This window comes from Streptomyces sp. NPDC085481, from assembly GCF_044541845.1.
Classification (GTDB): domain Bacteria; phylum Actinomycetota; class Actinomycetes; order Streptomycetales; family Streptomycetaceae; genus Streptomyces.
In genome coordinates this window covers 1-421,309 of sequence record NZ_JBITTJ010000004.1, presented here as the reverse complement: position 1 = coordinate 421,309, position 421,309 = coordinate 1, and the positions used below count along the sequence as shown (strand labels likewise).

Sequence of the window (421,309 nt, the reverse complement as noted above, 5' to 3'; positions counted from 1 at the left end):
AACGCTCGGCTGGGAAACCCCAGCCGAGCGCCTGCATAAACTGCTCACGGCTTGATCAACACAACCGTGTGTTGCAACGACCGCTAGAAACCGCCGATGCCGAGCGGGCCCCTTCCTCGTACCGGAAGATCAGTCGTTCGGGACGACCTCGTAGCGCGGGGTGCCCTCGGCCATCTGGCGCAGGGCCTCCTTGCGGTCACGCTTGGACAGCTTGTCGATGTACAGGAAGCCGTACAGGTGGTCCGTCTCGTGCTGCAGGCAGCGGGCGAAGTAGCCGGTGCCGCGCACCTTGATCGGGTTGCCGTGCCGGTCCTGGCCGTGCACCTCGGCGTAGTCCGGGCGGGCCAGCTCGGCGTACGCGGTCGGCACCGACAGGCAGCCCTCGTTGGAGTCGTCGAGGTGGCGGCGGTCGGCCGGCAGGTCCTGGAGGACCGGGTTGACGACGTGGCCGACGTGCCGGACGCCCTCGTCGTCCATGCAGTCGTAGACGAAGACCTTCAGGTCGACGCCGATCTGGTTGGCGGCGAGGCCGACGCCCTCCGCGGTCTTCTGGCTGGCGAACATGTCGTCGATGAGCGCCGCGAGCTCGTCGCCGAACTCCGTGACGTCCTTGCACTCGCGGTGGAGCACGGGGTTGCCGACGACCGTGATCGGACGCGACGTGCCCCGCTCGCGGTGGGCGAGCTCGCGCGCCTCGCAGTCCTCCGTGTCCACGAGGAAGCCCTCGTTGATCTGCTCGTCCGTCTCCTGCTGCGCCATGTCCGGCCGCGCCTTCCTGAAAACCCGATTCCGTCGGAGGACAGCCTACGGGCCCGGCGGCGTGTGATCAGCAGACCTCTTCGAGATCACGCCACTCGCGGCTGTCCGGGCTGTCCGCCACCCACCCGTCGAGCAGCCCGCGGACCAGGCCCGCGGGGGCCGCGATGCCGCACTCCCGCTCGGGGACCCACAGCTCGCCGGGCGAGCGGTGGCCGAGCGGGCCCGGGTGGCCGGGCTCGCTGTGATCGTGCGGGTCCAGGTGCTCGCCCTCGCCCTCGGCGCTGGGCATCGTCGACTCCGAGCAGGCACGGCAGAGCAGCCGTACGGACGAGGACCAGTCCTCGGCGGCGAAGCCCGCGTCGGCGGCGAGCTGCTCCAGGGCGTCCCGGTCGGCCTCGGTGGCGGCCTCCAGGAGGACCACCCAGGTGGGCACGGGCGAGGGCGCCCACAGTTCGATCTCGTCGAAGACGGGGTACGAGGGGCCCGCGCTGGTGGTCCGCTCGCCGTTCGGCACGCCGTCGTGCAGGACGACCTCGCCCCAGCGGCGCCCGGAGGACGGCAGCGGGATGGAGAGCACCTCGATCCGGGCGGGGTCGAGCCGGCGGCCCCACACGACCTCCGCCTCGCCCTCCGGGGAGAGCCGGACGGCCGCGCTGCCCAGTTCCATCCCGGCCGGCTCACCGGTGCCGGCGGCGGCTCCGGGGACCTTGAGCCCGTACGCCTGCCAGGCACGGCGGGCCAGCGGCCAGTCCTGCAGCGCGGTGGCCGCGATGCCGACGTTCCACCAGTCGGGGGCGCCGGTCTCCTTGTCGAGCAGGGCGACGGCGCGCAGCCCGGCGGCCCGGGCCTGCTCCCAGTCGTGCCGGAACTTGTGCAGCAGCGCGAGGTTGAACCAGGACTCCGAGAGCCAGGGCTCCAGGTCCGCCGCGCGCGTGAGCAGCGCGCCCGCGTCCTCGTACCGGCCGTCGCCGATCAGCGTGAACGCGCGGTCGGTGGCCTGCCGCCACGAGGCGGAGGGCCGATGCCGTACCTTCCCGAAGATCCTCACGATTCCCGCCTGCCGGTCGCTTCACCCTCTTGTTCGCATCCAACCATGCCCGGTCGGACACGCGCTCATTACCCATGGGTTACCCCGGTGGGACTGGGGCGATGCCCCTCTTGACGCCCCCGCGCGCAAGGACCCTGGCCAGGGATTCGACGACCTCGGGGTGGTAGTCGCGGGCGGTGCCGAGCCGGAGCCGTTCCAGGGCGCCGAGGCCGCCGCCGGCGCTGGTGGCGGCGAGGTCGTCGTAGGCGTTGACGGTCCGCACGATCCGGGCCGGCAGCGGCTGCTCCCGGTAGGGGTCGGCCTGCCGCTCGACGACCACGGCCACGGCCGCCGGGACCCCGGTCTGGCGGACCACGGCGCCCCCGAGCAGGGCGATCCTGCGCTGCTCCTCGGCGGGCAGGAGGGCGGTGGCGCCGCCCTCGACGGGGTCGACGAGCGAGAGCTGTCCGATGTCGTGCATGAGCGCCGCGTATTCGAGGACGGTCAGCTCGGAGCCGGACAGGCCCAGCTCCCGGCCCACGGCCCGGCTGAGCGCGGCGACCCGGCGGGCGTGGCCCTGCGGGGTGCAGCCGGCGATCTCGGTGGCGCGGGCCAGGGAGGCGATGGTCTGCCGGTTGGTGGTGCGCACGGCCGCGTACCGGCGGAAGGAGACCTGCGTGAGCAGCAGCGGTACGGCGAAGACGGGCAGCGCCCACAGGCCCGCGACGGCCACGCCCAGGGCCATCACGGTGCCGGTGGCGCAGACGGCGGAGCCGATGCCGAGCAGGGCGCGCAGCTCGTCGCGGAGCAGCGGGCCGTAGGGGTGGCCGGTGCGGGCGCGGTGCAGCAGGGCGCCGAGGACGGCGTCGCACAGGGCGGTCAGCAGGAGCAGCAGGAGCAGGAAGAGGGCGTAGGACGGGCCGTGGCCGAGGCGGGCGGTGAGGGTGCCCGCGTTGTAGAGGGGCTGGAAGCACAGGGCGGCGAAGCCGACGGTGAGGATGCGGCGGGCCAGGTGGTCGGGGTCGGGCCCGCGGCCGCGGGCCACGTGGGGGACGACCCCGGCGAGCCCGCCGGCGACGACGACGGCGACGGTCTGCAGGACGCCGTGGGTGGTGGTGTGACCGGCGTTCTCGCCGAGCAGGGCGTAGGCGAGGGCTCCGGCGGCGGCGAGCGGGGCGGGCTCACGCTCGCCCGGCTGGGCGCCCCAGCGGGCGAGCTCGCCGAGGACGATGAGGGCGCCGAAGGCGAGGGCGACCGCGGGTTCCTCGACGCCGAGCCAGAGGGTGGCGCCGAATCCGCCCAGGGTGAGCAGGAGGGCGGCGCCGTGGACGGCGCCGACGGTGACGCCGCCGACGGTGACCCGGTCGGCGCTCACGCGTGCTCCCTGCGCGGGGTGGGCTCGGTGGCCGTGGTGGCCTCCGGCGCCGCGGTGGGCTCGGGGGCCGGCGCGGCCTCGGGCCCGGGCGCCGGCGGCGGGGTGCGGGGCGCGGGCAACGGCGGGGTGTTCGTCTCGTCCGCCGTGACCTCGGTCTGCCAGCCGTGCCGGTCGAGCGCGCGGGCGAGCGCGTCGACCATGCGCGGGTCGAAGTGGCTGCCCGCGCACCGCTGGAGCTCGGCGAGGGCGGTCGCCACGGGGCGGGCCCGGCTGTAGGAGCGGGTGGAGGTCATGGCGTCGAAGGCGTCCGCGACGGCGACCACCCGCGCGTACTCGGGGATCCGGTGGCCCTTGAGCCCGTACGGGTAGCCGCTGCCGTCCATGCGTTCGTGGTGGTGCAGGATCGCGGTGCGGGCCTCGCCGAGGAAGCCGATGCCGCGGACCATCTCGTGCCCGTACTCGGGGTGCAGCTCGATGATCCGGCGCTCCTCGGGGGTCAGCGGCCCGTCCTTGCGCAGCACCCGGGTCGGTACGCCCAGCTTGCCCACGTCGTGCAGGATGCCGGCGAACCGTACGACCTCCAGGCGGGGCTCGGCGATGCCCAGCTCACGGGCGATCAGGACGGAGGCGTGGCCGACCCGTTCGCTGTGGCCGCGGGTGTAGCGGTCCTTGATGTCGACGGCCTGCACGAGGGCCCGGATGGTGGCCTGGTGGGCGGCGCGCTCCCGGTGGTACTGGGCGAAGACCCAGCAGGAGATGTACATGGGCAGCAGGACGAAGAGCGCGGCGACCGGCCCGTACGGGCTGCGCCACAGCACGGCCATCATCAGTCCGGCGAGCCCGTGCACGGCGTGCGGGGCGAGCGCCCGGCCGAGCAGTCCGCGCCAGGCGGTGCGCGGCGGGAGCTGTTCGGCGGTGGCCCGGATGCCGCCGTCGAGGGCGGTGAGGGTCAGGCAGAGGGCGAGCGCGGCGGCGCCGGCCGGCAGCAGCGCGTACGGGAAGTCGGGGGCGTCGGGCCCGAGCCCGAGGACGGCGTGGCAGCGGAAGAGCTGGGCGGCGTGCGCGGCGGCCCAGACGGCGAGGGCCAGCTGGGCGGCCCGCCAGGCGCGGCGGACCCCGGCGGGCGGCTGCTCGACCCGGCCGAGAACGGCCCCCGGCACGGCGGTGAGCGCGGCGGCGGCCGGCGGCAGGAGCAGCGCGGCGGCGATCAGGACGGGGAAGAAGGAGCCCGCGCCCAGCGGGGCCGGGCCACCGAACACCCGGCCGACGAACCGGCAGCGGGCGGGCAGCTCGCACAGCGCGTAGAGGGCGGCGAGCAGCAGCACGCTCCGCCAGGGCGTGGCCGCGCCGGGGCGTAAGGCGGGCAGGGTGACCGCGGCGGCGGCGAGCAGGGCGCAGCCGATGTACGCCCGTGCCGTTCGCGGAATGACCTTGACGCCCATCACGCCTGTCACGCTAGCGAGTTGGCGCGGCCGCGACGGCCCGCCGGGGGCGATTCGCACCATCGGGTGATACAAGCCGATGGACACACCGGGGGCGGGAACGCCGAAGGGCCGGGCGAGGTCCGTCGCCCGGCCCTTCGGTACGGGGGTGCTACTGCTCCTGCGGCGCGGCCGCCGTGATGTCCTGCTCGGGCACCATGTGGCCGGTGCGGATCAGCTCGATCCGGCCCATGACCTTGGCGCGCAGGTCGACGGGCACGTCGTCACTGCCGCAGCAACGCTTGACGAGCTTCTTCACGGCCTGCTCGAGGCCGTACTTCTCCAGGCACGGGGAGCATTCCTCGAAGTGCACCTCGAACTTGGTGCAGTCCGTGTCGGGCATCTCGTGGTCGAGGAACTCGTAGAGATGGTCCAAGACCTCTGAGCAGTCCGTCTCGTGCGGATCTCCGCAGCTCATGAGCCCGAGCCTTTCAGATCGTGCGACTCTCCGGCGCCCGCGGGAACCAGCCCGCGGTCGCGAGCGTAGTCCTCGAGCATGCCGCGCAGCTGGCGGCGGCCCCGGTGCAGCCGGGACATCACCGTACCGATGGGTGTACCCATGATGTCCGCGATCTCCTTGTAGGCAAAGCCCTCTACATCGGCGAGATACACGGCGATGCGGAACTCCTCGGGGATCGCCTGCAGCGCTTCCTTCACGTCGGAGTCAGGCAGGTGGTCGAGGGCCTGCGACTCGGCGGACCTCAGACCGGTCGACATGTGCGACTCGGCGCGGGCGAGCTGCCAGTCCTCGATCTCCTCGGCAGCGGAGCGCTGGGGCTCGCGCTGCTTCTTGCGATACGAGTTGATGAAGGTGTTCGTGAGGATGCGGTACAGCCACGCCTTGAGGTTGGTGCCCTCACGGAACTGGTGGAAGGAGCCGTACGCCTTGGCATAGGTCTCCTGCACCAGGTCCTCCGCGTCCGCGGGGTTGCGCGTCATGCGCAGCGCGGCCGAGTACATCTGGTCGAGGTAGCCGAGGGCGTCCCGCTCGAAGCGCGCGTTGCGCTCCTCGGTCGTCTCCTCGGGGCCGTCGTCGGTCCCTGTGTCGGTCCCAGTGACCGGACCCACCTCCTCCAGCGCTGCGGCGAATCCGAACGCGGACCCGCTCGCTTCGGAGGATAGACGAGGAACCCCTCCGCCCGCCGCCCGAATAGGAGCGGCCTTGGGGCCGGGCAGGACTGTCCAGTCGAGGTCAGCGGCCTGCCGGCGCTCGGGGCAGATGGTCGAACCCATGCGACGGCTCCCTCTTTCTTTGCTCTTCACACACCGTTGTCCCTCACAACAGCGAGCCCGCGCTCGGCATTCCCGGCGCGGCCGCCGGTCACCGAAGTGACGTGAGCCACCCGGTGACTTCACGGACGATCGCCTCGACGGCCTCGTCCTGGGAGAGCGGGGCGCGCCGGGGTACGGCGAAGCCGTGGTCGCCGTACGGCACCTCCACGAGGGTGTACGGACCGTCCGGGAACTCGGCCGGCCTGCCGAAGGGGTCGTTGCCGCCCTGGACGACGAGGGTGGGGACGCCGGCGTCGAGGAGTTCCCCGGCCCGGGAGCTCTCGGGCCTGCCCGGCGGGTGCAGCGGGAAGCTCAGCGCGAGCACGGCGCTCGCGCCGAGCTCGCGGGCGGTGCGGCAGGCGACCCGCGCCCCGGCGCTGCGGCCGCCGGCGATCACCGGCAGGCCGGGCGCGGCGAGCGCGGGCCACAGGCCGCGCCAGCCGGTGTCGAGGGTCTTCGGCGCGGGGGCGACCTTCTTGCCGGCGACCCGCCAGGGCTGCTCGACGAGGGCCACGGTCACGCCCTCGGCGGGCAGCGCGGCGGCGAGTGCCTGGAGGTCGCGGGCCCCGATGCCGCCGCCGGCGCCGTGGCTCACGGCGAGCACGGTCCACGGCTTCCTCGCGGCGACCCAGGTGATCCGGGCGTCCCCGGCGTCGGTGGATACGATCTCGCTCTTCGTCACGTCCCCATCCTGCCCCGAAGGGGCGGGGGAACGGCGTCTCTTCGAGGTCTCTCCGGGAGGGCGTCGCCTCAGAACAGCGTCGCCTCCTCCGGGCCGTCCAGCTCCTTCAGCAGCTCGGGCCCGTTGTTGCGTACGTTGCTGACGGCGGTCGCCACCGGGTAGGCCCGCATCAGGCCCCCGGGCGGCGCGCCGAGCAGCGCACGCAGCTCCTCCGGGTCGGTGCGGGCCGGGTCGAGCCAGGCGTCCCAGCGGTCCGGGGTCAGCATCAGCGGCATCCGCGGGTGGATGTCGGCGAGCGAGTGCGGGCCCTCGGCGGGGGCCACGCCGAGCGGGCCGGTCTCCGCCTCGGTGGTGACCACGGAGCAGGTCACCCACCAGGCCTGCGGGTGGTCGTCGGGCAGGGTCCGGTCCCGCCAGAACTCGTAGAGACCGGCCATCGCGAAGACCGAGCCGTCGGCGGGGGCCACGAAGTACGGCTGCTTGCGCGGCCGCTTCTTCTTCCCCTCTACCTCGAGGTCGCGCTCGCCCGCCCCGGTCACCCACTCGTAATAGCCGTCGGCCGGCAGGATGCAGCGGCGGGCGGAGAAGGCCCGCTTGAAGGAGGGCTTCTCGTGCAGGGTCTCCGACCGGGCGTTGATCATCCGGGCCGCGCCCTCCGGGCTCTTCGCCCAGGACGGGACGAGCCCCCACTTCAGGGTGCGCAGCTGGCGAACCGGGCGGCGTGATTCCGCGTCTTTGAGGGGGCGCTCGAGTACCGCGTGGACCTCTTTGGTCGGGGCCACGTTCCAGTCGGGTTCGAGAGTCTCCTTCGGCTCCCACCTCTCGACCTCGAAGACGTCCACCAGGTCCTCGGGGCGCCTGCTCGCTGCATAACGTCCGCACATGAGTGCCACACTGCCACGGACCCGACCCCTACCGAGGAGCCGTCCAGGAAATGACCCTCGATCTTCTCGGCACCCAGCCCGCCCCCACGCAGTGGATCGTGATCGCCACCGCGGTCGCCGCGCTCGCCGCGGTCGTGCCCCGCTCCATATGGCGGCTGTCGCGCAACGCCGTCACCATCGCCCACGAGGGCGGCCACGGCCTGGTCGCGATCGCCACCCGCCGCCGGCTCCAGTCGATCCGGCTGCACTCGGACACCAGCGGGCTGACCGTCTCGCGCGGCCGCCCCACGGGCCTCGGCATGATCCTGACCGCCGCCGCCGGCTACACCGCCGCCCCGCTGCTCGGCCTCGGCGGGGCCGCGCTCCTCGCCGGACACCGGGTGACGCTGCTGCTGTGGCTGGCAACGGCGCTGCTCGTGGCGCTGCTGGTGATGGTCCGCAACGCGTACGGGATCTTCATCGTGCTGCTCACCGGCGCCCTGTTCCTCCTGGTGTCCTGGCTGACCGGCCCCGACGTCCAGTCCGCGTTCGCGTACGCGGTGGTCTGGTTCCTGCTCGTCGGCGGGGTGCGGCCGGCGTTCGAGCTCCAGGCGAAGCGGCGCCACGGCGGGGCCGGGGACTCCGACGCCGACCAGCTCGGGCGGCTCACCCATGTGCCGCCCACGCTGTGGCTGTTGTTCTTCCACGCGGTGTCGCTGTGCTGTCTGATCGGCGGCGGACGCTGGCTGCTCGGCGTGTAGCGGGCACCGTGTGCCCCCGTAAAGTGAGGGCATGACCGAAAGCTCCCCGCACACCGATCCGCTCACCGGCCTCTGGCCCGCCCCCTATGCGGGCGGTGCCGTCGACGCCACCGTCACCGTGCCCGGGTCCAAGTCGGTCACCAACCGCGCCCTCGTCCTCGCCTCGCTCGCCGCAGAGCCGGGCTGGCTGCGCCGGCCGCTGCGCTCGCGCGACACCCTGCTGATGGCGGAGGCCCTGCGCACCCTCGGCGTCAAGATCGAGGAGGGCGTGGGCCCGGACGGAACCGGCGAGGCCTGGCGGATCATCCCGTCCGGGCTGCGCGGCCCGGCGGCCGTGGACGTCGGCAACGCCGGTACGGTCATGCGCTTCCTGCCGCCGGTCGCGGCCCTGGCCGACGGTCCGGTCCGCTTCGACGGCGACCCGCGCTCCCACGAGCGCCCGCTGCACGGGGTCATCGACGCGCTGCGCGCGCTGGGCGCCCGGATCGACGACGAGGGGCGCGGCGCGCTGCCGATGACCGTGCACGGCGGCGCCGGCGTGGAGGGCGGTGTCGTGGAGATCGACGCCTCCTCGTCCTCCCAGTTCGTCAGCGCCCTGCTGCTCTCGGGCGCGCGCTTCAACCAGGGCGTGGAGGTACGGCACGTCGGCGACCGGCTGCCCTCGCTGCCCCACATCCGGATGACCGTCGACATGCTGCGGGCGGTCGGCGCCCAGGTCGACGAGCCGGAGCACGGCGGCCGCCCCGACGTGTGGCGGGTGGCACCGTCCGCGCTGCTCGGCCGCGACCTGGTCGTGGAGCCCGATCTGTCCAATGCCCAGCCGTTCCTGGCCGCGGCCCTGGTGACCGGCGGCCGGGTCACGGTGCCGGACTGGCCGGCCCGGACCACCCAGCCCGGTGACGCGCTGCGGGAGATCTTCACCGAGATGGGTGGCTCCTGCGAGCTGACCGAGCGGGGCCTGACCTTCACCGGCACCGGCCGGATCCACGGCATCGACGTGGACCTGGGCGAGGTCGGCGAGCTCACCCCGGGCATCGCGGCCGTGGCCGCCCTGGCCGACTCCCCCTCCACCCTGCGCGGCGTGGCCCATCTGCGACTCCACGAGACCGACCGCCTCGCTGCTCTGACCAAGGAGATCAACGGGCTCGGCGGCGACGTGACGGAGACCGAGGACGGGCTGCGCATCCGCCCGCGCCCGCTGCGCGGCGGCGTCTTCCACACGTACCACGACCACCGGATGGCGACCGCGGGCGCGATCATCGGCCTCGCCGTCGAGGGTGTCGAGATCGAGAACGTGGCGACGACCGAGAAGACCTTGCCCGACTTCCCGAGGATGTGGACCGAAATGCTCGGAGCCTGAGTCATGCGGCGTTACGGCAAGCACACCGACGAGGACGACATCCGCCAGCGGCCCAACCGCAAGGGCAACCGCCCCCGTACGACCATCCGCCCCAAGCACGAGGACGCCGTCGAGGGCATGGTCCTCACCGTCGACCGGGGCCGGCTGACCTGTCTGGTCGGCGACCGGATCGTGATGGCGATGAAGGCCCGGGAGCTGGGCCGCAAGGCCGCGGTCGTCGGCGACCGGGTCTCCCTGGTGGGCGATCTGTCGGGCGAGAAGGACACGCTGGCGCGGATCGTGCGGATCGGCGAGCGCAGCTCGGTGCTGCGGCGCACGGCCGACGACGACGACCCCTTCGAGCGGGTGGTCGTCGCCAACGCCGACCAGCTGGCGATCGTCACCGCGCTCGCCGACCCCGAGCCGCGCCCCCGGCTGATCGACCGCTGTCTGGTCGCGGCCTTCGACGGCGGGCTCGACCCCTTCCTGGTGATGACGAAGTCGGACCTGGCGCCGCCGGAGAAGATCCTCGAGCTGTACGGCGCGCTCGACATCCCGTACGTGGTGGTCAACCGTGAGGAGCTGTACGACGGCGGCGCGGCGGACCGGGTGCGGGAGTACCTGGGCGACCGGGTGACGGCGTTCGTGGGGCACTCGGGCGTGGGCAAGACGACGCTGGTGAACGCGCTGGTGCCGGAGGAGCGGCGGCGGATCACCGGCCATGTGAACGCGGTGACGGGCCGCGGCCGGCACACCACGACCTCGGCGCTCGCGCTGCCGCTGGACAAGTCGGACGGCTGGGTCATCGACACGCCGGGCGTGCGCTCCTTCGGTCTGCACCACGTCGACCCGTCCCGGGTCATCAACGCCTTCCCGGACCTGGAGCCGGGCACGGAGAACTGCCCGCGGGCCTGCTCCCACGACGAGCCGGACTGCGCCCTGGACGCGTGGGTCGAGGAGGGTCACGCCGACCCGGCCCGGCTGTACTCGCTGCGGCGGCTGCTCGCGACCCGGGAGCGACGCGAGGGCGACTGAGTCGCGCACGTTTGCGGGGGTGCCGGCTGTTGGTAAGTGCATAATCGCACCAAGTGCGACGAAGCAGTCACCGACGGCGTGGGAGGCACTGACGATGGCGTGGCTGCTGGTGGTGGTCGCCGGTCTCCTGGAGACGGGCTTCGCGGTCTGCCTGAAGCTCTCGCACGGTTTCACCCGCCTGTGGCCCACGGTCGCGTTCGCCTGCTTCGCGCTCGGCAGCTTCGGCCTGCTGACCGTTGCGCTGCGCAAGCTCGACGTGGGTCCGGCGTACGCGGTGTGGACCGGGATCGGCGCCGCGGGGACGGCGATCTACGGGATGATCTTCCTCGGCGACCTGGTGTCCACGCTCAAGATCGTCTCGATCACGCTGGTGATCGTCGGGGTCATCGGCCTCCAGCTGTCCGGGTCCTCCCACTGAGTCGCCACCCCCGCCGAGGCCACGACGTACGACAGGGCGAGCCGCAGCGCGAGCTCGCAGGAGTGCACGGCGGCCCCGGGCTCGGCCGTGAGTACCGCGGCCGCCCGGTCCCGGGCCTGCGCGAGCAGCTCCCCCGGTGACGGCACCCCGGCGTCGGCGCGCCGCTGCTCGGGTACGGCGGCGCTGCGGGACCCGGCGCGCGCGGGTCGCGGGACGGGCAGCCGCTCGCCCCAGGCGCCGGTGAGCAGGGCGCGCAGCACGGGCCGGGCGGCGGCCGCGGCGACCGTCCACTCGGCGACGGCGACCAGACGGCGGGCGGGCGGCCCCGGTTCGGCGAGCGCGGCCTCGACACCCCGCAGGTACCCGTCGGCCTCGCGCCGCACCAGGGCCCGCGCGAGGCCCTCCTTGCTGCCGAACTCGTTGTAGAGGGTCTGCCGGGAGACCCGGGCGGCGGCGGCCACGTCGACCATCCGCACCGCGGACCAGGGCAGCGCGCCGAGGGCCGCGAGGGCCGCGTCGAGCAGGGTCTCTCGGGCAGTCGGCATCCTCGCCTCCCAGCCGGGTCGGTTCTGCGCTCAGCGTTGACGGGCGGCCACGCACTGTCAAGGGCCGCCGCAGGCCGATCCCTGTCCGGGGGATAGAGTTTCGACCATGGCCGATTACCACGACGATCTGCGTCTGGCCCATGTCCTCGCGGATGCCGCGGACGCGGCCACGATGGACCGGTTCCAGGCGCTCGACCTCAAGGTCGAGACCAAGCCCGACATGACCCCGGTGAGCGAGGCCGACAAGGCCGCAGAGGAGCTGATCCGCGGGCAGTTGAAGCGCGCCAGGCCGCGTGACGCGATCCTCGGCGAGGAGTACGGCGTCGAGGGCACCGGCCCGCGCCGCTGGGTGATCGACCCGATCGACGGCACCAAGAACTACGTGCGCGGGGTGCCCGTGTGGGCGACCCTGATCGCGCTGATGGAGGCCGGGGAGACCGGCTTCCAGCCGGTGGTGGGCGTGGTATCGGCGCCCGCGCTCGGCCGCCGCTGGTGGGCCGCGAAGGGGCTCGGCGCGTACACGGGCCGCAGCCTGGCCTCGGCGACCCGGCTCGGGGTGTCGAAGGTCGGCCGCCTGGAGGACGCCTCGTTCGCGTACTCCAGCATCGGCGGCTGGGAGGAGCGCGGCCGGCTCGACGGCTTCCTCGACCTCACCCGCGCGTGCTGGCGGAACCGGGCGTACGGCGACTTCTGGCCGTACATGATGGTCGCCGAGGGCTCGGTCGACATGTGCGCGGAGCCGGAACTGTCGCTGTGGGACATGGCGGCCACCGCGATCGTGGTCCAGGAGGCGGGCGGCACCTTCACCGGCCTCGACGGGCGGCACGGCCCGCACAGCGGGAACGCGGTCGCGTCGAACGGGCTGCTGCACGGGGAACTGCTGAGCTACCTCGGCGGCTGAACGCGCCGCGCGCGCCCTCTTGTTGGGCGCCTCGACCGGTGTCACTCTGAGACTCCCCCCACTTGTGAACTTGTGAAAGAGTTCTCGAACAGGAGGTGGTCCCTCCATGCTCGTCCGTGACGCCATGAGCACGATGGTCCTCACCATCGGCCCGGCCCATACCCTCCGCCAGGCAGCCCGGTTGATGTCCGCGCGGCGCGTCGGCGCGGCCGTCGTCCTCGACACCGACACCAGCGGGCTCGGGATCCTCACCGAGCGCGACATCCTCAACGCGATCGGCGCGGACCGCAATCCCGACCTCGAGACCGCCGACGCCCACACCACCAAGGACATCGTCTTCGCCGCCCCCACCTGGACCCTGGCGGAGGCCGCGGAGGCGATGACCCGCGGCGGCTTCCGTCATCTCGTGGTCCTGGACGACCACGGGCCGGTCGGCATCGTCTCGGTGCGCGACATCATCCGCTGCTGGACACCGGCCCACCTCGGCGTCTGAGCCGGCCCGCCTCGGCGCCTGACGGCTGGTGCGCGTCCGGCGGCACGCGAGAGGGCCGGACTCCCCGTACGGATACGGGAGGTCCGGCCCTCTTCTACCTACGGCAGGCGCCCTCAGCCACGCAGGGCCTGGACCGCGGCGTCGAGCCGCTTGCCGAAGTCGTCGTCCGCCTTGCGGAAGTTGTCGATCGCGCGCTCGACGATGTCGTCGCGGGAGACCTTGGCGATGAAGCCGGCCAGGTTCTCGACGAGCCGGCCCTTCTCGTCCTCGGACATCAGGCGGTAGAGGTCGCCCGCCTGGACGAAGTCGTCGTCCTCGGCGTGCGAGGGGGCGGCGTGGTCGCCGGTGACGCCGGTGACCGGGAGCGGCTGCCACAGCGGGCGGCCGGTCTGCTGCGGGCCGCCGAAGCTGTTCGGCTCGTAGTTCTTGGCGCCGCCGTGCCGGCCGTCGTAGAGGAAGCCGTCACGGGAGTGGGTGCGCGCCTCGGTGGCGTGCGGGCGGTTCACCGGCAGGTGGTCGGCGTTGATGCCGACGCGGTAGCGGTGGGCGTCGCCGTAGGCGAAGAGCCGGCCCTGGAGCATCTTGTCCGGGGACGGGCCGATGCCGGGCACGAAGTGCGCGGGCGAGAAGATGCTCTGTTCGACCTCGGCGAAGACGTTCTGCGGGTTGCGGTTGAGCTCCAGCCTGCCGATCTCGATCGGCGGGTAGTCCGCGTGCGGCCACACCTTGGTGAGGTCGAACGGGTTGAAGCGGTAGGTCGCCGCGTCGGCCGCCGGCATGATCTGCACCTGCACGGTCCAGGTCGGGAAGTCGCCGCGCTCGATGGACTCGCGCAGGTCGCGCTGGTGGCTGTCGGGGTCCTCGCCGGCCAGCCGGTTGGCCTCGGCCTGGGTGAGGTTCTCGATCCCCTGGTCGGTCTTGAAGTGGTACTTGACCCAGAAGACCTCGCCGGCCTCGTTGTTCCACTGGTAGGTGTGCGAGCCGTAGCCGTTCATGTGGCGGTACGAGGCGGGGATGCCGCGGTCGCCGAACAGCCAGGTCACCTGGTGGGTGGCCTCGGGCGACAGGCTCCAGAAGTCCCAGACGTTGTCCGCCTCCTGGCTGCCCGTGTACGGGTCGCGCTTCTGGGTGTGGATGAAGTCGGGGAACTTGATGGCGTCCTTGATGAAGAACACGGGCGTGTTGTTGCCGACGAGGTCGTAGTTGCCCTCCTCGGTGTAGAACTTCAGCGCCCAGCCGCGCGGGTCGCGCACGGCGTCGGCCGCACCGAGGTTGCCGGCGACCGTGGAGAAGCGCAGGAACGTCTCGGTCTGCTTGCCGACCTCGGAGAGGAACGCGGCCCGGGTGTACGCGCTCACGTCGGCCGTCACCGTGAAGGTGCCGTACGCGCCCGCGCCGCGGGCGTGCACCACGCGCTCCGGAATGCGCTCACGGTTGAAGTGCGCGAGCTTCTCCAGGAGCAGCTGGTCCTGGACCAGGACCGGTCCGCCGACGCCCGCCGTCTCGCTGTTCTGGTTGTCCCCGACCGGCGCCCCGGCCTCGGTGGTGAGCGGTCCCTGCGTCACGTGCGCCTCCTGCTGCCATCGCTTCTGCGGCAAGCCCTGTCCTGGCCTTTGCCGTATTCGATCCTATGATAGACAATGTCTAAGTCAAGCTCACTTCCAAACTCACACCGGTTCGGGACACGGCTCCCCCGACTGTTAGGCTGACCCCCATGAGTGACCTGTTGGAACGACTGCGCGGTCGCGGCTGGCGGATGACCGCGCAGCGGCGTGTGGTGGCGGAGGTCCTCGACGGGGATCACGTGCATCTGACCGCCGACGAGGTCCACGCCCGCGCCGTGGGCAAGCTGCCCGAGATCTCCCGGGCGACCGTCTACAACACGCTGGGCGAGATGGTGACGCTCGGCGAGGTGATGGAGGTCGCCACGGACGGCCGCGCCAAGCGGTACGACCCGAACGCCCACCGCCCGCACCAGCACCTGGTGTGTGGCCGCTGCGGCGCGATCCGCGACGTCCACCCGGCCGGCGACCCGCTGGCCGACCTGCCGGACACGGAGCGCTTCGGCTTCACGATCTCGGACGTGGAGGTCACGTACCGGGGCATCTGCCCGAGCTGCGCGACGTCGGCCTGACGCTCTTCGACGCTTGTATGAGGGAAGCCCCCGCCGTCACCGGCGGGGGCTTTCTCGTACGCCGGCCTGCCCGCATCCGAGGCATCCGAGGCATCCGAGGCATCCGAGGCATCCTGGAACGACGAAGGCCCGGATCCGTTTTCCGGATCCGGGCCTTCGTGCTACTGAGTAGCGGGGACAGGATTTGAACCTGCGACCTCTGGGTTATGAGCCCAGCGAGCTACCGAGCTGCTCCACCCCGCGTCGGTGAACCCAACCTTACGGGACCGTTCGGAGCAGAGCAAATCCGTTAGGCGGTGAGCTCCTGGTGGAGCGCCTCGCTCAGCCGCGCCGCCCGCTCCGCCACCTCCGCGGGACCGAGCTCCACCGCTCGGGCGCACCAGCGGCGCCCCTCGGTGAGCTCGCCGCGCCGCGCCGCGAGCAGGGCGAGCCGGAGGGCCGCCCGGCCGTGGCCGGCCCGGGCGGCGCGCGTCCACCACAGCGCGGCCTCCCGCTCGCCGCCCTCGCGGGCGAGCAGCAGCCCCAGGTTGAAGGCGCCATTACGGCTGCCCGCCTCGGCGGCCTCCCGGTACCAGCGGGCGGCCTCCGCCACGTCGCCGCGACCGGCGGCGAGCATGCCCACCCGCACCTGGGCGCGGCGGTGGCCCTGCTCGGCGGCGCGCTCGTACCACTCCTCGCACTCGCTCTTCTCCTCGCGCGGCGCGCCGAGCACCGGCGGTCCCGGCGCGGGTCGACGCGCGTCGAGGACCGTGGCGAGGCGGAAGGCCGCCTCCGCGCTGCCACCGCCCGCCGCGCACCGCAGATGACGCTCGGCCGCCTGCTCGTCGCCGTCGCGCAGGGCGGCGATGCCGACCTGGAGGGCGGCCTCGGTGTGCCCCGCGGCGGCGGCCCGCTCGTACCAGGTCAGCGCCGTACGGTCGTCGTCGCGGCCCGCGTGCAGGATGCCGAGGTTGAAGGCGGCGTCCACGCTGCCGGCCTCGGCCGCCTTGGAGAACCAGGGCTCGGCGCCGCCCGCGTCGCCCGCCTGCAGCAGCAGGACGGCGAGCGCGTTGGCGGCCTCGCGGTGACCCGCGTAGGCGGCGCGGCGGTACCACTGCTCGGCCTGCGCGGTCCGCTCCTGGGCGGCGCAGAGCAGGCCGAGGTTGTACGCCCCGTTCACGTCGCCCGCGTCCATGGCGGCGCGGTACCAGCGCTCGGCGGTCTGCTGCTCGCCGCGGGCGGCGTGCAGCGCGCCGAGCGCGTTGGCGGCGTTGCCGTCGCCGTCCTGGGCGGCTCGCAGCCACCACACGGCGGCGCTCTCCTCGTCGCCCGCGTCGCGCAGCAGGAATCCGAGCGCGCAGGCGGCCTTGGCCTCTCCGTCCTTGGCGGAGGTCAGGTACCAGCGCCCGGCCTCCTTGAGCTCCCCGCGCTTCTCCAGGAGCGCGCCCAGGTGCAGCGCGGCCCGGCGGTGGCCACGCGCGGCGGCCTGCCGGAACCACTGCTCGGCCTCGGCGAGCCCCTTCGTGGGCGACGGATTCCCGGGCGGCACGGTGCCCTCGCCCGTACCGGCGGCGGCTTCGGCGGGCGCGGCGGTGCGCGGGCCCGTCGCGCCCGGGGCGCCTTCGGCCGCGGAGGTACGCAGGCCGGTGCCCGTGTCGTACGCGTGCGGGCCGCGGGCGGCCGGCTCGGTGGCCCGGCGCTCCAGGGCGAGGGCGAGCCGGTAGGCGGCCTCACGGTGGCCCTGCTCGGCGGCGGCGCGCAGCCAGCGCTCGGCGCCGACGTCGCTGCGGTGCTCCAGGAGGTCGGCGAGGGCGTACGCGCCGAGGGCGTGGCCCTGCTCGGCGGACTGGCGCAGCCAGTACTCGGCGGCCGGCTCGTCGCCGCGCTCGCGGTGGTGGCGGCCGAGCGCGTGCGCGGCCGGTGCGGAGCCCGCGACGGCGGCGACCCGCCACCAGCCGGCGGCCTCGTCGGGGTAGCCGCGCTGGTGCAGCAGCACGCCCAGGTTGTTGGCGGCGGCACGGTCGCCCTCGGCGGTGGCTCCGCGCAGATACGGCTCGGCGCCGTCCAGGTCGCCGCGGCGCAGCAGCAGTGCGCCGAGGACGCTCATCGCGGCGGCGTCGCCGTTCTCGGCGGCACGCCGGTGACCGGCCTCGGTCTCGTGGTCGGCGGTGGTGTCGAGGGCCGCATCGACGGCCCCCGCGGCCTCGATGATCTCGTCTGCGGCGTTCCTGGCATGCCGCTGCACAAACCGCCCTGTCTCCAACAGAGTTGCCCTGTCCCCCATAAATACCATCGTCGCACCACCCGCAACCCGCGTACACCTGGTATACCGCAGCCAGTGAGGTCACTTCAGCGTTTTGTCGACATGCCCACAGAGAGATAAGTCAAACACGTCTCACCCCAACTCGCCCCCTCCACAGCGCTCTTCGGGGCCCGCGTCGCGCTCCGGACATGACGAGGGCCCGAATCCACATGGATTCGGGCCCTCGTCATTCAGTAGCGGGGACAGGATTTGAACCTGCGACCTCTGGGTTATGAGCCCAGCGAGCTACCGAGCTGCTCCACCCCGCGTCGGTTCCTTAAACCTATCACGACGCGGGACGGAGTCAGACCGGATTATCAGCCGCCTGGGCTGGGCGAGCCGCTCGGCGTGGGCTTGGAGGACGGAGGAGTGGCCGGCTTGTCGCCCGCCTTGTCGCCCGCCTTGCCGCCCCCGGCGCCGCTCTGGAGCTTCGCTCCCGCGTCCGCCGCCCGCTGGAGCGCGTCCTGCAGGGCCTCCTGGGACTTGCCGTAGGCCGCCCAGTCGCCCTTCTGGAGCGCCGCCTCGCCGTCGTCGTACGCCTTCTGCGCGTCGGCGATGGCCTGCTTCAGCGCGGCGTCGTTCGTCGTCGGCGCCGGGGGCTTGGTGGTGCCCGGCGGCTGCGCCGGCGGCGGGGTGGTCCCTTCGACGCCGAACACCGCGTTCAGCGCCGCCGTGAGGTTGTCCTCGAACACCGTCGTGTCCTTGGTGGTGTCCCCGTCCGGCTGGTCCGCGTCCACGTACGACACCGCGACCTTCTTGAGCAGCGGGTAGTGCGCGTTACGGCCCTGGGCGTACACCGGCTCGACGTAGAGGAAGCCGCCGTCCAGCGGCACCGTCAGCAGGTTGCCGTACTGGATGTCGGAGTCGGCGCCCTTCATGTCACGGACGAACTGGGCCACGCTCGGCAGACCGTTGAGCTTGTTCTGCACCTGTTCGGGCCCTGGCACCTCCTCCGTGACCGTCAGGAGCCTTATCTTCCCGTAGTCCTTGCTGGTGGCGTCGGCGTCCACCGCCATGAACGCGCCCAGGTTGGGGCGTCCGTTCGGCGTGAACGTCGTCGTCAGCGAGAAATTCTGCGCCGAGTCCCCGGGCATCTTGATGCTCAGGTAGTACGGCGGGACCGCGTTGCCGTCCTTGTTGGTCGGGTCGTCCGGCACCTGCCAGGCGTCCGAGCCGCTGTAGAACTGGGCCGGGTCCTGGACGTGGTAGCGGGTGAGCAGCTCGCGCTGGACCTTGAACATGTCCTGCGGGTAGCGCAGGTGCTTCATGAGGTCCGGGGCGATGTCCTCGCGGGCCTTGACCGTGCCCGGGAAGGCCTTCATCCAGGTCTTGAGGACGGGGTCCTGCTTGTCCCACTGGTAGAGGTTCACCGTGCCGTCGTAGGCGTCGACGGTGGCCTTCACCGAATTGCGGATGTAGTTGACCTGGTTCTGCTGGGCGACGACCGCGCGCTGCTGGTTGCCGACCGTCAGGGCGTCGGCCGTGGTCTCGCCGAGCGTGGTGCGCGAGGCGTACGGGTAGCCGTTGGTGGTGGTGTACGCGTCGACGATCCACTGGATGCGGCCGTCCACGACCGCCGGGTAGGCGTCGCCGTCGATGGTCAGCCAGGGCGCGACGGCCTCGACGCGCTCCTTGGGCGTGCGGTTGTACAGGATCCGCGAGCCGTCGCCGATGGCCCCCGAGTAGAGGATCTGCGGCTCGCTGAACGCGACGGCGTACGCCGCCCGGTTGAAGGCGTTGGAGAGGTTGACCCCGCTCTTGCCCTCGTAGCTGGTGGTCTTCTCGCCGTTCTCCTCGTAGTCGAGCTCCTTCTGGGGCCCGCCCACGATCGAGTACTGGTCGGTCTTCTCGCCGTAGTAGATGCGCTGCTCGTACGGGCCGAGCTGGCCCGTGGTCGGCAGCCCCTGCTCGGTGAAGATCGGGGAGCCGTTGGCGTCCGTCTGCGTACCCGTGGCCATGATCGCGCCGTAGCCGTGGGTGTAGGTGAAGTGGTCGTTGATCCAGTTCCGCTTCGGAATGCCCTTGATGTTCAGCTCACGCAGGCCGACGACCGTGTCCTTGCCCTGATAGCGGTCGACGTCGAGGGTCAGCGGGAACTGGTAGTACTTCCGCTTCTGCTCCAGCTGCTGGAAGGTCGGCGAGACGATGTTCGGGTCGATCAGCCGGTAGCTGGCCGCCGTGTCGGCGTCGTTGCGCAGCTGGTCCTTGGCCTTGACCGTCGACTTGCCCGAGTAGTCCTCCGGCTTGGTCGAGTCGATGGCGTAGGCCTTGCGCGTCGCATCGATGTTCTTCTTGATGTACGGCGCTTCCTTGGCCTGCTCGTTCGGCTGGACCTGGAACTTCTGCACGATGGCCGGGTAGAGGCCGCCGATCAGGATCGCCGAGAGCACCATCAGGCCGAAGCCGATCACCGGCAGCTGCCAGGTGCGCCGCCACAGGGTGGCGAAGAACAGCACGGCGCAGATCACGGCGATGCAGAACAGGATCGTCTTCGCGGGCAGGTAGGCGTTGGCGTCGACGTAGCGCAGTCCGGTCCAGTTGCCCGTCGCCTTGAAGTCGCTGGACTTCACCGCGAGGCCGTACCGGTCCAGCCAGTACGCCACGGCCTTCAGGGACACGAAGACGCCGAGCAGCACCGACAGGTGCCCGGTGGCGGCGGCGGTCGCGCGCGCGCCGGGGCTGGTGATCCGCAGCCCGCCGTACAGGTAGTGCGTGAGGGCGGCGGCGATCAGCGAGAGCACGGTGGCGGCGAAGCCGAAGGCGAGCAGGAAGCGGTACCAGGGCAGGTCGAACGCGTAGAACGACACGTCCAGCTGGAACTGCGGGTCCTTCTCGCCGAAGGAGACCCCGTTCACCCACATCAGCCAGGTCCGCCACTGCCCGGAGGCGGAGGCGCCGGCGATCAGGCCCACCAGCGCGGTGACGGCGAGCAGCAGCCACTTCTTGAAGGGGGCGATCCCCATCCGGTAGCGGTCGAGGCTCTGCTGCTCCAGCGACATCGCGCTCAGCGGCGGGCGCAGCCGGTACGCCAGCCAGATGTTCAGGCCGACGGCCAGCGCCATCAGCAGACCGAAGACCAGGAAAAGGCCGATCTTGGTCCACAGGGTGGTGGTGAACACGGACGAGTAGTGGACGGAGCGGAACCAGAGCCAGTCCGTCCAGAATCCGGCGAACATCACGAACGCCATGGCGAGCACGGCCAGGACGCCCAGCGTCATGAGCAGCGTACGGGCGCGCCGGGACGGCCGGCCGACTCTGATCCTTGGCCCGGACGGGCCTGTGCCGCCTCCGCGGTCCGGCATCTGGAAAGCCAACGTGCGCCCCTCGAGGTTGATGCGTCGATAAGCAGGCTCCGCGATCGTAGAGCCCACTGATGCAACTTACTGAGGCTTTACCTAGTTCCCGTTTCCGGGGAAAGAGGGGGTTCGGGGAAAGACGAGGCAGGATATGGGTCATGTCCAACGTTTCCCCCTCCGGCCCTCAGATGGCCGCGAGCCCCCTCACCCGCGCGGTGCTCGAGATCGACGAGTACGCCTCGGGCCTCGGCTGGGACCGGCCGGCCCGGCTCTTCGCCCTGGTCGACACCGCCCGGCTGCGGGCCAAGGAGCCCTCGCTCGCCTCCCAGCTGGGCCTCACGGGCGGCGACGCCGCCACCGCCTACACCCCGATCGAGCAGGAGGAGCTGCCGGCCGGGAAGCCGCTCGACGAGTTCCTCGGCACCATCGCCTGGCCCGACGCGGTGGCCGGCTGCGCGCTCACGGTGGAGCGGCTGATGCTGCCGCCGTCGGCGGAGGCCGCCGTGCCCAAGGGCCTGAACGAGGCCGGGCTCGCCAAGTGGGTGGCCCGGCACCCGGAACGCCAGGAGGTCCGGATGACCGTCGCCGTGCTGCGGGACGGGGCGCGCGAGGCCGCGATCCGGCTGCGCGAGAAGGACTCGCCGAGCGAGGTGCTGACCGGTCCTGACCTGGTGCCGGGGCTTGCCGACGCGCTGGCGGCGACGTTCGCGTCGTAGGCGCGGTTCGCTTCTCAGCCCCAGGGGGCGCCCGGAAGGGGCGCCCCTTTCGCGTACCCGCTCTAGCTCTTCGAGCAGCTCGGCAGTGACGCGGTGTCGCCCTTGCGCAGCTTCTCCAGCGACTTCGTCGCGTCGTCGATGGTGTTCACCTTGATCAGGGTGAGGCCCTCAGGCGTGTCGGAGGCGGCGGCCGCGCAGTTCTCGGCCGGGGTGAGGAAGTACTCGGCACCCGCCTTGCGCGCGCCGACCAGCTTCATCTCGATGCCGCCGATCGGGCCGACCTTCCCCTGGTCGTCGATGGTGCCGGTGCCGGCGATGAACTTGCCGCCGGTGAGGGACTCCGGGGTGAGCTTGTCGACGATGCCGAGCGCGAACATCAGGCCGGCGCTGGGGCCGCCGACGTCGGCGAGCTTGATGTCGACGGTGAACGGGAAGACGTGGTCGGTGCCGGCCTGGATGCCGACGATGGCCCGGTCGCCCTCTTCCGACTTGGTCGTGGTGAGGACCACCTTCCTGGTGGCCGTGGCGTCCTTGTGGGCCTTCTCCGCGTCGGCCGCCTCCTTGGCGGGGACGATCGTGAACTCGACGTCCTGCCCGGGCTTGCGCTTGGTGACCTGCTTGGCGACGTCGCCCGGCTCCTTGACGGCGACGCCGTCGACCGCGCGGATGACGTCACCGGCGTGCAGCTTCCCCTCGGCGGGGGTGCCCTTGACGACGGTGGCGACCACGACCCGGGTGGTCACCGGGATGCCCAGCTCCCTCAGGGCCGCGACCTTGGCGCTCTCCTGCGACTGGCTGAACTCCTCGGCGTTCTCCTGGCTCGACTCCTCCTCGGTCTTCCCGTCCGGGTAGAGGGTGTCGTGCGGGACGACCACGCTGTCGTGGGCGAGCCAGCCGTAGACGGCCTCGACGACGTTCATCTTGTAGTCCGCGCTCGTGACCCGGACCGTCGTCATGTTGAGGTGCCCGCCGGTCGGGTAGGTCTTCCGGCCGGAGATCTGCAGGACCGGCTCTCCGCGCGCTTCGCCGAGGGTGTTCACCGTCGGACCGGGGCTCATCTCCGCGTAGTTCACCGGGATGAGGACGCCCACACAGAGCAGAGTGATCAGGACCAGGGTGGAGGCGAGCATCGTCGCGGTGCGGCGTGGCATGGAACGACAGTACGGGACTGGTCTGTGAGTGCACCCCCGGGGCGGTCCGTACGGGGCGGGCGCGCGAGGCGGTCCGTACGGGGGCTCAGCCGGTGGTGGAGGACGCGGCGGGGGTCGCTGCGGGGCTCGCGGCGGACGCCGTCGCCGGGGACGACTCGTGCTCCGGGCGGGCCGAAGCGGAAGCGGCGGTCGGGTGCGACCGCTCCATGGCGTCCCGGAACCGCGCATAGCCCGCGAGCTCGGCGACGTCGCCTATGGTCTTGTTCCTCGAAGCCCAGCTTCCCCATATCGCCGCGCCGACGACTGCGAAAAGCGGAATCAGCAACCAGGCCAGCGCTGCCATCCCGACCTCCCATCCCCAGTGAGTTGATCAGCAGATTAGTCATCCGCGAAACCAACGCTCTGCCCTGGGGGCCGGTTACGCAAATCGGGGCGTTCGACTACAGCCGGTCGGCGTGGCGCCTTGCGGCGAGTCGTGCATTGCTAGCAGGCCCCCACCCACTCCTCGGTGCCGTCCGAGAACGTCTGGTGCTTCCAGATCGGGACCTCGTGCTTGAGGTCGTCGATGAGCTTGCGGCAGGCCTCGAAGGCCTCTCCGCGGTGCGGGCAGGAGACCGCGACGACCACCGCGATGTCACCCACATGGAGGTCACCCACCCGGTGTACGGCGGCCAGCGCGCGGACCGGGTAGTCGGCCACGACCTTCTCGGCGACCCGGCGCATCTCCGCCTCGGCGGAGGGGTGGCAGGAGTAGCCGAGCGCGTCGACGTCGGCGCCGCCGTCGTGGTTGCGCACCGTGCCCACGAACAGGGTCGTGCCGCCCGCCGCGTCGTCGCCTACCGCGCGGAAGACCTCGTCGACCGAGAGCGGGGTGTCACGGATCGCGAGGAGCCTGATCGGGTCGTCAGCGCCCAGCTCGCCGGGGTGGTCGTGCTTGTCTGCCATGTGGCCATGGTGCCGTACGGAGCCGGGGAGGCGGAATAGCGCTTTCGCCCGGGGCGGCAGACCCTCCGTAGGAGGGTCCTACAGACCGCTCCGTGCCCGGCTCCTACAGGCCGCGTCGCTTGCGCATCTGGCGGACCAGGGCCGCCGTGCCCAGCAGCGCCACCGTCGCGCCCGCCGCACCGGCCGCGGTGGCGTCCTTGCGGCCGAGCCGCCTGCCCGCGACCGTGTGCCGGCCCTGGACCTCCTCGAGGAGCGCCGCAAGGACCTCCTCGTTGGTCCACTGCGGCCGCCAGCCGGCGTCGTGCAGCCGCCCGACGCTGACCACCCAGGGGTGCATCGTGTACGCGAGGTCCCCGGCCGGCGACGGGGTGAGCCCGATCCGGTGCAGCCGGGCCGCCGCGCCCAGGGCGACGGCCGAGGGCAGCTCCATGCGCCGGATGCCCGACAGCTCCTCGACCTCCTCCTGCTCCAGCCAGCCGTCGCAGCCGACCGCGAACTCGCCCTCGACCTTCTCCAGAGCCGCGTACTCCAGCGCGCTGACCAGGTCGTCGACGTGGCAGAACTGCCAGGTGGGCCGTGATCCGGCGACGACGAGCAGCCGGGGCGACTCGAAGTAGCGGGTCAGCGCCGTGTCCGTGCCGCCGACCAGGACCGCGGGCCGGACCACCGTCACGTTGAGGCCGGGGTGGGCGCGCGGCGCCCGGCGCCCCAGGCGCTCGATCTCCAGGAGGTCGCCGACGCCGGTGGCCTCGGCGGTCGCGCGCAGCTCGGCGTCCTCGGAGAGCGGGATGTCGTTGTCGGGCAGCGCCCCGTAGACCATCGCGGAGGTGCACAGCACCACCCGGTGCACCCCGGCCGCCGCGGCGGCCGTGAGCACGGTCTGCGTGCCGCGCACGTTGTAGGCCGTGCGGGCGGCCGCGTCGGTCTCCAGGTCGAGGTCGACGGCGAGGTGCACGACGACGTCCGCGCCGCGCAGCTTCTCGGCGATGGCCGGATCGCGTACGTCGAGGATGTGCCAGGTCGCCTCGGAGACCTCGCCCCGGCGCTCGTCGATCGCGACGACCTGCTTGACCTCCTCGGACGCGGCGAGGCGCCTGGTCAGCAGGTCTCCGACACCGGACGCGGCACCGGTGACCGCGACGACGGGGCCGCGCGCGGCGGACCTGGTGGAGTGGTTTCGCGCTGCGCGAACCTGAGGATCTGGGGAACTCACCGGGCGTCTCCAGCGGTTGTCTTCAGTACGTGCGCGAATGACGCGTACGTACCAGGTGGCGTCCATCCTGCCGCAGGCCACGGCCCGGCGGAGCACCGAGCCCGGATCCGGTGCGGATGTCTACGCTGGTGGTGTGGAGTCGGGGAGGCGAGCCGAGCCGAGAGCCCGCCGTCGGCAGAGGCCGGCGGCCCTACGAGCCGAGGAAACCTGTGAGTGACACCCCATTCGGATTCGGCCTTCCGCCGGAGGAGCCGGAGAACGGCGACGAGGGCAAGAAGAAGGACCCCGCCGGAGGTGGCCAGGGGTCCGGTGGCCAGGGCGGCAACCCGTTCGGTTTCGGCGGGCTGCCCGGCATGGGCGGTGCGGACAATCCGTTCGCCGCGATGTTCGGTTCGATGAACCCCCAGGACCTGGGCGCGGCCTTCCAGCAGCTCGGCCAGATGCTCAGCTATGAGGGCGGCCCGGTCAACTGGGAGATGGCCAAGCAGATCGCGCGCCAGGTGGTCGCGCAGGGCACCTCCGACGGCACCAAGGACGCCAGCGTCGGCCCGGCCGAGAAGGCCGCGGTCGAGGAGGCGGTGCGGCTCGCCGACCTGTGGCTCGACCAGGTGACCTCACTGCCCTCGGGCGCGGGCACGGCGGTGGCGTGGAGCCGTGCCGAGTGGGTCGAGGCGACCCTGCCGGCCTGGCAGCAGCTGGTCGACCCGGTCGCGGAGCGGGTCGGCGCGGCGATGGGCGACGTGCTGCCGCAGGAGATGCAGGCCATGGCGGGCCCGCTGATCGGCATGATGCGCTCCATGGGCGGCGCCATGTTCGGCCAGCAGATCGGGCAGGCGGTGGGCGTCCTCGCGGGCGAGGTCGTCGGTTCGACGGACGTCGGTCTGCCGCTGGGGCCGGCCGGCAAGGCGGCGCTGCTGCCGCTGAACATCGAGGCCTTCGGCAAGGACCTCGGGGTCCCCTCGGACGAGGTGCGGCTGTACCTGGCCCTGCGCGAGGCCGCCCACCAGCGGCTCTTCGCGCACGTGCCGTGGCTGCGCTCGCACCTGTTCGGCGCGGTCGAGGGCTATGCGCGGGGCATCAAGGTCGACACGTCCAAGCTGGAGGAGGCGGTGGGCCAGCTGGACCCGACCCACCCCGAGCAGCTGCAGGAGGCGCTCCAGCAGGGCATGTTCCAGCCGGAGGACACCCCGGAGCAGAAGGCGGCACTGGCCCGTCTGGAGACGGCGCTCGCGCTGGTCGAGGGCTGGGTGGACGCGGTGGTCCACGAGGCCGCGAAGTCCCGGCTGACCTCGGCGGACGCGCTGCGCGAGACGCTGCGCCGGCGCCGGGCGACGGGTGGCCCGGCGGAACAGACCTTCGCCACGCTGATCGGCCTCGAACTGCGGCCGCGCAGGCTGCGGGACGCGGCCCGGCTGTGGGCCTCGCTCACGGACGCGCGCGGGGTGGACGGCCGGGACGGGCTGTGGGAGCACCCGGACATGCTGCCGACGGCGACCGACCTGGACGACCCGGACGGTTTCGTCCACCGCGAGCAGCTGGACTTCTCCGAGATCGACAAGATGCTGGGCGAGGCGGCGCGGGGCGACTCCGAGGACGAGGGCGGCAAGGAGTGACCCTGCACGACGACGCGGTCCTCGTCCTGAAGGGGTACGAGGACCAGCCGGAGCTCCGTGATGTCTACCTGGAGCACCTCGCGGCTCACCCCGACGGCATGTACAAGCCCTGCGGGGCCGGTCATCTCACCAGCAGCGCGCTGGTGATCGACCCCTCGCGGGAGCGGGTGCTGCTGACCCTGCACAAGAAGCTGGGCATGTGGCTGCAGATGGGCGGCCACTGCGAGCCCGGTGACGAGACGGTGGCGGCGGCCGCGCTGCGCGAGGCGACCGAGGAGTCCGGCATCACCGGTCTCACCCTGCTGCCGGGCGGTCCGGTCCGGCTCGACCGGCACCCGATCCCGGCGCCGTGCCACTGGCACCTGGACGTGCAGTACGCGGCGCTGGCCCCGCCCGGCGCCGTGGCGGAGATCAGCGACGAGTCGCTCGACCTGCGCTGGTACGGGTACGACGAGGTGGCCGGTGTCGCCGACACCTCGGTGGTGCGGCTCCTGGAGAGCACGCGCGCCCGCCTCTGAGCGAGGGACGCGCGAGAGGGACATGGAGGGACGGGTAAGGGGCGGCATCCCTGGGAGGCCGCCCCTTACCCGTACTCAGTTCCAGGCGTTGTTCTGGTTCTGGGCGTGCGCGCCGTGCTGGCCGACGCCGAACTGGGCCGCGACGCCCTGTCCGATGGCGGCGTTCTGCGGCGGCATGACCTCGCTCGGCTGGACCAGGGCGAAGCCCTGGCCGAGGAAGCTGAGCTCCCAGCCCTCGCCGGTGCTGCCGCGGCGGCGCCGGATGCTGGAGTTGTGGGTCTGCGCCTGCATCTGCACCCGCAGCCCGGTGGACCAGGCGACGATCGCGTCCGCGTCCACGCTCACGTACTTCTCGGGCGTGACCTGCATCATCAGCGGCTGACCCGAGGTCATCAGGGCGATCTTGCCGCGGCCGGAGACGTTCAGCTGGTACTTGCCGGTGCCGGAGACCCCGTACTGGCTGTCCACGGCGATGACCTCGGTGTGCAGCGTCGAGTCGAGCGCCAGGACGTAGGCGCTGTCGACGGTCATGCCCTCCGGCTCGACGTCCACGACGTGGATGTACTGCGCGAGGTTGGCGAAGTAGACCGTGCCCTGCCCGGAGCAGCGCATGAGGTCGAGGCCCTCGCCGGTACGGGCGCGGGCCCGGCGCTGGTTCGGGGTCTGGTACTCGCCGTCGAAGTCGACGAGCCCCTGGTAGGCGACCATCGCGCCCTTGCGGGCCAGGATGTCGTCCTGGCCGCCGAGGGTGACCCGCAGCAGCTGCGGGTTCTGGATGGCGTACCGCTCCTGGCTCTGCTGTTCCGCGTGGTTGAAAAGCGGGCTCTGCATGATGTGTTCTCGCTCCCCCTCAGCCCCGGACCCGCAGGCGGTCGGTGCTGTCCTCGCTCGGCTGTACGACGACGATGCCCTGGCCGGAGAAGGCCATCTGGAAGGCCTCGCCGCTGCCCCGCCCGATGAGGGAGGAGGCCTTGAAGCTGCGCTTGCCCTTCACCTTGAGCGCCGGCGACCAGGCGACGAGCGCGTCCGGGTCGACGTAGGTCTCGTCCTCGCCGCGGCCGCAGTCGACGACGATCGGCGTGCCGCGCGAGGTGAGCGCGACCCAGCCGGTGCCGGCGATCTCCACGTTGAACAGGCCCTGTCCCGCGAACTTGGCGAGCCCCTTGACCCGTTCGACGCCCCACTGGAGGTGGGCGTCGAAGGCGAGCAGGTTGGTGCCGTTGACGGACAGGGAGTCGTTGTTGAGGTTGATGACGACGACGTCGGCGCCGTAGTCGGCGAGGTAGAGCAGTCCGTCGCCGGAGCACTTCATGATCGGCGCGCCTTCGCCGGTGGCCCACTGCTGGGCGACCTGGCGGACGGCGGGCGGGTTGGGCTCGTAGGTGACGAAGCCCTCGTAGGCGACCATCGAGCCGGTGCGCGCGTACAGGTCCTGGCCGGAGGCCATGGCGACCTTGAGCATGGAGCGGCCGTGGTTCTCCATCCGGGCCGTGACCGGGGTGGGGGCGTAGCCCGCGAGTTGCTGGTTCATGGATCCGGGCTCCCTCAGACCTCGTAGGGCTGGACGACGATGAAGTTGCCGGGGGCGCCCCGGAACTGGAGGTTCACGGTCTCCCCGCTGTGGCCGGGGTACGCGTTGCGGCGCAGCCTGACCTGGCTGGAGAGGATGACCTGGGACGCGGACGACCAGGCGACCACGGCGTTGCAGTCGGCGAAGGTGGTCGGCGTGACGGGCAGCACGACGGGGATGCCGTGGGTCTTCACGACGACCGTGCCGGAGCCCTGGAACTGCATGGTGAACAGGGCGCCGCCGGGGATGCCGTGGCCCTCGATGCGCCGGACCTCGTACTGCAGCGACTCGTCGAAGGCCAGCACGTTCTCGGCCGAGACGCAGATGCCGTCGCCCTGGAGCTCGATCGGGTGCAGGTGGGCGCCTTCCTCGGCGAGGAAGACCTGGCCGCGGCCGCTGCAGCGCATCAGCTGCATCTCCTGGCCGGTGGCGTTGCCGACGATCCGGCCGGCGAATCCGGCTCCCTTGTAGGAGAAGTCCACCTTGCCCTGGTACATGACCATGGAGCCCTGGCGGGCGAGGACGGGGACGCCGCCCATGGCGAGGTCGACCCGCATGAGCTGCTGGTTCTGCGGGGTCCAGCGGGCGCCGGTCGCGGTCTCCTTGTACGGCGCGAGCGCGGCGGCGAGCCCGGCACCGGTGGCGGGCGCGCCCTGGGGAACGCCCTGCGGCATGCCGTGCTGCATGCCGTGCTGCGGCGGGTACTGGCCGGGGACCTGACCGCCCGGGGCCTGGCCGTACTGCGGCTGGCCGTACGGGGCGGGGGCGGGCTGGCCGTACGGCGCGGGCGGCGGCGTCTGGCCCGGGACCTGCCCGAACTGCGGGGGCTGCGGCTGGCCGTACGGCGCCGGGGCGGGCGCCGGCGGAGCGGGTGCGGGCGTGGGGGCCGGCGGCGCCAGGGGCGCGGCCATCGTCGGGGCGGCGTGCATCGGGGCGGGCGCCGGTGCGGGGGCCTGTGGGGCCCCGAACGCCGGAGCCGGTGCGGGCGCCTGGGGTGCGGGGGCGGCGGGCGCGCCGAACGCCGGAGGCGCGGTGGCCTGCGCCGGCGGCGCGAAGCCGGGGGCGGCGGCCGGCGGTTGCTGCGCGGCCGGCTCCTCCTCGGCGACCTCGCCGCCGAAGTTCCTCAGGAGCGCGTCGAGGCCGCCGTCGAAGCCCTGGCCGACGGCCGCGAACCGCCAGACGTCCTTCAGGTAGAAGTCGCCGAGCATCACCGCGCGTTCGGTGCTGAACTCCGCGCCCGTGAAGGCGTACCGGGCGACCTCCTCGCCGCCCGCGACGATCCGGATCCAGCCGGGGCCGACCTGCGACATCTGGCCGGCGCCGTCGATCGTCGCGGTGAACGACAGCTTGTGGATGTTCGCGGGGATGCGGTCGAGGGTGACCCGGAAGGACTCGGTGTCACCGGCCTGCGCGCCGAGGAGCTGGATGGACTCCTCGGGCGACTTCGGCTGGTTGAAGAAGACGAAGTAGCGGTCGTCGGAGAGCCGCTCGTCCGCGTCGAGGCCGAAGCAGCTGATGTCGAAGCTCAGACCGGGCGCCGCGATCTGCACACCCACGTACAGATCGGTTCCCGCCGTGAGATCACTGATCTTGGCCTTGTGGCCGCGTTGGAATTCCCTGGCCATGTCTGACGACCGTCCCCCATCCTCAAAACGACGATTGCGTCGCGCCAGGCTAACGGCTGGTCGTGACCTTGCGGCAGGCCCGTACACATTCGGTACAGAACCGGAGCACAGCCGGAATCACTCTCCGCGAGCGGCGGGCAGGTGCGGCAGGTGGTCGGCGGCGACCACGCCCTCCAGGTAGCCGCGGGCCCGCTCGGTGCGCGGATAGGCCTCGAGCAGGCGCCAGAAGCGTGGCCCGTGGCCGGGTACGAGGAGGTGGGCCAGTTCGTGGCACAGGACGTAGTCGACGACGTACTCGGGCATGCCCTGGAGCCGGTGGGAGAGGCGGATGCTTCCTTCGGACGGGGTGCAGGAGCCCCAGCGGGTGTTCTGGTTGGTCACCCAGCGCACGGAGGTGGGCCGGGCCCGGCCGGCGAAGTACTGCTCGGCCAGCCGCTCGGCGCGCTCGGTCAGTTCCCGGTCGCCGAGGACGCTGCGGCTCTCCTGGGCGGCCAGCTTGTCCAGCATCACGCCGACCCAGCGCTGCTCCTCCGCCTCGGACATCCGGGCGGGGATCAGCACGATGGTCCGGTCGCCCTCGCGGTAGGCGGAGACGGTTCTGCTCCGGCGGGAGCTTCTGCGGACCTCGACCGCACTCGTCCCCGATCCGCGGGGCGGTTTGCTTGTCACGCTGCGCTGTGGGTCGGCCGGCACGGGCCCGACGTTACCCGCTGTCAGCGGGGGAAGTCCCGCCTCCGGGGCGGTTCGGCGCCGATCCCGCCCGACCGAGCACCATTTGAATGACTAATCCCCCGGCCCTGTGGACAACTTTCGGCACGGCTCGCGCCGCCCGGGCAATCTGACATCGGGAGCGACGAGAGCGAAGGGATCTCGGAGCGAAGATCGTTTACGGGGGGGCGGGACCATGCATCCGATGGTGAAGCCGGCATTGCGGCGGGCCTGGCGGAATCTGCGGTGTGTGCAGTTCGGGGTGACGCCCGCGCACGCGGTCGTCCTGGGCCCGGTGGACACGACCACCGGCAGTCTGATCGGGCTCTTCGACGGGACGCGCGGGATGGAGCTGCTGCGGGCGGAGGCCCGGGCGCTCGGGCTCCCCGACGGTCATCTGGAGGCCCTGCTCGGCCGGCTCGCGGCCGCCGGACTGATCGCCGACGTGTCCGGCCGGGGGGATCCGGCGCTCGATCCGGTGCGCGCGGACCTGGCCTCGCTCTCCGTCGTCCACCGCGCGCCGGACGGGGCGACGCGGGCGCTGGCCGCGCGGCGGGCGCTGCGGGTCCAGGTCAGGGGTGCGGGGCGGGTCGGCGCGGCCGTCGCGGCGCTCCTGTCGGCGGCGGGCGTCGGCCGGGTCGAGGTCCTCGACTCGGGCACGGTCGCGCCGTGGGAGGTGTCGCCGGGCGGACTGCCGGCCGAGGCGGTCGGCGAGCGCAGGGCGGTGGCGGCCCGCCGGCTCGTGGGACGCTCGGCCCCGGGTGGGCGGGCGCCGCGGGAGGTCCGCACCGGACCGGGTGAAGGGGGCGGCGGACCGGGGCTCTCACTCGTCGTGGTGACTCCACGGGACGGGCTCGGGGCCTATGTGCCCGACCCGCTGCCCGCCGAGAGCTGGCTCGGCACCGGCACGCCGCACCTGTACGCGGGGGTCCTCGAGGCCACGGGCGTGGTCGGCCCGCTGGTGCTGCCTGGCGGGACGGCGTGCGCGGGGTGCATACAGCGGCAGCGGACCGACCGGGAGCCGGTGTGGCCGCGGCTGCCCGCCCAGTGGCGGTCCGGGGCGCCGCATGCGCTGCCCGCCTGCGACGTGGGCCTGGCCACCGCGGTCGCGGGGCTCGCCGCGGCGCATGCCCTGGCGTTCCTGGACGGGGACCTGCCGTCGAGCACCGGGGCCCGCTGGGAGGTGTCGCTGCCGCTGCTCGAGTGGCGTACGGAGCCGGTGGGGGCGCATCCGGCGTGTCCGTGCGGGGCGGGGCCCGTGAACAAGGGGGAGCATGCCTCGGCGGCCCGGGGCGCGCACGACACAATGGCGGGGTAACGGCCCCGCGCGGCGCGGCAGTCTGGGACTTGGAGGGCGCATGTCTGATCTTCCCCGGAAGGCGGTCACCCGGACCGCCAAGTTGGCCGCGTTGCCCCTGGGCTTCGCCGGGCGGGCCACATGGGGCCTGGGCAAGCGGATCGGCGGGAAGTCCGCGGAGATCGTCGCGCGGGAGCTCCAGCAGCGCACGGCCGAGCAGTTGTTCAAGGTGCTCGGCGAGCTCAAGGGCGGGGCGATGAAGTTCGGGCAGGCGCTGTCCGTCTTCGAGTCGGCCCTCCCCGAGGAGGTCGCGGGGCCCTACCGCGCGGCGCTCACCAAACTGCAGGAGGCAGCGCCGCCGATGCCGACGCGCACGGTGCACGCGGTGCTGGAGGAGCGGCTGGGCGAGCACTGGCGGGAGCTGTTCCTGGAGTTCGAGGAGAAGCCCGCCGCGGCGGCCTCGATCGGCCAGGTGCACCGGGCGGTGTGGCACGACGGCCGAGAGGTCGCGGTGAAGGTGCAGTATCCGGGAGCGGGGGACGCGCTGCTCTCGGACCTGACCCAGCTGAGCCGCTTCGCCCGGCTTCTCGGCCCGCTGATCCCGGGCATGGACATCAAGCCGCTGATCACCGAGTTGCGGGACCGGGTGTCGGAGGAGTTGGACTACGGCCTGGAGGCCGAGGCCCAGCGGGAGCACGCGGAGAGGTTCGCTGACGACCCGGACGTGCGGGTCCCCGCAGTGGTGCACCAGTCGGAGCAGATCCTGGTGACGGAGTGGATGGACGGCATCCCGCTCGCCGAGGTGATCACGGACGGCACGCCGGAGCAGCGCGACCGGGCCGGTCAGCTGCTCGCCCGCTTCCTCTTCTCCGGGCCCGCGCGCACGGGTCTGCTGCACGCCGACCCCCACCCGGGCAACTTCCGGCTCCTCCCCGGGCCCGACGACGGCGAGGTCGCCGGCTGGCGGCTCGGGGTCCTCGACTTCGGCACCGTCGACCGGCTGCCGGGCGGGCTGCCGGAGACGATCGGCACCTGTCTGCGGATGACGCTGGCCGGCGAGGCGGAGACGGTCTACGAGCTGCTGTGCGCGGAGGGCTTCGTGAAGGAGTCCATCGCGCTCGACCCGGACGCGGTCCTGGAGTACCTGCTGCCGATCATCGAGCCGGCCGTGGCGGAGTCCTTCGGTTTCACCCGTGGCTGGATGCGCACGCAGGCGGCCCGGATCGCCGATCCCCGCTCCCCCGCCCACCAGTTGGGCAAGAAGCTCAACCTGCCGCCGTCGTATCTGCTGATACACCGGGTGACGCTGAGCACGATCGGGGTGCTGTGCCAGCTGAACGCGACGGTCCGGCTGCGGGACGAGCTGGAGGAGTGGCTGCCCGGTTTCGTGGCGGTGGACACGCCTTAGGCAGTGTCTCGTCGATCACCACCAGGAGGAGTCGAGGCGGCCCTCGATGGCCCGGATGTTGGCCCGGGCGCACTCCTCGCAGAAGTACTGGCGGGTGCCGTTCTCCACCGAGCAGGTCCAGGTGACGGGCAGCTCCGCAGCGGTCTTGCCGCAGCGGGCGCACACGATGGGGGCCTCGGGAGTGGGCGCTTCGTTCACCTTGATGACGATAACCCGACCGGCGCCCTCAGGCGCGGGCAACGCACCGCGGGGGCCGGTCCGTTCGGACCGGCCCCCGCGGCTGTTCGGTTCTGCCTGGCTCAGTGCATGACGGCCATGGCGAGCGCGCGACGAGCGCGCAGTGACACGCGCTCGGCGCGCCGCTGCATCCGCCGGGCGGCGACCAGGCGCACGGCCTGGCGTTCCGCGTCGGCTTCCCGTCGGCGGTCGTGCATATGGGCACGGGCCAGGGCTTCTGGGATGAGTTGCATCTCACGGGTCCTGTTCTGGCGCGAGCGGTTCGCGCCGCTGATCGAAACGTCTGGGGTAGCAGAGCCGGAGGGCTCGTGGGCGGACGAGGTCATCGGGGCCTGCTTCTGGGGATCGTGCGTGAGGGGACGGTCGATGGTTCCGGTGACGTTCATGCCGCGACCGGGTTCTTGCGCGGGCGGCCACGGGGCCGCTTGCGGGCCACGACCACTCCCTGGACGAAGAGCTCGCCGCCCCAGACGCCCCAGGGCTCACGCCGCTCCTTGGCGCCCGCGAGGCAGGCCTCCATGAGCGGGCAGGTCCGGCAGAGGGACTTGGCGTACTCGACATCGGCCGGGGACTCGGCGAAGAAGACCTCCGGGTCGAACGAGCGGCAGGGGACGGGTACGCCGAGGTTCTCGATCGCGTCGTCGAGCGCGGTCAGCGCGGTGAGGGGGGTCAAGGTGGAGTCCTCCGTGAGGCCGGGCGGGGGGATCGTTTCGGAAGGCGGTACGGACGGGGCGTGCGCTTCGAGTTGCACGGGTGTTCTTCCTCGTCTGGTCGTTCCGGCCTGTTGGGCCGGGGTTTCAGCTGGTACCGGTCAGTGCTGGTCCCGAGGCCCCCTCGCTCCGTCAGCCCCGTTCGGGGACAAACAGAAGGGCCGCGGATCCCGGGTGGGGTTCCGCGGCCCTGAAGGCGCCGGCCTGATCGTCGATCAGGCTGGATCACTCCAGGGTTCGAGCCCACGGAAGGCCCACATCGTGTGGTGCTGCGTCGTCTGCTGCTGAATGCCGGCACCGGTCGCCGCAAAGCCATAGGCCGTGGCCTGGGCCTTGCCCACTACTCCTGCTTCCAGTGCCTTGGTCGGTCGCTCATTGCGCTCCGGCCGGTCCATCAGCAGACCGGGCATGCCGAGAACGGGCATACCGGCGCCGGACAGACCACTGCCAAGGAACGCGGGGGAAGCGACGGCGGAGAGGCCGAGCGAGCAGGCGGAGACGACAACCGAGAGATCGGTCATTTTGGCGGTGCTGGTCTTGACGTTCTTGATGCTGCTGATCACTGGAATCGCCTCCTCTCGGCGTCTCGGAGGGCTCGGGGTGAGCCGGACCCTCATGTTCATTTGGACAAGTACAGCACGAAGACAGGGCTTCTTAGAAGCCGCTGTTTCCGTGGTTAAGAACCTATGGGGCTTGACGGGGCGGGCGCAAACTATTTTTTCGACGAGTTTTCCTCAGACCCCTTCGTGGCTTCCTCCACGGTCCTCACCTGCACAGATGGCGAGAACGTCGGTGCCGAAGCGGTCGAGCTTGCGGGCACCCACGCCGGAGATCGCCGCGAGCTCCCCGCCGGAGCCCGGCACCCGCTCCGCGATCGCCATGAGCGTCTTGTCGGTGAAGACGCAATAGGGCGGCTGGCCAAGCTCCCGGGCCTGCTCGGAGCGCCACTCGCGCAGCCGCTCGTACAGCGCCTCGTCCATGTCCGAGGGGCAGTCCTCGCAGCGCATCAGCTTCATCTCGCCCGCCTCGGTGAGCGTGGCGCCGCAGACCCGGCACAGCGCCGGCCCGCGCCGCTTGCGCCGTGGGGCACCGATGGCCCGCTCGATGCCCCCGCCCACGCCGCCCGCGGCGGACGGGCCGAGGGAGCCGGAGCCGGGCCGCAGGCCCTTGAGGAAGCGGCTGGGGCGCCGGGAGGGACGGCCGCCCGGGGAGCGGGACAGCGCCCAGGACAGCGACAGGTGGAGCCGGGCGCGGGTGACGCCGACGTAGAGCAGCCGGCGCTCCTCCTCGACCTGCTCGTCGGTCTTGGCGTACGTGATCGGCATCATGCCCTCGGTGAGGCCGACCAGGAAGACGGCGTCCCACTCCAGGCCCTTGGCGGCGTGCAGCGAGGCGAGCGTGACGCCCTGGACGGTGGGGGCGTGCTGGGCGGCGGCCCGCTCGTCGAGCTCGGCGACCAGGTCGGAGAGGGTGGCGCCGGTCCTGGCCCGGGCGAAGTCCTCGGCGAGCCGGACCAGGGCGGCCAGCGACTCCCAGCGGTCCCGGACGGCGCCGGAGCCGGCCGGCGGCCGGTCGGTCCAGCCCTTGGTGGAGAGCACGGCACGGACCTGGGCGGGCAGGTCCACGACGTCGTCGAGGAGCGAGTCGTTCCCCCCGGCGCGGGCGGCGCCGCGCAGGGCGATGCCCGCCTCGCGCACCTCCTGCCGCTCGAAGAAGCGCTCGGCGCCGCGCAGCTGGTAGGGCACACCGGCGTCGGCGAGGGCCTGCTCGTAGACCTCGGACTGGGCGTTGATCCGGTAGAGCACGGCGATCTCGCCGGCCGGGACGCCGGCGGCGATCAGGTCCCGGACGCGGCGGGCGGTGCCCTCGGCCTCGGCCGGCTCGTCCGCGTACTCCGCGTAGACCGGCTCGGCGCCCGGCTCGCGCTGGGAGATCAGCTCCAGGCGGTGCTCGGCGGCCCGGCCGCGGGCCTGGCTGAGCAGCCCGTTGGCCAGGTGCACGACCTGCGGGGTGGAGCGGTAGTCCCGGACCAGCTTGACCACCGTCGCGTTCGGGTGGCGGGTGCGGAAGTTCAGCAGGTGGTCGGGGGTGGCGCCGGTGAAGGAATAGATGGTCTGGCTCGCGTCGCCGACCACGCAGAGGCTGTCGCGGTCGCCGAGCCACAGGTCGAGCAGCCGCTGCTGGAGCGGCGAGACGTCCTGGTACTCGTCCACCACGAAGTGGTGGTACTGGCGGCGGATCTGGTCGGCGATGTCGTGCCGGTCCTGGAGGATGCCGACCGTGAGCAGCAGCACGTCCTCGAAGTCGATGACGTCGCGCTCGCGCTTGAGCTGCTCGTACATCGCGTAGATCTGACCGATCTCGTCCGGGTCGCGAGGGGCCTCGCGGACCGACTTGGCGACGGCGGCCGGGTAGTCGGCGGGGACGGTCTGGGTGACCTTGGCCCACTCGATCTCGCTCGTGACGTCCCGCAGCTCGTTCCGGTCGAGCCGGACCCGGCACCGCGCGCCCGCCTCGGCGACCAGCTGGACCTTCCGCTCCAGGAGCCGGGGCAGCTCGCCACCGACTGCTTTCGGCCAGAAGTACTGGAGCTGGCGGAGTGCGGCCGAGTGGAACGTACGGGCCTGGACGCCACCCGCGCCGAGCTCGCGGAGCCGGCCGCGCATCTCGCCCGCGGCGCGGTTGGTGAACGTGACGGCGAGCACGCTGGCGGGCGCGAGGATGCCCGCCCGCACGCCGTAGGCGATGCGGTGGGTGATGGCGCGCGTCTTGCCCGTACCGGCTCCGGCCAGCACGCACACCGGTCCGTGCAGGGCGAGGGCGACCTCGCGCTGCTCGGGGTCGAGCCCGTCGAGCACCGCGTCGGCCGACTCGGGGACCCGCGGGAAGAGAGTGGAGTGCGCTGCTGCTGTCACCCCGCCATGCTGCCAGGTCCGGTGGGGTGGATGCGGCGGTTGTCCACAGGCCCGTGACCCCTGTCATACGAATCCCCCCCGGGGTCATAACAGTCCCCGAGGTCACCCGGATCCCCGAGGTCATCCGGATCCCGGGGCCGGCTCCCGTGCCGTCGCGGATGTCTCGTCCCGCACGTCGTCCGCATTCGGGGAATGCCCGGACCCGGGCGTACGTTCTTCTCCTCGGCAACGACCCCCGACCAAGAGGAGCGCCTGGCCATGCAGGGCACTGTCACGATGTACAGCACGACGTGGTGCGGCTACTGCCGCCGGCTGAAGAGCCAGCTGGACCGCGAGGGCATCGCGTACACGGAGATCAACATCGAGCAGGACCCGGACTCGGCCGCGTTCGTCGAGCAGGCGAACGGCGGCAACCAGACCGTCCCGACCGTCCGGATCGTCCCGAACGCCGGCGGCGACGAGGTCGTCATGACCAACCCGAGCCTGGCCCAGGTCAAGCAGGCCCTGGCCGCCTGACGCCCGCGCGCTCCGAACCCCCGGTCGGCCCCCTGGCCGGCCGGGGGTTCATCATGGGGCCCATGTCGACCGCCGCCACCGTGGCCGTGCTGGCCATCGCCGCACTCCACGTCTACATCCTGGTCCTGGAGATGTTCCTGTGGACCGCCCCGCGGACCAGGGCCGCCTTCGGTACGAGCCCCGAGCTCGCCGCCGAGACGAAAGCGCTCGCCGCGAACCAGGGGCTCTACAACGGCTTCCTCGCCGCCGGCCTGGTCTGGGGCGCCGTGGCGTCCGAGCCCGTCGGGTTCCAGGCGAGGGTCTTCTTCCTCGTCTGCGTGGCCGTGGCCGGCGTGTACGGAGCCGCGACCGCGAGCCGCCGGATCCTCTTCGTCCAGACCGTCCCGGCGGTGATCGCCCTGGCCCTGGTCGTCGCCGCCCACTGAATCCGTCGGCCCCAGGTGGCCGAAAACAGACCGTCCCGGCGCCAGGCGCCGGGACGGTCTCTCATTCCGCTTGGCAGGACGTGTCCGGCGCTCAGACCACGTCGCCGGGCTTCGGCAGCGGCTTGCCGTACCAGAGCTCGATCAGCCGGGAGGCGATCGAGATCCCGTACGGCGGCAGGACCTCGCCCGACTCGAAGGCCGCGGCCAGGTCCTCGCGGGAGAACCAGCGGGCCTCCTGGATCTCCTCGCCGTCCACGGTGATCTCCGAGGAGGTCGCGCGGGCGAAGAAGCCCAGCATCAGGCTGGACGGGAACGGCCAGGGCTGGCTCGCGACGTACTCGACCTCGCCGACCGTGACGCCCGCCTCCTCGAAGACCTCGCGCACCACCGACTGCTCGATGGACTCGCCCGGCTCGACGAAGCCCGCGAGGGTGGAGAAGCGGCCCTCGGGCCAGTGCACCTGCCGGCCGAGCAGCGCGCGGTCCTGGTCGTCGGTGACCAGCATGATCACGGCCGGGTCGGTGCGCGGGTAGTGCTCGGCGCCGCACGCCTGGCAGCGGCGGACGTGCCCGGCCGCGGCGATCACGGTCCGCTCGCCGCAGCGCGAGCAGAAGCGGTGCAGCCGCTGCCAGTTCTCCAGGGCGACCGCGTGGACCATCAGGCCCGCGTCCCGCGGCGACAGCAGCAGCCCCGCCTCGCGCAGCCCGGCAGGCCGCGCGGACTGGTCCATGCGCCCGGGCAGGCTGTCCTTCTGGAGCGCGAAGTAGGAGACACCGTCGGCGTCCGCGCCCAGGAAGTAGCGGTGGGTCTCGGTGACCGGGGCCTCGAAGGCCGGGGTCATGACCAGCTCGGTCCGCCCGTCGGGGGTGTCGTCGATCAGCACCTGGCCGCCGGAGACCACGAACACGCGGGTCGTCGGGTGGCTCCAGGCGGCCGCGAGCCACGCCTCGTCCATGCGGTGGTGGGCGGCGCGGTCGATGCCGCTCGACGCGGTCAGCCCGATCGGACGGTCCGCGGCCTCGTAACTGAAGGTGCTCACAGGTCTTCCCACTCCCCCGGATCGGTGGATTCAGCGTTCGGCGACATGGAGGTCGCCGCGATGGTCGTCGAGGGCGGCGGGCAGGTCGCCCCACAGGTGCGCGGTGGTCTCGACGCCCTTCATGAGCAGGTCGAGCTCGACCTTCTCGTTCGGCGCGTGCCAGCCGTCGGACGGCACCGAGATGCCCAGGAACAGCACCGGCGCGCCCAGGACGTCCTGGAGGTCGGCCGCCGGACCCGAGCCGCCCTCGCGGGTGTAGCGGATCTTGGCGCCGTCGAAGGCGAGGCTCATCGCCCGGGCCACGGCCTTGAGGGCGGGGTGGTCGAGCGGGGTGAGGCAGGGCCGGGTCGGGGCGCCGAAGACGATCTCGTACCGGATGCCCGCCGGGACGAGGCCGGCCAGCCAGTCGCGTACGGCGGTCTCGATCCGGTCCGGGTCCTGGCCCGCGACGAGGCGGAAGGAGAGCTTCAGGTGGGCGGAGGCGGGGACGATCGTCTTGCCGCCGGGGCCCTGGTAGCCACCGCCGATGCCGTTGACCTCGGCCGTCGGGCGGGCCCAGACCCGCTCCAGGGTGGAGTAGCCGGCCTCGCCGAGGGTCCCGTGGGACTTGGCGGTGGTCAGCCAGGCGCTCTCGTCGAAGGGCAGCTCGGCGATGAGGGCCCGCTCGGCCTCGGAGAGCTCGGTGACCCCCTCGTAGAAACCGGGGATCGCGACCCGCTCGCCGGCGTCGTGCAGGGCGGCGACGATCCGGCCGGCGACGGTGGCCGGGTTGGGCACGGCGCCGCCGAAGGATCCGGAGTGGATGTCCTGCCCCGGCCCGTACAGGTCGATCTCGCAGTCGGCGACCCCGCGCATGCCGGTGCACACGGTCGGGGTGGTCTCGGACCACATGCCGGTGTCGGAGACGACCACGATGTCGGTCGCGAGCCGGTCGGCGTGCCGCTCCACGAGCGCGCGGAAGTACGGCGAGCCGGACTCCTCCTCGCCCTCGACGAGCAGCTTGAGGTTGACGGCGGGGGCGGTGCGGCCGGTGGCGGCGAGATGGGCGCGGACGCCGAGGGTGTGGAAGAAGACCTGGCCCTTGTCGTCGGCGGCGCCCCGCGCGTACATCCGGCCGTCGACGACCGTCGGCTCGAACGGGTCGGTGTGCCAGCCGTCCTCGCGGGCGGCGGGCTGCACGTCGTGGTGGCCGTAGACGAGGACGGTCGGCGCGTCCGGCACGCCGGACGGCCACTCGGCGAACACGGCCGGGGCGCCGTCGGTCTCCCACACCTCGACCGTGGGGAAGCCGGTCCTGACGAGCCGGTCCGCGAGCCACCCGGCGCTGCGCCGTACGTCGTCCGCGTGGTCCGGCTGCGCCGACACCGACGGGATGCGCAGCCACTCGGCGAGCTCGTCGAGGAAGGCGGCGCGGTGCTGTTCGATGTACGTGCGTACGGCGTGGACGGCGTTGTCCGGGGTCTCGCTCATGGCTCCGAGCCTATCCGGCGCCCGGGGGCTCCCCGTCCGGGGTCTCCCCGCCGAGCAGCAGGGCCTCGAGCTCGCGGCGGTCGGGCAGGCGGGCGGGGCGCACGACCTCCCCCGTCCGTACGTAGACGAAGGCGGCGGTCACCTCCTCGGGGTCGAGTCCGTGCTGCTCGGCCCAGGCCAGGCGGTAGATCGCGAGCTGGAGTGGATCGGCGGTGCGCAGATGGCTGGTCTTCCAGTCGACGATCTCGTACGCGCCGGTGTCCGGGTCCCGGTAGACGGCGTCGATACGGCCCCGCACCACCCGGCCCGCGAGGGAGAGGTGCACGGGGACCTCGACCCGGTACGGGGCGCGGCGGGCGTACGGCGTGCGGTCGAAGGCCTCCTTGAGCGCGTCCAGGTCCCGCTCGTCCCGGATCTCCGGCTCGCCCGCGAACTCCTCGCCGCCGGGCAGCTCCTCCGGGCCGAGCATCGGCAGCGGCAGTTCCTCGAACCGCGACTCCACCCAGGCGTGGAACCTCGTACCGCGCCGGGCGGCGGGCTGCGGCGGCTTCGGCATCGGCCGGGCCAGCTCCTTGGCGAAGCCCTCGGGGTCGGCGGCGAGCCGGATCACCTGGGAGGCGGACAGGTACGCGGGCAGGACGACGTCGCGGGTGGTGGCGCGGGAGCGGTGGAGCTCGGCGGTGAGGGCGGTGAGGTCGCGGTCCCAGGAGGCGATGGTCCTGGCGTCTTCCTGGGACAGGAGCTCGGCTTCGGTGCGGGGGGCGGGGACGTCCGGGTGCGGCGGCTCCGCCGCCAGGTCCTCCCCGAGCCAGAGGTCCTCGGGATCGGGGTCCTGGGGGTCGGGGTCCTGGGGGACGGGCGCCGTGCCGGCGGGGTCGTGCCCACCCTCGGGGGCGCCCGCTCCGGCCTGCGGGACGATGGCCCACAACCTGGTCGCGACCGCCTCCGCCGCTTCCCTGCGCCTGGCCAGGCTCTCCTTGTCCAGGGGCAGCGGCCACGCCTGGTCCTGTGTCTCGCGGGCCAGGACCGGGTTCTCCGCGCCCTCCTCCGGCGCCTCCTCCCACGCCTCGATCTCGCCGTTCCCGGCCGCGCAGTGGTCGTACAGGGCCCGGAGGAAGTCCGAGGGGCCGCGGGGCTTCTTCTGGGCCGGGCCCCACCAGTGGGCGGAGCCGATGAGGAGGGAGCGGGGACGGGTGAAGGTGACGTAGCCGAGGCGGAGTTCCTCCGTGTGCTGGTGCTCGCGCATGCCGTTCTTGAACGACGTGAGCGACTTGGCGTCCCAGCCGTCGATGTGCGGCAGCGTGGCCGCGTCGCCGCGCAGCGCGTGCGGCAGGACCTGCGGCTGAGAGGTCCAGGACTCGCGCGCGCGGGCGGACGGGAACTGGCCGGTGACCAGGCCGGGCACCGCGACCACGTCCCACTCCAGGCCCTTGGACTTGTGCGCGGTCATCACCTTGACCGTGTTCTCGCCGCCCGGCAGGGCGTTGTCGAGGCCCTTCTCGTACTGCGCGGCCGTGCGCAGGAAGCCGAGGAAGGCGAGGAGGGTGGCCTCGCCGTCGAGGGAGGCGAAGCCGGCGGCGGTGTCGAGGAAGCCCGCGAGGGTCTCGCGGCGGCGGGCGGCCAGGGCGTGCGGGGAGGCCGACAGTTCGACCTCGAGGCCGGTGGCGGCGAGGACCCGGTGCAGCACGTCCATGAGGGGGTCGGCGAGCGAGGTGCGCAGGGCGCGCAGCTCGGCGGCGAGGCGGGCGAAGCGGACCCGGGCCTCGGGCGAGAACGGCAGGCCGTCGTCCTCGCCGCCGTCCAGGAAGGTGTCGAGCGCGTCGGCGAGGGAGATCACCTCGGCCGGATCGACGCCCTCGACGGCGGCGGCGAGCCGCTGGTCGGGGTCGGCGGACCCGTCGCCGGGCCAGTGCACGAGCAGCCGGGCGCGGCGGCCGAGGAGGGCCAGGTCGCGGGGGCCGATCCGCCAGCGGGGGCCGATGAGGAGCCGTACGAGGGAGGCGTTGGCGCCCGGGTCCTGGAGGACCTCGCAGACGGCGACCAGGTCGGCGATCTCCGGCAGGTGGAGCAGCCCGGACAGGCCGACGACCTCGACGGGGATGTCCCGGGCGACGAGGGCGCCCTGGATCGCGGGGAAGTCCGTGGCCGTGCGGCACAGGACGGCGATCTCGCCGGGCGCGGTGCCGGTGCGGACCAGGTGGGCGAGGGAGTCGGCGAGCCAGTCGATCTCCTCGGCATGGGTGGGGAGGAGGGCGATGCGTACGCCGCCGTCGCGTTCGGCGCCGGGCGCGGGGCGCAGGGCCTCGACGCCCGCGTGCATGGCACGCAGGGGCGCGGCGAGGCCGTTGGCGAGGTCAAGGAGGCGGCCGCCGCTGCGGCGGTTCTCGGAGAGGGCGTGGCGGGTGGCGGGGGTGCCGTCCGCGTACGGGAAGTGCTCGGGGAAGTCGTCGAGGTTGGCGACGGAGGCGCCGCGCCAGCCGTAGATGGCCTGGCAGGGGTCGCCGACGGCGGTCACGGCGTGTCCGGTGCCCTGCCCGAAGAGACCGGCGAGCAGCAGGCGCTGGGCGACGGAGGTGTCCTGGTACTCGTCGAGGAGGACGACCCGGAACTCGTCCCGCAGCAGCGCACCGACCTCGGGGCGGGTGGTGGCGAGTTCGGCGGACAGCGCGATCTGGTCGCCGAAGTCGAGGAGGTCGCGGGAACGTTTGGCGGCCCGGTAGCGGACGACGAGGTCGAGGAGTTCGCGGCGGGCTTCGGCGGCCTCGGGGAGTTTGCGCAGGTCGGCGTTGGTGAGCTTGGCGCCGGCGAGGGTGCCGAGGAGCTCGGAGTCGTACGCGAGGAGGCGCTCGGGCCGTACGAGGTGTTCGGCGAGCTCGGCGTCGAGGGCGAGGAGGTCGGCGACGAGGGTGGGGAAGGAGCGGGTGAGCGCGGGGTACGGGCCGGGGGCCTCGCGCAGCACGCGGGCGGCGAGCTGGTAGCGGGTGGCGTCGGCGAGCAGCCGTGAGGTGGGCTCCAGGCCGATGCGCAGGCCGTGGTCGGTGAGGAGCTGGCCGGCGAAGGCGTGGTACGTGGAGATGCGGGGCTCGCCGGGCGGGTTCTCGGGGTCGATGACGTCGGGGTCGGTGACGCCGGCGCGGACGAGGGCGGTGCGGACGCGCTCGGCGAGCTCGCCGGCGGCCTTGTTGGTGAAGGTGAGGCCGAGGACCTGCTCGGGGGCGACCTGGCCCGTGCCGACCAGCCAGACCACCCGGGCGGCCATCACCGTCGTCTTGCCGGAACCGGCTCCGGCCACGATGACCTGCGGGGCGGGCGGCGCGATGATGCAGGCCGTCTGCTCCGGGGTGAACGGGATGCCGAGCAGCTCCTTGAGCTGCTCGGGGTCGGTGATGCGTGCGGTCACCCGAAAGAGGCTAACGGGGACGACGGACAGTCCAGCCCGTCAGACCGTCAGATCGGCTCCGCCCGCCGGGCGTGGCCGTCACGCGGTGCCTGGCCGTCAGGCGGGGACGCCCTGGTCCAGCTTGGAGATGTCGACCGTCTCGTCGGCCGGCGGGACGACCACCTTCACGGGCTTGTCGTAGTCGGAGAGGACGATGCTGCCCGGCTCCTCCCCTCCCTTCTTGACGATCTTGAGGATGTACGGCTTGCCCTGCTCGGAGACGGACACCGTGGTGGTCTCCCCGCCGGGCTTTCGCTTCACCAGGGTCGCCACGGGCGTGCCGTCGACCTCGCCGTCGCGCCCGCGGGTCAGCCCGCTGCGGTCGGCCTCGTCCTTGTCGAGGTCGGCGAGGAGCGCCTTCAGGTCGCAGACGCCGCTGAGCTCGCCGGTGCCGGCCTGCCCCGGGGGGATCTTGAGCCAGCGGCCCTTGATGAGCTCGATGGTGGCGTCGATCTGCGGCTCGGGCATCCCCTGGGAGGTCATCGAGGTCCGCCAGAAGCCCTCGTCGCCCTTCATGTACGTGACCTTGCCGGTCTGGCGGAGCTCGGCGGTGCCGCCGCCGATCTTCATGACGCCGGTGCACTCGTTGTGGTCGTTGACGGAGAAGTCGACGTCGAGCTGCTCACCGCCGGAGACGACGCGGCCGGCCATCCGTACCGAGGTCGCGGACTGGGTGGCGGCGACGGCCTTGTCGCCGATCTGGTCGGCGGTCAGGCTCTCGAACGGGTCGGGCGACGGGCTCGGGGCGGCGGCCCGTACGACCGCGGGTGGGGACGGGGCCTGGGCCTGGGCCTGGGCGAGGGCGGCGGGGGCGGCGCCGGCGAGCACGGCGGTGCAGACGACGGTGGCGGCGCGGAGTGTGGTGTGGGACGCCATGCGAGCCTCCTCGCGGATCCCCCGGTCTTCCAGGGTGCCGGAGCGGGCCGGGGCCCGCGACTTCTCGCCCCCGCGTGGCGGGCCGGCGCCCGTGACTTCCCGCCCCCGCGTGGCGGGCCGGGGCCCGTGACTTCCCGCCCCCGCGTGGCGGGCCGGCGCCCGCGACTTCCCGCCCCCGCGTGGCGGGCCGGGTCTCACTCCACGACGTGGCGGCCCTCCGGCCGGGCGCTGCAGGCCGCGCGGAAGGTGCAGGTCGTGCAGTGCTGGCCGGTGGTCGGGGTGAAGCGCTCGTCGAGGACCCGGCCGGCGGCGGTGGCCAGGAGGTCGCCGACCCACTCGCCCGCGAGGGGTTCCTGGCCCTGGACCTTCGGCAGGGCGTCGCCGCCCTCCTTCTTGGGGGCGGCCTGACGGAGCTGGACGAGTTCGGCGCCGCCCGGCTCGGGGGTGCGGCCGCCGAAGACCTCGTCGACGGCGCCCTCGCGGACGGCGAGCTGGTAGACGGCGAGCTGCGGGTGGCGGGCGACCTCGTCCTTCGTGGGGGCGGACTTGCCGGTCTTGAAGTCGACGACGTAGGCGCGGCCCTGCTCGTCGGCCTCGACGCGGTCCATGGAGCCGCGGATGCGGACCTCGTACGCGCCCGCCGCGAGCGTCACGTCGAAGTCGTGCTCGGTGGCGGCGGGGGTGCGGCCGGCACGGTCCATGACGTGCCAGCGCAGGAAGCGCTCCAGGGCGACGCGCGCGTTCTCCTTCTCCTGCGCGGACTTCCACGGCGCGTCGAAGGCGAGCCCGTCCCACACGGAGTCGAGGCGGGCCATGAGGACGTCGAGGTCGGCGGGCGTACGGCCGGAGGCGACCTCGTCGGCGAGGACGTGGACGACGTTGCCGAAGCCCTGGGCGGCGGTGGCGGGGGTGTCCGCCTTGACCTCGCGGCCCAGGAACCACTGGAGGGCGCAGGTGTTGGCGAGCTGGTCGAGGGCGGAGCCGGAGAGGGCGACGGGGCGGTCCCGGTCGCGCAGCGGGACCGTGCTGCGGGTCGGTTCGGCCAGGCCCCACCAGCGGTCCGGGTGGGCGGCCGGGACGAGAGGGGTGCCCTCGTCGTCCGCGAGGGCGGCGAGCCGGGCGAGCCGTTCGGCGGCGGCGGCGCGCAGCTCGGGCGTGGCGTCGGGGTCGACGGTGGTGGCGCGCAGCTCGGCGACGAGGGCGGCGACGGCGAGCGGGCGGCGCGGGCGGCCGGCCACCTCCGTGGGCTCGGTGCCGAGCTCGGTGAGGCAGCGGGAGGGCTGGTCGCCGTCCTCGGCGGGGGCCTTCACCGCGGTGACGACGAGCCGGTCGCGGGCGCGGGTGGCGGCGACGTAGAAGAGGCGGCGCTCCTCGGCGAGGAGGGCGCCGGGGGTGAGCGGCTCGGCGAGGCCGTCGCGGCCGATGCGGTCGGCTTCCAGGAGGGAGCCGCGGCGGCGCAGGTCGGGCCAGAGGCCTTCCTGGACGCCGGCGACGACGACCAGGCCCCATTCGAGGCCCTTGGAGCGGTGGGCGGTCATGAGGCGGACGGCGTCGGGGCGGGTGTGGCGGCGGGTGAGGGTGTCGGCGGCGATGTCCTGGGCGTCGAGCTCTTCGAGGAAGTTGAGCGCGCCGCGGCCGCCGACCCGGTCCTCGGCGCGGGCGGCCGTCTCGAACAGGGCGCACACGGCGTCGAGGTCGCGGTCGGCGTTGCGGCCGCCCGGGCCGCCGCGCAGGGAGGCGCGTTCGAGCCGCGCGGGCCAGGGAGTGCCGTCCCACAGGAGCCAGAGCGCCTCCTCCGCGGTCCCGCCCGCGGCGAGCCTGGCCCGCGCGGCCTGCAGCAGCTGCCCGAGCCGCCGGGCACCGCGGGCGTACGACTGGTCGTGCGCGACCAACCGCTCCGGCTCCGCGAGCGCCCGCGCGAGCAGCACGTCGGACGGCGCCGGCACACTGTTGCCGCCGGCCCGCTCCTCGTCCCGCAGGGCCCGCCCGAGCCGTCGCAGATCGGCCGGATCCATCCCGGCGAGCGGCGACGCGAGCAGCGCGACAGCGGTCTCGGCGTCGAGCCATCCGGCGCCGCCACCGGCCGTGCCTGCGGCGCTCCCGTCCACCGGGCCCGCATCCCCGTCGGCGTCGTCGCCGCCCGCGCCCGGCGTCGCCGCCGCCCGCAGCGCCAGCAGCAGGGGGGCCACCGCCGGCTCATGCCGTAGCGGTGTGTCGGCCGCGTCCGTCTCCACCGGGACGCCGGCCGAGGTGAGGGCGCGGCGGAGGGCGGGAAGGGAGGCGGAGGCGCGGGTGAGGACGGCCATGTCGTGCCAGGGGACGCCGTCCTCCAGGTGGGCGCGGCGCAGGAGGTCGGCGATGTTGTCGGTCTCGGTGGAGGCGGTGGGGTAGGTGTAGACCTCCGCCCGGCCCCCGTCCCGTACCGGCGCGAGGGCGCGGTGGGCCCTGACCTTGTCGGCGGGCAGGCGGGGCAGGGGCATGCGCTGGGTGAGCAGGCGGGTGGCGGCGAGCAGGGCGGCGCCGGAACGGCGGGAGGTGCCGAGGACCCGGACCTGGGCGCCGAAGGCGGCGGGGAAGTCGAGGATGCCGTTCACGTCGGCGCCGCGGAAGGTGTAGATCGACTGGTCGGGGTCGCCGAAGGCGAGCACCGTCGGGGCGGTGAGTCCGCGCAGCAGCCGGACCTGCGCCGGGTCGGTGTCCTGGTACTCGTCGACGAGGATCGCGTCGTACGCGGGGAGTGTGCCGGGCGCGGCGGACTCGGTGAGCAGGACGGCCCGGTGGACGAGCTCGGTGTAGTCGAGGACGCCCTGGAGGTCCATGACGTCCAGGTACTCGGCGAGGAAGCCGGCCGCCGCCCGCCAGTCGGGTCGGCCGACCCGGCGGGCGAAGGCGTCCAGGGCGCCCGGTCCGAGACCCAGCTCGCGGGAGCGGGCGAGGACCGCGCGGACCTCGTCGGCGAAGCCGCGGGTGGTGAGGCAGGCGCGCAGTTCGTCGGGCCAGCGGACGTGCCCGAGGCCCGCCTTCTCCAGGTCGATCTGGCCGGCCAGCAGCTCCCGTACGGCCAGGTCCTGCTCCGGGCCGGACAGCAGCCGCAGCGGTTCGGCGAAGAGTTCGGCGTCCTGGTGGGCGCGGATGAGGGCGTAGCAGTACGAGTGGAAGGTCGTCGCCTGCGGGGGCCGCCGCCCGCTGAGCCGGGCCGCCATCCGGTCGCGCAGTTCCACGGCGGCCTTGCGGCTGAAGGTGAGGACCAGGATCCGCTCGGGGTCCGCGCCCTGCTCCATGCGGGCCGCGACCGCCTCGACCAGCGTCGTCGTCTTCCCGGTGCCGGGTCCGGCGAGGACCAGGAGTGGTCCTCCCGTGTGGTCAACCACCGCGCGCTGCGCTGCGTCCAGCACAGGGGGCCGCACCGGCGCCGGCACGGTCCGGACCAGCCGGTACGCGCCGGGGCCCCGGGTGTGCCGAAGGGTGGAGGAGGAAGTCACGTGGGTCGCCGGTCCTGCTGGTGGGTGTACGGGTGAAAGACGCGAGCTTCGACGTTACGCGATGCCGTCGGCGTCCCCCGCCCTGCGCGCCGTCACGCCTGGGGGTCCGGTGGCGCACCGTCCCAGCGGGCCCGGCGCATGTCGAGGCGGATCGCGGCGCCGCCGTGGGCCTCCCGCAGCGGGGTGCCCTCCGCGCGGTAGTGACCGAGGGCGCGTCGCTCGTGTCCGGGCAGCAGCGCGCCGTCCGCCCGCACCACGCGCCACCAGGGCACGGTCCCGCCGTACAGCGCCATGACCCGGCCGACCTGACGCGGTCCGCCCTCGCCCAGCCATTCGGCGATGTCGCCATAGGTCATCACCCGGCCGGGCGGGATCTCCTCAGCGACCTGAAGGACCCGTTCCGCATACTCCGGCAGCTCCGCGCTCTCCATTCGACTCATCCTGCCTCACCCCACCGACAACCCCCTGATGCCTCCGTTCGGCCCCGCTTCGTGCCACCATCGTGCGGGCGGTGACTGGTGATACGAGATCAAGAACAACGCACAGCGACAACGACGCGGCACGCAGAGACGGACAGGGTGATGGGGAAGGGGCACGACATCCAGCCTCCTGGGGAGGTGCAGCCCAACCTGCCCGAGCGGGTCTCCGGCGACGAGCCGCTGCTCGCCGCCCGGGTCCACCGGCCGTCGGACCTGATGCGGCTGCTCATCGGCGTCCTCGCCATCGCCGTCGTCCTCGCCATCGCCGCCTTCGCCCACGGCACGACCTCCGGCCTCGAACAGGACATCAACAAGGGCGCCGGCGGCGCCCCCGACGTCTTCGTCAAGATCGCCGGCCTGGTCTCGTCCATCGCCGTCCTGCTCGTGCCGGTGGCCTTCGCCATCGAACGGCTGGTCAAACGGGACGGGCTGCGGATCGCCGACGGCGTGCTCGCCGCCGTCCTCGCGCACGGGGTCACCCTCGCCACCGACCTGTGGGTGGCCAAGGCGGCGCCCGGCACCATCCAGGACGCGCTGACGCAGCCGCAGTCGGGGGGCGGGCTCACCGACCCCGTACACAACTACCTGGCGCCGGTCATCGCGTACATGACCGCCGTCGGCATGGCCCGAAGACCGCGCTGGCGGGTGGTGCTGTGGGTGGTGCTGCTGCTCGACGCGTTCACCATGCTGGTCGCCGGGTACACCACCGCCTTCTCGATCATCCTGACCGTGCTGATCGGCTGGACCGTCGCGTACGGGACGCTGTACGCGGTCGGCTCGCCCAATGTCCGGCCCACCGGGCAGACCCTCCTCGCCGGCCTGCGCAGGGTCGGCTTCAAGCCCGTCACGGCGCTGCGCTCCGAAGGCGTGCCGGACTCCGCGGACAGCGGCGACCGCGGCCGGCGCTACATCGTGACCCTGGAGGAGGGGCCGCCGCTCGACGTCACGGTCGTCGACCGCGAGCAGCAGGCGCACGGCTTCTTCTACCGGGCCTGGCGGCGCATCACCCTGCGCACCATCACCACCCGCCGCTCCATCGTCTCGCTGCGCCAGGCCCTCGAGCAGGAGGCGCTCCTCGCGTACGCGGCCATCGCGGCCGGCGCGAACGCCCCCAAGCTGATCGCCACCTCCGAGCTCGGCCCCGACGCCGTCATGCTCGTGTACGAGCACCTGGGCGGCCGGACGCTGGACTCGCTCGACGACGAGGAGATCACCGACGACCTGGTGCGCAGCGCCTGGCGCCAGGTGAAGGCGCTCCAGTCGCGCCGGATCGCGCACCGGAGGCTCGCCGGGGACGCGATTCTGGTGGATCGTTCCGGCAAGGTGATCCTCACGGATCTGCGCGGCGGCGAGATCGCCGCGGGCGATCTGGTCCTGCGCATGGACATCGCCCAGCTGCTCACCACGCTCGGTCTGCGGGTCGGCGCCGAGCGGGCCGTCGCCGCGGCCGTCGAGGTCCTCGGCCCGGACGCCATCGCCGACTGTCTGCCGCTGCTCCAGCCGATCGCGCTCAGCCGCTCGACCCGGGCGGAGCTGCGGCGGCGGGCCCGCGAGCGATCGGCGCGGGAACGCGAGGCCGTCCTCGCCGCGTCCGAGGCCGCCAAGCAGGCCCGGGCCGAGGCGCGCGCCGAGGCCAACCTCACGGCCGACCGCAAGGTCGCCCGGGCGGAGAAGCAGGCCGACAAGAAGGCCGAGAAGCGCGCGCTCGACGAGGCCCTGGACGAGGCCCGCGAAGAGGACCTGCTCGCACAGATCCGCCAGCAGGTGCTGCTGATCCGGCCGCAGGCGCCGGTGGAGCCGGTCCGCCTGGAGCGGATCAAGCCGCGGACGCTCGTCAGCCTGATCGCCGGCGCCGTCGCCGCGTACTTCCTGCTCTCGCAGATCGCCCGTACGCCCCTGTCGACGGTCAGCGAGGCGGACTGGAAGTGGGTCGCGGCCGCCGTGCTCTTCTCCGCGGTCAGCTACGTCGCGGCGGCGATGAGCCTGCTCGGCTTCGTGCCCGAGCGGGTCGGCTTCTGGCGGACCGTGGTGGCGCAGGTCGCCGGGTCCTTCGTGAAGATCGTCGCCCCGGCGGCGGTCGGCGGCGTCGCGCTCAACACCCGCTTCCTGCAGCGCGCGGGCGTACGACCCGGGCTCGCGGTCGCCAGCGTCGGCGCCTCGCAGCTCTTCGGGCTCGGGGCGCACATCCTGCTGCTGCTCGCCTTCGGCTATCTGACCGGTACGGAGAAGTCGCAGTCGTTCACGCCGTCGAGGACGGTGATCGCGGGGCTCCTGACGGTCGCGGTGCTCGTGCTCGTCGTGACCGCCATCCCCTTCATGCGCAAGTTCGTGTCGACGCGACTGCGGTCGCTGTTCGCGGGCGTGGTGCCGCGCATGCTGGACGTGCTCCAGCGGCCCATGAAACTGATCACCGGCATCGGCGGCATGCTGCTGCTCACCGGTGCGTTCGTGCTCTGCCTCGACGCGTCGGTCCGCGCCTTCGGGCACGGCGACACCACGCTCAGCTACGCCAGCGTGGCGGTCGTCTTCCTCGCCGGAAACGCGCTCGGCTCGGCCGCCCCGACCCCCGGCGGCGTCGGCGCGGTCGAGGGCGCGCTCACCTTCGGCCTGGTCGCGGTCGGCCTCCCTCTGGAGGTCGCCACACCGGCGGTCCTGCTGTACCGCATCCTGACGCTGTGGCTGCCGGTGCTGCCGGGGTGGATCTGCTTCAACTGGCTGACGAAGCGGGAGGCGCTGTAGGGGGGGCGGCGCGCCACCCGCATGGACCTCCGTCCCGCGCGGCGGGCAGCCCCCCGGCACACGATGGGTGCATGCCGACCTCCGCCGCTCAGCGTGCCGCCCTGCTCACCGCAGCCGCCCTGCTCGTCACCGCCGGGTGCTCCGACAGCGGGAGCGGTACGGCGGCCCCCGCGACCAGCGGGCCCACGGGGCTCGACCGGCTGGCGGCGCAGAAGCTGTCCTGGTCGCCCTGTCTGCCGCCGTCCGCGGCGGAGGGCGGCGGGCCCGCGCCGTCGCCGCTGCCCGACGGGGCGCCCTGGGAGTGCTCGTTCATGGCGGCGCCGCTCGACTACGCCAAGCCCGACGGGGAGACCATCGACCTGGCCCTCATCCGGGCCAGGGCCCGCGACCGGGACCGGCGGATCGGCTCGCTCGTCTTCAACTTCGGCGGGCCCGGCGGCTCCGGCATCACCGGACTGCCCAGCTTCGCCAAGGACTTCGAGACCCTGCGCTCCCGCTACGACCTGGTCTCCTTCGACCCGCGCGGCGTCGGCCGCAGCGAGCCGGTCGAGTGCGCCGACGACAACGAGCTCGACGCCTACTACGCCCTGGACTTCACCCCCGACGACGCCGCCGAGGAGCGCACCCTCTCGGACGCGCAGAAGAAGTACGCCGCCGGCTGCGACAAGAACGCGGGACCCCGGCTGCCGTACGTCGGAACCGAGAACGCCGCCCGCGACCTGGACCTGATGCGCCGGGTCCTCGGCGACGACAAGCTGCACTACTTCGGCATCTCGTACGGCACCGAACTCGGCGGCGTCTACGCCCACCTGTTCCCCCAGAACGTGGGGCGCGCCGTGTTCGACGCCGTCGTCGACCCCACGGCGGGCGTCGAGGCGGGGGCGCTCGGGCAGGCCAGGGGCTTCCAGCTGGCGCTCGACAACTTCGCCGAGGACTGCGTCGAACGGGCCGACGAGTGCGCGCTGCCGGGCTCGTCGGTGGCCGAGATCGAGGAGTTCATCACCGGCCTCCTCGCCGAGCTCGACAAGAAGCCGATCGCCGGCATCGGCGAGCGCAAGCTCACCCAGACCCAGGCCACCAACGGCATCGCGCAGGCGCTGTACTCCAAGGAGTTCTGGCCCTATCTGGAGCAGGGCCTCGACGAGGCCGACGGCGGCAACGGCGCCCTGCTGCTCGCCCTGTCCGACTCCATGAACGGCCGCAGCCAGACCGGCAGTTACAGCAACATCCAGGCCGCCAACGCCGCCGTGAACTGCGTGGACTTCAAGGAGCGCTACACCCTCGGCCAGGCCAAGGAGCGGCTCGGCGAGTTCCGCGAGGCCTCCCCCGTCTTCGGCGACTTCATGGGCTGGGCGCTGGCGAGCTGCTCCCAGTGGCCGGTGCCGGGCGCCTGGGAGCACCCGGACGTCGCGGCCGCCGGCTCCGCCCCGATCCTGGTCATCGGCAACACCGGCGACCCGGCGACCCCGTACGCGGGCGCCGGGGCGATGGTGGACGCCCTCGGCAAGGGAGTCGGCGTGGAGCTCACGTACAAGGGGCAGGGCCACGGCGCGTACAGCAGCGGCAGCAAGTGCGTGAAGGCCGCCACCGACGGCTACCTGCTCGACGGCAAGGTGCCGGCCTCCGGGACCGTCTGCCAGTAGCCCGGGCCGTCGGCCGGCGCGGCCGTCTGCCAGGAGCCCGCGGGCCGCCGCCTACGATGGCGGTCCGCACGCAGACACGGGGGGTTGCCCAATGACCAGCGCGTCCAGAGTCACGTCCATACGCAGGCGGGCCGGTATGGCGGTGGTCGCCCTCGCGGGACTGCTCGCCACCGGCTGTACGCAGTCCGGCGGCACCACCGGGTCCGGTACGCCCGCCCCGTCGACCGCTCCCCCGGCCACCGGCGACTCCAAGGGCTCCGGCCTGCCCGCCTCGCTCACCGGCCAGCGGCCCGACTGGAATAGCTGCGCCGCCCCCGAGGGCGGCGAGAAGCCCGGCTCCGCCTGGCGCTGCGCGACCGTGCAGGTCCCCCTCGACTACGCCGAGCCGGGTGGCGCGACCATCCCCGTCGCCCTCATCCGCAAGGAGGCCGGCGACAAGAGCGGCCGGCTCGGCTCGCTGCTCTTCAACTTCGGCGGGCCCGGCGCCTCGGGCGTCGACATCCTGCCCCGTGCCGCCACCGAGTACAGCGCCCTCGGCCGACGCTACGACCTCGTCGGCTTCGACCCCCGCGGCGTCCGGCGCAGCGCGGGCGTGGTCTGCCGGGACGACAAGGAGCAGGCCGCCGCCGAGGCCACGATCGACTACACCCCGGACTCGGCCGCCGAGGAGCAGCGCTTCGTCCAGGACGCCACCTCCTTCGGCAAGGGCTGCGCGAGCCGTTCCGGCAAGGTCCTGCCGTACACCACGACCGCCAACACGGCCCGCGACCTCGACCTGGTCCGGCAGATCCTCGGCGACGCGAAGCTCAACTACTTCGGCATCTCCTACGGCACCCAGCTCGGCGGCACCTACGCCCACCTCTTCCCCCGGAACGTGGGCCGCTTCGTCCTCGACGCCGTCGTCGACCCGACCGCCGACTCCGTCGGGCACGCCCGCAACCAGACGGTCGGCTTCCAGCGCGCCCTCGACAACTACCTGAAGGCCACCGGCCAGGACCCCAAGGCCGGCACCGAGCGGATCGCCCGGCTCGTCAAGCGGCTCGACGAGAAGCCGCTGGCCGTGGGCGAGCGCAGGCTGACCGACTCGCTCGCCCTCACCGGTGTCGTCATGCCGCTGTACTCGGAGCAGAGCTGGCCGCTGCTCACCACCGCGCTGACCAAGGCGGAGCAGGGCTCGGGCGCGGAGCTGCTACAGCTCGCCGACTGGTACAACGACCGTGACGCGTCCGGCCACTACGCGACCCAGTCCCACTCCCAGCGGGCGATCTCCTGCGCCGACTCCGCCGAGCGGCCGACGGTCGACCAGGCCCGTGCGCTGCTGCCGGAGTTCCGCCGGCTCTCCCCCGTCTTCGGCGAGTTCCTCGCCTGGGACACAGCTGGCTGGTGCGCGAACTGGCCGGTGAAGGGCGAGGCGAAGACCTCGGACGCGAGCGCGCCCGGCGCCGGCCCGGTCCTGGTCGTCGGCACGACGGGCGACCCGGCCACTCCGTACGAGGGCGCCGAGAGGATGGCGAAGGAGCTGGGCGAGGGTGTCGGCGTGCTCGTCACCAACAAGGGCGAGGGGCACGGCGCGTACGGCTCCTCGGCGTGCGTGACGAAGACGGTGGACGCGTATCTCGTGGACGGGAAGGTGCCCGCGTACGGGACGACCTGCTCCTGAGGACGAAGGTACGGGGAAGGCCCGGACCGTCTGGCGGTCCGGGCCTTCCCCGTACGCGCGGAGCTGCCGCGGCGTGGCTGCGGTCAGTAGACCGGCTTCTCCGGCTCGATCTGGTGGACCCAGCCGATCACGCCGCCGCCGACGTGCACCGCGTCCGCGAAGCCCGCGGCCTTGAGCACGGCGAGGACTTCCGCACTGCGGACACCCGTCTTGCAGTGCAGGACGATCCGCTTGTCCTGCGGGAGGTCCTGGAGGGCGTTGCCCATCAGGAACTCGTTCTTCGGGATCAGGCGGGCGCCGGGGATCGAGACGATCTCGTACTCGTTCGGCTCGCGGACGTCGATGATGTCGATGTTCTCGCCGTCGTCGATCCACTCCTTGAGCTGCTTGGGAGTGATCGTCGAGCCGAGCGCCGCCTCCTGGGCCTCCTCGGACACGACGCCGCAGAAGGCCTCGTAGTCGATGAGCTCGGTGACGGTCGGGTTCTCGCCGCAGACCGCGCAGTCCGGGTCCTTGCGGACCTTGACCTGGCGGTACTGCATCTCCAGGGCGTCGTAGATCATCAGGCGGCCGACCAGCGGGTCGCCGACGCCGGCGAGGAGCTTGATGGCCTCGGTGACCTGGATGGAGCCGATGGACGCGCACAGCACGCCCAGGACGCCGCCCTCGGCGCAGGAGGGGACCATGCCCGGCGGCGGGGGCTCCGGGTAGAGGCAGCGGTAGCAGGGGCCGTGCTCGGCCCAGAAGACCGAGGCCTGGCCGTCGAAGCGGTAGATCGAGCCCCAGACGTACGGCTTGTCCAGGAGCACGCACGCGTCGTTGACCAGGTAGCGCGTCGCGAAGTTGTCCGTGCCGTCGACGATCAGGTCGTACTGGGCGAAGATCTCCATCACGTTCTCGGCCTCGAGCCGCTCTTCGTGGAGGATCACGTTCGTGTACGGGTTGATGCCGAGGACGCTGTCGCGCGCCGACTCGGCCTTGGAGCGGCCGATGTCGGACTGGCTGTGGATGATCTGGCGCTGCAGGTTCGACTCGTCGACCTCGTCGAACTCCACGATGCCGAGCGTGCCGACACCGGCCGCGGCCAGGTACATCAGGGCCGGCGAGCCGAGACCGCCGGCGCCCACACAGAGCACCTTCGCGTTCTTGAGCCGCTTCTGCCCGTCCATCCCGACGTCCGGGATGATCAGGTGGCGGGAGTACCTGCGGACCTCGTCCACGGTGAGCTCGGCAGCCGGCTCGACCAGGGGTGGCAGCGTCACGGAGACCTCATCAATGCAGCTGGTCGGTAAGTCAGTACGGTTGTTCTGTCGACAACAGTGCCATGGCCCTTCTCATTCCGAGACACCCCGTCCGATACGCGAGACAATTTCGTCCCAGTAGCCGGGCAGCGTCTGGAATTGATCGGTTTGTCCCGGCCGCCCCCTGCGGTCGGTGAAGAAGACCGTGGCGGCCCCCTGCCAGCGGGCGATCCGCAGGGCCTCCTCCAGGTGCATGCGGGGCACCCCGTGGACCAGGTGGACGAACTTCCCCGCCGGGTGGTCGGCCGTCCACTCCGCCACCTGCGACCAGCGGTAGTCGGCCCAGGTGCCGGAGAAGGTGACCAGCTGGTCGGCCACCTCCGCGTATCCCGCGTAGGGGTGGGCGCCATGGCCCAGGACGAGATGGGCCCTGCCGTCCCCGGCGGCGCCCGGCGCGCCCGCCACGCCCGCCGCCGCGCCGGACGGGCCCGCCTCGCCGTCGAGGAGCGCCTCCAGGGTGGCCGAGATCCGTCGTACGGCGGGCAGGTCGGCCCGGTCGACGGGCGCGCGGTCCAGGTAGTAGCCGTCGGCCTTGTACCAGTCGAGGAAGCGCCGGGCGTCCGCGACGACCTCGGCGAAGGGCCGCGAGCCGTGCCGCAGGTCGATGTGGCCGAGCACCCTGACCCCCGCGTTGCGCAGCCTGCCCGCCGCCTCCAGACAGTGCGGGTCGGGCCGGTCTCCCGGCCCCTCGGCGACGTTGAGGACGGCCCAGTGCACGGGGGTGCCGGGGCGGGTGAGCTCGGCCCATTCGACGGGCGCGAGCAGCGGGTGCGCGTACCCGGGGACGCCCATGCCCATCTGCGTGAGCGCCCCGGTGGCGGTCAGATGCGGCATGCCGCCTCCATCCAGATGTCGGCCAGCGACTCCTCCAGGTTGATCCGCGGCCGCCAGCCGAGCCGGTCGCGGGCGGTGCGGACGTCGGCCTGCTGCCACGGACCGCAGCCGTCGGGGTACGGGTAGGGGGCGGCGGCCAGCTGCTCGGCGATGGTCTCGGTGCGCGGGGCGCCGATGACCGAGCGCGGCGGCGGCCCGTCGAGCTCGTGGAGGGTGCCGGCGTACCCGGCGACGCGGGCGAGCACGGCGGCGGCGTCGCGGAGCCTGACCGCCCGGCCGGTGCCGATGTTGACGACGCCCTGGGCGGCGGAGAGCGATGCGGCGTGGACGGCGCGGGCGACGTCCCGTACGTCCACGAAGTCGCGCTGCACGCCGAGGCCGCTGAGCTTCAGCTCGCCGTCGCCGGCCTGCATGGCGCGCCGCATCGCCTCGGCGAGCCGGCCGAGCGGGGAGCCGGCCGGGGTGCCGGGGCCGACCGGCGAGAAGACCCGCAGTACGACCGCGTCCAGACCGGAGCCGAGGACGAGCTCGGTCGCGGCCAGCTTGGACACGCCGTACGGGCCGCCGGGCCGTGGCACGGCGTCCTCGGCGGTGGACGACCCCGGCTGGCTCGGCCCGTACTCCGAGGCGCAGCCGACCTGGACCAGGCGGGCGCCGCAGCCGCTGCGCCGCAGGGCCTCGCAGACGGTGGCGACGGCGACGGTGTTGTGCCGGGTCAGGTCACGGGCGCCACCGCGGGTGGCGCCGGCGCAGTTGACGACGACTCCGGGGTGGACGGCGTCGAGGAACCGGGTCAGCGCGCCGGGGCTGCCGCTGGCGAGGTCGAACCGTACGTCGGCGTCGTCGCCGCGGCCGAGGGCGGTCAGGTGGACCGCCGGGTCGGCGAGGAGCCGGTCGGCGACGAACCGGCCGATGAATCCGTTGGCTCCGAGCAGCAGCACCCTCATCGTGCGGCCCCTTCGTGCCGACCGGCCATGGGGCGGAGTTGGGGCGTCATGTCTCTTTCGTCTCCTTGGGATGGTCCATGTGCGGGGGCACGCCCGCGGCGTCGGCTCCGCGGGTGCGCCGGGCCCATGGAGGATTCAGGGTTGGGTGGTGGCGTGGGCCGAGGCCCGGGAGAGTGCGGTGGTGGCCTGCGCCAGGAGGGCGAGGGCCGTGGCGCCACAGGCGAGGGCGGGTACGGCGGCGGGTCCCCAGGCGTCGGCGGCGGCGCGGACCGGGGCGCCGAGGAGCGCGCATCCGGGCAGGCGGGCGGCGAGGACGCTCGCGAGGGCGAGGGCCTCGGCGGCGCAGGCGGCGGCGAGACCGTTCGCGGCGCTCTCGGGGAAGCCGTGCACGGCGAGCAGCCGGGCGAGCAGCAGCAGCGCGCCGAGCGCGAGGGCGCCGGGGCTGAAGCCGGTGAGGGCGAGCAGCCCGGCGAGCAGGGCGAGTTGGAGGGCGACGGTGCCGAGGAGCAGGGGGCGGACGCCGGCGGCGAAGTCGTCCAGACCCCGGCTGGCGGCGAGCCTGCGCCGGGCGCGTACGGCGAAGAGGCGGGCGCAGCAGGCGAAGGGGGCCACCGAGAGCGCGAGGGCGAGGAGGGGCCCGGTGTCGAGGAGCCAGCCGCCGCCGGGTACCGGGCTGCGGCCGAGCAGGGCGTCCGCGGCGGTGGCGACGACCGGGGGCTCGTCGGGTCCGCCCGTCAGGAGCTGCCCCAGGAGGCCGTCGCCTGCCAGCGCGTAGCCGAGCAGCCAGAGGGTCCAGAGGCGGGCGGCGGGCGCGGTGCGGCCGGTGGCGTGCAGGGGGCCGCCGCGTACGGCGACGAGCAGCGCGACGGTGAGACCGAGGGCGCCGAGCGCACCCACGGCGAGTCGGAGCGGCCCTTCGGTGAGGGCGAGCCCCGCGGTGGTGAGGGCGGCGACGGCACCGGGGGCGCAGGCGGCGAGCGCCCACGCGGCCCGTGCGCCGGGCGCCACCGGCTCGGGGGCGGGGCGGGCGGGCACTGCTTCGCCGCGGGGGACGCGGGCGTACAGCTCCTCCGCGAGCGAGAAGACGTCCCGGTGGCGGAAGCGGGCGGCGGTGCGGTCGGTGACGCCGTGGGCCTCGAGTCCGGCGGCGATCTCCAGGGGGTCGACGGCCTGTTCGCACAGTTCGCGGTGGCGGTGCATGAGGGCCTTGACCGGGTCGGCGGTGGCGCGCCGGGGGGCGCGCGGGCCGAGCGCGGGGGCGGACTGCTCGGCGGGCTCGTGGACGGGCTGCTCGGTGAGCTGGTGGGCGGGCTGCTGAATCGCTTCGGCAGAGGCGGCCGCGGTGACGGGCCCGGCGGGGACCACGGCGGCCGGGGCCGGGAGCAGGGCCTCCGAGCGGGGGTCCCAGGGGCCTGGGCTGGTGGGTGCGGCGGGGCCGCGCATGGGTGTGCCTCCTTCAGGCATCGGGATCTCCCGTGCCGGCCGCGGCGATGACCGGCTGGTCCGCCCAGCTGCCCGGCACGTACGCCTCGGCCGGGTGCGCGAAGGGCACGGCCTCGGCGGTACGGCGGCGGACCGGCGCGTGGGAGAGAAGTTCGAGGTAGATGCCGCGGAACGCCGCGAGGTTCTGCTCGACGGTGAACAGCTCCAGTGCGCGGGCGCGTGCGGCGGCGCCCAGGCGGTGACGGCGCTCGGGGTCGCGCAACAGCGCGAGGCAGGCGTCGGCGAGCGCCTTGGGATTGCGCGGGGGGACGACAAGACCGGTGCCGCCGATGATCTCGACGACGGCGCCGACGTCGGTGGAGACGGTGGCCCGGGCGCAGAACATGGCTTCGACGAGGCCGACGGGGAAGCCCTCGACGACGCTGGACAGGACGACCACGGCGCTGGAGGCGTAGGCCTCCTCCAGGCTCGGGGCCTCGGGGCCGCCGAGCTCCTCGAAGGAGACGGGGTTCTCGCCGACGTCGTGCCGTCCGGCGGCCTCGTCGGGGAAGAGCTGTTCGGCGAGACCGCGGCAGTGCGCGAGGTAGCCGGCGGCGCCGGGCTCGTGCACCGGTGCGGCGATGATCCGCAGCCGGGCGTCGGGCTGCCGGCGGCGCACCTCGGCGAAGGCGTGCAGCAGGGCGATGAGGTCCTTGGCGGGTTCGACCCGGCCGATCCAGGCGAGGGTCGCCGGGTCGCCGCTCTCCTCGTCCTCGCCGACCTCGGCGAAACGGTCGGCCGCCATGCCGGGGTAGACGGTGCGCAGCCTGGCCCGGTCGGCGCCGCACCGCTCCTGCCAGCGGCGGGCGTGGGTGTTGCCGGGGGTGAGCAGGGCGGCCTCGCGGTAGACCTCGCCGGCGAGGCGGCCGTGGAAGGCGGCGAGCAGGGCCCGTACGGGGGTGGCGAGGGGGGCGCCGGTCGCGGCGAGGTAGTGGGCGCGGAGCTGGACGCCGTACTCGGTGACGAGCAGCGGGGTGCCGAAGAAGCGTTTGGCCAGCAGGCCGGGGAGGGCCGCAGCCCCGGCCGAAGCGGCGTGGCAGAGGTCGGCGAGGCCGAGGGCGTCCTCGCCGTACCAGTCGAGGGACAGCGGGCGCAGGGCGCGCTCCAGCTGGTCGACGAAGGCGAGGTGGTCGGGGACGGTGGCGGCGGCCGCGCTCCGGCGTGCGCCGGGTGCGCGGCAGGCGGACTCAAGGATGCGGACGGCCGGCTCGGAGCGGAGGGCGGCGTGCAGCCCGCCGTGTTCGCGGGCCAGTTCGGCGAGCGCGTAGAGGCCGGCGGCGAAGCGGTCGGCCGCCTCGTTCTCGACCCGCTCGTCGACGGCCCGCTCGGCGCAGACGCCGTTCGCGAGATCCCGGAACGCGGCCTCGAAGCGGCGCCGCTCGCGCCGCCCGTAGCAGCGCCCGTCGTCCTCGGCCGACCAGAGCGCGGCGGTGCGCACGCTGCGGACGTGGGGCGGGAGCGGCATCCGGCCGCCCGTTTCCTGGCGGGCGTCGCGGCTGAGGGCGTACAGGTCGAACTCGTGCGGGGCGAGCCCGCGGACGAGCCGGTCACACCAGACTCCGGACTCACCCGAGGCATACGGATAGCCACCCTCCGTGAGCAGTCCGATCCGCATGAGCACACCCCCGATCTCCCGTGAGCGCGGCCACTCCTCGGTCCGGTGACCCGCAGCGGGAAGAACGTAAGCGGATATACCGGTGGCGCGACGGACGGTTGTCCGTCGCGCCACCGGAAGGGGTGAATGCACGTAACTTTCCGACCCCGGTCGCGTTCCGTCGCGCTACGGCGGCGCGATGAAGAGAAACGCAATTCTCGAAGACGGCGAGGCGAAAAGGGCCGACGCACGCTCACGCGCCGTCGGCACGCATTCAACTCCCGGGATGCACCCAGGGGTTGGGCCGGCACTTGATGCCGTCGATGTCCAGGGACTTGGTCTGCTGCTGCATCACCGGGGCGAGCGCGCCGGGCGTGCCGCAGCTGACGTGGCTGTGTCCGAGCCGGTGGCCGACCTCGTGGTTGATGAGCATCTGGCGATAGGCGTACATCGCCTTCGCGCCGAAGGTGACCGAGCCCTGCGCCCAGCGGAAGGCGTTGATCATCACGCGCTGCGTGGAGGCGGAGTCGCAGGACACGTTGTCGACGGTCGTGTCCAGGCCGGACTTCGCGCACCAGGTCCCGGTGGTCCCCGGGCTGGCCAGCGTGACGACGAACTCGGGATCCCCGCTGGAGATCCGCTCGAAGGTCATCTCGCCCTTGCCGGCCCAGCTCCGCTCGTCGTTGAGGGTCTTCTGCACGGCCTGCGCGAACAGCGCCCCGTCGAGCCCGAGCCCCTTCTCCACGTCGACCCGGTAGCGGATCTTGCGGCCCTTGCCGGGCGCCCGGTCGAAGCCGGGGACGGCCTCGAAGTCCCCGGAGCCCTTCAGCTTCGGGTCGATGGGGAACTGGCGGGTCATCAGCTGCTCGTACGTCGGCGGCGCGGCCGGAGCCGGCTTCGCCGGGGTGACCCGGTCGTCGGAGCGGGATGCGGGGCTCTCGGCGCCCACCCGGTCGGCTGACTCGTCGGCCGCGCGGGACTGCGGCGTCCCGTCGAGGTCGCGGTCGGTGACCTGGCCGGCGACGACGACCGCGAGGACGGTGGTGATGGCGGCGGCCGCTATCCCGGTGAAGGTGCGGCCGAGACCGCCGCCCCTGGCGGGCTGCTGAATCCTCCGGTGCTGCCCGGTGGACGTGGACTCGGACTCGGGCCCGGCCTGCCCGGGCTCCGGGGTCGCCTCGCGGCGCGGCGCGGGGATGAAGGCGCCCGCCTGGCCCTCGTACGGATAGCGGGCGGCGGGCGCGGCTCCCTCGTCGTGGACGGGGTGGCCGCCGCGCACGAAGGCGCCGTCGGCGGCCGGGTCGTACGGGCCCTGGTAGCGGGGGGTGCCGTGCATCGGCGTGTCGGACGCGCCCTGATGGCGGGGGGTGCCGGCCGCCGGGGTGTCGTAGCCGCCCTGGTAGCGGGGGGTGCCGGCCGCCGGTGTCTCGTAGCCGCCCCGGTGGCGGGGGGTGCCGTGGGCCGGCGTGCCGTAGCCGCCCTGGTGCCCCGGCGCGGCGGGATCCTGCGGGCCGCGGCCCTGCGTGTCGTACGGGCGCGGGGCCTGCGACGGCTCCTGCCCCGGCCCCCTCCTGCGTCGCCCCGTCCCCGGGCCCTGCCCGACGGCCTCCCGCTGCCCGGTGTCGGCCACCGGGGCCGCGGGGCCCTTGCGACTATGTCGTCCCACGGTCCGGTTCAGCTCCCGCCCTCTGCCGCCGGCGTCCGGGCGGCATCGGTGATGAGCTCCCGTACCGCGTCGGCGACCGTCTGCGGGTACTCCATCATCGCCACGTGCCCCGCCTCCGGAAGGGTGAGCAGCCGCGAGCCGCGGAAGGCGGCGGCCGCCTTGCGTGCCATCCGGTACGACACCAGCTGGTCGCGGCCGCCGTAGACCAGCAGCGTCGGCGCGAGCACCCGCTCCGCCTGCCGCCACAGACCGTGCTGGCCGCCCAGCGTGTAGGCGTCGACGATGCCGCGCGAGGAGCGGGCCATCGCGTCCCAGAAGTAGGGCAGCTCCAGGCGCCGTTCCATCTCCTCCACGGCGTGCCGGAAGCCCTCGTCGGTGACCTGGCCGGGATCCCCGTAACAGAGTGAGAGGACACCGCGGACCCGCTGCTCGGCCGTCCAGTCCCTGGTGAGGCGCGCGAACAGCGGCGCGATCCCGGGCAGCGCGAGCAGCGCCGTCGGCCAGGCGGAGCGCTGGGCGCGCAGCTCGGGCAGGGCGGGCGAGATCAGCGTGAGGGTGCGCACCAGGTCGGGCCGGACCGCGGCGACCCGGGTGGCGACCGCGCCGCCCATCGAGTTGCCGAACAGGTGCACCGGGCCGCGCCCCGCGGCGTCGAGCAGCCGGATGACGGCCCGGGCGTGCCCCGTCACGGAGTAGTTGCCGTCGTCGGGCGGCGGCGAGTCGCCGAAGCCGGGCAGGTCGACCGCCTCGCCGTCGACCAGGTCCGCGAGCCGCGGCATGAGGTCCGACCAGTTCTGCGAGGAACCGCCGAGCCCGTGCACGTACAGCGCGGGCGGCAGGCCGGGGGTGGTGCCGGGCCGGGCGCGCACCGTCAACGTCAGTCCGGGCAGTGCGACGGAGCGCAGCTTCTCGCCGTCGGCGACCCGCACGGTGCGGGACCGGGTCGCGGGTGAGGCGGCAGCGGTCCGGGTTTCCGGCAGCTCGGTCGAGGACATGGCAGCGATATTACGAGACGATCACGCCCGGGCGCGTGTGGGTGGCGTCACAAGAGGGGGTGCGGCGCGCCGTGCGAGCTCCTAGGCTCGTAGAGAGGGCCATCGGACAGGACCCGCGGACCCGCCTTTTCTGGAAGGAACCGCATGACTGTCGACCCGACCGACCCGGACACCTTCGCCGAGGAAGAGGACGTCGTGTTCGACGACGAGACCCCAGAGGCCGACGCGGCCGAGCAGAACGCCGAACTGCAGCAACGCGAGGACGAGCCGTTCAGTCAGGAGGCGCACGGCGCGGCGAACGCCGCGGATCTCGCGGAACAGGCCCGGGTGGTCGCGCTGGACGAGGACGACTACCGCTGAGTCGTGGACATCGACGCCCGAAAAGACGTATCGGCGTGTCGGGTGCCGTTGTTTTGTTCGGTTACAGGGTGAATCGGCTCTCGCCCCAGGCGTCCGGTCCGTGAAATTCTGCGTTCGCACCGCGCACAGCCGGGTTACCCAAAAGTACGATGGCGGCGCGACGCCAATGCGTTGCATGGATCGATTTTTGGGAGGCGGCGTGAGCGCCATCGAGCAGACAGAGGCAGCACGCCCTCGGGGCACGCGCCTGCCGCGCCGTGCCCGACGTAACCAGCTGCTCGGGGCGGCCCAGGAGGTGTTCGTCGCCCAGGGGTACCACTCGGCAGCCATGGACGACATCGCCGAGCGGGCCGGGGTCAGCAAGCCGGTGCTGTACCAGCACTTCCCCGGCAAGCTCGAGCTGTATCTCGCCCTGCTCGACCAGCACTGCGAGGCCCTGCTCCAGTCGGTGCGCACCGCGCTCGCGTCCACCACGGACAACAAGCTGCGCGTCGCGGCCACCATGGACGCCTACTTCGCGTACGTCGAAGACGAGGGCGGCGCCTTCCGGCTGGTCTTCGAGTCCGACCTCACCAACGAGCCGGCCGTGCGCGAGCGCGTGGACCGGGTCTCGCTGCAGTGCGCCGAGGCGATCTCGGACGTCATCGCCGAGGACACCGGCCTGTCCAAGGACGAGTCCATGCTGCTGGCCGTCGCCCTCGGCGGCGTCTCGCAGGTCGTCGCCCGCTACTGGCTGTCCAGCGAGTCGCCGGTCGCCCGGGACAAGGCGGTGGGCCTGCTGACCTCGCTCGCCTGGCGCGGTATCGCCGGCTTCCCGCTGCACCCGGGGGACGGGCAGCTCAGCGCCGAGGGGCACTGAGGTCCCCGCCCCCTGAGCCCGGGACCGGGCTCTGTTCGCTCTTGGCGTTCCGTGCCCGCACCGTGCACGTCCCCTCACCGGGCTAATGTGTGGCAGGTACGGCGCGGGACCCACGCGCAAGGCTGACCGTTCGGAGGGACATAGCCGTGGAGGTCAAGATCGGCGTGCAGCACGCACCCCGGGAGATCGTTCTGGAGAGCGGGCAGTCCGCCGAGGAGGTCGAGCGCGCGGTGGCCGACGCGCTGGCCGGCAAGGCGCAGCTGCTCAGCCTGACGGACGAGAAGGGCCGGACGGTCCTCGTCCCGGCCGACAAGATCGCTTACGTCGAGATCGGCGAGCCGGCGGTGCGCCGGGTGGGCTTCGGCGCGCTCTGAGCGACACCTGAGATCAGCGAAGGCCCGGTGGACGAGATCCACCGGGCCTTTCGCATGTCTTCGCCTGTTTTCCCTTGCGTTCCTTCGAATGCGCACGTCAGGGGGTATGGGGAGGATTGTCATCCAGAGCGACCGGGTAGGACGGGAGTGACCGATCTGCCCGCCCCGCACCACACGCGAGGTGATTCGCCGTGTTCCTGGAAGCCCTCGGTTCCGCCCTGCTCGGTTTCGCCCTGGCCTGGGCCGCCGCGCACCGGCTCCCCGACCGCCTCCCCGCACGGGGCGCCGTCCTCGTCACGGGCACGCTCGGCGCCGTCTTCGGCGCCCTGGTGACCCACGGATCGCTCGGACCCGGGCACTTCCTGGCCACCCAGATCGGCGCCGTCGCGATCGCCGCGGTGCTGCTGTCGCTGCTGATCCGGCCGGCCTCGCGCCGGCTTCGCCGATCAGCCGCGGCGTGAGCCGGTCAGCCGCCGTGTGAGCCGGTAAGCCGCCGTGTGACGCGAAGCGTTACGCCGCGAGGCCCAGTGCGGCCATGCGCTTGGTGTGGGCCTCGGTGATGCGGGAGAACATCCGGCCGACCTCGGCGAGGTCGAATCCCGCGGCCATCCCGTCCACACCGCCGACCAGCATCGTGGACAGCGCGTCGCGCTCCGCCACCACACGCTGCGCCTGCGACAGGGCCTCGCCCATCAGGCGGCGGGCCCACAGGGCGAGCCGGCCGCCGACGCGGGGGTCGGCGTCGATCGCGGCGCGCACCTTCTCCACCGCGAAGTTGCCGTGGCCCGTGTCGTCGAGGACGGAGAGCACCAGGGCGCGCGTGTCGGAGTCGAGGCGGGCCGCGACCTCCCGGTAGAAGTCGCTCGCGATCGAGTCGCCCACGTACGCCTTGACCAGGCCCTCCAGCCAGTCCGACGGCGCGGTCTGGCGGTGGAAGTCGTCCAGCGCCTTGGCGAACGGCTCCATCGCGGTCGTCGGCTCGGCGTCGACGGCGGCGAGCCGGTCGCGCAGCCGCTCGAAGTGGTGGAACTCGGCGGAGGCCATCTTCGCCAGCTCCGCCTTGTCCCCGAGGCTCGGCGCCAGCTTGGCGTCCTCGGCGAGCCGCTCGAACGCGGCGAGCTCGCCGTAGGCCAGCGCACCGAGCAGGTCGATCACGGCGGCGCGGTACTGCGGCACGGCGGAGGCCGTCGCCCAGTCCTGGGCGGCGATACCGGTGGGTGTGGCGTTGTCAGGCGTCTCCATGAAGCGCACAATAGCCCGCCCCCGTGGTCGGTCGAGGCCCTGGTCAGTCACTGTGACGGTGGCCTCGTCGGGAATTCTCCCGACACACATGCGCGATTCCGGGGTACAGTGGTAATGCGCCTGCTGAGTATGCGGACATGCTTTCGCACGTTCGGACGTACCCGGTGGGCCGACTCATGAATGAGGATGCCCGGTCGGTGGCCCGATCGGCTCCGACCCGACAGCCCTTCCGGCGCACCGTCCGAAGGGTCCCTCAGCGGCACGACGCTCGAGCGACGGCAGTGGTCCCGTTCCACCCGGTCACGACCCTCTGGTCGGACCGGAAGTGATCCGGCACGGTAAGACCCCCAGCGTTCGCCTCGCGCCGCGTCTCACAGAAGAGGCAGCACCCTGACTACGTTCCGAGACCTCGGGATTCTTCCCGAGACGGCCGAGGCCCTGGAAGCCGTCGGCATCGTTTCCCCCTTTCCCATCCAGGAGATGACCCTTCCGGTCGCCCTCTCGGGCACCGACGTCATCGGCCAGGCCAAGACCGGCACGGGCAAGACCCTCGGTTTCGGCCTCCCCATCCTGGAGCGCGTCACCGTCCCCGCGGACGTCGAGGCCGGCCGGGCCACGCCCGAGCAGCTGACCGACGCCCCGCAGGCGCTCGTCGTCGTCCCCACCCGCGAGCTGTGCCAGCAGGTCACCAACGACCTGCTGACCGCCGGCAAGGTGCGCAACGTGCGCGTCCTCGCCATCTACGGCGGCCGTGCGTACGAGCCGCAGGTCGAGGCGCTGAAGAAGGGCGTCGACGTGATCGTCGGCACCCCCGGCCGTCTGCTCGACCTGGCCGGCCAGCGCAAGCTCGACCTCTCCCACGTCAAGGCCCTGGTCCTGGACGAGGCCGACGAGATGCTCGACCTGGGCTTCCTGCCCGACGTCGAGAAGATCATCAACATGCTTCCGGCGAAGCGCCAGACCATGCTGTTCTCGGCGACCATGCCGGGCGCCGTCATCGGCCTGGCCCGTCGCTACATGTCGAAGCCCACGCACATCCGCGCCACCTCGCCGGACGACCAGGGCGCGACCCACGCGAACATCACGCAGCGCGTCTACCGCGCCCACTCCATGGACAAGCCGGAGCTGGTCTCCCGCGTCCTGCAGGCCCGCGGCCGCGGCCTCGCGATGATCTTCTGCCGTACGAAGCGCACGGCCGCCGACATCGCCGAGCAGCTGGAGCGCCGCGGCTTCGCCTCCGGCGCGGTCCACGGCGACCTCGGCCAGGGCGCCCGCGAGCAGGCGCTGCGCGCCTTCCGCAACGGCAAGGTCGACGTGCTCGTCGCCACCGACGTCGCCGCGCGCGGCATCGACGTCGAAGGCGTCACCCACGTCATCAACTACCAGTCCCCCGAGGACGAGAAGACCTACCTGCACCGCATCGGCCGCACCGGCCGCGCGGGCGCGAGCGGTACGGCGATCACGCTGGTCGACTGGGACGACATCCCGCGCTGGCAGCTGATCAACAAGGCGCTCGAGCTGGACTTCCACGACCCGGTCGAGACGTACTCCAGCTCGGCGCACCTGTACGCCGAACTGGACATCCCCGAGGGCACCAAGGGCATCCTGCCGCGCGCCGAGCGCACCCGCGCAGGCCTTGACGCCGAGGAGCTCGAGGACCTCGGCGAGCCGGGCGGCCGCGGTGGCCGTGGCGGCCGTGGCCCGAAGCCGGACCGCGAGCGCGAGCGCGCCGAGGAGCGCCCGGCCCGCACCCGCACCCCGCGCCAGCGTCGCCGCACCCGCGGCGGCGAGACCACGCCGGACGCCGCCCCCGTGGCGACCGCCGAGACGGTCGAGACGGTCGAGACGGTCGAGGCCGCGGCGGCCCCGGTCGCCGCCGAGACCGGCACCCGCACCCCGCGCCGCCGTCGCCGCACCCGCGGCACCGGCCAGGCGGGCATCCCGGTGGCCGGCATGAGCACCGGGCCCGCCGAGGCCACCACGGCGCCCGAGGCCACCGAGGCCCCGGCCGCCGAGCCCGTGAGCACCGAGACCCCGGCCGCCGAGCCGCGGACCCGGCGCACCCGCAGCCGCTCGGCCGAGAGCCGTACGGCCGAGGCGGCGACCACCGTCACCGCCGAGGCCCCGGCCGCCGAGCCGAAGCCCGAGGCCACCGACGGCCCCGCCGTCGAGACCCCGGCCGCCGAGCCGCGGACGCGCCGTCCCCGCGGCCGCTCCGCCGGCAGCCGTACGGCCGAGACGGCGACCACCGTCACCGCCGAGGCCCCGGCCGCCGAGCCGAAGCCCGAGGCCACCGAGGCCCCGGCCACCCCGGCTTCCGCCGCTGCTGCGGCGACGGTCGAGGTGCCCGCCGCCGAGGCGAAGTCGCGTCGTCGACGTCCCGCTCGTGGTGCGCGGCCGGAGGCCGCCGCGCCGGTGGCCGCCGCCGCTCCGGTCGGGACTCCGGCTCCGCGGCGTCGGATCCGGCGTCCGGCCGAGGACACCGTGACGTTCCAGACGGTCGAGACGGCCGCCGCGCAGCTCGCCGCCACGCGGCGGACCGCCACGGTGCCGGCCCAGGCCGTCGAGGAGCCCAAGGCCGTCGCCCCGGTGGCCAAGGCGACTCCGGTCGCCAAGGAGACCACGGTCGTCAAGGAGACCTCCGTCCCGGCGCAGGCCGCCGAGCCGGTCGTCGCCGCCGCCGAGACCACCGTCTCCGCCCCCCGGGCCCGGCGCCGCGCCACGCGTCCGGCGACCAGCCCGACGGCGACCGTCGAGGCCCCCGCGGCCCCGGCGGCTCCCGTGGCCGCCCCGGCCGAGGAGGCGCCGGCGCCGCGCCGCCGCGCGACCCGTAAGGCGACCAGCCCGGTGACGTCGACCCCGGTCGCCGAGGCCGTCGTGGTGGTCGAGGCCCCGGTCGAGAAGGTCGCCGCGCCGCGCAAGCGCGCGGCGAAGAAGGCCGCCGAGCCGGTCGAGGCCGTCGCAGCCGTCGAGGCCGAGGCCCCGAAGGCGCCGCGCAAGCGGGCCGCCAGGAAGGCCGTGGCTGTCACCGAGGCGACGGACGCGGTCGAGACCGTCGAGGCGCCGAAGGCTCCCCGCAAGCGAGCGGTCAGGAAGGCCGTCGCCGAGACCGTCGAGACCCCGGTCGAGACCGTCGAGGCCGAGGCGCCCAAGGCCCCGCGCAAGCGGGTGACCAAGAAGGCCGTCGCCGCCGTGGCGCCGGACGCGTCGGAGCCGAAGACGGTGACCCGTCGGCGTACGACGAAGAAGGCGGCCGACGCACCGGCCGACGCCGAGGCTGCCCCGAAGGCCCCGCGCAAGCGGGCCGTGAAGAAGGCCGTCGCCGAGCCCGAGGCGTAACAGCGCGCGGCGCGAGCGCCGCGGCATCACCCTGGCCCGGCCCCTCCCCGAGGGGCCGGGCCAGGGTGCGTACGGGGCCGGTTACAGTCCCTGTATGAGCAAGCCCCGGTCCCTGGCGCTGCCGCCGCGCACCCGTGTCTACCGGCTGACGACCGCGCGGGGCTCCTTCGCCGTCCTCGACACCGCCCCGGCCGGCCCGCGCCGCGGCACCGCGCTGCTGCTGCCCGGCTACACCGGCAGCAAGGAGGACTTCCTCGCGCTGCTCGGCCCGCTCGGCGAGGCCGGCTATCGCGCGGTGGCCGTCGACGGGCGCGGCCAGCACGAGACCCCCGGGCCGCGCGGCCGGGCCGCGTACCGGCGCAAGGCGCTCGCGCTCGACGCGGTGGCCCAGGCCGCGGCGCTCGGCGACGGTCCCGTCCATCTGCTCGGCCACTCCTTCGGCGGCCTGGTGGCCAGGGCGGCCGCCGGGCTCGCGCCGGACGCGTTCGTGTCGCTGACGCTGCTGTCCTCGGGCCCCGGCCGGGTCGCGCGCTCCCAGCGGGTGCGGGTGCGGGCGCTGCGCGGGGCGCTGGCGCTGCTGCCGAAGGAACGGGTGTGGCTGGCGACGCGCTGGCTGGACAGCCGGGGCGAGGAGCCGGGTGCGACCGATCCGCCGGAGATCGTACGGTTCCTGCGCCGCCGCTGGATGACGACCAGGATCGCCCAGTTGTCGGGGGCGGGACGGCTGCTGCTCGGCGACCCGGACGGCACGGCGGCGCTGCTCGCGCTCCCGCTGCCGCTGCACATCGCGTACGGCGACGAGGAGACGGTCTGGCCGGTGCCGGACCTGGCCGCAACGGCCCTGCGGACGGGTGCGCACCACACGGTGGTGGTGGGTGCGGGCCACTCCCCCAACGTGTCGCATCCGGTGGAGCTGGCGGCCGAGTTGACCGCGTTCTGGGAGCGGGCCGCGGACGTCGTCAGTACTGGGTCTGCAGGTGCTGCCAGAAGCCGTCGCGCAGGGCACGGCGCAGTGCGGCGTGGCCGCGCAGGGAACGGCTGAGCAGGCGTTCCGCCTCGACGAGGAGGTCCTGGTCGACGTTGCCCGGCAGGTAGGGGTGGCCGGGGAGGAGTTCCGCGAGCTGGTCGCGTCCGCGTTCGGCGAGCCAGGTGGCGGCGATCTGGGCGCCGACGAAGCGGACTTCGGCGCGTGAGGGCGGGGGTTCGCCCTCGTTCTCGTACAGGGTGACGGGTTTGCGGGTGACGTAGGGGCGGCAGAAGTCGAGGTCGAACGTGCGCTGGCTGTCGACCTCCCACAGCAGCGGTTCGGCCTGGTTGCGGCCCTCGGCGGCCTCGATGCCCCAGAGGTGGACGCGGGCGCCGTAGCCCTGGGCGGCCTCGACGGCGGAGACGAGGTCCTCGTCGCCGCCGACGAGGGCAGCGTCGCTGATGGCGCGGTGGCGGGCGAGGGACTCCAGGTCGGAGCGGATGAGGGAGTCGACGCCCTTCTGCTGGTTGTTGGCGTTGAGGTTGCCGAGGCGGACCTTGACGTCGGGGAGTTCGGCGACGGCCTGCTGCTCGGGGGTGTGGATGCGGCGGCGTGCGCCGTCGTACCAGTAGACGCGCAGCAGCCTGCTGTCCGCGAAGATCGTGCGGGCGGTGTCGATGAAGGCCTCGATCAGGCCCTCGGCGTCGAGGTCGAAGTTGCGCCGGTCCTCGGTGCCCGCCACCAGCAACCCGGCCGCAGCATAGACGTAACCCGCGTCGACGAAGATGGCATGTGTCGAAGGGGTCTTGGCCACTTCGGCCAGCATCCGCTGCAGGAGCTCATTGGTGCGCTCCAGGCGGGCGTCGAGGGCGTGCAACCGGTCGTCGTCGTTCATACGGCCATCATCGCCCTACCGGCCAGTAGTTAGCCATCCGAAAAATTTCCTTAGCGTAGGGAATGTTTGCAGGATGCATGCCGTTGGACCCCTGTGTAACGCAGTTCTCCACCAGGAGGATCAACTCAGACGAAGGGAGAAGCCCGTGCGCTTCGAAATCCTGCGACTCGACGACATCGACGGCACGCCCGTCGACCGGACCGTCGTGGACGCCGCCTCCGTCAACGGGATCGTGCAGCAGGCCGCCTCGGTCGGCCAGCGCATCTGGATCCGGCCGGCCGAGGCCTCGGCCTCGTAACAGCCACACCACTTCCACGCACCGCGCCCCCGCACGGACTCCGCAGCAAGCGGAATCCGTACGGGGGCGCAGTGGTGTCCGGGCGTCCAGGCGTCCGGACGGGCCCGATGGGTCCGGGCGTCAGGCGCCCTGGATCACCTGCGTGACGCCGTTGATGATCTGCTGCACGGCGATGGCCGAGAGCATCATGCCGGCGAGCCGGGTCACGAGGACCACGCCGCCGTCCTTGATGACCCGGATGATCACCAGCGAGTAGCGCATGGTCAGCCACAGCACCACGTGCATGGCGGCGATGGCGGTCCAGACGGAGACCTGGGACGAGACGCTGTCGGCGTGCTGCACGGCCAGGATGACCGACACGATGGCACCGGGCCCGGCCAGCAGCGGCATGCCCAGCGGCACGAGCGCGACGTTGACGTCCTTGGTCTGCTTGGGCTCGTCGGTCTTGCCGGTGAGCAGGTCGAGCGCGATCAGCAGCAGGAGCAGGCCACCCGCGATCATCAGGGCGGGGACGGAGACGTGCAGATAGTCGAGGATCTGCTGGCCGAGGATGCCGAAGACGGTGATGACGCCGAACGCGACGGCCACGGCCTGCCAGGCCATCCGGCGCTGGACCTTGGCCGGGCGACCGGAGGTGAGGGCGAGGAAGATCGGGGTGATCCCGGGGGGATCCATGATCACAAAGAGGGTGAGGAACAGCGAGCCGAAGACGGCGACGTCGAACACGGTGATGGGCCTTGCTGAAAAGGGGTGTACAAGAGCATCCGGAACTGTGCGTTCCGAAGAGAGGGCAGGGGGGATCCTGGATCCAAGATCCTGGATATTGGATCCAATGCCCGGAGGGTGAGTCGCGAGAAGGGCGGTTACGCGCGTCCGCCGGCGCCCGGGACCGGGAAGGCACCCGTCGCGCGGCGGGTGATCTCGCCGTAGATCTCGGGGTCCGTCGTGAAGTCGCCGAGACCGCAGGTCTTGCGGCTGCCGTGGTAGTCGCTGGACCCGGTGGCCAGCAGACCCAGGTCCGCGGCCAGGCCGCGCAGGCGCGCCCGGGTCGGCTCGTCGTGTTCCATGTGGTCGACCTCGATGCCGTCGAGACCGGCCTCGGCGAGCATGGCTATCGCCGACTCGGGCACGCACTCACCGCGCTTGACGGCCAGGGGGTGCGCGAAGACGGTGACGCCGCCGGCCGCCTTGACCAGACGGATCGCCTCGACGGGGTCCAGCTCGTGCTTCTCGACGTACGCCCGGCCGCCGTCGGCCAGCCACTCGGGCGTGAAGGCGCCGGAGACGTCCGGCACGACGCCGAGTTCGACGAGGGCCTCCGCGACATGGGGGCGGCCCACCGAGCCGTCGCCGGCGATCCGCTCGACCTGCTCCCAGGTGGCGGGGACGCCGAGCTCCTGGAGCTTGCCGACCATCGCCCGCGCCCGCGGCACCCGGTCGTCCCTGACCAGCTCGCGCTCGGCGAGGAGGGCGGGCTCCTCGGGATCGAAGAGGTACGCCAGCATGTGCAGGCTCACCCCGTCGAGCCGGCAGGACAGTTCGGCCCCGGTGACCAGGGTCAGCCCCTCGGGCAGCGCGGCGATCGCCTCCGCGTGTCCGCGCGTGGTGTCGTGATCGGTCAGCGCGACCACGTCGAGCCCGGCGGCGGCCGCGTTGCGCACGAGCTCGGCCGGGGTGTCCGTACCGTCCGACGCCGTGGAGTGGCTGTGCAGATCGATGCGCACGACGCGTGACTCCGGGAGGCTCGGGGCGGACTGAGGGGACGCTCCAGCATAACGGGCGAATCGAACACGCCCGTACGGAATCGGGTGCCCCTCGCCCTCCCCTAAGTGAGCAGTCTCGGCGTCAGCGCCCCGCACGGCAGCAGTTCGACCTCCGCGCCCGCGTCCCGCAGGTCGGTCAGGACGAGCTCGTCGTACATCAGCAGGCCTGACTGCTCGGGCCACACGATCGCCCACAGCCACAGCCCGCGCGCCTCGCCCGCGAAGACCGCGCGGTCCTGCGGCGCGCCGTGGACGTGCCAGAGCGGGGTCGGACGGCCGGCGGCGAGCACCTTGACCTGTGGCGGCTTCTCGATGGACATGCCGGGTCCGGGATCGGGTCCGTCGATGCCCGCGTACCGCGCGCCGAGTCCGACGCCGAGCTCCTCCGCGACGAGGAGCAGCTCCCCGATGCCGCCGAGCGGCCCGGGCCCGGAGCAGGCGACGGCGGTCGCGCGTCCGCCACTGCGGTCGTCACCGGCGTACGCGACACCGGTGAAGAGCCATCCGACGGGCAGGGGCCACGGCATCCACACCGGTACGTGAGCCCGGTGCACCACGACACCGAGGGCCTCGACGCTGGGCGGGATCACGGGCTGGAGCGGGTGCACCGAGCCGTGCACGTCGCACTGCCAGGAGTCGGCAAAGAGACCGGGCGCCCTGACCCGGCCACCGCACTTCGGGCAACTGGGTTCGCCCCTCATAGGGCTCAACGGTCCTACCACCGGGGCCTCGCGTCAAGGACGATCACCCGTCCGGCCGGAGAGGTTCACCCCGTCTTCCACATCACCACATAGATGTATCTTGCATTCATTAGATCGTCTAACTTATTCTGTGTATATCGCAACCATCTCTACGCCGAGGAGCGCGCATGCACCGGACGGAAAACCCGCTCGAAGGCCCCCTCGAAGACCCGCTCGAAGACCCGCTCGAAGACCCGCTCGGCGAAGGACCGGCCGGCGGCGGCATCCTGCGCCAGCCCCCGGCCGTCTGGGCCACCGCCGGCGCCTCGGTCGTCGCCTTCATGGGCATCGGCCTGGTCGACCCGATCCTGCCCTCGATCGCCCGGGGCCTGCACGCCACGCCCAGCCAGGTGTCGCTGCTCTTCACCTCGTACTTCCTGATCACCGCCGTCGCGATGCTGGTCACCGGCTTCGTCTCCAGCCGCATCGGCGGCCGCAGGACGCTGCTCGCGGGGCTCGCCCTCGTCGTCCTGTTCGCCGCCCTCGCCGGCACCTCCGACACGGTCGGCCAGCTCGTCGGCTTCCGGGCCGGCTGGGGGCTCGGCAACGCGCTCTTCGTCTCGACCTCGCTCGCCGTCATCGTCGGCGCGGCGGCCGGCGGCAGCGCCGCGGCGATCCTGCTGTACGAGTCGGCGCTCGGCCTCGGCATGGCCTGCGGGCCGCTGCTCGGCGCCGTCCTCGGCGACGTGAGCTGGCGCTACCCGTTCTTCGGCACCGCCGCCCTCATGGCGATCGGCTTCCTGTGCATCACGGCCTTCCTCAAGGAACAGCCGAAGCCCGCGCGCAAGACCTCGCTGCTCGACCCGCTGAAGGCGCTCGGCCACGGCGGTCTCGCCTCGGCGGCCGCGTCGGCGTTCTTCTACAACTACGCGTTCTTCACGGTGCTCGCGTTCACGCCCTTCGTGCTGGACATGACGCCGTACGCATCGGGCGCCGTCTTCTTCGCGTGGGGTGTGCTGCTCGCCGTCTTCTCGGTGCTCGTCGCGCCGCGGCTGCAGCGACGGTTCGGCTCCCTGAAGGTGCTCGGCGGCTCACTGCTGATACTCGCGGCCGACGTCGCGGTCCTCGGCTACGGGAAGCACACCACCGCCGTGGTGTGCACGGTGCTGTCCGGTGCGTTCATCGGCGTCGCCAACACGGTCTTCACCGAGCTGGCACTCGGGGTCTCGGACGCCCCGCGCCCGGTGGCGAGCGCCGGCTACAACTTCGTCCGCTGGTTCGCGGCGGCGGCCGCCCCGTACCTCGCGCCGAAGATCGAGGAGTGGAGCGACATCCACATGCCGTTCGTGGTCGCGGCCGTCGCCGCCGTGATCGGCGCCGGCATCGTGTGGGCCCGCCGCGCCGCCCTCACGCACGAGGCCGGGGAGCTCGCCCCGGAGCACGCGACGGAGGACGGGGTGACGGTCTTCGCCAACTGAGCCCACCTACGGTGCTGTTCAGTCCAGGGCCGACTCAGTCCAGGGCCGGCTCAGTCCAGGCTGGGCTCAGTCCAGGCTGGGCTCAGTCCAGGGTCACGGACCTGCGCAGCGGATCGCGCAGGTCCGTCCCGTTGGCCAGCCAGCGCTCCTCCAGGGCCTGCGCCCCGTGCACCCGCTTCCACGCCGCCTCGTTCGAGGTCATCGGCAGCAGCGGCAGGAAACGCACCGGGTCCATCGGCTCGTCCAGCTCCAGGTCCTCCACCAGGCCGCCCGACTCGGCCACGAGCACCGAGCTGAACGGGGCGCCCGGCCACAGCGGCTCACCCACGTCGAGCGAGGCCCCGGGGGCCACGACCACGCCCTCGACCTGCGGCGTGGCGGCCAGCACCGCGAGCGGGCGCAGCACCTTGTCGGTGTCGGCGAGCCCGCCCCGTACGGACAGGACCAGCTCGGCGCGCGGCCCCTTGACCGGGTCGGCGAGCGCGGCGGTCGGGTCGGCCATCGGCTGTCCGGACATGCCGAGGGTCGCGTAGCGGACCACGTCCCCGTCCACGAAGCGCAGGATCTCGATGCGGTCGGTGCCGAGGAAGGTGACCGCGGCCCGTGCGTCCGGCTCGCCGAGGGCCGTGCGGAGCCGGGCCTCGACCAGAGCAAGAATTTCTCCCATGCGGCGAGCATAAAGCGCGTATCGAACGGGCAAAGTAAGGGATTGACCCTCTGTCGGCTGATAGTCTTGGCCACTGGTCGGGATTCCCGACTGCTCGTCACACGTCATCCCTCACGAGGGACCGGCCGGAGGAGGTGGGACTGCGGTGGATCGAAGTCGATCGGGCAGTACCAAGCGCTCTTCCGACCCGCACCCCAGCCCGGTGCGTTCCTCCCTCCGGTGATCCAGGCCCCGTTCGGGCCCCTCCTCTCCGGCAGCTCGCACGACGGAAGAGCACATCTCTTTGCCTGTCTGTAGCGAACGCCGTCACCGCGATCCTCCGGTGCCGCCCGCTTTGTGGACGACGTAGCACCACGTCCCCATTCCGGGCTGCGCCACGCTCGCCGACGGCCTCTCCGTGAAGGAGCATGCCCATGTCGATGATCCGTGACCTGCGCGCGGCCGTCCGCCCCTCCCTGCGGCACCCGCTGCGCAAGACCAGCACGGCCTCCCCGTACGCCAACTACGACGCCACCCGCGACCCCTCGGCGTCCACCGCCGTCGTCGACTGCGCCGTCTACCGCGACGGCCGCCGGGTCGACGACCGCGCCTGCCTGACGCCGCGCGGCGCGATGCGTCAGGTGCGGGAGAGCGGCGGCTTCGCGTGGATCGGTCTCCACGAGCCGACCGAGGCCGAATTCGCCGGTATCGCCGCCGAGTTCGGGCTGCACCCGCTGGCCGTCGAGGACGCGGTCCACGCCCACCAGCGGCCCAAGCTGGAGCGGTACGACGACACGCTGTTCACCGTCTTCAAGACGATCCACTACGTCGAGCACGCCGAGCTCACCGCCACCAGCGAGGTCGTGGAGACCGGCGAGGTGATGTGCTTCACCGGCCCCGACTTCGTCATCACCGTCCGGCACGGCGGCCAGGGTTCGCTGCGCAACCTCCGCCACCGCCTCCAGGGTGAGCCTGAGCTGCTCGCCAAGGGCCCCTCGGCCGTGCTGCACGCCATCGCCGACCACGTCGTCGACGGCTACATCGCGGTCGCCGACGCCGTCGAGCTCGACATCGACCAGATCGAGATCGACGTCTTCTCGCCGCCCGCCAAGGGGTCCACGCGCGGCGCCGACACCGGCCGGATCTACCAGCTCAAGCGCGAGGTGCTCGAGTTCAAGCGGGCGGTCACACCGCTGCTGCGCCCGATGCAGCTGCTCAGCGAGCGGCCGATGCGGCTGGTCGACCCCGACATCCAGAAGTACTTCCGCGACGTGGCCGACCACCTGGCCCGCGTCCAGGAGCAGGTCGTCGGCTTCGACGAGCTGCTCAACTCGATCCTCCAGGCCAACCTGGCGCAGGCGACCGTCGCGCAGAACGAGGACATGCGCAAGATCACCTCGTGGGCGGCGATCGTCGCCGTCCCCACGGCGGTCTGCGGCGTGTACGGCATGAACTTCGACCACATGCCCGAGCTGCACTGGAAGTACGGCTACCCGATGGTGCTCACCGGCATCATCGCGATCTGTTTCACCATCCACCGCACTCTCAAGCGCAACGGCTGGCTGTAGGCCCGGCGGCCGGTCACCCGGCCCAGGGCTGTCGATAGGCTTCGGCCATGACCGACAAGCAGCTCACCGGCGCCCTCGTCGAGGAGGCCACCAAGAAGTCCGGCCTCATCTGGGTACGGGGCGAGGCCCCTGCCGCCCGGGCGCTGTGGCACGTCTGGCACGACGGCGCCGCGCACGTCGTGGGCGACGGCCCCGGCGAGCAGCCGCTGCCCGGCCTGGTCGACGGCGGTACGGCCGAGGTCACCGTGCGCAGCAAGGACAAGGGCGGCCGGATCGTCGCCTGGACCGCCGCGGTGAGCGAGCTGGCCCCGGGCGGCGAGGCGTGGGAGGCGGCGGTCGCCGAGCTGAAGGGCAAGCGGCTGAACGCCCCCGACGGCGAGGCCATGCCGGGGCGCTGGGCGCGCGAGTGCCGGGTCGTGCGCCTGGAGCCGCGTACGTCCACCACGGAGCTGCCGGACGGCTCGCTGGCCGCCGTGCCGCTGCCGTCGCCGGGGATCACCCGCCGCCCGGTGCCGGCGGCACTGCCGAAGCTGCTCCTCAAGAAGCGCCGGGGGCGCTAGCGGCTGTCTGGCCGATCGGGCCGGATCAGGGCCGGATAGGACCAGGCGGTATCTACGTGCGGGGCAGCTGCTTGCCGTAGTCCAGCGTCTGGTTCTTCGACGGCTCTGCGAGCGGGAAGTCCTTGTCCCACTCGGAGAGCATCACGACGCCCGCGCCGCCGCCGCGCGCGAAGCGCAGCGGGAACGGGGTGCCCTCCAGGGCGACGTCGAGCGAGCCGCCCTCGCCGTCCTCGCCGCCCTTGACGTTGACGGTGCGGATGCCGCCGATCTTGTCCCGGTCGCCCTTGACGACGTCGCCCTGCAGTCCGATCAGCCCGTCGAGGAGCAGCCCCATGTCGGTGAAGCCGCGCAGCTGCTTGTACGAGGGGTCGTCCTGCGGCACCTTCACGTACATGTCGTCGAGCTTGTCGGCGGCCTCGGAGCCGGCCTCGGTGGGCTCGTCGGTCGAGGGTTCCTCGGGGTCCCAGAAGCCGGCGTCGGCCTTGAGGTAGAGCGCGTCGCCGACGCGCAGCAGCTCGAAGGTGCTGTTCTTCGTGGTCACCGAGCCTGCGGCGCCGTCCTGCTTGAGCCGCATGTTCAGCTTGTACGTGCCGCCCTTGCTGACCAGGGTGCCCGCGAGGCGTACCGCCTTGGCGCCGTCCGCCGCGGACTGGGCCTGCTCCTCGATGGCGGCCGGGGAGAGCTTGCCGACGCCGTTGGTGCCCTCGTCCGGGTCGCCGGCGCAGGCGGTCAGCGGGGACGCCAGACCCACGCAGAGCGCCAGCGGCAGGGCGACCCTGCGGATGCGCGAGGACGGGGGGAGAACGGTCACCTGGGCTGCCTCTCGTGTCGGTGGGGGGACGGGGCCTTAAGGAGCCTGGGCCGGTGGGGAAACGGCAGACCGCAGCGTACCCGGGCGAGGCGACGGGTCCGCAGGCAGCCGGACGGGCGCTCTGCCGAAGCGGGGCAGGGCTGCACGGGCTAGCCTGAACCCGGCAAAGCTCGGCAATGACCCGAATCGTGCGGCATCGAGGAGGCGCGTGGCATGGCGGCAGGCGCCCCCCGGATCTTCGTCTCGCACCTCGCCGGGGTGCCCGTCTTCGACCCCGTGGGCGACCAGGTGGGCCGGGTCAGCGACCTGGTGGCCATGCTGCGGGTGGGCCGGCGGCCGCCGCGGCTGCTCGGCATGGTGGTGGAGGTGCTCTCCCGCCGCCGGGTGTTCGTGCCCATGACGCGGATCACGGGGGTCGAGTCGGGGCAGGTCATCACCACCGGCGTGGTCAACATGCGCCGCTTCGACAAGCGCCCCACCGAGCGTCTCGTCCTCGGCGAGCTCCTCGACCGGCGGGTCAGGCTGGTGGACTCGGACGAGGAGGTCACGGTCCTCGACGTGGCCATCCAGCAGCTGCCGGCCCGCCGCGACTGGGAGATCGACAAGGTCTTCGTACGGCGTGGGAAGGGCGGGGCACTGCGCCGCAAGGGCGAGACGCTGACCGTGGAGTGGTCGGCCGTCACCGGCTTCTCCCTGGAGGAGCACGGGCAGGGCGCCGAGAACCTCGTCGCGACCTTCGAGAAGCTGCGCCCCGCCGACCTCGCCAACGTGCTGCACCACCTCTCCCCCAAGCGCCGGGCGGAGGTCGCCGCGGCCCTCGACGACGACCGGCTCGCCGACGTCCTGGAGGAGCTGCCGGAGGACGACCAGGTCGAGATCCTGGGCAAGCTGAAGGAGGAGCGGGCGGCCGACGTACTGGAGGCGATGGACCCGGACGACGCGGCCGACCTGCTGTCCGAGCTGCCGGAGGAGGACAAGGAGCGGCTGCTCACCCTGATGCAGCCGGAGGACGCGGCCGATGTGCGCCGGCTCATGGCGTACGAGGAGCGCACGGCGGGCGGTCTGATGACCACGGAGCCGATCGTGCTGCGCCCGGACGCCACGGTGGCCGACGCCCTCGCCCGGGTGCGCCAGCAGGACCTGTCCCCGGCGCTCGCGGCACAGGTGTACGTGTGCCGGCCGCCGGACGAGACGCCGACGGGCAAGTACCTGGGCACGGTGCACTTCCAGCGGCTGCTGCGCGATCCGCCGTTCACGCTGGTGAGCGCGCTCGTGGACAGTGATCTACCGCCGCTGGGCCCGGACACGCCACTGCCGGCCGTCACCAGCTATTTCGCCGCGTACAACCTGGTCGCGGCCCCGGTGGTGGACGAGAGCGGTTCGCTGCTCGGCGCGGTGACGGTCGACGACGTGCTCGACCACCTGCTGCCGGACGACTGGCGCGAGACGGAGTTCCACGAGGAGGGGGTGCACGGTGGCTGAGCGCACGCAGGAGCGGGACCGCGAGCGGGAACGGGAGCGGGAGCGGACGCTGCCGCGGATCCGGCTCGACCAGCCGCGGATCCGGCGCCCCCGGCTGCTGCCGGAGTACGACCCCGAGGCGTTCGGGCGGCTGTCGGAGCGGATCGCCCGCTTCCTGGGGACGGGGCGGTTCATCGTCTGGATGACGGTCACCATCATCGCCTGGGTGGTGTGGAACGTCTCCGCGCCGGACTCCTTGCGTTTCGACACCTATCCGTTCATCTTCCTGACCCTGATGCTGTCCCTGCAGGCCTCGTACGCGGCGCCGCTGATCCTGCTGGCGCAGAACCGGCAGGACGACCGGGACCGGGTCAACCTCGAACAGGACCGCAAGCAGAACGAGCGCTCGATCGCGGACACCGAATACCTGACGCGGGAGATCGCGGCGCTGCGCATGGGCCTGGGCGAGGTCGCCACGCGCGACTGGATGCGCTCGGAGCTCCAGGACCTGCTCAAGGAGCTGGAGGACCGGCAGGACGGGCGGCATGGAGAGCGCCGCGATCTATTCCCGGGCGGCGGTTCCCGCGGGAGTGACGTACCCGACCGTTGACAGGCTTTCATCCGCCGGTGGTCGTCGCCGTACCATCTGTCTATGGCTACGGAAGACGCGGTGCGCGAAGCACTGGCGACGGTGAACGACCCGGAGATCAACAAACCGATCACTGACCTGGGCATGGTCAAGTCGGTGGAGATCGGATCCGACGGCAGGGTCGCCGTCACGGTCTATCTGACGGTCTCCGGCTGTCCGATGCGCGACACCATCACCCAGCGGGTGACCGACGCCGTGTCCCGCGTCGAGGGCGTCACGGGCGTCGACGTCACGCTGGACGTGATGAGCGACGAGCAGCGCAAGGAGCTCGCGTCGGCGCTGCGCGGCACGACCGCGGAGCGCGAGGTGCCCTTCGCCAAGCCCGGCTCGCTGACCCGTGTGTACGCGGTCGCGTCCGGCAAGGGCGGTGTCGGCAAGTCCTCGGTGACGGTCAACCTGGCGGCGGCGATGGCGGCCGACGGTCTGAAGGTCGGTGTCGTCGACGCGGACATCTACGGCCACAGCGTGCCGCGGATGCTGGGCGCGGACGGCCGTCCGACCCAGGTCGAGAACATGATCATGCCGCCGTCGGCGAACGGCGTGAAGGTCATCTCCATCGGCATGTTCACCCCGGGCAACGCGCCGGTGGTGTGGCGTGGCCCGATGCTGCACCGCGCGCTCCAGCAGTTCCTCGCCGACGTGTACTGGGGCGACCTGGACGTCCTGCTGCTCGACCTGCCGCCGGGCACCGGCGACATCGCGATCTCGGTCGCGCAGCTGGTGCCGAACGCGGAGATCCTGGTGGTCACCACCCCGCAGCAGGCGGCGGCCGAGGTCGCCGAGCGGGCCGGTTCGATCGCCGTGCAGACCCACCAGAAGATCGTCGGCGTGGTCGAGAACATGTCGGGCCTGCCGTGCCCGCACTGCGACGAGATGGTCGACGTGTTCGGCACCGGCGGTGGCCAGAAGGTCGCCGACGGCCTGACGAAGACCACCGGCGCGACCGTTCCGGTCCTGGGCTCGATCCCGATCGACGTACGGCTGCGCGAGGGCGGCGACGAGGGCAGGCCGGTCGTCCTGTCCGACCCGGACTCGCCGGCGGGCGCGGCCCTGCGCACCATCGCGGGCAAGCTGGGCGGCCGCCAGCGCGGCCTGTCGGGCATGAGCCTGGGGATCACCCCGCGCAACAAGTTCTGATCCGCGACGAAGGGCGCCCCGCAGGTCCGCGGGGCGCCCTTCGTCATGTCGCCGTCAGGTGTACGCGCCCAGGTCCTTGACCACGGCGAAGCCGAGCCCGTACGCGCTCATCCCCCGCCCGTACGCGCCGATGTGCACGCCCGGCGCCGAGCCGGCCAGGACCCAGCCGAACTCGGACTCGCGGTAGTGGAACGGCACGGGCGCGCCGTCCACGGGCAGCGAGAGCGTCGACCAGGCGGGGCCTTCGAGGTCGTCGGCGAGTTCGAACGCGGTCTCCGTCTGCTGGTCGAGCCAGTCGTCACGGCGCATGTGGTCGAGCTGCGCGGGCCAGGTGTGGGCCAGCAGGCCGGAGCCGGCCAGCCAGGCCGCGGAGGAGACGGTGGTGGCGTCCAGGACGCCCGTGCCGTCGCCGGTGCGGCGTACCGGGTTCGCGGCGACGGTCACGACGACCGCGAACCGCTCCTTCTCCGCCGCGCCCGCCTCGGACTTTATCGACGGCTCGTCACCGTGGCCCATGAAGCCGTACTGGACGGTGCCGTCCGCCGCCGTGCCGATCTGCATCAGCCGGCGCGGCCCGGTGAACGCCTCGTCGAGTCCGTACCAGGCGAAGGGTGCCCGTAGAAACCCGTCGGCTTCCACCCGGCTCGTGGTCTTCATCTCGGCCGCCTCCTCGTTGCGTCAACAGAGGGAGGATAGCCACCAACGCGCAGTGGGTCGGTGACAGGCCGTCGTCAGGTGGCGTCGGAGTCGTACGGCGGGCGCTCGCCGGTGTCCGGCTTGTCCTGCTTCTTCACGAGGTCGGGCGAGCCGTTGACAGCGGCCGGAACCGAGGAGGCGGCGGCGGACGGCGCCGCCGACGACGAGGATTCCCGGCCGTGGACGGCGTCGGCGACCTCGTTCATCTCCTTCTTGAGGTCGAAGGTGGAGCCGAGCTCCTTCAGGTCCCTCAGGTCCTCGTTCTCCGCGAGCTGCTTGCGGATGAAGTTCTTGGGGTTGAGGTCCTCGAACTCGAAGTCCTTGAACTCCGGGCCGAGTTCGCTGCGGATGTCCGCCTTGGCGCTGTCCGAGAACTCGCGGACCTTGCGGATGAACCGGGACACGTCCTGGATCACCTTCGGCAGTTTCTCCGGGCCGAAGATGAGCACGGCCAGCACCACGAGGGTCACCAGCTCGAGTGCACCTATGTCGCTGAACACCCTGTAGCTCCTTTATGCCGGTCCCGGGCCCGCTCCACGGTACCCGCCGAAACCGCCTGGCGGGTACCTCGTGGTGTCCTCCACATGGCGCCTAGACGCCGGTGGAGGAACCGAGCGTCAACGTCTTGGTCTGCTCTTTGCCGTCGCGGGTCAGGGTGAGCTTGAGGCGGTCGCCGGGACGGTGGGCGCGGATCTTCACTATGAGTTCCTCGCCGCTGTGCACGCGCTGGCCGTCGACCTTGGTGATGACGTCGCCGGGGCGGATGCCGGCCTGGGCGGCCGGGCCGCCGGCGGTGACGGACGCGGAGCCGTCCTTGCCCTTGGCGCCGACCCGGGCGCCGTCGCCGGTGTACTGCATGTCGAGGCTCACACCGATGACCGGGTGGGTGGCCTTGCCGGTGTTGATGAGTTCCTCGGCGACCCGCTTGCCCTGGTTGATGGGGATGGCGAAGCCGAGCCCGATGGAGCCGGACTGGCCGCCACCGCCCTCGCCCGAGCCGCCGCCGGCGGCGCGGATGGCGCTGTTGATGCCGATGACGCGGCCCTTGGAGTCGAGCAGCGGGCCGCCGGAGTTGCCGGGGTTTATCGGCGCGTCGGTCTGCAGGGCGTCGACGTAGCTGATGTCGGTGCCGTCGCCCTTCTCGCCGCCGGCGGTGATCGGCCGCTCCTTGGCGCTGATGATGCCGGAGGTGACGGTGTTGGACAGGTCGAAGGGGGCGCCGATCGCGACGACCGGGTCGCCGACGTGGACGGCGTCGGAGTTGCCGAGCGGCACCGGCTTGAGTCCGGAGACGCCGGTGACCTGGATCACGGCGAGGTCGTAGCCGCTGTCGCGGCCGATGAGCTTGGCGCGGGCGGACTCGCCGTTGCTGAAGGTGACGGAGATCTCGCCGGAGGAGGCGGCCGCGTCGACGACGTGGTTGTTGGTGAGGATGTGGCCGCGGGTGTCGAGCACGAAGCCGGTGCCGGTGCCGGAGGAGCCGCTGCCGCTGACGTGGATGGTCACGACGCCGGGCAGGGCGCTCGCGGCGATGCCGGCGACGCTGTCGGGGGCGCGGCCGGAGTCCTCGGAGCCGGACTGGGGCAGCTCGACGGTGGTGAGCCCGCCGTTGCGTTCGATGTACGCGCCGACGCCGCCGCCGACGACACCGGTGACCAGGGCGAACGCCAGGGCTCCGACGAGCGCGAGGCCGCGCCGCGGCTTCTTCGGCTTCATGGCGGCCGGGGTGACGGGCGGGATGATCGGCGCGGCCGGTCCGGCGGGCGCGGCGGCCCACGGGTCGTACGCGGGTGCCACCGCCATCGGCCGCTGCACCGGCGGAGCGGGCGCCCAGGGGCCCGGCTCGCCGTAGGGCGGCGTCCGGTAGGGGTCGGGGGCGTGCAGGGGCTGCGGCGCCTGCTGCGGCGGCTCCGGCTGGTGCTGCGGCGGTACGGGGGTGGGCTCGGGCACCACGTCCGGCACGGGCGCGGCGGGCTCGGGCGCGGGCACGGCCGCTACGGGCGCGGCGGGCTCCGGCTCGGGCTCGGGCGCCACGCGCTCGGCGGCCTCGGCGGCCTCCGGCTCGGCCGCCTCCGGCGTGGGCGCCGGGGCCTGGTCCCGGGGCTGCTCGTGCACCGCGGCCGGGGCTTCCACGGGTGCCGGAGCGGCCAGCGTGAAGTCCGAGTCCGTGTCCGGGGCCGCTTGCGTCGCCGGGTCCGGCGCCGTGGCCACCGCCGGGGCCGGGGGCGGCTCAGGCGGTGGTGTCGCTGTCGTCGACGGCCGGCTCCACCACGTCGGCTTCCCGTTGTTCATGCTCTCCCCGCAACAGATGACCTGTCCGCACCCACCGTTCGGTCGGGCGCGCCCCTGCCCCTGGATTCAACCAGGTCGTCCGTCAGGGGTGGGAGGGGCTGGGGGCAGGGGCGATCGTCGGGCCGGGTGCGGGCTCGTAGGAGAGCCGGAGCGCGGGGGCCGCCGGGCGTATGAACGGGGACAGCTCCAGGCGGGCCGGCACCACCGTGGCGGGCGCGGCTTCCTGGGGCTGCTGTTCGCGGCGCGAGCCCGACGCGAAGGTCGCCGGCGCGCGCAGCGGGGTCACGTTGTTGCCGTTGCCCTGGCCGCGTGCCCCTTCGAGGGGCAGGGTGCCGCCCAGGGCGATGGCGGCGAACGACACGGCGCTGGCCGCGGCGAAGGCGAAGCGCCGGCCGCGCCCGGAGGAGCGGTCGCCGACCTCGTGGATGCGGAAGCCGGAGTGCGGGGTGACCGCGGCGGCGGTGGCGAAGCCGTCGGAGCTCACGCCTCCTTCGCGCAGGAGGTCGCCGAATGGCCCCCCCGGGTCAGTCGGTCCCCCCGGCAGCCCCTGGAGGCGTGCCAGGAGACCTTCGGAGGGGGCGGGGGGCGCGCTGGCGGCGAAGACGCTCTTCAGGCTGCGCTGGGCGTCCGCCTCGGCCTTGCATCGGGGGCAGGTCGCGAGGTGGGCGAGGACCCGCTCGCGGGCGTCGTGACCGAGCTCGCCGTCGATGAGCGCGGTGAGCCGGTCCCCGAGGTGCTGTTCCGCGGGGGTCGGTGACGGACTGGTGCCACTCACGCGGTTCCGCCCTCCCAGCCGACGGCGGCGAGCGCCCGCTCCGCGCGCGCCTCGGGCGAGCGGTGCTTGAGCGCCTTGCGCAGGTGGGAGCGGCCGCGGTGGATGCGGCTGCGGACGGTGCCGAGCTTCACGCCGAGGGTCGCGGCGATCTCCTCGTACGACAGGCCCTCGATGTCGCACAGCACGACCGCGGCACGGAACTCGGGCGCGAGGGTGTCCAGGGCCTGCTGGACGTCGGCGTCGAAGTGCGTGTCGTTGAACGCCTGCTGCGGGGACGGCTCGCGGCTGGGCAGCCGCTCGGCGGCGTCGTCGGCGAGCGCGTCGAAGCGGATGCGCTGCTTGCGGCGGACCATGTCGAGGAACAGGTTGGTGGTGATGCGGTGCAGCCAGCCCTCGAAGGTGCCCGGCGTGTACGAGGACAGCGAGCGGAAGACGCGGACGAAGACCTCCTGGGTGAGGTCCTCGGCGTCGTGCTGGTTGCCCGTGAGGCGGTAGGCGAGGCGATAGACCCGGGCACTGTGCGTGCTGACGATCTCCTCCCAGCTGGGCGGAGTCCACGCCTGCGATTCCGCATCCGATGCGAAGGTCGCGGTGGTGGGTGCGGAGTCGGCGGTGCGGGAACGGTCAGCGGTGTCAATCACGGATTTCGGCTCACCTGCCGATCTGAGAAGACGCCGAAGCACTCCTCCCCGATCCACAGGCGCAGCCGCACCTCCCCTGTCGGCTCTGGTGGTGTCCAGTGGAGCCCCTACCATAGCCACCTCGCCCGTTAGCTCCGGATAAGAATCTTTACGCGAATTTGGGGCCGGCTCGCGCCGTCGCCCTCCTCGCTTCCTGTCCGTAGGAACGCGCGGTCCCATCTGCGGGTTCCCACACGCAGCGGATACAGTCGACGCCTGCGTCAACTACGGGGACAGGAGAGGGCCATTACCGCCAACCGGCAGACGAGCTGGGCGTTCGCCGACGCCTTTGTCGCCGAGGACGAAGCGCTGCACTGGGCCCGTGACCGGGCCCGGGAGGCAGGGCTGCCCTCGGTGTCGCCGGGCACCGGTGCCACCCTGCGCCTGCTGGCCGCCGCGGCGGACGCCAAGGCGGTGGCGGAGATCGGTACGGGCACGGGCGTGTCCGGGATCTATCTGCTGCTCGGGATGCGCCCGGACGGGGTGCTGACCACCGTGGACGTGGAGCCGGAGCGGCAGGCGCACGCGAAGGCGGCGTTCCGCGCGGCGGGTTTCGCCGGGAACCGGGCGCGGTTCATCCCGGGGCGCGCGCTGGACGTGCTGCCGCGGCTCGCGGACGGCGGGTACGACCTGGTCTTCTGCGACGGCGACCGGCTGGAGTCCCTGGACTATCTCGCTGAATCGTTGCGCCTGCTGCGACCTGGCGGTCTGGTCTGCTTCGAGGGTGTCTTCGCGGACGGCCGCACGGTGGACTCGGCGGCCCAGCCGGCCGAGGTGCAGCGGATACGCGAGCTGCTGCGCACGGTGCGGGAGAGCCAGGAGCTGCTGCCGACGCTGCTGCCGGTGGGCGACGGCCTGCTGTGCGCGGTCCGCAGGGGCGTCTGAGCGCGTCCCGTCCGGGATCCCCCCGGTGCACCGCCCGTACGGGGTCCCCCCGGTACACCGCTGCCCCGGCGCGGTGGGTACCGTACCGGGGCAGAAGTGGAAAAACGTGACTGGGGCTTGTCAGCCGACGACCTGCTTCAGGGCGTCGCCAAGCGCCTCGGCCTCGTCCGGGGTCAGCTCGACGACGAGCCGGCCGCCGCCTTCGAGCGGAACGCGCATGACGATGCCCCGCCCCTCCTTGGTCACCTCGAGCGGGCCGTCACCCGTCCGCGGCTTCATGGCCGCCATGCTCGTTCCCCTTCCTGAAACCAGCTCACACTAAGCATCGAACACGATTGCTTCCCGGTCATTATCCCGCATCAGAGGACCCGATGACCAACATCAGGTGGCATCGCTTCCGCAACGCACTTTCACAAAACCGCATATTTCGCCGATCCACCTGCGATACTTCGCCGCCGCGGCTCGGTCGCGGGCCGGAGATTCTTTGACGCAGGTCACATGTGCGGAGCGGATGATCTCCGCCATGCTGGGGGTCCTCCCGGACGAAGTCCGGGGCAGGGTCAGACGACGCAAAGAGGCGAAGGGAACCCGCAATGGCCGACACGGTGCTCTACGAGGTGAGCGACGGACTCGCCACCATCACGCTCAACCGCCCCGAGGCCATGAACGCGATGAACGTGGCGGCGAAGGTCGCCCTGCGCGACGCCGTGGAGGCGGCGGCCGCCGATCCGGCCGTACGGGCGGTGCTGCTGACCGCGGCGGGCGACCGCGCGTTCTGCGTGGGCCAGGACCTGAAGGAGCACGTCGGGCTGCTGCTACAGGACAAGGAGTCCGGCACAAGCGCCACGATGAACACGGTCAGGGACCACTACAACCCGATCGTGAAGGCGCTCACCGGCATGGCGAAGCCGGTGGTCGCGGCGGTGAACGGGGTCGCGGCGGGGGCCGGTTTCGGCTTCGCGCTCGCGGCGGACTACCGGGTCGTGGCGGACACCGCCGCCTTCAACACCTCCTTCGCCGGGGTCGCCCTCACCGCCGACTCGGGCATGTCCTGGACCCTGCCCCGCCTGATCGGCCAGAGCCGGGCGGCCGACCTGCTGCTCTTCCCGCGCTCGGTCAGCGCCCAGGAGGCGTACGAGCTGGGCATCGTGAACCGTCTGGTCCCGGCGGACTCGCTCGCCGAGGAGGCCGCCAAGGTGGCCCGCGCCCTGGCCGAGGGTCCGACCGTCGCGTACGCGGCGCTGAAGGAGTCCCTCGCGTACGGGACGGACCACTCGCTCGCCGAGGCCCTGGAGAAGGAGGACGAGCTCCAGTCGAAGGCGGGCGCGTCCGAGGACCACACGATCGCCGTGCAGGCCTTCATCGCCAAGGAGAAGCCCACGTACCTGGGCCGCTGAGGCCGCGGCGGGCGGGGTTCCGGGTTCAGCGGCCGGTGCCCCGCGCCACGCAGCCCGCGAGGTGGTCGTCGACCAGGCCGCAGGCCTGCATCAACGCGTACGCCGTCGTCGGGCCGATGAAGCGCAGGCCGCGCTTCTTCAGGGCCTTGGACAGGGCCGTCGACTCGTCCGTCACCGCCGGGACCTCGCCGATGCTCGCCGGGACCGGCCGTGTCGCGGGGTCCGGGGCGTACGACCAGATCAGCTCGTCCAGCTCGCCCGGCGCCCAGCCGGCGAGCACCTGGGCGTTGGCGATCGTGGCGTCGATCTTGGCCCGGTTGCGGATGATGCCCTCGTCCCCGAGGAGCCGCTCCCGGTCGGCGTCGGTGAACCGGGCCACCTCGGTGATCCGGAAGCCCGCGAAGGCCTTGCGGAAGCCCTCCCGGCGCCGCAGGATCGTGATCCACGACAGACCGGACTGGAAGGCCTCCAGGCACAGCCGCTCGAACAGGGCGTCGTCGCCGTGGACGGGGCGGCCCCACTCCTCGTCGTGGTACGCCACGTAGTCCTCGGTCGAAAGGCCCCAGGGGCAGCGCAGCCGGCCGTCGGGCCCCGCGATCGCCTTGCCGTCGCTCACGCGCCCTCCTCCTTGCCGTGGAGGTCGCCGCCGCCGTGGTCGTGACCGCCGCCGTGGTCGTGGCCGCCGCCGTGGTCGTGGCCCCCGCGGTGGCCGCCCGCGAGGGCCGCCTCGAGGTCCGCGATCCGGGCGTCGCGCTCGGCCAGCTCGGCGCCGAGCCGGCCGAGGACGTCGTCCACGTCCGCCATCCGGTAACCCCGGGGGGCGACCGGCAGGCGCAGCGCCTCGACGTCGGCCTGACCGACGGGGCGGGTCGCGGGGAGCGGGTCGACGAGCTGCTCGGGCGCCACCTCGGGCAGCACCTCGCTGTCGCCGCCGCCGACCACCGCCAGGGTGACCGCCGCGACGACCACGACCATCGTGATCAGCAGAAACCAGAACACTGCGCGCCTCTCCCCGTCCGTGGAAACCGTCCGGTGCCGATCGTGCCATGCGCCACCGACAGTTAGGGTCGCAGGCGAACGGACGCGAGGGAGGACAAAAGGGATGCTGCGCTTGGGACGGCGTGAATTCGGGCCGCACGAGCCGGTGATCATGGCGATCGTGAACCGGACCCCGGACTCCTTCTACGACCAGGGGGCGACCTTCCGGGACGAGCCGGCGCTCGCCCGCGTGGAGCAGGCGGTGGGCGAGGGCGCGGCGATCATCGACATCGGCGGGGTCAAGGCGGGCCCCGGCGAGGAGGTCACGGCCGAGGAGGAGGCGCGGCGCACGGTCGGCTTCGTGGCCGAGGTGCGCCGCCGCCACCCGGACGTGGTGATCAGCGTGGACACCTGGCGGGCGGATGTCGGCGAGGCGGTCTGCGAGGCCGGCGCGGACCTCCTCAACGACGCGTGGGGCGGGGTCGACCCGGGGCTCGCGGAGGTCGCGGCGAAGTACGGCGCGGGGCTCGTCTGCACCCACGCGGGGGGCGTGGAGCCGCGCACCCGGCCGCACCGGACCGCGTACGAGGACGTGATGGCCGACATCCTGCGGGTGACCGTGGGGCTCGCCGAGCGGGCGGTCGCGCTGGGGGTGCGGCGGGACGGGATCATGATCGACCCGGGTCACGACTTCGGGAAGAACACGCGGCACAGCCTGGAGGCGACGCGGCGGCTCGGGGAGATGACGGCCACCGGGTGGCCGGTACTGGTGTCGCTGTCCAACAAGGACTTCGTGGGCGAGACGCTGGACCGGCCGGTGAAGGAGCGGGTCCTGGGGACACTGGCGACGACGGCCGTCTCCGCGTGGCTGGGGGCGCAGGTGTACCGGGTGCACGAGGTCGCGGAGACGCGGCAGGTCCTGGACATGGTCGCCTCGATCGCGGGGCACCGGCCGCCCGCCGTGGCCCGGCGCGGGCTGGCGTAGGGCCGAGGGGGGCGCGGGAAACGGCACCCCCCTCGGGGTCGCTCTACCGGTTGACCTCCTTGGTCACCAGCGCCACCGCCTCGTCCACGTCGTCCGTGACGTGGAAGAGGAGCAGGTCGTGCTCGGAGGCCTTGCCGCCGGCGACGACCGAGTCGCGGAGCCAGTCGACGAGGCCCTTCCAGTAGGCCGTGCCGAAGAGGACGATCGGGAAGCGCGTCACCTTGCGGGTCTGGACCAGGGTCAGGGCCTCGAAGAGCTCGTCGAGGGTGCCGAGGCCGCCCGGCAGGACGACGAACCCCTGCGCGTACTTCACGAACATCGTCTTGCGGACGAAGAAGTAGCGGAAGTTGACGCCGATGTCGACGTGCGGGTTGAGGCCCTGCTCGAAGGGGAGCTCGATGCCGAGGCCCACCGAGACGCCCTTGGCCTCGCGGGCGCCCTTGTTGGCGGCCTCCATGGCGCCCGGCCCGCCGCCCGTGATCACCGCGAAGCCGGCCTCGACCAGGGCGTGTCCGATGCGGACGCCCGCCTCGTACTCGGGCGAGTCGGGCTTGGTGCGGGCCGAGCCGAAGACGCTGATCGCGCTGGGGAGTTCGGCGAGGGCGCCGAAGCCCTCCACGAACTCGGACTGGATGCGCATGACCCGCCAGGGGTCGGTGTGCACCCACTCCGAGTCACCCTCGGTGTCGAGCAGGCGCTGGTCGGTGGTGCCGGGCTGGACCTGTTCACGGCGCCTGAGCACCGGTCCCAGCCTCTGCTCCTCCGGCTTCCTCGGGTTCTCGGGTACACCCATGGCCAGCTCCTTTCACCGTTCCATCGATCTTCCGGTCCGGTCAGGGTAGGTCCACAGAGGTGACGAAAAGCGAAATTACGGGGATCAGTCAGTCAGCCAGTCGCGGAGACGTGCCTCGCAGTGGTGGATCCGCTCGACGTGCACGTGCTCGTCGCGCTTGTGCGCGTACAGGGGGTCTCCGGGGCCGTAGTTGACCGCGGGGACGCCGAGGGCGCTGAAGCGGGCGACGTCGGTCCAGCCGAACTTGGGGTGGGCGCTGCCGCCGACCGCCTTCATGAAGGCCGCGGCGGCGGGGTGGGAGAGGCCGGGCAGGGCACCGCCGCTCTGGTCGTCGATCTCGAACTCGGCGACGCCGCAGTCCGCGAAGACCTCGCGCACGTGCGCCACGGCCTGCTCCGGGGAGAGGTCGGGGGCGTAGCGGTAGTTGACGGTGACCGTGCAGGCGTCCGGGATGACGTTGGTGGCGACGCCGCCCTCGATGCCGACCGCGTTGAGGCCCTCGTGGTACTCGAGGCCGTCGATGACGGGCTTGCGCGGCTCGTAGGCGGCGAGGCGGGCGAGGATGGGGGCGGCGGCGTGGATGGCGTTGGAGCCCATCCAGGAGCGCGCGGAGTGGGCTCGCTCACCCTCGGTGTGCAGCTTGACGCGCAGGGTGCCCTGGCAGCCCCCCTCGATCTGGCCGTCGGAGGGCTCGAGGAGGACGGCGAAGTCGCCCGCGAGCCAGTCGGGGTGGGCTTCGGCGACCTTGCCGAGGCCGTTGAGGTGGGCGGCGACCTCTTCGTTGTCGTAGAAGACGAAGGTGAGGTCGCGGTTGGGCGCGGGGACGGTGGCGGCGATCCGCAGCTGGACGGCGACGCCGGCCTTCATGTCGGAGGTGCCGCAGCCCCACAGGATGCCGTCCTCGTCGAGCCGGGAGGGCACGTTGTCGGCGATGGGGACGGTGTCGATGTGTCCGGCGAGGACCACCCGCTCGTCGTGGCCGAGGCTGGTGCGGGCGACGACGTTGTTGCCGTGACGGTCGACGGTGAGGTGCGGCAGTGCGCGCAGGGCCTGCTCGATCGCGTCGGCGAGCGGCTTCTCGGTTCCGCTGACGGAGGCGAAGTCGACGAGGGCGGCGGTCAGCGCGGCGCCGTCGAGCGTGAGGTCCAGCGGGGTCTCTCCAGGAGCGGTGTCAGCCATGTGCCGACCCTAACGCGGCCTCCAGTACGGTGGGGCGCGTGTCCGAGCCAACCCGTCGCCCCCGCCCCGCCCGTCGCGGCCGCCTCGCCCGGTTCACGGCCGCGTTCGCCGTGCTCATCGGCCTGGTCGCCTATGTGGCCGTGCATTACGTCACGGGAAGCATGGGCGCGCCGCGGTGCACGGTCGGAACCGGTGCGAACCGGTACGAATTCACCCCCGAGCAGGCGTCCAACGCGGCGACGATCGCGGCCGTGGGCACCTCGCGGGGGATGCCGGAGCGGGCGGTGACGATCGCGCTCGCGACGGCGCTTCAGGAGTCGGGGCTGCGCAACATCGAGCACGGCGACCGGGACTCGCTCGGCCTGTTCCAGCAGCGGCCCTCGATGGGCTGGGGGACGCCGGCGCAGATCCTCGACCCGGTGTACTCGTCGGGGAGGTTCTACGAGGGTCTCGCGGACGTTCCGGGGTATTCGCGGCTGCCGCTGACGGTGGCGGCGCAGAAGGTGCAGCGCAGCGGGTTCCCGCAGGCGTACGCGAAGCACGAGCCGGACGCGACGCTGCTGTCGGCGTCGCTGACCGGCCGGTCGCCGGCCTCGCTGAGCTGTACGGCGGCCCCGGTGGAGGGCCGGCCGGGCGATCCGGTGCGGGTGCGCGACGAGCTGGTCCGGGCGTTCGGCAAGGGCACGGCGCCGCAGGCGGTCCTGAAGGGCGCGGGCTCGGCCGGGGCGAGCGCGGCGGGCGGCGCGGCCGCGGAGCTGTCGGTGCCGGTGCGGCAGACGACGGGGACGCGGGAGCAGCGCGGCTGGGAGCTGGCCCAGTGGGCGGTGGCGCGGGCGGAGGAGCTGCGCATCGCCGAGGTCGCGTACGGGGACCGGGTGTGGGTCGCGGACGAGGCCTCGGGCGACTGGGAGCCGGCGAAGTCGCGGGGCACGGACGGCACTTCGGTACGGATCCGGCTCGCCCGCTAGCGACCCCGCGCCCTCCGGGGCCGGGTGGGCAGTCGTACGGGGTGTCACCCGGACGTGTCATACGGCCGGCGCGGCGCGGAGTTCTCCGGGCAGGTTTCCAGGCGGCTGACATGTCTCCGCAATGCCCTTGCGGCACAAGGGAAGTGACGGTTCAGCAACCGGCGACGCATTGACGCGTTCGTCCGCTTTCCTCCCCACCCGACAATACGACGCATTACCCAGTCTTTACCTTCGGCGTCCGCAACCTCTCCCTCCCCGGGGCCGGTTGTCACCGCGTAATCGTCCTCTCCGCCGAAGGAGCACCATGTCCCTCCCCCTGACCCGCCGGATCGCCCGCGCCGCCCTGCTCGTCGCGGCCGGCGCAGCCCCCGTGGTCGGTGCGGCCGGCTCCGCGAGCGCCATGGAGCACAACGTCGCCCCCACCGGCGCCCTGTCGGGTCTGACCGCGCTCGACGGCGCCCAGGCCGGCTCCACCCTCGACGCCGCCGCGCAGACCGCGACCGGGGTCGTCGGCGAGACCGGCAGCGAGGCGGTCGGCACGGCCGTCCCGGCCGCCGGCAAGGCCGTCGGCGCGGCGGGCAAGACCGCCACCCCCGCCGCCCAGAAGATCGCCGGCGACACCGCCGGCAGCGCGGGCGAGACCCTCGGCCAGACCGCGGGCGCGGCCACCGAGAGCACCGAGGCCCCGGCCGCGGGCGCCCTGGGCGGCCTGCCGACCAGCGGTCTGCCCGGCTCCGGCCTGATGGGCGGCCTGCCGATCGGCGGCTGACCTCCGCCGCCCACGGGTGAGGGCCCGGGGAGCGATGCCGACGGCCAACCGCGTCAGCGATGCTCCCCGGGCCCTCGCCCGTGTGCGTGCTCAGCCCAGGCGCTTGACGGCCGCCGCCACGCGCTCGTCGGTCGCCGTGAAGGCCACCCGCACGAACCGCTCGCCCGCCGTGCCGTAGAAGTCGCCGGGGGCCACCAGGACGCCCTTCTCGGCGAGGTACGCCACCGTGTCCCAGCACGGCTCGTCGCGGGTCGCCCACAGGTACAGGCTGGCCTCGCTGTGCTCGATGCGGAAGCCGTGCCCCTCCAGGGCCGCGCGCAGGGCCGCGCGCCGGGCCGCGTACCGCTCGCGCTGCTCGGCCACGTGCGCGTCGTCGCCGAGCGCCGCGACCGTGGCGGCCTGCACCGGGGCGGCCGTCATCATGCCGCCGTGCTTGCGGATCCGCAGCAGCTCGCCGAGGACCGCCGGGTCGCCCGCGATGAACGCGGCGCGGTAGCCCGCCAGGTTGGAGCGCTTGGACAGCGAGTGGACGGCGACGACACCCTCGTACGAGCCGCCGGACACGTCGGGGTGCAGGACGGAGACCGGGTCGGCCTCCCAGCCCAGCTCCAGGTAGCACTCGTCGGAGAAGACGAGCACGCCGTGCTCGCGCGCCCAGGCCACGATCCGGGTCAGCTCGTCCTTGCCGAGGACCTTGCCGGTCGGGTTCGACGGGGAGTTGAGCCACAGCAGCTTCAGACCGCTCGGGTCGAGCTCGGTCGGGTCGTCGTACACGACGGGCTCGGCACCGCACAGCCGCGCGCCGACCTCGTACGTCGGGTAGGCGAGCCGCGGGTAGGCCACCCTGTCGCCCGCGCCGAGCCCCAGCTGGGTCGGCAGCCAGGCCACCAGCTCCTTGGAGCCGACCACCGGCAGCACGTTCTCGTGCCCGAAGCCGGTCGCGCCCAGGCGCCGCTCGCACCAGCCGGTGAGCGCGTCCCGCAGCTCCTTCGTCCCCCACACCGTGGGATAGCCCGGCGAGTCCGCCGCCGCGACCAGGGCCTCCTGGATCAGCGCGGGGACCGGGTCGACCGGGGTGCCCACGGACAGGTCGACGATCCCGTCCGGGTGGGCCGCCGCCGTCTTCTTGTACGGCTCCAGCTTGTCCCAGGGGAAGACGGGCAGGCGCGAAGAGACTGCGCTCACGGGTTGGCTCACTTCCTCGTTACGTACGCGGGGAGATGCGTCGGTGAAACGCGACGGTCCCGTACAGCGGCGAGGCCGTACGGGACCGAGAGCGGATGATCAGCCGTTCTGCGGCGGCAGGGCGGCGATGAAGGGGTGGTCGCGCTCGATCAGGCCGAGCTTGGAGGCACCGCCGGGCGAACCGAGCTCGTCGAAGAACTCGACGTTCGCCTTGTAGTAGTCCTTCCACTCCTCCGGGGTGTCGTCCTCGTAGAAGATCGCCTCGACCGGGCAGACCGGCTCACAGGCCCCACAGTCGACGCATTCGTCCGGGTGGATGTACAAGGACCGCTGGCCCTCGTAGATGCAGTCGACGGGGCACTCCTCGATGCACGCCTTGTCCTTGACGTCGACACAAGGCTGCGCGATGACGTAGGTCACGCTGTCGTTCCTCCTCGATAGGGCTGGTCTGCGCGGGAGCGCGGCGTCGTCGATGCCCGCCCCTAGTATCTCCGTTCTTGGGGACGATCCGAACAGGAGGGGCTCAGAAGCTGTGGAATTCACCGGTGGAGGACGCCTCGAGGTCCGTATTACCGCTGCTGACGTGGGAAAACGCGTCTCTGTTCGGTACGTGACGGACTCGGGTGCGCCGGGTGAGAGGTTCACCGACGCGGTCGGTGTTCTCACATCGTGGGACGAGGGTGTGCTGCTGATCACACGCCGGACCGGTGAGGCCGTCCGGATCGCGGAATGGGCGCTCGTCGCCGGCAAGGTCGTCCCCGCCGCGCCCGCCCGCCGCCGTGGTCCCGCGGCGAACTTCCCCGAGCTGGCCCGCGCCACCGCCCGGGCCTGGCAGCCGCTGGAGAGCGAGCCGCTCGGCGAGTGGACCCTGCGCGCCGCCGCCGGGTTCACCCGGCGGGCCAACTCCGCGCTGCCGCTCGGAGACCCTGGGCTGCCGCTCGACGCCGCCCTCGCGCGCGTACGGGAGTGGTACGCGGCCCGCGGGCTGCCCCCTTACGTCCAGGCCGCCACCGGCGCCGAAGGCACCCAGGAGCTGCTCTGCGCCGAGCTGGAGCGGCACGGCTGGCACCGGGAGGTCTCGGCCGAGGTGCGGATCGCGGCGCTCGCCCCGATCGGCGACCTCGACGCCGACGTCACGGCGGTACGGCTCGCCCGCTCCTACGACGAGGACTGGCTGCGCCGCTACCAGCGCTTCGGCGAACCGGGCCCACAGGTCCTGAAGGTGCTCGGCAGCGGCCCCAGTGTGTGGTTCGCTTCCGTACCGGGCACGGGAGACATACCGGCCGCGATCGGACGCTGCGTGGTGGACGGGCGCTGGGCCGGGTTCATGGCGGTGGAGGTCGACCCCGCGCAGCGGCGTCGCGGCCTCGCGACCGCCGTCATGACGGCGCTGGCGCGCCGGGCGCTCGACGAGGGCGCCTCGGCAGCCTGGCTCCAGGTGGAGGCGGACAACGGCGGCGCCAGGGCGCTGTACGACGGGATGGGCTTCACCGTCCACCATCACTACCACCACTACCGCTACGGAACGGCGGAGTGACCGACGAGGCGACCGGCGGAGGCGGCGTGACCGACTGGCGGCGGGAGTTCGCGGAGGAGGCCAGGGCCGAGCGGCCCGACCTCACCCGCCTGTGCCTGCTGATCGGCGCGGTGGCCGACCCCACGGTGACCCAGGCCGACCTCGACCTGGCCGAGATCGAACTCGACCGGCTCGCCGGGCTCGTCCCCTACGGCACGCACGGCGCCGGCGCCTGGGTCGCGGCCCTCGCGGCGCTCCTCGGCCGCCACGAGGGCTTCCAGGGCGTCCCCGCGGACTACCAGCGCCTGGAGTCCTCGCTCCTGCACGAGGTGCTACGGCGCCGGCGCGGGCTGCCGATCCTGCTGTCGGTGGTGTGGATGGAGGTGGCCCGCAGGGCCGGTGCGCCGGTCTACGGACTCGGCCTGCCCGGCCACTTCGTCGTCGGCTTCGGCGATCCGGCCGACCTCGATCTCGCCGACCCGTTCGCCGGCGGCCGGGCCATGACCGGCGCGGACGCCGAACTCCTCGTCGCGGGCGCCACCGGCGAGGCGCTCGACCCCTCGATGCTGCGCCCCGCCACGGCCACCGCGATCGCGCTGCGCATCCTCAACAACATCCGCGCCTGGGCCGCCGCCCGCCCCGAGCGCTCGGACGTCGCCCTGTGGGCGGTCGACCTGTCCCTGCTCCTGCCCTCGCACCCGGCCCGCCTGCGCTACGAGCGCGCGGAGCTGCTCGTCCGGCGCGGCGACTTCCTCACCGGGGCGGCGGAGATGGAGGCGTACGCGACGATCATGGACGCGGTGGAGCCGAGCGCCGCGGAGACCATCCGGCAACGCGCGAAGGCGGCGCGGGCGCTGCTGAACTAGCCCGACGCGGAAGGGGCGGGGCGACCGGATTCGAACCGGCGTCCTCGGGGTTTTGGAGACCTCGCGCGACGACCTCTGCGCTACGCCCCGCCCTTGCCCAGGATCGTAGACGGCGGGGCCGGGCGCGTACGACGGGTTTCGGGGACCGATCCGCGCCACTGTGGGACAGCGAAGATCACACAGAGCGAAAGGCGCGCGATGGAAACCCCTCACGGTCCCGGCAGCTTCGTCGCCCACCGGCGGACGGACGTGTACGGTCCCGGCAAGGTCATCGGTGTGGACGGGCGGCACCGGCGGGTGCGGTTCGTGCACTTCGTCGCGACGGTGCGGACCGAGGACCTGCGGGCCGCGACGGCCGGCGAGACCAGGGAGATCAAGGACTGGCTGCGGGCCAGGAAGGCGCGGTACGGCGGCCAGTGGTGAGCGGCCGGCCCCCGTCCGCCGGTGGCGGGCGGGGGCCGGGGCCGTCACGGGCGGGGCCGGGGCTTGCTAGCCCTCGCCGTTCAGGTCGATCGTCTTGGTGCGTTCGGCCGTGGTCTTGCCGCGCAGCGCGTCGCGCATCACGAACGCCACGTCGTCGGCGGAGACCTGGTGCTTGCTGCCGTCACCCTTGGTGATCATGATGCCGTCGAAGACGCCGTCGAGGAGCTCGTCGATCGCCTTCTTGTTGTAGACCTCGACCAGCTTTCCGTCGACGGCCTTCATGGAAAGGATCTTCGGCAGCGACCGGGCCGGGCCGAAGTCGATCTGCTTCGGGCCCGCCTTGATCCTGATCTTGGCGGACATCGCGGGCTCGGCGAACTCCTTCATCGCCCGGTCGAGCTCGGCCTTGGTGACGGCGGGCTGGCGGGTGACGACGGGAAGCTCGACGGTCTTGCCCGCGCCCGTCTCGACCTGGGCGCGGAAGGCGTCCCTGACCGCGATCATCGAGCGCTGGACGTCCAGGCCCTTGCCGGGCTTGCCCTCGACCGCGGTGACCTTGCCCGGGGCGAAGACGATCGTGCCCTCCGTCGCCGAGCCGGAGCTGCCGGCCAGGTCGGTCAGGGCGACGCGCAGCTTCTCCTCGTCGACCGGGAAGACCGGCTGGGCGACCCGCTGGCCGCCGAAGAGGGAGCCGATGACCGAGACCGGGTTGTAGTCGCTGCCCGCCGCGGCGCGCACGGTCTCCTGGGCGTCCAGGGCGAGGCCCGCCTTGTCAGGGGCGATCTCGGTCTTCCGGCCGCCGACGCCGAGCTGGAGCGGGGCGTGGGCGCGCTTGCCCAGGGCCGCCTCCAGCTTGTTGACGGCCTCCTCCTTCGTACCGCCGCCGATGTCCACGCCGAGCACGGTCGTGCCCTTGGGGACGTCGGAGTGGTTCAGGAGCAGTCCGGCGGCGTACGCGACACCGGCGAGACCGACCACGCCGATGCCGGCCAGGACCAGCTTGGAGCGGCCCTTCTTCGCGGGCGCGGGCCTGGGCGCGGGCTTGGGGGCCGGCACCGGTGCGGGGGCCGGCTCGTCGTAGGCGTCGTTGTCGTCGTAGGCGTCGAAGCCGTCGTACCGCTCGGGGGTACGGGGGGTGAGGTCCGGGCCCGGCTGCGCCGACGGCGGGACGACCGGGATGCCGCTGGTGAGCGTGTCGCCAGAGATGTGGCCGATGCCGTCGGGGGCGCCGCCCGGGAACGGTGCGGGGCTCTGCGGCGTCAGGATCGCGGTGTCGTCCGACATCCGGGGGCCGGCGGGCGCGGCGCCCCGCGGGTGGCCGGGGCCGACGACCGGGCTGCTGCCGGTGACGGGGCCCGTGGTCGGCCCGCTGGGCGGGGTGAAGGCGGGCGTGCCGCCGGCGGGCGTGCGGGCAGGGCCGCTGTCGTAGAGCGGGTTGCCGGTGCCGGGGCCGCCGTACACGGGCGTGCCGCCGGCGGGCGTGTGGCCGGGGCCGCCGTACGCCGGAGTGCCGCCCCGGGGCGTGTTCCCGGGGCCGCCGCCCGCGAGCGGCGTGACGATGGGCATGCTCTGGGTGGTGCCGCCGACGGACGGGACGCCGTCGGAAGCCGAGCCGCCGGCGAAGCCCGGGGCGGCCGAGCCCGGCGCGGGCGCCGGAGCCGGGGACGGCGTCGGGGCGCCGGGGCCCTGCGCGGGGGCGGGCTTCTGGGCGGCCGGCTTGCGCGGGGCGAACCAGTCGCTGGTCTTCTCCTCCGCCTTCGGCGGCTCGGCCGGCGCCACCGGCTCCGGCTCGGGGGCCGGGGCGGGTGCCGGACGCACCGGTTCGGGCTCCGCGGCGGCCCGGCTCTCGGCGCCCGCCTTGGCGCCCGCCTGGGCAGCCGTCTTGGCGCTGGCGTCGGTGACCGGCTTGCGGACGACCACGGGCGGGATCGGACGCGAACCCGGGATGTTGATCCGGATACGGGTCGTCAGCGTGGTCTCGGTCTTGGGCTCCTCCGGCGGCGCCGAGGCGGCGGCCGCCTCCTCCGTACCGTCCTGGCCCGGGCGGAGCCCGTACGGCGGGGTGCCCGAGGGGTACGCGGCCCCGCCGCGCGCCTGGGCGCCGGAGGACGAACTGTCAGTCTCTCGACCAGTTTCACGACTCAAAGCAGGATCTCCCGGTTGGCTCCGCCGCCCGCTTTTGCTGATGCTCGTGGTGATCCGGGCGGTCGGCGGCGCGCACCACCATACTGGCCGCGGCCGCCCCGTACCCGACCCGGCGTGGATCGGCCATGGGCATTCCGGCCGAAGTCAGGACCGCCTGGTGCTCAAGTCGGCCTGTTCACGGGGCCGGTCGGGACAGCCGGGACATCGTGGCGCACATCACAGCGACGGCCATGCCGCCGAGCAGGAACACCATCTCCCCCAGCCCGCCGCCGAAGAGGCCGTCGCCCTCGGGGCGTCCGAAGCTGAGCAGCACGATGGCGACCAGCCAGCCGCCGCCGGACGCGGCGACGCCGAGCTGGTTGCCGGTGGCGATCCGTCCGCCGTAGAAGACGGCCGCGGAGGCGAGCAGGGCGAGGACCAACCCCAGCGGGAACCAGGCGGCTTGGACGAGCGAGCCGGCGGCCCCGACGAGGGCGCCGAGGACGACGAGGACCGCATACCAGACGTAACGGCCCTTCACGCGTCGGCTCCGGCGTTTCCGGCGGCCGCGGCGGCCGCTCCGATTCCGGCGAACAGGTCGCTCTCGCGTTCGCCCGCGGGCGCGCCGGGCGTGCCGTGGACCAACTCGTAGTACTCGGTGGTGAAGATCGGCTGTCCCAGATTGTTGGAGAGGGCGAAGAACGGGCCGTCGACGGCGATTTGGGTGACATGGGCCCGCATCGCGGCGGTCTTGCGGGCCGCGTGGGCGGTGCCGCCGGCGATCTCGGCGGTGATCCGGGACTCCTCGACGACGCCGGGGACGTCGCCGATCTCCGCGTCCGCCGGGAAGACGGAGCCCTCGGCGCGCAGCCGGTCGAAGCCGGCCTCGGCGACCGGGCGCGGGACCCGGTTCCAGTAGATCTTGGCGATCTGGTGCGCGGGGCCGAGGTCGGGCCGGTAGGCGGGGTCGGCGGCGAGTTCGGCGGCACGCATGGCGACCCGGTGGGCCTGGATGTGGTCGGGGTGGCCGTAACCGCCGTCGGGGTCGTAGGTGACGAGGACCTGGGGCCGGGTCTCGCGGATCACCTCGACGAGATAGGGAGCGGCGGTATCCACGTCGGTGTTCCAGAAGGCGCCCGCGCGCGTGTTCTGCTCGGCGCCCATCATCCCGGAGTCGCGGAAGCGCCCGGGGCCGCCGAGGAAGCGGTGATCGGTGACGCCCAGCTCCTTCATCGCGGCGGCGAGTTCGCCGACGCGGTGCTCGCCGAGCCGGTCCTCCCGGTCGGGTGCGAGGTGGGCGAGCCCGGGCGGGATGACCTCGCCCTCCTCGCCGAGGGTGCAGGTCACCAGGGTGACAAGGGCGCCCTCGGCCGCGTACCTGGCCATGGTGGCGCCGTTGTTGATCGACTCGTCGTCCGGGTGGGCGTGCACCAGGAGCAGACGACGGGCTGGGAGATCCGTCATGGCCCCACCCTACGAGGCGGGACCACGCGAAGACCGGCAGGTCAGGACTTCGGGTCAGAAGCCGACCTCAGGCCGCGAGGTCAGCACCGGAGGTCAGAACTTGAGGCCGCCGATCATGCTCGCCACGTTCGTGGTGAGCGTGCTGATCGACGGGGCGATGGACGAGCTCGCGAGGTAGAAGCCCAGGAGCGCGCAGATCGCCGCATGCCCAGCCTTGAGCCCGGATTTCCGGATCAGCAGGAAGACGACGATCGCCAGCAGCACCACCGCCGAAATCGAGAGTGCCACGGCGGTTCACCTCCATACTTCTTCGGTCGGACCTTCGGTTGGCATGTGCCAGGGGGTTCCTACCCACCTAGCGCTACGGATCATAACTATCCGTGCCATCGCATCGATCGGTGTACGGGGGCATGAGGGGGCGCACGGACGCTAGTTTCGGTCACATGACTTCGTCACAAGCGCAGCCGTCTTCCGACTCGTTCCCCCGCCAGTACGCCCGGACGCAGCGGTTCACCCTCGGGGCTCCGCGCGGCTTCGCCGTCTCGCCGGACGGCGAGCGGGTGGTGTTCCTCCGCTCCTCTTCGGGGACGGACCGCTCGCACCGGCTGTGGGTGCTGGACATCGACGGGCAGGCCGGGCCGGGCGGCTCCGTGGAGCGGCTCGCGGCCGACCCGGAGCTGCTGCTCGCGGGCGCCGCCGAGGAGTTGTCTCCCGAGGAGCGGGCGCGGCGGGAGCGGAGCCGGGAGGGCTCGGGCGGGATCGTGGCGTACGCGGTGGACGGGGCCGTGGAGTTGGCGGCGTTCGCGCTGTCGGGGCGGCTGTTCGCGGCGGAGCTGCGGGCGGGCACGGCGCGCGAACTGCCGGTGCCGGGTCCGGTGGTCGACCCGCGCCCCTCGCCGGACGGTCGGTACGTGGCGTACGCGGCGGGCGGGGCGCTCCGGGTGACCGGTGCGGACGGGGCGGGCGACCGGGCGCTGGCCGAGCCGGAGGCGGAGGGCGTGACGTACGGCCTCGCCGAGTTCGCGGCCTCGGAGGAGATGGGCCGCAGCCGCGGCTTCTGGTGGGCGCCGTCGTCGGACCGGCTGCTGGTCGCGCGGGTGGACGAGCGGCCGGTGCGGCGCTGGTGGATCGCCGATCCGGCGCACCCGGACCGGGAGCCGCAGCCGGTGGCGTACCCGGCGGCCGGGACGCCCAACGCGGAGGTCGGTCTCTGCGTCGTGGACCTGACCGGGCGGCGCACCGAGGTGGTGTGGGACCGGGCGGCGTTCCCGTATCTGGCCCGGGTCCACTGGTCGTCCGACGGGGCGCCGCTGCTGCTCGTGCAGGCGCGGGACCAGCGGTCGCAGGCGTTCCTGGCGGTCGACCCGGAGTCGGGGGCGACGCGGACGGTGCGCGTGGACGAGGACCCGGTGTGGCTCGAGCTGTTCACGGGGGTGCCGGCGTGGACGCCGGACGGCCGGCTCGTACGGGTCGTGGACCAGGGTGGTGCCCGGGCGCTCGCGGTCGGGGAGCGGGTGCTGACGGATGCGGCGCTCCATGTGCGGGCGGTGCTCGACGTCGGGGCGGAAGATGTCCTGATCTCGGCGTCGGCGGGTGAGGCGGCCGATGCTCCCGAGACCGGTGAGATCCATGTGTACCGGGTCGGCGAGGACGGCGTGGAGCGGGTCTCGGAGGGGGCCGGGGTGCACGGGGCGGTGCGGAGCGGCGCCGTGACGGTGCTGTCCTCGGCCCGGCCGGACGCTCCGGGGAGCGTCGTCCGGGTGCTGCGGGACGGAAAGCAGGTGGCGGGGGTCGCGTCGTACGCGCAGACTCCGGCGCTCGCCGCCCGCGTGCGGCTCACCGAGGGGGGCGCACGGCGGATCCCGTGCGCCGTGCTGCTGCCCTCGGCATGGACGGAGGGCGACGGTCCGCTGCCGGTGCTGATGGACCCGTACGGCGGTCCGCACGGGCAGCGGGTGGTCGCGGCGCACAACCCGCATCTGACCTCGCAGTGGTTCGCCGAACAGGGCTTCGCGGTGGTCGTCGCCGACGGGCGCGGGACGCCGGGCCGCTCCCCCTCCTGGGAGAAGGCGATCGACCGCGACTTCGCCCGCACCCTGGACGACCAGGTGGAGGCGCTGGAGGCGCTGGCCGAGCGGTTCCCGCTCGACCTGGGGCGGGTGGCGATCCGCGGCTGGTCGTACGGCGGCTACCTCGCCGCGCTCGCGGCGCTGCGCCGCCCGGACGTCTTCCACGCGGCCGTGGTGGGCGCCCCGGTGACGGACTGGTGGCTCTACGACACCCACTACACCGAGCGGTATCTGGGCCACCCGGACGAGGAGCCGGCCGTCTACGCGGCGAACTCGCTGGTGACGGACGCCGGTCTGACCGAGGTGCGGGAGCCGGCCCGGCCGATGATGATCGTGCACGGTCTGGCCGACGACAACGTGGTGATGGCGCACACCCTGCGGCTCTCCTCCGCCCTGCTCGCGGCGGGCCGGCCGCACGAGGTGCTGCCCCTGTCGGGCGTCACGCACATGACCCCGCAGGAACAGGTGGCGGAGAACCTGCTGCTGCTCCAGGTGGACTTCCTCAGGCGGTCCCTGGGGCTGTCGGTGGGGTGACGCGGTCCCGGCTGGTCACCAGCCGGGCGGCCGCTGTGCGGGTGGGGCCGGCGGCAGGGCGGCGGCCGGGCGGTACGGGAGGCGGCGCGGCTGCCCGGGCCGGGCGAGCAGCACCAGCACGGCGGTCCCGGCGAGGAGCGCGAACCCCGAGGTGAGGACGGCGAGGCGGGTGTCGGCCTCCAGGTCGGCGAAGTGGGACGGCCACTGGGCGCGTAACGCCGTCGCCGTGCCGCCGATGCCGTAGCCGGCGAGCAGCAGTCCGGCGAGCAGGCCGACCGGCCGGGCGTGGGTGGCTCGGGCGAGGGCGCTGCCGGCGGCGGTGAGCAGCAGCAGGGTGAGCACGGCGTTCAGCCAGCCGGGCGGGACGGCGAGGGCGGGCAGCAGCAGCGAGCGGCCGCCGGTGAACCGGTCGACGGTGAACTCGACCGGCAGCACGCGCGCCCAGTACACCTCCCAGGCCGCCCAGATCAGCGCGGCCACCGCGCACAGTGTCCCGGCGGCGACGGCGGGCCCGGTGCGCGGGCGGGTGGGCCCGCCGGCGTTGCCGGCGCCGTCGTCGCGGCGGCCGGCGGCGGCGGTGACGACGAGCGCGGTGGCGAGGGCGAGCGCGAGCAGGGTCGTGACGAGGGCGTCCACGCTCGCGGCCCACAGGCCGGGCAGCCGCAGTGCGAGCGTGGTCGCCCCGGTGGCGGCGAGCGCGGGCGCGGCCAGCGGGGAGCGCAGGGCGGCGAGGGCGGTGGCCGCGTAGGCGACGAGCAGCAGCAGGTCGACGAGCGAGGTCGCGGCCCGGCGACGGAGCAGGAAGGCGTGGTCCCCGGCCCAGTACCAGAGGAGTTCGGCGGGCGACCCGAAGGCGGCGAGGTCGCACAGCAGCCAGACGACGATGACGAGGGCGAGCGTGCCGCACAGGGCGGCGCCGGTGAGACGTGCTGTTCGTGTCACAGTCACGAGGCCGATACTCACGGTTGCGACGGGGCCGAAACAAGCGGTTCCGCATATGCGCGGAGCTTGTGCGTCAAGTCGGTTCGCGGGCGGCGGCCGACCGGGGTGACATGGCGCGCCCCGGCCGGCCTACGGCACCCGCACGGCCGTACGTCGGGGAGCCTGGCGTGTTCGTATATCGGATCCGATTCCTGTGAGTTGCCTGCGCGTTAAGGCGTATTGGATCCAATATCCGATCCGTTCTCGGGCCCGTTCTCCGGCCCGTTCTCCGGCGGCACCACCTGCTTCTCCTCCGCGAAGTGGCAGGCCGAGTCGTGCTTCGCCGGTGAGTCCGTGAGCCGGAAGACGGCCGGTACGGCGAGCAGCGGCACCTCCAGTTCGCAGCGTTCCTGGGCCTTCCAGCAGCGGGTGCGGAAGCGGCAGCCGGAGGGGATGTTGGCCGGGGAGGGCACGTCGCCGGAGAGGATGATCCGCTCGCGGTGCTCGCGCGCCTCGGGGTCCGGCACCGGCACAGCGGAGAGCAGGGCCTGGGTGTAGGGGTGGGTGGGGTGGTCGTAGATCTCGGCATCGGTGCCGATCTCCACGATCCGCCCGAGGTACATGACCCCGACCCGGTCGGAGATGTGCCGCACGATCGACAGGTCGTGGGCGATGAAGACGTACGACAGCCGGAACTCGTCCTGGAGCCGCTCCAGGAGGTTGACGACCTGGGCCTGGACGGAGACGTCGAGGGCGGAGACGGGCTCGTCGGCGACGATGATCTCGGGCTGGAGGGCGAGGCCGCGGGCGATGCCGATGCGCTGCCGCTGGCCGCCGGAGAACTGGTGCGGATAGCGGTTGATGTACTCGGGGTTGAGGCCGACGACGTCGAGCAGGTCCTGGACCTTGCGCCGCCGGTCGCCCTTGGGCGCGACCTCGGGGTGGATCTCGTACGGCTCGCCGATGATGTCGCCGACCGTCATGCGCGGGTTGAGCGAGGTGTACGGGTCCTGGAAGACCATCTGGATGTTGCGGCGGACGGCCTTGAGCGCCCTCGGGGAGAGCGTGGTGAGGTCCTCGCCCTTGTACGAGATGGTGCCGGCGGTCGGCTTCTCCAGGCTGACCAGCATCTTCGCCACGGTCGACTTGCCGCAGCCGGACTCGCCGACGATGCCGAGCGTCTCGCCGGCGGCGAGGTCGAAGTCGACACCGTCGACCGCCTTGACCGCGCCCACGTGCTTCTTGAAGAGGATGCCCCGGGTCAGCGGATAGTGCTTGACCAGGTCGCGGACCTGGAGAATCGCCTCAGCCATGGAGGCACTCCTTCCAGAAGTGGCAGGCGCTCGTGCGCGGTACGGGCGATTCGGTGACGTCGTACAGCGGCGGCACGTCGGTGCGGCACACGTCCTGGGCGAGCGGGCAGCGCGGGTTGAAGGCGCAGCCGGGCGGGATGGCGAGCAGGTTGGGCGGCAGGCCCTTGATGGCGTAGAGCTCCTGGCCCTTCTGGTCGAGGCGGGGGATGGAGTCGAGCAGGCCGCGCGTATAGGGGTGGGCGGGGGCCTTGTAGATCTCGTGGACGGGGGCCTGTTCGACGATCCGGCCCGCGTACATGACGGCGATCTTGTCGGCGACGTCGGCGACCACACCGAGGTCGTGGGTGATGAGGATGAGGCCCATGTTGAGCTCGCGCTGGAGCTCGGCGAGCAGGTCCATGACCTGGGCCTGGACGGTGACGTCGAGGGCGGTGGTGGGCTCGTCGGCGATGATCAGCTCGGGTTCGAGGGCGAGCGCCATCGCGATCATGATGCGCTGGCGCATGCCGCCGGAGAACTGGTGGGGGTACTGCCCGACGCGTTCCTTGGCGGCGGGGATGCGGACCCGGTCCATCAGCTCGACGGCCTTGGCCTTGGCGTCCTTGCGCGACATCCCGCGGTGCACCTGGAACATCTCGCCGAGCTGGTCGCCGACGCTGATGACGGGGTTGAGGGAGGACAGCGCGTCCTGGAAGATCATCGCCATCTTGGCGCCGCGGATCTTCCGGCGTTCCTCCTCCTTGAGTTTCAGCAGGTCCTGGCCCTGGAAGAGGATCTCGCCGCCGGTGATCCTGCCGGGGGGCACGTCGAGGATGCCCATGACGGCCTGGGCGGTGACGGACTTGCCGGAGCCGGACTCGCCGAGCACGGCCAGGGTCTCCCCCGCGTCGACGGAGTAGTCGACGCCGTTGACGGCCTTGGCGACTCCGTCGCGGGTGTGGAACTCCACGTGCAGGTCGCGCACTTCGAGCAGCATGGCCCTACCTCAGCTTGGGGTCGAGGGCGTCGCGCACGGCGTCGCCGAGCATGATGAAGGCGAGCACGGTGATCGCGAGCGCGCCGGCCGGCCAGAGCAGCATGTGCGGGGCGTTGCGGATGTACTGCGAGGCCGAGGAGATGTCGATGCCCCAGGACACGGTGGGCGGCTTGAGGCCGACGCCGAGGTACGACAGGGTCGCCTCCAGGGCGATGTAGGTGCCGAGCGCGATGGTCGCGACGACGATCACGGGGGCGATCGCGTTGGGCGCGATGTGGCGCAGCAGCATCCGGGAGTTGGAGGCGCCGAGCGCCCGGGCCGCCTGGACGTAGTCGTTCTGTTTGGCGGTGATGACGGAGCCGCGGGCGATGCGGGAGAGCTGTGGCCAGCCGAGCAGCACCATGAAGCCGATGACGGGCCAGACGGTGGCGCTGGTGACCACGGACAGGAGCACGAGGCCGCCGAGGACGACGGGGATGGCGAAGAAGACGTCGGTGATCCGGGACAGGACGCCGTCCCAGCCGCCGCCGAAGAAGCCGGCGAGTCCGCCGAGGATGCTGCCGAGGACGGCGACGCCGAGGGTGGCGAGGACGCCGACGGTGACGGAGGTCCGGGCGCCGTAGACGGTGCGGGTGTAGACGTCGCAGCCCTGGCCGTTGAAGCCGAAGGGGTGGCCGGGCTGGGAGCCTTCCTGGGCCTTGGACAGGTCGCAGTCGAGGGGGTCTCCGGAGGCGATGAGCGAGGGCCAGATGGAGATGACGACCAGGAAGAGGATGACCAGCCCGGAGACGATGAAGACCGGGTTGCGGCGCAGGTCGTGCCAGGCGTCGGACCACAGGGAGCGGGCCTTGCGTTCGGGGCCGCTGCCCACGGGTTCGTTGGTGGTGGCCGCGGGCGTCGGTTCCAGTGTCTCGCCCTCGGCGGTGGCGAGGTCGGAGGCTCCGCCGGCGCCGGTGGGGGCGATGGCGCGGCCCTCCCCGTACGACTCAAGCGGCTCGGGCGGCTCGGGCAGCTCAGGCATAGCGGATCCTCGGGTCAAGGACGGCGTACAGGAGGTCGACCAGCAGGTTGGCCAGGAGGAACACCAGGACGAGGACGGTCACGAAGCCGACCACGGTCTGGGTGTTCTGGCGGACGATGCCCTGGTAGAGCTGGTAGCCGACGCCGTGGATGTTGAAGATCCGCTCGGTGACGATGGCGCCGCCCATGAGCGCGCCGATGTCGGCTCCGATGAAGGTGACCACGGGGATCAGGCTGTTGCGGAGCAGGTGCCGGGTGATGACCCGGCGGCGCGGCAGGCCCTTGGCGACGGCGGTGCGGACGTAGTCGGCGCGCTTGTTCTCGGCGATCGAGGTCCGGGTGAGCCGGGTGACGTAGGCGAGGGAGACCGAGGCGAGGACCAGGCCGGGGACGATGAGTTCGTCGAAGGGCGCCTCGGGTGAGACGGCCGGTTTGATCCAGCCCCACTTCACGCCGAGGAGCAGCTGGATCAGCAGGCCGGTGACGAAGGTGGGGACGGACAGGACCACCAGGGTCAGGAGCAGCACGGTGGTGTCGACGGGGCGGCCGCGGCGCAGGCCGGTGACGACGCCGAGGCTGATGCCGATGACGATCTCGAAGATGATCGCGATGATGGTGAGGCGGATGGTGACGGGGAAGGCGCTGGCCATCAGCTCGGTGACGGGCTGGCCGTTGAAGGCGGTGCCGAAGTCGCCGGTGAAGAGGTTGCCCATGTAGATCAGGTATTGCTGCCAGACGGGCTTGTCGAGGCCGAACTCCTTCTGCAGCTGGGCGGCGGTCGCCGGGTCGCACTGGCGGTCGCCGCACAGGCCGGCGATGGGGTCGCCCATCACGTTGACCATCAGGAAGATCAGCAGGGTGGCGCCGATGAACACCGGGATCATCTGCAGCAGACGCCGGATCACATATCGACCCATGGGTGGCTCCAGGGGGTGTGGGGAAGGCGTACGGCCCGGCGTGGGGGAACGCCGGGCCGTGCGCCGCCGGCCTGCGTCAGCTGACCTTGATCTGGTCGTAGACGGGCACGCTGAACGGGTTGAGCGTCACGTTGGAGACGCGCTCGGAGTAGCCCGCGCTGCCGTTCTGGTACCAGAGCGGGATGGCCCCCATGTCGTCGCGGAGGACTTCCTCGGCCTGCTGGAAGGTCTGGACGGCCTTGGCGATGTCGGTCTCGGCGTTGGCCTGGTTGACCAGTTTGTCGAACTGCGGGTTGCTCCACTTGCCGTCGTTGGACGAGGCGTTGGTGTAGTACAGCGGCTGAAGGAAGTTCTGGATGAGCGGGTAGTCCATCTGCCAGCCGGCGCGGAAGGGGCCCTTCATCTTCTGGGTGCTGACCTGGCCGCGGAAGTCGGCGAAGGTGCCGACCGGGTTGCCGACGCAGGCCTTGTTGTCGCCGAGCGCGTTGTTGATGGAGTTGCAGACGGCGTCCACCCATTCCTTGTGGGAGCCGGTGTCGGCGTTGTACGAGATCGTCATCGTGCCGCCGGGGATGCCGCCGCCCTCGGCGACGAGCTTCTTGGCCTCGGCCGCGTCGTACTTGCAGAAGGATCCGCAGACGTCCTTGAAGCCGCCCGACTCGCCGAGGACCGGGGAGGTCCAGTCCTGCGCGGGGGTGCGGGTCTTCTGGAAGATCGTCTCGGTGATCTGCTCACGGTTGATGGCCATGGACAGGCCCTGGCGGAGCTTGGCGCCGTTGGGGGTGTTCCAGGCCGGGTCGTAGAACGGGAAGCCGAGGGTCTGGATGATGCCGGCCGGGGTGTTGATGTACCGGTCGCCGAGGTCGGCGGAGACGTTCTTGAGCTGCGAGGCGGGCACGTCGTCGACGAGGTCGAGGTTGCCGGCCGTCAGGTCGGTGTAGGCGGTGTTGTTGTCGGTGTAGACCTTGAGGGTGATGCCGCCGTTCTGGGCCTTGTCCGCGCCGGGGTAGCCGTCCCAGCGCTTGAGCTGCATCTGGGAGCCCTTGGAGTAGGAGTCGATGGTGTACGGACCGTTGCCGATGGGCTTGGACAGCCAGCCGGCGTGGTCGTCGAAGAAGGCCTTGGGGAGCGGGGCGAAGGCCACGTAGCCGAGGGTGCCGGGGAAGGTCGAGAACTTCTGGCTGAGCTTGACCGTGAAGGTCTGGCCGTCGACGACCTTGAGGCCCGACATGGTCGCGGCGGTCGGCGCGCCCTTCTCGGGGTGGACCTGGTCGTAGCCCTCGATGGCGCCGAAGAAGGAGGCGTTCTTCTGGTTGTTCTTGAGGTGGGCGCCGTAGTTCCAGGCGTCGACGAAGGACTTGGCGGTGACCGGCTCTCCGTTGGAGAAGGTCCAGCCGGCCTTGACCGCGATGGTGAAGTTGGTCGAGTCGGTGGTCGTGATCTTCTCGGCGAGCAGGTTCTTGGCCGCGCCGGTCTTCGGGTCGTACTGCACGAGATTACGGAAGATCATGGACAGGACCTTGCCGCCCTGGACCTCGTTGGTGTTCGCCGGTTCCAGCGGGTTCTGGGGATCGCCCCACGAGGAGGTCACGACGCCGTCCGCGCCCCCGCCGCCACTGTCGCCGCCTCCGCCGCAGGCGGTCGCCGCGAGGGCGACGGCGGTGGCCAGAGCGGCCCACTTGGCGAGCGTGGCTCCGCGCATGGAGTGCCTCCCGAATGTCCTCAGTCTGACTTAGGCCCCAATATCACCCGATATTGACGGGAGTGCACTTTTACGGCGTCCGGATGAACGGGCGCGGAGGCCACCCGGGAAACGCAAGGACCCCCGACACCCTTGCGGGGTGCCGGGGGCCCGTACGGGCACGACGGATCAGACGGCGAGCACCGACTTCTCCTCGGCGAAGTGGCACGCGGACTCGTGCGCGGCCGGGGTGTCCTGACCATGGAAGCGCTCCGGGATCGCGAGCAGCGGCACCTCGGTGGCGCACTTGTCCTGCGCCTTCCAGCAGCGGGTGCGGAAGCGGCAGCCCGACGGCGGGTTGGCCGGCGAGGGCACGTCACCGGTGAGGATGATCCGCTCGCGGTGCGCGCGGGCCTCCGGGTCCGGCACCGGCACCGCGGAGAGCAGCGCCTGGGTGTACGGGTGGGTCGGGTGCTCGTAGATCTGGGTGTCCGTGCCGATCTCGGCCATCTTGCCCAGGTACATCACGCCGACGCGGTCCGAGATGTGCCGGACGATCGACAGGTCGTGCGCGATGAAGATGTAGGAGAGGTTGAACTCGTCCTGCAGCTTCTCCATCAGGTTGATGACCTGTGCCTGGACGGAGACGTCCAGGGCGGAGACCGGCTCGTCGCAGATGATGATCTCCGGGTTGAGCGCGAGGCCGCGGGCGATGCCGATGCGCTGGCGCTGACCGCCGGAGAACTGGTGCGGGTAGCGGTTGATGTACTCGGGGTTCAGACCGACGACGTCGAGCAGGTCCTGCACCTTGCGGCGCCGGTCGCCCTTCGGGGCCACCTCGGGGTGGATGTCGTAGGTCTCGCCGATGATGTCGCCGACCGTCATGCGCGGGTTCAGCGAGGTGTACGGGTCCTGGAACACCATCTGGATGTTGCGGCGGACGGCCTTGAGGGCACGCCCGGACAGCCGGGTGATGTCCTGGCCCTTGTAGAAGACCTCGCCCGCGGTGGCGCGCTCCAGGTTCATCAGGAGCTTGGCGACGGTGGACTTGCCACAGCCGGACTCGCCCACGATGCCGAGGGTCTCGCCCTGGTAGAGGTCGAAGGAGACCCCGTCCACGGCCTTGACCGCACCGACCTGCTTCTTGAACAGGATGCCCTGGGTGAGCGGGAAGTGCTTCTTCAGGTTGCGGACCTGGAGGATCGCCTCGCCGCGCTCGGCGGGCGCCTCGATGGCGGCTACGGCCTCCGCCTCGGACACGGCCCCGGCCTCATCGTTCTTGCTGAGGTCAGCCATGGATCGTCTCCTTCCAGAAGTGGCAGGCGCTCTTGCGGCCCGGCAGATCGGCGCCGTCCTGCTCGGTGACCGGCATGAGCGCCGGGATCTCCGTACGGCAGATGTCGTCGGCCTTGGGGCAGCGCGGGTTGAAGGCGCAGCCGGTGGGCACGCGGAGCAGGTTGGGCGGCAGGCCCTTGATCGCGTAGAGCTCCTGGCCCTTCTGGTCCAGGCGCGGGATCGAGTCCAGCAGACCGCGGGTGTACGGGTGGGCCGGGCGCTTGTACAGCTCGTGCACCGGCGCCTGCTCCACGATGCGGCCGGCGTACATGACCGCGATCTTGTCCGCGACGTCGGCGACGACGCCGAGGTCGTGGGTGATCAGGATCAGGCCCATGTTGTACTCGCGCTGGAGCTCGGCGAGGAGGTCCATGACCTGGGCCTGGACGGTCACGTCGAGCGCCGTGGTGGGCTCGTCCGCGATGATCAGGTCCGGCTCGAGGGCGAGCGCCATGGCGATCATGATGCGCTGGCGCATACCGCCGGAGAACTGGTGGGGGTAGTCCGAGACCCGGGCCGCGGCGGCGGGGATCTTGACCTTGTCCATCAGCTCGATGGCCTTGGCCTTGGCGTCCTTCTTGGACAGGCCGTGGTGCACCCGGAACATCTCGCCGAGCTGGTAGCCGACGCTGAGGACCGGGTTGAGGGAGGACAGCGCGTCCTGGAAGATCATGGCGATCTTCCGGCCGCGGATCTTCCGGCGCTCCTCGTTGGACATCTTGAGCATGTCCTGGCCGCGGAAGAGGATCTCGCCCTGCGGGATCTTGCCGGGCGGCATGTCGAGGATGCCCATGATGGCCTGGGCGGTGACGGACTTGCCGGAGCCGGACTCGCCGAGCACGGCGAGCGTCTCACCGGCGTCGACCGAGTAGTTGACGCCGTTGACTGCCTTGGCCACACCGTCACGGGTGTGGAACTCGACGTGCAGGTCGCGGACTTCGAGCAGCGGACCGGTGTGGTCGCCGTCGCGCGGGGCGGGGACCGTCGCGGTGTTTTCGATGGTGGTCACTTGGTACGCCCTCCTCAGCGCAGCTTCGGGTCGAGGGCGTTGCGGACCGCTTCGCCGAGCATGATGAACGCCAGGACGGTGATGCTCAGCATGATCGACGGCCAGAGCAGGATGTGCGGAGCAACGCGGATCTGGTCCACGGCGGTGGAGACGTCGACGCCCCAGGACACGGTCGGGGCGGCGAGGCCGAGACCGAGGTACGACAGGGTCGCCTCGGCCGAGATGTAGCCGCCGAGCGAGATGGTGGCGACGACGATCAGCGGGGCCATGGCGTTCGGCAGGATGTGCCGGAACAGGATGCGCGCGGTGCCGGCGCCGAGGGCGGTGGCGGCGTGCACGTAGTCGGCCTGCTTGACCGTGATGACGGCGCCGCGCATGACGCGGGCCATCTGGGTCCAGCCGAGGAAGGCCAGTGCGCCGACGACGACCCAGACGGTGCGCTCGGTGAACGACTGGAGCACGACCATGGCGCCGAGCAGGAACGGGATGCCGAAGAAGATGTCGGTGACCCGGGAGAGCACCGCGTCGAGGACACCGCCGAAGTAGCCGGCCAGCATGCCGACGAGGCCGCCGAGGACGGTGACGATCAGGGTCACGCAGACGCCGACGATGATCGAGGCACGGGTGCCGTAGATCAGGCGGGCGTACACCGAGCGGCCCTGGCCGTCGTAGCCGAGCCACTCGGCCGAGCCGATGTGGCCCAGCTCCGGCTTGCCGAGGAAGTGCTTCACCAGGTCGCCCGCGGTCGGCGAGGCGCTGGTGAACAGGGACGGGAGGGCGGAGATCAGCACGAGGAAGAAGATCAGCACCGCGGAGACGATGAAGTACGGGTTGCGGCGCAGGTCCGACCAGGCGTCGCCCCAGAGGCTGCGGGCCTTCTCGGCCTTCGGCTGGGGTGCGTCGACCGAGGGGGTGACGACGGCGCCCTCGGCTACGGCCGCGGTCTTGGTCACGTCAGGCATAACGGATCCTCGGGTCCAGGACCGCGTACAGCAGGTCGATGAGCAGGCTGGTGACGAGGTAGACGATCACCAGGATGGTGACGAGGCCGACCAGGGTCGTGCCCTCGCGACGGGAGATCGACTCGGCGATCAGACCGCCGACGCCCTTGATGTTGAAGATCTTCTCGGTGACGACCGCACCGCCCATGAGGGCGCCGATGTCGGTGCCGAGGAAGGTGACGACCGGGATCATCGAGTTGCGCATCAGGTGGACACCGATGACGCGGCGCTTCGGCAGACCCTTGGCGACGGCCGTGCGCATGTAGTCGGCGCGCAGGTTCTCCGCCATGGTGGTCCGGGTCAGTCGCGCCACGTAGGCGAGGGACAGACCGCCGAGCACGATGGCCGGGGCGATCAGTTCGTCCCAGTTCTGCTCGGTGGAGACGTTCGGCGCGATCCAGCCCAGGTTGAACGCGAACTGCATCTTGATCAGGAAGCCGAGCACGAAGACCGGGATCGAGATGATCAGCAGCGTGAAGATCAGGATGGCGTTGTCGGCGAGACGCCCGGCCCGCAGGCCGGCGATGATGCCGAGGCCGATGCCGAAGATCAGCTCGAACGTGAAGGCCAGGAAGGCCAGCTGGAGCGTGATGGGGAAGGCTTCGCCCAGCACCTCGGTGACCGGTCGGCCGTTGCGGATCTGGTTGCCGAAGTCCAGGTGCAGGATCATGTCCCGCATGTAGACGAAGTACTGCTCAGGCAGCGACTTGTCCAGCCCCAGTTCATGGCGCTTGGCGGCGAGGGTCGCGGGATCCGCGCCCTTGTCACCGAACATCGCCAGCACGGGGTCACCGGGCAGGCTGTGAACCATGAGGAAGATCAGCAGGGTTGTCCCGAGAAAGACCGGGATCATCTGGAGCAGTCGTCGTGCGACATAGCGCCCCATCATGCCTCCGTTGAGATGTGACGGCCGCAGCCGACGGGCCCTCCCGCGACAGCATGCCCAGATCCGGGCATGCCGATGTCGTGGAAGGGCCCCCCGGCCACTGCGTAAGGCGCCGTGACGGGGCTGACGGATCGTCAGCCCCGCGACGGCTTGCGGACTACGCTTGGGTGGTTACTTCTTGACCTCGACGCCGGTCAGGATCGGGTCACCGTCCTGGCCGTACGCGACGCCGGAGACCTTCTCCGAGAAGCCCGCGTTGACCTTGTAGTACCAGAGCGGGATCGACGGCATGTAGTTGACCAGGTCCTTCTCGATGGCCTGGTACGCCTTGACCGACTCGTCGAGCGTCTTGGCCGAGTCGGCGGCCGCGATCTTGGCGTCCAGCTCCTTGTTGGAGAAGTCGCCCTGGTTGCCGCCCGCACCCGTACGGAACAGGTCCGAGATGAAGTTGGCGTTCACCGGGTAGTCGAGCACCCAGCCGGAGCGGTACAGGGACTTGACCTGCTTCGTCTTACGAGCGGTCAGGTCGGCCTGGAAGTCCGGCTTGCCGTCGCCGACGCACTGGACGCCGGTGGACTGCTGGATGGAGTTGCAGACAGCCTCCACCCACTCCTTGTGACCGCCGTCCGCGTTGTACTGGATGGAGATCTTGTTGTTCGGGACACCGCCGCCGGCCTTGATGAGCTCCTTGGCCTTGGCCGGGTCGAACTTGGTGACGTCGACCGCGTTCGGCTGGTAGCCGAGAACGCCCTTGGCGACCCAGCCGGTCGCCGGCTCACGCGTACCGTTCAGCACCGTCTTGGTGATGGTGGCACGGTCGATCGCCATCGACAGACCCTGGATGACCTTCGGGTCGATCTGCTTCGGCTTCTTCCACTGGTCGGCGTAGAAGGCGACGGCGATGGTCTGGATCGCGGAGTACGCCTGGTCCACGGCGCGGTCGCCGAGGTCCGTGCGGTAGACCGGGAGGTCCTTCGGGGCGATCTGACGCAGAACGTCGACGTTGCCCGACTTCAGGTCCTCGTACGCGGCCTCGAGGGTGGTGTAGTTCTTGAAGACCACACCGCCGTTCTTCGCCTTGTTCGGGCCCTTGTAGCCGTCGAAGCGGGTGATCTCGATCTGCTTCTTGTGGTCCCAGCTCTTGAACTTGTAGGGACCGTTGCCGACCGGCTTCTCGCCGCCGGCCTTCGGGTCCTTGTAGAAGGACTCCGGAAGCGGGGCGAACACGATGTAGGCGAGCTTGTGAGCGAAGTACGGAACCGCGCTGTTGAGCTCGATCGTGAAGGTGTTGTCGTCGACGACCTTCAGACCGTCGAGCTTGTCCGAGGTGGGCTTGGCGCCCTCGGCCTCGGGGTGGACCTTGTCGAAGCCCTTGATGTCCGCGAACCAGGACGCGAGGCCCTGCGCGTTCTTGACGTTGGCGTTCCAGTTCCACGCGTCCACGAAGGACTTGGACGTCACCGGGGTGCCGTCGTGGAAGGTCCAGCCCGGCTTGAGCTTGACGGTCCAGGTCTTCGAGTCCGTCGTGGTGACCGACTCGGCGTTGATCATCTCCAGGGAGCCGTCGGCCTTGTAGTCGACCAGGGTCGAGAACAGACCGGCCATGACCGCGGAGCCGTTGGACTCCATCGTGTCACCGGTGAGCAGAGGCTTCTCCGGCTCACCAAGCTCGATGGAGAAGATGCCGTTCGGGTCGACAGCGCCCGAGGCATCCTTGCCCTCGCCGCTCTTACCCCCGCCACAGGCGGTCGCTGCCAGGGCGACGACGATCGCGCCCGCTACCCACTTGGCGCTCTTGGCACCGCGCATGGGTTCCTCCTCATGAGTCCACTTGTCACTACAAGAGGGGCACTTCCGAGTTCTGCCGACACCCCTGACGGCGTTGCACTCAAGTGCCCCGAGTGTGCTCGTGAGTCGGCACTCCCCACAGTGCGTGACCCATTGACCCGAGCTCAATGGAGCCAACTATTAAGTACGTCCGGGCCGTAAACCACACTTAAGTGGTCTCGTTTTGACAACATCGCCAAGGCCTCGAAGACCGAAATCCGGACAAAGCGAGCACAGACAGACAGCGACGAAACGGACCGTTAACACACGTTCCGGAGAGCGACGACCGATATCCGGACGCCTGGCTTGCGTAATGAACTTGACGAAACGTTGAAGAAGGGCCCGGCCCCCCGCACCAGTGTGCGGGGGGCCGGGCCCTGAATGTGAGCTTCCGCTCAGCGCGTCGCCGAGGGGCGGCCGCGCGTCGCGTGTCAGCCGTTCTTCGCGCGCGAGGCGGAGCGGCCGCGCTCCTTCTGGTCCAGGACGACCTTGCGGATACGCACGGCCTCCGGGGTCACCTCGACGCACTCGTCGTCGCGGCAGAACTCCAGGGACTGCTCAAGGGAGAGCTTGCGCGGCGGGACGATCGCCTCGAAGGAGTCGGCCGAGGAGGAGCGCATGTTGGTGAGCTTCTTCTCCTTGGTGATGTTCACGTCCATGTCGTCGGAGCGCGAGTTCTCGCCGACGATCATGCCCTCGTACACCTCGGTGCCGGGGTCGGTGAACAGGACACCGCGCTCCTGGAGGTTGGTCATCGCGAAGGCGGTGACCGCGCCGGCGCGGTCGGCGACCAGCGAACCGTTGTTACGGGTCGTCAGCGTGCCGAACCACGGCTCGTGACCCTCGTGGATCGAGTGGGCGATGCCCGTACCGCGGGTGTTGGTCAGGAACTCGGTACGGAAGCCGATGAGGCCACGGGACGGAACGACGAACTCCATGCGGACCCAGCCGGAGCCGTGGTTCGACATGTTGTCCATGCGGCCCTTGCGGATGCCCATGAGCTGCGTGACCGCGCCCATGTGCTCCTCGGGCACGTCGACCGTGAGGCGCTCGACGGGCTCGTGGATCTTGCCGTCGACCTCCTTCGTGACGACCTGCGGCTTGCCGATGGTCAGCTCGAAGCCCTCGCGGCGCATCTGCTCGACCAGGATGGCGAGCGCGAGCTCACCACGGCCCTGGACCTCCCAGGCGTCGGGACGCTCGGTGTCGAGGACGCGGAGCGAGACGTTGCCGACGAGCTCGCGGTCCAGGCGGTCCTTGACCTGGCGGGCGGTGACCTTGCGGTCCTTGACCGCGGACTTCGCGTCCGCGCCCTTGCCCGTGCCACCGCGGCCGACGAGCGGCGAGGTGTTCGTGCCGATGGTCATGGAGATGGCCGGCTGGTCGACCGTGATCAGCGGCAGCGCGATCGGGTTCTCCGGGTCGGCCAGGGTCTCGCCGATCATGATGTCGGGGATACCGGCGACGGCGCAGATGTCACCGGGGCCGGCGACCTCGGCCGGCTTGCGGGTGAGCGCCTCGGTCATCATCAGCTCGGTGATGCGGACGTTGGAGATCGAGCCGTCCCGCTTGATCCACGCGACCGTCTGGCCCTTGCGCAGCTCGCCCTGCTCGACACGGAGCAGCGCGATACGGCCGAGGAAGTTGTCGGCGTCGAGGTTGGTGACGTGGGCCTGCAGCGGCGCGTCCTCGTCGTAGGCCGGGGCCGGGACGTGCTCGAGGATGGTGGAGAAGAACGGCTCCAGGCTGTCGCTGTCGGCCGGGACGGTGCCGTCCTCCGGCTTGGTCAGCGAGGCGATGCCGTCACGGCCGCAGGCGTAGACGATCGGGAACTCGATCTGGTCCTCGTCCGCGTCCAGGTCGAGGAAGAGGTCGTAGGTCTCGTTGACGACCTCGTCGATCCGGGAGTCCGGACGGTCGGTCTTGTTGATGCAGAGGATGACGGGCATCCGGGCCTGGAGGGCCTTGCGGAGCACGAAGCGGGTCTGCGGCAGCGGACCCTCGGAGGCGTCCACCAGCAGGACGACCGCGTCGACCATCGACAGACCGCGCTCGACCTCGCCACCGAAGTCGGCGTGGCCGGGGGTGTCGATGATGTTGATCGTGATCGGGGCCCCGCCGTCCTTGGGGTGATACTTCACCGCCGTGTTCTTGGCGAGGATCGTGATGCCCTTCTCACGCTCCAGGTCGTTCGAGTCCATCATGCGGTCGTCGAGCTGCTGGTGGGCGGCGAAGGCACCGGCCTGCTTGAGCATGGCGTCGACGATGGTCGTCTTGCCATGGTCGACGTGGGCGACGATGGCGACGTTACGGATGTCGTGGCGCGTGGGCATGGGTGCTTGCGCTTCTCTCGGATCGTGGGATGCGGCGTCAGTTCCTCTTACGCCCGCCGGGCGGACGCGCCACGGCTATGTCCTATGGTACGGGGCTGCCGTGCAAGGGGCTTCCCCGGATGGATCCGAGAGGGTCTACTGGGAGGTTTCAGGGTGTGGGGAAGGTCATGCGGCCGGGTCAAGGGGCCGACGTGATCCTGCCCGCCGGCGGGGCCGGCGGGCAAGGAAATTGAGCTGGTTCTGAGCTTGCGACTTGGAGTTTCGGCTACTTTCGGGTAATGGGCTACCTTCTGGCGTTCTTCTGGGCGCCCCCGGCGGGCTCGGGCTTCTTGTAGCCGATGTCCTGGTAGCGCGGGGCGGCGAAGCCCCAGGCGCCGGCGTTCACCACGTCGGCCTTGGCGGCCACCAGCTGGGGGCGCTGGTAGAGGGGGATGGATCCGGCCGCGGCCCAGATCCGGGCGTCGGCCTGGCGGACCAGGTCGCGGGACTCCTCCTCGTCGAGGGTGGCCACCGCCTCGTCGAAGAGCTGGTCGATCCGGTCGGTGCCGACCCGGGCGTAGTTCTGCTCGACCAGGAGCGAGCCGTCGGAGGCCGGCTCGGGCTTGGCGTAGATCGGCCGGGCGTCGGTCGCCGGGTAGGCGGTGGCTGGCCAGGAGTAGAGGGCCAGGTCGTAGTCGCCGGAGGCGACGTGGTCCTTGAAGAAGCTCTCGTCGGAGACCTTGGTGACCTCGGTACGGATGCCGACGGCGTCGAGCATCCGGACGATCCTGTCGCCGACCGCCCTCAGCGACTCGGAGCCCGGCCCCGAGGGCAGGACGAAGCGGAGGCTGAGCGCCTTGCCGTCCTTGCCGAGCCCCTGCGCGGCCGCCGCGTCCGCGGCGGCGGGGGCGGGGGCGGCGGTGCCCCGGGGGGCGTAGGCGCCGGCCACACCCTTGGCCTCGGCGCCGGAACCGGCGTTGGGCTCGGTCTTGGTCTCGGCCTTGGGCTCGGTCCTGGGCTCCGCCCTGCCGACCGCGGTGCCGGTGTCCAGGGCCGCCGCCTGGCGGAGCAGGGCCGCGCCCTGGAAGGCGGCGACGGGGGCCGGGGCGAGGATGTTGGTGCCGTTCTCGGGGCCGCCGGCACCGATCAGGGGTGCGGCCGGGCGGTCGCCGGGCTTGTCGTCGCCGACGATGTAGAGGCCGTCGTCGGAGGCGGCGTCGGCCTCCTCCTTGTCGGCGGCCTTCTCGTCGGCGCCGTCCTTGGCGGCCTTCTCCTGTGCCTTCTTCGTCCCGGCGTCCTTGGCGGCCTTCTTCTCCGCCTCGCTGCCCGCCTTCGTCCCGGCCGCCGGCTTCTTCAGCGCCCCGCCCGGCACCCAGCCCGCGTCGGCGAGGAGCGCCCTGGCCTCCGTGGTGTCCTGGCCGCCGAGCGCGTCGCTGCTGTCGGCGTAGGCGGCCTGCCCGGCGAGGGCCAGGTGGCTGCCGGGAGGCTTGGCCGGCAGGCCGAGCGGCTTGAGCACGGTCTCGGCGAGCTCCTGGCGGTTGATCGCGCGGGCCACCGCCCGGCGTACCCGCTCGTCGGCGAGCGGGCCGGACTCCCCGTTGAGCGACAGCTGGGTGTACGCGGGCTCCAGGGACTTGCGGACGACGAAGCGGGCCAGCGCGCTCTGCTCCATCACGTACCGGGCGACCGCCTGCTGGTTCTGCCGGCGTGCGGCCATGACCTCGGCGGCCTTGCCTTCGTCGGAGCCGTACGCGAGGGCCCAGGACTTCAGGGCGGAGGCGGGGGTGATCCCGGCGCCGGGGCCGTGGGCGAGGGCCTGCGCCCCGCTCCGGCCGGCCCGGGCGTCCCGTACCGCGAGCGCGATGCGGTCGGCGGTGGACCGGTCGATCTCGGCCAGATCGAGCGTGCCGGCGGCGAGCGCGGTGGCCCGTTCGGTGCGGGGGACGGCCTTGAGGATCAGGCTGTCGAGCTTGGCGGTCTGGCCCCACCAGCGCGGGTTGCGGGTGAGGGTGATGTCGCCGGTCTTGCGGTCGATGGTCTTCAGGAGGAACGGTCCTGCGGTGGCCTTCAGGCCGGCGCGCGCCCCGTCGTTGAAGGCGTTGGGGCTGCCCATCACGTCCTTCGGGTAGAGCGGGCTGAAGAGCGAGCGCCAGTCGGCGTACGGCTTGCCGAAGGTGACCCGGACCTCCAGGTCGTTCTTGCCGCGCTCGATCTTCTCGATCCGCTCGTAGCCGGAGTTGCGGGCGGTCCAGTACGCGGTGTCCCGGCCGCTCAGCGCCCGCCACTGGGCGACGAAGTCCGCCGCGCCGATCTCGCGGCCGTCGCTCCAGACGGCCTGCTGGTTGAGCTTGTAGAGGACGACCTGCTTGGGCTCGGTCTCGACGACCTGGGCGGATTCCAGGTAGTCCGGGTTGAGCTGCGGCCGGCCACGGCCGTCGAGGGTGTAGAGGGTGGGGAGGACCGCCCCGGCGATCCGGGCGGTGGCGCCGTCGGCGTCGGCCTGGAAGACGTTGAGCGTGGTGGGCAGCGCGTCGACGGCCCAGCGCAGGGTCCCTCCGTCGGCGACCCGGTCGCGTGCGGTCGGCGCGTTGTCCTGGGCGGCGGTGGGCGGCTCGTCGCCGCTGTCGCCGGAGCTGCATCCGGCCAGTACGGACAGGGTGAGCACCGCGCTGCCGAGCGTGGCGACGGAGCGGAGCGTGCGGGAGCGGGGGCTCCTGGAGCATGTCCTCCCGCGAGGGGCGCCGACCTGGGACATGACTTGTACCCCTTCGTCCAGTTTCCTGCCATTTGGAGATGATCACACCTATTGCTCATACACTGAAAAGGACGGAGCGGATCCGGTGACGGCGACACGGCGGCACGACCGGGAAACCCCACCCGTGCGGCCCAATCGCCGGGCGTCGGGGCGCTCCGGACGAGTGGAATCACGTGCACACGGCTTCACAAGCGGGATGTGACGCGCCACACTCTCAGGCGCGTGCTCGCCAACCACCCGCACTCCCGGAAGTGAGGGCAACCATGTCCGTTCAGGACGATCTGGCGGCCGTCAAGCGCTGCCTGGAAGACCTGGTCCGCACGGTCGGACAGCTGGAACGCAGCATCACGGCCGAGCGCGGCGCAGCCCAGGCACCACCCGCGGGCCGCCCCGAGAACCTCGTGACCATCCCCGACACCCCGTACGACAGCGGGCTGTGGACGGACTCCGACGACGAGGGCCTGGGAGCACGCGACCGCCACGCGCCGTAGAGCCGAGGAGGCCCTGTTGGCTACAGGTACCGAACCCCCCGGAACGGCGACGGGGGTGCGCTCCCCGGGGCGCGCCTCCGTCGCCGCCCGTCATCTGCGCACGGACCGCTGGTGGCTGGCTCCCGCCGTCACCGCGGCCGGACTGCTCGCCTTCGTCGCGTACTCGACCTGGCGGGCCTTCGCGAACGCCGACTACTACGCCGCCCCCTATGTGTCGCCGTTCTACTCGCCGTGCCTGGCGGAGAACTGCGTCCCCATGCGCGGCGGCCCCAACTGGGAGATCTTCGGCAGCTGGTGGGGCCTCTCGCCCGCGCTGCTGATCCTGATCTTCCCGCTCGGATTCCGGCTGACCTGCTACTACTACCGCAAGGCGTACTACCGGGGCTTCTGGGCCTCTCCCCCGGCCTGCGCGGTCGCCGAACCCCACCGCGCGTACAGCGGCGAGACCCGCTTCCCGCTGATCCTGCAGAACGTCCACCGGTACTTCTTCTACCTGGCCGTGCCCGTCGCCGCCGTCCTCACGTACGACACCGCGCTGACCTTCCGCGACTCCTCCTACGCCTGGGGGCACGCGGGGCTCGGGACGGTGATCTTCCTCCTCAACATCGTCCTCATCTGGGCGTACACCCTCTCCTGCCACTCCTGCCGGCACGTCGTCGGCGGCCGGCTGCGGCACTTCTCGAAGCACCCCGTCCGCTACCGGCTGTGGACCTGGGTGGGGCGGCTGAACCGCCGTCACATGCAGCTCGCCTGGGCGTCGCTGATCAGCGTCGCCGTCTGCGACCTGTACGTGTACCTCCTGGCCACCGGCGCCTTCGACGACCCGAGGTTGTTCTGAGATGACTCCTGTGGAGCGACAGCAGTGGGACGTGATCGTGGTCGGCGCCGGCGGCGCCGGGCTGCGGGCGGCGATCGAGGCGCGGCGCAAGGGCGCCCGTACCGCCGTGATCTGCAAGTCCCTGTTCGGCAAGGCCCATACCGTGATGGCCGAGGGCGGCATCGCCGCCTCCATGGCCAACGCCAATCCGCACGACACCTGGCAGGTCCACTTCCGCGACACCATGCGCGGCGGCAAGTTCCTCAACCAGTGGCGGATGGCCGAACTCCACGCCCAGGAGGCGCCCGACCGGGTGTGGGAGCTGGAGACCTGGGGCGCGCTCTTCGACCGTACGCCCGACGGGCGGATCTCCCAGCGCAACTTCGGCGGCCACGAGTACCCGCGGCTCGCGCACGTCGGCGACCGCACCGGCCTCGAACTGATCCGCACCCTCCAGCAGAAGATCGTCTCCCTCCAGCAGGAGGACTTCACGGAGACCGGGGACTACGAGAGCCGGCTGAAGGTCTTCCAGGAGTGCACCGTCACCCGTGTCCTGACGCACGGCCCGGGCGGCCGGGTCGGCGGCGTCTTCTGTTACGAGCGCGAGAGCGGCCGTTTCTTCGTCCTGGAGGCGCCCGCGGTGGTCCTCGCGACCGGCGGGATCGGCAAGTCCTTCAAGGTGACGTCCAACTCCTGGGAGTACACCGGCGACGGGCACGCGCTCGCCCTGCTCGCGGGGGCGCCGCTGGTCAACATGGAGTTCGTGCAGTTCCATCCGACCGGGATGGTCTGGCCGCCGTCGGTGAAGGGGATCCTCGTCACCGAGTCGGTGCGCGGCGACGGCGGGGTGCTCAGGAACTCCGAGGGCCGGCGCTTCATGTTCGACTACGTCCCCGAGGTCTTCAAGGAGAAGTACGCGCAGTCGGAGGAGGAGGGCGACCGCTGGTACGAGGACCCGGACAACAACCGCCGCCCGCCCGAGCTGCTGCCGCGCGACGAGGTCGCCCGGGCCATCAACGCCGAGGTCAAGGCGGGGCGCGGCTCCCCGCACGGCGGGGTCTTCCTCGACGTGTCGACCCGGATGCCGGCGGAGGTGATCCGGCGCCGGCTGCCGTCGATGTACCACCAGTTCAAGGAGCTGGCGGACGTCGACATCACGGCCGAGGCGATGGAGGTGGGTCCGACCTGCCACTACGTGATGGGCGGTGTCGCCGTCGAGTCGGAGACGGCCGCCACGGTCGGCGTGCCCGGCCTGTTCGCGGCCGGCGAGGTCGCGGGCGGCATGCACGGCTCCAACCGGCTCGGTGGCAACTCCCTGTCCGACCTCCTGGTGTTCGGGCGGCGGGCGGGACTGCACGCGGCGGAGTACGCGGCGGAGATCGGATCCAATATTTCGGATCCTGGATCCGGTCTCCTGGACGAGGAGGCGGTGGCGGCCGCGCAGGCGGAGGCCCTGGCCCCGTTCGACGGCGGCGGGGAGAACCCGTACGCGCTCCACCAGGAGCTCCAGCAGACGATGAACGACCTCGTCGGGATCATCCGGCGGGAGAGCGAGATGGCCGAGGCGCTGGAGCGGATCGCGGAGCTGAGCGCGCGGGCGCAGCACATCGCCGTCGAGGGGCACCGGCAGTTCAACCCCGGCTGGCACCTCGCGCTCGACCTGCGGAACATGCTGCTCGTCAGCGAGTGCGTGGCACGGGCGGCCCTGGAACGCACCGAGAGCCGGGGCGGGCACACCCGGGAGGACTATCCGGCGATGGACCGCGCCTGGCGGCCGGTGAACCTGCTGTGCCGGGCGGTGGACCGTCGTATCGCCCTGGAGCGGGTGCCCACCGAACCGATCAGGGCGGATCTGCTCGCGCTCTTCGAGAAGGAGGAGCTGGCCAAGTACCTGTCCGCAGAGGAGCTGGACGCATGAGTACGTACGACGCCCGCTTCCGGATCTGGCGGGGCGACACCGACGGCGGCGGCCTGGTCGACTACACGGTGGAGGTGCACGACGGCGAGGTCGTGCTCGACATCGTCCACCGCCTCCAGGCCACCCAGGCACCGGACCTGGCCGTGCGCTGGAACTGCAAGGCCGGCAAGTGCGGCTCCTGCTCGGCCGAGATCAACGGCCGGCCGCGACTGCTGTGCATGACCCGGATGTCGGTCTTCGGGCGGGACGAGACCGTCACGGTGACGCCCATGCGGGCCTTCCCCGTGGTGCGGGACCTGGTGACGGACGTGTCCTTCAACTATGCGAAGGCGCGGGAGATCCCGGCCTTCGTCCCGCCGGCCGGGCTCGCGGCCGGCGAGTACCGGATGCGGCAGGAGGACGTCGACCGCTCGCAGGAGTTCCGCAAGTGCATCGAGTGCTTCCTGTGCCAGAACACCTGCCATGTGGTCCGCGACCACGAGGAGAACAAGGCCGTCTTCGCCGGACCGCGCTTCCTCATGCGGATCGCCGAGCTCGACATGCACCCGCTCGACGCGGCGGAGGAGACGGGCCTGGACCGCCGGCGCACCGCGCAGGACGAGCACGGGCTGGGCTACTGCAACATCACCAAGTGCTGCACGGAGGTGTGCCCGGAGGACATCAGGATCACGGACAACGCGCTGATCCCCATGAAGGAGCGGGTCGTGGACCGGAAGTTCGACCCGGTGGTGTGGCTGGGCGACAAGATCCGGCGAAGGGGGGCGTGAGCGGGTGGCGGCGGGCCCGCCGTCCCCGGGCTGACGGCGGTCAGCGCCAGCCCGCCCGGTAGGCCGCCCAGTCGCCCTCCTGCGCGGCGAAGTCGACGTACAGCGCGAGACCGAACCGCTCGCGGCCGGGGTCCGTGCGCCCGAGGCCGAGCCGGGCGCCGCGCACCGCGGCCGTGACGGTCTCGGCCGACTCGTGGTGGCCGAGGTCGTCCTCGTGGAAGAAGGGCAGCCCCATGAGGAGGTCCGTCCCTTCGGGGGTGACCTCCAGGGCGAGGCTGGTCTGCTGGGCGACGTAGCCGCCGTACATGCCCTCCAGCGGCATCCAGGTGTCGTACGACATGACGGCGATCTGGTCGACCCGGCGGGCGACCTGGCCGAAGAACTCCTGCGACCACCACTTCTCGCTGCTGCCGGTGAGCCCGCCCAGCACGGTGTGCGCGGCCGGGAGCGGGTCGATCTGGTGGGCGGCGACCGACAGGGGCGCCTTGCGGGCCCTCGTCAGCTCGCCGAGGTCGTCGAGGAGGGACAGGTAGTTCCGGTCGTCGGAGTGCAGCGGCTCCAGGTCGAAGTGGACGCCGTCGAAACCGGCGTCCAGGATCTGCCGGGCCGAGGTCACGACGGCCGCCCGGGAGCGCGCGTTCTCCAGACGCAGCCCGTCGGGGCCCTCGCCGGCGAGGACGTCGCCCAGCCAGGCGTGGACCCGTATGCCGGGCATGGTGCGGTGGACGGCGCCGACCAGCCAGGCCGCTCGGGGGTACCGGTCGGCGGGCAGGGTGCCGTCGTGCTCGAGCGGTCCGGCGTGGACGTACAGGTCGCGTATGCCCGTGTCCTTGATCCGGCGCGCGAACGCGGTCAGGTCGGCGTCCTTCTTCCGCCCGTCGACCCAGGCGTGGCCGAGCCAGATGGCGTCCTTGCCGCGGCTCTTGGTGCCGTCGCGCAGGTCGCCGGTGTAGTTCAGGCGCAGGGCGACGCCGCAGGCGAGCACCGGCACGACGAGCAGGAGGACGAGCCCCAGGGCGAACCAGCGCCCCTTGCGCCACAGGCCCTTCCAGCGTGCGTTCACCCATGCCCCCCGAGGTCGTCATCTCACCTGCGCCACCGTAGCGGCGGCTACTGACAGTGACGCCGGGCGGCCCGGAACGGTTTCCGTACGGACCGGCCCGGTCGCGCACCCCCAGGCCCGGACATAGCCTCCCTTGTGTGACGCGAACAGCCACCCGAGCCCTCCTCGCGACGCTGGTGGCGGCGTGGTGGCTGGTCGTGCCCGCCGTTCCCGGCGCACGGGCCGACGACCCCGTCTCGCTGTCCCGCGAGGGGCAGATCACCGACCGGGTGGGAGCGCTCGGCGACCGGCGCGGCGAGGTCGTCCAGGCCCTCGACCGGCTCTTCGACGAGCGGCGTGTGCAGCTCTTCGTCGTCTACGTACGGGACTTCTCCGGCCGCGGGGCGCAGAGCTGGGCCGACGCCACCGCCGAGCGCAACGGTCTGGGCAAGGACGACGTCCTGCTGGCCGTCGCCACGCACGACCGGCAGTACGGCTACTCCGCCGACCCCGACTCGCCGTTCACCCAGGCCCAGCTCGACGACGTGGCGCGGACCGCGATCGAACCGGCGCTGCGCGGGAACGACTGGGCGGGCGCGGCCATCGGCGCCGCGGACGGCTACGCAGCGGTGCTCGCCGGACAGCCCGTGCCCACCCCGGCGATCACCCCCGGCCCCGCCGACCCGGGCACCGGGTCGGGCGGTTCGAGCTCGGCGACCGACCTGCTCGTTCCCGTCGTCCTGGTCGGCGGCGCGGGGGCGCTGGCGGCGTACGCGTACACCAGGCGCCGCCGCAGGGCCGCCACGCGCACCACGCCCGGCGGCGGCCGGCGCTGGGGCGCGCCCGGGGAGCCGGCGCCGCCGTCGCTGGAGGAGCTGGACGGGAAGGCCCGGCAGGCCCTGGTCGCCACGGACGACGCCGTCCGCACCAGCAAGGAGGAACTGGGCTTCGCGAGCGCCCAGTTCGGCGACGAGGCGGCCCTGCCCTTCACGGAGGCGGTCCGGTACGCCGAGGGTGAGCTCACCGCCGCGTTCCGGCTGCGCCAGCAGCTCGACGACGCGTTCCCCGAGGACGACGCGACCCGCCGCTCCATGCTGGCGGAGATCCTCCAGCGCTGTGCCGACGTCAACGCGCGGCTGGACGCCGAGTCCGCGGACTTCGACCGGCTGCGGGCCCTGGAGCGCACGGCCCCGCAGGCGCTCGCCGCCGTCGAGTCGGCGTTCCGCGAGCAGTCCGGCCGGGTGGGTACGGCGGAGGCGGCCCTGACGGCGATGCGCGAGCGGTACACCGAGTCCGCCGCCGGCCCGGTCTCCGGCGACGTCGAACAGGCCAAGGACCGCCTCGTGTTCGCCACGGCCACCATCGAGCAGGCCCGGCAGCGCGTCGACGGCGGCGACAACGGCGCCGCCGCCGTGCACATCCGCGCCGCCGAGGGCGCCGTCGACCAGGCGGCCCGGCTGATCGAGGCCGTGGACCGGCGGGCCCGGGAGCTGGCGGAGGCGGTGGGCAGGCTGCCCGGCACGCTCTCCGAGACCGAGGCGGACCTGGCCGACGCGCGGGGACTGCTCGAGGGCACGCCGGAGGCGGTGTCGACGGCGGACCTGCGGGGCCGTATCGGCCGCGCCGAGTCGGTGCTGGCCGCCGTGCGGGCCGCGGTGGACTCCGGGCGCTACGACCCGATCGACGCGCTGCGCCGGGTCGAGGAGGCGGACACGGCGCTCGACGAGGCGCTGGAGGGTGCGCGGGAGCGCGAGTCGGGCACCCGGCGGGCCCGTGCGCTGCTCGACCAGTCGATGCTGACGGCCCGTTCCGCGATCGGCGCGGCCACCGATTACGTCACGACGCACCGGGCCGCGGTCGGGTCGGAGGCCCGCACCCGGCTGGCCGAGGCCCAGCGGCGCCTGGACCGGGCGCGCGAGCTCGCCGACGGGGACCCGCAGTCGGCGCTCGCGGAGGCGCAGCAGGCGGACGGGCTGGCCCGGCGGGCGCAGGACCTCGCCGAGCAGGACGTACGGAGGTACGGGAACCCGAACGGCCTGGGCGGTGTATCAGGAGTGGGAGGTGCCGGCGGAGGCGGGCTCGGTGGAGCCGTGCTCGGCGGCATCATCCTCGGCGGACTGTTCGGGGGAGGTCGTGGTGGGGGTGCGGGGCATGGTGGGGGTTTCGGGGGCGGAGGCTTCGGCGGCGGTCCCGGCAGCTTCGGCGGCGGGGGCACGCGCGGCCGGCTGGGCGGTGGCGGCCGTTTCTGACCCCGCGCCCCCGCTCGTCCCCTCACCCGTCACCCCTCTTGTGCGCAAGGAGACCGTCCATGAGCAAGCAGACCATTCTCGGCCGGGTCACCCAGCTGGCGAAGGCGAACATCAACGCCCTGCTGGACCAGGCGGAGGACCCGCAGAAGATGCTGGACCAGCTGATCCGCGACTACTCCGGCAACATCGCGGAGGCGGAGGAGGCGGTCGCGGCGACCATCGGCAACCTGCGGCTGATGGAGCAGGACCACCAGGAGGACGTGGACGCGGCGAGGGAGTGGGGCGAGAAGGCCCTTGCCGCGAGCCGCAAGGCGGACGGGCTGCGGGCGGGCGGGCAGAGCGCGGAGGCGGACCGCTTCGACAACCTGGCGAAGGTCGCCCTCGGCCGCCAGCTCCAGTCGGAGAAGGAGGCGCGCACGGCGGAGCCGACGATCGCCGCGCAGACCGAGGTGGTGGACAAGCTCAAGAGCGGCCTGGTCCAGATGAAGGCCAAGCTGGGCGAGCTGCAGGCCAAGCGGGACGAGCTGGTCGCGCGGGCGAAGTCGGCGCAGGCGCAGAACCGGATGATGGACGCGGTGAAGAGCATCGACGTCCTGGATCCGACGAGCGAGCTGAGCCGCTTCGAGGACAAGGTGCGCCGGGAGGAGGCCAGGGCCCTGGGCAAGCAGGAGCTGGCCGCCTCCTCCCTGGACGCCCAGTTCGAGCAGCTGGACGCGATGGGCGACGAGGCCGAGATCGCGGCCCGGCTGGCCGCGCTGAAGGGCTGAGCCGGTCTCACGGGCCTGGTGCGGGTCCTGACGGGCGTGGCGCGGGTCCCGGCGGGCCTGGTGCGGGCTCTGACGGGCCTGGTGCGGGTTCAGAACATGCTGAGCAGCTGGTCGACCGTCGGTTCGGCGAGGCCGTCGCCGTCCGGCAGCGGGAGTTCGAACCAGACGGTCTTGCCGCGCGGGGTGCGGCGCGAGCCCCAGGCGGCGCTGAGCAGCCCGACGAGTTGCAGCCCGCGGCCGCCCTCGTCGGTGTCACGGGCCCGGCGGCGGCGGGGCTGGACCAGGCCCGCGTCCCACACCTCGCAGACCAGGGTGCGGTCGCGCAGCAGCCGGAGCCGGATCTCCCCCTCCCCGTACCGCAGGGCGTTGGTGACGAGCTCGCTGACGAGCAGTTCGACGGTGTCCACGAGGGGTTCGAGCTCCCAGGCGGTGAGCTGGGCGCGGGCCAGCTCGCGGGCCCGGCCGACCGAGCGGGGCTCCCTGGGCAGCTGCCAGTCGCCGACGGCCTCGCTGGGCAGGCCCTGGATCCTGGCCATGAGCAGCGCGATGTCGTCCTCGCCGTGCCGGGTGTCGAGGGTGGTCAGGACGTGGTCGCACACGTCTTCCAGGGGCCGGCCGGGGTCGGTGAGCGCGGTGCGGAAGGCGCTCAGGCCCTCGTCGAGCGGATGGTCGCGCGACTCGACGAGCCCGTCCGTGTAGAGGGCGAGCAGCGCGCCTTCGGACAGTTCGACCTCGACCTCCTCGAAGGGTTCGCCGCCGACGCCCAGTGGCATCCCGGGCGGTACGTCGAGGAGCAGGGCCTCCTCGCCGGGTTCGACGAGCACGGGCGGCAGGTGGCCGGCGTTGGCGAAGGTGCAGCGGCGGGTGACCGGGTCGTAGACCGCGTAGACGCAGGTGGCGAGGTAGACCTCGGAGAGTTCTGGGCCGCGGGCCTTGTGGGCGCGGGCGGACTGCTGGGCGCCCGCGGGGGCGCCGAGGCCGCGGGCGATCTCGTCGAGGTGGGAGAGGACCTCGGCGGGTTCGAGGTCGAGCTGGGCGAGGGTGCGCACGGCGGTGCGCAGTTCCCCCATGGCGACGGCGGCGCGCAGCCCGCGGCCCATGACGTCGCCGATGACCAGGGCGGTGCGGTGGCCCGGGAGTTCGATGACGTCGAACCAGTCGCCGCCGACCTCGGTGGCGGCGGTGCCGGGCAGGTAGCGGCAGGCGATGTCGAGGCCGGACGCTTCGGGGTCGCCGGGCGGCAGGAGGCTGCGCTGGAGGATGAGGGCCCGCTCGTGCTCGCGGCGGTAGAGCCGGGCGTTGTCGATGCACACGGCGGCGCGGGCGGCCAGCTCGACGGCGAGGGCCCGGTCGCGTTCGCCGAAGGGTTCGCTGCCCTTGGTGCGGGAGAACTGGACGAGTCCGACGACGGTGTCGTGGGCGACCATCGGGACGACCAGGGTGGACTGGACGAGGCCGCCTTCCACACCGGGCACGCTGCGGATCCGGCCGGTGCGCAGGGCTCCGGCGCAGGGCGAGTTGAACGGGTAGCGGTGGACGGAGCCGACCTCGATGCGGCCGGTGTCGCAACAGATGTCGTCGCCGTCCCCTGCGGTCGCGGCCCCGGCGGTCCCGCCGGCGGTCCCGGTGGCCCCCGTGGCCGCGCCGGTGCCGGCGTCGGCCGGCTCTCCGGTCCGTGGCTTCGCGACGCGGACGGGGGTGTCGGAGACGGCGCTGGCGACGGCGACCCGGCGCAGTTCGGCGCTGCCCGCCCCGTAGCCGACGTCGTGGGAGCTGCCCCAGCGTCCGGGCGGGGCCTCGTCCCCGGTGAGCAGTCCCTGGTAGAGGTCGACGGCGGCGAGGTCGCAGAAGCCGGGGACGGCGACGTCGAGCAGTTCGCGGGCGGTGGCCTCCAGGTCGAGGGAGTTGCCTATGCGGGCGCCGGCCTCGTTGAGGAGGGCGAGGTTGCGGCGGGCGCTGGCGGCCTCGCGGGCCGCGTTGTGGCGGCGGGTCACGTCGATGCCGAGGCCGGCGACGCCGACGGGGCGGCCGGTGCCGCTGTGCACGCGGTAGAGGTTGACCGACCAGTGGCGCCGGTCGGTGGAGCCGGGTGCGGCGCCGACGATCTGGAGGTCGGCGACGGACTCTCCGGTCTCCAGGACCTTCTTGAGCGCGGCGGTCATCCGCTCGGCCTCGGGCCGGGCCAGGTAGTCGTGGACGGTGCGGCCCCGGTGGTCGTCGGCGGAGCCGCCGAAGACGGTGGCGAAGCGGCGGTTGGCCCGCTTGACCGTGAGGTCGGTGCCGAACAGGAGAAACCCGAAGGGGGATTGGCCGAAAATGGCCTGCGAGGCGGCGAGGTCGGTCTCGATCCGGCGCAGGGCCCGCACGTCCACGACGATGCAGAGCGCCGCCCGTTGCCCGCTCTGGGTCTCGCTGGGCATGACGTACATCTCGGCGATGCCGTGCCGGTGCTCCTCGCCCGGGATGCGGAACGGGACCAGGCCCGTCCACTCCTTGCCGTCGAGGATCTCCCTGACCCTGCGGTGACCGCGCTCACGCAGGTCGGCGGGCATGAAGGCCTCGACCGGGTCCTTGCCCCTGGCCTGCTCGGCGGTCACGCCGAAGAGCTCCACGGCCCGCCGGCTCCACTGGTCGACCAGCCCGTCGGGGCCTATCGAGAAGGAGGCGACCCGGATGTAGTCATAGATCGACCCGGGCGGGCTGCTCTGCCACACGACACCGCTCGCCGTCTCAGGTATCTCGCTCACGCGACCGTCCCCTCCAGCTCACCGCACCGGACCGGCCATGACGGCAGTATTCAGCACCATGGCCCCCGTCGGCACGACGTTCACGATCACAGGGTGGTCTCGTTCGTTTCCGGCCGAGTCCCGCTGATCGTCGTCCCACCCTCTTTACTCACCAGGCAGGGCCAGCTCGAACCACACGGTTTTCCCGGTACTCCCCGCGCGGGTGCCCCAGCGCCGTGCGGTTCCGGCCACCAGCTGCAGGCCGCGGCCGCCCTCGTCATCGGGTCCCGCGAGGCGCTCGGTGGGCCGATCCGGAAGCGGATCGGAGACCTCGACGAGGAGCGCGGGGCCGTGCCCGGGCCCGGTTCCGTCGGGGCTGAGGCGGGCCAGGCGGACGCCGATGGGTCCGGAGGCGTAGCGCAGGGAATTGGTCACCAGCTCGCTGACCAGCAGGACCGTGACATCGCCGATCACCGCGTCGAGCTGCCAGGCTCTCAAGGTGTCCCGCACCGCGTGACGGGCCGTGCGCACGGCATTGGCCTCCGCCGGGAAGTGCCACTCGGCACAGTCGCCTTCGGTGTCGATCACGTGACCCACGTCCTATTTCGGGGGGTTAATCAGGACATACCCGATATTCGGAGTGGGATATCGCGCCGGGCGCAGCAGTGGGCGCACGGTGGCACGAACGGCGTACGGAGCGGCCGCGCACGCCGTCCGCCGGGGCAGGGACCGAGTCAGGGCAGGAGGCGTCCGGCTTCGGCGACGGCGGGCCTGTCCTGGTCGAGCCAGTCGACGGAGTCCAGTTCATGGCGGGTCAGCCAGCGCAGCTCGTCGTGGTCCTCCAGCGGCTCGGGCTCGCCGGAGAGCAGCCGCGCGGTCCACACCTGGAGGACGTAGCCGGGCTTCAGCGGCCATTCGCCGGGGATGCGCTCACCTGGCTCGGTCTCGACACCGAGCTCCTCGCGCAACTCCCTGACCAGGGCCTCCTCGGGGCGCTCGCCCGGCTCCAGCTTGCCGCCGGGCAGCTCCCAGCGGCCGGCGAGTTCAGCGGGGGCGCTGCGGCGGGCGGCGAGCAGCCGCCCGCGGTCGTAGAGGGCCCCGGCAACGACGACGACAGGAGCGGAGGCAGGAGCGGGTACCGGGGCGGAGGCGGGACGATCGGTCATGGGGCGGAGCGTAACCCGGGCGGCTGCGGCGACGGCGGCCGCCCGGGCAGTGGATCAGAGGGCGGGCGAGCCGATGCGCTCGACCCAGTAGAGCTGCTTGTGCCCGCGGGCGTCGAGGCTGTCGGCGACCTTCTGGGCTTCGCTCTCGGTCGCGTACTGACCGACGCGGTAGCGGTTGCCGTTGTCGTCCTGCCGTATGACCAGCCAGGGAAGGACGGGGCCGCTGTCGCTCACGAGGCTTCTCCCTCCGCCGGTCCGGCCGCTTCTAACGATCTCCAGGAAACCGCAATACGCATATGCCCGAGCTTACGCCTGACCTTTACACAGCGGATACGTGTTTTCACAAAGAGATATGTATCTGGCCAGTAACAAGCGAAGGGAGGCCGGTGGCCATGCCACCGGCCTCCCTTGAAGACGGCCGGAACCGAGCCGAGGTTGCCTGCCCCGCCTAGGTCATCGCACCCTCACCGCACCGGCAGGTGGTAGGCGATCCGGTAGCGGTCGGCCGGGACGACGACGTCGGCGGTCTCGACCGCGCGCCCCGAGGCGTAGTACGTCCGCTCGATCACCATCACCACATGGCCGGGCACCCCGCCGAGGGTCAGCAGCTCCTCCGCGAGTCCGGGCCGGGCGCCGACCTCCTCCGCCACGTTGTCCACGACCACGTCGATGGCTCCCATCCGCTCGACGACCCCACAGCCGCCCAGCGGGCCCTCCTCGGGCAGCATGACCGGCGTCCGGCCGGTGACGGCGAGCGGCTCCCAGGAGGTGGAGAGCATCATCGGCTCGCCCGCGTCCCGGTACACGTACCGCGTGCGCATCACCCGCTCCCCCGGCTCGATGCCGAGCCGGGCGGCGACCTCGGCGCTCGCCTGCTCCTGCTCGCTGGCCGACTCCCAGGTGCCGCGCATCCCTTCGGCCGCCTGCTCCTGGCGGAAGGGGGTGGCGCCGGCGGCCGGCCGGTAGCCGGAGCGGGCGATGCGGCGCGGCACGGGGCGCTCCCGCACATAGGTCCCCGAGCCCGAGCGCCCCTCGACCAGACCCTCCGCCATGAGGACCTTGCGCGCCTCCAGTGCGACCGTGTCCGAGACCCCGTACTCCTCACGGATGCGCGCCTGCGAGGGAAGCCGGGTGTGCGGCGGAAGCGAGCCGTTGGCGATCTTCTCCCGGAGATCGCTCGCCACACGCAGATAGGCGGGCTGCTCACCGAACGTCACTGGACACTCCCCTCAGGTTGACTGTCAGCTACAGAGTGACAACCGAGGGTGCACACTCGCAAGCATGGGCCAAAGTTTCACCCGAAGTGATGATTCAGCTTTACGCAGGCTCTTACCCCGGGTATAGCCACCGAACTCCCGTCGGAATCCTTGACCTTAATGGTCCAGACCAATACGTTCCTGTGCGCACAGCTCCCTTCCGGCACCCGCACAGGAACGAGCCCCATGCGTCGCAGAACCCTTTCCCGGCTGTCCGTCGCCGCGGTCTCCCTCGGACTCCTCGCCACCCTCGCCCCCTCGGCGGGCGCGGCCCCCGACCACGGCGACCGCCCCGGGCAGACCGGCCGCTCCGCGTACAAGCGCGTCGGCTACTTCACCCAATGGGGCGTCTACGGACGGAACTTCCAGGTCAAGGACCTGGACACGAGCGGCACCGCGGCCAAGCTGAGCCACGTCAACTACGCCTTCGGCAACGTGAGCGCGGACGGCAAGTGCTTCACCGGCAACATCCCCGGTGAGGCCGACGCCTGGGCCGACTACGTACGCCCGCTCGACGCCGCCGGCTCCGTCGACGGCGTCGCCGACACCGCGGACCAGCCGCTGGCCGGCAACTTCAACCAGCTGCGCGAGCTCAAGGCCAAGCACCCCGGCCTCAAGGTGATGATCTCGCTGGGCGGCTGGGGCTGGTCCACCCACTTCTCGGACGCGGCCCGGACCCCCGCCTCCCGCAAGGCCCTGGTCGCCTCCTGCATCGACCTCTACATCAAGGGCGACCTGCCCTCCGACGGCGCCCGTGGCGGCGCGGGAGCCGCCGCGGGTCTCTTCGACGGCATCGACATCGACTGGGAGTGGCCCGGCTCCGCGGGTGACACCGACACCGTCCACCGCCCCGAGGACAAGCAGAACTTCACCGCGCTCGTGCGGGAGTTCCGCACCCAGCTCGACGCGTACGCGAAGACCGAACGGAAGCGGAGGCACTACGAGCTGTCCGCGTTCGTGCCGACCGCGCCCGCCAAGATCGACGCCGGATTCGAGGTCCGGAAGATCATGCGCGACCTCGACTTCGTCAACCTCCAGGGCTACGACTTCCACGGCAGCTGGGAGTCGACCACCGCCCAGCAGTCCGCGCTCTTCGCCCCCAGGGGCGACTTCAGCGTCGACCAGACCGTCGACGACTGGCTGCGACGCGGCGCGCCCGCCCGCAAGCTGGTGGTCGGCATGCCGTTCTACGGACAGGGCTGGACCGGCGTCACGGGCGGCGGCACCGGCCTCGGCCGGCCCGCGACCGGCCCGGCGGCCGGCACGTGGGGCGCCGGATCCGAGGACTACGAGGCGCTGAGGAAGCTGGCCGACTCGGGGGCGTTCACCGTGCACCGGGACCGCCGGGGCGGCCATGCCTGGCTGTTCGACGGCACGACCCTGTGGACCTACGACGACCCGCGGGTGCTGCGCACCAAGTCGGCGTACGTACGGGCCAGGGGGCTCGGCGGCGCGATGTTCTGGTCGCTCGACGGGGACACCCCGGACGGCGAACTGATCACCGCGGTGAACGGCGTCCTGGGCGGCGAGCGCCACTGACGGCGACGGCCACTGACGCGACGGCCACTGACGGCGAGCGCAGCTGACGGCAACCCGCACTGACGGCACACACCGACGACGAAGGGGCCGGCTCTCAGGACGAGACCCGGCCCCTTCGACGTACACCCGCCCGTCAGACCTTCTGGCTCCCGCCGGCGAGCGAGCCCGTGAGCCCGAGGGCGGAGCGGGACGGTGCCTCGATGTCCGCCGACAGCTCGTCGTACGCCTCGTCGTACAGCTCCCAGAAGGCGTCCTCGTCCTTCGCAGTGGCCAGCTTCTGCCACTTGGGCGCGACCGCGTCCAGCTTCTTCACCAGCGCGGCGACCGGTGCGCTCGCCGCCCCGGGCCAGGTGTGCCCGCGCAGCGCGCCGCCGGCCTTGGTGACGGACTGGTGGACCTTCAGCGCCCAGGCCTTGTTGCCGTCCAGGTCGACGTCCGGGTCCTCCTCGGGCTCCGCCACCATGGCGTCGTCGATCGGGTTGACCTGCTGGAGGAAGAAGAGCTGGTCGGCGGTGAGCGTGGTCGCGTCACTGCGCAGGGAGCCGGAGAACGGCCCCTTGTCCGTGGCGTACGCGCAGGTCACCGTGCGGTCCCCGGTGCGCCAGCTCTGGCTGCTGGGGAGGTAGTAGTACGTCCAGACGTTCTCCGGGACCGCCCAGGTGTCCAGGGCGTAGGCGTCGTTGATCTGCCGGCAGCGCTCTTCGGCGAGGTCGTCGAGGGGGTCCTCGCCGGGCCACTTGGTGAAGCCGGTGACCTTGAAGCTTCCGGTGACCTCGCCCTCGTGCGGCTTCTCGCAGTCCACGATGTCGACGTCGTCGGTGTACGACTCCATCTTGCCGGGCACGTTGAAGCACTCGCCCTTGCGCAGCGAGAACGTGGACTTGGAAGCGGCGGCCTCGTCCATGCCCCGCTTGAAGTCCCGCCACGCGTCGGTGAGGCCGCCGGTCGCGAGTCCGAGCGTGATCAGCAGACAGCTGACCGTGGACAGGACGATGCCGGTGATGGCGAAGCCCTTGCCCTTCTGCTGCTTCTTGCGGATCTGCGGCAGCGCGATCAGACCGAAGACCAGACCGAGCGGCGGGAGACAGCAGACGATGCCGGCGACGAAGGAGGCGACGGCCATGCCGTTGGTGCCGGGCTGCGGCGCACCGTACGGGCCGGCGCCGCCGGGCCCCTGGGGGCCGTAGGGACCGTACGGTCCGGGCGGGGGCGAGGTGTACGGGCCGGGGGCGGCGTAGGGCCCGGGACCGGGGCCGCCGTACGGGCCGGGCACGGGCCCCTGGCCAGGCGCGGGCCACCCCTGCTGCGGCTGCTGCGGGGCCGGAGAGTCCTGAGGCGGCTGGGACGGGTCCACGAGTACGGTGCTCCTGTGGGGGCGCGAGGGGCTGCGAGCCGATTATCGAACGGGCGCGCGCATCGTACGACGGAATGGGCGGCCGCCGGATCGGCGACCGCCCCTTGTCCAAGGCCTCACTCACGCACCGCGGGCGTCAGAACTGCAGCGCCCAGGAGTCGATCTTTCCGGTGTCGATGTTCGCGTTGTCCGTGACGCGGAGCTTCCAGGTGCCGTTCGCGACCTCCGAGGAGGCGTTGACGGTGTACGTGGTGTTGATGTTGTCCGAGCTGCCGCCGGTGCCGAAGCCCTTCAGCGTGTAGGCCGATCCGTCGGGGGCGATCAGCTGGACCTGGAGGTCGCCGACGTAGGTGTGGACGATGTTCACCGGCACCTGGAGCGTGGCCGGGGCGTTGCCCGAGACGCCGCTGACGGTGACCGGGGACTCGACGGTCGCGTTGTCGTTGATCGCGTAGTCCGCGGTGTTCTCGAAGCGCGGGCCGGGCGGGGTGGTCGTACCGCCGCCGACGTACAGCAGCCGGTTCGGGGAGCCGGAGCCGGGGCTGCCGACGACGTTCGGGGTGGCGGCGCTGACGAGTGCCGTCGACACCTGCGCCGGGGTCGCCGTCGGGTTGGCGGCCAGGTAGAGGGCCGCGGCGCCCACGACGTGCGGGGTGGCCATCGACGTACCGGAGATGGTGTTGGTCGCGGTGTCGCTGCTGTTCCAGGACGAGGTGATGGAGGAGCCCGGCGCGAAGAGGTCGAGGATCGAGCCGTAGTTGGAGTAGCTGGCCTTGGCGTCGGTCGACGTGGTGGCGCCGACCGTGATGGCCTCGGCGACCCGGGCCGGCGAGTGGTTGGTGGCGTTGTCGGTCTCGTTGCCGGCGGCGACCCCGTACGTGACGCCTGAGGCGATCGAACGGCGGACCGCGTCGTCGAGGACGGTGTCCACGCCGCCGCCGAGGCTCATGTTGGCGACGGCCGGCTTGACGGCGTTCTGGGTCACCCAGTCGATGCCGGCGACGACCTGCTCGGTGGTGCCGGAGCCGGAGTTGTCGAGGACGCGGACGCCGACGATCTTCGCCTTCTTGGCGACGCCGTACGAGTTGCCCGCGACGGTGCCGGCGACGTGCGTGCCGTGGCCGTGGCCGTCCTGGGCGGTGTTGTCGTTGTCGATCGCGTCGTAGCCGTAGGAGGCGCGGCCGCCGAAGTCGCTGTGGGTGATGCGGACGCCGGTGTCGATGATGTACGCCGTGACGCCCTGGCCCGCGGTGTCCGGGTAGGTGTAGCTCTGGTTGAGCGGGAGGGCCTTCTGGTCGATCCGGTCGAGGCCCCAGGACGGCGGGGAGGGCTGCGTGCCGTCGATGTGGAAGACGCGGTTCTGGCTGACGGACTCGACGGCCGGGTCGGCGGCGAGCTTCTTGGCCTGCGCCTCGGAGAGTTCGACGGAGTAGCCGTTGAGGGCCGCGGTGTACGTGCGCTTGATCTTGGCGCCGAACTTCGTCGCGACGGCTCGTCCCTTCGCGGTCTCCGCCTGGGCGGCGGACTCGCGGAGGGTGACGATGTAGCTGTCGGCGACGGTCCCCTCCGCGCCGGCGTTCAGGATGACGCCTTCGGCGGTGGTCCCGGCGGCGGTGGCCGGGAGGGCGGAGAGGGAGCCGAGGGCGAGGGCTGCGACGGCTATGGCGCCGGCGGCGGCGAGTCTGCGCCGCGAGTCACGCATCACGGACATGTGAGGGGTCCTCCTCATAGGTGGTGCTCTGCTGTGGGGGTTGCATTGCACACTTCGGCAGGGGCATGACAAGACGGCACAGGGGTGCCCGTGACCGTTCCTCATGTCCGGCTGCCGAGCGAAAGATTGACGGATCCATAGGAATCCCACAAGGGCTAGGAGCGCCACGTAACACCCGTTTCACACACCTGACATGCTGGCGATCATGACGGCCTACGTGTGTCCCCGCTGCCAGGTTCACGCCCCCGCGACCGCCCTCACCTGGTGTTGTCCGGAGTGCCGCGGTCCCTGGGACCTCGAGTTCACCAGTGCGCCGGTGCCTCTCGCGTCCCTCGCGTCACGTGTGAATTCCCTGTGGCGTTACGAGGAGGCCCTGCCGCTGGCCACCGAGATCCCTCATGTGACCCTCGGCGAGGGCCGCACCCCACTCGTCCCACTCGTCCCGCTGAGCAGCTCCGGCACCGGAGCCGTTTCGGCCAAACTCGACTTCCTCATGCCGACCTTGTCCTTCAAGGACCGCGGCGCCGTGATGCTCGCCGAGCTGGCGCGCCGCCTGGAGCCGCGTTCCGTGATCGCCGACAGCAGCGGCAACGCGGGCACGGCGGTCGCCGCGTACTGCGCCCGGGCCGGGCTCGACTGCGCCGTGTACGTACCGGACGGGACCTCTCCCAAGAAGCTGGAGCAGATCCGCGCCCACGGCGCCCGTACGGTCGTCGTCCCCGGCGACCGCGAGGCCACCGCGCGGGCCGCCCGCGCCGCCGCCGACGAGCCGGGGGTCTTCTACGCCTCGCACGTCTACAACCCCCACTTCCTGCACGGCACGAAGACCTACGTGTACGAGCTCTGGGAGGAGCTCGGCGGCCGGCTCCCCGACACCCTCGTCCTGCCCGTCGGCAACGGCACCCTCCTCCTCGGCGCGGCCCTCGCCGTCGAGGAGCTGTACGGCCACGGGCTCGTCGACCACCGCCCCGCCCTGGTCGCCGTCCAGGCCGAGGCCGTCTCCCCGCTGGCCGCCGCCTTCCACGCGGGGGCGGACGAACTGCCCGCGCCCGCCGCCGCCCGCCCGACCCTCGCGGAGGGCATCGCCATCCCGAACCCGCCGCGGGCCGCACAGATCCTGCGCGCGGTACGCGCCTCCGGCGGGACCTTCCTGACCGTCACGGAGGACCGGATCCGCGCCGCCCAACTGGACCTGGCGCGCCGCGGCCTGTACGTCGAACCGACCGGCGTCGCCTGCTGGGCCGCCGTCCGCGCCGCGCCGGAACGGCCGGGCACCACCGTCGTACCGCTGTGCGGGGCGGGCGCGAAGACGGGCCTGGCACCGAGCGCGCCGTGAGCCTTCGGGCGGGCCACCGGGACAAGCCGCCGACGAGCCGCTGAGCGGTGGAAGCGGGGCGCCGGCCCGCCGGCCCGGGGCGTCATGTCGATCCGGTACAGACCGAACTCGCCGCCGGTGGAGGCGGTGGTGGCGAGGTAGTGGGCGCGCGTGCCGTTCGGGGAGACGACCTCCGGGGGCGTGCCGGCGGGCCGGAACGCGGCGCTGATCTCGCCCTTCTCACCGTGGTGGCGGGATTCGGGGTACGACATGGAGGCTCCGTCCGTCGGTCGTGGTCTGAGGCCTCCTGTCCGTACCCGATCGGGTTCGCCTCCGATCGGGTACGCGCGCACGTCCAGCCACTCCGCCCTAGAAGTCGTCGGCGCCGTTGCGGAGCTCGTGCGTCCAGTACCCGGTCTTCGCCGCCGCCTCGTCGACGGCGAGCCCGCCGGCCGGTGCCTTGACGACGACGCTGCCCTCGGCGGGGTCGTCGCCCGCGAAGAGGTTGACGTTGAAGGTCGTCACGACCTTGTTGTCCTCGTGCGCCCCACCGAGCGCGATCCGCACGTTCGCGTACGCGGGCGCGCCGGGCTCGAGGACGACGGGGGCGGCCGGCTTGCTCTTGGCGACGGCCGGGACGTCCTTGGCGGTCTGGATCGGGCCGAAGGCGATCAGCGGATACCCGTCGAGGCGGCAGATGCGGCCCGAGGTGTTCTTGGCGGTGAGCACGATGTGCTCGGTGGGCGTCTCGTCCGCCGCCTTCCGGGCGGTGATCTTCACGTCGCCGTAGCCGCAGGCGGCCGCCTTGGCCGAGGATCCCTTGCCGGTGGAGGCGGTCTTGGCGGCCTTGCCACCGGTGGCGCTGCCGGTGGTGGTGCCCGTCCCCCCGGCGGTGCCGCCGCCGGCGGTGGTCCCACCGGTCGTGGTCGTGGCCCCACCGGTCGTGGGGGCCGAGCTGCCGCCGGTGGTGGAGCCACCGTCGGCCGCCTGCGCCTGCGGGGCGGCGCTCCCCTCGTCCCTGGTCCCCCCGTCGCCGCCACAGGCGGTCATCCCCAGCGAGAGGACGGCGACGGCCGCGACGGCCAGGACGGTGCTCTTGCGCTTCGTACGCATGGTGGTTCTCCCCCGTATTTCGAGTCGGTCGGCCCCGAACTCGGTGCCGACTACACCTTCCCGCCCCACCCTGCCGTCCCGCTTGCGTACGGCTAACGCCCCGCTACCGTCGCCGAACCGCCCCCGGAGTCGAGGCACCCGCGAAGCCCCCACCAGGCCTCCGTTCCTCCGCTACTCCGCGACTCCGCTACTCCGCTACTCCACGAAGTAGGAGTCGTGGCGTACGAAGAACTCCGTGCGCTCCTCGTCGGTCGCGTCGGCCATCGCCGACAGCCCCTCGAAGTAGGCCTCGCGGGCCGCGCCCGGCGCGAAGATCATGAGCATCTCCGCGGGCGCGTCCGAGTCGTTGCGGAAGGCGTGCAGGCCGCCCTGCGGTACGTACAGGAAGTCGCCCTTCTTCGCGTCGACCCAGTCCTCGCCGTCGAACAGCCGGACCGTGCCGTCGAGCACGAAGAACGACTCCGAGATCGTCTTGTGGAAGTGCGTCTTCGGCCCGCCCGCCTTCGGGCTCATCTCCACCCGGTAGAGCCCGAACTCGCCCCGCGTGGACTCCTTGGTGGCCAGGTAGTGGATCGCGTCCCCGCCGGCCACGCCGAACTCGGGCGGGGTGTCCACGGTCCGGAAGACCGCACTGACCTCGCCCTCCTCACGGTGGTAGACCTGCTCCGGATACTCCGGGTACGACATCGGAATTCCCCCCTCGATCGACGGCACTGCCGGGAAGCACCGCTTCCTCGTTCGTGATCAACAGCGGGGGCGCCGGCATATTCCCCGGGAACAGGCGGGATTCGGTTCTCGCGAGCCTTCGCCCCGACCCCGCCCAACTCCGCGCCCACCTGCACGCACTGGCCGTCCTGGACGCGACGATCGGCGACGATCCGCAGTTCTGCCAGTACACCTTCGACACCGCCTGGGGCGTCACGACAGCACTCAGACGCTGAAGCGGCGGCCGCCTCTTCACCTGATTGCCCCTGCCATGTTGCCTCCCCTCCGCCCCAGCCATCGCATGGAGTGGGGAACACGAGCCCGCACGGGGCCACCGCATGGCAGGAAAGGGCGCTATGTACGTTCGCAGCATCTATGCAACGGGTGATCCGGCCGAGCTCGACGGTGTCGTCGAGGCGCTCCGGACCGACGGGCGCGCGCTGCTGTCGGCGCAGCCGGGCTTTCGCGGGATGGGGCTGTTCGCCGACCGCGAGCTCGGCAAGCTCCTGGTGGGATCGTGGTGGGAGGACGAGGCCTCCCGGCAGGCCAGTTACGAGAACCTGAGCAAGCGGCGGGCCGAGATGATGGCGCCCTTCGCGCGGACGGTGACGGTCGACAACTGGGAAGCGGCGGTCGCCCGGCGCGCAGAGGACCTCGGGCCGGGCGCGGGGTTCCGGCTGGTCCGCATGGACGTCGAGCCGGCCGACCTCGACCTGCTGGTGGACACGTTCCGCGACACCTCACTGCCCAAGGTCCAGAAGATCCCGGGAATGGCCGGCATCTCCCTGCTCATCGACCGCGACCGGGGCAGAGCCGCTGTCGGCGCGCTCTACACCGACCGCGACACATTCGTGGCATCCCGTGGCGCCGTCGCGGCGGTCCGCGGAGAGGCCACGGCGAAGGCCCGCGCGACCACGCGCAGCCTCGAGGAGTTCGAGGTGATCCTCGCCACGGCGGTCCCCCACGCCTGACCCCGTGCCGCCCCGGAGCAGCCGACGCCGAAGGGGCCGGCTCCCGGAGGAGCCGACCCCTTGCCGAGCCGTCGTGCGTGCGGACGTGCGGATCAGACGTCGTGGCGGATTGCCTGCGGGCCGACCCTGACCTGCGGCGGAGCCCCCTTCAGGGCTCTGCCCCGGGGTTTCCTCGTTGCCACCGGTTCTTACACGGCCTCCGGCCGCGCACGGCCGACTTCCGTGACGCTCAGCACGTTGATGAGCTTGTCGAGTTGCTTGGTCACCTGCTCCAGCGGTGTGTCGTCCGCGTCGACCACGAGGGTGACCCGGGAGAAGCCGTCCCCGTCGTCCGGTACGACGGCGAGGGAGTCGATGTTGAAGCCGCGCCGGCTGAAGAGGGCGGTGACCCGGGTGAGCGCGCTGGGCTTGTCCTCGACGAGGACCGACAAAGTGTGCTTGCTCATGAGTCGTCGCTCTCCCACCTCGGAGTCATGTCCCGGGCGATCTTGATGTCGTCGTTGCTGGTCCCGGCCGGGACCATGGGCCAGACCATGGCGTCCTCGTGGACCACGAAGTCGATGACCACCGGCACGTCGTTGATCTCCATCGCCTTGGCGATCGTGTCGTCCACGTCCTCGGGCCGTGTGCACCGCAGACTGACGCAGCCGTAGGCCTCCCCCAGCTTCACGAAGTCGGGGACGCGCTGGGCCGTCTGCAGATCGGAGTTGGAGTACCGCTGGCCGTAGAAGAGCGACTGCCACTGGCGGATCATGCCGAGGTTGCCGTTGTTGATGACCGCGACCTTGATCGGCACACCTTCGATCCTGCAGGTGGCCAGCTCCTGATTGGTCATCTGGAAGCAGCCGTCTCCGTCGATCGCCCAGACCACCGTGTCCGGCCGCCCCATCTTGGCGCCCATCGCGGCGGGCACGGCGAAACCCATCGTGCCCAGGCCGCCGGAGGTGATGAAGGCGCCGGGCTGCTCGAAGCCGATGAAATGGGACGCCCACATCTGGTGCTGGCCGACGCCGGCCACGTAGAGGGCGTCCGGCCCGACGATGGAGCTGAGCCTTTCCAGGACATACTGCGGAGCCAGCGAGCCGTCCGCGAAGTCCTCGTACCCCAGCGGGTAGGTCTGCTTCAGCCTGTCGAGCAGCGCACGCCACTTGGCGTAGTCACCAGGGCGATCGATCGCGTCGACGAGGGCGTCGATGACCTCCTTGCAGTCACCCACGATCGGTACGTCCGCCACCCGGTTCTTGGAGATCTCCGCCGGGTCGATGTCCGCGTGGATGACCTTGGCCCCCGGTGCGAACGACGACAGCTGCCCGGTGACCCGGTCGTCGAACCGCACGCCCAGGGCGACGAGCAGGTCTGCCTTCTGCAGCGCGCCCACCGCCGAGACGCTGCCGTGCATGCCGGGCATCCCCATGTGGAGCGGGTGGCTGTCGGGGAAGGTGCCCCTGGCCATCAGCGTGGTGACGACCGGAATACCGGTCAGCTCTGCCAGGCGGAGCAGTTCCGCCGAGGCGCCCGCCTTGTGCACGCCGCCGCCGACGTACAGCACCGGGCACTCGGCCTCGGAGATCAGCTTGGCCGCTTCCTGGATCTGCTTGGCGTGCGGCCGGGTGACCGGCCGGTAGCCCGGCAGCTGCGGCGTCGGCTCCCAGTGGAATTCGGTGCCGGCCTGCAACGCGTCCTTGGTGATGTCGACCAGTACCGGACCGGGACGGCCGCTGGAGGCGATGTGGAAGGCTTCCGCGATGGTGCGCGCGATGTCGTCAGGGTCGGTCACCAGGAAGTTGTGCTTGGTGATCGGAAGGGTGATGCCGCAGATGTCGGCTTCCTGGAAGGCGTCCGTGCCGATCATGCTGCTCGACACCTGACCGGTGATGGCGACCATCGGGACGGAGTCCATGTACGCGTCGGCGATCGGAGTGACCAGATTGGTGGCGCCCGGGCCGGAGGTGGCCATGCAGACGCCGACCTTGCCGGTGGCCTGGGCATACCCTTCCGCAGCGTGTCCGGCGCCCTGCTCGTGCCGAACCAGTACGTGGCGGACCTTGGTTGAGTCGTAGAGCGGATCGTAGGCGGGGAGGATATGGCCGCCCGGATATCCGAACACGGTGTCGACTCCGACGTACTCCAAAGCCCTGACCAGAGCTTGAGCACCTGTCATCTGTTCGGTCATCTGCTCGTTCCTGTTGGCTTGGCTCGAATGCTGGGCGCGCCTGCTGACCCGAGTCGGATGAGAGGAGGGCGCCCGTTCGCAAGACTGATTCGAAGGGCAGCGCGCAGAATTCAGCAGTCGGACGGTAAGTCCGGAAGTACTACAAGATGGCGCGCAAAGAGCGGTGTCGGGTGACGACTACGCGCTCGGCGGCTCCGAGGGACCAGAACTCTCGTCGGAGCAGAGCGAATCCGTTCGTGACGGCTCAGACAACTTCTCGCGGTAAACCACGGGAATGTGAGGCCTCAGCCTATCTTCCCGCTGTGTGGGGATGCCAATCCCCCGGGATCTGGGTCACCGTCGGCGGGGTTCGCCGGCCGCGGTGACGGTATGGCGGAAGCCCCCGGATCACCCGGCCGGCGCGGGACGCCGTGGCATCAGCTCCGTCAGATAGTAGAGGCCCGCCAGCAACGGGAAGGCGATACCGCACCAGGCGATACCCGCCCACCCGTACGACGCGTACACCGAACTGGCCACGGCAGACCCGACCGCGCCTCCGATGAAGAAAATCGCCATGTAGAGGCCGTTCAGCCGACTGCGAATCTCCGCCCCCAGCGAGAAGATCGCACGCTGCCCCAGCACCAGGTTGCACGAAATCCCCACGTCAAGCAGGAGCGCCGCGACGAACAGGGCCGCGACGACGTGTCCGCCACTGGCAAACACCAGAAGAAAACAGGCCACCACAGTCAGGATCGCGAAGCCCGTCGCGGGCTTCGTCAGTCCGCGGTCGGCGATACGGCCGGCAACCGGCGCGACAAAGGCCCCGAGCACCGCCGCCAGGGAGAACAGGGCGATTCCGCCTTGGCTCAGACCACACGCCGGGCTCGCCAGGATCAGTGGCACCGCAGTCCAGAACAGGCTGAACGCACCGAACAACATGGCGTGGTAGAACGCCCGTCGCCGCAGGATCGGCGTGCGGACGAGCAATTGCCCCATCGACCCCAACAACGCCAGGTAGGGGACGGAGGTGCTCGGCTTCCTTTCCGGAAGGACCGAACGCAGGGTGACGGCAAGCACCAGCATGAGGCCGGCGGAGATGGCGAAAATCGCACGCCAGCCGAGCAGATCCGTCGTCATGCTGGCCACAGGACGCGCAAGCAGGATTCCCATCAGCAAGCCGCTCATGACGTTGCCGACGACCTGTCCACGGCTCTCTTCCGGGGCAAGATGAGCCGCGAAGGGCACCAGCATCTGCACCACGACCGAACTCAGGCCGATGACCAGCGAAGTGGCGAGAAACAGGCCGGCGTTCGATGCGACCGACGCGCTCAGCAGCGCCGCCATGCAGGCCGCCAAGGTGACCATGATGAGACGACGGTTCTCAAAGATGTCACCCAGCGGAACCAGCACGACGAGGCCGGCGCCATAGCCGATCTGGGTCAGGGTCACCACAAGACTGGAGGCGTTCGCGCTCAGGCCCACATCGGGGCCGATCAACGCCACCAAGGGCTGCGCGTAGTAGATGTTGGCTGCGACCGCGCCGCAGGCCAGAGCCATCAGGAAGGTCAGGCCGCGTGACATGCCGAGCTGCGACGTCCGGCTTGTTGCACTCTCAGTGGTCATTGCTCTCTCGACAGGATAGGGAATCGACGTTCACACGGCACATGCTTGGATGACCGAGAATTCCGGACGCGCGGACAGGACCTGAGGAGCGGAAAAGCCAGCCGCGTTCAGGAGTCGCGTGAAGTCGTCCAGTGTGCGCTCACGCCCTCCATGCAGGACCAGCATCTGCAGATCCAGCACCAGATCGAGCGGATCGCAATCCTTCGGCGACTCCTGCAGAACGCGATCCACGACAACGATCCGGGCGCCGGCGCTCATCGCCTTGCGGCAGTTGCGAAGGATGGACTCCGCCTTCTCGTCCGGCCAGTCGTGAAGCACCCACGACAGGATGTAGACGTCTCCGCCCGTGGGTACCGCGTCGAAGAAACTACCCGCGCACGTGCTCAGCCGGTCGTCCTCCGGCGCCTCGGGCAGCGCCGAAATGACGCTGGCCTGGTCGTACAAGACGGCTTGCGCGTCCGGGTGTCGTTCGAGAATCGTCCGCGCCAGGCTTCCGGTTCCCCCGCCGACGTCGATCACTCGTTCGCCAGGGGCCACCGTGAGTACGTCGGCGATCGCCGCATAGCGCCCGGGATATCCGCTCGCCATATAGCGCTGGTAGAGCGCTTCCTCTTCAGGGCTTCCGTTCATGTAGGAAAAGAAGTCCTGGCCGTTGACGTGCGAGAACGCTTCCTCGCCGGTACCGGCGCAATGGCTCAGCGCTCCCCAGGACCGCCAGATGCCCGGCATGCCCCAGAATCGCGCAGCCCAGTGCAGCGAGGGGCCGGCCGTGGTGGTCCTCAACAGGCGCGAGGCTTCGTTGTGGCGAATTCCGCCGTCCGCATCGACATCGAATATGCCATAGGACGACAGTGCTCGGGCAAGCCGCGTCAGGACGCCTGCGTGAACCTCGAGGCGTCCGGACAGAGAGGTCAGCGAGGTTACGTCGTCGTCCACCGCATCGGGAAGTCCGGCTTCGCAGGCCGCGGCAATCATCTGGGTGACCGCCATCCCGCGAATCAGCTCCTGCATCCTGCGGATCTCGCCGGCAGCAGATGCCCGGATCTCAGGACCTTCGGGCGTAACGCGCCCCGCCTGAAAAGACGTCTGGATAGTCATGCGCACCTCTTCTACTTGTTCATCGCCATGTCCGGAAGGGCCGCCGAGGCCCGCTCGCCTCCGGAGCGCATCGGCCCGTCCCGGTCGCTCCGCCCGTCCGAACCTCGCCCGAGAATCTCGCGCAAGGCTGCGCGCAGCGAGTCCACGGCCGCAGAAGAGTCCTCCTTGCGCCAGGCGATGAACGCATCCGGACGCACCAGCAGGCAGCCGTCCTCCGGCAGTTCCGTAACGTCTGCCCAATCGCCGTAGAGATCCTGCAGGGCGTGTCCGGGGCCGATGACATGCGCAGCGATCTCGAGGTTCAGCTCTTCCGAAACGCGCTTGGCGGCCTGGAGCCAGGTCTGCCCGTTCAGCCCCGTCAGCAACGTGAACCTTCCCTTGCCCACCACGTCCAGGCTCGAGACCTGCGTCCCCTGCCGGTCGAGCCACGCATGCGGCAGGCGGGCGCCGGGCCGGCTGGACGCCTGGTAGTACAGCTCGGGGTCGCGCTGCCACGCGGGCTGCGCGGTACCGTCCGGAAGGACGGCCTGCGACGCATAACGCTGATTGAGTTCGACGCCTTGCGTTGCGAACTCATACGATTTGAGCTCGATGGCCTCGCGCAACATCTTCCGCTTTTCGGCACCCGCCCCGGAAGCCTCCTTCAGGACGGACATGTTGACACGCATCTGCTCCGCATCCAGGTTCGCGTCCAATCCGAGTGCGGAAAATATGCCCCCGAACTGCTCGATGCTCTTGTTCGCGCGTTCGACTATCTGCTTGCCTATCGGCGCGCGTTCTTGGTCGTAGGAGTTCAGGAGTCGGTCCGACGCCTGCCCCTTCAAGACCATCGCCATTTTCCACGCCAGATTATAGGCGTCCTGAATCGACGTGTTCGAGCCCAGGCCGTTCGACGGCGGATGACGATGCACCGCATCGCCCATACAAAACACCCGCCCCCGGGAGTACTTGGTGGCGTACTTCTGGTTCACTGTCCACGTCGAGACCGAGCGTATGGTGATGTCCACTGAATCGTCGCCGATCAGTTGACGGGCGATGCCGACCGCATCGATTTCGGAGACATCGGGCTCGCCTGCGCTCATGTCGTAGCCCCACACGATCTGCCACTCGTTCCACGGCCTGACCATGCGGAGGAGGCCCATGCCGATGCCCCCGACGTTGGCTCCCGGCTGCATGATCCACCAGAGATAGCCGGGACGGTGTGCCACGAGGTGGGAGAGATCCGCTTGCAGGATGATGCTGATACTGCCGGCGAGCCCCATGTGGCCTTCCATGGGCAGGCCGATCTGGTCCGCCACGAGACTGTTGCCGCCGTCCGCCCCGATCAGGTACTTGGCCCGGATCTCGTAACGCTCGCGCCTCAACCTGTCCAGGACCTGCGCGGTGACACCGTGCTCGTCCTGGTCGAGCCGCAGGAACTGCGTGTCGAACCGGACATGACTGCCGCGCGCAGCAGCATTGGACAACAGGATGGGTTCCAGCAGGGTCTGCGGCAGGTCGCAATGTTCGGCCGGACTGGCCAACGCGTAATCGCTCTGCCGTTGTGCCCTGTTGGCGCCATAGGGCAGTCGCCCCAGTTCCTCGCCTACCAGACTGGTGCAGAAGACGACATTGCCCATGACCTCTTTGGGTGAGGCCTTGGCAAGAATCTCCTCCGCCACGTCCAGGTCCCGGAAGACCTCCATGGTGCGTTGGTTCTTGTAGTGGGCACGCGGAGTGTCGGCAAGCCAGCGATGTTTCGTGATCACGAGGTTGTCGATGCCGTACGTGCTGAGCATCAATCCTGCGGATGACCCCGCCGGACCGCTCCCGACGATCAGGACGTCAGTGTCGTACACGTGGAATGTCTCCTGAATTCATGTAGATCAACGTTCATCGCGTCATAGCTGAAAACCCAGGCCGGGTCTTCGGCATCCTTGAGCCACGAGTTCTCGGCGGACACGGCCTGGACCCGAGCGGTACGTTGCTTGCGGCTCTCGGCGTAACGCCAGAATGCGGCCTCGATCTCGTCCTCGGCTTCCAGGCAGCGCAGCAGCAGCACGCCGTCCTCGATGGCCATGGCCGCCCCTTGCGCCATGTGCGGCCTCATGGGATGACAGGCGTCGCCGAGGAGCGCGATCCGCCCTCGTCCCCATTGCTGCAACGGCGGGCGCTCGAAGAGCGGCCATTTGGTCAGGGACCGGGCCGCATTGAGCAGGCTGAGGACTTCATCGCAAGAGCCGGTGAAAGCGTCAAGCATCTCGTCCTTGTCGCCGTCGACCCAGGACTGAGGATGCGTCCACGCGTCAGCCGCCGCGCCGGCGACGAAGTAGTAGTCATCGCTCCGGGAGTCGGTCGGGTAGCCGATGACAAAGCGCTCGTCGGCCCACCACTTGGTGATGCACCGCCTGTCGACAGGGATTCGGGTGTGCGCGGGCACTGTCGCCCGGTACGCGATCTGGCCGGAAAAACTGGGGCGTTCGGCGCCGTGCATCACTTCACGGACCTGAGACCCCAGACCGTCGGCACCGATGACGCAGGAGGCTTCGGCGGTGCTTCCATCGGCGAAGTGCATCCGCACCTCCGTGCCGCGGTCGTCGAGCGAAACCAGTCGCTTGTCGTACTGCACGCTGCCCGGCCGCAGGGCGTCGATCAGCTCTCGATGGAGAACGCCGCGGCCGACGGTGAGATAGGGGGCTCCGTACCTCTCCTTCGCCTGGTCACCGAGCGACAATGCACACCTGACGGAATTCGATGTCAGGTTCCGGCTGGTGAATGATTCGGGCAGGTGCCCAGATCTGACGAGTGCGTCATCGATCCCTACATGGCCCAAGATGCGCATCACGTTGGGCGACAGATGGATCCCGGCGCCGGCGGGCTCGAACTTGCGCGCCTGCTCGAATACCGCCACGGAATAGCCGGCCTGCTGCAACAGCGCGGCCGTCGCGGCTCCGCCCAGTCCACCGCCGACGATGGCGATCGAGGTGTTGTTGTCGATGCCCATGAGACTACGCCTGCGTCTCGATTTCATCGTGCAACAGGTTCAGCAGCCTCGCGCGACTGTCGCTCGGCAGCCATTCGGGCCTGTCTTCCACGACGCCCTTGACGAAGTCCCAGAAGTCCGCGCTCTGGTTGATGCCGTAGTCGCGGGCCATGGAAACAAGACGAATGCGGGACAGGAATTCCGGCTCCGTGATGTCCTGCTTGCTGGTCACGACCTTGCCCGCGTTCATGAAATACGGGAGGATGGAACTCTCCGGCGTATCCGGCGACCAGACCAGCCACATCTCCTGGTTGGTATTCGTCGTATTGACGAAACCGTGCGTGTAGTTGCGTGGAACGTAGAGCAGTTCCTTCGGGCGCATCGGCAGCATGGCGACCGTTTCCTTGTCGGCGCCATCGCCCGGCGTGATGTCCAGGTCAGGAAATTCGGTGGGCCCCATGAAGATGCTGAATCCGCCGTTCGGCGCATAGAACCATTCATCGGTACGGTGATGGATGTGCGGCGGCGGGCCGACGTGCGGCGGCACGGTCAGCTTGGAGAACAGGAACTTGCCGCCGTTGCTTTCACCGGTCTGCACGAAGTTGAAGACCTCGCCCGCCGGGCCGAGCACCAACGGCTTCTCCGGGCCGGGTTCGACGTCCGGGAAGTCGAATATTTCATACTCGGTGCTCATGGAACTGCCTTCCTTCTCGCGGAGCCGGCAACATCGCCGCCAACGTGACTTCGCGCAAGGCGGTCATACCTTGTCGCGCCAGCGGCGCAGGGGGCCGCGCCTTGTAATGGTCATTGAATATCTCAAGCGAAATCGGGCCGTCGTAGCCGTTGGCCAGTACGGGTGCCAGGAACGCGGCTACGTCGAAATCTCCCTCGCCCGGCAAGCAGCGGTGATGCCGGCTCCAGGACTTCACATCCATATCCATGCGGGGAGCATCCGACACCTGGATCAGTGCGATGCGATCGGGCGGCACGTCGGACAGATCCTCGAAATGGTCGTTCAGGGCCAGGGTGTGAAAGCTGTCCAGCACCAGACCTACGTTTCCGGCGCCGGAACGCTCGATCATTCTCCAGGCCTGACGGAACGTATTGACCCGCAGCCCCCAGGACAGCGCTTCGTAACCGATCGAAAACCCTCTGGCTGCGGCCCTTTCTCCCAAGAGCGCCAGGTCATCGGCGACTGCGTTGTCGTCGAGATCCGAAACGTCGCTGACGTTGCTGCACAGGATCAGCGTGCTCGTCCTCAACTGCTCCATGCAGTCGAATATTCGCTCGATTCGGTCCAGCTTGGGCCCCAGCTGGTCCCTGGGGCCGCCTTCGAAATCCCTGAGCGGTTGATAATTGATGATTTCCAGGCCGAGGTCTTCCGCCATGGATCGGGCGACGGGCACCGAGGATCCCTGAAGGTCCCATTCCATCAATTCGATACCAGAGAAGCCGGCGTCAGCGATTGCTTCCAATTTATCTGGCAGCGAGCCACCCAGGGTGACCGTACCCATGTGGTAATCCACTTCGCTTACCTCCCGGTAGTGGAACGGCACGTCACAGTGCAGATCGATAGCTGCTTTCGCATTCATCGGCAGCTGCATCGAAACCGGGATCACCCAGTCGGCGGGAATGCGGTGACCGTGTTCCCGCTGCCTGGGTCGAGCAGTCCGAACCAGCCTGATCCACCGGCGGTGTTCCGGCGAGCGGTTTCAGGCGGCCTTTGGCAGATCGGCAGTCACGCGCCGAGCATTTTTGATGCCGGCCACCTATGACTCTCTCCTGCTTCCTCGGTCGACCCATACGATGTCAACCAGGAGCGGCGGGCAGGCGGAACTGCACCCAAGGATGCACCGGGCCCGCGACCGCGATCAGGACGAGGGCGTGGGCGGAGGCGAGGGCAGAGGCGAGGACGCGGGCGCGGGCGAGGTCCTGAGTACACCCTTGGATGCAGTCACGGCCTGGGGCGACACGTTCCTCGTAGGCTGAACGCCGTGACAGTGACCTCCGGCAGAGTTCTCCTCCCTGAATCGCGGCCTCGTGCTTCGCTTTGCCGCGGCCTCCGCTACGCGCGTCTGAGCCTGGTCGAGGCACGGCCTGTGGTTCAGATCGTGTTCCTCACGCGGTTCACGGTGGGCGCCGCCTTCGTCTCCCAGGATCTGGCGGACGGACCGCACCTGGCCGCCGGGGTCCTCGTCTGGTGGCTGGCCGTGGTGGCCGCCTACCTCGTCAACGGTGTGCTGGACGTCAGGGAGGACCGCGCCAACGGGTCCGCCCGTCCGATCGCCCGGGGCGATCTGCCGGAGCGGACGGCCGCGTTGCTCACCGCGGTCGCGGCCGCGGGGTCCCTTCTGCTGTCGCTGTACGTCCCCGGGCTCACCCCGTGGGTGGCTCTGTTCCTGCTGCTGGGCTGGCTCTATTCGGCGCCGCCGTTTCCCGCGAAACGCTGGAGCAGCACCTGCGCGGTGGTGGTGTTCGGGCTCGGTTGGACCTCGTTCGCGGCGGGTGCCGTTGCCGTGGGAGGCGAACCGGGCCCTTCCGGACTGGTCTTCGCCACGGTGATGAGCGCCTGGATGGCCCTGGTGGGAGCGGTCGTCAAGGACCTCGGTGACGTCGAAGGAGACGCCGTCGGCGGGCGCCGTACCGTGGCCGTGCGCTACGGCGCCGCCCGGGCCCGCGCGGTCGCGGCGGCGGGTGCTCTCCTCGTCGGAGCAGGCGGGGTGCTGGCGGCGCTGGTCTGGGCTCCGCTGACGCTGGCCGGCGCGGTCCCCGTGGCGATCGGAGCCGTCTGCATGGTGGCGCAGATCGTCCGTACGGCCCGGGTCGCCGACGGGGACAAGAAGACCCGCCGCAGTGCGTACCGCGTGTTCATGCGCACCCAGTTCGCGGCGAACGTGGCCATGCTGCTCGCGCTCCTGCTGCACGGACCGGCGTGACCGTCGCCCGTGCAGCGGTCCCCGTGTCAGTAGCGCCCGAAGGCCTTGTTGACGGCGTCGATGCGGGAGACGGCGCCCAACTTGCCGTAGATGTTGTTGAGATGCCGCTTCACGGTCGCCGTGGTGATGCCGAGCTGGCGGGCTATCTGGCTGTTGGTCATCGCCTTCGCCACCCCCTCAAGCACCTCCTTCTCACGCCGGGACAACGCCACGCCCACCCCGGCGTGCATCGGCGCCGCCTCGGAGACGCCCGCTGCGGCTGCGGTGTCGTCGTCGTTCGGCAGGGTGCCGGAGGACCGGGCGGTGGCCCCGCCATAGCCGACGGCGCCCGCGTAGAGCCGGCTTCCGGCGCTGGAGCGGAACGCGGTACTGATCAGCAACAGCGCGGGGGCCCGTCGCGCGGGCGCCTCGTGCTGTACGGCGGAGTTGATGGTCGGCTGCATGGCATTCCACAGGATCTCCACCGCACGCACCGACTCGGCGACCGCGATTCCCTGGTTGGCCCGGTCGGTGCCCACGAGATGCGAGTACCGCCAGGCTTCGGCGGACTCGAGCGGGCCGTCCCCGGTCAGTCGCGCGACGCAGTCCTCCACGATCGCCTGCGCCTGGTCGCGGCACTTCGGCCACGCCTCCTTGCGCATGACCAAGGGACTTCGGACCGTCCTCAACGCCGTCTGATAGGCATGGATGACGTCTGGTATCGCGTTACGCAGAAACTGCGCCGCAGCTGGGTAACGCAAAGACCCTCCCTGCTTCAGCCCTCTCGAACGAGCCGGTTACACGGTTCGAGGCCGTAGCGCAGTGTGACGATGTTCGATCCGAACACAATACCGAACATCCCCATGCGAAGGCTCGCCACCCCAGATGTCCCGTGGCGCCAAGGGCATCCACCCTCCTGGCACCGAACCGTGCACCACATCCCGGCACGGGAAAGACCAAGGGCCCGACCCCGCGGAGTCGGACCCTCCCTGACCTGCGCATGTGCCGGTCAGCGACGTGACGTCGTGTCAACCGCTACACGTTGAAGCGGAATGCCCGAGCCCCTGCCCTGACCTGCGGCGAAGCCGCACGCAGCGCCCTGACCAGGTATTCCCCCGTTGATGTGCGTGGGGTCGCGACGGTCGCTTACGGGTGTCCTGCGGACTCTTCGCGGACCGCTCCCAGCCGCGCCTGCTCCTCCTCGACGATCCGGCGGGCCATCTCCGTGTCCGAAACGTCGACCGCGTCCGGCGTCGACTCGGCGACCGCGCTGCGACGTGCGTACGCGTCGAACAGACGGGTCTTGTTCTTCAGCATCTCCACCATCCGCTCGTCCACCCCGCGGGTGGCGAGCAGCCGGTGCACCCGTACCGAGCGCACCTGCCCCATGCGATGGGCCCGCGCCACCGCCTGGTGCTCGATGGTCGGTTTGATCTGAGGCTCACAGATCCATGAAGTTGCCGGCGCGCACGGCCTCGCGGTAGGCGTCTTCGTCCGACGCGCTCAGCTCCTCCCATTCGTCTGTGTGCTGGAGCGCGGGCAGTTCGGTCAGAACGTCCTGCTGGTTTCGACGCAGATAAACCGGGGCGACGGCTTTCCGGAATGCCTTGGAACCGGCCACACCGTCTCGGTCACCGACACCCTCCGCAAGGTGCGGCTGGAGAATCTGCACAAGGCTGCGAAACTCGGCGACCCTGTTCTCCATGGGCGTGCCGGTCATGAAGAGAACGCGTTCACAGTGCCCGGACCACTCGGTCACGGCCTGGGAGCGACGCGTCTTCGGATTCTTCACGTAGTGCGCCTCGTCCACGACCAGCATCCCCACCTCGCCGCCTTCGGGGGCCGGGAAAGCCACGCAAGGCGTCGAAGGTAGTCACCCCTACGCCGCCCCGCCCCTTCCAGTCGGCGAACGCTTCCTGTCTGTCGGGGCCGTGAAGAGGCATCACGCGCAGCCTGCTACGGGCCTCGACCTCCCGTGTCCAGTTGATCAGGACGCTGGCCGGGCAGACGACCATGAAATGGCTCTTCCCTTCGGCTGCGAGATGAGCCAGAGCGGCGATGGACTGGATGGTCTTGCCGAGCCCCATCTCGTCGCCGAGAATCACCTTGCGTTGCGCCAGGGCGAAGCGAGCCCCAAAGGCTTGGTAGCCGCGCAGCGACACCCGCCGGTGAGTGTCATCGAGCATCTGGTCGCGGACCCGCTCGGCGACTTCGTCGGGCAGGAACCCCTCGGCAGCGGCAGTATCGGGCCTGCGCCTGGAGATCTCCGCGAGCAGGCTGTAGTACTCGGCGGAGCGCAGCTCGAAGTCGACCCAGGCCGCAACCTCGTTCGGGGTGCCGCGCAGCAGATCGACCGACGCCTGTGCCAGCAGCTCCGCCACACCGCTCTGCGTTGCTCCCTCGGTCAGCCTCCGGACCTCTGCAACGGCCTCCAGCACCCGACTCCGTTTTGCCTGCCCCACCAGCAGCATCCGCAGCCGCCCGGCGGCCGGCTTGGCCTCGGCCAGCAGCGGACCGAGCCGCTCCGAGAGAGCCACGGCCGTGTCGACAGCTCGCCGCGCATCGGGGCCCGCTTCCACCAGCACATGCAGGGCCATGATGAGAGCGGTGGTTCGCGGCTCCGGCCGATCCACGTCGATGTGGACGGTGATGGTCTCCCGAACGGCGTCGGCTATCTGGCGTGCCGCCGCGATCGCCTGATCAGCGGTCCGCTGCCCCACGCCGGGAATCTGCCGCAAACGGTAGGACCCGGCGTCAAGCACCTGCCGGACCGATCGCAGCCCGCTCCTCTCGACCTCCCCGAGCCTCAGCCGACCCTCGGTGATCTCCTTCAGCCGGGCCACTGGGATGGCGTCGAGCGCCTGTTCCGCCGCCGTATCGCAGATCGGCTTCAGCGCCGCCCGAACTACCTCGACAGCCCGCCCGTGGTCACCGGCCACCGCCTGCGCCGCCTCGTACAGCCGCGCTCCGGCGGCGACCGCCTCCCGCTCACTGCGCCCCATCCCGCCCCGGCCCCTCTCTCTGCGTCCCCGCATACTGCCACCGCTGCCCCCGGGGCCGGGCGGCACCAACGTTGTGTACACATGGCACACTCGGTACCATTGAGCTCATGACGCAGCCGCTGCCCATAGAGTCCATCCGCGACGTACGCGCTCACCTGGCCGAAGTCGTCGAACGGGCCGACCGCGACGACGTACCCACTGTCATCACCCGCCGCGGCAAGCAGGTAGCCGCCGTGGTCTCGATCGAGGTGCTGCGCAAGTACCAGGAGTGGGAAGAGCGCGAGATCAACCGCATCATCGACGAGCGCATGGCAAACCCGGCCGCCGGCGTCCCGATCGAGGACGTGATGAGGGAGACGCTGGCACGCAGTGAGTGACTACCGCACGGTGTTCCGGCCCGAGGCCCAGGCGGAGCTGCGCAAGATCCCGCGTGACATGGCGCTTCGCATCCTGGCCAAACTGACAGAGCTGGAGAGCGACCCCTTCGGCTTCAACACCACCGCACTCGTATCCCAGCCCGAGCGTCGCCGCCTACGGGTCGGCGACTACCGTGTCGTCTACACGATCGACAACGGGGAGCTGGTGGTGTGGGTCGTACACGTCGGACACCGTTCCACGGTCTACGACACGTAGCCGCTCCAGGTTCTGCGGACCGCTGCGGACAGCACAACGGCCTGACCTGCTTTCCCGCAGGTCAGGCCGTTTGCCCACGCCCCATCAGACGTTGAAGCGGAACTCCACCACGTCGCCGTCCTGCATCACGTACTCCTTGCCCTCCATGCGGGCCTTGCCCGCCGCGCGGGCGTCGGCCACCGAGCCGGTGTCGACCAGGTCGGCGAAGGAGATGACCTCGGCCTTGATGAAGCCCTTCTGGAAGTCGGTGTGGATCACACCGGCCGCCTCGGGGGCCGTGGCGCCCTTCTTGATGGTCCAGGCGCGGGACTCCTTCGGGCCCGCCGTGAGGTAGGTCTGCAGGCCGAGGGTGTCGAATCCGACGCGGGCGAGGGTGGCCAGGCCCGGCTCCTCGGCGCCGACCGACTGGAGGAGCTCCATGGCGTCCTCGTCGTCCAGCTCGGCCAGGTCGGCCTCCAGCTTGGCGTTGAGGAAGATGGCCTCGGCCGGGGCGACCAGGGCGCGCTGCTCGCCCTTGAAGGTGTCGTCCGTCAGCTCGTCCTCGTCCACGTTGAACACGTAGAGGAAGGGCTTGGTGGTCAGCAGGTGGAGGTCGTGGAGGAGCTCCGCCTTCTCCGAGCCCTGGAGGATGCCCTGCGAGAACAGCGTGTCACCGCGCTCCAGGATCTCCTTCGCCGCCTCGACCGCCGCCACCTTCGGGGCCACGTCCTTCTTGATCCGGGACTCCTTCTGGAGGCGCGGCAGGACCTTCTCGATGGTCTGGAGGTCGGCGAGGATCAGCTCGGTGTTGATCGTCTCGATGTCGTCCTTCGGGGAGACCTTGCCGTCGACGTGGACGACGTTCTCGTCCTTGAAGGCGCGGATGACCTGGCAGATCGCGTCCGACTCGCGGATGTTCGCCAGGAACTTGTTGCCCAGGCCCTCGCCCTCGCTCGCGCCCCGCACGATGCCGGCGATGTCGACGAAGTCGACCGTGGCCGGAAGGACGCGCTGCGAGCCGAAGATCTCGGCGAGCTTGTCCAGGCGGGCGTCCGGCACGCCGACGACGCCGACGTTGGGCTCGATCGTGGCGAACGGGTAGTTGGCCGCCAGCACGTCGTTCTTGGTCAGGGCGTTGAACAGGGTCGACTTGCCGACATTCGGCAGGCCGACGATTCCGATCGTGAGCGACACGGTGGCGACTTCCCTAGAGCAGTGGATGCGGTACGGACGATGGGTCGATCCCCCAGTTTACGGGGGCTCCGGACCGGGCGAGACGGCCCTCTTCGCGCCAAGGTCACCCAAAGGGCGTGTCCCGCACCGGCTTCCCGGCCCGTTCCGACCTACGTTGGTGGGGTGGAGCAGCACAGGACACGCAAGCCGCAGCCCCGCCGCCCCTCCGGGCGTCGGGCGCAGCCCCCTCTGACGCCGCCCGGCGCGCTGGTCGAGGGCGCCGCGGTCTACCGCGTCGCCGCCAAGCCCCGCCCCGGCCGGCCCCGCCTGGAGCGGCCCGCGCCGCCGGTGGTCGTCGCGCTGCGCCGTCTGCCCAACCCCCGGCTGACCGGTCTGGGCGCCGGGCTCTTCGCCTCCGCCGTCATGCTGGGGCTCGGCTTCCTCGACTGGCTGCTGTTCGACGGTTCGCCGCTCGTCTTCGGGCTGCTGTTCCTGCCGGTCAGCGCCCTGACCGCGCTCTGGGTCCGTACCGCCGACCTCGTCACCGCCCCCATCAGCGTCCCGATCGCCTTCGCCGTCGGCGTCGTCCCCATCTCCGGCGGTACGGGCGGTTTCGGCGGCCAGGCGATGGCCCTGGTCACCGCCCTCGCCGTGCACGCCGGATGGCTGTACGGCGGGACGCTGGTCGCCGGTCTGATCACGAGCGTGCGGAAGGTACGGGACATGGGGCGACGCCACAAGGCCGCGGCGGCCGACGGCGGGGCCGGGTCGGGTGGGTCCGTACGGCCCGTGCGCCGGCCGGCGCCCGAGCGGGGCTAGCCGCGGGAGCGGGTGCGTACGCCCGCCCGGGTGCGTACGCCCGCCCGGGTGCGTACGCCCGCCCGGGTGCGTACGCCCGCCCGGGTGCGTACGCCCGCCCGGGTACGTACGCCCGCCCGTGCCCGAGCGGGGCTCAGCGCCACACCCCCAGGCCCCGGGGTGATCCCGAAGGCACGGCCTGGCTAGCCCCCCGCCGCCATCGCCGCCCCCACGATCCCCGCGTTGTTCTGCAGCTCCGCCGGCACGATCTCCGCCCTGATGTCCTCGATCAGGGGGAGGAAGCGGTCCGCCTTGCGGCTGACTCCGCCGCCGATGATGAACAGCTCCGGCGAGAAGAGCATCTCCACGTGCGCCATGTACTTCTGCAGGCGCCGCTTCGCCCAGTGTTCCCACGTGAGGTCCTCGTCCTCGCGGGCCTTGGAGGAGGCGCGCTTCTCGGCGTCGTGGCCCTTGAGCTCCAGGTGGCCGAGCTCCGTGTTGGGGACGAGGCGGCCGTCCACGAAGACGGCGGAGCCGATGCCGGTGCCGAGGGTGAGGAGGATGACAGTGCCCTTGCGGCTCTTGCCGGCGCCGAAGGTCATCTCGGCGATGCCGGCCGCGTCGGCGTCGTTCAGGACGGTGACCGGCAGGCCGCCGAGGCGGTCGGTGAGGAGTCGGCCCGCGTCGACGCCGATCCAGCCCTTGTCGACGTTCGCGGCGGTACGGATGGTGGATCCGGTCACCACCCCGGGGAAGGTCACGCCGATGGGGCCGGTCCAGCCGAAGTGCGCCACGACCTCGGCGACGCACCCCGCCACACCGTCGGGTGTGGCGGGGTGCGGGGTCAGTACCTTGTGGCGCGGTTCGGCCAGTTCGCCGCGGCCGAGGTCCACGGGGGCGCCCTTGATGCCCGAGCCGCCGATGTCCACTCCGAAGACGTTCATGGAACCACCGTACGGTCCGGCGGCCCGGCGCTACTCGCTTTCGAGCAGCGCGGCGGCCTCGGCCCGCAGGTCCTTGTTGCGGAGCTCCTTGGGCAGCGAGAAGGTCAGCGACTCGTCGGCCGTCTTGACCAGCTCCACGTCGACGTAACCGCGCTCGGACAGCCACTCCAGGACCTCCTGGACCAGGACGTCCGGGACGGAGGCGCCGGAGGACAGGCCGACGCTGGTGACGCCTTCCAGCCAGCTCTCGTCGATCTCGCTGGCGAAGTCGACGAGGTACGCGGCGGGGGCACCGGCCTGCTTGGCGACGTCGACCATGCGCTGCGAGTTCGAGGAGTTCTTGGAGCCCACCACGATGACCAGCTCGGAATCGCCGGCGAGCTCCTTGATGGCCAGCTGGCGGTTCTGCGTGGCGTAGCAGATGTCGTCGGACGGCGGGGAGATCAGCTGCGGGAACTTCTCCTTCAGGGCGTCCACCGTCTCCATGGTCTCGTCGACCGACAGCGTGGTCTGGGAGAGCCACACCACCCGGGACGGGTCGCGGACCTCGACCTTGGCGACGTCCTCGGGGCCGTCGACCAGCTGGATGTGGTCGGGGGCCTCGCCGGAGGTGCCGATGACCTCCTCGTGGCCCTCGTGGCCGATGAGGAGGATGTCGAAGTCCTCCTTGGCGAACCGCACGGCCTCCTTGTGGACCTTGGTGACCAGCGGGCAGGTCGCGTCGATGGTCTTCAGGCGGCCCTCGCGGGCCTCTTCGTGCACGGTCGGGGCGACGCCGTGCGCGGAGAACATCACGATGTTGCCCGGCGGCACCTCGGTCGCCTGGTCGACGAAGATCGCGCCCTTCCGCTCCAGGGTCTGGACGACGTACTTGTTGTGGACGATCTCGTGGCGCACGTAGACGGGGGCCCCGTACTGCTCCAGGGCTTTCTCCACGGCGATCACGGCACGGTCCACGCCCGCGCAGTAGCCGCGGGGAGCGGCGAGCAGGACACGCTTCGGGCGGTTGGTCGCGGGCGTTGCAGTCATGCGTCCCATCGTAAGGCCGCGTCGGTCAGCGCTTTGATCCGCGGCGTGGCCGAGACTGACGCCATGGCGGAGGAAGCACGGGTGGCGGACCACGAGGGCCTTCGACGGAGTCTCGGATTCCGGGATCTTGTCGTCTACGGGCTCCTCTTCATCGCCCCGATGGCCCCGGTCGGCGTCTTCGGCACCCTGGACGCCAAGTCGCACGGTGCCGTCGCACTGGTGTACCTGGTGGCGACCGTCGCCATGGCGTTCACCGCCTTCAGTTACGCGCAGATGGTGCGGGTCGCGCCGCAGGCCGGCTCCGTCTTCACGTACGCGCGCACGGCGCTCGGCGAGGGCCCGGGCTTCGTCGCCGGGTGGATGGCGATGCTCGACTACCTGCTGATCCCTGCCGTCGCGTACCTCTTCGCGGGCATCGCGATGGAGGCGCTGGTGCCGGAGGTGGACCGGTGGGTGTGGACGGGGATCGCCGTGGTCCTCACGACGCTGCTCAACCTGTGGGGAGTGCGTGCCGCCGCCCGGGTCGGCTTCGCCGTGCTCGCCATGGAGATCGTGGTGCTGCTCGTCTTCGTCGTCTCGGCGATCGTGGTGCTCGCACGTGACGGGGCCCGGCGCGACTGGTGGTCGCCGCTCAGCGGTGACGCGGGGTTCTCGACGGCGGCGGTCGTGGGCGCGGTGTCGGTGGCGGTGCTCTCGTACCTCGGCTTCGACGCGATCGCGTCCTTCGCGGAGGAGGTGACCGGGGGCTCGGAGAGGGTGGCCCGGGCGGTGCTGCTCTGCCTGGCGCTTGCGGGTGTCCTGTTCGTGGCGCAGACCTGGCTGGTGGCGCTGCTCGAACCCGTGTCGTCGAGCGAGCTCGCGGCGGATCCCGCGATGCAGGGCTCGGCGTTCTACGACGCGGTCGACGCGTCCGTCGGCGGCTGGCTGCACGACCTGGTGGCGGTGTCGAAGGCGATCGGCGCGGCTTTCGCCGCGCTCGCGGGGCAGGCGGCCGGGGGGCGGCTGCTGTTCGCGATGGGACGGGAGGGGCGGCTGCCGCACGCCCTCGCCCGTACGGACTCGGGCGTGCCGCGGGTGGCGCTGCTCGTGTCGGCGGCGGTGACGATGATCGCGGCGGTGTGGGCGGCGCGACGGGACGACGGGCTGGATCACCTGGTGTCCGTGGTCGACATCGGGGCCCTGACGGCCTTCGTGCTGCTGCACGCGAGCGTCGTGGCCTGGTTCGCGGTCCGGCGCATGGAGGGGCCGCCGCGGGTGCTGGCGCATGTGGTGGCGCCGGTGGTCGGGGCGGCGATCCTGGTCGCGGTGATCGTGGAGGCGTCGCCGTCGGCGCAGGTGGTGGGGGTGATCTGGTTCGCGATCGGGCTGGTGGTGCTGGCGCTTCAGGGGACACGGCGAGTCTCGCCGTGAGGCGCGGGCGGCCCGCGGGCGGGCGGTGGGACCGACAGGGCCGATGCGGGGGCGGGGACGACGCGGGTGGCGGGGCCGATGCGGGTGGCGGGGCCGATGCGGGTGGCGGGGCCGACGAGGCCGGTGGTGTGCCGAGGAGGCCAGTGGGGGGCCGGCAAGGCCGGTGGTGCGCCGAGGGGGCCAGTGGCGGGGTCCGGTGAGGCTGGTGGGTCCGGTAAGGCGGATGGGGCCGCCCGGTGGGCCGCCGGGGGCCGGGGCCCCCGCCCGCCGTCGCCGGGCGCGGTTCTGTCGGACCCGGCCGTTACGCTCGGCGCATGGGTCTGAACACGTCCGTCGAAGCGCCGCTGCCCGTCGGGGAGGTCTCCCGGCTCATCGGGGGGTGGATCGACCGGCTGGGGGCCGTCTGGGTCGAGGGGCAGATCACGCAGTTGTCGCGGCGGCCGGGGGCCGGGGTCGTGTTCCTGACGCTGCGGGATCCCTCGTACGACATCTCGATCAACGTCACCTGCTATCGGCAGGTCTTCGACGCCGTCGCCGATGTCGTCTCCGAGGGGGCCCGGGTCGTCGTCCACGCCAAGCCCGAGTGGTACGCGCCGCGCGGGCAGCTTTCGTTGCGGGCGGCGGAGATCCGGCCGGTCGGGATCGGGGAGCTGCTCGCCCGGCTGGAGATGCTGAAGCGGACGCTCGCGGCCGAGGGGTTGTTCGCGCTCGACCGGAAGAAGCCGTTGCCGTTTCTGCCGCAGCTCGTCGGGCTCGTGTGCGGGCGCGCCTCGGCGGCCGAGCGGGACGTCCTGGAGAACGCGCGGCGGCGGTGGCCGGCCGTTCGGTTCGAGGTGCGGAACGTGGCGGTGCAGGGGGTGAAGGCCGTGCCTCAGGTGATCCAGGCGGTGAAGGAGCTGGACGCGCACGAGGGGGTCGACGTGATCGTCGTCGCGCGGGGCGGTGGCAGCGTCGAGGATCTGCTGCCGTTCTCGGACGAGCAGCTGGTGCGGGCCGTCGCCGACTGCCGTACCCCCGTGGTGTCGGCCATCGGCCACGAGCCGGACGCCCCGCTGCTGGACCTGGTCGCCGACCTGCGGGCCTCCACGCCGACCGACGCCGCCAAGAAGGTCGTCCCGGACGTCGGCGAGGAGCTGGACCGGGTGCAGGGTCTGCGGGACCGGGCGCTGCGGACCGTACGGGGGCTCCTCGAGCGTGAGGAGCGGGGGCTCGCGCACGCGCTGGCCCGGCCGGTGATGGAGCACCCGCAGCGGATGGTGGAGGTGCGGGAGGACGAGCTCGACGCGCTGCTGGCCCGCAGTCGGCGGACCTTCGGGCACCTGCTCGACCGGGCCGACTCCGAGCTGTCGCACACCCGGGCGCGGGTCCGGGCGCTTTCGCCCGCGGCGACGATGGAGCGGGGGTACGCGGTGCTCCAGCGGGCGGACGGGGCCGTGGTGCGCGATCCGGCGGAGGTCGCGGCGGACGAGGAGCTGCGGGCGCGGGTCGCGGCGGGCGAGTTCACGGTGCGGCGCACCGCCTCCTGAGCCGGGATTCGTCGCGGAAGTACAGAAGAACGTCAAGGACCTGACAGACAAAGGTGGATGGCATGGCAGCACGTACTGGTGCGGAAGAGACTGCACTCGGCTACGAGCAGGCTCGCGACGAGCTAATCGAGGTCGTCCGGCGCCTGGAGGCGGGCGGTACGACGCTCGAGGAGTCCCTGGCGCTCTGGGAGCGCGGTGAGGAGCTGGCGAAGGTGTGCCGGCACTGGCTGGAGGGGGCGCGGGCCCGCCTGGACGCCTCGCTCGCGGCCGAGCGTGCGGAGGAAGGGGAGGACTCTCCCGGGGTCGAGTAGGCTCCTGTGAAACGGATCACTATCCGGATAAGATAGTTGAAACTTCACTTACCTTCGCCGTACTGTCGTGTGCACAGCCGCCCCGTGCAGAACCGGAAGGTACGCAGCATGTCCCTCGCCCTTGACCCCGCCGCCCAGGACCTCCTTTTCCGTGAGGCCCGCACCGCCAACACGTTCACCGACGAGCCGGTGACCGACGAGCAGGTCCAGGCGATCTACGACCTGGTCAAGTACGGCCCGACCGCCTTCAACCAGACCCCGCTGCGCATCACCCTGGTCCGCTCCCCCGAGGCCCGTGAGCGCCTGGTGAAGCACATGGCCGAGGGCAACCAGCCCAAGACCGCCGCCGCCCCGCTGGTCGCGATCCTCTCCGCGGACAACGAGTTCCACGAGGAGCTGCCGGCCCTGATGCCGCACTTCCCGCAGGCCAAGGACCTCTTCTTCGCCGAGCGTCCGGTCCGCGAGCGGTCCGCCCTCCTGAACGGCGCCCTGCAGGCCGCGTACTTCATCGTCGGCATCCGCGCCGCCGGCCTGGCCGCGGGCCCGATGACCGGTCTCGACTTCGCCGGTGTCCAGAAGGAGTTCCTGGACGCCGACCACACCCCGCTGATGGTCGTCAACATCGGCAAGCCGGGCGAGGACGCCTCCCCGTTCCCGCGCCAGCCGCGCCTCGCCTACGAGGACGTCATCACCACCGTCTGACCCGTTCGGACGCAGCGAAGAACCCCCGGGCGCCGAGCGCCCGGGGGTTCTTCCCGTGTCCTGTGCCCAGGGCCGGACAGCCCCGGGTCTCCCCTAGGCCTTCTTCGCCTGCAGGGCGCCCGCCATCTGCGCCAGGCGGTCGAAGGACGCCGTGCCGGTCACGACCGTGGTCGCACCGCCGTCGGTGCGGACCAGGGCGTCGTACTTCGGGCCCTCCCAGCGCTGCCAGACCTGCCCGCCGACCGTCTGGGTCCTGCCGGAGTCCTTCGCCTGCTGGGTGACGTCGGCGATGTACTTCTTGGGCTCCTCCGTCGACTGGTGGACCGCCACGTACTGCGTGTCCGGGTCCAGGAAGCCCAGCTGCCAGGCGTCGTGGTCCTCGCGCTTGTACGAGACGACCGTCGCCCGCCAGTCCTCGCCGAGGCCCTCGGGGGCCAGCACCGGATACGGCGCCGCCCGCTGGGCCGTGAGGAGCTCCACCCGGTAGTCCTTGGTCTCGACCGGGTCCGCCTTGTCGTCGTGCGGGATGAAGAGATACATCACGCCCGCGGCGACCATGATCACACCGAGGGACTGGAACATCCCTCGCACCGTCTGCCTGCCTCGCATACCTGCCACGCCCCCCATGGTCGCATCATGGTGTTGTGCTCATACGTGGGCCCCTCTGCTCAATTTGTCGACCTGACGATAGAGTCGCAACACCCTCTTTTATCCGGCCGTCGCCGTACAGAAAGGTGCGCTCCGATGACCGAGCACCACTTGCCGCCCGAGCTCGAGGTCTCTCCCGAGGCCCCCGACCGCAACCTCGCCCTTGAGCTGGTCCGTGTCACCGAGGCCGCCGCCATGGCCGCCGGCCGCTGGGTCGGCCGCGGGGACAAGATCGGCGCGGACGGCGCGGCGGTCAACGCGATGCGGACCCTGATCTCCACCGTCTCGATGAACGGCGTCGTCGTCATCGGCGAGGGGGAGAAGGACGAAGCCCCCATGCTGTTCAACGGCGAGCACGTCGGAGACGGCACCGGCGCCGAGGTCGACATCGCCGTCGACCCGATCGACGGCACCACCCTGAACGCCAAGGGCATGCCCAACGCCATCGCCGTCCTGGCCGCCGCCGACCGCGGCACCATGTTCGACCCGTCCGCGGTCTTCTACATGGACAAGCTGGTCACCGGCCCCGAGGCCGCCGACTTCGTCGACATCAACGCCCCCGTCTCGGTCAACATCCGCCGGGTCGCCAAGGCCAAGGGCATGACGGCCGAGGACGTCACCGTGGTCATCCTGGACCGCCCGCGTCACGAGGGCATCGTCAAGGAGATCCGCGAGACCGGCGCCCGGATCAAGTTCATCTCCGACGGCGACGTGGCCGGCTCCATCATGGCCGCCCGCGAGGGCACCGGCGTCGACCTGCTGATGGGCATCGGCGGCACGCCCGAGGGCATCATCTCGGCCTGCGCCATAAAGTGCCTGGGCGGTGTGATCCAGGGCAAGCTGTGGCCCAAGGACGCGGCCGAGCGGCAGAAGGCCCTCGACGCCGGGCACGACCTGGACCGGGTGCTCAGCACCAACGACCTGGTCTGGGGCGACAACGTCTTCTTCGTCGCCACCGGCATCACCGACGGCGAGCTGCTGCGCGGTGTGCGCTACCGCTCCGAGACGGCGACCACCCAGTCGCTCGTCATGCGCTCGCGGTCCGGCACGATCCGCCAGATCGACTCCACGCACCGGCTCGCGAAGCTGCGGGCGTACAGCAAGATCGACTTCGACCGGGCCAAGTAGCCGGGCCGTTCGACGGCGGTACGAAGAGGGGCGCCCCCATGTGCGGTGGGGGCGCCCCTTCCCGTACGGGCGGCGGGACCCGTCAGCCGGCCTTGGCGATCCGATCGGCGGCCGCGGCCTTGCGCAGCTCCACCTCGCGGCGGCGGCGCCGGGCGAGCACGACACGGCGCTCGGCGGCGGTGAGCCCGCCCCACACCCCGTACGGCTCGGGCTGGAGCAGCGCGTGCTCACGGCACTCGACCATGACGGGGCAGCGGGCACAGACCCGCTTGGCGGCCTCCTCGCGGGAGAGCCGGGCGGCGGTGGGTTCCTTGGAGGGGGCGAAGAAGAGTCCGGCTTCGTCCCGACGGCACACCGCTTCCGCGTGCCAGGGGCCGGCCTCGTCCTCCCGAGCGGGGACGCGCTGGGGCGGCACGGCGGCGACCGGGAGGGGCTGATGCGGCATGTGCAGCACGGTCTACTCCTGACGACGGCTTCGCGAGCGAGCGACGATGCAGCAAGCCCTACCCGCTGTGCGCGCGCCTATGCACTGCGTGCCCTGGAGTTCCGCTTCGCGGACACCCGGCGGCGAATTCCGGTCACCGTGCGGACCGGAACGCGGGCTTCAGTGGCCGAGATGCTTCCGCAGCTTGCCCTGGACGTGGTTCTGCAGGTCGGTGATCCACTTGCCGCGCTTGGGCTTGGCCTCGACGTTGCCGAAGATCGCGAAGCCGTTGACGACGACCAGCGGGGCCTGCGGGTCGGCGCCCTCCAGGGTGACCACCTCGAAGTTGCCGAAGATGCCCGTGCCGCTGCCGCGCAGGCTGATGTTCTCCGGGACCCGCACCTCGACGTTGCCGAAGATCGAGGTCGCGTTGATGGTGGTGAGCCGCTGGGCGAAGATCGCCTCGGTCAGGTCGATCTCGATGTTGCCGAACAGCGAGAAGGCGTTGGTCCTGCGGCCGACCCGCCAGCGGCCCTTGCGGGTGGTGCTGGAGAAGACCGCGATCAGGTTGTCCGCCGGGCCCTCGGTGTCGTCGGGGCCGTACAGCGGGGCCGGCGCGGGCTCGGGCCTGGTGCGGCCCACGGGGAGGTCCCGCACGATCGGCTCCAGCTCGCCCACGGTCTTGGCCCGGTAGACGGCGTCGATCCGGTCCGAGTGCTCCTCGGGGTCGATCCGCCCCTCCGCCAGGGCGTCCCGGAGGATGTCCGCGATCCGGTCCCGGTCGGCGTCGGAGGCCCGCAGCGAGCCGTCCGGATCGGCGAAGGCGGGCCCCGGCGCGGGGGCGGGCGCGGGCCCGGTCTCGGCGGGAGCGACCGGCTGCTGGGGCTGCTTTTCGAGGTCCACGACCTCAGCCTAGCGAAACGCGATAGATCGCGACCAGGGGGAGCCGTCGTGTCCTGTGGACAAGCGGGAGAACACGCCATTCCGGCGTGGGGCCGACGGCAACTGAGCCTTACCTCACAGGATCGGCGCCGCGCCCGCGTTCTACGCTGGAGGGCGCGCGCCGCCAATGGAGGCGGCGCCGCTGTCTGCCGAGTGAGGAATGGCTGCCGTCATGCCAGAGTTTGCGTACTCCGATCTGCTCCCCCTGGGGCAGGACACCACGCCCTACCGCCTGGTGACCGCCGAAGGCGTCTCCACGTTCGAGGCCGACGGCCGTACGTTCCTCAAGGTCGAGCCGGAGGCGCTGCGCAAGCTGGCCGCCGAGGCCATCCACGACATCCAGCACTTCCTGCGCCCAGCCCACCTGGCCCAGCTGCGGAAGATCATCGACGATCCGGAGGCGTCGAGCAACGACAAGTTCGTCGCGCTCGACCTCCTGAAGAACGCCAACATCGCCGCCGCCGGCGTCCTCCCCATGTGCCAGGACACCGGCACCGCGATCGTCATGGGCAAGCGCGGCCAGAACGTGCTGACCCGCGGCGAGGACGAGAAGGCGCTCTCCCAGGGCATCTACGACGCCTACACCAAGCTCAACCTGCGCTACTCGCAGATGGCGCCGGTCACCATGTGGGAGGAGAAGAACACCGGCTCGAACCTGCCCGCGCAGATCGAGCTCTACGCGACCGACGGCGGCGCGTACAAGTTCCTCTTCATGGCCAAGGGCGGCGGCTCGGCCAACAAGTCGTTCCTCTACCAGGAGACCAAGGCGGTCCTCAACGAGGCCTCCATGATGAAGTTCCTGGAGGAGAAGATCCGTTCGCTCGGCACGGCGGCCTGCCCGCCGTACCACCTGGCGATCGTCGTGGGCGGCACCAGCGCCGAGTTCGCCCTGAAGACCGCCAAGTACGCCTCCGCGCACTACCTGGACGAGCTGCCGACCGAGGGCTCGGCCGAGACCGGGCACGGCTTCCGCGACCAGGAGCTGGAGGAGAAGGTCTTCGAGCTGACGCAGAAGATCGGTATCGGCGCGCAGTTCGGCGGCAAGTACTTCTGCCACGACGTCCGCGTGGTCCGCCTCCCCCGCCACGGCGCCTCGCTGCCCGTGGCGATCGCCGTGTCCTGCTCGGCCGACCGCCAGGCCGTCGCGAAGATCACCGCCGAGGGCGTCTTCCTGGAGCAGCTGGAAACCGACCCGGCGCGCTTCCTGCCGGAGACGACGGAGGAGACCCTCGACGAGGGCGCCGAGTCCGCTGGCGTCGTGAAGATCGACCTGAACCAGCCGATGGACGAGATCCTCGCCGAGCTGACCAGGTACCCGGTCAAGACCCGGCTCTCGCTGACCGGCCCGCTGGTCGTGGCGCGCGACATCGCGCACGCCAAGATCAAGGAGCGTCTGGACGCGGGCGAGGACATGCCGCAGTACCTGAAGGACCACCCGGTCTACTACGCGGGCCCGGCGAAGACCCCCGAGGGCTACGCCTCCGGCTCCTTCGGCCCGACGACGGCCGGCCGGATGGACAGCTACGTGGAGCAGTTCCAGGCGGCGGGCGGCTCGAAGGTCATGCTGGCCAAGGGCAACCGCTCCCAGCAGGTCACGGACGCCTGCGGCTCGCACGGCGGCTTCTACCTCGGCTCGATCGGCGGCCCGGCGGCGCGGCTCGCGCAGGACTGCATCAAGAAGGTCGAGGTCGTCGAGTACGAGGAGCTCGGCATGGAGGCGGTCTGGAAGATCGAGGTCGAGGACTTCCCGGCGTTCATCGTGGTGGACGACAAGGGCAACGACTTCTTCCGGAACCCGGCGCCGGAGCCGACCTTCACGCACATCCCGGTGCGCGGCCCGGGTCTCGGCTGATCCGCACCCTCCCGGAGCACTCCGGAAGCACTCCCGAAGCCCCTCGGTCCTTTCGACCGGGGGGCTTCGTCGGTCCCGCGTCGTCGATCTTCGCTCAGAAACCGGCTACCGACCGGTAGCCCTCCCGTCACTTACCGGCCAGTATTAGCCGCGAGCATGTCAACCACTGAGCCGGTCGACCACTCGGGAGCCCCCCATGCCCTCCATCCCCTCCGCCGCCCTCCGCAGGCGCGCCGCCGCCGGAACCACGGCCACCCTGGCCCTGACCGCCCTTCTCGTCGTGGGCCCCGCGCCCGCGGCCTCCGCGGCCGACCCGGACACCCACGTGACCTCGGCCGCCGCGATCCACGACGTCGACTACGACACCTGGCGCCGTGACGTGGCCGCCGTCGTCGCCGAGGCCCGCCCGTACATCCAGGAGCGCGCCGAGGACGCCGGCCGCGAGAGGCAGGCGATCGTCCTCGACATCGACAACTCCTCCCTGGAGACGGACTTCCACCCCTTCTGGGAGCTGCCGACCCCGGCCATCGCCGACGTGCGCGCCCTGGTCCGCGACGCCCACGCCCGCGGGGTGGCGGTCTTCTTCGTGACCGCCCGCCCGGGGATCATCCACTCACTCACCGACTGGAACCTGAAGCAGGCCGGCTACCCGGTCGACGGGCTGTACGTGCGCTCGCTGCCCGACCTGTTCGCCGAGGTCAGCGCGTACAAGACGGGGAAGCGCGCGGAGATCGAGGCCAAGGGCTACACGATCATCGCCAACATCGGAAACAACACCTCCGACCTCGTCGGCGGCCACGCCGAGCGCACCTTCAAGCTGCCGGACTACGGCGGCAAGCTCTCCTGAACCACCGCGGGGTCAGCGGCTGAGATGGAAGTCCAGTCGCTCGTAGTCCCCGTCGGGCGTCGAACGGATCCAGCCGCGGACGTCCTTGAAGTCGCCGGTCCCGCCGGTGACGGCGATGTCGAACGCGGCCGGCGCCTCGTCGGAGGCACTCACGGCCAGCAGGTTCTGGCCGGTGAGCTGCCCACCGGGCCCGCCGTTCAGCACGATCGTGCCGACGCACAGCATGTCACCGGGACTCCCGGTACGCACCACCGTGCAGACGATGCCGTCCCGGCCGACCGCGTCCCCGCCCTTGGTGCGGAACAGGTCGCTCGCGAAGGTGAAGGAGTCCCCGACCCCGGGGGCCTGACCGCTCTGGTCGGCGCCCCGGGCGGGGACCTCCTTGGCGTAGACCGTGAACTCGAGGCCGTCACTGCTGTCGACGGCGTAGGCCGGGGCGACGGCCCCGAAGGCGGCCGCAGCCACCGCGCAGACACCGAGCGTGCCGATCCTCCTGAAGCCGCGGATCATGTCCGCCTCCCGTGGTGGTGGATCTCCCCCGAGGCCCGCTCAACATTGTCCGGCCGTCGGTGAGGAGCCGCACCCGGTCGTGGATGATGAGCCTCATGCCAGAGAGAGCACCGATACGTACGGCGGTCCCCGTCGCCCTGGTGGCGGCGGGACTGCTGCTGACCGCCTGCGGTACGGCCACGGAAGCCACCGCCCCGCCCGCGGCCCCGCCCGCCGCCCCGTCCGAGATCACCGCCGCCACCCCCGCGGGCACCCTCGGGGGCCCCGGGACGGCCTGCGCCCTGCCGGCCTCCCTCACCCTCGCGAAGGGCTGGAAGCCGCAGGCGGTCAAGGACCCCGAGAACCCGGAGCTGGCCCCGCTCACCCGGCAGGGGCCGGCCACCGTCCGCTGCGAGGTGGACGCCAAGCCCGCCGGGAACATCGGCTACCTGCGGGTGTGGACCGCCCCGAAGGGCCCGGCGCGGGCGACCCTCGAAGCGTTCGTGAAGGCGGAGAAGGGCGCCACGGGCCTCGTCGTCAAGGACGTGAAGGCGGGCGCCCTGCCCGCCGTCGAGGTCCGCTACTCGGTGCACAGCGAGGTCCTCGACGACACCAAGGAGGAGCGGGCGTTCGCCGTCGAGACCCCGAAGGGGACCGTCATCGTCCACCTCGGCGGGCTCGACAGCGAGGAGCACCAGGAGATGCTCCCGGCGTACGAGCTCGCGAAGTCGAGCCTGAAGGCGCTGTGAACTGAAGGGCGTGGCCCCCGTCCCGCACCGCCGGACGGGGGCCACCGACGGTCAGACGAACCGCTGGTTCGCCGAGCCGTCGCAGCTCTGCAGCCGGACCGGATCCTTCGCCGCGCCCTGGGTCAGGCACAGGCCGGTCGCGGCGGCCGGGCGCAGGGTGTCGCCGTCGCGGACGAAGCCCTGGTTGGCGCCGCCGTGGCAGTTCCACAGGACGAGCGCCGTACCGGCCTGGTACTTCGCGCCGGGGACGTCCAGGCAGCGGTCCTGGGTGAGTTCGGTGTGGACGGTCCTGCGGGCGGAGTCGTACCACCAGCCCTGGTTGCGGCCGCCGTGGCAGTCCCAGCCGAGGACGGCGGTGCCGTTGGCGGACTCGGAGGCGTTGACGTCCAGGCAGTTGCCGGTGGCCGCGTTCCTCAGCGGCCGGTAGGCGTCGTCCCAGGCGAGCGGGAAGAGCGCCGGGGCGCCGGAGGAGGCGACGTCCGAGCAACCGGCCTCGCGCAGCCCGGAGTCGTAGATCCGGGTGAGGCAGGACGCGAAGGCGCCGTGGCCCCGGTAGTTGGGGTGGAAGGACTGGCGGACGGAGTTCTCGTCCGGGGTGCCGGGCTTGGAGAGGTCGATGTAGAGACCGCGGGCCCAGGTGTCCTCCATGCAGACCTCGTGGCCGTGGAAGAGCCGCGAGTTGTCGAGGTAGACCGCCCCGGTGGCGGCGGCCGCCCTGCGCATGCCGCGTTCGAAGGCGGGGACGGCGGTGTTACGGCCCCACTTGGTGTCGGAGTCGTAGCCGAGGCCGCCGCAGGAGAGCTTGCCGGGGAAGTTCGGGTTGTCGTGGAAGTCGGGGCCGATGGGGCTCGGGTAGCCCATGACGACGAGCTTGTAGTCGCCGTCGGCGTACCCGGCGTCGCGCATGACGGTCTTGAGGTCGCGGATCGTCTGCTCGACCTTGGGGACGAGCGCGTCGACACGGGACTGCCAGCCGGGGGCGTACTTCGGCTCGCAGGCGCCCTGGAGGAGCAGGTAGCGCTGGACGCAGTCGGTCATGACGGGGCCGAACTGGAGGTCGTCGTTGGCGCCGGCGACCAGGACGACCATCTTGATGCGGGTGTTGCGCGCCTTGACAGCCAGGTTGTCGCTCTGGACGAGCTCGTCGGCGTACTGCTTCGAGCCGCCGATGCGGATGTTCCCGGTGTACGCGCCGGAGCAGGACACGTTGAACGTGAGGTCCGCGGGGATTCCGGTGCGGTGGATGGCGGCGTCGGGCGAGCGGTGGCACCAGTTGGTCGGGCCGTTGGTGGGCGACTCGTAGCTGCCGACGCCCTCGCCGGAGATCTCGCTGTCGCCGAGGGAGATGAGCCCCGTCTTGCGCTGGGCGAGGGGCCGTTCCTCCGGGCTTCCGTAGATCTTGGTGGCCTCCGCGGCCCGGATCGCCTCCAGCTCCGGCGAGAGCGGGACGGAGGTGATTCCGGCCGTGGTGCTCGTGTCGGCCGCGCCGGCGGGGGTGGCGGCCGTCATGCTGCCGAGGGCCGCCGCGGCGGCGGCGAGGGCCGCGATCGGCCAGCGGAATCTGTGCCTGGTGCGCGTCATTGCGCCTCCTGGAGGTGGGGTTACCCACGGTTTTTACTGGCCGGTAAGCGCATTGGGAATACATCGAACAAGACAAGTGCTCAACTTTTGACGGAGGTTGGAGAACATGAGCGACGCAGACGAGTACCGGATCGAGCACGACTCCATGGGCGAGGTGCGGGTCCCCGCGCACGCCAAGTGGCGGGCCCAGACCCAGCGGGCGGTGGAGAACTTCCCCGTGAGCGGCCAGCGCCTGGAGCGCGCCCACATCGAGGCCCTGGCCCGGATCAAGGCCGCCGCCGCCGAGGTCAACGGCGAGCTCGGGGTGATCGACAAGGACCGGGCGCAGGCGATCGCCGCGGCCGCCGACGAGGTCGCGGAGGGCCGCTGGGACGACCAGTTCCCGGTGGACGTCTTCCAGACCGGCTCCGGCACCTCGTCCAACATGAACACCAACGAGGTCCTGGCCACCCTCGCGAGCGAGCGGCTCCCGGAGGACCGCGCGGTCCACCCCAACGACCATGTGAACGCCTCGCAGTCCTCCAACGACGTCTTCCCCTCCTCCATCCACATCGCGGCCACCGCCGCCGTGACCCACGACCTGATCCCCGCGCTCGATCATCTGGCCGCCTCCCTGGAGCGGAAATCAGCCGAATTCGCGAGCGTGGTGAAGTCCGGCCGTACGCATCTGATGGACGCCACCCCGGTCACCCTCGGCCAGGAGTTCGGCGGCTACGCGGCGCAGGTCAGGTACGGGGTCGAGAGGCTGCGCTCCGCGCTGCCCCGGCTCGCCGAACTCCCCCTCGGCGGCACGGCGGTGGGCACCGGCATCAACACCCCGCCCGGCTTCTCGGCCGCCGTCATCGCCGCGGTCGCCCGGGCCACCGGTCTTCCCCTCACCGAGGCCCGCGACCACTTCGAGGCCCAGGGCGCCCGGGACGGTCTGGTGGAGACGTCAGGCCAGCTCAGGACCATCGCCGTATCGCTCACGAAGATCGCCAACGATCTGCGCTGGATGGCCAGCGGCCCCCGCACCGGCCTCGCCGAGATCAACCTCCCCGACCTCCAGCCGGGCTCGTCGATCATGCCGGGCAAGGTGAACCCGGTCATTCCCGAGGCGGTCCTGATGGTCGCCGCGCAGGTGACCGGAAACGACACCACGGTCGCGGTGGCGGGCGCGGCCGGGAACTTCGAGCTCAACGTGATGCTCCCGGTGATCGCCAAGAACCTCCTGGAGTCGGTCCGGCTGCTCGCAGCCGCCTCCCGCCTGCTGGCCGACCGCACGGTCGACGGAATCACCGCCAACGTGGAGCGGGCCCGCGAGTACGCGGAGTCCTCGCCGTCCGTGGTCACGCCGCTCAACAAGTACATCGGCTACGAGGAGGCCGCCAAGGTCGCCAAGAGGTCGCTGGCCGAGCGGAAGACCATCCGCGAGGTGGTCCTGGAGTCCGGATACGTCGAGCGCGGCGACCTCACCCTCGAACAGCTCGACGAGGCGCTCGACGTCCTGCGGATGACTCATCCGTGACGCAACCTTTTCGGTCACCGGCTCTTCCGTGACCTTCGCCGCAGCGACGCCGGGGGCGCGCCCCTAAGATCTGCGCATGACAGGATCCGGCCGCCCCCAGCACTGGGCGCCGGGGGATCACATCCTCTGGCGCTACCGCGACAACGGCACCGGCGACGTGCACATCTGCCGGCCGGTGACCGTGGTCCAGGACACCCCGGAGCTGCTCGCGGTCTGGATGGCGCCCGGCACCGAGTGCGTCCGGCCGGTGCTCGCCGACGGCACGCCCGTACACGAGGAGCCGCTGGCCACCCGGTACACGGCGGCGCGCACCACGGCCCGGTCGCGCTGGTTCGGCACCGGGGTGCTCAAGCTGGCCGCGCCCGGCGACCCGTGGTCGGTGTGGCTGTTCTGGGAGCGGGGCTGGCGCTTCCGCAGCTGGTACGTGAACCTGGAGGAGCCCCGGACCCGCTGGGCCGGCGGCATCGACTCCGAGGACCACTTCCTGGACATCTCCGTCTACCCGGACCACAGCTGGCTGTGGCGGGACGAGGACGAGTTCGCCCAGGCGCAGCGGGCCGGCCTGATGGACGGCGCGCAGGCGGACCGGGTACGGGCGGCGGGGCAGGCGGCCGTCGAGGTGATCCGCTCCTGGGGAGCGCCCTTCTCGGACGGCTGGGAGGACTGGCGGCCCGACCCGGCCTGGCCCGTGCCCGCGCTGCCCGCCGACTGGGATCGCACCCCGGCGCACACGGCGCCGTGAGACCCTTGATGCGCCCCCGGGGTGCAAACGTAGGATCGTCCTCCGCAAGGAGCTGATCACACGCGACCGAACGAACGGCACGTCAAAGACCGAGCACGGCACAGGAACTGACCGCAAGTCATCGATGATGTCCTCATGAGGGGGAGAGCAGTGCCGGACGTGCGCCCGGGTGTCCGCACCCCCTTCGCCGCCCCTGCTCGGGGAGCGTTCACATCCACCGCGCGCGGGGGGTTTAGCCCTGCCGAAGGCGCGGCATCGGCGAGAAGAGCGAGTGCAGCGCACCACCGGCCCGGACGGACGGAATCCCAGGCGTGACGGAGCATCCCACCTCCCACGAAGGCCGTAAGGCGATGGCTGCCCGGCCGCAGGAACGCACTCGCCCCCGCCAGGAGACGGCGGCGGGCGCGACCGCGGCTGCCGTCGCGGTGCCGCCGCCCGGTGGCGGCAGCGGCGGCGGGACCGGCCCGGACGCCGCCGCGGCGCGGCGCGAGGGCGACCGGCTGCGGTTCGTGGGCGCCGCGACCCGGCGGATCGCGCGCGGTCTCGACCTCGACGAGATCGTCCTCGGTCTGTGCCGGGCGACCGTGCCGACCTTCTCCGACGCGATCCTGGTCTATCTGCGCGACCCGCTGCCGGTGGGCGACGAGCGTCCCGCGGAGCCTTTCGTGCTGCGGCTCCGCCGCACCGACCGGCTGCGGTTAACGGACCTGGAGGGCGAGGAGCTGGTCCTCGTCCCCGACCCCGATCCGACCCCGGCGGCCGAGCTGTGCGAGGTCCGCTCCGGCAGCGCGCTCGCCGAAGTGCTGCGCGGGGTACGGCCGGTGCCCGGCGACTCCGCCGCCGCCCGGGCCGCCCTGCCGGAGCTGCTCGGCGGCGACCACCCGCTGCCCGCCGGGCAGCGGGCGATACTCGCGCCGCTGCGCGGCCGGCGCCGGGTCATCGGCGCGGCCGTCTTCCTGCGCCGCCCCGAGCGGGCCGGCTTCGAGCCCAACGACCTGCTCGTCGCGGCCCAGTTGGCGACGCACACGGCGCTCGGCATCGACAAGGCCGTGCTGTACGGGCGCGAGGCCTACATCGCGGACGAGTTGCAGCGCACGATGCTGCCGGACTCGCTGCCGCAGCCGACCGGTGTGCGGCTCGCCTCCCGCTACCTTCCCGCGGCCGAGACGGCCCGGGTCGGCGGCGACTGGTACGACGCGATCCCGCTGCCCGGCAGCCGGGTCGCCCTGGTCGTCGGCGACGTCATGGGCCACTCCATGACCTCGGCGGCGATCATGGGCCAGCTGCGCACCACCGCGCAGACCCTGGCCGGTCTCGACCTGCCGCCTCAGGAGGTGCTGCACCACCTGGACGAGCAGGCCCAGCGGCTCGGCGAGAACCGCATGGCGACCTGCATGTACGCGGTGTACGACCCGGTCTCGCACCGGATCACCATCGCCAACGCGGGCCACCCGCCGCCGATACTGCTGCACCTGGGCGGCCGGGCCGAGGTCCTGCGGGTGCCGCCGGGCGCGCCCATCGGCGTGGGCGGGGTGGACTTCGAGGCGGTGGAGCTCGACGCGCCGGCCGGGGCCACGCTGCTGCTCTACACGGACGGTCTGGTGGAGTCGAGGCTGCGCGACGTGTGGACCGGGATCGAGCAGCTGCGGGAGCGGCTGGCGGCGACCGCCCAGCTCACCGGTCCCGACCACTCGCCTCCGCTGGAGGCGCTGTGCGACGACGTGCTCGACATGCTGGGCCCTGGCGACCGGGACGACGACATCGCGCTGCTCGCGGCCCGCTTCGACGGGATCGCGCCGAGCGACGTGGCGTACTGGTTCCTTGAGCCGGAGGACGCGGCCCCCGGCCGGGCCCGGCGGCTCGCCCGGCGGGCGCTCGCGCGCTGGGACCTGGAGGAGCTCTCGGACTCGGTGGAGCTGCTGATCAGCGAGGTCGTGACCAACGCGGTGCGGTACGCGGAGCGGCCGGTGACGCTGCGGCTGCTCCGTACGGACGTGCTGCGCTGCGAGGTCGGCGACGACTCGCCGCAGTTGCCCCGGCAGCGGCGGGCGCGGGACACCGACGAGGGCGGCCGCGGCCTGTTCCTGGTGAACCGGCTGGCCCGGCGGTGGGGGGCGACCCGGTTGTCGGGCGGCAAGGTGGTCTGGTTCGAACTGGCCACGCGCTGAGCCCCGTACGGCGTCGGCGCACGGCGAAGGCCGGGCTCCCTCACGGGGGCCCGGCCTTCGGCGTGTGTCACGGGCGGGTTCGGCCACTGTCGGCGGCGTTGTCGTTGCCGTCCGGGGGCGGCTCGGTGGCCGGCTCGGTCGGCTTCGTCGGGGTCGGCTCCGTCGGGGTCGTCGCGGTGGACGTGGGCGGCTGGGTCGGCGGGGTGGCCGTGGAGGTCGGCGGCTGCGGCGGAGTGGTGGAGCGGTCCGTGGCCGTCGCGGTCGGCGTGGGCGACCCGCTGCTCTGGGTCGGCGTCGGCATCGTGGCGTCGCCGCCGGAGGTGCCGTCGGTCTCCAGGTCGAACGTGGCGTCGGAGCCGCCGCCGAGGGCCCGCTCGGTGTAGGCGCCCCAGATCTGCGCCGGGGTGCGGCCACCGTTGGCGCGGCCCGGGTTGATCGTGTCGGTGAGGGTGACCTGGTTGCCCTTGGTGTCCTCGCCGAAGAGGCCGACGGCGGTGACCAGTTCGGGGGTGTAGCCGACGAACCAGGCAGAGCGGTTGTTCTCGGAGGTGCCGGTCTTGCCGGCCGCCTCGTAGTCGCCCGCGGCCCGGAAGCCGGAGCCGCTCTGGACGACGCCCTGCATCGCCTTGGTGGTGGTGTCGGCGGCCTTGCGGGTGATGACCTGCTCGCCGATCGACTTCACCGGCTCGGCCTTGCGGTCCTTGTGCTCGGCGGACTTGACGATGGTCGGGGTGACCTTGACGCCGTGGTTGTCGAGGGTGGCGTAGGCGCCGGCCATGTCGAGGGTGGAGGCGCCCATGACGCCGAGCGACATCGCCGGGGTCGTGCCGAAGTCCTGGCCGTCCTTCATGCCGAGGGCGAGGGCGGTCTGCTTGGCCTTGGCGGGCGTGACGTCCACGATCATCTGGGCGTAGACCGAGTTGATCGAGCTGTTGGTGGCCTTCTGGACGCTGACCGGGCCGTAGCTCTGGTCGTCCTCGTTCTCCGGGGCGAAGTCGATGGGACTGCCGACGACCGGGCGCTTGCTGGTGCCGTCGTAGACCGTGCCGAGGCCGATCTTGCGGCCGTCCTGGGTCTCGGCGCCGTTGTCGAGCGCGGAGGCGAGCACGAGCGGCTTGAAGGTCGACGCGGGCTGGTAGTCGCGCCGGGTGGCGTTGTTCGTCCAGTGCTCGGTGGCGCCGACGCCGCCGTAGAGGGCGACGACCGCGCCGGTCTTCGGGTCGACGGAGGTGGCGCCGGCCTGGACGGTGGCGTCCTTCTTGTCGCCCTTGCGGTCGAGCTTCTCCTCGAGCTGCTCGTCGACGGACTTGACCAGGGCCTTCTGCTTCTTCTCGTCGATGTTGAGGGTGATCGTCCAGCCGCCGGCCTTGAGGTCCTCCTCGCTGACGCCCTGGCGCATGAGCTCCTGGTTGGCGGCCTCGACGATGTAGCCGCTCTGGCCGCTCATGCCCTTGGGGGCCTTGGGCTTCTGCGGGACGGGGAACTTCAGGCCGGCGCGCTGGGCGGGTTCGAGCCAGTTCTCCTCGACCATGTTGTCGAGGACGTAGTTCCAGCGCGCTTCGACGAGCTTGCGGCCCTCGGCGCTCGCGGAGGTCCAGTCGTACTGGCTGGGGGCCTGGAGCAGGGAGGCGAGGTAGGCGCCCTGGCCGACGGTGAGCTTGGTGGCGTCGACGCCGTAGTAGGCCTGGGCGGCGGCCTGGACGCCGTAGGCGTTGCGGCCGTAGTAGCTGGTGTTGATGTACCCGGCGAGGATCTCGCTCTTGTCCATGCGCTGATCGACCTTGAGCGCGATGACCATTTCCTTGAGCTTGCGCGTGGCCGTCTGGTCCTGGCTCAGGTAGTAGTTCTTGACGTACTGCTGGGTGATCGTCGAGCCGCCCTGCTTGCCCTTGCCGCTGACGGTGTTCCAGGCGGCGCGGAGGGTGCCCTTGATGTCGACGCCGTTGTCCTTGTAGAAGGTCTTGTTCTCGGCGGCGACGAAGGCCCGCTGGACGTCCTGGGGGACCTTGTCCAGGCCGACGATCTCGCGGTTGATCTTGCCCGTGCGGGCCATGACCTTGCCGTTGGCGTACTTGTAGACGTTGCTCTGCAGCGTCGCGTCGGCGTTGGCGGCGGCCGGCACCGGGACCATCAGATAGATCGCGTAGAAGGCGCCCATCACGAGCAGGCAGCCCACGAAGAACGTGCCCAGGAGTTTCTTCCAGGTGAAGAGGCGGCGTATGCGTCCGCCCTTCTTCGCCTGGGATTTGCCCGTCCGGCCCATGTCTTCCGTCGCTCCGCTCGTCGTCGAATCAGCTCAGCAAGCTAACACCGCCCATCAAGACAAAGGGCGATCCATCCGTCTTTTCCGGACGTGAGAATCAGCACCCACCTCCGAGGGAACCGACGCGTCAGAGACGCCGATGGTTGTGCGACCCGCGTCACATTCCGCTCGCACGAGGGGCGTCACCAGGGCTATACATCGCGCGTATACACAGCATGTACAGTGGCGCCATGTCCATCGGTCACACTCTGCTGGGACTCCTGGAGTCCGGCCCGCGCCACGGTTACGACCTCAAGCGCGCCTTCGACGAGCGGTTCGGCCACGACCGGCCGCTGCACTACGGGCAGGTCTACTCGACCATGTCCCGGCTCCTGAAGAACGGCCTCGTCGAGGTCGACGGCATAGAGGCCGGCGGCGGCCCCGAGCGCAAGCGGTACGCCATCACCGAGGCCGGCATCACCGATGTCGAGCAGTGGCTGGCCACCCCCGAGAAGCCCGAGCCGTACCTCCAGTCGACGCTCTACACCAAGGTCGTCCTCGCCCTGCTCACCGGCCGCGGCGCCGCCGATCTCCTGGACACCCAGCGCGCCGAGCACCTGCGCCTGATGCGCGAGCTCACCCGGCGCAAGAAGGACGGCGACCTGGCCGACGAGCTCATCTGCGACCACGCCCTGTTCCACCTTGAGGCGGACCTGCGCTGGCTCGAGCTGACCGCCGCCCGCCTCGACCGGCTCGCCGAGGAGATCCGCCGATGACCACCGGGCCGCTGCTCAAGGCGAGCGGGATCGACAAGGCGTACGGACCGACCCCCGCCCTCGCGGGGGCCGACTTCGCCCTCAGGGCCGGCGAGGTCGTCGCCGTGATGGGCCCCTCCGGCTCCGGCAAGTCCACGCTGCTGCACTGCCTCGCCGGCATCGTCCGCCCCGACGCCGGCTCCATCCACTACGACGGCCGCGACCTCACCGCGATGACCGACGGACAGCGCAGCGCCCTGCGCCGCGCCGACTTCGGTTTCGTCTTCCAGTTCGGCCAGCTCGTGCCCGAGCTGACCTGCGTCGAGAACGTCGCCCTCCCGCTGCGTTTGAACGGCGAACGGCGCAAGAGCGCCGAGGAAAGGGCGCGCACCTGGTTGACGCGCCTGGAGGTGGAAGACATCGGCTCCAAGCGCCCGGGTGAGATATCCGGTGGCCAGGGCCAGCGGGTCGCCGTGGCCCGCGCGCTCGTCACCGCCCCGCGGGTGATCTTCGCCGACGAACCGACCGGCGCCCTCGACTCGCTCAACGGCGAGCGGGTGATGCAGCTGCTCACCGACGCCTCCCGGGACACCGGCGCGGCCGTCGTCCTGGTCACCCACGAGGCCCGGGTGGCCGCCTACTCCGACCGCGAGATCGTGGTCCGCGACGGCTCCGTACGCGACACGGAGTGGGTGGCATGAGCCTGCGGACCTGGGTGCGCGACCTGGCCCTCGGCGCGCGCTTCGCCGTCACCGGCGGCCGCGGCGGCTGGATCCGGACGACCCTCACGGCCACCGGCATCGGCCTCGGCGTCGCCCTGCTGCTGACCGCCGCCGCCATGCCGAACATGCTGTTCCAGCGGGAGGTCCGGGAGTCCACGCGGGAGCCCGACGCGAGCCACGAGATCGCCCAGCCCGGCCCGGACACCTTTCTGTACGTGCGCAACCAGACGGTCTTCCGGGGCGACACCGTCACCGGCATGCTGCTGCGGCCCGAGGGCACGCACCCGCCGCTGCCCCCGGGTGCCGCCGCGATGCCCGGACCGGGCGAGATGCTGGCCTCGCCCGCACTGCGCGAACTGCTCGACTCCCCCGGCGGCGCGCTGCTGCGCGAACGCCTCCCGTACAAGGTCGTCGGCACCATCGGCGACGCCGGGCTGATCGGCCCGGCCGAACTGCGCTACCTCGCCGGCAGCGACACCCTCACCACCGACAACTACGACGGCCGCGGCCAGACCTACGGCTGGTCGGTCCCCGAGGAACAGAAGAACGCCTTCCTGCTCCTCCTCGTCGTCATCGCCTGTGTGGTCCTTCTGCTGCCGGTGGTCGTGTTCATCGCCACCGCCGTCCGCTTCGGCGGCGAGCAGCGCGACCGGAGGCTCGCGGCGCTGCGGCTGGTGGGCGCGGACGCCTCGATGACCCGGCGGATCGCGGCCGGCGAGGCGCTCGCGGGAGCGCTGCTCGGGCTCGCCGCCGGCGCCGGGTTCTTCGCCCTCGCCCGGCAGTTCGCCGGCACCGTGCAGATCTGGGACGTCAACGCCTTCCCGTCCGACGTCTCCCCGCTGCCCTGGCTCGCCGCCCTGATCGTCGCCACCGTGCCCACCGCCGCGGTCCTGGTCACGCTCTTCGCCCTGCGTGGAGTCGCGATCGAGCCGCTCGGCGTGGTCCGCACCGCGACCCCGCGGCCGCGCCGGCTCGCCTGGCGCCTCGTCCTCCTCCTGGCCGGAGCGGCGCTGCTGGTGCCGATCGTCGGCCAGGTGCAGATCGATCAGACCGCGATCGACACGGTCCAGATCGCCGCCGGCACCACGCTCGCCCTGATCGGACTCACCACGCTGCTGCCCTGGCTGGTGGAGGCGCTGATGAGGCGGATGCGCGGCGGTCCGGTGGCCTGGCAGCTGGCCGTCCGCAGGCTCCAGCTGAGCAGCGGCACCGCCGCCCGCACGGTCAGCGGCATCGTCGTCGCGGCCACCGGGGCCATCGCCCTGCAGATGCTGTTCCAGGCGATGCAGAGCGACTTCATGCAGGTCACCAACATGGACACGGCCCGGGCCCAGATGGAGACCAAGGTCGGCGCGCCCGGCGGCGACGAGGCCCGGCGGATGATCGACGAGCTCGCGAAGACCAAGGGCGTCACGGGGGTGGTCGGCACGGTCGAGTCCAGCGTGTGGCGACCCGGTCCCCTGCGGAAGGGCGAGGAGTTCATCCCGGTCACCTCGATCGCCGTCGCCGACTGCTCCTCCCTGAAGGAGTTCGCCAAGCTGCCGTCCTGCACGGACGGCGACGTCTTCATCGCCCTCGCGCACGGCAGGCAGGGACCGGAGGACGACTGGGTCCAGCGGACCGCGAGGCCCGGCACCGAGGTGGCCCTGCGCGATCCGGACACGCACACGTCCGGGCCGCTGCCCACCTGGCGGATCCCGGCGTCGGCCCGCACCGTGGACGCGCGCCTCGATCCCATGGGCCGGATCCCGTTCGGGCTGCTCGTCACCCCGGCGGCCATCGACGCGGCCCGGCTCGACACCCCGGAGGCGGGCGCCATGATCCGGATCGACCCGGCGGTACCGGACGCCCCCGAGTACGTACGCAACGCGGTCGCCGCCCTCGACCCGCTGACCCGGGTCGGCACCCTGCAGAACCTGGAGCGCGACGCCCAGTTCGAGAGCGTCCGCACCGGGATCCTGGTGGGCGCCACGATGACGATGACGCTCGTGGCGGCCTCGCTCCTGGTCACCACCCTGGAGCAGCTGCGCGACCGCAGGAGGCTGCTGTCCTCGCTCGTCGCCTTCGGCACCCGGCGCACCACGCTCGGCTGGTCGGTGCTGTGGCAGACGGCCGTGCCGATCCTCCTCGGCCTCGGCCTCGCGGTGGCCGGCGGACTCGGCCTCGGCGTGCTGCTGCTCAGGATGATCGGCAAGCGGGTCGAGGACTGGTGGGTCTTCCTGCCGGTGGCCGGCGTCGCGACGGCCCTCGTCGCCGCGGTGACCCTGCTGAGCCTGCCGCTGCTGTGGCGGCTGATGCGGGCCGACGGGTTGCGGACCGAATAGCGGCGTCAGGTCGCGACGGCCCGTACCGGAAGGCGCTTCATCGCGTCGCGGAGCGCGCCCGCCAGTTCCTCGAACTCGGACTGGCGGGCCGCTCCCGTACGCATCGCGAGCGCGATCCGGCGGGAGGGAGCCGGACCGGCGAAGTCCCCTGTTTCCAGGGCGGTGTTACGGGCGGTCTCGACCTTCACCGCGGTGCGCGGCAGCAGCGTCACCCCGAGGCCGCCCGCGACCAGCTGGACCAGCGTCGAGAGCCCCGCCGCGGTGGTGGTGACCGGCGCTCCCTCCGTACGGCCTGCCTCGCGGCAGATGTCGAGGGCCTGGTCGCGCAGGCAGTGCCCCTCGTCCAGGAGCAGCAGGTCGAGCTCCCTGAGTGCCTCGCGCGGAATGTCCGAGCGCCCGGCCAGCGGATGCCCCTCGGGTGCGACCAGGACGAAGTCCTCGTCGAACAGCGGGAGTTCGGTGACGCCGGGGGCGCCGAGCGGCACCGCGAGCAGCAGCAGGTCGAGCCGCCCGGCGGCAAGACCCTCGAGGAGGGACGAGGTCTGCTCCTCGTGGACCTGGAGGTCGAGCTCCGGGTAGCGGGTGTGGACCAGGCGCAGCACGGTCGGCAGCAGGTACGGGGCGACCGTCGGGATCACCCCGAGCCGGAGCACGCCGGTGAACGGGGCCTGCGCCGCCTCGGCCTCCTCCATCAGCTCGGCCACCGCGTCGAGGACCGCGTGGGTCCGCGCCGCGAGCCGCTCGCCCGCGGGCGAGAGCAGCACCTTGCGCGTCGTACGCTCGAGGAGCTGGACACCGAGTGCCTCTTCGAGTGCCGAGACGGCGCCCGAGAGCGCGGGCTGGCTCATGCCTATGGCCGCCGCCGCGTCGCGGAAGTGCAGGTGCTCCGCGACCGCCGCGAAGGCTCTGAGCTGGGACAGGCTGGGCTGTTTCACCCGTCGGACCGGATTCACTGATAACCACCTTCGATCAACACGACCCACTCTAGCTATTTCACTGATCAATGCACTGCGTGCCATGCTGTGAGCCGTCCAACCCCTCACGGAAGACCTCAAAAGGGCACCTTCCGGCCTGTAAGGAGAGCGCGTGCTCACTGTCGGTGACAAGTTCCCCACCTACGACCTGACCGCCTGCGTGTCGCTGGAGAGCGGCAAGGAGTTCGCGCAGATCGACCACAAGTCCTACGAGGGCAAGTGGCGCGTGGTGTTCTTCTGGCCGAAGGACTTCACCTTCGTCTGCCCCACCGAGATCGCCGCGTTCGGCAAGCTGAACGACGAGTTCGCGGACCGCGACGCCCAGATCCTCGGCGTCTCCGGCGACTCCGAGTTCGTCCACCACGCCTGGCGCAAGGACCACGCCGACCTGCGTGACCTGCCCTTCCCGATGCTCGCCGACTCCAAGCACGAGCTGATGCGCGACTGCGGCGTCGAGGGTGCGGACGGCTTCGCCCAGCGCGCCGTGTTCGTGGTCGACCCGAACAACGAGATCCAGTTCGTCATGGTGACCGCCGGTTCCGTCGGCCGTAACCCCAAGGAGGTCCTGCGGGTCCTGGACGCCCTGCAGACCGACGAGCTGTGCCCGTGCAACTGGAGCAAGGGCGAGGACACCCTCGACCCGGTCGCGCTCCTGGCCGGTGAGTGAGCATGGCGCTCGATGAGCTGAAGGCCGCCGTACCGGACTTCGCCAAGGACCTGAAGCTGAACCTCGGTTCGGTGATCGGCAACAGCGAGCTCCCGCAGCAGCAGCTGTGGGGCACGGTGCTGGCCTGCGCCATCGCCTCGCGCTCGCCGAAGGTCCTCAGGGAGCTGGAGCCCGAGGCCCGGGCGAACCTGAAGCCCGAGGCGTACCAGGCCGCCAAGTCGGCCGCCGCCATCATGGCGATGAACAACGTCTTCTACCGGACCCGGCACCTGCTGTCGGACCCCGAGTACGGGACGCTGCGCGCCGGTCTGCGGATGAACGTCATCGGCAACCCGGGCGTCGAGAAGGTCGACTTCGAGCTGTGGTCGCTGGCCGTCTCCGCGATCAACGGCTGCGGCCAGTGCCTGGACTCGCACGAGCAGGTCCTGCGCAAGGCCGGTGTCGACCGCGAGACGATCCAGGAGGCCGTGAAGATCGCCGCGGTCATCCAGGCGGTCGGCGTGACGCTGGACGCCGAGGCGGTCCTGGCCGAATAGGGCCGGACGCACGACGTACGACACGAAGGGCCCCGGGGTGCAGCCCCGGGGCCCTTCGGTCACTTCCGAGCGCGTCACTTCTTGAGCGCCGCCATCAGCGCGGTCATGTCCTCCACGAGGAAGGTGCGGGTCGCCGCCGGGTCCAGCTCGGGCGGCTCGGACGGCTCGGCCCCCGGGCCGATGGCGTCGTAGATCGGGACCAGGGAGAGCGAGAACACGATGACCGCCTGCCCGTCCAGGACGTGCAGCTCCATATCGCTGCCGTTGTCCTCCCTGACATAGGCGAGCTCTCCGACTCCGGAGATGCGGTCGCCGACGCCCAGCAGCGGGTCGTTCATCGCGGCCTCGAACTCCGGGCCCGGGTCCGTGACCCGGTGCAGGGTGTACGTGACCGCGACCTCGTAGGCGGCCGGCTTCGCCTCCAGGGACACGACGCACTCCGCCCGGAAGAGGGCGGGGTGTTCCTGCGTGAGGGGGTCGGTCGTCTCCCCCTTGCGGCCGAGGGAAGACGAGAGGCCGGCCAGCCGGGCCTCCTTGCACGGATCGACGTCCGCCCGGTAGCCGCCCAGGTCGGGCCCGCGGTCCTCGCCCTGCCGGTCGTACGCGTAGAGGCCGCCGGCCCACACCGCCGAGGCGACGACCGCGCCGCCGAGCGCCCACAGCCAGGGGCGGCCGGCTCGGGGCGGCCTCGGGCGTGGGTCCGGGTCCTGGTCCTGGTCCTGGTCCACGGGGAGGGGCGGGAGGGCGTCGGGGAACGCCGTTCCGCCCACGAGCTCCGGTTCGGAGATCACAGCCCTCCTCCGGCTACTCGTTCCGCCGAGCCGGGGGCGGCGGTCGGCGCCACCTCGTAGGCGGTCGCGCCGCGCGGCTCGGGGGTGGCGCGCAGGGCCTGTTCGGTGCTGTACGCGCGGAGGTAGCCGACCACCGTGTTGGCGACGGCGACCAGCGGGACGGCGACGACCGCGCCGCCGATGCCGGCGGTCAGGCCGCCGGCGGCGACGGCGAGGACGACGGCGAGCGGGTGGACCCGTACGGCCCGGCCGAGGATGAACGGCTGGAGGACATGGCCCTCGATCTGCTGCACCGCGAGCACCACCACGAGCACCATCAGGGCGGTGAACACCCCGTTCGTGACGAGCGCGACGACCACCGCGAGGGCACCGGAGACGACGGCGCCGACGAGCGGGATGAAGGCGAAGAGGAAGATGAAGACGGCGAGCGGCACGGCCATCGGCACTTCGAGGAAGTAGAGGCCGAGGCCGATGAAGACGGCGTCGATCAGGGCGACCAGCACCGTGCCGCGCACGTACGCGGTCAGGGTGCGCCAGGCCCGCGGTCCGGCGCCGGCGACGCCGGGCCTGGCCTGGGCGGGCACCAGCTTCAGCGTCCACTCCCAGACCTTCTTCCCGTCGTAGAGCAGGAAGAGGGTGGAGAACATGGCGAGCAGGATGCCGGTCATCGCCTCGACGACCACGGTCACGCCCTGGAGTCCGGCGGAGGTGATCTGCTCGGCGTTGGCGCCGATGGTGTCGCTGAGGTTCTTGGCGATGTCGTTGATCTGCTGCTCGGTCACGTGGAACGGGCTGTCGAGCAGCCAGTGCTTGAGCTCCTCGATGCCGTCCTTGACGCGGTCGGACAGGGTGTCGATGTTGTCCATGACCTGCCAGACCACGAACCAGCCGACCAGGCCCATCACGACGAAGCCGGAGACGGCGGTGACGGCGGTGGCGAGTCCGCGGGGCAGGCCCTTCCTGCGCAACAGAGCCACGGTGGGCTGGAGCAGTGCGGTGATGAGGAGCGCCGCGACGAAGGCGAGCACGACCAGCTGGACGGAGCTGATCACCTTCATCAGGACCCAGACGGTGCCGGCGAGGACGAGCAGGCGCCAGCCGGCCTCGGCGGCGACCCGCATGCCCCACGGAATGGCGGCGACCGGGTCGGGCCGGGCCGCGACGGCGGGCGCGTAGTCGGGCGGCGCGGGGACGGAGGCGGCGACGGGCACGGCGGCGGGCGCACCGGTGTCGGGTCCGGCTGTGCCGGGCGCGCCGGCCGGCGGATCGGCAGGCTCGGGCGCGGCCGTCCCGGGCCCGGCCGGCCCGGGCGCGACGGTCGGCGGTCCGACGGGATCGGGTCCGGCGCCCATGGCACCGGCGCCCATGGCACCGGCGCTCGCGGCGCCGACGGCCGGCGCGATGCCGGGGGCCGGGGGCGCGCCGGGGACCGACGGCGCGCCGAGCTGGTGCGCGCGCTCGGCTTCCGCGCGGCGCTCGTCAAGGCGCTCGCCCATGCGACTGAGGCCCTCGCCCATCCGGTGCAGCCATCCTGGCAGTCTCGACATGCTCTTCCCTCTCCCCCCTGGAACCCCCCGAACCTACACGCACGAAGCCCCTCACCGTAGGACGGCGAGGGGCTCCGCGAAGTTGAGCGCGGCCGGTACTAGTACCAGCGGTTGGCCTGCCAGAACGACCACGCGCCGCAGGGGCTGTCGTAGCGGCCGTTCATGTAGCTGAGGCCCCACTTGATCTGGGTGGCCGGGTTGGTCTGCCAGTCGGCGCCGGCCGAGGACATCTTCGAGCCGGGGAGGGCCTGGACCAGACCGTAGGCACCCGAGGAGGCGTTGGTGGCGCGGTAGTTCCAGCCGGACTCGTGGTCCACGATGTTGCTGAAGCACTGGAACTGGTCCGCCGGGATCATCTGGCGGGCGATCGCCTTGACCTCGGCGACGGAGTACGAGCCCTGGGCGGAGAAGCTGGACGCGTCGCGGAGGGAGGAGCGGCTGGCGCGCTCGGCCTCGGCCTCCTTGCGCTCCTTCTCGGCCTTGTCCGCGGCCTTCTTCTTGGCCTCGGCGTCCTTCGCGGCCTGGATGCGGGCGGCTTCCTCGGCGGACTTGCGCGCGACGGAGTCGGCGGCGGCGGCCTGGACGTCGGCCTGCTCCGCGAGGGTGGAGACCTGTACCTGGGCCTGCTCGCCCACGGGGATGTCCGCGAGCAGCGTGGTGTCGGCCGCGGTGGCCTCGAAGTTGTCGTCCGAGGGCTGCGCGGCGTTGCCCGAGGCAACACCGACGACGGCGCCGACAGTGGTGACCGCAGTGGCCGAAGCCACCGCGAATCCCCGGACCGAGATCCGGCTCACACGGTTTCCTTCCAGCATCGCCGCACAGGGTGACCAAGCGGGCGAAATCGTGCCCCTGACGCTGGTCTTCGACTACTGGGTCACTGAAGACACGGGCCCGTGGTGCTGTGGGCGGCATACGGCGAACGACTGTTGAGTTGTGTGGTGTCGCACCTCTGAAGGTGCACGTGTGCCGTATGCGGGGCCTGACGGAAACCAGACTCTGCCGGACGGCGACACCGCAAGGCAATTCCATCCTGCGTGTGAAAGCTCACACCTGGGCGGGGTAAAGGGTTTTGGTCGATACGGCGGACAGCGCGGCGCCGCCCGGCTAAGCTCCTGCGCTTTGCCGGGCGGCGCCAACTACCGTGCGTTTCGGGTCAGATCTGGCCGTCCTCCAGCATTTCGGTCACGAGCGCGGCGATCTGCGAGCGCTCGGAGCGGGTCAGGGTGACGTGCGCGAACAGCGGATGGCCCTTCAACTTCTCGACCACGGCGACGACTCCGTCGTACCGGCCGACCCTCAGGTTGTCGCGCTGGGCGACGTCGTGGGTCAGCACCACCCGGGAATTCGCCCCGATACGGGACAGAACGGTCAACAGCACGTTCCGCTCGAGGGACTGGGCCTCGTCCACGATGACGAAGGCGTCGTGGAGCGAGCGGCCCCGGATGTGGGTGAGCGGCAGGACCTCCAGCATGCCGCGGCCCAGCACCTCCTCGATCACCTCGCGGCTCGCCACGGCCGAGAGGGTGTCGAAGACCGCCTGCGCCCAGGGGCTCATCTTCTCGGCCTCGGTGCCCGGCAGATAGCCGAGCTCCTGCCCGCCGACCGCGTACAGCGGACGGAAGACCATCACCTTCTGGTGCTGGCGGCGCTCCAGGACCGCCTCCAGGCCGGCGCAGAGCGCGAGCGCCGACTTGCCGGTGCCGGCCCGGCCGCCCATCGAGACGATGCCGACCTCCGGGTCGAGCAGGAGGTCCAGCGCGATCCGCTGTTCGGCGCTGCGGCCACGGATGCCGAATGCCTCACGGTCGCCGCGCACCAGGCGGACGTTCCCCTCGGCGGTGATCCGGCCGAGCGCCTTGCCCCGCTCGGACTGCAGCACGAGGCCGGTGTGCACGGGCAGCTCGGCCGCCTCCGGCACGTAGAGCGTCTCCTGGTCGTAGAGCAGGTCGACCTGGTCGGCGGAGAGGGCGACTTCGGACATTCCGGTCCAGCCGGAGTCCGTGATGGCGAGCTCGGCCCGGTACTCCTCCGCGAGGAGCCCGACCGAGGAGGCCTTGATCCGCAGCGGCAGGTCCTTGGAGACGACCGTGACGTCGTACCCCTCCGCCTGCAGGTTGCGGGCGACCGCGAGGATGCGGGAGTCGTTGTCCCCCAGCCGGTAGCCGGCCGGAAGGACGCCGGGATCCGAGTGGTTGAGCTCGACACGCAGGGTGCCGCCCAGGTCCCCGATGGGGAGCGGGGCGTCGAGGCGTCCGTACCGGACCCGGAAGTCGTCCAGGAGGCGCAGGGCCTGCCGGGCGAAGTAGCCGAGTTCGGGGTGGTGCCTCTTGGCCTCCAGCTCGGTCACCACGACGATCGGCAGCACGACCTCGTGCTCGTCGAAGCGGGACATCGCGCTGGGGTCGGCCAGCAGGACGCTGGTGTCGAGAACATAGGTGCGCCTGTCGGACAAGCGGCGCTTATTGCTGGTCACCACGGAAGGACAGACCCCCTTCGAGGACCCCTGTGAGGTCGGGGTGCGACGGCGCCGCCCATGACGGAGCCGGTGTCGCTGCGGGATGGGACCGGGCTCAGGCCACGATGCGCGGGCCGAGCGCCGGCCCTCCGCCTCGTCCGTACATCTCCTGCACGGTCGTCCTGGTGCAAAGGGCCTCCCGGGTGGCGGTCTCCGTGCCGCTCACTTCACCAGGGATATGCCCTCGAACACACGCCGTCATGCCATGGCATATGACGGCGTGTTCGTGAACACAGGGTGACGGGTGTTCCGTGGGTGACGTCAGTTACCGAAGCGCCGGTGCCGCGCCGCGTAGTCGCGGAGCGCGCGCAGGAAGTCGACCTTGCGGAAGGCGGGCCAGTGCACTTCACAGAAGTAGTACTCGGAGTGGGCGCTCTGCCACAGCATGAATCCGGACAGGCGCTGCTCGCCGCTGGTGCGGATCACCAGGTCCGGGTCGGGCTGGCCGCGCGTGTAGAGGTGCTCGGAGATGTGCTCGACGTCGACGATCTCGGCGAGCTCCTCGAAGCTCGTCCCCTTCTCCGCGTGCTCCAGGAGCAGCGAGCGGACCGCGTCCGCGATCTCCTGCCGGCCGCCGTAGCCCACCGCGACGTTCACGAGTATCCCCGTGTTGTCGTGCGTGGCCTGCTCGGCCTCCTTCAGGACGGACTGGGTGCGCGCGGGCAGCAGGTCGAGGGTGCCCACGTGGTTCACCCGCCAGCGGCCGTCGGCGGCGAGCGCCCGCACCGCGTCCTCGATGATCGCGAGCAGCGGGACCAGCTGGTCCTCGGGGCGGTTCAGGTTGTCGGTGGAGAGCATCCAGAGCGTGACGACCTCGACGTCGGTCTCGACGCACCAGCCGAGCAGCTCCTGGATCTTGTCCGCGCCGGCCTTGTGACCCTGCTCGGGGGTGCCCCCCGAGGCCTTGGCCCAGCGGCGGTTGCCGTCGAGGATGACACCGATGTGCTTGGGCACCTGGGCGTGGTCGAGTCGGCCTTCCACCCGGCGTGCGTAGAGCCCGTACACCAGGTCGCGCAGGTTCACTGTTCTTTACCCCTCCATGCGTGTCGGCCCCCGAAGCCGCCACATTACTGCGGACGGGTCACGGGCTCCCAGCCCGGGACTGTCACAAGTCCGTGATAAGCAGAGATACGTGACTGATTCCCCCCTGTACCGCGCCGCCGCGGGCCGCTACGACGCCATGGAGTACCGGCGTACCGGCCGCAGCGGGCTCAAGCTCCCCGCGATCTCGCTCGGCCTGTGGCACAACTTCGGCGACGACCGCACCCTCGACTCGCAGCGGGCGATCCTGCGCCGTGCCTTCGACCTCGGGGTGACCCATTTCGACCTGGCGAACAACTACGGACCGCCGCCCGGCTCCGCCGAGCTCAACTTCGGCAAGATCTTCGCCCAGGACTTCGCGCCCTACCGCGACGAGCTGATCGTCTCGACCAAGGCCGGCTACGAGATGCACCCCGGGCCGTACGGCGAGTGGGGCTCCCGCAAGTACCTGATGTCGTCGCTCGACGCCTCCCTGAAGCGGATGGGCCTCGACTACGTCGACATCTTCTACTCGCACCGCTTCGACCCGCACACCCCGCTGGAAGAGACGATGGGGGCGCTCGCCTCCGCCGTGCAGCAGGGCAAGGCGCTGTACGTGGGCGTCTCCTCGTACACCAGCGAACAGACCGCCGAGGCCGCGCGGATCCTGAAGGAGATGGGCGTCCCGGCCCTGATCCACCAGCCCTCGTACTCGATGATCAACCGGTGGACCGAGGACGACAACCTCCTCGACACCCTGGAGGCGGCCGGCATGGGCTGCATCTCCTTCGTGCCGCTGGCCCAGGGTCTGCTCACCAACAAGTACCTGAAGGGCGTCCCCGAGGGCTCCCGGATCACCCAGGGCAAGTCCCTCGACCCGAACCTGCTCTCCGACGAGGTGCTGCGCCGGCTGCGCGGCCTGGCGGACATCGCCGGGCGCCGCGGGCAGTCCCTCGCCCAGCTCGCCCTCGCGTGGGTGCTGCGTGACGAGCGGATGACGTCAGCGCTGATCGGCGCGTCGAGCGTGGCCCAGCTGGAGGAGAACATCGCGGCGCTGGCCGGGCCTCCGCTGACGGAGGAGGAGTTGAAGGAGATCGACTCCTTCGCCGTCGACACCGCGGGCGCCAACATCTGGGCCGGCCGGGGCTGACGAGCCTGCGGTGACGCGGGCGTGACGCCGGCGGAGTGTCGATGAACACGCCGGCGGAGAAAGAAAACGGGCCGGTCCGTGGGGGGGATACGGACCGGCCCGAGGGGGGGTTTCCACCATAACCCTTCATTAGTCGTGCTGCGTGCCACGCGCGCCGAACAGACGGCCCCGGATTCACCGGAGGCCAAGCGGCACAAGGGCTGTAAGGCCCCGTGGCGGGTTTGCGCCCGGGCGTGGCGGCGGATTCGGTACCTCCCACGGGGGACCCTCGGGGCGGGTAGCCCGGTTGACGCGGCGACGCAGGTCGGAGACGGACTCTTCGGCCGAGGCGGACAGGTCCTGACCTACCCCCCTCTTCGGCCGAGTGGGACAGGTTCTGACCTACTCGGCCCCTACGGTCGGAACATGACGACCTCCACCCCACCCCGTGTCACCTGGGCGCAGGCGGACGCCCGGAGGATCCGGCGCCAGTTCCTGGACGAGCCCACGGACGCCCCGCCCGCGGCGGTGGCCGCCGCGATGCTCGGCGCGCACGCCCAGGTCCTCTCCGCCGCCGAGCTGTCCCTCGCACTGCGTACGGCCGAGGGGACAAGGGCGGACGTACGGGCGGCCCTCTGGGAGGACCGCACGCTGGTGAAGACGTACGGGCCGCGCGGCACCGTCCACCTCCTCGCGGCCGACGACCTGCCGATGTGGACGGGCGCGCTCTCCGCGATCCCGGCCGGGGCGAGCCCGATGCCGCCGGACGTACGGATGACGGCGGCGCAGACCGACGAGGTCGTGGCGGCCATCGCGGACGCGCTGGCGGGCGCGGAACTGACCGTGGACGAGTTGACCGACGCGATCGTGGCGCGCACCGGCCCGTGGGCGGGCGACCGGGTGATGGACGCCTTCCAGGACAAGTGGCCGCGCTGGCGCCAGATGACCCATGTGGCCGCGCACCGCGGGGTGCTGGGCTTCGGCCGCGACCGGGGCCGGAAGGTCACGTACACGAACCCGGGCGTGCGCCCGACGGCGGGGGCGCGGGCGCTCGGCGAGCTGGTGGAGCGCTATCTGCGCGCCTACGGACCCGCGACCCCGCAGTGGTTCGCGAAGTGGCTGGCGGCGCCGGCCGGCTGGGCGGCGGAGCTCTTCGCCGCGCTGGCCGGGGCCGGGCGGATCGAGGAGGTGTCCTACGACGGCGCGCCGGATGGCCCGCGCCCTGCGTGGGTCGCCGCCGGGGACACCGCGTTCGAGGACGAGCGGCCGGCGCGCGGGGTGCGGCTGCTGCCCTACTTCGACGCCTTCGCCATCGCTTCCCAGCCGCGCGAGCGGCTCTTCCCGGGCGAGGCGTACGGCCGCGCCCTGGCGGGCGGCCAGGCCGGGAACTTCCCGGTGCTGCTGGTCGACGGGACGGTGGCGGGCGTCTGGCACCAGCGCCGTTCCGGGAAGCGGATCGCGGTGACCGTCGAGCCGCTCCGGAAGCTCGGCGCGGCCCGGCTGCGGGAGCTGGAGGCGCGAGCGGAGCGCGTGGCGACGGTCCTTGAGGGCCGCGCCGAGCTGACGGTGGGGCCCGTGACGGTGGGACCGCACGCATAGGGCGTGCCCGGGGATCAGGATGTACGAGGGGCCCGGGGGGTGTCGGACCGGTCGGCGGAGCGGTGCAGCAGCGTCACCCCGTCGCGGGCCGCCACCACTTCGTACCCGTGCTTCCGTGCCGCCTTCAGCTCCGCCCTCTGCTGGTCGAGGGGGTAGGGCCAGTGGCCCGGCTGGTACGGCCAGGCCTCCGGGGCCTGCGCGTCGTGGATGATCCACTCGGCGGTCGGCGGGGGCAGGTCCTTGCGCCGGTACTCGTAGAGCCGGCCACCGACCGGGAAGGTCGGGAAGAGGACGACGGTGCAGCGCGAAGTGAGTTGCGGGGCGAGCCGGTTGGAGGCCGCGACGGTCGCGCCGTCCGGGATCCGGTCGAGGAGCGCGCGGGCGGCCTCCAGGTGCCGTGTGGTGTGCCACGTGGCCCGCTGGGCGAGCTGGGCCAGCGGGAACGAGGGCAGCAGGACGGCCGTCACGGCGAGGACGGTGGCGAGCGCGGCGCGGACGGTGCGGCGATCGGTCTCGCGGCCGAGGACGTCGAGGAGCCCGGCGAAGACGACCGGCATGAGGATCGCGCTGTAGTGGAAGGCCGTTCCCCAGTGGAAGCCGTTCTCGGAGGCCATCCGCCAGCCGAGGGTGGGAAGGGTGAGCAGCGCGAGCGGGGAGCGGAGGGCGAGCAGCGCGGAGGGCGCGAACACCAGGATGAGCGTGGTCGCCTTCAGCTCGGGGCGCAACACGTCGAGCGGGGCGTGGGCGAGGGTGGCGAGCAGGGAGCCGTGGGCCGGGGCGAGGTTGCTTCCGTGGGCGTAGCCGCCGGTGGTGGCGAGGGCGGGCAGCAGCACCTTGAACTCGAGGAGCGAGCCGAGCACGCCGGCGGCGACGGCGGCGAGCCCGAGCCGGCGCGGCCCCTTGTACGCGATGTAGCCGCCGACGGCCGCGAGCGTGAGCCCCAGGTCCTCCTTGACCAGCAGGAGGGGCGCGGCCCAGCAGGCGGCGGCCCGCCAGCGCTGTCGGCCGAGCGCTTCGACGGACCAGGCGAGCAGCGGTACGGCGAGGGTGACCTCGTGGAAGTCGAAGGCGGCCGCCGAGGCGATGCCCCAGCTCAGTCCGTACCCGGCGGCGACGGCGTGGGCGGCGCGGCGGCCGAGCACGCGGGCGGCCCAGCGGACGAGGGGGACGGCGGAGAGCGCGAGGAGCGCGGACTGGGCGACGAGCAGGGTGAGCGGGGAGGGCCAGAGGCGGTAGAGCGGGGCGAGGGCGGCGAGGAGGGGGTGGAAGTGGTCGCCGAGGAGGTTGAAACCCTCGCCTCGCAGGGGGACGACGGGGGCGCGGAGGTCGGCGTAGGCGCGGACGGCCTGTTCGAAGATGCCGAGGTCGTAGCCGGTGGTACGCATGAGGAGGTGGCGGCGCACGGCAACGGTCGCGTAGAGCAGGCAGAGGGCGGCGGCCCAGGCCCACGGGAGGAGGCCGGGGCGCCGGTACCAGGGGGTGGGGAGGACGGTCACCCGCCGCCGATTCAGTACCGGTTTCTCATCGATTGTCCGCATATGGCGTGATGCTAGGGCGGTCCATTCAGGGGACGGCGGTGAACGCGCCGAGGAGGAGGCCCAGGAGGGCGCCGGCGATCATGAAGGGACCGAAGGGGATCGCGGACCCCCGCCCGGCGCGGCGGGTGAGGACGAGCCCGAGGCCGTAGAGCGAGCCGAACAGGAAACCGGCGAAGGCCCCCGCGAACAGCACCCCCCAGCCGTACCAGCCGAGCGCGGCGCCGAGCGGGACGGCGAGCTTGACGTCGCCGAAGCCCATGCCGCTGGGGTGGATGAGGAAGAGCAGCAGGTAGCCGCCGCCCAGCGCGGCCGCGCCGAACAGCGCGTGGAGCCAGGACCCCGCCGCGTACGGCAGGAGGGCGGCGGCCGCGAGCAGCAGCGGCAGGGTGGTGGCGAGCGGCAGGGTGACCCGGTCGGGCAGCCGGTGGACGCGGAGGTCCACGCAGGCGAGGAGCACGCCGAACGGGGCGGCGAGCAGCCAGACGGCCAGTTCGGGCCGGGGGCCCCCGGCGGCCAGCGCGAGCGCGGCGCAGACCAGGGCGGTGAGCAGGGGCGCGGTGAGTGGTGCGGGGGTGGTCGCGCAGGCCCCCCGCCCCGGACCGCCGAGCCAGCCGCGGCCGGGCCCAGCGAAGGCGTGGCCGGCCGGGCAGTGCGTACGCCAGGGCTCGTCCGGGGCGACGGAGAGCCGGTACGCGGCACGGGGGACCAGACGTCCGGCGGCCGCGCCCCACAGGGCGGCGGCCGCGACGAGGGCGATCAAGGGGGCGTCCACGGGCCGACCTTAGGGCTACTGTCTCCCGCATGGGGAGGACTTGGGGAAGGACCTCGGGGCGGCCTTGGAGGCAGGCTTGGGGCCGGGCTTGGGGCCGGGTTTCGGGCAGGGCTTGGGACCGGGCTTCGGGCCGGACTTCGGGCCGGGCTTCACGGCGCTCCTGGCGCGACGGGGCGGGGATCCTCGAGACGCCGGGCGGGGCGGTGCCGCTGGAGGTCGCGGCCTCCTACCGGGCCCGGCGGCGCGGGCTGCTCGGGCGGGACGGCATCGCGGGCGCCCTGCTCATCACGCCCACCAACAGCGTGCACACCTTCGGCATGCGCTTCACCCTCGACATCGCCTACCTGGACCGGTCCTTGACCGTCCTCGACGTGGTCACCATGCGCCCGGGCCGGCTCGGCATGATCCGCCCCCGCGGCCGGCACGTCCTGGAGGCGGCGGGCGGCGCGATGGCCGGCTGGGGAGTGCGGCCCGGCGTCCGGGTGGGGATCCGGCTCACGGAGGACCCGAACCGAGCAGCGTGAACGCCCCGTAGCAGGCCGAGGCGAGCGCGAGCCCGGCGAGGACGGGCACGGCGGTACGGGTACGGAGCCGGGCCAGCGCCGCGGCGGGCGGCAGGAGCAGCCCGAACGCGGGCATCATCAGGCGCGGCCGGGACCCGAAGTAGGCGGCGCCGACGAGGGAGACCGCGACGACGGCGACGGTGTAGACGAGCAGCGGGAGCGGCTGCCGCTGCCGTACGCACAGGGCGACCAGCCAGCCGAGCAGCCCGAGCGCCGCGCACAGCCCGAGCGCGGCGGGCCACGGGAGGCCGGCGATGAAGCGGGCGAGGGCGACGCCGCCGTCGATGGAGTTGCCCCAGGCGGCCTGGACGTCGAAGTAGGCGGTGGCGCCGCCCTGGAGGACGCCGACGTAGACGATGTACGCGAGCCAGCCGAGGGGCGCGAGGAGGGCGCCGGCGACGACCGGGGCGATGCGCCTCAGGCGGCCCGGGTGGGGCGCGCGGTTCGCACCGGGCGCGGTCTCACGAGGCGCGCGCGGCTCTCGTCCGCGGAACTCCCGTACGAGCGTGGCGAGGGCGGTGATCCCGATCGCGGCGATCAGCGCGGCGGCGGTCGGCCGGGTCAGCCCGGCGAGCGCGCACAGGGTGCCGGCCAGGATCCAGCGCTCGCGCAGCACGGCGAGCAGCGACCAGGCGGCGAGGGCGGTGAACAGGGTCTCCGTGTACGCCATCGACTGCACGAACGCGGTCGGGTACACGCCCCACAGCACGGCCAGCACGACCCCGGCCCGCGGCCCGGCCACGTGCGCGCCGACCGCGTGGATGCCCCAGGCGGCGGCCAGCGACGCGGCCCAGGAGAGCAGGAGCCCGGCGGTGGCGGCGTCGACGGGCAGGACGGCGGACACGGCCCGTTCGAGGGCGGGGAAGAGCGGGAAGAAGGCGAGGTCGGCGTGGACGGCGCCGCCGGGCAGGGTGACCTCGTACCCGTATCCGTGCTCGGCGATCCGGGTGTACCAGACCGAGTCCCAGCGCCCCTTGAGCCGGTGCCAGCCGTCCTCGCCGGTGGCCGCCGAGGCGACGGCGAGGGCGGCGAGGCCGAGCAGTCGGGTGGCGGCGTAGCCGCCGAGGGCGGCCCAGGGCGGGGCGGGGGTGGTGCGGGACATGCGGTCGATTATGTCCAGAGCGCGCCCGCCCCCGGCGGGCTACCCCCGGGGCCGGATGCGGAGGAACCTCGCCGCCATGACCGGGCCGAGCTGCTGCACGATCGCGTGGCCCGGCTCGTGGGGGTGCGGGAGGTCGCCCAGGAACGAGGTGACGATGACGTCGTCGATGCCGAGGTCGCCGCGGCAGCTCTGCTCCTCCAGGAAGTCGAGGGTGCGCCGCCAGTCCACGGCGGCCCTCTCCTCTCCTATGTCGCCGAGGAACGAACGGACGGTGTCCTGGACGACGTCCCAGAAGAAGATGTGCGGCAGGACGCCGCCCTGGGTGAAGACGTGCGAGTCGTACGCGGCACGGAACTCGGGGATCCGGGCGACGAGGTCGCTGACCAGCTGCACGCTCGGGGTCGTGGTCGTCATCGGCTGCCCACTTCGAAAGCACTCTGTAGCTCTTCGGACCAGGATGCTCCTCCTGAAGTGCACCGTCCCGTCACTTTTGCGCTTTCCTGGCGACGTCTTATGCCCGGTTTTCCACAGGGGGTGCGAAGAGTCCCCCTTCCGTGGATCGTTGCTCGTATGTACGAGTTGGTGAGTCTCGCCCGGGGCGGGGTGCTCCTCACGGCGTGGGCGCTCGCCGCGGGCTGGCCGCGGGGCCGGCTGGCCGGGCGGCTGCGCGGGGAGGGCTGGCAGCGGATCTGCAGGGGCGCGTGGGCGGTCCCGGGAAAGGAGGTGGACTGGTGGGTGCGGGCGGGGGCGGCCCAACTGCTCCGCCCCGACCTGGTGTGCAGTCACCGCACGGCGGCGGCGCTGCACCGGATCGAACTGCTCGGGGAGGCGGCGGGCGTCCCGCCGGACGTGCCGGTCCTGGAGTTCACCGCCCCGGCGGGGCGGGGCTCGGGACCCGGCGTTCATGGCCGGATACGCATCCACGCGACGGCTCGGCTCACCGGAGGGGACTGCACGGTGCGGCGCGGGTTGCGGGTGACGGGTCCGGCCCGGACGGTCGCCGATCTGATACGGGCGGCCGCCACCCGCGAGGAGGCACTGGTGCTCGCGGACTCGGCGCTGTCCCGCCGTTTCGTCGCGGGCCGGCGCCGTGACCCGCTGGTCCGCGAGGCGGAGCTCGCGGCCGAACTCGCCGTGCCCCGCCGCGCGGGCGGGCCGCGGGCCCGGCGCTGGCTCCCGCTGGCGCGTCCCGGAGCGAGCTCCCCCGCCGAGACGGTGGCCCGGCTGCGGATGCACGACGCGGGTCTCCACCCGGAGACCCAGCCCGTCCTTCACACCCCGGCGGGCCGGCCCCTGTGCCCGGACTTCTACTTCCGTGCCGCCGGACTGGTCGTCGAGATCGAGGGCTTCGCCTTCCACGGCACCCGCCGGGCCCACGAACGCGACGTCCACCGCTTCAACGAGCTGCAGAGCTGCCCGGGGGTGCGGAGGGTGCTGCGCTTCACGGCGCGCGAGGTCTTCGACCGCCCGGACCGGATGACGGCGACGATCCGGGAGGCGCTCAGGACCTTGCCGCGTGACGGCCCCGAGGGCGGCCTCCTGGCCGGCCCCGGGGACGCTTCCCGGGCCGGCTCCAGGGGCGGCGGCGGGTGAGGCGCCGGGGCAGGCGGCGGCCCGTGACGAGGACGGGCCAGGCGCCGAGCCCGGCGACGAGGACGGTGCCGGTGGTGATGCCGGCGATGCCGACGGCACGAAGGGTCGGATCGGGACCGGTGGGTTCGGCCGAGGGGGTGAGCGTGAGGTCGAGGGCCAGGGGGACGGGCGCGGGGGCGCGCCGGTCGAGGGTGAGCTGCAGGTAGTACGCCCCCTCGAAGCGCATCGCGCTCACGGCGTCCGTCGTGCCCTCGGTGCGGTTGGCGTAGGCGGCGGGGGCGGTGGCGAGGAGCAGGGTGGCGGGGGCGCCGGTGTACAGCGCCCTGCGTTCGTCGACGGCGCCGCGCGCCGGGTTGTACAGCGCGAGCCGCAGCCCGTCGGGCAGCGCGGAACGGCCTGGCGGGGGCGTCGCGTTGGCGAACCGCGCCTGCGCGAAGAGCTGCTGCCCCCACGCCACCGGCACCCGGTAGAAGCTGCTCTCCCCCGGCCGCAGCTCGTCCCGCCAGGTGCCGGCGCCGACCGGTGCGGCGTCGTTGAAACCGGTGCCGCCGCGGGCCGGGTGCGCCTGCCCTCCGCCGGCCTCCGGCGCCGGTGGCCGGGTGCTCCACGCGGTGGGCGCGGGCGGGGGCGCGGCGCCGGGCCGGGGCCCCGGCTCGACGACGTAACCGAGCTCGACGGTCCGCCGACCCGGCGCGCCCTGTGCCCGGCCGACGTCCTCGACCACGAAGACGTACTCCCCGGGCTCCTGGCAGTCCCGCCCCGGTTCGACGCGCCGGCTGACGTAGTCGGCGACGGGGCGGGCGGTGTCGCCGTAGAAGCGGATGTCGTTGGCTGCCCCGCAGGGCACGCCGGTGGGGGTGCGCAGGGAGAGGGAGAGACCGTCCACGACGTCGACGGCGGTGCCGGGTTCGGGGGCGAGGACGGCGGAGAGGAAGACGTTCGAGGCGCCGTCGAGGCGGACCCGGTAGGAGCGCGTCTCGCCCCTCTCTATGCCGTCGGTGTACGTCCCCGGCCCGGGCAGCACCGCACCGGTGCGGACCGGCCGGGCGTCGGGGGCGGTGCGGTAGCCGGGCGGAACGGGGCTCCCGGCGGCACCCAGGACGAGCGCGACGAGCGCGCCGGCCGCGACTCTGAGCATCGCCCGTCCCGCTACCCGCCGGTGGTGCGCGGGAAGGACACCTCGACCCGGCGGTTCTTCTTCCGCCCTTCCTCGGTGGCGTTGTCCGCGATCGGGTAGTCCTCGCTGTACCCGCGGATGTCGAAGGTCTTCCCCGGGTCGAGGTTCCTGGCCAACTCCAGCTGCACGGCGTCGGCCCGCTGCTTGGAGAGCTTCAGCCCGTGCTCGTACGTCCCGAGGTTGTCGGTGAACCCGAAGACCCGCACCCGGCTCGACCCCTGCTTGTTGATCTCCACGGCGATGGCGGCGATCCGCGCGGTCGCGGCGGGGCTCAACTTGGCGCTGTCCTTGGGGAACAGCACCTCCGCCTGCAGCGCGAACGTCACGTCGACGTTGGTGTCCTCGCGGCGCTGCTCGCCGCCCTCCTCCTCGACGATCTGCTTGATGTCGAGCACCTTCGCGGGGGCGAGGGTGGCGCCGTCGGGGAGCATGAGCTCGGGCGAGTTGGCGTCGATCGCGGGTGGCGGGGACGCGCTGGAGGTGGACCCGGGCGGGTCGTCGGCGCGAGCGGACCCGACGGTACCGGCCAGGAGCACGACGGCGGCGGTGAGCGCGGCGATGCGGTGGGGAGTCGTCATGGCTGCGCCCTCAGGAGAGCTTGATGGTGGCGGGGTCGAAGGTGGGCAGTTGGAGCGAGACCTCGGTGGTGGTGGGGGGTGGGGCGGGGAACTGCATGAAGACGGAGGTCCAGGCGCCGGGGGCGAGGCTGGAGAGGTCGGTGGTGGTGAGGGGCCGCCCGTCCGTGTCCCTCAGTACGTAGTAGCGCTTCTTGCCGACGGAGTCGACGAGAGTGGCTCCGCCGAGGGAGTTGCCATGCTTGATGATCTCGGTTTCGTTGCCGCCGAGTTGAGCGGGGATGATGCGCATGGCATCCGCTGTGTTCGTCAGCTTGCCGCTGACGGTGATGAAGCCTCCCCTGTCGCGCTTTGCCGAGACGACCGACAGTTCGAGCCCTTCCTGCCCCTTGAGAACGGCGATGGGTTCGGTCGGCTCCTCGGACTGCGGCTGCGTGTTCCCGCCTTCGCCGCTCTTGGGGACGGTGGTGGACGCCGCCGGCTTGTTCTGCGACGGCATCTCGTCGCTGCCGCAGCTGACGAGGCCGAGGAGCAGTCCGGCCGCGATGGCCGCCGCGGCCACTCCTCTTCCGGCCTTCACTGTGTGCCGCACACTCATGAGAACAGGGTCCTTCGCTCGTCAGTCGACCAGTCGGACGGAAAAGAGATCGGCCGCGTCTGGCAGCCTCGGATGCTCCGGGTCGATCGTCCACTCGACGCCGTGGCAGACGAGGCCGGTGATGGGTTCCGGTTCGGGACTCGGCGTGGGAGTCGGCTCGGGCGTGGCCGTGCCGGTGGGCGTCGGCGTGGGAGTGGTCGGCGGCGTCGTCGGCTCAGGTGCGTCGAAGGAGCAGCGGGGCTCGAGAACGGCCGTCGCCGTCGCGACAGCGTGCTGATCCTCCGTACCAGGGACGAGCGAACTGCCCACGGTGCCGAGCGTCCGGATCCGCACCCGGAACTCTTCCTCCCCGCCGGACCGCGAAGCCGTGCACCCGTCCTCCCAGAGTTCGGCGCCGTTGTCCGCAGCGAACTGGGCCGCCCTCTCGCAGGCCAGGTCCGGGACGTACTCCTCGCCCCGCAGATAGGCGTCCCACACCTCCGGGTCCAGGATCACGTCGAGCCAGCCGTCCCTCAGCTGCTCCCGCGCGTCCTGCGCCGCGGCGAGCGCGGCGGCGTCGGCTGCGGTCTGGCCCCCGTTGCGGGTGGCCGCAGCCTGGCCCACGGCGAAGTAGACGAACGCGAGGAACAACAGCCCTGCCATCACCGTGATGTAGACGGGGAAGGCCTGGCCTCGATCACCTCGCAGATGTCCGGCTAATGCTGCCCCTGCCCCCCGCCACCGCCCGTCAGTTCGGTGACCTTCCGGCTGATGGCGTTCTTGATGTCCTGGCCGATGCTCGTCCCCGTGATCGCGACCACGATCGCCACGACCACCACGATGATCCCCAGGTACTCCACCGCCGTCTGCCCCCGGTCCCCCCTCCTGGCGGACCAACTCCCCGCGTGCACCCTGGCCTTGGTCAGGAGCCTCAGCAGCGCGTCGTTCATGGTGTTCCCCTCCGTGTCCGGCGACGGGGGCAGGGTACGCCCGGGAGGTGGGCTGTTCACAGGGCCCGTAGGCCCAATCACGGTGCGTAGTCATGACGCCGTCCTCGTGCCGAGCCAGGAGGCGATGGCCTCGCCACGGGTCGTGCTGTCGAGTTTGGCGAAGATGCGGTTGATGTGGTTCTTGACGGTCTTTTCGCTGATGGAGCAGGTGAGGGCGATCTGCTGATTCGTCATGCCGGACGCGATCAGGTCCATCACCTCCACCTCCCTCGCACTCAGACCGAACCGTTGCACTTGCGAAGCTGGATTTCTGAACCGCAGTATATTCGAGACAGTTGACCCAGCACCAGCATGTGCAGTCGCACGCACCATCCGGACGAGCTCCGCCACGTCGAACTCCCCGTGGACGAGCTGGGCGCACCCCCGCGCCCGAACCGGCGCGTGCGTCAGGAGCAGCACCGGCGCCAGTGGAGTCAGGTGCGGCAGGGCGGCGGGGCCGTCGAGGAGGATCAGGTCGGGGGTCAGGCGGCGGGCCCGCGCCACCGCCGTACGGCGGTCCGCCGCCTCCCCCACCACGCGCATGTCGGGGCGCCCGCCCAGCAGGACCGTCAGGCCCGCCCGCACCACCGGGTTCTCCCCCACCACCAGAACGCTCAGCATGCGGTGCCTCATTCGCCCGTGATCGAGCCGAAGTCGGTGCCCGTGCCGAGGAACAGGCCCGCCCCGAGCAGGATCATCGTGGCCGGGACCATGAGCGTGGTGATCACCATCGTCGCCTTCGGGACGGCCTTCGCGGCCTTGCGGCGGGCGTTCTGGGCGTCGGTGCGGCGCATGTCGTTGGCGATCTGGATCAGTGTGTCGACGATCGGCGCGCCCAGCTCCTCCCCCTGCTGGAGCGCCGTCACGAACTGGGCGACCTGCTCGGAGTCGTTGCGGCGGCGCAGCTCGTCGAAGGCCTGACGGCGGCTGACGCCCATGTCCATCTGGCGCAGGGTGATGCGCAGTTCGTCCGCCCAGGGCCCCTCGTACCTGTCGGCGACGCGTTCGAGCGCCTGGCGGAAGCCGAGGCCCGCCGAGACGACGACGGCGAGGACGTCGAGGAAGTCGGGCAGGGTGCGCTCGATCTGGTCCTTGCGGATGCGGACGGCGGACCAGATGCCGACCTCCGTCCAGAACGCGCCGAAGGCCAGCAGGAGCACCGCGACCAGGATCGAGCCGCGGGAGACCATGAGCAGCGCGCCGAAGCCGCCGAGGAAGCCGTAGACCGCGCGCCGGGCGCCGTAACGGTCGATGGTGAGGCCGCCGGGGTTGCCGGCGAGGTCGATCCGGCGGCGTACCGCGTTGACCCGCTTGGGGCCCATGAGCCGCAGTACGGCGGGCGACCAGCGCATGCCGAGCCGGTCGACGACCGAGTCGACGGCGCCGGTACGGGTGGCACCCACCTCCAGGGCGAGCTGGAGGTCGCCGGGCAGCTTGGCGTCGGCGCGGTAGAGACGGATGCCGTAGCAGGCGCCGGCGACGGCGAGTCCGGCGAGCAGGGCCAGGAGGAGTTCCACGGTCGCATCCGTCCCTACACGTCGATCTTCGCGAAGCGGCGGATGGCCACGAACCCCACGCCGTACAGCCCGAAGGCGAGCACCACCGCGAGCTGCCCGAGGCCCGAGCCGGTCATCCGGTCCAGGGCGCCCGGCTGCATGTTGTCGATGAGCAGCAGCGAGCCGACGCCGATGACCGGGACCGCGTACGCCGTCAGGCTCACCTGCGAGAGCTGGGTGCGGACCTCGCGCCGGGTCTCCTTGCGCTCCTCCAGCGTCTCGGTGAGGTTGCGCAGCGAGGAGACGACGGTGCCGCCGGCCCGGTTGGCGAGGACCAGGGTGGTGACGAGGACGACGAGTTCGCGCGACGGGAGCCGCTCGGCGAGCTCGCCGAGCGCCTCGTCGACGGAGGTGCCGACGGCGAGCTGCTGGGCGACCTTCTCCAGCTCGTCGCCGGCCGGTGCCTCCAGCTCGTCGGCGGCCAGGGACAGGGCCATGCGCAGGGCGAGTCCTGCCTGGGTGGCGTTGGCGAGTATCCGGGAGAGTTCGGGGAGCTGGTTGATGAACCGCTCGATGCGCTTCTGCCGCTGCCAGTTGAGGAAGCCCATCGCCACCCACACCCCGAGGATGCCGCAGATCGGCCCGAAGAACGGGGAGAGCAGAGCCTGTCCGGCGATCCACAGGACGGCGACCGTGACCGTCATGGCGACCACGAACTCGCCCGGTGTGATGTCGAGTCCGGTGGCGGCGATGCGGAGTTCGAGCCTGCGCCCGAAGGCGGTGCGCCGCACCCTGCGGTCGATGCCGCGGAAGGGGCGCCTGCGCCGGCCCGCCCCGTCCCCCATCTCCCCGGTCCGGGCGAGCCGGGCGATCAGCGCGGCCCGCTGGGCGGCCCCGCTCGCGTACAGCCGGAGGCCGACGACGGCGAGGACGCCGGCGATCAGCGCCACGCCCGCGGTCAGCAGTGTCGGGTTCACGGTGTCATCTCCCCTGTCTCTCCCCGTCCCGCCCCTACTTGGCTTCCCGGGTGGCGAGTTGTACGTCGGTGGCGGCCACCCCGAAGGCCTGCGGAACGGGCTGGCCCGCCATGTACAGCCGCTCGGCTACCCGGCGCGGCAGCGGGTGGTACGCGAACGTGCCGTACACCCGTCCGTCGGCGGCGAGCGGCTGGGCGTCGAAGCGGCAGACGGTGGCCAGGAGGTAGCGCTCGGGGCCGTTGGAGGCGAGGATCGCGATCTCGGTGACCCGGCGGGTGCCGTCGGGGTGCCGGGTGAGCTGGACGAGGACGTCGACGGCGCTGTTGATCTGGTCGCGCAGCGCCTCGAAGGGCACCTTGACCTCCGACATGGAGGCGAGGGTCTGCAGCCGCATGAGGGCGTCCTCGGCGGAGTTGGCGTGGACGGTGGCGAGGGAGCCGTCGTGGCCGGTGGACATGGCCTGGAGCATGTCGAGGGTCTCGCCGCCGCGGACCTCGCCGACGACGATGCGGTCGGGGCGCATGCGCAGGGAGTTGCGGACGAGGTCGCGGATGGTGATCTGGCCGCGCCCCTCGATGTTGGGCGGCCGGGCCTCCAGGCGGATCACGTGGGACTGCTGGAGCTGGAGTTCTGCGGAGTCCTCGATGGTGATGACCCGCTCGCCGTCCGGGATGAGCCCGGACAGCGCGTTGAGCAGGGTGGTCTTCCCGGTGCCGGTCGCGCCCGAGACGATGATGTTGAACTTGGCCTGGACGAGGCCGGAGAGCAGCAGCAGCATCTGCTCGTCGAGCGAGCCGAGGCCGATCATCTCGTGCAGCGTGTATGCGCGCGGGAAGCGGCGGATGGTGAGGGTGGCCCCGGTGAGGGAGAGCGGCGGGATGATCACGTTGACGCGCTCGCCGGAGGGGAGTCGGGCGTCGACCATCGGGTTCGACTCGTCCACGCGGCGGTTGACGGTGGAGACGATCCGCTCGATGGTCTGCATCAGCTGCTCGTGCGAGGCGAAGCGCAGCGGCAGCAGCTCCACCCGGCCGGCCCGCTCGATGTAGATCTGGTCGGGGCCGTTGACCATGATCTCGGTGATGGAGGCGTCTTCGAGGAGCGGTTCGAGGACGCCGAGTCCGAGCGCCTCGTCGACGACCCGGCGGATCAGCTGGGCGCGTTCGGCCGTGGAGAGCACCGGGCCCTCGCGGCTGATGATGTGGCCGAGTACGCGCTCCAGGCGGGCCCGGCGCTCGGCGGCCGCGAGCGCGGACATCTCGGTGAGGTCGATCTCCTCCAGGAGCTTGGCGCGGAAGGACGCGACGAGGTGTCCGTCCTCCCGTCCGCCGGACGCCCCGTGCTCCTCGGGGGTGTGGATACGGGCCCGAAGGCTCATGGCTGGTCCTCCTCGGGCACGGGCATGGTGGCGGTCTTGGTGATCCTGGGCCTGTCCATGAACGGGATGAGGGAGGGGACGTCGACGGTGACGGTTGCGACCCCGCCGTCCACATCGACGTCGCTGCCCTCGGCTACCCAGCCGCTCATCGCCGCCTTCCCCGCCGTCCGTGGATCCGGTACGGACGCCTCGTCGTCCACGCTCGCCGCCCGCGCCGCCGCCCGCGCCCCCGTACCGGCCTGCTGGGCGGCATACGCGATGATCCCCATCTGCACGCCGACGAGACCGATCAGCAGCAGCAGGGGCAGGAAGCCGAGGTACTCGACGGCCACCTGGCCCCGGTCCCGGTCCCTGTTCGAAGGGCGTCTCATCGCTCGTCTCCCTCCCATACGGCCCCGGCCTCGCCCGTCACGCCGAACGGGAAGCTGATCGCGCCGGGGAAGAGCACCGGCACGTACAGCGTCACCGTCGCCCGCACCATGCCGCCGGACTCCGGGCAGCTCACCGAGGCTCCCCTGGCCCACGCCCCTTCGACGTTCCGCAGCCCGGCCTCCTGGCAGTCGTCCCCCACCGCCCCCGCCCGCGCCGCCTCGTCCGCCGCGTTCCCGGCGAGGGTGTACGTGTAGCCGATCAGGACGCACTGCCACAGCAGCACGAGCGTGAGCAGGATCAGCGGCAGCATGCCGACGAACTCGACCGCCACCTGTCCCCTGTCGTCCCGCCTGACCAGCATCATTCAGCGCCCTCCCCCGCGGCGCCGCAGCCCGAGCGAGCCCCGGCCGCCGGGCGCCGGCACCAGTTCCCTGCCCTGGCCGGCCGCCTTCACCAGTCCCAGCTCCCCCGCCAGCGACCACAGCGCCTGCCTGACCGAGGACCGGGCGTCGAGGTCGTGCAGCCGGCCCGCGTCGACGACGGCGGCCAGCTCCTTGAAGTGGGCGGGGACGGCGACGCCCGCCATGCGGGTGCCGGTGATCTTCTGGATGAGGGCGGGCTGGATCTCGGTGGACCGGTGGTAGCGGTTGACGACCAGGGTGGTCTCCTCGGGCTTGCGGACCTGGAGCCGGTCCCACATCCGTACGACCCGCTTGGCGGCCCGCACCGCGACCACGTCCGGGGTCGTCAGCAGCAGAGCCGTTTCGGCCATCTCCACGGCGGCGGCGCTCGCGCCGTCGAGGTGGGTGCCGCAGTCGATGACGACGACCTCGTACCGGCTGCGCAGGGCGCTGACGATCTGGCGGGCGGAGCGGTCGGTGACCTCCTCGCCGCGTTCGCCCTCGCCGGGTGCGAGGAGCAGGGCGAGGCCGGTCTCGTGGACGTAGACGGCGTCCTGGAGGACCCGGGGCGTGATGTCGTTGATGGCGGCGAGGTCGGCGAGCGAGCGGCGGAACTGCACGTCGAGGTACGAGGCGATGTCGCCGCCCTGGAGGTCCATGTCGACCAGGGCCACGGTCCGCCCGGAGGCGCGGGCGGCGAGGGCGAGGTGGACGGCGGCGACGGTGGTGCCGACGCCGCCCTTGGCTCCGCTGACGGTGACGACCCGGCCGCCGGGCCCGGCGAGCGTCTCGGCTCCCGCGCCGAGGTGGCGGCGGACCCCGGCGGACCACTGGGCGGCGGCCTGGACGCGGCTGGCCAGCTCCTCGTAACCGAGCGGCAGGGTGACCAGGCCGCGGGCGCCGGAGTCCATGGCGGCGGAGAAGAGCACGGGGCTGGCGTCGGCGGTGATGAGGACGACCCCGACGGCGGGGAAGCGGAGGGCGACCTCGCGGATGAGTTCGAGGGCGGGGACGGGCCCGATCCGCTCGTGGACGAGGACGACCTCGGGGAGTTCGTCGAGGGACTCGGCGGCGAGCCGGGCGAGGGTGTCGACGAGCTGGGTGGAGTCGGCGACCGGGGCGGCGGGTTCGGCGTCGGGGAGCTGGCCGATCAGGGTGGTGACCGCACGGGCCGCGTCCGCGTCGCCGACCGCCGGCAGGATCCTGGTGGTCATCTGCGGGTCTCACTTGTCCTTGTCGAGCGTGTAGGTGCGGTCGCGCGGGTCGGGCGGGGTGGTGGTGCCGGGGGCGACGAGGGCGAGGCGGACGTGCTGGGCGAAGGACTCGGCGTAGGCGACGCGCTGGGTGTCGGCGGCGGAGAGGGCGAAGGTGATCGGGACGGCGTCGGTGGCGCGGCTGCCGCGGTCGTCGCGGTCGGGACTGAGCGCGGTGAGCCTGCCGACGTCGATGACCCGGGCGCCGGAGACGATGAGTTTGGACTGGGCGGCCGCGCCCCCGCGTTCGCCAGCGAAGGTGGCGTAGATGTTGACGGTGGCACCGGGGGTGATCTTGCCGGCCACACCGGTGGCCGCGTCGATCATGATGGCGATCTCCTGCTGGCCGGGTTCGAGCGCGGGGCGCTTGACGATCATGTCGCTCTGGAGGAGGGAGCCGGCTTTGAGGGTGGTGACGGCGATCTTGCCCTCGGTCTGGTCGAGGTCGGTGACGGCGGTGGCCGGGAGCCAGCGCTCGGGCATCGTGATCTTCTCGAACTGGCCGGGGCCGAGCGGGGTGTAGGGCGCGACGTCGCGCTTGATCCGGTACGCGGTCACTTCGGGGCCGACCTTGGAGTTCACGTCACTGATCACCGAGAGCACGCCGGCGAAGGCGCCGAGGGCGCACAGGACGGACAGCAGCAGCAGGATGACGCCACGGCGCTGGCGGGAGTTCATGGCCGTACTACCTCGATCGTGGACGGGTGACGCGCGGACGGGAGCGAAGGGGCGGACACGGGCGGACACGGGCGGTCAAGGGCCGACAGGGTCGGACGCGGACGGGAACGGGAACAGGGACGGGGGCTATCGCGACGTGGCCGCCGGTTCGGCCGTGGGCAGGGGCGCGGCGCAGAAGCCGCAGCGGTCGCCGATGAGCTCCATCCGGCACCAGTGGCAGGTCTCGCGCCGTACGGAGGAGACCAGTTGGTGCAGGACGGGCAGATCGGGCAGGTAGGCGGCGAACTCGACGAGCCTGCCCGTGCCCCACCACCGGGGTGAGGACTCCGGCAGGGCGGTCTCCTGGACGGCGCGGACCTGCCAGCGGGGCGCGAGGGCGGTGGTGGGCCAGTCGCTCTGGAGCTGCCCGCGCGCGAGCACGAGGTCGGTGCCGAACTCGGGCCCGGCGAGGGTGTCGGTGGCACCCTGCCCGCCGGATCCGATCCGTACGAGCTGGGGGACGGGCCCGGCGAGGACGGCGAACTGGGCGCCGGGGAGCCAGCCCTTGACGTGCGAGGTCAGTCCGACGGGTACACGGTCGAGCTTGGCCACGGAGCCGAGGACGGCGCCCGCGTAGACGTAGTGGGCGAGCAGCCGGGCGGCGGAGGCGAGGACGCCGGGGCTGAAGTCGCAGCCGGAGAGCTGGCGCAGCTGCCGTACGAGGACGGCGGCGCCGAGCGGCGGCAGGTCGGTCCTGACGATCGCGATCCGGTCGGATTCGAGCAGGGAGCGTACGGCGCGCAGGCGTTGTTCGGTCGCGGGCGGTGCCGCGGTGGGGCAGACGACGACCAGATGGCCGTGCCGGTCGAGCAGCAGCTGGACGTCGGCGAGGGAGGCGTCGAGCGGCCGGGTCGCGGGGTCGGGCAGGACGGCCGCCGGGGGTGTCTGGGGATCGGTCGGGGGCAGCACCAGGTCGGCGCTGGTGACCGCAATCGCTGTCGGCACGTCGGGCTCCCCCGATCCCTCACTGACCACTCGTTGATCACTTGCTGCGTTCGCAGCGTTACCGCCCCTGCACCTTATCCACGTCCCCCGGGGTGGTGAACAGACAATCCTTCAAGCTCCGTCACTTTCTCGATCGTTTCGGACGGTCCTGAACTGCGGTTCCTTCCAGAGGTCTTGACAACTGAATTGGTCTGGACCAGCTTGTCCCCCGACGGTGGCCACCGTTCCGCACCCCTCCCCTCTCCTCCCCCACTCCCCCTCGGAGGCAGCAAGTGGACCGCACCACCACACGCGCGCACCGCCGCAGACTGGCCGGCGGCGCGCTCGCGCTCGCCGTCGGCTCCGGGCTCGTCCTCGTCAGCGGCGCCGGCACCGCGCAGGCCGCGGACGTCAACGTGGCCAAGAACGCGGGCTTCGAGTCGGGCCTCGCCAACTGGTCCTGTTCCGCGGGCAGCGGCACGGTCGTCTCCTCACCGGTACGCACCGGGGCCGGCGCCCTGCGGGCCACCCCGGCCGGCCTCGACAACGCCAGGTGCACGCAGACAGTCACCGTGAAGCCCGGCTCCACGTACACGCTCAGCGCGTGGGTCCAGGGCGGTTACGCGTACCTCGGCGCGACCGGCACCGGCACCACCGACGTCTCCACCTGGACCCCGGACAGCGCGGGCTGGAAGCAGCTGACCACCACGTTCACCACGGGCGCCAACACGACCTCGGTGCAGATCTACACGCACGGGTGGTACGGCACGGCCGCGTACTCCGTCGACGACGTGAGCGTCTTCGGTCCCGACGGGGGCGGCGGCACCGACCCGGCCCCCACCGTCCCGGCCGCCCCGACCGGCCTCGCCGCGGGCTCCGTCACCTCGTCCTCGGTCTCCCTGAACTGGGGCGCGGTCTCCAACGCGACCGGCTACAAGGTCTACAAGGACGGCGCCCTCGCCACGTCGGTGAGCAACAACTCCGCCACCGTCACGGGCCTGGCCGCCAACACCACGTACCAGTTCCAGGTCTCCGCGACCAACGCCGCCGGCGAGTCCACCAAGTCCGCCGCCGTCTCGGCGCGGACCTCCGAGGTCACCAACCCGGGCCCCGGCCCGGCCGTGCCCAAGCACGCGCTGACCGGCTACTGGCAGAACTTCAACAACGGCGCCACCGTGCAGAAGCTGCGGGACGTCCAGTCGCAGTACGACATCATCGCCGTCTCGTTCGCGGACGCCACGGCCACGCCCGGCCAGATCACCTTCAACCTCGACCCTGCCGTCGGCTACGCCTCGGCCGCCGACTTCAAGGCCGACGTGGCGGCCAAGAAGGCGGCCGGCAAGTCCGTGATCATCTCCGTCGGCGGCGAGAAGGGGAACGTCACCATCAACAGTGACGCCTCCGCGACCGCCTTCGCCGACAGCGCGTACGCCCTGATGCAGGAGTACGGCTTCAACGGCGTCGACATCGACCTGGAGCACGGCATCAACGCCACGTACCTGACCAAGGCGCTGCGTCAGCTCTCCGCCAAGGCCGGTTCGTCGATGGTGCTGACGATGGCCCCGCAGACCATCGACATGCAGAACACCGGAACCGAGTACTTCAAGACCGCGCTCGCCGTGAAGGACATCCTCACGGTGGTCAACATGCAGTACTACAACAGCGGCTCGATGCTCGGCTGCGACGGCAAGGTCTACAGCCAGGGCTCGGTGGACTTCCTCACCGCGCTCGCCTGCATCCAGCTCCAGGGCGGCCTCGACGCCTCCCAGGTCGGGCTGGGCGTGCCCGCCTCGACGCGGGGCGCGGGCAGCGGCTACGTGGACCCGCAGATCGTGAAGAACGCCCTCGACTGCCTCGCCCGGGGCACCGGCTGCGGCAGCTTCAAGCCGTCGCAGACCTACCCGAACGTGCGCGGCGCGATGACCTGGTCGACCAACTGGGACGCGACGGCCGGCAACGCCTGGTCGAACGCGGTGGGCCCGCACGTGCACAACCTGCCGTAACAGCCTCCACCCCGCTTCCCCCGGGTCCTCCCTCCGGGGGAATCTCCCGCAGCGCCGCCGCTTCCCCGGCGGCGCTGCGCCGTTTCCCGGCCCGGGAGCGGGAGAATGTGGCCGAACTCCACTCCTTGACCGGTTCATGTCACAGGCTCACCATGTCACCACCCGTACGACCGTCTGTCGCACTCCCCCACACTCCCCACCCAGGAGACAGCATGCGACTTCGTACCCGAGGTTCCCGCGGGCGAAGGTCCGCCACCCTCGCGGCCCTCCTGGCGCTCGCACTCGCGGCGCCCATCTCCGCCCTCGCCACTCCCGCCGGGGCCGACCCGGCGCCGACCGTCGCCGCCAACGGCACCGATGACGAGGTGATCCGGCAGTACGAGATCGCCGGCCCCGCCACCGCCGCCGAACGCTCCGCCCTCACCGCCACCGGCGTCTCCATCGACGAGGTCGACGCCCGCGCGGTCGTCGTCAGCGCCGACGCCGAACAGCTGGCCCACCTCAAGAGCCTCGGCTACAAGCCGGTCGCCCTGCCCGCCCCGCCCGACCGCGGCGCCGGCAAGGGCCAGAGCCAGGGCATCGGCCCGCTCGACTTCCCCTCCGCCGACGCGAAGTACCACAACTACGCGGAGATGAACGCCGAGATCGACCAGCGCCTCGCCGCCTACCCCTCGATCATGAACAAGCGGGTCATCGGCAAGACCCACCAGGGCCGCGACATCATCGCCGTCAAGATCAGCGACAACGTCGGCACCGACGAGGCCGAGCCCGAGGTCCTCTTCACCCACCACCAGCACGCCCGCGAGCACCTGACCGTCGAGATGGCGCTCTACCTGCTGCGCGAGCTCGGCGCGGGCTACGGCACCGACTCCCGGATCACCAACATGGTGAACAACCGCGAGATCTGGATCGTCCCGGACCTCAACCCCGACGGCGGCGAGTACGACATCGCCAGCGGCTCCTACCGCAGCTGGCGCAAGAACCGCCAGCCCAACTCCGGCTCCTCGTACGTCGGCACGGACCTCAACCGCAACTGGAACTACAAGTGGGGCTGCTGCGGCGGCTCCTCCGGCTCCAAGAGCTCCGAGACCTACCGCGGCGCCGCACCCGAGTCCGCCCCCGAGGTGAAGGTCGTCGCCGACTTCGTCCGCTCCCGCGTGGTGGGCGGCAAGCAGCAGATCAAGGCCGGCATCGACTTCCACACGTACAGCGAGCTGGTCCTGTGGCCCTTCGGCTGGACCAACGCCGACACGGCCACCGGCATGACCCAGGACGACCGCGACGCCTTCGCCACGGTCGGCCAGAAGATGGCGGCGAGCAACGGCTACACGCCCGAGCAGTCCAGCGACCTCTACATCACCGACGGGTCGATCGACGACTACCTCTGGGGCTCGCAGAAGATCTTCTCGTACACCTTCGAGATGTACCCGAGCTCGTCCTGGGACGGCGGCTTCTACCCGCCCGACGAGGTGATCGAGCGCGAGACCAGCCGCAACAAGGACGCCGTGCTCCAGCTCCTGGAGAACTCGGACTGCATGTACCGCTCCATCGGAAAGGCCGCGCAGTACTGCTAGGCGCTCTCGTCGAAGTAGGCGTCCAGCACCGCGTCGAGCTGTGACTCCCACTCCGTGATGCGCACCCTGGCCGGCGCCTCGACATCGATCGGGAACCAGCGCCGGTCAGGAGTGTGCACGGTGACGGTGAACCGCTTGCCGAAACGGCCCGACCCGGTCTCGACGGCGGCGATCTCGTCCCAGCGGAACTCGCAGCTCTCCTCGTCGAGGCTCAGGCGTACGCCGGCGGCGTCGGCGACGATCCGGGCCCGCCGGTCGGCGGCCTCGAACACGGGGCCGCCGGGATGGGCTTCTTCCGCGACGTCTTGCTCGACGCCGCCCTCGACGCCGCCCTCGACGCCGCTCTCGGCTTCTTCCGCGACGTCTTCCGCCGCGGCGCCCTCGTCGACGACGTCCTCGCCGACGACGCCCTGGGGCACCGCATCCTCCGGTTCCCCGGGGCGCGGGCCGGTGATGCCGGGGACGAACGCCGGGTCGGCCGCGGCGCCTTGCAGGGGCTGAATGCTGAGTCCTGTGCGCTGATCCACGCCGGAAGTATGGACGACGTGGCTGTGAGAGCAACAGCCGCCCCGCTACACGGCGAGGCTGAGCAGTGCCGCCACCGCGAATCCGGCGAGCGAGAGCACCGACTCCAGCACCGTCCAGGACTTCAGGGTGTCCCGCTCGGAGATGCCGAAGTACTTCGACACGATCCAGAAGCCGCCGTCGTTGACGTGCGAGGCGAAGATCGAGCCCGCCGAGATGGCCATGATGACCAGGGCGAGGAAGGCCTGGGAGTGGTCGCCGCCCTCGACGAGGGGGAGCACGATGCCGGCGGTGGTGACGATGGCGACCGTCGCCGAGCCCTGGGCGACGCGCAGGACCAGGGAGATCAGGTAGGCGAGGACGATCACCGGCAGGCCGACGTCGTGGAAGGTGTCGGAGAGGGCCTGGGCCACCCCGCTCGCCTTGAGGATCGCGCCGAAGACGCCGCCCGCGCCGACCACGAGCAGGATGTTGCCGACCGGCTTGAGGGAGGAGGTGGACACCTGCTCCAGGGACTTGCGGGTCCAGCCGCGGCGGATGCCGAGCAGGTAGTACGCGAGGACGAGGGCGATCGTCAGGGCGACGAACGGGTTGCCGAAGAACTCGATCACCGAGCGCGGGGTCGAGGGGTCGAGCGCGATGGACGAGAAGGTCGCCGCGAGGATCAGTACCAGCGGCGTACCGATGATGAACAGGACGGTGCCCAGCGGGACCGGGGCCTCCGAGCCGCCCGTGCGCCCGGCCGCGACCTTCCGCCTGGCCTCCTCGGCGGCCTCCGCCATGTCCTGCGGGACCTCGACGAAGATGCGCTTGCCGATCCAGGCGGCGTACGCCCAGGCGGCGAGGACGGCGGGGATGCCGACGCCGACGCCCATGAGGATCACCCAGCCGAGCGAGACGTGCAGCAGGCCCGCGGCGGCGACCGGGCCGGGGTGCGGCGGCAGGAACGCGTGGGTCATCGACAGGCCGGCGAGCAGGGGCATGCAGGAGAGCAGGATCGATGTGCCGGACCGCTTGGCGGCGGCGTAGACGATCGGTGCGAGGACGAAGATGCCGACGTCGAAGAAGACCGGGATGCCGAAGATGAGGCCGGTCAGACCCATCGCGAGCGGGGCCCGCCGCTCGCCGAAGAGGTCGAGCAGCCGACTGCTCAACACCTCGGCGCCGCCTGAGACTTCGAGGATGGCACCGAGCATGGTGCCGAGGCCGATGATGATGGCGACGTGGCCGAGGATGCCGCCCATGCCGGTCTCGATGACGGAGGTGGCGGCGGACTTCTGGACGGTGCCGAAGAGCTCGGTGACCGAGAGTCCTGCGGCGAGGCCGACGGATATGGAGACGGCGAGCAGGGCGACGAAGGGCTGGATCCTGACCTTGATGATCAGGAAGAGCAGCAGGGCGATGCCGAGGGCGGCGACGGTGAGCAGCCCGGCCGTGCCGGGTACGAGGAGGAGCAGGCCGCCGGTGTGGGGCGGGGCGGGTGGGGCGTCCGCGGCGAGGATCATGACGGGGGGACCTCGGTTTTCGGGTAGGGGGGAGCGCGGCACGGCGTTCCGGGGGTGAACGCCGTGCCGTGGAGCGGCTGGTGCTGGTGGTGGTGCAGGGGAATCAGCTGGTCCTCAGCCCAGGACGGCGAGGGCGTCGATCTCGATGAGGAGGCCCTTGGGCAGCCCGACGTAGACCGTCGTACGCGCGGAGGCGGGGGCCTTGAGCCCCTGCTCCTCGAAGTAGGCGTTGTAGATCTCGTTCATCTCGGCGAAGTGGCCGACGTCGGTGAGGTAGACGCGCATCATCATCACGTCGTCCCAGGTGGCGCCGCCCTCCTCCAGGATCGCCTTGACGTTGGCGAAGGTCTGGAGGGTCTGCTCGCGCAGGGTCGGTCCGGCCGGCGTCGGGGGCTCCCCCTCGGCGGCGGGCAGGAAGCCGACCTGGCCGGCGACCTGGAGGATGTTGCCCTTCTTGACGCCGTGGGAGAACCTGGCGGGCGGGGCGGTGTGGGTGGCGGGGGTGAGGGCGATCTTCTCGGTCATGTCCGGTCCTTGTGAGGGGTGTTGCCTGAGTAGTCACGGCTGATGTCGTCGGCGGTGCGGCGCACCAGCGGGAGGAGGGTGAGGAGTTCCTCCGCCGTCACCACCACGTTCGGCGCGGACACCGACATGGCGGCGACGACACGGCCGTCGGCGCCCCGGATGGGGGCGCCGATGCAGTTGATGGACTCCTCGTGGCCGCCGAGGTCGGTGGCCCAGCCCTGTTCGCGTACGGTCGCCAGCTCCTTGAGGAAGGCGGCGGCGTTGGGCGTCGAACGGGGTGTGTACAGGGGGTAGTCGAGCTTGGCGGCGAGGGCGCGGCGCTCGGGCTCGGGCAGGTCGGCGAGGAGCAGCTTGGCGACGGCGGCGACGGTGATGGCGACGGGCTTGCCGATCCGCGAGTACATGCGGACCGGGTAGCGGCTCTCGACCTTGTCGATGTAGAGGACCTCGCCCTCCTCGTGGACGGCGAGGTGGACGGTGTGTCCGATCTGCTCGTTGAGTGCGGTGAGGTGGGGGTGCGCGATCTCGCGGATGTCGAGGTTCTCCACGGCCTCCTGGGCGAGCGCGAAGAGCCGGGCGCCGAGGCGGTAGCGCTGGTCCTGCTGGCGGTAGACGAGCCCGTGCTCGTGCAGGGTGCGCAGCAGGCGCAGGGCGGTGGACTTGTGGACACCGAGCCGCTCGGCGACCTGCCCGAGGTCGGCGGGCCCCTGCGCGAGCAGCGGCAGGATGCTGAGCGCGCGGTCGACGGTCTGGCTCATGACGTACGTCCCTCCTGGTCCTCCCCGGTCCAGCCGGGGCCGAGCTGAAGTCTCCCCCAGCCCTCGTCACCGAGTGCGGCGAGCCGGTCGGCGTGGGCGATCCAGGAGGGGCGCCCCGCAGCGGCTCCGTGCGGCGTGGTGGTCGGGTGACGGGCGGGCGGGAAGGCGAGGTCCCCGGGCACGGTGAGCGCGGCTGCGGCCATGAGATGCCCGTGCCGCATCCGCTCCTTGGCCCCCAGTCCGCGCAGGGTGCCGGACAGGAACCCGGCGGCGAAGGCGTCACCGGCACCGACGGGGGCGACGACGTCGACGCGGGGGGCGGGGGCGTGGGTGACGGTGTCGGGTCCGGGGCCGGGGGCGAGGCAGGGGGCGGGGGCGGGGCCGGGGGCGGGGGCGAAGCCGGGGGCGAGGCCGGGGCCGGGGCCGGGGGCGGAGTCGGGGCCGGGGCCGCTGCGCGACGCCGGACGACCCGACCTGCCGGCCTGCCACGGGAAGGCGGGGTCCGACGTGCGGCGCTCGTACACCACCGCCCCGTCCCCTCCCCGCTTCACCACCAGCACCTCCGGCTCCGGCAGCACCGCTCGGATCCCGTCGGGCTCCCCGATCCCCCACGCCTCCTCCGCCTCGTCGGCGCCGACGAACACCAGGTCCGCCCCGCGCGCCAGCTCCAGAAGGACCCGCCCCCCGTCCACCGGGTCGCGCCACAGCCCCGGCCGGAAGTTCACGTCGAAGGAGACGAGGGGGCGGCCGGGCCATGGCGCGGTGAGCGCCCGCATCAGCGCGAGGCACGGCCCGGACAGCGCGGCGGTGATCCCCGACAGGTGCAGGATCCGGCCGCCCGCGATGCTCTCGCACGGAACGGTCTCCGGCGACATCGCGGACGCGGCCGACCCGGCCCGGTAGTAGGCGACCTCGTGCGCGTCGCCGGCCCGGTCGGTCGCGGTGCGGAAGTAGACGCCGGTCGGCCGGTCCGGATCGCGCCGTACCGCCGAGACGTCGACCCCGTACGACCCGATGGTCTCGACCAGGTGGTCCCCGAACCCGTCCCGCCCCACCCGTCCGACCCATTTCGTACGGTGTCCGGCGGCGGCGAGCGCGCACGCGACGTTGGACTCGGCGCCCCCGATGGCACGGGCGAAGGAGGGTACGTCGGCGAGGCGGCCCGCGCGGGCGGGCAGGAAGGTGACCATGGACTCGCCGAGGCAGACGACGTCGGCGCCGAGGGGCTCGACGGCCGTGTCCACGGGCGGGGTTCCGGTCACCTTCGGGCTCCTTGCGGGTCCTGCGGGTCCATTGACCCGGCGTTGGCCCGGATGTTAGACAGCCATAAGCGGTATACGCAATGACTGTTGCGCATGTTGCAACGAACCCGCCCTCAACGAGGAGGAGACCCATGCCGGACCTGGCCAACGAGGTAGTCGACCACCGCTTCAAGGCCCTGCCGCCGGACGCCGAGGGCCTGACCGTCGGCGAGCTGGCCGCGCAGCGCCGCAACCTCTTCACCGGCGGCTTCACCACCCCCGTCCTCGCCCTCTCCGCCGAGTCCGTCGAGCACAACCTCCGCCTCCTGGAGGAGTACGCCGAGCGCCACGGCCTCGCCTTCGCGCCGCACGGCAAGACCTCGATGGCCCCGCAGCTGTTCGACCGCCAGATCGAGCACGGCGCCTGGGGCATCACCGCCGCCGTCCCGCACCAGGCCCGCGTGTACCGCGCCCACGGCGTCGCCCGGATCTTCCTCGCCAACGAGCTCGTCGACGCCGTCGCCCTGCGCTGGCTGGCCGCCGAGCTGGACGCCGACCCGGACTTCCGCTTCGTCTGTTACGTGGACTCCGTCCGGGGCGTCGAGCTGATGGACGAGGCCCTGCGCGTCGCGCGCGCCGCCGCCTCGGCGGACACCGGCCCCGCGGACGCCCGCCCCGTCGACGTCGTCATCGAGCTCGGCGCCGGAGACGGAGCCCGCACCGGCGCCCGTACGGAGGCCGACTGCGCCGCCGTCGCCGACGCCGTCGCCGCGGCCACGACCCTCCGCCTGGTCGGTGTGGCCGGCTACGAGGGCGAGGTCCCGCAGGCCGACGAGGAGAAGGTCCGCGCCTGGCTGCGCCGGCTGACCGCGCTGGCCGCCGAGTTCGACAAGGCCGGCCGCTTCGCCCCGGAGATCGGCGAGATCGTCGTCAGCGCGGGCGGCAGCGCGTGGTTCGACACCGTGGCCGAGGTCTTCGCCGAGCTCCCCGCGCTCTCCCTGCCCGTCCTGAAGCTGCTCCGCTCCGGCGCGTACGTGTCGCACGACAGCGGCCACTACCGCACGCTCACGCCCTTCAACCGGGTCCCCGAAGAGGGCGCCCTGGAGCCCGCGTTCCGGCTGTGGGCGCAGGTCGTCTCCCGCCCGACCCCCGAGCAGGCCTTCACCAACGCGGGCAAGCGGGACGCCGCGTACGACCTCCACCTGCCCGAGGCGCAGGTGGTGCTCGACGCCAGGACCGGCGAGGTCCGCCCCGCCGACGGCATCGCCGTGACCGGCCTGTCCGACCAGCACGGCTGGGTGCGCACGGAGGCGGGCGCCGATCTGGAGGTCGGCGACTGGCTCGGCATGGGCCTGTCCCACCCGTGCACGTCGTTCGACAAGTGGCAGCTGATCCCGCTGGTGGAAGCGGACGGCACGGTGGTCGACTACATCCGCACCTTCTTCTAAGGGGACCGGCATGGATCTCGTCTTCCGCGACGCGGAGGTCGTCGACGGCACCGGCGCGCCCTCCTACCGCGCCGACGTCGCGATCGACGGCGGCCGGATCGCCGCCATCGTCAAGGAGGGTGCGGCGGCCGGCTGCCAGCGCCCCACCGCCCGGCGCGTCATGGACGCCGAGGGCCTCGCCCTGTCCCCCGGTTTCATCGACATGCACGCCCACAGCGACCTCGCACTGCTCCGCGACCCTGACCACAGCGCCAAGGCCGCGCAGGGCGTGACGCTCGAAGTCCTGGGCCAGGACGGCCTGTCGTACGCACCGGTCGACGACCGCACGCTCGCCGAGGTGCGCAAGGCCATCACCGGCTGGAACGGGTCGGGCGACGACATCGACTTCGACTGGCGGACGGTGGGCGAGTACCTGGATCGCCTGGACCGGCAGGGCATCGCGGTGAACGCGGCCTACCTCGTCCCCCAGGGCACCGTCCGGATGTACGCGATGGGCTGGGACGACCGCCCGGCGACGGAGTCCGAGCTGGACCGGATGCGGCAGTTGGTCGCGGAGGGCATGGAGCAGGGCGCGGTAGGCATGTCCTCCGGCCTGACCTACACGCCCGGGATGTACGCCCCCGACGCGGAACTCACCGAGCTCTGCCGGGTCGTGGCGGAGTACGGGGGCTACTACTGCCCCCACCACCGCTCGTACGGCGCGGGCGCCCTCGAAGCGTACGAGGAGATGGTGCGGCTCACCGGGGAGGCGGGCTGCGCCCTCCACCTGGCCCACGCGACGATGAACTTCGGCGTGAACAAGGGCCGGGCGCCCGAGCTCCTGTCCCTCCTGGACGAGGCCCTGGCGGCGGGCTCGGACATCACCCTGGACAGCTACCCCTACACCCCCGGCTGCACGACCCTGGTCGCGGTCCTCCCGAGCTGGGCGCACGAGGGCGGCCCGGAGGCCCTGCTGGCGAGGCTGCGTGACGAGGCGACCGCCGAACGCATCCGCCACCACCTGGAGGAGCTGGGCTCGGACGGCTGTCACGGGGTCCCGGTCGAGTGGGAGACGATCGAGATCTCGGGCGTGACCGATCCGGCGCTCGCGGACCACGTGGGCCGCCGCGTCGACGGCTGGCCGACGGCCCGCCGCCTGCTCCTCGCCGACCGGCTGGGCACGACGATCCTGCAGCACGTGGGCCACGAGGAGAACGTCCGCGCGATCATGCGCCACCGCGTCCACACGGGCGGCTCGGACGGCATCCTGCAGGGCACGAAGCCCCACCCGAGGGCGTACGGCACCTTCCCGGAGTACCTCGGCCGCTACGTCCGCGAGGAGTCCGTCCTGACCCTGGAGGAGTGCGTGGCCCACCTCACCTCCCGCCCCGCGACCCGGCTCCGCCTCCCCGACCGCGGCCTCGTCCGCGAGGGCTACCGCGCCGACCTGGTCCTCTTCGACCCGGCGACGATCGCGTCCGGCTCGACGTACGAAAACCCCCGCGCCCTCCCGGCGGGCATCCCCCACGTCCTGGTCGACGGCCGGTTCGTCATGGAGGACGGCCGGAGGACGGACACCCTGGCGGGCCGCACCATCCGCAGGACCCCGCCGGGCTGAGCCGGCACCCGCCGTTCCGTCGTGGGCATGCGCACCACGACGGCGGCGCCGTCAGCGGGCCGCGCCCACCGGGGCCGGACCGAGTGCGGCGGCCGCGCCGAGCCCCGGACCGGCCCACCGCTCCCGCCGCATCCACAGCAGGCCCGCCGCCAGCACCACCCCCGCCAGCACGAAGCCGTACGCCGGCGTATGCCCGGACGGCGCCGTCTCGTACGTGAGCGCCGCCGACAGCACCACCAGGAACTGTGCCGGCCGGCTCCCCCACCCCGCCGTCGCGCAAGCCACCACGCACACCCCCCACAGCACGTACCACGGCTGCACCATCGGCGACAGCGCGACCAGCGCGAGGAGCGCGAGGCCGAGACCGAGGACCGGATCGATCCGGCCCTTCCAGGCGCGCCAGGCCAGCCCGCCGATGACCGCGACGGCGACCAGCAGGCCCAGCTTCTGCACGACGCCCTTCACCGGCTCCGGGTCGTCCCCGAAGAGCAGCCCGAGGCCGAGCCCGAGGTCGCTCGTCACCGAGAGCGGCGTATGGATGCCGGCCGCCACACTCTGCGTACGCAGCCAGCCGAAGCCGGTCCCGGCCAGCACCGTCGCGACGGTGGCGACCACGCCCGCGACGACGCCCGGCAGGACGAACCCCCCGAGCGCCCTCCGACCGCCCCACCGCCGCGCGACCAGCACCCCGAGGAAGAGCAGCGCGACGGCCGCGGGCGACTTCACCGTCATCGCGAGCCCCACGACCGCGCTGCCGAGCACCCACCGCCCCCGCACCGCGAGCAGCACCCCGGCCAGCATGAGCCCGATCATCAGCCCGTCGTTGTGCATGCCGCCGACGACGTGGATCAGGAACAAGGGATTCAGCGCGGCCAGCCACACCGCTCCCGACCGGCCGCCCGCCGGCCCCCGCACCGCCCACACGATCAGCGCGAGCGAGCCCAGCGCGATCAGCCGCATGCCCAGCACCGCGGGCAGGACCGACCCGCCGGTGAGCTTCACGACCCCCTCGGCGAGGACGAGGAAGGCCGGCCCGTACGGCGCGGGGGTGTCCGTCCAGTGCCCGCCGACGCTGGCGGCGGCGTCGGCGCCGAGCTCGTGGGGGGCGAGCACGGAGGGCCCGGCGCCGTAGACGTCGTGTCCTTCGAGGACCATCGCGCCCTGGGCGATGTAGCTGTACACGTCGGCGCTGTACAGCGGCGGCGCGAGCACCAGAGGTGCGACCCACCAGCCCAGCGTGCCCAGCACACCGTCCCGGTCCCGGCCGCCCGCGACGAGCACCCGCCCGTACTGCCACCACGCGAGCAGCAGCAGCGTCAGTCCGGCGTACGCGAGCACCGCCCCGCCGGCGGCGAGCCCGGAGCCCCGCGGTTCCCACAGCCCCCAGCCGCCGCGCACGGGCAGCGTCCCGGCCGCCCAGCCGCCCACGGTGACGGCGAGCGATCCGGCCGCTCCGAGCCACCGGCATCCGGCGGTGCTGAAAACCCACATGACGGGACAACCTATCCTGCGGCGGCGGACGTGCTCCCCGTCTCCTACCGCTGCTTCTTCCTGACGCCGGGCGCGGCCCCCGACTTCCCGGGTCGCTCCTCGGCGGAGCCGCTCGGCGACGGACCGGTCGCGGTCGTCGCCGTGGCGTCCGCCGTGGCCGACGGCCGGCTCGGGGCGGCCGTGCCGGACGCGGGGGCGCTCGTCCCGGCGGCGTCGGCCGGCGCCCGGTCGCCCGTCCCGGACGCCGGATCGCCCGATCGGCCGCCGGGCCCCGCCCCTGGCTGGATCAGGGCCGGCATCCCCGGCCCGCCGCCCTCCACGGCCGGCCCCCGCCGGTCCGCCCCCGAGTCGAAGGCCCCGCCCGTGAACGCGGCAAGAGCACCGAGCACTCCGAGTACGACGGCGCCGCCCCCGATCAGCAGGACGGGCGCGGCGCCGCGGCGCGTGGAGGCGTGGCGGCGGCGCCCTCTCGGGGCGTCGTCGGCCCCCGTGTCGTACTGGTTCACGAAGCGGGATTGTAGGGAGCACGACACCGCGCGAGCGACGTGGGTCACAGCGCCGCGACTGCCCGACGTGTTCCAAAACACGAAGCGCGTCGCCCGGGCCCGCCGTAAGCTCTCGTCATGCAGGTGATCCAGTCCACGAAGCTCGCCAACGTCTGTTACGAAATCCGGGGCCCGGTGCTCGAAGAGGCGATGCGGCTTGAGGCTGCGGGTCATCGCATCCTCAAGCTCAACACCGGCAACCCGGCCGCCTTCGGCTTCGAGTGTCCGCCGGCCATCCTCGAGGACGTGCTCCGCAACCTCTCCGAGGCGCACGGCTACGGCGACGCGAAGGGCCTGCTCTCCGCCCGGCGGGCGGTGATGAGCCACTACGAGACCAAGGGCATCCCGCTCTCCGTCGAGGACATCTACCTCGGCAACGGCGTCTCCGAGCTGATCCAGATGTCGATGCAGGCGCTGCTCGACGACGGCGACGAGGTGCTCGTCCCCGCCCCCGACTACCCGCTGTGGACCGCCTCGGTCTCGCTGGCGGGCGGCACGGCCGTGCACTACCGCTGCGACGAGCAGGCGGACTGGATGCCGGACCTGGCCGACATCGAGCGCAGGATCACCGACCGCACCAAGGCGATCGTGATCATCAACCCGAACAACCCGACCGGTGCCGTCTACGACGACGAGATGCTCCGCTCGCTGACGGAGATCGCCCGCCGGCACAACCTGGTGGTCTGCTCGGACGAGATCTACGACAAGATCCTCTACGACGGCACCACCCACACCCCCACCGCCGCCATCGCCCCCGACCTGCTCGTCCTCACCTTCAACGGGATGAGCAAGAACTACCGGGTGGCCGGCTTCCGCTCCGGCTGGCTCGCGGTCTGCGGCCCGAAGGCGCACGCCTCCTCGTACATCGAGGGCCTGACGATCCTGGCCAACATGCGCCTGTGCGCCAACATGCCGGCCCAGCACGCGGTGGCCGCGGCCCTTCAGGGGCGGCAGTCGATCGAGGACCTGGTGCTGCCGGGCGGGCGGCTCCTGGAGCAGCGGGACACGGCGTACGAGCTGCTGACCCGGATCCCTGGCGTGACGTGCGTGAAGCCGAAGGGCGCGCTGTACCTCTTCCCGCGGCTCGACCCGAACGTCTACAAGATCAAGGACGACCGGCAGATGGTCCTGGACCTGCTGCGGGCCGAGAAGATCATGGTGGTGCACGGGACGGGCTTCAACTGGCACGAGCCGGACCACTTCCGGATCGTCACCCTGCCCTCGGCGCCCGACCTGGCCGACGCGGTGACCCGGATCGGGAACTTCCTGGACGGCTACAGCCAGCACTGACCCGGCCGGAGGGCCCACCCTCATGCCGGACACCGCTCAACTTTAGATTGAATCTAAGCTAGGATGCCTCCAGAGCCGCTACCGCAGGAGGCCGTCCCCATGTACGAACCGATCCGCACCAAGTCGGTCCACCGGATGGCCGACGACGACCGGAACGCCTTCCCGCACCGCTCCCGCGAGGAAGAGCTGGACATCCAGCTCGCCGGCCACCTCGCCGCCCTGCTCGCCGTCACCGACGAGCTCGGCGACCCCGAGGCCGGTGAGCTCATCGCCCGGCAGGTGGCCAGGCTGCGCGGCGCGCCCCCGGCGCGGCACGCGGGCCTGAGCGGCTCCGCCGCGAGCGACCTGCACCGCAGGGCCCACGCCCTCGCGGGCCGCGCCCTGGTCGTCGCCGCCTCCCGGGCCGACACGGCCGCCGCGATCCTCGCCGCCGAGCGCATGGACGCGCACACCGCGGCGCTCGCCGGGGATTCCCTGGCCGGCGCCGGCGCCCCCTGACGGCCCCGGTCCGCGCGGCCACGACACCGTGCGGACCGGGCGCCACCCACCGCCTCACCTGCGCCACCCACCGCCCCACCCGCGGCGCCCTCAGCAGACCCGCACGCGCCGTCCGGAGGGCCGGGGCCGCTGACGGCGCTCCGTACCGGTGCGCGGAAGTGCACCGGCCCCCGGAGCCGTGAGGGGGCTCCGGGGGCCGGTCGCGTCGTGGCGGGCCGTCGTGACCCCACTGGTCAGGGCGGAATTTCGGGGCAACCCACCACGAGTCTTTACAGTGCTGCGGCGACTAGCCCAGGCGCTCGACCAGCGCGCGGTACTCGTCCCACAGCTCCTTCGGCGTGTGCTCGCCGAAGGTCTCCAGGTGCGCGGGGACCAGGGCGGCCTCCTCGCGCCAGACGTCGTTGTCGACGTTGAGCAGGAAGTCCAGGTCGGCCTCGGGCAGTTCGAGCCCGTCGAGGTCCAGGGACTCCTTGGTCGGCAGCACGCCGATGGGGGTCTCGACGCCCTCGGCCTGACCGTTGAGGCGCTCGACGATCCACTTCAGGACGCGGCTGTTCTCGCCGAAGCCGGGCCAGACGAACTTGCCCTGGTCGTTCTTGCGGAACCAGTTGACGTAGTAGATCTTCGGGAGCTTCGCCTGGTCGGCACCCTGCCCGATCTTGATCCAGTGCGCCATGTAGTCGCCCATGTTGTAGCCGCAGAACGGCAGCATGGCGAAGGGGTCGCGGCGCAGTTCGCCGACCTTGCCCTCGGCGGCTGCGGTCTTCTCGGAGGCCACGTTGGCACCGAGGAAGACGCCGTGCTGCCAGTCGAAGGACTCGGTGACCAGCGGGACGGCGGAGGCGCGGCGGCCGCCGAAGAGGATCGCCGAGATCGGCACGCCCTTCGGGTCCTCCCACTCCGGCGCGATGATCGGGCACTGCGAGGCGGGCACGGTGAAGCGGGCGTTGGGGTGGGCGGCCGGGGTCTCGGACTCCGGCGTCCAGTCGTTGCCCTTCCAGTCGGTGAGGTGGGCCGGGGCCTCCTCGGTCATGCCCTCCCACCAGACGTCGCCGTCGTCGGTGAGCGCGACGTTGGTGAAGACGGCGTTGCCCCACAGGGTCTTCATGGCGTTGGCGTTGGTGTGCTCGCCGGTGCCGGGCGCGACGCCGAAGAAGCCGGCCTCGGGGTTGATCGCGTAGAGGCGGCCGTCCTCGCCGAAGCGCATCCAGGCGATGTCGTCGCCGATGGTCTCGACCGTCCAGCCGGAGATCGTGGGCTCCAGCATGGCGAGGTTGGTCTTGCCGCAGGCCGACGGGAAGGCGGCGGCGACGTACTTGGCCTCGCCCTGCGGCGGGGTCAGCTTGAGGATGAGCATGTGCTCGGCGAGCCAGCCCTCGTCGCGGGCCATGACGGACGCGATGCGCAGGGCGTAGCACTTCTTGCCGAGCAGGGCGTTGCCGCCGTAGCCGGAGCCGTACGACCAGATCTCACGGGTCTCGGGGAAGTGGGAGATGTACTTGGTGGAGTTGCACGGCCACGGTACGTCCTCCTCGCCCTCCGAGAGCGGGGCGCCGAGGGTGTGCACGGCCTTCACGAAGAAGCCGTCGGTGCCGAGCTCGTCGAGGACGGCCTGTCCCATGCGGGTCATGGTGCGCATGGAGACGGCGACGTACGCGGAGTCGGTGATCTCGACGCCGATGGCGGAGAGCGGGGAGCCGACCGGGCCCATGCAGAAGGGCACGACGTACATGGTGCGGCCCTTCATGGAGCCGCGGAAGATGCCCTTCTCGCCCGCGAAGATCTCCTTCATCTCCGCCGGGGCCTTCCAGTGGTTCGTCGGGCCCGCGTCCTCCTCCTTCTCGGAGCAGATGAAGGTCCGGTCCTCGACGCGCGCGACGTCGGTCGGGTCGGAGGCCGCGTAGTACGAGTTCGGGCGCAGCGTGGAGTCGAGCTTCTTGAAGGTCCCCTTGGCGACGAGCTCCTCGCTCAGGCGCTCGTATTCAGCCTCGGACCCGTCGCACCAGACGATGCTGTCGGGCTGAGTGATCTCAGCGATCTCGTTGACCCACGAGACCAGTTCCTTGTGCTGAGTAGGGACGGTGGAGGGAGCCGCGTTGTCGCGCGCCACGATTGCTCCTTGTAGAGGGGTTTTTTAGATGTATGCCCCTTGGGGGCTGCGACCCGGATGCGTCGTAGGCGCTCATCCGGTGCCGACCGCACTCATTTGATCATCCGATGGTACCGCCCATATGTCCAGAGGTCCTCACACGTGAGCATCGCCACTCGTCGTGGGGACCTACGGGGGCGTAGGTAGCATTCGGTGCCATGACTGCAGCCACGCCGGACCTCGGCACCACGGAGCAGCGCCCGGCGCTGCCGCTCCCGCTCAAGCCGCGATTGAGGGGCTGGCTGCACGCCGGGATGTTTCCCGCGGTGATCGTCGCGGGCCTCGTCCTGGTCGCCCTGTCGGACTCGCCCCGGGCCCGGATCGCCTGCGGGATCTACGTCCTCACCGCCTGCCTGCTCTTCGGCATCAGCGCCCTGTACCACCGCGGCAACTGGGGCCCGCGCGGCGAGGCGGTGCTGCGGCGCCTCGACCACGCCAACATCTTCCTGATCATCGCGGGCACCTACACCCCGCTGACCCTGCTGCTCCTGCCCGATTCCACCGGGCGGCCGCTGATGTGGGCGGTCTGGGCGGCGGCCACCGCCGGCATCGCCTTCCGGGTCTTCTGGGTCGGCGCCCCTCGCTGGCTGTACACGCCCTGCTACATCGCGATGGGCTGGGCCGCCGTCTTCTTCCTGCCCGACTTCATGCGGGCCGGCGGCATCGCCGTCCTCGTCCTGGTGATCGTCGGCGGGCTGCTCTACAGCGCGGGCGGGGTCGTCTACGGCATCAAGCGCCCGAACCCCTCACCGCGCTGGTTCGGCTTCCACGAGGTCTTCCACTCGTTCACGCTGGCCGCGTTCATCGTCCACTACGTGGGCATATCACTCGTCGCGTACCAGCACGCCTGACCCGAGAGCGCCCCTGACCACCTCGCCGGACGCCGGGTTCTGCGCACACCCCCACACCCCGTGGGGGCAGTAGTCGGTGAAGGTCTGGTACACCGGCCGGTGCCGCGCGAACCAGTCCAGCATCCCGCGGACGTACGCCGGGTTGTCCCCGTTGCGGAACAGCCCCCACTCCGGGAACGACACCGGCTTGCCGTGCGCCGCCGCGAACCGGGCGTGGTGCTCGAGCCCGTACTCCTCGCTGACCTGCTCCTCGAAGGAGAGCCCGGCGGGCTGGTCGTAGGCGTCCATGCCGATGACGTCCACGTACGCGTCGCCCGGGTAGCAGCGCGGCCAGGCGATGGCGTCCAGCCCCCGGCTCGGCGTGAAGTCGAAGCGGAAGCGCTGCCCCGGCACCTCCCGCAGCACGCTCACCACCCGCCGCCAGTACGCCTTCCAGCTCTCCGGGTCAGGACCGCAGCGATGGCTGTACGTCGTGCCGTTCATCTCCCAGCCGAGGACGAGGACCGCGTCCGCGAGCCGCTGCTCCACCAGGCGCGCGCCCAGGGTCCGGAAGTGCCCGTCGTACGCACCGGCCGCCCCGCGCCGCAGCCCCACTCGCACCTGCGCGTCGCCGAGCCGCTCCTCGCTGCGGTCGAGCAGCGGCACGTTCAGCACGAACAGCCGCCCCGGCCGCTCCTCCTTCCACCGCGCCCACGGCCCGAACAGGGCGGGATGCCCCTCGATGTTGGACCAGCGGTCGCCCGGCAGATAGGTGTGCCCGACGGTCAGCGGCTCGCCGCCCAGCCACCGCTCCACCTCGGCGATCCGCCGCACCCCGGCCTCGTCCGAGCCGGTGAAGAACCCCGAGGGAACCCCGGGCCGCGGCACCGGACCCGGCCGCCGCGGCTCCGCCCGGTCCCCGGCGTGCCGATCGCCCGGCACGAGCCGCTCGTACGGCAGCAGGAGCACGAGTGCGGCCGCGAGCAGCACCGTCAGTGCGGCTCGCGGCCAGGAGGAGGGGAAGCGCACGTCAGCCGGTCCAGAACTCCCACCAGCGGGTCAGGATCAACATCCCGATGATCCCGATGTGCAGCACCGGCAGGGCGAAGGTGAACTCGCCCAGGAACCCCCTCACGGCTGCCGGCGCCGGCAGCACCCCGTGCCTCACGTTGAGCGCGGTGACGTACCAGAACATGGTGATCGTCGCGCACCAGGCCAGACAGCACCACAGGCACAGCGAGTTGATCTCGTACAGCGACTCGTACATCAGCCAGGTGCAGAAGCCCACGCCGAACAACATCCCGGCGTTGAGACCGAGCCAGAACCAGCCCCGGTAGCGGGCACCGGCCAGGATGCCGGCGCCCACCGCGACGACGACGGCGTACGTGGCGATGCCCAGCATCGGGTTCGGGAAGCCGAACACCGCCGCCTGCTCGCTCTTCATGATGTTGCCGCAGGAGACCACCGGGTTGAGACTGCACCCCGGCTGGAAGCCCGGGTCCTCCGCCAGCCTGATCTTGTCGATCGTGATGACCCAGCCGGCCAGCACGCCCGCCGCGCCCGTCACCATGAGCATCCAGGCGAAGGCCCGGCTCGCGCCGATCCCCGCTCCGCCCTGGCCCTCGGCCTCCTCCTGCTGCCGCTGGCCGGGGACCCCGGCCCCGCCGCGTACGTTCACCGTCGCCATGAGCGCACCCCTGTCCGCTCAGCCCTGGATCCGGCTCACCGGCACCGCGATGTGGCCCGAGTTCCGCACGACGGCGTCGTCGGTGATGAACGCCTTGAGGCGATCCTCCTCGACCGGCACTCCCGGCTGCGCGTCCGGCCACGGGACGACCGGGACCTTCACGATGACGTGGCCGGTCTCGTACGCCGCCGCCTGCCACTCCACCGGCACCGGGCACTGCGCGTTCATGAACGGCAGGGTGAGCACGGCCCGCTGCGCCTCGACGAGCAGGTGCGCGCCGATCCCGCGGTCCTGGCCGGCGTCGACGACGATGCCGCCGATCGGCACCCCCATGCCCTCCAGGGTCGTCCGCAGCTCCGCCTCGCCGGCCTCCGGGCCGTGCTGGCCGTCCCCGAGCGAATACACCATCAGAAACGGGGTGGCGGGCATGTCGTCGGCGGGCCCCAGGGTCCACGAGACGACGGTGAGGGTCCCCATCGAATGGGCGCTGTGCGCCTTGGACGCGACGTTGGAAGTGGTCATGAATCCGGATGCTAGGGGACGAACACCCGTGACCCCGCGCTGAATTCACTCATTCGGCCGACATTGGCTCCACTGGCACTTCCGGCGCAACGAAGCGGGGTTTTCCTCGTTGTGCCCATAGGGCATATGCCGACCTCAGGAGATCACTCATGATCGTCCCGCGCCGCGTCGCACTGCGGTCCCTCTTCGCGCTGGCCGTCACCGCCTTCACCGGCGGCGCCCTGGCACGGATCACCACCACCGCGCAGCCGGCCCCCGGCGACCCGCTCGCCTTCGACGAGATGTACGGCGGCCGGCACATCCGGGGCGGCTCGGGACCGTCCGGCGAGCCGGTGGCCCTCGTCGACGGCCGGCCGCTCCACCTGATGCGCTGCGCCGACGGCGGCTACGTCACCCCGATCGACCACTACGAGTCCTGTCCGACGCCGCTGGCGGCCACCCGCGCGGCCGTGGACGAGCTGGGCGCCGCCCCGCTCTCCCGCTACGCCGCCGCCCACGGCACCCACCCGGGAGGGAGCCCGCGTGGTGTACACGCGTAAGAACCAGCGTGACCTGACGAGCGCCGAGCGGAAGCGGTTCGTGTCCGCCGTCCTCGAACTCAAGCGGACCGGGAAGTACGACGATTTCGTCCGCACCCACATCGACTACTACGTCGCCGACGGCGAGGGCAAACTGCGGGTCGCCCACATGTGCCCGAGCTTCCTGCCCTGGCACCGCAGGTTCCTGCTGGAGTTCGAGCGGGCGCTGCGCCGGATCGACCCTTCGGTGACCGTGCCGTACTGGGACTGGACCCGGGACAACACCCCGGCCGCGGCGCTGTGGGGCGAGGACTTCCTGGGCGGAAACGGGCGGCGCGGCGACCTCCAGGTGACGACCGGCCCCTTCGCGTACTCCGGCGGCCGCTGGACCGTGAAGCACAACATGACGGAGGAGCGCTTCCTCACCCGCGACTTCGGCCGCCCGCGCGATCCGATCACGCTGCCGACGGCGGCGCAGGTCGACGAGGTCATGCGGGAGCGGGCGTACGACGCGGCGCCCTGGAACTCCACCAGCGGCTCCGGCTTCCGCAACCGCCTGGAAGGCTGGGCCTCGGGCCAGGGCAACGACCGCTTCCGGCTGCACAACCGGGTGCACCGCTGGGTGGGCGGGCTGATGCTCGGCGGGGCCTCGGTCAACGACCCGGTGTTCTGGCTGCACCACGCCTACGTCGACCTGCTCTGGTCGCGCTGGCAGCAGCGCAACCCGGGGGCGGGCTATCTGCCGAAGGACCCGCCGCCGCTGGGCGACCCGCAGTACCGGCGGGTCGCGGCGCTGCACGAGCGGATGGGCCCGTGGAACGTCACCCCGGCCGAACTCCTCGACCACAGCGGGACCTACCGCTACGCCTGACGCGTCACGCACGACGAGGGTGTCCCCCCGGGCCCGCGGGCCGGGAGGACACCCTCGTCTCGTGCTCCTGACACACCGGCCTGGTCGCGGCCGGGTGAGGTTCAGCCGCCGTAGCCGCCGTCGTCGTGGTGGTCGACGTTCACGCAGGTGTTGCCGAAGGCCGGGTTGATCAGACCGATGACGGTCACGGTGTTGCCGCAGAGGTTGATCGGCACGTGGATCGGGACCTGCACGACGTTGCCCGAGGCGACACCGGGCGAGTGGGCGGCGACGGCCTCGGCGCCCGAGTCGGCGACGGCCAGGCCGGCGCCGCTGAGAGCAACGGCACCCGTGCCGGCGAGAACAGCGGCAGCCTTCGCGATGCGAGACATCAAGAACTCCTTGAACGTGGAAAAGCGACCGCGAGAATCACGGTCGCGTGCTTCCTTCAACGCCGAAATCAAGGCCGGGTCACGGCCTTTGCGCCGAACGTGGACGGAGAATCGGAAGAGTCGGAAGAGATGGCCCGCAGACCGTCCGTCCGCCCGCCGTCGGATACGACGGAGCGAGCCGGGGATCTGCGGGCCGCGGCCATGCGACAAGCCTTCTGTTGTAACGAGCACCGACCCCTCGGGTGCCGGGAAGAATCGTGTCTTCACCCGCCTGGCCAATGGTCGTACAAACGGACGCCGTCGGTCCTACGGCTGCGCCAGGCCCAGCTGGGAGTCGAGCGTCCCGGTCAGCACGGGAGCGAGCAGACCGACCTGGGGCGCCTTGACCTCCGGCAGCCCGAGACCGTCGCCGCTCGGGGTGGCGACCGGGGTGCCCACGACGGCGCCCGGGGTGGCCGCCTTGACCGGCGAGTACGGGGAGTTCAGCTGGGCCGTGCCGGGCTCGCTGCCCTCCAGGACCTCGGGCAGCGGCGCCTCGACGACCGTGCGCGGCAGGTCGCTCGCGACCGGGATCCGGGGAAGCGTGAGGTCGGGCAGGCCGCCCACCCCCTGGTGGAAACCGGTGGGCGCACCGGGCACGGGCGTGGGGACGCCGGTGGCGATCGAGGGGGCGTCCATCGGGAGCACCGGCTCGAGGCCCTGGAGCGGGACGACCACGGGGGCGTCGGCGACGGCGGGGGTCGCCAGGGCCGCGGACGCGAGGGCGGTGGCCAGGAGACCCAGGCCGGCGTGAGATCGCAGATTCATGTCCTGCAAACGAGTTCCGGGTGAGGACGTGACGGAATTCCCCTGAGTGCAGCAACGGAGAAGGCCCTCACCGGTGACCGGCGAGGGCCCTCGTTGACGTGGCGTCAGCACCTTACGTCAGCACGGTGGTTCAGTGCCGTCCGCGGACGAGCCGTCCGCCCCGCAGATACATCACGCCACCACCGACGAGCAGCGCGGCACTGATGGCGGCCGCACCCATGAGAGCCGCCGAGTCACCACCCGTGTCGGGCAGGTGCGGGTGCTCGCCACCGGGCCCCTGACACCCGTACCCGTGCTCACCCTCGTCACAGCCACCGGGAGGAGTGGGGTGGTCGGTGGGCGGGGTGGGGTGATCGGTGGGCGGGGTGGGGTGATCGGTGGGCGGGGTGGGGTGATCGGTGGGCGGAGTCGGGTGGTCCGTCGGCGGGGTGGGGTGGTCCGTCGGCGGAGTCGGGTGATCGGTCGGCGGAGTCGGGTGATCGGTCGGCGGAGTCGGGTGGTCCGTCGGCGGAGTCGGGTGATCGGTCGGCGGAGTCGGGTGGTCCGTCGGCGGAGTCGGGTGGTCCGTCGGCGGAGTCGGGTGGTCCGTCGGCGGAGTCGGGTGGTCCGTCGGCGGAGTCGGGTGATCGGTCGGCGGAGTCGGGTGATCGGTCGGCGGAGTCGGGTGGTCCGTCGGCGGAGTCGGGTGGTCCGTCGGTGGAGTCGGGTGGTCCGTCGGCGGGGTTTCGTCGTCCCCGTAACCGTCGGGCTCGTCCCCGTACCCCCCGTCCTCGCCGGCGGAGTGGACCGCCTGGGCGCAGAGGTCGCCGACGGCAGCCGCGAGGGCCTCGCCGAGGTGGGCGTGGTCGCCGCAGACGTCGGCCGACAGCGGGGCCTGTACGCGGTTGACGGTGTCGCGCCCGGGTGAATCCCCCGCGCTGTCAGCGGAGTTCGCCGCGAGGGCGAAACCGCCGGTCAGCGACAGAATGCCGGTCGCCGCCGCGGTGGTGAGCATTTTCCTGCTGATGATCGATCGCATACCGCTCTTCCTCAGTGAAAAGGGAGAGACCGGCGAGGATCCCCCCTCGCTCCGACCGGCCCACCTTCCACGCCGTCCGAGTGCGTGGGGCTGGCTGGAGCGTAAGGAGCGACACGACGGAGACCACCGGGTCAACACGGCAGACAATCCGAAAATCATTCAATCGGCCGTGTTCTGAGGACAGCAAAGTGCCCTGGCGGGGAAGGTCCGCCAGGGCCGGGCGCTGCGAAGGGTTCTGAACGTGCGTCAGCCGCCGATCGGGAGGCCGCCGAGCAGTCCGCTCGCACCCTTGCCGGCCTGGTTCAGCTGGCCCGCGGTGTCCGTGACGGTCTGGACGGGCGAGCCGTCCGTGGTGCTGCTGAGCGCTTCGGACTTCAGCCCCTGGCTGGTCAGCGATCCGAGGCCACCGTCCAGGCTGGTGGGCATCTCGGCGGCCATCGCGGGCGCGGCGACACCCAGGGCCATCACAGATCCGGCGATGACCGCGGCAACCTTGGTGGGCTTCATGAAGAGGGTCCTTCCTTCTGTGCGTACACGTGTCCGTTACACAAGCAAGTCGCTTGCCGTACAGGCTTCTTGACTGATTCCCGTACGTCGTTCTGCCTTCTGTAACGAGAGGTGCGCTCCCCGGAAACTCCGGGAGGAGGGTTTTCTCGACACTGCACCCGATTGATGAGGACCGGTCGTATCGGAGGATGGAATGCACGGAGCCGCGCCCGTCCGGGAGTCCCGGAGGGGCGCGGCTCGGGTGCGGTCGCCCCGGCTAGCGGGTCGGCAGCGATGCCGTGGCCGGCAGGACACCGGCGGAGACCGGCGCCTTGGCGGGCAGCTCCGCGGGCAGCTCGGCCGGCAGTTCCGCCGGGAGCTCGGCCGGGAGCTCCGCGGGCAGTTCGGCCGGGAGCTCGACGGGGAGCTCGGCCGGCAGCTCCGCCGGCGGGAGCTCGGCGGCCGGCAGCTCGACGGGCAGCTGGGGCAGCTGGGGCAACTGGACGGGGAGCTCCGGGATGGCCGGCAGAGCGGGCAGCAGCCCGGTCAGGGCCGGCACCGTGCCGAGCACGGTGGACGTGACGGAGTTGACCAGCGAGGTCAGGGTCGCGGTGACCCCCGGGACGAGACCGGCGACCCCGCCGGTGTTCACGGCGGCGAGCAGGTCGGCGACCACCTTCTGGATGGCCGCCAGGGCGTCGTCGACGACATCGGCCGGTGCCGCCTTGGCCGCCGGAGCGGCCGGCGGCGCGACCGGGGTCTCGGCGACCCGGATCGTCTCGTGGCGGGACGGATGGTGTTCGTCGGCGAAGGCGGTTCCCGCCGCGCCGAGGGAGAAGGTGGCGGCTATCGCCAGGGCGGTGAGACGGCGTGGGGCGAGGGGACGCATATTTGTTCCTTTTCCTTATGCGCCGGACAACATCCCCTTCACCGTGCCTGCGGGTATAGCGCTCCGCAACGGCAGAACTACTGAGCGCCACGTCTCCGTTCGAGTGAATCCACGTCTCTGACCTGCTCCTCCCCCAGGCGTACGCCGTTGCACCGGGCGGCGCGCGGGGGTGCGTCCATACGAGTCAGCAGACGGCGAGAGGCCGGCGCGCCGACCCCTGAGCGGGGCGGCGCGCCGGCCTCGGAAGGACCACGATCCGGCGTGCGAGATCAGAAGTTGGCGCAGTTGTTGCCGAAGGTCGGGTTCAGGGCGCCGATGACGGAGACGGTGTTGCCGCAGAGGTTGATCGGGATGTGGACCGGAACCTGGACGACGTTGCCGGACAGGACGCCCGGGGACTTCACGGCCGCACCCTCGGCGACGGAGTCGGCGGCGGCGACACCGGCGGCACCGGCGACAGTGGCGGCGGCACCGACGGACAGGGCGACAGCCTTCGCGATACGGGACATGGTGAGGCACTCCTCGATCGAAATACAGCTCGGACGGCGCGGGCGGTTTTGCCCGGCTCCTTCAACAACGCCCCGCGCATTCATCGGTTGCTCTCCCGAACGGGTGACGTTCAACCGATCTTTGGGCCATAGGAGGGTCATTCGAGTGACCGGACCTGGAAAGGGGCAACACGCCCAACGAGGAACCTGCCGATCGGATACGGAAGTTAGCGTTTGTGAGCATCTAATGCTTACTATCGCCCGCCGTGGGGGTTATAACGTTCCCGAACGTTGCTTCCGGCCCAGTCGCGCGTTCATACATTTCGCGCGGACGACACCCTCCTCTCTCCCGGTCTACACGGGTCTTCCCTTCCTTCTCTCATCAAAGCGGAGAACCTGTATGCGGAATTCAGCAGTTCATGCTGTACGCCGGGGCGTGGTGTGCGCCGTCTCGTGCGCGGCCCTCTCCGCCGCGCTCCCGGCCGCCTCCGCCGTCACCCCGCAGCCCGGGGAAGCCGCCCGACTCCCCTTCGCGCCCCGGTACGAGGCCGTCCAGCACGGCGGGATCGTCCGGGCCGCCAACGCCGCGGCCAAGGGCACCACGGGCGCCGAGACGGTCAACGACGGCACCGCGATCCGGTACGTCGACGTCGACAGCGACCCCAACACGTACAACTCCAGCCAGGCCGAGCTGCGCGTCCCCGCCGGGGCCAAGGTCAGCTGGGCCCGCCTGTACTGGGGCGGAAACCTGCTCGCCGGAGAGCAGAAGCCGGCCAAGGACAACGGGCGGGTGCTGATCGCCGAGCCCGGCGGCCGGTACAAGGCGCTGCTCGCCGACACCACGACCGGCCACCGCACCGCGGACGGCGCCGACGCGTTCCAGGCCTCCGCCGACGTCACCGCGCTGGTCCGTTCGGCGCAGCCCGGGATGTGGACCGTCGCCCAGGTGAACGTCGCGATGGGCCGCTCGGCGGTGGGCGGATGGGGTGGCTGGACGCTGGTCGCCGCGTACGAGAAGGCCGACGAACCGCTGCGCCGGCTCGCCGTGTGGGACGGTTTCGAAACTCTCGGCCCGAAGAGCGGCGAGCTGTCGATCCCGCTCGCGCTCGGCACCGACCGCATTCCCCAGGACGCGGACGGCCGGCTCGGACTGATCGCCTATGACGGCGACCGGGGGACTTCCGGGGATTACCTCGCGGTGGAAACCGGGGCTGCGAAGAGCGTCACGCGGAGCGAGCTCTCCGATTCCGCGAATTCCGCGGACGACGTGATGAACTCCAGCATCACGGACTCGGGAACAAGTCGGATGGAACGACTGCCCGCTCATCAGAACACCCTGGGGTACGACTCCGACGTCTTCGATCTGCGGGGGGCGCTGCGCAATGGGGCCGATCGTTTCCACATCCGCCTCGGGAGCCGGAAGGACGCCGTCTGGCTCGGCGCGCTCTTCCTCCAGGCGGACGTCAAGCGGGCGGACGCCCGGCGCTGACGTGCACCCCTCACGAGAACCGGACCCCGGGTCCGTCGACGTGCTGCATGTGGTCCAGCCCGGCGACGGCGGGGTCGCCCGGGTCGTCACCGACCTGGTCCGCGCCCAGCTCGGCAGCGGGCTGCGGGTCGCCGTGGCCTGCCCGCCCGGCACCGAACTCGCCGCGGCGGTACGGGCCGAGGGCGTCACCCCGTACGACTGGCGGGCCGGCCGGAATCCCGGCCCGCGGCTGGTACGGGAGACCCGGGAGCTCGCCCGGCTGATCCGTGGCGCGCGCCCCGCCCTCGTCCACGCGCACAGCGCCAAGGCCGGGCTCTGCGCCCGACTCGCCCTGCGTGGACGGATTCCGACGGTGTATCAGCCGCATGCCTGGTCCTTCGAGGCGGTCGAGGGAACGACCGCCGCGCTCGCCCTGCGCTGGGAGCGCTGGGCGGCCCGCTGGGCGGCCCGCGTCGTGTGCGTCAGCGAGGCCGAGCGGCGCACCGGCGAGACGGCCGGCGTGCGGGCGCGCTGGTCGGTCATCCACAACGGCGTGGACGCGGAGCGCTTCGCGCCCGCGGAGGCGGAGGCGGGCCCGGGGTCGGAGCCCGACCCGGCGGCCGGCGGACGCTCCGGCGGGCCCCTCGTCGTCTGTGTCGGGCGGCTCTGCCGGCAGAAGGGGCAGGACCTGCTGCTCGCCGCCTGGCCCGCCGTGCTCGCCGCGGTGCCGGACGCGCGGCTCGTCCTCGTCGGGGACGGGCCGGACGGGGAGCGGCTGCGGGCCGGCGCCCCGGACTCGGTGCGGTTCACCGGCGCCGTGGCGGACACCGCGCCCTGGTACCGGGCGGCCGACGTCGTCGTCCTTCCCTCCCGCTGGGAGGGCATGGCACTCGCGCCCCTGGAGGCCATGGCGAGCGGACGGCCGGTCCTGGTCGCCGACGTGGACGGAGCGCGCGAGAGCCTGCCGCCCGGTCACGAGGCGCTGTGCCTGGTCCCGCCCGATGACCCCGGCGCGCTCGCCGCCGCGCTCGGCCGTCTGCTGGGCGGACCCGAGCCGCGGCGAACCCTGGGCCGGGAGGCCCGCGAGCACGTACTCAGCAGATTCGATGTGCGGCGCACCGGCGCGGCCGTCGCGGAGCTCTACCGCGAAGTGGCCGGAGTGCGGTGCACGGAGCACAGAGAGCCGATTGCGCAGTGACAACGGAAAGCACCAGCGTCCCTCCCTCGCCGGGCCCCTGGCCCACGGCGGGCTCGATTCCGGGCCTCGCCTCCCTCGCGTCGCCGCGCGGCGCCTCCGACCGGCTCGCGCTGCCGCCGCGGCGCCCGGCGCGGATGCGGTTCGCCGCTGTGCCGCTGCTCGCGGCCGACGCCGTGGCCGTACTGCTCGCCGTGTGCGTGCTGTCCGCGGCGCACCGGCGCTGGGAGCTGTCGCTGCTCGTGGCCGGCGTCGTCCTGGCCCTGGACGGCCGTGCCGGTCTGTACCGGCCGCCGGCCGTGCTCACCGGTGTCCTGGACGAGGTGCCCGCGCTGGTCGCCCGTGCCGGGGTCGCCTGGTGCGTGACGGCCGCCGCGGTCGCCGGATTCGCCCCGGGGCACCCGATCGGGCCGCTGCGGCTGTGCGGCGCGTACGGGACGCATGTCACGGCCGTGGTCGTGGTGCGCGGTCTGGTGCACGCGCGCAGGCGGCGGGTGGCGCGGGCGCATCCGCGGTCGGCGCTCGTGGTCGGCGTGCCGGGTGCGGCGCGGCGGTTCGCGGCGGCGCTCGGGCAGCACCCGGAGTACGGCATCCGGCCCGTCGGGATCGTCGGGACGGTCGGCACGCGGCCGGACAGCGAGCGGGGGCTCCCCCTGCTCACCAGCTCCGAGGAGATCCACCGGGCCGTCATCCAGAACACCGTCCGCGACGCCGTCTTCCTCACCGAGGACGACGGCCTGGTGACGCTGTTCCAGCACTACGGCTGCACGACCTGGCGATTGGGCGGCGAGCCGCCGTCCGGGCCGATGGGCGACCACCTGTGGGGCTACGGCTGCCACCGCCTGGTGCCGATCGGCGAGCGGCGCGGGCTCACCGCGAAGCGGGTCCTGGACGTGGCGCTCGCCGCGCCCGCGCTCGCCCTGGCGCTGCCGGTGCTGCTGGTGTGCGCGCTGGCGGTACGGCTCGCGGACGGGCCCGGGGTGCTGTTCCGGCAGGAGCGGGTGGGTCAGAACGGGCGGCTCTTCACGCTGCTCAAGTTCCGTACGCTGCGGCCGGCCGACGAGACGGAGTCGGCGACCCGGTGGAGCGTCGCCGACGACCACCGGATGAGCGCGGCCGGACACTTCCTGCGCAAGAGCTCGCTCGACGAGCTGCCGCAGCTGTGGAACGTCCTGCGCGGGGACATGAGCCTGGTCGGTCCGCGGCCCGAACGGCCGTACTTCGTCGCCCAGTTCAGCCGGGTCCACGCGGGCTACGCGGCCCGGCACCGGATGCCGGTGGGGCTGACCGGGCTCGCCCAGGTGCACGGCCTGCGCGGCGACACCTCGATCGAGGACCGCTGCCGCTTCGACAACCACTACATCGACCACTGGTCGCTCTGGCAGGACGTGTGCATTCTGCTGCGCACGGCGGCCGGGCTCGTCCGACCGACGGGGAGCTGACGATGGCCACGGCCGTGACAATGCCGGAGACCGGCCCGGAGGTACGGGAGTGGGCGCGGCGCGCCGGGGCGCTGTCCCCGGTGCTCGCCGTGATCGCGCTGCTCCTCGTGCCGGGCGGCGGGGGCGCGCAGGGCGGGACCGGCGGGTCGGGAACGATCGCCGACGCGGCATCGGGTCTGCTCGTGGTGATCTGCGTGCTGCGGCTCGTACGGAGCGGGGCGCGGCCGCTGACCCGGGGCGCGGCGGTCGTGCTCGGCCTGCCGGTGCTCGGCATCTGCGTGGCCGCGATCACCTCGAACGACCCGGGCGCGAGCCTGCCGGGCGTCGCCCGCTACCTCCAGATCTTCGTGCTCGTCCCGGCGGCGGTCCTGGTGATGATCCGTGACCGGCGCGACTTCGCGGTGGTGGCGTGGGCGCTGGTCGGCCTCGCGCTGCTGCAGGGCGCGGTGGGGGTGGTGCAGTACCTGACGGGGACCGGCGCCTCGTACATGGGCGAGGACATCAGGGCCGTCGGCACGTTCGGGCCGACCGATGTGATGGGGATGGCGACGGTCGTCTCGTACGGCCTGGTCATCGTCACCGGCCTCGCCCTCGGCGGTACGGCGGGCCGTACCCGGACGGCGGCGCTGGCCTGCGCGGGGCTGCTCTTCGTCCCGCTGGTGCTGTCGTTCAGCCGGGGCGCGTGGATCGCGACCGTGCTCGCGTGCGGGCTCCAGCTCGTGCTGTCGGGGCTGCGGCGGGCCGGGCGGGTGGCGCTCACCGTGGGCGCGCTCGCGGTGGTCCTGGTCGGCGGCTTCGGCATCGGCTCGGAGATGGTCAAGGAGCGGGCCACCAGCATCACCCAGGTCGCGGCGGCGCCGGACCAGTCGGTGACGGACCGTTACACGATGTGGGCGGCGGCGGGCCGGATGTGGCGCAGTGAGCCGCTGACGGGCGTGGGCCTGAAGGGCTTCCCCGCGTACCGCGACTCCCACGCGTCCCTGGCGCTGTCCTCCGGCAGCGACACGGCGGGCGCCGGCGCCGCGTTCCAGCGCCAGCCGCTGCTGTCCCCGCACAACATGTACCTCCTGGTCCTCAGCGAGCAGGGGCTGATCGGCCTGATCGCCCTCGCGGGCAGCTGGACCGCGCTCCTCGTCGCGTCGCTGCGCCGGCGCCGCCTGGGAGCGGACTGCGCCCTGGTCGCCATCGGTCTCCTCTCCTGGCAGCTCATCGACTTCTTCTACGCGGACATCGGCGGCCCCTCGACGGTCCTGATGTCCGTCGTCCTCGGCCTGGCGGCCTGGTGGTCGCTGGCGGAGGTCCGCCGTGCGTGACCCGTGGTCGGGCCCGCCGCCGCCGACGGACGGGGCGGGGGAGGCGGCAGGACCGCCCGGCCCGGCGGTCGGGCCCGCGACGCGGCCGGGCCGGGCGGTCCCGGCGGACCGTGGCGGCCTGCCGGCCGAAGGCCGGGGTGCACCGGTCGCGCCGCCGCCGGCCCCCGGCCGCCCCGCGCACACCCCACCCGCGCCCCCGTCCGCCGCCGAGAGCGGCGGGCGGGGCCGCGCCGTGCCCGCGGCCGGCGCCGCGGCGGCCGGCCCGGATCCGCGGGGGGCGGTGCCCCCGGTGGACGACGTGCCGGGCATCGCCCCGGAGGCCACCGAAGGGCCCCCGCCCTCCCCCGCCGTGCCCGCGGCCACCGGCGCGGGGGGTGATCCCTGGGCGCTCGTCGCCCCCCTCGACGTGCTCTGCGGGCTGCCCCGGGACCGGCCGGCCGGGGCGGAGCCGGGGCCGGCCGTCGAGCCGGGGCGGGCCGTGGTCGTGGATCCGTGGGCGCTCGTCGCACCGATGGACGTGCTCTGCGGGTTGCCGCAGGAGCCGGTGACCGAGGCCGAGGAGGAGGGGGGCGTCGTGGATGCCTGGGGTGGCGTCGACGCCGTCGATCCCTGGGCGGCCGTCCCGGCCGCGGACGCGCTCTGCGGGCTGTCGCAGGGCGGTTCCGCTGCGGCGAGCAGGCGCGCGCGGGTGGCGCGGGCGCTGGCCGGCGCGGCGGCCGCACGGCAGCGGGCGGCGGAGCCGGCGGGCCCGGCGGGTTATGGGGGGCGGCCGTTGGCCGGGGCGAGGACCGTACGGCGGCCCGCGCGGGACGCGGGAGCGCACAGCGGGGGCGGGCGGCCGCCGCTGCTCGGCGGGCGGCCGCTCGCCGGGGGCGCCCGGCCGGTCGAGTCGCAGCGCGTCGCCGTGCTCGGGAGCGGAGCCCCGGCCCCGGTCGCCCCGCCCGCCTCCGCCGCCCCCCACCCCCGCGCCCGGCATGCCCGGCGCAAGGCGAGCTGGTCGCCGTCCGGGCGGTTCCTGTTCCGGGCCGCCGTGGTCACCGCGGGGCTCACGGCCGTCGGGGCCGTGCTCGGGCTCGTACGGGACCAGATTCTGGCGCGGTATTTCGGGGCGGGTGCCGAGACCGACGCGTTCCTGGTGGCGTGGACGGTGCCGGAGTTCGCCTCGACGCTGCTCATCGAGGACGCGATGGCGCTGATCCTGGTACCGGCCTTCTCGCGGGCGCTGGCCCGCCGGGCCGGGATGGTGTTCGGTGACCCGGTCCGTGCCCTCGTCCGCGCGACGCTGCCCCGGCTCGTGCTCACCGTCGCCGCCGTCGCCGCGCTGCTCGTCGCGATCGCGCCGCTGCTGGTGTCCGCGCTCGCCCCCGGTCTGCCGGACCCGCGGCTCGCCGTCGACTGCACCCGCCTCACGGCGACCTGCGTGCTGTCCTTCGCGCTCGCCGGCTACTGCTCGGCCGCCCTGCGCGCGCACGGCTCGTTCCTGCCGCCGGCCGCGATCTACGTGGCGTACAACGTCGGCATCATCGGCACGATCCTGGTCCTGCGCGAGCCCTTCGGCGTACGGGCCGCCGCGGCCGGTGTCGCCGTCGGCGGCGTGCTCATGGTGCTCGTACAAGCTCCGTCGCTGCTGCGGGAGTTGCGGTCCCGACCGGTCCCGAAGGAAGCGGCGGCCGCGCCGCCGGCGGGCGACGGGCGGCTGCTCGTGCTCGGGATGATCGCGCCGGTCATCGTCTTCGCGCTCACCCGCCAGTCCCAGATCCTCATCGAGCGCTTCCTCGCCTCACCGCTCCCCTCCGGCGCCATCTCGCATCTGAACTACGCGCAGAAGGTCGCGCAGATGCCGATGATCCTCTCCCTGATGCTGTGCACGGTCAGCTTCCCCGTCGTCGCCCGCGCCCTCGCCGCCGGCGACACGCAGGCGGCCCGCCGCCGCGTGGAGCGGGACCTGCTGCTCGCCGCCGTCGTCGTCCTGATCGGCGCGGCGACCGTCATCGCCGCCGCCCCGCAGATCGTGCAGCTCCTCTTCCAGCGCGGCGCGTTCGACGCCGACGACACGGCCGCGACCGCCGCCGTCATGCGGGTGTACGCGCTCGGGCTGCTCGGCCAGACCATGGTCGGCGCCCTGGTCCGCTGCTACTTCTCCGCCGCCCGCCCCCTGTGGTACCCGGCCGCCGCCATGGCCGCCGGGCTCGCCGCGACCGGCCTCGCCGGAGTGGCCGGCGCCCACCTGTGGGGCGCCACCGGCATCGCGGGCGCCAACGCGCTCGGCATCACCGTCAGCGCCGTGATGCTGCTGCTCGGCGCGCACCGCCAGTCCGTGCCGATCGACGTCCGCCGGCTCGGCGAGGGCCTGCTGCGGCTCGCCACCGCCGGCGCCTGGGCCACCGGCGCCGGCTGGCTCTGCTCCCTCGCGATCGGCACGCCCGTGCTCTCCCTCGCCGTCGCCGCCCTGGTCGTCGCCGGCGTCTTCCTGCTCTTCGTCGCGTGCGCCGCCAAGGCGCCCGAGATCCCGCCCCTGCCCCGATCCGCCTTCCGAAGGACCCCCCATGCCCGCCGCCGTGCTGCGTCGACTGCTGCCGAAGCCACCCCTGTGGGTGGCGATGTACCACTCGGTCGCGGACGCCCCCGATGATCCGTACCGGGTGACCGTCTCCCCCGTGCGCTTCGCACGACAGCTGCACTGGCTGGGCGATCGCGGGCTGCGCGGGGTGTCCGTACGGGAGTTGCTCGCGGCGGCCGCCGAGGGCAGGGCCCGCGGCCTGGTCGGGCTGACCTTCGACGACGGCTACGCCGACTTCCTCGAATCGGCCGTGCCCCTGCTGCGCCGGCACGGTTTCACGGCGACCGTGTTCGTGCTGCCGGGCCGGCTCGGCGGCGACAACGCCTGGGACGAGCGGGGCCCGCGCAAGCCGCTGCTCGACGAGGACGGCCTCCGGCGGGCCGCGGCCGCCGGCATGGAGATCGGCTCGCACGGCCTGCACCACGTGTGCCTCGACGAGACCGACGACGCCACCCTGACCGCGGAGACCCGGCAGAGCCGCGAGCTGATCGAGGAGATCACCGGCGGCCCCGTGGACGGCTTCTGCTACCCGTACGGCAAGGTCGACGCGAGGGTCGTACGAGCCGTCCGCAAGGCCGGCTACGGCTACGCCTGCGCCATCGACCCGGGCCCGCTGACCGGCGCGTACGCGCTGCCCCGCGTCCACATCGGCGAGGACGACACTCCCTGGCGGCTGACCGCGAAGCGCGTCCTGCACCCGCTGCGCCGCCGCCACCCCGCCGATCTGATCCCCGCGCAGGGCGGTCCGGCCCGGAAGGTCCTGTCATGACGGCCGGCCTGAAGGTCCTGCACGTGATCACCGGCCTCGGCATCGGCGGCGCCGAGCAGCAGCTGCGGCTGCTCCTGCGCCATCTGCCCGTACAGAGCCGGGTGGTGACGCTGACCAACCCCGGCGCGGTCGCCGAAGGCATCGAGGCGGACGGCACGCCCGTCACCCACCTGGGCATGACCGGCAACCGCGACCTGGGCGCGCTGCCCCGGCTGACCCGCGTCATCCGGCAGGGCGGCTACGACCTCGTCCACACCCACCTCTACCGGGCGTGCGTGTACGGCAGGGCGGCCGCCCGGCTCGCCGGGGTGCGTTCCGTCATCGCGACCGAGCACTCGCTCGGCGACCGGCAGATCGAGGGCCGGCCGCTGTCCGCCGGGACCCGGGCGCTGTATCTGGCTTCCGAGCGGCTCGGCACCTCCACGGTCGCGGTCTCGCCGAGCGTGGCCCGCCGGCTCGCGGCCTGGGGGGTGGCCCCGTCCCGTATCCGGATGGTGCCCAACGGCATCGAGACGGATCGCTTCGCCTACGACCCGCGGGCCCGCGGCATGACCCGGGCGGCCCTCGGGCTGCCGGCCGACGCGTTCGTGGTCGGCGGGGTGGGGCGGCTCGCGGCCGGGAAGCGCTTCGACCGGCTCGTACGGGCGGTGGCCTCGGTCCCCGAGGCGCGGCTGCTGCTCGTCGGCGAGGGCGACCGGCGTGCGGAGCTGCTGCGGGTCGCCGCGGAGTGCGGAGCCGCCGACCGGGTGCTGCTCGCGGGCGCGTTCGCGGATCCGCCGGCGCATCCGCCGGGCGGGCGGCCCGATCTGCCGGGGCTGCTGGCGGCGATGGACGTGTTCGTGTCCACCTCCCCCGACGAGACCTTCGGGCTCGCGGTCGTCGAGGCGCTGGCGGCCGGGCTTCCGGCGCTGTACGTGGCCTGCCCCGCGATCGACGACCTGCCGCCGGGCGCGGCGCCCGGGGCGCGCCGGATCGGCGGGTCGGTGCCCGAGCTGATCGGCGCTCTGCTCGAGGCCCGCGGGTCCCGCACCGAACGGCTGCCGCCGCCCGAGGCCGCCCGCCGCTACGACATCGCGCACAGCGCCCGGAAGTTGTTGTCCCTCTACGACCAGGCCGTCCACGGCACACCCGTTCCCGTCCTTCCCGCGAAGTGAGAGCCGCACCATGACCACCACCCCGCAACGTTCCCGTCTCCTCACCCCCGGCCGCTGGATGGTGATGCCGGCCGCCGTGCTCGCCGGCGCCGCGCTCGGCGGCGGCTACGGCGCCGTGCAGACCCCGCAGTACGCGGCGACCAGCTACGTCATCGTCGTGCCGGGCGAGAAGTCCGACCCGGCCGCGGCGCTCGGCTTCGCGCAGGCCTACGGGCGGGTCGCCACGGACATCGCGGTGACCGGCGACGCCCAGGTGTGGGCCGGGGTCTCCGCCGCCACGCTGCGCGCCGGCGTGCAGGCCGCGACCTCGCCGGACGCGCCGATGATCTCGATCACCGCCCGGTCCGCGAAGCCCTCGACGGCGGTGTCGATGGCCGACGGGGTGGCCCGCGCGCTGGTCCTCGACAGCTCGCACGTCGCCGCGAGTACGGGGGTGAAGGTCGTCCAGTTCTCGCGGGCGACCAAGCCGGTCGCCCCGGTGTCGCCCTCGGCGGCCCTGTCGGCGCTCGTCGGCGCCTGTGCGGGCGGTCTGCTCGGCGGCCTGGTGCTGCTCGTCCGGCCGAAGCGGGCCGCGTCGCGGGCCGAGGCCCGGCACTCGCGGCAGGGCACGGGTACGGGCGCCGCCTCGGTGCCGGGGCCCGCGGTCGGCGCCCAGCAGCCGGAACCGGAGGCGGTGTGAGCGGCAGACCCCTGCGAACCGAGAGCCCGCTGTACACCGGGAGCAGCCTGCCGCGCGCCGGAAGCAGCCCCTTGCGCGCCGAGATCTGCCGGGACGGCTCGGAGTTCGGGCGGCTCGGCCCGGAGTGGACGGCGCTGTACCGCCGCTGCTCGACGGCGACGCCCTTCCAGTCGCACGCGTGGCTGCACTCGTGGTGGCTCTCGTACGGGCGGCCCGGCGCCCTGCGCGTGGTCCTGGTCCGGCGTGACGACGGCACGCCGGTGGCGGCCGCGGCCCTGATGCGGGCCGCAGGGCCGCTGCCGGTGCTCACCCAGCTCGGCGGCTCGATCACCGACTTCACCGACGTCCTGCTCGACGACGGCTGCCCTGACGCGGCGCCCGCACTGGCCCGGGCGCTGGCCCTCGCGGCGCGGGGCGCGGTGATCGACCTGCGCGAGGTGCGGCCGGGGGCCGCGGCCGAGCGGGTCTTCGACGGGTGGCGTGGTCCCCGGCGGCGGCTCGCCGACTCGATGTGCCTTGAGCTGCCGGCCGTACCGATGGAGTCGCTGCTCGAACGGATCCCCTCCGGCAAGGCCCAGCGGATGCGGGCGAAGCTGCGCAAGCTGGACGCCCTGGGCATCGACGAGCGCGTCGTGACCGCGCCCGAGGTACCGGCCGCCCTGGAGCGGCTCCTGACGCTGCACCAGCTCCAGTGGCGGGGCCGGGGCGTGACCGCCGAGCACACCAGCGAGCGGTTCGCCCAGCACCTGGCGCGGGCGGTGCGGCCGATGGTCGAGTGCGGCGACGCGATGGTCACCGAGTTCCGGCTCGCCGGGGACGTGGTGGCGGCGGACCTCACCCTGATGTCGCGGCGGCTCGCGGGTGGCTATCTGTACGGCGCCGATCCGGCGCTGCGGGCCCGCAAGGTGGACGTGGCGGCGATGCTGCTGCGGCACGGGGCGCGCGAGACCAGCGCGAGCGGCCGGGCGACGCTGAGCATGCTGCGCGGCACCGAACCGTACAAGCACCACTGGCGCCCCGAGTCGGTGCCCAACCAGCGGCTCCTGCTCACGAGCAGGGGTACGGCCCCGCTGCTCTGGCTGCGCGCCGGCGCGGCGGACGGGCGGCGCTGGGCGGCCCGTCAGGTGCGGGAGCGGGAGTGGCTGGGCCGTGCGGTGGGCCGTGTGACCGGGCGGCTGCCGGGCCGTACGGCGAACGGCGGCGGAGGATGAGCTCCTCCGCCGCCGCGGCCCGCGCTCACGGTCCGGTCAGAAGGGCCAGGTTCCGTTCAGCGCGCCCTTCAGGTCGAGATCGAGGCCGAGGTCGAGGTCGAGGTCGTCCTTCCAGGTGTCGTCCAGGGACACGTTCGGCACGCAGACCTTCCCGCCGATCCAGCTCTCGACCCACGAACCGAGGTTCATGGGCGTGCAGGCGGGCTTGGGGGGCACGGGGATCGGCTGGGGCTGGGGCAGGGGCAGGGGGTCGGGCTTGGGCTCGGGCTTGGGCTCGGGCTTCGGCTCGGGCTTCGGTTCCGGCTTCGGCTCGGGCTTCGGTTCCGGCTTCGGCTCGGGCTTGGGCTCCGGCTTGGGCTCCGGCTTGGGCTCGGGCTTCGGCTCAGGCTTCGGCTCAGGCTTCGGTTCCGGCTTCGGCTCGGGCTTCGGCTCGGGCTTGGGCTCCGGCTTCGGCTCCGGCTTCGGCTCCGGCTTCGGCTCCGGCTTCGGCTCCGGCTTCGGCTCCGGCTTCGGCTCCGGCTTCGGCTCGGGCTTGGGCTCCGGCTTGGGCTCGGGCTTCGGCTCAGGCTTCGGCTCAGGCTTCGGCACCGGGACTGTCGGGTCGACCGGGTCCGCCGGGTCAGCCGGATCCGCCGGATCCGCCGGGTCAGCCGGTTCAGCCGGATCCGCAGGTTCGGCCGGCTCAGCAGGCTCCGCCGGGTCGGTCGGGTCCGTCGGCTCGACCGGGTCCGTCGGCTCGACCGGATCTGTCGGATCCACCGGGTCCACGGGGTCAGTCGGCTCCGTCGGGTCCGTCGGGTCCACCGGATCCGTCGGATCCGTCGGATCCGTCGGGACCTGCGGCTCCACCCCGTACAGCATCTGACGGAACACCAGCGAGGACCGCGGGTTGTCGTCGCACTGCCAGACGCCGTGCGGGCAGTAGTCGGTGATGGTGTGGTACAGCGGCTTGTGCTGCTTCATCCATTCGAGCATGCGCCGCATGTATTCGGGGTTGTCCCCGTTCCGGAACAGACCCCATTCCGGATAGGAGATCTGCTTTCCGTGCCGGGCCGCGAAATCGACCTGAGCCTGCAGCCCGTAGGGCTCGCTGACATGCCGTTCGAACGTCGAACCCGGCGGCTGGTCGTAGGAATCCATCCCGATGATGTCGACCACGTCGTCACCCGGATAGCACTCCGTCCACGGAATGGCGTCCCGCCCGCGGCTCGGGTTGAAGTCGAAGCGGAACTCCTGACCGGGCACGGAGCGCATCGCGCCGACGATCCGCGTCCAGTACTTCTTCCAGGCCGCCGGGTCGGGCGCGCACCGGTGGGTGTACGTCGTGCCGTTCATCTCCCAGCCGAGGACGACGACCGTGTCCGAGGCGCCGAGGTCGACCAGGCGTTCGGCGAGCCTGCGGAAGTGGTGGTCGTAGTACCCGGCGGCGCCGAACCGCAGCTGGCGGCTGACCTCGTGGTCGGAGAGCCCGGCCTCGTTCCGCTCCAGCATCGGCACGTTCAGGACGAACAGCCGGTCGGTCCGCTCGTTGCGCCAGGACGCCCAGGCGTCGAGGAAGCCGGGCGGCCCTTCGATGTTCGACCAGCGGTCTCCGGGGAGGTAGGTGTGGCCCACCCGGAGCTCACGGCCACCGAGCCACCGCTCCAGCTGCCCGATGCGGGCGACGCCGATCGGGCCCGATTCGAGGAAAGCGCCCATGGCACCGGACAGAGTCGGTTGGGGGTCTCGGGTCGTTACGGATTCGGCGGCGTGAGCGGAAGACGACAGCACGACAGAACCTGACGCAAGGAGACCGGCGGTGATCACCCCCAGCCACGTCCTCGATGGTCTGCGCTTTCGGTTGGTCATGACAGCTCCTTCTTCTCTCACGCCACTTGATGGACCGTCAATCTGATGTTCCGAAAGTATTCCTAATGAGCCGACCGAGAACTCCGCTTCGATCCGATCAATAGCCCGTTAGAGGATTTCATCGCCCAGTTGGGGCACCCCGAGACGAAGGACACACCGTGCCGAGTTTTGACAGCCGCGTTCCCGCGGTCCTTGTGCGGCTCGACCCGAACCCCTTTCATCACGGCACGCTCGGCGCCGCGCGGTCCCTGGGGCGGGCGGGCATCACGGTCCATGCGGTGGTCGAGTCGCTCTCCAGCCCGGTCGTCCGCTCCCGCCATCTCCACCGCGCCCACCCGCGCCCCGCGGAGCCCTCCCCCGCGGAGCTCACCCGCCTGCTGCTGCGCATCGCCGACGAGTTGCCCGACCCCTCGTCACATCCCGCCGTCCTGGTGCCGCTGGACGACATCACGGCGCTGTCCGTCGCCGAGTGCCGTCCCGAGCTCGCCGGGGTCTTCGCGCTGCCCGACCAGTCCCCGGAACAGCTCGCCCGCGTCGCCGACAAAGCCCAGCTCGCCGAGACCTGCCGGGCCCTGTCCCTCCCCCATCCCCGTACCGAACTCCCCACCAGCGCCGACGAGGCCGCCGCCATGGCCTGGTCGCTTGGGCTGCCGGTGGTCGCCAAGTGGAGCCGCCCCTGGCTGCTGCCGGCCGGCGGCGGGCTGCGCAGCACAACCGTCGTCGGCTCGCTCGCCGAGATCCGCGAGCTGTACGGGCGTGTCCCGCAGGCCGGCAGCCGGCTGCTGCTCCAGGAGCTCCTCCCGGCCGGGCGGGACCTCGACTGGTTCTTCCACGGGTACGTGGACTCCGCCGGCGGCTGCGCCACCGGGGCCACCGGGCGCAAGGAGCGCTCCTGGCCGGACGGTGCCGGGCTCACCGCCGTCGGCCGCTGGACCGCGAACCCGGACGTCGACGCCCTGTCCCGCGAGCTGCTCTCGGCGCTCGGCTACCGGGGCGTGTGCGACCTGGACTTCCGGCTCGACCGGGCGACCGGTGCCTACCACTTGCTCGACTTCAACCCGCGCCCCGGCGCCCAGTTCCGGCTCTTCGCCGACCGGGACGGCCTCGACGTGGTGCGCGCGATGCACCTGGACCTCACCGGCCGGCCGGTCCCCGCGCACTCCCCCGCGTACGGCCGCCGCTTCGTCGTCGAGAACTACACGGCGCTGTCCCTGCTCACCTCTCCGCGCCGCCGGTACGCCCCCGAGCCCGGTGCCGCCCGGCGGCCCGGCGAGCGGCTCGAGCTGGCCTGGTTCGCCGCCGACGATCTCGCGCCGGCCCTCGTGATGCTGCGCGCCTGGCTCTCCCACGCCGTGCGCAAGGGGCTGGTGACGGTGCGTCGGCTGCTGCGGGCCGGCCGCCCCCGGCGGGCGACGGCCGTGGTGGCGCCGCGGTCGCCCCGTACCCCCTCCGACCGGATGACCCGACGATGACTACGACGAAGGCGGAACGCACGATGTACGACCTGGTGATTGTGGGTGCTGGACCCTACGGTCTTTCCGTGGCCGCCCACGCGGCGGCGCACGGGATCCGGCTGCGGACCTTCGGCCGCCCCATGGAGTCCTGGCACGCGATGCCCTCGGCGATGTTCCTGAAGTCCGAGCCGTGGGCCTCCCACCTCTCCGATCCGCGGGGCGTCTACGGGCTCGACGCCTACGCGGCCACCCAGGGCGTCCGCGCCGAGCACGGGGTGCCGCTGCCCGTCGGCTTCTTCGCCGCGTACGGCGACTGGTTCGCCCGCCAGGCGGTGCCGGGCCTCGACGAGCGGCTGATCACCCGGGTGGCGGCGGCCGCCGACGGGTTCGAGGTCACCGCGGAGGACGGCGAGGCCTTCCGGGCCCGCACGGTGGCGCTCGCCGTCGGCGTACTCCCCTTCATGGAGGTGCCGGAACCGCTGCGGGGCCTGCCGCGCCGTCACGTCACCCACTCCAGCCACCACGGCGAGCTCGACGGCTTCGCCGGCAAGGACGTCACGGTGATCGGCGCCGGCCAGGCGGCCCTGGAGACCGCCGCGATCCTCACCGAACAGGGCGCGGCCGTACGCATCCTGGCCCGCTCGGGACGGCTCGACTGGAACACCCTGCCGCCCGCGCTCGACCGGGGCGCCTGGCAGTCGCTGCGGGCGCCGCACACGGGACTCGGCTGCGGCTGGCAGAACCGGCTGTACGCGGACACCCCCGGGCTGTTCCGGCGGCTGCCCGCCGCCACCCGCGAGCGGGTGTTCGACTCGGCGCTCGGCCCGGCGGGCGCCTGGTGGCTGCGCGAGCGGTTCGCGGCGGTCGGGGACGTACGGCTGGGGCAGCGGGTCACGGCGGCGAAGGTGACCTCCGACGACCGGCTGCGGCTCGAGGTGGTGGGGCCGGACGGGACCGGTGTCCTGGAGACCGACCATGTCATCGCGGCCACCGGCTTCGTACCGAGTCTGGACCGGGCGGACGTGCTCGCCCCGGAGCTGCGGGGCGCCCTGCGCCGGGTCGGGGCGGGCGGGGCGCCGGAGGTGGGGGCGCTGTTCGAGTCCTCCCGGCCGGGCCTCTTCCTCGCCGGGCTGCTGACGGCGCCGTCGTACGGGCCTTCGATGCGCTTCGTGTTCGGCGCGGGTTACACGGCGGGCCGCCTGGTGAAGGGGGTACGGCAGCGGCTGCGGGCCACGGGGCGCGGCGCCGGCCGGGTGGGCCGGCCCCGGTCGGGCGAGGAGCGGGTGGCCGCCGCCCGCTGACACGACGGAGGCCGGCCCCGGGGAGCATGGTGGACACTCCCCGGGGCCGGCCCGGTCCTTCGGGTGCGTCAGGCGTTGACGCAGACGTTGCCCGCGGTCGGGTTCAGCGCCGCGATGACGTTCACGGTGTTGCCGCAGACGTTGATCGGGATGTGGATCGGCACCTGCACCACGTTGCCGGACAGGACGCCCGGCGAACCGATGGCCGCGCCCTCGGCGTGCGAGTCCGCCATCGCGGGGGCGGCCGCACCCAGGGCCATGATCAGACCGGCGACGACGGCCGCAGCCTTCTTACACTTCATTTCGTCTGGATCCTTTCTGCGGCGGAAGAGAATTCACGGCTTTCGTGATGCACGGGCGCACTCGGTGTCCCCGCCTTCCGCTGCACAGTTCACAACGACCCTGCCACGAAAAGGAAACCAGGCATTCGTCAGACAGGTGTTATTCACTCCATTGCACCGCTCAGCGCGGCCAGATCGGCGTCCGCATGAGCCGCTCCCATTCACGGTCCGGCACTCCGGGCACGGCACGTCCGGCGAGCGCCCATTGGCGGGCGAGCGAGGAATATACCGGGAAGGGTTCCCGTTCGGCGGGCATCGGGTCGGCCACATAACGGCTCTTCGGAATGAAGGCCATCCGCTCCCATTTCCCGGGATCCGGTGCCATATTCGCTCCTTCCGCTGCGGTTCCGGCATCATGACACAGCCTCAGCAGAAGGGTGATTCGCCCGGCCCATGTCGCGTCGCATCCTCCGGTATGACAATCATCCGATTACGGTTCGGCCTTCTGGACCTCCCGAACCCTGGTGGTGACGTCATGAAACTCTCCCGACCATCGCGGCTGCTGATCGTCTCGGGATCCCTGGTCGCGCTCGGCGCCGGCGCGCTCGCCGCGGCCCCGCCTCCCCTGCCGGAGCCCGCGGGGGGTCTCAACATCCTGGTCGTCGGACTCGACTCCCGCACGCGGATCACCGGCGCCGAGCGGACGAGGTACCACATCGGCAACCACGGGTGCGGGTGCACCGACGTGATGATGCTCGTCCACGTCTCCGCCAGGAACGACCGGGTCAGCGTGGTGAGCCTGCCCCGCGACTCGCTGACCGAGTTCCCCGAGCACCGCGACCGGCGCACCGGCGAGATGCGCGCTCCGCACCAGGCGAAGCTCAACAACGCCTGGAAGGAGGGTGGGTCGGCCTTCGCCATCGAGATGGTCGAGGCGATGACCAAGACCCCCGTACACCGCTATCTCGAGGTCGACTTCCGCCGGTTCATGGACACCGTGAACGTCGTCGACGGCGTACCGGTGTGCACCAAGAAGCCCCTCAAGGACCCGGCCACCGGCCTCGACCTACCGCCGGGCACGCGCAGGGTCGCGGGCGGCGAGGCGCTCCAGTACGTCCGCTCGCGCAAGGCCGACGGGCAGGCGGACTTCGGACGGATCAAGAAACAGCAGGCTTTCGTCGTCAACACGCTGCGGGAGGTCCGCACCCACCTGTTCCGGGACGCCGACTGGCTGCGCTGGTTCGCCGAGACCCTGCGCGGCTCGGAGGAGTCCGAGCGGGCGATCAGCGCACCGGAGCTGCTGACGCTCGCCGCCCGGTTGCGGAACCTCGAACCGGAGCGGACGGAGTTCGCGACCGTACCGATCAAGACCATCAACCCGCTGATCCCCGGCGTCGGCGCGACGATCTCGTGGGACGTGGAGTACGCCGACGAGGTCTTCGGCCGGCTGCGCGCCGACAAGCCGCTGCCGGCCGCCCGCCCCACCCCGCAGAGCGAGACCCCGCTGGGCGAGTACCGGCCCTCGGGGGGCAAGACGCTGCTCTGCGCGTAGGCCGGGGCGGACCGAGTGGGGCGGACCCCGATGGTCCGCCCCCTCGCGGCGCCGCTCGGCCGGCTCCGCTCAGCGGGCACCGCTCGGCCGGCTCCGCTCAGCGGGCGAGCTTGCGGCCCAGCTCGGCCGGGTCCGTCGTCGGTGCGTCGCAGGTGAAGTGGCGGCAGACGTACGCGGCCGCTCCCCCGGCCACCAGCGGCCGGTCCTTCAGGAGCGGGAACTCCTCGCTGTCGGGCGTGCCGAAGGCGAAGACCGCGCCGGGGGTGGTGGCGTGCAGGGCGGTACGGCGCAGGCCCTGGAAACGGTCGTCGTCGGGGGCGCCGACCACGGCGATCTCGCGGGGCCCGTCCAGCAGGGCCTCGGCGGCGGCCAGGCCCCAGCCGATGAAGCGGGGCGCGCGCGGCCCGAGCGCCTTGACCACGCCGAGGGCGCCCTCGGCGGCGGCCCGGTGCGCCTCGGAGCCGGTGTGCGCCGCGTACGACAGGAGCGCCCCTGCGGCGGCGGTCCAGCCGGACGGGGTGGCGTTGTCGGTGGGGTCCTGTGGGCGGCGGATCAGCGGCTCGGCGTCGTGGGCCGTGTCGTACAGCGCACCGCCCTCGGAGGTGAACTGGTCAAGCACGATGTCCAGGAGGAAGCCCGCGAACTCCAGCCACACGCCCTCGCCGGTGACGGACGCGAGCGCGAGGAAGCCCTCGGCGACATCGGCGTAGTCCTCCAGGACCCCGGCGTTGCCGCCCGCCTGGCCGTCCTTGGAGGTACGGGTCAGGCGGGCCCCGTCGTCGAGGTGGAGCCGGACGAGCAGGTCGGCCGCCTCCGTGGCCCGGTCGACGAGGTCGGGGCGGTCGAGCAGGGCGCCGGTCTCGGCGAGGGCGGCGATCGCGAGCCCGTTCCAGGCGGCGACGATCTTGTCGTCACGGCCGGGGCGGGCGCGCTCCTCGCGGGCGGCGAGCAGCCGCTGCCTGATCGAGGCGATGCGGTCCGCGTCGGCGACGCCGGCGTCCTGCGGGAGCTGGAGCACCGAGGAGCCGTGCTCGAAGGTGCCCTCCTCGGTGACGCCGAAGTACCGGGCGGCGTAGCGGGCGTCGTCCTCGCCGAGGACGGCGGTGAGCTGGTCCGGGGTCCACACGTAGAAGACACCCTCGACGTGCTTGCCGGTGCCGTCGTCGGAGTCGGCGTCGAGGGCGGAGGCGAACCCGCCCTCGGGCGTGCGCAGTTCACGGACCATGAAGTCGGCGGTCTCCAGGGCGACCCGGCGGGCCAGGTCACTGCCCGTGGCCCGCCACAGGTGCGCGTACACCCGGCACAGCAGCGCGTTGTCGTACAGCATCTTCTCGAAGTGCGGCACGACCCACTCGCGGTCCACGGCGTAGCGGGCGAAGCCGCCGCCGAGCTGGTCGTAGATGCCTCCGCGGGCCATCGCCTCGCAGGTGTCGGCGGCCATCTGCAGGGCGCCCTCTGCCCCCGTACGGGCGTGGTGGCGCAGCAGGAACTCGAGGGCCATCGACGGCGGGAACTTGGGGGCGCCGCCGAAGCCGCCGGCCTTCGCATCGTACTCGCGGGTGAGGCCGAGCAGGGCCTGGGCGAGCTCGTTCTCGCCGGGGACGCCGTCGCCGCCGTAGGCCAGCGAGCGGCCGGAGAGGTCCTTGACGATGCGCGCGGCGACCTCGGCGACCTCGCCGCGGCGGTCGGTCCAGGCACGGCTGACCCCGTCGAGGACGTCGGAGAACGACGGCATGCCGTGCCGGGGCTCGGGCGGGAAGTACGTACCGAAGTAGAAGGGCTCGGCGTCCGGGGTGAGGAAGACGGTCATCGGCCAGCCGCCCTGCCCGGTGGCCGCCTGCACGGCCTCCATGTAGACGGCGTCGACGTCGGGGCGCTCCTCGCGGTCCACCTTGACGGCGACGAACTGCTCGTTGAGCAGGGCCGCGGTGGCGTCGTCCTCGAAGGACTCGTGGGCCATCACATGGCACCAGTGGCAGGAGCTGTAGCCGACGCTGAGCAGCACCGGGACGTCGCGGCGCCGGGCCTCCTCGAACGCCTCGGCCGACCAGGGCCACCAGTCGACCGGGTTGTCGGCGTGCTGGAGCAGATAGGGGGAGGTCTCATGGGCCAGTCTGTTCGGCATGCCCCCATCCTCGCGCACACACGGAAACCCCGCCCGGACGCCACGGGTGGACGGCGCACGAACGGGGCAGTGAACAACCGGAAGCGGCCCCGCTCCTCGCACTGGCTCTGCGAGGAACGAGGCCGCTCCGATGGGGCCGGTGGCTCAGCCGCCGACGTTCCCGTTCTGCGAGAGGACCTCGCCCAGGATGTGCGACAGCGCGTCGTCGCCCTTCTGCTGCACGGAGTTCTGGGTGCAGGTCTGGTTCGCGATCGGGTTGCCCAGGACGTCCTGGACGGCGATCGGGACACCGATGAGGGCGCCGATCGGAACCTGCGCCTCCACCTTCTGGACGTCGAAGCAGTGCAGGACACCGCCGTTGACGAGGCCGAAGTTCGGGCTCATGTAGCCACCGGTGGAGTTGCTGCCGATGGACTGCTTCGACGTGTTGCCGATGATGTTGGCGGAGCCGCCGTCGTTGCCGGCAGCCATCGCCGTCGACGCACCCATGCCGGCGACCGAGACCGCAACCGCCGCCGTAGCGAGAACCTTCTTGATCACGAGATCTTCCTTCTTGAGCTCGAGTGGCCCGGAACTGCTCCGTTGGCCGAAGCACACTGATCAACTGCCCCCGGATCGTTTGGTTCCGGGGGGTCACCCGGACGCGGTATTACGCAGATGAACGCCACCGGACGCGAGGTCGACGGGCATGCGTTCGGCCCGGCTGTGGGTGGCCCGGAGCCCTTGTGATTACCGGCCTGTCGCCCCGCTCCCTCGCGCCGGCGCCCGTCACGCAGGACACTTGGGTCCGGACTGTTCGGGCCGGAGGCTTCCGGCTGGCGGAGGGGGACGCACATGCGGGACAGCCACCGGGCCGAGACCGAGCGGCTGTTGGAGCGGGCCGTGGAAGAGGAGGTGCGGCGCTCCGGCGGCCGCCTTGCCGCCGAGCCGCTGCTCGCGCGCGGCCGGGTCGCGCTGGACGCCATGGCGGCGTCGGCGGCCGAGGAGTACGCGGCCTTCCTGCGGGCCGTGGAAGCTGCGGAGGCCGGCGCGTCCGCCCCCGCCGAGCTGGGAACTCCCGCCCTGGTGACGGCCGTTGCGGCGGCCGCCGCGTTCGGCGGCGACCTCGTCCTGGGTACGGGCCCGGGCACGGCGCTCGGCGCGGGCGCCGTGGTGGCTGTGGCGGGCGCCGCGGCCACCGCTCTGAAGGTCGGCGCCGGGCGCCGGGCCGCCGCGCACCGCAGGGCCGGGGACCTCGGCCGGCCGGGCGGGGTGGAGCAGCTGCGGCTCCAGTGGCTGACGGCCTTCGAGGTGCGGGGCGTACGGCCCTTTCTGGAGCAGCAGCGGGTGCTGCTCGGCACGGCCGGGCAGCCACCGCAGAAGGTGGTCGAGCGGCTGCGGGGCACGGACCGGAGTGCGGCGGCCCGGCGGCGTACCGTCCTGGAACAGTCCTTCGGCCATCTGCCGGACGCGACGGGGCCGTTCGCGGGACGGCGGGCCGAGCTGGCGCAGATCACCCGGTGGGTGCAGGCGGGCCGGGCGGCGACGACGACCCGGCCGACGGTGGTGATGCTGTACGGGGCGCCCGGCTCGGGCCGTACGACGCTGGCGGTGCGGGCGGCGCACGCGCTGCGGGACCAGTTCCGCGGGGCGTGCGTGGTGGACCTGCGGGGCGCGGCCTCGCGGGGCGAGAAGCCGCTGGCGACCCGGGAGGCACTGCTGCACCTGCTGAACCGGCTCGGCGCGCCGCGCGACCAGCTGCTGTTCCGGGAGCGGTCGTCGGCGGAGCAGCAGGTGCGGCGGCTCGCGGAGCTGTACCACCGGCATCTGACGGGTCTCGCCGTGACGGTGGTCCTGGACGACGCGGTGGACGCGGCGCAGGTGCGCACGCTGCTGCCGGAGCGCTCGGACAGTCTGGTCCTGGTGACCTGCCGGGAGCCGCTCGACCTGGGCGCGGACGTGCCGGCTTCGGTGCACGCGCTGCCGGTGACGGCGCTCGACGCGGCCGGCGCGGAGGAGCTGCTCGGTGCGGCGCGGGGCCCCGGTCCGTACGACGCGGAGGGGTTCGGGCGGGCGCGGGAGCTGTGCGGCGGTCTGCCGCTGGCGCTGCGGGCTGCGGGGGCGCTGCTCGACGGGCGCCCGGCGGACGAGGTGGTGCGGCTCCTCGACGCGGCCGGCGCGGAGGCCCGGCCGGTCGAGCGGGCCCTGTCGGCCGGCTATGCGACGGGTCTGGACGAGGACGGGCGGCGGCTGCTGCGCCGGCTCGCGCTGGCCGGGCGGGCCTCGCTGGGTGCTGCGGCCGCGGCGGCGCTGCTCGGCGGGACGGAAGCGGAGGGGGCGCGGCTGCTGCGGGAGCTCGCGCGGGCCGGTCTGCTCGACCACGTACGCGGGGAGCGGTACCGGCTGCACGACGCGGTGCGCGGGTTCGCGGCGGCGCGACTGGTCGAGGAGGAGGACGCGGCGGAGATCGCGGCGGCGCAGGAGCGGCTGATCCGGAACCAGGCGGAGCTCGCGGACGCGGTGATCCGGATGGTCGACGGCAAGATGTCGACGCGCGTCAACCGCGCTGCCCGCTTCGACGGGCACGGCTTCGGCTCGCTCGACGCCGCGCTGCGCTGGCTGGACGAGGAGTCCAGCTTCATCACGGCGACGCTGCGGCACGCGGAGGGCGTGGACCAGCAGACGGTGCTCGACCTGCTCGGCGCGCTGTGCGACTACTGCCTGCTGCGCGGCGACCTGTACCGGCTGGGGGAGATCAACGAGCTGACGGACGCGGTGGGCCAGGGGCTGCTGTCGCGTTCGGTGCAGTGGCGGACGGGTATCGCGGCCCGTCAGCTGGGCGAGCTGGACAAGGCACGTACGACGCTGACCTCGGTGGTCTCGCTCTACCAGGAGGCGCACCAGGACGCGGGGGCGGCGCTGGCGCTCTGCTCGCTCGGGATCACCCTGCACCACCAGGGCCAGCTGACGGAGGCGGCTGCGAGGCTGCGCGAGGCGCTCGCGCTCCAGGAGCCGGACTCGCTGGCCGCCGACCGGGGCTGGACCCTGCACGCGCTCGCGGCCGTGGAGCGGGACCGGGGCAACCCGGCGGAGGCCCTGACCCTGCTCGACCGTGCGCTCGCCCTGCACCGGGAGAACGAGTCGCTGCACGGCGAGGCCTGGGCGCACTTCCAGCTGGGCCAGGTGTTCCTGCGGACCGGCGAGGTGGCACGGGCGGAGGACGAGCTGCGGCTCGCGCTCGACCAGTACGGCCGCACCCACGACGGCCGCGGCCAGGCGTGGGCGCTGACCCAGCTGGCCCGGGCCCGACTGGTCGCCGGGGACGTGGCACCTGCCGTGGACGGCCTGCGCCAGGCGCTGTCCCGGCACCGGGAGCAGGAGGACGCGCGGGGCGAGGCGTGGACGCTGTACTACCTGGGGCACGCGCTGGAGGAGCGGGGCGACCGGGACCAGGCGGTACGGGAGCTGGAACGGGCCCGGACGATGTTCTCGCGGATGCGGGACGTCTACGGCTTGGCATGTGCCCGCCACCACTCGGGCCGGGTCACCCGCGACCAGCGCGCCGCCCAGACGGGCAACCTGCGCAACTCCGGCTTCGCCCGCCAGCTCCTGACGGACGCCCGCGCGGACTTCCACCGCATCGGGGTGGCCCACGGCGAGGCCTGGACGTGCCTGGAGCTGGCCATCGTGGACGCCGGCAACGACCGCACCGCCCAGGCCCTGGACCTGTGCGAGGAAGCCGCCCGACTCTTCGCCTCGTACGGCGACCGCCGGGGCGCCGACTGGGCCCGCTTCCTGCGCTGCACCCTGCTCCAGGACCCGGCCACGGCCCGCGAGGAACTCACCGCCCTCGCCGAGTCCCGTCACCCGTCCCGCGACCCGAAACTGGACGACTATACGGAGGCGTACACCCTCCTCCTGGACCGCACCACCCCCACCGACCCGGCCTGGCAGGCCTGGCCCCTGGGCATGGTGCCGAGCCGGCACGCACGGGAGGTGATGGGGGTGCCGGTCGGGGTGGCCTAGGGGAGTCCGGCGCGGATCACCGCGCGGCCGCGGGCCTGGCGGATCACCGCGCGGCCGCGGGCCCGATCCGCCGGACACGCCCTGGCGGCCCGGTGGCCGGTACGGATCCACGGCAGCGCGCGTACGGGCCCCGGCGGTCCCGGGACCCGTACGCGCGCCCGTGCGGCTACTTCTTCGCCGGGCCCTCGGCCGACGGGGCGGGGCCCGGGGTGGCGGTGGCCGGGTCCGGGGCCTCGGTGAAATCGATCTTGTGCATGTGGCGGTTCATCGACTTCATCAGCATCCAGACGGCCAGCGCCAGCGCGGCGAAGACGACGAAGCCGAGGACGCCGGGGGTCACCTTGTCCTTGTCCAGCTCCTGGGCCGCGAAGGGGACAAGCTGCGTCAGTGCCAGGTGTGCGCTCATGTCAGGCATTGTCGCGGATGCCCGCGAAGAGGTCGGCCTCGGGGAGGGAGGTATCGACGAGCGACTTGCTGAGCTCGTACTCCTCGGTCGGCCAGACCTCCTTCTGGATGTCCATCGGGACCCGGAACCAGCCGCCGTCGGGGTCGATCTGGGTGCGGTGGGCGATCAGGGCCTTGTCGCGGATCTCGAAGAAGTCCGAGCAGGGCACGAACGTGGTGAGCGTCCGCTCCTTGCGCTCGAACTCCTTCCAGCGCTCCAGCCACTCCGCGTACGGGGACTCCAGGCCCCGGTCGAGCAGCGCCTGGTGCAGGGCCTCGGTGCGGGGGCGGTTGAAGCCCTGGTTGTAGTAGAGCTTCTGCGGCCGGTGGGCCGGGCCGAACTCGGCCTCCGGGTACTTCTCGGTGTCGGTCGCGCCGTCGAAGGCCACCATCGTGATCTTGTGGGTCATGATGTGGTCGGGGTGCGGGTACCCGCCGTTCTCGTCGTAGGTCGTGATGACCTGCGGACGGAAGGAGCGGATCTTGCGGACGAGCTCGCCGGCGGCGGTGTCCACGTCCTCCAGGGCGAAGCAGCCCTCGGGCAGCGGCGGCAGCGGGTCGCCCTCGGGCAGGCCCGAGTCGACGAATCCCAGCCACTCCTGCTCGACCCCGAGGATCTCGCGGGCCTCGTCCATCTCCTTGCGGCGGACCTCGTGGATGTTCGCCTCGATGTAGGGGTCGCCCTGGAGCTTCGGGTTCAGGATCGAGCCGCGCTCGCCGCCCGTGCAGGTCACGACGAGGACCTCCACCCCCTCGGACACATACTTGGCCATCGTCGCCGCGCCCTTGCTCGACTCGTCGTCGGGGTGGGCGTGAACGGCCATCAGTCGCAGCTGCTCAGTCAAGACTCGGTCCTCAGTGATTCGTCGCCAAGAGAGGTCTCTATAGTGACGGAATCGGGGGAGGGAAAATTCCGGCACCCCGACGGCGAGAGGAACGATCATGAGCGCGGTGCGAGAGCAGCCGCCCGAGGGGCGCTACGGCCGCTCCGCGGACGCCCGCGCCGACCGCACGCTCAAGATCGCCGGTGCGGTGCTCGGCACCCTCTTTCTCGCCATGATCGGCTGGTTCGGCTGGCACTACGTGGCCGGCACGAAGATCAGCGCCGAGATGATCAAGTTCGACGTGGTGAGCGCCACCGAGGTCCAGGTCCACCTGGAGATCCGCAAGGACGACGACGCCAAGGGCGTCTGCACCCTGCGCTCGCGCTCCGAGGACGGCACCGAGGTCGGTCGCAAGGACGTCCGCGTGGACGCCTCCGGCACCCGGATCGACGAGGTCTACTCGATCCGCACCACCGCGCAGGCCACCAACGCCGAGCTGCTGGGGTGTACGGCGCGGTAGCGCTGGGTAGGGACCCGGGACGAGCCCGTCAGGTCACCCCGGTGACCTGGGGTGACGCGACTGATGTGGTTTATGTCCTCCCGCTTTTCGCCACTCATTGTTAGGCTCGTGGTTTCGCCCGCCCGGGAAGACGCATCCTTTTCGTGTAGGGCGACTTTGTATTCCCAGTACCTACGAGGAGCACCTGTGACCCAGACCAGCGAGAACGTCACCTGGCTCACCCAGGAGGCGTACAACAAGCTCAAGGACGAGCTTGAGTACCTGTCTGGTCCCGCGCGTACCGAGATCGCCGCCAAGATCGCCGCTGCGCGCGAGGAGGGCGACCTGCGCGAGAACGGCGGGTACCACGCGGCCAAGGAAGAGCAGGGCAAGCAGGAGCTCCGGGTCCGCCAGCTCACCCAGCTCCTGCAGAACGCCAAGGTCGGCGAGGCCCCGGCGGACGACGGCATCGTCGAGCCGGGCATGGTCGTGACGATCGCCTTCGACGGTGACGAGGACGACACGATGACCTTCCTGCTCGCCTCGCGCGAGTACGCGAGCGGTGACATCGAGACGTACTCCCCCCAGTCCCCGCTGGGCGTCGGCGTGCACGGCAAGAAGGCCGGTGACGACGCCGAGTACGAGCTGCCGAACGGCAAGATGGCCATGGTGAGGATCCTCAGCGCCAAGCCGTACGCCGGCTGAGCCGGCCCGCACACGCGGCGAAGGGCCGGACCCGCACAGGGTCCGGCCCTTCGCCGTGCTCGCTCGACACCTCCGGCGAGTTCTTCGCCGGCGAACCGACCGGCGCGCGACCGTTCGGCGGCGGTCTCACGCCGTCGCCGAGCGGTACTTCCGCACCGACAGCGTCCGGAACAGCACGATGATCAGGAACGAGTAGATCAGTGAGGCCCACACCGGGTACTGCATCGGCCAGGCATCGGACGGCGACAGGCCCGGATCGCCGAAGAGCTTGCGGCATGCCTGCACGGTGGCGCTGAACGGGTTCCACTCCGCGATGGGCTGGAGCCAGCCGGGCAGGTTGCTGGAGTCCACGAACGCGTTCGAGATGAACGTGACCGGGAAGAGCCAGATCAGGCCGCCCGAGGTGGCCGCCTCCGGCGTGCGCACGGACAGGCCGATGAGGGCGCCGATCCACGTGAAGGCGTATCCGAGGAGCAGCAGCAGGCCGAAGCCGGCCATGATCTTTCCGAAGTTGGTCGGCGCCGCGTAGCCCGGACGCCAGCCCACGAGCAGCGCGACGAGCGCGAGGACCGTCAGCGTCAGCGCGGTCTGCACGAGGTCGGCCAGGGTGCGGCCGGTCAGGACCGCACCGCGTGCCATCGGGAGGGAGCGGAAACGGTCGATGAGGCCCTTGTGCATGTCGTCGGCGATGCCCGCGCCCGCGCCGGCCGTGGCGAAGGTGACCGTCTGGGCGAAGATGCCGGCCATCAGGAAGTTCTTGTAGACGTCCGGGTCGGTCGAGTTGCCGATCTGCATGGAGCCGCCGAAGACGTACGTGAAGAGGATCACGAACATCACGGGCTGGATGAGCCCGAAGATGACCATCTCCGGGATGCGGGACATCCGGATGAGGTTGCGCTTGGTGACGACCAGCGAGTCGCCGATCGACTGGGCGATGGGCCCGCGCGCCTTCGGCCGCGTGACGGTGTCGGTGATCGCGGTCACTTGGCCGCCTCCTTCGGCTTCTCCTTGACCGCCTTCTCCCTGACGGCCCGCCCGCCGCGGGCGTCCGGCGGGCGGCCCTCGCCGTTCTCGCCGTTCTCGTCCTCCCGCTCGGCCGTGTGGCCGGTGAGGGAGAGGAAGACGTCGTCGAGGGTGGGGCGGCGCAGGCCGATGTCGTCGATCTCGACGCCGACGGCGTCCAGGTCCCGGATGACCTCGGCGAGCAGCTTGGCGCCGCCGGCGACCGGGACGGTCAGCTTGCGGGTGTGCTGCTCGACCGCGATGTCGCCGTGGCCGATGCCGGCCAGGCCGTAGCGGGCGAGGACCTCGCGGGCGGGCGGGATCATCTCGCGTTCGTGGACGACGACTTCGACGCGCTCGCCGCCGGTCTGGGCCTTGAGCTGGTCGGAGGTGCCGCGGGCGATGACCTTGCCGTGGTCGACGACGCAGATGTCGTCGGCCAGGTGGTCGGCCTCCTCCAGATACTGGGTGGTGAGGAGGAGGGTCGTGCCGGCCGCGACGAGTTCCTGGATGACCTCCCACAGGGCCTGCCGGTTGCGGGGGTCGAGGCCGGTGGTGGGCTCGTCCATGAACATGACCGGCGGGGAGACGACGAGCGCGGCCGCGAGGTCGAGGCGGCGGCGCATGCCGCCGGAGTAGGTCTTGGCGGTGCGGTCCGCGGCGTCGGCGAGGTTGAACCGGTCCAGGAGCTCGCCCGCCCTGGCCTTCGCGCTCCTGGCGCTCATCTGGTAGAGCCGGCCGACCATGTGGAGGTTCTCCCGGCCCGTCAGATACTCGTCGACGGCGGCGAACTGGCCGGACAGGCCGATGGAACGCCGCACTTCGTCGGGGTGTTCGAGCACGTCGATTCCGGCCACGAAGGCTCTTCCGCTGTCGGGCTGGAGCAGTGTGGTGAGGACGCGCACGGCGGTCGTCTTCCCCGCGCCGTTCGGGCCGAGCAGGCCCAGGACGGTGCCCTCGGGCACATCGAGGTCGACGCCGTCCAGAGCTCGTACGTCGCCGAAGGTCTTCACCAGACCTTCGGCGTGGATCGCGCCTTGCATGTGGGGTCTCCCAGATGATTCAGGCGAATTCGAGCGTTTCCGTCCAAGTCTAGGTACGCCGGGCGGGCAACGCCCGGCGTGCCCGTGACCCGGACCACACGCTAACGCGATACATCGCGACCCACAACCCGCTCGCGCGCTGCCTGTGGACAACGCGATCTGTCGCGAGCCGTCAGCGCAGCACCGTGTACCCCGCGTCCCGCAGCGCCGCCCCGACCTCCTCGCAGTGCTCCGGGCCCTTCGTCTCCAGGTGCAGCTCCACCTCCACCTCCGTCAGGCCGAGCCGCGGATCGGTCCGTACGTGGCTCACGTCGAGCACGTTCGCGTCCACCACCGTCAGGACCGCGAGCAGCGTCGCGAGCGCGCCCGGCCGGTCGGTCACCTTCACCCGCAGGCTCAGATAGCGGCCGCCGGCCGCCATGCCGTGCCGCAGGACCCGCTGCAGCAGCAACGGGTCCACGTTCCCGCCGGACAGCACCGCCACCACCGGCCCCCGGCCCCGGAAGGACCCCGGATCGGCGAGCAGGGCCGCCACCGGGCTCGCGCCGGCCGGCTCGACCACCAGCTTCGCCCGCTCCAGGCAGAGCAGCAGCGCCGAGGACAGCGCGTCCTCCGAGACGGTGCGCACCTCGTCCACGTACTCCCGGACGATCTCGAACGGCACGTCGCCGGGGCGCCCCACCTTGATGCCGTCCGCCATCGTCACCGGCGACTCGATCGCCACCGGGTGCCCCGCCGCCAGCGAGGGCGGGTACGCCGCCGCGCCCTCCGCCTGCACACCGATCACCCGCACATCGGGCCGCACCGACTTCACCGCGAGCCCGATCCCGGCCACCAGACCGCCGCCGCCGACCCCCACCAGGATCGTCCGCACCTCCGGGCACTGCTCCAGGATCTCCAGGCCCACCGTGCCCTGGCCGGCGATGATGTCCGGGTGGTCGAAGGGGTGGATGAAGACCGCGCCGGTCTCCCGCGCGTACTCCTCGGCGGCCGCCAGGGTCTCGTCCACGACGTGGCCGTGCAGCCGCACCTCCGCCCCGTACTCCCGGGTCGCCGCCACCTTCGGCAGCGGGGCACCCACCGGCATGAAGACCGTCGCGTGCACCCCGAGCAGGGCCGAGGCCAGTGCCACGCCCTGCGCGTGGTTGCCGGCCGAGGCGGCGACCACACCGGCCGCCCGCTGCTCGGGCCGCAGCCCCGCGATCCGCACGTACGCGCCGCGCAGCTTGAACGAGCCGGTCCGCTGAAGGTTCTCGCACTTGAGGTGGACCGGCGCCCCCACCAGACCGGACAGATGACGGCTGCCCTCCATCGCGGTCACCCGGGCCACCCCCGCCAGCATCTTCTGCGCCCCGCGCACGTCGTCGAGGATCAGGGGGTGCAAGGGGTCTGGCGTACGGAAGCTCATGACAGCAAGTCTCGCAGCTCACGGGCCCCCTGGCCGTCCGGCGAACCGGCGTCCCCGTCGGTTTGCGCAGCGCAGGTACGGACCCCGGCAGGTCCGCGTACTCTGTCCCCCACCAACCGACCACCGCACGAGAGAGCCCCCACAGCCATGCCCACATCTCAGGACATGACGACTGAGCTTGACCCCGGTCTCCTCGACGCCCTCCAGCACCAGGTGGCCGTCTTCGCCCGGCGGGCCGAGCAGACCCGGCTCGGCGGCACCGGGCAGTTGCGCAACTCCATGGACCGCGCCGCGTACCTGCTGCTCAACCGGCTGGACCAGGAGGGTCCGATGGGCGTCAAGGCGCTCGCCGCCGGCATGGGCATCGACTCCTCCACGGTCACCCGCCAGGTCGCCCCGCTCGTCGACACCGGCCTGGTCAAGCGCACCTCGCACCCCGAGGACGGGCGCGCGGTCGTGCTCCAGCTCTCCCCGCGCGGGCAGGCCCGCCTGGAGGAGGTGCGCGCCTCCCGCCGGCAGCTGATGGCCGAGGTGACGGACGGGTGGACGCCCGCCGAGCGCGACTCCTTCTGCACCCTGCTCACGCGCTTCAACTCGGCGCTGTCGGCCCGCCAGTCGGGGCTGCCGGCCGCCCAGGAGGCCGCGCCCGGGGCGGAGTCCGCACCGAAGTCTTGACCCGGCGCGCGGCCTGGCCTCATATGAGGACGTGCAGGAGCGGAGGTACGCCCGGAGCGGCGAAAACACCTCCCGCGCCCGGGAGTTCCACGCGTTCGTGGCCGGGGCGGCGGGCCGGCTGCTGCACGCCGCGACCCTGCTCACCACCGAGCCCGCGCACCGCAACCCCCTCGCCCAGGGCCTGTTGACGGCCTCCCTCGCGCACACCTACGCCCACTGGGAGCGGCTGCGCGGCGAGGACCCGTACGACCTGACCCGCGCCGACCTCGCCCTGCGGTTCGCCCGCACCGCCTGGCGGCACCACCGCGGCCGGGGCGGGGTGCTCTCCGGCCTCACCCCGCAGGAGCGGCTCGTGGTCGTGCTCCGGCTGTACGAGGGGGTGGCCGAGGAGCAGACCGCGGCGCTCCTCGGGCTGCCCGAGGAGCGGGTACGGGCGATCTGCGCGCGCTCGGTCTCGGCGCTGCGGGCGGCGTCGTGAACCGTCACGAGCGCAAGGAGGACGAGGTGCGCCGGATGCTGGAGACCGGGCACCCGCACGTCCCCGGCGACCTCGCCGCCCGGGCGACCGCGCGGGGCACCCGGCTGCTGCACCGGTACCGGGCGCTGCGGCGGGTGTGGTGGACGCTGCTCGCGGTGGCGGTCTGCGCCTTCGTCGTCTGGGCCTCGGTCGTCCGGCCGTGGGAGGCCCCGCCTGCGGGGACGACGCCGCCGCTGGAGGGGTGGTGAGGCGCGCCGCAGCCGGGTACGCGTCGGGCCGGGCGCCCCTGCGGACGGGGACGCCCGGCCCGGACGTACGACTGACCGGCTGTGACTAGCCGAGGGCCTGGCGCAGGTCCGCCAGCAGGTCCTCGACGTTCTCGATGCCGACGGACAGGCGGACGAGGTCGGCCGGAACCTCCAGGGCGGAGCCCGCGACGCTCGCGTGCGTCATGCGGCCCGGGTGCTCGATCAGCGACTCGACGCCGCCGAGGGACTCGCCCAGGGTGAAGAGCCCGGCGCGGTTGCAGACCTCGACGGCCGCCTCCTCGCCGCCCTCCACGCGGAAGGAGATCATGCCGCCGAAGGACCGCATCTGCTTGGCGGCGATCTCGTGGCCGGGGTGCTCCGGCAGGCCCGGGTAGAGGACCTGGGTGACCTTCGGGTGCTGGGTCAGCATCTCGACGATCTTGCCCGCGTTCTCGCTGTGGCGGTCCATGCGGACGGCGAGCGTCTTGATGCCGCGCAGCACGATCCAGGAGTCGAACGGGCCGGCGACCGCGCCCATCGCGTTCTGGTGGTACGCCAGTTCCTCGCCGAGCTGGGCGTCGGCCGTCACCAGGGCGCCGCCGACGACGTCGGAGTGGCCGCCCATGTACTTGGTCAGCGAGTGGACGACGACGTCCGCGCCGAGCGCGAGCGGCTGCTGGAGGTACGGCGAGGCGAAGGTGTTGTCGACGACCAGCTTCACGCCGGCCTGGCGGGCCACGCCCGCGACGGCCTCGATGTCGGTGATGCCGAGCAGCGGGTTCGACGGGGTCTCGACCCAGATCAGCTTCGTACGCTCGTTGAGGGCGCCGCGCACCGACTCGACGTCGGAGGTGTTCGCGACGGAGAAGTCCACGCCCCAGCGCTCGACGACCTTGGCGAACAGGCGGAACGTGCCGCCGTACGCGTCGTTGGGGATGACCACGTGGTCACCGGGGACGAGCAGGGTGCGCAGCAGGCAGTCCTCGGCGGCGAGGCCGGAGGCGAAGGCGAGGCCGCGGCTGCCGCCTTCCAGGGCCGCGAGGTTCTCCTCCAGGGCGGTCCTGGTGGGGTTGGCGCTGCGGCTGTACTCGTAGCCGCCGCGCAGCCCGCCCACACCGTCCTGCTTGTAGGTGGACACCTGGTAGATGGGCGGGACGACCGCGCCGGTCAGCGGGTCTGCGGTGTTGCCCGCGTGGATGGCGCGGGTCTCGAAGTTCTGGTGGGAGTGCTGGTCGCTCATGAGGCAGGAGCGTAGTCCTGAGGAGGCCCGCCCGCCGCCTCATGTCTCGGCCAGAGTCCTGGACAATGGACGCATGGAGATTCTGTGGTTCCTGATCGCGCTCGGGCTGCTCTTCGGAGTCCTGGGTCCCTTCGTGCTGCGCCGCCGCGGCGGTGGCATCCGGCTCGCGGCCCCCGGCTCACCCGACGCGGCGGACCCGGAGGCGTACGGCTTCCTCCGTCAGGAACAGCAGGACGTACGGCTGCCGGGGCCGGACGGCGACCTCCTGGACGTCCTTGACGTGGTCCAGGCGACGCAGGACTGGCGGGCCGCCTCGCAGCTCCTGAAGGGCACGGACAAGGAGGGCGAGACGCGCTGGCAGCGGGTCCAGGCCTTCGCGGGCGCGGCCTCGCTGGAGCTGGCCGAGCGCCCGGGCGTCGGCGGTGCGTGGCTGCGGACGTGGCGGGCGGAGGCGCCGAAGGACCCGGGCGGGGCGCAGGTGTACGCGGAGTTCCTGGTGCAGCAGGCGTGGCGCTCCTCGGCGGCCGGCGCGGACGACTTCCGGATCATCCTGGAGGAGGCCCGGTCGGCGTGCGGGCAGGCGGCGCTGCTGTCGCCGGGCGACCCCGTGCCGTACATCTCGGAGCTGGCGGTGGCCCGTGGACTCGGGTACGCGCACGAGGAGTTCGACCAGCTGTGGGCGAAGGTCATCGACCGCGCGCCGCAGCACATGGGCGCGCATCTGGCGGCGCTGCACTACTGGTGCGAGAAGTGGCACGGCTCGCGCGAGGAGGCCGACCACTTCGCGACGACGGCCGCGGCCCGTGCCCCGCAGGGCTCGCTGCTCGCGGCGCTGCCGCTGTTCGCGGTCTTCGAGCACCAGCCGGACCTCGTGATCGTGACGGACTACTACCGGACGGCGGTGGTGTCCAAGGCCATGGAGGGCGCCCTGTACGCGGTGCACTCGGCGCGCCCGGACGACCCGATGCTGTCGCACGTACGCCACCTGCTCGTGCACTTCCTGATCCGCGCCGAGCGCTGGACCGAGGCCATGCGCCTCCTGCGCCAGGTCGACGGCTACGTGGGCGCCCTGCCGTGGACGCTGAACACGGACCCGGCCCTGGAGTACACGGTCTACCGGAACCTGGCGGTGGCCGGCTACGAGGCCAACGGCGGCACTCCGGCGACGCTGCCGGGCTAAGGGGTCCCGTCGGTCGTGCCGGGCTCGCGGCGCCCGGCACCGCGCCCTGATCCGGCCTGATCGGCGAGACACCCCCGAGGGCCCGTCCGGCGCATCAGGGACAGGCCCAGGGAATCCCGGGGGAGGGGGCGGCGTTGTGCGGAGAGCCCACCGTCGAGGAGAGATGCCGCATGTTCCTGTCCCGCACCCCCGTGCTCCCCACTCCCGACCAGGCCCTGCGCGGGCGCCCGGAGCCCGAGTTCCGGGTCCCGGAGCGCCACACGGTCCTCGGCACCCCGCTCCTCGGCCCGTACCCGGAGGGCCTGGAGGTCGCCGACTTCGCCCTGGGCTGCTTCTGGGGAGCCGAGCGCAAGTTCTGGCAGACCGAGGGCGTCTACACGACCCTCGTCGGCTACCAGGGCGGATACACGCAGAACCCGGCGTACGAGGAGGTCTGCTCGGGTCTCACCGGCCACACCGAGGCCGTCCGCGTGGTCTTCGACCCGTCGAAGGTCTCGTACGAGCAGCTCCTGAAGCTCTTCTGGGAGTCCCACGACCCGACCCAGGGCTTCCGCCAGGGCAACGACGTCGGCACCCAGTACCGCTCCGCCGTCTACACCCACTCCCCCGAGCAGGCCGCGACCGCCGACGCCTCCCGCGAGGCCTACCAGAAGGTCCTGACCGGCTCGGGCTACGGCACGATCACCACGGAGCTCCTCCCCGCCGAGGGCCGCACCTTCTACCCGGCCGAGCCCTACCACCAGCAGTACCTGGACAAGAACCCGGCCGGCTACTGCGGCATCGGCGGCACGGGCGTCTCCTGCCCGATCGGGGTCGCGAAGGCCGGGTGACCGGGACTCACGCGGTCGTCGCCGACCGCAGCCGGGCCGCGGTGGCGGCGGCCTCGTAGCCCTCGGGGACGCCGTCGACCAGGAGGACGTCGCCTGCCATGTGGCGGGTGCGGAGGGGGATCAGGGCCTGGTAGGGGGCGGAGTCGTATCAGGCCCGGGCGTTCTCGTAGGCCGGGAAGGCGATGATCACCAGGGCGCCGGGCCACCGGCCCTCGCGGGCCTCGCGGTCGGGGGCGCCGTGCACGAGGAAGCGGCCGCCGAAGGGGTCGAGGGTGGCCTGAATCCGCTCCATGTAGGTGAAGACCTCCTCGTCGAGGACGGGCTTCGGGTGCAGGTTTCCGATGGCGTATGCGGTCATGGGGACAGCGTGCCGGGGCATGGCCACGGGGTCGATTACCCCGGAGGTCATACCCCGGCCGCCGCATGTCCCGAGCCCGTTCGAGCCCGGGCGGGACACCCCTAGATCGTCGACGCGTCGATCACGAAGCGGTAGCGCACGTCGGAGGCGATGACCCGCTCGTACGCCTCGTTGATCCGGTCGGCGCTGATCAGCTCGATCTCCGCGCCGAGGCCGTGCTCCGCGCAGAAGTCCAGCATCTCCTGGGTCTCGGCGATGCCGCCGATCATCGAGCCGGCCAGGGTCTTGCGGCCGCCGATGAGGGAGAAGAGACCGACCTTGACCGGCTCCTCCGGGGCGCCGACGTTCACCAGGGCGCCGTCGGTCCTGACCAGGCTCAGGTAGGCGTCGAAGTCCAGCGGCGCGGAGACCGTGGAGATCACCAGGTCGAAGCTGCCGGCCAGCCGCGTGAAGGTCTCCGGGTCGCTGGTGGCGTAGTAGTGGTCGGCGCCCAGCTTGAGGCCGTCCTCCTGCTTCTTCAGGGACTGGCTGAGCACCGTCACCTCGGCGCCGAGCGCGTGGGCGATCTTGACGCCCATGTGGCCGAGGCCGCCGAGGCCCACGATGGCGACCTTCTTGCCGGGGCCGGCCTGCCAGTGGGCGAGGGGCGAGTAGAGCGTGATGCCGGCGCAGAGCAGCGGCGCGGCCTCGTCGAGGGCGATGCCCTCGGGGATGCGCAGGGTGTAGTTCTCGTCGACGACGATGTGGCTGGAGTAGCCGCCGTAGGTCGGCTCGCCGTTCTTGTCGAGGGCGTTGTACGTGCCGGTGCCGCCGGTCACGCAGTACTGCTCCAGGCCGCGCCGGCAGTACGCGCACTCCCGGCAGGAGTCGACGAAGCAGCCGACGCCGACGCGGTCGCCGACCTGGTGCCGGGTGACGCCGGGGCCGACCTCGGTGACGATTCCGGCGATCTCGTGGCCCGGCACCATCGGGAAGATGCCCTCGCCCCAGCCGTTGCGGGCCTGGTGGATGTCGGAGTGGCAGATGCCGGCGTACTTGATCTCGATGAGGACGTCGTGCTCGCCGACGGCCCGGCGCGGCACGGTGGTGCGCTCCAGCGGGGCGTTGGCGGCGGGCGCTGCGTAAGCGGAAACGTTCGTGGTCATACGGGAAGCCTGCCGGGGCGGGCCCGGTCCACCCAGCCCTCTGTCCTGCCTACGACCGGCGTGCCTACCACTGGCAGGGTCAGGAACGTCCGTCCGGTACCGCGCCGGACCGGGAATACTGGGGAGCTATGGACCTCAGTGCCGAACTCAGCGAATTCCTCCGGACCCGCCGGGCGCGCCTGAAGCCACAGGACGTGGGGCTGCCCGAGTTCGGGCGGCACCGCCGGGTGCCGGGCCTGCGCCGCGAGGAGCTGGCACAGCTGGCCGGGGTGTCCGTGGCGTACTACACGCGCCTTGAGCAGGGCAACGGCAAGAACGTGTCGACGGAGGTCCTGGACTCGATCGCACGGGCACTGCGGCTCAGCGACACCGAGCGGGCGCATCTGACGCACCTGGCGAAGCCGACCGTGAAGAAGCGGCAGCGGGCGGCGATCGCCCGCCCGCAGAAGGTGCGGCCGGGCCTCGCGCACCTCCTCGACGCCATGGAGGGGGTGCCGGCCTTCGTCCTGGGACGGCGGGGCGACATCCTGGCCTGGAACAGGCTGGCGCGGGCACTGCTGGGCGACTTCGCCGCCTGGGATCCGCGCGAGCGGAACATGGCCCGGATGATCTTCCTCGACCCGAACGCGCGCGATCTGTACGTCGACTGGGAGTGCAAGGCGACCGAGGTCGTGAGCGTGCTGCGGCTGTACGCGGGCATGTATCCGGACGATCAGGAGCTGCTGTCCCTGGTGGGCGAACTGTCGGTCAGGAGCGAGCAGTTCCGCTCGCTGTGGGCGGCGCACACGGTGACCGACAAGGGGCACGGCACGAAGCGGCTGCGGCACCCGCTGGTGGGCGAGATGACACTGGCGTACGAGTCCCTCAAGGTGTCCGGTGACGATCCGGACCTGGTGCTCGTGACGTACCACGCGGAGCCGGACTCGCCGTCGGCGGACGCGTTGCGGCTGCTCGCACAGTGGGGCGTGGAGGAGGACGTCGACGTACGGAACTGACCGTACGCAGGCGAACGGCCCCCTCGGTCACGAGGGGGCCGTTCGCGCGGGGTGCGGACCGGTCAGACGGCGGAGCCGGCCTTCCACGCCGACCAGCTCATGTTCCAGCCGTTGAGGCCGTTGTCGGGCGCGATCGTCTTGTCCTTGGAGTTCTTGACGACCACCACGTCACCGACGATCGAGTGGTCGAAGAACCAGGCGGCCTGCTGGTTCGGGTCGCCGGCGCCCTTGACGTCGGCGAGGCCCACACAGCCGTGGCTGGTGTTCACCGAGCCGAAGATCGAGCGCGAGCCCCAGTAGTTGCCGTGGATGAACGTGCCCGAGGTGGACAGGCGCATGGCGTGCGGCACGTCCTTGATGTCGTACTCGCCCTTGCCGTCGTCGTCGGTGAAGCCGACGGTGGCGCCGTTCATCCGGGTCTCCTTGAACTTCTCGGAGATCACCATCTCGCCGTTGTAGGTGGTGTTGTCCGGGGAGCCGGCGGAGATCGGGATGGTCTTGATCGTGCGGCCGTCCTGCTTGACGGTCATCGTCTTGGCGGCGACGTCGACCGTGGAGACCTGGTTGCGGCCGATCTTGAAGGTGACGGTCTTCTGCTGGACGCCGAAGACACCGTTCGCGCCCTCGACACCGTCGAGGTCCAGCTTCATGGTGACGGTCGAGCCCTCGGTCCAGTACTTCTCGGGGCGGAAGTCGAGCCGCTGGGTGTTGAACCAGTGGCCGACGACCTCCTGGCCGGTGCTGGAGGTGACGGTGATGCCGCCCTGGACGGCCTTCTTGTCGGTGATCGACTTGTTGAAGTTGATCGAGACCGGCATGCCGACGCCGACGGTGGAGCCGTCCTCCGGCGTGAAGTTGCCGATGAAGCTGTTGGCCTGCGAGACGGTGGTGAACGAGGAGTTCTCGTGGGCCTCGAGACCGGCGGCGTCCTTGGCGGTCGCCGCGATCTTGTAGACGGTGCCGCGCTTGAGCTGGCCGCTCGGCTTCCAGCTCAGGCCGTCGGCGGATATCTCGCCCTTGACCGTGGCGCCCTCGGCGGAGGTCATGGTGACCTCGGTGAGCTTGCCCTCGGTGACGGTGACCTTGGCGTCGTCGTTGATCGACGCGTTCTGGGTGCCGTTCTTCGGCGCGATGGTGATCTGCGCTTTGGAGGTCTTCTGCGCGGCTGCCTCGTCGACCTGGGCCTGTGACTGTGCGCTCTGGGAGGCGTCGGCGGCGCTGCCGCCCTTGTCGCCGTCGTTGCACGCCGAGAGCACCAGCACGCCACCGAGCACCGCGGCGGCGGCCGCCAGGCTCTTGCGGCGCTTGCCGTACGTCATCACACGCTTCTCCATCGTCGCCGATACCTGCCAACTTCTCACTGAAACACCCATGAGACCCCTTCCGGTTCCGTAACCGGGGGGTATGTGGGGAACACCACTGCCCGATGCCCGACACGCTCCGGCGGAGCGTTCGGTTCCCGTACCCCCTGCCCCGTTCCCCATGCGCGGGGTGCGAAGGGCCCCGGGACACCGCGGTCCCGGGGCCCCGGTGGCGGGGTGCGCGGGGTCAGCTCCGGTCTGCTGCGGTGTCGGCGGCGGCGTCGGTGTCGTCGGCGTCGTGTTCGTCGTGTTCCCTCGCACCATCTTCGTCGTCGAGGTCCCACTCCATGGCATCGGGGTCGTAGTCGATCTCCTCGCTGGTCCAGGAGGCCTGCACGAGCTCGACGCCGGGGACGGTACGGACCAGGTCGAAGGGCTCGGTGAGGTAGGCGAGGGCCTCGGCACTGTCCTCCCCGACGGCGGAGCGGGCGTGCACGCGCTCCTCCTCCGGCATGAACTCGTCGGCGTCGATCCGGCCGGCGGCGGCCTCGGCGAGCTCGGCCGGTCCGTCGACCTCCAGGACGAGGTCGACCCGAAGGCGTACAAAGCGTGATGTCTCGGAAGTGCTCATGGGCGGAGCGTAGAGCGCCGGGAGGGCTCGGCTTTCCCACGACCCGCTGTGTTCACTAGCATCTGCCCACCTGCCAATTCGCGGTTTCCGCAAGGGGGATCGAATCAACGTGTCCGTCGCCCGACGTCCGCTGCTCACCGCCACTGCCGCGGGGACACTGCTCTGCGCCCTGTGGTTCGTCCCGTCGGCGAACGCCACCGACGAGCAGCGCTCCGCCGACCGGGGGCAGAGCTCCACGACGGACGAGAACGGGGAGGGACGGCTCGCCGAGACGGGCGGGTTCGACACCACGCCGTACCTGCTGGGCGGGACGGCGTTCCTGGGGGTCGGGGCGGGTTTCGTGACGCTGGCGATGCGGCGCGGCGGCCGGGCCGGCTGACCCGTCCCCGTACGACGCGTTCCGTACGAGACGTCCCGTACGACGCGAAGGGCCGCCCCCGGTGATCCGGGAGCGACCCTTCGGCGTCGGCCCTTTGCAGGGACGTTCGTCTACGCGAGCGGGCCGGTGACCGGCTCCACCGCCGCCACGAGCCGGCCCTCGCGGACGAACTCGTCGGCGGCCGCCAGGTCGGGGGCGAGGAAACGATCCGGCCCCGGACCCTGGACGCCGGCCGCGCGCAGCGCCTCGATGGCGGCGGCGGAGGCGGGCGCCGGGGACAGGCCGTGGCGGAGCTCGATGCCGCGGGTGGCGGCGTACAGCTCGACGGCGATGATCCGGTTGAGGTTGCCGATCGCGGTGCGCAGCTTGCGGGCGGCGGACCAGCCCATGGAGACGTGGTCCTCCTGCATCGCCGAGGACGGGATGGAGTCGGCGGAGGCCGGGACGGCGAGCCGCTTCATCTCGCTGACCAGGGCGGCCTGCGTGTACTGGGCGATCATCAGGCCGGAGTCGACGCCGGCGTCGTCGGCGAGGAAGGGCGGCAGGCCGTGCGAGCGGTTCTTGTCGAGGAGCCGGTCGGTGCGGCGCTCGGCGATGGAGCCGAGGTCGGCGGCGGCGATCGCGAGGAAGTCGAGGACGTACGCGACGGGGGCGCCGTGGAAGTTGCCGTTGGAGCGGACCTGGCCGTCGGCGAGGACCACCGGGTTGTCGACGGCGGCGGCCAGCTCGCGCTCGGCGACGAGCAGGGCGTGGGCCATGGTGTCGCGACCGGCGCCGGCGACCTGCGGGGCGCAGCGCACCGAGTAGGCGTCCTGGACGCGGGGGGCCTCGCCGCTCTGGAAGTGACCGGTCAGCTCGGAGCCCTTGAGCACGGCCAGCATGTTGGCGGCGGAGGCGGCCTGGCCGGGGTGCGGGCGGATGGCGTGCAGCTCGGGCTCGAGGACCTTCTCGGTGCCGAGCAGGGCCTCGAGGGAGAGGGCGGCGGTGATGTCGGCCGACTTGTAGAGGTTCTCGAGGTCGGCCAGGGCCATGACCAGCATGCCGAGCATGCCGTCGGTGCCGTTGAGGAGGGCGAGGCCCTCCTTCTCGCGCAGCTCGACGGCCTCGATGCCGGCGGCGGCGAGGAGCTCGCCGGCGGGCTTGACCACACCGTCGGGGCCTTCGGCGTCGCCCTCGCCCATCAGGGTGAGGGCGCAGTGCGAGAGCGGCGCGAGGTCGCCGGAGCAGCCGAGCGAGCCGTACTCGTGGACGACGGGGGTGATGCCGGCGTTGAGGATGTCGGCCATGGTCTGCGCGACCTCGGGGCGGACACCGGTGTGACCGGAGGCCACGGTCTTCAGCCGCAGGAACATCAGCGCGCGCACGACCTCGCGCTCGACCCGCGGGCCCATGCCCGCGGCGTGCGAGCGGACGATGTTGCGCTGGAGCTGGGTGCGCAGCTCGTGGCCGATGTGCCGGGTGGCGAGCGCGCCGAACCCGGTGGAGACGCCGTACACGGGCTCGGGCTTGGCGGCGAGCGCGTCCACGGTGGCCCGCGCGGCGGCGAGTGCCTGGACGGCTTCGGATGACAGCTCGACGCGGGCGCCGTGGCGGGCGACATCGATGACGTCCTGCGGGGTGGTCCCGGACGTCCCAAGGACGACAGTCTGCATATCCATATTCAGCACCCTACGGATTGAAGAGCGCCATGTCACTAGTCGACCTGGTCACCGCCCTCCAGTCTGCGGCCGCGGTCCGAGGGGCGCGGCGGAGTGAGCAGGCGGGACCAGTCCTGGGCCTCGGCCCAGTCGGCGAAGCTGTGCCAGCCGACCTCGGGGTAAGTGCGGCGCAGGGCGGCGACGTCGACGTCGAGGCCGTGGGTGGTGAAGTACCCGAACATGGCGGCGAGGTCGGTGGAGTGCCGGCGTACGACGTCGAGCGGCACCTCGTGGTGGGCGATCGGGCCGCCGACGGCGGCCGCGAGGACCCGGGCGATGCCGTCAGGGGTGAGCTCGTCGGAGGCGATGTCGACGCGGCGCCCGGCGAACTCCTCGCGGCGGCGGATGGCGAGCGCGGCGAAGGCGCCGATGTCGGCGGCGGGAATGAGGGTGAGCGGGAGGTCGGCCGGCATGGGCCAGGCGAAGGCGCCCTCGCGCAGGCCCTCCAGGGTCCAGCCGGAGGCGTAGTTGTCCATGAAGGCGGCCGGGGCGATCACCGTCCAGGGCAGCCCGGAGGCGTAGAGGTGCCGCTCGATCGCGTCCTTGCTGTCGTAGTGCGGGACTCCGGTGCCGCGGTCGGCGTGGGCGGCGGAGGTGAACACGACGTGCCCGGTACGGGCGGCCACGGCGGCGTCGACGAGAGCCTTGCCCTGCCGGACCTCGGCGTCGATCCCGGTGCCGAACGGGGTCGAGACGGCGAAGAGCGAGTCCGCTCCGGCGAGGGCGGCATCGAGCGAGCCGCGATCGTCGAAGTCGGCCCGCCGCACATCGGCACCGAGCGCGCGCAGCGCCTCGGCGGCGGGCGACGCGGGGTCGCGGGTGAGCGCGCGGACGTGGTGCCCGGCGGCGAGCAGCGCGCGGGCGGTGGCTCCACCCTGGGCTCCGGTGGCGCCGGTGACGGCGACAGTCGGCATGGGCTACCTCCTTGAGAATTTTCTGCGTGACGCAACCTTTGCGACACGCAGACAATAGCGCATACCTCTGCGCCGCGCAGAGTTTTGGCCCCCATGCGCACCCACTCCTCCTGGGCGCCGTCCTGCCGAGCTGACGAAATCCGGTCGCCCCGCGGTCGGTCGCGCACGCATCCTCTGGGCATGGAATTCCTCTGCTACCACCGAGACCGGGCCGGTTCGCTGCCGCTGCGCGAAGAACTGCTCGAAGAGCACTGGTCGTACATGGACGGGTACGAGCAGGAGTTGATCGCTCGGGGGCCGGCCTTCACCCCCGACGGCGAGACCCTCGTCGGCAGCCTGCACATCGTCGGTCTGCCCGATCCCGCCGCCGCCCGCGCGTTCGCCTTCGGTGAGCCGAACTACCAGGCCGGGGCCTACCGGGACGTGCTGCTGCGCCGGTGGCGCAACGCGCTGGGGCGGACGATGTGGGAGTTCCCCGGTGGGCGGAGCGGCGGCGACCGGTATCTGGTGCTGGGGCTCGGGGCGGGCGAGGCGGTCGACCTCGCGGTGCCTGCGAACCGGGACGAGTTGATCGCGTACGGGCCGCTGCTCTCCGACGACGGCGCCACCTGGCTCGGCACCGCGGCGCTGCTCCTGGCGCCGGACCCGGAGACGGCACGCGCCGTCCTGACCACGCAGCGGTACGCCGATGTCGAGGTGTACCGGTGGGAGTTCGGCGGGCGCCGCTCCTGACCGTGGCCGTCCCCGCGCACGGCGGCCCCGGCCGCTACCTCGGCGGCGCGTCCCGGAAGCGACGGCGGTCGCGGGCTCCCGGAGGCGCGTCGGCGAGGCGGATGACGGCGCCGTCGCGGCCGGCCACCACGGGCTTGGCGCTCCGGGCCGCCTTGGCCTGGTACTGGGCCGCGTCGGCGAGGCGGAAGAGGCGGCGGGCGGACTTCAGCGGACCGATCGGGTCGCCGGTCGAGGCGACGCCGCACGCGACGCCTTCGCCCAGCTCCAGCTCCGCCGCGCGTACGCACAGTTCCTCGGCGACAGCGACCACCTCGTCCGCCGTCGGACCGACCGTCACCAGGCAGAACTCGTCGCCGCCCAGACGGGCCGCCAGGGCCCCCGGGAGCATCGCCCCGCAGCGGGACAGGACGGAGCCGAAGCGTTCGAGCAGGCGGTCGCCCACCGCGTGGCCGTGGGTGTCGTTGACCCGCTTCAGGCCGTTGAGGTCACAGACCATCAGGCTCACCACGGAGCCGTCCACGCGATAGCGCTCGATCGCCTCGTCCAGGCGGGTGTCCACGGCCCGGCGGTTGGCGAGGCCGGTCAGCGGGTCGGTGAAGGCGAGCTTGCGTACCTCCTCCAGGCGCTCGGCCTGGGCGATGCCCGCCGCGACGACGGCGGCGAGGACGGTCGCGAAGTCGGCGTCGTCCCGGTCGAAGGGCAGCGCCCCGGCCGGCCGCGCCACGTACAGCTCGCCCCAGGCCCGCCCGTGCAGCACGATCGGCGCGACCACGCAGCAGCCGCGCCCGCGCCGCCGCAGCCCGGTGACCCGGCCGGTCGGGACCCGGTCGGCGGCGGTCTCCACCCACGCGTCGGGCTCGCCGCCGCCGGCCCACTGCTCGTGCAGGAACTCGGTGATCTCCGGGAACTGGTGGACGGGGTAGGTCTCGGAGTCCGGGAACTCCTCCTCCCCCGCGGCCCGCTCCCCCGCGTTCACCAGGACCTTCAGCCGGCCGTGGTCCCGCTCCCAGACGGAGAGCGCCGCGAAGCTGCCACCGAGCGCCTCGCAGGCGCCCAGCGCGGCAGCCCGCCAGAACTCGCGCGGAGTGTGCGCCGCCGCCATCGCCTGCGCCAGCGCCACCACGGCCCGCAGCCGCACGTCCTCACCCATTCCTCCAGCTTAGGGAGGTTTGATCCGATTTCCTCTCCGAGACGTCACGGAACGTGACATCACGACGGATTCGGGCTCACTCGCCCGGCCACTCCGGCTTCCGCTTCTCGTTGAAGGCCGCCACACCCTCCGCCCGGTCCCCGGAGAAGGCCACCGAGCGCCAGGCCGCGTCCTCGACCTCCAGGCCGGCCCGCAGGTCCAGGCCCTGACCGAGCCGCATGGCCCGCTTGGCGGCGCGCAGGCCGACCGGCGAGTTGGCCGCGATCCTGACGGCGAGCTCCAGGGCGGCCGTACGGGCGTCCTCTTCGAGCAGGTCGACCAGGCCGAGCTCGCGCGCCTCGGCGGCCTCCACCCGGCGGGCCGTGAAGACCAGCTCGGCAGCCCGGGCCGCACCCACCCGGCGCGGCAGCAGCTGCGTACCGCCGCCGCCGGGGATCACGCCCACGGAGACCTCGGGCAGCCCGACCACGGCGGTCGCGTCGGCGACGATCACGTCGCAGGCGAGCGCCAGCTCGAAGCCGCCGCCGAGGGCGAAGCCGTGCACGGCGGCGACCGTCGGCATGGGCAGCTCCAGGACGCCGGTGTAGGCGGCCCGGGCGGTGGGCCGCTGGCGGACCAGCTCGGCGTCGGAGAAGGAGTTGCGCTCCTTGAGGTCGGCGCCGACGCAGAAGGCCCGGTCGTTGGAGGAGGTCAGCACCGTGACGCGGACGGACGGGTCGGCGGCGAGCGCGGCGCAGGCCGCGCCGATGGAGCGGGCCATCTCCGAGGAGACCGCGTTCATCGCCTTGGGCCGGTCGAGGACGAGCTCGGCGACGAAGCCCTCCCTGCGGACCGCGACGAACTCACCAAAACGCTGCTCGGACATGACCGCACACCCTCCCGGTTAACGACTGTTCACCGGGATCCTAAGTCGGGCGGCGGCTCAGCAGCCAGGGCTCCACGACGCCGAGTCCACGCACCGGCCGCTGCCACATGGGCTGGAGCGCGAAGCGGTACGTCGGGGCCTGCTCACCGTCCTTCTCCGCGCGGGCGGCCTCCTCCGCCGCCTGCGTCTCGGAGACGGGGGCCTCCGCGGTCCTGGTCAGCTCCTCGGCGAGGGCGCTGTCGACCAGGACGGCGTCCTTGGGGGCTATGGAGGTGAGCCGGCTGGCCAGGTTCACCGTCGTACCGAAGACGTCGCCCATCCGGGTCGTGACGGTGCCGAAGGCGATGCCGACCCGCAGCGCGGGCATGGTCTCGTCGTGGCTGAGGGTGTCGATCAGCCGCAGCGCGATCTCGGCGGCCGTGCCCGCGTCGTCGGCCGCGTACAGCACCTCGTCGCCGAGGGTCTTGATGAGCCGGCCGCCGTGCGCGGCGACCAGGTCGGCGCAGGTGGTCTCGAAGGCCTCGACCAGCTCCCCGAGCTCCTCCTCCTCCAGGCGCCGGGTGAGCCGGGTGAAGCCGACCAGGTCGGCGAAGCCCACCGCGAGCCGCCGGTCGACCATCTCCTCGTCGTCCGCGGCCTGCACGACCCGGCCGGTGGCGGCGGCCAGCTGGCGGCGCCACACGTAGATCAGGAACTCCTCCAGCTCGGGCAGGAGCAGCTCGACCAGGGGGTACGTGACCTCCGTACGGGTCATACCGGGCTCGGGCGGCTCGGTCAGCCCCTCCAGGAAGGAGTCGATCTGCCATTCGGCCAGCCGGGCGGTGGTCTGCCCGGTGGAGCGGGCGACCTGCACGGCCATCGGCTCGCTGAGCAGCCCGGCCTCGACGAGACCGGCGAGGCGGCGCAGTGCGAGCACGTCGGCCTCGGTGAGCGCCTTGGCCTGGCCGATGTCGGCGAAGCCCATGGCGCGCCAGAAGCGGGAGGCGAGCTCCATGGAGACGCCGGCGGTGCGGGCGGCCTGGAAGGGGGTGTAGCGGCGGTCCGCGCCCAGGATGAGCTGTTCGAGGCGGATCGCCAGGGGGTCGTCGGTCGGCTCGACCGTGTGGTCGACGACGTGGTGAGGGGTGGGGTACGTCGCTGGTTCGGCTGGTTCGGCCGCGCCGCCGTTGTTCGCGTCGTCGACGGTCACCGGCCGCCTCCTGCCCGTTCCCTGCCCACTTGTCCTGCCGATCTGTCGCGTGGATCGCGCTCCACGATACGACAGGTGTGTGCTGGCTCACGCCCGAACCGGGCGCGCACGGCGCGGGCGCCCACCCGAATCGGCCGCGCACCGCGGGGGTGCCCGACCGATTCGGGTGCTCGCGGAGTCATCCGGACGCTCGCGGTCTCAGTCCGCGGCCCGCACATGGACGATGTCACCCGCGGCGACGGCCTCGGTGCCGCCGCCCTCGGTGGCGACGACGAGCCGCCCGTCGCCGTCCACGCCGACGGCGTCGCCTTCGAGCATCCGCTCGCCCGGCAGGTCGGCGCGGACCCGGCGGCCGAGCGTGGCGCAGCCGGCCGTGTAGGCCTCCTGGAGCCCGGAGGCGACCGGGTCGCCGTCGGCCCGTACCCAGTCGCCGTACCACTGCTCCAGGGAGCGCAGGACCGCCCGCAGGAGGGTGTCGCGGTCGGTGGAGACGGCGTCGGCGAGCAGGAGGGAGCCGGCCGCGGGGACCGGGAGCTCGTCGTCACGCAGCGTGACGTTGACGCCGAGGCCGACGACGACGCCGTCCGCGCCGGCCCGCTCGGCGAGGATGCCCCCGGTCTTGCGTTCCTCGCCTGCGACCTTCACCAGCAGGTCGTTGGGCCACTTGAGGGAGAGGTCGACGCCGGCGGCCCGGCTGAGGCCGTTCGCGGCGGCCACACCGGTGAGCAGTGGCAGCCAGCCCCAGCGGTGCACGGGCACGCCGGGCTTGAGGAGGACGGAGACGAAGATGCCGGAGCGGGCGGGGGCGGTCCAGCTGCGGTCGAGCCGGCCGCGCCCGGAGGTCTGCTCCTCGGCGACGAGCACCGCGCCCTCGGGCAGGTCGTCGGCGCGGGCGGCGAGGTCGGAGTTGGTGGACCCGGTGGATTCGACCACGTCGAAGGAGGTCCACAGCCCGTCGGGGAGGACGAGCGCGCGGCGCAGGGCGGGCGCGTTGAGCGGGGGCCGGTCGAGGTCGGACCAGCGTCCTGCTGAGCCTTGAGAGGACGTCATGCAAGCCAGCGTAGGTGTGGCAAACACCGCACTGCCGAACCGTATCGGCGCCGATACGCTACGGGTCAGTAGCCCAGCAGTAGTCCATTCGTAGTCAACGAACCCCCCGTGACCAGGCAGGGAGCCGCATCCCGATGTCCGAGCCGGCAGAGCACGACCAGATCGACATTCACACGACCGCAGGCAAGATCGCGGACCTGCAGCGCCGGATCGGCGAGGCCACCCACGCCGGTTCCGAGCGGGCGGTGGAGAAGCAGCACGCGAAGGGGAAGCTGACCGCGCGCGAGCGGATCGCACTACTGCTCGACGAAGGTTCGTTCGTGGAGCTGGACGAACTGGCCCGGCACCGGTCGACCAACTTCGGCCTGGAGCAGAACCGCCCCTATGGCGACGGCGTGGTGACCGGTTACGGCACGGTCGACGGCCGTCCGGTGGCCGTCTTCTCGCAGGACTTCACCGTGTTCGGCGGCGCCCTGGGCGAGGTCTACGGCCAGAAGATCATCAAGGTGATGGACTTCGCGCTGAAGACCGGCTGCCCGGTCGTCGGCATCAACGACTCCGGCGGCGCCCGCATCCAGGAGGGCGTGAGCGCGCTCGGCATGTACGGCGAGATCTTCCGCCGCAACACGCACGCCTCCGGTGTGATCCCGCAGATCTCGCTGGTCGTCGGCCCCTGCGCGGGCGGCGCGGTCTACTCGCCGGCGATCACCGACTTCACGGTGATGGTGGACCAGACCTCGCACATGTTCATCACGGGCCCCGACGTCATCAAGACGGTGACCGGCGAGGACGTCGGCTTCGAGGAGCTGGGCGGCGCCCGCACGCACAACACCACCTCGGGCGTGGCGCACCACATGTCGGGCGACGAGAAGGACGCGATCGAGTACGTCAAGTCCCTTCTGTCCTACCTTCCTTCGAACAACCTCTCCGAGCCGCCGGCCTTCCCGGAGACCGCGGACACCGAGCCGACGGACGAGGACCGCGAGCTGGACGTCCTCATCCCGGACTCCGCGAACCAGCCGTACGACATGCACACCGTGATCGAGCACGTCCTCGACGACGGCGAGTTCCTGGAGACCCAGGCCCTGTTCGCGCCGAACATCCTCACCGGCTTCGGCCGGGTGGAGGGCTTCCCGGTGGGCGTGGTCGCCAACCAGCCGATGCAGTTCGCCGGTTGCCTCGACATCAACGCGAGCGAGAAGGCGGCACGCTTCGTCCGCACCTGCGACGCCTTCAACATCCCCGTCCTCACCTTCGTCGACGTCCCGGGCTTCCTGCCGGGCGTGGACCAGGAGTACGGCGGCATCATCCGGCGCGGCGCGAAGCTGATCTACGCGTACGCCGAGGCGACCGTCCCGCTGATCACCGTCATCACCCGCAAGGCCTTCGGCGGCGCGTACGACGTGATGGGCTCCAAGCACCTGGGCGCCGACCTCAACCTGGCCTGGCCGACCGCGCAGATCGCGGTCATGGGCGCGCAGGGCGCGGTGAACATCCTGCACCGCCGCACGATCGCGGCCGCTGAGGACCAGGAGGCGGAGCGCGCCCGCCTGATCCAGGAGTACGAGGACACCCTGCTCAACCCGTACACGGCGGCCGAGCGCGGTTACATCGACGGGGTGATCCTGCCCTCCGACACGCGTCCGCAGATCGTGAAGGGTCTGCGTCAGCTGCGGACGAAGCGGGAATCCCTGCCTCCGAAGAAGCACGGCAACATCCCGCTCTAGCCTCCGGGAGGGGAAGCACGATGATCAAGGTCGTTCGAGGAAACCCGACCCCGGAGGAGCTGGCCGCCGCACTGGCGGTGGTCCAGGCCCGGGCCGCGGCCACGGCGGCGGCAGCCGCCACGGGCGGCGGCCCCGTGCCTCCGGAGGGCTGGTCGGACCCGGCGCGCATCGCCCGCGGCGTACGGCACCGGCCGGGCCCGCGGTCGTGGGCACGGTCCTACTGGCCGGTATGAGCCCGGTCCGGGCACTGAGCACGTAGACGTACGCCGAAGGCCGGACCCCGTGTGCGGGGGGGTCCGGCCTTCGGCGTGTCCGGAGGGGGGCGGCCGGAGGCGGGCGGCAGGAGGGGCGTCCCCGACGGCGGGCGGCACCGCACGCGGCTGAAACGTGCCTGGAGAAACCGAGCATGGCCGGTCTAGCGTCGAAGGCTCTGCGGTCGCTCGGTTCGCTGAGGCAACGGAGGTCACCACCGTGCGGGAGCTATGGGGGGACCTGACCGGACCCGACTGCCACGCCGTCGTGGTCGGGACGGGGCGACAGGGCGCGGGCGACGGCGCGCTCCTTGCCGACCTGCCCAGCGCGGCGCACTCGGCGCGGGAGCTCGCCAGGGTCCTGCGCGAGCACTGCGGCATGGCGGACCGCGTCACCGAGGTCATCGACCCGCAGAGCGCGACGGACGTCCTGTCCGCGCTCCGCACCGCCGTGGACAGGGCGGAGGGCGGCGCGGTCGTCTTCTGCTTCGTGGGCCACGGACTGATCGGCCCGCGCGGGCAGCTCTATCTGGCCACGGCGTCGACCGCCCGGGCCGACGACACCGTCACGGCCGTGCCGTACGCGGAGATCAGGAACCTCCTCGGCGACGCGCTCGCCCGCACCGTCGTCATCCTGGACTGCTGCTTCTCCGGCCGCGCCGAGGCAGTGCCGAGCGACGCGCACCGCGACCCGTACGCCTCCGCCCGCCCCGACGGCAGCTTCCTGCTCGCCTCGGCGACGCACTACGCCGCGTCGTTCGCCCCCGTCGACGAGGAGTACACGCTCTTCAGCGGCGAACTGATCCGGCTGCTCGCGTACGGCGATCCGGGCGGCCCGAGGTGGTTCACCCTCCTCGACCTGTTCCGCAGCCTCGACCGGCGCTTCCAGGGCAGCCCGGCACGGCCGTACGCCGACGGTGTGGGGCGCGCCGGCGATCTGGTCGTCACTCGGAACGCCGCCTACCCGGCCGCGCCTCCGGGCGACGAGGGCGCAGGGGAGCCGGAGCCTGGGCCCGGAGCCGTCGCGGACGGTCCGTGCCCGTACCCCGGCATGCGGCCGTTCCTGCCGGAGCAGCGCCATCTGTTCTTCGGCCGTGAGGAGCTGGCCGCCCGCCTGATGGAACGGGTCAGCGGTGACGCGGCGGAGCCCCGGGGGCCCGTCGTGCTCGTGGGTGCTTCCGGGGCGGGCAAGTCCTCGCTGCTCAGGGCGGGGCTCGTGGCGGGCCTCGAAGAACGCGGGGGCGGTGGGGTCCTGCTGGTGCCGGGGCCGGGCGCCCGGCCGTTCCGTACCCTCGTCGAGCACTGGTCACGGGCGGTGCGCAAGCCGTTCGCCGAGGTCGAACGGGAGCTCGGCGCCGGCCGGTTCGGGGACGGCGGGCCCGGAGTCCTCGTCGTCGACCAGCTGGAGGAGATCTTCACCGACTGCGAGGACGCCGAGGAACGCGAACTGTTCCTGCGGGCCCTGTCGGGCGGTGGCACGGAGCCGGCACCGCGCATCGTGCTCGGCCTGCGCGCGGACTTCTACGGGCAGTGCCTGCGGAGCCCGCGGCTCGCCCGGATCGTGCAGGCGGGCCAGTTCACCGTGCCGGCCATGTCCGACGACGAGCTGCGCTCGGCCATCGAGCGGCCCGCCGAACACGCCGGGCTGCGTCTGGAGGACGGTCTCGCCGACCACCTCCTGCACGAGCTGCGCCGGGAGGCGGCCGGCGAGGGCGACGCCGTCGCGCTGCCCTTCCTGGCCCACGCGCTCCAGCAGACCTGGGCCAGGCGCCGGGGCACCCTCCTCACCTTCGCCGGCTACGAGACGGCCGGCGGCATCCGGCGCTCGGTCGCCCGGGTGGCGGACGAGGTCCACGACGGGCTCGACACCGCGGGACGGGCGCGCCTGCGGGAACTGCTGCTGCGCATGGTGACGCTGGTGGACGCGGACGGCCGTGCGGTGCGCCGCCGCATTCCCGTCCCCGAGCCGGGCGGGGACGCGGACCTCCTCGACCGGCTCGCCGACGCGCGGCTCGTCGTCCTGGACCGCGGCGTGGCGCAGCTGTGCCACGACTCGCTGCTGTACGGGTGGCCCCGGCTGCGCGACTGGATCCGGGACGACCGGGTCCAGCTCCTCGTGCGGCGCCGGCTCGGGGACGCGGCCGACAGCTGGGACGAGGCGGGCCGCCAGCACAGCGGGCTGTACCGCGGGGACCAGCTGGCGGCGGCGCGGTCGCTGCTGGAGGACTCGGCCGGCGCCCCGCTGCGGCCCGTGGAGCGGGACTTCCTCCAGGCGAGCAGCCGGGCCGAACGGCTCGCCAGGCGGGTGCGCACCACGGTGGTGGCCGTCGTCGCCGTCCTCGCCGTGCTGGCCGGCACCCTCGCCGTCGTGGCCCGCGGTGCACAGCGGGACGCCGAGGCGCGGGAGACGGTCCTGATCGCCAACCAACTGGCCGCCCAGGCGGACACCATGCGCGAGCGCGACCCGCAGACCGCGCTGCGGCTGAGCCTCGCCGCGTACAGGACCGCGGAGACGGGCGAGACCCGCTCCAGCCTCTACGCGTCCTACCTGGCCCGGCCACAGGTGGACCTGAAGGGCGAGGTGCGTCAGCCCGTGGTCAACGTGGCCTACAGCGCGGACGGCAAGGTCATCGCCACCAGCCAGCGGACGGGCCTGGTCAGGCTGTGGGACGTCTCCCGTCCGAACGTGCCCGTGCGGGGCGGGGGGTTCACGCTGCACGGGACCGCGCCGATCGCCTTCCATCCGCGGTCCCGGCTGCTTGCCGGCTTGAGCGGCGACGCCCTGACCCTGTGGGACGTCGCCGACCCGGCGCGTCCCAAGGAGGCCGGGAGACTGACGCTGGCCCGGCAGGACTCGTTCAGCCTGGCCTTCAGCCCGGACGGGCGGACCCTCGCCGGGGGCGGCGCGAACGGCCGGCTCCGGCTGTGGGACGTGTCCGAACCGTCCAGGCCGAGGCCGCTCGTCGAGCGCACCGTCGCCGCCGAGCACCTCGTGGCGGTGGCGTTCAACCGGGACGGGCGGTTGCTCGCCACCGGGAACGGCGTCGGGCAGTCCGGGCCGAAGCGGCCCGCCGAGGTGCGGCTGTGGGACGTCCGCGCACCGGCGCGCCCGGCCCTGCTGAACACCGCGACCACCGCATCGGTCATGGCGATGGCGTTCCACCCGAAGCGGGACCTGCTGGTGGCGACGGGCGGGGAGAGCGCCATGGCCTGGTGGACGGTCCGTCAGGGGCGGCAGCTGGTCAGGATCGTGCCGGAGAGGTCGTACCACGACACCTGGGGGTACGGGTCCGGGCTGCCGTCGCTGAGCTTCCGGCGGGACGGCAGGGCGCTCGCCGCGGCGGACAACAGCATCACCGCATCGGGGGGCGGCGGCAGGGTGCGGGCGGTCGGCGAGAAGGACGGCCCGGAACTCCTCGACATCGACGCGGAACGCGGCATGGTGCCGGGCGGGGAGGCCGTCCAGTCGGTGGCCTACAGCCCTGACGGAACGTTTCTCGCCGTGGGCGACGTGGGCGGCAACGTGCGGCTGTGGCCCGAGCGGCAACCCGCGCTCACCGTCCCGGGAAGCCTGGCGACCGGCGCCCCGGGAGCGCGGCCGGTGAGCCGCGACGGCAGGCTCGTGCTCGCCACCGAAACCCTCGGCGCCCTCTTCGAGAGCGAGACCCGCGTGTGGGACCTCGGCACGGCGGACACCGCGAAGGGGACCGGACCCCGGCTGCGGTTCACCGTGCCCCGCGGGTGGGAGGCGGAGTACTTCCTGCCCGGCAGGGACCGGCCGCTGATCCTGGCGCACCGGTGGACCGAGGGCACCCGGGACCACGTCTTCCGGGTCTGGGACCTCGGCGGCGACGGGCCGCCCGTGCCGGGCGCCGAGATCCCCGTGTCGGCGCAGGACGTGCGCACCGCCGTCTCGGCCGACGGCGGGCTCCTGGTGATCGGGACCTCCCACGCTCCGACGGCGGAGATCTGGGACATCCGCGACGCGCTCCGGCCGGTACGGCGCGCGGCGATCGCGGTGACGCCGTCGGTCGAGCCCGAGAGCATGTTCTTCATGGGCCCGCGGGCGCTCGCGACCGTGGAGGCCGACGACCACGGCGGACGCGGCAACCTGCGCCTGTGGGACCTCGGCGATCCAGGACACCCCGTCAGGACCGCCGAGCCGCTCGAGGACGTCGCCAACGGCCGGGCGGTCTACGTCCCCTCGACCAGGACGATGATCAGCGACGACATCGGCCAGCGGGCGAAGCTGTGGGACATGACGGACATCCGGCACCCGAGGCTCGCCGCCACGCTCGCGGCGACCTCCGGCGGCTACACGCCGGTCGGCGAGGGGCTCCTGGCGACCACGCTCGCGGACGGAACCGTGCGCCTCCTGGACGTACGCAACTCCAAGGCCCCGGTCGTCCGGCACAGCATGCGGTTCGACCGCGAGATCTCCGCCATCGAGCCCGATCCGGACGGCGAGCGGGTCCTCACCGGCTCCCCGTACCGCATCTGGGACGTCGACCCCGACGGCCGCTGGCGCACGCCGGCGTTCGCGACCCTGGAGACGGCCCGGAAGGTGACCCTGCTGCCGGGGAAGAGCCCCTTCATCGTCATGGAGACGGAACGGGGCACCGACTCGCCGCAGCTCGCATTCCTGCTGGACCGCGACACCGACCGGATCTACCGCCGGCTGTGCGCCACGTACCCGCTGAGCGTGGAACCGGATCAGTGGAAGGCCCTCTTCCCGCATCTCGCCCGCCGTCCTTCCTGCTAGCCGCTCGTCTGCTTTCCTGCCGGCCGTTCGTCTCGCTTCTGACGGACTCCCGGCGGGGCTCAGCCGGTCGCCGGGAGTCGCGGCGCTCAGCCGCGTCGCCGCAGGAAGAGGGCCGAGGCGAGGGCGCCGACGAGGACGACGGCCGCGTTGACGAGGACGGCGCGGGTGATGCCGTCGGGGAGGGCGGTGGAGGTGACGACGACGGCGCTCATGACCGGGGTGCCGAGCGTGATGCCGATCTGCTGGGTCATGGTGGCGATGCCGGTGGCCATGCCCTGTTCGGAGTCGGGGAGCCCGGAGGTCGCGGTGACCATGAAGCCGACGATGGCGAGCATGTTGCCGACGCCGCCGGCGAAGGTGCCGGCGAGCAGCAGCCCGTACATGCTCCGCTCGTCGCCGAGGGCGGCCAGGGAGAGCGTGGCGGCGGCCTGGAGCACGCCGCCCGCGACGAGGGCGGTGCGGGCGGAGAAGCGGCCGATGAAGCGGGGGGCGAAGAGACCGCCGAGGACCGTGCCCGCACCCAGGACGCCGAAGGAGAGGCCGGCGGCGAGCGGGGAGAAGCCGAGCACGTCCTGGAGGTGCAGGGTCATCAGGAAGACGAGCGAGGTCTCGGTGGCGAAGGCGACGAGCCCGGCGAGGTTGCCCCAGACGACGGTGCGGCGCTTCAGGACGCCGATCGGTACGAGGGGCGAGGCGGCCCGCCGCTCCACCAGCGGGAACGCGGTGAGCAGGCCAACGGCCGCGGCGAGGGCCACGAGGGCGGCCGGGTCGCCCCAGCCTTGCTCGCCGGCGGTGGTGAGGCCGTAGACGAGGGCGAGGAGGCCGCCGGTGACGGTGATCGCGCCGGGCACGTCCAGGCGGGGCCGGGTGGCCGGGCGGCTCTCCTTCAGGACCGCGGGGGCGACGAGCAGGACGGCGACGGCGACGGGCACGTTGATGAAGAAGGCCCAGCGCCAGGAGAGCAGGTCGGTGAGCACCCCGCCGAGGACGGCGCCGGTGGTGAAGCCGGCCGACATCAGGGCGCCGTTGAGGCCGAGCGCCCGGTCGCGCAGCGGGCCCTCGGGAAAGGCGGAGGTGAGCAGCGAGAGCCCGGCGGGAGTGACGGCGGCGGTGGCGAGGCCCTGGGCCACGCGGGCGGCCATCAGCATCTCGGGGCCGGTGGCGAGCCCGCCGACGAGGGAGGCGGCGCCGAGGACGGCCATGCCGCCGAGGAAGATCCGGCGGCGGCCGACGAGGTCGGCGACGCGGCCGAAGAGCAGGGTGAATCCGGCGGCGGCGAGGGCGAAGGCGGTGGCGATCCACTGGAGGCCGCCGAGGGTGAAGCCGAGTCCCTGGCCGATGACGGGCAGGGCGACGTTCAGGATCGAGAAGTCGACGGCCAGCATGAACTGGGCGACGAGGAGGACGACGAGGACGAGCCGCATGCGTCCGTCCAGGCGGGTGGCGTGGGCGGGAGCGGCGGGGATGTCGAGGGCAACCATCAGCGGGACCCCTTAATGGGATACTCGTTCCGTTAGGATGTCCCGGACACTAGCAGAGTCGAAGGCGTTAATGGAACAGGAGACCCGTTTGAGTGAGAGCGATGCGCCGGTGCCCGGCACCGTGCGCCCCGGCGGCCGTACCGCGAAGGTGCGCCGAGCCGTCCTCGACGCCACCGAGGACGCCCTGGCCGCGGCCGGCTTCCACACCCTGAACATGGACCAGATCGCCGCGACCGCGGGCGTCGGCAAGACCACCGTCTACCGCCGCTGGGGCTCCCCCGTGGGCCTCGTCGCCGACCTGCTGCACGACATGGCGGAGCAGTCCCTGCCGGCCGCCGACACCGGCAGCCTCGCGGGCGACCTGGGCGCCAACGCCGCCCTCGTGCACCGCACCCTCACCGACCCGCGGATGGGCGCCGTCTTCCGCGCCGTGATCGCGGCGGCGGCCTGCGACGAGGAGTGCGCGCGGGCCCTGCACGGCTTCTACCGCAGCCGGCTGACCGAATGGGCCCCGGTCGTGACCCGCGCGGCGGCCCGCGGCGAGCTCCCCGCGGACACCGACGCCCTCGAAGTGCTGCGCGCGGTCTCGGCCCCGCTCTACTACCGCTTCGCCGTCACCCGCGAGGAGCTCACCGAGGCCGACGCCGAACGGGCGGTGCGGGCTGCGCTGGCCGCGGCGGCGGACGGCGCCTTCACCACGTCCGCCACCACGTCCGCCACCACGTCCGCCACCAAATCCGTCACCAAGGACCAGCCCTCCGGCACGGACTAGTCCTTTGACGGGGGGCGCTTGAGTACCCGTACTCAGGCGCCCCGGCCCTTCGGGCCGCAGGATCGGGACCATGCTCTGGTCCGACCCCAACGACGAGCCGCCGAAGGAAATGCGCGACATGCAGGCGATGCTGAGGCGCGCGGGCGTCCTGCTCGCCCTCGCGATGGTGGTGTTGATGTTCGTGGTCGGCGCGCGCTGAGCACCGGCCGTTCCCCGTCCACCGCGCTCGATACGCTGGCCTCATGACTGCTGACCGCCGCCGTGTCGTACTCGCCTCCGCCTCCCCCGCCCGGCTCGGACTGCTCCGCCAGGCCGGGCTCGCCCCGGAGGTGATCGTGAGCGGCGTCGACGAGGACAAGGTGCACGCCCCGACCCCGGCCGAACTCGCCCTCGCCCTCGCCGAGGCCAAGGCCGCCCACGTCGCCGCCCGCCCCGAGGCCTTCGGCGCGCTCGTCATCGGCTGCGACTCGGTCCTGGAGCTCGACAAGCAGGCGCTCGGTAAGCCCGCCGACGCCGCGGAGGCCACCGCCCGCTGGCAGGCGATGCGCGGTCGCGTCGGCATCCTCCAGACCGGCCACTGCGTGTACGACACGGCGGCCAAGCGCTACGAGTCGGCCACCGCCTCCACCGTCGTCCGCTTCGGCGACCCCACCGACGCCGAGATCGCCGCCTACGTCAACAGCGGCGAACCCCTGCACGTGGCGGGCGCGTTCACCCTGGACGGCCGCTCGGCCCCGTTCATCAAGGGCATCGACGGCGACCCCGGCAACGTGATCGGCCTGTCCCTCCCGCTGCTGCGCACCCTGCTCGCGAAGCTGGGTGTCTCGATCACCGACCTGTGGACCTGATCACGCAGTAACGTGGCCCCCTGACATCGTTTCAGGGGGTGGAGCGCGTGGCGCGCGTCGTCGTCGTCCACGGGATCGGCCAGGAGTTCGCGGGGCCCGAGCGGATGCGCACGGCCGTCGTCCGCGCGCTGGCCGAGGGGTTCCGGGCCGCGGGACTCACGTCGCCGCACGCGGGACGCGCCGCACGGGACGCGGGCGACGTCGCGTGCGCCTACTACGCGGACCTGTACGCCGAGCCGGGCACCCGCTCGGCGGACGCCCTGCCGCCGTGGGACGAGACGGACGTCGAGCAGGGCCTGGAGGCCGCGCTCCTCGGCGCCTGGTGCCGTGAGGCGGAGACCACCGACGCTTCCGGGCGCGACATCTCCTACCCGGGTGACACCTCGGACTCGTCGGGGATGCGCGGCCTGTTCCGCGGCGACCCCTCCGGGAGGCCCGACCCGTCCGACGGCGCCGTCCCGCGCGAACTCCGCTCCAGGCTGATCCGTCAGGGCCTCGACACCCTCGCCGGCAGCCCCTACTTTGACGGGGCCCCGATCCGGCTCGTCGTGCACGCCCTGAAGCAGTTCAGCCGCTACCTCGCCGAGCCGGAGCTCCGCGCCGCCGCGCAGGCCAGACTCGAGGAGCGGATCGGCCCGGACACCCGGGTCGTCGTCGCCCACTCGCTCGGCTCGCTCATCGCGTACGAGACGCTGTGCGCCCGCCCGGACCTGCCGGTCACCGAGTTGATCACCCTCGGCTCGCCCCTCGGCATGCCCACCATCCTCGACCGTGTGTCGCCGCGGCCGGCGCCCGGCACGGCGCCCTGGCCAGGCACGATCCGGCACTGGACCAACGTCACCGACCGCGGCGACCTCGTGGCCGTGCCAGGCCCGCTCGCGCCGCGCTTCGGCCCCGCCGTGACCGACCTCCGGATCGACGCCGGCGCCCGACTGCACGGCCTGGCACGCTACCTTTCGGCGCCGGAGACGGCGGCAGCGATCGCGCGAGGGCGCGCGTGACCCCACCGGGCGGACGGCGATTCCTCGTCACGGTCGGCGTCTCCGCGTACGCCGACCCCGGAATCCCCGACCTGCCGGGCGTCCCCGAGGACGTCCGGCGGTTACGGGAACTGCTGCTGCCCATGGGGTACGAGGCGGTGCTCGACCAGCTCGCCGCCGACCCCACCGCCGCCGCCATCGAGGAGGCGGTCGAGGACTGGGCGTACGACACGGCGCCCGGCCCCGACGACATCGTGGTCGTCTACTTCGCGGGCCACGGCGTCAAGGCCGAGGACCGCCACTACCTCCTCGGCGCCACCGCGCGGCCCGGGCGCTACTCGGCCGCCCTCGCCGCCGAGGACCTGGCCCGGCCGCTGCTGCGCGGCGGGGCCGGGCACCTGCTCGTCGTCCTCGACACCTGCTTCGCGGGCGCGGGCGCCGGTGAGATCGCCGTCCTCGCCGCCGAACTCGCCCACACCCAGCGGGGCTCGGCCGGCCGCTGGGTCCTCGCGGCGGCCCGCGGCAAGGAACGCGCCCGCGAGAACGTCTTCGTCGACGCGCTCGCCGCCGTCCTGAAACACCCTCAGGCCGGCGCCCACCAGGAGTTCCTGGGCGTCCGCGAGGTCACCGAACGGATCAACCGCCGCCTCATCGCCGGCGGTGTCCCCCAGCGCGTCAGCCACTCCGCCGTCGACAGCGACGGCCGGGACCCCTTCTTCCGCAACCGTGCCCACATCGCGGGCCTGCCCGCCGACGCGCTCGACCTGGAGACCCTGAACCGGTTGCGCCGCGAGACCCGGGGCCACTTCGAGGCCCGCGGGCGGGGCGTCGAGCACTCCGGCGAGCACGGCGACCACTTCACCGGCCGTACGAAGGCGCTGGCCGCCCTCACCTCCTGGCTGGCCGCCGAGCGCCACGACCAAAGGGCCCGGGTCGTCACCGGCGATCCCGGCTCCGGCAAGTCCGCTCTCCTGGGGCGGCTGTTGCGGGTCGAGGAGCACCGGGAGATCGTGCCCCTGCACTGCCGGCGCGCCGCCCTGGAGGACCTGAGCACCGCCCTCGCCGCCGCTCTGCGGCTGCCCGGCGGCGAGCGGGACGACGTCCTGGAGGCGCTCGGGCGGCGCACCGCGCCCGTGACGATCCTGGTCGACGCGCTCGACGAGGCGGGCACGGCGGGCCTCGCCGACGAGGGGCTGCGGATCGCCCGGGAGCTGCTGCGGCCGCTGTCCTCGCTGCCCGCGGTCCGGCTGGTCGTCGGCACCCGCCGCCCGCTGCTCCCGGCGCTCGGCCGCGCGGTGGAGGTCCTCGACCTCGACGGCCCGGCTTACACCGCGCCCGAGGACGTCGCCGCCTACGCGGCGAAGCTGCTGCTCGCCGACGGCGATCCGGACACCCGCTCCCCGTACCGCGGCAGGCCCGTCGAGGCGGCCGAGGCGGCGACGGGCATCGCGGCGCGGGCCGGGCACTCGTTCCTGGTGGCGCGGATGACCGCCCGCGCCCTGGTCGAAGGGCAGCTCGCGGCCGACACCTCGCGGCCCGGCTGGGAGAGGGCGCTGCCGGCCGACGCGGGCGAGGCCTTCGCCGGGTACCTGGCCCGCTTCGGCCCCGACCGCCCGCGCGTCGAACGGCTGCTGCGCCCCCTCGCGTACGCCCAGGGCGCGGGCCTGCCCTGGTCCACGCTGTGGGCCCCGCTGGCAGAGGCCCTGTCGGGGCTCCCCTGCCCGCAGGACGACCTGCGCTGGCTCCACCGGCACGCGGGGGCGTACGTGGTGGAGACGGCCACGCCCGCGGGCTCGGCCTACCGCCTCTTCCACGAGACGATGGCCGAATGGCTCCGCGCCGGCGTCCCGGACCCCGAAGCCCACCGCGCCCTCGCCTCGGCCCTGCCCGCCGCCGTCCCGGCCGACCCCCGCACCGGTCTGCGCGACTGGCCGGCCGCCCACCCGTACATCCGCGACCACCTCGCCACCCACGCGGCAGCGGGCGGCGCCCTGGACTCCCTGCTGACCGACCCGGAGTACCTGGCCCACGCGTCCCCACCGGAACTCCTGCGCGCGCTCGGCTCCGTAAGGACCGCCGAGGGCCGCCTGTGGCGCTCGGTCTACCGCGCCTCGGCGGACGTCCACCGCCACCTGCCCGCCCCGGCCCGCCGCGACGTCCTGGCGGTGGACGCGGCCCGCTTCGGGGAACGGGAGGCGGCGACGGCCCTGGCGAGGACCCGGGCGTGGCGGCCACGGTGGGCGACGGGCTCGGAGGTGCACACCGCGCTGGTGGGCGCCTTCCACACCCGCATGTCGGTGGCCCAGGTGGCCGTGGTGGAGATCGAGGACCAGTGGCATGCGGTGGGCGCCGGCGAGGACGGCGTGGTGCACCTGTGGAACCTGCGGACGGGGGCGGGGCGCAGCCTGCCGACGGCGACCACCTGGGCCTGCGTGTCGGCGTTCTGCGTCCTCGACGAAGGCCCGGCCCTCGCCTTCGTCGACGGCGAGGGCCGGGTCGTCGTCTGGGACCTGGTGACCCTCACCCCGCGGGTGCTGCGGGAGGTGCCGATGCCGCCGCACCAGGGCATGGTGTGCGTCACCGTGCGCGGGCGGGTCCACGCGGTGACCACGGACCGGGCGTTCCAGAACCTGACGCTGATCGACCTGGCCACCGGGGACCACCGCGCGATTCCGCTCCCCCTGGCCGGCGAGGTCTCCGCGCTCGCGGCCACCGTTCTGGACGGCGTCGCCCACACCGTGACGGCGGAGCGCGGGGCCGGGGTGCTCCGTCTGGTGAACCTCGGCAGCGGCGCCGAACGCGACCTGCCGGGCCGGGTTCCCGAGAACGTGTTCGCGCTCACCTGCACGACGCTCGACGGGGTCCCACACGTCGTGTCCCGGGGGCACGGCGACAGCCTCGTACTCCAGGATCTGACCGGCGGCCCGGCACGCACCCTGACCGTCCCCCCGTTCGACGACATCTACGGTCTGGCGACGACGACCCTGCACGGCCGTCCGCATGCGGTCGCCGCCTGCGGCGACCTGACCGTGCGCGTCTGGGACCTGCTGGACGGCACCGAACGCCTGCGGCTGACGGGGCACGCGGCCGTTCCCGACGCCGTCTCCTGCCACGAGATGGACGGCCGGCCGTACGCGATCACCTGCGAGGACACCGTCGTGCGGGTGTGGGACCTGAGCGACGGGACCCCGTTCGGCGCCACCCTGCCCGGACACGCCTTCGGCGTCGTGGGAGCCACCGTCGCCGAACGGGCCGACGGGCCCTGTGTCGTGACGGCGGGCTGGGAGGGGACCGTCCGGCTGTGGGACCTCGAGGACGGCACCCCGCTCGGCGTCCTGACCAACCGGCAGGGGAACTTCAGCGACCTGGTGAGCCTGCCGGAAGCACCCTCGCGCGTGGTCACGGCGTCGGCGGGCGGCGCGCTGGCCGTGTGGGACGTGGACCGGAAGGAGGAGGTGCTCGCCTACGGCCGGACCAGCCCGGACGACACCCTCGGCCACCTCGCAGCCTTCCGGCTCGACGGCCGGGCGTGGGCGGTCGTCACCTCCGACGACACGCGCCTGTGGCAGGTGGACAGCGGCGTGCCACGCCGGTTGTCCCTGCCCGGTGCGCTGCGGACGAGGGTCGGCTTCACCTGGCTGGAGGGGAGGCCGGTCGTGGTGAGCGGCCGGCCGGACGGCTCGCTGGTGCTGCTCGACGCGCGGACCGACCGCGTGCTGTCCACGCTCGGGGCCGCCTCGGGCCCGCCGACGACCGCTCTGGCCTGCGGCGCCGTCGACGAGCGCCCGGTCGCGGTGGTCGGGGACGACAAGGGGGCGCTGCGCGTCTGGGACCTGGCGACGGGGCGTGAACGCGCCCGGCTCACGGGTCACACCGCCCGGGTGAACACGGTGTGGTGTGGGCAGCTGCACGGCGTGCCGCACGCGGTGACCGGGGCCGACGACCGGACGCTGAGGCTATGGGAACTGACGACGGGACGGCACCTCGACACGGTGCACCTGCCTCTCGCGGTGGAGGCCGTCGCGGTCCGCGGGGACGACGTCGTGGTCGGCATGAGCGGCGAGGTGGTGCTGCTCACGCGGCAGCCGCCGCCCCCTCCGCGTCCGCCTTCGGCTCCCCGTACGCCACCAGGGTGAGCACTATCAGGCCCACCACCACCATCAGGAACGCGAAGGCCGCCCACCCGAGCAGCCCCACCGCCACCGCGCCGAGCACACCGTGCACCACCGCGCAGCCGATCAGCAGGGCACGGCCCGCCCGCCCGGGGCGGCGGTCGCGTATCGCGGCCACCAGGGGGACGAGGGCGCACAGCAGCAGCAACACGCCCGAGGTCACGCCCAGGGCCCAGGTGCCGGTGTACATCGCGTCGGGGTCGAGGCCGTCGAGGGACATCGACTGGGCCTTCACGAAGCGGGCCATCACGGCGTTGATCGCCACGATGCCCGGCGCTTCGAGGAGCAGCACCGCCGCCGTCACGAGTGCTATCGGTCTGCGGGCCACCTCGGCCACCCCCTGGATACGGCAGTTACCACCGGTACGGACGACAGGGCGAAGGCTACTGGCCGGTAAATCCCTGGACAAGGGTTCGCGCCGAGGAGGGGAACGGCGGCGTGCGGGCAAAGAATGATTGAGCCATTCGTAGGGACTCCACAAAGAAACCCATTTGGCGACTGGCCGCACGAACAGAGACCTGCGCCACACCTCGGAGCTACTGTGCCGTAAAGGAACCCTGCGTACCGTGGTGCGACAAGGGATTTCCCGACCCGAGCAAGCCTCGTATCACGCTCCGTGTGGGCAAGCTCACCACTGGGGACGGGTCGAAAGGCCGTGTCGGCAGTCCCTAAACTCAGCTTGTTTCAAGGAGGGAGCCATCGTGCGCAAGGTGCTCATCGCCAACCGTGGCGAAATCGCTGTCCGTGTCGCCCGTGCTTGCCGGGACGCCGGGATCGGGAGCGTAGCCGTCTACGCGGATCCGGACCGGGACGCCCTGCACGTCCGCGCGGCCGACGAGGCGTTCGCCCTGGGCGGTGACACCCCGGCCACCAGCTACCTGGACATGGGCAAGGTGCTCCAGGCGGCCAAGGACTCGGGGGCCGACGCGATCCACCCGGGCTACGGCTTCCTCTCCGAGAACGCCGAGTTCGCCCAGGCCGTCCTCGACGCCGGCCTGATCTGGATCGGCCCGCCGCCGCAGGCCATCCGCGACCTCGGCGACAAGGTCGCCGCCCGGCACATCGCGCAGCGCGCCGGCGCCCCGCTGGTCGCGGGCACCCCGGACCCGGTCTCGGGCGCCGACGAGGTCGTCGCGTTCGCCAAGGAGCACGGCCTGCCGATCGCCATCAAGGCCGCCTTCGGCGGTGGCGGTCGCGGTCTGAAGGTCGCCCGCACCCTCGAAGAGGTGCCGGAGCTCTACGACTCCGCCGTCCGCGAGGCCGTCGCCGCCTTCGGCCGCGGCGAGTGCTTCGTCGAGCGCTACCTGGACAAGCCGCGTCACGTCGAGACCCAGTGCCTGGCCGACTCGCACGGCAACGTGGTCGTCGTCTCCACCCGTGACTGCTCGCTCCAGCGCCGCCACCAGAAGCTGGTCGAGGAGGCCCCGGCCCCGTTCCTGTCGGCCGAGCAGAACGCGGAGCTGTACGCTGCGTCCAAGGCCATCCTCAAGGAGGCCGGCTACGTCGGCGCGGGCACCGTGGAGTTCCTGGTCGGCGTCGACGGCACCATCTCCTTCCTCGAGGTCAACACCCGCCTCCAGGTCGAGCACCCGGTCACCGAAGAGGTCACCGGCATCGACCTGGTCCGCGAGATGTTCCGCATCGCCGACGGCGAGGAGCTCGGCTACGGCGACCCCGAGATCCGCGGCCACTCCTTCGAGTTCCGCATCAACGGCGAGGACCCGGGCCGCAACTTCCTGCCGGCCCCCGGCACCGTCACCGCCTTCGCCGCCCCCACCGGCCCCGGTGTCCGCCTCGACGCGGGCGTCGAGTCCGGCTCGGTCATCGGCCCCGCCTGGGACTCGCTGCTCGCGAAGCTGATCATCACCGGCGCCACCCGTGAGCAGGCGCTGCAGCGCGCCGCCCGTGCGCTCGGCGAGTTCAAGGTCGAGGGCATGGCCACCGCCATCCCGTTCCACCAGGCCGTCGTGGTCGACCCGGCGTTCACCGCCGACCCGTTCCGCGTCCACACCCGGTGGATCGAGACCGAGTTCGTCAACGAGATCAAGCCGTTCGCCCCGGCCGGCGCCGAGGCCGACGAGGACGAGACCGGCCGCGAGACGATCGTCGTCGAGGTCGGCGGCAAGCGCCTCGAGGTCTCCCTGCCGTCCTCGCTCGGCATGACGCTGGCCCGCACCGGTCTCGCCGCCGGCGCCAAGCCGAAGCGCCGCGCCGCGAAGAAGTCCGGCCCGACCGCCTCCGGCGACACCCTCGCCTCCCCGATGCAGGGCACCATCGTCAAGGTGGCCGTCGAGGAGGGCCAGGAGGTCAAGGAGGGCGACCTGATCGTCGTCCTGGAGGCCATGAAGATGGAGCAGCCGCTGAACGCCCACCGTTCCGGCACCGTCAAGGGCCTGGCCGCCGAGGTCGGCGCCTCGATCACCTCCGGCGCCGCGATCTGCGAGATCAAGGACTGACGTCCGCCCACGGGTACGGTACGAAGGGCTCGCAGGCATCCACCGCCTGCGGGCCCTTCGTGACACCAGGCCGTACCGACGGCGTCCGGCGGAAGGAGTACGGATGCGCGCCGACGCGCGACGCAACCACGAGCGGCTGCTCGCCGAGGCCCGCGCCGCCTTCGCCGCGCACGGCACGGACGCGTCCCTGGAGGACATCGCGCGCCGCGCCGGGGTCGGGATCGGCACGCTCTACCGGCACTTCCCGAACCGCGAGGCGTTGATGAACGCCGTCTTCCAGGAGGCGCTGGCCACCCTGGTCCAGCGCTCCCGCGAGCTGGCCGGGACCGAGGAGCCCTGCCGCGCGCTGGTGGAGTGGCTGCGCTCCCTGATCACGCACGCGGGAGAGTACCGCGGACTGTCCCGGGCCCTCATGTCCGCCATGTCCTCGCCGTACGACGGGAGTTCGGCCCTCGCCCAGTGCAGCCTGCCGCTTCGCGCCGCGGGCGAGCGGCTGCTCGACCGGGCCGTGCAGGCGGGCACGGTCCGCGGCGACGTGCCGATCGGGGACCTGATGCAGCTGACGAACGCCATCGCACTGGCCGCCGAACAGAACACGGGCGACGCCGAGTTGGCGGACCGCCTGCTGGCGCTGACCCTGCGCGGCCTCAAACCCTGACCCTGCGCGGGCCGGAGGAGGCCCTCGACTCGCCGGTCGAGCTCGCCCACGGCTTGGCCCGCGGCCGCCGGGACACCTCGACGGCCGACGACGCCTCCGCCGTGGTCGTCCCGTACGACGGCTTCCGGCGAGGGCGGGTGTCAGCGCCTGCGCATGTCGGCCACCCGGGCCGCCGCGCGCTCCGGGGCGAGCATCTCGCCCGCCAGGCCACCGGGGCCGCCCCGGAACTGCCCGGCCGCCACCCGGCCGCGCTGCCCCGGCAGCGGGACGTCACGGCGCGGGCGGCCGCCCGGGGGGTGCTGGTCGCCCCCGTGGGCCGCACCCGTGCCGGCCACCGCGATCTGCACGCCCTGGTCGGCCAGGGCCTGGAGCTCGGTGGCGGCCCGCTCGTCGTGCGCGGGGGGCTCGTCGGTGACCAGGCGGGTGATCACGTCGGTCGGCACCGTCTGGAACATGGTGTCGGTGCCGAGCTTGGTGTGGTCGGCCAGGACCACGACCTCCGCGGCCGCCTGCACGAGCGCCCGGTCCACGCTCGCGGAGAGCATGTTGGACGTGGACAGGCCGCGCTCGGCGGTCAGTCCGCTGCCGGAGAGGAAGGCCCGGGAGACCCGCAGCCCCTGGAGCGACTGCTCGGCCCCGCTGCCCACCAGCGCGTAGTTGGAGCCGCGCAGGGTGCCGCCGGTCATGACGACCTCGACCCGGTTGGCGTGGGCGAGGGCCTGGGCGACGAGGAGCGAGTTGGTGACGACCGTGAGTCCGGGCACCCGGGCGAGCCTGCGGGCCAGCTCCTGCGTGGTGGTGCCGGCGCCGACGACGATGGCCTCGCCCTCTTCGACGAGGCTCGCGGCGACGTCGGCGATGGCGGTCTTCTCGGCGGTCGCGAGATGGGATTTCTGCGGGAAGCCGGATTCTCGCGTGAATCCGCCCGGCAGCACCGCACCGCCGTGCCGGCGGTCGAGGAGTCCTTCTGCCTCCAGTGCCCGCACGTCCCGCCGTACGGTCACTTCTGAGGTCTGGACGACGCGGGCGAGCTCACGGAGCGACACTGCCCCATTGGCCCGCACCATTTCGAGGATCAACTGACGACGTTCTGCAGCGAACACGAAACTGACAGTAACGTGACCGGCGGATACTTTTCAGCACTATGGGCCGAATTGCAGAAGATGCACACAGGCGGGGCCTCCAAGTGGTATGGGAGGCCCCGCCGTTGATCGTTCTATGCCCCGGCTTGCCGGGGGTTGTCCGACTCGGTGAACCGTTCCCGCAGGCGGGACCGGTCGCCGGCCGAGGTGTCACGCCTCGCCCGTCGCCTTTCGGGTGTGCAACTGCCGTGCCACTTCCGCGATCGAGCCCGACAGGGAGGGGTACACAGTGAAAGCATTTGCGATCTGTTCGACCGTCAGATTGTTGTCGACCGCGATCGAGATCGGGTGGATCAGCTCGCTGGCCCGCGGGGCGACGACACAGCCGCCGACCACGATCCCGGTGCCGGGACGGCAGAAGATCTTCACGAAGCCGTCCCGGATGCCCTGCATCTTCGCGCGGGGGTTGCGCAGCAGCGGCAGCTTGACGACCCGGGCGTCGATCTTGCCGGCGTCCACGTCGGCCTGGGTGTAGCCGACGGTGGCGATCTCGGGGTCGGTGAAGACGTTCGAGGAGACCGTCTTCAGGTTCAGCGGGGCCACCGCGTCGCCGAGGAAGTGGTACATCGCGATCCGGCCCTGCATGGCGGCCACCGAGGCGAGCGCGAAGACGCCGGTGACGTCACCGGCCGCGTACACGCCGGGCGCCGAGGTGCGCGAGACCTTGTCGGTCCAGATGTGACCGGAGTCCTTCAGCCGGACCCCGGCCTCCTCCAGGCCCATGCCGGCCGAGTTCGGGATGGCGCCGACGGCCATCAGGCAGTGCGTGCCGGAGATGACCCGGCCGTCGGAGAGGGTGACCTCCACCCGGTCGCCGACCCGCTTGACGGACTCGGCGCGGGAGCGGGCCATGACGTTCATGCCGCGACGCCGGAAGACGTCCTCCAGGACCGCGGCGGCGTCCGGGTCCTCGCCCGGGAGCACGCGGTCGCGCGAGGAGACCAGGGTGACCCGGGAGCCGAGCGCCTGGTAGGCGCCGGCGAACTCGGCACCGGTGACACCGGAGCCGACCACGATGAGCTCCTCGGGGAGCTCCTTGAGGTCGTAGACCTGGGTCCAGTTCAGGATCCGCTCGCCGTCCGGCTTCGCGTCCGCCAGCTCGCGCGGGTGGCCGCCGGTGGCGATCAGGACGGCGTCGGCGGTCAGCGTCTCCTCGCTGCCGTCGACGGCGGTGACGATCACCTGGCGGGAGCCGTCCACGCCCTGCCGCCCCGAGAGCCGGCCGCGGCCGCGCAGCACCCGGGCGCCGGCCCGGGTCACGGAGGCGGTGATGTCGTGCGACTGGGCGAGCGCGAGCCGCTTCACACGGCGGTTGACCTTGCCCAGGTCGACGCCGACCACCCGGGCCGACTGCTCGATGTGCGGGGTGTCGTCGGCCACGATGATGCCCAGCTCCTCGTACGAGGAGTCGAAGGTGGTCATCACCTCGGCCGTGGCGATCAGGGTCTTGGAGGGGACGCAGTCGGTCAGGACGGATGCGCCGCCGAGGCCGTCGCAGTCGACGACGGTCACCTCCGCGCCGAGTTGGGCGCCCACGAGGGCCGCCTCGTAGCCGCCGGGTCCGCCGCCGATGATCACGATCCGGGTCACTGGGATCTACGCCTCGCGCTCTCGTTCTGCCGGGGGGTCCCCCGCTGGGCTGCAGTGCGTACGCCATTGTCCCGCACGCTTCAAGTGCGTGCCCCATTGTCCCGTACGCGCCGGGTGGCGACGCGGCGGGGCCCTTACCGGCGGGTCGCCGGGGTGCCTGCCACGGACTTCGTCATCCACCCCGCCCCCTCCCGTACCCTCGGTCCCATGTCGCTCTACGCCGCGTACGCCGGCAACCTCGACGCGCGGCTCATGACCCGCCGCGCACCGCACTCGCCGCTGCGCGGCACCGGCTGGCTGAACGGCTGGCGGCTGACCTTCGGCGGCGAGCAGATGGGCTGGGAGGGCGCGCTGGCCACGATCGTGGAGGCGCCACGCTCGCAGGTCTTCGTCGCGCTGTACGACATCGCCCCGATGGACGAGGACTCCATGGACCGCTGGGAGGGCGTCGGCCTCGACATCTACCGGCGGATGCGGGTGCGGGTGCACACCCTGGACGGCGAGGAGCCGGCCTGGGTGTACGTGCTCAACGCCTACGAGGGCGGGCTGCCCTCGGCCCGCTACCTGGGCGAGGTCGCGGACGCGGCGGAGTCGGCGGGGGCGCCGCACGACTACGTGATGGAGCTGCGCAAGCGCCCGTGCTGACGAGGCGGGACGATGCGGTCACGCTCCGTTCGCCGGATCGCCGTTCGTGGGAAACGACAAGACAACGATCGCAGCTCCGTCCGCAACGTCATCTACGCGCGTAGGGATTCTCCGGCTAGGCTTCTGCGCGTATCAAATCCGTCCGGGGCTCCCCTCGGACCCCCCCTCCCCGAGGCGAGAGAGTCAGTGAACGCAACTGCCACCCCGTACGAGGCCGCCGAGGCCGCTGCCGCGCGCCTTCGCGAGCTGACCGGAGTCGAGAACCACGACGTCGCCCTGGTCATGGGCTCCGGCTGGGCACCGGCCGTCGACGCGCTGGGCGCCCCCGAGGCCGAGTTCCCGGTCACCGAGCTGCCCGGCTTCCCGCCGCCGGCCGTCGAGGGCCACGGCGGCAAGGTCCGCTCGTACAAGATCGGTGAGAAGCGCGCCCTGGTGTTCCTCGGCCGCACCCACTACTACGAGGGCCGCGGCGTCGCCGCCGTCGCCCACGGCGTCCGCACCGCCGTCGCCGCGGGCTGCAAGACCATCGTCCTGACCAACGGCTGCGGCGGTCTGCGCGAGGGCATGCGCCCCGGCCAGCCGGTCCTGATCAGCGACCACCTCAACCTGACGGCCGCCTCGCCGATCGTCGGCGCGAACTTCGTGGACCTCACCGACCTGTACTCGCCGCGGCTTCGCGCGCTGTGCAAGGAGGTCGACGAGACCCTGGAAGAGGGCGTGTACGTCCAGTTCCCCGGCCCGCACTACGAGACCCCGGCCGAGATCAACATGGTCCGCGTCATGGGCGGCGACCTGGTCGGCATGTCCACGGTCCTGGAGGCCATCGCGGCCCGCGAGGCCGGCGCCGAGGTCCTGGGCATCTCCCTCGTCACCAACCTGGCCGCGGGCCTCTCGGGCGAGCCGCTGAACCACGAGGAGGTCCTCCAGGCGGGCCGCGACTCGGCGGCGCGGATGGGCGAGCTGCTGACGCGCGTCCTGGACCGCATCTGACGTGACCCGGGGGCTCCGCCCCCGGAACCCCCGCGCCTCGAACTCCCCCTGCGCCCCGGCGGGCGCGGGTGCCGGGCGGGGCCGGATCCCTGCCCGGCGGGCGAGGATCCGGCCCGCCCGGCGTTCGGGGGCACGGCCGCAGGCCGTTCGGGGGCCGGGGGGCCCGCCCCCCGTTCGGGAAGGGGCGCGGTGGGGAAGGAAAAGGCCCCACCCGCCCGCGCCCGCACCTCCCGCCCGCACCACCGAAAGGCACACCACCGTGACGCAGGACGACCTCCTCGCCCGGGCCCAGGCGTGGCTCGCCGAGGACCCCGACCAGGAGACCCGCGACGAACTGGCCGCGCTCCTCGACCGCCGCGCCACCGACGAGCTCGCCGCCCGCTTCGCCGGCACGCTGCAGTTCGGCACCGCCGGCCTCCGCGGCGAGCTGGGCGCGGGCCCGATGCGGATGAACCGCGCCGTCGTGATCCGCGCCGCCGCCGGCCTCGCCGCGTACCTGAAGGCGAAGGGGCACACGGACGGCCTCGTGGTCATCGGCTACGACGCCCGCTACAAGTCCGTCGACTTCGCCCGGGACACCGCCGCCGTGATGACCGGCGCGGGCCTGCGCGCCGCGCTGTTGCCGCGCCCGCTGCCGACGCCCGTCCTCGCGTACGCCATAAGGCATCTGGGCGCCGTCGCCGGCGTCGAGGTGACCGCGAGCCACAACCCGCCGCGCGACAACGGCTACAAGGTGTACCTGGGCGACGGCTCGCAGATCGTGCCGCCCGCCGACGCCGAGATCGCCGCCGAGATCGACGCGGTGCGCGCGCTCGCCGACGTGCCCCGCGCGTCCGAGGGCTGGCAGGTGCTCGGGGACGAGGTCCTGGAGGCGTACCTGGAGCGTACGGACGCCGTCCTGACCCCGGGCTCCCCTCGTACCGTGCGGACCGTCTACACGGCCATGCACGGCGTCGGCAAGGACGTCCTGACGGCGGCCTTCGGCCGGCACGGCTTCCCGCCGCCGGCGCTCGTCGCCGAGCAGGCGGAGCCGGACCCGGCGTTCCCGACGGTCGCGTTCCCCAACCCGGAGGAGCCGGGTGCCATGGACCTCGCCTTCGAGGCGGCCCGGGCGGTGGACCCGGACATCGTGATCGCCAACGACCCGGACGCCGACCGCTGCGCGGTGGCCGTCCCGGACGCCTCCGTCGAGGGCGGCTGGCGGATGCTGCGCGGCGACGAGGTCGGCGCGCTGCTCGCCGCGCACCTGGTGCACAAGGGCGCACGGGGCGTGTTCGCGGAGTCGATCGTGTCGTCCTCGCTGCTCGGCCGGATCGCCGAGGCGGCGGGCGTCGGCTACGAGGAGACGCTGACCGGCTTCAAGTGGATCGCCCGCGTCGAGGGCCTGCGGTACGGCTACGAGGAGGCGCTCGGTTACTGCGTCGACCCGGAGGGCGTGCGCGACAAGGACGGCATCACGGCGGCGCTGCTCGTCGCCGAGCTGGCCTCGGAGCTCAAGGAGCGGGACCGCACCCTGACGGACCTGCTCGACGACCTGGCGGTGGCGCACGGCCTGCACGCCACGGACCAGCTGTCGGTGCGCGTCGAGGACCTGGGCATCATCGCGAACGCGATGGCGGCGCTGCGCGAGAAGCCCCCGGTGCACCTGGCCGGACTGACGGTCGTCTCGGCGGAGGACCTGACGAAGGGCACGGAGTCGCTGCCGCCGACCGACGGTCTGCGCTACTACCTGGCGGGCGACTACAAGGCCCGGGTGATCGTCCGCCCCAGCGGCACCGAGCCGAAGCTCAAGTGCTACCTGGAGGTCGTGGTCCCGGTCGCCGACGCGAGCGAGCTGGCGACGGCCCGCGCGACCGGCGCGGACGTGCTGGCCGCGATCAAGAAGGACCTGGCGGAGGCCGCGGGCCTGTGAGCGGGCGCGGGCGGCCTTCCGGTCGCCGAGCCCGCCGGCCCGCGAGGCGGCCCTGTGTGCCCGGCCTGTGAGGCCGCTCCGTGAGCCCGGGCCCGTGAGCCCGGCCCGTGAGCCCGGCCGAGGGCCCGTACGGAATCGTTTCCGTACGGGCCCTCGGCCGTTCCCTTTCGGGTGAATCGGGTACGGCAGGCGACGTAACGCGCGGCCCGCGTCCGGGTGGCCGGGGCGAGGGTGACCCGGTGTCTCCCGTGCCACCCCAGCTGACCCGTCGTACCTCCGTCCCGCGAGCCCCCGCCGCCCCCGGCCCGCCCGGCTCCCGCGACCGCCTGCGCGCGGCCCTGCGGCACGCGGCCCCGGCGCTGCTCGGCTACCTGGCCTTCCGGCTGCTCGGCCTGCTGGTCCTGGCGCACTGGACGCATCTGCGGGGGCACGGGGTGTGGCCGGTCCTCGCCACGTCCTGGGACTCCAACTGGTACCTGGGGATCGCCGACCACGGGTACACCCACGAGCACCGCGACCGCCTCGCCGATCCCCCGCGCAGCCTGGCGTTCTTCCCGCTCTACCCGCTGCTCGTGAAGGCGCTCGCGGCGGTCACGCCCGGCTCCCGGGCCTCGGTGGGCCTGGTGCTCGCCGTGGTGTGCTCGTTCGCCGCCGCGTGGGGCGTCTTCGCGGTCGGCGACCGGCTGCACGGGCGCAGGACCGGCGCCCTGCTCGCGGTCCTGTGGGGTGCGACGCCGGTCGCGGTCGTGCAGTGGATGGGATACACCGAGTCGCTCTTCACGGCGCTCGCCGCCTGGGCGCTGTACGCGGTCATGACCGGGCGCTGGGCCTGGGCGGCGGGGCTCGCGGTCGGCGCGGGGCTCACCCGGCCGACCGGGATCGCGGTCGCGGCCGCCGTGTCCGTGGCCGGCCTGCTGGCGGCCCGCCGCCGCGGCCGGGCCCCGTTGCTCGCCGCGCTCGTGGCGCCGCTGGGCTGGCTGGCGTACGTGGGCTGGGTGGGCGTACGGACGGGGCGCGGGGACGGCTACTTCGCGGTGCAGCGCGTCTGGGGCAACACCTGGGACGGCGGCGCCGTGACCCGCGCCAGGATGCGCGACCACCTGGTCTACGACGACGACCCGCAGCTCTTCCTGGTCGTCGTCTCGGTGGTCCTGCTCCTCTCGGCGGGCCTCTACGTGCTCTGCCTCGCCGACCGCCAGCCGCTCCCGCTGCTCGTCTTCACCGGGATGCTGCTGCTGGTCGTCCTGGGTAGCGGCGGTGTCTATTTCCCACGCGCCCGCTTCCTGGTGCCGGGTTTCCCGCTCCTCCTCCCGGCGGCCCTCGCCGTGGCGCGCGCCCGCCGCCCCGCGGCCGCGCTGGCCCTCGCGGCGGCGGCCCTCTCCTCGGCGTGGCTGGGCGCGTACATGCTGCTGGTGTGGCAGGGCCCACCATGATCAAACCGTTGCTCCCGACCGGTGAACCGCTGCTACTGTCGGGGCATTCGAGGCAGGTGAGGCGCAGGACCGGGGGGTTCTGGCGCGAGCGCCGGCACCGCCTCCGCAGAGTGTCGGATCCGGGGAGGGACCCTTCTTGCGTCAGATACGTACGCGCCGTCATGCGCGCATGACGGCCGCGGCCGTCGCGTTCACGGCGGCGCTGGCCACCGTGTCACCACTGGCCGCCGGCACGGCACTCGCGGCGCCTTCGGCACCGTCGGAGCTGGTGATCCCGGCCGAGCAGAACACGGCGCCCGATGCGCAGGTGCTGCACTTCGCCGGCTGGGAGGGCTTCCTCCGGGGCGACTGGGCGACGGGCTACCGATGGGTCTCCTTCGAGGACGGCACGTCCGTCCCGTACAAGGTCCCCCAGGGGGACGAGATCTTCGGCACCGGTCGTGACCTGATCGCCCAGGTGAACGCCGAGCGGTCCGTGGTCCGCATCACCGACCCACGGGGTTACACCTACCAGAACATCTCCGTCCCGCCGGGTCAGGGATTCCGGTCGATGATGGGGACGGAGGTCCTCACCGAGGAGTACGAGGGCGACTCCCTCCGCGCGATCCGCGCCGTGTCCCTGGTCGACGGAGCCGTCAAGGAGCGCACGGTCACGGGACTCCCGGTCGGTGCCACGAACGTCGCGGTGTCCACGGACGCGAACCCGAAGGGCTTCGTCGTCCGCTACCAGCTGGAGGGCCGGAAGCAGACCGCCTGGGTCGACTCCAGGTCCCTGACGGTGCACCCGCTGGCCGACGTTCAGACCTGGAACGCGGCGGGCGACCACGTCTTCGTCGTCACTCCCGGGAAGCGGCTCCAGATCTGGGACGCCGGTGGAGACTGGGCGGCTCCCGCGTACGACATCGCCTGGCCGGACGGGTACCCGGTCGGCCTCGTCGGCAGCCATGTGATCAGCCGTACGTCCTGGACCGAGCAAACGACCCTGGTCGCCCGCCCCCTCAACGGCACGGCCGAGACCGTCGTCCTCGACAAGGTCGACGGCGACATCACGGCCACCCCCGACAAGCGCCTGCTGGCCGTCCGGTTCGGCGGCGACACGGCCCGCACGGTCCACTCGATCGGCGTCTCGCCGGACGGTGGGCCGCCGGTCGTCAAGGCGATCCACGACGTGCCCCGGGTCTCCACCTCACGCCACCGGATCGCGCTCGCCCAGGGCGAGTTGCACTCCGTGGACCAGATCCCCTGGGAGCAGCCCCGGCTGCGCACCACCCGGCTCTCCGTCGACGCCCAGCCGACGGCGGGGCCGGCGCAGGACCGGGGCGGGGACGCCGGCTTCGCGAGCGGCTGCGCGACGGAGGAGGACTGCCCCGTACCCGTGCCGACCGGCGACGGTCGCCTCGTCCGCCAGAGCGACGCACAGGGTCTGGTCCTCCTCGAAGCGGGCAAGGAGCTGCCCGGCACGACCGTCGTCGGCGAGGGGGTCATCGGCGACCTCGAAGCATCCGGTCGCTACGCCTCCTACCTTTCGCTCAACGGGATGCAGAAGGTCTACGACCTCGACGCCCGCAAGCTCGTCTTCACCCGCGGCGGCTTCCTCGGGCAGCCGACCTCCCTCGCCGGCCGGACGCTCTGGGCGGAGAGCGCGGCCGAGCACGGCACCCTCGACGCCTTCGACGTCCGCACCGGCAACGCCCTGCCCTCGGTGAAGGTGGCCGACTGCGCCCTGAAGGACCTACAGGTACACGGCTCGTCCGCGTACTGGAAGTGCGACACCGCCTCCGGCGTCACCGACCTGAACACGAAGACGACTGTCGCGCTGCCCGCCCACGACTCGGCGCTCCTGGGCGACGGTTACGTCGCCCACGCGAAGTCCGGCACTCTGTCGCTGACCCCGCTGCGCGGACCCGTCACGGCGACCCGGACCATCGGGGAGCCGGCCGACGCCCGGCCCGGCCGCGGCTGGGCCGTGGACCGCTTCGGCGGCCACCTGGCCTGGGTGGACGCGCAGCAGCGCACCCACGTGGTGCCGAGCGGGGTCGAGACGGACAGGCTCTTCGCCCTGGACAGCGCCGCGCCGGCGACGGTCCTGGACCGCAAGGCCGCCACGCCGCAGACCTGGTCGGGCGGTTGGTGGCTGTCCAGGCCCGTCCGGTCCTGGTCCGTCGACATCGTGAACGACGCGGGCAACCCCGTGCGTACCCTCTACGGCGGGGCGGCCCGGGGCCTGCTGAACGCGACCTGGGACGGCACGGACTCGGGCGGGACGCCGCTGCCCGACGGGCTGTACACCTGGCACATGTCGGCCATGCCGGAGACCGGCACCGAGATCTTCTCCACGTACGGTGACGTGTCGCTCATCCACCTGAACTCGCTTGCCTCCGGCCGCTACCAGCCGGTGACGCCGGCCCGCGTGATGGACACCCGCGACGGCACGGGCGTACCCAAGGCGAAGGTCGGCCCGGGCGGCACGGTCACCCTCCAGGTGACCGGGCGCGGCGGGGTACCGGCTACGGGCGTGACGGCCGTGGTCCTCAACGTGACGGCGACCAACCCGACCTCGGCGACCTACGTCTCCGTCTACCCCTACGGGACCACCCGCAGCAGCGCGTCGAACCTCAACGTCGTCGCCGGACAGACCGTCCCCAACCTCGTCGTCGTCCCCGTCAAGGGCGGCAAGGTCACCTTCTACAACCGGGGCGGCAGCGTCGACCTCCTCGCCGATGTCGCCGGCTTCTACTGGCCGGTGACCTCGGGCTCCCTGTACGAGCCGGTGACGCCGACGCGCGTGATGGACACCCGTACGGGTACGGGCGTCGCCAAGGCCAAGGTCGGCGCAGGCAAGACGGTCACCCTGACCGTCGCCGGCCAGGGCGGCGTCCCGGCCGGCGACGTGACGGCCGTGGTCCTCAACGTGACCGCGACCAACCCGACCTCGGCGACCTACGTCTCCGTCTACCCCTACGGGACCACCCGCACCAGCGCGTCGAACCTCAACGTCGTCGCCGGACAGACCGTCCCCAACCTCGTCGTCGTCCCCGTCAAGGGCGGCAAGGTCACCTTCTACAACCACAACGGCTCGGTGGACCTGCTCGCCGACGTCGCCGGCTACTACACGTCCGCGGGCGTCGGCTCGCTCTACGAGGCGGTGGCCCCGGCCCGGCTGATGGACACCCGTACGGGTACGGGCGTCGCCAAGGCCAAGGTCGGCGCAGGCAAGACGGTCACCCTGACCGTCGCCGGCCAGGGCGGCGTCCCGGCCGGCGACGTGACGGCCGTGGTCCTCAACGTGACCGCGACCAACCCGACCTCGGCGACCTACGTCTCCGTCTACCCCTACGGGACCACCCGCACCAGCGCGTCGAACCTCAACGTCGTCGCCGGACAGACCGTCCCCAACCTCGTCGTCGTCCCCGTCAAGGGCGGCAAGGTCACCTTCTACAACCACAACGGCTCGGTGGACCTGCTCGCCGACGTCGCCGGCTACTACGCCCTCTGACGGAGGTCCTTACGACGGCCCGGGCCGGGCGCACCCTCACGGTGTGCCCGGCCCGGGTCCTTCACGTTCTGCGGCTCAGCCGGTCGCCGCGAGGATCACCAGCAGGACCAGGCCCGCCACTGCCGGCGCGATGATCTCGTACGCCCAGCGGATCTGCGGCTCGCCCTGCGCCTCCGGGCGGTTTGCGTGCCGCTCGGCCAGCTCGCGCAGGTCGGCGACGGTCTGGTCGGCCGGGGCGGTGCGGGCCTTGCTGTCGCGTACGTCGGCGGTCGCCGACGTACGGCCGTGCGGGTCGTCGGACGCCGCCCTGGAGGCCCGGCGGGCGGCGCGCTTGCGCTGGCGCAGGGAGACGGGGACGGCCCAGAGCTGGTACCTGTCGCCCGCGTGGGTGAGGACCTCGCTCGAGTAGCCGGCGCGGACGTCGGCGACCGAGCCCCAGGGCAGCACGAGGGTGCGGAAGGGATTGCGGACGCGCATCCGGTCGTCGTTGACGTAGACGGCGGGCCGGATGGTGAAGGCGACGATCAGGGGCACCGCGAGGACGAGCGCGGCGAGCGTGAGCCACGGCACCCGGCCCTCCCCCCTGACCAGCGAGTCGCCGCCGAGGACCCCGGCGAGGGCGAGCAGGAAGACCCCGCCCGCGATGCCCATGGGCGACCGGAAGACACGGTCGGCCGGGGCGGGCTCGGAAGGCTGTGCGGGGGGCGGCTCGGGGGTCGTCATGGGCCCGATTCTGCCTCAGCCATCCCCCTACGGCCCAGACGGCTCAGGCGGCTCAGGCGGCTCGCGCGGCTCTGCGACCCTGGCGAGGGACCCCCGCACGCCACGGCGGCGGCACGGCGGTCGGCACGGGCGTGTGACGGGGTTCACGCCCCACCCGTCCCACCCGCACCCACCTGCGCTTTCGCGCGCTCTTCCGAGCGCCCCCCTGTACAGGCCGCTACGCGCGTAGATATGCTCGACTGGTGACCATGCCCACCACTGCAACCGCAGCACACGCTTTCGCCGACGTGACCGCGTCCGACAGCACGCTGCGCCGCTTCCTCCACGGGCTGCCCGGCGTCGACGCCGTCGGCCTGGAGGCGCGCGCCGCGTCCCTCGGTACCCGCTCGATCAAGACCACGGCCAAGGCCTACGCCATCGACCTGGCCATCTCCATGATCGACCTGACGACGCTCGAAGGCGCGGACACCCCGGGCAAGGTCCGGGCGCTCGCCGCCAAGGCCGTCAATCCCGACCCGACCGACCGTACGACCCCGACGACCGCCGCCGTGTGCGTCTACCCCGACATGGTGGCCACCGCCAAGGCCGCCACCAAGGGCTCCGGCGTCAAGGTCGCCTCGGTCGCCACCGCCTTCCCGGCCGGCCGCGCCGCGCTGCCGGTGAAGATCGCCGACACGGCCGACGCCATCGCCGCCGGCGCCGACGAGATCGACATGGTCATCGACCGTGGCGCCTTCCTCGCCGGCCGCTACCTGGAGGTGTTCGAGCAGATCGCCGCCATCAAGGCCGAGTGCGGCGACCGCGCGCGCCTGAAGGTGATCTTCGAGACGGGCGAGCTGTCCACGTACGACAACATCCGCCGCGCCTCCTGGCTCGGCATGATGGCCGGCGCGGACTTCATCAAGACCTCGACCGGCAAGGTCGCGGTCAACGCCACCCCCGCCAACACGCTCCTGATGCTGGAGGCCGTGCGCGACTTCCGCGCCCAGACCGGCGTCCAGATCGGCGTGAAGCCCGCGGGCGGCATCCGCAACACGAAGGAAGCCATCAAGTTCCTGGTCCTGGTCAACGAGACCGTCGGCGAGGACTGGCTGGACAACCACTGGTTCCGCTTCGGTGCCTCCAGCCTGCTGAACGACCTGCTGATGCAGCGTCAGAAGCTGGCGACCGGCCACTACTCCGGCCCCGATTACGTGACGGTGGACTGATCAACATGGCATCTGCATTCGAGTACGCACCGGCGCCCGAGTCCCGGTCCGTCGTCGACATCGCGCCGTCCTACGGCCTGTTCATCGACGGCGAGTTCGTGGACGCGGCCGACGGCAAGGTCTTCAAGACCGTCTCCCCCTCCACCGAGGAGGTCCTCGCCGAGGTCGCCCAGGCCGGCGCCGAGGACGTGGACCGCGCGGTGAAGGCGGCCCGCAAGGCGTTCGAGAAGTGGTCGGCGCTGCCCGGCTCCGAGCGCGCCAAGTACCTCTTCCGGATCGCCCGGATCATCCAGGAGCGCAGCCGCGAGCTGGCCGTCCTGGAGACCCTGGACAACGGCAAGCCGATCAAGGAGACCCGCGACGCGGACCTCCCGCTGGTCGCCGCGCACTTCTTCTACTACGCGGGCTGGGCCGACAAGCTCGACCACGCGGGCTACGGCGCGAACCCGCGCCCGCTCGGCGTGGCCGGCCAGGTCATCCCGTGGAACTTCCCGCTGCTCATGCTCGCGTGGAAGATCGCCCCGGCGCTCGCGACCGGCAACACGGTCGTCCTGAAGCCCGCCGAGACCACCCCGCTCTCCGCCCTGTTCTTCGCGGACATCTGCCGCCAGGCCGGGCTGCCGAAGGGCGTCGTCAACATCCTCCCGGGTTACGGGGAGACCGGCGCCGCGCTCGTCGAGCACCCGGACGTGAACAAGGTCGCCTTCACCGGCTCGACCGCCGTCGGCCGGGCCATCGCCAAGTCCGTGGCCGGCACGGACAAGAAGCTGACCCTGGAGCTGGGCGGCAAGGGCGCCAACATCGTCTTCGACGACGCGCCCGTCGACCAGGCCGTCGAGGGCATCGTCAACGGCATCTTCTTCAACCAGGGCCAGGTCTGCTGTGCGGGCTCCCGCCTTCTGGTCCAGGAGTCGATCCACGACGAGCTGCTCGACTCGCTCAAGCGCCGCCTGAGCACCCTGCGCCTCGGCGACCCCCTCGACAAGAACACGGACATCGGCGCCATCAACTCCGAGGAGCAGCTGGCCCGCATCACCTCGCTCGTCGAGCAGGGCGAGGCGGAGGGCGCCGAGCGCTGGTCCGCCGCCTGCGAGATCCCGACGTCCGGCTACTGGTTCGCCCCGACGCTCTTCACGAACGTCACCCAGGCACACACCGTCGCCCGCGACGAGATCTTCGGCCCGGTCCTGTCGGTGCTGACCTTCCGTACGCCCGACGAGGCCGTCGCCAAGGCCAACAACAGCCAGTACGGCCTGTCGGCGGGCATCTGGACGGAGAAGGGCTCGCGGATCCTCGCCGTGGCCAACAAGCTCCGCGCCGGTGTCGTCTGGGCCAACACGTTCAACAAGTTCGACCCGACCTCGCCGTTCGGCGGTTACAAGGAGTCGGGCTTCGGCCGCGAGGGCGGCCGCCACGGTCTGGAGGCCTACCTCGATGTCTGAGTCGTCGACGCGGCTGAGCGTCTTCAAGACCTACAAGCTGTACGTGGGCGGGAAGTTCCCGCGTTCCGAGAGCGGCCGGGTGTACGAGGTGACGGACTCCAAGGGCAAGTGGATCGCCAACGCCCCCCTCTCGTCCCGCAAGGACGCGCGTGACGCCGTCGTCGCGGCCCGCAAGGCCTTCGGCGGCTGGTCCGGCGCGACCGCGTACAACCGCGGCCAGGTCCTCTACCGCGTCGCCGAGATGCTGGAGGGCCGCCGGGACCAGTTCGTCCGCGAGGTCGGCGAGGCCGAGGGCCTGTCGAAGTCGAAGGCGGCGGCGGTTGTGGACGCGGCCATCGACCGCTGGGTCTGGTACGCGGGCTGGACCGACAAGATCGCCCAGGTCGTGGGCGGCGCGAACCCGGTGGCGGGCCCGTACTTCAACCTGTCGACCCCGGAGCCGACCGGTGTCGTCACCGTGGTCGCCCCGCAGGAGTCGTCCTTCCTGGGCCTGGTCTCGGTGATCGCCCCGGTCATCGCGACCGGCAACACGGCCGTCGTCGTGGCGAGCGAGAAGGCTCCGCTGCCGGCGCTGTCCCTGGGCGAGGTGCTGGCCACCTCCGACCTGCCGGGCGGCGTGGTCAACATCCTGTCCGGCAAGGCCTCCGAGATGGGCCCGCACCTGGCGGCCCACCTGGACGTCAACGCGATCGACCTGACGGGCGCGGACGCCGACCTCGCCCGCGAGCTCGAGATCGCCGCGGCGGACAACCTGAAGCGCGTCCTGCGCCCGCGGACCGAGGACTTCACCGAGGCCCCGGGCACGGACCGCATGACCACGTTCCTCGAGACGAAGACGGTCTGGCACCCGACGGGTTCGCTGGGCGCGAGCGGCTCCTCGTACTAGAGCGCGGTACCGGAAAACGCGTACGGCGAAGGCCCCCGGGCGATCCCGGGGGCCTTCGCCGTTGCACCGGCCACGGGACTACGGAAGCACCGACCGCGACAGCGGTCCGGCCACCGGCAGGTCGGCGAGCGCGCCGCCCTTCGTCACGTGGTCGGTCACCAGCGCGGTGCCGACCGGCTTGAAGTCGGCGACCTGGGTGCCGACCCCGTTGTCGAGCGGGTCGACCCCGGTGTTGGCCAGCGGGTCCAGCTGGAGCTGCGTCAGCGGGACGACGCCGTGGCCGACGCCGTCGAGGGCCGCGGCGCCGTCCACCTGGGTCAGCGAGTCGACCGGGAGCGGCACCGCGACCCCGTCGGCGGCCTGGGCTCCGGCGACGCCCACGCCGAGCACCGCGGCGCCCGCCGCCGTGACGGTGAGACCGGCCTTCAGCAGGGCGCTGCGGCGGGGGGTCCTGGATTCTGCGTGACGCGCCATGGGAGTGAAGATCCTTCCGCGGAGTGATCGGGCGGACACCGACAGTAGTGGAGGTGTGATGCTCGATACCAACGGGCCTCCTCAGGGGTCCCCTGCACGGGGGAATGCCTCACACTGGTGTCCCGTGAGTTCCCAACCGATCCCGACCCGTGTCGTCCTGCTCGCGGGCCCCTCAGGCTCCGGCAAGTCGTCCCTCGCCGCCGTCACCGGACTGCCGGTCCTGCGCCTCGACGACTTCTACAAGGAGGGTGACGACCCCTCCCTGCCGCTCGTCGACGGCAGTGCGGACATCGACTGGGACTCTCCCCGCTCGTGGGACGAGGAGGCCGCCGTCGAGGCGATCCTGGACCTGTGCCGCTCCGGGCGGACCGACGTGCCGGTGTACGACATCACCACCAGCTCCCGCGTGGGCCGCGAGGCCCTCGACATCGAGCGGACCCCGCTGTTCGTGGCGGAGGGCATCTTCGCCGCCGAGATCGTGGAGCGCTGCCGTGAGCTCGGCGTCCTCGCCGACGCGCTCTGCCTGCGCGGCCGCCCGTCGACGACCTTCCGCCGCCGGCTGCTGCGCGACCTGAAGGAGGGCCGCAAGTCGGTCCCGTTCCTGCTGCGCCGCGGCTGGCGCCTGATGCGCGCCGAGCGGGGCATCGTCGCCCACCAGACCGCGCTGGGCGCCCACCCGTGCGGCAGGGACGAGGCCCTCGGCCGTCTGGCCGCCGCGGCGGCGGGCCGCTGCCGCACACCCGTGGCCCGCTGAGACCCGTACCCGCGGCCCCGTGGGCCCTCTGAAACCCGTACCCGCGCCTACGAGACGCCCCCACGGCAGGCCGAGGCCCCGTGCACGCGCCGAGGGCCGGGCAGGATCCCCCGATCCTGTCCGGCCCTCGCCGTTTTCCCCCGTACCCCCGTACGGTCCCCCGTGTTCCCCCGTGCCGCCCTTCAGGCCACCAGCTCGCCGAAGGACTCCTCCTCGTCACGGCCGAAGCTCAGCACCTCGTCCTCGCGCAGTCGCCGCAGCGACCGCCAGATGCTCGACTTCACCGTGCCGACACTGATGTCCAGGATCTCCGCGATCTCCGGGTCGGTCCGGCCCTCGTAGTAGCGCAGCACCAGCATCGTGCGCTGGAGCTCGGGCAGACGGGCCAGCGCCTGCCAGAGAACCGCGCGCAGTTCGGTGCCCCGCATCGCGTCCGTCTCGCCCACCGTCTCCGGGAGCTCCTCGGTCGGGTACTCGTTGAGCTTGCGCCTGCGCCAGGCGCTGATGTGCAGGTTGGTCATGGTGCGGCGCAGATAACCGCCGACCGCGGCCTTGTCGCTGATCCGGTCCCAGGCGCGGTACGTGGAGAAGAGTGCGCTCTGGAGCAGGTCCTCGGCCTCGAAGCGGTCACCGGTCAGGTGGTAGGCGGTGGCGTACAGGGAGGCCCGGCGCTCCTGGACGTAGGCCGTGAACTCGGCCTCCGAACAACCGGAGCGCTCCCCCGTGACCTCCCCGTACGCCGCTCCCCCGTCAGCCACGGCGACCATGTACGGCGTCGCCTTGTGCTGACGTCCGACACTGCGAACGCACCCCCGCCCGTTCACCGCGCCGGACTTCTCCGAGCTCCGCGTGACGTCGTGGAGACGCGTGACAACTGCGCTTGAGGTGGTGCTGTGCAGTGCGTTCATCTCGCGCCCCCCGTCGGTTGGAGTTCGTAGGTCCTTGATGTCGAAAAGCCTGCCCGGCCCACTTCATGGCGGTGTCCGCCGACTGTCACAGGCGTGTCACAGGCGGAGGGGGGAAGGGAAGCAGGGCCGGACGGTCGAACTCGACGGGCGCATGGGACAGAATGAGGCCGTGCCTTTCCTGTTGCTGATCGAGGACGACGACGCCATCCGCACGGCCCTCGAACTCTCCCTGTCTCGCCAGGGCCACCGTGTGGCCACCGCGGCGACGGGCGAGGACGGCCTGAAGCTGCTGAAGGAACAGCGGCCCGACCTGGTCGTGCTGGACGTGATGCTGCCCGGCATCGACGGCTTCGAGGTGTGCCGCCGGATCCGGCGTACGGACCAGCTGCCGATCATCCTGCTGACGGCCCGCAACGACGACATCGACGTGGTCGTGGGCCTGGAGTCCGGTGCCGACGACTACGTGGTCAAGCCCGTGCAGGGCCGGGTGCTCGACGCCCGGATCCGTGCGGTGCTCCGGCGCGGCGAGCGGGAGTCCACCGACTCGGCCGCCTTCGGGTCGCTGGTGATCGACCGCTCGGCGATGACCGTGACGAAGAACGGCGAGGACCTCCAGCTGACCCCGACCGAGCTGCGGCTGCTGCTGGAGCTGAGCCGGCGGCCCGGACAGGCCCTGTCGCGCCAGCAGTTGCTGCGGCTCGTGTGGGAGCACGACTACCTGGGCGACTCGCGTCTGGTCGACGCCTGTGTGCAGCGGCTGCGCGCCAAGGTGGAGGACGTGCCGTCCTCGCCGACCCTGATCCGTACCGTACGAGGTGTGGGCTACCGGCTGGACGTCCCTGCGTGAGCAAAGGGATCATCACGGTGCTGAGGTTCACCAGCCTGCGGCTCCGGCTCGTCGTCGTCTTCGCCCTGGTCGCGCTCACCGCGGCCGTGTCGGCCTCGGGCATCGCGTACTGGCTGAACCGTGAGGCCGTGCTCAAGCGCACCCAGGACGGGGCGCTCAACGACTTCCGGCAGGAGATGCAGAACCGGGCGGCGGCGCTGCCGCCGCGTCCCACCGAGGAGGAGCTGCGGCGCACCGCCGAGCAGATGGCGAGCGGCAGCGCCGGCTACAGCGTGCTGCTCATCGGTGAGCGTGCCGCAGGAAAGCCGATCGTGGGCGCGTCCGATCCGGACGTCTTCACGCTCGCGGACGTGCCGCGCCCGCTGCAGACCGCGGTGGCGACGAAGCGGCCGGTGACGGACGCCAACGCCTACCCGTACCACCTGTTCTGGCAGCGGACGCAGCGCGGCTCGACGCCTTATCTGGTGGGCGGGACGCGGATCGACGGCGGCGGGCCGACCGGCTACATGTTCAAGTCGCTGGCGGCGGAGAAGGCCGACCTGAACTCGCTCGGCTGGTCCCTGGGGATCGCCACCGGGCTCGCGGTGATCGGCTCCGTGCTGCTCGCGCAGGTCGCGGCGACGACCGTGCTGCGGCCGGTGCACCGGCTCGGCGAGGCGGCCCGGCAGCTCGGCGAGGGCAAGCTGGACACCCGGCTGCGGGTGTCCGGCACCGACGAACTGGCCGATCTCTCACGGACGTTCAACAGCGCGGCCGAGTCGCTGCAGAAGAAGGTCGCCGACATGAGCGCGCGGGAGGAGGCGAGCCGCCGCTTCGTCGCCGACATGTCGCACGAGCTGCGCACCCCGCTGACCGCACTGACCGCCGTGACCGAGGTCCTGGAGGACGAGCAGGACACCCTCGACCCGATGATCGCCCCGGCGGTGGCGCTCGTGGTGAGCGAGACGCGCCGGCTGAACGACCTGGTGGAGAACCTGATGGAGGTGACCCGCTTCGACGCGGGCACCGCCCGTCTGGTGCTCGACGACGTGGACATCGCCGACCAGATCACCGCCTGCATCGACGCGCGGGCCTGGCTGGACGCGGTCGACCTGGACGCCGAGCGCGGGATCGTGGCGCGGCTCGACCCGCGCCGGCTCGACGTGATCCTGGCGAACCTGATCGGCAACGCGCTCAAGCACGGCGGTTCGCCGGTGCGCGTGTCGGTACGGACCGAGCCGAGCGAGGACCCCGTGGCCGGCGAGGACCTGGTGATCGCGGTGCGCGACCACGGGCCCGGCATCCCCGTCGAGGTCCTGCCGCACGTCTTCGACCGCTTCTACAAGGCGAGCGCCTCCCGGCCGCGGTCGGAGGGCAGCGGTCTGGGCCTCTCGATCGCGATGGAGAACGCGCTGATCCACGGCGGTTCGATCACGGCCGCCAACTCGACGGACGAGGAAGGGCGGGTGGACGGCGCGGTGTTCGTGCTGCGGCTGCCGCGCGACGCCTCGGGGATCGAGCCGGGGCTGCAGACCCGCAGCAGTCAGGGCGAGGTGGAGGAGAGTTGAGACGTCGCCGTACGGGTGCGGTGCTCGCCCTGGGCGCCGTCCTCGCTTCCGTACTGGTCTCCGGCTGCGGGATCAGGACGACCTCGGTGCCCGTGGACGCGGGAGCGGCGCCTTCGCGGGTGCCGTGCAGCGTGCCGGGGGCGGAGTCCGCGCCGGGGACGCCGGGTGTGCCGCTGCGGGTGTACCTGCTGTGCGGGGCGCAGCTGGAGCCGGTGGAGCGCCGCTCGCCGCTGCCGGAGGAGAAGGCCGCGGGGGATCCGGTGCGGACGGCCGCGGCGCTGCTCTCCCAGCTGACGGGCGAGCCGTCGGACGCCGAGCAGGAGGCCGGGTTCTCCACCGCGGTGCGGGAGCCCTTGAAGGTGGTCGCCGGCTACCGGGGCGATCCGTCGGGCGCGCTGCGGCTGAGCCGCCAGCCGGAGGACCTGCCGCCGACGGCGCTCGCGCAGATCGTGTGCACGTTCGCGGAGAGCTCGGTCGGCCTGAGCGGCGACTCGGTCGTCCTGGGCGGCCCCGGTGCGTACGAGCCACGGCGCTACCGCTGTACGCAGGAGCTGAAGGAGCGCCCGGGGTCGGCGGTGCCGTCGGCTGCGGCGACTGCGGCCGCTTCGGCTTCCTCCTGATCCCGGCCTCCCTGATCACGGCTTCCCTGATCACGGCTCCCTGATCACGACTTCTCCTGATCCCGGTCGGGATGCGGCGGAACCGATTCCGCCGGGGCGTGCGTCTTGGGGGGCGTGCAGCGTCAAGGTTCGGGCGGTTCGGGCGGCAGTGCCGCCATGGTCGTACGCGTGGCGGGGTTCGTCCTTCTCCTCGCGCATCTGCTGCTCGTCGCCTGGGTGACGCTGCGGGCACGGGACGTGGCCTGGGTGACCGCGCCGAACCTGACCCCGCTGGCGGGGATCCGGGGGGATCTGGCGCTCGGTGCGGCCGAGGCGACCCGGCGGATCGGCCTGGGGTTGTTGCTGCTCGCCCCGCTCGGGGTGCTGCTGCCCATGGCCGACGGTCGGCTCACCGTCTCGTTCTGGGCGTCCCTGGCCCGTACGACGGCGGCGGGGGCCCTGGTGTCGCTCGCGGTCGAGCTGCTGCAGACGGCGGTGCCCGGGCAGGTCGTGGACGTGGACTCGGTGCTCCTGAACACCACCGGGGTGGCGCTCGCCCATCTGCTCGTGGTGCCGGCCGGGCGGGCGCGGCTGCGCCGCAGGTCGCAGGCGGGGTCCTCCTCGGGGAGGAGGCGGGAGCGGTCCCTTCAGGGGGCGACCCCGACGATTCCCAGGGTCGGGATCGCCCCGTAGACCGACGCTTTGTCCCCCGGTCCGGGGCGAGTATGGAGACAGAACGGGGGCCCGGGAAGCGGCCCCCGCCAGACTCCGAAGGAGCCCACCATGGCCGCACTCGCCCGCCCCCGTGACGGACGCATGATCGGCGGAGTGTGCGCGGCGCTGGCCCGGCGCTTCGGCATCTCCGCGACGACGATGCGTGTGATCTTCCTGGCCTCGTGTCTGCTGCCCGGCCCGCAGTTCCTGCTGTACCTGGCGCTGTGGGTGCTGCTGCCGTCGGAGAAGTCGCCGAGCACGGCCTGGTAGCCGGATCCGTACGCGCCTGAGGGCGCCCCCTCCCCGGTCGGGGAGGGGGCGCCCTCAGGCGTTCGTACGGCATGCGTAGGACATGCGCAGGGCATGCGTACGGCGTTCGTACGGCGAACTCAGACGCCGAGGCCGTTCAGCGGGAGGCCGTTCAGCGGCAGGCCGCCGAGGAGGCCGGTGGCCTGGCCGAGCGGGGTGGCGCCCAGGCCGCTCTGCACGCCGTCGAGCGGGACCTGGGTGGCCTGGTCGGTCACCGACGGGAGGGCCTTGACGCCCTGGTCGGCAGCCGACGGGAGGGTCTTCACGCCCTGGTCGGCGACCGCCGGGAGGGTCTTCACGCCCTGGTCGGCGCCCAGGCCGAGGGCACCCTCGCCACCGGCCACGGCCTCGGCGGCGCCCGCGGGGAGCTCGGTCAGGTCGTCGCCGAGCGGCACGACTCCGGTGACGACGCCGAGCACGTCCGGGCCGACCGGCAGCGCGGCGGGGGCGGCGGTGGCCGTACCGGCGGCGGCAGCGGCGAAAGCGGCACCCAGAGCGGCGACACCGAGCGTCTTGGCGGCAGACTGCTTCATCAGAAAATCTTCCTCAGGAGTCTCAGGTGCTTCTCGGGGCATCGGAGAGGGGCCCGAAGAGCAGGGGAATTTCAGGGAATGCAGAGCGGCTACGCAAGCTAATCAGCGAAAGCCCCGGCCGCAAACACCGAAATGCGGCCGGGCGTGGTGCGCCCGGCCGCGACGGAGATTCTCCCGAGGAGCGCGGTCATCCCGACTGGCGGGAAGACTCGCTGGTCGTGGCCGTCTGCTGGAACAGCCATTCGGACTTGAGCTCGGCATATCCAGGCTTGATGACCTCATTGATCATCGCAAGACGTTCATCGAAAGGAATGAACGCTGATTTCATCGCATTGACCGTGAACCACTGCATGTCGTCGAGCGTGTAGTCGAATGCCTCGACAAGGAATTCGAACTCCCGGCTCATGCTGGTGCCGCTCATCAACCGGTTGTCGGTGTTGACCGTCGCCCGGAAGTGCAGCTTGCGGAGCAGCCCGATGGGGTGCTCCCGGTACGACGCGGCGGCGCCGGTCTGCAGGTTGGAGGTGGGGCACATCTCCAGCGGGATGCGCTTGTCGCGCACGTACGCGGCGAGCCGGCCGAGCACGACCGAACCGTCGTCGGCGACCTCGATGTCGTCGATGATCCGGACCCCGTGGCCGAGGCGGTCGGCGCCGCACCACTGCAGGGCCTGCCAGATCGACGGCAGGCCGAAGGCCTCGCCGGCGTGGATCGTGAAGTGGTTGTTCTCCCGCTTCAGGTACTCGAAGGCGTCGAGGTGACGGGTGGGCGGGAAGCCGGCCTCGGCGCCCGCGATGTCGAAGCCGACGACGCCGCTGTCGCGGTAGCGGTTGGCGAGTTCGGCGATCTCGAGGGCGCGGGCGGCGTGCCGCATCGCGGTGAGCAGGGCGCCGACGCGGATGCGGTGGCCGTTCGCCCTGGCCTGGCGCTCGCCCTCGCGGAAGCCCTCGTTGACCGCCTCGACGACCTCTTCGAGGGTGAGACCGGCCTCCAGGTGCTGCTCGGGGGCGTAGCGGACCTCGGCGTAGACGACGCCGTCCTCGGCGAGGTCGAGGGCGCACTCGGCCGCGACCCGGACCAGGGCCTCGCGGGTCTGCATGACGGCGCAGGTGTGCGCGAAGGTCTCCAGGTAGCGCTCGAGTGAGCCGGAGTCGGCGGCCTCGCGGAACCAGATGCCGAGCTTGTCGGGCTCGGTCTCCGGGAGGCTGTCGTACCCCTGCGCCTGGGCGAGTTCGATGATCGTGCCGGGGCGCAGTCCGCCGTCGAGGTGGTCGTGCAGGAGCACCTTCGGGGCACGCCGGATCTGGTCCGCGGTGGGGATGTTGGGGATCTGGCTCGTCATTGCCGCACTCTAGCCCCTACGCGCGTAGAGCGCGCCCCGTGGCGCCGTATCCGGAGGGCGCATTTTCAGGTGCGGGTCTGCCGTCGGGCGGCCTAGCTTGTCGGCATGACCTCCGCGAGCGACCCCGAACTGCGCCGGATCCACGGCTTCCTGTCCGACTTCACCCGCAGGCAGGCCGAGCGCACGGTGGAGTTCCCGGGCGGGTTCGCCGCGCTCGACGACACCTACGCGCTGTCGTACGGCAACAACTACGTCCTGGTGGACGGCGAGACCGACCCCGAGGCGCTGCCCGCCCGGGTCGACGAGGCCATGGCCCACCTGTCGCACCGCGCCGTGTACATCCCCGACACGGCCACCGCCGAGGCCTGCGCGGGGCCGCTGGACCGGGCCGGCTACGCCTGCAAGACCGTGCTCGTCATGCGGCACGACGGCCCGGTGCCGGAGCTCGGCGGGGCGCGCGAGGTGGACCTGGCGACGCTGCGCGGCGCGCTGACCGAGAGCTCCCGGCGCTTCCTGCCGGACGCCGACGACGACGTGGTGCGGGCCCTGGTGGAACGGCGGGCGGCCCGGCGCCGGGGCGCCGACGACGTCCGCTTCCTCGCCTCGCACGACGAGTGGGGCGAGCCGGCGTCCTGGGCCGACCTGTACGTGGACCCGGCCTCCGGCGTGGCCCAGATCGAGGACCTGGTCACGGCGGAGGCGTACCTCGGCAGGGGGCATGCCGGGGTGGTCCTGGACACGGCGCTGCGCATGGCCGCCGACGCGGGGTGCACGACCGTCTTCCTGACCGCCCTCGCCGACGACTGGCCGCGGTACTGGTACGAGCGGCGCGGCTTCGCCACCGTGGGCAGCATCCACTGCTTCGAACGGGTGTAGCGGACGCGGCCGTTCGGGCGACGGGCGATACGTAACAGTGACCGCACGTACGGATGGCGTACACCTCGGCTTCTGAGACTGTTCTGCCATGGCGCACTACGCACTCGTGGGGACGACCGCCTCCCGGAGACCCCGGCTCGGGCGGCCCGTCGGAGCGACGAACCCGGTCACCGAGGCCGGAGGGGTGGTCCTGCTGCTCCCGGACGGCGAGCCCGCGTCCGGCCGCGGACCCTCGGTCCTGGCCCACGCGGCGGCGCTGCCACTGGGGCGGCGGCTGGCCCGCGCCGGGCGGGCGGACGGCCTCGTCACGCACGCGGTGCGCTACCGGGGCCGCGGCTGGAACGGCACGGACGCCCAGTTGGCCGAGGACGCCTCCTGGGCGGTCTCGGAGGCGGTACGGCGCTACGGCGACGTCCCGGTCTGTCTCGTGGGCCGCGGGATGGGGGCCAGGGCGGCCCTGCGGGCGGGCGGGCACACGGCGGTGGCGGCGGTCCTGGCGCTCGCGCCCTGGCTGCCGGAGGACGACCGGGCGGCCGAGCCGGAGCCGGTGCGGCAGCTGGTGGGCCGGCGGGTGCTGATCGTGCACGGCACCAACGACGCCCGTACGGACCCCGAGCTGTCGTACCGCTACGCGGAGCGGGCCAAGAAGTCCAACCGGGAGACCTGCCGCTTCGAGGTGCACGCGGACGGGCACGCGCTGCGCCAGTACCACGAGGAAGTCCGCGCCCTGGCCGCCGACTTCGTCCTCTCGGCCCTCTTCGCCCACGCCCCGACCCGCCCCCTCGCGGACGCCATGGCCGCGCCGCCGCCCCTCGGACTGCGGATGCCGCTGGCGGCGGGGTTCGGGCGCTCGCTGCGGGACCGGACGGCGCGGTAGCGGTCGGCGCCGCAGCGGTGGGCGGCAGCGGTCGGCACGGCAGCGGTCGGCGCGGTGCGCCGGGGCGTCTCCGGTCACTCCGGGATCAGGCTGCCCCGCTTGCCGAGCAGGAACTTCTTGAAGGCGGCCACCGGAGGTGTGTCCGGGTGGCCGTCGAGCCAGGCCACGCCGATCTCGCGGACCGCGCGCGGCGAGGTCACGCCGAGTTCGACGACGCCCGGCCGCGCCACGGCCGGCGGCGGCAGCAGGGCGACGCCGAGGCCGGCGGCGACCAGCCCGCGCAGGGTCTCGGCCTCCTCGCCCTCGAAGGCGATGCGGGGCGTGAAGCCGGCCTGGGCGCACAGGTCGTCGGTGATGCGGCGCAGCCCGTAACCGGGTTCCAGGGTCACGAAGGTCTCGTCCGCCGCCTCCGCGAGGCGGATCCGTTTGCGGCCGGCGAGCCGGTGGTCGTCGGGCACCACGAGCCGCAGCCGCTGCTCGTCGAGGCGGCGCGCGACCAGGTCGGGGGCGTCGGGAACCGGCGAGGTCAGACACAGGTCGAGGTCGCCGGCCCGGAGCCGTTCGATCATCGCCTCGCCGTAGTTCTGCACCAGGGTGAAGCGGACCCTGGGGTGGTCGACGCGGAAGGCGCGGATGAGTCCGGGCACGGTCTCGGAGCCCATGGTGTGCAGGAAGCCGAAGGCGACCCGGCCCGCGGTGGGGTCGGCGTCGGCCCGTACGGTGTCGGCGGCCCGCTCGACCTCGGCGAGCGCCCGCTCGGCGGCGGACAGGAAGCGGCGGCCCGCCGGGGTGAGCGAGACCGTGCGGCCGCGGCGGGCGAACAGGGCGACGCCGAGGTCGTCTTCGAGCCGGACCATCGCCCGCGAGAGCGTCGACTGCGGCACGCCCATCTCCGCCGCGGCCCTGGTCACGTGCTCGTGCCGGGCGACGGCGGCGAAGTACGCGAGCCGGGGCGCGAGCAGCAGCCCCATGTCTTCTTCGTTACTGTTCGGTGACAGACGAGGCTGTGACCTGTACTCATGCACCATGGGAACGATTACAGCAGTTCCGTGCATTGGACGCATGAAGCAGGGCGTCCTACGTTCGAGACATGCCTTCCGCCAGTACCAAGGCGGCCGTCACCAGCCCGGCCGCCGACTCCCGCCTCTCCCCCGGTCGCCCCGGCTACCGCCGGATGAGCCTCGCGCTCTTCGCCGCCGGAGTGGCCACCTTCGCCCTCCTCTACTCCACCCAGGCCCTGCTGCCCGCCGTCTCGGCCGAGTTCGGCGCCACCGCGTCGGCCGCGTCCTGGACGGTCTCCGCCGCGACCGGCGCGCTCGCCCTGTGCGTCCTCCCCCTCAGCGCGCTGTCCGAGCGCGTCGGGCGGCGCTCGATGATGACGGTCTCGCTCGTGGTCGCCGTCGTCGTCGGTCTGCTCGTCCCGCTCGCCCCGAACCTGGAGGTCCTGGTCGCGCTGCGCGCGGTGCAGGGCGCGGCGCTGGCCGGCGTGCCGGCCTCGGCGATGGCGTTCCTGGCCGAGGAGGTGCGGCCGAAGGCGCTGGTCGCCGCGATCGGTCTGTTCGTGGCGGGCAACTCCATCGGCGGCATGAGCGGGCGGATCGTCACCGGCTGGGTGGCCCAGATCTGGGGCTGGCGGGCGGCCCTGGCGGCCGTCGGCCTGATGGCCCTGCTCTGCGCGGTCGCCTTCCGGGCGCTGCTGCCCAAGGCGAGGCACTTCACGCCCGGTTCGCTGAACCCGGGGGAGCTGGTCAGGACCGTCCGCAGCCACCTCGCCGACCCGCTGCTCATGCGGCTCTACGCGATCGGCGCGCTGTTCATGACGGTGTTCGGGGCCGTGTACACGGTGATCGGCTACCGCCTGGTGGAGGCCCCGTTCTCCCTCCCGCAGGGCGTGATCGGCTCGATCTTCCTGATCTACCTGGTCGGTACGGTCTCCTCGGCCGCCGCCGGCAAGCTGGTCGGCCGGCTCGGCCGGCGCGGGGCGCTGTACCTCGCCGTCTCCACGACCACGGCCGGTCTGCTGCTCTCCCTCGCCGACGCGCTGCCCGCGGTGCTGGCGGGTCTGGTCCTCATCACGGCCGGCTTCTTCGCCGGGCACGCGGTCGCCTCCTCCTCGGTGAGCCGTACCGCGAAGACGGGCCGCGCGCAGGCCTCGGCGCTCTACCAGTCCGCGTACTACGTCGGCAGCAGCGTGGGCGGCACGCTCGGCGCGATCGCCTTCCACGCGGGCGGCTGGGCGGGGACGGTCCTGATCGGCCTGGTCGCGGTGCTCGGCGTCGTGTCGATCACGCTGTACGGCACGCACAGCGCGCGGGTCGAGGCGCGTCGCCACAAGCTGCTCGCCGCCTGCTGACGTACTGCAACCCTTCGGCTCCCCCGAGCGTCGTACAGGTCAGGACTCAAGGGGGAGTTGACGATCATGAATGCGATACGGAGGAGAGCCGGCATCGGCCTCGCCGTCACGTCACTGGTGGTACCGATGACGGTGGCGCTCGCCGCCGCGCCGGCGCAGGCGGCGTCCTGCAATGTGACGACCGGCCCGTACCAGAAGCAGGTGGAGAAGTTCCTGGGGCGGACGGTCGACGGGCGGCAGTCGCTCGCCGACTGCAAGGCCATCCAGGCCTTCCAGGCCAAGCACGGGATCACGCCGACGCAGGGGTACGCCGGGACGATCACCTGGCGCACGATGTCGACGATGCTGGCGCAGAAGGCGGCCGGGAGCAATCCCAACAAGGACCGCAAGTGTCCGACCAACAAGGGCCGGATCGCCTGTGTCGACCTGACCAGGCAGCTCAGCTGGATCCAGGACGGGTCCCGGCTGAAGTACGGCCCGGTGCCGGTGCGCACCGGCAAGGACGGCACGGAGACCCGTACCGGCGCGAAGAAGATCTACTGGCGCAACATCAACCACTGGTCGACGCTGTACCACGTGTCGATGCCGTACTCGCAGTTCTTCGACGGCGGCCAGGCCTTCCACTCGACGACCAAGTCCATGTGGAACCCGCCGGGTTCGGGCGGCTGCGTCAACATGACGTCCAAGGACGCCAAGGCGTACTGGAGCCTGCTCAGGAACGGTGACGACGTGTTCGTCTACGGGCGCAAGCCCGGAACCTGACGGCAGTCGGGCCCGGTTGTCAGTGCCCTGCGATAACTTCCCCTCATCGGTCGCCGATCGGGCGCCGGTGAGGGGCGAGTGGGGTGGACCCGATGGGTGACGTGGTGACGACCGAGGACCTGGACTCCCGGCTGGAGAAGTACCGCACGGAGCTGACCGGTTACTGCTACCGGATGCTGGGCTCCGCCTTCGAGGCGGAGGACGCCGTGCAGGACACGATGGTGCGGGCCTGGCGCTCCATCGACGGCTTCGAGGGACGCTCGTCACTGCGCTCCTGGCTGTACCGGATCGCCACCAACGTGTGCCTGGACTCGCTGAACGCGGGCAACCGGCGGGCGCGTCCGATGGACCTGACCGACCCGACGCCGGTCGCCCAGGCCCGGCTCAACGAGCGTCCGGAGGTCACCTGGCTGGAGCCGGTGCCGGACGGCCGGGTGCTGCCGTCGGTGGCCGACCCGGCGGAGACGGCGGTCTCGCGGGAGACCGTGCGGCTGGCCTTCGTGGCCGCGCTGCAGCACCTGCCGCCGAAGCAGCGGGCGGTGCTGATCCTGCGCGAGGTCCTCGCGTGGAAGGCGAGCGAGGTGGCCGAGCTGCTGGACACGAGCGTCGCCTCGGTCAACAGCGCGCTGCAGCGGGCCCGGGCGACCCTCGCCGAGCAGGCGCCGGCCGCCTCCGACGCGGCGAACCCGCTCGACGAGGAGCAGAAGGCGCTCCTCGACCGCTATGTGGCGGCCTTCGAGGGGTACGACATGCAGGCGCTGACCGCACTGCTGCACGAGGACGCGACGATGTCCATGCCGCCGTACGACCTGTGGCTGCGCGGCCACGAGGACATCGTGGGCTGGATGCTCGGCGTCGGCGAGGTCTGCCGCGGCTCGAAGCTGCTCCCGACCGTGGCGAACGGCTCACCGGCCTTCGCGCACTACCACCCCGTCCCGGACGGCGGGTTCGAGCCGTGGGCGCTGATCGTGCTCCAGCTCAACGACGGGAAGATCGGCGGGATGGACTTCTTCCTGGACACCAAGCGCTGGTTCCCGCTCTTCGAGCTCCCGGACCGCCTGGAAGCCTGAGTCACAGCAGGCCGCCGAGCCCGACGAGGTCCAGCACCCCTCGCAGCTCGGGCCCGGCGCCCTGGAACACCAGCCGGTGCCCGCCCCGCCCGGCGGCGAGCCGCAGCCGGGCGAGCGCGTCGACGACCACCAGATCGGCCCGGCCGAGCCCGCCGACGTCGCACACGACGTCGGCGGGCTCGGCCGTCTCCAGGAACGCGCAGATCCGGCCGAGGTCGTCGGGGGCGGGCGGCCCGGTCAGCCGCAGTTCGATGGTCCGAGAGCTCTCCACACCAGACAGACCGTCGCCGCCCCCGGAACTCATCGCCGACCGGATCGGTCAGCCTCCGGGCTCGGCGCCATGATCAGGGGCGATCAGCGGGTCACGCGATGCGGTCCAGAACGATCGGGTTCGCCGTGAAGGGGGTGCCCTCGGGGGCGATGTCCCAGGACTCGGTCAGGGACTTCAGGGCGTAGTCGAACTTCTCCGGGGTGTCGGTGTGGAGGGTCAGCAGGGGCTGGCCCGCCGTGACCCTGTCGCCCGGCTTGGCGTGCAGCTCGACGCCCGCGCCGGCCTGGACCGGGTCCTCCTTGCGGGCGCGGCCGGCGCCCAGGCGCCAGGCGGCGATACCGATGTCGTAGGCGTCGAGGCGGGTCAGGACGCCGGAGGACGGGGCGGTGACGACGTGCTGCTCGCGGGCGACCGGGAGGGTCGCGTCCGGGTCGCCGCCCTGGGCGGAGATCATGCGGCGCCAGACGTCCATCGCGGAGCCGTCCGCGAGGGCCTTCGCCGGGTCGGCGTCCTTGATGCCGGCCGCGGCCAGCATCTCGGTGGCGAGGGCGATGGTGAGGTCGACGACGTCCTGGGGGCCGCCGCCCGCGAGGACCTCGACCGACTCGCGGACCTCGAGCGCGTTGCCCGCGGTCAGGCCGAGCGGGGTCGACATGTCGGTCAGCAGGGCGACCGTCTTCACGCCGCTGTCGGTGCCGAGGGCGACCATCGTGGAGGCGAGCTCCCGGGCGTCCTCGATGGTCTTCATGAACGCGCCGGTGCCGACCTTGACGTCCAGGACCAGCGAGCCGGTTCCCTCGGCGATCTTCTTCGACATGATCGAGGAGGCGATCAGCGGGATGGCCTCCACCGTGCCGGTCACGTCGCGCAGGGCGTACAGCTTCTTGTCCGCGGGGGCCAGGCCGTCGCCCGCCGCGCAGATCACCGCGCCGGTGCTGTCGAGGACGTGCAGCATCTCCTCGTTCGAGAGCAGCGCGCGCCAACCGGGGATGGACTCCAGCTTGTCCAGGGTGCCGCCGGTGTGGCCGAGGCCCCGGCCGGACAGCTGCGGCACGGCCGCGCCGCAGGCGGCGACCAGCGGGGCGAGCGGCAGGGTGATCTTGTCGCCGACGCCGCCGGTGGAGTGCTTGTCGGAGGTCGGGCGGGAGAGCGACGAGAAGTTCATGCGCTCGCCGGACGCGATCATCGCCGCCGTCCAGCGCGCGATCTCCTCGCGGTTCATGCCGTTCAGCAGGATCGCCATGGCGAGGGCGGACATCTGCTCGTCGGCGACCTCGCCGCGGGTGTAGGCGTCGATGACCCAGTCGATCTGCTCGGGGCTCAGCTCGCCCTTGTCCCGCTTCGTGCGGATGACGGAGATGACGTCCATGTGATGGTGCCTCTTTCTACGCGCATAGAGGATCGTGCGGGAAGGGAAGACAGGAGCGGCCCCTCCATGGTGCCGGAAGGGCCGCTCCTCGGTACTACTTGGACAGGTGGTCCGGGCCGAAGGCCTGCGGGAGCATCTCCGCGAGGGTGATGAACCCGGCGGGCGTCTCCAGGACGAGCTCGGGGCCCCCGAACTCGTACAGCAGCTGCCGGCACCGGCCGCACGGCACCAGCGGGCCGCCACTGCCGTCCACGCACACGAAGTGCGTCAGCCGGCCGCCACCGGTCGCCTGGAGCTGCGAGACCAGACCGCACTCGGCGCACAGACCGAGACCGAACGAGGCGTTCTCCACGTTGCAGCCGGAGACCACCCGCCCGTCGTCCACGAGCGCCGCCGCTCCGACCGGGAAGCCGGAGTACGGGGCGTACGCCCGGGACATCGCCGACCTGGCCGTCTCCCGCAGGAGCTCCCAGTCCGGCTCGGTGCGGGCGGGCGTCACTTGCCCTGGCCCTTCCGGTACGGCAGACCGTCCGCCTTGGGCATCCGCAGCCGCTGCGCCGACAGGGCCAGCACGAGCAGCGTGGTGACGTACGGAGCGGCGTCGACGAACTGGCTCGGGACCTCGTCGGTGAGCCCGTACCAGAGGAAGAAGCCGGCGGCGAAGCCGGCCGAGACCGCCGCGACCACGTACTTCTTCCTGTACAGCTGCCACAGCGCGGCGATCACCAGGAGCATCGCGACCAGCAGCAGCAGTGCGTGGACGTTCTCCGCACCGCCGCGCAGCTTCAGGCTGTCGGTGAAGCCGAACAGACCGGCGCCCATGGCCATGCCGCCGGGCATCCAGTTACCGAAGATCATCGCGGCGAGACCGATGTAACCGCGGCCGCCGGTCTGGCCCTCCTGGTAGATGCCGGTGGAGACGATCGCGAGGAACGCGCCGCCGAGGCCGGCGAGGGCGCCGGAGATGGTGACGGCGATGTACTTGTACTTGTAGACGTTGACGCCCAGCGACTCCGCGGCGACCGGGTTCTCACCGCAGGAGCGCAGCCGCAGGCCGAAGGCCGTACGCCACAGCAGCCACCAGGTGGCCGGGATCAGCAGGATCGCCACGACGGTGAGCAGCGACAGGTCGGTGACCAGACCGCCGAGGATGCCGGCCAGGTCGGAGATCAGGAACCAGTGCTTGGCCTGGAGGTCCTGCAGCCAGTCCGAGAGCCCCGGGATGGTGATCTGGGTGATCTGGTCGATGCGCGGGGACTGCTTGGACGAGCCGCCCTCGGCCTCGGCGAACGTGAAGTTCGACAGGTACTGGGTGAAGCCGACCGCGAGGATGTTGATCGCCACACCGGAGACGATGTGGTTCACGTTGAACGTGACGGTGATGATCGCGTGCAGCAGACCGCCGACCGCGCCGCCCAGGAGGCCGACCAGGACGCCCGTCCACGGGCCCCACTGGTACCCGGCCCAGGCGCCGAACCAGGTGCCGAGCACCATCATGCCCTCGAGGCCGATGTTGACGACGCCCGCGCGCTCGGACCACAGGCCGCCGAGGCCGGCGAGACCGATCGGCACGGCGAGCTGGAGCGCGCCGGAGACCTGGCCGACCGAGGTGAGGTCGTTGGCCCCGGAGATGGCGCGGACCATGGAGAAGAGCACGAGTCCGGCCGCGACGATCAGCAGGATCCAGGGCCAGGTCAGCTTGCGGCGGCCGGCCTTCTTCGGCTGGGCGCTCGGCTTGGCAACGGTGCCGGTGCTCATGCCGCCACCTCCTTGTCGGTCTTGATGGCGCCGCCGGCGGCCAGCTCCTCGCCGACCTTCTGCTGCTGGCGGCGGAGGCCGTAACGGCGGACGAGCTCGTAGGAGACGACCACGGCGATCACGATGATGCCCTGCATGATCTTGGTGATCTCCTTCGGGTACCCGTGGACGTCGAGGTCGCTCGACGCCTTGTCCAGGAACGCGAAAAGGAGGGCCGCGAAGAAGATGCCGACCGGGTGGTTGCGGCCGAGCAGGGCGATGGTGATGGCGGTGAAGCCGACACCGACCGGGAAGTCGAGGCTGTACGTGTGGGTCTCGCCGAGCAGCGTCGGCATGCCGGACAGACCGGCGAGGCCACCCGAGATCAGCATCGAGGTGAGGATCATCTTCTTGGCGTCGACACCGCTGGCCTGGGCCGCGGACTCGCTGGCGCCGGTGGCGCGCAGGTCGAAGCCGAAGCGGGTGCGGTTGAGGGCGAACCAGTAGACGACGCCGAGCGCGAGCGCGACGAAGGTGAAGCCGTAGATGACACCGCTGCCCTCGCCCATGTCGATGCCGGGGAACCAGCCGGACTCGGAGATCTCACCGGTGGTGAGGTTGTTGGAGCCGGGGGGCTGGACACCGAAGTTCTTCGGCAGGATCAGCCAGGCCACCAGGGCCGTGGTGATGGCGTTGAGCATGATCGTCGAGACGACCTCGGAGACCCCGCGGGTGGTCTTGAGGATGCCCGCGATACCGGCCCAGAAGGCGCCGGTGGCGATCGCGACGAGCACGATCACCAGGATGTGCAGCGGGCCGGGCAGCTCGATGGAGGCGCCGACCAGGGCGGAGACCATGGCGGCGAGCCGGTACTGGCCGTCGACGCCGATGTTGAAGAGGTTCATCCGGAAGCCGACGGCCACGGCCAGGGCCGCCAGGTAGTAGATCCCGGTCTGGTTGACGATCAGCACCTGGATGTCGGAGAACCCGGCGTTCTCGATCATGATCCGGATCGGCTCGATCGGGTCGAGACCCGTGGCGAGCAGCACCAGCACGGTGAGCACGAACGAGGTGACCAGCGCGAGCACCGGGCCCGCAGCCCCGATGATCAGCTTGTCCTTGTCGAATTTCATCATCGGGCGTCACCGTCTTCGGGGTGCTCGGCGGCGGACTCGTCGGAGCCTTCGAGGCGGCCGGTGGCCGCGCCGGTCATGGCGGAGCCCAGCTCCTCGGGCGTGATGGTGGCGGGGTCGGCGTCGGCGACGAGCTTGCCGCGGTACATGACGCGCAGGGTGTCGGACAGGCCGATCAGCTCGTCGAGGTCGGCGGAGATCAGCAGCACGGCCAGGCCCTCGCGGCGGGCGTCGCGGATCGCGTCCCAGATCTGCGCCTGGGCGCCGACATCCACACCCCGGGTGGGGTGGGCGGCGATCAGGAACTTCGGGGCGTGGCTCATCTCGCGGCCGACGATCAGCTTCTGCTGGTTGCCGCCGGACAGGGAGGCCGCGGTGACCTCGATGCCGGGGGTGCGGACGTCGTACTCGCGCACGATCCGCTCGGTGTCCTTGCGGGCGGCCTTCGGGTCGAGGATGCCGCGCTTGGAGTTGGGCGCCTCGGTGACGTGGCCGAGGATGCGGTTCTCCCAGAGCGGGGCCTCCAGGAGCAGGCCGTGGCGGTGGCGGTCCTCGGGGATGTAGCCGATGCCGCCCTCGCGGCGCTTGCGCACCGAGACCTTGGAGATGTCCTGGCCGTCGAGGGTGATCACGCCCGCGTCGGGGTTGTTCATGCCCATGAGGGCCTCGATGAGCTCGGTCTGGCCGTTGCCCTCGACGCCGGCGATGCCCAGGATCTCGCCCTTGTGGATGGTGAGCGAGATGTCGTCGAGGAGCTTGCGGCCCTCGCCGACCTCCTGGAGCCCGATCGCGCCGGACGGGTCCGGCGGGGCGGCGGAGGTGAGCGGGGCGGCGGCAGCGGCGCCGGCCTCGGTCAGCGTCAGTGCCTGGACCTGGAGCATGGGCACGTCGGTGACGGTCGACTCGCGGGTCTCCGGCGAGGGCAGCTCGGTGCCGACCATCAGCTCCGCGAGCTGCTTGGTGGTGGCGGTCTTCGGGTCGGCGGTGCCGACCGTGGTGCCGCGGCGGATGACGGTGATGTCGTCGGCGACCTTCAGGACCTCGCCCAGCTTGTGCGAGATGAAGATGACGGTCAGGCCCTCGGACTTGAGCTCGCGCAGGTTGTCGAAGAGCGCGTCGACCTCCTGCGGGACGAGCACGGCGGTCGGCTCGTCGAGGATGAGGATCCTGGCGCCGCGGTAGAGGACCTTGAGGATCTCCACGCGCTGCCGGTCGGCGACGCCGAGGTCCTCGACGAGCGCGTCGGGGCGGACGCCGAGGCCGTACGCGTCGGAGATCTCCTGGATCTTCCGGCGGGCCTTGGCACCGATGCCGTAGAGCTTCTCGCCGCCGAGGACGACGTTCTCCAGGACGGTGAGGTTGTCGGCGAGCATGAAGTGCTGGTGCACCATGCCGATGCCGCGCGCGATGGCGTCTCCGGGGCTGGAGAACGAGACCCGCTCGCCGTCGATGGCGATGGTGCCCTCGTCCGGCTTCTGCATGCCGTAGAGGATCTTCATCAGGGTCGACTTGCCGGCACCGTTCTCGCCGATGAGGGCATGCACGGTGCCCTTGCGGACGGTGATGGCGATGTCCCTGTTGGCGACGACGCCGGGGAAACGCTTGGTGATGCCGTGGAGTTCTACGGCAGGGGGGCTGGACGCGTTGATGGCGCACTCTCCTTGGCCGAAAGGAGTGGGAGCGGAGGGCAGGGCGGGGCGAAGTTATCGTGCCAGCGAGACATCTACACGCGTAGCGCTGCCGAAAATTGAAAACCCGTACGGGAATGGGGCCGGGGCCCGGCTCCGGTGGACTGCCACCGTCGCCGGGCCCGCGGGCTCAGGTCGTGACCCTGGCGCCGTTACGGCGTGGTCTTGACCGTGATCTTGCCGTCGACGATCTCCTTCTTCGCCTTGTCCACCGCGGCGATGAGGTCGGTCATCTTCGTGTACGCCGGGTTGGAGGCGGCCAGGCCGACACCGTCCGTCGCGAGGCCGTAGCGGATCTCACCGCTCTGCGGCTTGCCGTCCTTGACCGACTTGATCACGTTGAACACGGAGTCGGAGACGTCCTTGGTGACCGAGGTCAGGATGTGGTCCTTGTAGGCGGCCAGACCCTTCTGGTTGTACTGGTCCGAGTCCACGCCGATGGCCCACTTGCCGGCCTTGGCGGTGGCCTCGATCGCGCCGGAACCGGCGAGACCGGCGGCGGCGTAGATCACGTCGGCGCCCTTGTCGAGCTGGCCCTGCGCGGCCGCCTTGCCGAGGTCGGGCTTCGAGAAGCCGTCGAAGTTCGGCGGCTGGGTCAGGTACTGGGTGAGCACCTTCGCCTTGGGGTTGGTGTCCTTCACGCCCTGGACGAAGCCCGCCTCGAACTTCTTGATCAGCGGAACCTCGACACCGCCGATGAAGCCGACCGTGCCGGTCTTGGACGCCTTGGCGGCGGCGACGCCGGCCAGGTAGGAGCCCTGCTCCTCGTTGAAGACGAGGTTGGCGATGTTCGGGCCGGTCTTCGAGGTGTCGTCGATGAGGCCGAAGGTGGTCTTCGGGTAGGCCTTGGCGACCTTCTCGATGGCCGGCGCGTACGCGAAGCCGACACCGATGACCGGGTTGTTGCCCGCGCGGGCCAGAGCGGTGAGGCGCTGCACCTTGTCGGCGTCACCCTCGCCCTCGGACGGCTCGGCCTCGGCACCCTTGACGCCGAGCTCGTCCTCGGCCTTCTTCAGGCCCGCGTAGGCGGCGTCGTTGAAGGACTGGTCGCCGCGGCCGCCGATGTCGTACGCGATGGCGGCCTTGGTGGCGCCGGCGCTCGAGGTGGAGCTGGAGCCCGAGTCCGTCGACGACTTGCCACACGCGGTGGCGGAAAGGGCAAGCGCCGCGGAGGCGATGCCCACGGTCGTGATCCTGGTGATCCGGCGCAAGAGGAGGGTCCCTTCGAGACTGACCGAAAGCGCCTCTTCCGGCGCTGGTTTCGCGGCGATCGTAACGCGCGTAGATGTCAGTTAAAGACCCGTTCATGAGTCGTTATCGGATCGTCGCGAACCGGCCAGGGGGGCCACCGGCGGCGTCCGGCCCGATACGGCCCGTCATACACGCTGGTACGGGCGTTCGGGCCGGGCCCCGGGGCGACACGCCGGGGGCTGGGCCGGACGGATGAGCGGGCTCCCGCCCCGCCCGGCCCGGACCGCCCGGGCCGGAAATCAGCGCTTGGGGGGCTTGGGGGCCACGTCCAGGAGGGCGGCGCCCGTGAACAGCTCCACCGCGACCGCGATGGCCCGCTCGTCCACGTCGAAGTCGCCCGCGTGCAGATCGCGGACCCGGGTGTCGCCGGGAACCCGGACGCCGAGCCGGGCCATGGCGCCGGGGACGTGCTCCAGGTACCAGGAGAAGTCCTCGCCACCCAGGGACTGCTCGGTGTCCTCGATCGCGTACGGGCCGCGCCGGGCGGTCATCGCGTCGCGGAGCAGCTCGGTGACGACCGGGTCGTTGACGACCGGGGGGACCCCGCGGACGTAGTCGACGGTCGACTTGGCCCGGTGCAGGGTGGCGATCTCGTCGATCGCCGCGTGCACCAGGTCGGGGGCGTCGCGCCAGGCCGGCAGGTCGAGGCAGCGGACGGTGCCGGAGAGCTCGGCGTGCTGCGGGATGACGTTGCAGGCGTGGCCGGCGGCGATCCGGCCCCAGGTGACCGAGAGGCCCGAGCGGGCGTCGACCCGGCGGGCCAGCAGGGCGGGGACGTCGACGGCGATCCGGGCGGCGGCGGTGACCAGGTCGGTGGTCAGGTGGGGGCGCGCGGTGTGGCCGCCGGGGCCGTCGAGGGTGATCTCCAGGCGGTCGCAGGCGGAGGTGATGGGGCCGGGGCGCAGTCCGATCCGGCCGGCGTCGACCTTGGGGTCGCAGTGCACGGCGATGATCCGGCCCACGCCGTCCAGGACCCCGGACTCGATGGCGTCGGCGGCGCCGCCGGGCAGCACCTCTTCGGCGGGCTGGAAGATCAGCCGTACGGCCGCGGGCAGCCGGCCCTGGCGGTCGAGCTCGGCGAGGACCAGGCCGGCGCCCAGCACGGCGGTGGTGTGCACGTCGTGGCCGCAGGCGTGGGCGCGGTCGGGCACCGTGGAGCGGTACGCGACGGTCTTGGTGTCGGGGATCGGCAGCGCGTCGATGTCGGCGCGGATCGCCAGCATGGGCCGCCCGTGGTCCCAGGTCCCGATGTCGCACATGAGTCCGGTGCCGGTCGCCAGCACCTTGGGTGCGAGGCCGGCCGCCTCCAGGCGCTCCTTGAGCGCGGCGGTGGTACGGAACTCCTGGTTGCCGAGCTCGGGGTGCATGTGCAAGTCCCTGCGGAACGCGATCAGTTCGGCACGCAGGGGTTCGGACAGCGTTCCGGGCAGCGCTGCGGGCGCCGCGTCGGGGCCGGGCTCTCGGGACTTCAACTGGTTCACCTTTTGAAGGGTAGGCCCCCGTGGAGATCAACTGGCCCTTGATCACGAAAAGTTCAGCCCGATAGGGGAAAGAATCCCGGTTCCCCAGGCATGACGGTCACGCTGTGTGGGTACGCTTACCCGAATTCGAGCCTTTCGGTCCCCGTGGCGGTGCCGGCGACACCCGCCAGGAAGCCCTGGGCGCGCGGTGAGGCGTTCTCCCGCAGCCACCCCGGGGCGATCTCGCAGACAGCGACCTTCACGCCCGTACCGGCGAGCGCCAGCGGCAGCGTGTGGACGACCGTGGACGGGAAGCTGACCACCGTGCGGCCGATGGGGCCGCGGCGGGCGATCAGCTCCAGGGGCAGGTCCGGGCGGACCACCTCGAGGCCGGTCTCCACGGCGATCCGGTGCAGCTTCTCGGCGCTCTCGCGGCGGTGCGCGAAGTAGCGGGTGGCCCCGTGGTCGGCGGCGAGCGCCGTCACGGCCCGCAGGTACTGGTCGGGGTCGACGACGCCCGTCTCCACCAGGGAGGTGCCGACCAGGTCGGCGCCGCGGGTGATCCGGGGCGGGCCGAAGCGGGACCGGGTCCAGGCGAAGTCGTTGGCCAGGACGGTGGTGCCCGGCGGCGGCTCGACCGGCAGCGAGGTGAAGATCTCCACCGTGCGGCGGCGGCCCGGGGCGAGCTTGCGTCGGGCCAGCGAGGTGACCGGGGCGAGCACCAGCTCGCGCGGGCCCCGGCTGCCCCGCCGGTGCCAGCGCACCAGGCGTTCGCCGCGGGCGAGTTGGGCGGCGAACTCCATGGTGGCGGTGCCGTCGTCGACGACGGTGACCCGGCGGGGGCCGAAGAGGGTGAGCAGGAGCTGGACGTAACGCGAGAAGGGGTCCCCGATGATCACCCGGTCCGCGGCGCGCAGCGGCGCCGCGAGCTCGCGGAGCGTCCGTGCCACGGCTCCTCTGCCCTGCCGGGCGTCGTGCCACTTCACGGTGACGCCCTCGTCCCTGGCCAGCTGGGCCATGCGGCGCAACTGGCCGCGGGACATCGGGTCGGTGGGCGACAGGACGACCACGGTGAGGCCGGGGACGACCCTGCGCGGCTCCTCCGCAGGCTTCTCGTCGTCCGGGAGGTCCGTCCCGGTCACCGGCCCCGCCGGCCGGGCGGAGCCCGTGGTGGCAACGGGCTCCGCCACGGCGGCGGCGCGGCGGTTCGGCTGGCGGGGGACGCCCTGGAGCTGGGCGGGGGTGTCCTGGGACGCGGCCGTCGCGTAGGCCCATTCCAGGACGTTCAGAAGCTGGACCGGGCTCTCGACGAACGCCAGCTGGCCGGTCATGCGGAGACGAGCCCCTGGACCCGGCGGAGCTTCTTCATCGGGCCGAGCTCCGACTCGTAGACCTTCTTGACGCCGTCGCCGAGGGCGGTCTCGATGGTGCGGATGTCGCGGACCAGGCGCTGCAGGCCCTGCGGCTCGACGGAGGCGGCCTGGTCGGAGCCCCACATGGCGCGGTCGAGGGTGATGTGGCGCTCGACGAAGGTGGCGCCGAGGGCGACCGCGGCGAGGGTGGTCTGCAGGCCGGTCTCGTGGCCGGAGTAGCCGATCGGGACGTTCGGGTACTCCTCCTGCAGCGTCTGGATCACGCGCAGGTTGAGCTCCTCGGCCTTGGCCGGGTACGTGGAGGTGGCGTGGCAGAGCAGGATGTTGTCGCTGCCCAGGACCTCGACGGCGTGCCGGATCTGCTTCGGGGTGGACATGCCGGTGGAGAGGATCACCGTGCGGCCGGTGGCGCGCAGCTCGCGCAGCAGCTCGTCGTCGGTGAGGGAGGCGGAGGCCACCTTGTGGGCGGGGACGTCGAACTTCTCCAGGAAGGCGACGGCCTCGGTGTCCCACGGGGAGGCGAACCACACGATGCCGCGCTTCTTGCAGTGCTCGTCGATCTGGCGGTACTCGTCCTCGCCGAACTCGACGCGGTGGCGGTAGTCGATGTAGGTCATCCGGCCCCAGGGGGTGTCGCGCTCGATGTCCCACTGGTCGCGCGGGGTGCAGATCTCCGGCGTGCGCTTCTGGAACTTGACCGCGTCGCAGCCGGCCTCGGCGGCCACGTCGATCAGCGCGAAGGCGTTGTTCAGGTCGCCGTTGTGGTTGATGCCGATCTCGCCCGTGATGTAGACGGGCCGGCCCGGGCCGGCGGTCTTGCTGCCGAAGGTGCGAAGGCGGGTGCTCATGATGGTGGTTCCTTAGCGGTTGGGGGTGTCGAGCTGGGGTCCGAGGAGCCAGGCGGCGATCTCGCGGATCGCTCCGAAGCCGCCGGGCGTTTCGGTCACCGCGCGGGCGGCGGCCCGTACGGAGTCGTGGGCACTGCCCACCGCGACGGGCCAGCCGACGAGGTGGAAGCAGGGGAGGTCGTTGACGTCGTTGCCGGCGTAGAGCACGCGCTGGGGGTCGATGCCCTGCTCGTCGCACCACTGCTTGAGGGCGAGGTCCTTGCGGTCCACGCCGTGCAGCACGGGGATCCGCAGCTTGCGTGCGCGGGCGGCGACGACGGGGTTCTGCTCGGAGGAGAGGATCAGCAGCGGGACGCCGGCCTTGCGCAGGGCGGCGATGCCGAGGCCGTCGCCTCGGTGTACGGAGACGAACTCGCGGCCGTCCGCGTCGATGTGGACGCGGTCGTCGGTCTGGGTGCCGTCGAAGTCCAGGACCACGGCGTCGACGTCGGCGAGCGCCGGGGCGGCCGGGGTGTCGAGCAGCGGGGCGAGCGCGCGGGCCCGGGCGAGGTCGTGCGGGTCGTCGATCTCCAGGACCCGGGCGGGGTCGGTGACGACGAGCGCGGTGCGGCCGAAGAAGCGGTGCCGGTGGGTACGGAAGCCCTCGGCGGCCATGGCGTAGACGGCGCCGGTCTCCAGGTACTCGGGCCGCCGGTCCTGGCGGCGTGGGCGGTGGGCCTTGTCGTGGTTGACCCCGGTGGCGCCGTCGGTCTCCTCCTTCCACAGGAAGCCGTGGGTCGGGGCGGCCGTCAGGGCGGTGTCGGCCTCGCCGGAGACGACCTTCGCGACGGCCTCGTCCACCTCTTCGGGGGAGAGGAAGGGGCTGGTGCACTGGACGAGGAGGACGACGTCCGGGCGGTGGCCCGAGGTGGCCTCGTACGCGTCCATGGCGTGCAGGACGGCCGACTCGCTGGTGGCGGTGTCGCCGGCGATCGCGGCGGGGCGGTGCACCGCCTCCGCACCGTACGAGCGGGCGGCCGCCGCGATGCCCGGGTCGTCGGTGGAGACGACGACGGCGGTGACGAGCGGGGCGCTCAGGCAGGCCCGCACCGCGCGGGCGACCAGCGGGATTCCGGCCACCGCGGCGAGGTTCTTGCCGGGGACGCCCTTGGAGCCGCCCCGGGCGGGGATCACGGCGAGGACGGTCGGCGACTGCGGTGTCATCAGAGTTCTCCCAGGCGGCGGATGACGGGGGCCACGCGCTGGACGCCGTGGCGGTAGGCGCCGCGCGCCACCTCGCGGACGATCCGGCGCACCCCGCTCTCGCGGGGCTCGGGCGCGGTGAGGTCGAGGCGGTGGCGGGCGAGGATGGCCGGCAGATAGCCGGGGGCCGTCTCGGCCGTGTAGTACGGGGCGACCGGGGGCAGCGCCGGCCGGTCGAGCAGCTCGGCGACCCGGTCACGGGCGGCGTCGAAGGCCTGCTCGTACGAGCCGTCCGAGGCGACGCCCTGGCGGGCCAGCCACGGTTCGTCGGGCTGCGGGACGACCCCCTTGTCGAGGCGGTCGAAGGAGGTGAGGAGCCCGGAGCCGATGAAGTGGTGGTTGCCGAGCGCCTCGCGCACCCCGAGGTCGGTGAGGATCGCGGTGGGGATGCGCCGGTGCAGGGCTTCCAGGGCGGCCGTGGAGGAGACGGTGACCAGCAGGTCGGTGCGGTCCAGGACCTCGCCCATGTGCCCGTACACGAGACGGAAGTTCGGCGGGACGTCGAGCTCGCGCACCAGCTTCTGGTACGGGAACTCCTCCAGGTGCGTGGTGTGCTCGCCGGGCTTGGAGCGCAGCTTGAGCAGCACCTCGCGGTCCGGGTGGAGCCGGGCGTGCTCGACCAGGCGGCGCAGCACGTAGGCGCGCTCGGCCCTGGTCGCGGGCACGGAGGGCTGGGCGGCGAAGACGAGGGTGTCGCGGCCGGCCTCGGGGGTGTGCGGGGCGCCGCCCAGGAAGGGCAGCGCGGCCTCGACGACCGCGTCCGCGTCGGCGCCGACGCCCTCGTACACGGCGCGGAAGCGCTCGGCGTCGTGGCGCGAGTTGGCGAGGACGAGGTCGGCGCCGTGGCGCAGCAGCAGCCCGTCGGCGAGCTTCTCGTAGACGACGCCGACATAGCCGGTGACGATCACCGGGCGGCGTTCGAGACCGAGGTCGGCGAGGCCCTGGAGGACGGCCCGGACGGTGCCGCCGACGAGGGCGAGGACGATCAGGTCGTAGTCGCCGTCGCGTACCTCGCGCAGGAACTCCGCCCCGGTCACCTCGCGCGGGGCGACGGGCGACACCCCGGTCTCGGCGAGCTGCCGTGCGGTGGGGGTGGCCCGGCCGCGCAGGACGAATCCGGTGGGGTCGACTGTTCCGGCGTTTCCGGTGGTGATTCTGCGTGCGGTGAGCACGCCCCATTTCCACCGGGTGTCGGAGTCGGCGAGTACGGCGACGCGCGCCGCTCGATCGGTACGTGATGGCACGTCGAGGACGCTAGGAGGGCAGGGGGATTGGCGGCCCAACTGAGCCACAACAAATGGTTAACAGCACCATGACGCATTGCGGGAAACGGACAGGATCAGTGGTGGTTAAGTGGCCCGCCGCTTTGTGTTCACCGAGCATCCCTCTGGCGGACAGGACGAATGCCGGGGCGGCGCCTAGCGTCGATTCCGTGGTCAAGCTCTCCGTCGTCGTGCCGTTCTTCAACGTGCAGACATACGCCCCCGACGCCCTCCGAAGCCTGCGCGCGAACGCCCGCGAGGACTTCGAGTTCCTGCTGGTCGACGACTGTTCGACGGACGGGACCCCGGAGATCCTGGAACGCGCCGCGCGCGAGATCCCCGGGGCGGTGCACATCCGGCACGCGCGGAACGAGGGGCTCGCGACCGCCCGCAACACCGGCCTGGACGCGGCCCGCGGCGAGTACCTGGCCTTCCTGGACGGTGACGACTGGCTCTCCCCCGGCTACTACGCGGGCCTCGTCGCCACCATGGACGGGCTCGGCTGCGACTTCCTGCGCACCGACCACGTCCGGGTGACCGGCCGCAGCCGCTCGGTGCGGCGGGTGCCGGTGGGGCGGCGCGGCGTGGTGCTGCGGCCGCGGGACGCGATCCTGCCGGCCGACCGGACGACGTCGGTGGACTACCCGTACGCCTGGGCCGGCCTCTACCACCGGCGGCTGCTCGACCGGGGTCTCCTGCACTTCCCGCACGGACTGCGGACGGCGGAGGACCGGCCGTGGATCTGGCGGCTGCACCGGGAGGCGGAATCCTTCGCCGTCACCGGCGACCTGGGTCTTTTCTATCGGCGCGGGGTCGCCACCTCGCTCACCCAGATCGGCGATGTCCGGCAGCTCGATTTCCTTCGCGCATTCGACCAGGTGATCGAGGAGACAATGAACGATCCGGATGCCGACAAGCTTCTTCCCAAGGCCGTGCGGACCTATTGCGCGGTGATTTCCCATCACATCGGAAACATGGCCAAATTCGAACCCTCGGTCGGACGGCAATTGCGCGCGATGAGCGCGGGGGCGCTACGGCGGATGCCGCAGGACGTCCTCGGCGAGGCGCTCACCGCGATGGGCGACGACCGGGCGACCGCACTGCGCCGCCTGAAACGGCGCCGGCCCGCACCGGCCCCCGCCGCGCCGGCCCCGGCGGAGGTGGCGGCCGCATGAGCACCACTCAGATCTTCTACGCCTCGACCCTCTACGGCGCCGCCACGATCGCCGCCGCCCTGGACAGCGGCTGCTTCCGGACGGCCGACCGGCGCGTGCTGCTCGTCTCCACCAACGCGGCCGTGCCGGAGACCACCACGCCTCTCGACGCGATGCCCGGCTTCGAGGCGCTGCGCGGCCGGTTCGACACCGTCCTCGACTGGAACGAGACGATCGAGCCGCTGCACCCCGGCGGCTGGACTCCGCGCGCCGACGACCTGCCGCTGCTCCAGCGCCATCTGCGGCGGCTGTGGGAGCTCGGCGACGACCGGATCGAACTGGTCGTGGAGTCGCTCCAGGTGGCGCCCGCCCTGACGATCGCCCAGCTCTTCCCGGAGGCGGCCATCGACGTGTACGCGGACGGGCTGATGAGCTACGGGCCGACCCGCAACAAGATCGACCCGCTGGTCGGCGAGCGGGTGCGCCGGCTGCTCCACCTGGACCTGGTGCCCGGGCTCGGCCCGCTGCTGCTCGCGGAGTTCGGGGCGGTCGCCGAGCTCGTGCCGACCGAGGCCTTCACCAAGGTCGTCGAGGAGCTGTCCGGGCCCGCGCCGAGCGGTGCGGACGCGGGCGAGGGCCCGGCGCTGCTGCTCGGCCAGTACCTGGCGGCGCTGTCCCTGCTCACCGCCGCCGAGGAGGGCGAGCTGCACCTGCGGATGGTGCGCGGCGCGGTCGCCCGCGGCCACCGCCGGCTCGTCTTCAAGCCGCACCCGACGGCTCCCGACGCCTGGTCGAAGGCGCTGGTGAAGGAGGCCGAGGCACTGGGCGCCGAGCTGACGGTGGAGGACCGGCCGGTGCTGGCCGAGGTGCTCTACCGGGAGCTGCGGCCCGCGCTGGTGGTGGGCTGCTTCTCCACGGCGCTGATGACGGCGAGCGGCTTCTACGGGATCAGGACCGCACGGGTCGGCACCAGGCCGTTGCTGGCCCGGCTCTCGCCGTACCAGAACAGCAACCGGGTGCCGCTGGCCCTGGTGGACACGCTCGTCCCCGACCTGGAGGCCGGCGAGGAGCGGCCGGCGCCGAACACGGCCGAGCTCGCGGGTCTGGTCGCCGCCGTCGGCTTCGCGATGCAGCCGAAGATCCGCGCGGACCTGCGGGAAGCGGCCGTACGGCACCTCTCCGGACCCCTCGCGGCAGCGACCCGGCACCACTTCACCCGCCGCCGGCTCACCTCCCTTGGCCTGCCCGGCGGCCTCCCGGTCCCCCGGCACCCCCGCATCCGCCGCCTCGCCCGCCGCGCCCTGAAGCTGAAGCGGCGGGCGCTGGGGCGCTGATGGCCGTGCCCGGCGAGACACCCCCGGGACGACACGCCTAGGTCGTTTCCTTCGGATCATCCGATCGTTGGTTGATGCGTGTCGTTGACTGATGCCCAGTGGGCGAGGATCGAGCCGTTGCTGCCGGACCGGACACCTCGGCGGGGTGGGCGGTGGCGTGATCACCGGCAGGTGATCGACGCGATCGCGTTCAAGTACCGCACCGGGACACCGTGGATGGACCTGCCCGAGCACTTCGGCTCGTGGAAGGGCGCCCACAACCGGCTACGGAAGTGGGCCGCCGACGGGACCTGGGAGAAGGTCTTCACCACGCTGCTCGCCCATGCCGACGCCGAAGGCGACCTCGACTGGGTCGTCGCGGTCGACTCCACGATCGTCCGCGCTCATCAGCACGCCGCCGGAGCCCGTCAAAAGGGGGCCCGGCCGGCGAGCCGGTCCATCATGCCCTCGGACGCTCCCGCGGCGGCTTAACCACCAAGATCCACCTCGTCGCGGACAGCCGCTGTCGCCCGCTAGCCTTCACCGTCACGCCCGGCCAGGCCGGTGACGCACCAGCTTTTGAGCAGGTGATGGCCTGCTTGAGAGTGCCTCGTGCTCTCGGTCGACCCCGTACAACCCCGCGCGTGGTCTTGGCGGACAAGGCGTACTCGTCTCGCGCAATTCGTGGTTACCTGCGACGACGTGGCATCAGAGCGGTGATTCCTCAGCCTGTGGACCAGGTCGCGAATCGCATGCGACGCGGAAAAGCTGGAGGTCGGCCTCCCGCGTTTGATCGCGACGCCTACAAGCAGCGCAACACCGTAGAGCGATGCATCAATCGCCTCAAGCAGTGGCGCGGGCTCGCCACCCGATACGACAAGACCGCCACGATCTACCTCGCCGCACTCCACATCGCCGGGATCTTCATCTGGGCCGCGAGGTGACGTCAGTCGTCGAACCAGACGACCAGCCTGACGTCGTGGTCGCCGTGGAGTTCGGCGAGGGTGCGCATGACGGTCCAGACGGGGCCCCACTCATGGTCCGGCACTGCGTCGCGGCGCCTGAGGCGCTCAACACGGAACATCTGGTCTCCATCGATCCACTGGGAGCCCTCCGGGAAGTGCAGCTTGGGTCGGACCGCGATGTGAGCCGGCTGTCCGCAGAGGTCGACGAATCGCTGAGGAGCGGAGTAGTGCCGCTGGAGGAACTGCCAGTCGCCTTGCGGATCACGGTAGTACTCGCGGATGTAGGCATCGGGCTCGGCAGACTCCTCATCCCAGTTGACCCGCTTGATCTCTGCCCAGCTGACCCAGCTCGCGCTTCGCCCGGCCGTCGTCTCATGGCCGTCGCGGACACGGTTCGACGCGTCGGCGGGCAGTCCACGGACAGGGGCCACCGGCACGAACTGTTCGTTGTCGCAGACGCCGAACAGACAGCCAAAGGCGTCGTAGTTCCTCGGCACCTTCAGGTGGTCCAGGTCGATGGTGGCGTGCCAGAACGAGTCCGCCTCATGGTCTCGATACTCACGGTGGCACTCGATGAAGCCCCAGATGTCCTTACCCATGCCGTGATGATGCCGGGCTAGCCTCCCCCAGACCAGGCATTACTCTCCCCCGGACTTGATCCAGAAGACACCCCCTAGGCCCGGGTGACCGGCTCCTGGAGTTCGGTCACCCAGGCGGAGCGGTCCTGCGGGCACTCCAGGTACAGCTCGCGGGCGTAGCCGGCCGACTCGTAGCCGTTGGTGTCGATCCAACTCGCCAGGGTCTGCGCAGTCGGCAGGATCTCGTCCATCGAGCCGCGGTGGACGACGGTGGCCGCCTCCTCCAGACCGGGCAGCACGAGCACGTCGACGCCCTCCACGGCCGTGCCCTCGGGCACGGTCATGCCGGTGTGCACGACGACGGAGCCGTCGCCCCGGCCGGCGTCCTCGTAGTAGGCGATCCCGGGTCCGTGACCGGTCACGCCGGCCGCCTCCAGGCGGCCGCACAGCTCGTCGTACAGCGGCCCGATGACCGGGCTGATGTCGGCCGGGCCGAAGCTCGCCGCGATTGCGCTGAGCTCGGCGAGCCGGACCGCGGGAACCTTCTTCACGACGACGTCCTGGGTGGACATGCGTCCCTCGCTCTCGATGGCTCGGAGCCGCGCACCGACCCGGGCGAGCCGGGCCGCCGCCTCCGCGGCGGCGGTCTCCAGCTCGGCCCGGCGCAGCCGCAGCATCCCGCGCAGCTGCTCCGCGCCGACCTGCTCGTCGAGGATCGACTGCACCTGTTCGAGGGTGAAGCCGAGCTCCTTGAGCGCGATGACACGGTTGAGCCGGGCGAGCTGGGCCGCCTCGTAGAAGCGGTATCCGCTGTGCGGGTCGACGCGGGCCGGGCGCAGCAGTCCGATGGCGTCGTAGTGGCGCAGCATGCGGACCGACACCCGCCCGTGCCGGGCGAAGTCTCCGATGGTGAACATGACGCTCCCTACGACACGCCCTCACACGGTGTCAGGGTCAAGACGGGGGTCCCGGGGTCAGGCGGAGCCGAGCGAGAGCTTCGCGGCGAAGCCGAGGAAGAGCGCGCCCGCGGCCGAGGTGGCCCCGGCGGACAGCCGGCGGCGGCGCCGGAACGCGGCGGCGAGACGCGTCCCGCCGAATATCAGCATCGTGAGGTAGAGGAAGCTGCCGAGCTGGAGCAGGGTGCCGAGGACGAGGAACGACAGCGCCGGGTAGGCGTACGACGGGTCCACGAACTGCACGAAGAAGGAGATAAGGAACAGGATCGCCTTCGGGTTGAAGAGGCTGATGATCAGCGCACGGCGGTAAGGGTGCTCACCGGGCCCGGCGGTGGCCGGCTCGGGCTCCCGGGCGAGCGCCTCGCCCCGGGTGCGCCACATGCTCCACGCGGCCCGCAGCATCCCGATCGCCATCCAGGTCAGATAGCCCGCGCCCGCGTACTTCACGATCATGAAGAGCAGCGGCGTGGTCTGCAGCAGCGAAGCGGCGCCGAGCGCGGCCAGCGTCATCAGGACGGCGTCGCCGGTGAACACGCCGGCCGCGGCCTTGTATCCGGTCCTGGTGCCCTTGCGGGCGCCGACGGACAGCACGTACAGCGAGTTCGGCCCCGGCAGAAGGATGATGAGGACGAGGCCCGCGAGATAGGTCGGCAGATCGGTGACACCCAGCATGGAGCGGAGTCTCGCACGTGGGTACGACACTCCGCTTTCGTGTTTCGCGATGCGGAATACGTCCGCCGGACAGGCCTTGGGGGGACAGGCCTGGGGCGGACAAGACTGGGGCGGACAAGCCTTGGGGGACGGGCCCTAGAACGCGTCGGTCGGGACGTACGTGCCCCAGACCTCGCGCAGGGCCGCGCAGACCTCGCCGACCGTGGCCCGGGCCCTGAGGGCGGCCTTCATCGGGTAGAGCACGTTGTCCGTGCCCTGCGCCGCCTTCCTCAGTTCGGCGAGGGCCGCGTCCACGGCCGGCCGGTCCCGCTCGGCGCGCAGTTTCGCGAGGCGTGCGGCCTGCTGGGCCTCGATCGCCGGGTCGACGCGCAGCGGCTCGTAGGGCTCCTCGACGTCGACGGTGTAGCGGTTGACGCCGACGACGACCCGTTCGCCGCTGTCGGTCTCCTGCGCGATGCGGTAGGCGGAGCGCTCGATCTCGTTCTTCTGGAAGCCGCGCTCGATCGCGCTGACCGCGCCGCCCAGGTCCTCGACCTTCCGCATCAGCTCCAGCGCGGCCGCCTCGACGTCGTCCGTCATCCTCTCGACGACGTACGAGCCGGCGAAGGGGTCGACCGTGGCGGTGACATCGGTCTCGTAGGCGAGGACCTGCTGGGTGCGCAGGGCGAGGCGGGCGGACTTGTCGGTGGGCAGGGCGATGGCCTCGTCGAAGGAGTTGGTGTGCAGCGACTGCGTACCGCCGAGGACGGCCGCAAGGCCCTGGACGGCCACCCGCACCAGGTTGACCTCGGGCTGCTGGGCGGTGAGCTGCACGCCGGCGGTCTGGGTGTGGAAGCGGAGCATCAGCGACTTGGGGTCCTTCGCGCCGAACTCCTCCTTCATGACCCGGGCCCAGATCCGGCGGGCCGCCCGGAACTTGGCGACCTCCTCCAGGATCGTCGTCCGGGCCACGAAGAAGAAGGAGAGCCGGGGGGCGAAGTCGTCCACGTCCATGCCGGCGGCGACGGCGGTACGGACGTACTCGATGCCGTCGGCGAGGGTGAAGGCGATCTCCTGCGCGGGCGAGGCGCCGGCCTCGGCCATGTGGTAGCCGGAGATGGAGATGGTGTTCCACTTCGGGATCTCGGCCCTGCAGTACTTGAAGATGTCCGCGATGAGCCGCAGCGAGGGCTTGGGCGGGAAGATGTACGTGCCGCGGGCGATGTACTCCTTCAGCACGTCGTTCTGGATGGTGCCGGTGAGCCGGTCGGACGGGACGCCCTGCTCCTCGCCGACGAGTTGGTAGAGCAGGAGCAGCAGCGCGGCGGGCGCGTTGATGGTCATCGAGGTCGACACCCGGTCGAGCGGGATCCCGTCGAACAGCACCCGCATGTCGTCGACCGAGTCGATGGCGACGCCGACCTTGCCGACCTCGCCGTGCGCGAGGGGCGCGTCGGAGTCGTGGCCCATCTGGGTCGGCAGGTCGAAGGCGACCGAAAGTCCCATGGTGCCGTTGGCGATGAGCTGCTTGTAGCGGGCGTTGGACTCGACGGCGGTGCCGAAGCCGGCGTACTGCCGCATGGTCCAGGGCCGGCCGGTGTACATCGACGGGTACACACCGCGGGTGAAGGGGTACGCGCCCGGCTCGCCCAGCTTCTCGGCGGGGTCCCATCCGTCCAGGGCGTCCGGTCCGTAGACCGGCTCGATGGGGAGCCCCGACTCCGACTCGCGCGCCATGTGCTGTGCCTCCCGATCGACCGGCGACTGCTACCTCACAGCATGCCCGTCTCTTTTCGGTCACGTGCGCAACCGCTCGCGCACGGGAAGCATCACTTCGTACACACGTCATTCTTCCCGGGGGGCTCCGATGAAGCGTTCGTCATCCGTCATGCGCAGGTCCGGCATACGCAGGTCCGGCATACGCAGATCCGTCATCCACAGAGCGGTTCTGGCCACCGCGGCCGTGGCACTCGCGGCCGGCTGCACGGCCCAGGCCGGCGGGGCGGGCGGGGGTGCCGGAGGCACGGTGAGTCCGGCCCCCACCTCCGCCTCCGCCGCGCCGGGCTCGTCCGCGCCGTCCACCGGCGCCACCCCGTCGGGTGACGACAAGCCCTCCTCCCCCGCGCCGACGGCTTCGGCCACCAGCGAGAAGCCGCAGCCCAAGGTCCTCATGGGCGACGGCTCCGAGAGCGAGCAGGTCCGCGAACTCCAGGCGCGGCTGCGGCAGATCGGCTACTTCGACCGGGCGCCCACCGGCTTCTACGGGACGATGACCGCGGGCGCCGTGAAGTCCTTCCAGAAGAAGCGGGAACTGCCGCAGACCGGCTCGGTCGACGAGGTCACCTGGCAGAAGCTGGTCGCCATGACGCACCGGCCGACCGCCGACGAGCTGAAGCCGTCCACCACCAACAAGCTGGACACCCCGGACCCGCGCTGCATGACCGGGCGGGTGCTGTGCATCAGCAAGGAGAGCCGGACGCTGGCCTGGATGATCGACGGCAAGGTGGTCTCGTCGATGGACGTGCGCTTCGGTTCGGAGAACACCCCGACCCGCGAGGGCACCTTCAGCGTGGGCTGGAAGGCGAAGAAGTGGACCTCGACGATCTACCACACGCCCATGCCGTACGCGATGTTCTTCAGCGGCGGCCAGGCGGTGCACTACTCGGCGGACTTCGCGGCCCGCGGCTACAACGGGGCCTCGCACGGCTGCGTCAACGTCCGGGACAAGGCGAAGCTCGCGGACCTGTTCGAGCAGGTGAAGGTGGGCGACAAGGTCGTCGTGCACTGGTAGGGCGCGTGCGCTGACCGAGGAGGAGAGAGAGGGCGCGGGTGGGACCGGGGGAACGTGCCCCACCCGCGCCGGTGCGCCGAGCCGAAGGTACGGGGGGAACCCCGGCTCTGTGCGCTCGCCGATGACCAGTCGGCTCACTCAGTACTGCGCCGCGGGCTCGAAAAGTGTCACACCTGCGTGTCACCCGGCGTTTCCCGGCTATCGGCGGGGGCGGTCCTGGCCGGACCCGTCGCCGTTCTTGCGGTGCTCGTCGCCCTTGTCGCCGGTGCGGCCATCGCCGTCGTAGCGGTCGTCGCCGGCCTTGCCGCCGTTGCCGCCCTTGCCGTCGTGGCCGTGGTGGTCGCCGCCTCGGTCACCCTTGTCGTCGCCGTCCGAGCCGCCGGAGCTCTTCCCCGAGTCGCTGCCGCTGTTGGTGTTGCCACTGCCGCCGCCCGAGGGCGTGCGGCCGGCGGACGTCGAGCCGGCGTCCGGGGTGCCGGCGAGGATGCGGTCGCAGTACCGCTTGACCGTCTCGCCGCTCTTGAGCACGTTCGCCAGCCGCTTGCGGCCGCCGTCGGCGAGCTTCCCCGCCCGGAACTCCTGGCAGGCCTTCACGGCCCCGCTGCGGTCGATGTCGCCCTTCCCGTCCTTGCCCAGCGTGCTCGCGCTGGGCTCCGGGGTGGCGCCGTCCTTCCCGCCGGGTCCGGCCGTGGCGGTCGCGGGACCGTCCGTGGTGCCGGGGGTGGCGGTTTGCCCGTCCCGCTCCCTGGGCACGGTGGGAACCACCGTGCCGGTGCCGCCGCTCGGCGACTCGGACGCGACGGGGTCCGGGGTGTCGACGGCCGTGACGGAGCTCCCGGTCGCGGGCTCGCCCGTCATCGGCAGCATGCCCGTACCGGCGGCGACGGCGACCCCGCCGACCGTGACGGCGGCGAGCGCGGCGGCCAGCCCGTACCGCAGGGAGCGTCCCCAGCTGCGGCCCGCGGAGACGGGCGCGAGCCGTACGGCGCCGAGCTCGGCCGTGGTGGCCCGCCCGGCGGATCCGGCGGCGAGCGCCACGGCGGCGGCCTCGGCGGCGCGTTCGGCGGTCATCTTGCGGAAGGCGGCGAGGGCCGCGGCCTCACCGGGCAGCTCGCCGTCCGGTCCGAGGACGGCGGCGGGGGTGCGGGCCGCGTCGAGGGCGCGCGCCAGCAGCCGGGCCTGCGCGCGGGCCGTGTCGTCGGCGGGGTCGACCGTCTCGCCGCGCAGCAGCCGCTCCGCGGCCTCCTGGTCGAGCCATGGGTACCGCTCGTCGGCCATCACATGTCCTTCTGCGTCCGCGCGCGTGATTGCGTCACACCGCGGGGGGCCGCGGCCCCGGACCGGCGGCCGCGCTGCGGAGGGACGCCGTCCAGCGAGGCGGCGTGATCGGCCGGGGAGCCGTCGGCGGGGCCGTCCAGGGTGCCGTCCGCGTACGCGGGAGCGGCGGCGCCGAGGAGTTCGGCGAGCTTCTTGAGGCCGCGGTGGGCGGCCGTACGGACGGCGCCGGGGCGCTTGCCGAGCGTGTCGGCGGCGCTCTTGGCGTCGAGTCCGACGACGACGCGCAGGACGACGGCCTCGGCCTGGTCCTGTGGGAGCTGTGCGATGAGGTGCATGGTGCGGCCGGTGGCCAGGGCTTCCAGTGCCTCGTCCGCGGTGTCGGAGTCGGCGGGCTTGTCGGTGAGTTCGGTCTCGTCGCCACCCACGGCGGGGCGGCGGCCGCGCATCCGGATGTGGTCGAGAGCGCGGTTTCTGGCTATGCGGGCGGCCCAGCCGCGGAAGCGGTCGGCGTCGCCGGTGAAGCGGTCCAGGTCACGGGCGATCTGCAGCCAGCTCTCGGACGCGATGTCCTCGGCGTCGGTTTCGCCGACCAGCGTGCGTATGTAGCCGAGGAGCCGCGGATGCACCGCACGGTACACGGTGCGGAAGGCGTCCTCGTCGCCGTTCTGCGCGGCGAGCACTGCGGCCGTCAGCTCCGCGTCGTCCCCCAGCACTCCCCACACCTGTTCGTCGTCACGCTCATAGCGGCTGGTCGTCACCGCCACGCCGCCCAGGGCGCAGCAGCACGCTACGTCCTTTTCGGGCGCCGCGTCCACGCGGGTCCGTTCTTTGTACAACTTGCAACCTCAGTCGGCGACGCCGGGTGGCGCGACCGGGTGTGACAGAAAACGCACGCACGGCGCTGAGAGGAATACGGGGCCGTGCTGCGGCTCCGCGGACGACGACCGGGGCCTCTCCTGTGGGGGGTGGCGGCCCCGGTCGTCTTTCTTTTCCGGCGCCTGTGACCAGGCAAAACGCGGAGCGCGAGGCTTCTGCACGACCGACTCGTGACCCACGCGTCCGGGCGTTCACCCCCCCCATCCGCCTCCGGCCAATCCCCCTGCGCCGCCCTCGAGGCGAGCAGCCGGCTCCACTCGACGGCTGACGTACTGAGACATCTCGTTGCCGGTGATCCGCCCCTGTCACACAAGGGCTCCGCGACGTCGCCGTCCCGCATGACAACCCCTTGCCCCCACACATGCCGCCCACGTGTCAACCGACCGTTGACACCGATGGACTGTCAACCTAGGGTTGCACTCATGACGAATCCACTCGGCATGAGCAACCCCGTGCGACTCGACGACCTGATCGAAGCGATCAAGAAGTCCCACCCCGACGCCCTCGACCAGCTGTCCGGCGCGGTCATCGCGGCGGACCACCTCGGCGAGGTCGCCGACCACCTCATCGGCCACTTCGTGGACCAGGCCCGGCGCGCGGGCGCCTCCTGGACCGACATCGGCAAGAGCATGGGCGTCACCCGGCAGGCAGTCCAGAAGCGCTTCGTACCCAAGGACGACACGGAGGGCGACGCGGCGAGGATGGACCCGAACGCCGGGTTCGCCCGCTTCACGCCCCGGGCCCGCAGCGTCGTGATGGCCGCGCAGAACGAAGCCTCGGCCGCCCGCAACGACAAGACCACCCCCGTCCACCTCGCCCTCGGCCTGCTCGCCGAGCCGGAGGGCCTCGCGGCCCTGTGGATCGGCCGGCAGGACGTCACCCTGGAGCAGGTCCGCGAGGCCCTGACCCCGACGCTGCCGCCGGCGGTGGAGGAGGTGCCCGCGCTCATCCCGTACGACGCGGACGCCAAGAAGGTCCTGGAACTCACGTTCCGGGAGGCCCTGCGGCTCGGCCACAACTACGTGGGCACCGAGCACATCCTGCTGGCACTGCTCGAGTTCGAGGACGGCAAGGGCGCGCTCGCGGGCCTCGGCCTCGACAAGGCGCGGGCCGAGCAGCAGATCGCCGAGGCCGTCGCCTCGCTGAAGATCGAGGAGCCGGAGCCGGGCGCCTGACCGGAGGACGGACACGGAGCGGTAGCCGACACCGGCTGCCGCTCTGCCCGTTTCTCCGCCCTATCCGTCCTGTCCGTCCTGTCCGTCCTGTCCGTCCTGTCCGTCCTGTCCGCCCGTCCGTCCGCCTTGTCCGTACGGGATGCCCCAGACGGTCCTCAGGCGGTCCGCGCCCGCCGCGAGACGACCGCGCGCAGGACCCGGCCGCCCTCGATCGACAGCTCGCGGGCCCGGCGCAGCCCGGTCGGGCCGTGGGCAGCGGACTCGAGGACGGCCTGCTGGCGCCGGAGTTCGCCCGCGTGGAGCGGGCCGCCGTCGGTCGCGTCGTACCGGCCGTGCACGGCGAGCGCCGCCTCGGAGCACCGCCCCGCCCAGCTGCGCAGCGCCGCCTCGGCCCACTCGGCGGGAGCGCCGTCCAGCATGGTGCGCACGAGGGCGGCGGTCTCGTCCGCGCCGTCACCCTCCCCGTCGAGCTCGGTCCGCGCCGTCGCGACCGCCTCGCTCCAGGCGCCGCCGTCACCGCGCGCGACCGCGGCCCACACGGGGCGCAGCACCTCGGTCCGCTCGGGTGCGAGCACCGGCAGACAGCGGTCCAGGCAGGCGAGTCCGGCGGCGGCCAGACTCCGCTCGTCGGCCCGGTCGATCAGTTCCAGCAGGCTCGTGCTCGTCGCCGACGTCATGGACGCCTCCTCGCCACCCGATGCGGACGCAGTACTTCCACTACTGCGCCGTCTGGCGCGATTTCGTCACTGCGCGGCCGGAATGATGCCAGTCGCCTTGGTGTGCTGCATAGAGGTCAGCTTGCGTACGAAGAGGATCGCGAGCACGGCGGCGGCGATGTTCAACAGGTCGCTCGTCATGAGCCAGCCCGTGGCGGTCACGATCCCGTCGACGGTGTCGGCCTTGTCGTACATCCGGGAAGCGACGCGACCGACGAGCGCGTCGAGGACGAAGAGCGTCCACCAGCCGTTGAGGAGCGCGAATTCGCCCCCGCCGTCGGCCGCGTACGGCTCGCGGCGGCTCGCCCGCCAGATGTCGGCAGCGACGCCGCGCGGGATCACGAGGTTGGCGACCGGGATGAACCAGGCGCCGATCGCCCAGCCCGTGCTGCGGCCCTGCAGGTCGCCGGCCCAGACCTCGGCGTTCTGCCGCAGCCGGTGGAACCAGATGATGAAGACCGTCGCGGTCGCCACGAGCAGCATGCCCTGAGCGATGCCCGCGACCGCCATGCCCATGTCGCCGCCGTAGCCCGCCGGGTCGGGGTGATCGGCCAGATCGCCTTGGAAGTCGGCCCGGACGCCGAAGGTCGCGATCAGGCTGAGGACGTCGACGACGACGGTGACGCCGAGCAGGGACACGACGGCGTACGACAGGCCGTTCGGGTTGCGGAGCATGACGGAGTGGACCCCCCACGGGTAATCGACAGCGATCGGCGGTGATCGACGTCCCCCTCCCCCGAGAACGCCGGGCGGCCGACCGGCCGCCGAGGCGGGACCGTACGCGATGGCGGGCTCCGTCGTCCAGGGAGAAAAGCCCTGTTCAGCCGCGCATCAGCCGCGCACCTTCATAGCGAGCGCGCGGAACTGGTCCCAGGTCGCCGTCGGCTTCCGCGCGTCCCACAGCTTCTGGGCGGTCGCCGTCAGCGGCATCCGGATGCCGTCGGCCACCTGGGCCTGGGTCTGGGAGCCCGCGAGGTCGCACCAGACGGCGAAGCTGCCGCCCAGGATCTGGGGGTCGTAGCGCGCGGGGACCGGCGTGGTGCCGCGGATGACCAGCGGGGTCCACTGCTCGTAGATCCGGCGGCCGGTGGGGTAGGCGAAGTCGTTGGGCTGGCCGAGCACGTAGTAGAGGTACTCGTCGTTGTAGTTGATCACCTTGCGGCCCGCGCTCAGGTACGAGGTGGGGGTCCGGGCGCCGATCTCCTTGCCGGTCCAGTAGGCGACGTGGAGGTCCCGGTCCGGGCTCACCACGCCGCCGGCGAAGAAGCCGTCGTTCCAGGCGCGCAGTGCCTTGCCGGTCGGGCGCATCACCGCAGCGCGATCGTTGAGCCAGCCGGTCGCCAGGTCCTGGACCCGGGCGGAGGGGCCGTACTTCGCGGTCGCGGCGCGGGCCAGCTGCGGGTAGGTCGCCTCGGGGTTCTTCGCCATCAGCGCCACGTATTCGTCGGCGCCGAGGTGCCAGTACGCGCCGGGGAACAGGCCGGAGTACTCGCGCAGGAGCTCGTCGACGATCTTCGCGGAGGCCGGGTTGGAGATGTCGACCGCGCCGCGCGGCTTGCGGCCGGTGGCGCTGGTGAGCTGGAGGTCCGGGTGGGCGGCGATGACCGCGCCGAGGTGTCCGGGCGAGTCGATCTCGGGGACCACGGTGATGTGCAGGCTCGCGGCGAGGTCCACGATCCGCCGCACCTCCGCCTTGCTGAGGTGCTGGGCGGAGACGATCTCGGGGTGGGTGTCGGAGGCGATGCGGAAGCCCTGGTCGTCGGAGAAGTGCAGACCGAGCTGGTTCAGCTTCAGGTCCGCCATCTCGCGCAGGCGGCCCTCGATCCAGCCGGCGCTGAAGTACTTGCGGGCGATGTCGACCATCAGCCCGCGCTGCGGCTTCGCGGGGGCGTCGGCGACCACGCCCTCGGCTATCGCGCCGGTGGACCTGACGGACTGTTTGAGCGTGCGGGTGCCGTAGAACACGCCGGCCTGGTCGGGTCCGGTGATGCGGACGCCCCCGTTCTGCACGGTCAGGGTGTACGACTCCGCCGCGCCCTGCCCGCCGAGCGCGAGGCTGACGTCTCCGGGGCGCGCGCCGGCCGTGCCGCGGTACGGGATGCGCAGCTCGCCCGCGATCAGCCGGGCCTCGTCGGCGAGGGCCTGCTCGTCCTTCGCGGCGACCACGACCCCGGTGTCCGGGCCCGGCTTCCAGCCGGGGCCGCGGGCCGCCTGGTGGGAGCGGACGGCCGGGATGGTCAGGGGCGCGGTGGAGAGCGGGTACGTCTTCGTGGGTGTCGGGCTCGGCGGTGGCGGGGCCGGTGCCGAGCTCGTGGCGGTGGCCTTTGCGGTCGGGCCGCTCACGGCCCCCGTACCGGGGGAGGAGCCGTTCGAGCAGGCCGTCACGGTGGCCAGCGCCACCGCGGCCGCCAGGAGTGCGGGGCCCCTTCGGGGCCCCCGTATGGAGTACCGCATCACTCGGAATCCTCCCTCACGGCGCGCCGCACGGCATCCCGGCCCCTTACGTCCACGCCGCCGACGAAACCACTCGTCCAGGTGAAATTCGCGCATCCGTCGGACACATCCCCCTTCCCGTCGATAGCGTGGCGTCACATCCACCCCATCGCTTCCCGGGCCATCCCTCGCCCGATCGCCTCCGACGCTCTCCCCACCGCTCACCCATCGCTCCCGGAGCACCCGCTGACCAGCGACACCCACGCCCCCTCCCGGACCCTGGGCTCCCCGGCCATACCTGCCCAAGGGGTACGTCACTGGCACGCCGACGGCCTCAGCGGCTTCAACGCGGCCACGCCCGCCGCCGCCGAGGCCCTGCTGCTCGGCTGCTGCGGCAGCCGCCGCTGGGCCGAACGGGTGGCCGCGCACCGCCCGTACCCGACCCTCGACGCCCTCCTCGCCGCCGCCGACGAGGCCGGCTACGACCTGTCGGGGGCCGATCTGGACGAGGCGCTGTCCCACGAGACCTCGGCGCTGCCCCACCCGGACGCCCCGCCGGCCGCCAGGACCGCGCTGCGCGCCGCCCACGCCGCGTACGAGAGCAGCTTCGGGCACGCGTTCGTGATCAGCCTGGACGGCGTGCCGGCGGGCGAGCGGCTCGACCGGGTCCTCGCCGGCATCCGGTCACGTCTCGGCAACGAAACGGAGGAGGAACGGGCCGTCGCGGCCGAGGAGCTCCGCCGGCTGGCCCGTACCCGGCTCACGCGTTCGATCGCCGCCTGGTGAGTTCGCCCGTAATGCGGTGATTCGGGACTGAACGATAGCCCGTCCGTGCCTGTTTGATCACACCGATGGACCCCGCGCGAGCGAACCGACGAGTCGTCGCTACGATGACCGGGGCCGGTGGACCGTACCCGGCCGGGTCTGACCGACAGAGAAGCCGGCCGGCCCTGATCCCCGCTCCCGGAGGGTTTTTCCGTGCCGGCTGGAACGCTGTACCGCGGCCGGGAAGGAATGTGGTCCTGGGTGGCTCATCGAGTCACCGGCGTCCTCATCTTCTTCTTCCTGTTCGTACACGTCCTTGACACCGCTCTCGTCCGTGTCTCCCCCGAGGCGTACGACGATGTCGTGGCGACGTACAAGACGCCGATCGTCGCACTCCTCGAGTACGGCCTCGTCGCCGCCATTCTCTTCCACGCGCTGAACGGTCTCCGTGTCATCGCCGTGGACTTCTGGTCCAAGGGCCCGCGCTACCAGAAGCAGATGCTCTGGACCGTCGTGGGCATCTGGGTCGTGCTGATGGCGGGCTCGCTGTACCCCGTCCTCGGCCACGCCGCACGTGAACTGTTCGGGAGCTGACGCCAGACATGTCTGCTGACACCTCTACCGCGATCGGTCCCGTCGAGGGCGGCGCCCACTACGACGTGGACAACCCCGCCCCGTACATCGAGGCCCCCCGCAAGCGCACCGGCAAGACCCCGCGGGCGACCCGGGGCAACTTCGAGATGGCCGCGTGGCTCTTCATGCGCCTCTCGGGCATCGTCCTCGTCGTCCTGGTCCTCGGTCACCTGCTGATCCAGCTCTTCCTGGACGGCGGCGTCTCCAAGATCGGCTTCGCCTTCGTGGCCGGCCGCTGGGCGTCCCCGTTCTGGCAGGTCTGGGACCTGCTGATGCTGTGGCTGGCGATGCTGCACGGCGCCAACGGCCTCCGCACGGTCATCAACGACTACGCGGAGCGTGCCAACACGCGCCTGTGGCTCAAGGGCCTGCTGTACACCGCCACGGTGTTCACCATCCTTCTGGGCACGCTGGTGATCTTCACCTTCGACCCGAACATCCGCTAGGCACGGGGCTGAGGTAATCCACGTCATGAAGTTCCACAAGTACGACACCGTCATCGTCGGCGCCGGCGGCGCCGGCATGCGCGCCGCCATCGAGGCGACGAAGCGCAGCCGTACCGCCGTGCTGACGAAGCTCTACCCGACCCGCTCCCACACGGGCGCCGCGCAGGGCGGCATGGCCGCCGCGCTCGCCAACGTGGAGGAGGACAACTGGGAGTGGCACACCTTCGACACGGTCAAGGGCGGTGACTACCTGGTCGACCAGGACGCCGCCGAGATCCTGGCGAAGGAGGCCATCGACGCCGTCCTCGACCTGGAGAAGATGGGTCTGCCGTTCAACCGGACCCCCAACGGCACCATCGACCAGCGTCGCTTCGGCGGCCACTCGCGCAACCACGGCGAGGCCCCGGTCCGCCGGTCCTGCTACGCCGCGGACCGCACCGGTCACATGATCCTCCAGACGCTGTACCAGAACTGCGTCAAGGAGGGCGTGGAGTTCTTCAACGAGTTCTACGTCCTGGACCAGCTGATCACCGAGGTCGACGGCGTCAAGAAGTCCGCCGGTGTGGTCGCCTACGAGCTGGCCACCGGCGAGATCCACGTCTTCCAGGCGAAGGCCGTGATCTACGCGTCCGGCGGCACCGGCAAGTTCTTCAAGGTGACGTCCAACGCCCACACCCTGACCGGTGACGGCCAGGCCGCCTGCTACCGCCGTGGCCTGCCGCTGGAGGACATGGAGTTCTTCCAGTTCCACCCGACGGGCATCTGGCGCATGGGCATCCTGCTCACGGAGGGCGCCCGCGGTGAGGGCGGCATCCTGCGCAACAAGGACGGCGAGCGCTTCATGGAGAAGTACGCGCCGGTCATGAAGGACCTCGCGTCCCGTGACGTCGTCTCCCGCTCCATCTACACGGAGATCCGCGAGGGCCGCGGCTGCGGTCCCGAGGGCGACCACGTCTACCTGGACCTGACGCACCTCCCGCCGGAGCAGCTGGACGCCAAGCTCCCGGACATCACCGAGTTCGCCCGTACGTACCTCGGCATCGAGCCGTACACGGACCCGATCCCGATCCAGCCCACCGCGCACTACGCCATGGGCGGCATCCCGACCAACGTCGAGGGTGAGGTCCTCTCGGACAACACCACCGTCGTCCCGGGCCTGTACGCGGCCGGCGAGGTCGCCTGTGTCTCCGTGCACGGCGCCAACCGTCTCGGCACCAACTCGCTGCTGGACATCAACGTCTTCGGCAAGCGCTCCGGCATCGCCGCCGCCGAGTACTCCGCCAAGCACGACTACGTCGAGCTGCCGGAGGACCCCGCCGCGTTCGTCGAGACGCAGATCGAGAACCTGCGCAACTCCACGGGCAACGAGCGGGTCGCCGACCTGCGTCGCGAGCTCCAGGAGACGATGGACGCGAACGTGATGGTGTTCCGCACGGAGCAGACCATCAAGACGGCCGTCGAGAAGATCGCCGAGCTGCGCGCGCGCTACAAGAACGTGTCCGTCCAGGACAAGGGCAAGCGCTTCAACACCGACCTCCTCGAGGCCATCGAGCTGGGCAACCTGCTCGAGCTGGCCGAGGTCATGGCCGTCTCGGCCCTGGCGCGCAAGGAGTCCCGCGGCGGTCACTACCGCGAGGACTACCCCAACCGCGACGACGTCAACTTCATGCGCCACACCATGGCGTACCGCGAGGTCGGCGAGGACGGCTCCGAGACCGTCCGTCTCGACTACAAGCCGGTCGTCCAGACCCGCTACCAGCCGATGGAGCGTAAGTACTGATGGCTACCCCCGTACTGGACAAGGTCGAGGCGGAGTCCGCCGCCTCCCCGTACATCACGGTCACCCTCCGGATCCGCCGCTTCAACCCCGAGGTGTCGGACGCGGCGGTCTGGGAGGACTTCCAGATCGAGATCGACCCGAAGGAGCGTGTGCTCGACGCCCTCCACAAGATCAAGTGGGACGTCGACGGCACGCTGACCTTCCGCCGCTCGTGCGCGCACGGCATCTGCGGCTCGGACGCGATGCGGATCAACGGCAAGAACAGGCTCGCCTGCAAGACGCTGATCAAGGACATCAACCCCGAGAAGCCGATCACGGTCGAGGCCATCAAGGGCCTGACGGTCCTCAAGGACCTGGTCGTGGACATGGAGCCGTTCTTCCAGGCGTACCGGGACGTCATGCCGTTCCTGGTCACCAAGGGCAACGAGCCGACCCGCGAGCGCCTGCAGTCCGCCGAGGACCGCGAGCGCTTCGACGACACGACGAAGTGCATCCTGTGCGCCGCGTGCACGTCGTCCTGCCCGGTCTTCTGGAACGACGGCCAGTACTTCGGCCCGGCGGCGATCGTCAACGCGCACCGTTTCATCTTCGACTCGCGTGACGAGGCCGGCGAGCAGCGCCTGGAGATCCTGAACGACAAGGACGGCGTGTGGCGTTGCCGCACGACGTTCAACTGCACGGAAGCCTGCCCGCGTGGCATCGAGGTCACCAAGGCGATCCAGGAAGTGAAGCGCGCGCTCATCACGCGTCGTTTCTGATACCTGGTCACTGCACTGCGGGGAAGCCCGCTTCTGTACGCTGCGACGTGCAGAAGCGGGCTTTTACGTGTGTGGAGGACGGGGACTGATGAGCGACCCGAATATGAGCGAGCCGAATCCTTACAAGTCGGGGGAGTACGAGTGGGGTCCCGGCCAGCAGGCGGGGACGCCGGGCTACGGGTACCCGCAGACCCCGTCGTACCAGCCGACCGTCCCGGGCGGGGTGCCGGTGCCTCCGCAGCACGCGCCGGGTGCCGTGCCGGGGCTGGCCGCCGGCGGGGGCGCGCCGCTGCTGAGCCTCGGTGACATCACCGTGGTCGGCGACCAGATCATCACGCCGGCCGGGAACATGCCCCTCAAGGGCGCGGTCTGGAACGCGATGGACATGTCGCGGACCGAGGAGAAGATGCCCACGGTCGCGATCGTGCTGGCGGTCATCTTCTTCATCTTCTGCCTGCTGGGACTGCTGTTCCTGCTGATGAAGGAGAAGCAGACCACCGGCTTCATCCAGGTCACGGTGACCAGCGGCGGCCGGCACCACCAGACGATGATCCCGGCGACCGGCCCGGACACGATCCACTGGGTGATGGGGCAGCTCAACTTCGCGCGCTCGCTGAGCGTGTGAGTCTCTGAGGGGATCCGTGAGGGGATCCAGGGGAACTCTGAGGGGATCCAGGGGAACTCTGAGGGGATCCAGGGGAACTCTGAGGGGATCCAGGGGATCTCTGAGGGGGATCTCCGACGGTTCTGTAGGGGCTCGGTCAGGGGTGAGCCGGGGTCGTCCCTGATGGTCCCGCGGGTCCCGGCGCGGGAGCCTTGATCCATGACGAACTCGTGGATGGGCAAGGCTCGTTGGGTGACGGCCGCGGCGGTGGCCGCGATGGTGGTGGCGGGGGCGGCGGTGCCGGCGAGTGCTGCCGCGACGCCGGCTTCCGCGACGGCATCTACCGGCGTGGCTTCCGGCCGGGTCGATCCGGTCGCGCTGCGGGCGGCGCTGGCCGGGGTGCCCGATGACTACGTGACCGGCGCGATGGTGCGGGTGACCGGCCGGGACGGGCGGTGGAGCGGGACCGCCGGGGAGTGGACCGGGCCGGTGGACGCCGAGTTCGCGATAGGCAGCGTCACCAAGCTGTTCACCTCCGCCGTCGTGCTCCAGCTCGTGGGCGAGGGGCGGTTGTCCCTCGACGACACCGTCCAGGAGCTGCTGCCCGGCCTGTTGCCGTCCTCGTACGCGCCGATCACCGTCGGGCAGCTGCTGAGTCACACCAGTGGGCTGCAGAAGCCCACCTGTGTCCGTCCCGGGACGCCGGTGGAGGTGGTGACCTCGGCGGTGTCCTGCGGGACGCCGGCGGAGCCCGGAACGGCGATGCAGTACAACGGCATCAACTACTTCATCGCCGGCCTCGCCATCGAGAAGGTGACCGGGCGGACGTACGCGGAGGAGCTCCGCGACCGCGTACTCCGGCCCCTGAAGCTGCGGCACACCTCGCTGCCGGCCGACGACTGGGCGTGGGCGGAGGGTGGGCTCGTGTCCCGGGCCTCCGATCTGGAGCGGTTCCACACCGCGCTGATACGCGGGCGGCTGCTGCGCCCGGCCGAGCGGGGCCTGCTGTTCACGCTGCCGCCGGTGCCGGGCGCGGCCTTCAGCTACGGCGGGCTCACCCGGATCGAGCTGCCCGGCGGGACGGTGATCTGGGGCAAGACGGGCTCCAACCGGGGTTACACGAGCGGGGTGTTCGCCACGCCGGACCTGGACCGCGTCCTGGTGTACTCCACGCTGCCGACCGGCAAGAACGCGGACGAGGAGGTGGCGCGGGTGAAGCGGATAGCGGGCGCCGCGTTCAGCGGGGCCGGAGCGGGGGCGGGCCGGGGGCAGGGCGCGTCGGGACGGGCCTCAGCCGTGCCAGGGCTGGGTCGTGGCGTCCTCTTCGGCGACGACCATGATGCGGCGGAGCATGTCGTTGAGGCTCGCGCGCTCCTCGGGGCTCAGGACGCCGAGGAGGCGGTACTCCTCGTGGCCGAGGACGTCCATGGCGCCGACCCAGGTCTCACGGCCGGAGGCGGTGAGCTCCACGATCACGCGGCGCCGGTCCGTCGTGGACTGGGTGCGGCGGACGAAGCCGCGCTTCTCCAGGGCGTCGAGACGGCCGGTGACGGAGGCGGGGGCGAGGTCGAGGTCCTGGGCGAGTTCGGAGGGCGCGGCGCTGCCGCCGCGGCCGGCGAGCTTGTGGAGGGTGTCGAACTCGTGGCGTTCGAGGTCGAAGTCGACGAGGGACTGCTCGCGCACCCGGCGCAGGTGGACGGAGAGCTTCTTCATGCGGGTGACCGCGCCCTCGACGACCGGGTCGAGGCCGGGCAGGACCGGCTGCCAGCGGGCCACGTGCTCGTCGGTCCAGTCGCGCGGGACCGCCTGCGGTGCCTCGCGCGGTTCCTCGATGGGGGCCATGGAGTGATCGTACGTCGGCGGGTGGGCGCGCTCCCGGCATGAAGTATTTCGTTGACGAATTATTCGGTACCGAAATACTCTCCTTGACATGCCTGCCGACTCCACCCCTCATCCGCTGCGCACCCGGTCCTTCCGGCTGCTCTTCACCGGGCGCGTGCTCTCCCTCCTCGGCGACGCCGTCATCCCCGCCGCCCTCGCCCTCGCCGTCCTGGAGGCGACCGGCTCGACCTCGGCGCTCGCGCTGGTCCTCGCCTGCTCGATGGTGCCGAAGCTGCTCCTGCTGCCGCTCGGCGGCGTGGCAGGCGACCGGTTCGACGCCCGCACGATCGCCCTGGCCATGGACCTCGTCCGGTGCGCCACCCAACTGCTCGTCGGGATCCAGCTGCTGAGCGGTGCGCCGACGCTGTGGGTGATCGCGGCCGTCGAGGTCGTCGGCGGCGCGGCGGGGGCCTTCGCGATGCCGACCGGGGCGCCGCTGGTCAAGGGCACGGTGTCCGGCGCGGGACTGCAGCGGGCCAACGCGGCGATGGGTGTCGCCCACAGCGCGAGCCGGGTGGCCGGCCCCGCACTCGCGGGGACACTGATCCTGACGGTGGGAGCGGGCTGGGCGTTCGTCCTGGACGCGGCGAGCTTCGCCGTGAGCGCCGCGCTGCTGTGCGCGGTGAAGGTGGAGCGGGTGCGGGCGCCCCGGCGGTCGATGCTCGCCGACCTGCGGGAGGGCTGGCGGGAGGTGCGGACCCGCGACTGGTACTGGACCAGCCTCATCGGCCACAGCGCCTGGAACGGCGCCGCCGCGGTCCTGATGACCCTGGGACCCGCCGTCGCCCTCGACCGGCTCGGCGGCCAGGCCACCTGGGTGCTGTTCCTCCAGGTGGGCGCGTTCGGGCTGCTCGCCGGTTCGCTCGCCGCGGACCGCTTCCGCCCCCGGCGCCCGATCCTGGCCGCGAACCTCGGCCTCGCGACGTACGCGCTGCCGCTGGTGCTCCTCGCGCTCGCCGCCCCCGCGCCACTGACGATCGCCGCGTACGGGCTCGCCCAGGTCGGCCTCGGCTTCCTCGGCCCGGTGTGGGAGACGGCGGTCCAGCGAGCGGTGCCCGCCCACGCGCTGGCACGCGTCACCTCGTACGACTGGTTGCTCTCCTTCGCGGCGATGCCCCTCGGCTACGGCCTCGCCCCGCTCGCCGCCTCCGCCTGGGGGCCCGGGCTCCCGCTGGTGGCCGCCGCGGTGGCGGTGGGCGGCTGCTGCCTGGCCACGGCGCTGGTGCCGGGGGTACGGCGGTTCAGCACCGGCTGAGGAAGTCCTCGACCAGCGACCAACGACTGACCAGCGACTGACCAACGCCCGAGCAGTGCCCGATCGGCGCCCGAGGCCGCCGCCGTCCGGCGGACGGTGCGAGGTACACAGCCTGTCCGGCTAGGCTCGGGCCCTGTGAAGGACGCGATGGAAGAGAAGCAGGACGCGAAGCCCGGCGCGCCGGCGGACGCCGAGCCGGGCGAGAAGCCGGCCAAGGCCCCCAAGAGCGAGCAGACCCGCGCGCTCATCCTGGAGACCGCGCTCCGGCTGTTCAAGGAGCGCGGCTACGACAAGACGACGATGCGGGCCATCGCGCAGGAGGCCGGGGTCTCCGTCGGCAACGCGTACTACTACTTCTCCTCCAAGGAGCACCTCGTCCAGGGCTTCTACGACCGGATCGCCGAGGAGCACCAGGCGGCCGTCGAGCCGATCCTGGAGAGCGGCGAGAAGGACCTCACGACCCGGATCCGCGGCGTGCTGCTCGCCTGGCTCGACATCGCGGAGCCGTACCACGAGTTCGCGTCCCAGTTCTTCAAGAACGCCGCCGACCCGGACAGCCCGCTCAGCCCCTTCTCCCCCGAGTCGGAGGGCCCGCGCGAGGCGGCGATCTCGGTCCACCGGCGGGTCATCTCCGGGGCCTCGGTGAAGGTCGACCCGGAACTGGCCGAGGCCCTGCCGCAGTTGCTGTGGCTCGAGCAGATGGGCCTGGTCCTCTTCTGGGTCTACGACCGCTCGGAGGGCGCCGCCAACAGCCGCCGCCTGGTGGAGAAGCTCTCCCCGGTCACCGCGCGGGCCATCCAGCTCTCCCGCTTCCGGATCCTGCGCCCGCTGGTGAAGGAGACCCACGAGCTGCTCAGCGACATCATGCCGACGGCGGCCGGGATGGCGGCCTCGGGCAAGCCGAGGCGCACGCCCAAGGCCGGCTAGACCGGCCGGACCCGGTCCAGACCGGCTGCGCCGGACAGGCCCTAGATCCAGCCGAGTTCCCACAGGCGCCAGATGCCCGTGCCGTCCGAGAGGTACTGCGAACCGGCGACGTCCTCCGTCGACAGCACGTAGTCCTTCTTCTGCCACAGCGGCACCAGCGGCACGTCCTTGGCGACCTCGGTCTGGATGGCCTTGAAGTCGTCGGTCGCCCGCGCACGGTCGCTGTACTGCTGCGTCGCGGAGATCAGCGAGTCGATCGTCCCGCTGGAGAACCCGTTGTGCAGGGTGTTGTCGGTGCCGACCAGCGGGGCGGTGAAGCTGTCGGAGTCCGGGAAGTCGGGCAGCCAGCCGACCGGGTACGCGTCGAACCTGCCCTGCGCGTACGCCTTCTGGAAGGACTGCCAGTCGACCGATTCGACCGTCACCTCGAACAGGCCGGTCAACTCCAGCTGCCTCTTCAGCTCGGCGGCCTCGGCGGCGTAGGTGGCGTCCTTGCGGTGGCCGAGGGTGAACTTCACCGGGGTGTCGATGTCCGCGGCCTTCAGGATCTTCTTGGCCGTGGCGGCGCTGGGCTCCGGGTACGCGTCGTAGAACGCGGTGCTGTGGCCGACGAAGCCCTGCGGGATGAGGGAGTACAGCGGCTCGACCGTGCTCTGGTAGGGGCCGGTCGTGATGGCCGGGCGGTCGATGACGGCGGCGACCGCCTGCCGTACCGCCTTGTCCGCCATCACCGAGCCGGGCCTGACGTTGAAGTTGAGGTTGCGGATCTCGGCGCTGGCCGCCTCGGTGATCTTGGTGCCGTCCTTCTTCGCGTCCTTCAACGAGTTGATGAAGGCGGGCGGCATCTGCCGGTGCGTCACGTCCACCTGCCTGCTCTTCCAGGCGGCGGCGAGCTCCTCGGACTCCTTGAAGTACTTCACGACGACCGTGCGGCCGGTCTTGGAGACGGCCCCCCGGTACGCCGGGTTGGGCTCCAGGCGGGCGCTCACGCCGGGCTCGTACTCCTTGAGGACGTACGGCCCCGAGCCGTCCACCGCGGTACCCGTGCGAAGGCGCTTCGCCGGGTACTGGGTGCGGTCGACGATCGAGCCGGCGCCCGTCGCGAGCTTCAGCGGGAAGGTGGCGTCACGGCCGCTGAGGTTGAAGGTGACCTTCCGGCCGTCGGCCACGACGTTCTTCAGGGTCGGGAAGAGGGGCTGCGGACCGACGTCCGTCTTGATGCCCAGCATCCGCTCGAAGGAGTACTTGACGTCCTCACCGGTGACCTTGCGGCCGTTGGAGAAGGTGAGGTCGTCGCGGAGCGTGCACTGGTACGTCGTCAGCTTCGTGCCCAGGAACTTGCAGCTCTCCGCGGCGTCCGGGACCGGCGTGGTGAAGCCCGGCTTGAAGGTCAGCAGCGACTGGTACACGTTGCTGTACATCGCCCAGGAGCCGGCGTCATAGGCACCGGCCGGGTCGAGCGACGTCACCTCGTCCGTCGTGCCGACGGTGATGGGGTCCGTACGGACGTCGTCGGAGGGCAGGAGCTGCCAGCCCCCGATCCCGGCGACCACGAGAACTCCACAAGTGATCAGAATCCGCAGACGCACAGACGACGACCGCATGAGACGTGCTTCCTTAGCTCGTGCCCACCCCTGTCACGGCGGCTTCCGGCCTGCCGCGATGGCGCCAGCCAATCACACGTATTTCACTGGTGGAAGAGTAAACCTTCACACCGCACACATATGTCCCGGGATTACGGATTTTCAGGTCACGCCTGCCGCGAGGCGAGCTCCACGACGGTGATGTCGGAGGGCGCCCCGACCCGGACCGGAGGCCCCCAGGCGCCCGCACCGCGGGACACGTAGAGCTGCGTGTCGCCGTAGCGCTCAAGCCCCGCGACGGTCGGGTTGGCGAGCTCGGCGAGGTAGTTGCCGGGCCAGAGCTGGCCGCCGTGGGTGTGGCCGGAGAGCTGAAGGTCGACACCGTGGCGTACGGCGTCGTCGATGACGATCGGCTGGTGCGCGAGCAGCACCGAGGTACGGGCCCGGTCCCGGTCCCCCAGCGCCTTCGCGAAGTCCGGCCCCTGCCCCTCGCTCTCCCCCGCGACGTCGTCCACGCCGGCGAGGTCGAACCCGGCGCCGATCTCCACGCGGGCGTTGCGCAGCGGGTGCATGCCGAGCTCGCGGACGTGGTCGACCCAGGCGTCGGCGCCCGAGAAGTACTCGTGGTTGCCCGTCACGAAGTACGCCCCGTCGCGCGCCCGCAGTCGGGCGAGCGGCTCGGCGGCGGGCCCGAGGTTCTCGACGGTGCCGTCGACCAGGTCGCCCACGACGGCGACGAGGTCGGGCTGGGTGGCGTTGATCGTGTCGACGATCCGCTGCGTGTGGGCCCGCCCGAGGATCGGCCCCAGGTGGATGTCCGAGACCACCGCGATCCGGTACCCGTGTGCCCCGCGCGGCAGCTTGGCCAGCGGCACGGTCACCCGCTTCACCCGCGGCCCGCGCAGCACCCCGTACGCCCCGTTGCCGACCGTCCCCACGGCGACGGCGGCCGCGGCGCCGGAGACGACGCGGTTGACGAAGAGGCGACGGGAGAGGTCGGGGGCGGCGGCCGCGTCGCCGGCGGGGCCGGCGGGGCCGGCGGGACCGGCGGGGCCGGCGGCGAGGCCATCGCCGCCGGGCGAGGGCGCGCCGGCCACGGCCGCCTGCGCGGGCGCCGGGGCCCCGACGGCGGAGGCGCCTGCCGGCACGGCCTCGGGCACGGCCGCGGCCTCCGCGCCCGCCTCCGCCCTACGGGCCGGCCACCTCCGCAGCAGCGGTCGCACGGGCTCCGTCACGGCCAGCGCCAGCGTCACGTACAAGAGCACGGCCAGCCACAGGAAGCCCGGCCAGGCGACGGCCTGCTCCAGCCAGAAGGGGGCACCCGCGCGGCCCGCGACCAGGGCGGCGACGGAAAGCAACGGCAGCGCGACGGCCGCCACGGTGCCGAGCCGCCGGGCCGGCCCGCCCGACTCCGTCACGTCGCGCACAAGGCGCCGCCACACGTACCAGTGGACCGCCCCCAGAAGGGCGAGGACCACGACCAGCACCACCAGGAAGACGACCACGCCCCGAAACCCCTATCCGCGCGCTCGCGCCGTGATCCACAAGCAGGTGACCAGTAGCGTACCGAGACCCTGCTGCACGGCGACGGGAGGCCGGTTCGATACTGGCAGGGCACGGCCACCCCACTCCGAAGGACACCCCCATGAAGCTCAGCCGCCGCGTCTCCTGGTTCCTGCTCGCGTTCGGCATCTGGTCCTGGGTGATCTGGGTGACCTTCGCGAAGAACCTGTTCAAGGACGCGAGCGGACTCGCCTACGACGACGCGGGAGACCCGACGGCGTACCTGTGGGTCCACCTCGCCCTCGCGATCACGTCGTTCATCCTGGGAACGGCCGTCGGCGTGATCGGCTTCCGTGGCGTCCGCGCGGGCAGGAAGTAGGACCCCACCCGTGCGCCACCGGGGAGCCTGACCGGCTTGCCGACGTCCGCTCGCAAACGTTTCCCTCCTTGCGCATGGGGCCGCTGAACGGGGTGGGCGTGAGGGTGGAACATGAGGGTGATTCCACTGAATTCGGTGAGGACCGCCTCATCGCAGGCACCGACGCCCATGTGCCGGGTCGTACGCCCACGTCAGCACCACAGGAACTCGGCTTACATGACAGTTGCCCCGCGTCATCGGCCCGACGACCATTCGCGAGGGTTCGCCAGGGTTTGCCAACTGACGTCGAATGGTCGCGGCTGTCATAGTCCGTTCGCCGGGCTTGAGACGGAAGGGCACCGCCCCGCCCTGAACGGGACTGCCAGCGGGACTGCCGCGCTTCCCTTCTCCCGGCGACGGATATTCACCCGCGCTGAAGGGGTGAGGGCTCGCCGGGCATTCCAAGCCCAGCACGCGCCTCGCACGCAAGCGCACCGGGACACGAGAGGCAGACATGACCACCCAGCCCGATACCCGCCCAGCACTCGAACTCCGTTTGGGTGGCTTGCATTTGACCGTCCAGCGCGTCCCAGGATGGCTCGTGGCCCTGGTCACCACCGCCGGCGGGGCAGTCGGGGCATGGTGGGCACATCGATAAGGGGAGTGAACGGGCGGTGCCCGTCACGCACCGATGACCAGCGCGGGGTGGATCGTTGGCAGTGCGTGAGAACTGCGCTTCGTTGTCCTGCCGCCGCCGTCGGCGCCGTCCGGCCGATCCCTCGCCTGCCGCCGTTCATGACGACGGCCTTCACCGTGCCCTCCAGCACCCTCTGTGACCTGGGGTCCAGCATCACGGCGGCTGACGCGTACGGCGCGTACTCCCGCTGGATCTTGTCGCCGACCTTGTGTTCGGTCATGTCCGTTCCGTTCGTTGTGGCCGAGCAGTCGCCGGCCCTGCCGGAGAGACGCCTCGCCCGGTCCCGGCTGTAGCCCCTCCGCCGAACGATGCGCGGCCGGATGCCCGGACGGCGGGGTTCGGCGGGTAGGTGCCTGCGGGGCTCAGAGCGCATGGGCTGCGGTGGATCCCAACCGGACCTCTTCACGTCTTTGAACGTGTGAACAACCTCCCAGCCCCGGCTCGCCCCCAGCGCCTCACCGGCCGCCACCTGCGCTCCCTCAGACAGCTCGAGCGCGTGGGCGGGCCTTGGGCTGTCGGCGTAGGCGGCCACCCGCACCGTGTCCAGCCGCTCGGCCCCCATGGGCGAAACCAGCCGTCGCACGGTCTCTCACCTGCTCTTTTCTGCCGCTGAAGCCCTACGGTCAGCTACTTCCAGAAAGTGATCCAGATGGACAAGCCCCACACGCCGAACGCGAGCAGGAACCAGGAGACGAGGCGGCCGAGCTTCATGGCCCCCATATCACCGCCCGCCCCAGCGGCCCCGCGGACGGGTGGACGAGCCCGGACGAACCGCCCCGCGGGGTTCGGAACGAGCTTCCGGCAATGTACGTTCTCGATCGTGTCCGTATCGAAGATGACCGCGAAGGCCGCCCTGACGGTGACCGCCGCGTCCGCCCTGCTCCCGCTCCTCGCCACGGCTCCCGCACACGCGGATGAAAAGGACAAGCAGCCCAAACCGCCCGCCGCGATGTCCAGCGTCGGCGGCACGCTGCTCTCCCAGCCCGGCACCCAGGTGCAGCTCGGCCCCGGCGCCCCGGTGCTGCCCAAGGAGCTGAGCGCGCGGTCGTGGGTCGTCGCGGACGCGGAGAGCGGCCAGGTCCTGGCGGCGCACAACGCGCACTGGCCGCTGGCCCCGGCCTCCACCCTCAAGATGCTGTTCGCGGACACGCTGCTGCCGAAGTTCCCCAAGACCGAGAACCACCTCGTCGGCCCCGCCGACCTCGCCGGCATGGGCGCGGGCTCCAGCCTGGTCGGCATCAAGGAGAAGCAGACCTACAGCGTCCACGACCTGTGGCTCGGCGTCTTCCTCCGGTCCGGCAACGACGCCGTCCACGTCCTGGCGGCGATGAACGACGGCGTCCGGAAGACCGTCCAGGACATGAACGACCACGCGGCCGACCTCCAGGCCCTGGACACCAACGTCGTCTCGCCGGACGGATACGACGCCCCGGGCCAGGTCTCCTCCGCGTACGACCTCACCCTGATCGCCCGCAGCGGCATGCAGAAGGCGGACTTCCGGGAGTACGCCGCGACGGCCCGCGCCAAGTTCCCCGGGGAGCAGAAGCCCGGCAAGAAGCGCGAGACCTTCGAGATCCAGAACACCAACCGGCTGCTGACCGGCGACATCGGCGTCCCCGCCTACCAGGGCATCGCCGGCGTCAAGAACGGCAACACCACGCACGCCGGCGCCACCTTCACGGGCGTCGCCGAGCGCAACGGCAAGGTGCTGCTGGTCACGGTCATGAACCCCTCCTCCAAGGAGCAGCACGCCGTCTACAAGGAGACCGCCCGGCTCCTCGACTGGGGCTTCGCGGCGGCCGGCAAGGTGACGCCGGTCGGCGAGCTGGTGCCGCCGAAGTCCGCCCGTACGAACCCGGGCACGAACCCGGAGACGTCGTCGGACGGTTCGTCGCCCGCCCCCGGCAAGAACGCGCCGACGGGTACCGAGCACGCTGCCGTCGCCTCGCAGAAGTCGGGCGGCGCCGGGATCGCACTCGCCGTGGCCGGCGGCGTGCTCGTGCTGCTCGCGGGCGCCGCCTTCCTGGTCAACCGGCGCTGGCCGCTGGCGGCTTCGGGCCGTCGTCAGGCCGCCCGCCGCTCTCAGAAGCCGGATCCGGCTTCGGACCCGGCTCCGGCGTCGGCGTCTGCGCCTGCGTCTGCTTCCGATCAGGCTCCTGCCTCTGCTCCTGCTCCTGCTCCTGCTCCTGCTCCTGCTCCTGGTCCTGCGGACGAGACTCCGGTGAACCCCTGACCCCCGTGGCCGTCCAGGCCGCGCAGAACAGCAGCAGCTTCGCGGTGAAGTTGATCCACAGCAGCAGAGCCACGGGCACGCCGAACGCGCCGTACATCGACTTCGCGGCGACGCCCTTCATATAGCCGCCGAGCAGCAGTTTCAGCAGCTCGAAGCCGACCGCGCCGAGCAGCGCCGCGACCACCAGGTCGCGGCGCCTCGGCTGTACGTTCGGCAGCAGCGTGAGGACGTAACACAGGATCAGGAAGTCGGCGACGACCGCGATCAGTACGGCGGCGACCTGGAGCAGGAACCCCTCGGCGCCCGAGTGGGAGATGCCCAGCCGGTCGGCGGTCCAGCCGACGGCGGTGGAGCCGAGCCAGGACGCCGCGAGCGAGCAGAGGCCGACCCCGCCGAGCCCGAACAGCACGATCGCGTCCTTGCCCTTGCGCAGGATCGGGTTGCCCTCGTCCTTGCCGTCCATTCCCCACACGGCGCGCAGGCAGCCGCGCATCTGGCCGACCCAGCCGATGCCCATGAAGAGCAGCACGGCGCCGGCGACGAGTCCGATGGCGCCGGCGTTGTCGACGAGGCCGCCGATGTCGAGCTGGTCGGAGATCCCGGGGACCTGGTCGGCGATCTTCTCCTCGATCCGGTCGAGCTGTTCCTGGCTGAGCAGCGCGGCGCCGATCGCGGCAGCGACGGTGATCAGCGGGAAAAGCGCGAGGAAGCTGAGGAAGGTGATGGCGGCGGCGAGCCGGCTCCAGTAGACCTCGTCGAGGGTCTCGTACGAGCGCCAGGCGTGGGTCTTCATCAGACGGGCGGCCCAGGGGCCGACGACGGGGAGCTTGGTCAGCCAGTCCATGTGCGGGGCGCTCCTCGTGGGACGACAGGGTGCGGACGGAACACAAGGGTCCGGTTACCCCAGAATCGCAGAAAGGTGGCAAGCACCATGCCCACGCCGAGTCCTGACACGGTGTCGGCGCGGGCGGAGGTGAGTCCCAGGCCGTAATGGGAGACGCCGAGGCAGAGCAGCTGGACGGCGGCGCCCGCGAGGTTCACGGCGAAGAAGGTGGCGTACTCGCGCAGGGCGACGGCGCGGCGGCGGTAGGTCCCGAGGGCGTTGCCGAGGTAGGCGACGGTGCAGCCGGCGAGGAAGGAGCAGATCTTCGCGGCGATCGGGTCGAGGCCGAGCGGCCCGCGCAGCCAGAGGAAGAGGGCGAGGTCGGCGCCGTACGCGGCGAGCCCGGCGACGGCGAAGCCGAGCAGCTCGCGGCCGCGCGCGGAGACGGAGAACCCGAGTCGCTCGCGGCCGCGCACGGAGACCGCGAACCCGAGCCGCTCGCGGCCGCGCGCGCTCACAGGTCCGCGACCGCCATCCCGTACATCGCCGCCCAGACCAGGCCGATCACGGCGAGCGGCCGGTCGCGCAGGACCACGTCCTCGGGCTCGCCCGCCGTGCCGCGGTCGGCGAAGACGGCGTAGCGCAGCACGGCCAGGACGAAGGCGACGACGGAGAGCTGACGCCACGGCAGCAGCGAGCCGTTGGCGACGCCGCCGCTCTCCAGCGCCCACAGGCAGTAGCCGAGGACGGCGACCCCGGCCGCCAGCTGCCAGACGAATCGCAGGTATCCGGTCGTGTACTGGGTGAGCAGCGCCCGGGTCGCCCCCTGGGCGTTCGCCATCTGGACGGCCTCGGAGTAGCGCTTGGCCGCCACCATGAAGAGCGCGCCGAAGCCGGTGGTGATGAGGAACCAGCGCGAGAGCGGGATACCGAGCGCGATCCCGCCGATCATCGCCCGCATCAGGAAGCCGGTGGCGACGACGGTGAGGTCGACGACGAGGACGTGTTTGAGGCGGACGCAGTAGGCGAGTTGCATCGCGAGGTACGCGGCCAGGAGCAGCGCCGTCATCGCGTTGCACAGCACCGCGCTCACCGCGGCCGCGCCGAGCCCGAGCAAAGCTCCCGTCGTGTACGCGAGGGGTACGGGTACGAGGCCGGCGGCGACGGGACGGTGCCGTTTGACGGGGTGGGCGCGGTCGGCCCCGGCGTCGCGGGCGTCGTTGACCAGATACACGGCGGAGGCGGCTGCCGTGAACAGCGCGAAGACGAGGGCGAGCCGGCCGGCGGTGTGCCAGGAGACGAGCTGTCCGGCGGCGACGGGCGCGGCGACGACGAGGGCGTTCTTGATCCACTGGCGGGGCCGCGCGGTCCGCAGGAGGCCGCGGGCCACGGCCCGTACCCCGCGTCGCGGGACCCATGGGGGCGGGGCCACGGCGGGCGGGTCGAGCAGGGCGAGGCCGGTGGTGCGCTCAGCCACGGCGGCCTCCGGCCCGTACCGCGCGCATCCATGGCCGGCCCGCGCCGGCCGTGGCCGCGCCCAGGAGGGCGCCCGCGGCGACGTCGCTCGGGTAGTGGACGCCCACGACGAGCCGGGACAGGCACATCGCGGCGGCGGCCGGGAGGGCGACCCGGCGGGTGGGCGGGTGGAGCGCGGCGAAGGCGACGGCGGCGGCCGCGGCGGAGGCGGCGTGGGAGCTCGGGAAGGAGTGCCGGCCGGCGGTGCGGACCAGCGGCGCGTACTCCTCGGGGCACGGCCGGGGCCGTCGTACGACCCGCTTGACGGCCATGCTCGCCAGGTGCGCGGCCCCGATCAGGGCCGTACCGCGCAGCCAGCCGGTGCGGCGCGGCCGGTCCACCGCGGCGCCGGCGAGTCCGGCGGCGAGCCAGAGCGCACCGTGCTCGCCGCCGAGGGAAAGCGCCCGGGCGGCGGAGGCCACCGCGGGGCGTCGCCCGCAGGCGCGCAGCGCCGCCAGGACGTCATGCTCGACCGCCGCCCAGTCCCGGTGTCCCATGCCACTCCCCGCTTCGCCGACCACCACGGGCGACTCTGACGCGCGGAGGGGCGCGTCGCACGGCACGCTTTCCTGACACTCGTTTAATCACCCATTTCGACGAACCGCCCACCAATCCCGGCATAAGCGACAGTCGCGACGATACGGTCACCACCATGGCAGCCGAGACCGACATCGAGACGGGTAGCGAGCGGGGCCCGGAGACGCGCGTCCCGACCGAAGTCCAGACCGACGTCCCGCCGGGCGTCCAGACCGAGGTCCCGACCGAAGTCCCGACCGACGTCCCGACCGAAGTCCCGACCGACGTCCCGACCGAAGTCGCGACCGAAGTCCCGCCGGGCGTCGGCACCGATTTCGACACCCTCACCGGGTGGGGCCGCACCGCTCCCACCCTCGCGCGTGTGATCCGCCCCCGCACGTACGAGGAGGCCGCCGCGGCCGTCCGCGCGTGCGGCGCCCGCGGGTCCATCGCCCGCGGGCTCGGCCGGGCCTACGGCGACGCCGCGCAGAACGCCGGCGGGTCCGTCCTCGACATGACCGCTCTCGCCCGCATCCGCGCCGTCGACGCCGACGCCGGTCTCGTCGTCTGCGACGCGGGCGTCAGCCTGCACCACCTGATGGAGGTGCTGCTGCCGCTCGGCTGGTTCGTGCCCGTCACCCCCGGGACCCGCTACGTGACCGTCGGCGGGGCCGTCGGCGCCGACATCCACGGGAAGAACCACCACGTCTCCGGCTCCTTCGCCCGCCACGTGGTCTCCCTCGACCTCCTCACCGCCGACGGGCAGGTGCACACCGTCGCCCCCGGCACCGCCCTCTTCGACGCCACCGCCGGCGGCATGGGCCTGACCGGCGTGATCCTCTCCGTCACGCTGCGGCTGCTGCCCGTCGAGACCTCGGTCATGTCCGTCGACACCGAACGCGCCCACGACCTCGACGACCTGATGGCCCGGCTCACCACCGGCGACCACCGCTACCGCTACTCGGTGGCCTGGATCGACCTGCTCGCCCGCGGCGCCGCCACCGGCCGGGCCGTCCTCACCCGCGGCGACCACGCGCCGTACGACGCCCTGCCCGTACGCGCCCGACGCGCGCCCCTCGCCTTCCGGCCGGGGCGGCTGCCCTCCGCGCCCGCGTACGTCCCCGAGGGGCTGCTCGGCCGCACCACCGTCGGCCTCTTCAACGAGCTCTGGTACCGCAAGGCCCCCCGCCGCTCCACCGGCCGGCTCCAGCGGCTGTCCTCCTTCTTCCATCCCCTCGACGGCGTGCCCCACTGGAACCGGATCTACGGACGCGGCGGCTTCGTGCAGTACCAGTTCGTCGTGGGTCACGGGCAGGAGGAGACCCTGCGCCGGGTCGTGCGCCGGATCGCGAGCCGCGGCTGCCCCTCCTTCCTCGCCGTGCTCAAGCGCTTCGGCGAGGCCGACCCGGGCTGGCTCTCCTTCCCGCTGCCCGGCTGGACCCTCGCCCTCGACATCCCCACCTCGATCTCCGGGCTCGGCGCCTTCCTCGACGAGCTGGACGAGGAGGTCGTCGCCGCGGGCGGCCGGGTCTACCTCGCCAAGGACGCGCGGCTGCGGCCGGAGCTGCTGGCGGCCATGTACCCGCGGCTCGACGACTTCCGCGAGCTGCGCGCCCGGCTCGACCCCACCGCCGTCTTCACCTCGGACCTCTCCCGTCGACTCGCCCTCTGAGGAGCGTGAACGCCATGAAGGACGCCTTCGGCGCCCCGCAGTCCCTGCTCGTTCTCGGCGGCACCTCCGCGATCGGCCTGGCCACCGCCCGCCGCCTGATCGCCCGCCGCACCCGCACCGTGTGGCTGGCCGGGCGGCCCTCGCCGGCCCTGGCCGAGGCGGCGGAGTCGCTGCGCGCGCTCGGCGCGGACGTGCGCACGGTCGCCTTCGACGCCCTGGACACCGGGTCCCACGAGGAGGGCCTCGGCAAGGTCTTCGCGGAGGGCGACATCGACATGGTGCTGCTCGCCTTCGGCATCCTCGGCGACCAGGCGCGCGACGAGTCCGACCCGCTCGCCGCGGTACGGGTCGCCCAGACCAACTACACCGGCGCCGTCTCGGCCGGCCTGGTCTGCGCCCAGGCCCTCCAGGCGCAGGGGCACGGCTCGCTGGTCGTGCTCTCGTCGGTGGCCGGCGAGCGGGCCCGGCGGGCCAACTTCATCTACGGCTCGTCGAAGGCCGGGCTCGACGCGTTCGCGCAGGGACTCGGGGACGCGATGCACGGGACCGGGGTGCAGGTGATGGTCGTACGGCCCGGGTTCGTCCGCTCGAAGATGACCGAGGGCCTGGCGGAGGCGCCGCTCGCCACCACGCCCGAGGCGGTCGCGACCGCGATCGAACTGGGGCTGCGGCGGCGTTCGGAGACGGTGTGGGTGCCGGGCGAGCTGCGGGTGGTGATGTCGGCGCTGCGGCACGTGCCGCGGGGGCTGTTCCGGCGGTTGCCCGTGTGAGCCCGTGAGGGGCCTCGGGCCACCGCGGCGGGGCTCAGACCGCGGGCGTGGTGGCCGGGGTGTCGACCGGGCTGCCGCCCTGGGCGGGGACGGCGGAGACGGCGGAGACCGTACGGCCGCTGCCGAACTCGTAGTCGTACAGCTTGCGCCACACCCCGTCCGGGCCCTGCTCGTACAGCGCGAAGGAACGGCAGGTCCAGACCGCCTCGTAACCGGCGAGCTCCTCGTAGGCGCGGTCCATGGCTTCTTCGGAGATGCCGTGGGCGACGGTGACGTGCGGGTGGTACGGGAACTGCAGCTCGCGCGGGACCGGTCCCGACCCGGCGCGGATCAGCTGCTGGAGCCGGTTGCAGCCGGTGGCGCCCCGGGCGAGCTTCACGAAGACGACCGGGGAGAGCGGGCGGAACGTTCCGGTGCCCTGCAGGCGCATCGCGAAGGGCTCGCAGCCGGCGGCGATCCCGGCGAGGTGCGCCTCGATCTCCGGCAAGCGCTCCTCGGCGACCTCGGTCGGCGGGAGGAGGGTGACGTGCGTGGGGATGCCGTGCGCGGCGGGATCCCCGAAGCCCGCGCGCCGCTCCTGGAGCAGGCTGCCGTGAGGCTCCGGGACCGCGATCGAAACGCCGAGCGTTACGGTCCCCACGTCGTTCTCCTCCGTCGTGTGTGGAAAGTGTGTGGCGGTGCAGCCGCCAGTGTGCGGCCTGCACCACCCTCGTGGCCAGGGTCCTCGGACCCGGGTCCGGCTCAGTGCTTCGCGGGCAGGAAGCCGATCCGCTCGTAGGCCTGCGCCAGCGTCTCCGCGGCGACCGCCCGGGCCTTCTCCGCGCCCTTGGCCAGGATCGAGTCCAGCGTCTCCGGATCGTCCAGGTATTCCTGGGTGCGGGTCCTGAACGGCGTGACGAAGTCCACCATGACCTCGGCCAGGTCGGTCTTCAGCGCGCCGTACATCTTGCCCTCGTAGCTCTTCTCCAGGTCGGGGACCGACGTGCCGGTGAGCGTGGACATGATGGTGAGCAGGTTGGAGACGCCGGCCTTGTTCTCCGGGTCGAAGCGGATGACCGTGTCGGTGTCGGTGACCGCGCTCTTGACCTTCTTCGCGGTGGTCTTCGGCTCGTCGAGGAGGTTGATCAGACCCTTGGGGGTCGAAGCCGACTTGCTCATCTTGATCGCCGGGTCCTGCAGGTCGTAGATCTTCGCCGTCTCCTTGAGGATGTACGGCGCCGGGATCGTGAAGGTCTCGCCGAAGCGGCCGTTGAAGCGCTCCGCGAGGTCGCGGGTCAGCTCGATGTGCTGGCGCTGGTCCTCGCCGACCGGGACCTGGTGCGCCTGGTAGAGCAGGATGTCGGCGACCTGGAGGATCGGGTACGTGAAGAGGCCGACGGTGGCGCGGTCGGCACCCTGCTTGGCGGACTTGTCCTTGAACTGGGTCATGCGGGAGGCCTCGCCGAAGCCGGTGAGGCAGTTCATGACCCAGCCGAGCTGGGCGTGCTCGGGGACGTGGCTCTGTACGAAGAGGGTGCAGCGCTCGGGGTCGAGACCGGCGGCGAGCAGCTGGGCGGCGGCGAGCCGGGTGTTGGCGCGCAGCTCCGCGGGGTCCTGCGGGACGGTGATCGCGTGCAGGTCCACCACCATGTAGAAGGCGTCGTGGGACTCCTGCAGCGCGACCCACTGACGCACCGCACCGAGGTAGTTGCCGAGGTGGAACGAGCCTGCGGTGGGCTGGATTCCGGAGAGCACACGGGGACTGTCAGAGGCCATGCTCATCATTCTCTCAGGTGTGGGAACCGATCCCGGACTGCCGGTGTATCAAAGGTGTGGGGACGAGGGAAGCGACGCTTGAGGGGGGCCGCGCAGTCGTCGACGAGGGGGCGGTGATCGCGCGGGTGCGCGCCGGGGAGCCGGAGGCGTACGCGGAGCTGGTCCGTGCCCACACGGCGGTGGCGTTGCGAGCCGCGGTGGCCTGCGGGGCCGGTGCGGAGGCCGAGGACGTGGTGCAGCAGGCCTTCTTCAAGGCGTACCGCTCGCTGGGGCGGTTCAAGGACGGCGGGTCGTTCCGGCCGTGGCTGCTGAGCATCGTGGCCAATGAGACGAGGAACACACTGCGCTCGGCCGGGCGGCAGCGGGCCGTGGCGGGACGGGAGGCGGAGCTGCTCGCGGGCGAGCCGCTGATACCGGAGGGCGCGGACCCGGCGGTGGCGGTGGAGGAGGACGAGCGGCGCCGGCGGCTGCTCGCGGCGCTGGAGGGTCTCGGTGAGGACCACCGGCAGGTGGTGGTGCACCGCTACCTGCTCGAACTGGACGAGGCGGAGACGGCGGAGGCGCTCGGCTGGCCCCGCGGGACGGTGAAGTCCCGGCTGAGCCGGGCGCTGAAGAGACTCGGTACGGCACTGGGTGGAGGAGGTGAGGAGCATGGGCGGGGCTGAGGCGGACCTGCCGGAGGAGCTGCGGGCGCTCGGCCGGGCGCTGAAGGTGCCGGATGTCGACGGGCAGACGATGGCCGAGCGGGTGCTGGCCCAGCTCCTGGCCGAGCAGGTGCCGGTGCCGGTGGCCGTGCCGGAGCGGCGCCGCTTCGAGGGGCTGCGGCGGCGCTGGAAGGCGCTGCTCGCGGCGGTCTCGGGACTCCTCGTGGTCCTGGTGCTCACTCCCCCGGTGCGGGCGACGGTCGTGGACTGGCTGGGCTTCGGCGGGGTCGACGTGCGGTACGAGCCGGGGGCCTCGCCCGCGCCGGGGGCGGCCGCGGTGCCGGGCTGCCCCGATCCGGTTCCGGCGGAGGAGGCGGCGCGCAGGGCCGGGTTCGAACCGCTGATACCGGCGGCGCTCGGGGCCCCGGACGCGGTGACGGTCACGGGTGCGGAGCCGCGCGGGGTGATCGGGCTGTGCTGGCGGACGCCGGACGGCCGCACGGTCCGGCTGGACGAGTTCCCGGCCCGGCTGGACATCGGCTTCGGCAAGCAGGTGCGGGTCCGGCCGGAGTGGGTGCTGCTCCCGGACGGCTCGGAGGCGTACTGGTTCGCCCGCCCGCACGTGCTGACCTTCCCGATGACGGACTCCTCCGGGACGGTCTGGACCCACTCGGCCCGCCCCGCGGGCCCCACGCTCCTGTGGACGAGAAGAGGGGACGCGCTCACCCTCCGCCTGGAGGGCATAGCCGACCGGGCGGAGGCGGAACGGGTCGCCGCCTCCGCCCGGTGAGGCGTGAGGGCGTCAGGAGCTCAGGCCGTCAGGACCTGACGTCCGGGGTCAGGTCGGGAGTCCGGGGTCGGCTCGGGAGGCCGGGGTCAGGTCGGGAGGCCGGGGGCCGGGAAGGCGGACATCAGGTCGGCGACCTCGGCGCGGATCGCGGTGAGGGCCGGCTCGTCGCCCTTGCCGGCGGCGGTGACACCGCGGTCGATCCACTCGGCGACCTGGGGCATGTGCGTGACGTCGAGGCCTCGGGAGGTGAGGGAGGGGGTGCCGATGCGGACGCCTGAGGGGTCGAACGGCTTGCGGGGGTCGTAGGGGACGGTGTTGTAGTTGACGACGATCCCGGCCCGGTCGAGGGCCTTCGCGGCGATCTTGCCGGGGACCTCCTTGGGGGTGAGGTCCATGAGGATCAGGTGGTTGTCGGTGCCGCCGGAGACCAGGTCGAAGCCGCGGGCGAGCAGCGCCTCGGCGAGGGCCTTGGCGTTGGCGACGACCGCGTGGGCGTAGTCCCGGAAGGAGGGCAGGGCCGCCTCGTGCAGGGCGACGGCGATGGCGGCGGTGGTCTGGTTGTGCGGGCCTCCCTGGAGGCCGGGGAAGACGGCCTTGTCGAGGGCCTTGGCGTGCTCCTCGCGGGACATGAGCATGGCGCCGCGCGGACCGCGCAGGGTCTTGTGGGTGGTCGTGGAGATCACGTCGACGTGCGGCACCGGTGAGGGGTGGGCGCCGCCCGCGATCAGGCCGGCGATGTGGGCGATGTCGGCGACGAGCACGGCGCCGGCCTCCCGGGCGATCTCCCCGAAGGCGGCGAAGTCGATCGTGCGGGGCAGCGCGGTGCCGCCGCAGAAGATCACCTTCGGCCGCTCCTTGAGGGCGAGTTCGCGCACCTGGTCGAAGTCGATGAGCCCGTTGTCCTGGCGTACGCCGTACTGGACGCCGCGGAACCAGGTGCCGGTGGCGGAGACGCCCCAGCCGTGGGTGAGGTGGCCGCCCATGGGCAGGGCCATGCCCATCACGGTGTCGCCGGGCTCGGCGAAGGCGAGGTAGACGGCGAGGTTGGCCGGGGAGCCGGAGTAGGGCTGCACATTGGCGTGCTCGACGCCGAAGACGGCCTTGGCGCGCTCGATGGCGAGGGTCTCGACCTGGTCGATGTTCTGCTGGCCCTCGTAATAACGGCGGCCGGGGTAGCCCTCGCTGTACTTGTTCTGCAGCACGGTCCCGGAGGCTTCCAGGACGGCGGCGGAGACGTAGTTCTCGCTGGGGATGAGCCGCAGCGTCTCGGCCTGGAGCCGCTCCTCGGCACCGACGAGGGCGGCGAGCTCGGGGTCGGTGGCGCTGAGGGCGGGGTGCTGGGCGGGAAGGTTCATGGCGTTCCTCCGGGCAGGGGCCCCGGTGCGGGTGCGGGCGGCACCACACGGGACCTTTCGGTTCCGTGATGCCCAGGCGGGCGGCACCTCGTGTGGTCTGCCGCGCACGGCTCCCCCGGGGTCGCTTCCCCGTACGCCAGTCGCCGTGCGTGTTTCCAGCCTAGCGGGCGCGCCGTCACAGAGGTTTCTCCGTCCGGCATCCGAGCGACGATAAGAAAGGGAGCCACACCAGCCCCAGGCCGCAGGACGAACGGAGATCCCGTGTCGAGAACGCAAGACGAGATCGCTTCCGCGGACGCGCACAGCGCCCACAACTACCACCCCCTGCCCGTGGTCGTCGCCTCCGCCGAGGGGGCGTGGATGACCGATGTCGAGGGACGCCGCTACCTCGACATGCTCGCCGGGTATTCGGCGCTCAATTTCGGCCATGGCAACCGCCGGCTGCTCGATGCCGCGCGGGCGCAGCTGGACCGGGTGACGCTCACCTCGCGCGCCTTCCACCACGACCGCTTCGGGGAGTTCTGCGCCCGTCTTGCCGAGCTGTGCGGCAAGGAGGCGGTGCTGCCGATGAACACCGGCGCCGAGGCGGTGGAGACGGCGGTGAAGACCGCCCGGAAGTGGGGGTACGAGGTGAAGGGCGTGCCGGACGGGCACGCGAAGATCGTGGTGGCGGCGAACAACTTCCACGGCCGGACCACGACGATCGTCAGCTTCTCCACGGACCACGAGGCGCGCGACCACTTCGGTCCGTACACGCCGGGGTTCGAGATCGTGCCGTACGGCGATCTGACCGCGCTGGAGACGGCGGTCACCGAGAACACCGTGGCGGTGCTCCTGGAACCGATCCAGGGCGAGGCCGGCGTGCTGGTGCCGCCGGCCGGATATCTGCGCGGGGTGCGGGAGCTGACGGCGCGGCGGAACGTGCTGTTCATGGCGGACGAGATCCAGTCGGGCCTGGGCCGTACGGGAAGGACCTTCGCGTGCGAACACGAGGGCGTGGTCCCGGACGTGTACATCCTGGGCAAGGCGCTCGGGGGCGGCGTGGTGCCGGTCTCGGCGGTGGTCGCGGACCGGGACGTGCTCGGGGTGTTCCGGCCGGGCGAGCACGGGTCGACGTTCGGCGGCAATCCGCTGGCGTGCGCGGTGGGTCTGGAGGTGGTCGCGATGCTGCGCACCGGCGAGTACCAGCAGCGGGCGGCCGAGCTGGGCGAGCACCTGCACGCCGAGCTGGGGCTGCTCGTCGGCGGTGGCGCGGTGGAGGCGGTGCGCGGCCGGGGCCTGTGGGCGGGTGTGGACATCGCGCCCGCGCGGGGCACGGGCCGAGAGATCTCGGAGCGGCTGATGGCCCGGGGCGTGCTGGTGAAGGACACGCACGGCTCGACCATCCGCATCGCTCCGCCGCTGGTCATCAGCAAGGAGGACCTGGACTGGGGGCTTGAGCAGCTGCGGGGGGTGTTGTCGGAGTGAGGGGGGGGCGGGCTCTCGGCGTGAGGCTCTGGCGTGAGGCTCTCGGCGTGAGGCTCTCGGCGTGAGCTGAGCCGGGGCCTCCGTCAAGGCGGTCGCCGACAGCCGGGGCCGGGGCCGTCCGTCGAGGCGTGCGCCGACAGCCGGGGCCGGGGCCGTCCGTCGAGGCGTGCGCCGACAGCCGGGGCCGGGGCCTCCTCCCTCCGCCGTCGTCGGCGGCGCGGCGGGAGGAGGCCCTCCGCTTCCCGGGCAACTCCGCTCATTGACAGGCCAGTTGGTCTAGGCCAATGTTGCCGCCATGTCGAGACCCCGTCTGCGCCGCGCCCTGCGCGGTGCGCTCGCCGCACTCGTGCCCGTCGCGCTGCTCGGCGCGCTGTCCGGCTCCGCCCAGGCCGCCGCCCCGCTCGCGGCCGCCTGGCCGGAGCCCGTACCGGTCGTCTCGCACGTCGAGACCGACGACCCGGTCGTCTTCATCACCATCGACGACGGCTGGTACCACGACCCCGCCGCAGCCAAGCTGCTGCTCGACCGGCGGGTGCCCGCCTCGATGTTCCTGCTGCCGGGCGCCTACGCGTACGACTCCGGCTACTTCCACACGCTGCTCGACCAGGGCCGCTCCCGCGTCGAGAACCACACCGTCGGCCACCCCGACCTCACCTCCCTGGACGCCGCCGGCCAGAAGGCCGAGGTGTGCGGGGCGCGCGAGCAGCACCTCGCCGAGTTCGGCGACGGACCGCGCCTGCTGCGACCGCCCTACGGCGCGTACGACGCCACCACCCTGACCACCGCCCGCGCCTGCGGGGCGAAGGCCGTGGTGACCTGGACGTACGACCTGACCACCTGGGGCCAGTGGACCCCGCCGACGCCTCGGCTCAAGGCCGGCGACATCATCCTGCTGCACTTCAACGAGACGCTGGAGCAGGATCTGACACGGGCGCTCGACCTCGCCGCGGCGGCCGGCCTCAAGCCCGCGCCGCTGCGGGAGTACGTCACAGAATGACGTGGGGGACGAAGCGGGCGTACTCGTCGGTGACCAGGCCCGCCGACTCCCGGATGCCGAGCCCCGCCGACTCGTCCCCGACCGTCCACGCGCCGAGCACGACCCGGTTGCCGTCGAAGTCGGGCAGCGGGGCCAGCTCCTGGTAGCAGCATGGCTCGTCCCGTACGACGGGCGCGGCGCCCGGCTCGTGGAGGGTGACGCCCGCGCCCTCCCGGCCGAGCAGCGGCTTGGCGACGTAGCCGGGGCCCGCGGCGAGTTCGCGCGGGCCGTCGAGATAGGCCGGCAGCAGGTTGGGGTGGCCCGGGTAGAGCTCCCAGAGGATCGCGAGCAGCGCCTTGTTGGAGAGCAGCATCTTCCACGCGGGCTCGATCCAGCAGGTGGTGCCGGTGCCGCCGCCGTTGTCGAGGGTGTCGAGGACGTACGGGCCGAAGCGGTCCGTGGTCAGCCACTCCCACGGGTAGAGCTTGAAGCAGCTGCGGATGAACCGGAGCCGGTCGTCCACGAAGCGACCGGAGATCCGGTCCCAGCCGATCCGCTCGACGGACAGCGCCACGGTGTCGAGGCCCGCCTGCTGGGCGGTCTCGCGCAGGTACGCGACCGTCATCAGGTCCTCGCCGAGCTCGTCGCCGTCGGTGTGGACGAAGTGCACGGGGCTGCCCGGCGGCAGCAGACGGGCCTGTCGCTTCCAGGCGTCGACGAGCCGCTCGTGGAGCGAGTTCCACTGGTCGGCGCCGGGGAAGCGCTCCTCCATCCAGAACCACTGCGGGCTCGCGGCCTCCACCAGCGAGGTGGGGGTGTCCGCGTTGTACTCCAGCATCTTGGCCGGGCCCTTACCGTCGTAACGGAGGTCGAACCGGCCGTAGATGGTGGGGAGTTCGTCCCGGCGGCGCCAGGACTCGGCGACCAGGCGGGCGAGCCGCGGGTCGGTGATGCCGAGGTCGGCGAAACGGTCCTTCTCGACGATGTGGGCGGCTGCCGCGAGGCACAGGGCGTGCAGCTCCTCGACGACCTCCTCCAGCGCCTCGACCTCGGGCAGCGAGAAGGCGTAGTAGGCGCTCTCGTCCCAGTACGGGCGCAGCGAGCCGTCGGGGTAGCGGGTGAGCGGATAGATCAGGCCCTGATCCTCGACGGTCTGCTGCCAGCCGGGGCGGGGCTCGATGGTGTGTCGCAGCATGCGGGGATCAGCCGCCGCCGGAGCCGGAGTGGTGGCCGCCGAAGCCCCCGCTGTCGACCGCGGAACTGTCGAAGCTGCCGCCGCTGACCCGGCCTCGGTTGACCGAGCCGCCGTAGTAGTACCGGCCGCTCGACGAGCCGTCGTCGTCACCGCTGCCGCTGCCGCCGCCCTCGCACTGGTAGTCCGGCAGCTCCTTGTAGGTCACCGGATCGATGCAGCGGCGGTCGGGCTCGGAGCCGCAGGCGGTCAGTGTCGCCGCGAGCACACTCACACCGCCGAGTATCACCGTGCCGGACCTCAGTCTGCGCATGTCCCGTCCTCCCGTGCCTGGTTGCGATCGCACAGTGTAGGCCCGGCGGTCGGACGTGCCCGATCCCTGTCGCCCTAGAGTCCCTTTCATGCTCCTTGGGATGATGTGTGCGCTGGGCTCCGCGTTCTGCTTCGGGGCCGCGTCGGTGCTGCAGGCGCTCGGCGCGCGGGCCGCCGAGCCCGGTACGGGCGGCGGTGTCGACGTCGCGCTGATGTGGCGGGCACTGCGGCAGTGGCGGTACGTGGCCGGGCTCGGCTGCGACGGGCTCGGCTTCGTGCTCCAGATCGTCGCCCTGCGGACGCTGCCGATCTACGCGGTGGGCGCCTCGCTCGCGGCCAGCCTCGCCGTGACGGCGGTGATCGCCTCGCGCGTCCTGAAGGTGCGGCTGCGGCGGATCGAGTGGGTGGCGGTCGGGGTGGTGTGCCTCGGGCTCGCGATGCTGGCGCTCGCCTCCGGCCGGGAGGGGCACGAGGGCGTCGGCTCGGCGGTGCTGCAGTGGGGGCTGCTCGCGGCGGCCTTCGCCGTCCTCCTGCTCGGCGCGGCGGCGGGGCGGCTGCCGGAGCGGCCGCGGGCCCTGACGCTGGGGCTCGCGGCCGGTTTCGGCTTCGGGGTGGTGGAGGTCGCGGTCCGGCTGATCGAGTCGGTCGACCTGGCGAACCCGGCGCTGTACGCGCTGCTCGTGGGCGGGGGCGCGGCGTTTCTGCTGCTGACCTCGGCGCTGCACCGGGGTTCGGTGACCACCGCCACGGCCGGGCTCGTGCTCGGCGAGACGATCGGGCCGGCGGTGGTGGGGGTGGCGTGGCTGGGGGACCGGACGCGGGAGGGGCTCGGGTGGCTCGCGCTGCTCGGCTTCGCCGTGGCGATCGCGGGGTCGCTGACGCTGGCCCGCTTCGGGGAGGCGCCGGCGGTGCCGGAGGCGGCGGGGCCGGGGGGCACGGGAGCGGGGGTGCCGGAGTGACGTCACGGCCCCCGGCAGGGCCGTGCCGGAGTGACGACACAGCCCCGCTGAGCGCCGTGGGTGCGGGGAGCGGGTGCGCCGGCCCGGGAGCTGCCGCAGGACCTGTCCGGCGGATCGGGCTCGAAGAGGCCCGAACCCGGCCCTGATCCGCCCGCCGGGCCCTACGGCAGCACCCTGCACAGTGCCTCCAGCGCGCCCGACCACGCGCTGTCCGACGGTGTGCCGTAGCCGACGACCAGGCCGTCCATGGTCGGCGCGGTGTCGGGGTGGCGGAAGCGGTTGACGCCCTGGACGGCAAGGCCCTGGAAGGCGGCGGTGCGGATCACCGACTCCTCGGTGCCCGGGGGCAGTTCGAGCACCGCGTGGAGACCGGCCGCGATGCCGCTGATCCGGGTCCGGGGCGAGCGGGCGGCGACGGCGGCCACGAGTTGGTCGCGGCGGCGCCGGTAGTGCAGCCGCATGGCCCGTACGTGACGGTCGTACGCCCCCGAGGCCAGGAACTCCGCCAGGGTCAGCTGGTCCGTCGCGCTCGAGGCCCAGTCCACCGCGCCCTTCGCCGCCGCGACCTCGTCGACCAGGTCCCGCGGCAGCACCATCCAGGCGAGCCGGAGCCCCGGGGCGAGGGACTTGCTGGCGGTGCCCAGGTAGACGACCCGCTCCGGGTCGAGGCCCTGGAGGGCTCCCACCGGTTGGCGGTCGTAGCGGAACTCCCCGTCGTAGTCGTCCTCCAGGATCAGCCCGCCGGAGGCCCGCGCCCAGTCGACGGCCGCGGCCCGCCGGTCCGGCTGGAGCGCCCCGCCCAGGGGGAACTGGTGGGCGGGGGTCATCAGGACCGCGCCCGCCCCGGCCAAGGCGCCGAGCCCCTCGGTACGGGTGCCCCGTTCGTCGAACGGCAGGGCCGGAATCCGCAGTCCGGCCCGGTCGAGGAGGTCCCAGTGAAGGTCGAGCCCGTACGACTCGACCGCCACCTCCCGCACCCGACGGGCCTTCAGGACCTGACCCATCAGCATCAGCCCGTGCACGAACCCGGAACAGATCACGATGTGCTCGGGCCGGGCGTGGACGCCACGGGCCCGGCCGAGGTACTCGGCGAGCGCGGTGCGCAGTTCGATCCGGCCGCGCGGGTCCCCGTAACCGAAGGCCTCGTGCGGTGCGGCGAGCAGCGCCTTGCGGGCCGCCTTGAGCCAGTCGGCGCGCGGGAAGGAGGCGAGGTCGGGGGTCCCGGGGTGCAGGTCGTACGTGGGCCTGCCGACCCTGGGCCGCGCCGTGGTGGTGCGGCTCGGCACCGGGCGGCGCGGGGCCGAGCGCGGGGCCACCCGCGTCCCCGAGCCCTGCCGGGCGGTCAGCCAGCCCTCGGCGACCAGCTCGGCGTACGCGTCGGCGACGGTGTTGCGGGCCACCCCCAGGTCGGCGGCGAGCGAACGGGAGGACGGCAGCCGCACCCCCGCACCCAGGCGGCCGCTGCGCACCGCCTCCCGCAGGGCGTCCATCAGTCCGTCGCGCAGGCCCTGGCCGCGCAGTTCCAGGTGGAGGTCGGCGCCGAAAGTGGCCCACTCATCTGCCATGGAAATGGACCATACCCGGGCGCCATCGGAACCGTACGGTGATCTCCATGACGACCACCACGCAGAACACGCAGAAGCCCGAGTACGCCCACGAGCACGCCCCCCGGATCCCCTTCGCCGAGAAGCACCCGGCGTTCTACAAGGCGATGGCCGGCCTGGAGGCCGCCGCGTCGAAGCACGTCGACCCGACCCTCTACGAGCTGATCAAGATCCGCGCCTCGCAGATCAACAACTGCGCCTTCTGCCTGGACATGCACACCCAGGACGCCCTCGCGGCCGGCGAGTCGGTGCAGCGGATCATCCAGCTGTCGGCGTGGCGCGAGTCGCGGCACTTCTACACCGAGCGCGAGCTGGCCGCCCTGGCCCTGACCGAGTCGGTCACCGTCCTCACCGACGGATTCGTGCCGGACGAGGTGTTCGCCGAGGCCGCCGAGCACTTCGACGAGACCGAGCTCGCGCACGTCATCGGCGCGATCGTGGTCATCAACTCCTGGAACCGGATCGGTGTCTCCACCCGGATGACCCCGGGCCACTACACCCCCGGCATGTACAAGCGATGAGCCCGGCGGACGGCGGCGCGACCACGCTGCGGGCCCTGCACCACGAGCCGCCCGGCGGCCGCCCGCTGGTGCTCCCGGGCCCGTGGGACGCTGCCTCCGCCCGGGTCTTCGAGGAGGCCGGGTTCCCGGCCCTGGCCACGCCGAGCGCGGGCATCGCCGCCGCGCTCGGCCACCGGGACGGGCACACCCCGGCCGACGAGATGTTCGCCGCCGTGGCGCGGATCGTCCGGGCCGTCTCCGTACCGGTCACCGCCGACCTCGAGGACGGCTACGGCCTCGCCCCGAAGGAACTGGTCGACCGGGCCCTGGAGACCGGCGCGGTCGGCCTCAACCTGGAGGACTCCGACCGCTCGACCCGCGCCCTGCGCGACCCGCGGGAACAGGCCGACCGGATCGCCGCGGTACGGGCGGAGGCGGGCCAGGACCTCTTCGTCAACGCCCGCGTCGACACGTACCTCCACGGAGGGACGGTCACGGTCGCGGCCGAACGCGCCCGCCTCTACGTGGCCGCGGGCGCGGACTGCGTCTATCCGATCACCGCCCCGGCCGACGACCTGCCCCGGCTGCGCGCCGAGGGCATCGAGGGTCCGCTCAACTTCCTCGTCCGCCCCGGCGACCCGTCCTTCCCCGAACTCGGCCGCCTGGGCGCCACCCGCCTCACCTTCGGCCACGGGCTGCTCCTGCAGGCCCTGAAGGGCGTCACGAGACTGGCGGAGGAGATTCTGCGCGCCTGAACCACGCACGGCGCCCCCGGCCGTGAGGGCCGGGGGCGCCGTGGGAGCGGGTCAGTGGGCTCAGATGAGGCCGAGCTCGCGGACCGCGTCGCGCTCCTCGACGAGCTCGGCGACCGAGGCGTCGATGCGGGCGCGGGAGAACTCGTTGATGTCCAGGCCCTGGACGATCTCGTACTTGCCGTCCTTGCAGGTGACGGGGAAGGAGGAGATCAGGCCCTCCGGGACGCCGTAGGAGCCGTCCGACGGGATGCCCATGGAGGTCCAGTCGCCCTCGGCGGTGCCGTTGACCCAGGTGTGGACGTGGTCGATGGCGGCGTTGGCGGCGGAGGCGGCCGAGGACGCGCCACGGGCCTCGATGATCGCGGCGCCGCGCTTGGCGACGGTCGGGATGAAGGTGTCGGCCAGCCAGGCCTCGTCGGCCACGACCTCGGCGGCGTTCTTGCCGGCGATCTCCGCGTGGAAGATGTCCGGGTACTGGGTCGCCGAGTGGTTGCCCCAGATGGTGAGGCGCTTGATGTCCTCGACCGAGGAGCCGGTCTTCTGGGCCAGCTGCGACAGGGCGCGGTTGTGGTCCAGGCGGGTCATGGCGGTGAAGCGCTCGGCCGGCACGTCGCCCGCGGCGGCCTGGGCGATCAGGGCGTTGGTGTTGGCCGGGTTGCCGACGACGAGGACCTTGATGTCGTCCGCGGCGTGCTCGCTGATGGCCTTGCCCTGCGGCTTGAAGATGCCGCCGTTGGCGGACAGCAGGTCGCCGCGCTCCATGCCCTTGGTGCGCGGGCGCGCGCCGACGAGCAGGGCGACGTTGGCGCCCTCGAAGCCCTGGTTCGGGTCGTCGAAGATGTCGATGCCCTTGAGCAGCGGGAAGGCGCAGTCGTCGAGCTCCATGGCGGTGCCCTCGGCGGCCTTGACGCCCTGCGGGATCTCGAGGAGGCGCAGCTTGACCGGCACGTCCGCGCCGAGCAGGTGGCCGGAGGCGATGCGGAAGAGCAGCGCGTAGCCGATCTGGCCGGCCGCGCCGGTCACGGTGACATTCACGGGAGTGCGGGTCATGGCGATCTCCGTAAGACAGCTGGCGGTGGGGGTCCCTGCCCCTGGTGCGGGATAGCCCTCTTGATCGATCGGTGTCTCGACGTGAAGAGATATCCAGCGATCAGGCTATCCGACCCGGGCCCTGCCCAATCCCCACCCCCTTGTGGGACGGCTCACTGCCACCCACGTACCGGAACGGTCACTTCCGTGCCACAACGGTTCGGCAGGCCTTGAACCGACGTTGGCACGTACATGACTCTTGATCGCAGCGGCGCCCGTCCTCCCTCGGGGGAGAGGACGGGCGCCGTCGGAGCTCCGGAGACCTCGGAGACTTCGGAGCCCCTGAGGCTCCAGAGACCTCGGAGGCTCCGGAGACTCACGTCACCGTGAGATGGAGGACGTCCTCCAGGAACGGGATCCTCAGCCAGGGCGCCGGCTGCACCATGAGCGCGAGCAGCACGATCACGGTGCCCATCACCCCGTACGTGATCATGTCGGTGAACCGGGAGCGCACGGCCAGCATCCCGACCGAGGGCAGCGTCCGCCGCAGCACCGCGCCCGTCAGGAGCGCCACCCCGACGAGCAGCGTGCCGACCCGGAACGCCTGCGCGAACAGGTCGGTGCCGACCACGAGCAGCCCGAGCACGGTCAGCCCGAGCACGGTGAGCAGCGGCCACTGGCGTGCGGGCGCCGACGCGTCGCCGGGCGCCGCCCGGCCACCGCCCTCGGGGGGTACGGTGCCGGTGGTCAGCTTCGCCCGGGGGTGGCGGCGCGACGGGGGCCCCGTCGGCTCGTCCGGCTCCTCCGGCGTGTCGGAGGGTGCCACGGTCAGAGCGCCGCGGCCGCGCGCTCCGCGGCCTCGACGACGTTGACGAGGAGCTGGGCGCGGGTCATCGGGCCGACACCGCCGGGGTTCGGGGAGACGAAGCCGGCGACCTCGGCGACACCCGGGTGCACATCTCCGACGATCTTGCCGTCGGCGCCCCGCGAGACGCCGACGTCGAGCACGGCCGCACCCGGCTTCACGTCCTCCGGCTTGATCAGGTGGCCCACGCCGGCCGCCGCGACGATGATGTCCGCGCGCCGCAGGTGAGCGGCGAGGTCCTTGGTGCCGGTGTGGCACTGGGTCACGGTGGCGTTCTCGGAGCGGCGGGTCAGCAGCAGCGGCATCGGGCGCCCGATGGTGACACCGCGGCCGACGACCACGACCTCCGCGCCCTTGATCTCCACGCCGTAGCGGCGCAGCAGCGTGATGACGCCGTTCGGCGTGCAGGGCAGCGGGGCGGGCTCGTTGAGCACCAGGCGGCCGAGGTTCATCGGGTGCAGGCCGTCGGCGTCCTTGTCCGGGTCCATCAGCTCCAGGATCCGGTTCTCGTCGATGCCCTTGGGCAGCGGCAGTTGAACGATGTAGCCGGTGCAGGCCGGGTCCTCGTTGAGCTCCCGGACGACCGCCTCGATCTCTTCCTGGGTGGCGCTGGCGGGCAGTTCGCGCTGGATGGAGGCGATGCCGACCTGGGCGCAGTCGCGGTGCTTGCCCGCGACGTACTTGTGGCTGCCCGGGTCGTCGCCGACCAGGATCGTGCCGAGGCCGGGCGTCACGCCCTGCTCCTTGAGGGCCGCCACTCTGGCGGTCAGATCGGACTTGATCGCGGCTGCGGTGGCCTTGCCATCGAGAATCTGGGCGCTCATGCGGCCATCCTCCCGGATGACCCCCGCCCGTTTCCAATTCGGAACCGGAGATTGCACTTGCACAACTGCGCTGCGTATCGACTGGACAAGGGGGTGCCGTTTTGACGACGATGATCTGCGCAGTGCCGCGGGCAGTGCCGGGGGGCAAGACCGCTCATACGTTGTGAAACACGCGCGTACGTGGGGAACACGTGGCGATACCTCCTCCGCGCGGGCCGCGTCGTCCCCGCACAGAAACAACGGAGGAACCCCGCGATGAGCTTCGGCGACCCGAACAACCCTTACGGCCAGCAGCCGCAGGGCCAGCAGCCCGGCTACGGCTACCCGCAGCAGACGCCCCAGGGCGTCCCCGGACAGCAGGGCTACGGCTACCCGGCCGCCCCGCCCGTCTCCCCGTACGGCGCCGGCCCCGGCGGCTTCCCCGGCGGCCCGGCGGAGATGCCGGGCGGTGTGAAGGCGGCGCGCGTGATCCTGTGGATCATCGGCGCCCTCAACCTGATCGGTGGCCTCGTCGCGATCGCGGTGTCCTTCTCGATCGACAAGGAGCTGGAGAAGTCCGGCGCGTCCACCGCCGACGCCGAGGCCTTCGCCGACCTCGGCCAGGCCGTGATCATCGGCGTCGGCGTGTTCTCGATCGTCTTCGCCGTGCTCGGCATGATCCTCGCTGCCAAGTTCAAGTCCGGCGGCAACGGCGTGCGCATCTGCTCCATCGTGTACGCCGCGTTCATCGTGCTGTTCAGCCTCTTCTCGCTGCCGCTGGGCGTGGTCAGCCTCGCGCTCGGCGTGCTGATCATCGTCTTCTGCTCGAAGCAGGACGGCTCGGCCTGGTTTAACCGTCAGCGCCAGCAGTTCTGATCCAGCGCGTGCGAAGGGGCCCGGTTCCGACACGGAACCGGGCCCCTTCCCCGTACCCGGGAGGGCTACGACCGCCGCAGCACCACGAACTGGCCCGCCTGGGCCGACACCTCGTACCGCGCCTCCGGGTGCAGCTGGGAGGCGAGCTGGACGGGGTCGGTGATCGGCTGGGACCAGCCGGAGTTCAGGTCGAGGGCGAGGTAGTCGGGGCTGACGCCCTTCGCGCCGCCGACCCAGTAGACCTTGTGGTCCGCCGTCAGGTGGGCCATGAGCGTCACGTTGGTCTCCACGCTGGTGCCCTCCGGCACCGCGGCCACCGCCCGCCGCGCGTCGAGCGTGCGGGCGTCGGTGCGGTAGGTCTCGGGGCGCAGCAGCTCGCGCAGCGGCAGGTCCAGGGCGTGCACGATCGCGATCGCCGTGACCACGGGGACGACGACCTTGCCGTACGCGACGAGCCAGGGTCGCGGCGAGCTGCGCACCGTGCGGACGGCGTCGACCAGGGCGAGGAAGACCACCGGCATGAGGATGGCGCTGTAGTGCCAGATCATGCCCCAGTGGTTGGGGTCCTGGGAGAGGAAGCGCCAGCCGAGCGTGGGCAGGACGAGCAGCATCAGCGGGGAGCGCAGGGCGAGGAAGCCGGTGATGCCGACGAGGAAGAAGACCATCTCCCACTTGTCGCCCGGGCCGAATGCGCCGACGACCGAGTCGAGGAACGAGACGTCCGTGCCCTCGCCGGTCTTCTCGATCTTGGCCCAGTAGTCGTACTGGCCGACCTTGCTCGCGGCCGGTATGAGGACGAGCACGGTGAGGGCGAAGAAGGCCGCCCCGAAGCCGGCCAGGGCGGCGCCGAGCCGCTTCTGCCCCTTGATGAACAGCACCGCGCCGACCATCGCGACGGTGAGCCCCATGTCCTCCTTGACGAGGACGAGCGGCACGGCCCAGGCGACGGCGGCGTTCCACCGGCCGAGCAGCAGGGCCCGGCAGGTCAGGGCGAGCAGCGGGACGGCGAAGGCGATCTCGTGGAAGTCGGACTTGACCGCCTCCTGGAGGCCCCAGGACAGCCCGTACGCGACGGTGAGGCCGATGCCGGCGGCCCGGCTGCCGAGCACCTGCTGGGCGGTGCGTCCGACGACGGCGGCGGAGCCGGCGAAGAGCGCCGCCTGGGCGAAGAGGAGGGCGAGGGGTGAGGACCAGACCCAGTAGAGCGGCGCGAGGAGCGCGGTCACCGGGCTGAAGTGGTCCCCGAGTATGAGGAAGCCGGGGCCCTTGATGTCGACGATCGGGGCGCGCAGCTCGGCGTACGCCCGTACCGACTGCTCGAAGATCCCGAGGTCCCAGGAGGGGTTGCGGAACTGCTCGTACTGCACCCGGGAGTACAGGAAGTACAGGATGCCGAGCACGGCCGCGATGGCCGCGTACGGGAGCAGGGGCGCCGGCGAGCGGTCGTCCGGCGGTCCGCCTGCGGTCTCCGGGGCGGCGGACTCCACCGTGGTCCCGTTCTGCACATCCAACACCGCGCCCCCATGGACCAGCCGCCGACGAAAAAAGAGCAACCCATTAGACCAGAGCCCCCTGGGGAGCGACTCCGCGTGACGCGGATCACGTCAATCGGTCGCCGCCGCGATCGCGTTCAGAGGAGTCGTGGGCTGCACGCCCGGCGCCTTCGGCCGGACCGACCCGGGTCCTGTGGACGCCGACGGCCCGCCGGCACCCCCGAGAGGGGGCCGGCGGGCCGCCGGTCAGCTGCTGCCTGTCAGTGGAAGAAGTGGCGCGTGCCCGTGAAGTACATCGTCACGCCCGCCTTCTTCGCCGCCTCGACCACCAGCTCGTCGCGCATCGAGCCGCCCGGCTGGACGACCGCCTTCACGCCCGCGGCGGTGAGGATCTCCAGGCCGTCCGGGAAGGGGAAGAAGGCGTCCGAGGCGGCGTACGAACCGCGCGCCCGCTCCTCGCCCGCCCGCTCGACCGCCAGCTTGGCGGAGTCGACGCGGTTGACCTGGCCCATGCCGACGCCGACCGAGGCGCCGTCCTTGGCGAGCAGGATCGCGTTGGACTTCACCGCGCGGCAGGCCTTCCAGGCGAAGGACAGCTCGGCCAGCTCGTCGGCCGACAGGGCCTCGCCGGTCGCCAGGGTCCAGTTCGCCGGGTCGTCGCCGTCGGCCTGGAGGCGGTCGGTGACCTGGAGGAGCGCGCCGCCGTCGATCGGCTTGACCTCGACCGGGTTGGCCGGGGCGCCCTCGGCCCGCAGGACGCGGATGTTCTTCTTCTTGGCCAGGACCTCGACAGCGCCGTCCTCGTAACCGGGGGCGACGATGACCTCGGTGAAGATCTCGGCGACCTGCTCGGCCAGCTCGACCGTCACGGGGCGGTTCACGGCGATGACGCCGCCGAACGCGGACAGCGGGTCGCAGGCGTGCGCCTTGCGGTGCGCCTCGGCGACGTCGGCGCCGACCGCGATGCCGCACGGGTTGGCGTGCTTGATGATCGCGACACACGGCTCGGCGTGGTCGTACGCGGCCCGGCGCGCGGCGTCGGTGTCCGTGTAGTTGTTGTACGACATCTCCTTGCCGTGCAGCTGCTCCGCCTCGGCGAGGCCGCCCGTGCCGTCGACGTAGAGCGCGGCGCCCTGGTGCGGGTTCTCGCCGTAGCGAAGGACGTTGCTCCGCTCGTACGTGGCGCCCAGGAAGTCGGGGAAGCCCGAGTCGTCGGCGGCCGCGTAGTCGTCGGCGAACCAGGCGGCGACGGCCACGTCGTACGCGGCGGTGTGCTGGAACGCCTCGGCGGCGAGCCGCTTGCGGGTGGCCAGGTCGAAGCCTCCGGCCCCGGCCGCGGCCAGGACGTCGGCGTACCGCTCGGGGCTGGTGACGATGGCCACGGACGGGTGGTTCTTCGCGGCGGCGCGGACCATGGACGGGCCGCCGATGTCGATCTGCTCGACGCACTCGTCGGGCGAGGCGCCGGACGCGACGGTCTCGCGGAACGGGTAGAGGTTCACCACGACCAGGTCGAAGGGCTCGACGCCCAGCTCGGCCAGCTGCGCACGGTGCGACTCCAGGCGCAGGTCGGCGAGGATGCCGGCGTGCACGCGCGGGTGGAGGGTCTTGACGCGGCCGTCCAGGCACTCGGGGAAGCCGGTCAGCTCCTCGACCTTGGTGACCGGGACGCCGGCCGCGGCGATCTTCGACGCGGTGGAGCCGGTGGAGACGAGCTCGACCCCGGCCTCGTGCAGTCCGCGGGCCAGCTCCTCGAGGCCCGTCTTGTCGTAGACGCTGACCAGCGCGCGGCGGATGGGCTTAACGGTGTCCGTGTTCACCGACATGAACCTTTCGTCCCTCAATGCTGTAGCCGTTGCGGGCGAGGCGCCCCACGACCTCGACGAGCAGCGAGCGCTCGACGTCCTTGATGCGCTCGTGGAGCGCGGCTTCATCGTCCTCGTCCCGCACCTCGACCACGCCCTGGGCGATGATCGGGCCGGTGTCGACACCGTCGTCGACGAAGTGGACGGTGCATCCGGTGACCTTCGCCCCGTAGGCGAGCGCGTCGCGCACGCCGTGGGCACCGGGAAAGCTGGGGAGCAGCGCCGGGTGGGTGTTGACGACCCGGCCGCCGAAGCGGGCGAGGAACTCCTTGCCGACGATCTTCATGAAGCCGGCCGAGACGACGAGGTCCGGCTCGTACCCGGCGGTGGCCTCGGTCAGGGCGCGGTCCCACTCCTCGCGGCTGCCGTGGTCGCTGACCCGGCAGACGAAGGTGGGCAGCCCTGCGCGCTCGGCCCGTTCCAGTCCGGCGATCCCGTCGCGGTCGGCGCCGACGGCGACGACCTCTGCGCCGTATCCCTCGGGGTCGGCGGCGATCGCGTCGAGCAGTGCCTGGAGGTTCGTGCCGGAGCCGGAGACCAGGACGACGAGACGGGCGGCAGCCACAGGGTCACTCTTTCCGTGGTGTTTGTGCGGTCGTACGAACGAATCGCATCCCTGGATACGGGGAACCCTACGAAGGGCCCGACCGTCAGCAACGATACCGGCACACCGGACGGCCCCCACGGGACGGGGGCTGGACCGGGGGGTAGCGTCAGGGTCCGACGACACGCCACATCAGGGCCGCATCAGGGCAACACCAGGGCCGTACAAGGGCGACAGCCGCGTACGACAGACAGAGGGAAGACGTCCAGCACATGCCGGATCGCCAGTCCACGAACGACAACAACCCGTTCGCGCCGCCGCCGGAGGGGCAGCCGGACCAGCCGTGGCAGCCGCGGCGCCCAGAGGCCCCGGAGGACGGTTCGGCGTCCGGACCGGGCTGGAGCAGCAGTCAGCCGGGCCGTTCCGACGACGGCTTCGGCCGCCGCCCCGAGCAGCCCTCGGGCGGCCAGGGCGGCGGGCCGGAGGGCGGCGGTCAGGGGCCGGGGCTCCGCTGGGACCCGACCGACCCGGCACAGCGGCGGGCGCGGTACGCGGTGCTCGCGGGCATGTGGGCCTTCTTCTTCGCGATCTTCGACCTCGCGGAGCTGTCGCTGCTGCTCGGCGCGCTGGGCCTGTACTGGGCGATCAGCGCCCTGCGCGCCAAGCCGAAGACCCCCGAGGGCCCGCAGTCGCCCGCGCAGGCCGTGGCCGCGGCCGGCGCGGCCCGCTCCAAGCGGACGGCGGCGATCAGCGGTCTGGTGGCGGCGTCGGTGGCCCTGGCGATCGTCGCGGGCGGCTTCACGATGCACCTCGTCTTCCGCGACTTCTACGAGTGCCGGGCCGACGCCCTGACCAAGCAGAGCCAGCTGTCCTGCAACGACCTGCTGCCGAAGCCGCTGCGGGACAGCTTCGGGGTGCGGGAGTAGTCACGGCACGTCCGGGGGCCCGTCCGGGAGTACGGGCGGGGGCGGTACGGGCGGGGGCGCCGGTACGGGTGACTGCACCGGCGGCTGCACCGGCGGCTCCGCCGGGGGCTCCCAGGCGGCGGGCAGGAAGCCGTACGAGTCGTCGCCCGAGCCGTCGTCCAGGGCATCGAGGGCATCGAGGGCATCCATCCCGTCCGTAACGGCCGGATCCGTGTCGCCGCCCTGGGCGTCCCCGGCATCCGCGGCGTCCGGCTCCCGGTCCTGCGCGGGCTCGGGAAGGGTCGTCGCCGCCGGTACGGACAAGGGCGCGGGCACGGGCGCCGCCCTGACACCACGGCGCCCCCAGGCCCGTACCGCGAGGGCGGTCGGCACGCCCACCACCGTGCACCACAGCAGCGCCGCCGCCCCCGTCTGCCACCACACGGGACCGAAGGCCGCGAGCCTGCCCCCGCCGAGCGGGCCGCCCGCGGCCGCCGCGAGGGCAGCGACGGCCAACCCGCAGGCCGCTGCCGCGAGGAGCGCCGCCTCGACCGTCGCACGGGCCGGCCAGGCACGGGACGCCCGCCCGACGCGCCGCCCGAGGAGCAGCGCGGCGGTCGCCGGAACCGCCGCGGCCGTCCAGTGCAGCCACATGCCGCGGCCCTCGGCGGGCAGGGCGGCGAGCAGCGGGAAGTCGGGCACGGCCGGGGTGCCGGTGAAGCCGAGCGGGGTGACCAGGGCGCCCGTACCGAGCGCGAATCCGGGGCCGAGTCCGTAGGCCGCGCCCCAGAGGACGGCGTTCGGCAGCAGCGCGAAGGTGAGCAGCCCGAGGGACGCGCGCCCCGACCACTCCCCCGCGAGACCGGCGAGCGAGGCCTGCGCGTCACCCGAATGCCGCAGCAGGGCGACCGCGATGAGCACCGCCCCGCCGCCGCACAGGGCGGCCAGGGCGAGTCCTGCCGCGCGCAGGGCGACAGCGGCCTCTTCCCGGCCCGGCAGCGGCCGGCCGTGGGCGGTCCAGGCGCCCGCGCCCGCCGCGGCGAGGACGGAGGCCGGGGTCCAGATCCCGGCGGTGAGGAGGTCGGCGGGCAGCGGGCCGCTCTCCGTGTAGACCACGACTCCTGCCGCGACCAGCAGATATCCCCCGCAGACGGCGGCCAGGCCGCCCGCGGTCGGGGGCGCGGGACGCCCGCCGTCGGGATCGAGGGTGTCCCGTGCCGCCCGGTGCGCGAGCCACAGCGGCAGGGCGGTGACCAGCAGCGGAGTGAGGCCGAGGGGGGCCGGGAGCCCGGACAGGGTGTCGGTGCGGAGCAGGTCGGAGCCGTGGGCGAGCAGCCACAGGCCGGCGGCGGTGTGCAGGGCGGCGCCGGGGCCGCCGGCGGGGTACGGGGAGGCGATCCAGGCCGCGGTCGCGAGGACGGCGAGCGCGCCGAGCCCGAGACCGGCCGCAAGCCCGCCGCGCACGAAGGCGGTGGCCAGGGCGACGGAACGGCCGCCCTGGACCGGTACGTCGTCCGCTGACAACGGCACGCGGTGCTCGGTCACTTGCGTCACGCGCCCATGCTGCCAGCGACACGCGCTTTGCCCCTGTAACAGGCAAATAGTCGCTGTGTCGCTCAAGATACGTTTATGTACTTTTCCGCCCAGAGCAGCTCTGCGGGAGGTCGTCGCCGATGAGTCCGACGAGTCCGGCCGTCTCTCTGCCCTCCCCCAAGGAGCGGCGGCGACTGCGTGAGGCCCTTTCTCTGAGCGAGGAGCAGGTCGCGGAGGCGCTGAGCGTCACCCGCGCCACCGTCCGCTCCTGGGAGACCGGCCGCAGTTCCCCCAGGGGACGCAAGCGGGAGGCGTACGCGAAGCTGCTCGGCGTGTACGAGGAGCCGACGGCCCCCCGCACGGAGAAGCCCGCCCGGCCGGCCCCCGCCGCCACCCGGCCCCGCCCGGCCGCGAAGGGCGCGTCCCGGCCCCCCAAGGCATCGCCGGCCAAGCCACCCACCACCCCTCAGCCCGACCGGGCCGCCGAGGCCCCGGAGGAGCGGCTGAAACGTTCCGCTGAGCGCGCGCCGGAGGCGGTGTCGCCCGAGCCCGTGACCGCGGCGGAGCCCGTAACCCCGGAGCCGGTGATGCCCGAGCTGGTGGGCGCGGCGGCGGAGCCCGTAACCCCGGAGCCGATGGCCATGGATCCCGTGACCCCGGAGCCGGCGGCTCCCCAGCCCGTGGCCCCCGTGCCCGTGCCCGCGGAGGCCGCGGCCCCCGCCCCGGCGACCGCCGCCCCCGGCCTCACCCCCGAGGCCGCCTTCGACGCGCTCTACGCGTACGTCGCGCCCGGGCTCGTCCACCAGACGTATCTGCTCACCGGGCGCCGGAGCCTCTCCCTCGAGGCCGTCGAGCACGCGTTCCACCACGCCTGGCAGCACTGGCCCGAGGTCGCGGTCGACCGTGACCCGGTGGGCTGGGTGCGGGCCGTGTCGTACGAGTACGCGCTCTCGCCCTGGCACCGCTTCCGGCGCCGCCACCGGCACCCCGACTCCCCGCCCACCGAGGCCGGCCGGCGCGCCCTGCTCGCGGCGCTCCTTGAGCTGCCGCCGCCGTACCGCCGTACCGTCCTGCTGTACGACGGGCTCGGCCTCGACCTGCCGGAGACGGCCGCGGAGACCGAGGCGAGCACCCCGGCCGCCGGGAACCGGCTGCTCTACGCCCGTACGGTCATCGGGCAGCGGGTGCCCGAGCTCGCCGACCCCGAGGCCCTGCACAACCGGCTGAGCACCCTCGTCACGGAGGCGCCGACGGCGGCCCTGCCCCCCGCGCGCAGCGTACGGACCCTGTGCGAGCGGCGGACCCGGCTGCTCACGCGGACGGTGATCGGCGTGACGGCGGCGCTCATCAGCATCACGGCCCTCACCGCGGCCACCGCGCCGACCCGCTACATCCCCGTGAACGCCCCCGGCGCGGTCGTCGAGGGCGTCCCGGTCCGCGGCGGCCCGCAGAAACTGGGCCCGGAGGACGAGGAGCTCCGCGACAGGCTGCGCACCGCCCCGAACCCGGGCCCCGAGCGGCTGGTGCCGACGGCCGAATAGCGCCCGCGGTCAGCGGCGGCGCACGGCGGGCGTGCGAGTGGGCCCCGCCCCCACCCGGTCATCCGGGAGGGGGCGGGGCCCACTCGTGCGACAGCAGGCGCTGTCGGTGCCGGTGTCAGCCCGCGAGGATCGCGCGCGCCAGCTTGGCCGTCTCGGTCGGCGTCTTGCCGACCTTGACGCCCGCGGCCTCGAGGGCCTCCTTCTTCGCCTGGGCGGTGCCGGAGGAGCCGGAGACGATGGCGCCGGCGTGGCCCATGGTCTTGCCCTCGGGCGCGGTGAAGCCCGCGACGTAGCCGACGACCGGCTTGGTGACGTTGGCCTTGATGAAGTCGGCCGCACGCTCCTCGGCGTCGCCGCCGATCTCGCCGATCATCACGATCAGGTCGGTGTCCGGGTCGGCCTCGAAGGCCGCCAGGGCGTCGATGTGCGTGGTGCCGATGACCGGGTCGCCACCGATGCCGACGGCGGACGAGAAGCCGATGTCACGGAGCTCGTACATCATCTGGTACGTCAGCGTGCCGGACTTCGAGACCAGGCCGATGCGGCCCGGCTTCGTGATGTCGCCCGGGATGATGCCGGCGTTCGACTGGCCCGGGGTGATGAGACCGGGGCAGTTCGGACCGATGAGGCGGGTCTTGTTGCCCTTCTCCACGGCGTACGCGTAGAACGCGGCGGAGTCGTGGACGGCGATGCCCTCGGTGATGACCACGGCGAGCGGGATCTCGGCGTCGATCGCCTCGACCACGGCGGCCTTGGCGAAGGCCGGCGGGACGAAGAGGACCGAGACGTTGGCGCCGGTCTCCTTCATCGCCTCGGCGACGGAGCCGAAGACCGGGATCTCGGTGCCGTCGAAGTCGACGGTCGTGCCGGCCTTGCGCGGGTTCACGCCACCGACGATGTTGGTGCCGTCACCCAGCATGAGCTTGGTGTGCTTCATGCCCGTGGCACCGGTCATGCCCTGGACGATGACCTTGCTGTCCTTGTTGAGGAAGATAGCCATGGCTGTTTGCCTCGTCCCTTACTTCGCAGCCGCGAGCTCGGCGGCCTTGTCGGCCGCGCCGTCCATGGTGTCCACACGCTGCACCAGCGGGTGGTTGGCGTCCGACAGGATCTTGCGACCCAGCTCCGCGTTGTTGCCGTCGAGGCGGACGACCAGCGGCTTGCTGACCTCCTCGCCCTTCGAGGCGAGCAGCTCCAGGGCCTGGACGATGCCGTTGGCGACCTCGTCACAGGCGGTGATGCCACCGAAGACGTTGACGAACACGGACTTGACGTCCGGGTCGCCCAGGATGATCTCCAGGCCGTTCGCCATGACCTCGGCGGAGGCGCCGCCGCCGATGTCGAGGAAGTTGGCCGGCTTCACGCCGCCGTGGTTCTCACCGGCGTACGCGACGACGTCCAGGGTCGACATGACCAGGCCGGCGCCGTTGCCGATGATGCCGACCTCGCCGTCGAGCTTGACGTAGTTGAGGCCCTTGGCCTTGGCGGCAGCCTCGAGCGGGTTGGCTGCGGCCTTGTCCTCGAGCGCCTCGTGCTCGGGCTGACGGAAGTCGGCGTTCTCGTCGAGAGACACCTTGCCGTCCAGGGCCAGGATGTCGCCGGAGGCGACCTTGGCCAGCGGGTTGACCTCGACGAGGAGCGCGTCCTCGGCGACGAAGGTCTTCCACAGGGTCACCAGGACCTCGGCGACCTTCTCGGCGACCTCGGCCGGGAACTGCGCCTGGGCGACGATCTCGCGGGCCTTCACGATGTCGACACCGGTGTTGGAGTCGACCGGGACCTTCGCGAGCTTCTCGGGGGTCGTCGCGGCGACCTCCTCGATGTCCATGCCACCGGCGACGGAGGCCATGGCGAGGAAGGTGCGGTTGGTGCGGTCGAGGAGGTACGAGACGTAGTACTCCTCGACGATCTCCGGAGCGGTCTCCGCGATCATCACCTTGTGGACCGTGTGGCCCTTGATGTCCATGCCCAGGATGTCCGTCGCGCGGGCGACGGCCTCGTCCGGGGTGGCGGCGAGCTTGACGCCGCCGGCCTTGCCGCGGCCGCCGACCTTCACCTGCGCCTTGACGACCGACTTGCCGCCAAGCCGCTCGGTGGCCTCGCGCGCCGCCTCAGGCGTGTCGATGACTTCACCGGCCAGCACCGGTACACCGTGCTTGGCGAAGAGGTCCCTCGCCTGGTACTCGAACAGGTCCACGCGCGTCCCTTTTCTAGATGATCGCGGTTCGTTGTCTGCGTGGGCGTGCCGCGGAGGGCAACGTGACTGCGCTGTCACAAGGGAGGCGTACACGGTGTCCGTGGACGCGGCATGTCCGTCTCGCAGGTTATCCCCGAGGGCCGTGGGTCCCTAAATCGCAGATCCCAACGGAGCGGTGATACGGGTCACAGAACGTAAGGGTGCCGGGGGTTTCCGCCGAAGCGGGGGCGGGTGGCCGGTGCGCTCTTGTGGCAGGCGGGGAACGGGGTTTGCGCCCCTCACGGCGCGCCCGGTCGCGAGGTGAGGGGCGCGCGGGCGCCGATGTGATATGGGCCTCAGTGCCACCGCGGGCACCCGTCCGGGTGGCCGCGGGGCGACGGATTCCGCACCGCGCCGGTCGGGAGGGGATCCGGCCCCGACGGGACCCCCGTCGGGCGCCGACCAGGCCCGGATCAGGCCCGATCAGGCCTCCGGGATCGGCAGCGGGCGCTTCTCCAGGGCGGCGGCCATGATCTCCGGGAACAGGTCGGGGGTGCAGGCGAAGGCGGGGGCGCCGAGCGCGGCGAGGGCGGCGGCGTGCTCCCGGTCGTAGGCGGGCGCGCCCTCGTCGGAGAGCGCGAGCAGGCACACGAACTGCACTCCGGCGGCCTTCATGGCAGCGACCCGCTTCAGCATCTCGTCGCGGATGCCGCCCTCGTAGAGATCGCTGATGAGGACGACGACGGTGTCGGCGGGGCGGGTGATCCGCGACTGGCAGTAGGCGAGTGCCCGGTTGATGTCGGTGCCGCCGCCGAGCTGGGTGCCGAAGACGACGTCGACGGGGTCGTCGAGCTGGTCGGTGAGGTCGACGACGGCCGTGTCGAAGACGACGAGGCGGGTCGCGAGGGAGCGCATGGAGGCGAGCACCGCGCCGAAGACGGAGGCGTAGACGACGGAGGCGGCCATGGAGCCGGACTGGTCGATGCAGAGGACGACCTCCTTCCTGACCGACTGGGCGGCCCGGCCGTGGCCGACGAGCCGCTCGGGGACGACCGTGCGGTGCTCGGGCAGGTAGTTCCTGAGGTTGGCGCGGATGGTGCGGTCCCAGTCGATGTCCCGGTGACGGGGCCGGCTGATGCGGGCGGAGCGGTCGAGCGCGCCGGTGAGGGTGGCCCGGGTGCGGGCGGCGAGCCGCTTCTCCAGGTCGTCGACGACCTTGCGGACGACGGCCCGTGCGGTCTCCTTGGTGGTCTCCGGCATGGCCTTGTTGAGGGAGATCAGGGTGCCGACGAGATGGACGTCGGCCTCGACGGCCTCCAGCATCTCCGGCTCCAGGAGCAGCGTGGCGAGCCCGAGCCGGTCGATCGCGTCGCGCTGCATGACCTGGACGACGGAGCTCGGGAAGTACGTGCGGATGTCGCCGAGCCAGCGGGCGACGGAGGGCGCTGAGCCGCCGAGGCCGGCCGAGCGGTCCCGGCCGTTCCTCCGGTCGCCGCCGCCCGCGCCGCCGTAGAGCGCGGTCAGGGCGCCGTCCATGGCGGCGTCGGCGCCGGTGAGGGTGCGGCCCGTGCCGTCGGCCTCGCCGCCGAGGACCAGCCGCCAGCGGCGCAGCCGCTCGTCGTCGGTCGTGGTGCTCATGACTGTGCCTCCGTGCCGAGGATGAGATGGAGCAGGGGCAGGACGCCGTCGGCCCGCCGCTCGTCGAGGGCGGTGGCGAATCCCGGTGCCGCGGCGGCGGGCGCGGCACCGGTGGTCGCCGGGCCGCGGGCGACCAGCTCGCCGAGGGTGCGGCGCACGCCGGGCTCGTACGCGGCGAAGGTGCGCCGCAGCAGCGGCAGGACGTCGGTGAACGCCTCGGTCGGCACGGCGCTCAGCCAGTCGTCGACGAGCCCGAGCAGTCGCTCGTCGTGGACGAGGAGCAGCCCGCCGCCGGAGGCCCCGCCGACGAACCCCTCGATCCAGGCGGCGGCGTCGGCCGGCGGCGTCCCGGGCGAGAGCGCGAGCCCCATGAGCCGCGCGGCCTCCCCTACCGCGAACCGCCCCTCGTCGAGCAGCAGCCGCGCGGCCCGCCCCCGCAGCACCCCGGGCACCCGGTCCCGGTCCGCGAGCCGCCGCAGGACACCGGCCCAGCGGTCGGCCAGGCCGGATCCTGGGGCGGGGCCGGCGCCCGGCAGCAGGCCGATGGCGGTGTGGACGGCGTCGAGGCGGTCGCGCATCTCGGTGGCGGCGTCGGTGTCGAGGCCGGTGCAGGCGGGGGGCAGGCCGACGCAGACGCGTTCGGCGAGGCCGGTGGCGACCTCGGCGAGGGCGGCGGTGTCGGTGGCCCGGACGTCGCCGTAGCGCAGGGAGCGGGCGAGGGCGGGCAGGGCCTGGGCGAGGTGGGCGACGTCGGTGTCCAGCGCCGCGCGGTCGGCGAGGGCCCGCAGGACGGCGGGCAGGGCGTCGCTGAGCCCGGCGAGCAGGCACTGCTCGGCGAGCGCGGTGATGGCGGCGAGGTCGTCCGCCGCGGTGGCCCTGGACTCCGCCTTGGCGGTGGCGGCGGCCTCGACGGTGGTGCCCCAGACACCGGCCTCGGCGACCTGCACGTGGAGCTCGGGCTCCCAGCGCAGTCGCCAGCTCTCCCGGAAGGTGCCAGTGGAGGCGCGTCCGGCGGCCGGGGTGCCCCAGTCGACGCCGAGCAGCCGGAGCCGGTGGAGCAGCCGGCTGCGGGCCGCGTCGTTGTCCTTGCGCAGGTCGAGTCCGAGTTCGCGCTCCTGCGCCTCGGGCTTGAGGCGCAGGGTGCGCCGGAGCCGGTCGAGGTCGCGCTGGAGCGGTACGGCGGGGGCGCCGTCCGGGACCGTGCCGAGGACGTCGCCGACGACCAGCCGGTCGCGGACCAGGTCGAGCGGGATGTCGGAGCCCTCGCACATCACGGCCCGTACGGCGTCAGTGGTCTCGCCGAGTCCGGCGAGCGGGCGGCTGCGCATCGCGGCGAGGGTGTCGGCGAGCCGTACCGCCTCGATGACATGGGCGGAGGAGACGGCCAGGTCCTCGTCCCTGAGGAGCCCGGCGACCTTGGTCATCCACCGTTCGAGAGGCCGGTCGGGGACGGAGAACAGGTGCGCGTACCAGCCGGGCGCTTCGATGCCCGCGCCGTAACCGGAGCGCCGCGCGAGCCGGCGGTGGGTCCAGGGCACCCAGGTGAGTTCGGTCTTGACCTTGGGCAGCCCTTTGAGGAGCGCCCGGTCGGCGGTGACGGTGGTCCCGCGCCGCAGCGCGGGAACGTGCCAGGCACCGCAGACGACGGCCACGTCGTCGCCGAACTCCTTCTGCGCGGCGCGCAGCTGGATCCGCATGTACGCCTCGCGCACCAGGTCGCGCGGATGGCCGCCGTGCCCGTACGCCTCCCGCAGGGCGCCCATGGCCTCGGCGACGGCGTCGAAGGGCGCGAACGGGTCGGCGGCGCCGCGCAGTTCGACCGCGTCCTCCCACCAGCGCTCGGCGTCCTCGTACCCGGCGGCCGTGGCCAGTTCGGCGATCGGGTCGATCCGCAGGCCCTGCTCGGCGGGGCCGGCCGGTCCTTCGGCCCCCTCCTCGGCGCCGCCCCAGGCGGGGTCCGTCGCGGCGAGGGTGTGGGCGGCCGGCAGGTCGACGAAGCGCACCTCGGCGCCGTGCGCCAGGGCCCAGCGGATCGCGACCCACTCGGGGGAGAACTCGGCCAGGGGCCAGAACGCGGCCCGCCCCGGGTCGTCCACGGCGTGCGCGAGCAGCGCGACGGGCGGCCGCATCTCCTCTTCCGCGGCCAGCGCCACCAGCCCGTCCGCCTCGGGCGGCCCCTCCACGAGCACGGCCTTGGGCCGGCCCGCCTCCAGGGCGGCGGCCACGGCCCGGGCGGACCCCGGCCCGTGGTGCCGGACGCCGAGCACGAGCGGGCCGCCGGTGGTGGGGCGGGTCACGCGCTCACCTCGCGGCAGGCGCGATAGAAGTCCTTCCAGCCGTCTCTCTCCCGCACCACCGTCTCCAGGTACTCCTGCCAGATCACCCGGTCGGCGGCCGGGTCGCGGACCACCGCGCCGAGCAGACCGGCGGCGATGTCGGCGGAACGCAGCACGCCGTCGCCGAAGTGGGCGGCGAGGGCGAGTCCGCCGGTGACGACGGAGATCGCCTCGGCCGTGGACAGCGTCCCCGAGGGGGACTTGAGCTTGGTGCGGCCGTCGGCGGTCACCCCGTCGCGCAGCTCGCGGAAGACGGTGACGACCCGGCGGATCTCCTCCACGCCCTCGGGGACGGTCGGCAGGTCGAGCGAGCGGCCGAGCTGGTCGACGCGCCGGGCCACGATGTCGACCTCGGCATCGGGGCTGGCGGGCAGCGGCAGCACGACGGTGTTGAAGCGGCGGCGCAGCGCGCTGGAGAGCTCGTTGACGCCGCGGTCGCGGTCGTTGGCTGTGGCGATCAGGTTGAAGCCGCCGACGGCCTGCACCTCCTCGCCGAGCTCCGGGATGGGAAGGGTCTTCTCGGAGAGGACCGTGATGAGGGTGTCCTGCACGTCGGCGGGGATCCGGGTCAGCTCCTCGACCCGCGCCGTCATGCCCTGCGCCATGGCCCGCATGACGGGGCTGGGCACGAGCGCGTCGCGACTGGGGCCGTGGGCGAGCAACTGCGCGTAGTTCCAGCCGTAGCGGATGGCCTCCTCGGGCGTGCCGGCGGTGCCCTGCACGAGGAGCGTGGAGTCGCCGCTGACGGCGGCGGCCAGGTGCTCGGAGACCCAGGTCTTGGCGGTGCCGGGCACGCCGAGCAGGAGCAGGGCGCGGTCGGTGGCGAGGGTGGTGACGGCGACCTCGACGATGCGGCGCGGGCCGACGTACTTGGGTGTGATCACGGTGCCGTCGGGGAGCGTGCCGCCGAGGAGATAGGTGGCCACGGCCCACGGTGAGAGGCGCCAGCGGGCGGGGCGCGGCCGGTCGTCCGCGGCGGCGAGCGCGGCGAGTTCGTGGGCGAAGGCGTCCTCGGCGTGCGGCCGCAGGACCGCCTCGACGGCTTCGGCGGCCGTGTCGGCGGTGGTCGCGGTGGTGTTTGCGGCGGTGGTTGCGGGCAGGGTCATGGGTCCCCCTCCAGATCGTTCGACCTGCTGTGCGAACCACGGTGCACCATCCCACTGACAATCGGCTCCGGCCGGTGGAAACCGCAGGTGGGGGCCGTTGTCAGTGGGTGCCCGTACGGTCGTGGACATGGACGAACAGGGGGTGCGCTGGACGTCGGATCAGGTGCTGGCACTGGCTCCTGACGGCGCTTCACGCACAGCGGGAAGCAAGCTGGGCACGGCGGGACCGTGGTCCGGTGCGGGGCTCGACGGCCAGGGGGCCGTGTGGGGTCTGTGCAAGGGCAGCGGCAGGACGCCGTACCGCACGGTCGTGGACCTCACGGGCCCGGCGTACACGTGCAGTTGCCCGAGCCGGAAGTTCCCGTGCAAGCACGCGCTGGGACTTCTGCTGCTCTGGTCCGGGGACACCGGCGGGGCGCGGGTTCCGGCTGCCGCCGAGGTGCCCGACTGGGCGGAGAAGTGGCTCGCGGGCCGGCGGGAGCGCACCGAGAGCGCGCGGGCCGCCACGGCCACGACCACCGTCGACCCGGAGGCGGCGCGTCGCAGGGCGGAGCGAAGAGCGGCCCGGATCACCGCGGGAGCACAGGAGTTGGAGCAGCGGCTGGCCGATCTGCTGCGGGGCGGCCTCGCCTCGGCCGAACAGGCGGGGTACGGCCTCTGGGAGGAGACGGCGGCCCGCATGGTCGACGCGCAGGCGCCCGGACTCGCGGGGAGGGTGCGGGAGTTGGGGTCGATACCCGGCTCGGGACCGGGGTGGCCGGTGCGTCTCCTGGAGGAGTGCGCGCTGACCCATCTCCTCGACCGGGCCTGGCTGTCCGCGGACCGGCTGCCGGGTCCGCTGGCGGCGACCGTGCGGAGCCGGGTGGGGCTCACCGCCCCGTCGGACGGCGCCGCGCTGCGGGACCGCTGGCTGGTGCTCGCCCAGTACGACGGCTCCGACGGCAAGCTGACGACGCGCCGGATCTGGCTGCACGGGGAGACCAGCGGGCGCACGCACCTGCTGCTGTCCTTCGGCGCGGCGGGCAGGGCGCCGCAGCAGGCCTTCCCCGTCGGGGTGGTGCTCGACGCCGAGCTGCGGCCGTACGTGGGTGGCGGCGGACTCCGCGCGGAGCTGGTCGAGCAGTTCGCGGTGCCCGCGTCCACCGGCGTACGGCCCCGCGGCGGCACGGTCGGCGCGGCCCTCGACGCCTACGGGCTCGCGCTGCGCGACGACCCGTGGCTGGACGCCTGGCCGGTGACCCTGGCCGAGGTCGTACCGGCGCGCGCGGAGTACGGCTGGCAGCTGGCGGACGGCCGGGGCGCGGAGCGGGAGGCCGTGCCGCTGACCCGGTCCGCCCAGTCCCAGCCGGGCCTGTGGCGGCTGGTCGCCCTCTCGGGCGGCGGCCCGGTCACGGTCTTCGGCGAGTGCGGCCACCAGGGCTTCACCCCGCTGGCCGCCTGGTCCCCGGACGCGCCGGGCGAGACGGTGCCGCTCGTGTGAACACGTCGAACACACCTCTGGAGGAGTCCATGGACGCCTGGGAAGAGCTCGTCACAGCGGCGCTGCTGGGCACCGACCGGAAGCCGCTCCCACGGGTCGCGGGCGACTCGGCGCCCGTGGCGCTGCTGGACGCCGCGGCCGTGCACACCGTACGGCGCAGGGCGGGGCTGCGGCCCGGCCCTGCCGCGCCTGCGCTGGAGGCCGCGCCGCAGGACGGCCGCAGGCCGCTGCCCGAGGCGGCCAGGCGCCGGCTGGGCCGGCTGCTCGCCGGCCGGGCCGCGCCCGCGCCGTCCGGGGGGCGGCGCGGGGCGGCGCCCGACCTGACCGAGCTGCTGCCGCAGTGGCTGGCCGCGGCCCACGAGCAGGGGTACCGCGCGCCGGCCGCCGCGCTGCCGGCGCTGCTCGACGCCGCCCGCGCCAGGACCGATCTGCGGCCCCAGGCGCTGGCCTTCGCCGGGCCGCGGGGGCTGTGGCTGGCCCGGCTCAACCCGGAGTGGAAGTTCGCGCTGCGCGGCGCGGGCGGGGGTGGCACACTGCCCGACCCCGCGGACGGGGTGGCGGTCCTGGGGCTGTGGGAGGAGGGCCTGTTCGCGGAGCGGGTCGCCCTGCTCGGCGCCGTACGCACTCAGGACGCGGACCAGGGCAGGGAGCTGCTCGCGTCGACCTGGGGCGCCGAGCGGGCCGAGGACCGGCTGATGTTCCTTGACTCGCTGCGCGCGGGGCTCTCCGGGAGGGACGAGGAGTTCCTGGAGGCGGCCCTGTCCGACCGCAGCCGCAACGTCCGGGCCACGGCAGCCGAGCTGCTCTCGGCGCTGCCCGGCTCCGCGCTGGCGGCCCGGATGGCGGAGCGCGCCGGGTCGTGCGTGTCCCTGGACCGTACGGAGGGGGCGGAGACCATCGTCGTGGAGGCGCCGCACGAGTGCGACGCCGGGATGCAGCACGACGGCGTGACGGCCACCCCGCCCACGGGGCGCGGCGAGCGCTCCTGGTGGCTGGGCCAGGTGGTCGAGGCGGCGCCGCTCGACTGCTGGGCGGCCCGGTTCGGGGGGCGCGGGCCCGAGGAGATCGTGGCGCTGCCGGTGGCCGACGACTGGCAGGGCGAGCTGCACGCGGCCTGGTGCCGTGCGGCCGTGCGGCAGCGGGACGCGGCCTGGTCGCGGGCCCTGCTGGGCTCGCCCGCGGCCCCGCAGGCGACCGGCCCTGGCACCTCCTCGCTCGCGGAGCGCGCCCAGCTGCTCTCGACCCTCCCGGTGGAGGAGCGGGCGGTCTGGGTGGCCGCGTTCATCTCCGCGCACGGCCTGTCGGAGGCGTTCCAGCTGCTCGGCGTGTGCGCGGTGCCGTGGGCGGAGCCGCTCGGCCGGGCGGTCGTCGACGCCCTGGACATCGCCCGGGACGCGGGCAGCTATCCGTGGAGCTTCAGCGGGGTGATGGGCCTCGCCGAGCGCTGCCTTTCCCCGGACGCCGCCCCCCAGCTGGCCGCCCTGACGGCCCTGCCGTGCGAAGCGGAGGACGCCTCCCCCGGTGCCGGCGGCTACTGGTCCGAGGCGTTCCAGCGGCTCGTGGCGACGCTGAACCTGCGCGCGACGATGCACGCGGAGCTGTCGGAGGGGTGACGGGCGCGGCGCGGACGCGGGGACGGGCAGGAGCACGGGCGCGGGGCGGACGCGAAGGCGAAGACCGGGCGCGGAGACGGGCGGCGCGGCTGCGCGGACCCGACCGTCCGCGCCGCCCCGCCGCCCGCGGCAGGGGGTTACTCCTGGTTACGCCGCCACGCGGACGTTGGCGTTCACCCAGTCCACGATCGAGGCGGTCGTCGCGCCCGGGGTGAAGATCTCGGCCACGCCCTTCTCCTTCAGCGGCGCGATGTCGGCGTCCGGGATGATCCCGCCACCGAAGACCTTGATGTCCTCCGCGTCGCGTTCCTTCAGGAGCTCCAGCACCTTCACGAACAGCGTGTTGTGCGCGCCGGAGAGGATCGAGAGGCCGATCGCGTCGGCGTCCTCCTGGATCGCCGTGTCCACGATCTGCTCGGGCGTCTGGTGGAGGCCCGTGTAGATGACCTCCATACCGGCGTCACGCAGCGCCCGCGCGATCACCTTGGCCCCGCGATCGTGGCCGTCGAGACCCGGCTTGGCCACCACCACGCGGATCGGACCAGTCACACCCATCACTGCCTCCACATGCGACCCCCGCGCCTGCTTGCGGGGAGGTGAACGAACGTTAGCGCCAGCATCCCGCACGCGACCGTTTCGCGGAGGGCACCGAGGGGGAAATCACACGTGGGACATTGTTCGCTCCCCGGAGGAGCCGCCACGGGGCCGCCGTATCCCCGCGCCGTCAGCCGCACGGCACGGAGGTGCGGCGCCCGCCGTACCGGACGGAGGTCGGCGATGGAGCTCTCCCCCACCGCTGTCACCGACCGTGTGAAGGCCGCCGCCCTGGAGCTGGCGGTCCTCGCCGGACACCTGGTCCTCTACCCCTCCGGACTCGTCGCCGAACGCCGCGGCGCCCCCGCATCCACATCCGCATCCCCATCCGCGGGGCCCGCCGCCCGCCCGGTCGTCCTGCTGCACGGCTTCGTCGACAACCGCTCCGTGTTCGTCCTGCTGCGCCGTACCCTCGCCCGGCACGGCCGCGACCACGTGGAGTCGGTCAACTACTCCCCGCTCATCTGCGACCTGCGGACCGCCGCCGAGCTGCTCGGACGCCAGGTGGAGGAGATCTGCGCGCGGACCGGCCGCAGCGAGGTCGATCTCGTGGGCCACAGCCTGGGCGGCCTCATCGCCCGTTATTACGTACAGCGACTCGGCGGCGACGCCCGGGTGCGCACCCTGGTCATGCTGGGCACCCCGCACTCCGGCACCAGCTTCGTGCCGCTGGCCGACGCCCACCCGCTGGTGCGCCAGATGCGGCCCGGTTCGGAGGTGCTGCGCGAGCTGGCGGGCCCCGCGCCGGGCTGCCGTACGCGGTTCGTGAGCTTCTGGAGCGACCTGGACCAGGTGATGGTGCCGGTGGAGACGGCCCGGCTCGACCACCCGGACCTGATCGTCCACAACGTCAGAGTCAGCGGCATCGGGCACCTCGCGCTGCCGGTGCACCCCACGGTCGCCGCCGGCATCCTCGAGGCCCTGGACGCGGACGCTCCGGCCGCCGGCTCGCAGGACGCCGCGCCGGGAGCCGCCTCCGTCGCCTGACGGGCCGCCAGAAGGTTGCCGTTCTTCGAACGTTCCTCGAACACAGAGCCAAGGCTCTCCCCGCAACCCGACGAAACACGGCCGATTGCCCGTTTCCTGGCGGCTCGAAACCCTCGGAAGATTGTCGGGCCCGCGTACCGCCGGGTACAGTCACGCCACTGCTTGACCCCCTGCTGCCGAGGCGAGAGAGAAGTTGGTGAACGACCAGCACCCCCACGCCGGGTACGTCACGGACGCCACCCAGACCACGGGCAGCTTCGCCGCCGACCCCCTGTTCGGCACCTACGACGTCGGCTACGACGCGGGTCAGAACGGTCAGAGCGGTTACACCGACTACAACGCGCACCACGGGTACAGCGGCTACACCGACTACAGCGGCCAGTGGGACACCGGCTCCTACGGCTCGTACACCACGACCGGGCAGTGGGACGCCACCGCCTGGACCGAGGCGCAGCAGACCGGGCCGTACGAAGCCGCGACGCAGTTCGCCTCGTACGACACCACCGGCCAGTGGACGACGCCGGGCTACGAGACCGGGGCCTACGACACGACCGCCTGGAACCAGGCCGCCGCCACGCCCGAGCCGGTCGTGCCCCACCAGTACACGCCCGAGCAGCAGTACACCCCCGAGCACACGGCGGAGTTCGACTTCGGCGCGTACGCGGAGACCGTGCAGGAGCAGCCCTCCTACGACCTCGGCTACGAGACGACGGCGTACGAGCAGCAGCCGGCCTACGGCCAGGAAGCCGCCTACGAGCACGAACCGGCCTTCGGCCAGGACCCGGCCTACGACCATCACGAGCCGGCGCCCGACACCTTCCACGACGCCGAGACCATGATCGGCTTCGAGCTCGACCCGGACCTCGGCACCGACCAGGTCCTGGACCAGGACCAGGACCTGGAATTCGCCGCCGATGGCGCCGGCGCCGCCGACGTACCGGCCGCCGACGTACCGGCCGCCGCCGTCCCCGTCGCCCGCCCCGTGCGCCGCTCCTCCGGCGGCGGCAGCCGCGGCCGGCGCCGCACGCCCGCCAAGCGGTCCGCACTCCTGACCGTCGCCGTCCCATCCGCCTGCGTCATGGGCGTCGCCGGCATCGCCGCCGCCTCGGTCAGCGGGCTCACCGACGCCGGCGCGGACGCCAAGGACGACACGACGGCCCTCGCCGCCGCCGACCCGGCCTCCGTCAAGCAGGTCGCCGCCAACAGCAAGCTGGACACCCAGCTCGCCGCGCTCAGCGCCGACGCCCGCGACTTCGGCGACCGTGCCAGCCGCACCCAGGAGCGCATCGACCTGAGGCTGCGCCAGGAGGCGGACAAGAAGAAGCGCGAGGAGGAGGCGGCCCGCAAGGAGGCCCTGCGCCCCAAGTTCCTCCTCCCGGTCAAGCTGCACCAGCTCAGCGCCCGCTTCGGCCAGTCCGGCGTCAACTGGATGTCCCTGCACACCGGAATCGACTTCCCCGTGCAGTACGGCACGCCCGTGATGGCCGCGACCGACGGCACCGTGCGGACCCAGTGGAACAGCGCCTACGGCAACATGGCGATCGTGACCACCGCCGACGGCACCGAGACCTGGTACTGCCACCTGAGCAGCACCAAGATCCGCTCCGGCAAGGTCAAGGCCGGCGAGGTCATCGCGTACTCCGGCAACTCCGGCAACTCCACCGGCCCGCACCTCCACTTCGAGGTCCGGCCGAACGGCGGCGCGGCGATCGACCCGCTGCCGTGGCTGCGCAGCCACGGCCTGGACCCGACCGGCTGACCGACGCCGACCAGGTCTTCGCACGTACGAGGAAGGGGCCCCCGCCGACGTGGCGGTTTCTAGCGGTCGTTGCAACACACGGTTGTGTTGATCAAGCCGTGAGCAGTTTATGCAGGCGCTCGGCTGGGGTTTCCCAGCCGAGCGT

At 72.2% G+C, this 421,309-nt stretch carries 383 protein-coding genes, 3 tRNA genes, 6 pseudogenes and 1 riboswitch; of the genes and pseudogenes, 166 read left to right on the top strand and 226 right to left on the bottom strand.

Annotated elements, in window-relative coordinates; translation table 11 throughout:
* Positions 1-129: 129 nt before the first annotated feature.
* The 8 genes from def to ACIGEZ_RS12825 all read right to left on the bottom strand — a co-directional run bounded on the left by def (position 130) and on the right by ACIGEZ_RS12825 (position 7,480).
* Entirely contained in the window at positions 130-759 is a 630-nt protein-coding gene (gene def, locus ACIGEZ_RS12860; protein WP_399829600.1) for a peptide deformylase, read from the bottom strand.
* Positions 760-826: 67 nt separating this feature from the next.
* On the bottom strand, positions 827-1,807 hold the full coding sequence (locus ACIGEZ_RS12855; RefSeq protein ID WP_046907347.1) for a tetratricopeptide repeat domain-containing protein: 981 nt from the start codon (positions 1,805-1,807) through the stop codon (positions 827-829).
* 79 nt (positions 1,808-1,886) lie between these two features.
* Entirely contained in the window at positions 1,887-3,161 is a 1,275-nt protein-coding gene (locus ACIGEZ_RS12850) for an HD-GYP domain-containing protein (protein WP_399829597.1), read from the bottom strand.
* Positions 3,158-4,603, bottom strand: a complete 1,446-nt coding sequence (locus ACIGEZ_RS12845) for an HD-GYP domain-containing protein (RefSeq protein ID WP_399829651.1) — start codon at positions 4,601-4,603, stop codon at positions 3,158-3,160. The genes ACIGEZ_RS12850 and ACIGEZ_RS12845 overlap by 4 nt, the downstream gene beginning before the upstream one ends.
* Positions 4,604-4,754: 151 nt before the next feature.
* Positions 4,755-5,060: a mycothiol system anti-sigma-R factor gene (rsrA, locus tag ACIGEZ_RS12840; protein WP_399829594.1), complete on the bottom strand. Its 306-nt coding sequence runs from the start codon at positions 5,058-5,060 to the stop codon at positions 4,755-4,757.
* Positions 5,057-5,710: a sigma-70 family RNA polymerase sigma factor gene (locus tag ACIGEZ_RS12835; RefSeq protein ID WP_046907349.1), complete on the bottom strand. Its 654-nt coding sequence runs from the start codon at positions 5,708-5,710 to the stop codon at positions 5,057-5,059. The genes rsrA and ACIGEZ_RS12835 overlap by 4 nt, the downstream gene beginning before the upstream one ends.
* 253 nt (positions 5,711-5,963) lie before the next feature.
* On the bottom strand, positions 5,964-6,596 hold the full coding sequence (locus tag ACIGEZ_RS12830) for an alpha/beta family hydrolase (RefSeq protein ID WP_399829591.1): 633 nt from the start codon (positions 6,594-6,596) through the stop codon (positions 5,964-5,966).
* Positions 6,597-6,664: 68 nt separating this feature from the next.
* The gene (locus ACIGEZ_RS12825; RefSeq protein ID WP_399829588.1) at positions 6,665-7,480 is read right to left on the bottom strand and encodes an SOS response-associated peptidase; all 816 of its coding nucleotides are present in this window, start codon (positions 7,478-7,480) and stop codon (positions 6,665-6,667) included.
* A 50-nt stretch (positions 7,481-7,530) separates the two neighbouring features.
* On the opposite strand from ACIGEZ_RS12825, the gene ACIGEZ_RS12820 reads away from it, so the two are divergent.
* The 4 genes from ACIGEZ_RS12820 (at position 7,531) to ACIGEZ_RS12805 (ending at position 11,012) form a co-directional block, all read left to right on the top strand.
* Complete coding sequence (locus ACIGEZ_RS12820) at positions 7,531-8,220, top strand: M50 family metallopeptidase (protein ID WP_399829586.1); 690 nt, start codon at positions 7,531-7,533, stop codon at positions 8,218-8,220.
* Between the two features lie 31 nt (positions 8,221-8,251).
* Complete coding sequence (gene aroA, locus ACIGEZ_RS12815) at positions 8,252-9,580, top strand: 3-phosphoshikimate 1-carboxyvinyltransferase (protein WP_399829583.1); 1,329 nt, start codon at positions 8,252-8,254, stop codon at positions 9,578-9,580.
* Between the two features lie 3 nt (positions 9,581-9,583).
* A complete protein-coding gene (gene rsgA / locus ACIGEZ_RS12810; RefSeq protein ID WP_399829581.1) occupies positions 9,584-10,594 on the top strand; it encodes a ribosome small subunit-dependent GTPase A in 1,011 nt (336 codons plus the stop codon).
* Positions 10,595-10,688: 94 nt separating this feature from the next.
* Positions 10,689-11,012 carry a DMT family transporter gene (locus tag ACIGEZ_RS12805; RefSeq protein WP_399829579.1) on the top strand — a complete coding sequence of 108 codons (324 nt, stop codon included), beginning with the start codon at positions 10,689-10,691 and terminating at the stop codon, positions 11,010-11,012.
* On the opposite strand, the gene ACIGEZ_RS12800 is transcribed toward ACIGEZ_RS12805, so the two are convergent.
* The gene (locus tag ACIGEZ_RS12800; RefSeq protein WP_399829577.1) at positions 10,904-11,557 is read right to left on the bottom strand and encodes a TetR/AcrR family transcriptional regulator; all 654 of its coding nucleotides are present in this window, start codon (positions 11,555-11,557) and stop codon (positions 10,904-10,906) included. The genes ACIGEZ_RS12805 and ACIGEZ_RS12800 overlap by 109 nt on opposite strands.
* 106 nt (positions 11,558-11,663) lie before the next feature.
* Here ACIGEZ_RS12800 and hisN point away from each other — a divergent pair, with 106 nt between their 5' ends.
* Together hisN and ACIGEZ_RS12790 are read left to right on the top strand one after the other, a co-directional pair.
* Entirely contained in the window at positions 11,664-12,458 is a 795-nt protein-coding gene (gene hisN, locus ACIGEZ_RS12795) for a histidinol-phosphatase (protein ID WP_399829574.1), read from the top strand.
* 106 nt (positions 12,459-12,564) lie between these two features.
* Positions 12,565-12,951 carry a cyclic nucleotide-binding/CBS domain-containing protein gene (locus tag ACIGEZ_RS12790; protein ID WP_399829571.1) on the top strand — a complete coding sequence of 129 codons (387 nt, stop codon included), beginning with the start codon at positions 12,565-12,567 and terminating at the stop codon, positions 12,949-12,951.
* A 113-nt stretch (positions 12,952-13,064) separates the two neighbouring features.
* Here ACIGEZ_RS12790 and ACIGEZ_RS12785 read toward each other — a convergent pair whose 3' ends face one another.
* A complete protein-coding gene (locus tag ACIGEZ_RS12785; protein ID WP_399829569.1) occupies positions 13,065-14,516 on the bottom strand; it encodes a catalase in 1,452 nt (483 codons plus the stop codon).
* Positions 14,517-14,665: 149 nt separating this feature from the next.
* Here ACIGEZ_RS12785 and ACIGEZ_RS12780 point away from each other — a divergent pair, with 149 nt between their 5' ends.
* Positions 14,666-15,085, top strand: coding sequence for a Fur family transcriptional regulator (locus ACIGEZ_RS12780; RefSeq protein ID WP_399829566.1), 420 nt, complete (start codon positions 14,666-14,668; stop codon positions 15,083-15,085).
* Between the two features lie 169 nt (positions 15,086-15,254).
* Here the strand turns inward: ACIGEZ_RS12780 and ACIGEZ_RS12775 are convergent.
* The 4 genes from ACIGEZ_RS12775 to ACIGEZ_RS12760 all read right to left on the bottom strand — a co-directional run bounded on the left by ACIGEZ_RS12775 (position 15,255) and on the right by ACIGEZ_RS12760 (position 20,668).
* Positions 15,255-15,328, bottom strand: a tRNA-Met gene (locus tag ACIGEZ_RS12775).
* A gap of 46 nt (positions 15,329-15,374) precedes the next feature.
* Positions 15,375-17,357 carry a tetratricopeptide repeat protein gene (locus ACIGEZ_RS12770; RefSeq protein WP_399829563.1) on the bottom strand — a complete coding sequence of 661 codons (1,983 nt, stop codon included), beginning with the start codon at positions 17,355-17,357 and terminating at the stop codon, positions 15,375-15,377.
* Between the two features lie 204 nt (positions 17,358-17,561).
* Positions 17,562-17,635, bottom strand: a tRNA-Met gene (locus ACIGEZ_RS12765).
* Positions 17,636-17,683: 48 nt separating this feature from the next.
* Positions 17,684-20,668 carry a UPF0182 family protein gene (locus ACIGEZ_RS12760; protein ID WP_399829561.1) on the bottom strand — a complete coding sequence of 995 codons (2,985 nt, stop codon included), beginning with the start codon at positions 20,666-20,668 and terminating at the stop codon, positions 17,684-17,686.
* Positions 20,669-20,820: 152 nt separating this feature from the next.
* Here ACIGEZ_RS12760 and ACIGEZ_RS12755 point away from each other — a divergent pair, with 152 nt between their 5' ends.
* On the top strand, positions 20,821-21,378 hold the full coding sequence (locus ACIGEZ_RS12755) for a PPA1309 family protein (protein ID WP_399829558.1): 558 nt from the start codon (positions 20,821-20,823) through the stop codon (positions 21,376-21,378).
* Between the two features lie 62 nt (positions 21,379-21,440).
* Here the strand turns inward: ACIGEZ_RS12755 and ACIGEZ_RS12750 are convergent, their stop codons facing one another.
* From ACIGEZ_RS12750 to ACIGEZ_RS12735, 4 genes are all read right to left on the bottom strand, one after another.
* Positions 21,441-22,529, bottom strand: coding sequence for a PDZ domain-containing protein (locus tag ACIGEZ_RS12750; protein ID WP_399829556.1), 1,089 nt, complete (start codon positions 22,527-22,529; stop codon positions 21,441-21,443).
* An 85-nt stretch (positions 22,530-22,614) separates the two neighbouring features.
* Positions 22,615-22,872 (bottom strand): hypothetical protein, encoded by a 258-nt coding sequence (locus ACIGEZ_RS12745; RefSeq protein WP_399829653.1) that lies wholly within the window; start codon positions 22,870-22,872, stop codon positions 22,615-22,617.
* Positions 22,873-23,012: 140 nt separating this feature from the next.
* Positions 23,013-23,474 (bottom strand): molybdenum cofactor biosynthesis protein MoaE, encoded by a 462-nt coding sequence (locus tag ACIGEZ_RS12740; protein WP_399829553.1) that lies wholly within the window; start codon positions 23,472-23,474, stop codon positions 23,013-23,015.
* Positions 23,475-23,577: 103 nt separating this feature from the next.
* Positions 23,578-24,687: an SDR family oxidoreductase gene (locus ACIGEZ_RS12735; protein ID WP_399829551.1), complete on the bottom strand. Its 1,110-nt coding sequence runs from the start codon at positions 24,685-24,687 to the stop codon at positions 23,578-23,580.
* 209 nt (positions 24,688-24,896) lie between these two features.
* Between ACIGEZ_RS12735 and ACIGEZ_RS12730 the strand changes: the two genes are divergently transcribed.
* Complete coding sequence (locus ACIGEZ_RS12730) at positions 24,897-26,300, top strand: zinc-dependent metalloprotease (RefSeq protein WP_399829549.1); 1,404 nt, start codon at positions 24,897-24,899, stop codon at positions 26,298-26,300.
* Entirely contained in the window at positions 26,297-26,818 is a 522-nt protein-coding gene (locus ACIGEZ_RS12725) for an NUDIX hydrolase (protein WP_399829546.1), read from the top strand. Before ACIGEZ_RS12730 ends, ACIGEZ_RS12725 begins: the two co-directional genes overlap by 4 nt.
* A 75-nt stretch (positions 26,819-26,893) precedes the next feature.
* On the opposite strand, the gene ACIGEZ_RS12720 is transcribed toward ACIGEZ_RS12725, so the two are convergent.
* The 4 genes from ACIGEZ_RS12720 to ACIGEZ_RS12705 form a co-directional block, all read right to left on the bottom strand.
* A complete protein-coding gene (locus ACIGEZ_RS12720; RefSeq protein ID WP_399829544.1) occupies positions 26,894-27,649 on the bottom strand; it encodes an AIM24 family protein in 756 nt (251 codons plus the stop codon).
* Between the two features lie 19 nt (positions 27,650-27,668).
* The gene (locus ACIGEZ_RS12715; RefSeq protein ID WP_399829541.1) at positions 27,669-28,349 is read right to left on the bottom strand and encodes an AIM24 family protein; all 681 of its coding nucleotides are present in this window, start codon (positions 28,347-28,349) and stop codon (positions 27,669-27,671) included.
* 14 nt (positions 28,350-28,363) lie between these two features.
* Positions 28,364-30,013: a TerD family protein gene (locus ACIGEZ_RS12710; RefSeq protein ID WP_399829538.1), complete on the bottom strand. Its 1,650-nt coding sequence runs from the start codon at positions 30,011-30,013 to the stop codon at positions 28,364-28,366.
* 117 nt (positions 30,014-30,130) lie between these two features.
* Positions 30,131-30,706, bottom strand: coding sequence for a M48 family metallopeptidase (locus ACIGEZ_RS12705; protein WP_399829536.1), 576 nt, complete (start codon positions 30,704-30,706; stop codon positions 30,131-30,133).
* Positions 30,707-30,917: 211 nt separating this feature from the next.
* On the opposite strand from ACIGEZ_RS12705, the gene ACIGEZ_RS12700 reads away from it, so the two are divergent.
* Positions 30,918-32,039: a ThiF family adenylyltransferase gene (locus ACIGEZ_RS12700; RefSeq protein WP_399829534.1), complete on the top strand. Its 1,122-nt coding sequence runs from the start codon at positions 30,918-30,920 to the stop codon at positions 32,037-32,039.
* 40 nt (positions 32,040-32,079) lie between these two features.
* Positions 32,080-33,426: an ABC1 kinase family protein gene (locus ACIGEZ_RS12695; RefSeq protein WP_399829532.1), complete on the top strand. Its 1,347-nt coding sequence runs from the start codon at positions 32,080-32,082 to the stop codon at positions 33,424-33,426.
* Positions 33,427-33,441: 15 nt separating this feature from the next.
* On the opposite strand, the gene ACIGEZ_RS12690 is transcribed toward ACIGEZ_RS12695, so the two are convergent.
* The 5 genes from ACIGEZ_RS12690 to ACIGEZ_RS12670 all read right to left on the bottom strand — a co-directional run bounded on the left by ACIGEZ_RS12690 (position 33,442) and on the right by ACIGEZ_RS12670 (position 37,288).
* The gene (locus ACIGEZ_RS12690) at positions 33,442-33,624 is read right to left on the bottom strand and encodes a hypothetical protein (protein ID WP_399829530.1); all 183 of its coding nucleotides are present in this window, start codon (positions 33,622-33,624) and stop codon (positions 33,442-33,444) included.
* Between the two features lie 101 nt (positions 33,625-33,725).
* The gene (locus ACIGEZ_RS12685) at positions 33,726-34,049 is read right to left on the bottom strand and encodes a hypothetical protein (RefSeq protein WP_399829528.1); all 324 of its coding nucleotides are present in this window, start codon (positions 34,047-34,049) and stop codon (positions 33,726-33,728) included.
* Positions 34,046-34,414: a WhiB family transcriptional regulator gene (locus ACIGEZ_RS12680; protein WP_137993472.1), complete on the bottom strand. Its 369-nt coding sequence runs from the start codon at positions 34,412-34,414 to the stop codon at positions 34,046-34,048. The genes ACIGEZ_RS12685 and ACIGEZ_RS12680 overlap by 4 nt, the downstream gene beginning before the upstream one ends.
* A gap of 174 nt (positions 34,415-34,588) precedes the next feature.
* A complete protein-coding gene (locus ACIGEZ_RS12675; RefSeq protein ID WP_399829525.1) occupies positions 34,589-34,936 on the bottom strand; it encodes a hypothetical protein in 348 nt (115 codons plus the stop codon).
* 171 nt (positions 34,937-35,107) lie between these two features.
* Entirely contained in the window at positions 35,108-37,288 is a 2,181-nt protein-coding gene (locus ACIGEZ_RS12670) for an ATP-dependent DNA helicase UvrD2 (RefSeq protein ID WP_399829522.1), read from the bottom strand.
* Between the two features lie 258 nt (positions 37,289-37,546).
* Here ACIGEZ_RS12670 and ACIGEZ_RS12665 point away from each other — a divergent pair, with 258 nt between their 5' ends.
* Positions 37,547-37,804 carry a mycoredoxin gene (locus ACIGEZ_RS12665; protein WP_399829519.1) on the top strand — a complete coding sequence of 86 codons (258 nt, stop codon included), beginning with the start codon at positions 37,547-37,549 and terminating at the stop codon, positions 37,802-37,804.
* A 62-nt stretch (positions 37,805-37,866) separates the two neighbouring features.
* Entirely contained in the window at positions 37,867-38,229 is a 363-nt protein-coding gene (locus ACIGEZ_RS12660; RefSeq protein WP_399829515.1) for a DUF1304 domain-containing protein, read from the top strand.
* A 91-nt stretch (positions 38,230-38,320) separates the two neighbouring features.
* Here ACIGEZ_RS12660 and nudC read toward each other — a convergent pair whose 3' ends face one another.
* The 6 genes from nudC to ACIGEZ_RS12630 form a co-directional block, all read right to left on the bottom strand.
* The gene (nudC, locus tag ACIGEZ_RS12655; protein ID WP_399829513.1) at positions 38,321-39,268 is read right to left on the bottom strand and encodes an NAD(+) diphosphatase; all 948 of its coding nucleotides are present in this window, start codon (positions 39,266-39,268) and stop codon (positions 38,321-38,323) included.
* A gap of 30 nt (positions 39,269-39,298) precedes the next feature.
* The gene (locus ACIGEZ_RS12650; RefSeq protein ID WP_399829510.1) at positions 39,299-40,738 is read right to left on the bottom strand and encodes a dipeptidase; all 1,440 of its coding nucleotides are present in this window, start codon (positions 40,736-40,738) and stop codon (positions 39,299-39,301) included.
* Between the two features lie 10 nt (positions 40,739-40,748).
* The gene (locus ACIGEZ_RS12645) at positions 40,749-44,138 is read right to left on the bottom strand and encodes a UvrD-helicase domain-containing protein (protein ID WP_399829507.1); all 3,390 of its coding nucleotides are present in this window, start codon (positions 44,136-44,138) and stop codon (positions 40,749-40,751) included.
* Positions 44,139-44,234: 96 nt separating this feature from the next.
* Positions 44,235-45,053: a hypothetical protein gene (locus ACIGEZ_RS12640; RefSeq protein WP_399829505.1), complete on the bottom strand. Its 819-nt coding sequence runs from the start codon at positions 45,051-45,053 to the stop codon at positions 44,235-44,237.
* A gap of 194 nt (positions 45,054-45,247) precedes the next feature.
* Positions 45,248-48,535: an ATP-dependent helicase gene (locus ACIGEZ_RS12635; RefSeq protein WP_399829503.1), complete on the bottom strand. Its 3,288-nt coding sequence runs from the start codon at positions 48,533-48,535 to the stop codon at positions 45,248-45,250.
* A gap of 92 nt (positions 48,536-48,627) precedes the next feature.
* On the bottom strand, positions 48,628-48,966 hold the full coding sequence (locus ACIGEZ_RS12630) for an MGMT family protein (protein WP_399829500.1): 339 nt from the start codon (positions 48,964-48,966) through the stop codon (positions 48,628-48,630).
* A 150-nt stretch (positions 48,967-49,116) separates the two neighbouring features.
* On the opposite strand from ACIGEZ_RS12630, the gene ACIGEZ_RS12625 reads away from it, so the two are divergent.
* The 3 genes from ACIGEZ_RS12625 (at position 49,117) to ACIGEZ_RS12615 (ending at position 55,056) form a co-directional block, all read left to right on the top strand.
* Positions 49,117-51,753: a lysylphosphatidylglycerol synthase domain-containing protein gene (locus ACIGEZ_RS12625; protein WP_399829498.1), complete on the top strand. Its 2,637-nt coding sequence runs from the start codon at positions 49,117-49,119 to the stop codon at positions 51,751-51,753.
* A gap of 71 nt (positions 51,754-51,824) precedes the next feature.
* The gene (locus ACIGEZ_RS12620; RefSeq protein ID WP_399829496.1) at positions 51,825-53,396 is read left to right on the top strand and encodes an alpha/beta hydrolase; all 1,572 of its coding nucleotides are present in this window, start codon (positions 51,825-51,827) and stop codon (positions 53,394-53,396) included.
* Positions 53,397-53,532: 136 nt separating this feature from the next.
* Positions 53,533-55,056, top strand: coding sequence for an alpha/beta hydrolase (locus tag ACIGEZ_RS12615; RefSeq protein WP_399829493.1), 1,524 nt, complete (start codon positions 53,533-53,535; stop codon positions 55,054-55,056).
* Positions 55,057-55,139: 83 nt separating this feature from the next.
* Here the strand turns inward: ACIGEZ_RS12615 and moeZ are convergent, their stop codons facing one another.
* From moeZ to ACIGEZ_RS12580, 7 genes are all read right to left on the bottom strand, one after another.
* Positions 55,140-56,318: an adenylyltransferase/sulfurtransferase MoeZ gene (gene moeZ, locus ACIGEZ_RS12610; protein WP_399829490.1), complete on the bottom strand. Its 1,179-nt coding sequence runs from the start codon at positions 56,316-56,318 to the stop codon at positions 55,140-55,142.
* A gap of 72 nt (positions 56,319-56,390) precedes the next feature.
* The gene (locus tag ACIGEZ_RS12605) at positions 56,391-57,191 is read right to left on the bottom strand and encodes a spherulation-specific family 4 protein (protein ID WP_399829487.1); all 801 of its coding nucleotides are present in this window, start codon (positions 57,189-57,191) and stop codon (positions 56,391-56,393) included.
* On the bottom strand, positions 57,179-58,138 hold the full coding sequence (locus ACIGEZ_RS12600) for an NAD-dependent epimerase/dehydratase family protein (RefSeq protein ID WP_399829485.1): 960 nt from the start codon (positions 58,136-58,138) through the stop codon (positions 57,179-57,181). The genes ACIGEZ_RS12605 and ACIGEZ_RS12600 overlap by 13 nt, the downstream gene beginning before the upstream one ends.
* 135 nt (positions 58,139-58,273) lie before the next feature.
* Complete coding sequence (locus ACIGEZ_RS12595; protein ID WP_399829483.1) at positions 58,274-59,581, bottom strand: hypothetical protein; 1,308 nt, start codon at positions 59,579-59,581, stop codon at positions 58,274-58,276.
* Positions 59,582-59,594: 13 nt separating this feature from the next.
* The gene (locus ACIGEZ_RS12590) at positions 59,595-61,235 is read right to left on the bottom strand and encodes a DUF3492 domain-containing protein (protein ID WP_399829480.1); all 1,641 of its coding nucleotides are present in this window, start codon (positions 61,233-61,235) and stop codon (positions 59,595-59,597) included.
* A gap of 253 nt (positions 61,236-61,488) precedes the next feature.
* On the bottom strand, positions 61,489-62,880 hold the full coding sequence (locus ACIGEZ_RS12585; protein WP_399829478.1) for a DUF3152 domain-containing protein: 1,392 nt from the start codon (positions 62,878-62,880) through the stop codon (positions 61,489-61,491).
* A gap of 8 nt (positions 62,881-62,888) precedes the next feature.
* Positions 62,889-63,875, bottom strand: a complete 987-nt coding sequence (locus ACIGEZ_RS12580) for an alpha/beta fold hydrolase (RefSeq protein WP_399829476.1) — start codon at positions 63,873-63,875, stop codon at positions 62,889-62,891.
* A 144-nt stretch (positions 63,876-64,019) separates the two neighbouring features.
* Here ACIGEZ_RS12580 and ACIGEZ_RS12575 point away from each other — a divergent pair, with 144 nt between their 5' ends.
* From ACIGEZ_RS12575 to ACIGEZ_RS12560, 4 genes are all read left to right on the top strand, one after another.
* Complete coding sequence (locus ACIGEZ_RS12575; RefSeq protein WP_399829473.1) at positions 64,020-64,235, top strand: hypothetical protein; 216 nt, start codon at positions 64,020-64,022, stop codon at positions 64,233-64,235.
* A 199-nt stretch (positions 64,236-64,434) separates the two neighbouring features.
* Positions 64,435-65,094: a TetR family transcriptional regulator gene (locus ACIGEZ_RS12570; protein WP_399829471.1), complete on the top strand. Its 660-nt coding sequence runs from the start codon at positions 64,435-64,437 to the stop codon at positions 65,092-65,094.
* Positions 65,095-65,240: 146 nt separating this feature from the next.
* On the top strand, positions 65,241-65,468 hold the full coding sequence (locus ACIGEZ_RS12565; RefSeq protein WP_399829468.1) for a DUF3107 domain-containing protein: 228 nt from the start codon (positions 65,241-65,243) through the stop codon (positions 65,466-65,468).
* Between the two features lie 191 nt (positions 65,469-65,659).
* Positions 65,660-65,929: a hypothetical protein gene (locus tag ACIGEZ_RS12560; protein WP_399829466.1), complete on the top strand. Its 270-nt coding sequence runs from the start codon at positions 65,660-65,662 to the stop codon at positions 65,927-65,929.
* Between the two features lie 49 nt (positions 65,930-65,978).
* Here ACIGEZ_RS12560 and ACIGEZ_RS12555 read toward each other — a convergent pair whose 3' ends face one another.
* The gene (locus tag ACIGEZ_RS12555; protein WP_399829464.1) at positions 65,979-66,710 is read right to left on the bottom strand and encodes a ferritin-like fold-containing protein; all 732 of its coding nucleotides are present in this window, start codon (positions 66,708-66,710) and stop codon (positions 65,979-65,981) included.
* A gap of 480 nt (positions 66,711-67,190) precedes the next feature.
* Here ACIGEZ_RS12555 and ACIGEZ_RS12550 point away from each other — a divergent pair, with 480 nt between their 5' ends.
* Positions 67,191-70,049: a DEAD/DEAH box helicase gene (locus ACIGEZ_RS12550; protein WP_399829461.1), complete on the top strand. Its 2,859-nt coding sequence runs from the start codon at positions 67,191-67,193 to the stop codon at positions 70,047-70,049.
* 94 nt (positions 70,050-70,143) lie between these two features.
* Complete coding sequence (locus ACIGEZ_RS12545; protein WP_399829457.1) at positions 70,144-71,091, top strand: alpha/beta fold hydrolase; 948 nt, start codon at positions 70,144-70,146, stop codon at positions 71,089-71,091.
* Here the strand turns inward: ACIGEZ_RS12545 and ACIGEZ_RS12540 are convergent.
* Positions 71,009-71,911 carry an NYN domain-containing protein gene (locus ACIGEZ_RS12540; protein WP_399829454.1) on the bottom strand — a complete coding sequence of 301 codons (903 nt, stop codon included), beginning with the start codon at positions 71,909-71,911 and terminating at the stop codon, positions 71,009-71,011. The genes ACIGEZ_RS12545 and ACIGEZ_RS12540 overlap by 83 nt on opposite strands.
* Positions 71,912-72,056: 145 nt before the next feature.
* Here ACIGEZ_RS12540 and ACIGEZ_RS12535 point away from each other — a divergent pair, with 145 nt between their 5' ends.
* Positions 72,057-72,209 (top strand): hypothetical protein, encoded by a 153-nt coding sequence (locus tag ACIGEZ_RS12535; RefSeq protein ID WP_399829452.1) that lies wholly within the window; start codon positions 72,057-72,059, stop codon positions 72,207-72,209.
* A gap of 120 nt (positions 72,210-72,329) precedes the next feature.
* On the opposite strand, the gene ACIGEZ_RS12530 is transcribed toward ACIGEZ_RS12535, so the two are convergent.
* The 3 genes from ACIGEZ_RS12530 to ACIGEZ_RS12520 all read right to left on the bottom strand — a co-directional run bounded on the left by ACIGEZ_RS12530 (position 72,330) and on the right by ACIGEZ_RS12520 (position 74,673).
* A complete protein-coding gene (locus ACIGEZ_RS12530; RefSeq protein WP_399829450.1) occupies positions 72,330-72,935 on the bottom strand; it encodes a MarC family protein in 606 nt (201 codons plus the stop codon).
* Between the two features lie 137 nt (positions 72,936-73,072).
* Entirely contained in the window at positions 73,073-73,933 is an 861-nt protein-coding gene (locus tag ACIGEZ_RS12525; protein ID WP_399829448.1) for a PHP domain-containing protein, read from the bottom strand.
* 101 nt (positions 73,934-74,034) lie between these two features.
* Positions 74,035-74,673 (bottom strand): DUF6758 family protein, encoded by a 639-nt coding sequence (locus ACIGEZ_RS12520; RefSeq protein WP_399829445.1) that lies wholly within the window; start codon positions 74,671-74,673, stop codon positions 74,035-74,037.
* Between the two features lie 167 nt (positions 74,674-74,840).
* Here ACIGEZ_RS12520 and ACIGEZ_RS12515 point away from each other — a divergent pair, with 167 nt between their 5' ends.
* Entirely contained in the window at positions 74,841-76,130 is a 1,290-nt protein-coding gene (locus tag ACIGEZ_RS12515) for an MFS transporter (protein ID WP_399829443.1), read from the top strand.
* A gap of 82 nt (positions 76,131-76,212) precedes the next feature.
* Here ACIGEZ_RS12515 and ACIGEZ_RS12510 read toward each other — a convergent pair whose 3' ends face one another.
* A complete protein-coding gene (locus ACIGEZ_RS12510) occupies positions 76,213-76,797 on the bottom strand; it encodes a suppressor of fused domain protein (RefSeq protein ID WP_399829440.1) in 585 nt (194 codons plus the stop codon).
* 413 nt (positions 76,798-77,210) lie between these two features.
* Between ACIGEZ_RS12510 and ACIGEZ_RS12505 the strand changes: the two genes are divergently transcribed.
* A complete protein-coding gene (locus ACIGEZ_RS12505) occupies positions 77,211-78,344 on the top strand; it encodes a magnesium and cobalt transport protein CorA (RefSeq protein ID WP_399829437.1) in 1,134 nt (377 codons plus the stop codon).
* Between the two features lie 47 nt (positions 78,345-78,391).
* Positions 78,392-78,904: a hypothetical protein gene (locus ACIGEZ_RS12500; protein ID WP_399829434.1), complete on the top strand. Its 513-nt coding sequence runs from the start codon at positions 78,392-78,394 to the stop codon at positions 78,902-78,904.
* A gap of 52 nt (positions 78,905-78,956) precedes the next feature.
* Here ACIGEZ_RS12500 and ACIGEZ_RS12495 read toward each other — a convergent pair whose 3' ends face one another.
* Entirely contained in the window at positions 78,957-79,715 is a 759-nt protein-coding gene (locus tag ACIGEZ_RS12495; RefSeq protein WP_399829432.1) for a hypothetical protein, read from the bottom strand.
* A gap of 213 nt (positions 79,716-79,928) precedes the next feature.
* Here ACIGEZ_RS12495 and ACIGEZ_RS12490 point away from each other — a divergent pair, with 213 nt between their 5' ends.
* The 3 genes from ACIGEZ_RS12490 to ACIGEZ_RS12480 are packed head-to-tail and all read left to right on the top strand — an operon-like array spanning position 79,929 to position 82,962.
* Positions 79,929-81,197, top strand: coding sequence for a magnesium transporter MgtE N-terminal domain-containing protein (locus ACIGEZ_RS12490; RefSeq protein WP_399829430.1), 1,269 nt, complete (start codon positions 79,929-79,931; stop codon positions 81,195-81,197).
* Positions 81,190-81,786 carry a DUF1003 domain-containing protein gene (locus ACIGEZ_RS12485; protein ID WP_399829428.1) on the top strand — a complete coding sequence of 199 codons (597 nt, stop codon included), beginning with the start codon at positions 81,190-81,192 and terminating at the stop codon, positions 81,784-81,786. The genes ACIGEZ_RS12490 and ACIGEZ_RS12485 overlap by 8 nt, the downstream gene beginning before the upstream one ends.
* A 42-nt stretch (positions 81,787-81,828) precedes the next feature.
* Positions 81,829-82,962: an Mrp/NBP35 family ATP-binding protein gene (locus ACIGEZ_RS12480; RefSeq protein ID WP_399829427.1), complete on the top strand. Its 1,134-nt coding sequence runs from the start codon at positions 81,829-81,831 to the stop codon at positions 82,960-82,962.
* Positions 82,963-83,016: 54 nt separating this feature from the next.
* On the opposite strand, the gene ACIGEZ_RS12475 is transcribed toward ACIGEZ_RS12480, so the two are convergent.
* The 5 genes from ACIGEZ_RS12475 to sigE form a co-directional block, all read right to left on the bottom strand.
* Positions 83,017-83,619, bottom strand: coding sequence for a hypothetical protein (locus tag ACIGEZ_RS12475; protein ID WP_399829425.1), 603 nt, complete (start codon positions 83,617-83,619; stop codon positions 83,017-83,019).
* A gap of 74 nt (positions 83,620-83,693) precedes the next feature.
* A complete protein-coding gene (locus ACIGEZ_RS12470; RefSeq protein ID WP_399829422.1) occupies positions 83,694-84,158 on the bottom strand; it encodes a sec-independent translocase in 465 nt (154 codons plus the stop codon).
* Between the two features lie 91 nt (positions 84,159-84,249).
* Entirely contained in the window at positions 84,250-85,950 is a 1,701-nt protein-coding gene (locus tag ACIGEZ_RS12465) for a S1C family serine protease (RefSeq protein WP_399829420.1), read from the bottom strand.
* A gap of 82 nt (positions 85,951-86,032) precedes the next feature.
* Positions 86,033-86,725, bottom strand: a complete 693-nt coding sequence (locus ACIGEZ_RS12460; RefSeq protein ID WP_399829417.1) for an anti-sigma factor family protein — start codon at positions 86,723-86,725, stop codon at positions 86,033-86,035.
* On the bottom strand, positions 86,722-87,480 hold the full coding sequence (gene sigE / locus ACIGEZ_RS12455; RefSeq protein WP_399829415.1) for an RNA polymerase sigma factor SigE: 759 nt from the start codon (positions 87,478-87,480) through the stop codon (positions 86,722-86,724). The genes ACIGEZ_RS12460 and sigE overlap by 4 nt, the downstream gene beginning before the upstream one ends.
* Before the next feature lie 141 nt (positions 87,481-87,621).
* Here sigE and ACIGEZ_RS12450 point away from each other — a divergent pair, with 141 nt between their 5' ends.
* Positions 87,622-88,290 carry an O-methyltransferase gene (locus ACIGEZ_RS12450; RefSeq protein ID WP_399829648.1) on the top strand — a complete coding sequence of 223 codons (669 nt, stop codon included), beginning with the start codon at positions 87,622-87,624 and terminating at the stop codon, positions 88,288-88,290.
* Positions 88,291-88,410: 120 nt separating this feature from the next.
* On the opposite strand, the gene ACIGEZ_RS12445 is transcribed toward ACIGEZ_RS12450, so the two are convergent.
* Together ACIGEZ_RS12445 and ACIGEZ_RS12440 are read right to left on the bottom strand one after the other, a co-directional pair.
* Positions 88,411-88,578: a DUF3117 domain-containing protein gene (locus ACIGEZ_RS12445; protein WP_006346801.1), complete on the bottom strand. Its 168-nt coding sequence runs from the start codon at positions 88,576-88,578 to the stop codon at positions 88,411-88,413.
* A 93-nt stretch (positions 88,579-88,671) separates the two neighbouring features.
* Positions 88,672-88,815 (bottom strand): hypothetical protein, encoded by a 144-nt coding sequence (locus ACIGEZ_RS12440; RefSeq protein WP_399829412.1) that lies wholly within the window; start codon positions 88,813-88,815, stop codon positions 88,672-88,674.
* Positions 88,816-88,883: 68 nt separating this feature from the next.
* On the opposite strand from ACIGEZ_RS12440, the gene ACIGEZ_RS12435 reads away from it, so the two are divergent.
* A complete protein-coding gene (locus ACIGEZ_RS12435) occupies positions 88,884-89,687 on the top strand; it encodes an enoyl-CoA hydratase/isomerase family protein (RefSeq protein ID WP_399829410.1) in 804 nt (267 codons plus the stop codon).
* 25 nt (positions 89,688-89,712) lie between these two features.
* On the opposite strand, the gene ACIGEZ_RS12430 is transcribed toward ACIGEZ_RS12435, so the two are convergent.
* Both ACIGEZ_RS12430 and ACIGEZ_RS12425 read right to left on the bottom strand, forming a co-directional pair.
* Positions 89,713-90,303: a DNA-3-methyladenine glycosylase I gene (locus ACIGEZ_RS12430; protein ID WP_399829407.1), complete on the bottom strand. Its 591-nt coding sequence runs from the start codon at positions 90,301-90,303 to the stop codon at positions 89,713-89,715.
* Entirely contained in the window at positions 90,300-90,686 is a 387-nt protein-coding gene (locus tag ACIGEZ_RS12425; RefSeq protein WP_399829404.1) for a DivIVA domain-containing protein, read from the bottom strand. The genes ACIGEZ_RS12430 and ACIGEZ_RS12425 overlap by 4 nt, the downstream gene beginning before the upstream one ends.
* 103 nt (positions 90,687-90,789) lie before the next feature.
* Here ACIGEZ_RS12425 and folP point away from each other — a divergent pair, with 103 nt between their 5' ends.
* Positions 90,790-91,650 carry a dihydropteroate synthase gene (gene folP / locus ACIGEZ_RS12420; protein ID WP_399829401.1) on the top strand — a complete coding sequence of 287 codons (861 nt, stop codon included), beginning with the start codon at positions 90,790-90,792 and terminating at the stop codon, positions 91,648-91,650.
* A 43-nt stretch (positions 91,651-91,693) separates the two neighbouring features.
* Here the strand turns inward: folP and ACIGEZ_RS12415 are convergent, their stop codons facing one another.
* Together ACIGEZ_RS12415 and dapE are read right to left on the bottom strand one after the other, a co-directional pair.
* Positions 91,694-92,443, bottom strand: coding sequence for a TIGR00730 family Rossman fold protein (locus ACIGEZ_RS12415; RefSeq protein ID WP_399829399.1), 750 nt, complete (start codon positions 92,441-92,443; stop codon positions 91,694-91,696).
* A gap of 84 nt (positions 92,444-92,527) precedes the next feature.
* Positions 92,528-93,622, bottom strand: a complete 1,095-nt coding sequence (gene dapE / locus ACIGEZ_RS12410) for a succinyl-diaminopimelate desuccinylase (protein WP_399829396.1) — start codon at positions 93,620-93,622, stop codon at positions 92,528-92,530.
* A gap of 38 nt (positions 93,623-93,660) precedes the next feature.
* Between dapE and ACIGEZ_RS12405 the strand changes: the two genes are divergently transcribed.
* Together ACIGEZ_RS12405 and ACIGEZ_RS12400 are read left to right on the top strand one after the other, a co-directional pair.
* Entirely contained in the window at positions 93,661-94,590 is a 930-nt protein-coding gene (locus ACIGEZ_RS12405) for a hypothetical protein (RefSeq protein ID WP_399829393.1), read from the top strand.
* Between the two features lie 304 nt (positions 94,591-94,894).
* On the top strand, positions 94,895-95,359 hold the full coding sequence (locus ACIGEZ_RS12400; RefSeq protein WP_399829391.1) for an ATP-binding protein: 465 nt from the start codon (positions 94,895-94,897) through the stop codon (positions 95,357-95,359).
* Positions 95,360-95,449: 90 nt separating this feature from the next.
* Here ACIGEZ_RS12400 and ACIGEZ_RS12395 read toward each other — a convergent pair whose 3' ends face one another.
* Both ACIGEZ_RS12395 and fdxA read right to left on the bottom strand, forming a co-directional pair.
* Positions 95,450-96,544 (bottom strand): bifunctional succinyldiaminopimelate transaminase/glutamate-prephenate aminotransferase, encoded by a 1,095-nt coding sequence (locus ACIGEZ_RS12395; protein ID WP_399829388.1) that lies wholly within the window; start codon positions 96,542-96,544, stop codon positions 95,450-95,452.
* Between the two features lie 99 nt (positions 96,545-96,643).
* A complete protein-coding gene (fdxA, locus tag ACIGEZ_RS12390) occupies positions 96,644-96,964 on the bottom strand; it encodes a ferredoxin (RefSeq protein ID WP_010474859.1) in 321 nt (106 codons plus the stop codon).
* A 112-nt stretch (positions 96,965-97,076) separates the two neighbouring features.
* Here fdxA and ACIGEZ_RS12385 point away from each other — a divergent pair, with 112 nt between their 5' ends.
* Complete coding sequence (locus tag ACIGEZ_RS12385) at positions 97,077-98,081, top strand: GNAT family N-acetyltransferase (RefSeq protein WP_399829385.1); 1,005 nt, start codon at positions 97,077-97,079, stop codon at positions 98,079-98,081.
* Positions 98,078-98,926 carry a tetratricopeptide repeat protein gene (locus tag ACIGEZ_RS12380; RefSeq protein ID WP_399829382.1) on the top strand — a complete coding sequence of 283 codons (849 nt, stop codon included), beginning with the start codon at positions 98,078-98,080 and terminating at the stop codon, positions 98,924-98,926. The genes ACIGEZ_RS12385 and ACIGEZ_RS12380 overlap by 4 nt, the downstream gene beginning before the upstream one ends.
* A 15-nt stretch (positions 98,927-98,941) precedes the next feature.
* Here the strand turns inward: ACIGEZ_RS12380 and ACIGEZ_RS12375 are convergent.
* Positions 98,942-99,016 (bottom strand) — tRNA-Trp (locus tag ACIGEZ_RS12375).
* A 108-nt stretch (positions 99,017-99,124) separates the two neighbouring features.
* Here ACIGEZ_RS12375 and ACIGEZ_RS12370 point away from each other — a divergent pair.
* Complete coding sequence (locus ACIGEZ_RS12370; RefSeq protein ID WP_399829380.1) at positions 99,125-99,349, top strand: hypothetical protein; 225 nt, start codon at positions 99,125-99,127, stop codon at positions 99,347-99,349.
* A gap of 66 nt (positions 99,350-99,415) precedes the next feature.
* Here the strand turns inward: ACIGEZ_RS12370 and ACIGEZ_RS12365 are convergent, their stop codons facing one another.
* The 4 genes from ACIGEZ_RS12365 to ACIGEZ_RS12350 all read right to left on the bottom strand — a co-directional run bounded on the left by ACIGEZ_RS12365 (position 99,416) and on the right by ACIGEZ_RS12350 (position 103,225).
* Complete coding sequence (locus tag ACIGEZ_RS12365; protein WP_399829378.1) at positions 99,416-101,494, bottom strand: hypothetical protein; 2,079 nt, start codon at positions 101,492-101,494, stop codon at positions 99,416-99,418.
* A 175-nt stretch (positions 101,495-101,669) separates the two neighbouring features.
* Positions 101,670-102,014: a DUF6113 family protein gene (locus ACIGEZ_RS12360; protein WP_399829375.1), complete on the bottom strand. Its 345-nt coding sequence runs from the start codon at positions 102,012-102,014 to the stop codon at positions 101,670-101,672.
* Positions 102,011-102,937: an N-acetyl-1-D-myo-inositol-2-amino-2-deoxy-alpha-D-glucopyranoside deacetylase gene (mshB, locus tag ACIGEZ_RS12355; protein ID WP_399829373.1), complete on the bottom strand. Its 927-nt coding sequence runs from the start codon at positions 102,935-102,937 to the stop codon at positions 102,011-102,013. Before mshB ends, ACIGEZ_RS12360 begins: the two co-directional genes overlap by 4 nt.
* A gap of 93 nt (positions 102,938-103,030) precedes the next feature.
* On the bottom strand, positions 103,031-103,225 hold the full coding sequence (locus ACIGEZ_RS12350) for a hypothetical protein (protein ID WP_399829370.1): 195 nt from the start codon (positions 103,223-103,225) through the stop codon (positions 103,031-103,033).
* 155 nt (positions 103,226-103,380) lie between these two features.
* Between ACIGEZ_RS12350 and ACIGEZ_RS12345 the strand changes: the two genes are divergently transcribed.
* Positions 103,381-105,540, top strand: a complete 2,160-nt coding sequence (locus ACIGEZ_RS12345) for an alpha/beta fold hydrolase (protein WP_399829367.1) — start codon at positions 103,381-103,383, stop codon at positions 105,538-105,540.
* A 15-nt stretch (positions 105,541-105,555) separates the two neighbouring features.
* On the opposite strand, the gene ACIGEZ_RS12340 is transcribed toward ACIGEZ_RS12345, so the two are convergent.
* From ACIGEZ_RS12340 to ACIGEZ_RS12280, 13 genes are all read right to left on the bottom strand, one after another.
* Positions 105,556-106,488 carry a hypothetical protein gene (locus ACIGEZ_RS12340; RefSeq protein ID WP_399829365.1) on the bottom strand — a complete coding sequence of 311 codons (933 nt, stop codon included), beginning with the start codon at positions 106,486-106,488 and terminating at the stop codon, positions 105,556-105,558.
* A 203-nt stretch (positions 106,489-106,691) separates the two neighbouring features.
* The gene (locus tag ACIGEZ_RS12335) at positions 106,692-107,774 is read right to left on the bottom strand and encodes an ABC transporter ATP-binding protein (protein ID WP_399829362.1); all 1,083 of its coding nucleotides are present in this window, start codon (positions 107,772-107,774) and stop codon (positions 106,692-106,694) included.
* The gene (locus ACIGEZ_RS12330; RefSeq protein WP_399829359.1) at positions 107,767-108,750 is read right to left on the bottom strand and encodes an ABC transporter ATP-binding protein; all 984 of its coding nucleotides are present in this window, start codon (positions 108,748-108,750) and stop codon (positions 107,767-107,769) included. The genes ACIGEZ_RS12335 and ACIGEZ_RS12330 overlap by 8 nt, the downstream gene beginning before the upstream one ends.
* 4 nt (positions 108,751-108,754) lie before the next feature.
* Positions 108,755-109,771 carry an ABC transporter permease gene (locus ACIGEZ_RS12325; RefSeq protein WP_399829356.1) on the bottom strand — a complete coding sequence of 339 codons (1,017 nt, stop codon included), beginning with the start codon at positions 109,769-109,771 and terminating at the stop codon, positions 108,755-108,757.
* On the bottom strand, positions 109,764-110,687 hold the full coding sequence (locus tag ACIGEZ_RS12320) for an ABC transporter permease (protein WP_399829354.1): 924 nt from the start codon (positions 110,685-110,687) through the stop codon (positions 109,764-109,766). The genes ACIGEZ_RS12325 and ACIGEZ_RS12320 overlap by 8 nt, the downstream gene beginning before the upstream one ends.
* Before the next feature lie 76 nt (positions 110,688-110,763).
* Positions 110,764-112,389, bottom strand: coding sequence for an ABC transporter substrate-binding protein (locus ACIGEZ_RS12315; RefSeq protein WP_399829352.1), 1,626 nt, complete (start codon positions 112,387-112,389; stop codon positions 110,764-110,766).
* Positions 112,390-112,557: 168 nt separating this feature from the next.
* The gene (locus tag ACIGEZ_RS12310) at positions 112,558-113,664 is read right to left on the bottom strand and encodes an ABC transporter ATP-binding protein (protein WP_399829350.1); all 1,107 of its coding nucleotides are present in this window, start codon (positions 113,662-113,664) and stop codon (positions 112,558-112,560) included.
* The gene (locus ACIGEZ_RS12305) at positions 113,657-114,712 is read right to left on the bottom strand and encodes an ABC transporter ATP-binding protein (protein WP_399829348.1); all 1,056 of its coding nucleotides are present in this window, start codon (positions 114,710-114,712) and stop codon (positions 113,657-113,659) included. The genes ACIGEZ_RS12310 and ACIGEZ_RS12305 overlap by 8 nt, the downstream gene beginning before the upstream one ends.
* A gap of 14 nt (positions 114,713-114,726) precedes the next feature.
* On the bottom strand, positions 114,727-115,674 hold the full coding sequence (locus ACIGEZ_RS12300) for an ABC transporter permease (RefSeq protein WP_399829346.1): 948 nt from the start codon (positions 115,672-115,674) through the stop codon (positions 114,727-114,729).
* Positions 115,667-116,599, bottom strand: a complete 933-nt coding sequence (locus ACIGEZ_RS12295; protein WP_399829645.1) for an ABC transporter permease — start codon at positions 116,597-116,599, stop codon at positions 115,667-115,669. The genes ACIGEZ_RS12300 and ACIGEZ_RS12295 overlap by 8 nt, the downstream gene beginning before the upstream one ends.
* Before the next feature lie 171 nt (positions 116,600-116,770).
* On the bottom strand, positions 116,771-118,408 hold the full coding sequence (locus ACIGEZ_RS12290; protein WP_399829344.1) for an ABC transporter substrate-binding protein: 1,638 nt from the start codon (positions 118,406-118,408) through the stop codon (positions 116,771-116,773).
* Between the two features lie 449 nt (positions 118,409-118,857).
* Positions 118,858-120,759, bottom strand: a complete 1,902-nt coding sequence (gene typA / locus ACIGEZ_RS12285; RefSeq protein WP_399829342.1) for a translational GTPase TypA — start codon at positions 120,757-120,759, stop codon at positions 118,858-118,860.
* 283 nt (positions 120,760-121,042) lie between these two features.
* Positions 121,043-123,493: an ABC transporter family substrate-binding protein gene (locus ACIGEZ_RS12280; RefSeq protein ID WP_399829340.1), complete on the bottom strand. Its 2,451-nt coding sequence runs from the start codon at positions 123,491-123,493 to the stop codon at positions 121,043-121,045.
* A 263-nt stretch (positions 123,494-123,756) separates the two neighbouring features.
* Between ACIGEZ_RS12280 and ACIGEZ_RS12275 the strand changes: the two genes are divergently transcribed.
* From ACIGEZ_RS12275 to ACIGEZ_RS12260, 4 genes are read left to right on the top strand one after another with little or no spacing between them, the layout of a single operon-like run.
* Positions 123,757-123,984 (top strand): hypothetical protein, encoded by a 228-nt coding sequence (locus ACIGEZ_RS12275; protein WP_399829338.1) that lies wholly within the window; start codon positions 123,757-123,759, stop codon positions 123,982-123,984.
* 16 nt (positions 123,985-124,000) lie between these two features.
* Entirely contained in the window at positions 124,001-124,822 is an 822-nt protein-coding gene (locus ACIGEZ_RS12270) for a hypothetical protein (RefSeq protein WP_399829336.1), read from the top strand.
* Position 124,823: 1 nt separating this feature from the next.
* Positions 124,824-126,719: a fumarate reductase/succinate dehydrogenase flavoprotein subunit gene (locus ACIGEZ_RS12265; RefSeq protein WP_399829334.1), complete on the top strand. Its 1,896-nt coding sequence runs from the start codon at positions 124,824-124,826 to the stop codon at positions 126,717-126,719.
* On the top strand, positions 126,716-127,486 hold the full coding sequence (locus tag ACIGEZ_RS12260; protein ID WP_399829332.1) for a succinate dehydrogenase/fumarate reductase iron-sulfur subunit: 771 nt from the start codon (positions 126,716-126,718) through the stop codon (positions 127,484-127,486). Before ACIGEZ_RS12265 ends, ACIGEZ_RS12260 begins: the two co-directional genes overlap by 4 nt.
* A gap of 40 nt (positions 127,487-127,526) precedes the next feature.
* On the opposite strand, the gene ACIGEZ_RS12255 is transcribed toward ACIGEZ_RS12260, so the two are convergent.
* The gene (locus ACIGEZ_RS12255) at positions 127,527-128,549 is read right to left on the bottom strand and encodes a hypothetical protein (RefSeq protein ID WP_399829329.1); all 1,023 of its coding nucleotides are present in this window, start codon (positions 128,547-128,549) and stop codon (positions 127,527-127,529) included.
* 137 nt (positions 128,550-128,686) lie between these two features.
* Between ACIGEZ_RS12255 and ACIGEZ_RS12250 the strand changes: the two genes are divergently transcribed.
* Positions 128,687-130,777, top strand: a complete 2,091-nt coding sequence (locus ACIGEZ_RS12250) for a TPM domain-containing protein (RefSeq protein ID WP_399829327.1) — start codon at positions 128,687-128,689, stop codon at positions 130,775-130,777.
* 59 nt (positions 130,778-130,836) lie between these two features.
* On the top strand, positions 130,837-131,544 hold the full coding sequence (locus ACIGEZ_RS12245; protein WP_399829325.1) for a PspA/IM30 family protein: 708 nt from the start codon (positions 130,837-130,839) through the stop codon (positions 131,542-131,544).
* 89 nt (positions 131,545-131,633) lie between these two features.
* Here ACIGEZ_RS12245 and ACIGEZ_RS12240 read toward each other — a convergent pair whose 3' ends face one another.
* The 5 genes from ACIGEZ_RS12240 to ACIGEZ_RS12220 form a co-directional block, all read right to left on the bottom strand.
* Positions 131,634-134,291 (bottom strand): SpoIIE family protein phosphatase, encoded by a 2,658-nt coding sequence (locus ACIGEZ_RS12240; RefSeq protein ID WP_399829322.1) that lies wholly within the window; start codon positions 134,289-134,291, stop codon positions 131,634-131,636.
* A 144-nt stretch (positions 134,292-134,435) separates the two neighbouring features.
* Positions 134,436-134,858, bottom strand: coding sequence for an ATP-binding protein (locus ACIGEZ_RS12235; RefSeq protein ID WP_399829320.1), 423 nt, complete (start codon positions 134,856-134,858; stop codon positions 134,436-134,438).
* 146 nt (positions 134,859-135,004) lie between these two features.
* Positions 135,005-135,436, bottom strand: coding sequence for a (deoxy)nucleoside triphosphate pyrophosphohydrolase (locus tag ACIGEZ_RS12230; protein WP_399829318.1), 432 nt, complete (start codon positions 135,434-135,436; stop codon positions 135,005-135,007).
* Between the two features lie 54 nt (positions 135,437-135,490).
* Positions 135,491-135,670 carry an SPOR domain-containing protein gene (locus tag ACIGEZ_RS12225; RefSeq protein ID WP_399829315.1) on the bottom strand — a complete coding sequence of 60 codons (180 nt, stop codon included), beginning with the start codon at positions 135,668-135,670 and terminating at the stop codon, positions 135,491-135,493.
* A gap of 230 nt (positions 135,671-135,900) precedes the next feature.
* Complete coding sequence (locus ACIGEZ_RS12220; protein ID WP_399829313.1) at positions 135,901-136,653, bottom strand: GntR family transcriptional regulator; 753 nt, start codon at positions 136,651-136,653, stop codon at positions 135,901-135,903.
* A gap of 225 nt (positions 136,654-136,878) precedes the next feature.
* Between ACIGEZ_RS12220 and ACIGEZ_RS12215 the strand changes: the two genes are divergently transcribed.
* Positions 136,879-138,231 carry a glycoside hydrolase family 18 protein gene (locus ACIGEZ_RS12215; protein ID WP_399829311.1) on the top strand — a complete coding sequence of 451 codons (1,353 nt, stop codon included), beginning with the start codon at positions 136,879-136,881 and terminating at the stop codon, positions 138,229-138,231.
* Between the two features lie 133 nt (positions 138,232-138,364).
* Here ACIGEZ_RS12215 and ACIGEZ_RS12210 read toward each other — a convergent pair whose 3' ends face one another.
* Entirely contained in the window at positions 138,365-139,585 is a 1,221-nt protein-coding gene (locus ACIGEZ_RS12210; protein WP_399829308.1) for a DUF4190 domain-containing protein, read from the bottom strand.
* A 136-nt stretch (positions 139,586-139,721) separates the two neighbouring features.
* A complete protein-coding gene (locus ACIGEZ_RS12205; RefSeq protein WP_399829306.1) occupies positions 139,722-141,296 on the bottom strand; it encodes a S8 family peptidase in 1,575 nt (524 codons plus the stop codon).
* Between the two features lie 193 nt (positions 141,297-141,489).
* Here ACIGEZ_RS12205 and ACIGEZ_RS12200 point away from each other — a divergent pair, with 193 nt between their 5' ends.
* The gene (locus ACIGEZ_RS12200; protein ID WP_399829304.1) at positions 141,490-142,632 is read left to right on the top strand and encodes a threonine synthase; all 1,143 of its coding nucleotides are present in this window, start codon (positions 141,490-141,492) and stop codon (positions 142,630-142,632) included.
* A gap of 348 nt (positions 142,633-142,980) precedes the next feature.
* Here the strand turns inward: ACIGEZ_RS12200 and ACIGEZ_RS12195 are convergent, their stop codons facing one another.
* Both ACIGEZ_RS12195 and ACIGEZ_RS12190 read right to left on the bottom strand, forming a co-directional pair.
* Complete coding sequence (locus tag ACIGEZ_RS12195; RefSeq protein WP_399829302.1) at positions 142,981-143,724, bottom strand: DUF4232 domain-containing protein; 744 nt, start codon at positions 143,722-143,724, stop codon at positions 142,981-142,983.
* A gap of 195 nt (positions 143,725-143,919) precedes the next feature.
* Entirely contained in the window at positions 143,920-144,411 is a 492-nt protein-coding gene (locus ACIGEZ_RS12190; protein WP_399829300.1) for a cupin domain-containing protein, read from the bottom strand.
* A gap of 53 nt (positions 144,412-144,464) precedes the next feature.
* On the opposite strand from ACIGEZ_RS12190, the gene ACIGEZ_RS12185 reads away from it, so the two are divergent.
* Entirely contained in the window at positions 144,465-144,665 is a 201-nt protein-coding gene (locus tag ACIGEZ_RS12185; protein WP_399829298.1) for a hypothetical protein, read from the top strand.
* Between the two features lie 120 nt (positions 144,666-144,785).
* The gene (locus ACIGEZ_RS12180; protein WP_399829296.1) at positions 144,786-145,400 is read left to right on the top strand and encodes an antibiotic biosynthesis monooxygenase; all 615 of its coding nucleotides are present in this window, start codon (positions 144,786-144,788) and stop codon (positions 145,398-145,400) included.
* A gap of 215 nt (positions 145,401-145,615) precedes the next feature.
* On the opposite strand, the pseudogene ilvN reads toward ACIGEZ_RS12180, so the two are convergent.
* From ilvN to ACIGEZ_RS12140, 8 genes and pseudogenes are all read right to left on the bottom strand, one after another.
* A pseudogene (gene ilvN, locus ACIGEZ_RS12175) lies at positions 145,616-145,846 on the bottom strand (acetolactate synthase small subunit); the annotation flags it as partial.
* Positions 145,843-147,573, bottom strand: a complete 1,731-nt coding sequence (locus ACIGEZ_RS12170; RefSeq protein WP_399829294.1) for an acetolactate synthase large subunit — start codon at positions 147,571-147,573, stop codon at positions 145,843-145,845. The gene ACIGEZ_RS12170 and the pseudogene ilvN, both read right to left, overlap by 4 nt.
* A gap of 387 nt (positions 147,574-147,960) precedes the next feature.
* On the bottom strand, positions 147,961-149,175 hold the full coding sequence (locus ACIGEZ_RS12165; protein ID WP_399829292.1) for an MFS transporter: 1,215 nt from the start codon (positions 149,173-149,175) through the stop codon (positions 147,961-147,963).
* A gap of 30 nt (positions 149,176-149,205) precedes the next feature.
* Positions 149,206-150,273, bottom strand: coding sequence for a methyltransferase (locus ACIGEZ_RS12160; RefSeq protein WP_399829290.1), 1,068 nt, complete (start codon positions 150,271-150,273; stop codon positions 149,206-149,208).
* A gap of 11 nt (positions 150,274-150,284) precedes the next feature.
* On the bottom strand, positions 150,285-152,111 hold the full coding sequence (locus ACIGEZ_RS12155; RefSeq protein WP_399829288.1) for an FAD-dependent oxidoreductase: 1,827 nt from the start codon (positions 152,109-152,111) through the stop codon (positions 150,285-150,287).
* Positions 152,090-153,256 carry an FAD-dependent monooxygenase gene (locus ACIGEZ_RS12150; protein ID WP_399829286.1) on the bottom strand — a complete coding sequence of 389 codons (1,167 nt, stop codon included), beginning with the start codon at positions 153,254-153,256 and terminating at the stop codon, positions 152,090-152,092. Before ACIGEZ_RS12150 ends, ACIGEZ_RS12155 begins: the two co-directional genes overlap by 22 nt.
* A gap of 4 nt (positions 153,257-153,260) precedes the next feature.
* Positions 153,261-153,929, bottom strand: a complete 669-nt coding sequence (locus ACIGEZ_RS12145) for a cupin domain-containing protein (protein WP_399829284.1) — start codon at positions 153,927-153,929, stop codon at positions 153,261-153,263.
* Entirely contained in the window at positions 153,913-154,839 is a 927-nt protein-coding gene (locus ACIGEZ_RS12140) for a sugar phosphate isomerase/epimerase family protein (protein ID WP_399829282.1), read from the bottom strand. Before ACIGEZ_RS12140 ends, ACIGEZ_RS12145 begins: the two co-directional genes overlap by 17 nt.
* A gap of 495 nt (positions 154,840-155,334) precedes the next feature.
* Here ACIGEZ_RS12140 and ACIGEZ_RS12135 point away from each other — a divergent pair, with 495 nt between their 5' ends.
* A complete protein-coding gene (locus ACIGEZ_RS12135; protein ID WP_399829279.1) occupies positions 155,335-156,171 on the top strand; it encodes a UbiA family prenyltransferase in 837 nt (278 codons plus the stop codon).
* 26 nt (positions 156,172-156,197) lie between these two features.
* Here the strand turns inward: ACIGEZ_RS12135 and ACIGEZ_RS12130 are convergent, their stop codons facing one another.
* Complete coding sequence (locus tag ACIGEZ_RS12130) at positions 156,198-156,812, bottom strand: LuxR C-terminal-related transcriptional regulator (RefSeq protein WP_399829277.1); 615 nt, start codon at positions 156,810-156,812, stop codon at positions 156,198-156,200.
* Between the two features lie 484 nt (positions 156,813-157,296).
* Positions 157,297-159,152 (bottom strand): annotated as a pseudogene (locus tag ACIGEZ_RS12125) (SNF2-related protein).
* A gap of 107 nt (positions 159,153-159,259) precedes the next feature.
* Between ACIGEZ_RS12125 and ACIGEZ_RS12120 the strand changes: the two are divergent.
* Together ACIGEZ_RS12120 and ACIGEZ_RS12115 are read left to right on the top strand one after the other, a co-directional pair.
* Positions 159,260-159,529: a type II toxin-antitoxin system Phd/YefM family antitoxin gene (locus ACIGEZ_RS12120; RefSeq protein WP_030207779.1), complete on the top strand. Its 270-nt coding sequence runs from the start codon at positions 159,260-159,262 to the stop codon at positions 159,527-159,529.
* The gene (locus tag ACIGEZ_RS12115) at positions 159,522-159,785 is read left to right on the top strand and encodes a type II toxin-antitoxin system RelE/ParE family toxin (RefSeq protein ID WP_030207783.1); all 264 of its coding nucleotides are present in this window, start codon (positions 159,522-159,524) and stop codon (positions 159,783-159,785) included. Before ACIGEZ_RS12120 ends, ACIGEZ_RS12115 begins: the two co-directional genes overlap by 8 nt.
* 84 nt (positions 159,786-159,869) lie before the next feature.
* Here the strand turns inward: ACIGEZ_RS12115 and ychF are convergent, their stop codons facing one another.
* Positions 159,870-160,958 carry a redox-regulated ATPase YchF gene (gene ychF / locus ACIGEZ_RS12110; RefSeq protein WP_399829272.1) on the bottom strand — a complete coding sequence of 363 codons (1,089 nt, stop codon included), beginning with the start codon at positions 160,956-160,958 and terminating at the stop codon, positions 159,870-159,872.
* 162 nt (positions 160,959-161,120) lie between these two features.
* Between ychF and ACIGEZ_RS12105 the strand changes: the two genes are divergently transcribed.
* Positions 161,121-161,756, top strand: coding sequence for a DUF6542 domain-containing protein (locus ACIGEZ_RS12105; RefSeq protein WP_399829269.1), 636 nt, complete (start codon positions 161,121-161,123; stop codon positions 161,754-161,756).
* 182 nt (positions 161,757-161,938) lie between these two features.
* On the opposite strand, the gene ppgK is transcribed toward ACIGEZ_RS12105, so the two are convergent.
* Both ppgK and ACIGEZ_RS12095 read right to left on the bottom strand, forming a co-directional pair.
* Positions 161,939-162,679: a polyphosphate--glucose phosphotransferase gene (gene ppgK, locus ACIGEZ_RS12100; RefSeq protein ID WP_399829267.1), complete on the bottom strand. Its 741-nt coding sequence runs from the start codon at positions 162,677-162,679 to the stop codon at positions 161,939-161,941.
* A 30-nt stretch (positions 162,680-162,709) separates the two neighbouring features.
* Positions 162,710-163,717, bottom strand: coding sequence for a 4-hydroxy-3-methylbut-2-enyl diphosphate reductase (locus tag ACIGEZ_RS12095; protein ID WP_399829265.1), 1,008 nt, complete (start codon positions 163,715-163,717; stop codon positions 162,710-162,712).
* Positions 163,718-163,771: 54 nt separating this feature from the next.
* Between ACIGEZ_RS12095 and ACIGEZ_RS12090 the strand changes: the two genes are divergently transcribed.
* The 4 genes from ACIGEZ_RS12090 (at position 163,772) to ACIGEZ_RS12075 (ending at position 167,657) form a co-directional block, all read left to right on the top strand.
* On the top strand, positions 163,772-165,118 hold the full coding sequence (locus tag ACIGEZ_RS12090; protein WP_399829642.1) for an APC family permease: 1,347 nt from the start codon (positions 163,772-163,774) through the stop codon (positions 165,116-165,118).
* Positions 165,119-165,432: 314 nt separating this feature from the next.
* Positions 165,433-166,644, top strand: coding sequence for an exodeoxyribonuclease VII large subunit (xseA, locus tag ACIGEZ_RS12085; protein WP_399829263.1), 1,212 nt, complete (start codon positions 165,433-165,435; stop codon positions 166,642-166,644).
* A 62-nt stretch (positions 166,645-166,706) separates the two neighbouring features.
* Positions 166,707-166,955: an exodeoxyribonuclease VII small subunit gene (locus ACIGEZ_RS12080; protein WP_399829260.1), complete on the top strand. Its 249-nt coding sequence runs from the start codon at positions 166,707-166,709 to the stop codon at positions 166,953-166,955.
* A gap of 108 nt (positions 166,956-167,063) precedes the next feature.
* Positions 167,064-167,657, top strand: coding sequence for a malonic semialdehyde reductase (locus ACIGEZ_RS12075; protein WP_399829257.1), 594 nt, complete (start codon positions 167,064-167,066; stop codon positions 167,655-167,657).
* 93 nt (positions 167,658-167,750) lie between these two features.
* On the opposite strand, the gene ACIGEZ_RS12070 is transcribed toward ACIGEZ_RS12075, so the two are convergent.
* Positions 167,751-168,284 carry a DUF4245 domain-containing protein gene (locus ACIGEZ_RS12070; protein WP_399829254.1) on the bottom strand — a complete coding sequence of 178 codons (534 nt, stop codon included), beginning with the start codon at positions 168,282-168,284 and terminating at the stop codon, positions 167,751-167,753.
* 117 nt (positions 168,285-168,401) lie between these two features.
* Here ACIGEZ_RS12070 and glpX point away from each other — a divergent pair, with 117 nt between their 5' ends.
* Positions 168,402-169,433: a class II fructose-bisphosphatase gene (gene glpX / locus ACIGEZ_RS12065; RefSeq protein WP_399829252.1), complete on the top strand. Its 1,032-nt coding sequence runs from the start codon at positions 168,402-168,404 to the stop codon at positions 169,431-169,433.
* Positions 169,434-169,515: 82 nt separating this feature from the next.
* On the opposite strand, the gene ACIGEZ_RS12060 is transcribed toward glpX, so the two are convergent.
* Both ACIGEZ_RS12060 and ACIGEZ_RS12055 read right to left on the bottom strand, forming a co-directional pair.
* Entirely contained in the window at positions 169,516-169,887 is a 372-nt protein-coding gene (locus tag ACIGEZ_RS12060; RefSeq protein WP_399829250.1) for a WhiB family transcriptional regulator, read from the bottom strand.
* A gap of 150 nt (positions 169,888-170,037) precedes the next feature.
* Positions 170,038-170,760 (bottom strand): DUF1707 domain-containing protein, encoded by a 723-nt coding sequence (locus ACIGEZ_RS12055; RefSeq protein WP_399829247.1) that lies wholly within the window; start codon positions 170,758-170,760, stop codon positions 170,038-170,040.
* Positions 170,761-170,971: 211 nt separating this feature from the next.
* On the opposite strand from ACIGEZ_RS12055, the gene ACIGEZ_RS12050 reads away from it, so the two are divergent.
* Positions 170,972-172,651, top strand: coding sequence for a fumarate hydratase (locus ACIGEZ_RS12050; RefSeq protein WP_399829244.1), 1,680 nt, complete (start codon positions 170,972-170,974; stop codon positions 172,649-172,651).
* 196 nt (positions 172,652-172,847) lie between these two features.
* On the top strand, positions 172,848-173,498 hold the full coding sequence (locus tag ACIGEZ_RS12045; RefSeq protein WP_399829241.1) for an HAD family acid phosphatase: 651 nt from the start codon (positions 172,848-172,850) through the stop codon (positions 173,496-173,498).
* A gap of 12 nt (positions 173,499-173,510) precedes the next feature.
* Here ACIGEZ_RS12045 and ACIGEZ_RS12040 read toward each other — a convergent pair whose 3' ends face one another.
* Positions 173,511-174,008, bottom strand: a complete 498-nt coding sequence (locus tag ACIGEZ_RS12040; protein ID WP_399829239.1) for a hypothetical protein — start codon at positions 174,006-174,008, stop codon at positions 173,511-173,513.
* A 95-nt stretch (positions 174,009-174,103) separates the two neighbouring features.
* On the opposite strand from ACIGEZ_RS12040, the gene ACIGEZ_RS12035 reads away from it, so the two are divergent.
* The gene (locus ACIGEZ_RS12035; protein ID WP_399829236.1) at positions 174,104-174,736 is read left to right on the top strand and encodes a lipoprotein; all 633 of its coding nucleotides are present in this window, start codon (positions 174,104-174,106) and stop codon (positions 174,734-174,736) included.
* A gap of 51 nt (positions 174,737-174,787) precedes the next feature.
* On the opposite strand, the gene ACIGEZ_RS12030 is transcribed toward ACIGEZ_RS12035, so the two are convergent.
* Positions 174,788-176,317, bottom strand: coding sequence for a ricin-type beta-trefoil lectin domain protein (locus ACIGEZ_RS12030; protein ID WP_399829233.1), 1,530 nt, complete (start codon positions 176,315-176,317; stop codon positions 174,788-174,790).
* 106 nt (positions 176,318-176,423) lie between these two features.
* Between ACIGEZ_RS12030 and ACIGEZ_RS12025 the strand changes: the two genes are divergently transcribed.
* The 3 genes from ACIGEZ_RS12025 to ACIGEZ_RS12015 all read left to right on the top strand — a co-directional run bounded on the left by ACIGEZ_RS12025 (position 176,424) and on the right by ACIGEZ_RS12015 (position 180,734).
* Positions 176,424-177,824 carry a class II fumarate hydratase gene (locus ACIGEZ_RS12025; protein WP_399829230.1) on the top strand — a complete coding sequence of 467 codons (1,401 nt, stop codon included), beginning with the start codon at positions 176,424-176,426 and terminating at the stop codon, positions 177,822-177,824.
* Between the two features lie 76 nt (positions 177,825-177,900).
* A complete protein-coding gene (locus ACIGEZ_RS12020) occupies positions 177,901-178,566 on the top strand; it encodes a DUF402 domain-containing protein (protein WP_399829227.1) in 666 nt (221 codons plus the stop codon).
* A gap of 311 nt (positions 178,567-178,877) precedes the next feature.
* A complete protein-coding gene (locus tag ACIGEZ_RS12015) occupies positions 178,878-180,734 on the top strand; it encodes a SpoIIE family protein phosphatase (protein ID WP_399829224.1) in 1,857 nt (618 codons plus the stop codon).
* 67 nt (positions 180,735-180,801) lie between these two features.
* On the opposite strand, the gene ACIGEZ_RS12010 is transcribed toward ACIGEZ_RS12015, so the two are convergent.
* Positions 180,802-182,997, bottom strand: a complete 2,196-nt coding sequence (locus ACIGEZ_RS12010) for a transglycosylase domain-containing protein (RefSeq protein WP_399829220.1) — start codon at positions 182,995-182,997, stop codon at positions 180,802-180,804.
* A 230-nt stretch (positions 182,998-183,227) separates the two neighbouring features.
* On the opposite strand from ACIGEZ_RS12010, the gene ACIGEZ_RS12005 reads away from it, so the two are divergent.
* Genes ACIGEZ_RS12005 through ACIGEZ_RS11995 form a run of 3 tightly spaced genes read left to right on the top strand, consistent with a single transcriptional unit; the run spans position 183,228 to position 186,777 of the window.
* Positions 183,228-183,752, top strand: a complete 525-nt coding sequence (locus ACIGEZ_RS12005) for a PadR family transcriptional regulator (RefSeq protein WP_399829217.1) — start codon at positions 183,228-183,230, stop codon at positions 183,750-183,752.
* Positions 183,749-184,432 (top strand): ABC transporter ATP-binding protein, encoded by a 684-nt coding sequence (locus tag ACIGEZ_RS12000; protein ID WP_399829214.1) that lies wholly within the window; start codon positions 183,749-183,751, stop codon positions 184,430-184,432. The genes ACIGEZ_RS12005 and ACIGEZ_RS12000 overlap by 4 nt, the downstream gene beginning before the upstream one ends.
* Positions 184,429-186,777 carry an FtsX-like permease family protein gene (locus tag ACIGEZ_RS11995; protein ID WP_399829211.1) on the top strand — a complete coding sequence of 783 codons (2,349 nt, stop codon included), beginning with the start codon at positions 184,429-184,431 and terminating at the stop codon, positions 186,775-186,777. Before ACIGEZ_RS12000 ends, ACIGEZ_RS11995 begins: the two co-directional genes overlap by 4 nt.
* A 5-nt stretch (positions 186,778-186,782) precedes the next feature.
* On the opposite strand, the gene ACIGEZ_RS11990 is transcribed toward ACIGEZ_RS11995, so the two are convergent.
* Positions 186,783-187,712 (bottom strand): hydrogen peroxide-inducible genes activator, encoded by a 930-nt coding sequence (locus tag ACIGEZ_RS11990; protein WP_399829208.1) that lies wholly within the window; start codon positions 187,710-187,712, stop codon positions 186,783-186,785.
* Between the two features lie 151 nt (positions 187,713-187,863).
* Between ACIGEZ_RS11990 and ACIGEZ_RS11985 the strand changes: the two genes are divergently transcribed.
* Entirely contained in the window at positions 187,864-188,418 is a 555-nt protein-coding gene (locus tag ACIGEZ_RS11985) for a peroxiredoxin (RefSeq protein ID WP_399829205.1), read from the top strand.
* A gap of 2 nt (positions 188,419-188,420) precedes the next feature.
* A complete protein-coding gene (locus tag ACIGEZ_RS11980; RefSeq protein ID WP_399829203.1) occupies positions 188,421-188,954 on the top strand; it encodes an alkyl hydroperoxide reductase in 534 nt (177 codons plus the stop codon).
* Positions 188,955-189,028: 74 nt separating this feature from the next.
* Here ACIGEZ_RS11980 and ACIGEZ_RS11975 read toward each other — a convergent pair whose 3' ends face one another.
* The 5 genes from ACIGEZ_RS11975 to ACIGEZ_RS11955 form a co-directional block, all read right to left on the bottom strand.
* Positions 189,029-189,745, bottom strand: coding sequence for a hypothetical protein (locus ACIGEZ_RS11975; protein WP_399829201.1), 717 nt, complete (start codon positions 189,743-189,745; stop codon positions 189,029-189,031).
* A complete protein-coding gene (locus tag ACIGEZ_RS11970) occupies positions 189,742-191,292 on the bottom strand; it encodes an AI-2E family transporter (protein ID WP_399829199.1) in 1,551 nt (516 codons plus the stop codon). The genes ACIGEZ_RS11975 and ACIGEZ_RS11970 overlap by 4 nt, the downstream gene beginning before the upstream one ends.
* Before the next feature lie 98 nt (positions 191,293-191,390).
* A complete protein-coding gene (locus tag ACIGEZ_RS11965) occupies positions 191,391-192,086 on the bottom strand; it encodes a transglycosylase SLT domain-containing protein (protein ID WP_399829196.1) in 696 nt (231 codons plus the stop codon).
* A gap of 359 nt (positions 192,087-192,445) precedes the next feature.
* A complete protein-coding gene (locus ACIGEZ_RS11960) occupies positions 192,446-193,768 on the bottom strand; it encodes a PhoH family protein (protein WP_399829193.1) in 1,323 nt (440 codons plus the stop codon).
* 300 nt (positions 193,769-194,068) lie between these two features.
* The gene (locus ACIGEZ_RS11955; RefSeq protein WP_399829190.1) at positions 194,069-194,830 is read right to left on the bottom strand and encodes an isoprenyl transferase; all 762 of its coding nucleotides are present in this window, start codon (positions 194,828-194,830) and stop codon (positions 194,069-194,071) included.
* A gap of 109 nt (positions 194,831-194,939) precedes the next feature.
* Here ACIGEZ_RS11955 and mgrA point away from each other — a divergent pair, with 109 nt between their 5' ends.
* Together mgrA and ACIGEZ_RS11945 are read left to right on the top strand one after the other, a co-directional pair.
* Positions 194,940-195,977: an L-glyceraldehyde 3-phosphate reductase gene (gene mgrA, locus ACIGEZ_RS11950; RefSeq protein WP_399829188.1), complete on the top strand. Its 1,038-nt coding sequence runs from the start codon at positions 194,940-194,942 to the stop codon at positions 195,975-195,977.
* A 405-nt stretch (positions 195,978-196,382) separates the two neighbouring features.
* A complete protein-coding gene (locus ACIGEZ_RS11945) occupies positions 196,383-197,555 on the top strand; it encodes a winged helix DNA-binding domain-containing protein (protein WP_399829185.1) in 1,173 nt (390 codons plus the stop codon).
* A gap of 14 nt (positions 197,556-197,569) precedes the next feature.
* Here ACIGEZ_RS11945 and ACIGEZ_RS11940 read toward each other — a convergent pair whose 3' ends face one another.
* Both ACIGEZ_RS11940 and ACIGEZ_RS11935 read right to left on the bottom strand, forming a co-directional pair.
* A complete protein-coding gene (locus tag ACIGEZ_RS11940) occupies positions 197,570-199,051 on the bottom strand; it encodes a DUF2079 domain-containing protein (protein ID WP_399829183.1) in 1,482 nt (493 codons plus the stop codon).
* A gap of 67 nt (positions 199,052-199,118) precedes the next feature.
* Positions 199,119-199,865: a prepilin peptidase gene (locus ACIGEZ_RS11935; RefSeq protein WP_399829181.1), complete on the bottom strand. Its 747-nt coding sequence runs from the start codon at positions 199,863-199,865 to the stop codon at positions 199,119-199,121.
* A 203-nt stretch (positions 199,866-200,068) separates the two neighbouring features.
* Here ACIGEZ_RS11935 and ACIGEZ_RS11930 point away from each other — a divergent pair, with 203 nt between their 5' ends.
* Positions 200,069-200,389: a DUF192 domain-containing protein gene (locus tag ACIGEZ_RS11930; RefSeq protein WP_399829178.1), complete on the top strand. Its 321-nt coding sequence runs from the start codon at positions 200,069-200,071 to the stop codon at positions 200,387-200,389.
* On the opposite strand, the gene ACIGEZ_RS11925 is transcribed toward ACIGEZ_RS11930, so the two are convergent.
* Positions 200,361-201,530, bottom strand: a complete 1,170-nt coding sequence (locus ACIGEZ_RS11925) for a hypothetical protein (protein WP_399829175.1) — start codon at positions 201,528-201,530, stop codon at positions 200,361-200,363. The genes ACIGEZ_RS11930 and ACIGEZ_RS11925 overlap by 29 nt on opposite strands.
* 39 nt (positions 201,531-201,569) lie before the next feature.
* Entirely contained in the window at positions 201,570-201,944 is a 375-nt protein-coding gene (locus ACIGEZ_RS11920) for a hypothetical protein (RefSeq protein WP_399829173.1), read from the bottom strand.
* Positions 201,945-202,100: 156 nt separating this feature from the next.
* On the opposite strand from ACIGEZ_RS11920, the gene ACIGEZ_RS11915 reads away from it, so the two are divergent.
* Complete coding sequence (locus tag ACIGEZ_RS11915; protein ID WP_399829171.1) at positions 202,101-203,123, top strand: DUF559 domain-containing protein; 1,023 nt, start codon at positions 202,101-202,103, stop codon at positions 203,121-203,123.
* Here the strand turns inward: ACIGEZ_RS11915 and ACIGEZ_RS11910 are convergent.
* The 14 genes from ACIGEZ_RS11910 to ACIGEZ_RS11845 form a co-directional block, all read right to left on the bottom strand.
* The gene (locus ACIGEZ_RS11910; protein WP_399829168.1) at positions 203,032-204,261 is read right to left on the bottom strand and encodes a hypothetical protein; all 1,230 of its coding nucleotides are present in this window, start codon (positions 204,259-204,261) and stop codon (positions 203,032-203,034) included. The genes ACIGEZ_RS11915 and ACIGEZ_RS11910 overlap by 92 nt on opposite strands.
* 11 nt (positions 204,262-204,272) lie before the next feature.
* A complete protein-coding gene (locus ACIGEZ_RS11905) occupies positions 204,273-204,878 on the bottom strand; it encodes an OmpA family protein (RefSeq protein WP_399829166.1) in 606 nt (201 codons plus the stop codon).
* A gap of 10 nt (positions 204,879-204,888) precedes the next feature.
* Complete coding sequence (locus ACIGEZ_RS11900) at positions 204,889-205,473, bottom strand: hypothetical protein (RefSeq protein ID WP_399829163.1); 585 nt, start codon at positions 205,471-205,473, stop codon at positions 204,889-204,891.
* Between the two features lie 21 nt (positions 205,474-205,494).
* Complete coding sequence (locus tag ACIGEZ_RS11895; RefSeq protein WP_399829160.1) at positions 205,495-206,115, bottom strand: hypothetical protein; 621 nt, start codon at positions 206,113-206,115, stop codon at positions 205,495-205,497.
* A gap of 53 nt (positions 206,116-206,168) precedes the next feature.
* Positions 206,169-206,402, bottom strand: a complete 234-nt coding sequence (locus tag ACIGEZ_RS11890) for a Flp family type IVb pilin (protein ID WP_399829158.1) — start codon at positions 206,400-206,402, stop codon at positions 206,169-206,171.
* A gap of 90 nt (positions 206,403-206,492) precedes the next feature.
* Positions 206,493-207,062 (bottom strand): response regulator transcription factor, encoded by a 570-nt coding sequence (locus tag ACIGEZ_RS11885; RefSeq protein WP_399829155.1) that lies wholly within the window; start codon positions 207,060-207,062, stop codon positions 206,493-206,495.
* 8 nt (positions 207,063-207,070) lie between these two features.
* Positions 207,071-207,958 carry a DUF5936 domain-containing protein gene (locus ACIGEZ_RS11880; RefSeq protein ID WP_399829153.1) on the bottom strand — a complete coding sequence of 296 codons (888 nt, stop codon included), beginning with the start codon at positions 207,956-207,958 and terminating at the stop codon, positions 207,071-207,073.
* A 14-nt stretch (positions 207,959-207,972) separates the two neighbouring features.
* Positions 207,973-208,914 (bottom strand): type II secretion system F family protein, encoded by a 942-nt coding sequence (locus ACIGEZ_RS11875; RefSeq protein ID WP_399829150.1) that lies wholly within the window; start codon positions 208,912-208,914, stop codon positions 207,973-207,975.
* Between the two features lie 34 nt (positions 208,915-208,948).
* Positions 208,949-210,292: a CpaF family protein gene (locus ACIGEZ_RS11870; protein WP_399829148.1), complete on the bottom strand. Its 1,344-nt coding sequence runs from the start codon at positions 210,290-210,292 to the stop codon at positions 208,949-208,951.
* Positions 210,289-210,663, bottom strand: a complete 375-nt coding sequence (locus ACIGEZ_RS11865) for a TadE/TadG family type IV pilus assembly protein (RefSeq protein ID WP_399829146.1) — start codon at positions 210,661-210,663, stop codon at positions 210,289-210,291. The genes ACIGEZ_RS11870 and ACIGEZ_RS11865 overlap by 4 nt, the downstream gene beginning before the upstream one ends.
* Positions 210,660-211,028, bottom strand: coding sequence for a TadE/TadG family type IV pilus assembly protein (locus ACIGEZ_RS11860; protein ID WP_399829143.1), 369 nt, complete (start codon positions 211,026-211,028; stop codon positions 210,660-210,662). Before ACIGEZ_RS11860 ends, ACIGEZ_RS11865 begins: the two co-directional genes overlap by 4 nt.
* Complete coding sequence (locus tag ACIGEZ_RS11855) at positions 211,029-212,279, bottom strand: CpaE family protein (protein WP_399829141.1); 1,251 nt, start codon at positions 212,277-212,279, stop codon at positions 211,029-211,031.
* A gap of 9 nt (positions 212,280-212,288) precedes the next feature.
* A complete protein-coding gene (gene cpaB / locus ACIGEZ_RS11850; RefSeq protein WP_399829139.1) occupies positions 212,289-212,996 on the bottom strand; it encodes a Flp pilus assembly protein CpaB in 708 nt (235 codons plus the stop codon).
* 126 nt (positions 212,997-213,122) lie between these two features.
* The gene (locus ACIGEZ_RS11845) at positions 213,123-213,980 is read right to left on the bottom strand and encodes a hypothetical protein (RefSeq protein WP_399829137.1); all 858 of its coding nucleotides are present in this window, start codon (positions 213,978-213,980) and stop codon (positions 213,123-213,125) included.
* Between the two features lie 272 nt (positions 213,981-214,252).
* Between ACIGEZ_RS11845 and ACIGEZ_RS11840 the strand changes: the two genes are divergently transcribed.
* The gene (locus ACIGEZ_RS11840; protein WP_399829135.1) at positions 214,253-215,962 is read left to right on the top strand and encodes a chitinase; all 1,710 of its coding nucleotides are present in this window, start codon (positions 214,253-214,255) and stop codon (positions 215,960-215,962) included.
* 212 nt (positions 215,963-216,174) lie between these two features.
* The gene (locus tag ACIGEZ_RS11835; protein WP_399829133.1) at positions 216,175-217,536 is read left to right on the top strand and encodes a M14 family metallopeptidase; all 1,362 of its coding nucleotides are present in this window, start codon (positions 216,175-216,177) and stop codon (positions 217,534-217,536) included.
* Here ACIGEZ_RS11835 and ACIGEZ_RS11830 read toward each other — a convergent pair.
* The 5 genes from ACIGEZ_RS11830 to ACIGEZ_RS11810 all read right to left on the bottom strand — a co-directional run bounded on the left by ACIGEZ_RS11830 (position 217,533) and on the right by ACIGEZ_RS11810 (position 222,111).
* Positions 217,533-218,063: a hypothetical protein gene (locus tag ACIGEZ_RS11830; RefSeq protein WP_399829130.1), complete on the bottom strand. Its 531-nt coding sequence runs from the start codon at positions 218,061-218,063 to the stop codon at positions 217,533-217,535. The two genes, ACIGEZ_RS11835 and ACIGEZ_RS11830, sit on opposite strands and share 4 nt — an antisense overlap.
* Positions 218,064-218,108: 45 nt before the next feature.
* On the bottom strand, positions 218,109-219,566 hold the full coding sequence (locus ACIGEZ_RS11825) for a GntP family permease (protein ID WP_399829127.1): 1,458 nt from the start codon (positions 219,564-219,566) through the stop codon (positions 218,109-218,111).
* A gap of 114 nt (positions 219,567-219,680) precedes the next feature.
* Positions 219,681-220,091, bottom strand: coding sequence for a RidA family protein (locus tag ACIGEZ_RS11820; protein ID WP_399829125.1), 411 nt, complete (start codon positions 220,089-220,091; stop codon positions 219,681-219,683).
* Entirely contained in the window at positions 220,088-220,849 is a 762-nt protein-coding gene (locus tag ACIGEZ_RS11815) for an IclR family transcriptional regulator (protein ID WP_399829122.1), read from the bottom strand. Before ACIGEZ_RS11815 ends, ACIGEZ_RS11820 begins: the two co-directional genes overlap by 4 nt.
* Positions 220,846-222,111, bottom strand: a complete 1,266-nt coding sequence (locus ACIGEZ_RS11810) for a sugar kinase (RefSeq protein ID WP_399829120.1) — start codon at positions 222,109-222,111, stop codon at positions 220,846-220,848. The genes ACIGEZ_RS11815 and ACIGEZ_RS11810 overlap by 4 nt, the downstream gene beginning before the upstream one ends.
* Positions 222,112-222,242: 131 nt before the next feature.
* Between ACIGEZ_RS11810 and ACIGEZ_RS11805 the strand changes: the two genes are divergently transcribed.
* Positions 222,243-223,538 carry an alanine racemase gene (locus ACIGEZ_RS11805; RefSeq protein WP_399829117.1) on the top strand — a complete coding sequence of 432 codons (1,296 nt, stop codon included), beginning with the start codon at positions 222,243-222,245 and terminating at the stop codon, positions 223,536-223,538.
* Positions 223,539-223,548: 10 nt separating this feature from the next.
* Positions 223,549-225,135, top strand: a complete 1,587-nt coding sequence (locus ACIGEZ_RS11800; RefSeq protein WP_399829114.1) for an amidohydrolase family protein — start codon at positions 223,549-223,551, stop codon at positions 225,133-225,135.
* Positions 225,136-225,186: 51 nt separating this feature from the next.
* On the opposite strand, the gene mptB is transcribed toward ACIGEZ_RS11800, so the two are convergent.
* A complete protein-coding gene (gene mptB / locus ACIGEZ_RS11795) occupies positions 225,187-226,626 on the bottom strand; it encodes a polyprenol phosphomannose-dependent alpha 1,6 mannosyltransferase MptB (RefSeq protein ID WP_399829112.1) in 1,440 nt (479 codons plus the stop codon).
* Between the two features lie 44 nt (positions 226,627-226,670).
* Positions 226,671-227,132, bottom strand: a complete 462-nt coding sequence (locus tag ACIGEZ_RS11790) for a hypothetical protein (protein ID WP_399829110.1) — start codon at positions 227,130-227,132, stop codon at positions 226,671-226,673.
* Between the two features lie 117 nt (positions 227,133-227,249).
* Between ACIGEZ_RS11790 and ACIGEZ_RS11785 the strand changes: the two genes are divergently transcribed.
* Both ACIGEZ_RS11785 and ACIGEZ_RS11780 read left to right on the top strand, forming a co-directional pair.
* Positions 227,250-228,461, top strand: coding sequence for a pyridoxal phosphate-dependent aminotransferase (locus ACIGEZ_RS11785; protein ID WP_399829108.1), 1,212 nt, complete (start codon positions 227,250-227,252; stop codon positions 228,459-228,461).
* 99 nt (positions 228,462-228,560) lie between these two features.
* A complete protein-coding gene (locus ACIGEZ_RS11780; protein WP_399829105.1) occupies positions 228,561-228,959 on the top strand; it encodes a hypothetical protein in 399 nt (132 codons plus the stop codon).
* Positions 228,960-229,245: 286 nt separating this feature from the next.
* Here ACIGEZ_RS11780 and ACIGEZ_RS11775 read toward each other — a convergent pair whose 3' ends face one another.
* On the bottom strand, positions 229,246-231,069 hold the full coding sequence (locus ACIGEZ_RS11775) for a phosphoenolpyruvate carboxykinase (GTP) (RefSeq protein WP_399829103.1): 1,824 nt from the start codon (positions 231,067-231,069) through the stop codon (positions 229,246-229,248).
* 197 nt (positions 231,070-231,266) lie between these two features.
* Here ACIGEZ_RS11775 and ACIGEZ_RS11770 point away from each other — a divergent pair, with 197 nt between their 5' ends.
* On the top strand, positions 231,267-231,959 hold the full coding sequence (locus tag ACIGEZ_RS11770) for a hemolysin III family protein (protein WP_399829101.1): 693 nt from the start codon (positions 231,267-231,269) through the stop codon (positions 231,957-231,959).
* On the opposite strand, the gene ACIGEZ_RS11765 is transcribed toward ACIGEZ_RS11770, so the two are convergent.
* From ACIGEZ_RS11765 to ACIGEZ_RS11755, 3 genes are read right to left on the bottom strand one after another with little or no spacing between them, the layout of a single operon-like run.
* Positions 231,933-232,967 carry a glycoside hydrolase family 26 protein gene (locus tag ACIGEZ_RS11765; protein ID WP_399829098.1) on the bottom strand — a complete coding sequence of 345 codons (1,035 nt, stop codon included), beginning with the start codon at positions 232,965-232,967 and terminating at the stop codon, positions 231,933-231,935. The two genes, ACIGEZ_RS11770 and ACIGEZ_RS11765, sit on opposite strands and share 27 nt — an antisense overlap.
* 1 nt (position 232,968) lies before the next feature.
* Complete coding sequence (locus tag ACIGEZ_RS11760) at positions 232,969-233,625, bottom strand: vitamin K epoxide reductase family protein (RefSeq protein WP_399829095.1); 657 nt, start codon at positions 233,623-233,625, stop codon at positions 232,969-232,971.
* A gap of 18 nt (positions 233,626-233,643) precedes the next feature.
* A complete protein-coding gene (locus tag ACIGEZ_RS11755; protein ID WP_399829092.1) occupies positions 233,644-234,147 on the bottom strand; it encodes a DUF5949 family protein in 504 nt (167 codons plus the stop codon).
* Positions 234,148-234,296: 149 nt separating this feature from the next.
* On the opposite strand from ACIGEZ_RS11755, the gene ACIGEZ_RS11750 reads away from it, so the two are divergent.
* Together ACIGEZ_RS11750 and ACIGEZ_RS11745 are read left to right on the top strand one after the other, a co-directional pair.
* The gene (locus ACIGEZ_RS11750; RefSeq protein ID WP_399829090.1) at positions 234,297-234,686 is read left to right on the top strand and encodes a tyrosinase family oxidase copper chaperone; all 390 of its coding nucleotides are present in this window, start codon (positions 234,297-234,299) and stop codon (positions 234,684-234,686) included.
* A complete protein-coding gene (locus tag ACIGEZ_RS11745) occupies positions 234,670-235,536 on the top strand; it encodes a tyrosinase family protein (RefSeq protein WP_399829088.1) in 867 nt (288 codons plus the stop codon). Before ACIGEZ_RS11750 ends, ACIGEZ_RS11745 begins: the two co-directional genes overlap by 17 nt.
* A gap of 101 nt (positions 235,537-235,637) precedes the next feature.
* Here the strand turns inward: ACIGEZ_RS11745 and ACIGEZ_RS11740 are convergent, their stop codons facing one another.
* The 6 genes from ACIGEZ_RS11740 to ACIGEZ_RS11715 all read right to left on the bottom strand — a co-directional run bounded on the left by ACIGEZ_RS11740 (position 235,638) and on the right by ACIGEZ_RS11715 (position 239,616).
* Positions 235,638-235,907 (bottom strand): chaplin, encoded by a 270-nt coding sequence (locus ACIGEZ_RS11740; protein ID WP_399829085.1) that lies wholly within the window; start codon positions 235,905-235,907, stop codon positions 235,638-235,640.
* Positions 235,908-236,213: 306 nt separating this feature from the next.
* Positions 236,214-236,714 (bottom strand): hypothetical protein, encoded by a 501-nt coding sequence (locus tag ACIGEZ_RS11735; RefSeq protein ID WP_399829084.1) that lies wholly within the window; start codon positions 236,712-236,714, stop codon positions 236,214-236,216.
* 130 nt (positions 236,715-236,844) lie between these two features.
* A complete protein-coding gene (locus ACIGEZ_RS11730) occupies positions 236,845-237,732 on the bottom strand; it encodes an LPXTG cell wall anchor domain-containing protein (protein ID WP_399829081.1) in 888 nt (295 codons plus the stop codon).
* Positions 237,733-237,978: 246 nt separating this feature from the next.
* On the bottom strand, positions 237,979-238,239 hold the full coding sequence (locus ACIGEZ_RS11725) for a hypothetical protein (RefSeq protein WP_399829078.1): 261 nt from the start codon (positions 238,237-238,239) through the stop codon (positions 237,979-237,981).
* Between the two features lie 256 nt (positions 238,240-238,495).
* Entirely contained in the window at positions 238,496-239,107 is a 612-nt protein-coding gene (locus ACIGEZ_RS11720) for a hypothetical protein (protein WP_399829076.1), read from the bottom strand.
* Positions 239,108-239,376: 269 nt separating this feature from the next.
* Complete coding sequence (locus ACIGEZ_RS11715) at positions 239,377-239,616, bottom strand: chaplin (RefSeq protein WP_399829074.1); 240 nt, start codon at positions 239,614-239,616, stop codon at positions 239,377-239,379.
* 379 nt (positions 239,617-239,995) lie between these two features.
* On the opposite strand from ACIGEZ_RS11715, the gene ACIGEZ_RS11710 reads away from it, so the two are divergent.
* The 9 genes from ACIGEZ_RS11710 (at position 239,996) to ACIGEZ_RS11670 (ending at position 251,386) form a co-directional block, all read left to right on the top strand.
* Positions 239,996-241,084 (top strand): DUF3344 domain-containing protein, encoded by a 1,089-nt coding sequence (locus tag ACIGEZ_RS11710; protein WP_399829071.1) that lies wholly within the window; start codon positions 239,996-239,998, stop codon positions 241,082-241,084.
* Positions 241,085-241,124: 40 nt separating this feature from the next.
* Positions 241,125-242,261 carry a glycosyltransferase gene (locus ACIGEZ_RS11705; RefSeq protein WP_399829068.1) on the top strand — a complete coding sequence of 379 codons (1,137 nt, stop codon included), beginning with the start codon at positions 241,125-241,127 and terminating at the stop codon, positions 242,259-242,261.
* Positions 242,258-243,700, top strand: a complete 1,443-nt coding sequence (locus ACIGEZ_RS11700) for a sugar transferase (protein ID WP_399829065.1) — start codon at positions 242,258-242,260, stop codon at positions 243,698-243,700. The genes ACIGEZ_RS11705 and ACIGEZ_RS11700 overlap by 4 nt, the downstream gene beginning before the upstream one ends.
* A gap of 2 nt (positions 243,701-243,702) precedes the next feature.
* Positions 243,703-245,013, top strand: coding sequence for an O-antigen ligase family protein (locus ACIGEZ_RS11695; protein WP_399829063.1), 1,311 nt, complete (start codon positions 243,703-243,705; stop codon positions 245,011-245,013).
* Between the two features lie 904 nt (positions 245,014-245,917).
* Complete coding sequence (murJ, locus tag ACIGEZ_RS11690) at positions 245,918-247,645, top strand: murein biosynthesis integral membrane protein MurJ (RefSeq protein ID WP_399829640.1); 1,728 nt, start codon at positions 245,918-245,920, stop codon at positions 247,643-247,645.
* On the top strand, positions 247,560-248,342 hold the full coding sequence (locus tag ACIGEZ_RS11685; RefSeq protein WP_399829061.1) for a polysaccharide deacetylase family protein: 783 nt from the start codon (positions 247,560-247,562) through the stop codon (positions 248,340-248,342). The genes murJ and ACIGEZ_RS11685 overlap by 86 nt, the downstream gene beginning before the upstream one ends.
* Before the next feature lie 8 nt (positions 248,343-248,350).
* Complete coding sequence (locus tag ACIGEZ_RS11680; protein ID WP_399829637.1) at positions 248,351-249,496, top strand: glycosyltransferase; 1,146 nt, start codon at positions 248,351-248,353, stop codon at positions 249,494-249,496.
* 10 nt (positions 249,497-249,506) lie between these two features.
* Complete coding sequence (locus tag ACIGEZ_RS11675; RefSeq protein ID WP_399829058.1) at positions 249,507-250,175, top strand: lipopolysaccharide biosynthesis protein; 669 nt, start codon at positions 249,507-249,509, stop codon at positions 250,173-250,175.
* Between the two features lie 71 nt (positions 250,176-250,246).
* Positions 250,247-251,386 carry a GNAT family N-acetyltransferase gene (locus ACIGEZ_RS11670; RefSeq protein WP_399829635.1) on the top strand — a complete coding sequence of 380 codons (1,140 nt, stop codon included), beginning with the start codon at positions 250,247-250,249 and terminating at the stop codon, positions 251,384-251,386.
* A 681-nt stretch (positions 251,387-252,067) separates the two neighbouring features.
* Here the strand turns inward: ACIGEZ_RS11670 and ACIGEZ_RS11665 are convergent.
* A pseudogene (locus ACIGEZ_RS11665) lies at positions 252,068-253,234 on the bottom strand (glycosyl hydrolase); the annotation flags it as partial.
* A gap of 158 nt (positions 253,235-253,392) precedes the next feature.
* On the opposite strand from ACIGEZ_RS11665, the gene ACIGEZ_RS11660 reads away from it, so the two are divergent.
* Both ACIGEZ_RS11660 and ACIGEZ_RS11655 read left to right on the top strand, forming a co-directional pair.
* Positions 253,393-254,706 carry an ATP-grasp domain-containing protein gene (locus ACIGEZ_RS11660; protein ID WP_399829056.1) on the top strand — a complete coding sequence of 438 codons (1,314 nt, stop codon included), beginning with the start codon at positions 253,393-253,395 and terminating at the stop codon, positions 254,704-254,706.
* Positions 254,707-254,729: 23 nt separating this feature from the next.
* Positions 254,730-255,989, top strand: coding sequence for an FAD-dependent oxidoreductase (locus ACIGEZ_RS11655; RefSeq protein WP_399829633.1), 1,260 nt, complete (start codon positions 254,730-254,732; stop codon positions 255,987-255,989).
* A 68-nt stretch (positions 255,990-256,057) separates the two neighbouring features.
* Here the strand turns inward: ACIGEZ_RS11655 and ACIGEZ_RS11650 are convergent, their stop codons facing one another.
* Together ACIGEZ_RS11650 and ACIGEZ_RS11645 are read right to left on the bottom strand one after the other, a co-directional pair.
* The gene (locus tag ACIGEZ_RS11650; RefSeq protein WP_399829054.1) at positions 256,058-256,291 is read right to left on the bottom strand and encodes a chaplin; all 234 of its coding nucleotides are present in this window, start codon (positions 256,289-256,291) and stop codon (positions 256,058-256,060) included.
* A gap of 160 nt (positions 256,292-256,451) precedes the next feature.
* On the bottom strand, positions 256,452-256,655 hold the full coding sequence (locus tag ACIGEZ_RS11645) for a hypothetical protein (protein WP_399829052.1): 204 nt from the start codon (positions 256,653-256,655) through the stop codon (positions 256,452-256,454).
* A 150-nt stretch (positions 256,656-256,805) separates the two neighbouring features.
* Between ACIGEZ_RS11645 and ACIGEZ_RS11640 the strand changes: the two genes are divergently transcribed.
* Positions 256,806-257,822 carry an LCP family protein gene (locus ACIGEZ_RS11640; RefSeq protein ID WP_399829050.1) on the top strand — a complete coding sequence of 339 codons (1,017 nt, stop codon included), beginning with the start codon at positions 256,806-256,808 and terminating at the stop codon, positions 257,820-257,822.
* Positions 257,823-257,919: 97 nt separating this feature from the next.
* On the opposite strand, the gene ACIGEZ_RS11635 is transcribed toward ACIGEZ_RS11640, so the two are convergent.
* Both ACIGEZ_RS11635 and ACIGEZ_RS11630 read right to left on the bottom strand, forming a co-directional pair.
* Positions 257,920-259,947 (bottom strand): thioredoxin domain-containing protein, encoded by a 2,028-nt coding sequence (locus ACIGEZ_RS11635; RefSeq protein WP_399829047.1) that lies wholly within the window; start codon positions 259,945-259,947, stop codon positions 257,920-257,922.
* A 144-nt stretch (positions 259,948-260,091) separates the two neighbouring features.
* Positions 260,092-260,487, bottom strand: a complete 396-nt coding sequence (locus ACIGEZ_RS11630) for a rodlin (RefSeq protein WP_399829044.1) — start codon at positions 260,485-260,487, stop codon at positions 260,092-260,094.
* Between the two features lie 294 nt (positions 260,488-260,781).
* Between ACIGEZ_RS11630 and ACIGEZ_RS11625 the strand changes: the two genes are divergently transcribed.
* Complete coding sequence (locus tag ACIGEZ_RS11625) at positions 260,782-263,952, top strand: tetratricopeptide repeat protein (RefSeq protein ID WP_399829041.1); 3,171 nt, start codon at positions 260,782-260,784, stop codon at positions 263,950-263,952.
* 166 nt (positions 263,953-264,118) lie between these two features.
* Here the strand turns inward: ACIGEZ_RS11625 and ACIGEZ_RS11620 are convergent, their stop codons facing one another.
* Positions 264,119-264,358 (bottom strand): hypothetical protein, encoded by a 240-nt coding sequence (locus ACIGEZ_RS11620; protein ID WP_399829039.1) that lies wholly within the window; start codon positions 264,356-264,358, stop codon positions 264,119-264,121.
* Between the two features lies 1 nt (position 264,359).
* Positions 264,360-265,241, bottom strand: a complete 882-nt coding sequence (mca, locus tag ACIGEZ_RS11615) for a mycothiol conjugate amidase Mca (RefSeq protein WP_399829037.1) — start codon at positions 265,239-265,241, stop codon at positions 264,360-264,362.
* A 97-nt stretch (positions 265,242-265,338) separates the two neighbouring features.
* Here mca and ACIGEZ_RS11610 point away from each other — a divergent pair, with 97 nt between their 5' ends.
* A complete protein-coding gene (locus tag ACIGEZ_RS11610) occupies positions 265,339-265,740 on the top strand; it encodes a DUF4307 domain-containing protein (RefSeq protein ID WP_399829035.1) in 402 nt (133 codons plus the stop codon).
* Between the two features lie 186 nt (positions 265,741-265,926).
* Positions 265,927-266,424 (top strand): transcription elongation factor GreA, encoded by a 498-nt coding sequence (gene greA, locus ACIGEZ_RS11605; protein WP_399829033.1) that lies wholly within the window; start codon positions 265,927-265,929, stop codon positions 266,422-266,424.
* A gap of 126 nt (positions 266,425-266,550) precedes the next feature.
* Here the strand turns inward: greA and ACIGEZ_RS11600 are convergent, their stop codons facing one another.
* From ACIGEZ_RS11600 to ilvA, 3 genes are all read right to left on the bottom strand, one after another.
* Positions 266,551-267,408, bottom strand: coding sequence for an ABC transporter permease (locus tag ACIGEZ_RS11600; protein WP_399829030.1), 858 nt, complete (start codon positions 267,406-267,408; stop codon positions 266,551-266,553).
* The gene (locus tag ACIGEZ_RS11595) at positions 267,405-268,469 is read right to left on the bottom strand and encodes an ATP-binding cassette domain-containing protein (protein ID WP_399829029.1); all 1,065 of its coding nucleotides are present in this window, start codon (positions 268,467-268,469) and stop codon (positions 267,405-267,407) included. Before ACIGEZ_RS11595 ends, ACIGEZ_RS11600 begins: the two co-directional genes overlap by 4 nt.
* A 172-nt stretch (positions 268,470-268,641) precedes the next feature.
* Positions 268,642-269,877, bottom strand: coding sequence for a threonine ammonia-lyase (gene ilvA, locus ACIGEZ_RS11590; RefSeq protein WP_399829027.1), 1,236 nt, complete (start codon positions 269,875-269,877; stop codon positions 268,642-268,644).
* 147 nt (positions 269,878-270,024) lie between these two features.
* On the opposite strand from ilvA, the gene ACIGEZ_RS11585 reads away from it, so the two are divergent.
* Genes ACIGEZ_RS11585 through ACIGEZ_RS11575 form a run of 3 tightly spaced genes read left to right on the top strand, consistent with a single transcriptional unit; the run spans position 270,025 to position 271,278 of the window.
* Entirely contained in the window at positions 270,025-270,552 is a 528-nt protein-coding gene (locus ACIGEZ_RS11585) for a MarR family winged helix-turn-helix transcriptional regulator (protein WP_399829025.1), read from the top strand.
* Between the two features lie 31 nt (positions 270,553-270,583).
* Positions 270,584-271,030, top strand: a complete 447-nt coding sequence (locus ACIGEZ_RS11580; protein ID WP_399829022.1) for a sigma factor-like helix-turn-helix DNA-binding protein — start codon at positions 270,584-270,586, stop codon at positions 271,028-271,030.
* Positions 271,027-271,278, top strand: coding sequence for a hypothetical protein (locus ACIGEZ_RS11575; RefSeq protein ID WP_399829020.1), 252 nt, complete (start codon positions 271,027-271,029; stop codon positions 271,276-271,278). The genes ACIGEZ_RS11580 and ACIGEZ_RS11575 overlap by 4 nt, the downstream gene beginning before the upstream one ends.
* Positions 271,279-271,363: 85 nt before the next feature.
* Here ACIGEZ_RS11575 and ACIGEZ_RS11570 read toward each other — a convergent pair whose 3' ends face one another.
* Entirely contained in the window at positions 271,364-272,518 is a 1,155-nt protein-coding gene (locus tag ACIGEZ_RS11570) for a cystathionine gamma-synthase (protein ID WP_399829018.1), read from the bottom strand.
* Between the two features lie 73 nt (positions 272,519-272,591).
* On the opposite strand from ACIGEZ_RS11570, the gene ACIGEZ_RS11565 reads away from it, so the two are divergent.
* Both ACIGEZ_RS11565 and msrA read left to right on the top strand, forming a co-directional pair.
* The gene (locus ACIGEZ_RS11565) at positions 272,592-273,698 is read left to right on the top strand and encodes a hypothetical protein (RefSeq protein ID WP_399829015.1); all 1,107 of its coding nucleotides are present in this window, start codon (positions 272,592-272,594) and stop codon (positions 273,696-273,698) included.
* 170 nt (positions 273,699-273,868) lie between these two features.
* Positions 273,869-274,528, top strand: coding sequence for a peptide-methionine (S)-S-oxide reductase MsrA (gene msrA / locus ACIGEZ_RS11560; RefSeq protein ID WP_399829013.1), 660 nt, complete (start codon positions 273,869-273,871; stop codon positions 274,526-274,528).
* Positions 274,529-274,535: 7 nt separating this feature from the next.
* Here the strand turns inward: msrA and ACIGEZ_RS11555 are convergent.
* Together ACIGEZ_RS11555 and ACIGEZ_RS11550 are read right to left on the bottom strand one after the other, a co-directional pair.
* Positions 274,536-274,886: pseudogene (locus ACIGEZ_RS11555) on the bottom strand (DUF1330 domain-containing protein).
* 101 nt (positions 274,887-274,987) lie between these two features.
* Positions 274,988-276,031: an NAD(P)-dependent alcohol dehydrogenase gene (locus tag ACIGEZ_RS11550; protein ID WP_399829011.1), complete on the bottom strand. Its 1,044-nt coding sequence runs from the start codon at positions 276,029-276,031 to the stop codon at positions 274,988-274,990.
* A 128-nt stretch (positions 276,032-276,159) separates the two neighbouring features.
* Here ACIGEZ_RS11550 and ACIGEZ_RS11545 point away from each other — a divergent pair, with 128 nt between their 5' ends.
* Positions 276,160-277,026 carry a helix-turn-helix transcriptional regulator gene (locus ACIGEZ_RS11545; RefSeq protein WP_399829008.1) on the top strand — a complete coding sequence of 289 codons (867 nt, stop codon included), beginning with the start codon at positions 276,160-276,162 and terminating at the stop codon, positions 277,024-277,026.
* 62 nt (positions 277,027-277,088) lie between these two features.
* Here the strand turns inward: ACIGEZ_RS11545 and ACIGEZ_RS11540 are convergent, their stop codons facing one another.
* The gene (locus ACIGEZ_RS11540; RefSeq protein WP_399829006.1) at positions 277,089-278,360 is read right to left on the bottom strand and encodes an Ig-like domain-containing protein; all 1,272 of its coding nucleotides are present in this window, start codon (positions 278,358-278,360) and stop codon (positions 277,089-277,091) included.
* A gap of 214 nt (positions 278,361-278,574) precedes the next feature.
* A complete protein-coding gene (locus ACIGEZ_RS11535) occupies positions 278,575-278,958 on the bottom strand; it encodes a hypothetical protein (protein ID WP_399829003.1) in 384 nt (127 codons plus the stop codon).
* A 109-nt stretch (positions 278,959-279,067) separates the two neighbouring features.
* Between ACIGEZ_RS11535 and ACIGEZ_RS11530 the strand changes: the two genes are divergently transcribed.
* A complete protein-coding gene (locus ACIGEZ_RS11530) occupies positions 279,068-279,337 on the top strand; it encodes a hypothetical protein (protein WP_399829000.1) in 270 nt (89 codons plus the stop codon).
* A gap of 110 nt (positions 279,338-279,447) precedes the next feature.
* Here ACIGEZ_RS11530 and hutH read toward each other — a convergent pair whose 3' ends face one another.
* Positions 279,448-280,989: a histidine ammonia-lyase gene (hutH, locus tag ACIGEZ_RS11525; protein WP_399829630.1), complete on the bottom strand. Its 1,542-nt coding sequence runs from the start codon at positions 280,987-280,989 to the stop codon at positions 279,448-279,450.
* A 41-nt stretch (positions 280,990-281,030) separates the two neighbouring features.
* On the bottom strand, positions 281,031-281,948 hold the full coding sequence (locus ACIGEZ_RS11520) for an NmrA/HSCARG family protein (protein WP_399828997.1): 918 nt from the start codon (positions 281,946-281,948) through the stop codon (positions 281,031-281,033).
* A gap of 180 nt (positions 281,949-282,128) precedes the next feature.
* Here ACIGEZ_RS11520 and ACIGEZ_RS11515 point away from each other — a divergent pair, with 180 nt between their 5' ends.
* On the top strand, positions 282,129-282,680 hold the full coding sequence (locus ACIGEZ_RS11515) for a YciI family protein (RefSeq protein ID WP_399828995.1): 552 nt from the start codon (positions 282,129-282,131) through the stop codon (positions 282,678-282,680).
* A gap of 34 nt (positions 282,681-282,714) precedes the next feature.
* Here ACIGEZ_RS11515 and ACIGEZ_RS11510 read toward each other — a convergent pair whose 3' ends face one another.
* The 4 genes from ACIGEZ_RS11510 to ACIGEZ_RS11495 form a co-directional block, all read right to left on the bottom strand.
* Positions 282,715-283,830: a diguanylate cyclase domain-containing protein gene (locus ACIGEZ_RS11510; RefSeq protein ID WP_399828992.1), complete on the bottom strand. Its 1,116-nt coding sequence runs from the start codon at positions 283,828-283,830 to the stop codon at positions 282,715-282,717.
* A gap of 76 nt (positions 283,831-283,906) precedes the next feature.
* On the bottom strand, positions 283,907-284,695 hold the full coding sequence (locus ACIGEZ_RS11505; RefSeq protein WP_399828988.1) for an enoyl-CoA hydratase/isomerase family protein: 789 nt from the start codon (positions 284,693-284,695) through the stop codon (positions 283,907-283,909).
* 40 nt (positions 284,696-284,735) lie between these two features.
* Complete coding sequence (locus ACIGEZ_RS11500; RefSeq protein WP_399828986.1) at positions 284,736-285,884, bottom strand: adenylate/guanylate cyclase domain-containing protein; 1,149 nt, start codon at positions 285,882-285,884, stop codon at positions 284,736-284,738.
* Positions 285,885-286,082: 198 nt separating this feature from the next.
* Positions 286,083-286,934 carry a biotin--[acetyl-CoA-carboxylase] ligase gene (locus tag ACIGEZ_RS11495; protein ID WP_399828984.1) on the bottom strand — a complete coding sequence of 284 codons (852 nt, stop codon included), beginning with the start codon at positions 286,932-286,934 and terminating at the stop codon, positions 286,083-286,085.
* Between the two features lie 134 nt (positions 286,935-287,068).
* On the opposite strand from ACIGEZ_RS11495, the gene ACIGEZ_RS11490 reads away from it, so the two are divergent.
* The 3 genes from ACIGEZ_RS11490 (at position 287,069) to ACIGEZ_RS11480 (ending at position 293,674) form a co-directional block, all read left to right on the top strand.
* Positions 287,069-288,661: an acyl-CoA carboxylase subunit beta gene (locus ACIGEZ_RS11490; RefSeq protein WP_399828982.1), complete on the top strand. Its 1,593-nt coding sequence runs from the start codon at positions 287,069-287,071 to the stop codon at positions 288,659-288,661.
* Between the two features lie 20 nt (positions 288,662-288,681).
* Complete coding sequence (locus ACIGEZ_RS11485) at positions 288,682-288,894, top strand: acyl-CoA carboxylase epsilon subunit (protein WP_399828979.1); 213 nt, start codon at positions 288,682-288,684, stop codon at positions 288,892-288,894.
* Positions 288,895-289,132: 238 nt separating this feature from the next.
* The gene (locus tag ACIGEZ_RS11480; RefSeq protein ID WP_399828976.1) at positions 289,133-293,674 is read left to right on the top strand and encodes a caspase family protein; all 4,542 of its coding nucleotides are present in this window, start codon (positions 289,133-289,135) and stop codon (positions 293,672-293,674) included.
* Between the two features lie 86 nt (positions 293,675-293,760).
* Here ACIGEZ_RS11480 and ACIGEZ_RS11475 read toward each other — a convergent pair whose 3' ends face one another.
* Positions 293,761-295,155, bottom strand: coding sequence for an MFS transporter (locus ACIGEZ_RS11475; protein WP_399828973.1), 1,395 nt, complete (start codon positions 295,153-295,155; stop codon positions 293,761-293,763).
* Positions 295,156-295,225: 70 nt separating this feature from the next.
* Between ACIGEZ_RS11475 and ACIGEZ_RS11470 the strand changes: the two genes are divergently transcribed.
* The 5 genes from ACIGEZ_RS11470 to ACIGEZ_RS11450 all read left to right on the top strand — a co-directional run bounded on the left by ACIGEZ_RS11470 (position 295,226) and on the right by ACIGEZ_RS11450 (position 301,891).
* Positions 295,226-295,927 carry a TetR/AcrR family transcriptional regulator gene (locus tag ACIGEZ_RS11470; protein WP_399828970.1) on the top strand — a complete coding sequence of 234 codons (702 nt, stop codon included), beginning with the start codon at positions 295,226-295,228 and terminating at the stop codon, positions 295,925-295,927.
* A 70-nt stretch (positions 295,928-295,997) separates the two neighbouring features.
* A complete protein-coding gene (gene mmpB, locus ACIGEZ_RS11465) occupies positions 295,998-296,126 on the top strand; it encodes a morphogenic membrane protein MmpB (protein WP_399828967.1) in 129 nt (42 codons plus the stop codon).
* Between the two features lie 43 nt (positions 296,127-296,169).
* Positions 296,170-296,775: a Maf family protein gene (locus ACIGEZ_RS11460; protein ID WP_399828965.1), complete on the top strand. Its 606-nt coding sequence runs from the start codon at positions 296,170-296,172 to the stop codon at positions 296,773-296,775.
* Positions 296,776-296,822: 47 nt separating this feature from the next.
* Complete coding sequence (locus tag ACIGEZ_RS11455; RefSeq protein ID WP_399828962.1) at positions 296,823-297,776, top strand: antibiotic ABC transporter ATP-binding protein; 954 nt, start codon at positions 296,823-296,825, stop codon at positions 297,774-297,776.
* The gene (locus tag ACIGEZ_RS11450; RefSeq protein ID WP_399828960.1) at positions 297,773-301,891 is read left to right on the top strand and encodes a caspase family protein; all 4,119 of its coding nucleotides are present in this window, start codon (positions 297,773-297,775) and stop codon (positions 301,889-301,891) included. Before ACIGEZ_RS11455 ends, ACIGEZ_RS11450 begins: the two co-directional genes overlap by 4 nt.
* Here the strand turns inward: ACIGEZ_RS11450 and ACIGEZ_RS11445 are convergent.
* On the bottom strand, positions 301,830-302,255 hold the full coding sequence (locus ACIGEZ_RS11445) for a hypothetical protein (RefSeq protein ID WP_399828958.1): 426 nt from the start codon (positions 302,253-302,255) through the stop codon (positions 301,830-301,832). The genes ACIGEZ_RS11450 and ACIGEZ_RS11445 overlap by 62 nt on opposite strands.
* A 373-nt stretch (positions 302,256-302,628) precedes the next feature.
* Between ACIGEZ_RS11445 and ACIGEZ_RS11440 the strand changes: the two genes are divergently transcribed.
* Both ACIGEZ_RS11440 and ACIGEZ_RS11435 read left to right on the top strand, forming a co-directional pair.
* A complete protein-coding gene (locus tag ACIGEZ_RS11440) occupies positions 302,629-304,383 on the top strand; it encodes an acetyl/propionyl/methylcrotonyl-CoA carboxylase subunit alpha (protein WP_399828955.1) in 1,755 nt (584 codons plus the stop codon).
* A gap of 103 nt (positions 304,384-304,486) precedes the next feature.
* Complete coding sequence (locus ACIGEZ_RS11435; protein WP_399828953.1) at positions 304,487-305,041, top strand: TetR/AcrR family transcriptional regulator; 555 nt, start codon at positions 304,487-304,489, stop codon at positions 305,039-305,041.
* A 140-nt stretch (positions 305,042-305,181) separates the two neighbouring features.
* Here ACIGEZ_RS11435 and ACIGEZ_RS11430 read toward each other — a convergent pair whose 3' ends face one another.
* On the bottom strand, positions 305,182-306,108 hold the full coding sequence (locus ACIGEZ_RS11430) for a DeoR/GlpR family DNA-binding transcription regulator (protein ID WP_399829628.1): 927 nt from the start codon (positions 306,106-306,108) through the stop codon (positions 305,182-305,184).
* Positions 306,109-306,333: 225 nt separating this feature from the next.
* Positions 306,334-307,773, bottom strand: a complete 1,440-nt coding sequence (locus tag ACIGEZ_RS11425) for an NAD(P)H-quinone dehydrogenase (protein ID WP_399828951.1) — start codon at positions 307,771-307,773, stop codon at positions 306,334-306,336.
* A gap of 207 nt (positions 307,774-307,980) precedes the next feature.
* On the opposite strand from ACIGEZ_RS11425, the gene ACIGEZ_RS11420 reads away from it, so the two are divergent.
* The 5 genes from ACIGEZ_RS11420 (at position 307,981) to ACIGEZ_RS11400 (ending at position 316,249) form a co-directional block, all read left to right on the top strand.
* Positions 307,981-308,418, top strand: coding sequence for a gamma-glutamylcyclotransferase (locus ACIGEZ_RS11420; RefSeq protein ID WP_365337899.1), 438 nt, complete (start codon positions 307,981-307,983; stop codon positions 308,416-308,418).
* Between the two features lie 186 nt (positions 308,419-308,604).
* Positions 308,605-309,408 (top strand): purine-nucleoside phosphorylase, encoded by an 804-nt coding sequence (locus tag ACIGEZ_RS11415; RefSeq protein ID WP_399828948.1) that lies wholly within the window; start codon positions 308,605-308,607, stop codon positions 309,406-309,408.
* Positions 309,409-309,667: 259 nt separating this feature from the next.
* The gene (locus tag ACIGEZ_RS11410) at positions 309,668-311,320 is read left to right on the top strand and encodes a phospho-sugar mutase (protein WP_399828946.1); all 1,653 of its coding nucleotides are present in this window, start codon (positions 309,668-309,670) and stop codon (positions 311,318-311,320) included.
* A gap of 248 nt (positions 311,321-311,568) precedes the next feature.
* Complete coding sequence (locus ACIGEZ_RS11405) at positions 311,569-312,753, top strand: hypothetical protein (protein ID WP_399828943.1); 1,185 nt, start codon at positions 311,569-311,571, stop codon at positions 312,751-312,753.
* Between the two features lie 169 nt (positions 312,754-312,922).
* Complete coding sequence (locus ACIGEZ_RS11400; RefSeq protein WP_399828940.1) at positions 312,923-316,249, top strand: FlgD immunoglobulin-like domain containing protein; 3,327 nt, start codon at positions 312,923-312,925, stop codon at positions 316,247-316,249.
* A gap of 75 nt (positions 316,250-316,324) precedes the next feature.
* On the opposite strand, the gene ACIGEZ_RS11395 is transcribed toward ACIGEZ_RS11400, so the two are convergent.
* Entirely contained in the window at positions 316,325-316,972 is a 648-nt protein-coding gene (locus tag ACIGEZ_RS11395) for a PH domain-containing protein (RefSeq protein WP_399828937.1), read from the bottom strand.
* Positions 316,973-317,220: 248 nt separating this feature from the next.
* Here ACIGEZ_RS11395 and deoC point away from each other — a divergent pair, with 248 nt between their 5' ends.
* The 3 genes from deoC to ACIGEZ_RS11380 are packed head-to-tail and all read left to right on the top strand — an operon-like array spanning position 317,221 to position 320,508.
* On the top strand, positions 317,221-318,180 hold the full coding sequence (gene deoC, locus ACIGEZ_RS11390) for a deoxyribose-phosphate aldolase (RefSeq protein WP_399828935.1): 960 nt from the start codon (positions 317,221-317,223) through the stop codon (positions 318,178-318,180).
* Between the two features lie 5 nt (positions 318,181-318,185).
* Positions 318,186-319,622, top strand: a complete 1,437-nt coding sequence (locus tag ACIGEZ_RS11385; RefSeq protein WP_399828933.1) for an aldehyde dehydrogenase family protein — start codon at positions 318,186-318,188, stop codon at positions 319,620-319,622.
* Positions 319,615-320,508 (top strand): aldehyde dehydrogenase family protein, encoded by an 894-nt coding sequence (locus tag ACIGEZ_RS11380; protein ID WP_399828930.1) that lies wholly within the window; start codon positions 319,615-319,617, stop codon positions 320,506-320,508. Before ACIGEZ_RS11385 ends, ACIGEZ_RS11380 begins: the two co-directional genes overlap by 8 nt.
* A 78-nt stretch (positions 320,509-320,586) precedes the next feature.
* On the opposite strand, the gene ACIGEZ_RS11375 is transcribed toward ACIGEZ_RS11380, so the two are convergent.
* Positions 320,587-320,982 carry a hypothetical protein gene (locus ACIGEZ_RS11375; protein ID WP_399828928.1) on the bottom strand — a complete coding sequence of 132 codons (396 nt, stop codon included), beginning with the start codon at positions 320,980-320,982 and terminating at the stop codon, positions 320,587-320,589.
* Between the two features lie 58 nt (positions 320,983-321,040).
* Here ACIGEZ_RS11375 and ACIGEZ_RS11370 point away from each other — a divergent pair, with 58 nt between their 5' ends.
* Entirely contained in the window at positions 321,041-321,736 is a 696-nt protein-coding gene (locus ACIGEZ_RS11370) for a uridine kinase (RefSeq protein ID WP_399828925.1), read from the top strand.
* A 182-nt stretch (positions 321,737-321,918) separates the two neighbouring features.
* On the opposite strand, the gene ACIGEZ_RS11365 is transcribed toward ACIGEZ_RS11370, so the two are convergent.
* Positions 321,919-322,644: a SigE family RNA polymerase sigma factor gene (locus ACIGEZ_RS11365; RefSeq protein WP_399828922.1), complete on the bottom strand. Its 726-nt coding sequence runs from the start codon at positions 322,642-322,644 to the stop codon at positions 321,919-321,921.
* A gap of 169 nt (positions 322,645-322,813) precedes the next feature.
* On the opposite strand from ACIGEZ_RS11365, the gene afsQ1 reads away from it, so the two are divergent.
* The 5 genes from afsQ1 to ACIGEZ_RS11340 all read left to right on the top strand — a co-directional run bounded on the left by afsQ1 (position 322,814) and on the right by ACIGEZ_RS11340 (position 326,621).
* Positions 322,814-323,491, top strand: coding sequence for a two-component system response regulator AfsQ1 (afsQ1, locus tag ACIGEZ_RS11360; RefSeq protein WP_399828920.1), 678 nt, complete (start codon positions 322,814-322,816; stop codon positions 323,489-323,491).
* Positions 323,488-325,038, top strand: coding sequence for an ATP-binding protein (locus ACIGEZ_RS11355; protein WP_399828917.1), 1,551 nt, complete (start codon positions 323,488-323,490; stop codon positions 325,036-325,038). Before afsQ1 ends, ACIGEZ_RS11355 begins: the two co-directional genes overlap by 4 nt.
* Complete coding sequence (locus ACIGEZ_RS11350) at positions 325,035-325,658, top strand: hypothetical protein (protein WP_399828914.1); 624 nt, start codon at positions 325,035-325,037, stop codon at positions 325,656-325,658. The genes ACIGEZ_RS11355 and ACIGEZ_RS11350 overlap by 4 nt, the downstream gene beginning before the upstream one ends.
* A gap of 156 nt (positions 325,659-325,814) precedes the next feature.
* Complete coding sequence (locus ACIGEZ_RS11345) at positions 325,815-326,330, top strand: VanZ family protein (RefSeq protein WP_399828911.1); 516 nt, start codon at positions 325,815-325,817, stop codon at positions 326,328-326,330.
* A gap of 90 nt (positions 326,331-326,420) precedes the next feature.
* Complete coding sequence (locus ACIGEZ_RS11340; protein ID WP_399828908.1) at positions 326,421-326,621, top strand: PspC domain-containing protein; 201 nt, start codon at positions 326,421-326,423, stop codon at positions 326,619-326,621.
* 119 nt (positions 326,622-326,740) lie between these two features.
* Here ACIGEZ_RS11340 and ACIGEZ_RS11335 read toward each other — a convergent pair whose 3' ends face one another.
* Both ACIGEZ_RS11335 and ACIGEZ_RS11330 read right to left on the bottom strand, forming a co-directional pair.
* A complete protein-coding gene (locus ACIGEZ_RS11335) occupies positions 326,741-327,193 on the bottom strand; it encodes a hypothetical protein (RefSeq protein WP_399828906.1) in 453 nt (150 codons plus the stop codon).
* Between the two features lie 187 nt (positions 327,194-327,380).
* A complete protein-coding gene (locus tag ACIGEZ_RS11330) occupies positions 327,381-328,535 on the bottom strand; it encodes an adenosine deaminase (RefSeq protein WP_399828903.1) in 1,155 nt (384 codons plus the stop codon).
* A 105-nt stretch (positions 328,536-328,640) separates the two neighbouring features.
* Between ACIGEZ_RS11330 and ACIGEZ_RS11325 the strand changes: the two genes are divergently transcribed.
* Both ACIGEZ_RS11325 and ACIGEZ_RS11320 read left to right on the top strand, forming a co-directional pair.
* Positions 328,641-329,411 carry a GNAT family N-acetyltransferase gene (locus tag ACIGEZ_RS11325; protein ID WP_399828901.1) on the top strand — a complete coding sequence of 257 codons (771 nt, stop codon included), beginning with the start codon at positions 328,641-328,643 and terminating at the stop codon, positions 329,409-329,411.
* 88 nt (positions 329,412-329,499) lie between these two features.
* The gene (locus ACIGEZ_RS11320; RefSeq protein ID WP_399828898.1) at positions 329,500-330,288 is read left to right on the top strand and encodes an alpha/beta hydrolase; all 789 of its coding nucleotides are present in this window, start codon (positions 329,500-329,502) and stop codon (positions 330,286-330,288) included.
* A gap of 74 nt (positions 330,289-330,362) precedes the next feature.
* On the opposite strand, the gene ACIGEZ_RS11315 is transcribed toward ACIGEZ_RS11320, so the two are convergent.
* The gene (locus ACIGEZ_RS11315) at positions 330,363-331,316 is read right to left on the bottom strand and encodes a LysR family transcriptional regulator (RefSeq protein ID WP_399828896.1); all 954 of its coding nucleotides are present in this window, start codon (positions 331,314-331,316) and stop codon (positions 330,363-330,365) included.
* A gap of 62 nt (positions 331,317-331,378) precedes the next feature.
* On the opposite strand from ACIGEZ_RS11315, the gene ACIGEZ_RS11310 reads away from it, so the two are divergent.
* From ACIGEZ_RS11310 to ACIGEZ_RS11300, 3 genes are all read left to right on the top strand, one after another.
* Entirely contained in the window at positions 331,379-332,641 is a 1,263-nt protein-coding gene (locus ACIGEZ_RS11310; RefSeq protein ID WP_399828894.1) for an MFS transporter, read from the top strand.
* A 66-nt stretch (positions 332,642-332,707) separates the two neighbouring features.
* The gene (locus tag ACIGEZ_RS11305) at positions 332,708-333,403 is read left to right on the top strand and encodes a L,D-transpeptidase family protein (RefSeq protein ID WP_399828892.1); all 696 of its coding nucleotides are present in this window, start codon (positions 332,708-332,710) and stop codon (positions 333,401-333,403) included.
* Between the two features lie 92 nt (positions 333,404-333,495).
* Positions 333,496-334,473 (top strand): sigma-70 family RNA polymerase sigma factor, encoded by a 978-nt coding sequence (locus tag ACIGEZ_RS11300; RefSeq protein ID WP_399828889.1) that lies wholly within the window; start codon positions 333,496-333,498, stop codon positions 334,471-334,473.
* A gap of 1 nt (position 334,474) precedes the next feature.
* On the opposite strand, the gene ACIGEZ_RS11295 is transcribed toward ACIGEZ_RS11300, so the two are convergent.
* From ACIGEZ_RS11295 to ACIGEZ_RS11240, 12 genes are all read right to left on the bottom strand, one after another.
* Positions 334,475-334,744, bottom strand: coding sequence for an STAS domain-containing protein (locus ACIGEZ_RS11295; RefSeq protein WP_399828887.1), 270 nt, complete (start codon positions 334,742-334,744; stop codon positions 334,475-334,477).
* A 91-nt stretch (positions 334,745-334,835) separates the two neighbouring features.
* Positions 334,836-336,113, bottom strand: a complete 1,278-nt coding sequence (locus tag ACIGEZ_RS11290; RefSeq protein WP_399828883.1) for a thymidine phosphorylase — start codon at positions 336,111-336,113, stop codon at positions 334,836-334,838.
* 94 nt (positions 336,114-336,207) lie between these two features.
* On the bottom strand, positions 336,208-336,612 hold the full coding sequence (locus ACIGEZ_RS11285) for a cytidine deaminase (protein ID WP_399828881.1): 405 nt from the start codon (positions 336,610-336,612) through the stop codon (positions 336,208-336,210).
* A complete protein-coding gene (locus ACIGEZ_RS11280; RefSeq protein ID WP_399828878.1) occupies positions 336,609-337,871 on the bottom strand; it encodes an ABC transporter permease in 1,263 nt (420 codons plus the stop codon). The genes ACIGEZ_RS11285 and ACIGEZ_RS11280 overlap by 4 nt, the downstream gene beginning before the upstream one ends.
* On the bottom strand, positions 337,868-338,986 hold the full coding sequence (locus tag ACIGEZ_RS11275) for an ABC transporter permease (protein WP_399828875.1): 1,119 nt from the start codon (positions 338,984-338,986) through the stop codon (positions 337,868-337,870). Before ACIGEZ_RS11275 ends, ACIGEZ_RS11280 begins: the two co-directional genes overlap by 4 nt.
* The gene (locus ACIGEZ_RS11270; protein WP_399829625.1) at positions 338,983-340,632 is read right to left on the bottom strand and encodes an ABC transporter ATP-binding protein; all 1,650 of its coding nucleotides are present in this window, start codon (positions 340,630-340,632) and stop codon (positions 338,983-338,985) included. The genes ACIGEZ_RS11275 and ACIGEZ_RS11270 overlap by 4 nt, the downstream gene beginning before the upstream one ends.
* A gap of 191 nt (positions 340,633-340,823) precedes the next feature.
* Positions 340,824-341,882, bottom strand: a complete 1,059-nt coding sequence (locus tag ACIGEZ_RS11265) for a BMP family protein (protein WP_399828873.1) — start codon at positions 341,880-341,882, stop codon at positions 340,824-340,826.
* 279 nt (positions 341,883-342,161) lie between these two features.
* Positions 342,162-343,403 carry an amidohydrolase gene (locus ACIGEZ_RS11260; protein ID WP_399828870.1) on the bottom strand — a complete coding sequence of 414 codons (1,242 nt, stop codon included), beginning with the start codon at positions 343,401-343,403 and terminating at the stop codon, positions 342,162-342,164.
* A gap of 116 nt (positions 343,404-343,519) precedes the next feature.
* Positions 343,520-344,713, bottom strand: a complete 1,194-nt coding sequence (locus tag ACIGEZ_RS11255) for a hypothetical protein (protein WP_399828868.1) — start codon at positions 344,711-344,713, stop codon at positions 343,520-343,522.
* Positions 344,710-345,603: an N-acetylneuraminate synthase family protein gene (locus ACIGEZ_RS11250; protein WP_399828865.1), complete on the bottom strand. Its 894-nt coding sequence runs from the start codon at positions 345,601-345,603 to the stop codon at positions 344,710-344,712. Before ACIGEZ_RS11250 ends, ACIGEZ_RS11255 begins: the two co-directional genes overlap by 4 nt.
* 12 nt (positions 345,604-345,615) lie before the next feature.
* Positions 345,616-346,806 (bottom strand): cytidylyltransferase domain-containing protein, encoded by a 1,191-nt coding sequence (locus ACIGEZ_RS11245; protein WP_399828862.1) that lies wholly within the window; start codon positions 346,804-346,806, stop codon positions 345,616-345,618.
* Complete coding sequence (locus ACIGEZ_RS11240) at positions 346,806-348,089, bottom strand: DUF6716 putative glycosyltransferase (protein ID WP_399828859.1); 1,284 nt, start codon at positions 348,087-348,089, stop codon at positions 346,806-346,808. Before ACIGEZ_RS11240 ends, ACIGEZ_RS11245 begins: the two co-directional genes overlap by 1 nt.
* A 188-nt stretch (positions 348,090-348,277) precedes the next feature.
* Between ACIGEZ_RS11240 and ACIGEZ_RS11235 the strand changes: the two genes are divergently transcribed.
* The 3 genes from ACIGEZ_RS11235 (at position 348,278) to ACIGEZ_RS11225 (ending at position 351,518) form a co-directional block, all read left to right on the top strand.
* A complete protein-coding gene (locus tag ACIGEZ_RS11235) occupies positions 348,278-349,282 on the top strand; it encodes a glycosyltransferase family 2 protein (protein WP_399828857.1) in 1,005 nt (334 codons plus the stop codon).
* Complete coding sequence (locus tag ACIGEZ_RS11230) at positions 349,279-350,595, top strand: polysialyltransferase family glycosyltransferase (RefSeq protein WP_399828854.1); 1,317 nt, start codon at positions 349,279-349,281, stop codon at positions 350,593-350,595. The genes ACIGEZ_RS11235 and ACIGEZ_RS11230 overlap by 4 nt, the downstream gene beginning before the upstream one ends.
* Before the next feature lie 78 nt (positions 350,596-350,673).
* Positions 350,674-351,518 (top strand): IS5 family transposase gene (locus ACIGEZ_RS11225; RefSeq protein WP_399828852.1). Its coding sequence is split into 2 segments (ribosomal slippage): positions 350,674-351,016 and positions 351,016-351,518, totalling 846 coding nucleotides; the frame shifts between segments, so codons are not numbered across the junction.
* Positions 351,519-351,520: 2 nt separating this feature from the next.
* Here the strand turns inward: ACIGEZ_RS11225 and ACIGEZ_RS11220 are convergent.
* The 4 genes from ACIGEZ_RS11220 to ACIGEZ_RS11205 form a co-directional block, all read right to left on the bottom strand.
* Positions 351,521-352,138, bottom strand: coding sequence for a hypothetical protein (locus ACIGEZ_RS11220; RefSeq protein WP_399828849.1), 618 nt, complete (start codon positions 352,136-352,138; stop codon positions 351,521-351,523).
* A 74-nt stretch (positions 352,139-352,212) separates the two neighbouring features.
* The gene (locus tag ACIGEZ_RS11215; RefSeq protein ID WP_399828846.1) at positions 352,213-353,034 is read right to left on the bottom strand and encodes a MerR family transcriptional regulator; all 822 of its coding nucleotides are present in this window, start codon (positions 353,032-353,034) and stop codon (positions 352,213-352,215) included.
* A gap of 57 nt (positions 353,035-353,091) precedes the next feature.
* Positions 353,092-353,745, bottom strand: coding sequence for a leucine efflux protein LeuE (gene leuE / locus ACIGEZ_RS11210; RefSeq protein WP_399828843.1), 654 nt, complete (start codon positions 353,743-353,745; stop codon positions 353,092-353,094).
* Between the two features lie 135 nt (positions 353,746-353,880).
* A complete protein-coding gene (locus ACIGEZ_RS11205) occupies positions 353,881-355,461 on the bottom strand; it encodes a methylmalonyl-CoA mutase (protein ID WP_399828840.1) in 1,581 nt (526 codons plus the stop codon).
* A gap of 151 nt (positions 355,462-355,612) precedes the next feature.
* Between ACIGEZ_RS11205 and ACIGEZ_RS11200 the strand changes: the two genes are divergently transcribed.
* Positions 355,613-356,515, top strand: a complete 903-nt coding sequence (locus ACIGEZ_RS11200) for a L,D-transpeptidase family protein (RefSeq protein WP_399829623.1) — start codon at positions 355,613-355,615, stop codon at positions 356,513-356,515.
* 198 nt (positions 356,516-356,713) lie between these two features.
* Here ACIGEZ_RS11200 and ACIGEZ_RS11195 read toward each other — a convergent pair whose 3' ends face one another.
* Together ACIGEZ_RS11195 and ACIGEZ_RS11190 are read right to left on the bottom strand one after the other, a co-directional pair.
* Entirely contained in the window at positions 356,714-357,793 is a 1,080-nt protein-coding gene (locus tag ACIGEZ_RS11195; RefSeq protein ID WP_399828838.1) for a hypothetical protein, read from the bottom strand.
* On the bottom strand, positions 357,793-358,506 hold the full coding sequence (locus tag ACIGEZ_RS11190; protein ID WP_399829620.1) for an RNA polymerase sigma factor: 714 nt from the start codon (positions 358,504-358,506) through the stop codon (positions 357,793-357,795). The genes ACIGEZ_RS11195 and ACIGEZ_RS11190 overlap by 1 nt, the downstream gene beginning before the upstream one ends.
* A gap of 585 nt (positions 358,507-359,091) precedes the next feature.
* On the opposite strand from ACIGEZ_RS11190, the gene ACIGEZ_RS11185 reads away from it, so the two are divergent.
* Positions 359,092-359,844 carry a Clp protease N-terminal domain-containing protein gene (locus ACIGEZ_RS11185; protein WP_399828835.1) on the top strand — a complete coding sequence of 251 codons (753 nt, stop codon included), beginning with the start codon at positions 359,092-359,094 and terminating at the stop codon, positions 359,842-359,844.
* A 155-nt stretch (positions 359,845-359,999) separates the two neighbouring features.
* Here ACIGEZ_RS11185 and ACIGEZ_RS11180 read toward each other — a convergent pair whose 3' ends face one another.
* From ACIGEZ_RS11180 to ACIGEZ_RS11170, 3 genes are all read right to left on the bottom strand, one after another.
* Positions 360,000-360,521 carry a hypothetical protein gene (locus ACIGEZ_RS11180; protein ID WP_399828832.1) on the bottom strand — a complete coding sequence of 174 codons (522 nt, stop codon included), beginning with the start codon at positions 360,519-360,521 and terminating at the stop codon, positions 360,000-360,002.
* Between the two features lie 66 nt (positions 360,522-360,587).
* The gene (locus ACIGEZ_RS11175) at positions 360,588-361,235 is read right to left on the bottom strand and encodes a DUF4328 domain-containing protein (RefSeq protein WP_399828830.1); all 648 of its coding nucleotides are present in this window, start codon (positions 361,233-361,235) and stop codon (positions 360,588-360,590) included.
* 156 nt (positions 361,236-361,391) lie between these two features.
* The gene (locus ACIGEZ_RS11170; protein ID WP_399828827.1) at positions 361,392-363,014 is read right to left on the bottom strand and encodes a glycoside hydrolase family 20 protein; all 1,623 of its coding nucleotides are present in this window, start codon (positions 363,012-363,014) and stop codon (positions 361,392-361,394) included.
* A 258-nt stretch (positions 363,015-363,272) separates the two neighbouring features.
* Between ACIGEZ_RS11170 and ACIGEZ_RS11165 the strand changes: the two genes are divergently transcribed.
* The 7 genes and pseudogenes from ACIGEZ_RS11165 to ACIGEZ_RS11135 form a co-directional block, all read left to right on the top strand.
* The gene (locus ACIGEZ_RS11165) at positions 363,273-363,779 is read left to right on the top strand and encodes a 2-oxo-4-hydroxy-4-carboxy-5-ureidoimidazoline decarboxylase (RefSeq protein ID WP_399829617.1); all 507 of its coding nucleotides are present in this window, start codon (positions 363,273-363,275) and stop codon (positions 363,777-363,779) included.
* 192 nt (positions 363,780-363,971) lie between these two features.
* On the top strand, positions 363,972-364,352 hold the full coding sequence (gene sdhC, locus ACIGEZ_RS11160) for a succinate dehydrogenase, cytochrome b556 subunit (protein WP_123954581.1): 381 nt from the start codon (positions 363,972-363,974) through the stop codon (positions 364,350-364,352).
* Positions 364,353-364,360: 8 nt separating this feature from the next.
* Entirely contained in the window at positions 364,361-364,837 is a 477-nt protein-coding gene (locus ACIGEZ_RS11155) for a succinate dehydrogenase hydrophobic membrane anchor subunit (RefSeq protein WP_399828824.1), read from the top strand.
* A 25-nt stretch (positions 364,838-364,862) separates the two neighbouring features.
* Positions 364,863-366,617, top strand: coding sequence for a succinate dehydrogenase flavoprotein subunit (sdhA, locus tag ACIGEZ_RS11150; protein WP_399828822.1), 1,755 nt, complete (start codon positions 364,863-364,865; stop codon positions 366,615-366,617).
* Positions 366,617-367,375 carry a succinate dehydrogenase iron-sulfur subunit gene (locus tag ACIGEZ_RS11145; RefSeq protein ID WP_399828820.1) on the top strand — a complete coding sequence of 253 codons (759 nt, stop codon included), beginning with the start codon at positions 366,617-366,619 and terminating at the stop codon, positions 367,373-367,375. Before sdhA ends, ACIGEZ_RS11145 begins: the two co-directional genes overlap by 1 nt.
* Positions 367,376-367,478: 103 nt before the next feature.
* Entirely contained in the window at positions 367,479-368,000 is a 522-nt protein-coding gene (locus ACIGEZ_RS11140) for a hypothetical protein (protein ID WP_399829614.1), read from the top strand.
* Between the two features lie 198 nt (positions 368,001-368,198).
* Positions 368,199-369,176: pseudogene (locus ACIGEZ_RS11135) on the top strand (serine hydrolase domain-containing protein); the annotation flags it as partial.
* Between the two features lie 93 nt (positions 369,177-369,269).
* Here ACIGEZ_RS11135 and ACIGEZ_RS11130 read toward each other — a convergent pair.
* On the bottom strand, positions 369,270-369,821 hold the full coding sequence (locus ACIGEZ_RS11130) for a MarR family winged helix-turn-helix transcriptional regulator (RefSeq protein ID WP_399829611.1): 552 nt from the start codon (positions 369,819-369,821) through the stop codon (positions 369,270-369,272).
* Positions 369,822-369,909: 88 nt separating this feature from the next.
* On the opposite strand from ACIGEZ_RS11130, the gene ACIGEZ_RS11125 reads away from it, so the two are divergent.
* Positions 369,910-371,115: an MFS transporter gene (locus ACIGEZ_RS11125; protein ID WP_399828818.1), complete on the top strand. Its 1,206-nt coding sequence runs from the start codon at positions 369,910-369,912 to the stop codon at positions 371,113-371,115.
* Between the two features lie 147 nt (positions 371,116-371,262).
* On the top strand, positions 371,263-372,042 hold the full coding sequence (locus tag ACIGEZ_RS11120; protein WP_399828815.1) for a TetR/AcrR family transcriptional regulator: 780 nt from the start codon (positions 371,263-371,265) through the stop codon (positions 372,040-372,042).
* A 41-nt stretch (positions 372,043-372,083) separates the two neighbouring features.
* Here ACIGEZ_RS11120 and ACIGEZ_RS11115 read toward each other — a convergent pair whose 3' ends face one another.
* Positions 372,084-373,646 (bottom strand): ABC transporter substrate-binding protein, encoded by a 1,563-nt coding sequence (locus ACIGEZ_RS11115; protein ID WP_399828812.1) that lies wholly within the window; start codon positions 373,644-373,646, stop codon positions 372,084-372,086.
* 146 nt (positions 373,647-373,792) lie between these two features.
* Positions 373,793-375,130, bottom strand: coding sequence for a metallophosphoesterase (locus ACIGEZ_RS11110; protein ID WP_399828809.1), 1,338 nt, complete (start codon positions 375,128-375,130; stop codon positions 373,793-373,795).
* Between the two features lie 140 nt (positions 375,131-375,270).
* On the opposite strand from ACIGEZ_RS11110, the gene ACIGEZ_RS11105 reads away from it, so the two are divergent.
* Positions 375,271-375,507, top strand: a complete 237-nt coding sequence (locus ACIGEZ_RS11105) for an SCO4848 family membrane protein (RefSeq protein WP_399828806.1) — start codon at positions 375,271-375,273, stop codon at positions 375,505-375,507.
* A gap of 1,385 nt (positions 375,508-376,892) precedes the next feature.
* Positions 376,893-377,855: pseudogene (locus tag ACIGEZ_RS11100) on the top strand (D-alanyl-D-alanine carboxypeptidase family protein); the annotation flags it as partial.
* Positions 377,856-378,210: 355 nt separating this feature from the next.
* Here ACIGEZ_RS11100 and ACIGEZ_RS11095 read toward each other — a convergent pair.
* The 4 genes from ACIGEZ_RS11095 to ACIGEZ_RS11080 are packed head-to-tail and all read right to left on the bottom strand — an operon-like array spanning position 378,211 to position 381,251.
* Positions 378,211-379,260: a YihY/virulence factor BrkB family protein gene (locus tag ACIGEZ_RS11095; RefSeq protein WP_399828803.1), complete on the bottom strand. Its 1,050-nt coding sequence runs from the start codon at positions 379,258-379,260 to the stop codon at positions 378,211-378,213.
* On the bottom strand, positions 379,248-379,715 hold the full coding sequence (locus ACIGEZ_RS11090; RefSeq protein WP_399829609.1) for a GtrA family protein: 468 nt from the start codon (positions 379,713-379,715) through the stop codon (positions 379,248-379,250). Before ACIGEZ_RS11090 ends, ACIGEZ_RS11095 begins: the two co-directional genes overlap by 13 nt.
* Positions 379,716-379,753: 38 nt before the next feature.
* The gene (locus tag ACIGEZ_RS11085) at positions 379,754-380,716 is read right to left on the bottom strand and encodes a decaprenyl-phosphate phosphoribosyltransferase (protein ID WP_399828801.1); all 963 of its coding nucleotides are present in this window, start codon (positions 380,714-380,716) and stop codon (positions 379,754-379,756) included.
* Positions 380,709-381,251, bottom strand: a complete 543-nt coding sequence (locus ACIGEZ_RS11080; RefSeq protein ID WP_399828799.1) for a phosphatase PAP2 family protein — start codon at positions 381,249-381,251, stop codon at positions 380,709-380,711. The genes ACIGEZ_RS11085 and ACIGEZ_RS11080 overlap by 8 nt, the downstream gene beginning before the upstream one ends.
* Before the next feature lie 155 nt (positions 381,252-381,406).
* Here ACIGEZ_RS11080 and ACIGEZ_RS11075 point away from each other — a divergent pair, with 155 nt between their 5' ends.
* Entirely contained in the window at positions 381,407-382,942 is a 1,536-nt protein-coding gene (locus tag ACIGEZ_RS11075) for an FAD-binding protein (protein WP_399828796.1), read from the top strand.
* A 14-nt stretch (positions 382,943-382,956) separates the two neighbouring features.
* Entirely contained in the window at positions 382,957-383,712 is a 756-nt protein-coding gene (locus ACIGEZ_RS11070) for a decaprenylphospho-beta-D-erythro-pentofuranosid-2-ulose 2-reductase (protein WP_399829606.1), read from the top strand.
* A 34-nt stretch (positions 383,713-383,746) separates the two neighbouring features.
* Here ACIGEZ_RS11070 and ACIGEZ_RS11065 read toward each other — a convergent pair whose 3' ends face one another.
* Together ACIGEZ_RS11065 and trpS are read right to left on the bottom strand one after the other, a co-directional pair.
* Positions 383,747-384,352, bottom strand: coding sequence for a 2'-5' RNA ligase family protein (locus ACIGEZ_RS11065; RefSeq protein WP_399828794.1), 606 nt, complete (start codon positions 384,350-384,352; stop codon positions 383,747-383,749).
* Positions 384,353-384,453: 101 nt separating this feature from the next.
* The gene (gene trpS, locus ACIGEZ_RS11060) at positions 384,454-385,467 is read right to left on the bottom strand and encodes a tryptophan--tRNA ligase (protein WP_399828791.1); all 1,014 of its coding nucleotides are present in this window, start codon (positions 385,465-385,467) and stop codon (positions 384,454-384,456) included.
* Between the two features lie 17 nt (positions 385,468-385,484).
* Between trpS and ACIGEZ_RS11055 the strand changes: the two genes are divergently transcribed.
* Both ACIGEZ_RS11055 and ACIGEZ_RS11050 read left to right on the top strand, forming a co-directional pair.
* Positions 385,485-386,132, top strand: a complete 648-nt coding sequence (locus ACIGEZ_RS11055) for an RNA polymerase sigma factor (protein ID WP_399828788.1) — start codon at positions 385,485-385,487, stop codon at positions 386,130-386,132.
* Positions 386,119-386,901, top strand: a complete 783-nt coding sequence (locus ACIGEZ_RS11050) for a hypothetical protein (RefSeq protein WP_399828786.1) — start codon at positions 386,119-386,121, stop codon at positions 386,899-386,901. Before ACIGEZ_RS11055 ends, ACIGEZ_RS11050 begins: the two co-directional genes overlap by 14 nt.
* An 86-nt stretch (positions 386,902-386,987) precedes the next feature.
* On the opposite strand, the gene glyA is transcribed toward ACIGEZ_RS11050, so the two are convergent.
* Positions 386,988-388,256 carry a serine hydroxymethyltransferase gene (glyA, locus tag ACIGEZ_RS11045; protein WP_399828783.1) on the bottom strand — a complete coding sequence of 423 codons (1,269 nt, stop codon included), beginning with the start codon at positions 388,254-388,256 and terminating at the stop codon, positions 386,988-386,990.
* A gap of 63 nt (positions 388,257-388,319) precedes the next feature.
* Positions 388,320-388,410: riboswitch (ZMP/ZTP riboswitch) on the bottom strand.
* A 107-nt stretch (positions 388,411-388,517) separates the two neighbouring features.
* On the opposite strand from glyA, the gene rocD reads away from it, so the two are divergent.
* Entirely contained in the window at positions 388,518-389,723 is a 1,206-nt protein-coding gene (rocD, locus tag ACIGEZ_RS11040) for an ornithine--oxo-acid transaminase (protein ID WP_399828780.1), read from the top strand.
* A gap of 295 nt (positions 389,724-390,018) precedes the next feature.
* On the top strand, positions 390,019-390,720 hold the full coding sequence (locus tag ACIGEZ_RS11035) for a polysaccharide deacetylase family protein (RefSeq protein WP_399828778.1): 702 nt from the start codon (positions 390,019-390,021) through the stop codon (positions 390,718-390,720).
* Here ACIGEZ_RS11035 and ACIGEZ_RS11030 read toward each other — a convergent pair.
* Entirely contained in the window at positions 390,710-391,894 is a 1,185-nt protein-coding gene (locus ACIGEZ_RS11030; RefSeq protein WP_399828775.1) for a glutathionylspermidine synthase family protein, read from the bottom strand. The two genes, ACIGEZ_RS11035 and ACIGEZ_RS11030, sit on opposite strands and share 11 nt — an antisense overlap.
* Positions 391,895-391,901: 7 nt before the next feature.
* On the bottom strand, positions 391,902-392,204 hold the full coding sequence (locus ACIGEZ_RS11025; protein ID WP_399828773.1) for a hypothetical protein: 303 nt from the start codon (positions 392,202-392,204) through the stop codon (positions 391,902-391,904).
* A gap of 88 nt (positions 392,205-392,292) precedes the next feature.
* On the opposite strand from ACIGEZ_RS11025, the gene ACIGEZ_RS11020 reads away from it, so the two are divergent.
* On the top strand, positions 392,293-393,162 hold the full coding sequence (locus ACIGEZ_RS11020) for a hypothetical protein (RefSeq protein WP_399828771.1): 870 nt from the start codon (positions 392,293-392,295) through the stop codon (positions 393,160-393,162).
* Positions 393,163-393,323: 161 nt separating this feature from the next.
* Here the strand turns inward: ACIGEZ_RS11020 and ACIGEZ_RS11015 are convergent, their stop codons facing one another.
* Complete coding sequence (locus ACIGEZ_RS11015; protein WP_399828769.1) at positions 393,324-394,727, bottom strand: PLP-dependent aminotransferase family protein; 1,404 nt, start codon at positions 394,725-394,727, stop codon at positions 393,324-393,326.
* A 47-nt stretch (positions 394,728-394,774) separates the two neighbouring features.
* On the opposite strand from ACIGEZ_RS11015, the gene ACIGEZ_RS11010 reads away from it, so the two are divergent.
* Complete coding sequence (locus ACIGEZ_RS11010) at positions 394,775-395,287, top strand: carboxymuconolactone decarboxylase family protein (RefSeq protein ID WP_399828766.1); 513 nt, start codon at positions 394,775-394,777, stop codon at positions 395,285-395,287.
* Positions 395,284-396,021, top strand: coding sequence for an isocitrate lyase/phosphoenolpyruvate mutase family protein (locus ACIGEZ_RS11005; protein WP_399828763.1), 738 nt, complete (start codon positions 395,284-395,286; stop codon positions 396,019-396,021). Before ACIGEZ_RS11010 ends, ACIGEZ_RS11005 begins: the two co-directional genes overlap by 4 nt.
* Before the next feature lie 60 nt (positions 396,022-396,081).
* On the opposite strand, the gene ACIGEZ_RS11000 is transcribed toward ACIGEZ_RS11005, so the two are convergent.
* The 3 genes from ACIGEZ_RS11000 to ACIGEZ_RS10990 form a co-directional block, all read right to left on the bottom strand.
* Positions 396,082-397,071 carry a malate dehydrogenase gene (locus ACIGEZ_RS11000; protein WP_399828760.1) on the bottom strand — a complete coding sequence of 330 codons (990 nt, stop codon included), beginning with the start codon at positions 397,069-397,071 and terminating at the stop codon, positions 396,082-396,084.
* 355 nt (positions 397,072-397,426) lie between these two features.
* The gene (locus tag ACIGEZ_RS10995; RefSeq protein WP_399828758.1) at positions 397,427-397,876 is read right to left on the bottom strand and encodes a DUF3017 domain-containing protein; all 450 of its coding nucleotides are present in this window, start codon (positions 397,874-397,876) and stop codon (positions 397,427-397,429) included.
* 2 nt (positions 397,877-397,878) lie between these two features.
* A complete protein-coding gene (locus tag ACIGEZ_RS10990) occupies positions 397,879-398,739 on the bottom strand; it encodes a bifunctional methylenetetrahydrofolate dehydrogenase/methenyltetrahydrofolate cyclohydrolase (protein ID WP_399828755.1) in 861 nt (286 codons plus the stop codon).
* 255 nt (positions 398,740-398,994) lie between these two features.
* Between ACIGEZ_RS10990 and ACIGEZ_RS10985 the strand changes: the two genes are divergently transcribed.
* Positions 398,995-399,594 carry a hypothetical protein gene (locus tag ACIGEZ_RS10985; RefSeq protein WP_399828753.1) on the top strand — a complete coding sequence of 200 codons (600 nt, stop codon included), beginning with the start codon at positions 398,995-398,997 and terminating at the stop codon, positions 399,592-399,594.
* Between the two features lie 65 nt (positions 399,595-399,659).
* Here ACIGEZ_RS10985 and ACIGEZ_RS10980 read toward each other — a convergent pair whose 3' ends face one another.
* The 3 genes from ACIGEZ_RS10980 to purN all read right to left on the bottom strand — a co-directional run bounded on the left by ACIGEZ_RS10980 (position 399,660) and on the right by purN (position 403,517).
* Positions 399,660-401,108 (bottom strand): DUF2079 domain-containing protein, encoded by a 1,449-nt coding sequence (locus ACIGEZ_RS10980; RefSeq protein ID WP_399828751.1) that lies wholly within the window; start codon positions 401,106-401,108, stop codon positions 399,660-399,662.
* A 239-nt stretch (positions 401,109-401,347) separates the two neighbouring features.
* The gene (gene purH, locus ACIGEZ_RS10975) at positions 401,348-402,913 is read right to left on the bottom strand and encodes a bifunctional phosphoribosylaminoimidazolecarboxamide formyltransferase/IMP cyclohydrolase (RefSeq protein WP_399828748.1); all 1,566 of its coding nucleotides are present in this window, start codon (positions 402,911-402,913) and stop codon (positions 401,348-401,350) included.
* On the bottom strand, positions 402,888-403,517 hold the full coding sequence (gene purN / locus ACIGEZ_RS10970) for a phosphoribosylglycinamide formyltransferase (protein ID WP_399828746.1): 630 nt from the start codon (positions 403,515-403,517) through the stop codon (positions 402,888-402,890). Before purN ends, purH begins: the two co-directional genes overlap by 26 nt.
* Before the next feature lie 251 nt (positions 403,518-403,768).
* Between purN and ACIGEZ_RS10965 the strand changes: the two genes are divergently transcribed.
* Positions 403,769-404,422, top strand: coding sequence for a hypothetical protein (locus ACIGEZ_RS10965; protein WP_399828744.1), 654 nt, complete (start codon positions 403,769-403,771; stop codon positions 404,420-404,422).
* On the opposite strand, the gene ACIGEZ_RS10960 is transcribed toward ACIGEZ_RS10965, so the two are convergent.
* Positions 404,423-405,955, bottom strand: coding sequence for a DUF6350 family protein (locus tag ACIGEZ_RS10960; RefSeq protein WP_399828743.1), 1,533 nt, complete (start codon positions 405,953-405,955; stop codon positions 404,423-404,425). It abuts the gene before it with no gap.
* 119 nt (positions 405,956-406,074) lie between these two features.
* On the opposite strand from ACIGEZ_RS10960, the gene ACIGEZ_RS10955 reads away from it, so the two are divergent.
* On the top strand, positions 406,075-407,475 hold the full coding sequence (locus tag ACIGEZ_RS10955; RefSeq protein WP_399828740.1) for a sigma factor-like helix-turn-helix DNA-binding protein: 1,401 nt from the start codon (positions 406,075-406,077) through the stop codon (positions 407,473-407,475).
* A 115-nt stretch (positions 407,476-407,590) separates the two neighbouring features.
* On the opposite strand, the gene sucD is transcribed toward ACIGEZ_RS10955, so the two are convergent.
* The 5 genes from sucD to ACIGEZ_RS10930 all read right to left on the bottom strand — a co-directional run bounded on the left by sucD (position 407,591) and on the right by ACIGEZ_RS10930 (position 414,731).
* On the bottom strand, positions 407,591-408,475 hold the full coding sequence (gene sucD, locus ACIGEZ_RS10950) for a succinate--CoA ligase subunit alpha (protein ID WP_073809952.1): 885 nt from the start codon (positions 408,473-408,475) through the stop codon (positions 407,591-407,593).
* 18 nt (positions 408,476-408,493) lie between these two features.
* Entirely contained in the window at positions 408,494-409,672 is a 1,179-nt protein-coding gene (gene sucC, locus ACIGEZ_RS10945; protein WP_399828737.1) for an ADP-forming succinate--CoA ligase subunit beta, read from the bottom strand.
* Between the two features lie 462 nt (positions 409,673-410,134).
* Positions 410,135-411,289 carry a VWA domain-containing protein gene (locus tag ACIGEZ_RS10940; protein WP_399828734.1) on the bottom strand — a complete coding sequence of 385 codons (1,155 nt, stop codon included), beginning with the start codon at positions 411,287-411,289 and terminating at the stop codon, positions 410,135-410,137.
* Positions 411,286-413,586, bottom strand: a complete 2,301-nt coding sequence (locus ACIGEZ_RS10935) for a DUF5682 family protein (RefSeq protein ID WP_399828730.1) — start codon at positions 413,584-413,586, stop codon at positions 411,286-411,288. The genes ACIGEZ_RS10940 and ACIGEZ_RS10935 overlap by 4 nt, the downstream gene beginning before the upstream one ends.
* Entirely contained in the window at positions 413,583-414,731 is a 1,149-nt protein-coding gene (locus tag ACIGEZ_RS10930; protein WP_399828728.1) for an AAA family ATPase, read from the bottom strand. Before ACIGEZ_RS10930 ends, ACIGEZ_RS10935 begins: the two co-directional genes overlap by 4 nt.
* 127 nt (positions 414,732-414,858) lie before the next feature.
* Here ACIGEZ_RS10930 and ACIGEZ_RS10925 point away from each other — a divergent pair, with 127 nt between their 5' ends.
* Positions 414,859-416,211, top strand: coding sequence for an SWIM zinc finger domain-containing protein (locus ACIGEZ_RS10925; protein WP_399828727.1), 1,353 nt, complete (start codon positions 414,859-414,861; stop codon positions 416,209-416,211).
* Between the two features lie 29 nt (positions 416,212-416,240).
* On the top strand, positions 416,241-417,824 hold the full coding sequence (locus tag ACIGEZ_RS10920; RefSeq protein WP_399829604.1) for a DUF5691 domain-containing protein: 1,584 nt from the start codon (positions 416,241-416,243) through the stop codon (positions 417,822-417,824).
* 147 nt (positions 417,825-417,971) lie between these two features.
* Here the strand turns inward: ACIGEZ_RS10920 and ACIGEZ_RS10915 are convergent, their stop codons facing one another.
* Positions 417,972-418,379 (bottom strand): cobalamin B12-binding domain-containing protein, encoded by a 408-nt coding sequence (locus ACIGEZ_RS10915; protein WP_158989561.1) that lies wholly within the window; start codon positions 418,377-418,379, stop codon positions 417,972-417,974.
* 222 nt (positions 418,380-418,601) lie between these two features.
* On the opposite strand from ACIGEZ_RS10915, the gene ACIGEZ_RS10910 reads away from it, so the two are divergent.
* On the top strand, positions 418,602-419,405 hold the full coding sequence (locus ACIGEZ_RS10910) for a lipase family alpha/beta hydrolase (protein WP_399828725.1): 804 nt from the start codon (positions 418,602-418,604) through the stop codon (positions 419,403-419,405).
* Positions 419,406-419,601: 196 nt separating this feature from the next.
* Positions 419,602-421,164: a M23 family metallopeptidase gene (locus ACIGEZ_RS10905; protein WP_399828722.1), complete on the top strand. Its 1,563-nt coding sequence runs from the start codon at positions 419,602-419,604 to the stop codon at positions 421,162-421,164.
* Positions 421,165-421,309 lie beyond the last annotated feature (145 nt).

What these genes read in the sequence shown, in the direction of transcription:
- def (WP_399829600.1), bottom strand. Translation starts at nt 759, where the DNA reads ATGGCGCAGCAGGAGACGGACGAGCAGATCAACGAGGGCTTCCTCGTG.
- ACIGEZ_RS12845 (WP_399829651.1), bottom strand. Translation starts at nt 4,603, where the DNA reads ATGGGCGTCAAGGTCATTCCGCGAACGGCACGGGCGTACATCGGCTGC.
- rsrA (WP_399829594.1), bottom strand. Translation starts at nt 5,060, where the DNA reads ATGAGCTGCGGAGATCCGCACGAGACGGACTGCTCAGAGGTCTTGGAC.
- ACIGEZ_RS12825 (WP_399829588.1), bottom strand. Translation starts at nt 7,480, where the DNA reads ATGTGCGGACGTTATGCAGCGAGCAGGCGCCCCGAGGACCTGGTGGAC.
- ACIGEZ_RS12820 (WP_399829586.1), top strand. Translation starts at nt 7,531, where the DNA reads ATGACCCTCGATCTTCTCGGCACCCAGCCCGCCCCCACGCAGTGGATC.
- aroA (WP_399829583.1), top strand. Translation starts at nt 8,252, where the DNA reads ATGACCGAAAGCTCCCCGCACACCGATCCGCTCACCGGCCTCTGGCCC.
- rsgA (WP_399829581.1), top strand. Translation starts at nt 9,584, where the DNA reads ATGCGGCGTTACGGCAAGCACACCGACGAGGACGACATCCGCCAGCGG.
- ACIGEZ_RS12805 (WP_399829579.1), top strand. Translation starts at nt 10,689, where the DNA reads ATGGCGTGGCTGCTGGTGGTGGTCGCCGGTCTCCTGGAGACGGGCTTC.
- ACIGEZ_RS12800 (WP_399829577.1), bottom strand. Translation starts at nt 11,557, where the DNA reads ATGCCGACTGCCCGAGAGACCCTGCTCGACGCGGCCCTCGCGGCCCTC.
- hisN (WP_399829574.1), top strand. Translation starts at nt 11,664, where the DNA reads ATGGCCGATTACCACGACGATCTGCGTCTGGCCCATGTCCTCGCGGAT.
- ACIGEZ_RS12790 (WP_399829571.1), top strand. Translation starts at nt 12,565, where the DNA reads ATGCTCGTCCGTGACGCCATGAGCACGATGGTCCTCACCATCGGCCCG.
- ACIGEZ_RS12780 (WP_399829566.1), top strand. Translation starts at nt 14,666, where the DNA reads ATGAGTGACCTGTTGGAACGACTGCGCGGTCGCGGCTGGCGGATGACC.
- ACIGEZ_RS12770 (WP_399829563.1), bottom strand. Translation starts at nt 17,357, where the DNA reads ATGGTATTTATGGGGGACAGGGCAACTCTGTTGGAGACAGGGCGGTTT.
- ACIGEZ_RS12760 (WP_399829561.1), bottom strand. Translation starts at nt 20,668, where the DNA reads ATGCCGGACCGCGGAGGCGGCACAGGCCCGTCCGGGCCAAGGATCAGA.
- ACIGEZ_RS12755 (WP_399829558.1), top strand. Translation starts at nt 20,821, where the DNA reads ATGTCCAACGTTTCCCCCTCCGGCCCTCAGATGGCCGCGAGCCCCCTC.
- ACIGEZ_RS12750 (WP_399829556.1), bottom strand. Translation starts at nt 22,529, where the DNA reads ATGCCACGCCGCACCGCGACGATGCTCGCCTCCACCCTGGTCCTGATC.
- ACIGEZ_RS12745 (WP_399829653.1), bottom strand. Translation starts at nt 22,872, where the DNA reads ATGGCAGCGCTGGCCTGGTTGCTGATTCCGCTTTTCGCAGTCGTCGGC.
- ACIGEZ_RS12740 (WP_399829553.1), bottom strand. Translation starts at nt 23,474, where the DNA reads ATGGCAGACAAGCACGACCACCCCGGCGAGCTGGGCGCTGACGACCCG.
- ACIGEZ_RS12720 (WP_399829544.1), bottom strand. Translation starts at nt 27,649, where the DNA reads ATGCAGAGCCCGCTTTTCAACCACGCGGAACAGCAGAGCCAGGAGCGG.
- ACIGEZ_RS12715 (WP_399829541.1), bottom strand. Translation starts at nt 28,349, where the DNA reads ATGAACCAGCAACTCGCGGGCTACGCCCCCACCCCGGTCACGGCCCGG.
- ACIGEZ_RS12710 (WP_399829538.1), bottom strand. Translation starts at nt 30,013, where the DNA reads ATGGCCAGGGAATTCCAACGCGGCCACAAGGCCAAGATCAGTGATCTC.
- ACIGEZ_RS12700 (WP_399829534.1), top strand. Translation starts at nt 30,918, where the DNA reads ATGCATCCGATGGTGAAGCCGGCATTGCGGCGGGCCTGGCGGAATCTG.
- ACIGEZ_RS12695 (WP_399829532.1), top strand. Translation starts at nt 32,080, where the DNA reads ATGTCTGATCTTCCCCGGAAGGCGGTCACCCGGACCGCCAAGTTGGCC.
- ACIGEZ_RS12685 (WP_399829528.1), bottom strand. Translation starts at nt 34,049, where the DNA reads ATGAACGTCACCGGAACCATCGACCGTCCCCTCACGCACGATCCCCAG.
- ACIGEZ_RS12665 (WP_399829519.1), top strand. Translation starts at nt 37,547, where the DNA reads ATGCAGGGCACTGTCACGATGTACAGCACGACGTGGTGCGGCTACTGC.
- ACIGEZ_RS12660 (WP_399829515.1), top strand. Translation starts at nt 37,867, where the DNA reads ATGTCGACCGCCGCCACCGTGGCCGTGCTGGCCATCGCCGCACTCCAC.
- ACIGEZ_RS12650 (WP_399829510.1), bottom strand. Translation starts at nt 40,738, where the DNA reads ATGAGCGAGACCCCGGACAACGCCGTCCACGCCGTACGCACGTACATC.
- ACIGEZ_RS12640 (WP_399829505.1), bottom strand. Translation starts at nt 45,053, where the DNA reads ATGGCGTCCCACACCACACTCCGCGCCGCCACCGTCGTCTGCACCGCC.
- ACIGEZ_RS12630 (WP_399829500.1), bottom strand. Translation starts at nt 48,966, where the DNA reads ATGGAGAGCGCGGAGCTGCCGGAGTATGCGGAACGGGTCCTTCAGGTC.
- ACIGEZ_RS12625 (WP_399829498.1), top strand. Translation starts at nt 49,117, where the DNA reads ATGGGGAAGGGGCACGACATCCAGCCTCCTGGGGAGGTGCAGCCCAAC.
- ACIGEZ_RS12620 (WP_399829496.1), top strand. Translation starts at nt 51,825, where the DNA reads ATGCCGACCTCCGCCGCTCAGCGTGCCGCCCTGCTCACCGCAGCCGCC.
- ACIGEZ_RS12615 (WP_399829493.1), top strand. Translation starts at nt 53,533, where the DNA reads ATGGCGGTGGTCGCCCTCGCGGGACTGCTCGCCACCGGCTGTACGCAG.
- ACIGEZ_RS12605 (WP_399829487.1), bottom strand. Translation starts at nt 57,191, where the DNA reads ATGCCGCATCTGACCGCCACCGGGGCGCTCACGCAGATGGGCATGGGC.
- ACIGEZ_RS12600 (WP_399829485.1), bottom strand. Translation starts at nt 58,138, where the DNA reads ATGAGGGTGCTGCTGCTCGGAGCCAACGGATTCATCGGCCGGTTCGTC.
- ACIGEZ_RS12595 (WP_399829483.1), bottom strand. Translation starts at nt 59,581, where the DNA reads ATGCGCGGCCCCGCCGCACCCACCAGCCCAGGCCCCTGGGACCCCCGC.
- ACIGEZ_RS12590 (WP_399829480.1), bottom strand. Translation starts at nt 61,235, where the DNA reads ATGCGGATCGGACTGCTCACGGAGGGTGGCTATCCGTATGCCTCGGGT.
- ACIGEZ_RS12580 (WP_399829476.1), bottom strand. Translation starts at nt 63,875, where the DNA reads ATGTCCTCGACCGAGCTGCCGGAAACCCGGACCGCTGCCGCCTCACCC.
- ACIGEZ_RS12575 (WP_399829473.1), top strand. Translation starts at nt 64,020, where the DNA reads ATGACTGTCGACCCGACCGACCCGGACACCTTCGCCGAGGAAGAGGAC.
- ACIGEZ_RS12555 (WP_399829464.1), bottom strand. Translation starts at nt 66,710, where the DNA reads ATGGAGACGCCTGACAACGCCACACCCACCGGTATCGCCGCCCAGGAC.
- ACIGEZ_RS12550 (WP_399829461.1), top strand. Translation starts at nt 67,191, where the DNA reads ATGACCCTTCCGGTCGCCCTCTCGGGCACCGACGTCATCGGCCAGGCC.
- ACIGEZ_RS12545 (WP_399829457.1), top strand. Translation starts at nt 70,144, where the DNA reads ATGAGCAAGCCCCGGTCCCTGGCGCTGCCGCCGCGCACCCGTGTCTAC.
- ACIGEZ_RS12540 (WP_399829454.1), bottom strand. Translation starts at nt 71,911, where the DNA reads ATGAACGACGACGACCGGTTGCACGCCCTCGACGCCCGCCTGGAGCGC.
- ACIGEZ_RS12520 (WP_399829445.1), bottom strand. Translation starts at nt 74,673, where the DNA reads ATGAGGGGCGAACCCAGTTGCCCGAAGTGCGGTGGCCGGGTCAGGGCG.
- ACIGEZ_RS12515 (WP_399829443.1), top strand. Translation starts at nt 74,841, where the DNA reads ATGCACCGGACGGAAAACCCGCTCGAAGGCCCCCTCGAAGACCCGCTC.
- ACIGEZ_RS12510 (WP_399829440.1), bottom strand. Translation starts at nt 76,797, where the DNA reads ATGGGAGAAATTCTTGCTCTGGTCGAGGCCCGGCTCCGCACGGCCCTC.
- ACIGEZ_RS12505 (WP_399829437.1), top strand. Translation starts at nt 77,211, where the DNA reads ATGTCGATGATCCGTGACCTGCGCGCGGCCGTCCGCCCCTCCCTGCGG.
- ACIGEZ_RS12500 (WP_399829434.1), top strand. Translation starts at nt 78,392, where the DNA reads ATGACCGACAAGCAGCTCACCGGCGCCCTCGTCGAGGAGGCCACCAAG.
- ACIGEZ_RS12490 (WP_399829430.1), top strand. Translation starts at nt 79,929, where the DNA reads ATGGCGGCAGGCGCCCCCCGGATCTTCGTCTCGCACCTCGCCGGGGTG.
- ACIGEZ_RS12480 (WP_399829427.1), top strand. Translation starts at nt 81,829, where the DNA reads ATGGCTACGGAAGACGCGGTGCGCGAAGCACTGGCGACGGTGAACGAC.
- ACIGEZ_RS12475 (WP_399829425.1), bottom strand. Translation starts at nt 83,619, where the DNA reads ATGAAGACCACGAGCCGGGTGGAAGCCGACGGGTTTCTACGGGCACCC.
- ACIGEZ_RS12465 (WP_399829420.1), bottom strand. Translation starts at nt 85,950, where the DNA reads ATGAACAACGGGAAGCCGACGTGGTGGAGCCGGCCGTCGACGACAGCG.
- sigE (WP_399829415.1), bottom strand. Translation starts at nt 87,480, where the DNA reads ATGGTAGGGGCTCCACTGGACACCACCAGAGCCGACAGGGGAGGTGCG.
- ACIGEZ_RS12445 (WP_006346801.1), bottom strand. Translation starts at nt 88,578, where the DNA reads ATGGCGGCCATGAAGCCGCGGACGGGTGACGGCCCGCTCGAGGTGACC.
- ACIGEZ_RS12440 (WP_399829412.1), bottom strand. Translation starts at nt 88,815, where the DNA reads ATGGCGGAGATCATCCGCTCCGCACATGTGACCTGCGTCAAAGAATCT.
- ACIGEZ_RS12435 (WP_399829410.1), top strand. Translation starts at nt 88,884, where the DNA reads ATGGCCGACACGGTGCTCTACGAGGTGAGCGACGGACTCGCCACCATC.
- folP (WP_399829401.1), top strand. Translation starts at nt 90,790, where the DNA reads ATGCTGCGCTTGGGACGGCGTGAATTCGGGCCGCACGAGCCGGTGATC.
- ACIGEZ_RS12415 (WP_399829399.1), bottom strand. Translation starts at nt 92,443, where the DNA reads ATGGGTGTACCCGAGAACCCGAGGAAGCCGGAGGAGCAGAGGCTGGGA.
- dapE (WP_399829396.1), bottom strand. Translation starts at nt 93,622, where the DNA reads ATGGCTGACACCGCTCCTGGAGAGACCCCGCTGGACCTCACGCTCGAC.
- ACIGEZ_RS12400 (WP_399829391.1), top strand. Translation starts at nt 94,895, where the DNA reads ATGTCCCTCCCCCTGACCCGCCGGATCGCCCGCGCCGCCCTGCTCGTC.
- ACIGEZ_RS12370 (WP_399829380.1), top strand. Translation starts at nt 99,125, where the DNA reads ATGGAAACCCCTCACGGTCCCGGCAGCTTCGTCGCCCACCGGCGGACG.
- mshB (WP_399829373.1), bottom strand. Translation starts at nt 102,937, where the DNA reads ATGACGGATCTCCCAGCCCGTCGTCTGCTCCTGGTGCACGCCCACCCG.
- ACIGEZ_RS12345 (WP_399829367.1), top strand. Translation starts at nt 103,381, where the DNA reads ATGACTTCGTCACAAGCGCAGCCGTCTTCCGACTCGTTCCCCCGCCAG.
- ACIGEZ_RS12335 (WP_399829362.1), bottom strand. Translation starts at nt 107,774, where the DNA reads ATGGCTGAGGCGATTCTCCAGGTCCGCGACCTGGTCAAGCACTATCCG.
- ACIGEZ_RS12330 (WP_399829359.1), bottom strand. Translation starts at nt 108,750, where the DNA reads ATGCTGCTCGAAGTGCGCGACCTGCACGTGGAGTTCCACACCCGCGAC.
- ACIGEZ_RS12325 (WP_399829356.1), bottom strand. Translation starts at nt 109,771, where the DNA reads ATGCCTGAGCTGCCCGAGCCGCCCGAGCCGCTTGAGTCGTACGGGGAG.
- ACIGEZ_RS12320 (WP_399829354.1), bottom strand. Translation starts at nt 110,687, where the DNA reads ATGGGTCGATATGTGATCCGGCGTCTGCTGCAGATGATCCCGGTGTTC.
- ACIGEZ_RS12315 (WP_399829352.1), bottom strand. Translation starts at nt 112,389, where the DNA reads ATGCGCGGAGCCACGCTCGCCAAGTGGGCCGCTCTGGCCACCGCCGTC.
- ACIGEZ_RS12310 (WP_399829350.1), bottom strand. Translation starts at nt 113,664, where the DNA reads ATGGCTGACCTCAGCAAGAACGATGAGGCCGGGGCCGTGTCCGAGGCG.
- ACIGEZ_RS12300 (WP_399829346.1), bottom strand. Translation starts at nt 115,674, where the DNA reads ATGCCTGACGTGACCAAGACCGCGGCCGTAGCCGAGGGCGCCGTCGTC.
- ACIGEZ_RS12295 (WP_399829645.1), bottom strand. Translation starts at nt 116,599, where the DNA reads ATGGGGCGCTATGTCGCACGACGACTGCTCCAGATGATCCCGGTCTTT.
- ACIGEZ_RS12290 (WP_399829344.1), bottom strand. Translation starts at nt 118,408, where the DNA reads ATGCGCGGTGCCAAGAGCGCCAAGTGGGTAGCGGGCGCGATCGTCGTC.
- typA (WP_399829342.1), bottom strand. Translation starts at nt 120,759, where the DNA reads ATGCCCACGCGCCACGACATCCGTAACGTCGCCATCGTCGCCCACGTC.
- ACIGEZ_RS12280 (WP_399829340.1), bottom strand. Translation starts at nt 123,493, where the DNA reads ATGTCCCAGGTCGGCGCCCCTCGCGGGAGGACATGCTCCAGGAGCCCC.
- ACIGEZ_RS12275 (WP_399829338.1), top strand. Translation starts at nt 123,757, where the DNA reads ATGTCCGTTCAGGACGATCTGGCGGCCGTCAAGCGCTGCCTGGAAGAC.
- ACIGEZ_RS12265 (WP_399829334.1), top strand. Translation starts at nt 124,824, where the DNA reads ATGACTCCTGTGGAGCGACAGCAGTGGGACGTGATCGTGGTCGGCGCC.
- ACIGEZ_RS12260 (WP_399829332.1), top strand. Translation starts at nt 126,716, where the DNA reads ATGAGTACGTACGACGCCCGCTTCCGGATCTGGCGGGGCGACACCGAC.
- ACIGEZ_RS12245 (WP_399829325.1), top strand. Translation starts at nt 130,837, where the DNA reads ATGAGCAAGCAGACCATTCTCGGCCGGGTCACCCAGCTGGCGAAGGCG.
- ACIGEZ_RS12230 (WP_399829318.1), bottom strand. Translation starts at nt 135,436, where the DNA reads ATGACCGATCGTCCCGCCTCCGCCCCGGTACCCGCTCCTGCCTCCGCT.
- ACIGEZ_RS12215 (WP_399829311.1), top strand. Translation starts at nt 136,879, where the DNA reads ATGCGTCGCAGAACCCTTTCCCGGCTGTCCGTCGCCGCGGTCTCCCTC.
- ACIGEZ_RS12205 (WP_399829306.1), bottom strand. Translation starts at nt 141,296, where the DNA reads ATGTCCGTGATGCGTGACTCGCGGCGCAGACTCGCCGCCGCCGGCGCC.
- ACIGEZ_RS12200 (WP_399829304.1), top strand. Translation starts at nt 141,490, where the DNA reads ATGCTGGCGATCATGACGGCCTACGTGTGTCCCCGCTGCCAGGTTCAC.
- ACIGEZ_RS12195 (WP_399829302.1), bottom strand. Translation starts at nt 143,724, where the DNA reads ATGCGTACGAAGCGCAAGAGCACCGTCCTGGCCGTCGCGGCCGTCGCC.
- ACIGEZ_RS12190 (WP_399829300.1), bottom strand. Translation starts at nt 144,411, where the DNA reads ATGTCGTACCCGGAGTATCCGGAGCAGGTCTACCACCGTGAGGAGGGC.
- ACIGEZ_RS12180 (WP_399829296.1), top strand. Translation starts at nt 144,786, where the DNA reads ATGTACGTTCGCAGCATCTATGCAACGGGTGATCCGGCCGAGCTCGAC.
- ACIGEZ_RS12170 (WP_399829294.1), bottom strand. Translation starts at nt 147,573, where the DNA reads ATGACCGAACAGATGACAGGTGCTCAAGCTCTGGTCAGGGCTTTGGAG.
- ACIGEZ_RS12165 (WP_399829292.1), bottom strand. Translation starts at nt 149,175, where the DNA reads ATGACCACTGAGAGTGCAACAAGCCGGACGTCGCAGCTCGGCATGTCA.
- ACIGEZ_RS12160 (WP_399829290.1), bottom strand. Translation starts at nt 150,273, where the DNA reads ATGACTATCCAGACGTCTTTTCAGGCGGGGCGCGTTACGCCCGAAGGT.
- ACIGEZ_RS12150 (WP_399829286.1), bottom strand. Translation starts at nt 153,256, where the DNA reads ATGGGCATCGACAACAACACCTCGATCGCCATCGTCGGCGGTGGACTG.
- ACIGEZ_RS12145 (WP_399829284.1), bottom strand. Translation starts at nt 153,929, where the DNA reads ATGAGCACCGAGTATGAAATATTCGACTTCCCGGACGTCGAACCCGGC.
- ACIGEZ_RS12140 (WP_399829282.1), bottom strand. Translation starts at nt 154,839, where the DNA reads ATGCAGCTGCCGATGAATGCGAAAGCAGCTATCGATCTGCACTGTGAC.
- ACIGEZ_RS12130 (WP_399829277.1), bottom strand. Translation starts at nt 156,812, where the DNA reads ATGCGCAAGGAGGCGTGGCCGAAGTGCCGCGACCAGGCGCAGGCGATC.
- ACIGEZ_RS12120 (WP_030207779.1), top strand. Translation starts at nt 159,260, where the DNA reads ATGACGCAGCCGCTGCCCATAGAGTCCATCCGCGACGTACGCGCTCAC.
- ppgK (WP_399829267.1), bottom strand. Translation starts at nt 162,679, where the DNA reads ATGAACGTCTTCGGAGTGGACATCGGCGGCTCGGGCATCAAGGGCGCC.
- ACIGEZ_RS12095 (WP_399829265.1), bottom strand. Translation starts at nt 163,717, where the DNA reads ATGGGACGCATGACTGCAACGCCCGCGACCAACCGCCCGAAGCGTGTC.
- ACIGEZ_RS12090 (WP_399829642.1), top strand. Translation starts at nt 163,772, where the DNA reads ATGGCGGAGGAAGCACGGGTGGCGGACCACGAGGGCCTTCGACGGAGT.
- xseA (WP_399829263.1), top strand. Translation starts at nt 165,433, where the DNA reads ATGGGTCTGAACACGTCCGTCGAAGCGCCGCTGCCCGTCGGGGAGGTC.
- ACIGEZ_RS12080 (WP_399829260.1), top strand. Translation starts at nt 166,707, where the DNA reads ATGGCAGCACGTACTGGTGCGGAAGAGACTGCACTCGGCTACGAGCAG.
- ACIGEZ_RS12075 (WP_399829257.1), top strand. Translation starts at nt 167,064, where the DNA reads ATGTCCCTCGCCCTTGACCCCGCCGCCCAGGACCTCCTTTTCCGTGAG.
- ACIGEZ_RS12070 (WP_399829254.1), bottom strand. Translation starts at nt 168,284, where the DNA reads ATGGGGGGCGTGGCAGGTATGCGAGGCAGGCAGACGGTGCGAGGGATG.
- glpX (WP_399829252.1), top strand. Translation starts at nt 168,402, where the DNA reads ATGACCGAGCACCACTTGCCGCCCGAGCTCGAGGTCTCTCCCGAGGCC.
- ACIGEZ_RS12050 (WP_399829244.1), top strand. Translation starts at nt 170,972, where the DNA reads ATGCCAGAGTTTGCGTACTCCGATCTGCTCCCCCTGGGGCAGGACACC.
- ACIGEZ_RS12045 (WP_399829241.1), top strand. Translation starts at nt 172,848, where the DNA reads ATGCCCTCCATCCCCTCCGCCGCCCTCCGCAGGCGCGCCGCCGCCGGA.
- ACIGEZ_RS12040 (WP_399829239.1), bottom strand. Translation starts at nt 174,008, where the DNA reads ATGATCCGCGGCTTCAGGAGGATCGGCACGCTCGGTGTCTGCGCGGTG.
- ACIGEZ_RS12035 (WP_399829236.1), top strand. Translation starts at nt 174,104, where the DNA reads ATGCCAGAGAGAGCACCGATACGTACGGCGGTCCCCGTCGCCCTGGTG.
- ACIGEZ_RS12030 (WP_399829233.1), bottom strand. Translation starts at nt 176,317, where the DNA reads ATGACGCGCACCAGGCACAGATTCCGCTGGCCGATCGCGGCCCTCGCC.
- ACIGEZ_RS12025 (WP_399829230.1), top strand. Translation starts at nt 176,424, where the DNA reads ATGAGCGACGCAGACGAGTACCGGATCGAGCACGACTCCATGGGCGAG.
- ACIGEZ_RS12020 (WP_399829227.1), top strand. Translation starts at nt 177,901, where the DNA reads ATGACAGGATCCGGCCGCCCCCAGCACTGGGCGCCGGGGGATCACATC.
- ACIGEZ_RS12010 (WP_399829220.1), bottom strand. Translation starts at nt 182,997, where the DNA reads ATGGGCCGGACGGGCAAATCCCAGGCGAAGAAGGGCGGACGCATACGC.
- ACIGEZ_RS12005 (WP_399829217.1), top strand. Translation starts at nt 183,228, where the DNA reads ATGTCCATCGGTCACACTCTGCTGGGACTCCTGGAGTCCGGCCCGCGC.
- ACIGEZ_RS12000 (WP_399829214.1), top strand. Translation starts at nt 183,749, where the DNA reads ATGACCACCGGGCCGCTGCTCAAGGCGAGCGGGATCGACAAGGCGTAC.
- ACIGEZ_RS11995 (WP_399829211.1), top strand. Translation starts at nt 184,429, where the DNA reads ATGAGCCTGCGGACCTGGGTGCGCGACCTGGCCCTCGGCGCGCGCTTC.
- ACIGEZ_RS11980 (WP_399829203.1), top strand. Translation starts at nt 188,421, where the DNA reads ATGGCGCTCGATGAGCTGAAGGCCGCCGTACCGGACTTCGCCAAGGAC.
- ACIGEZ_RS11970 (WP_399829199.1), bottom strand. Translation starts at nt 191,292, where the DNA reads ATGTCGAGACTGCCAGGATGGCTGCACCGGATGGGCGAGGGCCTCAGT.
- ACIGEZ_RS11945 (WP_399829185.1), top strand. Translation starts at nt 196,383, where the DNA reads ATGACGACCTCCACCCCACCCCGTGTCACCTGGGCGCAGGCGGACGCC.
- ACIGEZ_RS11925 (WP_399829175.1), bottom strand. Translation starts at nt 201,530, where the DNA reads ATGTCCCGCACCACCCCCGCCCCGCCCTGGGCCGCCCTCGGCGGCTAC.
- ACIGEZ_RS11920 (WP_399829173.1), bottom strand. Translation starts at nt 201,944, where the DNA reads ATGACGACCACGACCCCGAGCGTGCAGCTGGTCAGCGACCTCGTCGCC.
- ACIGEZ_RS11915 (WP_399829171.1), top strand. Translation starts at nt 202,101, where the DNA reads ATGTACGAGTTGGTGAGTCTCGCCCGGGGCGGGGTGCTCCTCACGGCG.
- ACIGEZ_RS11910 (WP_399829168.1), bottom strand. Translation starts at nt 204,261, where the DNA reads ATGCTCAGAGTCGCGGCCGGCGCGCTCGTCGCGCTCGTCCTGGGTGCC.
- ACIGEZ_RS11905 (WP_399829166.1), bottom strand. Translation starts at nt 204,878, where the DNA reads ATGACGACTCCCCACCGCATCGCCGCGCTCACCGCCGCCGTCGTGCTC.
- ACIGEZ_RS11900 (WP_399829163.1), bottom strand. Translation starts at nt 205,473, where the DNA reads ATGAGTGTGCGGCACACAGTGAAGGCCGGAAGAGGAGTGGCCGCGGCG.
- ACIGEZ_RS11895 (WP_399829160.1), bottom strand. Translation starts at nt 206,115, where the DNA reads ATGGCAGGGCTGTTGTTCCTCGCGTTCGTCTACTTCGCCGTGGGCCAG.
- ACIGEZ_RS11890 (WP_399829158.1), bottom strand. Translation starts at nt 206,402, where the DNA reads ATGAACGACGCGCTGCTGAGGCTCCTGACCAAGGCCAGGGTGCACGCG.
- ACIGEZ_RS11885 (WP_399829155.1), bottom strand. Translation starts at nt 207,062, where the DNA reads ATGCTGAGCGTTCTGGTGGTGGGGGAGAACCCGGTGGTGCGGGCGGGC.
- ACIGEZ_RS11870 (WP_399829148.1), bottom strand. Translation starts at nt 210,292, where the DNA reads ATGAGCCTTCGGGCCCGTATCCACACCCCCGAGGAGCACGGGGCGTCC.
- ACIGEZ_RS11865 (WP_399829146.1), bottom strand. Translation starts at nt 210,663, where the DNA reads ATGAGACGCCCTTCGAACAGGGACCGGGACCGGGGCCAGGTGGCCGTC.
- ACIGEZ_RS11860 (WP_399829143.1), bottom strand. Translation starts at nt 211,028, where the DNA reads ATGATGCTGGTCAGGCGGGACGACAGGGGACAGGTGGCGGTCGAGTTC.
- ACIGEZ_RS11855 (WP_399829141.1), bottom strand. Translation starts at nt 212,279, where the DNA reads ATGACCACCAGGATCCTGCCGGCGGTCGGCGACGCGGACGCGGCCCGT.
- cpaB (WP_399829139.1), bottom strand. Translation starts at nt 212,996, where the DNA reads ATGAACTCCCGCCAGCGCCGTGGCGTCATCCTGCTGCTGCTGTCCGTC.
- ACIGEZ_RS11835 (WP_399829133.1), top strand. Translation starts at nt 216,175, where the DNA reads ATGCGACTTCGTACCCGAGGTTCCCGCGGGCGAAGGTCCGCCACCCTC.
- ACIGEZ_RS11825 (WP_399829127.1), bottom strand. Translation starts at nt 219,566, where the DNA reads ATGATCCTCGCCGCGGACGCCCCACCCGCCCCGCCCCACACCGGCGGC.
- ACIGEZ_RS11820 (WP_399829125.1), bottom strand. Translation starts at nt 220,091, where the DNA reads ATGACCGAGAAGATCGCCCTCACCCCCGCCACCCACACCGCCCCGCCC.
- ACIGEZ_RS11815 (WP_399829122.1), bottom strand. Translation starts at nt 220,849, where the DNA reads ATGAGCCAGACCGTCGACCGCGCGCTCAGCATCCTGCCGCTGCTCGCG.
- ACIGEZ_RS11805 (WP_399829117.1), top strand. Translation starts at nt 222,243, where the DNA reads ATGCCGGACCTGGCCAACGAGGTAGTCGACCACCGCTTCAAGGCCCTG.
- ACIGEZ_RS11800 (WP_399829114.1), top strand. Translation starts at nt 223,549, where the DNA reads ATGGATCTCGTCTTCCGCGACGCGGAGGTCGTCGACGGCACCGGCGCG.
- mptB (WP_399829112.1), bottom strand. Translation starts at nt 226,626, where the DNA reads ATGTGGGTTTTCAGCACCGCCGGATGCCGGTGGCTCGGAGCGGCCGGA.
- ACIGEZ_RS11785 (WP_399829108.1), top strand. Translation starts at nt 227,250, where the DNA reads ATGCAGGTGATCCAGTCCACGAAGCTCGCCAACGTCTGTTACGAAATC.
- ACIGEZ_RS11780 (WP_399829105.1), top strand. Translation starts at nt 228,561, where the DNA reads ATGTACGAACCGATCCGCACCAAGTCGGTCCACCGGATGGCCGACGAC.
- ACIGEZ_RS11770 (WP_399829101.1), top strand. Translation starts at nt 231,267, where the DNA reads ATGACTGCAGCCACGCCGGACCTCGGCACCACGGAGCAGCGCCCGGCG.
- ACIGEZ_RS11760 (WP_399829095.1), bottom strand. Translation starts at nt 233,625, where the DNA reads ATGGCGACGGTGAACGTACGCGGCGGGGCCGGGGTCCCCGGCCAGCGG.
- ACIGEZ_RS11755 (WP_399829092.1), bottom strand. Translation starts at nt 234,147, where the DNA reads ATGACCACTTCCAACGTCGCGTCCAAGGCGCACAGCGCCCATTCGATG.
- ACIGEZ_RS11750 (WP_399829090.1), top strand. Translation starts at nt 234,297, where the DNA reads ATGATCGTCCCGCGCCGCGTCGCACTGCGGTCCCTCTTCGCGCTGGCC.
- ACIGEZ_RS11740 (WP_399829085.1), bottom strand. Translation starts at nt 235,907, where the DNA reads ATGTCTCGCATCGCGAAGGCTGCCGCTGTTCTCGCCGGCACGGGTGCC.
- ACIGEZ_RS11735 (WP_399829084.1), bottom strand. Translation starts at nt 236,714, where the DNA reads ATGAATCTGCGATCTCACGCCGGCCTGGGTCTCCTGGCCACCGCCCTC.
- ACIGEZ_RS11730 (WP_399829081.1), bottom strand. Translation starts at nt 237,732, where the DNA reads ATGCGATCGATCATCAGCAGGAAAATGCTCACCACCGCGGCGGCGACC.
- ACIGEZ_RS11725 (WP_399829078.1), bottom strand. Translation starts at nt 238,239, where the DNA reads ATGAAGCCCACCAAGGTTGCCGCGGTCATCGCCGGATCTGTGATGGCC.
- ACIGEZ_RS11720 (WP_399829076.1), bottom strand. Translation starts at nt 239,107, where the DNA reads ATGCGTCCCCTCGCCCCACGCCGTCTCACCGCCCTGGCGATAGCCGCC.
- ACIGEZ_RS11715 (WP_399829074.1), bottom strand. Translation starts at nt 239,616, where the DNA reads ATGTCCCGTATCGCGAAGGCTGTCGCCCTGTCCGTCGGTGCCGCCGCC.
- ACIGEZ_RS11710 (WP_399829071.1), top strand. Translation starts at nt 239,996, where the DNA reads ATGCGGAATTCAGCAGTTCATGCTGTACGCCGGGGCGTGGTGTGCGCC.
- ACIGEZ_RS11695 (WP_399829063.1), top strand. Translation starts at nt 243,703, where the DNA reads ATGGCCACGGCCGTGACAATGCCGGAGACCGGCCCGGAGGTACGGGAG.
- ACIGEZ_RS11685 (WP_399829061.1), top strand. Translation starts at nt 247,560, where the DNA reads ATGCCCGCCGCCGTGCTGCGTCGACTGCTGCCGAAGCCACCCCTGTGG.
- ACIGEZ_RS11675 (WP_399829058.1), top strand. Translation starts at nt 249,507, where the DNA reads ATGACCACCACCCCGCAACGTTCCCGTCTCCTCACCCCCGGCCGCTGG.
- ACIGEZ_RS11655 (WP_399829633.1), top strand. Translation starts at nt 254,730, where the DNA reads ATGTACGACCTGGTGATTGTGGGTGCTGGACCCTACGGTCTTTCCGTG.
- ACIGEZ_RS11650 (WP_399829054.1), bottom strand. Translation starts at nt 256,291, where the DNA reads ATGAAGTGTAAGAAGGCTGCGGCCGTCGTCGCCGGTCTGATCATGGCC.
- ACIGEZ_RS11645 (WP_399829052.1), bottom strand. Translation starts at nt 256,655, where the DNA reads ATGGCACCGGATCCCGGGAAATGGGAGCGGATGGCCTTCATTCCGAAG.
- ACIGEZ_RS11640 (WP_399829050.1), top strand. Translation starts at nt 256,806, where the DNA reads ATGAAACTCTCCCGACCATCGCGGCTGCTGATCGTCTCGGGATCCCTG.
- ACIGEZ_RS11635 (WP_399829047.1), bottom strand. Translation starts at nt 259,947, where the DNA reads ATGCCGAACAGACTGGCCCATGAGACCTCCCCCTATCTGCTCCAGCAC.
- ACIGEZ_RS11625 (WP_399829041.1), top strand. Translation starts at nt 260,782, where the DNA reads ATGCGGGACAGCCACCGGGCCGAGACCGAGCGGCTGTTGGAGCGGGCC.
- ACIGEZ_RS11620 (WP_399829039.1), bottom strand. Translation starts at nt 264,358, where the DNA reads ATGAGCGCACACCTGGCACTGACGCAGCTTGTCCCCTTCGCGGCCCAG.
- ACIGEZ_RS11610 (WP_399829035.1), top strand. Translation starts at nt 265,339, where the DNA reads ATGAGCGCGGTGCGAGAGCAGCCGCCCGAGGGGCGCTACGGCCGCTCC.
- ACIGEZ_RS11595 (WP_399829029.1), bottom strand. Translation starts at nt 268,469, where the DNA reads ATGCAAGGCGCGATCCACGCCGAAGGTCTGGTGAAGACCTTCGGCGAC.
- ilvA (WP_399829027.1), bottom strand. Translation starts at nt 269,877, where the DNA reads ATGAGCTTCCGTACGCCAGACCCCTTGCACCCCCTGATCCTCGACGAC.
- ACIGEZ_RS11585 (WP_399829025.1), top strand. Translation starts at nt 270,025, where the DNA reads ATGCCCACATCTCAGGACATGACGACTGAGCTTGACCCCGGTCTCCTC.
- ACIGEZ_RS11570 (WP_399829018.1), bottom strand. Translation starts at nt 272,518, where the DNA reads ATGAGCGACCAGCACTCCCACCAGAACTTCGAGACCCGCGCCATCCAC.
- ACIGEZ_RS11565 (WP_399829015.1), top strand. Translation starts at nt 272,592, where the DNA reads ATGGAGATTCTGTGGTTCCTGATCGCGCTCGGGCTGCTCTTCGGAGTC.
- msrA (WP_399829013.1), top strand. Translation starts at nt 273,869, where the DNA reads ATGTTCCTGTCCCGCACCCCCGTGCTCCCCACTCCCGACCAGGCCCTG.
- ACIGEZ_RS11550 (WP_399829011.1), bottom strand. Translation starts at nt 276,031, where the DNA reads ATGACCACGAACGTTTCCGCTTACGCAGCGCCCGCCGCCAACGCCCCG.
- ACIGEZ_RS11545 (WP_399829008.1), top strand. Translation starts at nt 276,160, where the DNA reads ATGGACCTCAGTGCCGAACTCAGCGAATTCCTCCGGACCCGCCGGGCG.
- ACIGEZ_RS11540 (WP_399829006.1), bottom strand. Translation starts at nt 278,360, where the DNA reads ATGGAGAAGCGTGTGATGACGTACGGCAAGCGCCGCAAGAGCCTGGCG.
- ACIGEZ_RS11535 (WP_399829003.1), bottom strand. Translation starts at nt 278,958, where the DNA reads ATGAGCACTTCCGAGACATCACGCTTTGTACGCCTTCGGGTCGACCTC.
- hutH (WP_399829630.1), bottom strand. Translation starts at nt 280,989, where the DNA reads ATGCAGACTGTCGTCCTTGGGACGTCCGGGACCACCCCGCAGGACGTC.
- ACIGEZ_RS11520 (WP_399828997.1), bottom strand. Translation starts at nt 281,948, where the DNA reads ATGCCGACTGTCGCCGTCACCGGCGCCACCGGAGCCCAGGGTGGAGCC.
- ACIGEZ_RS11515 (WP_399828995.1), top strand. Translation starts at nt 282,129, where the DNA reads ATGGAATTCCTCTGCTACCACCGAGACCGGGCCGGTTCGCTGCCGCTG.
- ACIGEZ_RS11510 (WP_399828992.1), bottom strand. Translation starts at nt 283,830, where the DNA reads ATGGGTGAGGACGTGCGGCTGCGGGCCGTGGTGGCGCTGGCGCAGGCG.
- ACIGEZ_RS11505 (WP_399828988.1), bottom strand. Translation starts at nt 284,695, where the DNA reads ATGTCCGAGCAGCGTTTTGGTGAGTTCGTCGCGGTCCGCAGGGAGGGC.
- ACIGEZ_RS11495 (WP_399828984.1), bottom strand. Translation starts at nt 286,934, where the DNA reads ATGACGTCCTCTCAAGGCTCAGCAGGACGCTGGTCCGACCTCGACCGG.
- ACIGEZ_RS11490 (WP_399828982.1), top strand. Translation starts at nt 287,069, where the DNA reads ATGTCCGAGCCGGCAGAGCACGACCAGATCGACATTCACACGACCGCA.
- ACIGEZ_RS11485 (WP_399828979.1), top strand. Translation starts at nt 288,682, where the DNA reads ATGATCAAGGTCGTTCGAGGAAACCCGACCCCGGAGGAGCTGGCCGCC.
- ACIGEZ_RS11475 (WP_399828973.1), bottom strand. Translation starts at nt 295,155, where the DNA reads ATGGTTGCCCTCGACATCCCCGCCGCTCCCGCCCACGCCACCCGCCTG.
- ACIGEZ_RS11470 (WP_399828970.1), top strand. Translation starts at nt 295,226, where the DNA reads ATGGAACAGGAGACCCGTTTGAGTGAGAGCGATGCGCCGGTGCCCGGC.
- mmpB (WP_399828967.1), top strand. Translation starts at nt 295,998, where the DNA reads ATGCTCTGGTCCGACCCCAACGACGAGCCGCCGAAGGAAATGCGCGAC.
- ACIGEZ_RS11460 (WP_399828965.1), top strand. Translation starts at nt 296,170, where the DNA reads ATGACTGCTGACCGCCGCCGTGTCGTACTCGCCTCCGCCTCCCCCGCC.
- ACIGEZ_RS11435 (WP_399828953.1), top strand. Translation starts at nt 304,487, where the DNA reads ATGCGCGCCGACGCGCGACGCAACCACGAGCGGCTGCTCGCCGAGGCC.
- ACIGEZ_RS11430 (WP_399829628.1), bottom strand. Translation starts at nt 306,108, where the DNA reads ATGGTGCGGGCCAATGGGGCAGTGTCGCTCCGTGAGCTCGCCCGCGTC.
- ACIGEZ_RS11420 (WP_365337899.1), top strand. Translation starts at nt 307,981, where the DNA reads ATGTCGCTCTACGCCGCGTACGCCGGCAACCTCGACGCGCGGCTCATG.
- ACIGEZ_RS11400 (WP_399828940.1), top strand. Translation starts at nt 312,923, where the DNA reads ATGACGGCCGCGGCCGTCGCGTTCACGGCGGCGCTGGCCACCGTGTCA.
- ACIGEZ_RS11395 (WP_399828937.1), bottom strand. Translation starts at nt 316,972, where the DNA reads ATGACGACCCCCGAGCCGCCCCCCGCACAGCCTTCCGAGCCCGCCCCG.
- deoC (WP_399828935.1), top strand. Translation starts at nt 317,221, where the DNA reads ATGCCCACCACTGCAACCGCAGCACACGCTTTCGCCGACGTGACCGCG.
- ACIGEZ_RS11385 (WP_399828933.1), top strand. Translation starts at nt 318,186, where the DNA reads ATGGCATCTGCATTCGAGTACGCACCGGCGCCCGAGTCCCGGTCCGTC.
- ACIGEZ_RS11380 (WP_399828930.1), top strand. Translation starts at nt 319,615, where the DNA reads ATGTCTGAGTCGTCGACGCGGCTGAGCGTCTTCAAGACCTACAAGCTG.
- ACIGEZ_RS11375 (WP_399828928.1), bottom strand. Translation starts at nt 320,982, where the DNA reads ATGGCGCGTCACGCAGAATCCAGGACCCCCCGCCGCAGCGCCCTGCTG.
- ACIGEZ_RS11370 (WP_399828925.1), top strand. Translation starts at nt 321,041, where the DNA reads ATGCTCGATACCAACGGGCCTCCTCAGGGGTCCCCTGCACGGGGGAAT.
- ACIGEZ_RS11365 (WP_399828922.1), bottom strand. Translation starts at nt 322,644, where the DNA reads ATGAACGCACTGCACAGCACCACCTCAAGCGCAGTTGTCACGCGTCTC.
- ACIGEZ_RS11345 (WP_399828911.1), top strand. Translation starts at nt 325,815, where the DNA reads ATGGTCGTACGCGTGGCGGGGTTCGTCCTTCTCCTCGCGCATCTGCTG.
- ACIGEZ_RS11340 (WP_399828908.1), top strand. Translation starts at nt 326,421, where the DNA reads ATGGCCGCACTCGCCCGCCCCCGTGACGGACGCATGATCGGCGGAGTG.
- ACIGEZ_RS11335 (WP_399828906.1), bottom strand. Translation starts at nt 327,193, where the DNA reads ATGAAGCAGTCTGCCGCCAAGACGCTCGGTGTCGCCGCTCTGGGTGCC.
- ACIGEZ_RS11330 (WP_399828903.1), bottom strand. Translation starts at nt 328,535, where the DNA reads ATGACGAGCCAGATCCCCAACATCCCCACCGCGGACCAGATCCGGCGT.
- ACIGEZ_RS11325 (WP_399828901.1), top strand. Translation starts at nt 328,641, where the DNA reads ATGACCTCCGCGAGCGACCCCGAACTGCGCCGGATCCACGGCTTCCTG.
- ACIGEZ_RS11320 (WP_399828898.1), top strand. Translation starts at nt 329,500, where the DNA reads ATGGCGCACTACGCACTCGTGGGGACGACCGCCTCCCGGAGACCCCGG.
- ACIGEZ_RS11315 (WP_399828896.1), bottom strand. Translation starts at nt 331,316, where the DNA reads ATGGTGCATGAGTACAGGTCACAGCCTCGTCTGTCACCGAACAGTAAC.
- ACIGEZ_RS11310 (WP_399828894.1), top strand. Translation starts at nt 331,379, where the DNA reads ATGCCTTCCGCCAGTACCAAGGCGGCCGTCACCAGCCCGGCCGCCGAC.
- ACIGEZ_RS11305 (WP_399828892.1), top strand. Translation starts at nt 332,708, where the DNA reads ATGAATGCGATACGGAGGAGAGCCGGCATCGGCCTCGCCGTCACGTCA.
- ACIGEZ_RS11300 (WP_399828889.1), top strand. Translation starts at nt 333,496, where the DNA reads ATGGGTGACGTGGTGACGACCGAGGACCTGGACTCCCGGCTGGAGAAG.
- ACIGEZ_RS11290 (WP_399828883.1), bottom strand. Translation starts at nt 336,113, where the DNA reads ATGGACGTCATCTCCGTCATCCGCACGAAGCGGGACAAGGGCGAGCTG.
- ACIGEZ_RS11280 (WP_399828878.1), bottom strand. Translation starts at nt 337,871, where the DNA reads ATGAGCACCGGCACCGTTGCCAAGCCGAGCGCCCAGCCGAAGAAGGCC.
- ACIGEZ_RS11275 (WP_399828875.1), bottom strand. Translation starts at nt 338,986, where the DNA reads ATGATGAAATTCGACAAGGACAAGCTGATCATCGGGGCTGCGGGCCCG.
- ACIGEZ_RS11255 (WP_399828868.1), bottom strand. Translation starts at nt 344,713, where the DNA reads ATGACCGGCCAGCTGGCGTTCGTCGAGAGCCCGGTCCAGCTTCTGAAC.
- ACIGEZ_RS11250 (WP_399828865.1), bottom strand. Translation starts at nt 345,603, where the DNA reads ATGAGCACCCGCCTTCGCACCTTCGGCAGCAAGACCGCCGGCCCGGGC.
- ACIGEZ_RS11245 (WP_399828862.1), bottom strand. Translation starts at nt 346,806, where the DNA reads ATGACACCGCAGTCGCCGACCGTCCTCGCCGTGATCCCCGCCCGGGGC.
- ACIGEZ_RS11230 (WP_399828854.1), top strand. Translation starts at nt 349,279, where the DNA reads ATGAGCACCACTCAGATCTTCTACGCCTCGACCCTCTACGGCGCCGCC.
- ACIGEZ_RS11220 (WP_399828849.1), bottom strand. Translation starts at nt 352,138, where the DNA reads ATGGGTAAGGACATCTGGGGCTTCATCGAGTGCCACCGTGAGTATCGA.
- ACIGEZ_RS11215 (WP_399828846.1), bottom strand. Translation starts at nt 353,034, where the DNA reads ATGTTCACCATCGGAGACTTCGCCCGGCACGGGCGGGTGTCGGTCCGC.
- leuE (WP_399828843.1), bottom strand. Translation starts at nt 353,745, where the DNA reads ATGCTGGGTGTCACCGATCTGCCGACCTATCTCGCGGGCCTCGTCCTC.
- ACIGEZ_RS11205 (WP_399828840.1), bottom strand. Translation starts at nt 355,461, where the DNA reads ATGGCGCGCGAGTCGGAGTCGGGGCTCCCCATCGAGCCGGTCTACGGA.
- ACIGEZ_RS11200 (WP_399829623.1), top strand. Translation starts at nt 355,613, where the DNA reads ATGCGCAGGTCCGGCATACGCAGGTCCGGCATACGCAGATCCGTCATC.
- ACIGEZ_RS11195 (WP_399828838.1), bottom strand. Translation starts at nt 357,793, where the DNA reads ATGGCCGACGAGCGGTACCCATGGCTCGACCAGGAGGCCGCGGAGCGG.
- ACIGEZ_RS11185 (WP_399828835.1), top strand. Translation starts at nt 359,092, where the DNA reads ATGACGAATCCACTCGGCATGAGCAACCCCGTGCGACTCGACGACCTG.
- ACIGEZ_RS11180 (WP_399828832.1), bottom strand. Translation starts at nt 360,521, where the DNA reads ATGACGTCGGCGACGAGCACGAGCCTGCTGGAACTGATCGACCGGGCC.
- ACIGEZ_RS11175 (WP_399828830.1), bottom strand. Translation starts at nt 361,235, where the DNA reads ATGCTCCGCAACCCGAACGGCCTGTCGTACGCCGTCGTGTCCCTGCTC.
- ACIGEZ_RS11170 (WP_399828827.1), bottom strand. Translation starts at nt 363,014, where the DNA reads ATGCGGTACTCCATACGGGGGCCCCGAAGGGGCCCCGCACTCCTGGCG.
- ACIGEZ_RS11155 (WP_399828824.1), top strand. Translation starts at nt 364,361, where the DNA reads ATGTCTGCTGACACCTCTACCGCGATCGGTCCCGTCGAGGGCGGCGCC.
- sdhA (WP_399828822.1), top strand. Translation starts at nt 364,863, where the DNA reads ATGAAGTTCCACAAGTACGACACCGTCATCGTCGGCGCCGGCGGCGCC.
- ACIGEZ_RS11145 (WP_399828820.1), top strand. Translation starts at nt 366,617, where the DNA reads ATGGCTACCCCCGTACTGGACAAGGTCGAGGCGGAGTCCGCCGCCTCC.
- ACIGEZ_RS11140 (WP_399829614.1), top strand. Translation starts at nt 367,479, where the DNA reads ATGAGCGAGCCGAATCCTTACAAGTCGGGGGAGTACGAGTGGGGTCCC.
- ACIGEZ_RS11130 (WP_399829611.1), bottom strand. Translation starts at nt 369,821, where the DNA reads ATGGCCCCCATCGAGGAACCGCGCGAGGCACCGCAGGCGGTCCCGCGC.
- ACIGEZ_RS11125 (WP_399828818.1), top strand. Translation starts at nt 369,910, where the DNA reads ATGCCTGCCGACTCCACCCCTCATCCGCTGCGCACCCGGTCCTTCCGG.
- ACIGEZ_RS11120 (WP_399828815.1), top strand. Translation starts at nt 371,263, where the DNA reads ATGGAAGAGAAGCAGGACGCGAAGCCCGGCGCGCCGGCGGACGCCGAG.
- ACIGEZ_RS11115 (WP_399828812.1), bottom strand. Translation starts at nt 373,646, where the DNA reads ATGCGGTCGTCGTCTGTGCGTCTGCGGATTCTGATCACTTGTGGAGTT.
- ACIGEZ_RS11105 (WP_399828806.1), top strand. Translation starts at nt 375,271, where the DNA reads ATGAAGCTCAGCCGCCGCGTCTCCTGGTTCCTGCTCGCGTTCGGCATC.
- ACIGEZ_RS11095 (WP_399828803.1), bottom strand. Translation starts at nt 379,260, where the DNA reads ATGGACTGGCTGACCAAGCTCCCCGTCGTCGGCCCCTGGGCCGCCCGT.
- ACIGEZ_RS11080 (WP_399828799.1), bottom strand. Translation starts at nt 381,251, where the DNA reads ATGGGACACCGGGACTGGGCGGCGGTCGAGCATGACGTCCTGGCGGCG.
- ACIGEZ_RS11075 (WP_399828796.1), top strand. Translation starts at nt 381,407, where the DNA reads ATGGCAGCCGAGACCGACATCGAGACGGGTAGCGAGCGGGGCCCGGAG.
- ACIGEZ_RS11070 (WP_399829606.1), top strand. Translation starts at nt 382,957, where the DNA reads ATGAAGGACGCCTTCGGCGCCCCGCAGTCCCTGCTCGTTCTCGGCGGC.
- trpS (WP_399828791.1), bottom strand. Translation starts at nt 385,467, where the DNA reads ATGGCCTCTGACAGTCCCCGTGTGCTCTCCGGAATCCAGCCCACCGCA.
- ACIGEZ_RS11050 (WP_399828786.1), top strand. Translation starts at nt 386,119, where the DNA reads ATGGGCGGGGCTGAGGCGGACCTGCCGGAGGAGCTGCGGGCGCTCGGC.
- glyA (WP_399828783.1), bottom strand. Translation starts at nt 388,256, where the DNA reads ATGAACCTTCCCGCCCAGCACCCCGCCCTCAGCGCCACCGACCCCGAG.
- ACIGEZ_RS11035 (WP_399828778.1), top strand. Translation starts at nt 390,019, where the DNA reads ATGTCGAGACCCCGTCTGCGCCGCGCCCTGCGCGGTGCGCTCGCCGCA.
- ACIGEZ_RS11030 (WP_399828775.1), bottom strand. Translation starts at nt 391,894, where the DNA reads ATGCTGCGACACACCATCGAGCCCCGCCCCGGCTGGCAGCAGACCGTC.
- ACIGEZ_RS11025 (WP_399828773.1), bottom strand. Translation starts at nt 392,204, where the DNA reads ATGCGCAGACTGAGGTCCGGCACGGTGATACTCGGCGGTGTGAGTGTG.
- ACIGEZ_RS11020 (WP_399828771.1), top strand. Translation starts at nt 392,293, where the DNA reads ATGCTCCTTGGGATGATGTGTGCGCTGGGCTCCGCGTTCTGCTTCGGG.
- ACIGEZ_RS11015 (WP_399828769.1), bottom strand. Translation starts at nt 394,727, where the DNA reads ATGGCAGATGAGTGGGCCACTTTCGGCGCCGACCTCCACCTGGAACTG.
- ACIGEZ_RS11010 (WP_399828766.1), top strand. Translation starts at nt 394,775, where the DNA reads ATGACGACCACCACGCAGAACACGCAGAAGCCCGAGTACGCCCACGAG.
- ACIGEZ_RS11005 (WP_399828763.1), top strand. Translation starts at nt 395,284, where the DNA reads ATGAGCCCGGCGGACGGCGGCGCGACCACGCTGCGGGCCCTGCACCAC.
- ACIGEZ_RS11000 (WP_399828760.1), bottom strand. Translation starts at nt 397,071, where the DNA reads ATGACCCGCACTCCCGTGAATGTCACCGTGACCGGCGCGGCCGGCCAG.
- ACIGEZ_RS10990 (WP_399828755.1), bottom strand. Translation starts at nt 398,739, where the DNA reads ATGAGCGCCCAGATTCTCGATGGCAAGGCCACCGCAGCCGCGATCAAG.
- ACIGEZ_RS10985 (WP_399828753.1), top strand. Translation starts at nt 398,995, where the DNA reads ATGAGCTTCGGCGACCCGAACAACCCTTACGGCCAGCAGCCGCAGGGC.
- purH (WP_399828748.1), bottom strand. Translation starts at nt 402,913, where the DNA reads ATGTCGGTGAACACGGACACCGTTAAGCCCATCCGCCGCGCGCTGGTC.
- ACIGEZ_RS10965 (WP_399828744.1), top strand. Translation starts at nt 403,769, where the DNA reads ATGCCGGATCGCCAGTCCACGAACGACAACAACCCGTTCGCGCCGCCG.
- ACIGEZ_RS10955 (WP_399828740.1), top strand. Translation starts at nt 406,075, where the DNA reads ATGAGTCCGACGAGTCCGGCCGTCTCTCTGCCCTCCCCCAAGGAGCGG.
- sucD (WP_073809952.1), bottom strand. Translation starts at nt 408,475, where the DNA reads ATGGCTATCTTCCTCAACAAGGACAGCAAGGTCATCGTCCAGGGCATG.
- ACIGEZ_RS10940 (WP_399828734.1), bottom strand. Translation starts at nt 411,289, where the DNA reads ATGAGCACCACGACCGACGACGAGCGGCTGCGCCGCTGGCGGCTGGTC.
- ACIGEZ_RS10930 (WP_399828728.1), bottom strand. Translation starts at nt 414,731, where the DNA reads ATGACCCTGCCCGCAACCACCGCCGCAAACACCACCGCGACCACCGCC.
- ACIGEZ_RS10925 (WP_399828727.1), top strand. Translation starts at nt 414,859, where the DNA reads ATGGACGAACAGGGGGTGCGCTGGACGTCGGATCAGGTGCTGGCACTG.
- ACIGEZ_RS10920 (WP_399829604.1), top strand. Translation starts at nt 416,241, where the DNA reads ATGGACGCCTGGGAAGAGCTCGTCACAGCGGCGCTGCTGGGCACCGAC.
- ACIGEZ_RS10915 (WP_158989561.1), bottom strand. Translation starts at nt 418,379, where the DNA reads ATGGGTGTGACTGGTCCGATCCGCGTGGTGGTGGCCAAGCCGGGTCTC.
- ACIGEZ_RS10910 (WP_399828725.1), top strand. Translation starts at nt 418,602, where the DNA reads ATGGAGCTCTCCCCCACCGCTGTCACCGACCGTGTGAAGGCCGCCGCC.